The organism is Paenibacillus sp. FSL R5-0928, assembly GCF_037970385.1.
Classification (GTDB): domain Bacteria; phylum Bacillota; class Bacilli; order Paenibacillales; family Paenibacillaceae; genus Paenibacillus_AQ; species Paenibacillus_AQ odorifer.
Window position 1 is genome coordinate 4,959,745 of record NZ_CP150225.1, and the last position, 461,373, is coordinate 5,421,117.

General features: G+C 44.3%; 416 protein-coding genes, 3 tRNA genes, 2 pseudogenes, 1 riboswitch and 2 other annotated features (2 of these 424 cut by a window edge). Of the genes and pseudogenes, 81 read left to right on the forward strand and 340 right to left on the reverse strand.

The window, feature by feature from the left end:
* From MKZ16_RS22435 to MKZ16_RS22495, 13 genes are all read right to left on the reverse strand, one after another.
* Positions 1–119, reverse strand: partial view of a hypothetical protein gene (locus tag MKZ16_RS22435; protein WP_179086889.1) — the start only. It extends 166 nt beyond the left edge of the window; 119 of the gene's 285 nt are visible here — the first part of the coding sequence; its start codon is at positions 117–119; its stop codon lies beyond the left edge, outside the window.
* Positions 103–2,064 (reverse strand): ABC transporter permease, encoded by a 1,962-nt coding sequence (locus MKZ16_RS22440; RefSeq protein ID WP_179089998.1) that lies wholly within the window; start codon positions 2,062–2,064, stop codon positions 103–105. Before MKZ16_RS22440 ends, MKZ16_RS22435 begins: the two co-directional genes overlap by 17 nt.
* Before the next feature lie 4 nt (positions 2,065–2,068).
* Positions 2,069–2,836 (reverse strand): ABC transporter ATP-binding protein, encoded by a 768-nt coding sequence (locus tag MKZ16_RS22445; protein ID WP_076104412.1) that lies wholly within the window; start codon positions 2,834–2,836, stop codon positions 2,069–2,071.
* Between the two features lie 134 nt (positions 2,837–2,970).
* Positions 2,971–4,386 carry an MFS transporter gene (locus MKZ16_RS22450; protein WP_076104411.1) on the reverse strand — a complete coding sequence of 472 codons (1,416 nt, stop codon included), beginning with the start codon at positions 4,384–4,386 and terminating at the stop codon, positions 2,971–2,973.
* Positions 4,387–4,585: 199 nt separating this feature from the next.
* On the reverse strand, positions 4,586–5,590 hold the full coding sequence (locus MKZ16_RS22455; RefSeq protein WP_038572467.1) for a helix-turn-helix domain-containing protein: 1,005 nt from the start codon (positions 5,588–5,590) through the stop codon (positions 4,586–4,588).
* Positions 5,591–5,756: 166 nt separating this feature from the next.
* On the reverse strand, positions 5,757–6,860 hold the full coding sequence (cheB, locus tag MKZ16_RS22460) for a chemotaxis-specific protein-glutamate methyltransferase CheB (RefSeq protein ID WP_076104410.1): 1,104 nt from the start codon (positions 6,858–6,860) through the stop codon (positions 5,757–5,759).
* Between the two features lie 41 nt (positions 6,861–6,901).
* A complete protein-coding gene (locus MKZ16_RS22465; RefSeq protein ID WP_076104409.1) occupies positions 6,902–8,500 on the reverse strand; it encodes a methyl-accepting chemotaxis protein in 1,599 nt (532 codons plus the stop codon).
* A 208-nt stretch (positions 8,501–8,708) separates the two neighbouring features.
* A complete protein-coding gene (locus tag MKZ16_RS22470; RefSeq protein ID WP_076104408.1) occupies positions 8,709–9,371 on the reverse strand; it encodes a response regulator transcription factor in 663 nt (220 codons plus the stop codon).
* A gap of 37 nt (positions 9,372–9,408) precedes the next feature.
* Positions 9,409–12,339 (reverse strand): PAS domain S-box protein, encoded by a 2,931-nt coding sequence (locus MKZ16_RS22475; RefSeq protein ID WP_076104407.1) that lies wholly within the window; start codon positions 12,337–12,339, stop codon positions 9,409–9,411.
* Positions 12,340–12,435: 96 nt separating this feature from the next.
* Complete coding sequence (gene sigF / locus MKZ16_RS22480) at positions 12,436–13,191, reverse strand: RNA polymerase sporulation sigma factor SigF (RefSeq protein ID WP_036676059.1); 756 nt, start codon at positions 13,189–13,191, stop codon at positions 12,436–12,438.
* An 11-nt stretch (positions 13,192–13,202) separates the two neighbouring features.
* Positions 13,203–13,658 carry an anti-sigma F factor gene (gene spoIIAB / locus MKZ16_RS22485; RefSeq protein ID WP_036676058.1) on the reverse strand — a complete coding sequence of 152 codons (456 nt, stop codon included), beginning with the start codon at positions 13,656–13,658 and terminating at the stop codon, positions 13,203–13,205.
* Positions 13,655–14,008, reverse strand: coding sequence for an anti-sigma F factor antagonist (gene spoIIAA, locus MKZ16_RS22490; protein ID WP_036676057.1), 354 nt, complete (start codon positions 14,006–14,008; stop codon positions 13,655–13,657). The genes spoIIAB and spoIIAA overlap by 4 nt, the downstream gene beginning before the upstream one ends.
* A 175-nt stretch (positions 14,009–14,183) precedes the next feature.
* Positions 14,184–15,320, reverse strand: a complete 1,137-nt coding sequence (locus tag MKZ16_RS22495; RefSeq protein WP_235219379.1) for a D-alanyl-D-alanine carboxypeptidase family protein — start codon at positions 15,318–15,320, stop codon at positions 14,184–14,186.
* A gap of 373 nt (positions 15,321–15,693) precedes the next feature.
* Between MKZ16_RS22495 and MKZ16_RS22500 the strand changes: the two genes are divergently transcribed.
* Entirely contained in the window at positions 15,694–16,707 is a 1,014-nt protein-coding gene (locus MKZ16_RS22500; RefSeq protein ID WP_076104406.1) for a serine hydrolase, read from the forward strand.
* A gap of 110 nt (positions 16,708–16,817) precedes the next feature.
* Here the strand turns inward: MKZ16_RS22500 and MKZ16_RS22505 are convergent, their stop codons facing one another.
* The 9 genes from MKZ16_RS22505 to MKZ16_RS22545 all read right to left on the reverse strand — a co-directional run bounded on the left by MKZ16_RS22505 (position 16,818) and on the right by MKZ16_RS22545 (position 25,099).
* Entirely contained in the window at positions 16,818–18,149 is a 1,332-nt protein-coding gene (locus MKZ16_RS22505; protein WP_036676056.1) for a pyrimidine-nucleoside phosphorylase, read from the reverse strand.
* A 161-nt stretch (positions 18,150–18,310) separates the two neighbouring features.
* Entirely contained in the window at positions 18,311–19,129 is an 819-nt protein-coding gene (locus MKZ16_RS22510) for a purine-nucleoside phosphorylase (protein ID WP_036676055.1), read from the reverse strand.
* Positions 19,130–19,178: 49 nt separating this feature from the next.
* Positions 19,179–20,357, reverse strand: coding sequence for a phosphopentomutase (gene deoB, locus MKZ16_RS22515; RefSeq protein ID WP_036676054.1), 1,179 nt, complete (start codon positions 20,355–20,357; stop codon positions 19,179–19,181).
* Between the two features lie 242 nt (positions 20,358–20,599).
* Complete coding sequence (gene xerD / locus MKZ16_RS22520) at positions 20,600–21,493, reverse strand: site-specific tyrosine recombinase XerD (RefSeq protein ID WP_076104405.1); 894 nt, start codon at positions 21,491–21,493, stop codon at positions 20,600–20,602.
* A 159-nt stretch (positions 21,494–21,652) separates the two neighbouring features.
* On the reverse strand, positions 21,653–21,886 hold the full coding sequence (locus MKZ16_RS22525; protein ID WP_036676052.1) for a DUF4227 family protein: 234 nt from the start codon (positions 21,884–21,886) through the stop codon (positions 21,653–21,655).
* Between the two features lie 162 nt (positions 21,887–22,048).
* Positions 22,049–22,513, reverse strand: a complete 465-nt coding sequence (locus tag MKZ16_RS22530) for a Fur family transcriptional regulator (protein ID WP_036676051.1) — start codon at positions 22,511–22,513, stop codon at positions 22,049–22,051.
* Between the two features lie 90 nt (positions 22,514–22,603).
* Entirely contained in the window at positions 22,604–23,254 is a 651-nt protein-coding gene (gene spoIIM, locus MKZ16_RS22535) for a stage II sporulation protein M (protein ID WP_036676050.1), read from the reverse strand.
* Between the two features lie 82 nt (positions 23,255–23,336).
* A complete protein-coding gene (locus MKZ16_RS22540; protein ID WP_076104404.1) occupies positions 23,337–24,536 on the reverse strand; it encodes an endonuclease Q family protein in 1,200 nt (399 codons plus the stop codon).
* Positions 24,527–25,099, reverse strand: a complete 573-nt coding sequence (locus tag MKZ16_RS22545) for an NUDIX hydrolase (protein ID WP_036676048.1) — start codon at positions 25,097–25,099, stop codon at positions 24,527–24,529. Before MKZ16_RS22545 ends, MKZ16_RS22540 begins: the two co-directional genes overlap by 10 nt.
* Before the next feature lie 77 nt (positions 25,100–25,176).
* Here MKZ16_RS22545 and MKZ16_RS22550 point away from each other — a divergent pair, with 77 nt between their 5' ends.
* Positions 25,177–25,350, forward strand: a complete 174-nt coding sequence (locus MKZ16_RS22550) for a hypothetical protein (protein ID WP_155288161.1) — start codon at positions 25,177–25,179, stop codon at positions 25,348–25,350.
* 998 nt (positions 25,351–26,348) lie between these two features.
* On the opposite strand, the gene MKZ16_RS22555 is transcribed toward MKZ16_RS22550, so the two are convergent.
* Positions 26,349–27,476, reverse strand: a complete 1,128-nt coding sequence (locus tag MKZ16_RS22555; protein ID WP_076104403.1) for a tripeptidase T — start codon at positions 27,474–27,476, stop codon at positions 26,349–26,351.
* A 94-nt stretch (positions 27,477–27,570) separates the two neighbouring features.
* Between MKZ16_RS22555 and prli42 the strand changes: the two genes are divergently transcribed.
* Positions 27,571–27,672 (forward strand): stressosome-associated protein Prli42, encoded by a 102-nt coding sequence (gene prli42 / locus MKZ16_RS22560; protein WP_094872112.1) that lies wholly within the window; start codon positions 27,571–27,573, stop codon positions 27,670–27,672.
* Between the two features lie 70 nt (positions 27,673–27,742).
* Here prli42 and lipB read toward each other — a convergent pair whose 3' ends face one another.
* From lipB to lpdA, 5 genes are all read right to left on the reverse strand, one after another.
* Entirely contained in the window at positions 27,743–28,462 is a 720-nt protein-coding gene (lipB, locus tag MKZ16_RS22565) for a lipoyl(octanoyl) transferase LipB (protein WP_036676046.1), read from the reverse strand.
* Positions 28,463–28,516: 54 nt separating this feature from the next.
* Positions 28,517–29,887 carry a dihydrolipoamide acetyltransferase family protein gene (locus tag MKZ16_RS22570; RefSeq protein ID WP_076104402.1) on the reverse strand — a complete coding sequence of 457 codons (1,371 nt, stop codon included), beginning with the start codon at positions 29,885–29,887 and terminating at the stop codon, positions 28,517–28,519.
* 144 nt (positions 29,888–30,031) lie between these two features.
* A complete protein-coding gene (locus MKZ16_RS22575) occupies positions 30,032–31,018 on the reverse strand; it encodes an alpha-ketoacid dehydrogenase subunit beta (RefSeq protein ID WP_076104401.1) in 987 nt (328 codons plus the stop codon).
* 3 nt (positions 31,019–31,021) lie between these two features.
* Positions 31,022–32,053 (reverse strand): thiamine pyrophosphate-dependent dehydrogenase E1 component subunit alpha, encoded by a 1,032-nt coding sequence (locus MKZ16_RS22580; protein ID WP_036676031.1) that lies wholly within the window; start codon positions 32,051–32,053, stop codon positions 31,022–31,024.
* A 141-nt stretch (positions 32,054–32,194) separates the two neighbouring features.
* The gene (lpdA, locus tag MKZ16_RS22585) at positions 32,195–33,616 is read right to left on the reverse strand and encodes a dihydrolipoyl dehydrogenase (protein ID WP_076104400.1); all 1,422 of its coding nucleotides are present in this window, start codon (positions 33,614–33,616) and stop codon (positions 32,195–32,197) included.
* 167 nt (positions 33,617–33,783) lie between these two features.
* Here lpdA and MKZ16_RS22590 point away from each other — a divergent pair, with 167 nt between their 5' ends.
* Entirely contained in the window at positions 33,784–34,089 is a 306-nt protein-coding gene (locus MKZ16_RS22590) for a DUF2627 domain-containing protein (RefSeq protein ID WP_038572486.1), read from the forward strand.
* Between the two features lie 241 nt (positions 34,090–34,330).
* Here MKZ16_RS22590 and MKZ16_RS22595 read toward each other — a convergent pair whose 3' ends face one another.
* From MKZ16_RS22595 to MKZ16_RS22605, 3 genes are read right to left on the reverse strand one after another with little or no spacing between them, the layout of a single operon-like run.
* Positions 34,331–36,190 carry an ABC transporter ATP-binding protein gene (locus MKZ16_RS22595; RefSeq protein WP_076104399.1) on the reverse strand — a complete coding sequence of 620 codons (1,860 nt, stop codon included), beginning with the start codon at positions 36,188–36,190 and terminating at the stop codon, positions 34,331–34,333.
* The gene (locus tag MKZ16_RS22600; protein ID WP_036676023.1) at positions 36,171–37,904 is read right to left on the reverse strand and encodes an ABC transporter ATP-binding protein; all 1,734 of its coding nucleotides are present in this window, start codon (positions 37,902–37,904) and stop codon (positions 36,171–36,173) included. Before MKZ16_RS22600 ends, MKZ16_RS22595 begins: the two co-directional genes overlap by 20 nt.
* A gap of 17 nt (positions 37,905–37,921) precedes the next feature.
* The gene (locus MKZ16_RS22605; RefSeq protein WP_036676022.1) at positions 37,922–38,152 is read right to left on the reverse strand and encodes a hypothetical protein; all 231 of its coding nucleotides are present in this window, start codon (positions 38,150–38,152) and stop codon (positions 37,922–37,924) included.
* Between the two features lie 136 nt (positions 38,153–38,288).
* On the opposite strand from MKZ16_RS22605, the gene MKZ16_RS22610 reads away from it, so the two are divergent.
* Positions 38,289–38,858, forward strand: a complete 570-nt coding sequence (locus MKZ16_RS22610) for a thymidine kinase (protein WP_036676019.1) — start codon at positions 38,289–38,291, stop codon at positions 38,856–38,858.
* 64 nt (positions 38,859–38,922) lie between these two features.
* Here the strand turns inward: MKZ16_RS22610 and MKZ16_RS22615 are convergent, their stop codons facing one another.
* Entirely contained in the window at positions 38,923–39,441 is a 519-nt protein-coding gene (locus MKZ16_RS22615) for a DinB family protein (RefSeq protein ID WP_076104398.1), read from the reverse strand.
* A gap of 137 nt (positions 39,442–39,578) precedes the next feature.
* Here MKZ16_RS22615 and MKZ16_RS22620 point away from each other — a divergent pair, with 137 nt between their 5' ends.
* From MKZ16_RS22620 to MKZ16_RS22635, 4 genes are read left to right on the forward strand one after another with little or no spacing between them, the layout of a single operon-like run.
* The gene (locus MKZ16_RS22620; RefSeq protein WP_076104397.1) at positions 39,579–40,244 is read left to right on the forward strand and encodes a hypothetical protein; all 666 of its coding nucleotides are present in this window, start codon (positions 39,579–39,581) and stop codon (positions 40,242–40,244) included.
* Positions 40,225–40,752: an accessory gene regulator B family protein gene (locus tag MKZ16_RS22625; protein ID WP_076104396.1), complete on the forward strand. Its 528-nt coding sequence runs from the start codon at positions 40,225–40,227 to the stop codon at positions 40,750–40,752. Before MKZ16_RS22620 ends, MKZ16_RS22625 begins: the two co-directional genes overlap by 20 nt.
* Positions 40,749–40,868 carry a cyclic lactone autoinducer peptide gene (locus tag MKZ16_RS22630; RefSeq protein WP_143759017.1) on the forward strand — a complete coding sequence of 40 codons (120 nt, stop codon included), beginning with the start codon at positions 40,749–40,751 and terminating at the stop codon, positions 40,866–40,868. Before MKZ16_RS22625 ends, MKZ16_RS22630 begins: the two co-directional genes overlap by 4 nt.
* A 21-nt stretch (positions 40,869–40,889) precedes the next feature.
* The gene (locus MKZ16_RS22635) at positions 40,890–41,225 is read left to right on the forward strand and encodes a LytTR family DNA-binding domain-containing protein (protein ID WP_036676016.1); all 336 of its coding nucleotides are present in this window, start codon (positions 40,890–40,892) and stop codon (positions 41,223–41,225) included.
* Between the two features lie 573 nt (positions 41,226–41,798).
* Here the strand turns inward: MKZ16_RS22635 and MKZ16_RS22640 are convergent.
* The 5 genes from MKZ16_RS22640 to MKZ16_RS22660 all read right to left on the reverse strand — a co-directional run bounded on the left by MKZ16_RS22640 (position 41,799) and on the right by MKZ16_RS22660 (position 45,532).
* Entirely contained in the window at positions 41,799–42,107 is a 309-nt protein-coding gene (locus tag MKZ16_RS22640; RefSeq protein ID WP_036676014.1) for a hypothetical protein, read from the reverse strand.
* A gap of 122 nt (positions 42,108–42,229) precedes the next feature.
* Positions 42,230–42,889 carry a helix-turn-helix transcriptional regulator gene (locus tag MKZ16_RS22645; RefSeq protein WP_036676012.1) on the reverse strand — a complete coding sequence of 220 codons (660 nt, stop codon included), beginning with the start codon at positions 42,887–42,889 and terminating at the stop codon, positions 42,230–42,232.
* Between the two features lie 978 nt (positions 42,890–43,867).
* The gene (locus MKZ16_RS22650) at positions 43,868–44,044 is read right to left on the reverse strand and encodes an S-layer homology domain-containing protein (RefSeq protein ID WP_080742546.1); all 177 of its coding nucleotides are present in this window, start codon (positions 44,042–44,044) and stop codon (positions 43,868–43,870) included.
* A gap of 39 nt (positions 44,045–44,083) precedes the next feature.
* Positions 44,084–44,497 carry a hypothetical protein gene (locus tag MKZ16_RS22655; protein WP_038572498.1) on the reverse strand — a complete coding sequence of 138 codons (414 nt, stop codon included), beginning with the start codon at positions 44,495–44,497 and terminating at the stop codon, positions 44,084–44,086.
* A gap of 117 nt (positions 44,498–44,614) precedes the next feature.
* A complete protein-coding gene (locus MKZ16_RS22660; RefSeq protein WP_036676007.1) occupies positions 44,615–45,532 on the reverse strand; it encodes a LysR family transcriptional regulator in 918 nt (305 codons plus the stop codon).
* Positions 45,533–45,696: 164 nt separating this feature from the next.
* Here MKZ16_RS22660 and MKZ16_RS22665 point away from each other — a divergent pair, with 164 nt between their 5' ends.
* Entirely contained in the window at positions 45,697–46,446 is a 750-nt protein-coding gene (locus MKZ16_RS22665) for an SDR family oxidoreductase (protein WP_036676006.1), read from the forward strand.
* A 78-nt stretch (positions 46,447–46,524) separates the two neighbouring features.
* Here the strand turns inward: MKZ16_RS22665 and MKZ16_RS22670 are convergent, their stop codons facing one another.
* The 4 genes and pseudogenes from MKZ16_RS22670 to mobB form a co-directional block, all read right to left on the reverse strand.
* Positions 46,525–46,815 (reverse strand): MazG nucleotide pyrophosphohydrolase domain-containing protein, encoded by a 291-nt coding sequence (locus tag MKZ16_RS22670; RefSeq protein WP_036676004.1) that lies wholly within the window; start codon positions 46,813–46,815, stop codon positions 46,525–46,527.
* A gap of 154 nt (positions 46,816–46,969) precedes the next feature.
* A complete protein-coding gene (locus tag MKZ16_RS22675) occupies positions 46,970–47,455 on the reverse strand; it encodes a molybdenum cofactor biosynthesis protein MoaE (RefSeq protein WP_036676344.1) in 486 nt (161 codons plus the stop codon).
* A gap of 240 nt (positions 47,456–47,695) precedes the next feature.
* Positions 47,696–48,025, reverse strand: a pseudogene (locus MKZ16_RS22680) (NTP transferase domain-containing protein); the annotation flags it as partial.
* The gene (gene mobB, locus MKZ16_RS22685; protein ID WP_235219378.1) at positions 48,009–48,680 is read right to left on the reverse strand and encodes a molybdopterin-guanine dinucleotide biosynthesis protein B; all 672 of its coding nucleotides are present in this window, start codon (positions 48,678–48,680) and stop codon (positions 48,009–48,011) included. The pseudogene MKZ16_RS22680 and the gene mobB, both read right to left, overlap by 17 nt.
* 134 nt (positions 48,681–48,814) lie before the next feature.
* Between mobB and MKZ16_RS22690 the strand changes: the two genes are divergently transcribed.
* Positions 48,815–49,528, forward strand: coding sequence for a YwiC-like family protein (locus MKZ16_RS22690; protein WP_169744792.1), 714 nt, complete (start codon positions 48,815–48,817; stop codon positions 49,526–49,528).
* Positions 49,529–49,718: 190 nt separating this feature from the next.
* Here the strand turns inward: MKZ16_RS22690 and moaA are convergent, their stop codons facing one another.
* From moaA to MKZ16_RS22745, 11 genes are all read right to left on the reverse strand, one after another.
* The gene (moaA, locus tag MKZ16_RS22695; RefSeq protein WP_076098657.1) at positions 49,719–50,735 is read right to left on the reverse strand and encodes a GTP 3',8-cyclase MoaA; all 1,017 of its coding nucleotides are present in this window, start codon (positions 50,733–50,735) and stop codon (positions 49,719–49,721) included.
* 25 nt (positions 50,736–50,760) lie between these two features.
* Positions 50,761–52,011, reverse strand: a complete 1,251-nt coding sequence (glp, locus tag MKZ16_RS22700) for a gephyrin-like molybdotransferase Glp (RefSeq protein WP_076098656.1) — start codon at positions 52,009–52,011, stop codon at positions 50,761–50,763.
* Positions 52,012–52,053: 42 nt separating this feature from the next.
* The gene (locus MKZ16_RS22705) at positions 52,054–53,544 is read right to left on the reverse strand and encodes a nitrate/nitrite transporter (RefSeq protein WP_036675998.1); all 1,491 of its coding nucleotides are present in this window, start codon (positions 53,542–53,544) and stop codon (positions 52,054–52,056) included.
* A 261-nt stretch (positions 53,545–53,805) separates the two neighbouring features.
* Entirely contained in the window at positions 53,806–54,333 is a 528-nt protein-coding gene (locus MKZ16_RS22710; RefSeq protein WP_038572503.1) for a hemerythrin domain-containing protein, read from the reverse strand.
* A gap of 23 nt (positions 54,334–54,356) precedes the next feature.
* Positions 54,357–55,004 (reverse strand): response regulator transcription factor, encoded by a 648-nt coding sequence (locus MKZ16_RS22715; RefSeq protein WP_038572504.1) that lies wholly within the window; start codon positions 55,002–55,004, stop codon positions 54,357–54,359.
* Positions 55,005–55,011: 7 nt separating this feature from the next.
* Complete coding sequence (locus tag MKZ16_RS22720) at positions 55,012–56,076, reverse strand: sensor histidine kinase (RefSeq protein WP_036675994.1); 1,065 nt, start codon at positions 56,074–56,076, stop codon at positions 55,012–55,014.
* Positions 56,076–56,534 (reverse strand): GAF domain-containing protein, encoded by a 459-nt coding sequence (locus tag MKZ16_RS22725; protein ID WP_036675992.1) that lies wholly within the window; start codon positions 56,532–56,534, stop codon positions 56,076–56,078. The genes MKZ16_RS22720 and MKZ16_RS22725 overlap by 1 nt, the downstream gene beginning before the upstream one ends.
* Before the next feature lie 52 nt (positions 56,535–56,586).
* A complete protein-coding gene (gene narI, locus MKZ16_RS22730) occupies positions 56,587–57,273 on the reverse strand; it encodes a respiratory nitrate reductase subunit gamma (RefSeq protein ID WP_036675990.1) in 687 nt (228 codons plus the stop codon).
* The gene (narJ, locus tag MKZ16_RS22735; protein ID WP_076098655.1) at positions 57,270–57,836 is read right to left on the reverse strand and encodes a nitrate reductase molybdenum cofactor assembly chaperone; all 567 of its coding nucleotides are present in this window, start codon (positions 57,834–57,836) and stop codon (positions 57,270–57,272) included. The genes narI and narJ overlap by 4 nt, the downstream gene beginning before the upstream one ends.
* Positions 57,829–59,400: a nitrate reductase subunit beta gene (gene narH / locus MKZ16_RS22740; protein ID WP_036675987.1), complete on the reverse strand. Its 1,572-nt coding sequence runs from the start codon at positions 59,398–59,400 to the stop codon at positions 57,829–57,831. The genes narJ and narH overlap by 8 nt, the downstream gene beginning before the upstream one ends.
* The gene (locus MKZ16_RS22745; RefSeq protein WP_076104394.1) at positions 59,390–63,064 is read right to left on the reverse strand and encodes a nitrate reductase subunit alpha; all 3,675 of its coding nucleotides are present in this window, start codon (positions 63,062–63,064) and stop codon (positions 59,390–59,392) included. Before MKZ16_RS22745 ends, narH begins: the two co-directional genes overlap by 11 nt.
* 386 nt (positions 63,065–63,450) lie before the next feature.
* Between MKZ16_RS22745 and MKZ16_RS22750 the strand changes: the two genes are divergently transcribed.
* Positions 63,451–63,870 carry a hypothetical protein gene (locus MKZ16_RS22750; RefSeq protein WP_076104392.1) on the forward strand — a complete coding sequence of 140 codons (420 nt, stop codon included), beginning with the start codon at positions 63,451–63,453 and terminating at the stop codon, positions 63,868–63,870.
* A gap of 277 nt (positions 63,871–64,147) precedes the next feature.
* Here MKZ16_RS22750 and MKZ16_RS22755 read toward each other — a convergent pair whose 3' ends face one another.
* The 7 genes from MKZ16_RS22755 to MKZ16_RS22785 form a co-directional block, all read right to left on the reverse strand.
* Positions 64,148–64,543, reverse strand: coding sequence for a DUF488 family protein (locus tag MKZ16_RS22755; RefSeq protein ID WP_076104390.1), 396 nt, complete (start codon positions 64,541–64,543; stop codon positions 64,148–64,150).
* 483 nt (positions 64,544–65,026) lie between these two features.
* Complete coding sequence (locus MKZ16_RS22760; RefSeq protein ID WP_038572513.1) at positions 65,027–66,385, reverse strand: LLM class flavin-dependent oxidoreductase; 1,359 nt, start codon at positions 66,383–66,385, stop codon at positions 65,027–65,029.
* A 31-nt stretch (positions 66,386–66,416) separates the two neighbouring features.
* Entirely contained in the window at positions 66,417–67,229 is an 813-nt protein-coding gene (locus MKZ16_RS22765; protein WP_036675977.1) for an ABC transporter permease, read from the reverse strand.
* Complete coding sequence (locus MKZ16_RS22770) at positions 67,226–68,077, reverse strand: ABC transporter permease (protein WP_038572516.1); 852 nt, start codon at positions 68,075–68,077, stop codon at positions 67,226–67,228. Before MKZ16_RS22770 ends, MKZ16_RS22765 begins: the two co-directional genes overlap by 4 nt.
* 37 nt (positions 68,078–68,114) lie before the next feature.
* Positions 68,115–69,125 carry an aliphatic sulfonate ABC transporter substrate-binding protein gene (locus MKZ16_RS22775; RefSeq protein ID WP_076104389.1) on the reverse strand — a complete coding sequence of 337 codons (1,011 nt, stop codon included), beginning with the start codon at positions 69,123–69,125 and terminating at the stop codon, positions 68,115–68,117.
* 43 nt (positions 69,126–69,168) lie between these two features.
* Complete coding sequence (locus MKZ16_RS22780; RefSeq protein ID WP_038572519.1) at positions 69,169–69,945, reverse strand: ABC transporter ATP-binding protein; 777 nt, start codon at positions 69,943–69,945, stop codon at positions 69,169–69,171.
* Between the two features lie 284 nt (positions 69,946–70,229).
* Positions 70,230–70,613: a hypothetical protein gene (locus tag MKZ16_RS22785; RefSeq protein WP_036675973.1), complete on the reverse strand. Its 384-nt coding sequence runs from the start codon at positions 70,611–70,613 to the stop codon at positions 70,230–70,232.
* Between the two features lie 213 nt (positions 70,614–70,826).
* Here MKZ16_RS22785 and MKZ16_RS22790 point away from each other — a divergent pair, with 213 nt between their 5' ends.
* Positions 70,827–72,569, forward strand: coding sequence for an ATP-binding cassette domain-containing protein (locus MKZ16_RS22790; protein WP_076104388.1), 1,743 nt, complete (start codon positions 70,827–70,829; stop codon positions 72,567–72,569).
* A 169-nt stretch (positions 72,570–72,738) separates the two neighbouring features.
* On the opposite strand, the gene MKZ16_RS22795 is transcribed toward MKZ16_RS22790, so the two are convergent.
* From MKZ16_RS22795 to MKZ16_RS22925, 27 genes are all read right to left on the reverse strand, one after another.
* Positions 72,739–73,458 (reverse strand): hypothetical protein, encoded by a 720-nt coding sequence (locus tag MKZ16_RS22795; RefSeq protein WP_076098649.1) that lies wholly within the window; start codon positions 73,456–73,458, stop codon positions 72,739–72,741.
* A gap of 282 nt (positions 73,459–73,740) precedes the next feature.
* Positions 73,741–74,556, reverse strand: coding sequence for a sporulation transcription factor Spo0A (gene spo0A / locus MKZ16_RS22800; protein WP_036682806.1), 816 nt, complete (start codon positions 74,554–74,556; stop codon positions 73,741–73,743).
* 197 nt (positions 74,557–74,753) lie between these two features.
* On the reverse strand, positions 74,754–75,866 hold the full coding sequence (gene spoIVB, locus MKZ16_RS22805; RefSeq protein ID WP_081382368.1) for a SpoIVB peptidase: 1,113 nt from the start codon (positions 75,864–75,866) through the stop codon (positions 74,754–74,756).
* A gap of 138 nt (positions 75,867–76,004) precedes the next feature.
* Entirely contained in the window at positions 76,005–77,732 is a 1,728-nt protein-coding gene (gene recN / locus MKZ16_RS22810) for a DNA repair protein RecN (RefSeq protein ID WP_076098647.1), read from the reverse strand.
* A 46-nt stretch (positions 77,733–77,778) separates the two neighbouring features.
* Positions 77,779–78,228, reverse strand: coding sequence for a transcriptional regulator ArgR (gene argR / locus MKZ16_RS22815; RefSeq protein ID WP_036682813.1), 450 nt, complete (start codon positions 78,226–78,228; stop codon positions 77,779–77,781).
* A gap of 31 nt (positions 78,229–78,259) precedes the next feature.
* Positions 78,260–78,733: a hypothetical protein gene (locus MKZ16_RS22820; RefSeq protein ID WP_232061423.1), complete on the reverse strand. Its 474-nt coding sequence runs from the start codon at positions 78,731–78,733 to the stop codon at positions 78,260–78,262.
* Between the two features lie 265 nt (positions 78,734–78,998).
* Complete coding sequence (locus tag MKZ16_RS22825; protein WP_076098646.1) at positions 78,999–79,901, reverse strand: TlyA family RNA methyltransferase; 903 nt, start codon at positions 79,899–79,901, stop codon at positions 78,999–79,001.
* Between the two features lie 45 nt (positions 79,902–79,946).
* The gene (gene dxs, locus MKZ16_RS22830) at positions 79,947–81,851 is read right to left on the reverse strand and encodes a 1-deoxy-D-xylulose-5-phosphate synthase (protein WP_076098645.1); all 1,905 of its coding nucleotides are present in this window, start codon (positions 81,849–81,851) and stop codon (positions 79,947–79,949) included.
* Between the two features lie 99 nt (positions 81,852–81,950).
* On the reverse strand, positions 81,951–82,898 hold the full coding sequence (locus MKZ16_RS22835) for a polyprenyl synthetase family protein (protein ID WP_076104387.1): 948 nt from the start codon (positions 82,896–82,898) through the stop codon (positions 81,951–81,953).
* Positions 82,885–83,142 (reverse strand): exodeoxyribonuclease VII small subunit, encoded by a 258-nt coding sequence (gene xseB, locus MKZ16_RS22840; RefSeq protein WP_036682818.1) that lies wholly within the window; start codon positions 83,140–83,142, stop codon positions 82,885–82,887. The genes MKZ16_RS22835 and xseB overlap by 14 nt, the downstream gene beginning before the upstream one ends.
* The gene (xseA, locus tag MKZ16_RS22845; protein ID WP_076104386.1) at positions 83,120–84,499 is read right to left on the reverse strand and encodes an exodeoxyribonuclease VII large subunit; all 1,380 of its coding nucleotides are present in this window, start codon (positions 84,497–84,499) and stop codon (positions 83,120–83,122) included. The genes xseB and xseA overlap by 23 nt, the downstream gene beginning before the upstream one ends.
* Before the next feature lie 11 nt (positions 84,500–84,510).
* Positions 84,511–85,368 carry a bifunctional methylenetetrahydrofolate dehydrogenase/methenyltetrahydrofolate cyclohydrolase FolD gene (gene folD, locus MKZ16_RS22850; RefSeq protein ID WP_036682821.1) on the reverse strand — a complete coding sequence of 286 codons (858 nt, stop codon included), beginning with the start codon at positions 85,366–85,368 and terminating at the stop codon, positions 84,511–84,513.
* A 42-nt stretch (positions 85,369–85,410) separates the two neighbouring features.
* Positions 85,411–85,863, reverse strand: coding sequence for a transcription antitermination factor NusB (gene nusB / locus MKZ16_RS22855; RefSeq protein ID WP_036682824.1), 453 nt, complete (start codon positions 85,861–85,863; stop codon positions 85,411–85,413).
* A gap of 257 nt (positions 85,864–86,120) precedes the next feature.
* Positions 86,121–86,354, reverse strand: coding sequence for a DUF2273 domain-containing protein (locus MKZ16_RS22860; RefSeq protein ID WP_036682825.1), 234 nt, complete (start codon positions 86,352–86,354; stop codon positions 86,121–86,123).
* A gap of 15 nt (positions 86,355–86,369) precedes the next feature.
* Entirely contained in the window at positions 86,370–86,909 is a 540-nt protein-coding gene (gene amaP / locus MKZ16_RS22865; RefSeq protein ID WP_036682827.1) for an alkaline shock response membrane anchor protein AmaP, read from the reverse strand.
* A 74-nt stretch (positions 86,910–86,983) separates the two neighbouring features.
* Positions 86,984–87,400: an Asp23/Gls24 family envelope stress response protein gene (locus MKZ16_RS22870; protein WP_036682829.1), complete on the reverse strand. Its 417-nt coding sequence runs from the start codon at positions 87,398–87,400 to the stop codon at positions 86,984–86,986.
* A 115-nt stretch (positions 87,401–87,515) separates the two neighbouring features.
* Positions 87,516–88,859 (reverse strand): acetyl-CoA carboxylase biotin carboxylase subunit, encoded by a 1,344-nt coding sequence (accC, locus tag MKZ16_RS22875; RefSeq protein ID WP_036682831.1) that lies wholly within the window; start codon positions 88,857–88,859, stop codon positions 87,516–87,518.
* A gap of 54 nt (positions 88,860–88,913) precedes the next feature.
* Positions 88,914–89,423, reverse strand: a complete 510-nt coding sequence (accB, locus tag MKZ16_RS22880; RefSeq protein WP_036682835.1) for an acetyl-CoA carboxylase biotin carboxyl carrier protein — start codon at positions 89,421–89,423, stop codon at positions 88,914–88,916.
* A 147-nt stretch (positions 89,424–89,570) separates the two neighbouring features.
* Complete coding sequence (locus tag MKZ16_RS22885) at positions 89,571–90,488, reverse strand: SpoIIIAH-like family protein (RefSeq protein WP_076104385.1); 918 nt, start codon at positions 90,486–90,488, stop codon at positions 89,571–89,573.
* A gap of 67 nt (positions 90,489–90,555) precedes the next feature.
* Positions 90,556–91,200, reverse strand: a complete 645-nt coding sequence (gene spoIIIAG / locus MKZ16_RS22890) for a stage III sporulation protein AG (RefSeq protein ID WP_036682839.1) — start codon at positions 91,198–91,200, stop codon at positions 90,556–90,558.
* A 43-nt stretch (positions 91,201–91,243) separates the two neighbouring features.
* Positions 91,244–92,020 (reverse strand): stage III sporulation protein AF, encoded by a 777-nt coding sequence (gene spoIIIAF, locus MKZ16_RS22895; protein ID WP_076104384.1) that lies wholly within the window; start codon positions 92,018–92,020, stop codon positions 91,244–91,246.
* 27 nt (positions 92,021–92,047) lie between these two features.
* Positions 92,048–93,280, reverse strand: coding sequence for a stage III sporulation protein AE (spoIIIAE, locus tag MKZ16_RS22900; RefSeq protein WP_076098641.1), 1,233 nt, complete (start codon positions 93,278–93,280; stop codon positions 92,048–92,050).
* A 44-nt stretch (positions 93,281–93,324) separates the two neighbouring features.
* On the reverse strand, positions 93,325–93,714 hold the full coding sequence (gene spoIIIAD, locus MKZ16_RS22905) for a stage III sporulation protein AD (protein WP_036682847.1): 390 nt from the start codon (positions 93,712–93,714) through the stop codon (positions 93,325–93,327).
* A gap of 7 nt (positions 93,715–93,721) precedes the next feature.
* Positions 93,722–93,925 carry a stage III sporulation protein AC gene (gene spoIIIAC / locus MKZ16_RS22910; protein ID WP_036682849.1) on the reverse strand — a complete coding sequence of 68 codons (204 nt, stop codon included), beginning with the start codon at positions 93,923–93,925 and terminating at the stop codon, positions 93,722–93,724.
* Positions 93,926–93,938: 13 nt separating this feature from the next.
* Positions 93,939–94,457, reverse strand: coding sequence for a stage III sporulation protein SpoIIIAB (gene spoIIIAB / locus MKZ16_RS22915; RefSeq protein ID WP_076104383.1), 519 nt, complete (start codon positions 94,455–94,457; stop codon positions 93,939–93,941).
* Complete coding sequence (gene spoIIIAA, locus MKZ16_RS22920; RefSeq protein ID WP_036682854.1) at positions 94,450–95,451, reverse strand: stage III sporulation protein AA; 1,002 nt, start codon at positions 95,449–95,451, stop codon at positions 94,450–94,452. Before spoIIIAA ends, spoIIIAB begins: the two co-directional genes overlap by 8 nt.
* 82 nt (positions 95,452–95,533) lie before the next feature.
* On the reverse strand, positions 95,534–95,776 hold the full coding sequence (locus tag MKZ16_RS22925; RefSeq protein WP_036683194.1) for a YqhV family protein: 243 nt from the start codon (positions 95,774–95,776) through the stop codon (positions 95,534–95,536).
* A 323-nt stretch (positions 95,777–96,099) separates the two neighbouring features.
* On the opposite strand from MKZ16_RS22925, the gene MKZ16_RS22930 reads away from it, so the two are divergent.
* Positions 96,100–96,966 carry a YitT family protein gene (locus MKZ16_RS22930; RefSeq protein WP_081382367.1) on the forward strand — a complete coding sequence of 289 codons (867 nt, stop codon included), beginning with the start codon at positions 96,100–96,102 and terminating at the stop codon, positions 96,964–96,966.
* A gap of 134 nt (positions 96,967–97,100) precedes the next feature.
* Here MKZ16_RS22930 and MKZ16_RS22935 read toward each other — a convergent pair whose 3' ends face one another.
* The 5 genes from MKZ16_RS22935 to MKZ16_RS22955 form a co-directional block, all read right to left on the reverse strand.
* The gene (locus tag MKZ16_RS22935) at positions 97,101–98,354 is read right to left on the reverse strand and encodes an aspartate kinase (RefSeq protein ID WP_036682855.1); all 1,254 of its coding nucleotides are present in this window, start codon (positions 98,352–98,354) and stop codon (positions 97,101–97,103) included.
* 193 nt (positions 98,355–98,547) lie between these two features.
* Complete coding sequence (locus MKZ16_RS22940) at positions 98,548–99,096, reverse strand: dihydrofolate reductase family protein (protein ID WP_036682857.1); 549 nt, start codon at positions 99,094–99,096, stop codon at positions 98,548–98,550.
* Between the two features lie 147 nt (positions 99,097–99,243).
* On the reverse strand, positions 99,244–99,801 hold the full coding sequence (gene efp / locus MKZ16_RS22945) for an elongation factor P (protein WP_038572538.1): 558 nt from the start codon (positions 99,799–99,801) through the stop codon (positions 99,244–99,246).
* A gap of 47 nt (positions 99,802–99,848) precedes the next feature.
* The gene (locus MKZ16_RS22950) at positions 99,849–100,919 is read right to left on the reverse strand and encodes a Xaa-Pro peptidase family protein (protein WP_036682862.1); all 1,071 of its coding nucleotides are present in this window, start codon (positions 100,917–100,919) and stop codon (positions 99,849–99,851) included.
* A gap of 74 nt (positions 100,920–100,993) precedes the next feature.
* On the reverse strand, positions 100,994–101,485 hold the full coding sequence (locus MKZ16_RS22955) for a YqhR family membrane protein (RefSeq protein ID WP_036682865.1): 492 nt from the start codon (positions 101,483–101,485) through the stop codon (positions 100,994–100,996).
* A 155-nt stretch (positions 101,486–101,640) separates the two neighbouring features.
* On the opposite strand from MKZ16_RS22955, the gene MKZ16_RS22960 reads away from it, so the two are divergent.
* Positions 101,641–102,639 carry a DUF1385 domain-containing protein gene (locus tag MKZ16_RS22960; RefSeq protein ID WP_076104382.1) on the forward strand — a complete coding sequence of 333 codons (999 nt, stop codon included), beginning with the start codon at positions 101,641–101,643 and terminating at the stop codon, positions 102,637–102,639.
* 7 nt (positions 102,640–102,646) lie between these two features.
* The gene (locus MKZ16_RS22965) at positions 102,647–102,985 is read left to right on the forward strand and encodes a hypothetical protein (RefSeq protein ID WP_076104381.1); all 339 of its coding nucleotides are present in this window, start codon (positions 102,647–102,649) and stop codon (positions 102,983–102,985) included.
* Between the two features lie 87 nt (positions 102,986–103,072).
* Here the strand turns inward: MKZ16_RS22965 and MKZ16_RS22970 are convergent, their stop codons facing one another.
* From MKZ16_RS22970 to mntR, 3 genes are all read right to left on the reverse strand, one after another.
* A complete protein-coding gene (locus MKZ16_RS22970) occupies positions 103,073–104,002 on the reverse strand; it encodes a patatin-like phospholipase family protein (protein ID WP_036682875.1) in 930 nt (309 codons plus the stop codon).
* 88 nt (positions 104,003–104,090) lie between these two features.
* The gene (locus tag MKZ16_RS22975; protein WP_076104380.1) at positions 104,091–105,779 is read right to left on the reverse strand and encodes a family 10 glycosylhydrolase; all 1,689 of its coding nucleotides are present in this window, start codon (positions 105,777–105,779) and stop codon (positions 104,091–104,093) included.
* Between the two features lie 263 nt (positions 105,780–106,042).
* Entirely contained in the window at positions 106,043–106,468 is a 426-nt protein-coding gene (mntR, locus tag MKZ16_RS22980; RefSeq protein WP_036682880.1) for a transcriptional regulator MntR, read from the reverse strand.
* Positions 106,469–106,661: 193 nt separating this feature from the next.
* Between mntR and splB the strand changes: the two genes are divergently transcribed.
* A complete protein-coding gene (gene splB, locus MKZ16_RS22985; RefSeq protein WP_076104379.1) occupies positions 106,662–107,738 on the forward strand; it encodes a spore photoproduct lyase in 1,077 nt (358 codons plus the stop codon).
* A gap of 20 nt (positions 107,739–107,758) precedes the next feature.
* On the opposite strand, the gene MKZ16_RS22990 is transcribed toward splB, so the two are convergent.
* The 8 genes from MKZ16_RS22990 to MKZ16_RS23025 all read right to left on the reverse strand — a co-directional run bounded on the left by MKZ16_RS22990 (position 107,759) and on the right by MKZ16_RS23025 (position 117,368).
* Entirely contained in the window at positions 107,759–108,472 is a 714-nt protein-coding gene (locus MKZ16_RS22990) for a cytochrome c biogenesis protein CcdA (protein ID WP_036682883.1), read from the reverse strand.
* A gap of 191 nt (positions 108,473–108,663) precedes the next feature.
* Positions 108,664–109,467: a metal ABC transporter permease gene (locus MKZ16_RS22995; protein ID WP_036682884.1), complete on the reverse strand. Its 804-nt coding sequence runs from the start codon at positions 109,465–109,467 to the stop codon at positions 108,664–108,666.
* 378 nt (positions 109,468–109,845) lie between these two features.
* Positions 109,846–110,595 (reverse strand): metal ABC transporter ATP-binding protein, encoded by a 750-nt coding sequence (locus MKZ16_RS23000; protein ID WP_036682888.1) that lies wholly within the window; start codon positions 110,593–110,595, stop codon positions 109,846–109,848.
* 34 nt (positions 110,596–110,629) lie between these two features.
* On the reverse strand, positions 110,630–111,619 hold the full coding sequence (locus MKZ16_RS23005) for a zinc ABC transporter substrate-binding protein (RefSeq protein WP_256718580.1): 990 nt from the start codon (positions 111,617–111,619) through the stop codon (positions 110,630–110,632).
* 208 nt (positions 111,620–111,827) lie between these two features.
* Complete coding sequence (metG, locus tag MKZ16_RS23010) at positions 111,828–113,840, reverse strand: methionine--tRNA ligase (RefSeq protein ID WP_076104376.1); 2,013 nt, start codon at positions 113,838–113,840, stop codon at positions 111,828–111,830.
* 47 nt (positions 113,841–113,887) lie between these two features.
* Positions 113,888–114,148: a binding site (T-box leader), on the reverse strand.
* Between the two features lie 40 nt (positions 114,149–114,188).
* Entirely contained in the window at positions 114,189–114,452 is a 264-nt protein-coding gene (gene yidD, locus MKZ16_RS23015; protein ID WP_036682893.1) for a membrane protein insertion efficiency factor YidD, read from the reverse strand.
* Between the two features lie 2 nt (positions 114,453–114,454).
* Complete coding sequence (locus MKZ16_RS23020; protein ID WP_036682896.1) at positions 114,455–114,916, reverse strand: transcriptional repressor; 462 nt, start codon at positions 114,914–114,916, stop codon at positions 114,455–114,457.
* Between the two features lie 220 nt (positions 114,917–115,136).
* Positions 115,137–117,368, reverse strand: coding sequence for a stalk domain-containing protein (locus MKZ16_RS23025; protein WP_339814751.1), 2,232 nt, complete (start codon positions 117,366–117,368; stop codon positions 115,137–115,139).
* A 346-nt stretch (positions 117,369–117,714) separates the two neighbouring features.
* On the opposite strand from MKZ16_RS23025, the gene MKZ16_RS23030 reads away from it, so the two are divergent.
* The 3 genes from MKZ16_RS23030 to MKZ16_RS23040 are packed head-to-tail and all read left to right on the forward strand — an operon-like array spanning position 117,715 to position 122,043.
* A complete protein-coding gene (locus MKZ16_RS23030) occupies positions 117,715–119,484 on the forward strand; it encodes a sensor histidine kinase (RefSeq protein ID WP_036682901.1) in 1,770 nt (589 codons plus the stop codon).
* A 12-nt stretch (positions 119,485–119,496) separates the two neighbouring features.
* Positions 119,497–120,741, forward strand: coding sequence for a response regulator (locus MKZ16_RS23035; protein WP_036682902.1), 1,245 nt, complete (start codon positions 119,497–119,499; stop codon positions 120,739–120,741).
* 18 nt (positions 120,742–120,759) lie between these two features.
* Complete coding sequence (locus MKZ16_RS23040) at positions 120,760–122,043, forward strand: extracellular solute-binding protein (protein WP_076104375.1); 1,284 nt, start codon at positions 120,760–120,762, stop codon at positions 122,041–122,043.
* Positions 122,044–122,117: 74 nt separating this feature from the next.
* On the opposite strand, the gene MKZ16_RS23045 is transcribed toward MKZ16_RS23040, so the two are convergent.
* The 20 genes from MKZ16_RS23045 to MKZ16_RS23140 all read right to left on the reverse strand — a co-directional run bounded on the left by MKZ16_RS23045 (position 122,118) and on the right by MKZ16_RS23140 (position 152,166).
* Positions 122,118–123,716, reverse strand: coding sequence for an ABC transporter substrate-binding protein (locus MKZ16_RS23045; protein ID WP_076104374.1), 1,599 nt, complete (start codon positions 123,714–123,716; stop codon positions 122,118–122,120).
* Positions 123,717–123,810: 94 nt separating this feature from the next.
* On the reverse strand, positions 123,811–124,773 hold the full coding sequence (locus MKZ16_RS23050) for a carbohydrate ABC transporter permease (protein WP_235219483.1): 963 nt from the start codon (positions 124,771–124,773) through the stop codon (positions 123,811–123,813).
* A 15-nt stretch (positions 124,774–124,788) separates the two neighbouring features.
* The gene (locus tag MKZ16_RS23055; protein ID WP_235219484.1) at positions 124,789–125,766 is read right to left on the reverse strand and encodes an ABC transporter permease subunit; all 978 of its coding nucleotides are present in this window, start codon (positions 125,764–125,766) and stop codon (positions 124,789–124,791) included.
* A gap of 322 nt (positions 125,767–126,088) precedes the next feature.
* Positions 126,089–126,235: a hypothetical protein gene (locus MKZ16_RS23060; protein WP_178420210.1), complete on the reverse strand. Its 147-nt coding sequence runs from the start codon at positions 126,233–126,235 to the stop codon at positions 126,089–126,091.
* Positions 126,236–126,594: 359 nt separating this feature from the next.
* A complete protein-coding gene (locus tag MKZ16_RS23065; protein WP_036682908.1) occupies positions 126,595–127,386 on the reverse strand; it encodes a response regulator in 792 nt (263 codons plus the stop codon).
* Positions 127,364–129,217, reverse strand: coding sequence for a sensor histidine kinase (locus MKZ16_RS23070; RefSeq protein WP_076104373.1), 1,854 nt, complete (start codon positions 129,215–129,217; stop codon positions 127,364–127,366). Before MKZ16_RS23070 ends, MKZ16_RS23065 begins: the two co-directional genes overlap by 23 nt.
* 28 nt (positions 129,218–129,245) lie before the next feature.
* Positions 129,246–130,076, reverse strand: a complete 831-nt coding sequence (locus tag MKZ16_RS23075; RefSeq protein WP_036682912.1) for a carbohydrate ABC transporter permease — start codon at positions 130,074–130,076, stop codon at positions 129,246–129,248.
* Positions 130,076–130,960: a sugar ABC transporter permease gene (locus tag MKZ16_RS23080; protein WP_036682917.1), complete on the reverse strand. Its 885-nt coding sequence runs from the start codon at positions 130,958–130,960 to the stop codon at positions 130,076–130,078. Before MKZ16_RS23080 ends, MKZ16_RS23075 begins: the two co-directional genes overlap by 1 nt.
* Positions 130,961–131,088: 128 nt before the next feature.
* Positions 131,089–132,495 (reverse strand): extracellular solute-binding protein, encoded by a 1,407-nt coding sequence (locus MKZ16_RS23085; RefSeq protein ID WP_036682919.1) that lies wholly within the window; start codon positions 132,493–132,495, stop codon positions 131,089–131,091.
* Positions 132,496–132,932: 437 nt separating this feature from the next.
* Positions 132,933–133,670: a pyruvate formate-lyase-activating protein gene (gene pflA / locus MKZ16_RS23090; protein WP_036682920.1), complete on the reverse strand. Its 738-nt coding sequence runs from the start codon at positions 133,668–133,670 to the stop codon at positions 132,933–132,935.
* 216 nt (positions 133,671–133,886) lie between these two features.
* Positions 133,887–136,148 (reverse strand): formate C-acetyltransferase, encoded by a 2,262-nt coding sequence (pflB, locus tag MKZ16_RS23095; RefSeq protein ID WP_036682923.1) that lies wholly within the window; start codon positions 136,146–136,148, stop codon positions 133,887–133,889.
* 252 nt (positions 136,149–136,400) lie between these two features.
* A complete protein-coding gene (gene adhE, locus MKZ16_RS23100; RefSeq protein ID WP_038572553.1) occupies positions 136,401–139,022 on the reverse strand; it encodes a bifunctional acetaldehyde-CoA/alcohol dehydrogenase in 2,622 nt (873 codons plus the stop codon).
* A gap of 405 nt (positions 139,023–139,427) precedes the next feature.
* Complete coding sequence (locus MKZ16_RS23105) at positions 139,428–140,894, reverse strand: extracellular solute-binding protein (protein WP_036682927.1); 1,467 nt, start codon at positions 140,892–140,894, stop codon at positions 139,428–139,430.
* A 132-nt stretch (positions 140,895–141,026) separates the two neighbouring features.
* Complete coding sequence (locus MKZ16_RS23110) at positions 141,027–141,899, reverse strand: carbohydrate ABC transporter permease (RefSeq protein ID WP_036682930.1); 873 nt, start codon at positions 141,897–141,899, stop codon at positions 141,027–141,029.
* A 1-nt stretch (position 141,900) separates the two neighbouring features.
* Positions 141,901–142,821: a sugar ABC transporter permease gene (locus MKZ16_RS23115; RefSeq protein ID WP_038572554.1), complete on the reverse strand. Its 921-nt coding sequence runs from the start codon at positions 142,819–142,821 to the stop codon at positions 141,901–141,903.
* Positions 142,822–142,938: 117 nt separating this feature from the next.
* The gene (locus MKZ16_RS23120) at positions 142,939–144,267 is read right to left on the reverse strand and encodes a response regulator (protein WP_076104372.1); all 1,329 of its coding nucleotides are present in this window, start codon (positions 144,265–144,267) and stop codon (positions 142,939–142,941) included.
* Positions 144,268–144,286: 19 nt separating this feature from the next.
* The gene (locus tag MKZ16_RS23125; RefSeq protein WP_036682936.1) at positions 144,287–146,080 is read right to left on the reverse strand and encodes a histidine kinase; all 1,794 of its coding nucleotides are present in this window, start codon (positions 146,078–146,080) and stop codon (positions 144,287–144,289) included.
* Between the two features lie 830 nt (positions 146,081–146,910).
* The gene (gene pgmB, locus MKZ16_RS23130) at positions 146,911–147,549 is read right to left on the reverse strand and encodes a beta-phosphoglucomutase (RefSeq protein WP_076104370.1); all 639 of its coding nucleotides are present in this window, start codon (positions 147,547–147,549) and stop codon (positions 146,911–146,913) included.
* 25 nt (positions 147,550–147,574) lie between these two features.
* Positions 147,575–149,863: a glycosyl hydrolase family 65 protein gene (locus tag MKZ16_RS23135; RefSeq protein ID WP_076104369.1), complete on the reverse strand. Its 2,289-nt coding sequence runs from the start codon at positions 149,861–149,863 to the stop codon at positions 147,575–147,577.
* Positions 149,860–152,166, reverse strand: coding sequence for a glycosyl hydrolase family 65 protein (locus MKZ16_RS23140; RefSeq protein ID WP_076104368.1), 2,307 nt, complete (start codon positions 152,164–152,166; stop codon positions 149,860–149,862). The genes MKZ16_RS23135 and MKZ16_RS23140 overlap by 4 nt, the downstream gene beginning before the upstream one ends.
* 422 nt (positions 152,167–152,588) lie before the next feature.
* Here MKZ16_RS23140 and MKZ16_RS23145 point away from each other — a divergent pair, with 422 nt between their 5' ends.
* Positions 152,589–153,314, forward strand: coding sequence for a Crp/Fnr family transcriptional regulator (locus tag MKZ16_RS23145; RefSeq protein ID WP_036682945.1), 726 nt, complete (start codon positions 152,589–152,591; stop codon positions 153,312–153,314).
* A 178-nt stretch (positions 153,315–153,492) separates the two neighbouring features.
* Here the strand turns inward: MKZ16_RS23145 and MKZ16_RS23150 are convergent, their stop codons facing one another.
* The 9 genes from MKZ16_RS23150 to MKZ16_RS23190 form a co-directional block, all read right to left on the reverse strand.
* A complete protein-coding gene (locus tag MKZ16_RS23150) occupies positions 153,493–154,284 on the reverse strand; it encodes a formate/nitrite transporter family protein (protein WP_036682946.1) in 792 nt (263 codons plus the stop codon).
* Between the two features lie 52 nt (positions 154,285–154,336).
* On the reverse strand, positions 154,337–154,657 hold the full coding sequence (gene nirD, locus MKZ16_RS23155; protein ID WP_076104367.1) for a nitrite reductase small subunit NirD: 321 nt from the start codon (positions 154,655–154,657) through the stop codon (positions 154,337–154,339).
* A 32-nt stretch (positions 154,658–154,689) separates the two neighbouring features.
* Positions 154,690–157,113 carry a nitrite reductase large subunit NirB gene (gene nirB / locus MKZ16_RS23160; RefSeq protein ID WP_076104366.1) on the reverse strand — a complete coding sequence of 808 codons (2,424 nt, stop codon included), beginning with the start codon at positions 157,111–157,113 and terminating at the stop codon, positions 154,690–154,692.
* A 231-nt stretch (positions 157,114–157,344) separates the two neighbouring features.
* Entirely contained in the window at positions 157,345–158,055 is a 711-nt protein-coding gene (locus MKZ16_RS23165; protein WP_036682955.1) for a hypothetical protein, read from the reverse strand.
* Between the two features lie 150 nt (positions 158,056–158,205).
* Positions 158,206–158,901: an iron-sulfur cluster repair di-iron protein gene (ric, locus tag MKZ16_RS23170; RefSeq protein WP_038574702.1), complete on the reverse strand. Its 696-nt coding sequence runs from the start codon at positions 158,899–158,901 to the stop codon at positions 158,206–158,208.
* 297 nt (positions 158,902–159,198) lie between these two features.
* Positions 159,199–159,924: a hypothetical protein gene (locus tag MKZ16_RS23175; protein WP_038572559.1), complete on the reverse strand. Its 726-nt coding sequence runs from the start codon at positions 159,922–159,924 to the stop codon at positions 159,199–159,201.
* Between the two features lie 211 nt (positions 159,925–160,135).
* Complete coding sequence (locus MKZ16_RS23180; RefSeq protein WP_036682958.1) at positions 160,136–160,453, reverse strand: helix-turn-helix domain-containing protein; 318 nt, start codon at positions 160,451–160,453, stop codon at positions 160,136–160,138.
* 124 nt (positions 160,454–160,577) lie between these two features.
* The gene (locus tag MKZ16_RS23185; RefSeq protein WP_036682960.1) at positions 160,578–160,901 is read right to left on the reverse strand and encodes a hypothetical protein; all 324 of its coding nucleotides are present in this window, start codon (positions 160,899–160,901) and stop codon (positions 160,578–160,580) included.
* Positions 160,902–160,924: 23 nt separating this feature from the next.
* On the reverse strand, positions 160,925–161,860 hold the full coding sequence (locus MKZ16_RS23190; RefSeq protein WP_036682963.1) for a Gfo/Idh/MocA family oxidoreductase: 936 nt from the start codon (positions 161,858–161,860) through the stop codon (positions 160,925–160,927).
* Between the two features lie 163 nt (positions 161,861–162,023).
* Between MKZ16_RS23190 and MKZ16_RS23195 the strand changes: the two genes are divergently transcribed.
* Positions 162,024–162,644, forward strand: coding sequence for a VTT domain-containing protein (locus tag MKZ16_RS23195; protein ID WP_076104365.1), 621 nt, complete (start codon positions 162,024–162,026; stop codon positions 162,642–162,644).
* Between the two features lie 98 nt (positions 162,645–162,742).
* Positions 162,743–163,729: a peptide-methionine (S)-S-oxide reductase MsrA gene (gene msrA, locus MKZ16_RS23200; protein WP_038572566.1), complete on the forward strand. Its 987-nt coding sequence runs from the start codon at positions 162,743–162,745 to the stop codon at positions 163,727–163,729.
* A 91-nt stretch (positions 163,730–163,820) separates the two neighbouring features.
* Here the strand turns inward: msrA and MKZ16_RS23205 are convergent, their stop codons facing one another.
* Positions 163,821–164,936, reverse strand: a complete 1,116-nt coding sequence (locus MKZ16_RS23205; RefSeq protein ID WP_076104364.1) for a DUF4349 domain-containing protein — start codon at positions 164,934–164,936, stop codon at positions 163,821–163,823.
* Between the two features lie 428 nt (positions 164,937–165,364).
* On the opposite strand from MKZ16_RS23205, the gene MKZ16_RS23210 reads away from it, so the two are divergent.
* Positions 165,365–165,517: a DUF1540 domain-containing protein gene (locus MKZ16_RS23210; RefSeq protein WP_076098619.1), complete on the forward strand. Its 153-nt coding sequence runs from the start codon at positions 165,365–165,367 to the stop codon at positions 165,515–165,517.
* 146 nt (positions 165,518–165,663) lie between these two features.
* On the opposite strand, the gene metE is transcribed toward MKZ16_RS23210, so the two are convergent.
* The 8 genes from metE to MKZ16_RS23250 all read right to left on the reverse strand — a co-directional run bounded on the left by metE (position 165,664) and on the right by MKZ16_RS23250 (position 175,075).
* The gene (gene metE, locus MKZ16_RS23215; protein ID WP_076104363.1) at positions 165,664–167,967 is read right to left on the reverse strand and encodes a 5-methyltetrahydropteroyltriglutamate--homocysteine S-methyltransferase; all 2,304 of its coding nucleotides are present in this window, start codon (positions 167,965–167,967) and stop codon (positions 165,664–165,666) included.
* Positions 167,968–168,121: 154 nt separating this feature from the next.
* A riboswitch (cobalamin riboswitch) is annotated at positions 168,122–168,328 on the reverse strand.
* 99 nt (positions 168,329–168,427) lie between these two features.
* The gene (locus MKZ16_RS23220) at positions 168,428–169,288 is read right to left on the reverse strand and encodes an undecaprenyl-diphosphate phosphatase (RefSeq protein ID WP_036682972.1); all 861 of its coding nucleotides are present in this window, start codon (positions 169,286–169,288) and stop codon (positions 168,428–168,430) included.
* Between the two features lie 50 nt (positions 169,289–169,338).
* Positions 169,339–169,962, reverse strand: coding sequence for a DedA family protein (locus MKZ16_RS23225; RefSeq protein ID WP_038572570.1), 624 nt, complete (start codon positions 169,960–169,962; stop codon positions 169,339–169,341).
* 18 nt (positions 169,963–169,980) lie between these two features.
* Positions 169,981–171,930, reverse strand: coding sequence for an FtsX-like permease family protein (locus tag MKZ16_RS23230; protein WP_076104362.1), 1,950 nt, complete (start codon positions 171,928–171,930; stop codon positions 169,981–169,983).
* Positions 171,905–172,675, reverse strand: coding sequence for an ABC transporter ATP-binding protein (locus MKZ16_RS23235; RefSeq protein ID WP_036682980.1), 771 nt, complete (start codon positions 172,673–172,675; stop codon positions 171,905–171,907). Before MKZ16_RS23235 ends, MKZ16_RS23230 begins: the two co-directional genes overlap by 26 nt.
* A gap of 85 nt (positions 172,676–172,760) precedes the next feature.
* Entirely contained in the window at positions 172,761–173,768 is a 1,008-nt protein-coding gene (locus MKZ16_RS23240) for a sensor histidine kinase (protein WP_036682982.1), read from the reverse strand.
* The gene (locus MKZ16_RS23245; protein WP_036682984.1) at positions 173,765–174,466 is read right to left on the reverse strand and encodes a response regulator transcription factor; all 702 of its coding nucleotides are present in this window, start codon (positions 174,464–174,466) and stop codon (positions 173,765–173,767) included. The genes MKZ16_RS23240 and MKZ16_RS23245 overlap by 4 nt, the downstream gene beginning before the upstream one ends.
* A 162-nt stretch (positions 174,467–174,628) precedes the next feature.
* Positions 174,629–175,075, reverse strand: a complete 447-nt coding sequence (locus MKZ16_RS23250; RefSeq protein WP_076104478.1) for an NlpC/P60 family protein — start codon at positions 175,073–175,075, stop codon at positions 174,629–174,631.
* 457 nt (positions 175,076–175,532) lie between these two features.
* Between MKZ16_RS23250 and MKZ16_RS23255 the strand changes: the two genes are divergently transcribed.
* Entirely contained in the window at positions 175,533–176,069 is a 537-nt protein-coding gene (locus MKZ16_RS23255) for a hypothetical protein (protein ID WP_179089997.1), read from the forward strand.
* A gap of 97 nt (positions 176,070–176,166) precedes the next feature.
* Here MKZ16_RS23255 and MKZ16_RS23260 read toward each other — a convergent pair whose 3' ends face one another.
* The 3 genes from MKZ16_RS23260 to MKZ16_RS23270 form a co-directional block, all read right to left on the reverse strand.
* The gene (locus MKZ16_RS23260) at positions 176,167–176,364 is read right to left on the reverse strand and encodes a hypothetical protein (protein ID WP_143759014.1); all 198 of its coding nucleotides are present in this window, start codon (positions 176,362–176,364) and stop codon (positions 176,167–176,169) included.
* Positions 176,365–176,771: 407 nt separating this feature from the next.
* Positions 176,772–176,933 (reverse strand): hypothetical protein, encoded by a 162-nt coding sequence (locus tag MKZ16_RS23265; protein WP_179089996.1) that lies wholly within the window; start codon positions 176,931–176,933, stop codon positions 176,772–176,774.
* Positions 176,934–176,979: 46 nt separating this feature from the next.
* A complete protein-coding gene (locus tag MKZ16_RS23270) occupies positions 176,980–177,774 on the reverse strand; it encodes a TIGR00266 family protein (RefSeq protein WP_076104358.1) in 795 nt (264 codons plus the stop codon).
* A 302-nt stretch (positions 177,775–178,076) separates the two neighbouring features.
* On the opposite strand from MKZ16_RS23270, the gene MKZ16_RS23275 reads away from it, so the two are divergent.
* On the forward strand, positions 178,077–178,973 hold the full coding sequence (locus MKZ16_RS23275; RefSeq protein WP_036682991.1) for a rhodanese-related sulfurtransferase: 897 nt from the start codon (positions 178,077–178,079) through the stop codon (positions 178,971–178,973).
* Between the two features lie 252 nt (positions 178,974–179,225).
* Here the strand turns inward: MKZ16_RS23275 and MKZ16_RS23280 are convergent, their stop codons facing one another.
* The 5 genes from MKZ16_RS23280 to MKZ16_RS23300 form a co-directional block, all read right to left on the reverse strand.
* Positions 179,226–179,897, reverse strand: a complete 672-nt coding sequence (locus tag MKZ16_RS23280; RefSeq protein ID WP_036682994.1) for a YitT family protein — start codon at positions 179,895–179,897, stop codon at positions 179,226–179,228.
* A 315-nt stretch (positions 179,898–180,212) separates the two neighbouring features.
* Positions 180,213–180,713, reverse strand: coding sequence for a Crp/Fnr family transcriptional regulator (locus tag MKZ16_RS23285; RefSeq protein WP_036682996.1), 501 nt, complete (start codon positions 180,711–180,713; stop codon positions 180,213–180,215).
* Between the two features lie 176 nt (positions 180,714–180,889).
* The gene (locus MKZ16_RS23290) at positions 180,890–182,818 is read right to left on the reverse strand and encodes a fructose-specific PTS transporter subunit EIIC (protein ID WP_038572586.1); all 1,929 of its coding nucleotides are present in this window, start codon (positions 182,816–182,818) and stop codon (positions 180,890–180,892) included.
* Positions 182,819–182,856: 38 nt separating this feature from the next.
* Positions 182,857–183,768: a 1-phosphofructokinase gene (gene pfkB, locus MKZ16_RS23295; protein WP_076104357.1), complete on the reverse strand. Its 912-nt coding sequence runs from the start codon at positions 183,766–183,768 to the stop codon at positions 182,857–182,859.
* A gap of 117 nt (positions 183,769–183,885) precedes the next feature.
* Entirely contained in the window at positions 183,886–184,650 is a 765-nt protein-coding gene (locus MKZ16_RS23300) for a DeoR/GlpR family DNA-binding transcription regulator (protein ID WP_305953507.1), read from the reverse strand.
* Positions 184,651–184,901: 251 nt separating this feature from the next.
* On the opposite strand from MKZ16_RS23300, the gene MKZ16_RS23305 reads away from it, so the two are divergent.
* Together MKZ16_RS23305 and MKZ16_RS23310 are read left to right on the forward strand one after the other, a co-directional pair.
* Positions 184,902–185,174, forward strand: a complete 273-nt coding sequence (locus MKZ16_RS23305) for a hypothetical protein (protein ID WP_036683002.1) — start codon at positions 184,902–184,904, stop codon at positions 185,172–185,174.
* Positions 185,175–185,365: 191 nt separating this feature from the next.
* Complete coding sequence (locus MKZ16_RS23310) at positions 185,366–186,475, forward strand: AI-2E family transporter (protein ID WP_339814762.1); 1,110 nt, start codon at positions 185,366–185,368, stop codon at positions 186,473–186,475.
* 110 nt (positions 186,476–186,585) lie between these two features.
* Here MKZ16_RS23310 and MKZ16_RS23315 read toward each other — a convergent pair whose 3' ends face one another.
* The 3 genes from MKZ16_RS23315 to MKZ16_RS23325 are packed head-to-tail and all read right to left on the reverse strand — an operon-like array spanning position 186,586 to position 188,389.
* Positions 186,586–186,990 (reverse strand): hypothetical protein, encoded by a 405-nt coding sequence (locus tag MKZ16_RS23315; RefSeq protein WP_036683006.1) that lies wholly within the window; start codon positions 186,988–186,990, stop codon positions 186,586–186,588.
* A gap of 30 nt (positions 186,991–187,020) precedes the next feature.
* Complete coding sequence (gene ung / locus MKZ16_RS23320) at positions 187,021–187,689, reverse strand: uracil-DNA glycosylase (RefSeq protein WP_036683009.1); 669 nt, start codon at positions 187,687–187,689, stop codon at positions 187,021–187,023.
* Positions 187,690–187,732: 43 nt separating this feature from the next.
* Positions 187,733–188,389 carry a ribonuclease H family protein gene (locus MKZ16_RS23325; RefSeq protein WP_038572590.1) on the reverse strand — a complete coding sequence of 219 codons (657 nt, stop codon included), beginning with the start codon at positions 188,387–188,389 and terminating at the stop codon, positions 187,733–187,735.
* A gap of 208 nt (positions 188,390–188,597) precedes the next feature.
* Between MKZ16_RS23325 and MKZ16_RS23330 the strand changes: the two genes are divergently transcribed.
* Entirely contained in the window at positions 188,598–189,191 is a 594-nt protein-coding gene (locus MKZ16_RS23330) for a hypothetical protein (RefSeq protein ID WP_036683014.1), read from the forward strand.
* 65 nt (positions 189,192–189,256) lie between these two features.
* Here the strand turns inward: MKZ16_RS23330 and MKZ16_RS23335 are convergent, their stop codons facing one another.
* The 4 genes from MKZ16_RS23335 to MKZ16_RS23350 all read right to left on the reverse strand — a co-directional run bounded on the left by MKZ16_RS23335 (position 189,257) and on the right by MKZ16_RS23350 (position 192,010).
* The gene (locus MKZ16_RS23335) at positions 189,257–189,829 is read right to left on the reverse strand and encodes a type 1 glutamine amidotransferase family protein (protein ID WP_038572592.1); all 573 of its coding nucleotides are present in this window, start codon (positions 189,827–189,829) and stop codon (positions 189,257–189,259) included.
* Positions 189,826–190,944 (reverse strand): hypothetical protein, encoded by a 1,119-nt coding sequence (locus tag MKZ16_RS23340; protein WP_076104355.1) that lies wholly within the window; start codon positions 190,942–190,944, stop codon positions 189,826–189,828. Before MKZ16_RS23340 ends, MKZ16_RS23335 begins: the two co-directional genes overlap by 4 nt.
* Positions 190,945–191,041: 97 nt before the next feature.
* The gene (locus MKZ16_RS23345; RefSeq protein ID WP_036683019.1) at positions 191,042–191,575 is read right to left on the reverse strand and encodes a hypothetical protein; all 534 of its coding nucleotides are present in this window, start codon (positions 191,573–191,575) and stop codon (positions 191,042–191,044) included.
* Between the two features lie 120 nt (positions 191,576–191,695).
* Positions 191,696–192,010: a hypothetical protein gene (locus MKZ16_RS23350; RefSeq protein ID WP_036683022.1), complete on the reverse strand. Its 315-nt coding sequence runs from the start codon at positions 192,008–192,010 to the stop codon at positions 191,696–191,698.
* Between the two features lie 205 nt (positions 192,011–192,215).
* Here MKZ16_RS23350 and MKZ16_RS23355 point away from each other — a divergent pair, with 205 nt between their 5' ends.
* A complete protein-coding gene (locus tag MKZ16_RS23355) occupies positions 192,216–192,425 on the forward strand; it encodes a hypothetical protein (RefSeq protein WP_036683023.1) in 210 nt (69 codons plus the stop codon).
* A gap of 77 nt (positions 192,426–192,502) precedes the next feature.
* On the opposite strand, the gene MKZ16_RS23360 is transcribed toward MKZ16_RS23355, so the two are convergent.
* From MKZ16_RS23360 to MKZ16_RS23370, 3 genes are read right to left on the reverse strand one after another with little or no spacing between them, the layout of a single operon-like run.
* Positions 192,503–193,516 (reverse strand): Gfo/Idh/MocA family oxidoreductase, encoded by a 1,014-nt coding sequence (locus tag MKZ16_RS23360; protein WP_076104354.1) that lies wholly within the window; start codon positions 193,514–193,516, stop codon positions 192,503–192,505.
* Positions 193,517–193,547: 31 nt separating this feature from the next.
* Complete coding sequence (locus MKZ16_RS23365; RefSeq protein WP_076104353.1) at positions 193,548–194,561, reverse strand: Gfo/Idh/MocA family oxidoreductase; 1,014 nt, start codon at positions 194,559–194,561, stop codon at positions 193,548–193,550.
* A 20-nt stretch (positions 194,562–194,581) separates the two neighbouring features.
* The gene (locus MKZ16_RS23370; protein ID WP_076104352.1) at positions 194,582–195,430 is read right to left on the reverse strand and encodes a sugar phosphate isomerase/epimerase family protein; all 849 of its coding nucleotides are present in this window, start codon (positions 195,428–195,430) and stop codon (positions 194,582–194,584) included.
* 184 nt (positions 195,431–195,614) lie between these two features.
* Between MKZ16_RS23370 and MKZ16_RS23375 the strand changes: the two genes are divergently transcribed.
* A complete protein-coding gene (locus MKZ16_RS23375) occupies positions 195,615–196,520 on the forward strand; it encodes an AraC family transcriptional regulator (protein ID WP_076104351.1) in 906 nt (301 codons plus the stop codon).
* 510 nt (positions 196,521–197,030) lie between these two features.
* Here the strand turns inward: MKZ16_RS23375 and gnpA are convergent.
* The 4 genes from gnpA to MKZ16_RS23395 form a co-directional block, all read right to left on the reverse strand.
* Complete coding sequence (gene gnpA / locus MKZ16_RS23380; protein WP_256715454.1) at positions 197,031–199,184, reverse strand: 1,3-beta-galactosyl-N-acetylhexosamine phosphorylase; 2,154 nt, start codon at positions 199,182–199,184, stop codon at positions 197,031–197,033.
* Positions 199,185–199,210: 26 nt separating this feature from the next.
* Positions 199,211–200,035 carry a carbohydrate ABC transporter permease gene (locus tag MKZ16_RS23385; RefSeq protein ID WP_217904442.1) on the reverse strand — a complete coding sequence of 275 codons (825 nt, stop codon included), beginning with the start codon at positions 200,033–200,035 and terminating at the stop codon, positions 199,211–199,213.
* Between the two features lie 39 nt (positions 200,036–200,074).
* Entirely contained in the window at positions 200,075–201,016 is a 942-nt protein-coding gene (locus MKZ16_RS23390; protein WP_244886367.1) for a sugar ABC transporter permease, read from the reverse strand.
* A gap of 90 nt (positions 201,017–201,106) precedes the next feature.
* Positions 201,107–202,582, reverse strand: a complete 1,476-nt coding sequence (locus MKZ16_RS23395; RefSeq protein WP_076104349.1) for a carbohydrate ABC transporter substrate-binding protein — start codon at positions 202,580–202,582, stop codon at positions 201,107–201,109.
* A gap of 347 nt (positions 202,583–202,929) precedes the next feature.
* Here MKZ16_RS23395 and MKZ16_RS23400 point away from each other — a divergent pair, with 347 nt between their 5' ends.
* Positions 202,930–204,669 carry a sensor histidine kinase gene (locus MKZ16_RS23400; protein WP_076104348.1) on the forward strand — a complete coding sequence of 580 codons (1,740 nt, stop codon included), beginning with the start codon at positions 202,930–202,932 and terminating at the stop codon, positions 204,667–204,669.
* Positions 204,670–204,673: 4 nt separating this feature from the next.
* Positions 204,674–206,290: a response regulator gene (locus MKZ16_RS23405; RefSeq protein ID WP_076104347.1), complete on the forward strand. Its 1,617-nt coding sequence runs from the start codon at positions 204,674–204,676 to the stop codon at positions 206,288–206,290.
* Between the two features lie 99 nt (positions 206,291–206,389).
* On the opposite strand, the gene MKZ16_RS23410 is transcribed toward MKZ16_RS23405, so the two are convergent.
* The 3 genes from MKZ16_RS23410 to MKZ16_RS23420 form a co-directional block, all read right to left on the reverse strand.
* Entirely contained in the window at positions 206,390–206,923 is a 534-nt protein-coding gene (locus MKZ16_RS23410) for a DinB family protein (RefSeq protein WP_076104476.1), read from the reverse strand.
* A gap of 67 nt (positions 206,924–206,990) precedes the next feature.
* On the reverse strand, positions 206,991–207,938 hold the full coding sequence (locus tag MKZ16_RS23415; protein ID WP_076104346.1) for a YafY family protein: 948 nt from the start codon (positions 207,936–207,938) through the stop codon (positions 206,991–206,993).
* Positions 207,935–209,131, reverse strand: coding sequence for a macrolide family glycosyltransferase (locus tag MKZ16_RS23420; protein ID WP_076104345.1), 1,197 nt, complete (start codon positions 209,129–209,131; stop codon positions 207,935–207,937). The genes MKZ16_RS23415 and MKZ16_RS23420 overlap by 4 nt, the downstream gene beginning before the upstream one ends.
* A gap of 147 nt (positions 209,132–209,278) precedes the next feature.
* On the opposite strand from MKZ16_RS23420, the gene MKZ16_RS23425 reads away from it, so the two are divergent.
* The 3 genes from MKZ16_RS23425 (at position 209,279) to MKZ16_RS23435 (ending at position 212,480) form a co-directional block, all read left to right on the forward strand.
* Positions 209,279–210,469: a coenzyme F420-0:L-glutamate ligase gene (locus MKZ16_RS23425; protein ID WP_038572605.1), complete on the forward strand. Its 1,191-nt coding sequence runs from the start codon at positions 209,279–209,281 to the stop codon at positions 210,467–210,469.
* Positions 210,470–210,560: 91 nt separating this feature from the next.
* Positions 210,561–211,460: a LysR family transcriptional regulator gene (locus tag MKZ16_RS23430; RefSeq protein WP_036683054.1), complete on the forward strand. Its 900-nt coding sequence runs from the start codon at positions 210,561–210,563 to the stop codon at positions 211,458–211,460.
* Between the two features lie 78 nt (positions 211,461–211,538).
* Entirely contained in the window at positions 211,539–212,480 is a 942-nt protein-coding gene (locus MKZ16_RS23435) for an NAD(P)H-binding protein (protein WP_036683055.1), read from the forward strand.
* Positions 212,481–212,926: 446 nt separating this feature from the next.
* Here MKZ16_RS23435 and MKZ16_RS23440 read toward each other — a convergent pair whose 3' ends face one another.
* The 4 genes from MKZ16_RS23440 to MKZ16_RS23455 all read right to left on the reverse strand — a co-directional run bounded on the left by MKZ16_RS23440 (position 212,927) and on the right by MKZ16_RS23455 (position 215,866).
* Positions 212,927–214,066, reverse strand: coding sequence for a 5-methyltetrahydropteroyltriglutamate--homocysteine S-methyltransferase (locus MKZ16_RS23440; protein WP_076104344.1), 1,140 nt, complete (start codon positions 214,064–214,066; stop codon positions 212,927–212,929).
* Positions 214,067–214,237: 171 nt separating this feature from the next.
* Positions 214,238–215,110 (reverse strand): GNAT family N-acetyltransferase, encoded by an 873-nt coding sequence (locus tag MKZ16_RS23445; RefSeq protein ID WP_076104343.1) that lies wholly within the window; start codon positions 215,108–215,110, stop codon positions 214,238–214,240.
* Positions 215,111–215,246: 136 nt separating this feature from the next.
* A complete protein-coding gene (locus tag MKZ16_RS23450; protein WP_076104342.1) occupies positions 215,247–215,438 on the reverse strand; it encodes a hypothetical protein in 192 nt (63 codons plus the stop codon).
* A gap of 77 nt (positions 215,439–215,515) precedes the next feature.
* Positions 215,516–215,866: an MmcQ/YjbR family DNA-binding protein gene (locus tag MKZ16_RS23455; protein WP_076104341.1), complete on the reverse strand. Its 351-nt coding sequence runs from the start codon at positions 215,864–215,866 to the stop codon at positions 215,516–215,518.
* A gap of 186 nt (positions 215,867–216,052) precedes the next feature.
* Here MKZ16_RS23455 and MKZ16_RS23460 point away from each other — a divergent pair, with 186 nt between their 5' ends.
* On the forward strand, positions 216,053–216,250 hold the full coding sequence (locus MKZ16_RS23460; protein WP_036683067.1) for a hypothetical protein: 198 nt from the start codon (positions 216,053–216,055) through the stop codon (positions 216,248–216,250).
* A gap of 141 nt (positions 216,251–216,391) precedes the next feature.
* On the opposite strand, the gene MKZ16_RS23465 is transcribed toward MKZ16_RS23460, so the two are convergent.
* From MKZ16_RS23465 to MKZ16_RS23545, 17 genes are all read right to left on the reverse strand, one after another.
* Entirely contained in the window at positions 216,392–216,967 is a 576-nt protein-coding gene (locus MKZ16_RS23465; protein WP_038572611.1) for a dihydrofolate reductase family protein, read from the reverse strand.
* Positions 216,968–217,166: 199 nt separating this feature from the next.
* Entirely contained in the window at positions 217,167–218,639 is a 1,473-nt protein-coding gene (locus tag MKZ16_RS23470; RefSeq protein ID WP_076104340.1) for an amidase family protein, read from the reverse strand.
* 28 nt (positions 218,640–218,667) lie between these two features.
* Entirely contained in the window at positions 218,668–219,126 is a 459-nt protein-coding gene (locus tag MKZ16_RS23475) for a GNAT family N-acetyltransferase (protein WP_076104339.1), read from the reverse strand.
* Between the two features lie 154 nt (positions 219,127–219,280).
* Positions 219,281–220,390: a hypothetical protein gene (locus MKZ16_RS23480; protein WP_076098605.1), complete on the reverse strand. Its 1,110-nt coding sequence runs from the start codon at positions 220,388–220,390 to the stop codon at positions 219,281–219,283.
* Between the two features lie 114 nt (positions 220,391–220,504).
* Positions 220,505–221,569 carry a serine hydrolase domain-containing protein gene (locus MKZ16_RS23485; RefSeq protein ID WP_076104338.1) on the reverse strand — a complete coding sequence of 355 codons (1,065 nt, stop codon included), beginning with the start codon at positions 221,567–221,569 and terminating at the stop codon, positions 220,505–220,507.
* A 202-nt stretch (positions 221,570–221,771) separates the two neighbouring features.
* Positions 221,772–222,956 (reverse strand): glycosyltransferase, encoded by a 1,185-nt coding sequence (locus MKZ16_RS23490; RefSeq protein WP_076104337.1) that lies wholly within the window; start codon positions 222,954–222,956, stop codon positions 221,772–221,774.
* A gap of 308 nt (positions 222,957–223,264) precedes the next feature.
* Positions 223,265–223,705, reverse strand: a complete 441-nt coding sequence (locus MKZ16_RS23495) for a DUF6678 family protein (protein WP_051491267.1) — start codon at positions 223,703–223,705, stop codon at positions 223,265–223,267.
* Between the two features lie 122 nt (positions 223,706–223,827).
* A complete protein-coding gene (locus tag MKZ16_RS23500) occupies positions 223,828–224,271 on the reverse strand; it encodes a GNAT family N-acetyltransferase (protein ID WP_076104336.1) in 444 nt (147 codons plus the stop codon).
* 178 nt (positions 224,272–224,449) lie between these two features.
* Positions 224,450–225,304, reverse strand: a complete 855-nt coding sequence (locus MKZ16_RS23505; protein ID WP_036683084.1) for a hypothetical protein — start codon at positions 225,302–225,304, stop codon at positions 224,450–224,452.
* A gap of 404 nt (positions 225,305–225,708) precedes the next feature.
* Positions 225,709–226,491, reverse strand: a complete 783-nt coding sequence (locus MKZ16_RS23510) for an SDR family oxidoreductase (protein ID WP_076104335.1) — start codon at positions 226,489–226,491, stop codon at positions 225,709–225,711.
* Positions 226,492–226,777: 286 nt separating this feature from the next.
* A complete protein-coding gene (locus MKZ16_RS23515; RefSeq protein ID WP_076104334.1) occupies positions 226,778–227,545 on the reverse strand; it encodes a nucleotidyltransferase domain-containing protein in 768 nt (255 codons plus the stop codon).
* Positions 227,546–227,730: 185 nt separating this feature from the next.
* Positions 227,731–227,982, reverse strand: a complete 252-nt coding sequence (locus tag MKZ16_RS23520; RefSeq protein ID WP_081386657.1) for a hypothetical protein — start codon at positions 227,980–227,982, stop codon at positions 227,731–227,733.
* 55 nt (positions 227,983–228,037) lie between these two features.
* On the reverse strand, positions 228,038–228,505 hold the full coding sequence (locus MKZ16_RS23525; RefSeq protein WP_076104333.1) for a hypothetical protein: 468 nt from the start codon (positions 228,503–228,505) through the stop codon (positions 228,038–228,040).
* A 163-nt stretch (positions 228,506–228,668) separates the two neighbouring features.
* Positions 228,669–228,866, reverse strand: coding sequence for a hypothetical protein (locus MKZ16_RS23530; RefSeq protein WP_143759013.1), 198 nt, complete (start codon positions 228,864–228,866; stop codon positions 228,669–228,671).
* A 96-nt stretch (positions 228,867–228,962) separates the two neighbouring features.
* Positions 228,963–229,118 carry a hypothetical protein gene (locus MKZ16_RS23535; protein WP_179089994.1) on the reverse strand — a complete coding sequence of 52 codons (156 nt, stop codon included), beginning with the start codon at positions 229,116–229,118 and terminating at the stop codon, positions 228,963–228,965.
* Positions 229,119–229,186: 68 nt separating this feature from the next.
* Positions 229,187–229,444, reverse strand: coding sequence for a CPCC family cysteine-rich protein (locus MKZ16_RS23540; RefSeq protein ID WP_076104331.1), 258 nt, complete (start codon positions 229,442–229,444; stop codon positions 229,187–229,189).
* A gap of 332 nt (positions 229,445–229,776) precedes the next feature.
* Positions 229,777–230,013: a hypothetical protein gene (locus MKZ16_RS23545; protein WP_143759012.1), complete on the reverse strand. Its 237-nt coding sequence runs from the start codon at positions 230,011–230,013 to the stop codon at positions 229,777–229,779.
* 270 nt (positions 230,014–230,283) lie between these two features.
* On the opposite strand from MKZ16_RS23545, the gene MKZ16_RS23550 reads away from it, so the two are divergent.
* A complete protein-coding gene (locus MKZ16_RS23550) occupies positions 230,284–230,742 on the forward strand; it encodes a hypothetical protein (RefSeq protein ID WP_076104329.1) in 459 nt (152 codons plus the stop codon).
* 263 nt (positions 230,743–231,005) lie between these two features.
* On the opposite strand, the gene MKZ16_RS23555 is transcribed toward MKZ16_RS23550, so the two are convergent.
* On the reverse strand, positions 231,006–231,926 hold the full coding sequence (locus MKZ16_RS23555) for an NmrA/HSCARG family protein (protein WP_076104328.1): 921 nt from the start codon (positions 231,924–231,926) through the stop codon (positions 231,006–231,008).
* Positions 231,927–232,048: 122 nt separating this feature from the next.
* Between MKZ16_RS23555 and MKZ16_RS23560 the strand changes: the two genes are divergently transcribed.
* Positions 232,049–232,381 (forward strand): helix-turn-helix domain-containing protein, encoded by a 333-nt coding sequence (locus MKZ16_RS23560; RefSeq protein ID WP_076104327.1) that lies wholly within the window; start codon positions 232,049–232,051, stop codon positions 232,379–232,381.
* Between the two features lie 273 nt (positions 232,382–232,654).
* On the opposite strand, the gene MKZ16_RS23565 is transcribed toward MKZ16_RS23560, so the two are convergent.
* The 5 genes from MKZ16_RS23565 to MKZ16_RS23585 form a co-directional block, all read right to left on the reverse strand.
* A complete protein-coding gene (locus MKZ16_RS23565) occupies positions 232,655–233,830 on the reverse strand; it encodes an MFS transporter (RefSeq protein ID WP_038572629.1) in 1,176 nt (391 codons plus the stop codon).
* A 24-nt stretch (positions 233,831–233,854) separates the two neighbouring features.
* Positions 233,855–234,673 carry a helix-turn-helix domain-containing protein gene (locus tag MKZ16_RS23570; RefSeq protein WP_076104326.1) on the reverse strand — a complete coding sequence of 273 codons (819 nt, stop codon included), beginning with the start codon at positions 234,671–234,673 and terminating at the stop codon, positions 233,855–233,857.
* A 1,020-nt stretch (positions 234,674–235,693) separates the two neighbouring features.
* The gene (locus MKZ16_RS23575; protein ID WP_038572637.1) at positions 235,694–236,671 is read right to left on the reverse strand and encodes a phosphotransferase; all 978 of its coding nucleotides are present in this window, start codon (positions 236,669–236,671) and stop codon (positions 235,694–235,696) included.
* Positions 236,672–236,920: 249 nt separating this feature from the next.
* Entirely contained in the window at positions 236,921–237,844 is a 924-nt protein-coding gene (locus MKZ16_RS23580) for a helix-turn-helix transcriptional regulator (RefSeq protein ID WP_076104324.1), read from the reverse strand.
* Positions 237,845–238,162: 318 nt separating this feature from the next.
* On the reverse strand, positions 238,163–238,864 hold the full coding sequence (locus tag MKZ16_RS23585) for a type II CAAX endopeptidase family protein (protein ID WP_076104323.1): 702 nt from the start codon (positions 238,862–238,864) through the stop codon (positions 238,163–238,165).
* Between the two features lie 91 nt (positions 238,865–238,955).
* On the opposite strand from MKZ16_RS23585, the gene MKZ16_RS23590 reads away from it, so the two are divergent.
* Positions 238,956–239,699: a MerR family transcriptional regulator gene (locus tag MKZ16_RS23590; protein WP_038572641.1), complete on the forward strand. Its 744-nt coding sequence runs from the start codon at positions 238,956–238,958 to the stop codon at positions 239,697–239,699.
* A 49-nt stretch (positions 239,700–239,748) separates the two neighbouring features.
* On the opposite strand, the gene MKZ16_RS23595 is transcribed toward MKZ16_RS23590, so the two are convergent.
* Entirely contained in the window at positions 239,749–240,921 is a 1,173-nt protein-coding gene (locus MKZ16_RS23595; RefSeq protein WP_036683107.1) for an MFS transporter, read from the reverse strand.
* Between the two features lie 183 nt (positions 240,922–241,104).
* Between MKZ16_RS23595 and MKZ16_RS23600 the strand changes: the two genes are divergently transcribed.
* Complete coding sequence (locus MKZ16_RS23600; protein ID WP_235219488.1) at positions 241,105–241,965, forward strand: LysR family transcriptional regulator; 861 nt, start codon at positions 241,105–241,107, stop codon at positions 241,963–241,965.
* Between the two features lie 84 nt (positions 241,966–242,049).
* The gene (locus MKZ16_RS23605; RefSeq protein ID WP_036683113.1) at positions 242,050–242,451 is read left to right on the forward strand and encodes a VOC family protein; all 402 of its coding nucleotides are present in this window, start codon (positions 242,050–242,052) and stop codon (positions 242,449–242,451) included.
* Between the two features lie 737 nt (positions 242,452–243,188).
* Here MKZ16_RS23605 and MKZ16_RS23610 read toward each other — a convergent pair.
* From MKZ16_RS23610 to MKZ16_RS23620, 3 genes are all read right to left on the reverse strand, one after another.
* Entirely contained in the window at positions 243,189–243,890 is a 702-nt protein-coding gene (locus tag MKZ16_RS23610) for a YetF domain-containing protein (protein WP_038572643.1), read from the reverse strand.
* A 242-nt stretch (positions 243,891–244,132) separates the two neighbouring features.
* Positions 244,133–244,486: a VOC family protein gene (locus tag MKZ16_RS23615; protein WP_076104322.1), complete on the reverse strand. Its 354-nt coding sequence runs from the start codon at positions 244,484–244,486 to the stop codon at positions 244,133–244,135.
* A gap of 149 nt (positions 244,487–244,635) precedes the next feature.
* Entirely contained in the window at positions 244,636–245,247 is a 612-nt protein-coding gene (locus MKZ16_RS23620; RefSeq protein WP_076104321.1) for a DedA family protein, read from the reverse strand.
* A gap of 54 nt (positions 245,248–245,301) precedes the next feature.
* Between MKZ16_RS23620 and MKZ16_RS23625 the strand changes: the two genes are divergently transcribed.
* Positions 245,302–246,747 carry a hypothetical protein gene (locus tag MKZ16_RS23625; RefSeq protein ID WP_076104320.1) on the forward strand — a complete coding sequence of 482 codons (1,446 nt, stop codon included), beginning with the start codon at positions 245,302–245,304 and terminating at the stop codon, positions 246,745–246,747.
* A 244-nt stretch (positions 246,748–246,991) separates the two neighbouring features.
* Positions 246,992–247,204 (forward strand): hypothetical protein, encoded by a 213-nt coding sequence (locus tag MKZ16_RS23630; protein WP_038572647.1) that lies wholly within the window; start codon positions 246,992–246,994, stop codon positions 247,202–247,204.
* 83 nt (positions 247,205–247,287) lie between these two features.
* Here MKZ16_RS23630 and MKZ16_RS23635 read toward each other — a convergent pair whose 3' ends face one another.
* From MKZ16_RS23635 to MKZ16_RS23740, 22 genes are all read right to left on the reverse strand, one after another.
* Complete coding sequence (locus tag MKZ16_RS23635) at positions 247,288–247,599, reverse strand: hypothetical protein (protein WP_036683223.1); 312 nt, start codon at positions 247,597–247,599, stop codon at positions 247,288–247,290.
* 120 nt (positions 247,600–247,719) lie between these two features.
* Positions 247,720–248,595, reverse strand: coding sequence for a cysteine ABC transporter substrate-binding protein (locus tag MKZ16_RS23640; RefSeq protein WP_076104319.1), 876 nt, complete (start codon positions 248,593–248,595; stop codon positions 247,720–247,722).
* A 19-nt stretch (positions 248,596–248,614) separates the two neighbouring features.
* Positions 248,615–249,370 carry an amino acid ABC transporter ATP-binding protein gene (locus MKZ16_RS23645; RefSeq protein ID WP_038572651.1) on the reverse strand — a complete coding sequence of 252 codons (756 nt, stop codon included), beginning with the start codon at positions 249,368–249,370 and terminating at the stop codon, positions 248,615–248,617.
* A gap of 22 nt (positions 249,371–249,392) precedes the next feature.
* Entirely contained in the window at positions 249,393–250,070 is a 678-nt protein-coding gene (locus MKZ16_RS23650) for an amino acid ABC transporter permease (protein WP_036683130.1), read from the reverse strand.
* Positions 250,051–250,716, reverse strand: a complete 666-nt coding sequence (locus MKZ16_RS23655; RefSeq protein ID WP_076104318.1) for an amino acid ABC transporter permease — start codon at positions 250,714–250,716, stop codon at positions 250,051–250,053. The genes MKZ16_RS23650 and MKZ16_RS23655 overlap by 20 nt, the downstream gene beginning before the upstream one ends.
* Positions 250,717–250,938: 222 nt before the next feature.
* Positions 250,939–252,054: a glycoside hydrolase family 88 protein gene (locus tag MKZ16_RS23660; RefSeq protein ID WP_076104317.1), complete on the reverse strand. Its 1,116-nt coding sequence runs from the start codon at positions 252,052–252,054 to the stop codon at positions 250,939–250,941.
* The gene (locus MKZ16_RS23665) at positions 252,044–253,909 is read right to left on the reverse strand and encodes a DUF2264 domain-containing protein (RefSeq protein WP_256715453.1); all 1,866 of its coding nucleotides are present in this window, start codon (positions 253,907–253,909) and stop codon (positions 252,044–252,046) included. The genes MKZ16_RS23660 and MKZ16_RS23665 overlap by 11 nt, the downstream gene beginning before the upstream one ends.
* 24 nt (positions 253,910–253,933) lie before the next feature.
* Complete coding sequence (locus tag MKZ16_RS23670) at positions 253,934–255,532, reverse strand: helix-turn-helix domain-containing protein (RefSeq protein ID WP_076100510.1); 1,599 nt, start codon at positions 255,530–255,532, stop codon at positions 253,934–253,936.
* A complete protein-coding gene (locus MKZ16_RS23675; RefSeq protein ID WP_076104316.1) occupies positions 255,507–257,306 on the reverse strand; it encodes a sensor histidine kinase in 1,800 nt (599 codons plus the stop codon). Before MKZ16_RS23675 ends, MKZ16_RS23670 begins: the two co-directional genes overlap by 26 nt.
* A 104-nt stretch (positions 257,307–257,410) precedes the next feature.
* Positions 257,411–258,775: an extracellular solute-binding protein gene (locus MKZ16_RS23680; RefSeq protein ID WP_038572661.1), complete on the reverse strand. Its 1,365-nt coding sequence runs from the start codon at positions 258,773–258,775 to the stop codon at positions 257,411–257,413.
* Positions 258,776–258,915: 140 nt separating this feature from the next.
* Complete coding sequence (locus MKZ16_RS23685) at positions 258,916–259,698, reverse strand: carbohydrate ABC transporter permease (protein WP_052097522.1); 783 nt, start codon at positions 259,696–259,698, stop codon at positions 258,916–258,918.
* 63 nt (positions 259,699–259,761) lie between these two features.
* Positions 259,762–260,667, reverse strand: a complete 906-nt coding sequence (locus MKZ16_RS23690; protein ID WP_036683142.1) for a sugar ABC transporter permease — start codon at positions 260,665–260,667, stop codon at positions 259,762–259,764.
* A gap of 193 nt (positions 260,668–260,860) precedes the next feature.
* Positions 260,861–262,243: an MATE family efflux transporter gene (locus tag MKZ16_RS23695; protein WP_076104315.1), complete on the reverse strand. Its 1,383-nt coding sequence runs from the start codon at positions 262,241–262,243 to the stop codon at positions 260,861–260,863.
* 18 nt (positions 262,244–262,261) lie between these two features.
* The gene (locus tag MKZ16_RS23700; protein ID WP_038572665.1) at positions 262,262–262,693 is read right to left on the reverse strand and encodes a MarR family transcriptional regulator; all 432 of its coding nucleotides are present in this window, start codon (positions 262,691–262,693) and stop codon (positions 262,262–262,264) included.
* 155 nt (positions 262,694–262,848) lie between these two features.
* On the reverse strand, positions 262,849–265,779 hold the full coding sequence (locus MKZ16_RS23705; protein WP_076104314.1) for an insulinase family protein: 2,931 nt from the start codon (positions 265,777–265,779) through the stop codon (positions 262,849–262,851).
* 71 nt (positions 265,780–265,850) lie between these two features.
* Positions 265,851–267,968, reverse strand: coding sequence for an S-layer homology domain-containing protein (locus tag MKZ16_RS23710; protein ID WP_170914302.1), 2,118 nt, complete (start codon positions 267,966–267,968; stop codon positions 265,851–265,853).
* Positions 267,969–268,159: 191 nt separating this feature from the next.
* Entirely contained in the window at positions 268,160–269,965 is a 1,806-nt protein-coding gene (locus tag MKZ16_RS23715) for a DUF4838 domain-containing protein (RefSeq protein WP_076104312.1), read from the reverse strand.
* Entirely contained in the window at positions 269,953–271,152 is a 1,200-nt protein-coding gene (locus MKZ16_RS23720) for an amidohydrolase family protein (protein ID WP_038572673.1), read from the reverse strand. Before MKZ16_RS23720 ends, MKZ16_RS23715 begins: the two co-directional genes overlap by 13 nt.
* On the reverse strand, positions 271,149–271,925 hold the full coding sequence (locus tag MKZ16_RS23725; protein WP_076104311.1) for a glucosamine-6-phosphate deaminase: 777 nt from the start codon (positions 271,923–271,925) through the stop codon (positions 271,149–271,151). Before MKZ16_RS23725 ends, MKZ16_RS23720 begins: the two co-directional genes overlap by 4 nt.
* A 45-nt stretch (positions 271,926–271,970) precedes the next feature.
* A complete protein-coding gene (locus tag MKZ16_RS23730) occupies positions 271,971–273,533 on the reverse strand; it encodes an extracellular solute-binding protein (RefSeq protein ID WP_076100985.1) in 1,563 nt (520 codons plus the stop codon).
* 44 nt (positions 273,534–273,577) lie between these two features.
* On the reverse strand, positions 273,578–274,447 hold the full coding sequence (locus MKZ16_RS23735; protein WP_036683160.1) for a carbohydrate ABC transporter permease: 870 nt from the start codon (positions 274,445–274,447) through the stop codon (positions 273,578–273,580).
* A gap of 15 nt (positions 274,448–274,462) precedes the next feature.
* On the reverse strand, positions 274,463–275,413 hold the full coding sequence (locus MKZ16_RS23740; protein ID WP_051491278.1) for an ABC transporter permease subunit: 951 nt from the start codon (positions 275,411–275,413) through the stop codon (positions 274,463–274,465).
* A gap of 293 nt (positions 275,414–275,706) precedes the next feature.
* On the opposite strand from MKZ16_RS23740, the gene MKZ16_RS23745 reads away from it, so the two are divergent.
* On the forward strand, positions 275,707–277,995 hold the full coding sequence (locus MKZ16_RS23745) for an AraC family transcriptional regulator (protein WP_038572678.1): 2,289 nt from the start codon (positions 275,707–275,709) through the stop codon (positions 277,993–277,995).
* Positions 277,996–278,070: 75 nt separating this feature from the next.
* Here the strand turns inward: MKZ16_RS23745 and MKZ16_RS23750 are convergent, their stop codons facing one another.
* From MKZ16_RS23750 to MKZ16_RS23770, 5 genes are all read right to left on the reverse strand, one after another.
* Complete coding sequence (locus tag MKZ16_RS23750) at positions 278,071–280,074, reverse strand: beta-galactosidase (RefSeq protein WP_076104310.1); 2,004 nt, start codon at positions 280,072–280,074, stop codon at positions 278,071–278,073.
* Positions 280,075–280,100: 26 nt separating this feature from the next.
* Positions 280,101–281,525: a family 43 glycosylhydrolase gene (locus tag MKZ16_RS23755; protein WP_076104309.1), complete on the reverse strand. Its 1,425-nt coding sequence runs from the start codon at positions 281,523–281,525 to the stop codon at positions 280,101–280,103.
* 87 nt (positions 281,526–281,612) lie between these two features.
* Positions 281,613–283,286, reverse strand: a complete 1,674-nt coding sequence (locus tag MKZ16_RS23760) for a hypothetical protein (RefSeq protein ID WP_076100980.1) — start codon at positions 283,284–283,286, stop codon at positions 281,613–281,615.
* Between the two features lie 42 nt (positions 283,287–283,328).
* Positions 283,329–284,204: a carbohydrate ABC transporter permease gene (locus MKZ16_RS23765; RefSeq protein ID WP_036683169.1), complete on the reverse strand. Its 876-nt coding sequence runs from the start codon at positions 284,202–284,204 to the stop codon at positions 283,329–283,331.
* 36 nt (positions 284,205–284,240) lie between these two features.
* Positions 284,241–285,197, reverse strand: a complete 957-nt coding sequence (locus MKZ16_RS23770; RefSeq protein ID WP_081382600.1) for an ABC transporter permease subunit — start codon at positions 285,195–285,197, stop codon at positions 284,241–284,243.
* Between the two features lie 228 nt (positions 285,198–285,425).
* Between MKZ16_RS23770 and MKZ16_RS23775 the strand changes: the two genes are divergently transcribed.
* The 3 genes from MKZ16_RS23775 to MKZ16_RS23785 all read left to right on the forward strand — a co-directional run bounded on the left by MKZ16_RS23775 (position 285,426) and on the right by MKZ16_RS23785 (position 289,446).
* Positions 285,426–287,156: a histidine kinase gene (locus MKZ16_RS23775; protein WP_076104307.1), complete on the forward strand. Its 1,731-nt coding sequence runs from the start codon at positions 285,426–285,428 to the stop codon at positions 287,154–287,156.
* Positions 287,137–288,492 (forward strand): response regulator, encoded by a 1,356-nt coding sequence (locus tag MKZ16_RS23780; protein ID WP_076104306.1) that lies wholly within the window; start codon positions 287,137–287,139, stop codon positions 288,490–288,492. Before MKZ16_RS23775 ends, MKZ16_RS23780 begins: the two co-directional genes overlap by 20 nt.
* Positions 288,493–288,567: 75 nt before the next feature.
* Positions 288,568–289,446 carry an AraC family transcriptional regulator gene (locus tag MKZ16_RS23785; protein ID WP_036683178.1) on the forward strand — a complete coding sequence of 293 codons (879 nt, stop codon included), beginning with the start codon at positions 288,568–288,570 and terminating at the stop codon, positions 289,444–289,446.
* A gap of 1,212 nt (positions 289,447–290,658) precedes the next feature.
* Here the strand turns inward: MKZ16_RS23785 and MKZ16_RS23790 are convergent.
* Both MKZ16_RS23790 and MKZ16_RS23795 read right to left on the reverse strand, forming a co-directional pair.
* A complete protein-coding gene (locus MKZ16_RS23790) occupies positions 290,659–292,848 on the reverse strand; it encodes an alpha-galactosidase (RefSeq protein ID WP_038572691.1) in 2,190 nt (729 codons plus the stop codon).
* A gap of 235 nt (positions 292,849–293,083) precedes the next feature.
* Positions 293,084–295,546 carry a glycoside hydrolase family 2 protein gene (locus MKZ16_RS23795; RefSeq protein ID WP_076106588.1) on the reverse strand — a complete coding sequence of 821 codons (2,463 nt, stop codon included), beginning with the start codon at positions 295,544–295,546 and terminating at the stop codon, positions 293,084–293,086.
* A 134-nt stretch (positions 295,547–295,680) separates the two neighbouring features.
* Here MKZ16_RS23795 and MKZ16_RS23800 point away from each other — a divergent pair, with 134 nt between their 5' ends.
* Positions 295,681–296,532 carry a helix-turn-helix domain-containing protein gene (locus tag MKZ16_RS23800; protein ID WP_038572695.1) on the forward strand — a complete coding sequence of 284 codons (852 nt, stop codon included), beginning with the start codon at positions 295,681–295,683 and terminating at the stop codon, positions 296,530–296,532.
* A 69-nt stretch (positions 296,533–296,601) separates the two neighbouring features.
* Here MKZ16_RS23800 and MKZ16_RS23805 read toward each other — a convergent pair whose 3' ends face one another.
* The 3 genes from MKZ16_RS23805 to MKZ16_RS23815 all read right to left on the reverse strand — a co-directional run bounded on the left by MKZ16_RS23805 (position 296,602) and on the right by MKZ16_RS23815 (position 300,196).
* Positions 296,602–298,215 carry an extracellular solute-binding protein gene (locus MKZ16_RS23805; RefSeq protein WP_038574721.1) on the reverse strand — a complete coding sequence of 538 codons (1,614 nt, stop codon included), beginning with the start codon at positions 298,213–298,215 and terminating at the stop codon, positions 296,602–296,604.
* A 107-nt stretch (positions 298,216–298,322) separates the two neighbouring features.
* The gene (locus tag MKZ16_RS23810; protein WP_076106585.1) at positions 298,323–299,213 is read right to left on the reverse strand and encodes a carbohydrate ABC transporter permease; all 891 of its coding nucleotides are present in this window, start codon (positions 299,211–299,213) and stop codon (positions 298,323–298,325) included.
* 26 nt (positions 299,214–299,239) lie between these two features.
* On the reverse strand, positions 299,240–300,196 hold the full coding sequence (locus tag MKZ16_RS23815; protein WP_051491272.1) for an ABC transporter permease subunit: 957 nt from the start codon (positions 300,194–300,196) through the stop codon (positions 299,240–299,242).
* Between the two features lie 257 nt (positions 300,197–300,453).
* Here MKZ16_RS23815 and MKZ16_RS23820 point away from each other — a divergent pair, with 257 nt between their 5' ends.
* The 3 genes from MKZ16_RS23820 to MKZ16_RS23830 all read left to right on the forward strand — a co-directional run bounded on the left by MKZ16_RS23820 (position 300,454) and on the right by MKZ16_RS23830 (position 304,042).
* On the forward strand, positions 300,454–302,178 hold the full coding sequence (locus MKZ16_RS23820) for a sensor histidine kinase (RefSeq protein ID WP_170914321.1): 1,725 nt from the start codon (positions 300,454–300,456) through the stop codon (positions 302,176–302,178).
* A 671-nt stretch (positions 302,179–302,849) separates the two neighbouring features.
* Complete coding sequence (locus MKZ16_RS23825; protein ID WP_036683594.1) at positions 302,850–303,167, forward strand: transposase; 318 nt, start codon at positions 302,850–302,852, stop codon at positions 303,165–303,167.
* 11 nt (positions 303,168–303,178) lie between these two features.
* On the forward strand, positions 303,179–304,042 hold the full coding sequence (locus MKZ16_RS23830; RefSeq protein WP_256717136.1) for an IS3 family transposase: 864 nt from the start codon (positions 303,179–303,181) through the stop codon (positions 304,040–304,042).
* A gap of 728 nt (positions 304,043–304,770) precedes the next feature.
* Here MKZ16_RS23830 and MKZ16_RS23835 read toward each other — a convergent pair.
* From MKZ16_RS23835 to MKZ16_RS23845, 3 genes are all read right to left on the reverse strand, one after another.
* Positions 304,771–309,771 (reverse strand): S-layer homology domain-containing protein, encoded by a 5,001-nt coding sequence (locus MKZ16_RS23835; protein WP_076106462.1) that lies wholly within the window; start codon positions 309,769–309,771, stop codon positions 304,771–304,773.
* Positions 309,772–310,153: 382 nt separating this feature from the next.
* A complete protein-coding gene (locus MKZ16_RS23840) occupies positions 310,154–311,695 on the reverse strand; it encodes a response regulator (protein WP_038572702.1) in 1,542 nt (513 codons plus the stop codon).
* A 242-nt stretch (positions 311,696–311,937) separates the two neighbouring features.
* On the reverse strand, positions 311,938–314,259 hold the full coding sequence (locus tag MKZ16_RS23845) for a glycoside hydrolase N-terminal domain-containing protein (protein WP_076106460.1): 2,322 nt from the start codon (positions 314,257–314,259) through the stop codon (positions 311,938–311,940).
* A 211-nt stretch (positions 314,260–314,470) separates the two neighbouring features.
* Between MKZ16_RS23845 and MKZ16_RS23850 the strand changes: the two genes are divergently transcribed.
* Positions 314,471–315,340 (forward strand): AraC family transcriptional regulator, encoded by an 870-nt coding sequence (locus tag MKZ16_RS23850; protein ID WP_038572706.1) that lies wholly within the window; start codon positions 314,471–314,473, stop codon positions 315,338–315,340.
* A 53-nt stretch (positions 315,341–315,393) separates the two neighbouring features.
* On the opposite strand, the gene MKZ16_RS23855 is transcribed toward MKZ16_RS23850, so the two are convergent.
* The 10 genes from MKZ16_RS23855 to MKZ16_RS23900 all read right to left on the reverse strand — a co-directional run bounded on the left by MKZ16_RS23855 (position 315,394) and on the right by MKZ16_RS23900 (position 332,188).
* Positions 315,394–317,448: an alpha-galactosidase gene (locus tag MKZ16_RS23855; RefSeq protein WP_036683256.1), complete on the reverse strand. Its 2,055-nt coding sequence runs from the start codon at positions 317,446–317,448 to the stop codon at positions 315,394–315,396.
* Positions 317,449–317,696: 248 nt separating this feature from the next.
* Positions 317,697–320,081, reverse strand: a complete 2,385-nt coding sequence (locus tag MKZ16_RS23860) for a glycoside hydrolase family 95 protein (RefSeq protein WP_076106458.1) — start codon at positions 320,079–320,081, stop codon at positions 317,697–317,699.
* An 11-nt stretch (positions 320,082–320,092) separates the two neighbouring features.
* Positions 320,093–320,245 carry a hypothetical protein gene (locus MKZ16_RS23865; RefSeq protein ID WP_176462660.1) on the reverse strand — a complete coding sequence of 51 codons (153 nt, stop codon included), beginning with the start codon at positions 320,243–320,245 and terminating at the stop codon, positions 320,093–320,095.
* Positions 320,246–320,253: 8 nt separating this feature from the next.
* A complete protein-coding gene (locus MKZ16_RS23870) occupies positions 320,254–320,520 on the reverse strand; it encodes a hypothetical protein (RefSeq protein WP_036683261.1) in 267 nt (88 codons plus the stop codon).
* Between the two features lie 66 nt (positions 320,521–320,586).
* Positions 320,587–321,720 (reverse strand): SGNH/GDSL hydrolase family protein, encoded by a 1,134-nt coding sequence (locus MKZ16_RS23875; RefSeq protein ID WP_076106454.1) that lies wholly within the window; start codon positions 321,718–321,720, stop codon positions 320,587–320,589.
* 97 nt (positions 321,721–321,817) lie between these two features.
* Entirely contained in the window at positions 321,818–323,443 is a 1,626-nt protein-coding gene (locus MKZ16_RS23880) for an extracellular solute-binding protein (RefSeq protein ID WP_076106467.1), read from the reverse strand.
* 137 nt (positions 323,444–323,580) lie between these two features.
* Positions 323,581–324,483, reverse strand: a complete 903-nt coding sequence (locus MKZ16_RS23885) for a carbohydrate ABC transporter permease (protein WP_036683268.1) — start codon at positions 324,481–324,483, stop codon at positions 323,581–323,583.
* Between the two features lie 15 nt (positions 324,484–324,498).
* On the reverse strand, positions 324,499–325,431 hold the full coding sequence (locus MKZ16_RS23890) for an ABC transporter permease subunit (RefSeq protein ID WP_256715535.1): 933 nt from the start codon (positions 325,429–325,431) through the stop codon (positions 324,499–324,501).
* A 272-nt stretch (positions 325,432–325,703) separates the two neighbouring features.
* Entirely contained in the window at positions 325,704–327,890 is a 2,187-nt protein-coding gene (locus MKZ16_RS23895; RefSeq protein WP_339814789.1) for a helix-turn-helix domain-containing protein, read from the reverse strand.
* Between the two features lie 389 nt (positions 327,891–328,279).
* The gene (locus MKZ16_RS23900) at positions 328,280–332,188 is read right to left on the reverse strand and encodes a X2-like carbohydrate binding domain-containing protein (protein ID WP_256715536.1); all 3,909 of its coding nucleotides are present in this window, start codon (positions 332,186–332,188) and stop codon (positions 328,280–328,282) included.
* A gap of 365 nt (positions 332,189–332,553) precedes the next feature.
* On the opposite strand from MKZ16_RS23900, the gene MKZ16_RS23905 reads away from it, so the two are divergent.
* Complete coding sequence (locus tag MKZ16_RS23905) at positions 332,554–333,396, forward strand: DNA-binding protein (RefSeq protein ID WP_141118619.1); 843 nt, start codon at positions 332,554–332,556, stop codon at positions 333,394–333,396.
* An 85-nt stretch (positions 333,397–333,481) separates the two neighbouring features.
* On the opposite strand, the gene MKZ16_RS23910 is transcribed toward MKZ16_RS23905, so the two are convergent.
* From MKZ16_RS23910 to uxuA, 3 genes are all read right to left on the reverse strand, one after another.
* Complete coding sequence (locus MKZ16_RS23910; protein ID WP_339814792.1) at positions 333,482–334,465, reverse strand: hypothetical protein; 984 nt, start codon at positions 334,463–334,465, stop codon at positions 333,482–333,484.
* A 421-nt stretch (positions 334,466–334,886) separates the two neighbouring features.
* Positions 334,887–336,497: a mannitol dehydrogenase family protein gene (locus MKZ16_RS23915; RefSeq protein ID WP_076106082.1), complete on the reverse strand. Its 1,611-nt coding sequence runs from the start codon at positions 336,495–336,497 to the stop codon at positions 334,887–334,889.
* A complete protein-coding gene (gene uxuA / locus MKZ16_RS23920) occupies positions 336,498–337,574 on the reverse strand; it encodes a mannonate dehydratase (protein ID WP_038572722.1) in 1,077 nt (358 codons plus the stop codon).
* Between the two features lie 219 nt (positions 337,575–337,793).
* Here uxuA and MKZ16_RS23925 point away from each other — a divergent pair, with 219 nt between their 5' ends.
* Positions 337,794–338,447, forward strand: coding sequence for a GntR family transcriptional regulator (locus MKZ16_RS23925; protein ID WP_036683283.1), 654 nt, complete (start codon positions 337,794–337,796; stop codon positions 338,445–338,447).
* A 158-nt stretch (positions 338,448–338,605) separates the two neighbouring features.
* Here MKZ16_RS23925 and ascB read toward each other — a convergent pair whose 3' ends face one another.
* The 11 genes from ascB to MKZ16_RS23980 form a co-directional block, all read right to left on the reverse strand.
* Positions 338,606–340,066, reverse strand: coding sequence for a 6-phospho-beta-glucosidase (gene ascB / locus MKZ16_RS23930; protein ID WP_076106084.1), 1,461 nt, complete (start codon positions 340,064–340,066; stop codon positions 338,606–338,608).
* An 18-nt stretch (positions 340,067–340,084) separates the two neighbouring features.
* Complete coding sequence (locus MKZ16_RS23935) at positions 340,085–341,383, reverse strand: PTS transporter subunit EIIC (protein ID WP_036683289.1); 1,299 nt, start codon at positions 341,381–341,383, stop codon at positions 340,085–340,087.
* Between the two features lie 3 nt (positions 341,384–341,386).
* Positions 341,387–341,692, reverse strand: coding sequence for a PTS sugar transporter subunit IIB (locus tag MKZ16_RS23940; RefSeq protein ID WP_036683292.1), 306 nt, complete (start codon positions 341,690–341,692; stop codon positions 341,387–341,389).
* A 1-nt stretch (position 341,693) separates the two neighbouring features.
* Positions 341,694–342,032 carry a PTS lactose/cellobiose transporter subunit IIA gene (locus tag MKZ16_RS23945; RefSeq protein ID WP_038572728.1) on the reverse strand — a complete coding sequence of 113 codons (339 nt, stop codon included), beginning with the start codon at positions 342,030–342,032 and terminating at the stop codon, positions 341,694–341,696.
* Between the two features lie 29 nt (positions 342,033–342,061).
* Positions 342,062–343,984, reverse strand: coding sequence for a BglG family transcription antiterminator (locus tag MKZ16_RS23950; RefSeq protein ID WP_076106086.1), 1,923 nt, complete (start codon positions 343,982–343,984; stop codon positions 342,062–342,064).
* 393 nt (positions 343,985–344,377) lie between these two features.
* Positions 344,378–345,808 (reverse strand): YfcC family protein, encoded by a 1,431-nt coding sequence (locus MKZ16_RS23955; RefSeq protein WP_076106089.1) that lies wholly within the window; start codon positions 345,806–345,808, stop codon positions 344,378–344,380.
* 2 nt (positions 345,809–345,810) lie between these two features.
* Complete coding sequence (locus MKZ16_RS23960) at positions 345,811–347,391, reverse strand: amidohydrolase family protein (RefSeq protein WP_076099846.1); 1,581 nt, start codon at positions 347,389–347,391, stop codon at positions 345,811–345,813.
* Between the two features lie 90 nt (positions 347,392–347,481).
* On the reverse strand, positions 347,482–348,195 hold the full coding sequence (locus MKZ16_RS23965) for a GntR family transcriptional regulator (protein ID WP_038572768.1): 714 nt from the start codon (positions 348,193–348,195) through the stop codon (positions 347,482–347,484).
* Between the two features lie 97 nt (positions 348,196–348,292).
* Positions 348,293–349,105 carry a fructoselysine 6-kinase gene (locus MKZ16_RS23970; RefSeq protein ID WP_038572770.1) on the reverse strand — a complete coding sequence of 271 codons (813 nt, stop codon included), beginning with the start codon at positions 349,103–349,105 and terminating at the stop codon, positions 348,293–348,295.
* Positions 349,106–349,121: 16 nt separating this feature from the next.
* Entirely contained in the window at positions 349,122–350,090 is a 969-nt protein-coding gene (locus tag MKZ16_RS23975) for an SIS domain-containing protein (protein ID WP_038572772.1), read from the reverse strand.
* Positions 350,091–350,531: 441 nt separating this feature from the next.
* Positions 350,532–351,050 (reverse strand): TetR/AcrR family transcriptional regulator, encoded by a 519-nt coding sequence (locus MKZ16_RS23980; protein ID WP_076106092.1) that lies wholly within the window; start codon positions 351,048–351,050, stop codon positions 350,532–350,534.
* A 153-nt stretch (positions 351,051–351,203) separates the two neighbouring features.
* Between MKZ16_RS23980 and MKZ16_RS23985 the strand changes: the two genes are divergently transcribed.
* Positions 351,204–352,229, forward strand: a complete 1,026-nt coding sequence (locus MKZ16_RS23985; protein WP_038572776.1) for a 2-dehydropantoate 2-reductase N-terminal domain-containing protein — start codon at positions 351,204–351,206, stop codon at positions 352,227–352,229.
* A gap of 298 nt (positions 352,230–352,527) precedes the next feature.
* Here the strand turns inward: MKZ16_RS23985 and MKZ16_RS23990 are convergent, their stop codons facing one another.
* From MKZ16_RS23990 to MKZ16_RS24005, 4 genes are all read right to left on the reverse strand, one after another.
* A complete protein-coding gene (locus MKZ16_RS23990) occupies positions 352,528–354,120 on the reverse strand; it encodes a sensor domain-containing diguanylate cyclase (protein WP_038572778.1) in 1,593 nt (530 codons plus the stop codon).
* Positions 354,121–355,136: 1,016 nt separating this feature from the next.
* Entirely contained in the window at positions 355,137–356,051 is a 915-nt protein-coding gene (locus MKZ16_RS23995; RefSeq protein WP_038572780.1) for a phosphotransferase, read from the reverse strand.
* A gap of 203 nt (positions 356,052–356,254) precedes the next feature.
* Positions 356,255–356,731, reverse strand: a complete 477-nt coding sequence (locus tag MKZ16_RS24000; protein ID WP_038572782.1) for a GNAT family N-acetyltransferase — start codon at positions 356,729–356,731, stop codon at positions 356,255–356,257.
* Between the two features lie 395 nt (positions 356,732–357,126).
* Positions 357,127–357,765: a hypothetical protein gene (locus MKZ16_RS24005; RefSeq protein ID WP_076106095.1), complete on the reverse strand. Its 639-nt coding sequence runs from the start codon at positions 357,763–357,765 to the stop codon at positions 357,127–357,129.
* A 163-nt stretch (positions 357,766–357,928) separates the two neighbouring features.
* On the opposite strand from MKZ16_RS24005, the pseudogene MKZ16_RS24010 reads away from it, so the two are divergent.
* Positions 357,929–358,123 (forward strand): annotated as a pseudogene (locus tag MKZ16_RS24010) (MBL fold metallo-hydrolase); the annotation flags it as partial.
* Between the two features lie 245 nt (positions 358,124–358,368).
* On the opposite strand, the gene MKZ16_RS24015 reads toward MKZ16_RS24010, so the two are convergent.
* Both MKZ16_RS24015 and MKZ16_RS24020 read right to left on the reverse strand, forming a co-directional pair.
* Positions 358,369–358,545, reverse strand: coding sequence for a YolD-like family protein (locus MKZ16_RS24015; RefSeq protein WP_141240374.1), 177 nt, complete (start codon positions 358,543–358,545; stop codon positions 358,369–358,371).
* A gap of 13 nt (positions 358,546–358,558) precedes the next feature.
* Positions 358,559–358,900 carry a hypothetical protein gene (locus MKZ16_RS24020; protein ID WP_076106097.1) on the reverse strand — a complete coding sequence of 114 codons (342 nt, stop codon included), beginning with the start codon at positions 358,898–358,900 and terminating at the stop codon, positions 358,559–358,561.
* A 342-nt stretch (positions 358,901–359,242) separates the two neighbouring features.
* Between MKZ16_RS24020 and MKZ16_RS24025 the strand changes: the two genes are divergently transcribed.
* Positions 359,243–360,100, forward strand: coding sequence for a discoidin domain-containing protein (locus MKZ16_RS24025; protein WP_038572787.1), 858 nt, complete (start codon positions 359,243–359,245; stop codon positions 360,098–360,100).
* A gap of 22 nt (positions 360,101–360,122) precedes the next feature.
* On the opposite strand, the gene MKZ16_RS24030 is transcribed toward MKZ16_RS24025, so the two are convergent.
* The 8 genes from MKZ16_RS24030 to MKZ16_RS24065 form a co-directional block, all read right to left on the reverse strand.
* Positions 360,123–360,398: a hypothetical protein gene (locus MKZ16_RS24030; RefSeq protein WP_076106100.1), complete on the reverse strand. Its 276-nt coding sequence runs from the start codon at positions 360,396–360,398 to the stop codon at positions 360,123–360,125.
* Between the two features lie 42 nt (positions 360,399–360,440).
* Positions 360,441–360,725, reverse strand: coding sequence for a M15 family metallopeptidase (locus tag MKZ16_RS24035; protein WP_143759087.1), 285 nt, complete (start codon positions 360,723–360,725; stop codon positions 360,441–360,443).
* Between the two features lie 236 nt (positions 360,726–360,961).
* Positions 360,962–361,132, reverse strand: a complete 171-nt coding sequence (locus MKZ16_RS24040) for a hypothetical protein (RefSeq protein ID WP_143759088.1) — start codon at positions 361,130–361,132, stop codon at positions 360,962–360,964.
* A gap of 50 nt (positions 361,133–361,182) precedes the next feature.
* A complete protein-coding gene (locus MKZ16_RS24045; protein ID WP_339814800.1) occupies positions 361,183–361,362 on the reverse strand; it encodes a hypothetical protein in 180 nt (59 codons plus the stop codon).
* Between the two features lie 1,492 nt (positions 361,363–362,854).
* Positions 362,855–363,883, reverse strand: a complete 1,029-nt coding sequence (locus MKZ16_RS24050) for an HNH endonuclease (protein WP_076106102.1) — start codon at positions 363,881–363,883, stop codon at positions 362,855–362,857.
* Between the two features lie 11 nt (positions 363,884–363,894).
* Positions 363,895–364,407: a response regulator gene (locus MKZ16_RS24055; protein WP_076106104.1), complete on the reverse strand. Its 513-nt coding sequence runs from the start codon at positions 364,405–364,407 to the stop codon at positions 363,895–363,897.
* Between the two features lie 2 nt (positions 364,408–364,409).
* Positions 364,410–366,884, reverse strand: coding sequence for a sensor histidine kinase (locus MKZ16_RS24060; protein WP_076106106.1), 2,475 nt, complete (start codon positions 366,882–366,884; stop codon positions 364,410–364,412).
* A gap of 24 nt (positions 366,885–366,908) precedes the next feature.
* Positions 366,909–368,861, reverse strand: a complete 1,953-nt coding sequence (locus MKZ16_RS24065; protein WP_339814802.1) for an N-6 DNA methylase — start codon at positions 368,859–368,861, stop codon at positions 366,909–366,911.
* A 202-nt stretch (positions 368,862–369,063) separates the two neighbouring features.
* Here MKZ16_RS24065 and radC point away from each other — a divergent pair, with 202 nt between their 5' ends.
* The 6 genes from radC to MKZ16_RS24095 all read left to right on the forward strand — a co-directional run bounded on the left by radC (position 369,064) and on the right by MKZ16_RS24095 (position 371,841).
* A complete protein-coding gene (radC, locus tag MKZ16_RS24070) occupies positions 369,064–369,666 on the forward strand; it encodes a DNA repair protein RadC (RefSeq protein WP_076103813.1) in 603 nt (200 codons plus the stop codon).
* A 189-nt stretch (positions 369,667–369,855) separates the two neighbouring features.
* Positions 369,856–370,212, forward strand: coding sequence for a helix-turn-helix transcriptional regulator (locus tag MKZ16_RS24075; protein WP_076103811.1), 357 nt, complete (start codon positions 369,856–369,858; stop codon positions 370,210–370,212).
* A 14-nt stretch (positions 370,213–370,226) separates the two neighbouring features.
* A complete protein-coding gene (locus tag MKZ16_RS24080; RefSeq protein WP_076103809.1) occupies positions 370,227–371,171 on the forward strand; it encodes a hypothetical protein in 945 nt (314 codons plus the stop codon).
* 33 nt (positions 371,172–371,204) lie between these two features.
* Positions 371,205–371,420 (forward strand): hypothetical protein, encoded by a 216-nt coding sequence (locus MKZ16_RS24085; RefSeq protein WP_076103807.1) that lies wholly within the window; start codon positions 371,205–371,207, stop codon positions 371,418–371,420.
* A gap of 86 nt (positions 371,421–371,506) precedes the next feature.
* Positions 371,507–371,686 carry a hypothetical protein gene (locus MKZ16_RS24090; protein ID WP_076103806.1) on the forward strand — a complete coding sequence of 60 codons (180 nt, stop codon included), beginning with the start codon at positions 371,507–371,509 and terminating at the stop codon, positions 371,684–371,686.
* A 29-nt stretch (positions 371,687–371,715) separates the two neighbouring features.
* Positions 371,716–371,841 carry a hypothetical protein gene (locus MKZ16_RS24095; RefSeq protein WP_256715428.1) on the forward strand — a complete coding sequence of 42 codons (126 nt, stop codon included), beginning with the start codon at positions 371,716–371,718 and terminating at the stop codon, positions 371,839–371,841.
* Between the two features lie 52 nt (positions 371,842–371,893).
* Here MKZ16_RS24095 and MKZ16_RS24100 read toward each other — a convergent pair whose 3' ends face one another.
* Together MKZ16_RS24100 and MKZ16_RS24105 are read right to left on the reverse strand one after the other, a co-directional pair.
* Positions 371,894–372,922 carry a hypothetical protein gene (locus MKZ16_RS24100; RefSeq protein WP_076103804.1) on the reverse strand — a complete coding sequence of 343 codons (1,029 nt, stop codon included), beginning with the start codon at positions 372,920–372,922 and terminating at the stop codon, positions 371,894–371,896.
* Positions 372,923–373,068: 146 nt separating this feature from the next.
* Positions 373,069–374,133 (reverse strand): hypothetical protein, encoded by a 1,065-nt coding sequence (locus MKZ16_RS24105; protein WP_076103803.1) that lies wholly within the window; start codon positions 374,131–374,133, stop codon positions 373,069–373,071.
* A 350-nt stretch (positions 374,134–374,483) separates the two neighbouring features.
* Between MKZ16_RS24105 and MKZ16_RS24110 the strand changes: the two genes are divergently transcribed.
* Both MKZ16_RS24110 and MKZ16_RS24115 read left to right on the forward strand, forming a co-directional pair.
* Positions 374,484–374,684 carry a helix-turn-helix domain-containing protein gene (locus tag MKZ16_RS24110; RefSeq protein ID WP_076103801.1) on the forward strand — a complete coding sequence of 67 codons (201 nt, stop codon included), beginning with the start codon at positions 374,484–374,486 and terminating at the stop codon, positions 374,682–374,684.
* Between the two features lie 80 nt (positions 374,685–374,764).
* The gene (locus tag MKZ16_RS24115; protein WP_076103799.1) at positions 374,765–375,934 is read left to right on the forward strand and encodes a tyrosine-type recombinase/integrase; all 1,170 of its coding nucleotides are present in this window, start codon (positions 374,765–374,767) and stop codon (positions 375,932–375,934) included.
* A 351-nt stretch (positions 375,935–376,285) separates the two neighbouring features.
* Here MKZ16_RS24115 and MKZ16_RS24120 read toward each other — a convergent pair.
* From MKZ16_RS24120 to MKZ16_RS24130, 3 genes are all read right to left on the reverse strand, one after another.
* A tRNA-Leu gene (locus MKZ16_RS24120) sits at positions 376,286–376,371 on the reverse strand.
* Between the two features lie 158 nt (positions 376,372–376,529).
* Entirely contained in the window at positions 376,530–377,006 is a 477-nt protein-coding gene (locus MKZ16_RS24125; protein ID WP_052097266.1) for a WGxxGxxG-CTERM domain-containing protein, read from the reverse strand.
* 75 nt (positions 377,007–377,081) lie between these two features.
* Complete coding sequence (locus tag MKZ16_RS24130; RefSeq protein ID WP_076103797.1) at positions 377,082–377,768, reverse strand: M15 family metallopeptidase; 687 nt, start codon at positions 377,766–377,768, stop codon at positions 377,082–377,084.
* Positions 377,769–377,885: 117 nt separating this feature from the next.
* Here MKZ16_RS24130 and MKZ16_RS24135 point away from each other — a divergent pair, with 117 nt between their 5' ends.
* Positions 377,886–378,050 (forward strand): hypothetical protein, encoded by a 165-nt coding sequence (locus tag MKZ16_RS24135; RefSeq protein ID WP_169744799.1) that lies wholly within the window; start codon positions 377,886–377,888, stop codon positions 378,048–378,050.
* Here the strand turns inward: MKZ16_RS24135 and MKZ16_RS24140 are convergent.
* Together MKZ16_RS24140 and MKZ16_RS24145 are read right to left on the reverse strand one after the other, a co-directional pair.
* On the reverse strand, positions 378,047–378,382 hold the full coding sequence (locus tag MKZ16_RS24140) for a YolD-like family protein (RefSeq protein WP_036683341.1): 336 nt from the start codon (positions 378,380–378,382) through the stop codon (positions 378,047–378,049). The two genes, MKZ16_RS24135 and MKZ16_RS24140, sit on opposite strands and share 4 nt — an antisense overlap.
* A 207-nt stretch (positions 378,383–378,589) precedes the next feature.
* Positions 378,590–379,150, reverse strand: a complete 561-nt coding sequence (locus tag MKZ16_RS24145; RefSeq protein WP_076098564.1) for a hypothetical protein — start codon at positions 379,148–379,150, stop codon at positions 378,590–378,592.
* Between the two features lie 117 nt (positions 379,151–379,267).
* On the opposite strand from MKZ16_RS24145, the gene MKZ16_RS24150 reads away from it, so the two are divergent.
* Positions 379,268–379,756: a PH domain-containing protein gene (locus MKZ16_RS24150; protein WP_036683346.1), complete on the forward strand. Its 489-nt coding sequence runs from the start codon at positions 379,268–379,270 to the stop codon at positions 379,754–379,756.
* Between the two features lie 73 nt (positions 379,757–379,829).
* Here the strand turns inward: MKZ16_RS24150 and MKZ16_RS24155 are convergent, their stop codons facing one another.
* Entirely contained in the window at positions 379,830–381,305 is a 1,476-nt protein-coding gene (locus MKZ16_RS24155) for a glycosyl hydrolase (RefSeq protein ID WP_036683349.1), read from the reverse strand.
* A gap of 174 nt (positions 381,306–381,479) precedes the next feature.
* Positions 381,480–381,896 carry a cytidine deaminase gene (locus MKZ16_RS24160; protein WP_076103796.1) on the reverse strand — a complete coding sequence of 139 codons (417 nt, stop codon included), beginning with the start codon at positions 381,894–381,896 and terminating at the stop codon, positions 381,480–381,482.
* Positions 381,897–382,002: 106 nt separating this feature from the next.
* On the opposite strand from MKZ16_RS24160, the gene MKZ16_RS24165 reads away from it, so the two are divergent.
* Entirely contained in the window at positions 382,003–382,434 is a 432-nt protein-coding gene (locus MKZ16_RS24165; RefSeq protein WP_076103822.1) for a NucA/NucB deoxyribonuclease domain-containing protein, read from the forward strand.
* Positions 382,435–382,515: 81 nt separating this feature from the next.
* On the opposite strand, the gene MKZ16_RS24170 is transcribed toward MKZ16_RS24165, so the two are convergent.
* The gene (locus MKZ16_RS24170; RefSeq protein WP_155288175.1) at positions 382,516–382,665 is read right to left on the reverse strand and encodes a hypothetical protein; all 150 of its coding nucleotides are present in this window, start codon (positions 382,663–382,665) and stop codon (positions 382,516–382,518) included.
* Between the two features lie 149 nt (positions 382,666–382,814).
* Here MKZ16_RS24170 and MKZ16_RS24175 point away from each other — a divergent pair, with 149 nt between their 5' ends.
* From MKZ16_RS24175 to MKZ16_RS24185, 3 genes are all read left to right on the forward strand, one after another.
* The gene (locus tag MKZ16_RS24175) at positions 382,815–382,991 is read left to right on the forward strand and encodes a YjfB family protein (RefSeq protein ID WP_076098563.1); all 177 of its coding nucleotides are present in this window, start codon (positions 382,815–382,817) and stop codon (positions 382,989–382,991) included.
* A gap of 163 nt (positions 382,992–383,154) precedes the next feature.
* Positions 383,155–383,706, forward strand: coding sequence for an ImmA/IrrE family metallo-endopeptidase (locus MKZ16_RS24180; RefSeq protein WP_036683410.1), 552 nt, complete (start codon positions 383,155–383,157; stop codon positions 383,704–383,706).
* 66 nt (positions 383,707–383,772) lie between these two features.
* Positions 383,773–383,934 (forward strand): hypothetical protein, encoded by a 162-nt coding sequence (locus MKZ16_RS24185; protein WP_155288176.1) that lies wholly within the window; start codon positions 383,773–383,775, stop codon positions 383,932–383,934.
* A gap of 83 nt (positions 383,935–384,017) precedes the next feature.
* On the opposite strand, the gene MKZ16_RS24190 is transcribed toward MKZ16_RS24185, so the two are convergent.
* Complete coding sequence (locus MKZ16_RS24190) at positions 384,018–384,164, reverse strand: hypothetical protein (RefSeq protein WP_155288177.1); 147 nt, start codon at positions 384,162–384,164, stop codon at positions 384,018–384,020.
* A 109-nt stretch (positions 384,165–384,273) separates the two neighbouring features.
* On the opposite strand from MKZ16_RS24190, the gene MKZ16_RS24195 reads away from it, so the two are divergent.
* From MKZ16_RS24195 to MKZ16_RS24210, 4 genes are all read left to right on the forward strand, one after another.
* The gene (locus MKZ16_RS24195) at positions 384,274–384,609 is read left to right on the forward strand and encodes a hypothetical protein (protein ID WP_076103794.1); all 336 of its coding nucleotides are present in this window, start codon (positions 384,274–384,276) and stop codon (positions 384,607–384,609) included.
* A 444-nt stretch (positions 384,610–385,053) separates the two neighbouring features.
* Positions 385,054–385,548 (forward strand): sigma-70 family RNA polymerase sigma factor, encoded by a 495-nt coding sequence (locus MKZ16_RS24200; RefSeq protein WP_076103793.1) that lies wholly within the window; start codon positions 385,054–385,056, stop codon positions 385,546–385,548.
* Positions 385,545–386,534 (forward strand): hypothetical protein, encoded by a 990-nt coding sequence (locus MKZ16_RS24205; protein WP_081393319.1) that lies wholly within the window; start codon positions 385,545–385,547, stop codon positions 386,532–386,534. The genes MKZ16_RS24200 and MKZ16_RS24205 overlap by 4 nt, the downstream gene beginning before the upstream one ends.
* 870 nt (positions 386,535–387,404) lie before the next feature.
* Positions 387,405–388,079, forward strand: a complete 675-nt coding sequence (locus tag MKZ16_RS24210) for a hypothetical protein (protein WP_036683363.1) — start codon at positions 387,405–387,407, stop codon at positions 388,077–388,079.
* 288 nt (positions 388,080–388,367) lie between these two features.
* On the opposite strand, the gene MKZ16_RS24215 is transcribed toward MKZ16_RS24210, so the two are convergent.
* The 14 genes from MKZ16_RS24215 to lspA form a co-directional block, all read right to left on the reverse strand.
* On the reverse strand, positions 388,368–388,871 hold the full coding sequence (locus tag MKZ16_RS24215; RefSeq protein WP_038572831.1) for a hypothetical protein: 504 nt from the start codon (positions 388,869–388,871) through the stop codon (positions 388,368–388,370).
* A gap of 701 nt (positions 388,872–389,572) precedes the next feature.
* Positions 389,573–389,646 (reverse strand) — tRNA-Ile (locus MKZ16_RS24220).
* Positions 389,647–389,690: 44 nt separating this feature from the next.
* Positions 389,691–389,767, reverse strand: a tRNA-Met gene (locus MKZ16_RS24225).
* 359 nt (positions 389,768–390,126) lie between these two features.
* Positions 390,127–391,611 carry an extracellular solute-binding protein gene (locus MKZ16_RS24230; protein WP_076098559.1) on the reverse strand — a complete coding sequence of 495 codons (1,485 nt, stop codon included), beginning with the start codon at positions 391,609–391,611 and terminating at the stop codon, positions 390,127–390,129.
* A gap of 543 nt (positions 391,612–392,154) precedes the next feature.
* Complete coding sequence (gene pyrE, locus MKZ16_RS24235; RefSeq protein ID WP_036683370.1) at positions 392,155–392,793, reverse strand: orotate phosphoribosyltransferase; 639 nt, start codon at positions 392,791–392,793, stop codon at positions 392,155–392,157.
* Complete coding sequence (gene pyrF / locus MKZ16_RS24240; protein ID WP_038572835.1) at positions 392,790–393,536, reverse strand: orotidine-5'-phosphate decarboxylase; 747 nt, start codon at positions 393,534–393,536, stop codon at positions 392,790–392,792. Before pyrF ends, pyrE begins: the two co-directional genes overlap by 4 nt.
* A 111-nt stretch (positions 393,537–393,647) precedes the next feature.
* On the reverse strand, positions 393,648–396,875 hold the full coding sequence (gene carB / locus MKZ16_RS24245; RefSeq protein WP_038572837.1) for a carbamoyl-phosphate synthase large subunit: 3,228 nt from the start codon (positions 396,873–396,875) through the stop codon (positions 393,648–393,650).
* 1 nt (position 396,876) lies between these two features.
* Positions 396,877–398,058: a glutamine-hydrolyzing carbamoyl-phosphate synthase small subunit gene (gene carA, locus MKZ16_RS24250; RefSeq protein WP_051491286.1), complete on the reverse strand. Its 1,182-nt coding sequence runs from the start codon at positions 398,056–398,058 to the stop codon at positions 396,877–396,879.
* 115 nt (positions 398,059–398,173) lie between these two features.
* Positions 398,174–399,457, reverse strand: coding sequence for a dihydroorotase (locus MKZ16_RS24255; protein WP_076103791.1), 1,284 nt, complete (start codon positions 399,455–399,457; stop codon positions 398,174–398,176).
* A gap of 109 nt (positions 399,458–399,566) precedes the next feature.
* Positions 399,567–400,472 (reverse strand): aspartate carbamoyltransferase catalytic subunit, encoded by a 906-nt coding sequence (locus MKZ16_RS24260; RefSeq protein ID WP_076103789.1) that lies wholly within the window; start codon positions 400,470–400,472, stop codon positions 399,567–399,569.
* A gap of 4 nt (positions 400,473–400,476) precedes the next feature.
* A complete protein-coding gene (gene pyrR, locus MKZ16_RS24265; RefSeq protein ID WP_036683379.1) occupies positions 400,477–401,040 on the reverse strand; it encodes a bifunctional pyr operon transcriptional regulator/uracil phosphoribosyltransferase PyrR in 564 nt (187 codons plus the stop codon).
* Between the two features lie 977 nt (positions 401,041–402,017).
* Positions 402,018–403,271 carry an LL-diaminopimelate aminotransferase gene (locus MKZ16_RS24270; RefSeq protein WP_076103788.1) on the reverse strand — a complete coding sequence of 418 codons (1,254 nt, stop codon included), beginning with the start codon at positions 403,269–403,271 and terminating at the stop codon, positions 402,018–402,020.
* Positions 403,272–403,476: 205 nt separating this feature from the next.
* The gene (locus MKZ16_RS24275; protein WP_038572843.1) at positions 403,477–404,448 is read right to left on the reverse strand and encodes an RluA family pseudouridine synthase; all 972 of its coding nucleotides are present in this window, start codon (positions 404,446–404,448) and stop codon (positions 403,477–403,479) included.
* Positions 404,441–404,953: a signal peptidase II gene (lspA, locus tag MKZ16_RS24280; RefSeq protein WP_036683603.1), complete on the reverse strand. Its 513-nt coding sequence runs from the start codon at positions 404,951–404,953 to the stop codon at positions 404,441–404,443. The genes MKZ16_RS24275 and lspA overlap by 8 nt, the downstream gene beginning before the upstream one ends.
* 246 nt (positions 404,954–405,199) lie before the next feature.
* Between lspA and MKZ16_RS24285 the strand changes: the two genes are divergently transcribed.
* On the forward strand, positions 405,200–405,922 hold the full coding sequence (locus MKZ16_RS24285; RefSeq protein WP_036683605.1) for a TraR/DksA C4-type zinc finger protein: 723 nt from the start codon (positions 405,200–405,202) through the stop codon (positions 405,920–405,922).
* Between the two features lie 92 nt (positions 405,923–406,014).
* Here the strand turns inward: MKZ16_RS24285 and MKZ16_RS24290 are convergent, their stop codons facing one another.
* The 37 genes from MKZ16_RS24290 to MKZ16_RS24470 all read right to left on the reverse strand — a co-directional run bounded on the left by MKZ16_RS24290 (position 406,015) and on the right by MKZ16_RS24470 (position 448,731).
* Complete coding sequence (locus tag MKZ16_RS24290) at positions 406,015–406,311, reverse strand: DUF5665 domain-containing protein (RefSeq protein WP_051491300.1); 297 nt, start codon at positions 406,309–406,311, stop codon at positions 406,015–406,017.
* A 329-nt stretch (positions 406,312–406,640) separates the two neighbouring features.
* Positions 406,641–409,733: an isoleucine--tRNA ligase gene (gene ileS / locus MKZ16_RS24295; RefSeq protein ID WP_036683608.1), complete on the reverse strand. Its 3,093-nt coding sequence runs from the start codon at positions 409,731–409,733 to the stop codon at positions 406,641–406,643.
* A 907-nt stretch (positions 409,734–410,640) separates the two neighbouring features.
* Positions 410,641–410,915, reverse strand: a binding site (T-box leader).
* 185 nt (positions 410,916–411,100) lie between these two features.
* Positions 411,101–411,613: a DivIVA domain-containing protein gene (locus MKZ16_RS24300; protein ID WP_051491297.1), complete on the reverse strand. Its 513-nt coding sequence runs from the start codon at positions 411,611–411,613 to the stop codon at positions 411,101–411,103.
* 227 nt (positions 411,614–411,840) lie between these two features.
* Complete coding sequence (locus tag MKZ16_RS24305; RefSeq protein ID WP_038572849.1) at positions 411,841–412,623, reverse strand: YlmH/Sll1252 family protein; 783 nt, start codon at positions 412,621–412,623, stop codon at positions 411,841–411,843.
* A gap of 9 nt (positions 412,624–412,632) precedes the next feature.
* Positions 412,633–412,899 (reverse strand): YggT family protein, encoded by a 267-nt coding sequence (locus tag MKZ16_RS24310; protein ID WP_036683616.1) that lies wholly within the window; start codon positions 412,897–412,899, stop codon positions 412,633–412,635.
* A gap of 7 nt (positions 412,900–412,906) precedes the next feature.
* Entirely contained in the window at positions 412,907–413,347 is a 441-nt protein-coding gene (gene sepF / locus MKZ16_RS24315; RefSeq protein WP_036683619.1) for a cell division protein SepF, read from the reverse strand.
* A gap of 11 nt (positions 413,348–413,358) precedes the next feature.
* Positions 413,359–414,045: a YggS family pyridoxal phosphate-dependent enzyme gene (locus MKZ16_RS24320; RefSeq protein ID WP_038572851.1), complete on the reverse strand. Its 687-nt coding sequence runs from the start codon at positions 414,043–414,045 to the stop codon at positions 413,359–413,361.
* A gap of 3 nt (positions 414,046–414,048) precedes the next feature.
* A complete protein-coding gene (pgeF, locus tag MKZ16_RS24325; RefSeq protein ID WP_076103786.1) occupies positions 414,049–414,906 on the reverse strand; it encodes a peptidoglycan editing factor PgeF in 858 nt (285 codons plus the stop codon).
* Between the two features lie 104 nt (positions 414,907–415,010).
* Positions 415,011–415,355 carry a YlmC/YmxH family sporulation protein gene (locus MKZ16_RS24330; RefSeq protein ID WP_036683628.1) on the reverse strand — a complete coding sequence of 115 codons (345 nt, stop codon included), beginning with the start codon at positions 415,353–415,355 and terminating at the stop codon, positions 415,011–415,013.
* 130 nt (positions 415,356–415,485) lie between these two features.
* Positions 415,486–416,268, reverse strand: coding sequence for an RNA polymerase sporulation sigma factor SigG (gene sigG / locus MKZ16_RS24335; protein ID WP_036683631.1), 783 nt, complete (start codon positions 416,266–416,268; stop codon positions 415,486–415,488).
* A gap of 78 nt (positions 416,269–416,346) precedes the next feature.
* Positions 416,347–417,069, reverse strand: coding sequence for an RNA polymerase sporulation sigma factor SigE (sigE, locus tag MKZ16_RS24340; protein ID WP_036683937.1), 723 nt, complete (start codon positions 417,067–417,069; stop codon positions 416,347–416,349).
* A 92-nt stretch (positions 417,070–417,161) separates the two neighbouring features.
* Positions 417,162–418,109 (reverse strand): sigma-E processing peptidase SpoIIGA, encoded by a 948-nt coding sequence (spoIIGA, locus tag MKZ16_RS24345; RefSeq protein WP_036683940.1) that lies wholly within the window; start codon positions 418,107–418,109, stop codon positions 417,162–417,164.
* Positions 418,110–418,378: 269 nt separating this feature from the next.
* Complete coding sequence (gene ftsZ, locus MKZ16_RS24350) at positions 418,379–419,500, reverse strand: cell division protein FtsZ (protein ID WP_036683633.1); 1,122 nt, start codon at positions 419,498–419,500, stop codon at positions 418,379–418,381.
* 61 nt (positions 419,501–419,561) lie between these two features.
* Complete coding sequence (gene ftsA / locus MKZ16_RS24355) at positions 419,562–420,824, reverse strand: cell division protein FtsA (protein WP_036683637.1); 1,263 nt, start codon at positions 420,822–420,824, stop codon at positions 419,562–419,564.
* A 343-nt stretch (positions 420,825–421,167) separates the two neighbouring features.
* The gene (locus MKZ16_RS24360) at positions 421,168–421,923 is read right to left on the reverse strand and encodes an FtsQ-type POTRA domain-containing protein (RefSeq protein ID WP_076098550.1); all 756 of its coding nucleotides are present in this window, start codon (positions 421,921–421,923) and stop codon (positions 421,168–421,170) included.
* Between the two features lie 64 nt (positions 421,924–421,987).
* Entirely contained in the window at positions 421,988–423,271 is a 1,284-nt protein-coding gene (gene murA / locus MKZ16_RS24365) for a UDP-N-acetylglucosamine 1-carboxyvinyltransferase (RefSeq protein ID WP_036683642.1), read from the reverse strand.
* A gap of 206 nt (positions 423,272–423,477) precedes the next feature.
* Entirely contained in the window at positions 423,478–424,590 is a 1,113-nt protein-coding gene (gene murG, locus MKZ16_RS24370) for an undecaprenyldiphospho-muramoylpentapeptide beta-N-acetylglucosaminyltransferase (RefSeq protein ID WP_036683645.1), read from the reverse strand.
* Between the two features lie 5 nt (positions 424,591–424,595).
* A complete protein-coding gene (gene spoVE, locus MKZ16_RS24375; RefSeq protein ID WP_036683647.1) occupies positions 424,596–425,693 on the reverse strand; it encodes a stage V sporulation protein E in 1,098 nt (365 codons plus the stop codon).
* Between the two features lie 49 nt (positions 425,694–425,742).
* Positions 425,743–427,164: a UDP-N-acetylmuramoyl-L-alanine--D-glutamate ligase gene (murD, locus tag MKZ16_RS24380; RefSeq protein ID WP_076103784.1), complete on the reverse strand. Its 1,422-nt coding sequence runs from the start codon at positions 427,162–427,164 to the stop codon at positions 425,743–425,745.
* Between the two features lie 3 nt (positions 427,165–427,167).
* A complete protein-coding gene (gene mraY / locus MKZ16_RS24385) occupies positions 427,168–428,133 on the reverse strand; it encodes a phospho-N-acetylmuramoyl-pentapeptide-transferase (RefSeq protein WP_038572861.1) in 966 nt (321 codons plus the stop codon).
* A gap of 21 nt (positions 428,134–428,154) precedes the next feature.
* Entirely contained in the window at positions 428,155–429,561 is a 1,407-nt protein-coding gene (gene murF, locus MKZ16_RS24390; protein ID WP_038572862.1) for a UDP-N-acetylmuramoyl-tripeptide--D-alanyl-D-alanine ligase, read from the reverse strand.
* Positions 429,558–431,045 carry a UDP-N-acetylmuramoyl-L-alanyl-D-glutamate--2,6-diaminopimelate ligase gene (locus MKZ16_RS24395; RefSeq protein WP_038572864.1) on the reverse strand — a complete coding sequence of 496 codons (1,488 nt, stop codon included), beginning with the start codon at positions 431,043–431,045 and terminating at the stop codon, positions 429,558–429,560. Before MKZ16_RS24395 ends, murF begins: the two co-directional genes overlap by 4 nt.
* A gap of 55 nt (positions 431,046–431,100) precedes the next feature.
* Complete coding sequence (locus MKZ16_RS24400) at positions 431,101–433,026, reverse strand: stage V sporulation protein D (protein WP_036683661.1); 1,926 nt, start codon at positions 433,024–433,026, stop codon at positions 431,101–431,103.
* 79 nt (positions 433,027–433,105) lie between these two features.
* On the reverse strand, positions 433,106–435,340 hold the full coding sequence (locus tag MKZ16_RS24405; protein ID WP_076103782.1) for a penicillin-binding transpeptidase domain-containing protein: 2,235 nt from the start codon (positions 435,338–435,340) through the stop codon (positions 433,106–433,108).
* Between the two features lie 46 nt (positions 435,341–435,386).
* Positions 435,387–435,779: a septum formation initiator family protein gene (locus tag MKZ16_RS24410; protein WP_036683668.1), complete on the reverse strand. Its 393-nt coding sequence runs from the start codon at positions 435,777–435,779 to the stop codon at positions 435,387–435,389.
* Positions 435,780–435,802: 23 nt separating this feature from the next.
* The gene (gene rsmH / locus MKZ16_RS24415) at positions 435,803–436,756 is read right to left on the reverse strand and encodes a 16S rRNA (cytosine(1402)-N(4))-methyltransferase RsmH (protein ID WP_036683671.1); all 954 of its coding nucleotides are present in this window, start codon (positions 436,754–436,756) and stop codon (positions 435,803–435,805) included.
* 36 nt (positions 436,757–436,792) lie between these two features.
* Positions 436,793–437,230: a division/cell wall cluster transcriptional repressor MraZ gene (mraZ, locus tag MKZ16_RS24420; RefSeq protein ID WP_036683674.1), complete on the reverse strand. Its 438-nt coding sequence runs from the start codon at positions 437,228–437,230 to the stop codon at positions 436,793–436,795.
* Between the two features lie 263 nt (positions 437,231–437,493).
* A complete protein-coding gene (locus tag MKZ16_RS24425) occupies positions 437,494–438,765 on the reverse strand; it encodes an adenosylhomocysteinase (protein WP_170914265.1) in 1,272 nt (423 codons plus the stop codon).
* 101 nt (positions 438,766–438,866) lie between these two features.
* Complete coding sequence (gene bshC / locus MKZ16_RS24430; protein ID WP_339814819.1) at positions 438,867–440,495, reverse strand: bacillithiol biosynthesis cysteine-adding enzyme BshC; 1,629 nt, start codon at positions 440,493–440,495, stop codon at positions 438,867–438,869.
* 230 nt (positions 440,496–440,725) lie between these two features.
* Positions 440,726–441,646, reverse strand: coding sequence for an ATP-binding cassette domain-containing protein (locus MKZ16_RS24435; RefSeq protein WP_036683682.1), 921 nt, complete (start codon positions 441,644–441,646; stop codon positions 440,726–440,728).
* Complete coding sequence (locus MKZ16_RS24440) at positions 441,643–442,638, reverse strand: ABC transporter ATP-binding protein (protein WP_036683686.1); 996 nt, start codon at positions 442,636–442,638, stop codon at positions 441,643–441,645. Before MKZ16_RS24440 ends, MKZ16_RS24435 begins: the two co-directional genes overlap by 4 nt.
* An 11-nt stretch (positions 442,639–442,649) precedes the next feature.
* Positions 442,650–443,585: an ABC transporter permease gene (locus tag MKZ16_RS24445; protein ID WP_036683689.1), complete on the reverse strand. Its 936-nt coding sequence runs from the start codon at positions 443,583–443,585 to the stop codon at positions 442,650–442,652.
* A 3-nt stretch (positions 443,586–443,588) separates the two neighbouring features.
* Positions 443,589–444,521 (reverse strand): ABC transporter permease, encoded by a 933-nt coding sequence (locus MKZ16_RS24450; RefSeq protein WP_036683691.1) that lies wholly within the window; start codon positions 444,519–444,521, stop codon positions 443,589–443,591.
* A gap of 221 nt (positions 444,522–444,742) precedes the next feature.
* Entirely contained in the window at positions 444,743–446,452 is a 1,710-nt protein-coding gene (locus MKZ16_RS24455; RefSeq protein ID WP_036683694.1) for a peptide ABC transporter substrate-binding protein, read from the reverse strand.
* Between the two features lie 150 nt (positions 446,453–446,602).
* Positions 446,603–446,989: a DUF3397 domain-containing protein gene (locus MKZ16_RS24460; RefSeq protein ID WP_036683696.1), complete on the reverse strand. Its 387-nt coding sequence runs from the start codon at positions 446,987–446,989 to the stop codon at positions 446,603–446,605.
* Between the two features lie 21 nt (positions 446,990–447,010).
* Positions 447,011–447,973: a 2-dehydropantoate 2-reductase gene (locus MKZ16_RS24465; protein WP_036683699.1), complete on the reverse strand. Its 963-nt coding sequence runs from the start codon at positions 447,971–447,973 to the stop codon at positions 447,011–447,013.
* A gap of 107 nt (positions 447,974–448,080) precedes the next feature.
* Entirely contained in the window at positions 448,081–448,731 is a 651-nt protein-coding gene (locus MKZ16_RS24470; protein WP_036683702.1) for an RsfA family transcriptional regulator, read from the reverse strand.
* 345 nt (positions 448,732–449,076) lie between these two features.
* On the opposite strand from MKZ16_RS24470, the gene MKZ16_RS24475 reads away from it, so the two are divergent.
* On the forward strand, positions 449,077–449,313 hold the full coding sequence (locus MKZ16_RS24475; protein WP_036683705.1) for a DUF2626 family protein: 237 nt from the start codon (positions 449,077–449,079) through the stop codon (positions 449,311–449,313).
* A gap of 166 nt (positions 449,314–449,479) precedes the next feature.
* Positions 449,480–450,580: a hypothetical protein gene (locus MKZ16_RS24480; protein ID WP_036683942.1), complete on the forward strand. Its 1,101-nt coding sequence runs from the start codon at positions 449,480–449,482 to the stop codon at positions 450,578–450,580.
* Here MKZ16_RS24480 and MKZ16_RS24485 read toward each other — a convergent pair.
* Together MKZ16_RS24485 and MKZ16_RS24490 are read right to left on the reverse strand one after the other, a co-directional pair.
* Positions 450,572–451,798 (reverse strand): extracellular solute-binding protein, encoded by a 1,227-nt coding sequence (locus MKZ16_RS24485; RefSeq protein ID WP_036683707.1) that lies wholly within the window; start codon positions 451,796–451,798, stop codon positions 450,572–450,574. The two genes, MKZ16_RS24480 and MKZ16_RS24485, sit on opposite strands and share 9 nt — an antisense overlap.
* A gap of 201 nt (positions 451,799–451,999) precedes the next feature.
* Positions 452,000–453,331 carry a PhoH family protein gene (locus MKZ16_RS24490; protein WP_076103780.1) on the reverse strand — a complete coding sequence of 444 codons (1,332 nt, stop codon included), beginning with the start codon at positions 453,329–453,331 and terminating at the stop codon, positions 452,000–452,002.
* 107 nt (positions 453,332–453,438) lie between these two features.
* On the opposite strand from MKZ16_RS24490, the gene MKZ16_RS24495 reads away from it, so the two are divergent.
* A complete protein-coding gene (locus MKZ16_RS24495) occupies positions 453,439–454,014 on the forward strand; it encodes a YhcN/YlaJ family sporulation lipoprotein (protein ID WP_036683713.1) in 576 nt (191 codons plus the stop codon).
* Between the two features lie 56 nt (positions 454,015–454,070).
* Here MKZ16_RS24495 and MKZ16_RS24500 read toward each other — a convergent pair whose 3' ends face one another.
* The 6 genes from MKZ16_RS24500 to MKZ16_RS24525 all read right to left on the reverse strand — a co-directional run bounded on the left by MKZ16_RS24500 (position 454,071) and on the right by MKZ16_RS24525 (position 459,670).
* On the reverse strand, positions 454,071–454,523 hold the full coding sequence (locus MKZ16_RS24500) for a pyridoxamine 5'-phosphate oxidase family protein (protein ID WP_036683715.1): 453 nt from the start codon (positions 454,521–454,523) through the stop codon (positions 454,071–454,073).
* A 101-nt stretch (positions 454,524–454,624) separates the two neighbouring features.
* Entirely contained in the window at positions 454,625–455,725 is a 1,101-nt protein-coding gene (locus tag MKZ16_RS24505) for an LCP family protein (protein WP_036683718.1), read from the reverse strand.
* An 82-nt stretch (positions 455,726–455,807) separates the two neighbouring features.
* Positions 455,808–456,104, reverse strand: coding sequence for a YlaH-like family protein (locus MKZ16_RS24510; RefSeq protein ID WP_036683721.1), 297 nt, complete (start codon positions 456,102–456,104; stop codon positions 455,808–455,810).
* Between the two features lie 129 nt (positions 456,105–456,233).
* On the reverse strand, positions 456,234–458,075 hold the full coding sequence (gene typA, locus MKZ16_RS24515; protein ID WP_036683723.1) for a translational GTPase TypA: 1,842 nt from the start codon (positions 458,073–458,075) through the stop codon (positions 456,234–456,236).
* Positions 458,076–458,280: 205 nt separating this feature from the next.
* Positions 458,281–458,790 (reverse strand): hypothetical protein, encoded by a 510-nt coding sequence (locus tag MKZ16_RS24520; protein WP_076103779.1) that lies wholly within the window; start codon positions 458,788–458,790, stop codon positions 458,281–458,283.
* Between the two features lie 220 nt (positions 458,791–459,010).
* Positions 459,011–459,670, reverse strand: coding sequence for a TerC family protein (locus MKZ16_RS24525; RefSeq protein ID WP_036683728.1), 660 nt, complete (start codon positions 459,668–459,670; stop codon positions 459,011–459,013).
* A gap of 172 nt (positions 459,671–459,842) precedes the next feature.
* Between MKZ16_RS24525 and MKZ16_RS24530 the strand changes: the two genes are divergently transcribed.
* The gene (locus tag MKZ16_RS24530; protein WP_076098540.1) at positions 459,843–460,535 is read left to right on the forward strand and encodes a TerC family protein; all 693 of its coding nucleotides are present in this window, start codon (positions 459,843–459,845) and stop codon (positions 460,533–460,535) included.
* Between the two features lie 67 nt (positions 460,536–460,602).
* On the opposite strand, the gene thiI is transcribed toward MKZ16_RS24530, so the two are convergent.
* Positions 460,603–461,373, reverse strand: partial view of a tRNA uracil 4-sulfurtransferase ThiI gene (gene thiI, locus MKZ16_RS24535; RefSeq protein ID WP_235219500.1) — the 3' portion only. It continues 510 nt past the right edge of the window; 771 of the gene's 1,281 nt are visible here — the last part of the coding sequence; its start codon lies beyond the right edge, outside the window; its stop codon occupies positions 460,603–460,605.

The window sequence follows — 461,373 nt, forward strand, 5'->3', positions numbered from 1 at the left end:
GCAACAAGGGTCAAGATCATTAATGCGACTGCAATTCTGGAAAAAATCTTTTTCAAATGGAATCCCCCCACGTTTTGTGCACCAATATTATCATATTTGGGATTAAATTGAAATCTCATTTTTTTCTATTAAGGGAATATCGAGTAGCTTAATATGTGCCAGCATATTGTGAGTGTATATTTTGGTGTATATACGATAAAAAAGGACTTGAAATAAAAGATATGCTCCGCCCACCAACAAACAAAACCACATCGGCTCCAGAGCTGTAGACATTTCAACCCTGGAAGAACTGACAACATAAAAAGAAGACAATGCAATACCTAATGCATAAGGGAGAAAAAACAGCACTTTTAAAGGGCCGCCTATAATACGAGCCACGTCCTTAGTAGTAATTCCAATCTTGTTCAGCTTCCTGAATTTGATCCGCTCACGCTCTAAATCGGTCTGAATACTGAAATGCAGCACTATCCCGGAGGCGCCGAAAAATATTAAACCAACAAATGAAATTACGAAGATTCCAAATCGGCCAGACTCCTGTAACTGTAGATAGTCACTTATTCTAGACTTCGTAGAAAATACGAGGGCCTCTTGCCGCTCATTGCCATACCAGGACTCTGTATTGTCTTTGTTATATTTGGCTAAAGCGGCATTTAACTTAGCATCTATATCCGCAGTTTTTTTCCAATCCTTAAAATTCAGGAGCTGAAGGATACCGATCGCTTTTTTATTTTCCGCTTTCAGCGCCATATAATCCTCTTCGTTTACAATGATATGAAGACCATTCATTAAATTCGGCACAGGGTTAAATACCATGTTAAATAGGATACCTTGTGAATACAGCGTATGCTTCCCGGAAGCAAGCGTCAGGTCAAAGGTGGGCATTTCCGGTCTTTGATTCTTCCACTCTTCTCCTTGTGCAACTGTGGCCAGATTTAGAAAGTGATCTTTCTCCACATGATAATCAGAGCCGATTAATGCGTTTATATTCTGGTCCAGAAATATTTTAAAATTAAACAAGTCGATATACTCCAGCTTTTGGTGTGAAAGCAGCGGCGTAGCGCCATGATCCGTGATCTCACTTAGTATTTTTGGTGAGATGCTATTTTTTCCGAATACTTCTGAATAGGCAATATCATATGGATTGTTTGCAACCGGAATTTCCTCAGCATTCCAGGTCAAATAAAAAATAATCCCGCTTAGAGAAATCGTGATGAAGACGAGAAAGGTGATGAGAGAAAGCACTACTTTGGAGCGACCAAGGGTATAGATCAAATTGGAACTAAACAGCAGGTGCTTGTGATATGCTCTGCTTGATCGCGATATAAAAAGTTTCATCCAGTCCCCAAGTCCTGACAGCAGCAAATAAACGCCCAACATACTAATTCCCAGATTTATTAACATCATGCGAGCATCGGAAGGGTTGTAATGAGTGAGCATATTATAAACGGAGATTCCCAACAGTAAAACTCCGATGACTCCGGTGATTTTCCCATGAATCAGGTTGCGTTCTGCGGTTCTGGATTCTTTTAAAAGACGTAAAATGCTGTATCTCAAAGTGAATAGCAAATTGATTGCAATCACAACTATGTAAATCACCGCGAAGAATTTAATGGTATACAGATAACTATCCAGCGTCAGTATAAAAGCACTGTCCCCAATATTAACTAACAGCGAAACAATGAAGAAAAAAATACCGGAGAAAACCGTCCCTGCACCTAAACCAGTGAGAATCGAGGCTAAAGCGATCATGCTATTCTCGAACAAAATGATTTTGCGGATATTGTGGCTTGTCATTCCAAGTACCATTAATAGCCCAAAGTCGCTTTTTCTGAATTTCAAAAAGGCCATCTGCGCATATACAATAAACAGAACAGCAAACACTCTTATCACCAAAAAAGGAGCATATAAATTACCTGACACCATCCCATTCACTTGATAAGGGTCATTAAAATCAGGATTACTGTACAGCGAATAAAATGTAAAAAAGATCATGACTGTAAAGCTGCTGCATAAGAAAAACAACAAATATCTTCTAAGATTCGCCTTAAATATCTGAAATGCCATTCTCCTAAAGGTCATCTTCTCCCCCTCCAATAAAGGCCAGGTTCTCCAGAATCAGATCAAAAAATGCTCTGCGCTCTTTATTCTCTCTAGCAATCTCTAGTAGAGCCTTCCCATCTTTGATAAAAAGCACGCGATTACAATAGCTGGCCGCAAAAGGATCATGTGTGACCATCACTATCGTTGCTCCTTTTAGAGTGTTGAGCTTGTCGAAGGTCTTCATCACCGTACTCGAGGATTTAGAATCCAAATTCCCTGTCGGCTCGTCCGCAAAAATCACATCTGGATGATTAATAATCGCCCTGCTGATCGCCGTCCGCTGCTGTTGCCCCCCTGAAACCATATAAGGATATTTGTCCTTCACCTCATCCAGATCAAATAGCGATAACGTCTCATCTGTCTTGGCATTGATATCTTCTACCTCTTGATCATCCAGCACCATGGGCACCATGATATTTTCCCGTAGGGTCAGACTATCCAGCAGATTGTAATCCTGAAAAACGAATCCCATACGCTGCCGGCGAAAAAGCGCAAGCTCGTTCTTGGACATCTCATTTATACTAGTCTCTGCAATTCTTACAACCCCACTATACTCCGTGTCGATTCCGCTTAGTATATTTAAAAGTGTCGTTTTTCCGCTCCCCGAGGGTCCCATAATCGCCACAAACTCGCCGCTATCCACACTAAGACTAATCCCGTTCAGCGCTCGATACCGATTCGTTTTGCCTTTTCCTTTGTATTCTTTTGAGAGATTCTCTACTTGCAGTATGGACATCCTAGCACCTTCTCATTGATAGGTTTGGATTGAGTTACATTAAATGGAATTCAATCACTCGGTATTACTATAAAGCTAAGAAGGGCGTTCGTTTGTTAGATTGCTCACAGCGCAAAAAAAGCAGGATACCTCCTCTATAATTTCCGCTCCCGCAAAAAACAAAGGCAAAGAAAACCAGTAAAAGCAAGTCCTCCGATTGCTGCTAATGAGAAGGAAAACGCCCTTACATAATCCGCCAGATCTGCTTCCAAAAGAGAATGCTTTAGCGAAGCGGAGAATAAAATACCGATTAACGCCACTCCTAACGAATTCGCAAAATACATAAAGGTAGTGATCAAGCCTGAACCCGTGCCCGTGATCTTTGTGGGTACTGAACTAAGCGTGACGTTAACTAGGGGCGTAGTAGCCATTCCGAGACCGAAACCATATATCAATAATATTAGGATATTACGAGGGTCCAGCAGATGCGTAACGTCCACATTTAGCTCTAACATAAGCAGCAGGCTACAGCTACCCATCATCAGCGCTCCTATCTTAAGAACACTCATCCCCCATCTTTTGACCATTCGAGACGAGATTAAGGAAGTCAGAAAAAAGCCTATCCCTATAGGCAAGAAAACCATACTCGTATCTTGAACACTATAGTGCAAACCAAATTGCATATAATAGCTCAAAATAAAAAAGAAAGAGAACATACTTAGATAAAGGACAAGAACGGTTGCCAGACCAGCGCTAAATGTTCGATCTCTGAAAATAGACAGATCGACTAACGGTAACGCCCCCTGCTTTCCCTTTCGATTTTCAACCCAGATAAAAGTAAACAACACGAAAAGAGCTAAAATTAGACAGCCAAAAATCCACAACGGCCACCCTTGTTTTTGTCCCTCTGACAACGGATAGATCAGCAGGAACAAACCGATCAGCAGAAGGAAGCTTCCAGTCCAATCAATACTGTGCGCCTGCTCAGCCCGTGTTTCAGGTACAATCGGCATTAACAGCAGGACGAGAAGTCCAAATGGCACATTGAAAAAAAACACCGTCCGCCAACCGAGATCGAACGGATTCCAATTCACAATAGTGCCTCCGAGGATGAATCCGAATGCAAATCCAAAACCAATCATGGCGCCGTAAATGCCGAAAACAAGCCCTTTTTCCTTTGGCAGAAAGCTGACCTGCAGCGTAGATAGAACCTGAGGTTGAATAAGCGCCGCAGCCAATCCCTGCACAATCCGAATAACAATCAGAAGAGCCGGATCTGAGGTCAATCCGCCCAATACTGCCATGACCGTAAACCCGCTCACCCCGATCAGCAACATCCGTTTCCTGCCGTATATATCTCCAAGCTTTCCACTAATAATCAACGCCACAGCTAATCCTAGCGAAAATCCGGTAACGATAAGCTGTGCTTCCGAAAAGCTTGCGTTCAAGCTATATTGCATAGATGGAAGCGCAACTTGAATCATATAAGTATTTAATGAAATAAGTAATGTTGGCAGTAAAATAACCCCCAGCGCATACCACCGGCGCGAATCTACTTGTTGTTGTTCCATTGTATAACCACCTTTTTATCTGCAATCTATGTAATTATTATCATTTAGAGTGGTCTTTTTCTCTACCTGTTAAGGGAGGTGCACTCCTTGATAAGGGAGCAAACACAAAAAAACCTCAAGCAGACAGAAAATAACGTTCGATTCCGAACCCTATGTTCTAACACTTGAAGCTTTAAGCTTTCTGCATTTACAAATCTTCCTACAGCCTGTTTCGTTCCAAACTCTGTTGTTCGATACGTTTTAAGTATTCGCTTGGATTGCAGCCATAATGCTTACGAAAGGTCGTCGTGAAATTGCTGACATTGCTATATCCGACCGAAACAGCTGTTTTCCCTATATTCAAACCTTCAACCTCCATATACCAGAGCGCTTTCTCCATCCTTTTTATACGTACTAGCTCGAAGATCGTCATGCCAAATAATTCGCGGAAGCCTTTTTTTAGCTTGAATTCGTTGATACCTACCCGCTTAGCCAACTCACGTATAGATAACGGTTGTTCGAAATGGATTTGCACCAATTCATGTACCCGCTTCAGATTAGTAATATCATCATGCCGCAGTGTCATACTATCGCTAATAGAACCGTAACCATCAGACTCACCAAACAAAGCAATAAATTCAAGGGCTTTGCTCTCCATATATAAACGTCTCAATGTTCCATGATAGGTACAGTGGATTATTTCGGAGACACATTTTCGGATTGCCGCAGTATCTGGATAACGATCAATATTGCCACGATGATGTCTAAGCCAGGTTTCCATTTGCTGTGTCTCCGATAAATCTCCGGCGTAATTCAGCAGTTCACTAGGAGCTAACCGTATTTCCAGCAATTGATTGGGGACACCTGCTTTTTTCTCTTCATACACCTGAACATCCTCTAGAAAAAGGACATTGCCCATTTGTTTATCCGTGTAACTTTCCTTGCCGTTCCATTCGCAATAGATTTCTCCGCTTAGATTATAGCTTAGTTCAAACAACGGACAAGCTTCTTGAATGTAGAGCTTCATATCTTGTTCGTAAGTTATGTCCGTATACATAATCTCCATACCTGGACGAATCCGTGTACGGGTGACAGTTCCCTTACCAATATGTGAAGGGATAGTAAGCCGTTGTTCCCATTGGTTATGCTCAACATGCCCCTCTATCCGTTCTGTAAATTGATCAAAAAGATCATGAATTTCCATATTCAATATATTTAAAGTCATCGCAAACCTCTCCTTCTTCGCTCCTTGTATACGATGAGTTACATAATCTCTACTCTAGCTCCGTAAATGATAATTGTTATCACTTGAAAGTGTCAACCTGAAATACAAAAAAAGCATTGGTGGATTTTATCCTGCCAACGCTTTTTTTATAGTAAAATAAGACCGTTCAAACTGATGGAAATGTGTCCCTTCGGTATCTCAGCTCCCCCGTAACCTCCATAATCTTCGAGGCTAACAAATGCGAGGGCAGCTCGTAATCCACACAACCCAGCTTCGCCGCTGCTTCAGGCATTTCACTTTCAATAGAAGTTTCTTGCGATTCTACAAGCGTTGATTGGGCACCAGCATGTTTGGCAGCTAGCATCCCTTTAGCGCCATCATTTCCCATTCCGGTCATTAGGATTAAATGCTGCTGTAGACCAGTTAATGCAGATATAGACTCAAACAAGACATCGACCGAAGGACAGTGCCCATTCACTGCAGGCTTTTTCATAAGTTTTATTCTGAGATCTTGCCCCTCCTGAATGATGGTCATATGAGAATTACCTGGAGCGATATAGACGGTTCCCCCGAGCACCGATTGCTTGTCCTTGGCTTCCACCACCCGTACACTTGAGAACCGATTCAGTCGTTCCGCCAATGCTTTTGTGTACTTAGGCGGCATATGTTGCACAATTAGCAGGGGATACGGGAAGCTCGCTGGAAGTGAGGTAATTAAGATTTCTAATGCCTTCGGCCCTCCTACTCCACATCCAATTCCCACGATCTGCTCAATGACTTCTGTACATCCACTCTTATCGTTTTTTTGTTTCTCTTGTCGAGCCTTCACTTTGGAGATGTTTATATTGTTAAGAATAAGAGTTCTTAAAGGAATTTCAGCGGCTTTCTTAATTTTGAATAATAACTCATCTTTTATGCTGTATAGACCAGGTCCATAAGATTGAGCTGGCTTGGAGATGAAATCCACTGCACCATTTTGTAGAGCAGTAATGGTTGCAGTTATACCTTCCTTTGTAGCTGAGCTCAGGATAAGTATAGGTGTTGGCCGCTGTGACATTATGCTTGTGAGTGCTACCAAACCGTTCAATTCCGGCATTTCTATATCTATAGCCACGACATCGGGCCTGAGTTTTTGAACCATGCTGATCGCTTCGGATGCATTTCGTGCTACTCCAATGACCTCGAGGGTTGAATCCTCCGAAATTAGGTTCGAGATCTGTTTACGCATGGTTACTGAAGCAGCTACAACGAGCACCTTTATTTTTTGCACTACTTCTCCTCTCCTATCAATGATAATACCCCTGACACTGTTTATTTAACTTTAAAAATTGATACCAGACTATTTAACTCTTCTGCTAGCTGAGCCAAAGCATTGGCCGTCGTTGCCGTTTCACTGCTGCTTGCCGCCATTTCTTCAGTTGCGGCGGATATGCTCTCAATTGAGAACATCACCTCAGACGATTGTGCAGCCTGTTCTTCACTGGCAGCCGCAATTTCTGTTACTTTATGAGCGGTATCGTTCACCATCGTAAGGATATGTTCAAAGGCTTCTCCATTTTTTTGTGAAAAAGCTACTCCTTCTACTACGGCATTTACACTGTGCTGCGTATTCTTCTGCATTTCTTTGATAATGCCCGTGATTTGTTTCGTAGCCCCACTGCTCCGCTCAGCTAACTTTCTTACTTCATTCGCAACAACGGCAAAACCTCGACCTTGTTCACCTGCGCGGGCCGCTTCTATCGCTGCGTTCAGGGCTAGCAGATTTGTCTGTTGGGCAATATCTTCAATCACCGCAATAATCTCACCAATCTTATCGGAATCTTCCGCAAGTCTAGACATTTGAGTATCCAGTACTGCCATTCCTTGTACGGAGTTCTTAACCACGATCCCTCCATCTTGAGCGATACGCATCGTTTGATCTGACAGCTCAGAGGCCTGTTCAGCACTCTGGGCTACTGAATTAATCGCCGCAGATAATTCTCGGAACAACTCATTCATCGTTTGCGCTGCACTAGCTTGACTCATACTTCCACTAGCTACTTCCTCTGTACTTGCTGAGATTTGCTGCGCAGCAGCTGAGACACTTTCCGCAGAAGACGAAATGCCGCTCACAGTACGTCTTAGGTTCAGAACCATCTCATTAACGGAAAGAGCTAGCATTCCAATCTCGTCCTTGGATTCCAGATTCGACGTTTCGCTTAAATCACCGTTTGCCACTTTACCTAGCAAGCGCATTACTTGATTTAGAGGCCGTGCTATGATCTGCGATATTAGAAGACCCAGACCAATACTGATGAGCAGCGCAACAATAGTAACGCTAAACGTAATCAAACGAGAGGACTGATAGAGTTCATTGGCGCTAACAATCGAACCTTGAGCCTGCTTCATATTGATGTCTATTAAATTTTGCAGAAAGTCAGTCAGCTCTGTTGTAGCTGTTTGCAAATCACTTACAAGCAAAAAATTTGTATATTTCTCATTACTAATATTTGTATTATTTAATTCAATAGCCTCATCCAGGCTTGTGATATACCGTTTCCAGATCTCAGGATAATCCTTCATTATGGCTAATTCTTCAGCTCTCAACGCAGTCTTGCTATATTTACCCATGATCTCTTCAATACTTTGAACGTTCTTATGTATTTTATCTTCGTATTCTTTCTTTTCTGCCACTGTTTTAGCCATCGTGTTTATGTCACGGATATTGATTCTATTTGTTAAAAATAGTTCATTCGCTTCTCCTAAATAAGCTATAGGTGTTAAGCGGTTTTCGTACATGTCCACGATAGACCGGTCCAACTTACTCAAATTCGTAATTCCATAGAATCCTACAAAGCACAATATTGCGGATACTAACAGAAATGCGGAGATTAACTTCACTGCTGTTCTTAAATTATAAAACCACTTCATTTTCCTCAGCCCCTCATTGGCGTTAGTCATTTTTTAGTAATTCTTAGGAACTATTTCATCATATACGGTAAGCAGATTAAGGTAACCGAAAAAAAATAGCGCGACCACGCAAAAATATTGCGTCATCCCGCAAAAAAAGCGCAGACCAAAAAATCCCGCCTCACAGAACCGTGAACGGGATTTTGATCTATTTGTTTGTTACGAATTTTCATAGTGAATTGTTGAAATCGGACTCCTTCAATATGCCCAGACGTTTAGCTTTTATTGCCGCTTCAATTCTCGATTTCACATTTAGCTTTTGGAACAGACTCGTTAAACTGTATTCCAGCGATCGTTGACTCATAAGTACAATCTCTGCTATTTCTTTGTTGCTTTTTCCTTTTGCAATCTCTGTCAGCATTTCATGCTCTTTTTTACTGATCTTCGGATTTGCTTGGTCAACATTAATCTCCATTCCTTTAGGTGATACTTTTCTTAACTGTTTAACTAGGGCATGAGGCAAAATGACATCTCCCCTTAAAGCACAACGCACTGCTGCAACCAACTGCTCTCTATTGGTCGTTTTTGAAATAAATCCAAACAAACCCGATTCGATCATCAAGTTAAATTTGTTAGTAATTTCGTATCCGGTGTAGATTAAGATAATCGCATCTGCGCTTATATTTAAGACTTCCTTCGCCAAATCAATCCCATTTCCATCAGCGATATGAAGATCAAATAACATTACGTCAAACGTATGGCTACCCACCATGTTAAGCGCCTCATGGGCTGAATTGGCTAGGGTAACCTCCATATCTCCCTCTTGTTCCAGTATCATCTTAGTCCCTTCCATGACAGAGGGATGGTCGTCCACTAACAAAATTTGAATCATGCCTAATACACCCCTATCCCCTTATTATGCCCCATGATTAATCTGCAGGTATGGATATAAAGACAGCTAATCCCTTATTCTCTGGCGAAAGAAATCGTATGGTCCCATCCATACTGCGAACCCTTTCTTTCATCCCATAAATCCCCATACTCTTAATAGAATCCTCTCCTAAAAGGCTCATTCCAATTCCGTTATCTTCATAATCCAAAAGCACCTGTTGCCCTTCACTAGCTAAGGAGATACGTACTTCTGTGGCACAGGAATGTTTAGCTGCATTAGCCAAAAGTTCCTGCACAATACGGTACAGACCTATTAGAATCTCGTCTTTTAACTTATGCCTGAAAGCGTTTGACTCAAAATAAATCTGATAGTCGTTCCGCAACTGAGCAAATTCAAACAATGTCTCAAGTGAGGAAGCAAGCCCCTCATTGATTAATGCTGGTGGTCTAAGCTCATTGCAGATAATCCGCAGTTCATAGATAACATCGAGTAAACCTTCTGTGATCTGTTCTAACTGCTCCTTTAGTTCCCCCGTAACGGATTTATCACTTAAAAAATTATCAAGCTTACGATACCAGATGATCTGTTCTTGAAGTGCTGAATCATGTAAATCTTGAGCAAGCCGTTTGCGTTCATTCTCGGATAAATTAAACATAAAGCGTAGTAACCATGTCGGAGCTTGCTCGGAAGCCGCTAACTCAAGGTCCTTAGTTAGATCTTCTATGAGCAAAAAATTATCAAATAACACACTAACATAACGGGTAATCGTCTTCAGCCACACTCGAACAGAACTTATTTCTAATAAAATAGACTTCTCATTAATGGATAGAATATAGCTTTTTCTTCGGAACTCTCCGATCTTAAGTGAATAGCCCTGCTCGGTCTCAATAATCTCGCATATTTTATCATGGTTATCTTCAACTTCAACCATACAAATATTGGTAACCCGCAAGACCTCTCTAACTTCTTTTAGTAATCGTTGTTCCATGTGACTGATCTTCATCGCACCAAACAAATCTTGCGAGAATTGATCAAGACTCATCTGTAAGTTGAAATACCTTTCCTCGCTGTTCCGAATGATCTGCTCTGTAAGCTGTCTTTCCACCTCAATTTTTTTCCGATCACTGATATCCCTAAAGATAGAGATACATGCAACCTTACCCTTATATAGAATTGAGCTAGCTGTTACTTCTACATCGATAATAGATCCATCTGACCGCACGACCTTTTGTTCAATAGGAGCTAATATCCGATTGGGTCCATAATAGATTTCACGCATCCGATCTCTAGCCAGCGTTATATAGTCTGGGTGGGCCCAATTAAAAATAGAGGTGCCAATCAATTGATCCTCACTGCAAACTCCAAACAATCCTAAACAGGAAAAATTCACATAAAGGAATTTATATTCACTATGGAGTACTACCGCTTCAGGTGACATATCAATAAGCAGCCGATTGAGTTCCTCGCTTTCTCTAAGTTCACTCTCCATCTGGACCCTTTTTGTAATGTCTCTCGCTACAATCACAATACTAACTACTTCTCCATCCTCACCAAGAACAGGTGTACCCAAGCATTCCAGATCTATAATGTGACCTTTGATGTGAATAAACCGATTGTAAAACATCTTACATCCTTTTGTCCGAAAAATATCCAAGATCTGTTCCCGCAACACTTCTTGTTCATCAGGATGAATATACTCCAAAATGGTTGTGTTCTTTATTGAACCAACAGGAAGACCAATAATTTTCTCACAAGAGGACGAAGCAATAATGAAGTTCCCTTGCTGATCCAGAACCCCAATCATATCCTCCATATTCTCTGTAATAAGCCTGTACTCCGCCTCTCGCTGAGCCAGCCGCTTTTCCACCTCCACAGATGCAGTGATATCTCTTGCGATAACAAAGGTACCCACAATTTGATTGTTTTCATGTACAGGGATGTTTTTCATCGACCAATGGTTAACTAATCCATTCTCGCGGACAGAAGTAACCGTGTAATGCTGCAGAACTCCGCCAACCGTTTTCTCAAAATAATCAGACATCATATGCGAATTCTCTGCACCAAATAAATTCACAATGGATAAGTTTTCTCCGAATCTATTAAAAGCTTCTCCAGTAATTTGATCTGCCGCTGGATTGATAGCTACAATGCTGCCCTGCAGATCCAATTCACACACGATATCTGGGTTATGGTCAAACAGGGATTTGTAGCGCTGCTCGCTTTTTAATAGAACCTCTTGCATCTGCTTTTTTTCCGTATGGTCGATTAAGATCCCATTGAGCCGTACCACTGCCCCTGTCTCATCCATACTGGGAATGATCCTGACTTGGACCCATCGGAGTTCACCGCTGGCATGGATGATCCGATATTCACTAAGATTGCTTATTCCTTGCCCCACTGTAGTTATAATCTTCTGAATTAAAGGCCGCTCTTCTTTAGGAGCAATTCTTAGCCAAAAGTCATCTTCCTTCGCCTGTTCTGGTGAATATCCCGTGATATTGAAAATGGCATCCGATATGAATAACATTTTCCGTGATACGTAATCGTAAGACCAAATCGCCACATCGATCGTAGCAAACATCTGCTGATACAGAGAAAAGCTACTCTCTAACTGGGCTTGAGCATTTTTTTGTTCCGTGATATCTATGATTACGCCATCTATTCTACAAACCTTATGCTCTTGATTAAAAACGGGCGTGCCTATACTTTGAACCCACTTCAGCGCTTTTGCAGGTAACTGCATACGATACTCAAGATTACATAGGTGACCAGAGTATAATTTATCTATATACGCATCAAACCGTTCAAGATCCTCACTGTACACATATTCACGTAAAAAATTGGGGTTATGCGGTAAAGCATGATCTGAACAGTCCACCCAATTCTCCAAAACATTCGACATTGTCAGCAAATTTGCTTCCATGTCAATAGACCATGAGGTCATATCCTTGTCGCCAAGTGAATGCATATTGAGATTCCCTCCACATAAAAAGCCCCCCCTTTTCGGGGCGGCTTTTTCTTCCTATTCGCTATTTCGCAAGCGTCTTTACATTTTAGCCATTATCTACTGAGCAATCTGCTCGCGGATATTCTGCAATATTTTCTTCTCCAGCCGGGATACCTGCACTTGAGAAATCCCAAGGCGACTAGCAACCTCTGACTGCGTTTGGTCACGGTAATATCGAAGATAAACAATCAACCGTTCACGCTCGCTGAGACCTCCGATAGCCTCATTCAGTGCCAGCTTATCAAACCAGCGTTCCTGTGATTCGTCAGCGATTTGATCAATCAGTGTGATCGGGTCGCCATCATTCTCGAACACAGTCTCATGAATCGAGGTCGGTGGCTTGTTAGCTTCCTGAGCAAATACCACTTCTTCAGGGGTAACTCCCAGTGCCTCAGCAACTTCACCGATGGTAGGCAGACGGTCCAGCGTCTTAGACATTTCATCCTTCATCTTGCGGACCTTATTAGCCATCTCCTTAAGAGAACGGCTAACTTTCAAGGTTCCATCGTCGCGAAGGAAACGCTGAATCTCGCCAATGATCATCGGCACGGCATAAGTGGAGAATTTGACCTCATAGCTGAGGTCGAACTTATCAACGGACTTCAAGAGCCCGATGCAACCGATCTGGAACAAATCGTCAGGTTCATACCCGCGGTTCATAAACCGCTGCACTACCGACCAGACCAACCGGATATTGCAGCTAACTAGTGTGTCCCGGGCAAGATTATCTCCGGCCTGACTGAGCGCGATAAGACGTTTGACCTCCGCATCGTCCAAATAGGTCGGCGGAGCTTTTTTTGACTCTGCATCCATGGCTCCAACCCCTAATTGTATAAAGCTTTTTTCGAAACGATGGTTTTCTTCATTGAGATCGAAGTGCCGTGTCCCGGTTCACTAGTGACTTCAAATTCATCCATGAAATTCTCCATAATGGTAAAGCCCATGCCCGACCGCTCCAGCTCTGGCTTTGAGGTATATAGCGGCTGTTGTGCCAGCTCCAAATCCTCAATGCCCCGTCCCTGATCCTCAATGGTTAAATGTACCGTTTCGTTGTCCAGCGAAGCTGAAATAGTCACAATACCTTCCGGATCACTATCATACCCATGAATAATACAATTGGTGACCGCCTCCGACACGACTGTCTTCAGATCATTCAGCTCGTCCATTGTAGGATCAAGCCTAGAAACGAACGCCGCTACAACTACACGCGCGAATGATTCGTTCTCCGAGAGTGCAGCGAACTGCACGTTCATGAAGTTACCAGCCTTACCATTTGTCATAACGCAACCTCCAAATCCGAGAGTGCAGTACTCTCGTCGTCATATAGGGGCATGATCTTGAACAGGCCTGACATTTCCAGAAGTCGCTTCACAGGTGCCGTTGCATCACACACCACCATTTTGCCGCCTTTACTATGGATCAGTTTATACCTTCCCAGAATTACGCCGAGACCCGAACTGTCCATAAACTGCAGATGCTTAAGACTAAGGATCAAATGCGATACCTGACCCCGCATAATCGCTTCATCCATATCCATTCTTACAAAATCGGCGGCATGATGATCGAGTTCCCCAGATAAACGGACAATCAGCACACCCCTGTGATGCTCCATTTCCACATTAGAATTCATGCTTGCCACTCTCCTCTTCGTTGCTTTGAAAACTTGGCCTTAAGAGACAGTACCCATTCTCTTCAAGGACAAGGTTTCTACGTGGCAAATCAGGAATCCTGCCTCACGACAAAACTAGAAGAAAACCCCTATGAATCTACAAAGCACATGGGCGCAATCTACAAAAAAGCTCTTTTTAATCCATGCCGAACATCGAGCCTGTTGTACGTTTAAAGAGCTTCCACCAGCCTGCTTTTGCCACAGCTTCCCCTGCTTTAAGTTCATACTCTTTAATCACTTGGGTTCCTTGGTAGACAACCAGCTTGCCTATGGACTGGCCTTCAGCCACTGGTGCCTTCACGCTTTCTGGAAGTACTAGTTCGTGACGAATGCCTTCTTGCGTCACACCTTTTTTCAAAAGAACACTATACGTCTCTTTCGCCGTAATCGGCAGCTCGGACTTCACACCCTTCTCAATCTTAAGGGTACCAATAGCGTCCCCTTCTTTGTGAATAGTGTGGATCTTATATTGCGAAAAGAGATAGTCAAACATGCCCGACACTTCACTGTTACGTGTCTTCGTGTTCGGCTCACCCAGCACAACAGCAACAGCACGCAGACCGTCTCTTGCAGCCGTAGCGGATAAGCAGAATTTTGCTTCAGCGGTATATCCTGTTTTCAGTCCATCAGCGCCTGTATAGAAACGTACAAGCTTGTTCGTGTTTACCAACCAGAATGGTTTGGTGGAATCCTTACGCAGATAATCCTGATAGGAACCGGTATATTTGATAATTCTATCATGCTTTAAAAGCTCCCGGCTAATTACCGCAATATCGTAGGCTGAGGAATAGTGATTAGCAGCTGGAAGACCGTTGCAATTGGCAAAGTGGGTATCTTTCAGACCCAGCTCTTCCGCTCTTTTATTCATCAGATCGACAAAAGCGCTCTCCGAACCCGCTATTTTCTCTGCCATCGCCACAGATGCATCATTACCGGAGGCCATAGCGATGCCTTTGAGCATCTCATCCACCGACATTTCTTCACCAGGCTCCAGGAAAATCTGCGATCCGCCCATCGATGCGGCATATTCACTCGTGCGCACCTTATCCGTCAGTTGCAGTCTTCCTTCATCCAGTGCTTCCACCGTAAGCAGCATCGTCATAATCTTCGTAATACTTGCGGGAGGCAGCTTATCATGGCTGTTCTTTTCATAAATAATAGTGCCGGTGCCTGCATCCATCAAAATCGCAGAACGCGCACCAGGCGCAAGATCTACAGCGGCAGCATTACTGCCAGAATCCTTGCTTTTTTCCTCAGCATAAGCACCTGACATCGGTCCTAGAACCGACACAACGATACAGAGCACAAGCACAGCAAAACGCATTTTTCTCACAATGGTTCCCCTCCTGAACGTTAACCTTCATATCACAGGTACTGTGTTCCAGTTTCGTCAGAAAGGGTGGAAATTATTCCATTTCTAAGTAAATAACTATAATAATTTATCCCAAGAAGTAATGTTGTTGTCAATTAAAAAAAGCCCAGCAGTAGTTGCAGAGCATTTTTATTATAGGGGAGATCAAAAATTATTTCAAATTTTAAGTATTTCCAATTTTTTCGTATTCATTTGATCCACTTTAAAGGAAAATGGAAGATTTTAACGAATGCTATTTAAGAACTTAACTGCTTATAGAGGAGTGAATATACAGATGAACCACCTTGCAGATTGTATTGAAGCAGAAGCTACACAGAACAATTTCTCTGGTGTAGTGCTGGTACAACAACATGATAAAGAAGTCAGCAGCAGCTGTTACGGTTATGCCAATAAGTCGGATAAGCGCGAAAACAATATTCATACCCGGTTCGGCATTGCTTCCGGATGTAAAATATTTACCGCGATTGCTGTCTGCCAGCTGGTCGATCAGGGATTGATTTCTTTTGAAAGTAGACTAATAGATTATCTTAAAAAGGTAGAGTTCCCTCTCTTTAGTCCTGACATCACCATTCATCAGCTACTTACGCATAGCTCTGGTATTCCGGATTATTTTGATGAAACAATTATGGATGATTTCGAGGACCTGTGGAAGGCACGGCCTATGTACACCTTGCGACAGCTTGAGGATTTTGTGGCGATGTTCCGAACCCTTCCCATGATGTGGACCCCGGGCGAACGTTTCCACTACAACAATGCCGGCTATATCGTGCTAGGCCTTCTGGTGGAGGAACTGAGTGAAATGTCTTTTTCCGATTATGTAGAGCATCACATCTTTAAGCCTTGCGGAATGGAGCAATCCGGTTACTTCACGTTAGATGCCTTACCTGCCAACTGTGCACTAGGATACATAGAGGAAGAGAACGGGAACTGGAGAACCAACATCTACTCAATCCCGGTAAAAGGAGGCGCTGACGGTGGAGCTTTCGTCACTGCCCCCGACCTGCAGCTATTCTGGAGCGGGTTAATGAACCATACATTATTGAGTCCAGTACTCACTTCATTATTGCTTACTCCCCATGTACATGTGGATGGCGAAGGCTATTATGGTTATGGTGTATGGATTACCCTCCGCGAAGAAAAAGTGTTCAAATTTCACATTATGGGCTATGATCCCGGTGTTTCCTTCCGGTCGGCTATCTATCCAGCTAGTGGCGAGACTGTGGTCGTATTATGTAATACAAGCAGCGGGGCTTCGCAGATTTTCAATAAGATCAATAATCAGTTATAAATATTGCACCATTGAGCAAAACGCAAAGCAGCGACCTTCCCGTTATGGGAGGATCGCTGCTTTGTTGTCTGTTTACGGCCATAGCCATGACAATATTTATATTACCTTGACTAGTACCGTGTTACCCCATCTTTAGTAACAAGTGCAAATACCAAAGGTTGGGCAGGAACAGGTTCAGAAGTGATACGGTAGGCTTCTAACACCTTACCTTCAGCTTCCTCAACTTTCTTCTCACTGGCATCGTTGATATGCAAGACTGCAAGCGTCTCGCCGATCTCTACAGCATCTCCAACCTTTTTGGAAAGTTGAATCCCCACAGCCAGATCGATTACGGATTCCTTAGTTTCACGTCCAGCTCCAAGCAGCATAGCCGCAACGCCAATTTCCTCGGCCTGAATACCTTCTATGAACCCTTTGGTTTTTGCTTTCACTTCAATGAATCGCTTAGCAGTAGGGAGCTTCTCCGGAGAATCAATTTGCGATACATCTCCACCTTGTGCCTTCACGATTTGTTTGAACTTCTCTAGCGCACTGCCATCTTCAATATGCGTCATAAGAATCGAACGTGCCTCCGCTTCATCCTTGGCTTTGCCGCCAAGAACAAGCATCTGGCTGCCCAGAATAAGACAGACCTCCTGTAGATCCTTTGGACCATGACCCTTCAAGGTCTCGATTCCTTCCTTAATTTCCAACGCATTTCCGATCCCGTAACCAAGCGGCTGGTCCATATCACTGATGATTGCAACGGTATTGCGACCCAGATGCGTTCCAATGTCAACCATCGCCTGAGCGAGTGCTATAGAATCATCCAGCGTCTTCATAAAAGCACCGCTGCCTGTTTTGACATCCAACACGATCGCATCCGCACCTGCTGCAATCTTCTTGCTCATCACAGAGCTTGCAATAAGGGGGATGGATTCAACTGTTGCAGTTACATCCCGAAGGGCATACAGCTTTTTGTCTGCGGGTGTAATGTTGCCCGACTGACCGATCACGGCAGCCCCGATCTCCCCTACTTGGTCAAAGAAACGCTCACGAGCCATCTCGATAGAGAAACCACTGATTGACTCCAGCTTATCGAGCGTGCCTCCAGTGTGCCCAAGTCCACGACCGGACATCTTCGCTACCGGTACTCCAGCAGAAGCTACCAAGGGTGCCAATACTACAGTTGTTTTATCGCCCACTCCACCTGTGGAGTGTTTATCGACTTTAATACCTGCGATTGGGCTAAGATCTACTTGATCGCCGGACATCGCCATTTCCATCGTTAGATCGCCGGTTTCCCGCGCGTTCATGCCTTGAAAATAAACAGCCATTGCCCAAGCAGAGAGCTGATAATCAGGCACTTCACCTTTACTGTAGCCCTGAATTAGAAAGGAAATTTCCTCACGACTCAGCTCTCCGCCATCTCTTTTTTTCTGAATAATATCGACAGCTCTCATATTACACCTGCACTTCACGGACAATTGCGCGAGCAAGTCCGATAAATTTTGGTCTAGTCAAATTAGTTACCTTCATTATCTGTTCAAACGTCAATGGCTCAAGTTCATTCACTTGTGTCATAGATTGGACCTCCCAAAAATTCAAAATGCAGTACCCGAAATTACATTTTCGGAATAAAGCCCAACACTAGCTTCAGGAAACGCTCACGCACACGGTCTGCAGTTTCCATAACCTCTTCATGGTTGAGAGGTTGATCCAGAATTCCCGCAGCCATGTTAGTAATACAGGAGATACCCAATACCTCGATACCTGCATGACGGGCAACAATGGTTTCCGACACAGTAGACATGCCCACAGCGTCAGCCCCTAGATGACGAAGCATTACGATTTCAGCAGGTGTTTCGTAGCAAGGTCCCAGCAGACCTGCATATACGCCTTCTTTGAATTCGAAATTCTGCTGCGCTGCCGTTTCCTTCGCTACCTTGATTAGGCGGCGACTATAAGCGGTTGACATATCCGGGAAGCGCACGCCCAGTGCAGGATCATTAGGTCCTATTAACGGGTTCCGCCCCGTCATATTAAGATGATCCGTAAGGAGCATAAGATCGCCTGGCGTGAAATCTGTGTTCACTCCACCAGCAGCATTAGTTACTAATAGGCTGGCTATACCAAGTTCTTTCATAACCCGAACAGGGAATGCCGTTACCTCCGGTCCATATCCCTCATACATATGAAAGCGGCCCTTCATCATCACGACACGGCGTCCTTCAATCATACCGATCAGCAGTTCTCCCTCATGCCCTTCTACAGTGGACACAGGGAAGTGAGGAATCTCATCATATGGAATGCTGATTCCATCGGTGATCAGGTCTGCCAGCACACCGAGTCCTGAACCAAGGATCAATCCAATTTCCGGAGCCACCGGACATTTGTCTTTTATATAAATGGCTGCTTCTTGAATTTCTTTTTGAGTTAACATGCTATGGATGATCCTCCTTAATGAATGTTGTGGCGCAACCCACATCCTTTTATTGCAGTTTCGCTAAAAAGCTTGTCCCATACTGCGGCGCCTTCGCACCGAAATTATCAGCAATGGTTGCGGCAACATCCGAGAAGGTCTCACGAATACCTAAGCTATCTGGATGCTTAAGGCGTGGGCTGTAAATAAGCAGCGGCACATATTCACGAGTATGATCTGTTCCGCTATGGATTGGATCATTCCCATGATCTGCTGAAATAATCAACAGGTCATCTTCACCAAGCGTGGATAGAATTTCAGGCAGCGCCTGATCGAATACTTCCAGTGCATGACCATATCCTTCCGGATCGCGACGGTGTCCATATAAAGAGTCAAAATCCACCAGATTCGTGAACAGCAAGCCATTGAACGGTTGGCGAAGTTGCTCAATGGTGACTTCGATACCATGTTCATTGCTCTTCGTAGGGTAAGAAGCTGTAACCCCTTCACCTGTGAAAATATCGTTGATCTTTCCTACCGCGATAACATCTTTTCCGATATCAGCCAGCGCGTTCATTACCGTTGGTTCCGGTGGTTTCACGGCATAATCATGGCGATTTGAGGTCCGTACGAACTTTCCTGGTTCGCCAACATATGGACGAGCAATAACACGCCCTACGGAGAATTCTGGAGCCATAGTTAGCTCACGGGCGATTTTACATGCGCTGTATAGCTCTTCCAGTGGAATGATATCTTCATGTGCCGCAAGCTGGAATACACTGTCCGCAGAGGTGTAGACAATCCAAGCTCCGGTCTTCATCTGCTCTTCGCCATATTCAACTAGAATTTCCGTACCGGAAGCTGGTTTATTACCGATCACTTTCCGGCCAGTTGCTGCTTCGAATTTCTCAATCAATTCTGCCGGAAATCCATCCGGATACGTATTGAATGGAACCTCGATCTTCAGCCCCATCAGCTCCCAGTGCCCGGTCATCGTATCCTTACCGACAGATACTTCCTGCATCTTGCCATAATATCCTGTTGGTGAAGCTACAGGTTCAAGCGGCGGCAGCGGAGCAATATTAGCTAATCCTAACTGCTGTAGGTTAGGGAGTTTCAATCCGGGAACACGGTTCAAAATATGACCAAGCGTATGTGAACCCGCATCACCAAAATTCGCAGCATCTGGAGCTTCTCCGATACCTACACTATCTAGAACAATAAAACCAATTCGTTTAAATGAGGACATATTGTCTTCACTCCTTTTTTAATATAGATCGTTAGTTCATTCGTTTGCACCAACAAGAAGAAACGGCTGTACCTTCTCCCGGAAGTCAGATGCTTCCGTAGCTAGCGATACAATGTATCGCCTGTCAGGTATCCGTTTCTGCCAAAGGATAACCTGTGGAAAATTACCCATTCCCCAGTCTATCCTATAAGTATGATTCCATCATAACTATCTTACTCACAAAAAGCATCTTTGAAGCATGATCAGCGAGCTCTGGGATGATGGCTCTCATATACTTCCTTCATATTCTTACGGGCGATACCGTTATAAATCTGAGTCGTCGAAATATCAGCATGACCCAGCATTTGTTGTACGGAACGCAAATCTGCTCCACCTTCCAGTAAATGGGCGGCGAAGGAATGCCTAAGCGTATGCGGTGTAATATCCTGCTCAATGTTTGCTTCCCGTGCGTATTTTTTTATGATTTTCCAGAACCCCTGGCGGGTTAATCGCCCACCCAGGCTATTCAGGAACATGGCCGGCTCCTCCTGATGATCACGAAGCAGCTTGTCCCGCATAAGAGAAGTGTAAGCTGCTACACTCTCAGCAGCAATGGTTCCAATGGGAACCACTCGTTCCTTGCCCGAAGTCCCTGTACAGCGCGCAAACTTCATGTCCGTATGCACATCGTCTACGTTAAGAGAAATCAATTCAGAAACCTTTATCCCCGTTGCGTAGAGCAATTCCAGCATTGCCTTATCGCGCATCCCTTGTACTGTACTCACATCTGGAGCAGCCAGCAGCCGCTCAACCTCCGAAACCGCAAGCACCATAGGCGGCTTCTTATCAGACTTCATGGTTTCCATGTCCAGTGTTGGATCCTGCTCAATTAAACGTTCCTTCAACAAATAATGAAAAAAGGCCCGCAGGGACACCGCGTTTCTGTTGAGCGTTGCAGTGGCTCTTCCCGCTCCGCGTAAGGAGCCAAGATATAACATCACATGAGATCTTCGGATTTCTTCAGGCTGTTCAGCCCCCCGCTCTTCAGCAAACTCTAGAAACTGCGATACATCCCTACCGTAAGATTCCAGTGTATTCGGGGACAAGCCTTTATCTCCGGACAAATAATGTAAAAAAGGCTGCAAGTGTGACTTCATTATTTCACGCTCCTGTCCTGGCGCAGCTACTCTTAGTGTCTTCCTGCAGCACATTCAGCATGAGGCTTCAGCAGATGTGTACACAACTCTTACTCTGCATAAATCCACCCTAGCTTTCTTCGACATTCTTCTCGCTTGTTCCTGCTTCCTGCGGAGCTTTCATTCTCCGAACCAGTAATAGAAACGTAAGCGCTGCCTTGCATCCAGACCATCATCACCAACCTCGGCGTGATCAAATGCCCGAACAGCAGTGCCTTCAGGAATTCCATAGTTCTCTATCGGACTAAGCCATTCCCCTAGCCAGCTCATAGCATAGTAGAGTAAATAGCTTAGAGCCACAAACATGATCATAAAATACAGCTTGCGCACTGTTTTGGGCACAGAAACAATCATAAGGACGCCTCCTATTACATATAAATGAATTCTGCTCGTCCTTCATTTTATGCTCCAAAAAAGGCTGATATGTATGGCTCTAATAGACTAATCATTTAAAAAGCCCCCTCCGGTATAGGAACCGGGGAGGACTTGTGAAGTTAATTCTTAATATAAGATAACTTAGGATGGATTTCCGTCTGTATTGTTCTTATCAGTACAGCGGTAGCAAATCCCATGGAAATCAAGTCTATGATCAAGCACTGTGAAATTAAACTCTTTCTCCAGTCGCTCTTCCAGCGGACCGAGCCAATCCTCGCGAATCTCATCCATACTGCCGCATTGCACACAAATTAAGTGATGATGATGATGCTTCGCAGTATCTGTTCGCAAATCATACCGGGCTACACCGTCGCCGAAATTGATCTTTTCTACGACATGTAGCTCACTGAGAAGTTCGAGGGTACGATACACAGTCGCAAGACCGATCTCGGGAGCTTTCTCCTTCACGAGCATAAATACGTCTTCCGCGCTAAGATGATCTTCCTCATTCTCCAGCAGCACTCTTAAGGTCGCTTCCCGTTGGGGTGTAAGCTTGTATCCTTGGGATTGTAACTGTTGCTTAATCTTGTCTATCCGTGCTTCCACCTGTCTCCCTCCCCCTTGGATAATTACCGCACCGGTCTTCAAACCACTTCTTCCATTATAGGGGGTGTCGCTTTCAGAAGTCAAACGCTTTTACTGCACAGTCAAGGTCGTCACCGCTTGTACAAGTGAAGGCGTGACCCAACGCATCATGGTTGGTGTAACCCAGGTCTCAAAACATGAAATACCCAGGATCAAAAGCGCCATCACAAATGACAATATAGTGTACATGGTAAAAGGACGAGTCACTGGCGTCCGGCGTTGTCCCATCACCCGGCTGCGGATCATCTGCAAGGAAAAAGCTATCGCAGCTGCACTGCTAACCAGCAGCACAGGGATCAGCACCAGATTATGTGGAGCCACAGAAACTAACGCGAACAACATCCCATGCCAAGAATATTGACTGACCAGACAGCCAACCGTAAAACCGATCAGTACCCCTTTTAAAAAATCAAGAATCAAAATTCCCGGCAGCCCAATGACCGACAACCCAAGAATCCAGATCAGTCCGATCCATTTCAGATTCAAGGCTGCTATACTCCAGTACGAATCAGGTGCGGCTGGCAGACCTTGCTGATCAACCGTAACAAAGAAATTCCCCAGATAATCCCCCAGCTCCTGCTGCTGATCCATCGTAAGCGCACTAACGATAAGAGCTCCAAATACAACACCTACCAGAAATAATACGCCGACAAAAATATACAGAGGCGTCTGTTCCTTCATCATCAGCCGTAAATTACGCATTTGGGACGTTCCCCTTTCCGGTTACATGTTACACCATATGAGAAAACGTCCCGCGATATGACTTGTCCTTTAGGTAATGACTCTACTTTCTGGGCTGTACCACTTTACCGTACGTCCCGCCACCGCCTGCTGATAGCTCCAAAATGCCAGAGCGGGCCTGGACGATCATCGACGCCAGATCCGCACCTACAACGCTGGCAATTTCCGCTTCACCACAACCATGTAAAATGTTCATCTCAGTTCCAAATGCTTGCAGTAACGCGTTCATCTTCGCCTTCCCTAACCCCGGGATAAATTCAAGCGGAACCTGATAATGATAGGGTGGACGGTCAGCAGGCACTATCGGCGTCTTGCGGTCAGCAATATCTAGGATCCGGTCGAAGACACCTCTAACCAGCTTAAGACTGCCGCAATATTGGCAACGATCCGCGTTGACATAAGCCTCATCAATAATACTGCCGCAGCCCCCGCAATAGCTCCGGTGGTATTTGCCAAGCCGCGGATTAAGTCCGAAATTAGCACTTACCTTCCGCCCATTTTTACGTTCCAGTGCAAGCCGCAGTTCAGCGAACGAAGGCCGTGCCAGCTCCATCACATTATACTCACGCCCTAACTTACCCAGTGAATGCGCATCTGAGTTGGTTAGAAACGTGAAATCATCCAGTTCAGAGAGATATCCAGCCATTTCGGAATCTGCACTCAGCCCAAGTTCAACCGCAGCTATGCGGTCCAGATCAAAGATCTCCGCCATACGCTCTGCAGCACAGCCGTACAAGCCCTTGTGAGGCGTGAAAATATGTGCAGGAATAAGAATGCCTCCCCGCCCGTAAATCTCATCCTGAAGCTCCCTAGCCGGAGCATACAGGCGCTGGGAACTTAGATTCACATTCCGCATATAGCGGCTCATCCACGCACTAAAGTCGGTCATGCGTTCCACGTCCGGCATGTAAGCGAGCACATGGCACTCTTTTCGCCCAGGCTCGCGGATTTCAATCTCTGTCCCCAGAATGATCGTAGTCCCTCGGTAAGCAATCCCTCCACCTTCAGCTAACGTCATCTCTCCAGATTCCAAAGAGCGCTGAATATCCCGCAGTACGCCAGGTGAATGACTGTCTATAATACCGATCATTTCTAGTCCCTTGCGCTCTGCAGCTTCTTTGGCAATGCCCGCAAAGGTAAGCTCGCGGCTGCCGCTAATTTTGACAGCCTGACCTTCCGACGTTCGTCCAATATGAACATGCAAATCGCAATAGAAACTCTTCAGTTCAGTTGTTAATTCCATTGGCCTGTCAGCGTGTATAGATGCCAAGCGTACACTGCCATCATCGTTTTTGCATCCGCGATGCGCCCGTCAGCCATATATTGATACGCTTCCTCCAGGGTAAGCTCCGAAACCTCTAGAAATTCATCCTCGTCCAGTGACATATCCCCTGGTTGAGCGTTAGTAGTCACATACAAATGAATAATCTCATCGGCGAAGCCGGGAGAAGTATAGAAGGATTTAAGCAATTTCAGATCTCCACTGTGAAATCCAGTCTCTTCCTGAAGTTCACGACCAGCCGCAACTAATGGATCTTCACCTTTATCCAGCTTCCCAGCCGGAATTTCTACCTCAGTGCGTTGCATGGGCTGACGGTATTGCTCTACAACAAGCATTTTGTTGTTGTTTAAAGCAAGCACCGCTACGGCGCCAGGATGCTTCACAACTTCACGTGTCGCAGTATTTCCATCAGGCAGTCTCACTGTGTCCACCTGCAAAGATATAATCTTCCCATCAAAAACAGGCTGTGTAGACAATGTCACTTCATCAAGCTCGGGTTTGCTGTGCAAATGTTGTTCTCCCATAAAGTTTCTGGTCTCCTTTTTCTCTATTGTGCATACGGTGTATTATAGCAAACTTAAAGGGAAAGAAGGAATTTCAGATGAACGAAATCTTCAGCCGTACAAGCTCATCCGCAGTTATGATGGTAGGTAAGCCGGAGGAAATAAAGGCCATCTTGGCTGGATGGATCCAGCAGTATGGGCGCGATATGCCCCTGGCATACATTCTTTCCCTGCACGATCAATCTACAATCCTTCCGTCCAAGGCAGGATGAATTCATCCTCTCCTTTGGGACTTAGCCATACATGTTCACACAACTATAGGGGTGTCTCAAAAGCCATGAAATGGCTGCTGGGGCACCCCAGTCTTTTTGCGTCCTCCCCGATTAGAGGGACTTTTGTGCTTACGATGCTGGTATTGGGCACAAGTTGTTTGATTAAGCGACAATCGCGCTTACGATGTTGATATCTAGCACAACTTGTTTGATTAGATCGCTATTGCGCCTATCTTTGTACGCTATCGGACTCAGTTGACCTTAAACACACGTTTTCCCCACTTTTGCTATGCTATCGGACCCCAGTGACGCTATCAGCATGAAAAACACACTATATGCTCCTCTTTATAAGGATTAGCTGCGCTGGTGTCCGAAACTCTGCTCAAATGGCGATAATATTGCTTATAGCGTCATCTGGGTCCTTTAGCCTCAAGAGAGGGGGCGGACTTGACGCTATCTGTTGTGTCTCTGTGCTGTGTGATGTGTCTCGGTGCTATCGAATGTGACTCGTTGCTGTGTGATGTGTCTCGGCACTATGTGATGTGACTCGCGCTGTCGGACTCAGTTGACCTTTAACACACCTTTTTCGCACTTTTGCGATGCTATCGGACCCCAGTGCAGCTATCAGCACAAAAAACACACTATATACTCCTCTTTATAAGGATGAGCTGCGCTGGTGTCCGAAACTCTGCTCAAATGGCGATAATATTACTTATAGCGTCATCTGGGTCCTTTAGCCTCAAGAGAGGGGACGGACTTGACGCTATCGCTCTCTGTACATCGATATGCCTATGGACCCCAGTGTAGTTACTGGCATGAAGACTTCATCGGAGCATTCCGAAAATTTCTACTTCGAGACTCGCCAAAAGCGGCGTTAGAGGTCGCATGACTTTTTTTGGATTTACCTTGATAGTGCTACACTAAACTCCCCATAAAAAAATGCAGAGCAGCAATCCTCCGTTACGGTAGGATCGCTGCTCTGCTGTTTTATAAGGCGATTAGCCCTTTGCGCTCTCTTTTACAATATTCACAACGAGTTCAGCCACTTTAACGATATCTTCGGCTTTAATCCGTTCCTTGGTAGTATGGATATGTTCATAACCCACTGCAAGGTTAACAGTCGGAACATCTAGACCGTTGAATACATTAGCGTCACTACCTCCACCAGAGTGGAACAGACGTGGAGTAAGCCCCATAGAAGTAATGGCCCGCTGTGCAAGCTGCACTACCGGATCATGCTCATTAAAGCTAAAAGCAGGATAGATGATTTCACTGCGGAATTCGCATTCTGCGCCGTATTCCCGCACAGTTGTCTCGAGTGCTTCGCGCATCGAAGCGATTTGATCGCCTACCTTCTCCTGCACAATACTGCGTGCTTCTGCATCCAACTGAACGTGATCACACACTACATTCGTTGGGCCGCCGCCAGCGAACTTTCCAATATTCGCTGTGGTTTCATTATCAATACGACCCAGCTTCATGGCTGCAATCGCTTTGCTAGCGACTTGAATTGCGCTGATGCCGTCCTCAGGGTTCACGCCAGCATGAGCCGATTTCCCAAAGATTTGCATCGTGATTTTAGCCTGTGTCGGTGCTGCCACCGCAATCGCTCCAACTTCACCATTGGAATCAAGTGCAAAGCCGAAGTCAGCATCCAAGTTACTTGGATCCATCGAACGTGCGCCCAGCAATCCAGATTCTTCACCCGCTGTAATCACGAATTGAATCTGACCATGCGGAAGCTTTTGCTCTTGGATAACACGAATGGCTTCGAACAACGCAGCAAGCCCTGCTTTGTCATCAGCTCCAAGAATTGTAGTGCCATCACTTGTAATCCATCCATCTGAACCAAGTGTAGGCTTGATATTTTGTCCGGGAACAACCGTATCCATATGGCAAGTGAACAGAAGCTTTGGAGCAGCTCCTCCATTCTCAGCTGGCCAGGTAATGAATAGATTGCCTGCTCCATGTCCGGTTCTTTCCTGGGAATCGTCTTCGAGCACTTCTAAACCCAGTGCGTTAAACTTACTCTTAAGGACATCGGCGATCTGCCGTTCATTTCTTGTTTCACTATCAACTTGGACAAGTTCCATAAACTCCTGAATCAATCGGTCTTGTGAAATCACTGGACTTCCCTCTCTTTCGTGAATACGGTACAATGGTTGTACGGCATTACCATCTTCATGTTAATAACTTAAACTAAATCTAAAGGAGTTACCCATGCAACGTAATAAATGGTTCAAGATCTTCATCTACGTCATGTTGTTTGCCATGATTGCCTCTACGCTATTTATGGTTATCGAGCCGTTCCTTGCAGGTTAAACATTGCTCAGGAAGCATTAATAATAGCGGCTAGGAACACCTTGCCGCTATTTGGCCTGCACGTTTGTTCTTAATCAGCCTTTGCCATATCACAGAAAGTATCCATCAGCTCTTCATATGGAAAATGTTTCAAGAAATATGGGACCAGCTCTCTAGCCACCTCTTGAAGCTCAAATCGACGACCTGCACATTCCTCTAGAGAAGTTATTCCAAAATCGGTGATCCCGCATGGAATAATCCCTTGAAACCCGCGCGCCGCAATCCCCTCAGAAATGTTAAAAGCAAAACCATGACTGGTAATAAAACCTCTTCGGAATTTACTCTTATTAAACTTCACACCAATAGCACAGATCTTCTCATCGCCAACCCATACTCCGGTATACTCCGGTTTACGATCTCCGACAATTCCGTAGGATGCCAAATAATCAATAATAACAGCCTCCAGACTGCGCAAGTACCCATGCAAATCCACTTTGCCATCCTCTCCGAGCTTAAGGATCGGATAACCTACAAGCTGACCTGGTCCGTGATATGTAATATCTCCTCCGCGATCGATTTCAAACAGCGCGATTCCTTTTTCTTCGAGCTGCTCTTGATCCAAGAGAAGATGTTCAGGATGATTTTGTGAACCGATAGTATAGGTAGGCGGATGCTGCAAAAGAATAAGTCGCTCCGGCTGCTCGCCAGAATCAATGGCATGCACACTTTCTTTTTGCAGCTCCCAGGCCGTCCCATACTCCATAATGGGGTCATATGAAATCTGCAGCTTACGAAAATCCGTATTTTTCATACCGTCAGGTCCCCTTTTCCAGTCTCCTGCCTGCACAGTTTGGCTAGTTATTCATTAATAGAGCTTAGTGTCCGGTGTATATCCTTCTATATTATCCTTGACGCGTTGCAAGAAACGGCCACAAATGACTCCGTCCAGAATCCGGTGATCCAGGGACAGACAAATATTAGCCATTGAGCGAACAGCAATCATATCATTGATGACCACAGGCTTTTTCACAATCGATTCAAAGGTCAGAATCGCTGCTTGTGGATAGTTAATGATTGGATAAGAAAGAATGGAGCCAAACGAGCCTGTATTATTTACAGTGAAAGTCCCTCCCTGCAAATCTTCCAGGCTCAGTTTGCCTTCGCGTGTTTTTTGTGCCAATTCATCAATCTCACGAGCCAACCCAGCGACATTTTTCTGATCAGCCTTCTTAATCACAGGAGTGATAACCGAATCTTCTGTACCTACCGCTAACGAGATATTGATATCACGTTTGACAATAATTTTGTCTACAGCCCAGACAGAGTTCATAATCGGGTAATCCTTAATCGCACTCACAACAGCCTTCATCATGAAAGCCAGATAGGTTAGATTGATGCCTTCCTTGCGCTTGAATTCTTCCTTATGTTTATTGCGCAGCGCTACCAGATTAGTCACGTCCACCTCAATCATCGTCCAAGCATGTGGAATCTCCGAGACACTCTGGCGCATTCTTGTAGCAATTGTGTTTCGGATTGGTGTTACATCAATCAGATATTCCGAACTGCTTCCTCGTCCACCCTCAACCTCTATCGTTGGAATACGCGGAGATTCGCTCAAATGTAGCCCGGAATGGCGAAGAGGCTCTTCCGCTTTCTTCACTTCGGTTTGAACAAACTGTGGAGCTGGTGGTTGTGATACAGATGGGGCAGGCTGACTAGCAGGAGTTGAAGCTGCGGATGTAGCTCCACCTTTTTCTAAGAAGGTTAGCACATCTTTACGGGTAATTCTGCCACCCATACCTGTACCAGTAACCAACGATAGATCAATGTTATGCTCAGCCGCCAGCGTCTGTACGGCAGGAGAATAACGAGCACGCATCGAATCGCCAGCATTTGCAGTGGACTTCTGCCCTGCAACATCATTAGAAGCATTCGATGCAATTGTCGTCTGATTCGTACTTGGAGCAGCAGCAGAGGCAGCCACAGGAACTGCAATACGGCAAATCACTTCGCCGACATTAACAACCTGACCTTCTTCCGCCAAAAGCTCACCCATAACTCCATCTACAGTCGAAGGCAATTCCGCATTTACTTTATCAGTAATAAGCTCACATAGTGGTTCATATTGCTCTACCGGTTCACCCGGTTTCTTCAGCCATTTGCCGATCGTCGCCGATACCAGCGATTCTGCCAGCTGCGGCATGATCACGTCAGTCAACTTTTGGTTGTCAGACATCTTTTCACTCCTTAAAAGTTTTACGAAGCAATGACTCTTAGAAAGACTACGCAGTAAAACTTGCTTCGTAGGCATATTCTTAAAGTTTACGAAGCTTCGTAAGCATCACTTGAGTTTTAGGAAGCTTCGCATCTACTTAACAAATTAATATTGTGCTAGCCGGAGCATTTCCGCCTTCACTTTTTCTTTACTTAGCATGAAAAACTTCTCCATTGGCGGGCTGATTGGCATCGCCGGAACATCGGGACCACAGAGACGGAAGATCGGTGCATCCAGCTCGAACAGGCAATGCTCAGCGATAATGGCCGCCACTTCGCCGCCAATTCCGCCTGTTTTATTATCTTCATGCACAATTAATACCTTACCGGTCTGACGGGCAGCAGCAATAATCGCATCACGATCCAGCGGTTGCAAGGTACGCAGATCAAGAATATGTGCTGTAATTCCTTCCTCGCTTTCCAATTCTTCCGCAGCCTGCATAGCAAAATGCAGCGGAAGACTGTAGCCAATCACCGTAATATCCGTTCCCTCACGCAGCAGATTAGCTTCGCCAATTGGAACGGTGTAATCCCCTTCCGGCACTTCTTCCTTGATCAGCTTGTAACACTTTTTGTTCTCAAAGAAAAGAACCGGATCAGGATCACGTACGGCTGCCTTCAACAAACCTTTAGCATCATAAGCGGAGTAAGGCGCTACAATCTTCAATCCAGGTGTACCAAAGAAAATCGATTCTGGACACTGTGAATGATACAAACCGCCGAACACCCCGCCGCCAATAGGGGCACGAATGACAACCGGGCAACTCCAATCGTTATTTGAACGATAACGGATTTTAGCCGCTTCACTAATGATTTGATTCGTCGCTGGAAGCATAAAGTCGGAGTATTGCATTTCAGCAATTGGTTTCATTCCGTACATAGCTGCTCCGATGGCTACACCAGCAATCGCTGATTCAGCGAGGGGTGTATCCATAACCCGCTCTTCGCCAAACTGTTCCTGTAGACCTTTAGTTGTGGTAAATACGCCGCCTTTGAGACCAACGTCCTCACCAAGCACGAACACGGAATCATCGCGCTCCATTTCTTCCTTCATCGCGAGCCTGATGGCATCGATATATTCCATTATAGCCATGGTTTATGCCCCTCCTTTGAGGTCGGAATCACTGTATACATGCAGCAGTGTGTCTTCCGGTTTCGGGAACGGAGCATTATCGGCATATTCGATAGCCGCTTTAAGCTCAAGATTGCATTCAGCAGCAAGATCTTGTTCTTGCTCGTCACTCCACAATCCCAGACCGATCAAGTAATTACGGAATCCTGCTACGCCGTCCTTCTTCCAGTTCTCATCAACCTCTTCTTTGGTCCGGTAAGCCAGATCATTATCTGAGGTGGAGTGTGGAGACAAACGGTACATCATCGCTTCAATCAGCGTAGGACCTTCACCCGCGAGGGCTCTTTCCCGCGCTTCCTTAACGACACGATAAACCTCAAGCGGATCGTTTCCGTCTACACGCACACCAGGAAATCCATAACCCAGCGCACGGTCGCTAACCTTGCCGCCTAACTGTTTATGAACAGGAACAGAGATTGCGTACTGATTGTTCTGGCACATGATAATAACCGGCAGCTTATTCACTCCGGCAAAGTTACAAGCTTCATGAAAATCCCCCTGATTGCTGGAACCTTCACCGAAGGTTACAAATGAGACGAATTTCTTCTTCTGCATTTTGGCCGCCAGAGCAAAGCCAACCGCATGAGGGACCTGCGTGGTTACAGGGCTTGACCCTGTCACAATACGCAGACGTTTGCTGCCAAAGTGACCTGGCATTTGCCGCCCACCACTGTTTGGATCTTCTGCCTTTGCGAATACGGACAACATAAGTTCGCGTGTAGTCATACCCACTGAGAGCACGAAAGCATAATCGCGGTAATACGGTAAAAAATAATCATTTTGCCGGTCCAGCGCGAACGCCGCCGCCACCTGACCCGCCTCCTGGCCTATGCCGGAGACATGAAAGTTGATCTTGCCAGCGCGCTGAAGCAGCAGACTGCGCTCATCGTATTTACGAGCGAGCGACATATATCTGTACATATCGATGACCTGGCCGTCACTAAGTCCAAGCTGCTTATGTCTGTTAATCGTTTCTACAGTACCTTGGGATTCCATAAAGAGATACCTCCTTATTCATAAAGCCTGAAGTCTTACAGGAATTAAGACCAATTGTGCCCTGATCTTAAAACCTGGTACTAAGACTTGGCTTGAGTATATTATAATCCCTTTCTACCCAAAAAGAAAAGCTAAGAAAAACTAAAATCCAATAGATCTTCCATCCACAGCTAACATTGCTTCTCCGATAATCTCCGAAAGGGTAGGGTGAGCATGTATAGCTTCACCAATCTCCCAAGGTGTTGCATCCAGAAGCTGTGCCAAGGCCGCTTCTCCAATTAAATCGGTCACATGAGGACCAATCATCTGCACACCAAGAATATCTCCACTGCTACGATCCGCTACAACTTTGACAAATCCGTCCTTCTGGCCATATACAATTGCCTTACCAATGGCGGAAAATGGGAACTTGCCAATCACTACATCATGTCCAAGCTCTTTAGCTTCCTTCTCGGTGTAACCCACACTTGCTACCTCAGGCCGAGTATAGACACAACGTGGCACTAAATGTGTATGATAAGGATGTAGCTTCTCACCAGATAGATGGTTAACTGCCATAATCCCTTCATGACTGGCTGCATGAGCCAATTGAAGCCCGCCAATACAGTCGCCAATCGCATAAATATGCGGTTCTGCCGTCTGCATACTAGCGTTTACAGCAATAATCCCTTTGTCAAAGCGAATGTCTGTGTTTTCCAGACCAATATTCTCGATGTTGGCCACTCTGCCTACGGATACAAGCAATTTTTCTGCGGATAGGCTTTGACTTTGCTCTCCCTTACGGGCTTCGATCGAAATTCCATCCTCCGTTACCTGGCAGGTTGCAGCATCCACTGTAGTTTCAGTCAGTACCTTAACACCACGCTTTTTCAACAACCGTTGTAGTTCCCTAGCTATCTCTTCATCCTCTTGAGGCAGTAACTGACCTGCCGCTTCAACCACAGTCACCTGCACTCCAAAATCAGCCAGCATTGAAGCCCATTCGACACCAATTACACCGCCGCCCACAATAATGATAGAAGATGGCAGCTCTTCGAGCGTGAGCGCTTCATCACTGCTAAGAATCACTTTCCCGTCCGGTTCGAGACCGGGCAATACTCGTGGGCGTGAGCCCGTAGCGATAATAAGATGGCTGGAAACTACTGTTTCCATCTCCCCATCTTCCAGTTCCACAGCTACAGCACCGCTGCGCGGAGAAAAAATAGAAGGACCCGTTACGCGCCCTTTACCTTTGACAACTTGTATTTTATTTTTGCGCATCAAATATTGTACGCCTTGATGAAGTTGCTCAACTACAGCTTCTTTGCGTTTCTGTACCTTTGGGAATACCAGCTGTACACCGCTTGTCTCAATGCCATAGCTCTCACTCTCATTGATTTCAGCATATACCTCTGCACTACGGAGCAGTGATTTACTAGGAATGCAGCCCCGATGCAGACAGGTTCCTCCCAGTTTGTCCATTTCGATGACGACAACGGACTTTCCAAGCTGTGCAGCGCGAATAGCCGCCACATACCCTCCAGTACCTCCGCCAAGTATGGCCACGTCACATGAAATTGTCATGATATGTATCCTCCAGTCATTACACGTAAGTTCATTTTACTTAGTATATTGTACTCTCTTTTTGCTCTATTACAAAACTTATAAACGTCATATGCAAATGGACTTTTTCTTGCTAAAGCGTTATCATATGGGTGAATCTAAAGGGCTAAGAGGGGTAGGAGACACTTATGAAACTGTTAATTTCACGCTTCATTGCCATCCTTATTCTTGTGTTTCCGGGCTTAATAGCAATGAAGGGCTTCCTCATGATGAAGGATGATATTTTTGATTACATATCCATGCATGGTGATGATACCGTTGTGCCCCACTTTGCTTGGCTGCATTTCGGTGGTGGATTGCTGCTCTTCGCAGCTGGCATGACTTTCCTTGGTGGCTGGATTCTGGCTAGGGACCGTAAGAAGAATTACGTAGGTCCAAGGTTCAAGGAGAAGCAAAAGGCGAAACAAGCCGGAACGCAGGAAACGATCTCTTAAGATGCTATACTAAACTTAGAATCAGCATTTTCATCTCATCATTTGTTCATCTGATCATATGAATCTCGAATCGCACACAATCAAGCCTTATTACCTGCTGATTGTAATTTGTACAATAGATTTCCCCACATTCAAAACCTCCCAGCTCACCCGAACTGGTGCTCGTTATCTATCGCAAATAACATAAAGGCGAGAACTTCATGGACGCAATCTGCGCTCCCTGAAAATTCTCGCCTTTTTCTTAAATACCCGCCTTATCAAGCGCCTCTTTCCGCCGCCCCTGTACCAACTCACTGTACAGTCCGCCTTGCTTCAGCAGCTCTTCATGAGAGCCTTGCTGCAATAATCTGCCGCCCTGAAGCGCAAGAATTCGATCAGCCGCACGAATCGTGCCAAGTCTATGAGCGATGACGAAGCTCGTTCGCCCTTTCATCAGCGCCTGCAGCCCTTCCTGAATCTTGATCTCGGTCACTGTATCAATACTGCTGGTTGCTTCATCAAGCACAAGCATAGAGGGGTTAGCAAGAATCGCTCTCGCAATGGAGAGCAGCTGCTTCTGCCCTTGGCTTATACCGCTGCCATCCGCCGAGAGCATCCGTTCATAACCTTCAGGCATTCGCATAATAAAAGAATGGGCATTGGCCAGCTTAGCCGCCTCTTCAACCTCTCCATCGGACGCATCCAGCCTCCCGTATCGGATGTTATCGCGGATACTCCCTTTGAACAAAAAGGAATCCTGCAATACAAAGGCCATATGACTTCTCAAGCTTTCCCGCCGAATCGAAGTGATATCTAAGCCATCCAGCGTGATTTTCCCCTGATTAGGATCATAGAAACGGGATAACAGCCCTATTAGCGTTGTTTTACCTGCACCGGTTGGTCCAACTAAAGCGATCATCTCACCAGGCTTCGCTTCAAAGCTGATATCCTGCAGCGTGTTAGAACCTCCATCATAAGAAAAAGCTACATTTTCAAACTTCACCGCACCCTGTACAGTATCAAGTGATATGGCTGCACCTTCATCTTTAGCCTCGGTCTCTTCATCCAGCACTTCAAACACCCGCTCAGCCCCTGCCACCGCTGAGAGCAAGGTATTCCACTGATTCGCTAAATCATTAAGCGGACGAGTAAACTGGCGGGTATATTCAACGAATACAATGATCACACCCACTGTAATCGACCCACGGATCGCAAGCAGACCACCAATTCCTGCAACAATGGCGAAGCTAAGATTATTAAGACCATTCATAAGCTTGGGGATGAAACCCGAAATGGATTGCGCCCAGTAACCGGACAGCATAATTCGCTTGTTGCGTTCATGAAAACCAGAGATGACCCGTTCCTCTTGTGAAAAAGCCTTGATAATCCGTTGTCCGGATAAGGTCTCCTCAATATAACCGTTAAGCTCCCCTACATTGCGCTGACGTTCTTTAAATAATGGGCCTGTACGGCGTGTAATCCAGCGCATGCCTAACAACATCAAAGGCACTACAAGGAATGTGAGCAGCGTCAGCAAGGGACTAAGCCACAGCATAACCCCTACGGTTCCTAACAAGGTTAAAACACTTGAAAATATCTGAATAGCCGAGCTATTTAACGTAGAGCTGACGTTCTCGATATCATTGGTAAGACGGCTCATAATTTCTCCCTGCTGTCTCCGATTAAAAAAGGAAATGGGCAGACGGTGTAAATGGGAGAATAGCTCCGTACGCATCCGTAAGACAGTTTCTTGAGCAATTTCGATCATCCATATGTTTTGCAGCCAAGAAGTCAGAGAATAAAAAATGTACACACATGCAAGGCTTGTCAGAAAAACAACCCATGAGCGCCCGCCGGTACCTTCCAGATAATTATCCACCGCTCTGCCAATCATGTATGGCCCCAGCAGCGCTAGCGCTGAGCTGAAGACAACCATGATCAGTACAAGAATAAGCTTGGCTTTACGCTCAGCTAGATAACTCCAGATCCGAATCAGCGTCCCTGACCAATCCTTCGCCTTTGCTTTAGGTTTGCCGCCAGATGCTGTCCCTAGACTTCGTCCCGCGCCAAGTTCAAAGTTCGGTTTAGGATGACGAAAAGGTTCAATTAATGCTTTGAACATGCTGCTTCGCCTCCTCTACCTGTGATTCATAAATCTTGCGGTACAGCTCGGAGCTTGCCATAAGCTCCTTATGCGAGCCTTTGCCAATTAATCGTCCCTCATCCAGCAACAGGATCAAATCGGCTGATGCCGTTGAACTGATTTTCTGAGTAATCAAAAAGGTTGTACAGGAGATATCCTTTAGCGCCTCCAGCAAAAGCCCTTCCGTAACCGCATCAAGTGCACTGGTGCTGTCATCAAGGATCAACATAGCCGGTTTCCTAACAAGTGCGCGGGCAATCGTTAACCGCTGCTTTTGTCCGCCGGAGAGATTAACCCCTCGTTGACCAAGCATCGTGTCATAGCCATCCGGCAACCCTTTTACCGTCTCGTGAATTTGTGCAGCCGCCGCTGCTTGTTGGATTTGTTCAAGTGTGGCGTGTTCATTGCCCCATGCAATATTATTGCGGATTGATCCGCTGAAAAGCTGCAATTCCTGAGGCACATAACCTATCGATCTCCGCAGTCTGGAAATATCGATATCAGCACTTTTTTCACCGTCAATCCAAATGGTGCCGTCTGTCTCTTCATACAAGCGCGGAATCAGACTCACGAGTGAGGATTTTCCTGATCCGGTCGCCCCCATAATCGCTACTCGCTCACCAGCAGCTACTTCAAAATGAATGTCCTCCAGGACAGAGATATCACTATTAGGATACTTAAAGCAAACGCCTTCAAATTTAACGTGGCCCTGTATCGGCTCGCCTTGCAAAGTCCCGCCTTCACGAACTCCAGCTCCCGCTTCCATAACTTCTGAAACACGCTGAGAGGAGGCACGAGCGCGGGAAAACGTTACAACAAGACCAGATATCGCTGATAGTGCTCCAATCGTTCGCAAGGAGTAATTAATAACAGCAACAGTCTGACCCAAAGTAGCATCCCCATTGGAAATGGCTATCCGTCCAAACCATAAAATCGCCAAAATCGCCGCATTCACAATAAGCATAACAAAAGGCATCGTCGTCTCAGTCAAACGCAAGGCAGACACCGTTGATCTCATCAAATTCCCGCTAAATACCGTGAAACGTTCAATCTCATACCCCATACGCACAAATACGCGGATCAAGCGAATACCCGTAAGATTCTCCTGAATCACGCCATTAACTCCGTCTAAACGCTGCTGGACCGTACGAAATAATAAGGAAGCTTTTCTCATAATCCAGTAGAGGAAAAAAATCAACAAAGGTAACGCCACCGTCAGCAGTAATCCCAGCTTCACATGAACAACTAACGCCATAATCACACTGCCCACCACTACAAGTGGCACCCGTGTCATAAAGCGCAAGCTCATAAAAATAGTATCCTGCAGCTGTGATACATCGCCAGTCAGACGGGTAATCAGTGACGAAGTAGCAAAACGATTGAATACTTCATACGTAAAAGACTGTACCTTTTCGTACAATTTGTCCCTAAGATCGAACGCAAAGCTCTGACTTGCATGGGCAGCAAAAAAAGAACTGAGTACCCCGGCTGTAAACGCAACTACCGCGCTGCCGATCAATACACTACCCCACAGCCATACTACAGAGGTATCTTTTTCTCGGATCCCCAAGTCAATGATTTTGGAAATGATCAAAGGCTGTGATAATTCTACCGTCAATTCAATGAGCATCATTACAAGGGCAGCTATTGCAGCTACCTTATATTTTTTGAGAAAAGAGAAAATCAAAGCCATTCGCATACCCTCTTTTTCTATTCGTACAGTGCATCCCTTAACCGAGTTGACATCGTGGAAGCCTGTCCAGTTTTCAGTATTGCTCGACGCAGTGCTTTATTACTCCGATTCAATTCCACCAAATCCGCCATCATTTCTTCCAGCAAGCTTTCAGTGTCACTGGATAAATCTCCATTCTGCTGCAAAAGAGCTAACCGTTCCTTATATTCGTCTAATCTTTCAGTCACACTTATTACTTCCTTTCCCATCTCTTATTACCTCTTATCATACCACATCCAATCAATCGCAATGTTTTCACTGGATACATCCGATCCGAATATGATACTCTAATATGGTCGCATTTTTAAGATATAATCAATGTTTTTTACGAAAGGATAGATGGAAGTGGCACAATTGTTTTTCAAATACGGAGCAATGAATAGTGGTAAATCTATTGAGATACTCAAGGTTGCACATAATTATGAAGAGCAGGGGAAATCGGTGCTTATTTTCACTCCATCCATAGACGACCGGGACGAGGTTGGTTTTATTTCTTCTCGTATTGGGCTTCGGAAACAAGCAATCCCCATCGATGAGAACACTGATATTTATAATATCGTCAGCAGTAACCAACCTAAACCACACTGTGTACTTATTGATGAATGTCAATTTCTAAGCAAGGAATGTATTCTCCAGCTAGTGCGTATCGTTGATGAGCTGGGCATTCCGGTAATGGCCTTCGGACTTAAAAATGATTTTCAGAATCAGTTATTTGAAGGCAGCAAATATATGCTGATCTACGCTGATAAAATTGAGGAAATGAAGACGATCTGCTGGTTCTGCGAGCGCAAAGCTACTATGGCTCTACGAGTAGAAAACGGCAAGCCCGTATATAGCGGCAAGCAAATCCAGATTGGTGGCAATGAAGCTTACTATCCGGTATGCCGCAAATGTCACAAGAATCCACCGCTATAGCCGTGTATAAAAAGCATCCCAAAGCCATAAAGGCTATTGGAATGCTTTTTTGATTAAGAAGATATTACCCTAAATATCTTTCTTTAAGAATATTCAAATGATGATGGTCATGTCCAATCATAATGCAGGCCTGAGCTCTCGCAGAAAGAGTAGCCTCGTTAACAGTTCCCTTCCGGATCCATGCTTCCTCCGGCAGAGTTTCCATTAGGAGTAATGTCGATTCTCGAACAAGATGGTAGTGGGCCAGCAATGCTTTTAAAGTGTGCGCTTCGAAATTGGCGGTAAGCACATAGTCTTTCTCTTCAAAACCCGGCAGTGGAGTCGTATCCCCTCTGGCGATGCACAATAAACGGTAGGACATGATTCTTCCGGTATCAGCCAGATGTCCGACCATTTCCTTGATACTCCATTTCTCCGGAGCGTAACGATAGTCCCCTTGTTCTTCCGTAAGATTCGAAATAAAAGTGCAAATCTCATCCGTCTGCTCTCTAAAAATAGTAATGATGTTTCCTTTAGCTGGCACTAAATCGACATATTTTGATAATTCTTCGAGATACTCACTGCTTTCTGGACGTCGACCCATGTCTAAACCCCTCTCATTTTGAATTTTTTTGAAAAAATAGGAGGAAAATTATACTGTAGTTGTTGTATTTTAGCTCATTTTATACGATACTTGCAATAATAGGGTTGGTTAAACTAGAAGTCATCGGGAGTGTCGGCATGCTAGATTTTATTCTTTTTATGATATTTTCAATACTTGAGACTTATGCGATGTTCTTTCTGGCTTTCAAAATTTTCAAAATTGACTTATATCATAAAGAGATGGTGTTTGCTAGTTTTATTATGGGCTTTTTTTCTTATACCCTTAGAATCAACTATGGGATAGCTTCATTAGATACTTTCTCACAATATGCACTAATGTTTTGCTTTATGTGGATGTTATTCCGGATTCATCCCTTCTACGCTTCCATATTAACCGGAATGGCCTATCAATCTTACTCGGTGATTCAAACCACTCTTTTTTATTTATTGAAATTTATTTTCAAGTTACCCTTAACCTTACTGGACTATTTTTCAGGCAATGTTTTTGTACTTCAATTTTTAACAGCCTTAACAGTAATTTGCATTGGTATGTATGTAGGTCATAAACGTCTTGGATTTGACTTTGTACCTGATAAACCTGATGTTAAAATTAAAACAACGCCAAGCGAAAAAATATTATTCACTTTAAATCTTCCTGCATTATTCATCATTACTTCTTTTTCGTACTTTATTAAGTCCTTTTACTTTTTCTTGATCCCGATTTTTTATGGGGTAATATTATGGGGATATCTTTATCTTTCTTACAAAAAGGATAGAAATAATTATGAATCTTTTAGCTCTTAAAATTGTAGAAGTCATTAAAAAAAACAACCCAGAGCAAACACATTCCATTGAAATCATGCATTATGCCCTTAGCATTATTCTGAATACTTTATTCATTATTATGACTTCTTTATGCATTGGCGGGCTCACTGGACAGCTAAAGGAAACATTCTTAGCCTTATGCAGTTTCGGATTGTTAAGAGCATCCTCTGGCGGTGCTCATTTAAAATCCGTTTGGGCTTGCAATATTATATCTATCTTTATATGTTCACTGATCCCTCATATAGCTAATCTAATACATAACCATTTCATTTGGATTAATCTTTTTTCTTTACTTGTAATGATCTTATTTGCTCCAAATCCTGATGGTAATGCTCAGATTCCCAAAGAATGGTATCTGGGTTTGAAAGTGATCTCCATATCTCTAGTGGCTTTAAATTTCTGGTTCCATTCATCTGTCATAGGATTATCATTTCTATTGCAATCCTTTACAGTCATAATTCCATTACAAAGGAGGCCATTAAGATGAAAAAAACTATAGCTCGTTATGCTTCTAACGCGCTCGCTACTTCTGCTCATGTTTTTGCAACAATTTTAAAACCTTATATGCACAGCCCTGAGATTCCAAAAGAACTGCGCAAGTAATTAAACAAGGATGGGGAAAAGATGCGTGTCTTACAGAAAGACGGTTCCTCTAGTGATATTCTAGAGGAAGATATATTGTATTTCTCGAATTATAAGAATACAATATTCGTCCATACGAAAGAAGGCGAATTTATTCTCCCCACCACGCTCTCCGATCTTTCCGTAGCGTATGAGGGTAAGGGATTCGAACGCCTTGACCGCAGCAATGTCGTCAATATCAACAACATAGAAGGCTATGATCCCGGGCGGAAGATTGTATGCTTTAATCAAGGTACGCAGTTCACTACTGTTTCGGAATCCAATGAACCTCGCCTTAAGAAGTATCTTGCTTCACAAAAGAAAAAACCGTCAGAATAAAATCCTGCTATTTTAATCCCGGCATGTTCACACATGCCGGGATTATTTTATTAAAAATTGAAACTTTTTAGCATTTTCCTCAAAACCGCACATTATGGCATAATAATCCTCAAATGTAAAGATAAATTCGTAGGATGAATGACAGGAGACGGATCCTATTCCAAATGATACCATATAGATAAACCTATAATAAAAACAATTAATGATGGAGGATCATAATGAATTACTATTTTCATCCCTCTCCACGCCCCTCATCCCTGGAATCGATATCTGACGAGGATTTACTAAGAATCTATGAGCTAGCGGTTGATGCCCATGCATTACCGGATTTCATTGAAATTATTAAAGATATCATGAGAAGTAGAAATCTCATAGATTCTGAAAATATATAACATCCCCTTCCCCATTAAATTCACACTGACGCATGGTACACATTTTTCTCCAGCTTCAACCAACAATAAGCTCCTTAGGTCGCCTTAAGTTAAGTACATAAACATAAAAAAGGTAGAGCCTCCGCGGCCCTACCTTTTTTATATGCACATATGATGGTTAATCTCAGATAAAAATAATGCTCTATTCTGTAATTTCTGTTTTGAAAACATTCTCCAATTTGCCGCCGAGTCTTTTCTTCAAAGGAACTTTAATATCTCTGCCCAATTCTTTAAAGAAAGTTTCAACATCACATTTCACATTTTTTGCAGTTGCGATTACCGCACCATCACCAACAATGTTTTGATTCGCTTCAAGAGGAACATCAACTTCGATGTCATACTTTTTGGATAATGTCTTGATGTAACGTGCGAAGATCTCCAGCAATTCCTCGTTATTAAAATTCTCTATAGCGACTTTGCCCTTGCTGGTAAACTTCATGTTAATTTTCATTATTAATATCCCCTTTTCTGTCAAACCATTTTTAGTTGTTAGTTTATGGATCAAGATGAATAGATGGCTGCAAGAAAGGGCAACATTCATTCATTTTTGAGATCATTAGCAAAAGGCATACATTATTTATAAGCACCCTTTATTTGTTGTACTTTAAACTGAGTAAATTCTTTAAGTGCTTGTATGACCTGATCCTGTTCCTCTTCCTTCAGTTCATAAACGCACTCCCGTAGCCACTCGCCAAATAGAAAGGCTTGACGCCCTTTACGGGGGCTCTTTCTTAAGGAGTCGAGGTTACCCTCAAACTTATCGTTCAGGACATCGGTCAGATTGTATTTCTCAATCTTCTCTATTACCATTCCTGCCCCATATTCCGTTTCGTAAACTATAACTTCATTCGAATCAAAGGAAACGTACGATGTTTCTTTCCCTTCCTTCGCTCTGAATTCCTTAAGCTTGTTAAAGGCTGTCTCGTAGATATAATCTTGAGACTGTTTGAGCTGTGGCAGCTCATATCCTTGCTTCAAGGTCTTGATATATTCAATATCTGGCATATAATCTGCCAAATGGTACATCCGATTCTTCAGATCCGTTCCAAGCGCTTCAATGATCTTGTCCAGATTGTCTTTAAGCGGAATGCTCTCTCCACGTTCGATTTTGCTGAGCTGTGAGTAACTTATACCGCTCTTTTCTTCCAGTCCTCTTAAGGTTAACCCTCTCGTCTTTCTGATGTGCCGAATGAAATTACCCAGCTCATCGGGATAGTTCTCAAAATCATTCATGGGAGTCACCTCCCTACTATCATAACACAACATAACAATTTGTGTTGGCTAATAACAATTATTCCTTGTTTTTACTTGCCTCTGAAGAGCAATTCCCAGTATTCCACGCCCAATATAACCCTATCTTTACAAAATACCGGAAAAAGACTCAGCGCTCGTCTGTAAGGATTTGGAATATGCTCGATACTCGCCTCAGTTTTACTATACGCTTAAACCCCATCTGTATTCTGCATCTTATCTTCCGTTTACTGACTCAGTTTACTTACTTTACTCATCTAGCTCACCTTCTCAACTTGCTCACTTTACTCACTTGACTTACCTAGCTCACTTGGCTCACATAGCTCACCTTACTCACCTTATTAACTCAATTCTACTTCATCGGACCGAGGAGACCTTATTAAGCTGATTTCTGCCATTCTGCTCAGCTATCGGACTCAAATGCAGCTATTCATTAAAATATATTACGATTCCGTGCAAAAGTATGACAATAAGAGCTATGGAGTCCGAAAAATTGGAAAAATAGACCAAAAAGTTCAAATAGCGGCAATACAGTCCGTTACGATCCCAAACCATCGAGGCTATCTGTTAAAACAAACTTTCTTGATAAAAGTAGCTCGTCCGAGCCAAACTTACCAAGTGTGCGTCGCTGTTGGCGCACTTTAGCTTTAGCGTACCTCAGTGAGCGTACTTTAGCTTTAGCACACCTCAGCGAGCGTGCCTCAGCTTTATTGTACCTTAGCGAGCGTGCCTCAGCTTTATTGTACCTTAGCGAGCGTGCCTCAGCTTTATTGTACCTTAGCGAGCGTGCCTTAGTTCTCTGTTCTCCATATACACTTACCTTTTGTGTCACACCCTTATTTTTACTTTTACTCCGCTTCCCCCTCAGTGTATTCATGCGTGCGTATCCTGCGTATATCCCACTAATCCAATTATCAAAAAAACAGCCAGTCCCTATAAACCTGAGACTGGCCATAATCATTACTCCATAACACTCAGCAGGTTGAGGATCATCTGCGCACTTTCAGCACGTGTTCCGTTTTGGTCCGGTGCAAATTGCCCTTCAGCACGTCCTTGCATCAAACCAAGTCTGTACACTTCACTGATTGCCTCTTGAGCCCACTGTGGAGCAAGACCAATATCATTGAATGCCGAAATGTTACGGCTAGCTACAGATACACTACTCTTGGTGTAAGCTTAAAGTCCATTGGGAACACCCGTAGCAAAACCGGGGATTTCATAGAAATCACCGTTGATCCCTGCGATCACTCGGTTTCCAGGCGAATCCGCATACATGGCCATTTCGGTAACGCCCTTCATACCGTATACCTTTCCATCCTTCGTACCTGCCCGCAGCTCCAAATTTCCTTGTTGCGGGTTGAACTCCACTGCATGTATCTTTTGTAAACCACGTTCATTCTGGAGATCTATCCAGGTATACATCGCCCCGGGTGCAAGCTCTGTTTGGCGAACATCAATAACCGTTCCGTAATCTGTTGCTGGTAAATATAAATCAGAAATGGAAGCGCGAACAATTGCTCCCGGTTGTAACAACGAAATCAACAAAACAAAGATAATAACAACATTAATTTGCCTAAGATACCATCTCACTGTGTTGACATCCTCCCCACTTGGCTGTCCTAATATCGATCTGAGCTTGGACAACATCATAGGGTTAATATTAACTAGGAAGCGTAAAGGTTAGATAAAATTTACCAAGGCATACTGTTAACTTCGTCTAATCATTTCATCAAATTCATGCTTTAGCCTGTTGATAAATCTCCGGGCGGTCTGGGAGGTCTGTTTTGAAGCAGAGACAATAGCTCCTGAATATTTCGCACGGGTATCTGGTGATCGTAACTCGATGGTTTTCATGAAGGCTGGAGAACCCTCTGATATTTTCAGAAACGAATAATCCAGACCAATTGTGATGGCCAGTCCTTCTGCAACTGCATTCTCAATCGCCCGTGTGTTGTTACTTACAAAAAGCAAATTGATCGGCCCATAGCCAGATAAATATCGCTCTACATAGTCCTTAATGTAAGAATCATCGTATAAAACCAACGTCTGCCCCACTAACTGAGCAGGTGTAAGGATGGAATTCAGGGCAAGCGGTGAGTGAGGATGTACACCGACTACAATCTTTCCTTCCACTAACCGTTCAAACTTAACCCCTTTATATTTGTCAGGCATTCCCTCCGGCGAGACCATAAGTCCAATGTCCATTTCATCCTGCAGTACATTATCCAGAATTTCTTTGGGTCCCTTTTCAAAAATCTCTATTTTCACATTTGGAAAATCTGCCTTAAAGCTAGAGATTACCTTCACCATCAAATGCATGGGTCCAGGTATCGTAGCAATTTTCAAATGACCACTTAACGTATCGCTGTAAATCTGTGCTTCTTCTTTTAATTCATTTACTTTCATCAGGACTTCATTTGCTTTGCTAATAATGGCATTTCCTTCTGCTGTGGGAACCGCCTTTTGCCCGCGCGAACGGATGAACAAAGTAACTCCCAGCTCAGCCTCCAGCATGGTAATGGACTGGCTCATTGCGGATAGAGTGATATGACGATTCTGAGCTGCTTTGGTTAAAGAACCAATCTTTGCGACTTCTACGATATTCTCGCACTGCTCCAAATTCATTTGAATCACCCCTTAAGTTAATCTTTACTTAATAACTATTAAATTTACTTAAATTTTAATTAATTTAGACAAGTGCTACAATGTAAATAAGTTAGTAAGTAACCATTTTTACTATATCAACTTTCATTTCTAGTATAACTATATTTCTCGAGGAGGAAACTCAAATGACAGACAAAAGAGTAGCCGTAATAACAGGTGGAGCCAGTGGAATCGGGAAACAAACCGCCATTAAATTTGCAAGTAAAGGTGATCAAGTTGTCGTTGCCGATTTCAATCAACAATTAGGTGAAGAAACGGTAGCACAAATTATTAAAGATGGTGGCGAAGCTATTTTCGTCAAAACTGACGTCTCAAAATACGAAGAAGTTGAAGCACTCGTTCAGAAAACTGTAGATACTTATGGAAGAATTGACGTAATGTTCAACAATGCCGGCATCGGCCGCGTCACTCCTGTACTAGACCAAGACCTTAAGGATTATCATAGTGTCATTAATGTCAATCAGCATGGCGTAGCCCATGGGATTATCGCTGCTGGTAAAAAAATGCGTGAGCTCGGCATTAAAGGTGTGATCATCAATACAGCTTCTGTATTTGGATTCCTAGCTTCCCCAGGTACATTCGCATATCACGCTTCCAAAGGTGCGGTCATTATGATGACTAAATCCGCAGCACTAGAACTTTCCGTCCATGGTATCCGCGTGCTTGCCGTTGCTCCAGGCGCTGTGGATACGCCAATTATCCAAGGATATAAAGATCAAGGAATGGTCGACCAAATGAAGAGTAAAGTAATGGGTAACAAATTAACATTGCCTGAACAAGTTGCAGACACTGTATACTTGCTCTCCTTACCAGAAGCTAGTGCAATTAACGGTAGTGTTGTAATGGCTGATGAAGGTTATGCTTCATTTAAATAAAATTTCGGGTGAAAAAAATCCAAGGCTTCCCACAGGGGAGATCCTTGGATTTTTTTTATAGTATTCAATAGATACACCTTACTCCCAAGTCCTCTGTTCATTAATCTCCAGCTTACGTTTAAAAGCCTGCTCCAGATCAATGCCAAGTTTATTGGCCAGATCAAAAATATTCCACACCACATCGTACATCTCGTATCCCAAGTTTTCTTTCCGCTCTGCATCTGGATGAAAAGATACGGACAAAACTTCTTTGGACAACTCCCCAACCTCAGTCATTAAGTACAGCATTCTCTGCTCAATGGTGCTGGTATCAAACCCTTTGATTTCACTGAACTCCTTAACATACTGTTGAAACTCTGCTGCATTCATTTCCTTACGCCTCACTTTTTGGGTAAAAATCACTATGTTCTATTGCTGCCTTAGGTTTAGATGGCCTGAATTGATTTATATTATACTACAAGGCAATTCGAGCAGTACTCATTTATGTTCTTTACTTCCTCCCCTGTTTCATTAATAGCCGCCTCTACTTCTTATCTTCTGCAGGAACATCCGGAAATAATGGCCGCCCTTCCGGATAGGTTAATTGATTCAGCTGATCGCCAACCCATGCTTCGCCGTCTTCGCCCATTTCTTTTTTCCAAATAGGCACGATTTCTTTAATCCGGTCAATCACATATTCATTCGCTTCGTAAGCGGCCTTACGGTGCGGCGAGGATACAGCGATCACAACGGCGATATCAGTGATTTCAAGTTTTCCTATCCTATGGGTTACAGCAACCATAGTATTTGGCCAACGCTCATTCACTTCCTGCCCGATTCGTTCCAATTGCGCTACAGCCATGAGCGGATAAGCTTCATATTCAAGATATAATGTCCGCTTACCCTGCGTGAACTCCCGTACAGTGCCTAGGAATAAGGTAATCGCTCCCGCTTCTCTACGCAGGACTTTATCAGATACCTCCGCTGGTGTGATCGGTCCGTCTGTAATTTCAAATAATGAACTGCCCATGTGATCACTCCCTTTCGATAGATGCAGCAAATCCTTATATTGCTCAGGTGTATCTACATCTGCAGTGAAATCCTCATATATACCAGCACCAGCAAGGTCGCCCTTATCTACCCCTAACCAATGCATCGAATCTAATAATCCTGATAGCCGGTACTGTCGTGTTTCCAGTCTATCAATGATACTTGGCAAAATCAGGTGCGGCCGATATACCCCATGGAGCATCTGATGCTTACCGTTAATGATGGGAAGAACAGCATCATAGTCGCCTTCCTTGAACCGGGTGAGCATCCACGAAGCTGCAGGGGCTGAAATATTAGGACTATCGCATCCGACAACCCAAGCATAATCCGTTTCCACCCTGACAAAAGCGGCATGAAACCCGCTTAAGGGTCCATGCCCTTCATAGATGTCCGGTAGAAAAATGAGACCGGATGGAAGACAATCCTCATACAGGGATGCATCTTTCGTAACAATAATGATCTTGGAGCAAAGGGTACGCATCTCCTTCACCTGTCTAACAATAAAATGCTCCCCGTGATAGGTCAGGAGCGCTTTATTCCGACCCTTCATCCGGGAATTCTGTCCCCCTGCCAGTATTATTCCAGTCAGCACAATGTGCACCTCCTGTAAGGGAATCTCCTTCTCTTATGTCAGGGATTCCCATATTAGATTGAAGCAGCGACAAAGCCAGGTTGAGGACCTCCTGATCTATAAGAGCTTGATCCCTTAAAAGTAGTACAGGGGTAGTATTCTTGCTTACCACAGACGTTACACTTTTCATATTAGCGTCCTCCTCCCAGCTTAACCACATATAAATATTCGTTGCTTGACTTCGCAGATTTATCATTTCATTTACATTGCGGATCAAGGCGATTTTGGGATAATCTGCAGATTTGAACCCTTCAGCAATCAGCAGATCAACCTTACCATACATAGACTGTACGATTTCTTCTAATGAAGTCTCGGACTTCCGCATTATTCTTGTAGCCTCAGACGATGTCAGTACGGTTTCAATCGCACCGTGCAGCAGATGCCTGCTGCTGTCTGTACCCGGATCATCTAATTGAAAATGGTGAGCATCGTGTTTAGCAGACCCGACGCGTATACCTTGAGTAGATAGAGCGCGAATTAAACGGCAGGCAAGTGTTGTTTTTCCGCTATTCTTGTACCCGACAATTTGTAATACAGGAACCGGACCCTGTACTGTTGCATGATGAGATTCCATACTCACGATGTTTACTCCTTTTCTTAAAATGATTAGTGCTTCAAATCACCCGGGTCCCCTCAAGGAAAAACGTATAGTTAAAGAGTATGGCATCCTCGCATGCCATGATATTTCAGGGTAGGAGGATGTTTACTATGAAGAAGTATATCCCTAACCAGCACGGCGCCTGGGCGATGCTCGTCCTTCCCTTTCTGTTCGGGGTAGCCGCATCCCAGGGGCAACCGATACATATTCCGCTGTTTGCTTGCTGGCTTCTGATCTATTTGTTCAGTTTTCCTTTACTGCAGGGGGTGAAGACAGGAAGATTTAAACGCTATGCCCAGCCCTTGAAGGTATATGGAATTCTGCTACTCCCTTTGATCGTCTATCTGGTAGTAGCCGAACCTAAGTTGTTATGGTTTGTTCTACCGCTCGTGCCTTTGTTCGCTGTAAATCTCTATTATGCAAAAACTAAAAATGAACGTGCCCTGCTCAATGACATCTCGGCCATTTTGGCATTTTGCCTGATCATTTATCCGGTCTTCTACGTCGGTCAGGGAGAAAGCTGGCGGACAGCGACCGAGTTGTTCCTGCTGGCTGTCCTGTACTTTGTCGGAACCGCTTTGTATGTCAAAACCATCATCCGTGAACGAAATAATATTAGCTTCTATTACGGATCTGTTCTATATCACCTGCTGGTTGCAGCAGCCGGGCTGTTCCTGTTTCCATCTCTGCTTGTTCCGCTGCTCATCCTGCTTGTGCGGGCAGCTGTCCTGCCAAAGACGGGCATCACAGTAAAACGTACCGGAATCATCGAAATTGGCTTCTCCTTTATGTTATATGTGTCTGTGCTCGTGTTGTACTTCTAGTATACAGTTGTAAAAACCAGAAAGCTCATCTGCCGGTAATCCGGGTAGAGGAGCTTCCTTGTTGTTGCGTTAGTCTATTCTGCGATCATTTCCGGATTGCTCGATCCTGGAGGTACAATAAGGATACATTGCTCAGCCAAAAATGATCTGCCATCCGGCTCGATCAACAGCTGAAATTGCATTCTGCTCTTTAACCTCCAATATAGGACATGCCGATCTTTGTTCTGTTCTTCACGGTTTGTTCTGTCCGCTCATCGGAGTAACGGTCTGTCCGCTGCTCCCATACATCCCTAATGGCTAGCAGCAGGCTTTGGTCACTCGCCCCGCTGCGGAGCATTTCCCTGAGATCAAAACCGTCTGATGCGAACAGACAAGTGTATAATTTGCCGTCGGAAGACAGCCGGGCACGTGTACAGGAAGAGCAGAACGATTCAGATACGGAAGTAATAAAACCGACCTCGGTACAGCTACCCTTGTACCGGTACCTTTTGGCTACCTCGCCAAAATAATTATGGTCCTGTGCTTCCATTTCAAATGAGCCTTGGAGGCGCTCCAGTATTTCCCGTTTGGTTACAACCTTCTCATAGCTCCAGCCGTTATCGTTGCCGGCATCCATAAACTCGATGAACCGCAAAGTTATATTCTTATCCTTGAAATAGGCAGCCATCGGTACAATCTCCGATTCGTTCACACCTCTTTGTACCACCATGTTTACTTTGACCTCAAACCCGGCTTCTACGGCATGATCAATATGATGCAGAATTAATCCAGACGTAAAGCCCCGTCCGTTCATTTTTCCAAACCGCTTATGCTCCAAAGCATCCAAGCTGACGTTCAGTCTGCGGAGTCCCGCAGCATACAGTGGCGCTGCCTGCGCACCGAGCAGTACCCCATTCGTCGTCAGTCCCATATCTTTTACACCGCCGATAGCGCGGATTCCCGCAACAAGCTCAGGCAGATTACGCCGCATAAGCGGCTCGCCACCGGTCAACCGGATTTTGCTTACTCCAAGGGATACGAACAGCTTCGTCAGCCGGCAGATTTCCTCAAAGGTTAACAGCTCGCTTGCGGGGAGGAATGCATAATCATCACCGAACACTTCCTTCGGCATGCAGTAGGAACAGCGGAAATTGCACCGGTCTGTTACCGAAATCCGCAAATCATGGATAGGCCGTCGCAATTGATCCTTTAGTGGATGTGCATTCATGACTCTTATCTCCCTTCCGGTAGGCTTACAGTACCCATTTATCCGTACCTTCTTCAACACCCAGAAGCAGTACATCAACAAGATCACCTGCGGCGTAACCTCTTGTCCCGCCCGGCAGCACAATCAGCGAATTCCCGCGTGCGATGGAAGATACGGCATTAGATTTATTGAAACCGGCAGGACGCACCGAGGTGCGGTCATGAACAGCCCGGATAAACCGGGTGAACGGATTGGCCTTTGGGTAATCCTCTGCCAGTACCGCCGTCGTGCGCGGCAGATAAATTTTATCCGCTCCCATCATTTTGAGCAGGGCGGGTCTAACAAACAGCTCGAAGCCTGTGAAGCAGGCAGAAGGATTGCCGGACAGTCCGAACAAGTACGTATCCCCGGCAACCGCAACTGTGGTCACGCTGCCCGGACGCATCGCCACCTTGTTGAACAGCACATCAGCCCCGAGACGGTTATATATTTCCGGCAGGTAGTCATAATCACCGACGGACACACCTCCCGTTGTGATCAGGCAGTCTGTTTCTGTCATTGCCTTCCGCACCGTCAGCAGGCATGCTTCCAGTTGGTCTGCGGCTGTATCATACATCCGGTAAGGAATACCCATCCGGGCGAGCTGGGCTGCGATCATCGGTCCGTTACTGTTGCGGATTTTGCCGGGTGCAAGCTGTGCTGTCACCTCCAGCAGTTCGGTTCCCGTAGACAATATCCCTACTACCGGCCGCTTACCGACCTGAACATACCCATAACCGAATGTAGCCAGCAGCGCTACAATCCCGGGATGAATGAAGCTGCCGGCCGGAACGATCATTTCTCCTGACCGCATATCTTCACCCTTCAGGGACAGATTCTCCTGTGGCGCAAAAGCTTTACGGATTGTAAACGTATGACCTGCTGCTGTGGCCTGTTCAAACATAACTACAGCATCCGCTCCTGCCGGCAGCGCCGCTCCCGTCATCAGACGGACAGCTTCGCATGGCCCAATTGCAATCTGAGATACTGCCCCTGCGCCGATATGATCTACTACAGTAAAGCTGATCCTGTTATTACCGGAAGCACCGGCAGAATCTGCCGAAGAAATTGCATATCCGTCATAGGGTGATCGGGTAAAATGCGGAACATCATGGGTTGCCGTCAGCGGCTCCGCCAGGATCCGTCCATAGCTTTCAGCAAGTGGAATCCTTTCTGTACCTATGCGACATGCTCTTTCAGTTACCCGGAATACAGCTTCGGCAACGGTAACCGGAGTTCTGGTCTTTTCCACCTTCATCTGCTCCTAACTTAGTGCCGTACTAAAAAACGGTTCATCCGGTTATTTCTCCGTAATATCGCTGAATGTGCCTACATACCGGACATCTTCGCCGGTCTCATCCTTTACAGCGCTGATATTCAGCCACTGCAAATACTCTTCCCCGCCCTTGCGCTTGTTCCAGATTTCACCCTGCCACATCCCCTTCTCCCTGACTTCGCTCCACATTAAGCGGTAGAACTCCTTGGATTGGCGGCCTGACTTCAGAATGCTGGGCTGTCTGCCAAGAACTTCGTCTTCCGTATAGCCGGTGAGCTTCGTGAACGCCGGATTGACGGTCTTGATCAGACCGGAGACATCCGTAACCAGAATCCCCTGTCCGGTAGAATTGAACACTTCAGAGGTAAGCGCAAGCCGGTCCTGAAAATAGATCCACACTACCAGCACCAGACTGGCCAGCGCTACCTGAGAGAGCAGCATGAACCCGATGGAATATTGCCCTGTAGCCGAATAAATCACCGACAGCATAATGGGAGGGAAAAAACCGCCCAGACCGCCCATCATCGATACGATCCCGTTGGCGACACCCGCCTGCTTATTGAAGTACAGTGGGACTAATTTGAATATGACTCCGTTACCGATTCCCGCACTGAACGCAATAGCAAGGCAACCTACTGTATATAAGCCCATGTCAGGCATAAATGCCAGGATGATTGCTGCAACCGTATAAATACTGAATGTGCCGGTAAGCAGAAACAAAGGCTGGAACTTGTCGGCAAGCCAGCCGCCTATCGGCCGGAAGAAGGTCGCAACGGCAATGAAGCCGGCTGTGCGCATCCCGGCATCCACTTTTTCCAGACCGAAGTTCGAAACTAGAAAGTTCGGCAGATAAATAGTGAAGGCAACGAAGGAGCCAAAGGTAATGAAATAGAACAAGGAGAAAAGCCAGAGCTTTTCATTTTTGGACACGCCCTTGATCTGTTCAATAATCGGCGTTTTGAGTTTAGGCTCATGACGATCCCCAAAGAAGAAATTTAATGCGATAAATACCAGTAACAGGATCAGATACATTTTAACCGCGGGTGCCCAGCCAATCTGTGCTGCCACAATCGGAGCCGAGAAGGTAGTGACAGCTGTTCCGATATTCCCGATCCCGTAGATTCCGTTGACCAGACCATGCTTATCTTTGGGGAAATACTTCGGCAAAGAGGTTACACCTACCGAAAAAACGGCTCCGCCGATTCCCAGGAACAAACCTCCGATAATTAAATGAGTGACCGAGGATGCTTCACTGATGAAATATACCGGAAACAAAAGCAGGATAAAGCTGAACATAAAAATAATGCGTGCTCCCAGAATGTTTGCATAATAGCCTAAAGGAATCCTTAGAATAGAGCCGAGCACCACCGGAATAGCCGTGACCATCGCTAGCCGCCCCGGAGGAATGCTGATATCCTCGGAAATAAAGGGCATCAGGGAAGAGATGATCACCCACACCATGAATCCAGTAATCAAGTTTAATGTTTGTAGCGGCAATTGCATTTTTTTAATCATTCGACTCACCTTTTCGCCGTTTATTCTCTTGATTATTCATACCAATACTTCCTGTACTCATTGTATCCGCCGATCCCCCGGCTCAGATATAGGGGAGTCCCCTTTCCCTGACAGGGGAAACCCTAAAAATAAAATAACCCCACATAGTGGGGCCTTGCTCCAGAACTTATTCACTCCTATCACAAATGAAACATAATACCTTATCTACTCTCTTAATAAGACCCAAAAAAGCCGCCCCAAGTAGGAGCAGCCTGTTCATTCTCACGTAATGAGCGTATTCAATTGCTGGCTTAACCGTTCTTTGTCTTTCGCACTCAGCTGATGCTCGGCCATCGGGTAAATGACAGTCTCTTCTTTGACAAAGTGTACCGTCAGAACCTCAAAAGCCTCCCCTGCATCCTTAACAGCTGCGCGGATATCCTCAAGCGGCAGCATATCTATATTGCCCTCTGTGTAATGCAGGAAATGCCCTATATATCCGTCAATCTCGCGGTGCTCCTCCTGGATGCCGACCAGTGGTCCTTGTTCAAAGCCGATATAACTGCCAAGCAGCGGAAAAAAAAACGTTTCTTCCTTCACAGTATGCTTCTTCAACGGACCAGTAAACTCCAGAATCGCCTTACGCAGCTTATGCAGCTGTGTCCTAGATTCTTCCAGAACGGGCTGATCGTGTTCAAACCAGAGTACAAGGGCATGCCATTCTTCCATCAGAAATGATAAATAGCGGTGTTCATTCTCAAGAATACGCATGGCGGGCATCGTAAACTTGAGCCCTGTATTTTCCGGCATCCTGCTAACCCTCCATTTGCAAATCAGAAATCCAGCATTTTTTTCCTTAAAGCATACTCGACCAGCTCCGGTCTGCTTTTAAGGTTTAACTTCTCCATAATTTTCGCTTTGTGGGCTTCCACCGTTTTTACCGAAATAAACAGCTTCTCTGCGATTTCCTTGTTCCCGTATCCCTTGGCGATAAGCGGCAGGATCTCCAGTTCACGTTTGGACAACAGCTCAAACAGATCCTCTGTACCGCCGGATTTGTCCTGCTTAATAAATTCACGGACCAGTGAGGTCGCCATCTTAGGATGGATATAAGTGCCGCCTTCATAAATGGTCCGGATGGCCAGCAAAAGCTCCTCGTCCGGAGCGCTTTTGAGAACATAACCGGAGGCCCCGTTCTTCAATACATGAAAAAGATATTCATCATCGTCATGCATCGTCAGAATTAGGATTTTGGTATCAGGATAATCCTCTTTAATCTTCCCGGTTGCAACCAGCCCACTTTCGCCCGGAGGCATGCTTAAATCCATAATCAGAATATCCGGCCGGAATTTGGCAACCATTATATAAGCTTCCCTCCCGTCTGCCGCCGCTCCGATCACTTCTATGTCATCCTGAAAATTGAGAATCATGGAGAATCCGCTCCGTACGATCGCATGGTCGTCTGCAATGACGATCTTCATCAGAAGCTCATTCCTTTCCTCGGGATAATCCTACTGGCACCTGTAAAATAATGGTTGTGCCCCTACCTATCCCTGAATCTACGGTGAAGGTGCCACCCACCAGCTCCGCCCGTTCCTGCATGCCAAAAAGACCAAGTCCGGTTCCATTGGGTTCGTCTCCCTGAATGAAGCCTGTTCCCTCATCCTTAATCAGAAGCCGCAGCACGCCGTCATTTTCTGTAAGAGATACTTTGACGCTGTCTACCTGGGCATACTTCAGGGCGTTCAACACAGCTTCCTGGCATACACGGTACATGACGGTTTCAATCTCACTCTCATACCGTTTCTCCAAAAGCCGGGACTCATATTCAATTATAAGTCCGTAGCTTTGTTCCATCCGCTTGAAGTGTGACCGGAATGCAGCCTCCAGCCCGAAATCATCAAGTGCAGCCGGCCTGAGCTCCACGGAAAGGTTGCGGATATCATTCAGAAGTCTTGTCATGGATACTTCGGTCTGCTTCACCTTCTTCAGCAGCTGTTCATCAGCTGTCATATATTTGAGCACACGCAGATCAATCACGGCACTCATCAGCTCTTGGGCAACGCTGTCATGCAGTTCACGGGATATCCGCTTGCGTTCATTCTCCTGCGCCTCAATGATATGCTTCATCATCTTGTTCTGGTAGAACTTCTCTTGTGTCGTGAACTGTCTGCTCAGATCCCTGAGCATAAACACTCTGATACCATTCTCGTCATCTATCGTGTGAAAGGTGGCGGCATAAGGGACAATCCCCTTATCTTTCGTCTCCAGATAGACTTGATAAGAGGTAAATTCCTCTGAGTCCGGTGTATGAAAGTAACAATTAAGGCATGTGCGGAGCTCCGTCTCACTAGTGTATCCCCGGCAGGTCCCGCATAGTGCCTCCGGATTTCCCTGATACAACTGCTTCAGGATATCCTGGTCAACGATGTTCTCGGCAGCCGGATTCATCGCCAGGGCTTTCCCTTGCCGGTCAAAAAAGAACATCGCCTCCGAGCTGTTCTCGAACAGCTTCGTCATGAGCAGGCTCCGCAGATCCATTCCGGGTGTCATCAACTGAGCAACAATTCCTTCCCGTTCAAGTCTCCAATCCCCTTACGTGCTACCCTGTCCAGGTCTCTCAGCATTTCAGCGGTTACCTGCCGTTCACCCCTGAAACCGCCTAGAAGCACGCCTGCGACGCGGGCATCATTCCACACCGGTACAGCACCAATACTGTTCAAATTCTCCATCTTAGTAATGGGATAATTAAACAAGGTATCAGGCTTCACATCTGTCTGCACAGAAGGGATTAAGAACGGTTTTCCGGTCTTGAACACGATCCCTGCAATCCCTCTGCCGGATTGAAGTACAATCCGTTTGTAACGGTCATTAGTGTTCCCTGAGGCGTATTTCCACCGGATTACATAGTCATATTCCGCAGGTTCAGCAAGAGCCAGCGACATGAAGTCATATCCTAGAGCTGCGCGGATCCGGTCAAGCTCGATTTGATAATCCACCTTATTGTTCATCGTTTTCTCTCCTCGATTAGAACAGGAAAAGAAGTCCACGCAACTCTTTCCATTAATTCGATTTATTTCTTCTGTATAGGATATAACTTCTGCCTATATAATTCAACGGAACACTCCATACATGGACCAACCGGGTGAACGGCCAAAAGGCAAAGATGGCAAACCCTGACAAGATGTGAAGCTTGAAGGAAAACGGCACATCACTCATCAGTGACGGGTCCGGACGGAACATGAACAGGCCGCGGAACCAGACAGAAATCGTATCGCGGTAGTCAAACTCAGGTTGTACGGCATTCGTTACAATGGTAGAGTACATCCCCATAAACACGATAAACAGGAGGAGTGAGTTGACTATCAGGTCCGATGCACTGCTGAGACGGCGGACATTCTTAAGCGTAAAGCGCCGCGAAGTCAGAATCAGCATCCCGAGCAGTGTGGCTGCACCGAAGATGCCCCCGATGTATACCGCGCCGATATGGTAAAGATGATCACTTACGCCGATGGATTCCAGCCATGATTTCGGAACAGCGAGCCCGCCAATATGGCCCAGGATAACCGGCATAATTCCGAGGTGGAACAGAATGCTGCCGAATTTCAGTTGTTTCTTTTCAATAAACTCACTTGATTTGGCCGTCCAGTTAAACTGATCCTTACGATAACGAAAAATATGTCCGCCGATAAAGATCACCATACACATGTAGGGAAAAATGACCCATAAAAACTGACCCAGCATATTCATTGACTCAGGGCCTCCTGTTCAGCACAAGCTTTTAATGTTTCGCGCAATCCCTTGACCAGATGGAAATAGGGACTTTCATTTCGTTCCAGAGCCTTGAGCAGATGATACGTACCATCCTCAAGAATCGCTATCAGCATCCGGAAATTCTCCGGCGCTCCCGGGACTTCCAACCACTGCGCGGCATATAGAAATTCACACATAAGCGGCAAATAATCAGGTAGTTCTTCCACCGGCATTTCCAGACCGAACATTTCGTACAGAAGCTTCAACTTGGCGAGCATTTGCCCCCGTTCCTTGGCCTCCTCAAATTTGAAATAGGTCATATACAAGGCGCAGTCCTTCTGAAAATCAAATGTAGCGGCATAACTCTCCTGAATCTCATCCAGACTGAAGCTCTGCATTTGCTTCCAATAGGTATGCACATGGGCATAACCCGGATGAGTGCTGTCAAACGCCTCTTCCAGAAAAGCCGGATGAAAGTCCAGCTTCTCCGGGTACATGAGCTGCAGGGCGAAATAACCGAAGGATTCCTTGTAATCATGCAGTTTGATCAGATCAATCACGCCAAATCCCCCCGTAGAAATTCTCTTCATACATTTCCTTGCCGGTCTTCATCGTGTCGCCGGCAGAGCTGGCAGGTCCGCAGCCGTCACAACCGGAGCCGGAGCCCATATCGCCCATCCCGTTTCCAAAACCGGTCGAGCCCTGGGCACGGTAAGGGTTCATGTGCTGCTCCTTGTGGGAGGTTGGGATCACGAAACGGTCTTCATATTTGGCAATCGCGAGCAGCCGGTACATTTCCTCTGTCTGCTGTGCTGTCATACCGACACGTTCAAGACGGCTAGCGTCAAACCCTTGGCCTGAGGATTTAGCGCGCATGTAGGAGCGCATCATGGCCATCCGCTGCAGGGCTTCTTTGACGGTCTCCGTATCGCCTGCGGTCAGCATGTTCGCCAGATACTGGATCGGTGTGCGCATCTCTTCGATAGCCGGGAAAATCATATCGGGATTCTTCAGCGAATCTTTACCTTCAAAATAATTCATGATCGGGCTAAGCGGCGGCACATACCACACCATAGGCAGTGTGCGGTATTCCGGGTGAAGCGGGAAGGCAAGCTTGTGCTCAATCGCCAGTTTATAGACCGGTGAGTTCTGGGCTGCCTCCAGCCAATCCTCAGAGATACCATCTTTTCTCGCCTGGGCAATGACTTCCGGATCATGCGGATTCATGAACAGATCACATTGTGCTTTGTACAAATCTTTCTCGTCCGGGGTGGATGCGGCATCAAGAACCTTGTCGGCATCATACAGCAGAACCCCGAGATAGCGGATTCGGCCTGTACAGGTCTCGGAGCATACCGTAGGCAGTCCTGCTTCCACACGCGGGAAACAGAAGGTGCACTTCTCCGCTTTGTTGGTCTGCCAGTTGAAATACACTTTTTTATACGGACAGCCAGTCATGCAATATCTCCAGCCTCGGCAGGCTTCCTGGTCGACCAGAACAATCCCGTCTTCATCCCGTTTGTACATCGCACCTGAAGGGCAGGAGGCGACACAGCTTGGGTTGAGGCAGTGTTCACAGAGGCGCGGCAGATAGATCATAAACGATTTCTCGAAGTTGAATTTAATTTCTTCCTCGATCTTCTGGATATTCGGGTCAAGCGGGCCGGTTACATGCGCTCCCGCCAGATCATCCTCCCAGTTAGGTCCCCATTCCAGATCCATCTTCTCGCCTGTTACAGCAGAATGAGCCCGCGCCACCGGGGAATGCTTTTGCTCTCCTGCATTCGTCAGATGCTCATAATTGTAAGTCCACGGTTCATAATAATCCTTCATCTCCGGCATGTCGGGGTTGTAGAAGATTTTGCCGAGCGCAATCTTGGACAGCTTATTGCCGGATTTCAGCTCCAGCTTCCCCTTGCGCAGCTGCCAGCCGCCCTTGTAGAGCTCCTGGTCTTCCCAGCGTTTCGGATAACCAATCCCCGGTTTCGTTTCCACGTTATTGAACCACATATATTCCGCACCTTTACGGTTCGTCCAGGTCGTCTTGCAGGTCACGCTGCAGGTGTGGCAGCCGATGCATTTATCCAGATTCATTACCATTGCAACTTGCGCTTTAATTTTCAAGCCAGTTGACCTCCTTCATTTTGCGGACGGCTACGTAGACATCACGCTGGTTGCCGATCGGACCATAGTAGTTAAAACCGTAGCTGAGCTGTGCGTATCCGCCGACCATCTGGGTAGGCTTCAGATGAATCCGGGTAGGCGCATTGTGGCTTCCGCCGCGCGTATCCGTAATTTCAGAGCCCGGTACTTGAATGTGCTTGTCCTGGGCATGGTACATAAACATGGTGCCTCTCGGCATCCGGTGACTGACAACCGCGCGTGCAGTTACGACACCGTTACGGTTGTAGACTTCGAGCCAGTCATTATCCTCAATGTGATGTGCCGCAGCATCCTCATTATTGATCCACACGGTTGGACCGCCCCGGAACAACGTCAGCATGTGCTGGTTATCCTGATAGGTCGAATGGATATTCCATTTCCCGTGCGGTGTCAGATATCTCAGAACCAGAGAATCCTGTCCACCCTTCACTTCCTTGTCACGCGGCCCGAAGACCATCGGAGGCAACGTTGGCTTGTAAACCGGCAGCGCTTCGCCGAACTGCTGGAAGATTTCATGGTCAATGTAGAAATGCTGTCTTCCGGTCAGCGTCCGGAACGGAACGAGACGTTCAATGTTCGTGGTGAACGGTGAATAGCGCCGTCCCTGCTTGTTCGACCCGCTGAATACCGGTGTCGGAATGACTTCCCGCGGCTGTGCGGTGATGCTCTGGAACGTAATCTTTTCTGCGGCCCGGTCCGCCGAGATATCCCGCAGCTCTACTCCTGAATCCTTCTCCGCTGCAGCGTAAGCCTTCTGGGACACGCGCCCGTTGGTAGCCGAAGACAGGTGAAGAATCGTATCTGCGGCCTGGCGGGCAGTCTGCAGCTTCGGCAGTCCGTTTTTAATCGTTTCATCGAAATAAACACCGCTGAGCTTCTTCAATTCCTCATATTCTTCGGCGACAGAGAAGCTGATGCCGTGCGCGCCTGTTTTGCCGATTGCGAGGTTAGGTCCGAGTGAAGTGTATTTGTCATGAATTTTAGTATAATCACGCTCTACAATAGTAAAGTTCGGCATTGTTTTGCCCGGAATAGCCGGAACTTCGCCTTTGGTCCAGTCTTTGACAAGACCCATCGGCTGTGAGATCTCGCTTACCGAATCATGGCCGAGCGGTGACATCACAACATCCTTATAAACGCCAGGCAGATGCGATTTTGCCATTTCGGAGAATACCTCAGCCAGCTGGCGGTAAATATCCCAATCCGACCGGGATTCCCACAGCGGGTTAACTGCCGGATTGAACGGATGAACAAACGGATGCATGTCAGTCGACGACAGATCTGTTTTCTCATACCAGGTTGCGGCCGGCAGCACGATATCTGCATAGAGGGGTGTTGTCGTCATCCGGAAATCCAGGGCAACCATCAGATCGAGCTTACCTTCGACATCCTCACGCCAGATAATCTCTTCCGGTTTCTGTTCTTCATTCGGCTCGGCCAGCAGACCGTCGGAAGCTCCGAGCAAATGCTTCATGAAGTATTCCTGCCCTTTGGCAGAGCTTGAAATCAGGTTCGAGCGCCAGATAAATAATGAACGGGGAAAGTTCTCCGGTGCGCCGGGATCTTCCACGGCAAACCGTGTTTTCCGTGATTTAATCTCTTCCACGGTGTGACTGATAATCTCGCTGTTAGTCTTCTTGCCTTGCTGTGCAGCTTCCTCGGCGAACAGAAGACTGTTCTTGTTGAATTGCGGGAAGGATGGCAGCCATCCGAGACGGGCAGCCAATACGTTATAGTCAGCCGGATGTTGGTAAGCTACATCCCCTCCAGTCGGCGATTTCAGTGAATCAGTGCCGCTCTCCTCATAACGCCATTGCTCTGTTGCGAAATAGAAGAACGAAGTCGCGTTCTGCTGACGTGCCGGACCCTGCCAGTCCTTGGCAAAAGCAACCGTTGACCAGCCTTCAATCGGACGGCATTTCTCCTGACCAACATAATGCGCCCAGCCGCCGCCGTTAACACCTTGGGAAGCGGTCAGCACCACTAGATTCAGAATGGAACGATAGATGGTATCGCTGTTGAACCAGTGATTAATCCCTGCGCCCATGATGATCATAGAGCGTCCACCCGTATCAATCGCATTCTGGGCAAATTCGCGGGCAATCTGAACTACGACACTCGCCTTTACCGTCGTAATCTTCTCTTGCCATGCCGGGGTGTAATAAGAGGATTGATCCTCATATCCCTTTGCGTTAAGCGGACTTTCTGTACGTGCGACGCCATACTGGCTCATCATCAGATCATAGACTGTGGCGGCATAACGTTCTGCACCGTCGGCAAGCCGTATTTTGCGGGCCGGAATCACCCGTCTGAAGGTGCCGTTGCCGGCATTATCGAAGTACGGGAACACGATTTCCGTCCACTCTTCTCCGTGGCCTTCGATGGTCAAGGCGGGTTCTACTTTACTGCCGTCTTCCCGCTCGAGGATCAGATTCCATTTCTTTCCTTCCTCCCAGCGCTGCCCCATGGTACCGTTCGGAACCATCATCTCACCAGCCACCTCGTCAAAGATTACCGGTTTCCAGTCTGAGTGCTGGGAGTTATCTCCAAGATCACTCGCCCGCAAGAAACGTCCGCCTTTAAGGGCATCCTCATGAGGGTCAAGCAGAATCAGGAAAGGCATATCTGTATATTGCTTCGCATAATTCAGGAACATCGGCTCCTGGCGTTCCTGGTAGAACTCTTGCAGGATGACATGCGTCATGGCCTGGGCAAGCGCAGCGTCCGACCCTGGATTCGGGGCCAGCCAGTTGTCGGAGAATTTGACGTTCTCTGCGAGATCCGGTGCCACCGACACGACTTTGGTTCCCTTATAGCGTACTTCAGTCATAAAGTGGGCATCCGGCGTCCGAGTTAGCGGTACGTTAGAGCCCCACATCATCAGGTAACCGGCGTTGTACCAATCCGAAGATTCTGGAACATCCGTCTGCTCGCCCCAAATTTGCGGGGAAGCCGGAGGAAGATCAGCATACCAGTCATAGAAACTGAGCATTTGACCGCCTAGTAGTGATATGAATCGCGCCCCCGATGCGTAGCTGACCATGGACATGGCCGGAATCGGTGTGAAGCCGGCGATGCGGTCGGGACCGTATTTCCGGATCGTGTAGATCAGCTGGGCCGAGATCAGCCGCAGCGCGTCGTCCCAGGCTACACGTATATGTCCACCTTTACCGCGCGCCTTCTTGTACTGGCTAGCCTTCTCGGGGTCTTCAACAATACTGGCCCAGGCATCGATGTAATTATCATGCTCCTTCAACGCCGTTTGCCACAGCCGCCACAGTTTCCCTCTGATATACGGGTATTTCACGCGCAATGGACTATATTCGTACCACGAGAAGGTAGCTCCGCGGGGACAACCGCGCGGTTCAAACTCCGGCATATCCGGTCCGCAGGAAGGATAATCGATCTGCTGATTTTCCCAAGTAATGATTCCGTTCTTCACAAACACCTTCCAGCTGCAGGAGCCTGTACAGTTGACTCCGTGAGTGGTACGCACTACTTTATCGTGAGACCAGCGCTGGCGGTACATATTCTCCCAATCTCTATTTTTCTCTTCAAGAATGGACCAGTTTCCGGAATAGCTTTCAACCGGTTTAAAAAAGTTAAGTCCGAATTTCTTCCTCATCGATCCAGAACACTCCCTTCAAAATTTATTCAATTAATACCATTATGGATCTACCCGGCCGTGCTTCCCATTAGGGAAACACCTATTGAACCTCGGGAATTCCCTCGATCTGAATAAAAAGCAAAAAGCCTTTCCCACTGAGGAGAAAAGCTGTGTTCCTGCCGTTTACTTCCCGGGCAGAGGATCCCATTAGGGACTTCCCTCTTTTTGGTCCGGGGAATTCCTTAGCGGGAATTCCTCTGCAAATTCGTGTGCTATACTGGCAAGTGGAAACGGCTTTACCGTCCTTTTTTGAAGACGGTACCGTTTCAGCGAGAAGTAGAATGATCATTATCATATGAAACATATAGATTTTATATTTTCGAAAAACGGGAGGATGAAGCAACATGCCAGGACCCTCACTACGCCAGTTGCATGCCCACCATGCCATTCATCAGGGCGGGCTCTCCGGCGCTGTAGCCAAGACCGAAGAAGTGGAAGAACTGCTGGAAGCGAAGGAATTTGAAGTGGCGCATCAGGCCGCCGAACATCTAATTGAGTACTGGGAGACGCGGATTATCAGCCATGCTGACGCGGAGGAAGACGGGTTCTACCAGGAAATATCCGGGAAGAATCCTAACCTGCAAGACGCAGTTCTCGGGCTTACACGTGATCATGAATTATTGCGGATTATAGTAAAAGATGTCAAAGCATTGCTTGCGGAAGAAGGCCTCACTCCGGAGGTGCTTCACCAGTTCCACGCGCTGCTGGTTGTGAACGCGATTCATAGCCGGGATGAAGAACGTCTTCTGTTTGAGGAGGCGTGACCTCATTTCTAGCTTGCAGGATGGCACGCAAATCAGCTTTGTTAATCAGTAATTCTTGCAGCGTGTATTCGCCCAACAATGGAAGCGATGATTGGCGAACTGCCCAGGCTCGGGATGAAAGAAGAGCAAATTCATTATGAGTTTTTCGGACCGGCACTCCAATTGAACAACAATTTGATTATGAATCTATTCACCCAGCATCTAATTTTATTTATTAAAAAAAGCACACGGGCCTCCCTCGAAATCCTTAACGATTCGGGGGAGATCCGTGTGCTTTTTATCTGGAAAGCAGCCATTTATATAATACATTCGCATGATTATGTATTGGGTCTTTCGCGGCATATACCAACGTAACATCCTGTTTCAGCACCCGTTCACGGATTGTCGCTGCAAGTCTCACGCGCGTCGGATCTTCCTCCAGTTCCTGTATATAACGGTCACTGAATGCCGCAAAACGCTCCGGCATGTGGTCAAACCATTTGCGCAGCTCCGGGCTTGGAGCAATCTCCTTCATCCATTCGTCTAATGCCGCCTGCGGTTTCGTAATTCCGCGTGCCCACAGCCTGTCCACCAGTATCCGGTATCCGTCCTCCGGAGCCGCCGGCTCATAAATCCGCTTCAGACATATAGAGTACTGATGTTCATCTAAATTGCGGCAGGTATTCTCCAACATGTAGTCTCCCTCCTGGCATCCATACTGGAACGGACCGTTGTCCAATTGCTGTATCGAACGTGCGGTCAGCTATTCCAAAAGAGCGATTTCTTAGTACACTGAATATACCATGGAACAAATTTTCCTGCCAAGGACAGTAACTTGGAGGGAATGTGGTACCGTAAGCAGGTTGATTGCCGATTAAATCCTCTAATTTCTGAGCGGCACTAGTGCCAGGCACAAGAAGAGCAACATTGTTTGTACCTTCTAATACTTGTGAGATAATCCGTGGAAACGGTGAATCGATCGTTAAAATATTGAAAATATACTCAGATGGAATAGAAACTTGTTACATTGCTTCTGGAACGATTCACGAAACTTCTGCAACCAATACAAATATAATGTTATTGCTTCAGGTGGGATGATCTTTTACTATTCACATTATTTTTACATAAAAAATACTCCTTCATTGGTTTTCCAAACCCAATAAAGGAGTGAATCCGCTTATTTACCAGCCCCTATTTCAGCCACTCTACGATTCTGGAAATGACGGATATCCGGACGCTCCAATCCTAAATGTTCACGAAGAGTACTCCCCGTGTACTCAGTACGGAACAAGCCGCGTGCCTGCAAGATGGGCACAACATGATCCACAAATTCATCCAAGTTGCCCGGCAGTACTGGTGGCATAATATTAAATCCATCGCAGCCGTACTCTTCGAACCACAATTGCATTAAATCTGCCAATTGTTCATAGGTTCCAACAAACTGCATATGTCCTCGTGCGCCTAGCAGACGGCGGCCTAATTCTAATATCGATAATTTGTCCTTACGAGCCATATCCATAATCAGCTGAACCCGGCTTTTCATTCCATTTGATGCTTCTACTGGATCAGGAATCTCAGGCAGCTGTCCATCTACTGGGTATTCAGACAGGTCAAACCTCAACATACCAGACAACATACCAACAACAGCGGCAGGAGGAATCAACTCCTGCAGTTCTTTATATTTACTTTGGGCTTCCTCTTCGGTCGCTCCAATGATCGGAGACAAGCCCGGCATAATTTTTAAGCTGCCACGTTCACGGCCGTAATCTGCTAATTTGGAATTGACGCTTTCATAGAAGGCCTTAGCCGCTTCAAGCGACTGCTGTGCCGTAAAGATCACCTCTCCAAAACTAGCTGCAAACTCTTGTCCTGGACCAGAAGATCCGGCTTGAATAAGTACAGGATACCCTTGAGGTGAGCGAGGAACATTGAGGGTTCCTTTTGTAGAATACCACTCCCCTTTGTATTCCACTTCTTTGATCTTCTTCGCGTCAGCAAATTGTCCCTCTTCGCGGTTAACGATTAAAGAGTCATCCTCCCAGCTGTCCCAGAGAAGCGTCGCCACCTCAACAAATTCACGAGCCATTTTATACCGAAGTCCGTGCTCTGGATGCTCCGGCTTCCCATAGTTATAAGCTTCCACATCGAGCTGGGAGGTGACAATATTCCAACCTGCTCGACCTTCACTAATATGATCTAAAGAAGCAAATTTGCGAGCCACATTATAAGGTTCGTTATACGTGGTCGATACGGTAGCCGTTAATCCGAGTTTTTCTGTTTCTGTCGAAAGGGCTGACAACAGCGTCAATGGGTCCAGCATACCCGAAGCAGCTTGATCCGCACCCATCACATACAACAAATCCGCCAAAAACATCATATCGAACTTTCCACGCTCTGCGGTTTTTGCCAATTCGCGATAAAATTTATAATTGAAGATCTTATCCGCTCCTGATTCCGGATGACGCCAGCCATAATGATGATGTCCTGAATAATAAATAAATGCACCTAAATGTAGCTGATCTTTTCTGGTTCCCATAATGACCCTGCCTTTCGAATTCTAGAGTTCGTTAACCTTTGAATGTATCACGCCAATGCAGCCATCTTTTCTCCAGCAATCGAATTGCGGAATCCGAAAGTTTTCCTATCACTGCAAAGATTGAAATTCCAACGAATACTATATCTGTTTGCGAATAAGCTCTGGCATCCTGAATCATATAGCCTATCCCCGCACTTGTTCCCATCATCTCCGCTACGACGAGTACAAGCCACGATGCACCAAGTGATAAGCGAATACCAAGTAGAATATTAGGCATTGCAGCCGGAATAATCATTTTGCTAAGCAGCTGCCATCTTGTGTATTGGAAAATATGGGATACTTCAACAAGCTTGATATCAACATTACGAATTCCTAGAAAAGTGTTCAGATAAACTGGAAAAAAAGCACCTAATGAAATCATTAGTATTTTAGAAAATTCACCCACACCAAACCACAAAATGAATAACGGAATAAGGGCAAGTAATGGAATCGTTCGAAGCATCTGTAAAGATGGATCCAGTGTACGCTCTACTAATTTCCCAAGTCCTGTAGATAAGCCAAGCAGCAGTCCAGTAGCAGATCCCAATAAAAAGCCAAGTCCTGCCCGATAGGCGCTAATCCCCAGATGTCGAAACAACTCACCGCTAGCTATTAAAGAAAAGAACTGCGTAATAATGGAGGATGGAGCAGGCAATGTCGTCGCAGAGACTAGATGGAGCGCAGCTGCCACTTCCCAAATCACCACTAGAGCTAGAGGTACAATCCAACCATGCAGTTTTTTTGGAATCCAGCTTAAACCATCGTCATGACGCTCTATTTTATTACTGGATAGGTGATTGCTCATGATCCTTTATCTCCTCTATAACTGTCCTGCCATCTTAGCAATCTCGATTCCAACAGCTTTACTAATGAATCTGACAGTTTACCTACTACCGCAAACACGATGATCCCAACAAATACCACTGTGGTCAAAGAAAACGATCGCGCGTCATTGATTAGATAGCCAACACCTGAGCTAGAGCCCATCATTTCCGCTACGACAAGTCCAAGCCAAGCTATGCCTACAGACAAGCGGATACCTAAAAAGATGTTGGGCAGTGAGGCTGGAATAATTAACTTACTCACCATCTGCCATTTACTGAATTGCAGTACTCTCCCAACATCAAACAACTTGTTGTCCACCGAACGGATTCCTAGAAATGTGTTCACGTATAATGGGAAAAATGAACCTTTGGCAATCAACAATATTTTTGAGGTTTCACCGAATCCGAACCACAAAATAAATAGTGGAGCAATTGCTAAATGGGGCAGCGTGCGCAGCATTTGCAGCGACGGATCCAGCAAACGTTCTGTTTTGTATGAAAAGCCTACCCACAAACCAGCCGCTAAGCCAAGCCCTCCCCCAATTAAGAAACCAAGCAGTGCCCGCCAAGCAGATATGCCTAAATGTTTCGCCAGCTCACCGGACGCGGTCAAGCTAACCAATTCCCGCCATATTTCACTTGGCCTTGGCAGCAATATAGGATTTAACTTTCCCATCGCTCCGGCTATCTCCCAAATCAGGAGCAAAGCAATTGGTAAGATAAGTCCAAGCAATATATTCGTCGTTTGGATGGAAAGTCCACGCTTCTTTACTGGATTCTTTTTATGGATTAGTGGCGAGATCACAGCTTTTTCAGCACTGAATTGCATGTAAACAACCTCTTTTCTACATCTGTGGTTTCATCCGTTACTTCAAAGGTTCCTTCAGTGCTGCTTCAATATATTGATTATCTGTTATTTTAGAAACTTCAATCTCTTTACGAATGTTCTTAATATTAAATTGAAAATTGGCTGTCTTCTGCAATTCTTCAACAACAGCATCACTAATTGGAATGTTGATCATCTGGGAACGTTCAAACGTACCTTCTATTACCGCTGCCGGAATGTTCCGCTCAGCCGCATATCTTTCAGTCGCTTCAGCGCGATTATCTGTCTCCCAAGCTATAGCTTTGTTGGTGACTTTTAAATAAAGCGTAACTAGTTCTGGATATTTCTCTGCGAACGCTGAACGGGAGATCACAAAAGAAGGAGATAAGACACCCAATTGCTCACCATCCGTCAAAACCTTCCCTTTACCGGTCAATGCATTTAGAGTAATATATGGATCCCATGTAGCCCATGCATCAACGCCACCGGTTTCAAATGCAGGTTGTGCTTCATCAGGCTGTAACTGGATAATCTCAAAATCTGCTTCTTTAAGACCTGATTCCTCAATACCGCGATAAAGGAAGTTGTAAGCATTGCTGCCTTTTGTAACAGCTATCTTCTTACCTTTCAAATCCTCCAGTTTCTGAGCAGTACTACTACTAGGTACAAGAAGAGCAACGTTATTCGTACCTTCTAATACTTGTGAGATAATCTTAATAGGAATGCCCGCAGCTTGGGCTGCGATCACCGGCATGTTACCAAGCGTCGCTATGTCCAACTTATTAGAAGCGATCGCCTCTGTCATTGGGGGTCCACTTTGAAATTCCGTCCATTCTACTTTTACGCCCAGCTTATCAAATTCTTGCTCATACCATTTTTCCTCACGGGCTTTACCAAACATCCCCCCGCTGCCCTGTACGCCAATCTTAATGGTCACACCTTCATATTTGTTGGCGTCGTTCTTTCCCGCACTCTTTTCATTCGAAGCGCAGCCTGTTGCAAATACAGTCAAAACAAGCATAAGAAGTAGTGAATTACGAAATAATTTCATGGATCATTTCTCCCCTTTTTATAAAAAAATGGACTCTCTTTATCTAGATACCAGCTCCAACATCGATTGCCGGTTCTTCAACCTTCTCAAACTCACTCAGAACCAGTCGACGTAACTCTTGGAATGAAGTACTGGATCTTTTTCGCGGAAACGGTAAATCGATGGGAAGAATATTGCGAATATGTCCAGGTCGAGGATTCATAATGACTACCCGCTCACCCAAAAATACAGCTTCATCCAGATCATGAGTCACAAATAACATAGTCGTCTTATTACTCTGCCAAATATCAAGAAGTACCTCTTGCAGATGTGATCTAGTAAAAGCGTCTAGTGCGCCAAAAGGTTCATCGAGCAATAATACATCCGGATTACGGAGCAACGCCCTAGCAATAGATACTCGCTGGGCCATCCCGCCTGACAGCTCACGTGGATAGGATTTCTCAAAACCCTTTAATCGTACAAGTTCAATCAATTCATTTACTTTTTTGCGAACCTCTGGATTTTTAAGCGATAAATTTGCTGCAATATTATGCTCCACCGTCAACCACGGAAAAAGTCTTGGTTCTTGAAATATAAATCCCTTCTCAATACTCGGACCGTCGATCTGTTTGCCATTCAGTAGAACCGTGCCGCTATAGCTCGTATCCAGTCCTGCCACAATTTTTAGCAAGGTACTTTTTCCGCAGCCGCTGGGACCTATAATCGTAATCAACTCGCCTTTTTTCACCTTCAGCTGAATATTACTTAATGCGATAACATCACCTGCAGGCGCGGCGAATACTTTATTCAAATGTTCGATAACCAGTGTTTCCTCCGACACTCCATTCACCCTTTCCGATAAATATAAATTAAACTATACTTATGTATTTAATAGGTATTTAGAGCAAAAAAATGATGAGATCCTCTAAAGAACCTTATCCGATTATTCAACTAGGTTTAATTTACATCATCTTATCAGTGACATTCCTCACATGTCAAACATTATTTTCCAAATGAGTGTCTATTATGTGAAGTGGAGTTTTGTGTGAATGGCAGGGATTTATCTAATTGCAAGTAAAAAAAGCCGCACCAGTAATGGCGAGACTTTTCGTCATTATTCATTTATTATTCGCCGAGCTGCGTCTTGATCTGCGAAATTTCTATTTCCATGAACTCTACACGTTTATTCAACTCCGCGATATAGTTTCTTCTAGCCTCTAAGTCTGCTGCGCTTGTTAGGTCGGCCGCAGTAGTTTCCACCAGTTGGATCGCTTCTTTGAGAACTTGAACGCTTGATTCTGCCCCTGCTAATCTTTCCCGGAGTTTAGCCGCAGCAATACTTGCCTTTAGCGCTGCCTTCTCAGTCTCCTTACTCTCCACTATTATCGTTTTTCCTTCAACCGTCACCCCTGCTCCGGTCGCTTCGGACATCGCGCGTACAGGTACGTAGGCCGAGTTATTTACTACAATCGCATCTGCAATCTTCTTTCCGTGCCACAGCCAACCCAACTACTGGCCAGATGTAATCGAGCTATAATACGCTATCTGGGCAGGCGTGATCATATTGTTCTAAGTTGTATTTTAAAATTTCACAAGCAACTTTAATGCGAAATGATTGAAGTTGCTTGTAAACAGTGTTACTCTATCAACGGTAAACTCAAAATCTGTGCTCTTCAATACATCTTATAATAGTCACTATTTTTAGTTAAGAAAGGTAACACTATGATAAAAGTTGATAACTTATCCTTCGCATTCCCGCAAAAAGACCTATATAAAAACATTTCATTTACGCTTGAAGAGGCACAACATTGCGCTTTTATAGGAACAAGCGGCAGTGGTAAAAGTACACTGATCGATATACTAATGGATCCAGAAAAATATTTGTTCGAAGGCAAGCTAGAGATGGACCCAACCTGCAAAATTGGGTATGTAAGTCAGTTTTCGCAACTAGACAAATCTAAAGAAACAACCGTTTTTGAATATATAGGAGAAGAATTTATTAAGATACAAAATGAAATAACAGCTATTCTCACTGAAATGGAAACATCATCAGATATTGATTCATTACTCGAAAAGTATCAATTAGCTCTAGATGCCTTTGATTTAATGGATGGAAATGATTTTGAAAGCAATATTAATAAGAAACTAAATTTAGCCAACCTCTTGAAACTAAAAGATGCTAGGGTATCCGACCTAAGTGGTGGGGAATTCAAGCTTATTCAAGTGATGAAGGAAATGCTGACTAATCCAGACTTAATGATTATGGATGAGCCCGATGTATTTTTAGATTTTGAAAACCTAAATGCACTTAAAAATCTTATTAATGCTCACAAAGGAATATTGCTAGTGGTTACGCATAACCGTTATCTATTGAATCATTGTTTTAACAAAATTATACACCTTGAAAACATGGAGATCCAAGAGTTCGATGGGCGATATATTGAGTATAACTTCTCATTACTTCAGACGAAAATTGAGTTACAAGAAATCGCAGTCGCTGAACAAGAAGAGATAGAGAGATACGATAACATTATTGATAATCTTAGAGCGATCGCAACCTATAATTCAGAAGCATCTAGAGGAAGAGCGTTAAAAGCTAGGGTTAAGTTTCAAGAAAGATTGGAAGCGCGAAAAATTAAAGCGCCATTCGTTGATATTAAGCAACCAAAAATCAGTTTTGGTGTGGACAATGAAATTGAAGAAGACATCACTGTTTTAAATGTGAATAATTATAGTGTTTCCTTTGATGAGTTGATTTTAGAAAATGTTAACTTTGAGATGAAACCTACAGATAAAATAGCCCTTATCGGTCCAAACGGTACCGGGAAAACGACTTTACTCCGAGATATCTTTAAAAATAATCATGATTCAATTAAAATGAATTCTGATATTAAAGTGGCTTATCTTTCTCAGCTTCAAGACGAAGTGCTAAAGGATTCTAATACCATACTAGAAGACTTCATCGATGCCGGGTTTGCAACTTATGACGAGATTAGAGCACATCTTTCAAACTATGGCTTTGAAGGAGAAATTCTTAATCAAAAGATAGAATCTTTATCTGGTGGCGAAAAAAATATACTGCAATTGGCAAAAGTTTCTGCTAGCAAAGCAAACTTATTGCTTCTTGATGAACCGACAAGCCATTTAGACACCTATACACAAATCGCACTGGAGAAAGCCATTGAAGACTATAAAGGTGCGATACTCATGATTTCTCATGATTTCTATTCTGTAGTAAATGGGATGGATTATGTACTAATCATTGACGATAAGACGATTAGAAAAATGAGTATGCGAAAATTCAGAAAGATGATTTATGCCAGTCATTTTGATAAAGATTATTTAGAAAATGAACAAAATAAAAAAGCAGTTGAAATGAAAATAGAATTAGCTTTAAAAGACAATAATTTTGAACTTGCAAAAAGTATGGTTGATGAGCTGGAAGAGCTGATTAAGTTGCTTTAAATTCCAACCCTCTGAATGAAATGATTACAAGAACGATGAAATAAAATGTTGGTGGAAAAGTATCCAAAAAAAAGACACTGATGAATAGATCTCAGTGTCTTTTTACTGCATTGATTTTATTGATAGCTCATGCCGCGGACACTCTGATTGATATAACTATAATGAAGTATCATGAGAAATTTTTATCAAAACAGTCTTTAGTCTCGCATTTAATTTTATACCATTGATAACCATAATCCGATAAGTTTGGTAGGATCAATAATTTGTTACCACAGCGGATACAATTATTTTCTGATAAATTGCCGTTCTTATAGTCAGCTAAGTAACCTTCTGCTAGTTCTACTTCCTTAATGATATTTTCTAGAGCAACATCGCTTATATCAAAAGGGGTCATATCTCCTCTATTTGCATGGATAGAGCGTGAAAAAGCTCCAAATCCACCAACCAGTTCGTGGTGATGCGTATTAATCCGTCCCCCACCTCTCTCAAATAATTTGATCATCGGTTCATATATATCTGGAAACTGTAATGCGATATTGTCGCGCGCATCAAGCAAAGAGCACCAGCGTAAATAATGTATACTTATTAATTTCATAAGCATAATATCAATTTTATTAAAATTCGGACACGTTTCTAAGAAACTGTCCCACTCATTTTCCTCCATCTTAAAACCTAATAACATATCCATTCCTATGTATATACTTGCTGCTTCATTTGAGATAAACTGCAAAAACACGCCGACTCTACGGTAATACTCTGCAATCAAATTAGCATCTGCTTCATATTCACCCTTAGATCTTACTTCTTCGTATCTTTTTTTTGAAATTTCAATGTATAAATTCGCATCAATATTCCTAATTCTTTCAACACCTGATTCGTAATAATTCATGAAGATTCCTCCGACTTAACTCATAAATGTAGTTCTGTATCTGGATAGAAAATTAGTTTATCTAACCAGTTCGCCCGATTGTTCTATGTCCCTGCTTGAGTTTCACCATTTATAAGATGGCTAATCTTTAAATAAAAACAAAACCCAATAAACCAAAAAGGTTTATCGGGTGAGATGGAAAAAGTTTATCGGCTTCAAAACAAGTTTATCGGTTTTTATATACTGACTGTAAACACCTACCATCAACCTACAATCCCTTACCCCGCACTACCCCTAACCCTTTCAACTAACCTTATGTTCAATCCGCAGCTTGTCTGCTACCATGGCAATAAATTCCGAGTTAGTAGGCTTAGATTTGGAGATATTAATGGTGTAACCGAATAAATGGCTGATGGAGTCGATGTTCCCACGTGTCCAAGCCACTTCAATCGCATGGCGAATCGCCCGTTCTACGCGTGAAGGCGTGGTTTTGAACTTCTCAGCGATTGCTGGGTAGAGCGTCTTCGTAATCGCACCAAGGATCTCGATATTGTTATATACCATGGTGATCGCTTCACGCAGGTACTGATAGCCCTTGATATGCGCTGGGACACCGATTTCATGGATGATCGAGGTAATGTTAGCGTCGAGGTTCTTGCCCTTAGAGAGCGGCACTACATTCGATCTGGACGTCGACGAATAATTGTACATGTTGGAGGAAGAGCTCATGCTGCCTTGAGAGCCGACAAGCTGACGTACACGATTTGCCAGGACCTCCATATCGAACGGTTTCAAAATATAATAGGATGCACCAAGCTGTACAGCTCTTTGAGTGATGTTCTCCTGACCAAAAGCAGTCAGCATGATGATCTTCGGTTGAGGATTCAGATCCATATCACGTAGACGTTCCAATACACCTAGGCCGTCTAAATGCGGCATGATGATATCAAGAATAAGAACATCGGGAATTTTACGCGCTTCGCTAAGCATTTGAAGCACTTCTTCACCATTGTAGGCGATACCCGTTACGGTCATATCTTCTTGCTCAGAAATGTACTCGGAAAGCAAATTCGTAAATTCCCTGTTATCATCGGCCAACAACACTTCAATATTCTGCACTGGCTGCTTCCTCCTTAATTATATCTGCTATTCGAAAATAACATTTTTTTCTTGTCTCTTACGTTTTCGACATGGAGATCGAATTCCCTTCTGTCGAAAATTATTTTTCTTTATTTTTTTTCTGCGTTGGATTATAATTAAATATTTTATCTCAATGTTCGAGGTTCTTCGTAATCGTTCGACAAAAAATCTTAAGGCTAAACCGCCTTAAGATTTAATGAATACCTATTCTCCTGTTTGGTCACACCTGAATCTTGAAGCATCCATTCGATGAAGCACCCATAACCGGACTTAGGATCATTTACAAATACATGAGTTACCGCCCCTATGAGACGGCCATCCTGTACGATAGGACTTCCGCTCATGCCTTGAACGATACCGCCTGTCTTATCGATAAGACGTGGATCGGTGATTCGCAGCACCATTCCTTTAGTGGCTGGCGTTTGCTGATGTGCTACATGAATGATCTCAACCTTAAACCGCTCCACCTGCTGTCCGTCAACTACAGTTAGGATCTCAGCAGGACCTTCCTTGACTTGATCACTCATCGCCACGGGAATCGGTTCTTTGTAAAGACTGTGCTCGGGATTGGAGCTCATTTTACCGAAGATGCCGAAGTCAGTATTACTCTCCACATTTCCAAGCACTTGGCTTTCTTTCAAAAAATGCGCTCGTTTCTCGCCCGGATCGCCATCCTGGCTTTTGGATATGGAGGTTACACTGGACTGAACAATATGACCACTGCCTACAACAATTGGGGTACCGGTATTCATGTCTGTAATCACATGTCCCAAAGCTCCATATACACCTTGCTCGGGAGCATAAAAAGTTAATGTGCCGACACCCGCTGCTGAATCACGAATGTACAGGCCTAACCGCCACACTTTGTCATGAATGTCATACGCGGGCTTTAGCTTAGCTGTAAGCTCTTTACCTCCGCGTTTGAAGACAATGGTCAAGGGGTTATTCGCTTTACCAGCACGATCCACCAGCTTGGCCACCTTGGACAACTCATCCAATTTCTCACCATTCATGGAGATCATCAGATCACCCGGCACTAAACCACTGACCTCTCCTGGGGAAAGCTTAGATTTCTCGGATACTTCAATCAGATGATGACCAACAACCAAAACACCTGCTGATTTCACTTTCACACCGATCGTTTGACCTCCCGGGATCACCTTAAGCTCGGAATGAATTCCTTGTGCAGTCACCTTGGCTGGTTCACCATGCAGTGGTGCAGCAGAACTTAGATTTGTTCCCGTTATGCCCGATAAACTAAGAAAGAAGGCAAATAAAAGGCCTGGCATTAACTTCCTGAGGTTAGGCTTCAATGGCTGTCACGCTCCCTTTTGCTTCTTTCGCTTGACGAAAAAGGTGGTCGCCAATTGCGTACCTATAAGATAACCTTGCCCCCAGGCTTTTATTACTGTCAATCATTGCTCCGCTTAGCTTGTTGCAGCCTTACTTGCCTCGGCCAGATTAAGCATTTCCTGCGAGTGGTGCAATGTTTTTTCGGTAATTTCTACGCCACCCAGCATCCGGGCCAGCTCCATTACACGTCCATCGTTTGTTAGGGATTCCACTTCAGTCATGGTTCTTCCATCCTCAACCTTTTTGCGGATTAAGTACTGATGGTCAGCCATACAAGCCACCTGCGGCAAGTGAGTAATGGAGAACACCTGACAGGTGGAAGACAGCTTAAACAGCTTATCTGCGATGGACTGAGCGGCTCTGCCGCTGACACCGGTATCCACTTCGTCAAAAATCAGAACTGGAATTGCATCATGGCGCGCAAAAATACTTTTCATTGCCAGCATAATACGCGACAGCTCACCACCAGAGGCGATTTTGCCAAGCGGTCTCAGGGGTTCGCCCGGGTTAGGGGATATCATAAATTCTGCGCTGTCTATCCCTTGTCTTGTGAGGCGAATACGCCGACCATTGTATTCCACTCCACGGGGGTCCTCCAGCGTGTCTAATTTGACCTGCAACGAGGTTCTTTCCATTTGAAGGTCTTTAAGCTCACCCTCCACTTGGGTGGCCAGATCAGCAGCACAAAGCTTTCGTGCTTCACTTAATTCCGTAGCTGCTTCCATCAATACAGACAGCAACGAATCGCGCTTCGCCGTCAGTTTCTCCAGATATTCATCTTTATTCTCAAGCAAATCAGTTTCCCGGTGAATTTGTTCATAATAAGCCAAAATCTGTTCTACACTCTCTCCATATTTACGTCGGAGTCCAGTGATCAAATCCAGACGATTCTCGATTTCTTCAAGTCGCATCGGATTGAACTCGATATTTTCCCGGTAATCACGAAGCTGAAAAGCAGCATCCTCTAGCTGGTAATATGAGGACTGCAGCTGTTCGAGCACTGTTCGCAGACCCTTCTCATCGTAACGAACTGCATCCTCAAGTCTGGAAATGACATTACCGATCGATTCCAAGCCTTGTCTGTCGTAAAGCAGCTCATATGCACCCGATACGGAATCCATCATTTTCTCACTGTGGGATAGTTTGACCCGTTCTTCGGTAAGTAATTCATCTTCTCCCGGTTTTAATCCGGCGGATGAAATTTCTTCAAGCTGAAAACGATATAAGTCAAGCATTTGGTATGCCTTCTGGCTGGATTCCTGCAGCTCTCGCAGCTCTTTCTCCACCTTCGCGAAGGCAGAATACCTTTCCTGAAAAATTGCCTTTAGCGGACCAATAATCGGTTCTCCGTATGTATCAAGCAGTCCCAGATGCCGTTCCGCCTTCAGCAAGTTCTGGTGCTCATGCTGACCGTGTATATTAACCAGCTGCTCGCCGATCTCGCGAAGCATGGTAAGATTGACCATCTGTCCATTTACACGTGATGTACTTTTACCTTGAGAGGTAAGCTCGCGTCGTATAATAAGATGCTCCTCGCGCTGGGCCTCAATGCCAAGACGCTCCAAAGTCTCCCAAACGGGATGACCGCTGGGAAGACTGAAGAGCGCCTCCATCTCCGCTTTTTCACAACCATAACGAATGGAATCCGCTGAACCGCGGCCTCCAACAATCAATCCAAGCGCATCAATAATAATGGATTTACCTGCCCCGGTCTCCCCCGTAAGCACGTGGAAGCCAGGATAAAAATGCACATCAACCGCCTCAACGACGGCAAGATTGCGTATAGACAAGGTTTCTAACACTAATAGAGCACCTCCGAGAAGATGACAGGCATCTGATTAATTATAATTAAGAAATATAACCCATGATTTGTGAAATTACAGTCTTACTGTCCTCAGGTAAACGGCAAATAATAAGGATTGTATCATCACCAGAAAGGGTTCCCATAATTTGCGGCCAGTCAATATTATCAATCAAAGCAGCGACAGAGTTAGCCGTACCTGGTAAACATTTCATCACCACAAGATTAGCCGAGGAATCGATCTGTACAAAATTATCCACAAGAACGCGCTTAAGCTTCTGAATGGGATTGTACCGTTGATCCGTTGGAAGTGAATATTTATATCTTCCATCATCCATGGGTACTTTGATGAGCAACAGCTCTTTTATATCTCGAGATACTGTGGCTTGCGTAACTTGAAAACCTGATTCACGCAAGGCTTCCACAAGCTCGTCCTGTGTCTCGATATCCTTTTGTGTAATAATTTCCCGAATCTTAATATGTCGTTGTCCCTTCATTGTTGCCTCCTGGTATATAAAAAATATGGACTCAGTTTGATTCTCCGTCGTCTTTGCCAAGCTTAATTACATGGATCGATGCTGTTGCTACATTAACATATAGAACGCCGCTGCATTCCGGATAGATCAGCAGGTAGGGAAGCAAGGTATCACGTAAGCCGCTGCCAGTGAAATCCAAAGGCTTGCGTGGTCTGGAAAGGATAACTAAATATAACGAGCCTTCCTCTTTTGTCGCCACATAATCTATAAATAACCGGCTATACATCTGCGCCCCATTTACGTTGAAAGACAAGGGGATTTTTAATTTCCCTCCAACGACCTCATATCCTTCATCCTCAAGTATATCAATAGAGGGATGTGGAATAATCACTTTATTGAACGGAATTTGATCCTTCATAAAAGAACGCGGAGAACTCTGCAGCCATACATATATCCGATATATTATAAAAATCGATAATGCTACCCCAATAAACGCCATAACGACCTTGTCAGAGCTACCCGCCACTATCAATCACCTCGGTGATTTATTCGCGTGAAGCCCTGGTAAATCCTGCTTCTAAGCTGTCTTTTTACGAGCTTTCCGCATAATTGATATTATTCGCTAATTCAGCATTTTACAATTACAACGAGCACAGTAAATCCAAAAAAGATTCAAAATATAAAGACCCGGATTTTATACCGGGTCTTTATTTTAATAAATTCAATCCATTTGAGCAAATCTGCAAAACACCCCGCTGACCATTTGAGGTTGACGGGGTGTTCATAAAGCTCTAGCGGCGCGGGGAGTTTCCATGAGTAGAACTCACATTAAAAGTACCCGTAGCCTGCTTAATCACTTCATCAGCAAGGGAAGCGAAGTCCTCCACTGGAATGACTGCTGCAACAGCAGCTCCCGGCTGTACGGATACTTCTTCGCCTTCCACCACTTCTGGCGTCAGTCTCCAGTGAGCAAGAAACTCAATATTGCCTTCTCCGCCTGTAATTGGTGAAAAGGTTAATCCATGTAGACCGAATCCTAACTCTGCAGCCATAGTCAGTACATTAATCAATACCTCTTTATGGACCGCGGAATCACGAATCACACCTGATTTTCCAACCTTCTCACGCCCAGCCTCAAATTGCGGCTTGATGAGTGCAGCGATATCTGCTGGACGTTGCAGCAAGGCTTTGAGGGGTGGGAGAATTATTTTTAAGGATATAAAAGATACATCAATACTGGCAAAGTCCGGAACAGGACCCTGCAAATCTGAAGGTGTCATATACCGGAAGTTCGTACGCTCCATGACGCTCACTCGCTCATCATTACGCAGTGACCAATCCAGCTGGTTATAGCCAACATCAATAGCGTACACATGGCTTACGCCATTCTGAAGCGCACAATCTGTGAAGCCGCCAGTGGAAGCACCAATGTCCAGCATGTTCCGTCCCGTAAGATCAATATTAAATTGGCGAAGAGCCTTCTCCAGCTTTAGGCCCCCACGACTGACATACGGATGCACAGAGCCTTTAACCTTAAGGGTAGACTCCCGCGAAACCTTCATGCCAGCTTTTTCAATACGTTCCTCATCCGCGAGCACCAACCCTGCCATAATAGCAGCTTTAGCTTTCTCCCGGCTTTCATAAAAACCTTGCTCCACAAGCAGTACATCAATCCGTTCTTTGCGGTGTTCCATGGTCATCTCCCGATCGTTCAAGGGTTACTAATTTCCGGCTTCCACTTAGGAAGACGAAGTTGTTTTGTAATTATAAGCACTTAAAGCCATCATGGACTTGATACGTCCACATAACGCTTCTACGGTAAGGCCTGTTTGCTGACGTTGTTCTTTAATGGAGCCATGCTCCACGAAGATGTCGGGCACACCCATCAGATGTACACGCGCGTCATAAATTTCATGCTCCGCGTAGAATTCCAATACCGCACTGCCGAGACTTCCCGCTTGGCAAGCCTCTTCAATAACAACCATATTGGTTCCAGCATGAGCCAAATCAAGAAGCATGGAGTTATCAAGCGGCTTCAGGAAACGCGCATTCACAACACCCACCTGAATCCCTTCCCGCTTCAGCAAATCAGCGACTTCTTCAGCCACTTGAACCATAGGACCACATGCCACTACAGCATATCCTTCTCCTGTACGCAGTCGTTCCCATGATCCTATAGGAAGGGTATGCAGTTCAGCATCCATTGCCACGCCTGTTCCGTTAATACGCGGATAGCGGTAAGCAATTGGACCGTCATTATATTCAAGTGCCGTCTTCATCATATGACGCAGCTCATTTTCGTCTTTTGGCATCATCATAACCATATTAGGGATATGGCGCATAAAAGCAACATCGTACACACCCTGATGAGTCTCACCATCCGCACCCACAAATCCAGCACGGTCAATGGCGAACATAACATTGGCGTTATGGCGGCAAATATCATGGACGATCTGATCATAGGCACGCTGCATGAAGGTAGAATACACGGCGTATACCGGCTTCATCCCTTCCATAGCCAAAGCTGCACACAGGGTTGCTGCATGCTGCTCGGCAATCCCGACGTCAATCATGCGATCCGGAAATTCCTTCGCAAAAGGAAACAACCCTGAACCGCCTGGCATCGCAGGGGTAACTGCAATCAGGCGCGAATCTTCACGTCCCAGCTCAATCAGCGTACTGCCAAATACTTCGGTATACATTGGAGGACCTACAGCTTTAAGTGCCTGACCCGACTCAATTTTGTAAGGGGAAATGGCATGCGATTTATAGAAATCAGTCTCAGCCGGTTTGTAGCCCTTGCCTTTGGTCGTCAGCACATGCACAAGCACAGGACCCGCCACGTTATCTGCTTGATGGAAGGTGTCGATCATTTTCTCCAGATCATGTCCATCCACTGGCCCAAGATACGTAAAGCCAAGCTCTTCAAACAATACTCCGGGTACCATCATATATTTAAGACTGTTTTTTAACTGTTCAGCGGTTTTCGCTAATCGTCCACCGATGGCCGGAATCTTCTTAAGCAGCCCTTCAACCTCGTCTTTAGCACGCAAATAATGACGGTCCGAACGAATTTTGCTTAAATAATTGTGCATCGCCCCTACATTCGGAGCAATCGACATTTCATTATCGTTCAAAATAACCATCAGCTTACGCTTCTCATGGCCAATGTGGTTAAGCGCTTCAAAGGCCATCCCGCCGGTAAGCGCACCGTCACCAATCACGGCAATTACCTTGTTGTCTTCGCCTTTAAGATCACGAGCCATAGCCATCCCCATCGCTGCCGACAAAGAGGTGCTGCTATGTCCAGCTTCCCACACATCATGTTCGCTTTCAGAGCGCTTAACAAAGCCGCACAATCCCTGATATTTGCGCAGGGTATCAAAGCGATCTTGACGGCCGGTCAGTATTTTGTGGACATAGGCTTGGTGGCCAACGTCGTAGATCATTTTGTCACGAGGACTGTTGTAGCAATAATGTAAGGCCAGCGTGAGCTCCACCACCCCCAGATTAGAACCGAGGTGCCCGCCGGTTGCTGTAAGCTTCTCAATCAGAAATCGTCGAATTTCCTCTGCAAGAGTACTTAATTCTTCGACTGACAGTGATTTCAGTTGTTGTGGATCATTTATTTGTGGAAGCAGCACGAATAGTTCCCCGCTTTCCTAGATGTTGTAAAATATATAAAAACCATTATAACACAAACGAAACGGCTGTCGAAATACAGCCGCTTCGAAAGTTCAAACTTAGTGATCACGTGCCATTAAATAATCTGCAATTTCCAGCAGGCGCTGGTTGTCGTAAAAACCGCCATTCAGCACAGCATTTTGAGCTGCTTCTGTAAGCTGCTTCACCTCAGCACGAGATTCCTCTAACCCAATAAAATAAGGGTAGGTTACCTTCTGCTGTTTGATATCGCTGCCTGTTTTTTTACCAAGCTTGCCTTCATCTCCAACCAAATCAAGAATATCATCCTGAATTTGAAAAGCGAGTCCGATGCTTGTGCCAAAATCACGCAGAGCTTCAAGCTGCTTCTCTGTTGCCCCTGCGATACGTCCGCCGGCTAACAACGAAAAGATAATTAAATCTCCGGTTTTATGCAGATGAATATACTTCAGCTGTGCAAGATCTGTTAGTCCTTGCTCGCCTTCCATATCTGCTATCTGACCGCCGACCATGCCGCGTGGACCCGCCATTTCCGCCAGATCCTCCACTATGGATAAAACATTATCAGCAGGGATGCCAAATTTACGGGAGGCTTGTACCACACTGTAAAAAGCATGGGTCAAAAGCGCATCACCCGCAAGAATAGCTGACGCTTCACCAAAGACTTTATGATTCGTCAGCTTACCGCGCCGATAATCATCATTATCCATGGCAGGCAGATCATCATGAATCAACGAGTAGGTATGTACCATCTCAATAGCAGCAGCAACAGGCAAGGCTGCTTCACGGCTGCCTCCCAGTGATTCACAAGCAGCGATCACAAGCAGCGGCCGGAGGCGTTTGCCCCCTGCCATTAGCGAATACTTCATCGCTTGCTGTAAATTTTCCGGAACCGTCCATGCTGCGGGAAGAATAGTCTCAAGCTCCTGTGAGAGCAAATCACTTATCGATGCGATGTAATCCTCCAGCGGCTGCCGCATGCTTTCACTTGCGGAGTTTCCCTCCAGATCATTCTCAAAGCGATTCATCGGCGTCCCCTTCCAGACGTGCACCAAACGGCTTTTTGCGCAGTTCTCCGTCCTCTTGGGTAATCATTTCGATCTTACGCTCTACTTGTTCCAGCTTGCTGCCGCAAAGCTGCGACAGCTTCATGCCCTGCTGAAATAAATCGATGGCCTTCTCCAGAGGAACGTCGCCGTGTTCAAGCTCACGAACGATTTCCTCCAGTCGGTCCATAGCGCCTTCAAAATCAAGTTCCGCTTCCTTCGTCATCGTCTTTGCCATCCTCCTTCATCCCCCATACTTGGCAGTTCAGCTGTCCGTCATTCATCTTTATCACCACAAGATCGCCAAGCTGCACTTCGGTCAGCGATTTGATTAAATGTTCTTCCGCCTCGTCATACACTAAGCTGTAGCCGCGCGACATTACTTTTAGCGGGCTCAGCGCATCCAGGTGACGAATCTCTGCCACATAGCGAGATCGCTTCTCCTGCAAACGAGCCTGCATAGCGCCCATTAACTCACGGCGCATGCTGTCCGTGCGCTGACGTGCTGCGGCAACACTGTCGCGCGGATGGAACCGCTGCAGACTGTGATGCAGCACCGCCTTACGCTCGCGGGAACGGCTGAGCCGTGCATCCGCTGAGCGCTGGAGCCGCTCACGCAGCATGTCCAGCCGCTGCGTGTGCTGAATCAGCGTCCGGCGCGGGCCTGCCAGCGCCAGCGAGCGCTGCAGCACCGAGTGGCGCTCGCGTCCACGCTGGGCGCGTTGTTGCAGCGCTTGGCGCAGCCGCTGCTGCAGCTGGCGAAGCTGCGCAGCTAGCTCGCCGGCGTGAGGCACGGCCAGCTCAGCGGCCGCTGTGGGCGTAGCCGCGCGGAGGTCGGCGGCGAAATCGGCAATCGTGAAATCGGTCTCGTGGCCGACGGCCGAGATGACCGGAATCCTTGATGCCGATATCGCTCGTGCGACTTCCTCCTCGTTGAACGCCCACAGCTCCTCCAGCGAACCGCCGCCGCGGCCGACGATAAGCACGTCGGCTTCACCCATGGCGTTCAGCGCGCCAATCGCCTTCACTATCGAAGGCGCAGCGCCTTTGCCTTGCACCAGTACGGGATAGATTACAATAGCTACCTGCGGAAACCGCCGCTGAAGCGTAATCACAATATCTCGTACAGCTGCTCCTGTTGGGGATGTAATCACACCAATACACTTCGGGAACCGCGGCAATGAACGCTTGCGAACTTCTGCAAAAAGGCCTTCTTTTTCAAGCTTGCTCTTCAGCTGCTCATAGGCCAGATATAAACTGCCAATCCCATCAGGCTGCATATGTGTGGCATAGAACTGGTATTGCCCATCCCGTTCATAAACGGTCACATTGCCTCTGGCAATTACCCGAGCGCCTTCTTTCGGAATAAAGGGCAGCCGCTGGTTATGAGAAGCGAACATAATCGCTTTAATACGGCTGCTCTCGTCCTTAAGTGTGAAGTACATATGCCCGCTGCCATGATGTGTAAAGTTGGAAATCTCTCCGCGAATCCACACATCCGAAAGTAAATTATCCGAGTCTAGCTTCATGCGGATATAACGGTTGAGTTCTTTTATCGAATAAACCTGCCGCTCTGCCGCCATGAATCTTACCCCTATTCCAGGCCGTGACGGCGTTTAGCCGCAATCAGCGTGTTGCTCATCAGCATTGTAATAGTCATCGGTCCAACCCCGCCTGGAACAGGCGTGATGTATCCGGCAACTTCTTTTGCACTTTCATAATCAACGTCACCTGCGAGTTTACCGTTATCCAGACGGTTCATGCCCACATCGATGACAACAGCACCCGGCTTCACATAGGAAGCATCAATGAAATTAGCTCGTCCGATCGCTACAACCAAAATATCCGCTTGACGGCTAATCTCTTGCATATTAGCTGTACGGGAATGGCACATAGTTACGGTAGCATTTTCGCGTTGCAACAAGAGGGAAACTGGCTTTCCTACAATATTGCTACGACCAATTACAACGGCATGTTTACCTGCCATACCTGTTCCTGTACGTTTAATCAGTTCGATTACTCCTGCAGGAGTACATGGAAGAAGACTGTCGGCACCGATGACCAGGTTGCCTACATTGACAGGGTGAAAGCCGTCTACATCCTTTTCCACGGAGATTGCATCAATAACAGCCTTCTCCTCGATATGCTTAGGCAATGGGAGTTGAACCAGAATTCCGTCGATATCATCGCGTCCGTTTAGCTCTGCTACCAGTGCCAGAAGTTCTTCTTGAGAAGTGGATTCATCCAATTTATGCACTTCCGAATGGAATCCTAAGCTGATACAAGATTTCTCCTTATTGCGAACATAAACCTGAGATCCCGGGTCTTCACCTACTAGAATAACAGCCAAACCGGGCTTTACGCCGCGTTTCGCCAGTTCAGCAACCTCTTGGGCAATGCTAATACGAATTTCCTCGGATACTTGTTTACCACTGATGATTGCTGCTGTCATGTTAGTCTCTCCCCTTTTATATACTTTACTATGGTTTATAAATTAAGAATGGTCAGCTTTAATAGTATCTATCTCTTGGATCATTTTGCCGAGTACTCCGTTAACAAACTTCCCGGAATCATCCGTTCCAAAATGCTTGGCCAAATCGATCGCTTCATTCACCGCAACCTTCGCAGGCACATCATTAGCGAACACCATTTCATACGCTGCTAAACGTAGAATCTGACGATCCACACGTGACAGACGGCTCATTTGCCAGCCCTTCAGGTAATGTTCAAGTATATCGTCGATCGCTACCTTGTGCTCCCATACCCCATTCACATGCTCTACCACATAGTGTTTAAGCTGAATCTCGTCCGTGATTACACGTTCGGTTTCATTCTCTTCTGAAGCTTCCTCGAGCAGCATTTCTACGGCTTCCGCGCTTTCCACATCGTTCATTTCCATCTGATACAGGCTTTGGACAATAATCTCTCTAGCTATACGTCTTTTCATGTGTTCCTCCTAAAATCTTATATCGCATTAAAATATTCACTTGTACTGCAACAACGTCTACGACCTAAATATCGCTTCACACTTATTCATTCTTTCCCTAATCCTGTGAGGATTATTGCACAAAGCGAAGATACCTTCAGAGGAAGCTCGCAAATATACCTATCCCTTGTCGCAAAAAAACCGCAATGCCTTTCTTCCGGGGGCAACGGACAACACAAACTTACGGTTTCCTGCTCCGGGAAAAAGACTATCGCGGTTCACTTAAAGGGACGCCAGCGTCCGGATAATCGCGAAACCAACTCCTGCCATTGAAACAGGGGCGCTTGCGCGGTATCCTTTCTTTTGCCGAGCGTATATCCGATGAACACTACCAGTGCAAAGAACAGCATATCCCAAAAACCGCAAATTAAATAAATCAAACCCAGACCAATGCCGAAAGTCACTCCGGCGATTCTACCCCCGTGACTTTCCCATACTTCTTTCCAAGACATAAGGGAAACTCACCTCTATTCCACTCGACTTTTGAAGCTTGGAGACTGCGTGAGGTTAGCAATATATACAGACACATCAGCAACCGGAATGCCGGTTGTCTCCTGCACGAAATCATGCACCTGACGTTGTACTTCTGTCGTAAGCAGCGGTAATGAATGCTCACCGTCCACTACTGCACGAATTGTAATTTCAAGGCCAGCCTGAGAGACACGAATACGTGACTTGAGATCTCTGATTCCCTTCACTTTACCAGCAGCCTTAAGACTCAGATTCTCAATAGTTTCCATTGAAATCTGGATATCCCCATACTCTGTACGCTGATCGACCGAAGGCAATGAAGCGCGATCACGGCGCAGAGAGATGTAGAAAAATCGGATGCTCAGAAGGAACAAGACAACTGCTACTATTATTGCTGTAATATAAGCTGCTGGTCCATTCTCAATCTCCAAAGTTCTAGGAATCGCACCGCTTAAGAGGAGGATGGCAATAACAGATAGTATTCCGATACTTAAGCTGTAGACAAACAGCAAAAGTCTGTCCAAAATTTTTGCCACGAGTCTCATAACCTCCTTAAATTAGAGTAAACCCTCGACTTTGCTGTCGGGGGTTTATGGAAGAACGATGACTGCTATTTCACACGAAGAATCGTTTCAGCTTCTTCGTTCTTGTCTACAGTGTTGTTGTTCTTGAATTGCACATCATGAATATGCACATTCACTTCCACAACAGTCAGACCAGTCATAGTCTCGATGGAGCGCTTAACATTGCGTTGAATTTCAGCAGCCACTTCAGGAAGGCGATTGCCATATTCAATAATTACAGAAACATCCACCGCAGCTTCACGTTGTCCAACCTCTACTTTAACTCCTTTGGATAGATTCTTACGTCCAAGAAGTTCAACAATACCACCGGCGAATCCGCCGCTCATACCTGCTACACCTTTAACCTCAACGGTCGCCAGACCTGCAATAACCTCGATTACTTCAGGAGCAATCTGGATTTCACCGATTTCCGTCCGTTCGTATTCTGTCGGCAATGTACTCATTTTAGACTTCACACCTTTCAAGAAAGATTGTTCATGATTTCAAGCGTAAAGCACGTCTCTTATTAAACATACTATATCATTTGACGAACTTTATGACAAACAAACCGAAGTCGTCCTAAATTTCATACTCTTCAAGAAACTTAATGTCAAAGTTACCATCCAAAAATACAGGATGCTCCAACAGTTTCTGATGGAAAGGGATGGTAGTATGAATGCCTTCCACGGCGAATTCAGCCAAGGCGCGCTTCATCTTCGCAATCGCTTCCTGACGTGTAGGAGCCCATACAATCAGTTTTGCAATCATAGAATCATAGAAAGGGGAAATCGTATATCCTGGGTACGCCGCACTATCTACACGAACGCCAAGGCCTCCGGGTGGCAAATAAAAGCCGATTTTTCCTGGTGAAGGCATGAAATTACGCTCTGGATCTTCAGCATTTATACGGCATTCAATCGACCAGCCATTAATCACGATATCTTCCTGAGTGAATGACAGCGGATTGCCTTCTGCTACAGAAATCATTTCCTTAATCAAATCCACGCCTGTAACCATTTCCGTTACTGGATGTTCGACCTGAATACGAGTATTCATCTCCATGAAGTAAAACTGTCCATCCGGTCCAAGCAGGAATTCAAGTGTTCCGGCTCCCGAATAATTCACGGCAAGTGCTGCTCGAACTGCTGCATTACCCATTGCTTCACGAATTTCAGGTGTGAGCACTGAACAAGGTGCCTCTTCAATCAGCTTTTGGCGACGACGCTGCACGGAGCAGTCCCGTTCGCCTAAGTGCACTACATTGCCATGTTTATCTGCAATAATCTGAATCTCCACATGCTTCATGCCTGTTAGGAATTTCTCCAGATATACACCAGCGTTACCAAACGCCTTTTGTGCTTCCTGTTGTGCAGCAGTGATCTGCTTCACCAAAGATTCCTCGTCCTCAGCAATCCGTATTCCCTTACCCCCGCCACCCGCAGTAGCCTTAACGATGATTGGGTAACCAATATCGCGGCCCAGCATGACAGCTTCCTCTACATCGCCTACAAGACCATCTGAGCCCGGGATAATCGGAACTCCAGCCAGTTTCATGGTTTCCTTCGCCACAGCCTTGTCACCCATACGGTTTATGGCATCTGGAGAAGGTCCTATGAAGATAATATTGCAAGATTCACAAATCTCTGCAAAATCCGCATTTTCAGCTAAAAATCCATAGCCAGGATGGATGGCATCACATTCCGTTAAGGTGGCTACACTCATAATATTTGTAAAGTTCAGATAGCTGTCCTTGGCCGGCATCGGACCGATGCAGTAAGCTTCATCAGCCAACCGGACATGCAGTGAATCCCGGTCGGGTTCCGAATAGACCGCGACGGTGGAAATGCCCAGTTCACGGCAGGCCCTAATAATGCGGACCGCGATTTCGCCGCGGTTGGCAATCAACACTTTTTGAATGTTCATGCGTTTCCTCCCAAAGTTTTGCGAAGCTTCCGCTCCTTAAGTAGTCTGCGGTATTTATTCCGGTTTAACCAAGAATAGTGGTTGACCATATTCTACAAGCTGACCGTTCTCAGCAAGTACAGACACGATTTCACCTTTGATCTCCGCTTCCAGCTCATTCATCAGTTTCATCGCCTCGATAATGCAAACCGTTGATTTTTCACTTACACGGTCTCCAACATTAACAAACGAAGGCGTTTCCGGAGAAGCGGCACTATAAAAGGTCCCCACCATTGGAGACACAATTTTATGTAGTTTGCCTTCATCAGCTGCTTGTGGCTGCTGCGCTGGAGGAACTTCACCAACTACCGGATAGGATACTTGCGGTACGCTCTGCGGCTGCGGGGCAGGCGTAAAGGGATAGGCAGCATAAGGAGTCGCCTGTACTGCTGTTCCATCAGCTTCAGGGCGATCCGGTTTGCGAATTGCAAGCTTCATTCCTTCGCTTTCGATCTCCAACTCATGTACAGAGGAGGTCTGGTCCAGCAATTTAATCAATTCCTTAATTTCGCTCAACTTGAACATATATCAGTTCACTCCTTCAGCTTTCTCTCGAAGCCACTTCTTAAGCGGACAAGATAACTTTATGTATTATATCACAATCGGTAAAAATGGAAAGAGCCCGGGGCAACCCGAGCTCTTTCGTCATTTTTCTTTTAATTTTACAGCTTATTATTGCTCAGAAACGTATTGTACACTAATTTTATCTTGAGATACACTGAGTTCCTTCATTACGAGATCCACGATACTAACCGCTTGTTTTACATCCAGTTTGTCGCTGAGAACAACTACTTTGTAGCTGTCTCCAGCTTCTTCCTTTACAATCGCTTCTCCATATTTTTGTTGAAGCTGTTCTTCGATACCGGTAATTTTGGATTCTTTTTCTTCAAGATTGAGAAGTTGTTCTTGAGCGACTGCGTTATCAGCAGGTGTTTTATCCATGTCATTAATCAAAGCAAGCAAGTCTTGTTGGTTCTTAAGATTCTTTTGCTCACGTTCATAAAGGTAGTTAGTGAACATGCTGCTCGCCGATACACTTTGAGAAGCTACTTCATCGAGAATTTCTTTGTCATTTTTGGCTGGAGTCTTGGTGGTTGTATTTGCGGCTGTATCTTTAGCAGATTTATCTGTTTTCGTGGCATCTTTAGCAGCAGTGTCGGTTGTTGCCTTCTCTGAGTCACTGCTATTTGCGGCAGCTTTACTGCTATCGTCCTTAGCAGCTGTAGTTGTACTGTCGTCCGTTTTAGCAGTAGTAGTGCTATCATCCGTTTTAGCGGTAGCAGCACTGTCATCCGTTTTGGCGGCAGTAGCGCTGTCGTCCGTAGTAGCGGCGCCAGTAGTGCTATCTACAACGCCTTCATCAGCAACAACATCGCCTTGACTAACAACTTCGTTCACAACAACACCTTTGTCACCAACCGTGGGCAACGCTGCACCTGCTGTGTCTTTCAGGGAATCAACCTGCATTGTGCCAGCCGTGTCTTTTGGAATCGAAGCACCTGAGTCTTCAGTGAATAAATAGTATGCAGAGAGGACCACCATCAAGCTGAGCATAGAAACCAACCATATCGTTTGTCTTTTGCCGTTCATTCCATATTCCTCCTAAAATTTAATCTAGTGGCTGCTTCGGAAGCACTCACTTATTGACTTTCTCCTGCTACTCTTGTTTGCGTGGTACTACTGAAATGCGCTGGATCGGGACGTTCAAGCCTTTTTCTATAGCCTGCTCGACGAGTCCACGAACAACCTTGTTCTCTGCCCCTTTGGCAACTACCAGTACGCCGCGTACCTGAGGTTTAATCCGCTTCGTCACAATGGGTGTTTCGTCCCCTGATTGCGAGTAGGTTACGATTTCGCCATCCCTCGTATATTGTGTCGTATGACGTTTCCCCCCACTGGCATCCGTCTCTTCACTAAGCTGCTGGGAGTCATTCATATTACGCACCACGACAATTTCTTCTGTAGACTCCACTGTAACCATGATATCGACCGTACCGACGCCAACGATTTTCTCCAAAATCTCCTTCATCCGGTTCTCCATCGCTAGTTCGATGCTGTCGAACGAATTGGTTGTTGTGGTTGGATCACTCTGCACCAGCGCCGTTTGAGAGGACTGATTCAGCGGCGGCTCACGCCCTGTATTCTCGTTATCAATCCTCTTCACATTGACGAAGGAATTGAATAGCATGATCGCTGCGCCCAGCAGACCCAGAATGATCAGCCAGCGAAAGGTATGGCTTCTCTTTGGACTGCCGGCCCCACCCCCAGCCCACTGCTCAAGCTTTTTCAGCCAATTGCCCACTCCCATCCCTCCTAAAAATTATAGTTTCTTAGAAACATCAAGCTCATGATTTGACGTTACTAGCCACGCTGCCATCCACCTGAATGACTTTGGGATCCAAATCCCACTTCAGCTCCAGCAGCTTTACAATGGACTCCATTTCACTCGAGGACGCGCTGTCTTCAGCTACAATTCCGTTCACTGCTTTATTAGGTTCATCTGATGATGTCGCTTCACTCTCTACGTTATCTCCCGGATTAGCGACAATTTTAACTTCTACAGGTGCTACAGGAGTGATTGTAATGGGTGCTGTAGTCGCTGTGCTGGAAGCTCCGGAAGTACCCGGGGAGTTAGCCGATGTCTGAGGCATAGAGACCTTTACATTAGAAATGACAGGAACATCTTCGTTACCGGTGCCGCCAGACTTCCCCATGCCCAGCGTTACGGTGACATTAACCCCGCGTTTGCCGGTCTCACTGATAATCTGCTCTTTCATCTGACCCGCCACCTCTTCGGCAGCGAGCTGCAGACTCTGTTCCTGACGGCCTTGTGCAAGCTTTTGCCCATCTGCCAGAATCTGTTCCAAGGATGGGTCTCCCTTCCCTCCGCCAGTGAACAAACCGCCTTCTTTCTCTTGCTGTCCCATAGCGACACTCAGTTCGGAGATTGCATCACCTTTCAGGAGAGAGACGATAGGGCTGAGCATCGTGAGCAGGATTAGGAGACTTAGCACCAATCTTGCATAACGCTCCATGGATTTGCTTGGGAGCAGCAATTCAACAAATGACGCCAACAGCACAACCAGGATGATCTCCCGCAGCCAATCGCCCAACCAGCTCATGGTTTCCCTCCTAAAGGTTTTGTTGCTTCACCTCATCATTACGGTCAAGTTGCCCGCAGTCAGCATGATCGTAACCGCCATAAAAAACATTAAGGAAACAGCAGCCAAAGCAGCGAATACGTACACCATGCTTTTTCCAATCGTCTGGAGACAGACTACAATCGGTGTCTCTCCCAGCGGCTGCATCACAGCGGCGGCTATGTTGTAGATAAGGGCAAGCACCAGGATTTTGATTGCCGGAAAAGCACACAGGAACAATATGATAATGACACCCGATAACCCGATCGCATTCTTCACCAGCAGTGAAGCTGAGATTACTGTGTCTGTGGCATCCGCGAACATTTTGCCGATGACCGGAACAAAATTCCCTGTAATATATTTAGCGGCCCGAATGGTGACCCCATCCGTTACTGAGCTTGTTATCCCTCGAACGGAAATTACACCTAGAAACACAGTTAGCAGTACACCTAACAGTCCAGCACCGATGTTTCGCAGCAGGTTAGCCAGCTGGGTTAGTTTATATTTCTCCGACAATGCGCTGACCAGATGCAGCACAGCCGAGAAGAACAGAAGCGGAAAAACAAGGCTGTGGATCATGGTGCCAACCGTATGAATCATAAAAACAATTAACGGATGGGTGACAGAGACCGTAACGATATTCCCCATCGAAGCCAGCAGCGCGAACAGCAGTGGAATCATCGCCATCATGAAATCGATCATCCGGTCGATAGCATCCTTTGCATAACCAATAGCGATATTGAAGCTGTTCACGGCAATTACCAGCACCACCATATAACAGAGCGTATAAGCGACCTTACTGACCGTTTTTCGCTCAAAAGCGGTTTGCAGCGTCTCCAGAATCATGCTGAGTACACTGATCATCACAATCGTCACAAGCAGCTTACCGTTGTACAGCACCTCATGCCACATAAAGCCTAGAAGCCCAGATAACACACCCTTCAAGCTGAGCCCCTTATCTCCTGGAAGCAGCATGTCCATTAGCGTAGGTGTGGCCCCGTCCGGGAAAAAACCACCATAATCCTTCATCAGCTGATCCCAATACGACTCCACTTTATCTTTTGGCAAATTATTCACCTGGCTCTTGACCCACTGGTCTACCGGGGAAGAACTGCCGGATTCTGGTGTTGAGGAAGCTTGCACACTCTGAGCTGTACCTGCAAACCATAGAATGAAAAAGAATGGAAGCAGCAGCAGTATTATTTTTAGTTTTGGAGGACGGAAAACACTGCGCTCTTGCATAATTTCTCCTCCCGATTCGTTGCTCAGCTCTCTTTACGATTGCTTTAAGCAGGCAGTAGTTTCATGACGGTTTCGATAATGATGCTGATGATGGGTACGGCTAGTACCATAATTAGCACTTTGCCGGCGAGTTCTATTTTGGAAGCAATGGATTCCTGACCGGCATCTCGTACAATTTGTGCACCGAACTCCGCGATATAGGAAATGCCGATGATTTTGAAAACAGTCTTCAAATAAATCATTTCCATCCCCGATGACTCAGCCACCCGCTCCAGTGTAGAGAGGATCATTCCGATCTTGCCGATCAGAAACATAAAAATTAGAATTCCTGTTGTAGTAGCAAGAAGGAAGGCGAACATCGGTTTTTGTTCCTTCAGTACGAGAATCAATATGGTCGATATCAGCCCAATCCCAACAACTTGAATAATCTCCATAGCACGCCTATTGAAAAAGAAAGATCGTTTTTATTTCCTGCAGCAACCCGTCCAGCATACGAATCACCATGAACAGCACGACTACGAACCCGATCACGGTGACCCAATGTGCGAAATCCTCTTTTCCCATCTGTTTGAGCACCGTGTGTATCATGGCGATAATTATGCCAATGCCGGCAATTTGAAAAATCGCATTGACTTCAATATTCATTCCTGGCACCTCGCTAAAAGATCAAAATGACGATCAGTACTCCAAGCAGCAGACCCAGGCTTTTACTTAACTTTTCATATTTGCCTTGATCCTCTCTGGCCACCGACTCCTCCTGCTTCAATTGCTGCAATGCTAACGCGATATGAGTGCTCTGATTCGACCTATCGCTTGTGCCGAGAGTACAGCTGAGCTGGCGAAGAATCTCTCTTTCTGTCCCCTTCATAGCGGTAGACTTCCAATATGCTTCCATCGCCCGCTGGATGGCATCCTGGGCGCTTCTGTCATAGGGAGGGCTCATCTCCTCCGCTGTTTTGACAAACAACGATTTCAGCGGGTCCTTCGACTGATTCCCAATCCGCCGCATGGCTTCCGGCAGTGGGGTGAAGCCGTACATGATCTCTGTTTCCAACCGCTGTAGTGCTGCTATTAAACCTCTGATATGTCTGGGCCTGTCTGCATATTGACGAGCAAACTGGAGACCTGCAAGCGTACCAGCCACCACAATGAGCACAGCACCGAACAGCTTAAGCATGCAAATCACCACCTAGTCGATCCCCGGGAGAGATAAGCAGCATTCCTCTTTTCTGACCATCCAGAATGCGAAACGTGAGACCTGCTTCTGAACGATGGAGTATGACATATCTCTCGAACATCTTTTGTTCCAGCAGTCCTCCAAGACCCGGCCTACGAGCCAACTCTGTTACATCTTTTCCGTGAGCGGAAGCAATGACAGATATTCCGGCATGCAGTGCCTCGGTAACTGCTTCGGCATCTTCCGGACGCCCAATCTCATCCGCGATTAATACATCTGGCGATAGCGACCGGATCATCATCATCATGCCTTCTGCCTTGGGACACCCATCAAGAACGTCTGTCCGCGGACCCACGTCAAAGGCGGGAACACCACGCCGGCTGCCAGCAATTTCAGACCGTTCGTCAACAATTCCCACCTTCAGCCCCGGTCTACTCCCTTCGCGCTTGCCCAATTCCCCTAAGGAGATTTGTCTTGCGAGATCGCGGAGTAGGGTAGTCTTGCCATGTTGTGGAGGGGAGAGAATCAAGGTGTGCATCATTCGCTGCCGCCCCTTGTCCAGTAAATAAGGCAGCACTCCATCTGCGATTCCAGGTACTTCACGAGCAATACGGACATTAAAGCCAGTGATATCACGAAGATGCTCTACACCTCCGCCACTCAGTACTGTCCGACCAGCAAGTCCTATCCGATGACCGCCGGGAATCGTAATAAATCCTTTTCTCAGCTCTTCTTCCATCGTATATAGCGAATGGTTGCTGATCAGATCTAGCAGTCGATGAGTGTCTTCCCGATCCGGCTTGTAAGCTTCTTCAGGCCTCTGCGTCAAACTGCCATTCACTCTTAGAAAGTGATATTTACCAGAGTAGTTAATTTCCAGCGGACGACCTTCACGGACACGAATCTCCTCCACCATTCCTAGCAGCGGAAGGGGAAGGCACTTTAACAGTGCTCTTACTTTTTCAGGAAACAATTGCAGCCAGTCATCTGCCATACAAAGTACCCCCAAGCTGTCCTCTACTTAATTGCTTTATTCCATATTTATGCTTGTACGCGCCCAATATGCCTATCATCTATCATTTTTTCAAAATCCCGATTAAGAGAAAGGCTACACCGCAGCCCACCCAGCCTAATTTGCTCCATGACAGCTGCTGCGCCATCCCAGTCAGGCCAATTGCTGTCGTCAATATCAATATGGTCGGGCCTACCAAAGCCAGTCCAGAATTGACAGCGAGTGCCTTATCGACCTGATTTAATCTGAGCATTATCAGGGCAGCTATAATCTCTGCACTGCCCGAGAACAACCGCAGAGTCGCCATCCAACTCACATACTTGTCCAATCAACTCAACTCCTTTTACTAATTCATTCATACCAAAAGACATCTGAGGCTTGTTTAGCTTTCTATTATTCATGGATATGCGTGGCTTTTTCACTTTAGACAATGAGAAATGACAGATTTACAGATCAGACTGTGAAAGAATTCATAGTGAGTGGGTTCATAAATAAATATAATCAGTACGATAAAATAATTTTTACGAACGCCTTCATCTGTGGTATCCTTTTTAATTGGAAATATAGTGAGTTTATATTTTCAAAAAAAGGCAAACTAAAAAGACATAAGAAAAAGAGGGGATTTGTGTCATGCACGTTCGAAATTACGGGCTACCGCTCAGCATGCGGTCCGTAGTCAGACCAGTAAGAGAAGCGGCAATCATTATTTTTTCAGCTTTTTTAGTCGCCGCAGGGATGAGATTATTTCTAATTCCTCATCAACTGCTAAGCGGCGGGGTAGCGGGGGTGGCTTCAGTCATCGGGTATGTAACTAATCCGAAGTACATCTCAATCATTTATTTTGCGATAAACCTTCCTGTTCTGATCTGGGGATTTATTGCAGTGGGGAAAAAGTACATCTTACTAAGCATGCTTTCCGTTTTAGCTACCACCTGGTTCATGACAATTATTCCTGCGGTGAAAGTGACCAAAGACCCGATTTTGGCTAGTATTTTTGGCGGCGTAATTATTGCTGGCGGGGTTGGATTTTCTCTCCGTGCCGGGGGCTCATCTGGAGGATTTGATATATTAGGCTCGATTATTACACGTAAGCGGGATATTCCTATTGGGAATGTACTCTTCGTAATGGATGGGATCGTTATTCTGAGTTTAGGCTTCTTTAAAAGCTGGGACTCAGCCTTATACGCTATGCTCTGTATTTTTGTGAAAAGCAGAGTGGTTGATATGATTCATATTCGTCATGTCAAGCTAACCTGCTTCATTGTTACCAAGGAACGGGATAAAATGCTGAATCGTCTTAGAGAGCTGCCTCATGGCATCACAGTAGTCAACGCAGAGGGCGGTTACAGTCACGAGGGCAATACAATGCTGATGACCGTAACGACCCGCTATGAGCTGTCAGAGCTGCGTAAGACTATCCTTGAGACGGATCCAAGCTCTTTCGTCAATGTACTTGAGACTGTTGAAATTCTAGGCCGATTTAGACGTTTAGGATAAATACCCATATAGATGTAAAAAGGAACGCTGCATTCAAACCTGCAGCGTTCCTTTTCATTTATAGCTGATGCCCAAAAAGGAGACCCCGTAGCTAAGTAGCTGTAGGATCTCCCTTTTTATTGATTAAACGGCTCTTAACGACGATCCTTAGGACCACCAACAAAGGCCTGCTCAGTTGTATCCAGATTATAAGCGGTGTGAAGCGCCTGAATGATCGATGGCAAATTGCCGGATTCGATTACACAAGAAACCTTAATCTCTGACGTGCTGACCATCTTAATGCTTACGCCCTCTTGGGAGAGTACATCAAACATTTGAGCTGCAACACCAGGATGGCTAACCATACCCGCGCCAACAATAGAAACCTTCACGAGGTTATCCTCGGACGTTACTTCACGGTAAGGTAAAGTTTTATGGATTTCTTTAATTACTTCCTTCGCACGGTCCAGTTCATCAAGTGAAACTGTAAATGAGAAGTCAGCCTGCTCATTCTGCACACCACTTTGTACTATGATATCTACGTTTACGCCTTCTTCAGCCAGCTTGCCGAAGACTTGAGCGAGTACACCCGGTACATCAGGTACTCCTAGAATACTGACACGTGCTACATTCTTATCATAAGCAATCCCACTAACTACGACTCCTTGCTCCATGCTTGCTTCCTCCTTCACAACAGTACCTTCATTATGATTAAAGCTCGATCTAACGACCAGCTTAACTTGATGACGCTTAGCATACTCCACTGCACGCGGATGTAGTACCGCCGCTCCCAGATTGGCAAGCTCTAGCATCTCATCGTATGAGATTTCGTTCAGCTTGCGGGCTGTTTTCACAATGCGTGGATCTGTAGAATAGATACCATCAACGTCGGTATAAATCTCACATACATCTGCTTGAATAGCAGCCGCAAGGGCTACAGCTGTCGTGTCCGATCCTCCGCGGCCCAGGGTAGTGATCTCACCATCCAAAGTCATCCCTTGGAAACCGGCAACGATAACGATCTGTTCGCGTTCCAAAGACGCTACTACACGGTGTGGATCAATATCATTGATACGAGCTCTACCGTGGGTTTCGTCTGTACGGAACCCGGCCTGCCATCCTGTATAAGATACTGCATTCCGCCCGATCCCATGAAGAGCTATGGACAAAAGAGCAACGGAAATCTGCTCTCCTGTTGTCATCAGCATATCCATTTCACGTGCAGGCGGCTGCCCGTTTAATTGCTTCGCCGTATCGATCAAATCATCTGTTGTATCCCCCATAGCAGATACAACTACAACGCAGCGATGTCCCTCATCCTGCTTGTCTGCGATGCGCTTGGCAACACGTTGCATGCGTTCTGTGTCGCCGACGGAGCTGCCTCCGAATTTCATAACATAAAGTGACAAAGTCCCACTCACTCCCCATATCGGTCTATGTAGTTGCTTCTAATCGGTTTCCCGCTTTAAACCAGTATAATACGAAAATAGCGTAATGCGTTAATGATTTCATTAAAAAATTATTGATTTTCCAGAAGCTAACAAAAAGATAAGGTCAGCTTCAAGACACTAGCTGACCTCATTTCACCCGTCTTCCAGTTTTTTATTGAGAAGCTGGTCGATAAGTCAGGGCCATCACTCCAGAGCTGAATCTTTTGGAGTCCACTAGCTCCAACGTCTTCTCTTCACCAACGTTATCGAACAGGCGCTGACCGCTACCCAGCAGAATCGGGAAGACCAGAAGCTGATATTCATCGACAAGGCCAAGCTGCATCAGGCTCTGCGCAAGCGTACGACTGCCAAAAACGAGAATATCTCTCCCCGGCTGCTCCTTCAGCTTGGACACCTCCTGAACAAGATCGCCCTTAATCAAGCTTGAATTGCTCCATGTTGTTTCTTCGAGAGTTGTGGAGACTACGTACTTAGCGTATCCATTCATCATTTCACCGTACTCACCCGTCTGCTCAACCATATTTGGCCAAGCCTCTGCAAAACCTTCGTAGGTTGTCCGTCCTAACATTAGAGCGTCAGCAGCTTTCAGTTCAGCAAATTTGAAATGCTCCTGTTCTTCACTTCCGAATGAGAAGGTCCATTGTGGATTTTCCATAACACCATCAAGGGATATGAACTGAGATATAATTAATTTTCTCATATGCGCCTCCTTCTAATCCTTCAATTCGTAAGTATAATATCCCACACCCATACTGTTCCTCATGCATCCTCGTTTATATACCAAAAACCCCCCACCGTAATAACGGGGGAGGCTGATTGGTTATAAGTTCAGCAAGTATGATGCTTCCTACGCGCGGGAGATATATTTACCTTCGCGAGTATCAATAAGCAGCACATCTCCTTCATTGATGAACAAAGGAACTTGTACAGAATGACCTGTTTCAAGCTTGGCCGATTTAGTAGCGCCTTGAGCTGTATTTCCCTTCACACCTGGCTCAGTTTCAACAACCTTCAGCTCTACGCTGGTAGGCAGGTTGATCCCAAGGATTTCACCTTGGTAACTGATGATGTTTACAGTCATGTTCTCTTTAAGGAAGTTCAATTCCCATTCAAGCTGCTTGCTGGACAATTCGAATTGGTCATAGGTTTCGTTGTCCATGAAAGCATGCTCAGATCCGCTTGCATACAAATATTGCACGCCACGGTTCTCAATAATAGCACGGCCAATAGTTTCACCTGCACGGAAAGTACGCTCGACAGTGTTACCATTGCGCAGATTTTTCAGCTTAGAGCGAACGAACGCTGCACCTTTACCTGGTTTAACGTGCTGGAAATCAAGAACGGTAAAAATATCACCGTCCACCTCTACGGTCAAGCCTGTCTTAAAATCGTTTACTGAAATCACTAAAAATCCCTCCTGAATTCGATAATTAAACCACTACTTTTTCTTACTTACAGTACTGTATATTCTTTGGACGAATGGGTCAGCAGCGATATTCCGCTCTCGGTGATCACAATATCGTCTTCAATACGTACTCCGCCAATCCCCGGCAAATAGATACCTGGTTCCACAGTAACCACCATTCCCGGCTGCATGATATCGTCACTCAGCTTGGACAAACGCGGCCATTCATGAACTTCCATTCCAAGTCCATGACCCGTGCTATGTCCAAATTGATCACCATATCCGTAGCTAGCGATGATATCACGTGCCAGTGCATCACATTCCCGTCCAGTCATACCCGGTTTGATATGTGCCAACGTATGTAGCTGAGCTTCCAGCACAATATCATAGATTTCTTTCAGCTTCGGATCTGGAGCTCCGAGTGCAATGGTACGAGTCACATCTGAGCAGTATCCATCGAGTAATGCGCCGAAATCAAGCGTAATAAATTCATTACCTTGAATTACACGGCTGCTTGCTACGCCATGCGGCATGGACGAACGTTCACCTGAAGCAACAATCGTATCAAACGATGACGCAGTTGCCCCGTGGGTACGCATATAGAATTCCATTTCCAAATCGACGTCTCTTTCAGTCATGCCTGGTTTGATCACATTCAGAATATGATTGAATGTAGCATCAGCCAGATCAGCTGCACGTTGCATAACAGCAAGCTCTTCAGCATCCTTGAACATACGGAGGTCTTCCACGGCTTTGGAAACTGGAACTAACACTGCCGGCTTAAGGGCTTCCGCATATGAGGTATAAGCGCTGAATGAGACATCATCCTGTTCGAAACCAACACGTACCTCACTGCCTGTTGGCAGCAACTCGCGTACTGTATCAATAAATTTAGGACCATGCTCTACAACCTTAACTCCTACCGCTTGATCCGCAGCCTGTGTCATGTACCTGAAGTCAGTTAGCAGATAACAATCATCGCTTGTCACCAATACATAACCGGACGATCCGGTAAATCCACTTAAATAGCGGCGGTTATAACCGCTGGTTATCAACATTGCTTCCAATCCTTTATCCTGCAAAACCTTACGCAGCTTGGAGACGCGCTCGTTACCCATTTTCATTCTCCTCTCGAAATAGCCACATTGTATTTTAACATAGGGATATCCCCTTGAGAAGTTTTTTCGAGCCGTTAGGCAAGTGCAGTCGCTTGCTCACGCTTTCGTTCGTCGGTATACTCAATCGCCGCTGTGTATCCAATGAACATCCCCCAAAGTAAAAAAAGGCAGAACTCACTAATCACAGTGTTCCACGGCAGCTTAAAAGGCGGCTGCATAAGAAACATTTGCGAGCCGGGAATAAATATAACTACCCACCACAAAACACCATAAACCAATCCTGGCCAAGGTCCCTTCAGCTTGCGCAGAATAAGCACATATAGCAGTGAGGCTATCACTGAAAATAAAATGAAAAACAAATAACCCACGAGATGTCCATACATTGTTGTCAGAAAAGTATGTTTAAAAAACGGCTCTGCTAAATAACCAGGACTAACCTTGGTAAAGCTGAACCAGTAGATTAACCAGTGCAGCCCTCCCCAAATCAAACCTGCGAAAAAACCTAATTCGAGCGCAAAAAACCAAATATTAGTATGATCTGATTGTTGTTGATGTGATTTGCTCATAGAATTGCCTCGCTTTCCGTATTTTAATACCGATTTGTCTCTCCTTGTCCCTATAAGGTAGTATGTGCAGCAAAAGGCGATCCAACTAGTAATGTCTTCAAAAATTAGTTACAATGTATTATATAAATCATATTAATTACGGGAAGGTGAATTGGTTGTCCCAGGAAACTCCCAGCTATGGCGGCCAAGCCGTCATTGAAGGCGTCATGTTCGGCGGCAAGCATATTAATGTAACAGCCGTGCGACGAAAGAATCAGGAGATTACATTTTTGGAGGTGCCAAGAAGCGATAAGAGCTGGGTCACTAAACTGCGCAAGATTCCGCTGCTTCGCGGCCTTGTCAGTATTATAGATGCCAGCGCCAAAGGCTCTAAGCACTTGAACTATTCAGCTGAATCCTATGCCGAAGATGAATTGGAACCCGAAGAACTGGCGAAAGAGAAAGCTAAGCCGAAGAAAAAGGACGAAGGCTGGAGCCTCGGAATGATTTTTGGCGTTGCTGTAATGGGTATTCTCTCCTTCTTATTCGGAAAGCTCATTTTTACGCTTGTCCCAGTATTTGTCGAAGATTTTTTATTCAAGAATGCATTTGATAACTATGTACTGCACAACCTCATAGAAGGCGGCATTAAAATGGTCCTCTTGCTGGTCTATTTATGGGCGATTTCGCAAACACCTGTGATCAAGCGGCTATTCCAGTATCACGGTGCGGAACACAAAGTCATCAGCGCCTTTGAAGCAGGCGAAGATCTGACTGTCCAGAACGTTCAGAAATACAGCCGTCTGCATTACCGCTGCGGAAGCAGTTTTATGATGCTGACGATTATCCTCGGCGTTATTATTTACTCCGTAGTACCATGGGATAATCTTTGGGAACGTGTGATCCAACGGATTATTCTGCTGCCTGTCGTAATCGGTGTTTCGTTTGAGGTTCTGAAGGGTACCAACGCAGTAAGAGAAATTCCAGGTCTCAAATACTTGGGATATCCTGGACTATGGCTGCAGTTGCTCACTACCAAAGAACCAAAGGATGATCAGGTAGAAGTATCCATCGCCTCTTTCAATCGTATGCGTGAGCTTGATGCAGAGATTGAAGCCAGAGGATATACGGAGGCAAGTGTGTCAGGCGGCATATTGGATCCTGCGAAAGGATGAGTGTCCTATGATCAGGCATGCTTTAATTTTTTGGATTTCAGTAATTTTTGCAATATTCGGTTTTGTGATTGGAGTCTTGACTGAGCCTTTCTACACGCTGTCGAAGCTGATTCTCCCCTTAGTACTGTTAGCGATTATCTATTATGCTTACAAAATGGGACCAGGGAAATACGCTCGCAGCAGTAATGGATCTAGAATCAAAGTCAAACCTTCGCAGAAAACCATGACCAAGGTAGCTGGGATTCGCAAGACACAAGCAGCACCAGGCAAACGCAAAAGTTATCCCTTCCAAGTCATCGAAGGAAATAAAGGGAAAAACGATGATCAGCTTCCGAAGTACCATTAACTAAATTATGACAAACACAAAAAAGCATCTCCACGTTTCAAAATAACGTGCGGGATGCTTTTTTTCTGATATTATGAAGCTTGCTTGTTATCGGGGGCGCCATTCCTTAAAGAAGTCTTCCCCTGCTTTCAGTCCGGCGGCATACAATTCGTCGCTTTGCATCTTCGTAATATTAAATTGGGTCGTGCCGATACCAAGCGTTGGGATGGTTACTGTGCGGACATATTTATCATTTTCAATATATTTCTCATCATGAGCAGACAGCATGGTACTGACCATAGCTTGCAGCATACTGAATGGTCCCCTAATCCTGTGGGGCTGCGGGTCGGTTTTACCTACTGTTTGATACCCTACGGTGGGGATTCTTTTCCCCGGCACTTTACTATTCTCATTCATCCCGTCAAATAGCCATAAAGGAAAATTGCTTAATAATCCTCCGTCCACAACGTATACAAATTGCTCAATAAAAGACTTCCCTCTAGCGGACTGTCCATTTAACCTGAGCATCACTGGATCAAAAAAATAAGGAATACTGCAGCTCATACGGACAGCCTTAGCCACCTCAAAATGTTCAGGAGAGATTCCATACTGTTCCAACCCATCTGGTAAGACCAATATCCGGCCATTGGTAATGTCAGAAGCAATTATAGATAGTTTGCCTGGAGGCAGATCACGAAAAGTGATAATTCCCTTTTTAAGCAAAAGCGATCTCATCCACGATTCCAAGGCTTCACCCGAATACAATCCCTTCTTCAATAACACTCGCAGTGCAGGACCTACCCAAGCCGTATTATAAATGGGAGCTCGCTTCATAAACGATGAAAAAGAAGTTCCTTGGATAATCCGACTCATTTCCTCACCTTCATAACCCGCAGCCAGTAAAGTCGCTACAATCGCGCCTGAGGAGGTTCCAGCGACCTTTTTAAAGGTTCGTCCCGCCCTTTCCGTGGCTTCAACTGCTCCAGCGAGAGAAATCCCTTTTACTCCCCCTCCTTCAAACACAGCGTTAATCTCCATACACAAAAATCCCCCGTTTCCCATAGATTCTATTGCTTATCTATGAGCACGGGGGAGTATTCATGACTCCTTATCTAGAACAGTTATCTTATTTGGACTGAAAATAAAAGGTCAGCAAATTTGATAATCCAAACGGATTGCGCACTACAATGTCATTTGCTCTGAACATAATACTGCCTGCAACCTCTTTATATTTCTCATTATATTTAAGCTGGTTGATGATTTGGTCGCCACTTTGCCATTCTGCTTTCTGGTCACTTGCTCCAACCTTATAAGCAGCTTGCCCAATATAGAGCTTAACATTCGTATTCTCTACCTCTTTAACCCACCAATCTACTAGCTTATCGTAGCGGGCAGTGCTAAAGGACAGACTCCAATAAATTTGCGGTGCGACATAGTCAATCCAGCCTTGCTTGATCCATGTCCGAACATCGGCGTACATATCGTCATAAGCGGTAACTCCAGCTGTGGTATCCGAACCTGTGCTGTCTTTTTTGATATTACGCCATACACCAAACGGACTAATTCCATAAGAAACCTTCGGTTTCACCTTATGAATCTGTTCTCCCAATTGACGGACGAATTCATTGATATTATCGCGGCGCCAATCCGCCTTAGAGGACAGGTTCTTCGTGTTATAAGTCTTATAAGCAGTATCATCGGCAAAAGATACACCTGAAGGATAGAAATAATCATCCAAATGGACACCATCTACATCATAGCCTTTGACGACCTCCAACACTGTATCGATAATATGCTGGCGGGCTGCTGGGATCCCTGGATTGATGTATTTTTTACCTCCTGCGTCTACAATCCATTCCGGATTTGACTTAGCCACATGATTACTTGCTAATGCGGATGTAGAAGCATCTGTTGTCGCGCGGAATGGGTTGAACCATGCATGGAACTGCATACCGCGTGAATGTGCAGCGCTGACCATATAGCTCAACGGGTCATAACCCGGATTTTTTCCTTGTGTGCCGGTCAGCACCTTAGACCAAGGAACTAGAACAGAAGGGTATAGGCTGTCTGCTGAGGTTCTAACCTGTACAAAAACAGCATTAAAACCAACAGCTTTTAGCTTGTCCAGCAGATTATCAAATTCTTGTTTTTGTTTCGCTTCGTTACCTGCAGAAGCTACTGAAGGCCAGTCCAGATTAAATACTGTAGAGATCCAGGCTCCCTTCATCTCCTTGTTAGCCGACGCACCAGGGATACTTGGAACTGTTGGCGAGGTCGGTTTTGGAGTCGCTGTAGGGGCTGGGGTCGGCGTTGGCGTAACGACTGGAGTCGCTGTAGGTACTGCTGGCGTTTCCGGATCAGCAGCCTGCGGCGGCTCTGTATTAGAGTACAAAGAAATATGTTTGGTAGTCTGATCCCAGATAACCTGTAACCCCAATTGCTCACTTACAAAACGAAGCGGCACCATAACCCGTCCCTGCTTAATCTGTACTGAGGTGTCGAGGGCTACAGAAGCATTATTAACTAATGCACTTTTCTGGCCACTGGTCAGCTTGATCTCTGTATCTCCTTGCGTGATTGTAACTGTCTTACTGCTTTGATTCCAAACTACTCCAGCACTCAACCCTTTACTAATGACGCTAATTGGCACCATCGTTACATTCGAAGCTGTGATATACGGCGGCACATCGCTTGCCAGCGCCTCGCCATCCAGTTCAATGGTAATCTGCACAGCTGCCGCACGTGCCCCAGGAGACCATAAAGGCAGAAACAATACTAATACTAGCAATCCCAACATCCATTTACGATAATTCATAATTCCTCCCCAAATCTAAAATAATATGTATCCAATAAAAAAAGAAAAAACGGATCAATCCTCCAAGTTGATGTACCGATTCCACCCTTCAAAAGAGCGGTATCAATCTCAGCCAGAAAAAGGACTTATCCGTTTTGACGCTAAAAACTGGGAAAGGTTGCACTAAACAAAATAGAAACGGCTATACCATCAAGTAGTTTATGCTCACCAAAGCCTTGCTGGGCATAACTTTAAGGACGGTATCCGTTTCGGGAAAAAACATTTCAAGAATCGCTTGCCAGTTCATTGTGAATAGCATATAAAGTCTGCAGACGTTCTTCATCGCGGCGGAAATATTCCACCAACGTTTCGATACGTGTAATCGAATCCCAACTTAGGTGGTGCTCGATCCCTTCAACATCATTATAGATAAATTCCTGCTGTACTCCGATCAAACCGAGGAATTCTTCCAATAGTTGATGACGATCAACAAGACGTTTCCCTACTTTTTTCCCTTTGTTGGTTAGGACAAGCCCACGATATTTCTCATAGATGAGATATTCGTCCTTATCCAGTTTTTGGATCATCTTGGTCACAGAGGAGGGGTGTACTTCCAGTCCCTCGGCAATATCCGAGACCCGCGCATAACCTTTCTCATCAATGAGCTTATATATGCGCTCCAAATAATCCTCCATGCTGGGTGTTGGCATTAAAATTTACCTCTTTTCTATAATGAACCTGGCGCCGAGCCAAACCTTGCTCTAACAATGATACATGTTTCTAACGCCCCTTGGCAAGTCCTTCAAGAGAACATGCTGAGGAGTTACCCATGATTGCCATGCTTCTAATGAGACTCAGTTAGGCATAATAAACTTACTCATCTTTCAGAAGGAGCGTGAATTCATGACTATAGTGACACCTGAGACCCCTCCCGTAAAGAGAACCAGAAAAGCTACAGCCCTTTTTGTCCCCGAGCTTGTTTTCTTCGAGCCGGATGCTTTAAATTACCCGAAAGGTGAACGGATCATGGAATGGGTGAAGGCTAACAATATTCCCTATCGCATGACTACATCGCATAACCGCATAATGAATTTCCCGGGTGACACAGAGGTCGAGCAATATAAAATTGCCAAAAGAACACTTGTAGTCGGCCTGCGCAAAACCTTAAAGTTTGAGCAATCCAAACCCTCCGCAGATTATGCAATTCCGATCGCAACTGGCTGCATGGGCCACTGCCATTATTGTTATTTGCAGACTACTTTAGGTGCAAAGCCTTACATTCGTGTATATGTAAACACCGAAGACATCATTGACGCCGCCAAAAAATATATCGAGGAGCGTAGCCCTGAAATCACGACTTTTGAAGCAGCCTGTACCTCAGATCCATTAGGACTGGAGCATATTACCGGATCTCTGTCAGAACTCATCACATTCATGGCAGCGGAGCCCCTTGGCCGCCTGCGCTTTGTGACCAAATACCAACATGTTGAACCTCTACTCGATTTGCAGCATAACGGACATACCAGAATTCGTTTTAGCGTAAATGCTGACTATGTGATCAAAAATTTCGAGCCTGCTACCTCGCGGTTTGAAGAGCGAATTGAAGCGGCTGGAAAGGTCGCACGTGCCGGCTATCCACTGGGTTTCATCATTGCCCCAATTATTTGGTATGACGGCTGGCAGGAAGGCTACGCGGAGCTGCTGGCCAAATTAGCCAAGACCCTCCCGCCGGAAATAGGAAAAGGTCTAACCTTTGAAATGATTCAGCACCGATTCACCAAAACAGCCAAGACTGTAATTGAGAAACGTTACCCGAAATCTAAACTAGAAATGGACATGGAGAAACGTAAAAAGAAATGGGGCCGCTGGGGACAGAACAAATATGTCTATCCGGATGAACAGCAAACCGCCCTGCGAGAATTTATCACAGAGCGGATTTTCGAGCATTTTCCTGAAGCAGGTATTGATTACTTCACCTAAGCTCTAAAAATTCTTGTATTTTAAAAAATTAGCCAATCCGGCGTTATTCCTTGTAGCCACACTGTTATCCGGAACATTTGATCCGTGAACAGCAAAACACCCATAAATACCATTAGGACGCCGCCAATCTTCATCAGCAGATTCGAATACTTGAGGATACGCTTCACTCCGCCAAGGAAAAAGGCTAAAAGAAAAAATGGCAAAGCAAATCCGATGCTATACGCGGTAATCAATGTAAACCAAGTGCCTGGATCGCTTGCCGACAGTGCAATAATTGCCGTCAAAATCGGTCCGATACAAGGTGACCAACCAGCAGAAAAACCAATCCCGAAAATAAAGGAGCCCACATAACCCGCCGGTTTCCATTTTAAATCAAGCTTCCGTTCGCGAAGTAGAAACTGGGGCTGAAAAATCCCAAGCAAAAATAAACCCATTACAATAATTAGAATCGCCGACAATTGCCGGATCAGATCACGCTGGCCATTAAAGAATTGCCCGAATAACCCAGCCCCAAAACCAAGTGTGTAAAAAACAGCAGAAAAACCTAATATAAATGCCAATGTATGAGTCAGGGTGCGTATACGAACCTCTTTAGAGTTGCTGCCTGATTTTAATTGTTGAACGGATAACCCGGTAATATACGATAAATAAGAGGGGTACAGCGGTAAGCAGCATGGCGATATAAACGATGCCACCCCTGCAGCTAAAGCAATTCCTGCATTGATATTAGACAAAATAGCGGCTCTCCTTCCGGCATTCGAGTCACTTCATGGAGCTGCTTATGGCTCCTTTTTTTAATATAAGAAAGGATTAATTTCTCATTATTACTTTTCTTATATTTCACACCTAAACGCTTATCGTCCTTACAAGGACACCGAAGGCGTTTACGCTTGCCTAATGCGATACCGATTACTTAATTCGCTGTTTATGCTGGCAATCCCTTTTTACCGATCAAGGTTAATACCAATAATGATATGAGCAAAAGCACAATAGTTGCACCGGGAGCCAAATTCCACACTCCAGCTACTACTAGTCCTCCTACAACGGCAATCTCCGAAATGATAACCGCCAGGATGACCGAGGATTTAAAGCTACGAGATAGCAATAAGCTGATTGCGACCGGAATAGTCAACAAAGCAGATACTAATAGCGAGCCCACAATCTTGATCGCTGTGCTAATCACAAGTGCTGTCAGGATGGTGATCAGCATGTTAAGCAGCTTCACCGGCAGCCCACTTACACTTGCTGCATCCTCTTCAAAGCTAAGCAAAAAGAACTCTTTAAAGAACATCGATACTACTACTACAACAGCTATAGTCACTATGCCTACCACGATCAAATCAGTATTATCGAGCGTATAAATGCTGCCGAACAAATAACTCATTACGTCCGCATTATAACCTTTTCCTAAGGTGAAAAAGAGTGAAGCCAACGCCACTCCGCCCGACATTATAATGGCAATCGACAGCTCCGCATAACTCTTATAAGCCTTGCGAAGCTTTTCAATCGCGAAGGACGCTACCACTGCAAAGATAAGGCCTGCGCCCAGCGGATAAAATCCTGTTAGAAAACCGAGTGCCACCCCCGCTATAGTAACATGAGCCAGCGTATCACCAATCATGGATAATCGTCTAAGCACAAGAAAAACGCCTATAAGCGGCGCTGTTATACCAATCAGCAGTCCGCCCGCAAGCGCCCGCTGAAAAAAATCGCTAAATAGTATTTCCAACTTAAACTCTCCTTCATACAAACTCAAACCATTTTAAAACCATTTTAAAACCTTTTTCAAACCTTTTTCAAACCTTTTTCGATCCCTCCCAAACCCTCCCTTCCAAGGGAGGGCCCCAAGGGCTCTGCCCTCTGGACACCCGTTAAGTGCAACTAGCGTAGGAGTTAGTGTTACTGAACATAGATAGGTCGGGGAAAGATCGCTTTCGTCCCTAAAGGGACACGCTTGTACTTTGGTGGTGCTTAGGTAAGAGAAAATAAGAAATAGGAACAAGGTTAAAATACCTCTTAATAAAACCATGTCTACTGACTAACTTCCACACGCAAGTTATGTATGCCCTGAGAACAGAGGCACCCCTGTTCAGAGTTCAATTATGACTTAAGAGAGCGTGTGCTGCAGGTTCTCTTCTGTGCAATTCTGGAGATCATGTGAGTGGCGGGAGTAAAAGTTGATTTTACCATTTGTCTGCACGGGCTCATGACCTAAATAATTTTTAATCATGTCGATATCATGCGACACCATCAGGAAGGTCATATGATGATGAGCATGCATATGCGTAATTAATTCAAAGAATCCCGCTTGTGATTCGGCATCAATACCCACGGTAGGTTCGTCCAAAATCAGCAGGTCAGGATGGTTAATCAGCGCCCGAGCCAGAAAAACACGCTGCTGCTGACCGCCTGACAGCTGGCCTACTCTTTTCTCCGCAATATCTTGTATCCGCATGACTTCAAGTGCATCCTCACATTGACGATGCTGAGCCTTAGATACTCTGCGGATCAGATTCTTGTTATTATATAGACCTGACAGAACTACTTCACGCACCGTTGCTGGAAACAATGGGTTGAAAGCATTTTTTTGCGGAACATATCCGATCCGTTCCCAGTCTTTAAACTTGCGGACAGGCGTTCCGAATAATTTAATTTCACCACTGCTCGCCGGAAGCAAGCCGACGATCATTTTCATCAATGTTGTTTTACCAGCACCATTAGAACCAATGATACCAAGGAAATCTCGTTCTCTTACACTATAGTTAAGATTCGATATCACCTTCTGTTCCCCATATGAAAAAGAAAGATCCTGTATATCGATGATATGCTGATGGCAGTCCAAGGATACCGATTGCATGCTTAAGTACCGCCTTTCCCTTATACTTTCCTTATTATTGTAAGGCCATAATCAGATTTTGCAAATTTTTCTCCATCAGAGTGAAGTAATTATCGCCGTTCTTCTCTTGCTCCGCAGTAAGTCCCTCTACCGGATTAAGCACCATAGTGGAAACGCCCGCTTCGGCTGCCAGAGTCTTAGCCAGTTTATCGGAGACAAGCTCTTCAAAAAAGATATACTTAATACCTTCATCTTTTACCATTTTCGCAAGCTTCACTAAATCCTGTCCGCGCGGCTCGGCGTCCGGCGAAAGTCCCATAATCGCATGCTGATCCAATCCATAATCACGGGCAAGGTAAGAGAAAGCCTGATGCGATACTACGATCTTATGGTTGGGCAGCTTAGCAAGCTCCTCTTTGAATTTACTATCTAATGCCTGCAGACGTTCAGCAAGCTTATTGTAACGCTCTTCATAACCTTCTTTATGCTCAGGATCCACGGACTGAAGGCTTTCTTTAATATTCTGAGCCATAGTAATGGCTGATTTTGGACTTACCCAAGTATGCGGGTCCGTATGCAGGCTGTCTCCTGAGGCATTACTGTTATGATCCGTATCCTCATTTTGATGAGAATCTTCCTCACTTGCCCCATGATCATGCCCGTCATCTTCATCGGTCATGATATAATCAATACCTTGGCTTACTTCAACCGCCTTAACTTTACTGCTGCTATCAAGGCCTTTTAAAAAGTTAGGGACCCAGCCTTCTAAGCCTGCACCGTTATATAGAAATAGCTGTGCCTTAGAAGTGTTGATAATGTCTTGACTGCGCGGTGTCCAATCATGTGGCTCCACACCCACTGGAAGCAGGTTAATAGCATTGATATCTTCCCCGCCAATCTCCTTAGCAAACTCGTAAATAGGATAAAAGGTTGTAACTACATTTACTTTCCCTTCAACTATACTTCCACTGCTCTTAGGTCCGCATGCACTTAGTGTAAATACCAGTACCAGTGCAAGGACGAGCAAAATTATACGCGATTTCATTGCTGCCATTATATTGATCTACCCCTCAAATCGTAAATTTTACTATTAGTAGTATAATAGTAATCGTTACGATAAGTCAACAAAGTATCCAAAAAGAAACGGCAATATCGCCTTTAATAAAAAAGGAATGCTCCCACAACCAACCCGGCTGAAGGAGCATTCTCTTGTTCAAGCAACCTCATTAAAAAATTTCTACAACAGTATTGTCTTATTTCACTACTGCTCCGTTTGGCATGCTGTCCGGCACGGTAGCGATCGTTAGCTGGTCACCTTTAGAAGCCGCCAAAATCATCCCTTGGGACAACTCCCCACGCAGCTTCACCGGTTTAAGGTTTACGATACAAATCACTTTACGTCCCACCAGCTCTTCCGGTGTATAGAATTTCGCGATACCAGAAACCACTTGACGTTGTTCATAACCCAGATCCAGTTGCAGCTTCAGCAGCTTGTCAGCTTTTTTCACTGGCTCTGCAGCAATAACTTGAGCAACACGCAGCTCTGCTTTAGCGAAATCGTCAATGCCGATTTCCTCTTTATGCTCTTCCACTGGCTCGGAGTCCGCAGCAGCAGGAGCAGCCGCTTCCGCCACTTCAGCCGCAGCTTTGCCAGCGCCCATAGCCTCGGCAATATAAGCTACCTCTTGCTCCACATCCAGACGCGGGAAGATTGGATTGCCTTTCACCAGCTTTGTTCCCGCCGGAATCAGGCCAAAAGTCTTACCGCTATCCCAAGTCGTTAACTCACCAGGCTCAATACCCAGCTGTTCCCAGATCTTCGCTGGTGTTTGTGTCAAGAACGGCTGCAGCAGGATTGAAGCAGTACGCAGACCTTCCACAAGATGTCTCATCACAGAAGCCAACTCGGCAGTTCTATTTTCATCTTTGGCAAGTACCCAAGGTTGGGTCTCATCGATATATTTGTTGGTGCGGCTAATGAATGTTCCGATAGCTGTCAGCGCCACGGAGAACTCCATTTTTTCCATAGCTTCTTCTACTTTGGCATAAGTATTCTCAGCTGCAGCTTGAAGCTCACCATCAAATGCTGTTACATTTCCTTCATATGCCGGAATCTCGCCTGCAAAATACTTTTCAACCATAGCCCCTGTACGGTTCAACAAGTTACCCAGGTCGTTGGCAAGATCATAGTTAACCCGGTCTACAAAACTTTCCGGTGTGAACGTGCCATCAGAACCAAATGGTACCTCGCGCAGCAGGTAATAACGTAATGCATCCAAGCCATAACGATCAATCAGTGTCACAGGATCAACTACGTTACCTTTGGATTTCGACATTTTTCCATCTTTCATGAGCAACCAGCCATGGGCAAATACTTTTTTCGGAAGGGGTTCACCAAGCGCCATCAGAATGATCGGCCAGTAAATCGTATGGAAACGAACGATTTCTTTACCAACGATGTGTACATCCGCAGGCCAGAACTTGTCATACAAGGTGCGATCCTCGGAACCATAACCCAGAGCAGTAATATAGTTAGTCAAAGCATCAATCCACACGTACACGACATGCTTCTCGTCGCCCTTAACTTTTACACCCCAATCAAAGGTTGTGCGGGAAACTGCCAGGTCTTCCAGTCCGGGCTTGATGAAATTGTTAATCATTTCGTTCTTACGGGATTCCGGCAAAATAAACTCTGGATTCTCCTCGTAAAATTGCAGTAACCGATCCGCATATTTACTCATCCGGAAGAAATAACTTGCTTCCTTCACCAACTCAACCGGGTGGCCGCTATCTGGGCTTTTTGCACCAGTAATCACACCGTTATCATCACGCACAATATCAACTAATTGCGTTTCTGTGTAAAAGGTTTCATCTGGGATACTATACCAGCCCTCATATTCACCTTTATAGATATCTCCTTGCTGCAGCAACCGATCAAAAATATCCTGTACCACTTTTTTATGACGCTCTTCCGTAGTACGGATGAAGTCATCGTTCGAAATGTCCAGCTTGCGCCATAGCTCCTTAATACCAACAACAATGTCGTCTACGAACTGCTGAGGGGTCTTTCCTGCTTCCTCTGCCTTCCGCTCAATCTTTTGTCCATGTTCGTCTGTACCGGTTAGATAACGCACTTCGTAGCCGCGCAGACGTTTGTAACGGGCCATTGCGTCTCCTGCCACGGTTGAATAAGCATGTCCGATATGTAGCTTGTCACTCGGATAATAAATTGGTGTCGTTAGGTAAAACGTTTTTTTCTCACTCATTCGGTAATCATCCTTTCTTATTAAAAAACAAAAAACTCCCGTCCCCATAATGGGGCGAGAGTATAACTCACGCGATACCACCCAAATTTCCTGTCTCTTCACAGAGCACAGGCTTCGCCAGTTCCCTCGCGGGAACTGTCCATTAACGCTGGATCACGCTGTTATCTTACGTGAACCTCAATTGCAGTCCCCGCTCGAACACAGTTCCTCCCGGACCATATTCAATCTAACGCTCCATACCGGCTTTCAGCACATTCCGGCTCTCTGTAATGGACGTAACGATTTACTTATCCGTTCTTCGGAATTCATACTATTACTTGTGAATATACCCAAAGGTAAGGCACCATGTCAAGTCGCAGGGGCAGAATCCTTCTCAGCAGATTCATCTTGAAGCGGCGGCACAGGATCAAGTCCTCCAGGATGAAAGGGATGACATCTGGCAATCCGCTTAGCTGCAAGCCATGAGCCTTTCAGTGGACCATGGACTTCAATGGCTTCCAAGGCATAGGCAGAGCAGGTTGGATAGAAGCGACAGGTTGCTGGTTTAATAGGGGAAATGTACCTGCGGTACACCCGAATAGGCGCCTGAATCGTTCTGCGTAGGGTCACCATTTCTAAAGTCCCTTTTGTTTATCTGATGCTGCAACTAGTTCTTCTTCCCGGTTCTCTTCACATTCTTTGCAATAACCGAACACCTCAAATTTATGCTTGACTACCCGGAATTGATCGGGTGTATCCGTTAAATTCATCGGGCAGAAATTAATCGGGTAGGTCTTTTGGCATTGAAGGCAGATCATATGATGGTGATGATCCTGATGATTGCAGCTTCCCTTGAACTTCACTCCGTCTTCAAAGACAATCTGTTCAAGCACACCAAGCTCTTCCATTACACGAAGATTGCGGTACACCGTATCAAAGCTAAGCCCGCTATACTTGCGGCCCATATGCTCATATACATCCTTCGCTGACAAATATCCCTTATTCTCGCCGAATAACTGGGCAAGCGTTTTGCGTTGGTCGGTGATTCGCAGTCCTTGCCCCGACATGACTTCTAATATTTGTTCTGTCGACAGCATACGCTCATCTCCCATAAGATCAGTTCATTTATATTTCACTCTCTTAATAATGCCCCAAAATAAATGCCCCGTCAATGAAGCACAATGAAGCACCCCTACATAACCAATGAATTATTATATTTAAACAAAAGCCCGGCTGCGTATTCCTTTACGGAATATTCAGCCGGGCCTATATTGTAGATAATTCCCCAATAGAGCTTATAGGGATATTCCTATTCTGTTATTTCTTTGCTGGAAGTGGAGTGATGAGGAAATTGACCGGCAAGTTACTGCCTGAAGCTGCTGTGAACAAAATCTCCACACTGCCGCCATACTCACCACTACGATAAACCACACTGTTCATATCAGCATTAGCAAGACTTCCCACGCTTGGCATATGCACGATTTGATTATTAACCATAACCGGCCCCATATAGTTACCGCCACGTGGATTAAACGTAATCAAGGAGTTTGGTGCAACATTTTCGAATCTGATCTTGTATAATACCCCGAAATTACCGGCATTGGATGCTTCCGTACCTGCCATTGGGTCTACGCCAGCCAGGTTCTTATCACTGGAATTATCGCCTAGCAGAAGTTTTGCAGGGGTTTTTCCTACCTCATCGGTAACCGTGATAATACGAGTAGAATCTTCGTAAGTTCCCCGATTATGCACTCCGTCTTGATCCAGAACTGGAAGTGTTGGAAGTGTAGTCAGTGGATCTTTATTCGCATCAATTAACATGACATTATAATCGATTGGATAATCACTAAATAAGTCCGCTTGCAGTGAAACAATTTCACTTGGTTTCATCGCAATTTGGTTTAGATCCGTCAGAATTGAGACGCTTTCCCCGGGTTGCAGAACAATCGTTTTATAATGCTCATTTGTAAGCATAGATTTCCAATAACGTTCTACAGACATTTTACCTGTACCTTCAGGATATGTGCTTGGGCCTGCAAAGCCAACATATTCTGTTGTAAGCGTAGTTGGGTAAAGATTGTTATTCGTAGCAATCACATACACTTTAGCTTTAATATTCAGGTTATTCTTGTGGTGAATCAAGAAGCGGGTTTTACCTAATGAAGTCTCACGGTAAGTAACACCTTCTGTATACACCGTTTCTGGGCTGTTGCTGCGAATTAGTTTATAAGGCTCGGAAGAAAGATTATAAGCTACTTGCTGCCAAGTAGGAACCATCGATCCATCGATGCTAAACACACTGCCCGGAGATGCAAATAATCTGTTGAAATCTTCTTTACTGTACAAGATTTCATCCGAAATATTAACGGTTTTCTCAAAGGTACTGATCGCGGCATGTGAATCTTTTACTTGGACAGCAATTGTCGCTGGACCCGGAGTAAAGAAAGCTTCTGCTTTGTTCGTCCAAGTTACGGTAATTTCATCACCATCAGGATCGTTACTTAGATCGGTATAAGTAATCATTTCACCCATCTTATATGAATCCTTGTCTGTAGTGAAATTAGCAACTGGAGGTGTATTAGGTTTAAGCACTGTGATGGTCATGGAGTAAGGATCACTCCACTGTTGATTCGCATCCATTACGGAATAGGTTACTACATAATATCCTGGTTGATCATAGATATCCTGCTTGTTACCTCCCCAGCTTTCATCCACAATAGCTACACCATTTGGTGACGAGCTGGAGGTAACGAAGGTCACTGGTTCGCCGGCGTAAATTTCAGTTGGCACTGTGAAAGAAGCTTTAGGTTTGTTGTTTAATGTAAGGATTACCCGCTTTTGTACATTATCAACGGTGTAAGGAATGCCCAGTGCCCCAGTTATGGATGTCAATGGAACCATGAAAGTACCCTTGTATTGGTAAGCTGGACCTTTCATTGTCTTCTTTTCACCATTAACTGTATAGACCTTGCTGTCGGTCTTAAAGCGCATAACGTCGCTTCCCTTGGTAACAATGGTTTCTTTCGTTTTATAATCATAAACGTATTTCACACCTACACGTTCTACCATAGCCCGGATCGAAACGTAGGACACGCCGTTTTTCACTGCCATAGGCTGATTAGCTAAATATTCCTGGCCGTTCTGATACATTTTGTTGCTGTTCATCATAAGGATAAGCTGATTGCTAGCCGCAGCACGAGCACCATCTGTAGTTGTAGTAGGTTCTGTAGTAACTCCAGGTGTTGCAGTTGGAAGCGGTGTTGCAGTAGGTTCAATTGTTGCTGTAGGTTCAACAGTAGTGGTAGGATCAACTGTCTCTGCAGGAATAGGAGTTGGTGTTGGTGACACTACTCCTCCTGGCGTCTCCGTCGGCAATGGCGGCAATGGATCGGTAGATTCTGGCATTACCTCCGGCGCAGCTGAAACAACTGTCCCTATTACAGTAGTATTACTTGGGGTATTATTGACAGCTTCAGCAAAAGCCGGCACTGCCGAGGCGGCCTGAGATACAGCCAAAACAGCAACTAACGTTAACTTTTTCAAATCCATGATATAACTCCTCTGCTCCTATTTGTAAATATAAGTAGGACTCTATCTTTTTCATACTCCTCTTATATTCCCCGCAAAATGCTACCACCCACGATAGGGCGGCAAAAAGCTTTTGCCACGATCGTCATAACAAACATAGTATTAGACGCATGCCACCATAAAAAGTTTCATTATTAAGTAAAGAAAGATTAACGCTGTATTAAATAACATTCTACAACCACGCTGTTTCCCCTGAAAAAAATGAGATTTTTTCTATAAATATGTTTATTTTTCGTCTGACTATATTCGCTTTCATTTGCTTTTGTTACAATGTATGGAAGAATATCTTTTACATGCGAGGGATAACATGTCCAAAAAAATCTCCATCCTCGTTCAATTAATCATGGGCTTCTCTCTAATCATCTTCACCATCGTAGGATTCACCATTTTTTTGTCCTACCGCTCTTCCTCTCAAGCTGTTTTAAACCGCTCCAACCAATATATCCTGGAATCCGTCAAGCAACTTCAAGGTAAAATGGACGCAATTCTTCAGGATAACGATAAGCTTTCTTCTACGATCATGTTCAGTCCCTTGATTCAAGAAACCTTGGGAGACTTAGCGTTGTCACGTTCACCTCGTACAGACGCCATGGAAATTACTCGTTACATAGATCAACAGACACGTTCCATAAACTCTGACATCCAGTTCAAGCTGCTCGGGCTGTCCGATGATCAGGTGTATACCAACAGCAGTTCCTTAAAGGTCATCTGGGACAGCGAAAAGGAAATCCGTGATGCTTATTGGTTTCCGGCTATAGCACAGAATAAAGGCCGAATGGTCTGGTTCGGTGTAGATGTATGGCAGAACGGTAATATCCCTGTGGTGATGGGTGCCAGACAAATTAATGATTGGAATGATCTAAACCGGTTAGGAACCCTGTTTCTTGTCCTCCCTGTCGAGGTTATCCATAACGCTGTCAGCCAATTTCACCTCGGCAAAAATGAGAAAATCCAAGTTGTTGATTCATTTAATACCATTGTCTATTCCACAGATCCAAAAGAAATTGGACTCTATATGAACGACGGGCTTCTAAAACAATTCAGCAATCATAAAGCCAGAATCATTCCACAAAAAATAAACTCACGCAATCTATTCGTATCCTATGCCTATTCCGACTATAGCGAGTGGAGCGTTTTTGCTTACATTGATTCTAAAGACGCTGTCAAAGATTTAAATACGATTCGCCGGAATATTATTTTAATTGGCCTGCTGGGGATGGGCGCTGCCCTACTATTCACTTTCTTTTTCTCTTGGACCCTATCCAAGCCCCTTCGTAATCTGGCAACCAAGCTGAGCAATGTCGAACGGGGAACTACTTTACCTTTTGTAAAAACAACCATGAACAAAGAAATGGCTATCCTTTATTCAAGCTATAATTCGATGCTCCAAAACCTGGATCATACTATCGCTGACCTATCCAGCAAGCAGATCAGTGAAAAGCAAGCTCAGATCGTAGCACTCAAAGCGCAATTCCGCCCGCATTTCCTTTATAACACTTTGAATACAATCTATTGGTCGCTCGCCAACAAACGCATGCAGGAAGAGTCCCAAATGGTACTCGCTCTAAGTGACCTGCTCCGCTATAGCATTGACCGCGGATCCGAATTCGTTACAGTTGAGGAGGATTTAAAGCAATTAGAACGGTTCATTTTTCTCCAGAAGCTGCGCTACGAGGACAAATTGCAGATTGATCTTTTTGTAAATCCTGAGGTTATGAATGGCCAGCTTATGAAATTAACCCTTCAGCCACTTGTCGAAAATGCCATTACTCATGGACTTGAACCCACACTTCGGGAAGTATGGCTAATTCGCATACGTGCCTATAGTGAAGGAACATCTCTGGTGTTAACTGTAGAAGACAACGGGGACGGCATGAGCGAGGAAAGTATGGCAGACGCATTAGTCGGCGGTGAGGTTAATCCGGAGAAGCTGCTTCATACCGGAATTGGACTATCCAATCTAAATCATCGCATAGAGCTGATCTACGGACAGGAATTTGGTCTACAGCTATCAACAAGCGAGCTTGGTGGCTTATTTGTGAAAGTCACTGTTCCATTACAGTATGATCAAAGTTAAGGAGGCACAACGATGAATGTGTTAATCGTGGACGACGAAAGTTTTGTTCGCCGTTCTCTGTCAGAAATGCTGGGAAGTGCGAATCATAACTTTAGCATTATTGGCTCGGCAGAGAACGGTTTAGAAGCTGTGCAACTGTTAAAAGAGCATATGGTTGATCTGGTGATATCCGATATACGAATGCCCGGCATGGATGGACTGGAACTTGCAAAGCATATCCATGAATGTTATCCAGACACTGAAACCGTGCTGCTCACAGGTTATCAGGATTTCACCTATGCTAGTCAAGCCATCCGTTATGGTGTAAAGGAATATTTGGTTAAACCAAATTCAGTAGAACATATTCTTGAAGTCGCAACAGGCGTATATGAACGTCTTCAATTGAAGAAACAGCAGAGGCAATTAACGCAGCTGAGAGAAAAAAACCTTCGGGAGAAACGCTTATCTGATCTTCTTTACGGCATCCCGTTACCCTATTTTGAAGAACAACTTATTCCTCCTTTTCATTCCTTTGTAGTCATAACCGTAAACCATCTTGGAGTAGGCATGCCGCAGAACTGGTCGGAACAAGCCATGTATGCAGCGGTCGTTAATATATTAGAAGAATGTTTTGCGCTGTACGCCAATGTTGTTGGTATTCAAGAGGAGCAGGAAGCCATCATGCTATTATTCTATCCTCTTGAGCAGCCTAACGGCGTGGATGAGGTATTGACACAAGAACTGCTGCATAAGCTGTCGGGTATTCTGAAATCGCCATTCTGTGCAGGGGTCTCCAACCCTCACTATCAATTGGGGGCGCTCGCAACCGCCTATCATGAGAGTCTGGAAGCTTGTCAGCAGGTCAAAAAAGAGAGTACGCCATCCGTTATCTTTTTCAGAGACCTCACCATACATTCGGCTTCTCCACAGCTCGCTGAACAATTACAAGTAAAGGCAACGCGTAGGGTAATCTCTATGATGATTGAGGTTATGAATTCCCGGCTCCAAGAGAATCTCTCCCTCAAAATGATCGCAGATGAACTGTATATGAATCCTACCTATCTCGGCCGATTGTTTAAAGATGATGTAGGGGAACCTTTCTCTAGCTTCCTTACCAAACTTCGTATTCAAAAAGCTACTGAATTATTAGAGAATGTTACTCTCAAGGTATATGAGGTTAGCGAATTAGTAGGCTTTAAGGATCCTGCATATTTCAGCCTTATTTTTAAGAAATACATGGGGATGACTCCTCAGGAATTTCAGAAGCACAACAAATAAAGTAGAGGTGTGTTTCTCTTGAATGTAAATGGTAAGTTGATTACTGTCCTATTAACATTTGGCTTGTTGCTTAATACAAGTGGTTGTCAGCTCTCCCCTTCCAAGGAAGATACCGCTTTACAAGACCCGATACAGCTGAACATCTGGCTCACTGCCGGATCAGGTCTTGAGTCGCTCATTGACCAATATCAATCTCAACATCCCGAGCTAGAGATTCATATTCAGACCTCCACCTCCACGCAGCTTCCAGCCAAGCTACAGACTTCATTCGCAGCAGGTTATAGTTCCCCGGACGTGGCTGCCATTGATATTAGCTATTTGGATCGCTTCAAACAGTTCCCTGATTATTTTTATAACCTAAAAACTTTTGAAGCTGACAATCTGAAGGACCAATTTCTGAATTGGAAGTGGCAGGAGGTGCTGGGTAATGATTTTATTTTCGGATTACCAACGGAAATTGGACCCTATGCCATGTTATATCGAACGGATATATTCGCATTATCAGGTCTCCCTACTAAACCAGAGGAAGTGGCTAAAGAAATCCAAACTTGGGAGCAATTCCTTGAAGCGGGCACCAAAGTACAGGAGAGAACAGGAAAAGCTTTTGTAAATGACTTGGAGAACCTCTATCTCACCCTTCTACGTCAGTCCAAGCTTCAATATTACAGTCCCACAACGCAAGAATTGATCCTCGACAATAATCCAGCGGTCAAACGAGCCTGGGACTTCTCAATTCAAGCCCTTAAGCTAAATCTGTCCGCCAGTATTGCAGTGGATACGCAACGCTGGGGTGCAGGCCTGCTCAACGGAGATTTTGCAGTCATGCTCTGTCCGGCTTGGATGATTGGTCATATCAAGAGCAGTGCTCCAACTGCCAGCGGTTTATGGAATGTAACACAAATCCCAGAAAACAGCGCTAATCGCGGAGGCTCCGTTCTGACCTTACCAAAGACAGGTAATCATCCTGATGAATCCTTTGCTCTTATTAAATGGCTAACCGAACCAACGCAGCAATTGGTTTCTTTCAAGGTACAAGGGGCTTTCCCTTCCACCCCCGAAATCTATGATGACCCAGAGATCCACGATCTGCATGATCCTTATTTTCCTAATTCAGAGCTTGGTCTGACCCTTTCTTCAGCAGCAAAAACAGTAATTCCGACCTATTACGGCCCTCATCACGCTGACGTGGAGACAAGCATGCTCGAATACTTGACCAAAGCTGAAAAAGGCGAGCTAACTCCTGAACTGGCTTGGACCCTAGCTGTTCAAGCCGCAAAGCAAATAGACAGCTCCTTCCGCTAAGTAATATCATAAAAAAGGCTCTCCCCGGCTAAATTAGCCTGCTGGGGAGAGCCTTTTTTTAATTCATTTTCGCTTTATTTTTGCGCAGCCAAGAAAGCATCCAGCTGTTTTTGCTTCTCTGCAATAATCTTATCGAGCCCTGCCTTTTTCAGCTTATCAGCATACTTAGTCAGTACGGTATCAGGATCAACAGAACCCGTATCCAAACTGATGTCGTATTCATCCATTACAGCTTTACAAGCAGCCATTTCAGTCTTCATCGCGGAGGCGTCGAAGTTGAAACCAAGCGCTACAGAGGCTTTACCTTTAGAGTTAAAGGCTTTGAATTGTTCCCATTTGTCTGGAGCTTCACTTTCCCACACGGGGTTCAGGAATTGACTTCCAAGCATCCAAGCTGCAGCCGTATTATAATCAGCTGTTTTATCTGTAGCTTTGATCGTATCACCACTTACGACTTCATAGTGCACACCTTTTATACCGAAAACAAGCAGATTGTTGATATCTTTATCTGTGTGCAGAATATCTAGCACCATCATAGCCCGGGCCGGATCACCAGAGGAAGCGGAGATCGCAAGCATAGATCCAGCAGCATCACTAGTAGAAATCGTTGGATCATTGAATGCAATTTGTTTCAGCTTGCCAACCAAGCCGGTAGCATTCGCCAGCTCACTATCTTTACCTGGTTTAAGCGATTGCACTGTCATAAAGACATTGCCAGCCTTCATTGCATCCTGAGTCGAATTCGTAGCAACTGCGGCGTCTTTGTTAATGTAACCCTTTTTCATATACTCACGAGTAAGTTTAATGATTTCTTTATAACGATCCATCTCAATCATCGATTGAATCTTAGTATCTGAGGAATCTTTAAGCAGAACACCAGGAATGGCAGCATCACCAAGGGTATCGTATTGTGCCATGTATTGTGAGTTAAAGGTCTCACCTTGTTTGAAATACAATGGAGTCAGGTCAGGTCTTTTCTCCTTCACTACTTTGAGAACTGCATCCAGATCTTGGATAGATTTCACATTTGACATATCGATGCCCAGTTCATCCGCAATATCGGAGCGATAGACAACCCCACCTTGTGCAGCCAGCTCCTTGTTTGTAGGAACAGCATAATTCACACCATTGATCGCTGAACCTTTTAAGAATTGTGGATCCAGATTTTTTAGAATCCCTTGGCCGTATTCATTTAGGAGATTACCATATTTGCCGCTATCTTCATTAATCGGGAGATAAGCGCCTTTAGCTGCATTCGTTACGTAGTTCTTCCATTGAGCTGTAAAGATGATATCGAATTTTTCCTGACTCGCAATTTTCAGATTGACATCATTGTCCCATGGACCCCAATCGATCGGTGCGATATCCAATTTGGCGTTGATTTTAGGTTCCAATAACTTATTGATTTCATCTTCTACTGCTTTTTCATCCTTTTGCACTGCACCGACATAGATTAACTTGACGGTATAAGGCTCCAATTCTTTTGCCGGTTCGGCAGTAGGATCTGCGGCTGGCTCATCCGTAGCAGCAGCATTGGTAGCGGTTGCATTTTCGCTTGGAGCAGGTGAAGCTGCTTCATTATTCCCGTTATTCCCACCGCAGCCTGCTAAACTAAGACTCAGTACCATCGTTAGCAATAGTGTCATTAGTGCGCTTTTTCTAACAGCTTTCATATACACCATAACCTCCCTCAAAATATTTATATATGCTGAATCGGCCGTTCACACCTTAGCATAAAGCGGCCGAATTAAGCCATGACAATCGTCCTTAACCTTTGACAGCACCCACGGTAAGCCCTTTAATAAAATACTTCTGGAAGAAGGAATATACAAACACGATAGGTCCAATACCAATAACAGCCATCGCCATTCTTACCGTTTCTGTCGGAATATTGATCTCTACACCTTGTGCAGCTAAGGCAGCCATCGCCTGAGGACTTGCAGTCAGGAACTGAACATTCAGCATCGTCTTATACATTAGGTATTGTAAATTGACATGACCTTCGGGTGAGATAAAGATCAAACTAAGGTACCAATCATTCCAATAGGCCAGGGTCTGAAACAAACCTACTGTAGCTAATACTGGCATAGATAAAGGCAAAATAATTTGAACGAAGATCCGGAATTCTGGCGCCCCATCGATCTTAGCAGATTCGATTAAAGCTGGCGGTATGGTATTGGCAAAAAAGGTTCGTAAGATGATAACAAAGAAAGCAGAAACCAGCAGCGGCATAATTAGAATCCATAACGTATCCTTCATATGCATCATTCGCGTGTAGACCAGATACCAAGGCACAAGGCCACCATTAAACAACATTGTAAAAAACATAAAAAATGAGAAGAAATTACGATGTGGAAAATCTCCACGTGAGATAGGGTAAGCGTACATAGCCATAATGATAAGACTCAGAATCGTGCCCACCACAGTCACAAATAACGAAACGGAAGCTGCATCGATAATTTGCCAATAATCTTTTAACAGAAATTCATAAGAAGAAATATCCCACTTGTTAGGAAAAAAGCTGTACCCGTTCTGAATAACGGAATTCTCGTCCGAAAACGATACAATAACTACGAGGATCAGCGGCACCACACAAATCGCTGTGTATATCCAAAAGAATATATTAATTAGCAAATTAGATATATTAGATATTTCATTGGGTTGTCTTTGCCGTTTTGTGCGCTTTCCTGTACGCCGTGACGACCCTATTGCTGTTTCTGTCTGGCTCAACACTCCCACCTCCCTTTAAAATAAAGCATCATCTTTACTGATTCGTCGCACTGCTAGATTCGCCAAGAAAATCAATAGAAATCCTACAACAGATTGAACGAGACCCGCGGCTGAAGACATTCCTATATCACCGATTGCAAGGAAGGTCTGATATACATAAGTGTCGATAACCTGCGTCGTCGAGTATAACGCTCCTGCATTTCTCGTAACCTGAAAGAATAATCCGAAGTCTGCGTTAAAAATCCTACCTATCTGCAGCAGCGTCATTACTATAATAACTGGACTGATCAGGGGCAGCGTGATTTTTCGAATCTGCTTCCATTTAGAAGCTCCATCAATAAGTGCCGCCTCATAATATTCATTATCTATTCCAATGATAGCGGCCATATAAATAACCGTTGTATACCCAATCTCTTTCCATATCTTCACAATTACAAGAATCCCAGGCCAATATTTAGACTGTGAATACCATTCGATAGGATCTACCCCAAAGAACGGGAGTAATGTCTTGTTCATGAACCCGTGCTCTGCACTCAGAAAGCCGTATACTAAGTAACTTACGACGACCCAAGAGAGAAAATAAGGGAGAAACATAGCGCTTTGATGGAATTTCGATAGCCATCTGCTACGCATTTCATTAAACATAATTGCGAAAGCTAGCGAAAAAAATAGCGTCAGTATAATAAACGCCGTATTATACAATAACGTATTCCTCGTAATGATCCAGGCCGTCTCCGTCGAGATTAAATATTTGAAGTTTGCTAACCCGACCCAATCACTACCCAGAATCCCTTTTTGGTAATTGATATCCTTAAATGCAATTACCGTTCCTAACATCGGTATGTAGTTATTGATGATTAGAATCACTATCGCAGGTAACATCATCAAATAGAACACCCAATATTTCTTCATTACTCTAAGAAAATTCGGCGTTCTTCCCCTGCCTGGTTTCTTTACTTCTGACAAGCTGACGGAAGGATTCGTCACACTCATTTTTGGTTCCCCCATTCTCCATCATCCCATTCTTAAGTCCCAAATACTCTTGCTTGCCTAACGTTTTGCGTATCCTCCTTACACTCTAATTAAAACATATGATAATTTATGGGAGTATAGGGAACATATTATATTTCTATAAAAAAAGAGACGATTATCCTCGAAAATCAAGGAAAACCATCTCTTCAGCCTCTAAATAGAGGCAAAAAATTTAATTAATCATAGCTTATGTACCTTAATCGCATTTATCACAGCCAAGGACTGATCGATAATCTTTTCTCTTTATCACAGCCAAAGGCTGGTTGATAATCTTCGTACTTTATCACAGCCAAGGGCTGGTCGATAATCTTTGTACTTCATCACAGCCAAGGGCTGGTCGATAATCTTTTCTCTTCATCACAGCTAAGGCTGGTCGATAATCTTTGCTCTTTATCACAGCCAAGGCTGGTTGATAATCTTTTCTCTTCATCACAGCCAAGGGCTGGTTGATAATACCTGCCTGCCTTAGATTAACTAGGCAATCAGCCCTTGTGTTCCCAGAAAGGCCCACATCCGTAGGTGTGGGACGGCCCCTATACTACTACGAAGAGGGGTGAGGGAGAAGGAACGGAGAGGAAGTTTGGAACTGTAGGAGCGTAGCGTTCGCCTTTATCCTCGGATTTCAACCGCTAATAGCGGTTTCTAATCAAGAAATCTGAGGATAACAGCGACCGGAAGTCCAAACATTCCTTGTAGCGACACTAACCTCGCCACTCAGCAACAAACATTCCTCAGAGCGACGCTAACCTCACCACTCAGCAACAAACATTCCTCAGAGCGACGCCGACCTCACTGCACTTCGGTCCGGCATCGGTCGCGATACTCCTTAGGCGACATCCCCGTCTGCTTCTGAAATACCTTGGTAAAATAACGCCGCTCCTGATAGCCAACTCCGGAGCCAATCATCGTAATACTCTTATCACTGTTAGTTAGCATAAACTTAGCAGCTTCAATTCGTTGTAGGGTCACGTATTCCACGAAAGTCATAGCAAAACGATTCTTAAATAAGAGACAGAAATAACTGCCACTAATCCCGATCTTATTCGCCACTTCCTCAATCCCAATATCAGAATGGAGATGTTCTGTGATGTACTTAGCTGCTTGGTTCATCAGCTGATCCGGTGTTTTTTTGCCAGAATCATCTTCACCTTCAGGGATTTCCTGAAAAATTGGAATGCTATTATACAGTTTATTCTTAAACTGCTTACTACGGATCTTAGCCCCAATTTCCCGTACCTTATTGCCAAGCTCTTCATAATGTATCGGCTTACAAATATACTCTTTAACACCTAGCCGAATCGCTTCCCGTGCATAATCAAACTCCTGATATCCGGTAAGAAGCAGCACCTCGCTATCCAATCCCATCTCCCGCAACTTACCGATAAAAGTTAACCCGTCCATCACTGGCATACGGATGTCACATAACACAAGATCAGGCTGTTTCTCCTCGGCAATACGCAAAGCATCCATCCCGCTTCGCGCCATACCGACAACCTCCATCCCCATCTCCTGCCAAGGCAACACCCTGTTCAGATTATTCAGAATTGGGGCTTCGTCATCAACCAATAATACTTTTAGCATAATGATCTTCCCCCTGCTCGTATTTAGGTATGACACATTGGATAATAGTACCATGACCTGGACTAGAACAGATAAATATTCCGTACCTGTCACCGTATTCAATGCGGATGCGATCTGCTACACTGCGAATACCAAGACCTCTGCGTTCAAGATTCATCCGGTTATCCCGTTCAACCTTAACTTCTTGCTCCACAGGATCATTCACAATATATTGAAAAATAGCTAACTGAGACGGTGTAATACCAATACCATTATCTTCAATACGTAAAATCAAATCCCCCTGCTTCTCCCAAACTTTCACAGAAACATGACCTTTGTAATCAATGCCCTCAAATCCATGTTGAATGCTATTCTCTACAAGCGGTTGTAAAGTGAGTTTAAGGATACCGCAACTCATCAATTCATTCGGAATATCGATCTCGTATTCGAACAAATCTTCAAAGCGGAATTTTTGTATATCCAAATAATTGCGCAAATGTTTAACTTCTTCATCCAGTGTAATCTCTTCCCGATCCTGAATGCTGATTCGCAAAATACTGGCCAGCCTATAGACCATCTCACTAACTTTTTTGCCTTCATTCTGTATAGCGAGAACATTGATTGATTCTAATGTATTGAATAAAAAATGTGGTTTAATCTGTGCCTGCAGAACACGCATCTCAGCTTGATTCTTGCGACGCTGCTCCACATGAATTCTGTTAAACAACCCATTGATTTTATCCATAAGATCATTAAAACCCTTAGCAAGCAGCGTTAGCTCATCATTTCCTTTAACTTCTACCCTAGTGGTCAGATCTCCGTCTTCAACCCGGCGCATAAAACGAACAATGACAGCGATGCCGCCGGTAATCCGGTTCATAAAAAATAAATTGAAGATCACAGCTGCCAATAAGCAAAGGAAAATCACAGCGACGAACCAGCGAGCAAATACTGTAACTTCGTGAGACAGCGTATCCCAAGAAGTCACAGATACCAGACTCCATGGATAGTCCTTCAAGTGATACATGGAAAGAATGCTTTTCTCCCCGTTGTACTCTGTTTTGAAACTCTGAAACCCTTTTTTAAAGGTAATCTCTTTATCCGCGAAAGACTGGAAGTCCTGTCCATCCAGCTTTTGATCTGGGTCAAAAAGAATCATTCCATCATCATTTACAAGCATAAAGGATACATCCTGATTGCTATCCCCAATTTTTAGATTGCGAAATATGGATTCGAACTCCCAATTCTTGATCTGCACAACTAGGATACCTATGTTCTGAAAGAAGCTCAATTCCTTCACTAAGCGAATTTGTGTAAACACAGGTTCAGTACCCGTAAGCTCGGGATACTCGTGAGGAGCCAGCCATTTCGGCACACCATTCAAGTCCATAACTTCCTGGTACAGATCACTTTTTTTGAATGTATCATAGGGTAGCGTTCGGAAATTTTCCTTGTTAAAAAGCGACACGATTTCAGAGTTACCTCTACCGTTAAAATTGTACAAAAACGCATAACTGATCGATGGATGATTAAACAACAGACTACGGAAATTGCGCTGGCTCGCATTCAGATTCAGTTGCTCAGCATCAGTCAAATCCTGATTGGTAGGATCATCTGCACTAAGGGCCATATGAAATACCGAGGTAGCAATTCCGTTGTCTGTAACGTTATCCATATCTTTTAGTACATTAGAAATACTGTAGCTAATCGCTTTAAGTGAGTATTCCGACTGCTGGCTGTACTTTTTCTCAATAGAATTATAAGTCACAAAAAACATAAGCATGCCTAGAATAAATAAAGGAATGATAATCAGGCCCAAAAATGCCGTAAATAATTTATAGCGCAAATTCATCGGCTAGTGCCCCTGACTGAGAATAAAGTTATCCTTTTACGCCGCCCGCTGTTACACCTTCAATAATCTTCTCCTGCAGAATAGCATAAATGATAATTACCGGCAGGACGCTGAAGACGATACCGGCTGACATTTGTGCATAGTTCATTTGGTATTGATCACGGAATTGGACCATACCTACTGGAAGCGTTCGCAGCTCGTCATTCGACAGGAAGTAGTTAGCTAGCAAGAACTCGTTCCAATTTCCCAGGAAATTAACAATGAATACAGTAACCATAGCCGGAACCGTTAGAGGTACAATAATTCTAGCAAAGATACCCGGTGCCTTCAAGCCATCCATGACCGCAGCTTCTTCTATTTCTCTAGGTAAATTTCGCATAAATGCTGCTAAAATAATTATGGTAAATGGAATCGCATTGGCGATATAAGGAATGATCAACGCCCAGTGGGTGTTCAGTATTCCTAACTTACGTACAATCGTATAAATCGGCAGCATTAAAGCATTATTCGGAATGAGCATTCCTACTAAAACCAGTGAGAACAAAATAGTATTCCATTTCCCCTGACGCATCCGCGTAACCGCAAAAGCAAACATAGACGCAAGCAGAATGGACACTACAGAAGCAAGTATCGAAATGTACAAACTGTTGAAAAAGTAAGTACTGATCTTGGCATTTACCCAAGCTTCGACGTAGTTATTGAAGACGAATTCCTTTGGAATGCCAAAAGGATTAAGCGCAATCTCATTATTATCCTTTTTCACAGAAGAGAATAATACGAACAGGAAAGGAAACAGGATCACTAACAAATAGAATAAAAGGGCAATATGTGGCAGACTCTTTTTCAGGGCGCGTGGCATCAGTATTCAATCCTTTCTGTACGACGTGCAATCAGCAGCTGATAAAGGACTGTAACCACCAGTGTAAACGCAAAGATCAGGACAGCGATGGCATTTCCGTATCCATACTTAAAGTTCGTGATCGCATATTTAATCATGTATGTTGCCATTACATCGGTTGAACCTGCAGGTCCCCCCTTAGTCATAACGATGACAATATCCGCCGCTTTCATTGCTCCAGCAATGGATAGCATAATTACAACCGAGATGATCGGTACGATTAGTGGGAGCGTGATACGGGTAGCGCGTTGAAATCCGGTTGCGCCGTCAATGGCTGCAGCTTCATCCAATTCACCAGGAATAGCTAGAATCGCCGCTAGGACCATAACGATATAAAATCCAGTCCACTGCCAAGCATTCGTCAACAAAATAGAAAGCATTGCAAATCTCTCATCTGACAGCCAGTAAATAGGATTAATTCCTACTAGACTAAGGAGCTTATTAAAAAGTCCAATGTTGGGCTCATAGATAAACCCCCAGAGAATACCGATAACTGCTGTAGACATAATGGAAGGCATAAAGACTGCTGTCTTATATAAGCCTTTTAACTTCTTCACATTAGAAATCAATAACGAGAAGAATACGATCAACGGTACCTGGATACATACGGAGAAAAGAATAAACCAACCGTTGTTTTTAACGGATATCCAGAATCGTTCATCTCCTAATGCTTTCTCATAATTACTTAATCCGGCTGATTTAACCGTCTCCGATACACCGTTCCAACTGGTAAAACTGTAATAAATAGAACTGAAAATGGGGTAAATGAAAAACATCGTGAACAATATCAATGCTGGAAGAACGAAAAGGAAAAATACCACTGGATTTCTTAATGCTTTATTCATGACTACCTCCGGTTGCTTTGACATCTGGCGAATAGTGAATGCTTCAGATCAAGTGCAAACACATATTTTCTTTGATTTTAAAAATGTACCCTGGATTTAGCACCAGGGTACATTCAGTTTGCAGCTATTTATTCAACTGCTGCGTTTGCTTCTTCTTGTACCTTTTGCAAAGCTTCGCCCATTTTCTCAGGAGTCGTCTGATCGCCAATCAGTTTTTGAATTTGAATGTTACTGATTTCTGTAGTTACATCAGCTTGAACAAGAGAGTCAAATGCTGGGAACGAAGATTGTGAGTTGTTAAGTACACCTACGATTTCGCTCATCAGATCATCAGTAATATTCTCATTCAATACGTTTTGGTCAATCTTCATTGCTGGCAATACACCATCTTCAACAAGTCCACGCAATTGCATTTCTTCATTAAATAAGTTTTTAATAAAAGATTTCACAGCAGCCAATTGACGTGGATCTTTCTCAGCAGATGCAGAGAAACCATAACCATTGTTCACATCGCGCATCAATGCAGTTTGGTCGCCCGCTCCGCCTTCAACTGCTGGGATATTGAAGAAGCCAACTTTACCGATCAAACCTTCGCCAGATTGGCCAGTTTTAAATACGGAGGATTTCCAAGTACCATCATACAGCAGGATCGCTTCACCACTAGTAAATTGTGTTGTGTATTCAGCATATTCAAAGCCAAGTTCGCCTTTTTTGAAGTAGCCTTTATCAACCCATTCTTTATATTTCGCAAATCCTTTTACTACATTTGGATCAGACCATTTAGCTTCGCCTGTTGCAAATTTAGCAGTTACATCTGGACCTGCATAACGTGACCACAAGTGGTTAGCTAACATAAGTGGTACCCAACCAGCTTTGGATGCACCAGCCAAAGGTACTTTTCCATCAGCCTTGATATCAGCCAATTGTTGTTCCAATTCGGCAAACGTTGTTGGAGCCTTCCAGCCCTTGCTTGTATAGTATTCTTTGTTATAGAAGAAGCCTTCTCCAGAACCACCGATAGGCAATCCATAGATTTTTCCTTCATAAGTGAAAGGATCAAGATTTGAGAATTTATCCTTAATTCCAAGTTCCTCAAGAATTGGAGTCAGGTCAAGTAATTTACCTTCTTTAGCATAGATCTTGGAGTCAGGACTACCGAACAGATCGAAGATTTCCGGCGGATTACCCGCAGCCATTTCACCACGCAATTTTTCTTTACGGTTTACATCTGAATCTACCCCATCGAGTTTAAAGGTCAGACCCGGTACATCCTCTTGTACCTTGTTAACTACTTCTTCGAGAATAGCCAGACGTTTCTGCTTGTCTGCACCGATTTGAGTGTGACGAATCGTCATTTCAAATGGCTCGTTATTTACCGGTTCTTCTGTTGCAGGAGCATTTGTAGCGGCTGAATTAGTCGCGGTAGCGTTTCCATCTCCTTTGTTAGAAGACTCATTGTTGTTGCCTCCGCAACCAGTCAGTAAAGCTGATGATACGAAAATCAGGGACAATAGCAAAGTCATACTTTTTTTCATTTCTTGTGACCCTCCCTATATATTGATGTGCTTTACACTTCTTATTATAGAAAACAGACTTCATTATCGTAAGGTTAAGATTCATCCACTATAGGGATAAAAATCTCTAATGTAAGCGGAATCAACTACATTATAAGTTATATTACATAACACAAAAATGTTAAATCGCTTAATTTATTTGTTTTTCTCATCACAAAACTTTGTTTTCACTCTAGAAACAATTAATAAAACATCCAAATAGTCACATTACCTGACATATTCATTTATTATCCATCCCATTAACCACGTGTAACTATAGCATGTCTTTATTAGGAATAGTATAAAACTACCCCCTCAGAGGAGCTTTATCCCCTCCCTTTTTACTTCCTCATAACAAAAAACCGCACCTTCAGTGATCAACCACTGAGGGTACGGTCTCTCTTAAAAATATATATCTATTATACCAATGCCGTTTGCTTACGACCTTCTTCTACCAAGCGATATGCCCGTTGCACTTCTTCTTCTGTTGGAGAAGGTACTCCATCCAGTTCATAAGCTTTGCCGAGCATTTCCCATTTATAGATACCCATCTGATGATAAGGTAAGATTTCGAATTTCTCGACGCCATTTAAGGTTCCAATATAACGACCTAAGTTAATGAGATCCTCTTCACGATCATGAATACCAGGTACATACACATGTCGGATCCACATCTTACGATTATGGTCTGAGAGCCAGCGTGCAAGCTTCAAAGTTCTATCATTGGATTTACCAGTTAACTTGATATGCGCTTCTTCATCAATATGCTTCAGATCAAGCATAACCAAATCTGTAACGTCCAATAAGTCATTAATCTTGTCACCTTCGTTGTAGCCATTACTATCTAATGTGGTATGCAGATTCCAACGTTTTTTCACTTCCGTGAATAACTGCTTTACAAATTGCGCCTGCAAGGTTGGTTCTCCACCGGATACAGTTAACCCGCCACCGGATGAACGATAGTAGTTTATATATGGCTCGATCTCCGAAAGCACTTCTTCTAGAGTCATTTCTTTACCTTCATCTAAAGCCCAAGTATCAGGGTTATGGCAATACTGACATTTCAGCAAGCAGCCTTGCATAAACAAGACAAATCGAATACCAGGTCCATCAACGGTTCCAAAGGTTTCCAAAGAGTGTATGCGACCTTTAATCATAGGATGTCATCCTTTCGCCACGACAGACTAACAGTCCCTCTTTCAACGATGAAGCTTCCTGTCTTTGAGACTGTCATATCCCTAAATCGCGGCTATAAAATTTAAAATTTTAACAATTCTCAAACAAGATATTACCGCCCTTGAGACAAGGGCGGTATCTTCCTTGCAATTATTTCAATGTAGTACTAATTCAAAGATCTTCATGACAGAAACAAATTACATCGAACCGTGGAATGTACGGTTGATTACATCCATTTGTTGTTCGCGAGTCAGCTTGATGAAGTTAACTGCATAGCCGGATACACGAATAGTCAATTGTGGATAGTTCTCTGGGTGCTCCATAGCGTCCATCAGCTGTTCACGGTTAAATACGTTAACATTCAAATGCTGAGCGTTGTTATGGAAGTATCCATCCATCATGTGTACCAGGTTAGACTTACGGGAATCCTCGTCTTTACCAAGTGCCTTAGGTACGATGGAGAACGTGTTAGAGATACCATCTTGTGCATCAGAGTAAGGCAGTTTAGCTACAGAGTTCAGGGAAGCCAAGGCGCCTTTCTTGTCACGTCCGTGCATTGGGTTAGCACCCGGTGCGAAAGGTTCACCTTTCTTACGTCCGTCAGGTGTAGTACCTGTCTTCTTACCGTACACTACATTCGAAGTAATGGTCAGTACCGATTGAGTTGGCACAGAATCACGATATGTTTTGTTTTTACGGATCATAGTCATGAAGGTTTCAACCAATTCTACTGCGATGCTGTCTACAGCATCGTCATTGTTACCGTAGCAAGGGAATTCGCCTTCGGTTTCGAAGTCGATCGCAATACCTTGTTCGTTACGAATAGGTTTTACTTTGGCGTATTTAATTGCGCTTAGTGAGTCAGCTGCAACGGACAGCCCAGCAATACCACAAGCCATCGTACGCAGAATGTCACGGTCATGCAGCGCCATTTCGATACGTTCGTAAGAATATTTGTCATGCATATAGTGAATGATGTTCAAAGTGTTAACATAAGTTTTAGCCAACCACTCCATCATCGGTTTGAAACGTTTCATTACTTCGTCATAATCCAGATATTCAGAAGTGATCGCTGGGAATTCCGGTCCAACTTGTGCTCCGGATTTTTCGTCTATACCACCATTGATAGCATACAGCAATGCTTTTGCCAGGTTGGCACGAGCGCCGAAGAACTGCATTTGTTTACCGATACGCATTGGAGATACGCAGCAAGCAATCGCATAATCTTCACCCCAGTATGGACGCATTACATCGTCATTTTCATACTGAATTGCACTAGTTTCAATGGAAACCTTAGCACAATATTTTTTGAAGGCTTCAGGCAATTTTTCGGACCACAGTACAGTTAAGTTTGGTTCCGGAGCTGGACCCAAGTTGTACAGGGTGTTCAAGAAACGGAAGCTGTTCTTGGTAACACGAGTTGTTCCGTCTTCAGCCATACCACCGATGGATTCAGTTACCCATGTTGGGTCACCGGAGAACAGATCATTATAGTCAGGTGTACGCAAGAATTTCACGATACGCAGTTTCATTACGAAATGATCGACGATTTCTTGTACTTGTTCTTCAGTCAAAGTACCTTCAGCAATATCGCGTTCTGCATAGATGTCCAAGAAAGAGGACACACGGCCTAGGGACATCGCTGCACCATTTTGCTCTTTAACTGCTGCCAGATACCCGAAGTATACCCATTGAGTAGCTTCTTTGAAGTTGGTCGCTGGTCTGGAAATATCCATACCATGAGCGGCTGCCATTTCTTTCAATTCGCCAAGTGCACGAATTTGCTCGGACAGCTCTTCACGCAAACGAATAATATCTTCAGTCATGGAATCAACTTCAAGCTCAGTTTGTTGTTGTTTTTTGTCTTTAATGAGGAAATCAATACCGTACAGAGCAATGCGGCGGTAGTCGCCGATGATGCGTCCGCGGCCGTAAGCATCAGGAAGACCTGTAATTACGCCGGATTTACGCACAGCTCTCATGTCTGGTGTATATGCATCAAATACGCCTTGGTTATGCGTTTTGCGAATGTTCGTAAACATGTCAACGATGTTTTGTGGAAGCTCGAAGCCGTAAGCCTTCGTAGCATCAACCATCATCTTGATCCCGCCAAATGGCTGGATGGAACGTTTGAAAGGAGCGTCAGTCTGTACGCCTACAATTTGTTCCTTGTCTTTGTCAATGTAGCCTGGAGCATGTGAAGTGATTGTGGAGACAGTATCTAGGGAAACATCCCATACGCCGCCTCTTTCTCTTTCTTCCTTGCTCAATTGGGAAATAATCTTCCATAGTTCAGTTGTGTTACTAGTAGGTCCTACGAGGAATTCTTCGTTTCCTTCATAAGGCTTAATGTTACTTGCGATAAAGTTGTTAACGTCAACTTTTCTGGACCATTTACCTTTTGTAAAACTTCTCCAACCGGATTTCACTTCTTGTACATCTTTTTCAATCACCGACATGCTAAATCCCTCCATCTATATTTATAATATTTGTAGAGATCGCGGGCTTGAAGGTTGATCCCGTGTCTCGTGATCCCAAGAAAGATATGGTTGTTCGAAAATTCACAATCATTGTTCCATGTATGGGACCGTTGTTTATATAAACATTTTAGTTTATTTTCTATAAATAGACTGTGACAAATATCACCTTTCCGGTGATATTTGTCACTTATATCTAGTCCACAACCATCCTATTATCTACTTAACCAAATATTAATTATCAAATCTTCCGTAGAAAGCATTACGGTACACATCTGCAAGTTCAGATACCAGTGGCAGCTTAGGATTGGCAGTTGTACATTGATCTTCAAATGCACGGTCAGCCAAGTAATCTACACGGGATTCAAAATCCTTAGGATCAAAGCCCAGTTGTTGGAAGGATTCTTCGATACCCAGTTTTTTGTTCATATCGCGAATAGCATTGATCAGGCTAGTTACACCTTCTTCAGTTGTGCGAGCTGGCAATCCCAGAATACGGGCGATTTCTGCATAACGCTCGTCAGCTACGAAGTGTGAATATTTAGGGAACGAAGCGAACTTCGTAGGTTTCTTAGCATTGTAACGAATAACGTGTGGCATAAGGATCGCATTAGTACGACCGTGAGCAGTGTGATATTGACCGCCCCATTTATGCGCCAAACTGTGGTTAATACCCAGGAAAGCATTAGCAAAGGCCATACCAGCAAGTGTTGATGCGTTATGCATTTTTTCACGGGCAACTCTGTCGCCTTCAAGCGCCGATTTTTCAAGGTATTGGAATACCAATTGGATTGCTTTAATTGCCAGACCATCAGTGTAGTCACTCGCCATAACAGATACATAAGCTTCGATGGCATGTGTCAATACGTCCATACCTGTATCAGCTACAGCAGTTTTTGGCAAGCTATATACGAACTCTGGATCAATGATAGCTACGTCTGGAGTTAGCTCGTAGTCAGCCAAAGGATATTTAGTGTGTTGTTCAGTTGTTTTATCGGTAATAACTGCGAAAGATGTTACTTCCGAACCCGTACCCGAAGTAGTTGGAATCGCTACAAACTTAGCTTTGTTTCCAAGTTTAGGGAATTTGTAAACCCGTTTACGGATATCCATGAATTTTTGTTTCAGACCGTTAAAGTCTGCGTCTGGATGTTCATAGAATAACCACATTCCTTTTGCAGCATCCATTGGGGAACCACCACCAAGTGCGATGATGCAGTCCGGTTGGAATCTGTTCATCATTGCTGTACCTTTTTCAACTGTAGTTGTCGATGGATCTGGTTCAACTTCCGAGAACACTTCGATCGCTACAGGAGTTTGGCGTTGACGCAGGTAATGTTCAACTCTCTCAACATATCCGAGCTTAACCATCATTGGGTCAGTGATAATTGCGACACGTGTGATATCAGGCATTTTGGTCAGGTACTGAGTAGCGCCTTTTTCGAAATAGATCTTGTCAGGTACTTTAAACCATTGCATATTCACGGTACGACGATTCACCCTTTTCACGTTGATCAAATTAATTGCTGTAACGTTTTGCGACACGGAGTTACGACCATAAGATCCGCAGCCCAGCGTCAACGAAGGGATGTTAGTGTTATAGATATCGCCGATCGCACCATGAGTGGAAGGCGAGTTAACGAGAATACGTCCTGTTTGCAGACGGTTGGAGAACTTCATGATTACTTCTTCGTTGTTGGAGTGGATAGCCGAACTATGGCCCATACCACCAAATTCAACAACTTGTGCTGCGCGTTCGATACCTTGATCTGCGTTTTTAACTTTGTAGCAAGCAAGCACAGGGCTCAATTTTTCAGCGGACAATGGATATTTAGTGCCTACACCTTCAAGTTCTGCTACCAGAATCTTAGTGCCGGCAGGAACTTGAATGCCGCACATTTCAGCAATTTTCACTGCGGATTGTCCAACGATTGCTGGGTTAACCGCACATTTATCAACGTTCATAGCGCCGCTAGTAAGTTTGGCAGCTTCTTCTTTGTTAACAAAGTAGCAGCCATTAGCGATCATTTTCTTTTTCACTTGATCAAAGATTGGTTCTTCGATAATAACAGCTTGCTCGGAAGCACAGATCATACCATTATCAAATGTTTTGGAAAGAATGATGTCCGTTACGGCTTGATCGATATCCGCGCTCTTTTCGATGAATGCAGGTACGTTACCAGGACCTACGCCAAGAGCTGGTTTACCACAGCTATAAGCTGCTTTTACCATTGCAGAACCGCCTGTTGCGAGAATAAGTGCAACGTCAGGGTTGTTCATCAAAGCGTTTGTTTTGTCCATCGTTGGCATTTCAATCCATTGGATACAATTCTCAGGTGCGCCAGCTTTTACAGCCGCATCATGAAGAATTCTAGCAGCTGCTGCACTACACTCTTGCGCAGATGGGTGGAAACCGAATATAATAGGGTTCCGTGTCTTAATCGAAATCAACGCTTTAAACATCGTGGTGGATGTAGGGTTGGTTACCGGTGTGATACCCATTACAATTCCGACGGGCTCAGCAATTTTTTGGAAGCTTTCATAAGCATTGTCTTCAATAACGCCTACTGTTTTATCGTATTTAATTCCGTGCCAGATATATTCTGTCGAGAAGATGTTTTTAGTAATTTTGTCTTCGTAAACCCCGCGGCCAGTTTCTTCTACAGCCAATTTAGCGAGGTACATATGTTTGTCGAGTCCAGCCAACGCCATTGCATGAACGATTGTGTCAACTTGCTCTTGATCCAGCGCCATGAATGCCTCATGTGCTTTTTTCGCTTTATCCACTAAAGTCTGAATATACTCTTCAGCGGTAGTTTGTTTAACTTGGGCGGCGACTTCGTTCTTAACTGCCATCTCCCTCGTCCTCCTGTCAATTTTTAGGTTGTTTTTCTCTACACATTTATCTTATCACATCATTTCCACCTTGTATAGTGAAATCTTTCACAAAGTATAAAGTTTTTTTGATTTGTTTTCAAAGCGCTTTCATTCGATCATATTATAGCTTTTTTTCCATTATTTATGCTTTATTATTCCTTAAATTTAAAGTTTGCGTTTAAAAAGACAAGAACTGATACCCATTTTCTGCCTTTCTGCTCGCAAAAATATTTTAAAAAAGCAAATCTAATTTTGTTGACACTCTATTTTTCCATTGGCCTCTAAAAAATAGTCGGATGCCCCCCGTCGTGTTGATTTATAAAAATATCAATAATATAAACATAAAAAAACCGACTCCTATGGAGCCGGTTCTGTTCTTCCTAGCTATTCTACTTTAATTGTGTCGAAGAATTTCTCTTGCACTGTTTTGGCAGCAGCTTCAAGCTGTGTCTTGGAATCTGTTCCTTTTTTGGAGAACAGCTCTTGAATTACATTGGACATGGTTGCGTAGTAGTCCTGTGTATTGTATTGCGCTTCCGGTTTACCGTCCAGCAAACCTAAAATATCAGGGCTGTATTGATATACATTTGTATATTTATCATACACAGCTTTCGTTTTCTTGCCGAAGTCAGAATCTGCAGAATAGTAATCTAAGAGCGGCGGAATAAAGTATTTACCATCCGTTGTACGTTGTTGCAGAACCGCATCCAGTGCTTCTAGACCTTTATCGGAGAAGTAATCAAATGTAATATAACGGAATGCCATTTCTTGCTCGTCTGGTGTTGCATTTGGATTGATTACAAGGTAGTCACCACCAAGTACCCCGGTGTGTTTTCCGCCTTTTTCCATTGCAGGCATTGGATACGTAAGTACATCTTCTGGTTTCAGACCGCCCTGATTCAACGCTTGCTCAATAACACCGTCAGATCCAGCCATTACCATTGCTGTACGACTTTGTTGGAATGCGCCTACAGCATCACCCCAGCCCAGTGCCCAGTCCTGAGGAATCGCGTTTGCTTCCCATCTAAGTTTCTTGTAGAAATCCAGCGCTTTAATCCCAGCCTCAGAATTAAAAGTAGCTACAACCTTACCGCCTTCAATCTTCTGAATTTCACCGCCAGCTTCGAACAGGAAGTTGGTCCAGTTCCAGCCTGCTTCATTCCCTTTACCCATTGGAGCAATACCGGAAATACCTTTTTTGGTATCAGCTACGCCTTTGGCGGTATTCAGCATATCATCCCAAGTCCAATCCATAGGTGGAACAGCAACGCCTTTTTCGTCCAGCATTTTTTTGTTGATCATTGTGGTTGTTACATAACCCTTTTGAGTTACGCCGAAGACTTTACCGTCAATGATAAATTGATTTTGGAGAACCGGGTTAATTTGATCCTTAAATTCGTATTTATTCCACAGATCCGTAATGTCAGCTACCCAGCCTTTTTCAACTAGGAATTTTGCTTCTGTAGCGTAGGTGTTAAAGAAGGTTGGAGCTTCATTCGCTGCCATTTTGATGCCGATTTCACTTACATTGTACTGCCAATCGTCTTTGACGATTTCAACATTCGGATATTCCTCTTGGAAACGTTTGATCTTGTCATCTTCCTGTGCTCTAACTTCGGTTAGGTCAGGGGTTGGATAGTGAATTTTGATGGTCACTTTTCTTTGTGTGATATCATCAGTTGGCGCTGCTGTAGCACTGCCAGCATTATCTGTTGCAGCATTCGTTGGCGCAGTAGTCGCTTCCCCTTCCTTGTTTCCTGTCGTGTTTCCGTTATTGTTATTACCGCCGCAAGCGGTTAACAACGATCCGGCCACAAGGAGGCTTAGTAGCACGCTAGAGTACTTACGCATTGAAACTCCCCTTTTCAATTCATAGTTATCTTACATATCGATCATAAAAGAGAAATCGTTTACAAACGAGGTGCATTTATATTCCTTTCATGTGCATGTTTACGATCCGTGACTAAATCCGTCGATCCGCGCTTATCCCTTAACTGCTGATAATGCGACGCCACGCATAATGAACTTTTGGAAGATCAGGAAGACAAGGATCGGCGGCAACGATACGATAAATAGGATGGCGAATTTAATATTCGTATTAAGTGCCTTTACATTAATAACGTATTTATAGATTGCTGTCGCGAGCGTATATTTCTCTTCACTGTGCATAACCAGAGATGGCCAGAACCAGTCATTCCATGCGGTAGAAAAGATAAAGATCGCCAGCGTAGCAAAAATCGGAACCGACAATGGCACTGCAATGGAGAAAAAGCTTCTCGGCTCAGAGGAACCGTCAATCCGCGCTGCTTCAAAAATTTCAGGGTGTATCCCATCAAAAAAGTTCTTTAAGAGTAGAAAATAGAATGTATTCGCACCAGCAGGCAGCCAAAAAGCAGCGTACTGATTCAGTAATCCAAGCTCTTTTAGATTGACAAAGTTGGGAATCATATAGCTGGTCGCCGGAATAAACAATGTCATCAGGAAAAAGAAATAAATTGCCTTTCTGTAAGGGACATTCATACGAGAAATGCTGAAAGCAGACATTCCCAATACTACTAGTGTCACGACCATATTCCCCACAAAAATATAAATGGTGTTTTTAAGGAACATCAGCAGATCAATGTAATTCATCGCTTCCTTAAGGTTGCTGAAGTGCCATTCCTGCGGGAAAAAATGCGGTGGGAATGAGTTCACCTCTTGATTCGATTTCAGTCCGTTAAATAACGTCATACAGATCGGATACAGCATGCTAAACACCATAATCAAAATGACCACGCACATCAAGCCATAAACGATCTTATTGCTTGTTTTTTTCAAATCATGTTCTGAGAGAATCCCTCTGTCTGCGCTCTTCATCTTAGTTGTCCTCCTTGTTAAGCTTGAACTGTAAAATGCCCAAACCACCTAGGACAATGAACATTAGCATGCCAAGCGCAGTCGCCGTTCCATAATCGAGTCGCGTAAAAGCATATTTTACGATCAGCAGCGCATAGGTAAGCGTAGTATTATTCGGTCCACCATCAAGCAGCGCCATTTGTGACTGATACCCTTGTGAAGTCCCGATAATCTGTAATATCAACATCAAAATGATCAAATTACGTAGCGAAGGCAATGTGATGTACTTTATACGTGCCCACACACCAGCCCCATCAATCTCAGCTGCTTCATACCAATCCCGCGGAATGCTGAGTACAGCAGCCAAGTATATTAACATCCCTGATCCAAACTGCTGCCACGTCTCCATAAAAACAAGAGAAATCATCGACCACCTTGTATCTGTCAGGAAGGCAACCTGGTCCACACCAAGCGTGCTTAATACCGCATTGATTGGGCCCACCGGATCATAAAGCCATCTCCAGAGTCCATATAGAACCACACCAGGCATAACGAAAGGAAGGTAAGCCGCTACCCGTACAAAGCCCCCAAACCTTCTCAGCTCCGAGATCATAATGGCAAAAGCGATCGGAACCCAGAACCCGATAATAAGACATAGAAGCATGTAATACCCTGTATTTTTTAACGCGGTCAAAACATCTGGATCACTAAGGGCTCTAGCGTAGTTCTCAAAACCAACAAAGCTATTTCCTTTTACAAAATCAACATGGTAAAAGCTGTACAACAAGCCTTTAAAAATTGGCACCCACAGGAACATTACAAAAATAATCACAGCAGGTACGAGGAACATATATCCCCAAAAGTTTTTCTTCCAGCGGTTTTGCTTGTAAGGTGTACCCTTCAGCGCCGGCGGATTTTCGGATACAACTGCGGTTTGATTCATCAGGCTCCCTCATTCCATTTTTCTTTCAGCATTTTTCGCAAAATGCTTCCTACCTTAAATTGTAGAAAATGAGGGTTGTACTGAACATGTCTAAATCTACCGAAGTAGTATGTGTTTTTACTTCTTCAATTCACTGGGGCTAATCCCATAATATTTTTTGAAAATTTTACTAAAATGCTCCGGTGATTCATAACCTACACGCTCGGCAATTTCGTATCTGCGAAGATCAGTGTTCAAAATCATGTCCCGGCTTTCTTCCATCCGCAGCTTAATTACATATTCCCACAGGTTGTAACCTGTATTTTTCTTAAACAAATAGCTCAAATAATTAGGACTGACATGGTTTTTCTTAGCCACTTCATGGATGGTTAATCCTTTTTGCGCATAGTTCTCGTCAATATACTCTCTTGCTTTCTCTACAATCAGATTGCTGCGTGTATGAAGCTCTTCTACTGAAGGATCGGTTGTGTAGCTGTTCCAATTAAAATCCCCGTAGTAAAACACATAATGGTCATTATGTTCATTATTCCAAAGAATGGCTTTGGAGGCTTGACGGTTCAATACAGCCATAAATGATAGACCCTTGAGAATCTGGCTGATGCCGATGACTGCATTTAAGTGCAGATATTTTTGAATATTAAAATGAAGACTGCGGCCAAGAATATCTAGCCTATTGATTTGACTGGCAGACGAATCTTCATAGCTTTTTTCATCCCATTGAATAATGATCGTTATTTCTTCATCCTCTGCGTAAAAGGCTGTCGAGTTCCACTCCTGATCCATCAGCTCTTTGGCGATATTCAGCGCGGCATAACAAAGAAGCCGTCTGTCCCGCAGGGTGTAGTGCTTCTCCTGATTCATTCCAGCCAGAGGCACCTTAATTTTTAAGACGGAAAAATACGGCCCTTGCAGCTTCAGGTTATCCAGCTTTTGTAAGCGTTCTGCATCACACAGTACACCTTCAGGCTCATTGAGCAGCTCATTTAATAACTTGCTGTATTCCGGAAGCGGCTCTTCCAGCCGAAAGCTTTCGTTAATCCCTGACATGAAAATGTCCAATTCTGGTGATGGTTTGCCCATCTTAAGCAGCACATTTCGCACCGAATCCAGAAATTGCTCACTGTTCAAAGGTTTGATCAAATAATCCTTCGCGCCAAGCCTAACCGCCATTTGCGCATATTGAAATGTCTCGTGTGCAGAAATCACGATGGTCTGTACCCAGGGTTTGGCCAATTTTGCATGCTGCATCAGATCAATCCCGCTCATTGCGCCCATCTGAATATCAGTAACGAGCAGGTCTATTTCCTCCATCCGAATGCAGTCCAGCGCTTCAAAACCACTGTTTGCTGTATAAATATGGTCTATGTTTAACCCCGAAGAAGCTAATAAATTGCTCAGCCCTTTACAAATCAAGGGTTCGTCATCCACAACTAATATATTGAACATATCTGTATGCTCCCCTTCCTTAGTCCTGATTCTCTGATTTCGGAAGCTTAACCGTCACCAATGTACCGCCCTCTTTACGAGGCGTATAGCTGATGCCATAATCAGAGCCAAAGTGTAAATGTATGCGCTGGTTAATGTTGCGAATCCCGTAACCGCTGGCCGGATTTGGACTGTCGTCATTCAGCACAGCTTCAATGGCCTGATAATCAACAGACTTATATCCGTTATCTTCAATAGTGATCTCGACGGTATCGTCCACACAAACTGCGCTAATGATGATTTCCCCATCCTCGCCCATATTTTTGACACCATGAATAATAGCATTCTCAATTAACGGCTGCAGGGTAATTTTAGGAATTAGATTTCTTTTCGTATCTGGATGAATCTCCATTACAACACGAAATATATAATCATACCGGTGCTGCTGCAGCTTGATATAGGCCGTTGCATGCTCCAGCTCTTCTTCAAGGCTAATCAGCTCCCTTCCCCGACTGAGGCTAATCTTCATAAGCTTGGATAATTCCTTGATCATCTCGGCGGATTCAACGTTACCTTCCAGCGAGCTTTTCCAGTAAATACTCTCCAAAGTGTTGTAGAGCAAATGCGGATTGATCTGTTGATAGAGCAGTTGAAGCTGTGATTCCTTCTGTTTTAGCTCCATCTGATATTTATAAGTAATTAGTCCATTAAGCCTGCGGGCCATGTCATAGGTAGATCCAATCAGCACACTGACCTCATCGTTACTCCCTCTTTTTGGCGTCTCAGGGACACGATTGCCTGGCTCAAACTTTCGGACGAAAAAGGCTAACTTTTGCAAAGGCGTCATTAATGAACGCCAGAAATAAGTAATCATGATTAATCCAAAAACAGCATAGGCCACAGTTATGTATTGAATCACACTTTTCATTTCGTTTTGTTGCTGCAGCAGTGCTTTTACGGCGATTTTGTAGACTAGCTTCTGTCCTAAGGCGTGGTTATTATTGACCACATAAATAAAATCCGAGGTAATAACATCCACGGTACCTTCCAAATCCTCAGCAATGACCGTTTCCGGCAACGTAATGATCTCACCAGTATTATTCGTAGTAGAAGCGAGTACACGATTATCCAGATCCGTTAAGTAAATATCACCATCAGGCAACGATATGGATTTGAGGGATTCTCCGATTTTCGCGTCCATCTTGGTAATGACTAAGACCCCAATAGTCTCAGCTTTCCTGGAGATGTTATTGACAGCTCTCATATAGGTAAGAGTCTTCAAGTTTTCCGCTTGCGCACTTAGCTTCCCTGTGAATTTTAGAGATCCGCGGCCCTTTTTCTGGACAACCTCCTCGAACCAATATGGCTCTTCCGCTTTGGAAAAGAAATATACCCCCGCCTTCTTAACCTGTGGGAAATTGGGTGCAAAAAAATAATAATCCTCGGGATCGTATATATAAAGGGAATAATAGATGCCGTCCCCACGCTCAGCTCCCTGCGAGTAACTGACCAACAGCTTCTCTATCGTCTCATAGCGTTTAACCCGCTCCAGGATGGTATCCGAACCCGTCATATTAATCTGCTGAATCAGAGGGTTTTGAATTACAGTGGTAGTAATTTTATTTACGGTATCGATATCTCGGTTAATGATGGTGAAGTTTTGCTTGTTCAGCTCTACATAAGCATTCGTCACATGGCGCTTCAGAATTTGCTCAGCCTTCATATTCCCGTAAATGTTCAAAAACAGAATGGGCGAGATCATAATCAGAAACAGCAGGATAAGCTGCTGTTTGACGTTCAGCTTCAGAATCGGCCGAATCAGCCTAGACAACATCGAGATACACCTCCGGGTTCAATAACTATATCAAAGTGATAAACGCTTACATATGTTTATTTTAAAGTTTTTTATGTTCATTTGTATGTAGTTTTTTCTGTTGGACGGATAAAAAGAGCACGATGATATGTTCGCCACTACGTGGAGCGTTTGGGCTTACGATCGCTGTTATCCTCAGATTTCCTGATTTTCTACCGCTGAGCGGTAGAAATCCGAGGATAAAGGCGACCACTGGCGTTTCTCCAGCTCCAAACCTCCACTTCGCAACTCCATCAACGAACTCTTAAAAACCGCAAACAGAAAAAGGGGCGGACGGCGTAAAGACCACTGCGTGGGGCTAGGAGGAATGAACTCTATATGGAAGAAGTGCGATGTATGTTCTTGAACACTTGAACACTCAAGTACTTCAATACTTGAATGTGCTTTGCTGTTGGGCGTCTGGATTACTTGATGTGCTATTTAGCTGCTTCTTGAGCGTTGGATTACTTAATGTGCGACTTACTACTTATTCGGCGTTTTACATTCCCACACACCCCTTCACGATGAGCGATCGGACTCAGATGCAGCTATTTGGTCAAATTTCAGCTTTTACGGGGAGTTTCGGACTCCAGAGGCGTTATTCGTTCCAAACATACGCGATATGTGGGCTTTTCGAGCCAATAGAGACTATGGAGTCCGATAGGTTCGCAAATGAGCCGAATTTTGGCTAATAGCGACTATGAGGTCCGATAGACAGTCTGAGCTAGCTAAATACAGAGACTTTGCACAAAAAAAGACCGCCCCCAAAGTCATCCGCTACTTTGGAGTCGGTCCCTTGTTCATTTAGAAATTTAGTCTGTCAGCAGCTCATACAATCCTTTTACGACCAGATCAGCTTCTTTCAGCACCTCAGGTTTGCCGATACCTACAACCTTCATTCCAGCAGCTTTACCTGCTTGAACGCCTGCCTCAGCATCTTCAAACACAACACATCCATCCGGCTGCAAGCCTATCTCTTGAGCCGCGATCAGGAATACCTCTGGGTCAGGTTTGGCTAGTGACACTTTGTTGCCGTCAACAACTGCATCGAATAAGTCTGTAATGTTCAGCTTATTCAAAATAAACTCAGCGTTCTTACTGGCTGAACCTAACGCAATCCCAATCCCACGTGATCTCAATCCTGTTAGGTATTCTTTCACTCCAGGCAGCAGCTCCGATTCCTCGAGTCGAGAAATGTATTCTACGTACAGGCGGTTTTTCTTCTCCGCCATTGCCTGCTTCTCTGCTTCCTCAAATTCCAGGCCACCCACTTCCAGCAGGATATCAAGCGATCTCATCCGGCTCACACCTTTAAGCCGTTCATTATCCTCCTCCGTGAATTTAAAGCCAAGCTCATCTGCAAGACTCGCCCACGCCAAATAATGATATTTGGCTGTATCTACGATCACGCCGTCCAGATCAAAGATGGCGCCTTTCATATTTTCCAACATTGATTTGCTTCCTCTCCGTTGTGTATTAATATTTATACTCCCGTTTCGACAAAGCCAGTCGAAGGTTCTCACCAGCAGAGCACGACTTGCCTTCTCCGCCTTGCACCGAGAATACTAAGTCTCCACTGTAATCAGCAGCTGTGATCACAGTGACTTCATCCTTACTGATCCGCAGTTGGATGGTATCGCCGCGCAGCGTAACCGGAAGCTGAACAGACTGCCAATGTTTCGGCAGAGATGGATTGATGTGCACAACCCCTCCGTCGTAGTCCAGCCCAGCAAAGCCAAGAACCGCAGCCATCCAAGCACCACCATTCGCAGCTGGATGAGTCCCTCCGATGTAGAGATCCCCTACATATTGCTTAGATTCGCCGGTGAGATCGACGGTAGCCGTACGCATAAAATACGGATAGCCCCAATCCGGTGAACCAATATCAGCAGCTACCAAAGCGTAGATACAAGGGCTTAAGCTTGATCCATGTTCCGTACGCGGTTCGTAAAATTCCCAGTTTGCTTGTTTCACTTCCTTGCTAAAGGAGTGTTTAAACAGATTCAGCATCAACACAACGTCTGCTTGTTTAAGTATGGTTGTGGTGGTAGCTAAGCCATTGCCGCCGCCAAAATACTCATTTTTATTAAGCACACGTGATTTCAGCTCTGTTAGCTCTACATCCTCCAAGGTGAGGTACCGGTCGAATTGTTCAATAACAAGACTGGCAGGATCAGGCTGTGGAACATAAAAGCTATCCAGCATCGTTTTGAACTCCTTCAGGAATGGCCCTGAGCTAAACGGAGCGGATAATTGACTGTACTCCTCAGGATACTTCGCTTCCAGCAAAGCTGCCGTACGCAAGGCAATCTCCAGCGTTTCTTTAACCAGTGCATTCGTAAACGCATTATTGTTCACACGCTCATGATATTCATCCGGACCTGTTACATCCAGAATCTCAAACCGCTGTTTAACCGAATTATAGTAAGCGTAAGAGTAGAAAAAGCGAGCGCATTCCCAGATCACCTCTGCTCCTCCACTAGTAAGCAGACTTTCATCGCCTGTGAATTGAACATACTTCCAGATCCCATGCACAACGTCACCACTGATATGAACCTGCTTATCGCGGAAATAGGTCCGCATCGGCCGGCCTGTAAATACATCATTCACATTAAACAAAGTACAGGCATCGTCTCCCGTATCCTGACTTTCCCAAGCATAAAATGCGCCCAAAAATCCATATTCCGCTGCCTTACGGCGAGCACCATCCAATGTATGAATCCGGTACATCATCAAGTTCCGCGCTACCTTAGGATCACTGTGCAGGAAAAACGGCAACATAAACATTTCCGTATCCCAGAATACAGCTCCCTTATATACCTGACCCGATAATCCCCGGGCTGGAATAGACACCTTCTCCGAAACTGTAGGGGCAATGATTAACAGCTGATAGATACTATATCTCAAGGCAAATTGGGCAGCTTCATCACCTTCGATGATTACATCGCTGTGTGACCATCTCTCGTCCCATAACAGACGATGAGCCTTAAATAACGCCTCATAACCCAACGCCTCAGCAGCATGGACAGATTTAACAGCTTCCGTCTCCGGCTGATCCGCATCAAGTCCAGTATAGACTGCTACATACTTAAACCATTCATACGTCTCACCCGCACGGGCATCAAAAGAAATCCGGCGAACAGCAGCCCCATCTTCCAGTAGCTCCTCACCAAAACTGAAATACGCCCTCTCCGCCACAACAACCGGAATCTTCAATTCTCCGCTAACAGAAGAAGAGATCAGCACCTCGTCCTTGAGCTGTACCTTTTGTCCGTAAAGATGAGGCCCATTGATATCCCACACATCTACGTCAATTCCCGTCTCAATCGCTACTCGGCAGTCTTGAGTACTGCGAATAGAGTATTTACTAACGAGCAAGTGAAGATTATCCTGGCTTACGAAACGATCTGCGGTAAACGTCAACGCCCCACCGTCAGATACAGCATATTCAGTGCTCCGATGATGAATGGCATTTCGGATATTCAGCTCCTGAGTATGAACGACCGGTTCACAGTCAAGCACACTTAAGAGCTGATCATTACAGAAAACTTTGGTCAACAATCCATTAGGGGCATTAACTGGTTCTCTCCATTTGTCCCCCTCTTTGTCATATAGTCCTGCGAGGGTGACAGCTACTAGCTCAGTTTTACTGAATTCCTCCAGTGTGCCGCGATACCCCATGTAGCCGTTGCCTAACATATATTTGTTACCGTTCGTCGTCACAAGCTGTTTATCAAAACAACTCTCCTTTACGATCCAGTTCATCCTGCCAGCATCCCTTCGCCTAGCGGAAGCGTCTTCCCGGAAGCATCCACTGTAATCGACTGTCCGTACACTATAATTTCGGTACTTCCACCATTAACCGCAGTGATTGTTACTGAATTTTTGTCGACCGCAATTCTCAGAAGCACTCCTTCATACAATACTTGGAAGCTATATTCATCCCAGCGTTCTGGCAGGGTTGGCTGAAAGGACAGACGTGCTCCATCCGAACGCATTCCACCAAAGCCGTAAACAATATTCATCCAAGCAGCTGCAATTGAGGTAGTATGCAGCCCTTCACGGGTATTACGGTTATAGTTGTCTAAATCCAGTCGAGTAGCAAATTCAAAAAACGAATATGCTTCCTCGGGTTTGCCGATTTCACTCGCCAAAATGGAGTGGATCGAAGGTGACAGCGAAGACTCATGAATACATCTAGGCTCGTAATATTCATAGTTCGCCAGCTTCGCTTCTTTAGAGAATTGTCCGCTGTACAAGAACATAAACATAAGTACATCCGGCTGCTTAATCATGTCATAGCGATACAAACGATCATATGACCAGTTCGAATATAACGGGAATTCTGTAACAGGAATCGAATGAATATCAATATGTGGCATATCGAAGAACCCATCATGCTCTTCATAAACTCCTGTCACTTCGTCAACCGGAATCCGCATATGCTGCGCCTTGTTTTCCCAATCGGTGAGTTCCTCGTCATGAAGTTCTGTTTTCTCTACCACAGCTGCAAAAGCAGCAGGAGCCTGTTCTTTCATCTCCCGAAGAGTCTCTAGGGTGTATTCAAAAGATTGTTGAGCCATCAGATTAATGTAGCAGTTGTTATTGACCATCAATTGGAACTCATCAGGGCCCATAACGCCAAAATAACCATATTCCCCGCTGCGTTGCCCCCATTGGCCACGTGTAGCATAGAATCTGCTGATCTGAATCAGCATCTCAGCCCCTTTACTGTGCAGGAAGCTTTTATCACCGGTATTTTTGACATAATGCCAAATGCCATAAGAAACAGCAGTCCCTACATGAAGCTGAAGATTAGAGTGCTGCCAGAGATCACAGCTTTCTGTTCCATCTATAGTAGCAATTGGATAGCAGGCTCCCTCACAATCCACCTCTTTAGCGCGCTGCATAGCCTGTGGCAATGTTTTATATCTGAATTCCAATAAGCTCCGGGCAGCCTTTGGATTATTGAACATATAGAACGGTAAGCAATAGGATTCTGTATCCCAAAAAGCCAACCCACGATATACTTCACCCGTCAGCCCTTTGGCACCAATATTAAATCCGGGATGATCGCCATGATAGGTCTGATAAAGCTGGAAGATACAGAAACGAATACCCTGCTGATTCTCAGGATCGCCCTCAATTCGGATATCACTTGTCTCCCAGATGCCCTTCCAATAAGCTGTCTGATCAGCGATTATTTGGGTATCTGTCAATTGGCTTGCTGTTTCAGCAAGAGACAGACCTTTGTTCCACAGCTCTTCAGCTGTATGGGCAGAATCACTATCCGAATAGTTCATAACCAGTTTGGTAAAATAGGAAACTTCTCCTTCCGTAAGGTCCAGAGTGAAATTTTGTCCAATAAACTTATCACTCTCAGTAGCAGTGAGCTGCAACGGCTGCGAGGATTGTAAGGTAAAGCTTGAGAACAGCTTATTCCCAGTGTTCACTGTACTGGCCATAATAGCAGAGGACGCTCCACTTACTCCGCTGCGGAGACTGTTCCACATACATTCGCCGCGTTCTTCATGAATAATACCGAAATCAAGACCTGCACAAATGTCCACGCTCCCTGAGAAATTAAGGGGTTCAAACTCCACCCGCTGCAACCCCAAATGAGACATAGTCATGCTGACCAGACGTGTAAAGACTACTTTTAGCGACTTGCCATCGTTTAGATGCCAGATTAGCTCTCTCCGATACGTACCCTTACGAAGATCCAGCTTGCGCACATAATCTGTTACGTTGCTTTTTGCTAAATCAAGCTGTTCACCATCTATAGATAGACGTGTATACAGCCAGTCCACCGCATTCACCATATATCTCAGCGAGCGAATAATCCCTTTATAGTGATTGCCAATATCCAATTGTTCATTTAATCCATTAAAATAACTTCCTTGCAGGGTGTCACCTGAATACCCTTCCTCTGCATATCCGCGTACACCCATGTATTCATTACCCAATGAAAAAATAGATTCCGAAGTCCGATTTCTTTCTGGATCAAAGCCCTCTTCAATAATTGCCCACGGATCAACCTTAAGATATTTGTCTGCTACTTTAGCCATATATGATTTCTCCTTCTCCTGATTTTTGCTCCAATTTCAGGATATCGCTGCATAGCAATAGAGCCAATGTCCGACCGTAATGAAGATGTGTGCATTTATACGGAGTTGAGATAAAACTAATTTCTTTAACATGAATTTCAACTGTGTTATATGTTACAATCTAACGGGGACGCAAAAAAACAGCGATTAACCCAGTATTTGAGAATAATGGATAGCCGCTGTTCATATATCATAAACGTGAGATCACTTACTCTTTTTTAGTTAAAAAGAATATTACATCGAACACTTTAGAAGTGAAATTTATCACAATGTTGAAAATTCGACACTTTTAAACGATTTTTTATAACCAATTCGAGGGATTTTCAAGGTATAATTAATTTAAAATTTACTGAAAAACTGAGGGAATAAAGGGGATGTCGATTATGCTAAAAGAACATTACAATGTTATCGAAGCCCACGGAAATACAAACTGTTTCTCCGAACAGAATTTCAACAGACTTCTAGTTACAATGAAAGAGCGCATAGTTCCAGAGGGTTCACATCTATTCTGGGAAGGCGACTACTCGGATAAATTGTTTTATATCAAACGTGGACGTGTGAAATTAACTAAATCTACTGATGAAGGTAAAGAACTCATTCTTTATATGTATCAAGCTGGCGATATGGTAGGTCAAGCAGATCCATTCTTCAGCACTAAGCATAGCTTTACAGCCGAAGTGATTGAAGAAAGTGAAGTTGGCGTCATCGAACAAAAGGATCTAGAAATTCTCATCTGCCAACATTGTGACTTTGCTATCGACTTTATGAAATGGATGGGTATTCATCACCGTCTCACCCAAACTAAATTCCGTGATCTAATGATGTACGGCAAACCTGGTGCACTATGCTCCACGCTCATTCGTCTTGGCAATACCTATGGTGAGAAGAGCAGCGATGGTGAGAATATCCTTATCAACAAAAAAATTACGCATACAGATTTGTCCAACATGATCGGTGCCACTCGTGAAAGTGTTAACCGGATGCTGAGCGACCTGCGTAAAAAAGATGCTGTTGAGTATGAGAACGGTATGATTGTCATCAAGGACCTTGGCATGCTGCAAGAAATTTGCCACTGCGAACTGTGTCCGAACGAAATCTGCCGGATCTAATTCCGTTATAATATACCCTCTATTCACCTCAATGAAACATACATGACCCAATTATTCTGCATAATATAAAATAGAGTGGTCCAAGGCGCCTAATGCAGGTGTCTTTTTTTTATATTCAACAAAAAAAGAGCTGAACCCAAGATCGGTTCAGCTCTAATATAGTTAATTTAAAATGGATTTAACGGTTATTGCGAGTACCACGCACTGGTGAGATCAGCCAATAGGCCATGCCGACAAATACGCCCCCACCAATGATATTCCCCAAAGTTACAGGGATCATATTATGCAGCCATCCAGCTATCGTAATGGTTTCCGGATGATTCGGAAGCAACACAGCAACACTAAGCAGAGTCATATTAGCCACACTATGCTCATATCCGCTTGCGATAAAGGCGAACAGACACCACCAGATTAAAATTAGCTTAGCAGATTCACTTTTAGCACGTGAGGACATCCATAGCGCTAAACAGACCAGCCAGTTACATAGGATTCCACGAAAAAACAGCTCAGAGAACGGGAGACTCATTTTTTTAGCAGCGGCTGTAAAGATCAAATGCTCTGGCGGCGCAGCACTGAATAACCCAGTCCCACGAATTAAAAGCGCTAAAATCACTGCACCCACCACATTCCCGATGAATACAAGGATCCAGTTCTTAACGGTATCCCAGATACTGGTTCTGCCTGCCAGTGTACTTACAGTAAAAAACATATTATTCCCAGTAAACAGTTCTGAGCCTGCAAATACTACAAGCGTCAAGGCGATGCCGAAGGATGTGCCCATAATAAGCGGTTGGAAAGGTGATTTAGCAGCTGCTAGCGGTGCTCCTAGAGAGAAAATAAGGATAATCCCAATGCCTACATAAGCACCTGCCAACAGGGCTGCTAGAAAATATCTTGGTAAGCTTTCATTCATTTTGTCCCGCTTACTGACTGCCGTTTCTACGATGCTCTCCACACTTTGCGTAAACATAACACTCCACCCCACCGTTTTCTATTAAATCTATTACTACCAGCTTCGGTGTCTACACGCTTACTGTAACTTTCTCTCCGTCCAGAGTGACTGGATAAGTCACAACACTACCTTGGTCAGGTGCCTGCACCTCGCCCGTGCGCAGATCGATTTTCCAATCGTACAGCGGATCGTACAGATAGTGACCTGACACGATCCCTTCCGCAAGCGGGCCACCCTTAGGATGAGGACTACGATTCTCTACTGCATAGATGGCTCCGTCAGAGGCACGAAATACAGCCAGTTCAACATCTCCAGCTATCACTACACGGCCAATCTGCAGCAGGAAATCCTGTACTGAGCCTATTGCATACGTTTGTGTGGTCTTATTCATTGGTCTCTCCCCTTCTGTGTGCGTTATATCCGCTAGACTCTTGTTTCTTCAAAAAGCGCAGTACGAGTGCTGCTGTCATTGAGCATTTTTTTCCAAGGATCCGTCACCTGAGTCAGAGCAAAGTCAATCCGTGCGGCCAGCTCTTTGCGGTTATCTTCATTATTCAAAATGACCATTTGAATCTGCTCAAGTCCCATACGCTCAACCCACTCGGAGGTTCTCTCCAAATAATTACCGGTCTCACGATAATATTGCATCACAGCGGAGCACACTTCGATCAACTCTTCATCGGTCTTAATTTTGCAGAAGGAATCAGCAATCCGTGGTTTGATCCCACCGTTACCACCGATAAATACTTCCCAACCGCCGTCATTACCGACGATGCCAATATCCTTCGTGCAGGATTCCGCACAGTTACGTGGGCAGCCGTTGACAGCTATTTTAAACTTGGCAGGAAAATCAAGACGTTCATACTTACGTTCTATGAGCGCGCCCATTCCCAGCGAATCCTGTGTGCCAAAACGGCAGAACTGTGAGCCCACACAAGTCTTAACCGTACGTAGCGATTTGGCATAACCATAACCTGATGGCATATCGAGCTCTTCCCATACCTTCGGCAGATCCTCTTTTTTCACCCCGATTAGATCCAGGCGTTGCCCACCAGTCACCTTCACAACTTTTACATCATATTTAAGGGAGACATCAGCGATTTTCTTCAAATCCTCTGGTGTCGTTACCCCGCCGTACATGCGTGGAATAACGGTATAGGTTCCGTCTTTCTGAATATTGGCTCCCATACGTTCATTAACAAAACGTGATTCCTTCTCATCTTGATGTGTATCCGGATTTAGCATCCCCAGATAATAGTTAATCGCCGGACGGCATTTAGAGCAGCCTTCTTCTTGTTTCCAACCCAGTACATGCATAACCTCTTTAGTAGTACTAAGACCTTTAGCTGTAATCTCAGCAACAATCTCATCCCGGCTAAGCGTTGTACAGCTACAGATACCTTGCTTGGCAGACTGCTCAAAACTATCACCCAGGACAAATTGTAAAATTTGTTCTACAACCGGTTTACAACCTCCGCAAGAACGCGTCGCTCCTGTACATGCTTTGATCTCGTCCACAGTAGTAAAACCATTTTCTATGACCGCATCCACAATCGCTTTTTTCGTAACCCCATTACAGCCACAAACGATTTCTTCGTCCGCCATAGCTTCTACAGATGTGCTCTTTTTGGCTCCGCTTCCGCAGCAGCCCGTACCCATGACCTCTGTATAAATCTCATCAGTCATTACAGCACCTTGTTTTACTAACTTTTGCAGGTTAGCCGATTCCGTCACATCCCCGAACAGGACTGCACCAACAATGACATTGTCTTTGAGCAGAATTTTCTTATAGGTTCGCTTCCATTCATCTTTGCTTGAGATTACAATGTGATAAGGGGAATCCATAAACTCACCTGCAGAAAATACATCCACACCGGAAATTTTTAATTTGGTGGAGACAACAGAACCTTCATATGGATTTGTATCGCTTCCGCAGAGATGTTTAGCTAGAACCATACCCTGCTCGAAGAGCGGCGCTACTAATCCGTAACAAACTCCGCGATGTTCGGCACATTCGCCAATGGAATATACATTCTGCATAGAGGTCTGCAAATAATCGTCCACTACAATCCCACGATTAACAGCAATTCCGCTTTCTTTTGCCACAGTTATATTCGGTTTGATGCCTACAGCCATAACTACAAAATCAGCTGCAAGTGTAGTGCCATCACTAAATTGTAAACCACTTACTCTCTGTTCCCCTGTCAATTCTACTGTTTGTTTGCCCATAGCAAATTTCACGCCTTGACGCTCTAGCTCAGCTTGCAACATAGAGGAGGCATTACGATCAAGCTGGCGCTCCATTAGATCTTCCATCAGATGCACTACAGTAACGTCCATGCCAAGGTTCACAAGACCCTTTGCCGCTTCCAATCCAAGTAAGCCCCCGCCGATTACCGCCGCTTTGTTGTATTGTTTAGCCGCAGCTAGCATCGCATCACAATCTGCAATATCCCGGAAACCCACCACGCCTTCCTTATCACAACCAGGTACAGGTAAAATAAATGAATTCGAACCCGTTGCAATAATCACTTTATCGTAAGAAACAGCCATACCGTTATCCGCAATTACTTGCTTGGAATGCTCGTCAATTCGCGTAACTGTTGTTCCTGTATGCAAGGTAATGTTGTTATCTTCATACCAGTTCCAGTCGTTTAGGATGATATCATTGATGGTTTTGCTGCCTTCGAGAACATAGGACAACATGATCCGATTATAATTGGGGTGAGGTTCGCTTCCAAAGACCGTAATGTCATAAGCTCCACCTAGCTTCAATATTTGCTCTAGCGTACCTATGCCTGCCATACCGTTGCCGACTAATACTAATTTTTCTCTCTTCGCTGCCATAGTTAGGTGCCTCCTCAGTCTTATCCGTTCTTGTTGAACTTTGCTTCAACTTATCTTCTACATAATGAAATTATACATTTCAAAATTTAAGAGAGATTGTGATTACAGTCACATTAAATGTGAATGTTTTCACATAAAAAATAAGACAACTTTGTTAGGTTCTAAATTCTAATAAAAAAAGCCAGATCACAGGTTCTGAATAACCGTAGATCTGGCATTTATGTACTTTTTTTAACGTATAGCCAATAAAATCTCCAATTCATCCTGCACTCTAAGCTTCATGTCCATTCCATTCTCAAGCAGCTGCTTCCCATTCACCTTCATCTTCCAAACTTCATTGCTAAGAGGAGTATAATCACCAATGGATAACACCTTTTTGTTGTCTTCGGTCAACTGCACCACACTGCTGTTCTTCAACAAACCTCTCACTGTTAAATCTTCAGTAAATCCCATAACATATGAATGATTCAAATTCACTTGCTCACTTCCGCCATTCACGGTCAACAACACAATTTGAAGGGGTTCCTCTTGTTCCTTAGACATCGCCGTAATTACTAATTTTGATTCATGCCCGACGGTTCGACCCCAATCCTCAGATCCAATGGTCTCCCCATCCATTTGCAGCTCCCAATTCATTCCTGGACTGAGTGAAATATTATTTACCGTTAGAATGCTTGTGTTATCCTCAGAAAAGGTGGCCTTCCCACTACCTTTCAGTAGGTCAAAGATCGTTATCCCTTTTCTGTAGCTCTCGCTAAGCTGCTTGTCCAAAGGGTTGGTCAGCAAGTCATTTCCCGCAACGATAAGCGAAAGCGTAGGCCCGTCTGATCCTGCTAAGCCATTATTCCCTTCATTATTAACGTCAGCAAGAGTCGAACATCCACCTATTATGAATACGATGACTAATCCTAGTAACAACCTCCACATATATTTCGTGGGCATAGTGACACCGCCTTGTCCCGCCTAATGACCACACAGCGTCTCAGGCTTGTAGTAAGTTATGCATACTGTCTATTTAAGAATAACGTAAATAAGCTTTGTTCTCAAATATAAAAAAAGTCCCCTAAGGGACTCTTTGAAAACTCATTTTTTCTACTGGAATCTAGGGAACAATATATTATTCTCCAGATGAACATGTTCAAAAGTCATGCTCTCCAGCTCCTCTAGCCGGGCATAAGTCAAACGATAGGTTGTACAAGCATGAGCCGGTGGGGTGAAATCATCTGTTATTTTGCGTATTTGTCTCAATATATCGCCTGCTGTGTCATGTTCACTCTCAAGTTCAAATAATGCCTCGCGAAGTGTGGTCAGCCCTTCTTCACTTGGATTGGCATCATACGCTAATAATTTCGGAAACTCATCTTCCTCTTCTTTAGCTGTATGCTGTAGCAGATCTTCCTTGAGTGCATTAAACAAACTATATAACTCTTCTAAATGAGGTGAATCTCCGCCATGAACCCGGTATACCTTAGTTACATTTTGGCTAATCAGGGGCAGTTCTTCCCGCAGGTAATGGTGATGTTTACTCACAATATGGTCGATTAACTCTGCAGAAGGTGCTGTGTTCCATGCGAGTTCTTCTTGTGGTACCGGATATTCCTCGAACAGCTTGTTGAGATCACTAATGATCATCTCTTGATCTAGTCCACGCTCTACAGCTGCTTCAGCAAGAGGTTTGGCGCCTCCACAGCAGAAATCAATCCGTTTAGACTTGAAATAATCCGCAGCTTTTGGGAATTGCAGCACAATATCTTTTACAAGGGCATCTGGAGTAAATCCAGGTTGCACCGATTGCTTATGCTGTAAATCTGAAATTCTATCATTAGGTTGTTTAGTTTCCATAATAGTTCCTCCTCGGGATATGTGATCAGGTTCTGAAAAAATCTTTTCTACCTGTTCACCTTAACCCTGAAAGGAGTTTTGACTTGTGATTGTACTCACGAAAATTGTATCTCTTTGTTGAACGAAAAAGGTCAATCATGGAGATAAATCCCCACAATCGACCTGTCTTTTGTTTACCACACGGGCATCAGTAATGTTATTTGTCTTACATTTATCTATTCGGTCACACCAAATCTGTATCTTTTATTGAACATAAGCCTGCATATACGTTCGCTTCCCCTTTGCGTCCTTCAAATAAGGTCCTAAGCCAGCAAAGCGGGAGTGATCCATATAAACACCAGTCATCCATCTTCCCTCTGTCAGGCCACCATTCCATTTGAGAACAAGGTCAGGGGCGGCTATCCATTCCTGATAGATCTGTATATTCTGATCTTTGTACTCTTTACAAGGCTTAGACTGCTCCAGAAGACGTAGATCATTAAGGTAGGTTGGCACGAAATAAGAGGATATCGTATGCAAATCATCTTCATCAAAAAAGGGCTCATCCCCTAAAAAGGGTTTGAATAATACGGTATTCTCGTACATGGACCAAATTAAGGCTTGTAGCACCATGCTCTGGCGAATGCCATTATGAAACTTATATTGTCGTTGATTACCTGCCATATTCACTTCTTGAAGAGGTTCCGTCGACTCCAGGCAATGCCGTTCACAACCGATACATTTCCAGCCAGAAGGACTTTGAATCCATTTTTGAAAAATAGTTCCGCTATCATTGTTGCCTTTGTAGAGTGAAGAGATAATGCTGTAAGGCACACCAATCCACGCATCCCATAAGGAATCTGGAAGATGGCTATGCAGCATGAACAACGTCTTGTCATAGATGAGCTGTACTTTGATCGAAGCGTTCTCCAGCTCAGCAACATCCTTTTTTCCATACGTTATTTCCCGGGAAAACAGGGTGGTCTTCATCTCCCTCGCCTCCTAATAGTTTTGCTATGCCTGTACTCCAGCTGAGTAGATTTGAGCAAAAACCAATATTGCAAGCGTTTCCATTCAAGGAACATACAACGTTTTTTCTATTATATTACAGATTTTTTCGATCTGTGCAAGGTTTTTATTTAAAAATTGAAAAGCCCTCCTCCGTTCTTCAGGAAAAAGGGCCACAACACGACTTTGATTTCTACTCTACCCAGCTCTCAGCCCAAGACTGAATCTGCTGCATAACAGGCTCCAGCGCACGGCCTTTGTCTGTTAGTTCATATTCAATACGTACAGGTGTTTCCGGGTATACATGTCTAACCAGAATACCCTCACCTTCCAAATCCTTCATCCGCTCGGACAGCATCTTATCGCTCATTGAAGGAATGAGGCCGGAAATATCTTTAAACCGCTTCGGTCCACTCATCAATGTCTGAATAATAAGTCCATTCCAACGTTTGCCTAAGAAAGAGAAGGCTGTCTCAAATCTGGGACACATCGAAATTTGATGTTCTTCCATTGTTCTCACCTCTCACTAGCGAAACTTACTATTAGTTAGTATATATAATATTAACACATTTCATCCCTGATGAACATCGTTTACTAAAAAAAGTTCATCTGACATTATCATTATATCCTCGTTGTCAATCCCCTGTATGTGCTTTAGATTCCCTTTGAGCAATCGCTTCTGTCACGATTTGCGCCAAGTCATCATTTCCGAATAAGGAGAGTACGCCGAGAACTGTGTCATCGGAAATATCCCCTGCTTCCTCCGCAGAAACCGTTAGGGCAAGTGCTTTTCGCAAGGCTTCATTCCCTTCTTGCTGTGGATAAGCCTGCAAATATAAACTGTGCGGGTCGAGTCCTTGATTCACGCACCACTGGGCGAATACAAGGATCATCATCTCTTCCTCCCGCTTATAGCTTTCGATGATTTGTTCCTCCACTAATTTACGGTTGTCTTCCATATTTTACTCCTTTCTTAGAGACCTCATTCAGCAAGCTGAGCTGCCAATCTATGACTAGGCAGAACTGCTGAAGCAGCAATACTGCATAACTCTGGTGTATTTATATTGTTCAGGAAATGATCTACCACTCCACCGAAACCTCTTCTATCCAGCACCGTATCCCAGCTTCCAAAGCTCTGGGTCCGTGGCAAAGCATTTTTTTCATATAGGATGGCTTGGTCCAGATCTGCCACTTCCACCGAACGGCCATTACCGTGCAGCTCCAGCTTCTCCAAATCAACACCAGCCTCACGAACCATACTATACATCCCCACTGAGCCTTGCTCCCAACCCAGCATTCCAGATGCCTGGACAAGTCGCCCCTCTCCATTGGATTGAAGATTACTGCGAAGCAGCTCATACTGATCTCCACATAACCATAACAGCAGATCAAGCATATGAATCAAGTCGTCATGTACAGTCTCACGGCTGCTGCCTAACTGCAGCTTCGTGCGATGTTTAATCGCGTGACAATGGCTAATGCCTCCAGCTTCCTCGAGCCAACTCTTGGCGGTGACATACATTGGGGCAAAACGCCGATTAAAGCCCACTCCTAGCAGCAGCCCTTTATTTTCTGCCAGCTCTGCCATCCTTCTGGATTCTTCCAGATCATAGGACAGCGGCTTATCTACATACACCGAAATCCCCTGTTCGAGACATTTTGTTACTATATCATAATGGGTCGTCGTTGGGCTATGCACAAATACTGCATCCAGATCCCAAGACAACAGCTCGTCCAAATTTGTCGTACCTTTAGGAAAGCGATAGGCATTAACAGCTTGCTCTACTGTTGTGGACGAGTGACTGAGAACCCCCACTACCTCAACTTGTCCATGCTGAGAGAGCAGTGGCAAATATACTTTGCGGGCGATATTGCCAATCCCGATGATGGCGACTCTTTTGCGTACAGAAACGATCACTGATCTAACTCCCCTCTTTATAATTCAAGAATTTATCTCTCTCTTTGTTCTCTATAAATGCTATTATACCTGCTTGGCGTTCGCCGACAATGATCTTCACTTCAATATTTACTTTTTATCCCGTATGATGAGATGAATGAGTGGAAGAAAGGGTATATTAGCTATGAGAAAATGGTTCTCGATTATTCTTTATGTTTCGGGCACAATCCTTGCGTTTATCTACAGATATGACATCCTTAGCTGGATGAAAGAGGATCATAATCTTTTCGGCTCTATAGGGATCGCAACTTTACTGGCTCTCTTTCCAGTTGTACCGTACAAAGCGGTCATCGGATTTTTTGGTTATGCATACGGAAGTTTGGCTGGTGCTTTAATTTGCTGGGTAGCTACAACCCTTGCTGCCGCATTCCTTTTCGGCGTAGTGAAGTTCTTATTTCAAGATCAAGCGAGAGCTTATCTGACTTCTATTCCCCTACTTGAAAAATTCACAAAAGGCATAGAACGGCGGCCCTTTGCTTCTATTGTCTTAGCACGTCTCTTGCCGATTATCCCGCAGACAGCAGTTAACATCTATGCCGGAGCAGCCGGGCTGCCCTTCTGGAGTTATCTAGCTGCCTCAGCTATTGGAAAAATCCCAGGCATCGCCTTGTATGCCTTCCTTGGGGATCAACTGTTCCAGAACCCTGGAAATGCGATTATAGCCATCGTTGTTTATGCCATTGTGCTTATTATAGCCGGACTAAGCTTTCGTTACAGTTCACAGGAAGTAAGAAACACTAGGTAACAGAGAGCTTATTTGGCGGAAGCTGGCAGGCTGTGGTTATTTGCTTTATAATTAGATTGTGATCTATTTAATTGCATTACATGAATGGAGGGATATTAATGAGTGAACATCAGACTAACCATATAAATTCCAAGGCGGAAAAAGCAACCTTTGCAGGTGGATGCTTCTGGTGCATGGTCTCGCCGTTCGAGGAATTGCCAGGCATTATTAGTGTCGTCTCCGGCTATACTGGCGGGCATACAGTGAATCCTACCTATGAAGAGGTATGCTCCGAAACCACAGGACATGTTGAAGCGGTACAAATTACGTTCAACCCAGAAATTTTCCCTTATAGCAAGCTGCTTGAGTTATTCTGGCAGCAAATTGACCCAACCGATGCGGGTGGACAATTCCATGATCGCGGCACCTCTTACGGAACGGCTATCTTCACCCATTCTGAAGAGCAAAAGCAACAAGCAGAGGCTTCCAAGGCAGCTTTGCAAGAAAGCGGACGATTCGCTAGCCCGATTGTTACCCCGATCCTCCCGGCAGCAACCTTCTATCCTGCCGAAGAATATCATCAGGGCTACCATCGTAAGAACCCGGGCCACTACAAACGTTACCGTAAGGGTTCCGGCCGAGAGGATTTTATCGAAACCCACTGGACACATAAAGAAGATAAACTAAGCTTGAAAGAACGTCTGACGCCACTTCAATATGAAGTCACTCAGAATAGCGCTACAGAGTCACCTTTCCGAAATGATTTTTGGGATCACCACGGAGAAGGCATTTATGTAGATATCGTATCTGGTGAAGCATTATTCAGTTCGCAGGATAAATACGATTCCGGTTGTGGCTGGCCCAGCTTTACACGTCCAATCCGCGATTACGCCGTGAAGGAAAAGACGGACCTCAGCCATTTGATGGTTCGCACAGAAGTGCGCAGCAAAGTAGCAGATTCCCATCTAGGTCATGTCTTCGACGATGGTCCAGGGGAAAACGGCCTGCGCTACTGCATTAATTCAGCGGCACTGCGATTTATACCGAAAGAGGATCTGGAGAAAGAGGGCTATGGCGAGTATCGTGTACTCTTCCAGCCTGCCTAATCTTCGATAACGTGCGAAACTGTACTGTCTTATAGAAAAGCCTCCAATTCACGGTATACCCTGAATTGGAGGCTTTTTAATTCATAGGAGCTTATTCTTTATTCTCGTCCTCGTTCGCTTTCTTATCCTTTATTGAGGTTGTCACCTTTGGCTCTGCTGGTGCAGGGAGTACCTCCTTGTTCAGCTCCCGATTTTCCTGCCGTATCCGCTGGGTCTGCTGCTCCCGTCGTACGCGGATATTTTTGCGGGCAAACCAAACGATGGCTAAAATAATGCCCGCACCGATTAGAATCGGCAATGCGCCTGCAAGAATTACAAAAAGCCACTGAAACATAACAGATAGTGCGTTCAGGCTTCCTTTTAAAGCATCTGATGCGCGTTCCAGCAATGGACCTTGCTCTGCCTTTTCCTTCACAGCTAAACTCTCATCCGTCTGGTACACTCTAAGCTCTACCGTTGAAAAGGATACGTTCTGATCTATATATCGCATTCTGCCTTTGATCTGCTCAATCGTTTCTTGAATCGAACCAAGCTCGTTTGCAAAGGCGACCAGATCACTTGATTTCGTTGCTTTTTTCATAAACTCAGTATATTGAGCTTCCATTAACTGCTTTGCCTTCAGACGCGACTCTAGATCAATATACTCCTCCGAGACATCCTGACCTTGAATGCTGCGCTGTAGCGATTCGTGTTTTACTTTTTCCAAATTATTCAGAAAAGGAGAGAATCCGGAGGCTGGCACCTTAAGGATAAACGTCCCCCCTTGCTCATATTGCGACATGTTCTCGTTAAACTCTATAATATATCCTTTAGCCATCGTTACCATGTTTCGAATTTCAGTCTGAGCTTTACCGTAGTCTTCTACTTCCATAGTCAGATTGGCATGATAGATAAGCTTCTTGTTCAATCCTTCCACGACATCACTGCCCGTGAATCCCGCGTTTGCTTGATCCGTGTTCTCTGATGTCAAACCTTTTTCAACTGGGGCTTCGTTGCCTCCCGCTGCTGTCTCAGCCTCTGCTGAGGTGTTCTTATCCGCTAATGTAGCTTTTGAAGATTGCTCAGTTGTTGCTGCAGCAGAATTACTCGTATTTCCGCCGTCACTAGCTAATTTGTCAGCTGCCGAATTGTTATCACCCGAGCCACAACCTGCCAATACCACCGCAAGAATTAATAAACATAAGTAATGCAGACCCCATTTGCGCATTCTCATTCCTCCAAAAATGTAGTGGTAATCCCTAGCATTGTAACGTTACGGAATGTCATGTTCTATACAGATCTCTTCCGTCTCTCATTTCTTTGACGCCCCAAAACTTGGAAGGTTGCACTGGAATATGGAATTTCGGTAAATTTCTTTTGGTTTTTCTTGTTGAAATACACAAAAAGCCGCATTTCTTCGACTCTTATTGGACATATTTTTTATATGGGAGGGGTCCCGAAAGTTAAAGAACTCATTTGCTTACAAACTCATTATTTGGTACAATTACCACGTCTAACCTAGTAAAAAAATCCAAATACCCTCTATTCATAATGAATGAGGGCGTGACACGGCTTTGCTGAGACAAGCTCCACCTTGCTGAACAGAGCCGTTCTTTGAATGATACTGTCAATTACTAAAAGGGGAGGTGAACCCTCATGGCAAAAGACGTAGTTTGTGAAGTTAACTCCTGCACCCACTGGGCAGAAGAGAACAAATGCAGCGCTGAATCGATCTTCGTAGCTTTCCACAGCTCCCAAGAACCAAAACGCGCAGAAGAAACAGATTGCAAAACTTTCGAAAGTAAATAAGTAAATGCCTAAAGGGACCCTCCACGGTTCCTTCTTTTTCTTTTTCATTCTAACAAGATTGAGAATTATTATCAAGTAGCTGATTACAAAAAAATAATTGAACTAAAAAGCCAGGGTAAATTACCCTGGCTCTAATTTATTTAAGTCTATTTAGAAGCAATAACCCCTGTCTTTTCCCTCGCAATAGCAGCAGCTCTTACCATGTTACGTAGTGCATCCTCTGTCTCCTGCCAGCCCCGCGTTTTCAGACCGCAATCCGGATTAATCCAGAACTGTTCAGGGTCAAGCACCCGCAGCGCACGATCGATATTCGCAGTCATTTCTTCGACAGCTGGAACCCGCGGGCTATGGATGTCGTACACTCCAAGACCGATTCCTTTATCATAGGCCTGCTCCTCAAAGCTGATAATCAGCTCACCATGGCTACGTGAAGTCTCAATGGAGATTACATCAGCATCCATAGCCGATATTGAATCGATCATGTCATTAAATTCGCTATAGCACATATGCGTATGAATTTGTGTCGTAGCCTTCACATGGTTCGTGGCAACACGGAACGACTTCACTGCCCAGTTCAGGTAATGCTCACGGTCTTCTGCCTTTAGCGGAAGTCCTTCACGAATAGCCGGCTCATCCACTTGAATCATTTCGATGCCTGCATCTTCCAACGCTTTTACCTCATGGCGAAGGGCAAGAGCAATTTGATTGGCTACCTCTTCCCGGCTGAGATCATCACGTACAAATGACCAATTGAGGATAGTAACAGGGCCCGTCAACATTCCTTTAACCGGAAGCTTCGTCAACGATTGTGCATAGACGCTTTCTTTAACAGTCATAGGCTGTATAAATGCAATATCCGCGTAGATCACCGGCGGCTTAACGCAACGGGAACCGTAGGATTGAACCCAGCCATTACTAGTAAACAAGTATCCATCCAGCTTTTCTCCGAAAAACTCCACCATATCTGTACGCTCGAACTCGCCGTGGACCAGAACATCCAGACCTAGCTTTTCTTGGAAGGTAATTGCATCCGCGATCTGCTCACGAACAAATCCATCATAACGCTCCTGATTCCAGACCCCTTTACGCCATTTCAATCTCGCCTGGCGCACTTCGACTGTCTGCGGAAAGCTACCAATTGTAGTGGTTGGCAGAAGTGGAAGCTGCCATTTCTCTTGCTGCACCTTTAAGCGCTCAGCAAAAGGCAGACTGCGTTGGTCTGGTAGAGCTGCAAGTGCAAGCACTTGCTCCGCCACATCCTTACGGCCACGCTCAGGTAGTGCGCGGAACGCTGCAATAGCTTCACGACTAGCGGCCAGCGCTGCTTGAGAAGCTTCTCCTTTATCTGCGACGGCTGCTCCGAGCAGACTAAGCTCTTTAAGCTTCTCATCGGCAAAGGCTAACGCATTCTTAACTGTCGCCTTCAGCTTCACTTCACCTTGAACGGTGACTGGGACATGCAGCAGGCTGCAAGAAGGCTGAAGAATAAGACGATCAAGCGGTACATGAACGCTGAGCTTTTCTACCAGTTGCAGCTTAGCGTCTAAATCGGAACGCCAAATGTTCCGTCCATCAATAATTCCGGCACCCAGCCATTTGTCCTTCGGCCAGCCAAGACGTTCGATGGAAGCCAGATTCGTTCCACCATCGTGCACAAAGTCAAGACCCAAGCCTTGAACAGGCAGCTCTAGCAGTGCCTCCAGCGGCTCAGCAGCTTCAAAATACGTCTGTAAAATAATATTCAAGCCCGGCACGGAGCCGGCAATGTCTGTGTATATCGAGTTAAGCAGTGTTAATTCTTCTTTACTTATGCCTGTAACAATCGCTGGCTCATCGATTTGTACCCAGCTTACCCCTTCTTGCTTCAGTTCCTGTAGCAGTTGAACATAGACTGGAACAAAACGTGCAGCAATCTTGGCGATATCTGCCGCTGCGTAACCTTTGGACAGCTTAAGGAAGGTATACAGACCTAAAAGTACCGGTTTACCTTCAATCCCTGCCTGCGATTTAGCAAAACGATAAGCCGCTAGAGGTTTGTTTTCAGTCAGGCGTGGTGTTTGTGTGCCGATCTCTGGAACGATATAGTGATAGTTCGTATTGAACCATTTGGTCATCTCGCAGGCAGTAGCCTCAGCATTACCACGGGCCATTGCAAAATAAAGATCAAGCCCGATGTCGCCGCCATCATACGCATACCGTGGAGGTACGATTCCAAACATAACAGCCGCATCCAACACATGATCATAAAATGTAAAATCATTTACCGGAATAAGCTCAATTCCTGCTTCTTGCTGGGTCTTCAAATGCTGCAGCTGGATTGCTGCCATTTCGGAGCGGAATTGCTCCTCATTTATTTTCCCCTGCCAGAATGCCTCCAGTGCCTTTTTCCATTCGCGGTTCTTTCCGATTCTCGGATATCCAAGATTGCTTACTTTTACCTTATTCGTCATTTCGATACACTCCCTCTTCAATCTCTTATTTCAAACTCCAAAACTACTTGCTTTCCTATAAAAAAGAGCGCCCTTCCCTAAAAAAGTCAAAGGGAAAGACGCCCATGATATACCCATGGTTAACGTCTAACACCTCCCTATCTTCCGTAGGTGAAGCAGTGCTGTTGAAACAGGCAGGTCTCCTGGCTAGCGGCGTCAACATCTTGAGCAGTCTTCCCAGCAGTAGTAAATTGCCAGTGACCTCTGTTGCTCGAGATTCTTCCGTTACAGTGGCGGGACCGCATCGGCTTCGAACCGAATTTCCCTATTAAGCCTACCGAATTACTATTTTCCGGTCAGCACCTGTCTCCGATATCATTCATCATTTGAGTGTCTTAATCTGATGTCATCATACGTGAAAGCCCCAGCAATCTGCAATAGATTACTGGGGCTTCTGTTATATCGATTCCTTATAACGGACTTAGAAAAATACGAAATATACTACAGCAGCAAGAATTATACGGTATATAGCAAACGGTAAGAGCTTGATACGATTGATCAGTTTTAAGAAGAAACGCATCGATAACAGCGCAAATAGGAAGGCACTAATAAAGCCTGCAATAAAAAACGGCAGCGCGTCCATGGTGAAATATTGCCAGTTCTTCATCAGTGACAACAGACTGGCACCTGCCATGATGGGTACTGCCATAATAAACGTAAAATCAGCAGCGGCACGATGGCTCATCCCGAGGATTACGCCACCAGAAATCGTCGAGCCCGAGCGTGAAAATCCAGGCCATAACGAAAAACACTGTACAAGACCTACACCAAGTGCCTGTTTGTATGTAATCTGATCTACACTCTCAGTTCTGATCTTCTTCGGCCCAAACAGATCCGCAATAATCATTAATATAGCCCCGATCACTAGACCAATTAACACCGTTGAGGTAGAGAATAAATGCTCATCAATATAATCATTAAACAGAACACCTAACACACCTGCAGGCACTAACCCTACCAGAACCTGTGTCAGCTTGAGGTGCCCGCCCTGCTCTAACTGCGGTAGCTTCTCTGTTACAGGGTCCAACTGCTTACGGCTGAAACGCCTTAAGCCCAACAGATCAATGAATCGATTTCTAAAAATCACAACAACCGCTAATATAGAACCCAGTTGAATAACTATTTTGAAGGTATTTGCCGTATATTGTCCAAATAACTCCTGTGATTTCAGCCACATATCATCAACAATAATCATATGACCCGTGGAGGATACTGGAGCAAATTCGGTTAAACCTTCAACAAGCCCCAAAATAATGGCTTTAATAATCGTTAATAGCTCCATGTGTTTCCCTCCTTTTTAATAGTCATTTCTATTATCAGTCCTCCACCCGCTTAGCCCTCAATGTTCATTCTCCGGCTGCGTTTGCGGAAGTACAGAAACCCAAGAATAACTAATCCGCCAGCAATTAGTACATAGACCACATTGGAGTAGACATCCATGTACATGGCAATGTCCTCCCAGGATTCGCCCAAAGCTGCGCCAATAAGCACAAGCAGCAAATTCCATCCCAATGTGCCAATCGTTGTGAAGATCATAAATACTCCAAATTTCATACCTGACATTCCCGCCGGAATCGAAATCAGACTGCGGACCAGCGGAACCATCCGACAAAACAATACAGTCCAATAGCCATATTTATCAAACCAGGCGTCAGCCTTGTGGATATCTTTTTTAGTGACGCGAATTAGGCCCCCCCAGCGTTCAACCAGTTTCTCTAACCGGCTCACATCCAATAATCGGCCAATATAATAGAGAATTACTGCACCCAGTAGTGATCCAGCCGTGGCAGCAATGATTACACCAGGTATAGTTAAGCTCGTCGTAGTGGTCATAAACCCTCCAAAGGGCAGGATCACTTCTGAAGGAATTGGTGGAAATATATTTTCAAAGGCCAGCATCAGAAAAATACCGAAGTAACCAAACTGCTCCATAAAGTCTGTAATCCATGCTTGCATTCTTGTTACCCCCATTTCTCATATCAAGTTCTTCTTCAGGTTGCGTAAATAGCGGCTGCGAATAAAAAAGAAGTATAGTCCTTGAACAGCCAAATATCCGAGTAACACCGCGCCTGTCTCCGTTGCGATAGATAAGTAGAACAACCGTTGAAGCGCAATAAAGGCAAACACACTGTGTAAAATAGCTATTCCGACCGGCACAAAAAACAATAGAGCGAGCTGAATTGTGACTATTCGATTGAGTTCTTTATCCGTAAGCCCCATCTTGGACAAAGTGGAATATTGATTGCGATCATGATCAAGATCGGTATATAACCGGAAGTAAAGAAAGCTGCCTGCCGCGATAAAAAAGACAGTACCCACCAGCAATGAAGCAAAAAGCATTGTGTTATACAATGTTTTCTGAAATTCAAACAGCGTGCCGCTGATCACAATCGCATACGGAGAATCACTTTCATAGGACTGTTTGCCTTTATGGGCAAGATCATCTGCGATACCTACCGTCTGTGGAAAATCCTCTACATAAAAACCTGTATAAAGATCCGTCTGCACGGGATCAATAGCGCTGTAGAGCTCATCACTGATCACGACACCACTAAAATCCCCGCCATCTCTACCATCCAGCTCCGGCAATAAATATTCAGCAATGGGGACTTGCGCGGTATAACCTATTTCTTTAATGGCAAGTCCTTGCTGCAAGGAATAGACCGCTTTTACTCTGCCTTCTGTTAAACTGCGATCCCGCTGTGAACCAATCATCACCAGACCTTCGTTGCCCACCAGAGCACGCTCAGCCGTTGTGAAACCTGCACGCTGCAGGGCGAGATTATAATCACTAAAAGCAATCAAGGGAAGGCGTAAAGTGCGATCGGGTCCAGTCTGAGCTTCGACCTCAGCATATTTAATCGGGATACTAAGCGCTTCATAAGGGAGTCCGTGCGTCTTGAGCTCTTCCTTAATTTCGTTCAGATGCTGATCAAAGGGTTCATCCGCCTGATTTCCTTTAGCTACATAACCCACTGCTGCAGGATAATCCAATTTCAGCTCTCTGGAAAGTGTATGTATCGATGCAAATACCCCTACTGAAGTGAAGGAGACTGCGGATACAATCGTCACCATAAAAAACATTCGGCCATTCTCTTTCCAGCGGTAGGACAAGCCCGATAAAGTGATGATATTCGTACGATGCCAATACAAGCGCCGAATGTCCTTAAGCAGCTTAACCACACAAATACTTAGCTGGGTATAAAAGAGATACGTCCCGATAACCGTAATCGCAACGACCGGAAACATGACTTTCTCTACGGAAGCAGCTTTTGCAGTAGCCGCCATATAATAACCACTGATCAGCAGTACAGCAGAGATAAATGACAATATAAACGATACTTTGGGTTCTTCTTCTGCCTTACGTTCTCCCTGAAACAGACGCATCAGTGACTCATTGCCGATAAAAACAAAGGTGCAAAGCGATATCAGAAAAAACAATAACACGAAGCTGCAGATCGTAAGCACAAGTGCCTGCCATGGGAGATGAAAGGTTAACAGGGGAATTCCCAAAAAAGTGGATCCGATCATCAGGAATAATTTGCCCAGAAGTAACCCGAGAAGGGTACCCGTCAGGATGGCAGAGGTGCCGATCATCATATTTTCCAGAAAAACCATGGTGTTTAGCTGTCTCTTCGTCATTCCATGCATCAATAAAATTCCGAACTCCATCTTCCGCGACTGCAGGAAGGATCCAACGGATACGAGCACGAACAAAGAACAAAAGACATAAATAATTGCCTCTGCCACCATCATCGTATGAGCCGCCGTACTATAAATTAAGCTCTTTGAAATATCCGGATGGTAAATAAACAAAGCGCACACGAAAAAGATCATCACCGAAAAAGCACTGACGACAAAATAAGCGGCATATTTGCGTTTATTACGTGTTACATTCCTATAAGCGAATTGCCGAAAGGTCATGGCTGGTTCCCCCAAGCAGAGACAACATATCAATAATACTTTGGAAGAAAGCGCCTCTATTACTGCCCTTGTACATTTCACTATAGAAACGTCCGTCTTTAATAAAGATGACCCGGTTGCAAAAGCTCGCAGCCACTGCATCATGCGTGACCATCAGCACCGTAGCTCCTTCTTCCTTATTCACCTCTGTCAACATATTCATGACTTCCCCTGAGGCTTTGGAATCCAGATTGCCTGTGGGCTCATCCGCCAAAATTAACGCTGGACGATGAATCATCGCCCGGGCGATAGCCGCCCGCTGCATTTGTCCGCCTGAGACCTCATACGTGCGCTTCTTCAGCAAATGTTCTATGCCAAGCAAGGTAGTGACCTCTTTTAGCCTGCTCTCCATCTCTGGGACACGGGCACCTGCAAGCGTTAAAGGTAATACGATGTTCTCCTCTACAGTGAGCGTATCCAGTAGATTAAAATGCTGAAAGACGAAGCCTAGCTCATGACGGCGAAAAAGTGCCTTTTCTTTTCTGCTAAGCAGATTAGGATCTCGCCCGTTGATCAGAATCTGACCGGAGGTCGGTTGGTCGATGGTGGCAATCGTGTTGAGCAGCGTTGTTTTCCCACTCCCTGATGGGCCCATTATGCCAACGAACTCCCCCTTTTCTACAGAAAAGCGGATATGATTCAGCGCCTGAGTGGACACTTTACCCTCATATATTTTTGATAAATTATGAACATCTAGAATGGGCAAGTGTTACCTCTCCTTCTTTCGACTGGATTGCCTTCATTATACAAAGTGTACACATGGGCTGCTATTTCTGAAACTTACAATGCCCTTACACATTTGTAAGGTTTGTTATATGCTGCTCCCTAAATACAATCCGCACGGTGGTCCCGCTTCCTTCTTCGGAACGGATACTCACCTCATGTCCAAGCTTGCCGCAGATCTGCTTCACGAGATATAAACCCATCCCCGTAGATTCCTGGAAGGTTCGTCCATTCACCCCGGTAAAATATGCATCGAACACGCGCGGCAGATCTCCTGCGGGTATGCCCACTCCTTCATCCCGGATCTCAAGCACAGTCTGCTTATCTTCCGTGACCATCCCTTGAAAAAAAACATGTTTGCCCTCTTCAGTCGTATAACGTACAGCGTTCGTAATCAGCTGCGTAAGGACAAAAGTGAGCCATTTTTCATCCGTAGTTACGGTAATTTGCTCATCTATTTGTATAGCTGGAAAAACTCTTTTTCGAATAAAAAGCCGCTTCTGCTCAGAGGTCACACCACGCACGATTGTCTCCAAATTCAGCCGTTCCACATAGAAATCGTGTTCAAAAGTATCCAGACGGGCCGTATAAAGCACGGTATCCAGTCCTTTTTTCAGACGATCCAGTTCATCACCAATTGCCGTAAAAGGAGGGCCATCCTTATCCTGAATGATCAGATGAATGACAGACAATGGCGTCTTCATGCCATGTACCCATTGATTAATAAAGTGAATATGTTCTTCTAATTTGTGGCGGTAGCTGTGCAAATCATTTTTGTAGAGGCGGAATTGCGACCCCAGTAAACCTCGCAAGCTTACGGCTAGCGGAGAATCCTGTGCAGGGCCACCTGCCTCATCGAGAGAGGAGGGCGTAGTCTCCAAACGTTCATAGAACGTGCGATTGGTGACATAACGGTAAGCGAGGTAGCCAATCAGTAGACAAGTGCTGAGCAGCGCGGCATATAAACTTACATTCAGACCGCTGCCTCCATCCAGCCGATACACTAATGTGATCAGGACTAGCTGGGCTAGATAAACCACGATCAGGGGGAACTGTTCCCTTAAAAACAACTTCATTCCTCATCCCCCCAATTCGGAATCAAACGGTAGCCTTGACCGCGCACGGTTTGTAGTCCATCTGTGATAGCGAGAGCAGCAAGTTTTTTGCGTACACGTGTAACATATACATTTAATGTATTTTCATCCACGAAGGCTTGATCATCCCAGATTTTTTCGAGCAGCCTGTCCCGGGTAACGATGACTCCGGACTTTTGCATCAGCTCATCTAGTATTTTGGCTTCCGTGTGGCTTAAGTCCACTTTAGCTTCGCCTCGGGTAAGGATTAGCCGCTCTACATCCAGCGTCATTCCCGCAACGTTCAGTGTGCGTTCATTATTCCCTCCGGCATAGGTGCCGTAGGCGCGCCGCAGCTGACTTTTGATTTTGGCCATCGCGATTTCGTAATCAAAAGGCTTAGTGATATAATCGTCGGCTCCATTTTCCAGCGCCATTACTTGGTCCATTTTGCCATCGCGGGCAGATATAAAAAGAATAGGGCAGGTTGAAATTCCGCGAATTTGGCGGCACCAGTAATAACCATCGTATTTTGGCAAATTAACATCAAGGAGCACCAGATGTGGCGCGAACGCCTCAAACTGAGTGCGGACCCGCTCAAAATCACTCACCGCCTGCGTATCATATCCAAACTTATGTAAATAATCCTGCAGCAAAGCCACAAGTCCACGGTCATCTTCTATAATAAATATTTTAAACATATCATACCTCCGGTCCAGCCTTAACAATATAAGGGGGTCTGCCAAATAATATATACACCGTGCATAGGGTTAGTCAAATCAGAAGGAAGAAAAAAGAACCCATGAAGCACCTATTTACGGCACCTTCTAGGTTCTTGGATAAGTTAGGTTTGCGGATATCAACTAGTCCCATTGTTTCTTCTGAATCCCGGCAAGAACTCGCTCTACAGGTGCCCAGCCGATAAGTTCTGGTTGGCTCCAGCCTGGAGCAGCTTGCAGATGGCAAATTTCCATGTAGTGATCTATCCTTACTTTATCCCAGGCATGAATGGCCTCGCCATTCCCAAGGGCCAAAGCTACATGCCCCCAATCCTTAAGCTCACCGTCCACCAAACCTGAGCAAGTATAAAAAACAAACGCGCCAGCTGGCGGAGCCCCGGTGTTCTTGTGCGCATCGTACAGCTCAGCGGATTCACGTGCATCGCTGCCTCCCCACATTTCGATCCCATTGCTTCTTTCATATGCATCTTCAACAAAAGCAAGACAACGCAGCGGATACTCCTGCGACCCCAGCCGCTCTTTAGCCCAACTAATAGCATTCTCAATTTCCTTGCCAAATTCCACGTCCATTACCAATATACATTCCTCCAAAGTACGATTTAGTGTTGAACACATCATACCTGAACCAGCTACTCATGAACTGGTATTATATAGTTATTAATTAAACTATCCCAATCCTACCTGAGTGGTCATCTACTTCAGCCAACCATTACTTACAAAAACATAAAAAACCGTAAATGAGCATAGCCCATTACGGCTTTAACAAACTATAAATTGGTTTAAGAATACAGTAGTGGTGGTGGCAGCGGTGGCAGCGAGGTAGCGGTGGCAGCGATAACGGTAGTGGAGGTGGCAGCGGTGGCAGCGGTGGTAGCGATAACGGTAGTGGAGGACAATTTAGAGTTGATATTGCAGACGCCGAACGGTGATATCCCATCGAACATAAGTAACTTATTGCTTGTTGAAGTAACTTATCTGTGGATATATAGCGCTTATAGAGATGTATACGCTCGATCGGCTCCATTCTATGGGATTATACCGCTCCTTTGGCCGCAACTACTCCATCCGCTCCATTCTACGGGATTTATACCGTACATTTGACCGTATACGCTCGATCGCCTCTATTCTACGGGATTTATACCGTTCATTTGGCCATATACGCTCCATCGACTCCATTCTACGGGATTTATACCGTACATCTGGCTATATGGCTCCATCGGCTCCATTCTACGGGATTTATACCGTTCATTTGGCTATAGGTGCTCCGTCGGCTCCATTCTACGGGACTTATACCGTACATTTGGCTATATGTGCTCCGTCGGCTCCATTCTACGGGATTTATACCGTTCATTTGGCTATAGGTGCTCCGTCGGCTCTATTCTACGGGATTTATACCGCTCATTTGACCACAGTGACTCGAGTGGCACCATTCTGCGGGACATACACCGTACATTTGGCTATATGTGCTCTGTCGGCTCCATTCTACGGGATTTATACCGTACATTTGGCTATATGTGCTCCATCGGCTCCATTCTACGGGATTTATACCGTTCATTTGGCTTAATGTGCTCCGTCGGCTCCATTCTACGGGATTTATACCGTTCATTTGGCTATAGGTGCTCCGTCGGCTCCATTCTACGGGATTTATACCGTTCATTTGGCTATATGTGCTCCATCGGCTCCATTCTACGGGATTTATACCGCTCATCTGACCGTATACGCTCGATCGGCTCTATTCTACGGGATTTATACCGTTCATTTGCAGTATCAAGCAAATCAAAGGTACTTTTGTCCTTCTTTCGCGTCACACTAGCTAATTCGAGTAAATCAAAGGTACTTTTGTCCTTCTTTCGCGTCACACTAGCTCATTCGAGCAAATCAAAGGTACTTTCGCCCTTCTTTCGTGCCACACTAGCTAATTCGAAGTAAATCAAGGGCAATTTTGCCCTTCTTTCGCGCGATACTAAACCTTTACAGCAAAACAAGGGCATTTCTGCCCTTGTTCCCCCCCTAAAAGCACCACCGCTGAAACGATGCGTCCTCTTGTAATGTTGTATACCTCGTATGCTCCACATTTCGTACGCTCTTTGCTACATATGTTCAGCAATTCCACGCTCACTCCATATTTCGTACGCTCTTTGCTACATATGTTCAGCATTTTCACGCTCACCATATTCCGCGCGCTCTTTGCCTCATATGCTCAGCAATTCCAAGCTCACTCCACATTTCGTAAGCTCTTTGCTTCATATGTTCAGCATTTCCACGCTCACCATATTCCGCGCGCTCTTTGCTTCATATGCTCAGCATTTCCACGCTCACTCCACATTTCGCGCGCTCTTTGCCTCATATGCTCAGCAATTCCACGCTCACTCCACATTTCGTTCGCTCTTTGCCTCATATCCTCAGCAATTCCACGCTCACTCCACATTCCATATATCCTCTACTCCCACGCTATGCGCTTCGCTCACGCAGACTTATCTGCCATCCAGCAAATTACCAAGCCCACCAAGCACGCTTCCTTCTTCTTTCCGACCGCTGTTGCCGGCAGCGGACAGGATGCGATCGGCCACTCGGCTGAATGGCAGCGATTGTACCCACACCTTGCCGGGTCCGCGCAACGTTGCGAAGAACAGGCCTTCACCGCCGAACAGCGCGGTTTTGACCCCTTTTACAAACTCAATATTATAATCCACCGAAGACGTCATAGCGACTAGACAGCCAGTGTCCAGCTTAAGCGTCTCTCCCGGTTGAAGTGTGCGTTCCATAACATAACCGCCAGAGTGTACAAATGAAAGTCCATCACCCTCCAGCTTTTGCATAATAAAACCTTCCCCACCAAAAAAGCCAGTACCCAGCTTACGCTGAAATTCAATACCGATTGAAACGCCCTTTGCCGCGCAAAGGAACGAATCCTTTTGACAGATGATTTTTCCACCGTATTGCTGCAAGTCGAGCGGGATGATTTTGCCTGGGTACGGAGCAGCAAAGGTAACACTTTTACGCCCATAAGAACCACTGTGTGTGAAGACAGTCATAAACAAGCTTTCACCTGTCAACAGACGTTTGCCCGCGCCCATCAGCTTCCCCATCAAGCCACTTCCACGCGAGCCTCCGCTGCCGTCACCAAATATCGTCTCCATTGTTATTTCCTGATCCATCATCATGAAGCTCCCGGCTTCGGCAATTACACTCTCTCCTGGGTCAAGCTGCACCTCTACACACTGTATTTCCTCACCCATAATGGCATAATCAATCTCATGAGCACTCATCCCGCAGTTCCTCCTTATAATTAAAGTCATCATGTGACTTATGAATGAAAATATATACGTGCGTTGCGATTCACGGTTTCGCTAATCATAACTATCCATGAAAACCGCCTATATCCTGCAGAAAAAATCAACCAGAGGTTCTGGCTGACCTTAATCCTGGTATCCCTGAAAAATGATATTTATACCAGCTTTCTTCAGGTTACTGTACCACATCTCTTGTCAATACTTGATAATATGTTACAATACTTTTTATACTTAAATGTTTATTTAGTAGTCTAATTCTAATGATAAAGGTGAAATGAATGAATCCACAATCGGAATATGCAATTCTGCTATACTATAAATTTGTAAAAGTGCCGGATGCAGAACTATTCGCCCAGGAGCATTTGGCTTACTGCAAAGAGCTTGATGTAAAGGGACGAATTCTCATTTCTGATGAAGGCATTAACGGAACACTATCAGGTACGGTTGCCCAAACCGAGCAATACATGAAGGATTTGCGCGCAAACCCTCTGTTTAGCGATATCGTCTTCAAGATCGATGAGGCTGATGCTCATGCCTTCAAAAAGATCTTCGTTCGTTATAAAAAGGAACTCGTGACGTTCCGGGTCGAGGATGAACTGGACCCTAACGTGATTACCGGAGAGCATCTGGCGCCTAAAGATTTCTACGAAATGATGCAGCGCGACGATGTGGTGATTCTGGATGGTCGTACCGGCTACGAATTCGATCTTGGTCATTTCCGCGGCTCCATCCGCCCCGAAGTAGACAGCTTCAAAGAATTCCCGGACTGGATTCGCGAGAATATGAGCGACCTTAAGGATAAACCAATCCTGACCTACTGTACAGGCGGGATCCGCTGCGAGAAATTAAGCGGGTTTATGATGAAGGAAGGCTTTGAGCAGGTGTACCAGTTGGATGGCGGCATTGTGACTTATGGTAAAGACCCTGAGGTACAGGGCCAACTGTTTGATGGAAAATGTTATGTCTTCGATGAGCGGATCTCCGTACAGATTAATCATACCGACGAGGATATCGTTGTCGGACGTTGCCATCACTGCGGTCAGCCAGCTGACCAATTTATCAATTGCGCCAATGATGCTTGTCATCTTCAGCATATTTGCTGTGAGGACTGTGAAACACAGCACAGTGGTCATTGTTCGGACGAATGCGAAGCTATCACGAATACCGTGGGCTAAATAAAAGACAAGCTGGTCGCAAATGTCTCTACACGATTCAAAGACGAGCACAAGTGAGTCTTAAGTTAACTAAAAGGTGGCGTGCAGGATTTTCACTGTACGCCATCTTTTGTTATGAGCGAAACGTCCGAACAACGCCCCTAGGACTGCACCCTTTAAAATACGTCATATCCAACAAAAAAAAGTCAACCAGAAATTCTGGCTGACCTTAAATGTAGTATATCCCCAAATAAGCTGTTTATACAGCCTTATTCACATTACCGTACCATCATGAGGTTTACGCAAAGTAGATTGAATCTTTGGCGACTTCACTAGCTTTGGTTTGCCTAAAGAGGTTGTAAAAGTGATTACATAGCCAGCTACGACTACAGCCATCACTGTATACATCGTTTCTTTAACAGGCATATAAAAGAGTGATAGTGCCAGAACGATTACATCCATCATGATGAATACCGTACCTACTTTGATTCCCTTCCATTCACTAACCAGCAGCGACAAAATATCGTCTCCACCGCTAGCCCCGCCACTCCGCAGGATAATTCCCGCTCCTAAACCTGTCAGTACGCCGGACAAAAGAGCTGCTAATGCCAAATTGTCCTGCAAGTTGATGACCAAACCGGAATAACGTTCCATGAGACCATAGAAGATTGTAAAAGCTCCTACAGAAACAAAAGTGTTGCACACGAACGCTTTCCCTTTGAACATCCATGCTATCAAGAGTACTGGAACGTCTAGAAGCAGAGTTGAAATCGAAGGTGAAATTCCTAATACATATTTGCCAAGCAGCGATAATCCTACGAATCCGCCCTCTGACAAATGATTCTGAAAATTGATGTGATAATAAGTAAATGCAAGCAAAAATGTTCCAAACAAAATGACTGTCAATCGGAGCAGTACATTCACTCCGTAATTGTGGTTCCTCATACAGGTCTCCCCTTATCGTATATGGCGGCTAGACGTCCCACCAACCTCTACGACGGGTAAAACCGGAGGTATTGCTCCTTCGCATATATATACTCCTTCCCCTCGCAGAGGCGGTTCGTCAAGTAACAACGGTTTACGCACCTTCTACAGGGAAGCTAAGTATAAGACAGATCATAACGTTTCCAAATCGTCCTTTGGGGAATCGTCCTTCGGGGACACATGGTATCCTGATCCTTTCTCTAATTTGATAAGTTCTGTTTACATTATACCACGGAGCCACCCTACTCTAAACAGTTTGCCAGAAAAAAGCAGGAATCACTCTGTACTCCGCAGCAAACGGTTGATTGTTTCACGTCTTACACCGATCAATTGCCCTATTTCTTCCTGGGTCAATAACTCTGTTAGCGCTGCGCCATGAGAATAGTCATTAAACCAGCGGGTTAGCAATTCCATACGTTCTGCAGGTGTACCTACAGTAAGATGATCCAGCCGTGTTTGCATAAACCGTACCTTCTCCTGAAGCAGTCTGGCGATTTCCATCGCTTGACCAGGATCATCCCGCAGCTGTTGATACCATTCTGCTGATGGAACTGCCTCCACCTCGCTCTTCATCATCGCAACTGCCGTTCCATGCGCCTCCTTTGGCGAAATGAGTGAATGATGGGGAACCATCTCACCAGGATACAGGATGTTAAATAACACCATGTTCCCATTCTCATGAAGTCTTGTGACCTTGAACAGCCCGCTTTTTACCTTAAATAAAAAATCACAGCTGTCTCCTTGGCGGAACAAGACTTCCCCCTTATGTAATATCATCTCGCTCGCTCCTTTTCCTTCTGATTATATATATTTTCAATTATATAAAATTAAACCTCATTTATGGAGATAAATCTACCTATGGGCGAGGAAAGGGGTAGATTAAAGTCCATGCAAAAACTGCTGGACACCAGAATGAAAATTCTGGCACCCAGCAGTTCAATTTACTTATAAAGTTACTTTGCTTCAAGCGGTTTCTTCCATAATCCGAGCATCAATCCGGAGATGACCGAACCGATCAGAACAGCCAACAGGAACAACAGCGCGTGGCTTGAAAGGGCAGCTACAAAGATCCCGCCATGCGGAGCCGGCACGTTGATATTCCAAAGTTGTGTAAGACCTCCAGCAACGGCCGAACCAAGAATACAAGAGGTTAGGACACGAAGCGGATCGGCTGCGGCGAATGGAATGGCCCCTTCTGTAATGAACGATAAGCCCAGCACATAGTTCGTTAAGCCTGATTTACGTTCTTCTTCCGTGAATTTATTCTTAAAGAAAGTAGAAGCCAGTGCTATTGCAAGTGGAGGTACCATCCCCCCCGCCATTACAGCAGCCATCATGAAGCCGTTGGTATTGCCACTGGTAGTGAATACACCGATGGCAAAAGTATAAGCAGCTTTATTGAAAGGTCCACCCATATCTATGGCCATCATGCCACCGAGAACCAGGCCCAGAATAACAGCATTAACAGTTCCAAGATCATTAAGCCAATCGATCAGTCCGACATTGATCCAGCTAAAGACCGGATCGAACAGGTAATACATCAATCCACCGGTAATTAGAAGCCCGAATACCGGGTATAACAGGATCGGCTTCAGTCCGTCAAGTGTTTTAGGCAGACCTGCAAATACTTTACGTAGTCCGATAATTACATAACCCGCCAAGAAACCAGCAGCCAGCCCGCCGAGGAACCCAGCATTGGAATTCAAGGCCATGTAGCCCCCAACCATACCTGGCATCAGAGCCGGACGATCACCAATGCTAAGCGCTATAAATCCAGCAAGGACTGGAATTAGGAAATGGAAGGCACCATCTCCGCCACCGATTGTCTGCAGTAACTGGAACAGCGGATGATCTGCTCCACCTACTTGTTCAATCAGGAAGGAGATTGCTAGCAGAATACCGCCACCGACTACAAACGGAAGCATGTGGGAGATCCCATTCATTAAGTCCTTATATATTTTACTGCCGATACTGCCAGATTTCTCTTTAGACCCTTCGTCATTGCCACCGCGACCTTCATTGTGATAGATCGGCGCTTCCCCATTCATAGCTTTACGAATAAGCTCTTCCGACTTACGGATGCCATCACTTACCGGTCTTTGCAGTACAGGTTTACCGTCAAAACGGGCCATTTCCACCTTTTTATCAGCTGCAACAATTACACCGCTTGCACGCCGAATCTCATCAGGGGTGAGTACGTTTTTGGCCCCTTCTGAACCATTCGTCTCTACACGGATATTAACTCCCATTTCTAGAGCTTTTTTCTTAAGGGCATCTTCAGCCATAAAAGTGTGCGCAATGCCTGTAGGACAAGCAGTTACAGCTACGACAAAAGCTTGGGAATCCGGGTTGCCCACGATTACACGTTCAGGCTCTGACTTTGCGGCAGTTTCAGCGGCTTCGTTCTCTTTCTCCTTAGCTTCGCCTTCCGCCTGCTTGGCATCAAACAAAGCTGATACCTCATCCGGAGTCTGAGTATTCATAAGCTGTTCAATGAACTCGCTATCGATCAGTAGTCTGGACAATGAGGCCAGTGTACGAAGATGCATATTGCCTGCTCCTTCTGGAGCGGCAATCATAAAGAAGATACGTGCTGGCTCATCATCAAGGGATTCAAACTCCACTCCCTTTGCGCTCTTAGCAAATACAACCGTCGCTTCATTTACCGCTTTAGTCTTAGCGTGCGGCATCGCGATACCGCCACCAATCCCAGTACTGGATTGCTCTTCGCGCTTCAAAATCATCTCTTTAAAAAGGATCGGATCATTAATTCGGCCACTAGCAGCAAGACTTGCAATCAATTCATCAATTGCAGCTTCCTTAGTTGTAGCTTTTAGATCCATGATCATAGTTTCTTTTATCATTAAATCCGTTATTTTCATCATGTTCAACTCCCTTAAGTACTTTGAATGCTGTCGGCTTACACTTCTGAGATTTGGATCAGCGGTCTCAGCTGTTCAATGAATTCTCTATCCGCTAAATCATCAGAGAATGCGGTTGCACTGCCCGAGGCAACGCCTGCACGGAACGCCTCCAACAAGTCTCCTGTCAAAGACAGTGTCCCTACAAAACCAGCGATCATGGAATCCCCTGCACCTACAGAATTTTTTACTTTACCTTTTGGTGCGTTGGCGTGGTATACCCCTTGCTCCGTAATGAACAAAGCCCCTTCACCCGCCATGGAAACCAGTACATGTTTCGCTCCTGCATCCAGCAGCTTGCGTCCATAAGTAACAATCTCTTCCCTCGTGTCTATTGTTACGCCGAATAGCTCTGCAAGCTCATGATGGTTCGGTTTAACCAGCAATGGCTGATACGCCAGCGCTTTTTGAAGTGCAGCACCAGTAGTGTCAATGACGAATTCCGCTCCACTCTGTTTGCACACAGATATAAGCTTGTCATAGAAATCTGCACCCAGTGATGGGGGAACGCTTCCCGACAAAATCACTACATCCTCCGCGTTCAGAGCAGCCAGCTTTTGTAATAGTGCATCGGCTTCCGGATCAAGAATGGCGGGTCCAACACCGTTAATCTCCGTTTCTTCTCCATGCTTGAGCTTGATGTTAATCCGCGTATCATCAGAAACAAACACGAAATCGCTTGAAATTGATTCTTCGTGTAACCAATCCTCAATATATCGGCCGGTGAAGCCGCCAAGGAATCCCATAGCCTTATTCTGAACCCCAAGCTGTTTAAGCACTCGGGATACGTTAATCCCCTTCCCTCCGGGAAGCTTCAAATCACGTTTCATCCGGTTCAAGTCACCCAGTCTCAAATCTTCCACTTCCACGATATAATCAATGGAAGGATTAAGCGTTACAGTATAGATCATGATTATCCCTCAATTATGTTGGTTTTCTAAGCCATAGATTACCGATCAAAAATACGGCATCTGTAATTTCTCCAAACGATCACACGGTAATTCATAATTGCTTATCCTATATAGAATTTATACCAGCGTGAAATCCACACCCAATTGCGTGATCTCACGGATGAATTTGTCAGACGCTCCTGAATCTATAATGCAATGATCCATTTCCGTCACATCAGCAACCTTGCTAAAGGATACCTGCCCCAGCTTACTGTGATCTGCCAGTAGAATAACTTGCTTGGCGACTGCGATCATTTTGCGTTTTGTAGCTGCCTCTAACATGTTCGGGGTTGTGATGCCTTCCCGCAAATCCAGTCCATTAGTAGCAAGAAAAGTTTTATCCACTCTCACCATATCTAAGGAACGTTCTGTCATCGGTCCAACAAAAGCCATCGTATCCGGGCGAAGCATACCACCTGTAATTGAGACTTCGATATTGCGGCAATCCCGCAGCTCATTCAGCGCCATAATCGAGTTCGTAATGACTTTGATATTCGAAAAGTTCTTCAGCTCTCTGGCAATCTGCAGTGTTGTTGTTCCTGCATCAAGCAGTATAGCGTCACCCTCCTGAATCATCTCCACTGCTTTGCGGGCAATCCGTTGCTTCTCATCCAATAAATGATCTTCCTTATCAGGATAAGCCGCCTCAAAATTGACACTCTGCAAGGAAACTGCTCCGCCATGAGTACGCTTTAATAGCTTGGCTTCTTCCAGCTCCTTCAGATCACGGCGCACAGTAGACTCGGATACGCCCATTTCCTGACTTAGCTCCTGTACAGAAGCTCTTGAGTTTTTTTCCACAAAAAGCACGATTTTTTGTTTTCTCTCTTCCTCAAACATCATCGTGGCTCGCTCCTTTATGTGAGAGCGCGACCTGTACAATTCCTTGCGCTCATCTATGAATTTTCTTGACCGTTAATTGATTATATGTGACCGTTATTGATCGTTTGTGCTCGTTTATGATTTTAACAGCGTTTTCATCCTATGTAAAGTGCTAAAAAGAGACAGTGCAAAATTACATCCCAATTGCCTATCTCATATACGGCATTTATAACATATTAATAATACATACCGGGAAAAGCGGGTGATCAGAAATGGCCAATGGAAGAAACCGTGGGAGAAATAACGGTAACAGCAATGCTAATAAGAATGGGACCACCAATAACACTAATCCAGTGGAATCCGCAGAACTTAGCGCTGAGGATTATGAGATCATCGCAGCTGGACTTGTAGCATTAGGTGAGATTTTTTCCTTTTTATCTCTTGTTAAAGCAAGACAAGTTACCAAAGAAACTGGAGGCGAGGAGGTAGTTCCTGAAATCTTCACTTTATCCACTAGAAAATCTCATAAACGAAAATCAAGATAATCCACGAAAAAAGCAGCGAAGTAGTGATATACCCTTGTTATATTGCGATCTTTTTACTTGGCGTAACCTTTGTAACTAGAACCTCTATATGGGTATGCCAAGAACTACCTATAAGGAATTACCCGCTTTTGAATCAATACTTGTAAATTAGGGTTATTAAACTACATAGATATAAATTTGAATTTTGGGGGATGTTTTTATTGCCACAACAGAAGTATTTTCGGACAAACCTTGCTATTATCGCCTTTTTACTGATTTTGTACTTAGGCTCCAAAGTAATGTTTCTCTTCGCGCCACTAGGTGCCATTTTCAAATTATTACTTGTTCCCATGATGTTATCAGGGTTTATGTACTACCTGCTGCGTCCGTTAGTAAGAATCCTAGAGAAAAGAAAATTAAACCGGGCGTTCTCCATCCTGCTCATTTATTTTCTGATTGCGGGCTTGTTCGTTCTCTTCTGGATTCTAGTCTGGCCGACACTGCAAGAACAAATTCAGAACTTTATTGATAACACTCCCTACCTCGTGCAAGGTTTGCAGGATCAGTTCAATGCATTGAGGGAGAATCCGACACTGTCACGTTTTTTCAAAGGGGATTCTGACGTCGCGGCCCGTTTATCAGAATTTCTTAGCGATACTATTACCTGGGTTACCAATTCCATGTCCAATTTGATTGGCGTTGTTTCCAGCATTGTAGTGTTAATCGCCACTTTGCCCATCATTCTGTACTACATGCTAAAAGATGACTATAAGCTATCGCCTAAACTTCAAGGCTTAATTCCGAGAAAATATCGGAAGGAAGGCCAAGAGATGCTTGGAGATATCGACAGCGCATTAAGCAGCTTCATCGTCACACGTGTGGTGCTAAATGTCGTACTCGGTATTATGTTATATATAGGATTCCTTATCATCGGACTGCCTTACTCCCTGTTACTCGCCGTAATTTCAGTGCCTCTTAACTTCATTCCATATGTGGGTTCATTCTTAGCAGCGATTCCGGTAATAATAGTAGGTTTCATTGAATCACCGACGATGGCCATATGGTCTCTAGTCATAATTTTCATTGCCCAGCAGATCCAGGATAATGTACTCTCACCGATTATTTACGGAAAATCATTGGATGTTCATCCACTGACTACGGTCATCCTTGTCCTTATAGGTGGAGACTTCTACGGTATTATCGGAGTTCTTATTGCGCTCCCTGTTTATATGATTATAAAAATTGTTTTCCTGCGCGTGTATGAGATTATTATTGCAGACCGTAAAGATGAAGCTGAGCCTATCAAAAAAGAGGAGCTATAACGGTTGTGATCTACTTCGTGAACGGGCGGAGCTTAACTATAAAATAAAAAAGGGTACGTCTCCAATCACTCGGAGTCGTACCCTTTTTTATTCTTTACAGGTTCCTGAAATCACCCTCGTAAAGAACGAACTACAAAGATGTGATTGCCCTTCATCAGGTTTTGGCCGTTCTGAAGTGTAACTGAACCTTTCGTATGTGAGGTAATAATCGTATTAAAGGCAATAAGCTGATCCTCTTTCCAGACGCTGACCGCCGATTTAAAATACACTGCATTGTCAAATTGCTGCCGATCCCTCATCACATAACCCACGGAATGGAGAACTGGAGGCAGCGCTCTTTCTTTTGGAGCCAGAGCCTTAATAACAACAATATCCCGAAACGGCACAGCAATTTCCTGATGGCCAATGACCGCCACCGATGCGGAAAGGTCCCATTTGCGCAGGATTCCCTTCATAATGGTATAAGGTTTCTCTCCGCAGTACATTATAACGGGTTTACCTACCCAATGCTTCATAGCTACCTCCCCTTCGCATCACTCCATAAATTATAAGTCCGGAATGAACCAATCTATTCCTTCCATACCCTGCGACTCTAGAAATTGATTGGCCTTCGAGAACGGACGACTGCCAAAGAATCCACGATGCGACGAGAGAGGGCTTGGATGAGGTGATTGCAGCACCTTATGCCGGCTTTGGTCGATGAAAGCACCTTTTTTCTGCGCATGACTCCCCCATAATATAAATACCATGGGCGTAGTTCTTTCATTCAGCTTTTGCATTATGGTGTCTGTGAATGTCTCCCAGCCCAGACCTTTATGTGAACCCGCCTCACCCTCACGTACCGTCAGTACGGTGTTCAGCAACAACACTCCCTGCTCTGCTAAGTGCAATAAAGAGCCGTGGTTCGGAACAGGCACACCGACGTCCTCCTTCAGCTCTGCATAAATATTGCGCAGTGACGGAGGGATACGTACCCCCGGATTGACAGAGAAGCTTAGTCCGTGAGCTTGTCCGGGACCATGATAAGGATCTTGACCTAAAATAACTACACGAGTCTCCTTATAAGGCGTTAGTTTTAATGCTGTGAACAATAATTCTTTTGGCGGATAAACGGTATGTTCCTTATATTCTTCTGTTAGTACATCCATTAATTTTAAAAAATAAGGCTTTTGCATTTCATCCTGCAATACCTCATCCCAATCGTTGCCAAACATCCCCAAACTCCTCCTTCAACCGAAACCATAGCGATATAGTTTTTTATTTCCGACCATAATCCGCTTTGATCTCGCCCCACTCTTTTGTGTGCCACTTGAGCACCTTATTGTCATATGTATTGGTTTGCAACCAACGCTCTGCCCGATCAATAAGCACCCAAATTTCCTCTGTTGAAGAATCGCGCGGCAAGGTTGTTGCCACCTTCTTCTGCTTCACCCACTTCATTGCATTTACAGAATCACTGTAAACCGTTTTATCGCTTCCCTCTTTCTTCAACAACGCCAAGGCATGGACAATCGCTAAAAATTCACCTAAATTATTAGTGCCCTTTTTGATCGGACCACAGGAGAAAATGATATCTCCCGTTTGTGTATCTACACCCTTATATTCAACAGGCCCCGGATTACCCCGAGTCCCCACATCTACTGAAATACTGTTGTAATCAATCTCCTCAGAGGTCTCTACTGTAGCACTGCGTTTAAAAGAACTTGTCCCCTTAGACTTTGCTGCACCAGCTGCCCCTGTTCCCCAATTCCCCTTCCAGCCCGCTTTATATGCCGCATCAGCTGCTGCTTTGGATTCATAGGATTTATATTTTGCACCGGTATAATGATCTGTCTGTGCCTGGCATTCTGCCCAAGTGCTATAGACTCCCGGTTGTTTACCTTCCCAGACTACATAATATTTCTGCTTGGCCATGGATAATGCTCCTTTTCTACTGCCTGTACTTATTGTAATCCATATTGCTCGTGAATTCATCGGATAAATCACATTTTTCAGGTCATACTATACGCCAGAGATGTCCAGGCCTATATTACCATTTGTAGATTGATTGGTAAATTACTAACTAATCACTCTATAGTAAGCTCGAAGGATATCGGTACAATTACTTAGGGAGGTTATACAGATGAGAAAGATAGCAAGTGTTGCTGCGGTATTTGCTTTTGTGTTAATGGTCGGATGTGGAAATGCAACAGATAATGCTAATAATGCTACTGCAACAAGCACTCCTGAGAACACAAATAACGCGGGTACCACTAATAATGCAGGCACCGCTAATAATCAAAATAACACCACAGATGCTGTAACCTCAGCTTCCGTAGTAGATAATGAAGAAGCCTTCAAACGCGCCATCAGTCCAGAGGGAACCTGGATTGCTGCCACACTTAAAGACTTAACCTTCACCGAAGATCTCGTCGTGGATGGAGAATTCATGAATAAAGAGGAACCCGCCAGAAAAATTGCTCTATACACACAAGATGCGGATCACAACATCACCAACTCCTTCAAACTGACTGCTCCAAAATTGACCATCAAGAGTAAAAACGCCCGTATTCAAGGCGGCACTTTTATTGGAGATGTATACGTAGAAGCGGATGGTTTTACCCTGGTGAACGCAACCGTTGAAGGCAATGTCTACTTCGCAAACGATCAATATAAATCCACCTTTAATTCATCCGATCAAGGAAAAGTAACTGGTGTTACAGAAGTGAAAAAATAAGCTTCAACCCCAGAAAGGTGATCTGAAGTCGTTAAGACTTGAGACCACCTTTTTTATATACATTTTTATTCTTGATAAAAACCATCTTTGAAAAAATTGTACCATCCCTCGACGGTTTCGATTGGGAAACCCTCTAACTTCTTCATAACTTCCCTTGCAAATTCTAAAGCAGCCGTACCATTAGCAGTAATGATATGTTCACTCGAAACTGCCTGTTTTTCTATATAATTTGCATCTCCTTTATAATTAGGAGCGTTTTGTTTTAAATAATCCAATGAATTTCCGGTATGCGGTATGTTGTCTAAATAGCCATGTTCAGCCAAAAAAGTTGTAGCGTCACATATAGCGGCAATAGGTACACTCTCCTGCAAACATTTTTCAATCACTGGAGTAATAGCTGAATTATCTTTCCAGCCTGTGCCCCCGATTAAAATTAACATTTCATACTGAACAGGTAAACTGTCTAAAGTATAGTCAGGTACAACAGTAAATCCACCCATAGATTTGACATTGTCGCTAGTTAAAGCAACTGTGCTTACTTTAAATTCACTCTCCGGCTTATTTAGTTCGGCACTAATATATCCGCTTTCCCAATCAGCGTAGCCATTGGATAGAAACATCAAAACTTCTTTTTTCATATATTAGCACTCCCTTTAAGTTCTAACGCCACTTCCGCCACTTCTCGCCCATTTACCAGCAGCACAATCCGGTGCTCTCCTGGATAATGACGCCGAGTTGTTAAATCAGCCCAACGATGTGTCCGTTTACCTGACAGAATTGTACCTCCAGGTACGGTCTTATCCGATAACAAAAAAGATTTACGAGAGGTTCGACCTGCCGCTTTCACGAAATAGATTCCGTACTCAATCCGAATCCGTGCCGGAGCTCCCTCACGAACTTGAAGCTTATACTGTAATTCAGAGCTTTCGCCAATGGTCAGGATAGAAGGTTCCAATAGAATTGAAGCACTCGTTATAAGTGGAGTAGCTTCGTCTGTCTGCTCTGCGTATCCGAATAAAGCCATAATCTCTGGCTCAGCTTTACGAATCAAAGAACGGCAGCCGTGCCGCACAATCCAGTCTGTATCGGGATGTGTTCCCTTCCAGCGCCGAGCGGTATCGAGCACCACTTCCGGATGATCCTTCGCAATATCATTCAAATTATTAGCGACACTTTTACGCACATACAGGGATGTATCCGCCTTAAGCTGCTCAAGTACAGGTAATACCGGAGCCGGGTCAAGCTTGAACATGGGGAGCGCCTGTCCCCAAGGCAAACGAGGCCGACAGCCTTCACTAGCCAGCCTACGTACATGCTCATCAGGGTGCTTCGCCCATATCTGCATTTGAGCCATCATCCGCTCTGGTTCCCGCAAAAGAAACGGCCTAACTGCAAATTCAGCCGATGATTTCGCTGTGAATCTTTCCAGCGCCTGCATAGACAACGCCCAATGTTCGTCTCCTTGGCCATATACCTCAACGAAATCCGGAAAAATTAAATACGGAAATCCTACACATTCCTCAGCAATGGCGAATAGGATAGCCAGCGCTTCCTCATAAGGAAGCTGTAAGTGGCTGCCCAACGTCTCGGTGATCCGCCGCATTCTTGCCTTCAGCTCAAGCGTATCCCACGGTTCAGTCATGGCTGAGCTTACAAATGCCTCAGTATCGAAGACACTATGTACGCCACGAATCTTTTCGCCGAACTCACGCAGAAATTGTTCATTGTACATTGCTTTTAAAGGTTCAGCCATTCGATAATCCCTCATTTTCATCTTTAGATCAGCAAACGTGATTCTGTCAGGAAATCGTAGCACACCCAATTTGACAACAGTATGTCAACTTTGGCAGCTAAGAATTAATTAGTACCTTTACCTCTTCAATCCCTTGTTGGGCTCGACTGTTTAACGCACGTTTATCTTTAAGGTTATGTTCTTTAAGTTCGTGTCCAGGATCAATGACCAGCGGCTGTGAGATTACATCCTCGAGGATTTGAACAGCAACCTTACATCCTTGAAATAACAGTTCTTTTGTGATCACTTGATTATGAGAACGAATGATTTCAAGCATTTTTTCCGCATAAATCAGTCTAACCAAACTATCGGCGCTCATAATATTCCGCGAAGCAAAAGAAGCCACTTTTTCCACAATCCAGCTATCCTGATAATTCCGCGAGATGGATTCCAGTATCGTAATCGCATCCCAGTCCCGTATCGACAACTGCTTGACGTGCTCCGTGGCCCATTCCTGCAGCCATTCCAGCTCCACTTCTCTTGGAATTTCAAAACTCTTGTACTCCTTAAGCACTCCTGCTTTATGCATATTTAAAAAATGACCCAAAAACTGAATGTACAGCTCCTTGGCTCTTTGTGTCTGTTCCGTCATCTGGCAATCATCCTTTCATTATCCAAATCATATCCATTCCCCGGTTTCTTTTCAAATTAAAAAGATAAAAAAGGACAGGTAGCGAAATCATCGCAATACCTGCCCTTTAATAACTTCGGGTTATGGTAAATAGTTTGCTTCAACCGGAGGGTTTTTCTCCACTATTTTCAATTCTAGACCTCCGAATCTCTTCGCCAGCTTGTTATATACCAGCGCTACAAGCATACCCACCAATCCATAAATGAGTATCAAAATAACCGGCATAATCAAATAAGGGATACCCATAACAACCATAAACGTCTCTTTAATGATAAGCCCGATCACCACCATCCCTAAACCTACTATAAACAATAGCAGTGTAGGAATGATCATAAAATAGATAGTCGTTTTAAAAAAACTCTTTTTGTTAATTTCCAGCACTTCATAGTCTTTCATTATGTAATCCCCTTAATTTATTTAGAGTGGTAAAATTCCCCTCTTTGTTTCATTAAAGATGATCTTAAATACAATTTCAACCAAATTTCTCATATTTTCGACTTTTACCAAAGAATTCTTCCTAAAACTCAACGATAAATCATGGTAAAATAACTCCTATGGTTTAATATATCATCATGTACAAGATGTCACCGGAGGGAATAACATGCCACAAACACTAGTGAAAAATATTGATTTTTTTATAGCTGCCTTATCCCAAACCTATATTTCTGCGCTACAGCTTGATCCTGATGGAATGTATTCAGAGGTTGCTTCAGGAATTGTTGAACTGTTCTCTGATGAACAAGTACGGCTGAGAAGATATGACGGATCAGTATCCCATTATGCAAGAGACAACACCAAATTTCAGCGATGACAAAAGGACGTGAACTGGAAAAAGGTCATTGTGAATGATCCTCTTCCAGCTCACGTCCTTACTCACTCTGCACACAACTAATCTAGCACGATCCATTCGCCTTCAGCATCCGCTGACTTCATTTCTGCTTCCACGATTCTTAGAGACTCCGCTGTACTCTCTGGTGTACAAATAATGATAGGCTTATCCTGAATAATGACATCCAGAAAATATACAAGCTCCCTATAGTAGCCAACATCCGGCGAAAGTTCCGCTAAATAGCCTGCCCCGTCGTTCGGATTGACCTTGACCTCGCTGCCGTCAAACACTATATTTCCTCGTTCAAAATTAACCCGATACCCCATGTAAAACCCAAAATCACCTTCCAGCGTCCAATCCACCTGAGCATTAATTACTTTTGCATCCTTATAAAAATAGTGAGTCGATGCGATATCATATCCGCTTCCCGGAAGGACATTACGTCCTAAGGATGATACTTTATCCGGTCTGCCGAACAGATAGTTAATCATATCCGTATCGTGAATATGCATATCCATAATGCCTCCACCGCTTAGTGTCTCATCAAGAAACCAATCCTTAGGAGCACCAGATCCCCTGTAAAAATACCCTTCCGTGACCTGACCGAACTGCCCGCTCTCTATCACTTCTTTTAAATACTCATACCCCGGCCAAAAACGGAGACAATGTCCGATCATCAGTTTTTTCCCACAGCGGACTGCCGTCTCCACCATTTTCAGCGCTTGTGCGGAAGTTCTGGCCATCGGTTTCTCACAAAATACATGATATCCACGTTCCAGCAGCGAACAAGTCATTTCCGCATGCAGATAAGTAGGAACCGCAATGTCGATCATATCCAGTTCCTCACTGGCTATCATTTTCTCCAGATCATCGTATAGATTGTAAGCTGACAAATCATAGACTTCCTGGGCAGTGCTCATATTCCCGGCTGCTTTTCCATCCTTTAATTCCTCAATTCGCAAATCACAGATGGCTTTAAGGGCAATGGGCTGCCCCTCTTCCGTTAAGCGCACATAATTATCAAAATGCATCCGGCCCATAAATCCAAAACCGATCAAACCTATTTTCAACATCGTGAAGTCTCCTTTACTAAAAATATGGCACTTAAAGTATCCGTATCCAGGTACCTTCCTGATCAGCCGATTGGATTTCAGCCTCAATGATTTCTATGGACTGAGCCGCACTTTCAGGCATACATAGGGTCACTGGCTCATCGTTCTGAATGACTTTTAAGAAATATACCAACTCTCTGTAATATCCGGTATGCGAAGAAAGCTTCGCAATGAACCCCGGTTGACAATTAGGATTCACCTTAACTTCCGCGCCATCGAAGACTACATTCCCCCGTTCAAAATTAATCCGATAGCCCATGTAAAAACCAAAGTCGCCTTCCAGTGTCCAGTCCGCTTGGGCATTGACTACTTTTCCATCCTGATAAAAATAATGAGTGGAGACGATATCATAGCCACTTCCCGGTAAAACCTTCCGCCCAAGCGTTGATACTTTATCCGGTTTTCCGAATAAGTGATGGATGATGTCCGTATCGTGTACATGCATATCCAGCATACAGCCACCACTTAGCTCATCATTGACCAGCCACCCTTTAGGAGCACCGGAACCCCGGTAAAAATAAGCCTCTGTCACTTCACCGAACTCACCGCTAGCTATGATCCCCTTCAAATATTCATATCCCGGCCAGAAGCGAAGACAATGGCCAATCAGCAATTTTTTTCCGCTGCTTTGCGCCGCCGCTACCATCTTCCAAGCTTCTGCGGAATGTCTCGCCATCGGCTTTTCACAGAACACATGATACCCTCGTTCCAGCAGCGAACAAGCCATTTCAGCATGCAAGTACGTAGGTACTGCAAGGCTAATAGCATCTAGTTCTTCTTTTTCGAGCATATGCTCCAAATTCTCATAAAGGTTGTAAGGGGATAAATCATATACCTCGTGGGCCGTGTCCATATTTCCCGCGGATTTAGTATGTTTAAGGACTTCAATCTGGGGGTCACAAATGGCAACCAGAGAAATCGGATGGCCGTCTTCCTGTAATTGAACATACTGATCAAAGTTCATTCGGCCCATAAATCCAAAGCCCACCAGCCCCACTCTGAGCACAGCCTTCACCTCTCTTAAAGTTAGTAACTAGTGCGTCCTAAAATAGCATCCATCGCTGCAGATGTATTAAAAATAATTTGCTCCGAATAATGCGTATATGGCGGTATCATTTCACCTGTAACATAATTGCTGTAGCCGATCTCTTGCAGTGCTTCCATAACAGCAGGATAATCCACATCCCCAGCAAGTAGATCAACAAATCCATGAAGTCCTCCGGCTGCCCGGCGGTAATCTTTGAAATGCACCTTCTTGATTCTATGGCCTAGAATCCGTATCCACTGCTCTGGATAACCAGAATGAACGATATTCCCTACATCCAGATAGGAACCTACATAATTGGAGCCTACAGCATCTATAAAAGAACGTAATTCGAGCGGAGACAGCAGGAATTTATTCCACACATTTTCAATCCCAATAGAAACACCCGCCATTTTTGCATCCTGAGCTAGATCACTGATCGCCTTCAAGGCTCGATCATAAGCTTTTTCATAATCGACTACTTCACAGCCCTCAATAAAATCGACACCAACCGCACCAGGAATGACAAGAATCGTATCTACGCCAAGTGTTGCTGCCAGCTCCAATTGTTTTTTACATACATCGATAGCCTTCGTCCGGTTCGCCGCGGATTCACTTGTCATGGCATATGACCAATATAGTCCTGTCGCCAGTCCTGCAATTTCTAACCCCATCTCCTGAATGGAATTTCTGATCTTAATAGCTTCTTTCTCAGTGGTTTGCAGGCCAAGTTCACCCGATTCATTCAAAGACAATTCAATTCCATCGAACCCCGCCGCTTTAGCCAGACGTGCACATTCTTCGATCTCAGTACCTTCGCGAAACGACCAAATGTTTATTCCCTTTTTCATCTGAATCCTCCTCAAATTTGTTATTTTCCGTTTTTTTAAGATCCTGCCCTAAATACCCTTATATCCTTTATTTATTTATATTATAATAGATTGTAAGTTAGATTTATTTAGGTGAACAAGAGATTTGTTGCACGATTCCGGTCTATTTAAAAAAATTATTTTATACTGTATGGGAGGTTTATTCGTGGCTGAAAAAGAACCCCGTTATCCCCTGAGAAAACAGGTCCCCTCCCGGGAGTGGTCACCTGGCATTCACTATGCACAATTCCAAACCCTCTCACCTTGCCTCTTCCCAAGAAGAAGATTGTATGATTTCGAACTGCTATACGTTCGCCAGGGGAAATTATCAACAAAGATGGATACGGAGGAATATATCCTGAATTCAGGACAACTGATATTTCTTTCTTCCGGGGTATATCATCAGAATGCGATTGTCTCAGATTCGGAGACCAAACTCATTGGGATCCATTTTGATTTTTTTGGGGAATCGATTATTACAAGCGATGAAGACATGCTGGTCAATGAGGAGGAGGTTATGGACGAGAAGTTTGCCTTGGAAGCTGTGACCGCTCCTTTTATGCCATTGTCACAGGAGCCCATTTATACCCCGCCACCCGAATGTATCCATGCGATGGAACAGCTCGTGCATGAATTTACGATGCGGCCTGCCGGTTATGAATGGGTCTGTCGGGGGTTACTGCTCGGCGTTCTAACCTCGCTGCTCCGAACACAAAGCTCCCGGAATGCTGCCAAATCTTCCGTCCATACCGGGCGGATCAGAGCTTTAATCGATGAGATGGATTCAAAGCTAGCAGACCGCTGGAGCAATAAATCCATGGCTGGTGCCATGAATATGCATGAAGACCATTTCTCCAAGCTATTTCGTGAGGTAGCTGGCATGCCTCCTGGTGAATATCTCCGTTCCATCCGGCATCGGGAAGCACGCAAGCTGCTGCGCGAAACGGATTGGCCGATTGAACAGGTCGGTGATAACGTTGGTTATCCTGATATCCATTATTTCAGCAGGGTATTTACTGCGAATGAGGGGATTTCTCCGCGGGCTTATCGCAAGTTGTCCCGGATACTCTAGATACGGAAAACTCAAAATATCTCAATCCAAGTGAGAAAAACCTGCCAAAAACATTGAGGGGGATGGATCATCTGCATTGTATGATACCTGTGGGGGCCGATAAACAATATACATTGTACGGTGAGATGTGCAATATGCGGGGCGGCGAACGTTCGTGTTTTCTGCGTTAATGCAGTATGCGGGGACGGCTCTAAAACTAATTAGGGAAAAACTCCCTGAAAATAATCAATATTCGCTCTAAATGAACGAAATCAGGGAATTCCTCCCTAATAATAAGAGGAATTTCTATAATTGCTAACGAATCAGCTAAATTTTAGGGAGATTTTCCCTGATTATTAGTCTGATGACCAAAAATCCCGGAATTTCAGGGAGAAATTCCCCAATCACTCCATCGAAGCGGTACAATTCAGGAAAGTTGGAGATAACAGCGGCCGGAAGTCTAATTATTCGCCGTAGTTACGGTCGACTCTTAATGTGTGATCTCAAAATAAGAGAAGGCAAACAAGTCTCTTACATAATCAAATCCAGCCACACACTTTCCATCCCACCCAACTCTATTTCTTGGATCACGGCATTGTCCATCAGGATCGTCGTCTTTTGGATCTCGGAAGTGTTATTTACGGCACAATATCGCCCCGTCTCAGGATACGCATGACATTCAACATTCGGATTCACTGAGAACCATGAATACAACTGCTCCTCTTGATGTGCAGCCCAAAAGATCGCTCGGCTGAGTAGTCTGGTATTCTGAATACTGTACGGAAGTCCAGCGATATAAACGCCCCGCCCCTGACCAAATGAGTTCACGGCAAGATTGCAGCTGCCTTGGTGCACATCCAATATTTCTGCTCCGGCCTCCGCTTGATAAACCATGGTCATCCCTTCACCATAATCGATCTCACCTTCCAGATCTTCCGTTATGAAATGATCCTGCACAGGCGTTACCTTGGCCTTATTGATGCTTGCTGTAAATCCAATCTCCTTCTGAACCCCTAGAATATCCGCTAGTTGAAAAAGAACCCCTTGATGTTCATAAGCTGATGGATCACCAATCCCAATAAAACCGCCCCCTTGATCCACCCACTCACGAAGTGTTGCCACAACTTGCGGATCGCTCCATTGATCTCCACCGCTCCAAGAGGTGTGGACATCACCCGCGTTAATAATCACACCGATACTAGGATCAATCCCACTTAACCTGATGTCATCAAAGCTTATAAACTCAATGTCGAACGGCAAGCCCGCCAATGACTCTAATGCCCCTATGTAGGAATAACATCTTTGATTCCATAAAGAATGAGCCACTTGATGTGTCTGCCAGCTTCGAAGGGAACCCCAGGTATTCAGAACCGCTACTTTAAAAGGAGCTTTAAAAGGCTGTGTCCCTTCTGCATTAGCATGAATCCCTTTGAACTGCGTCGCAATCTCTGTCACATGATCAATAAAATCCGGGAATTGATGCGCTAGACTCAAATATCCGCCATACCCCATCCTGCCAACTGGTTTGCGCATGAGCGCACGCCGGCATTTGATCCAGATCGGCATGGACTCTCCGACAGGGTCTCCCCCTTCAAAAAAGACATCTGGAAAGAAATAAGGATAGAAACGTGCCTCGGTATCCTTAATAGGTATATCCGCAATCATACGGGTTGTAACGCCATCTCCTGCTGCCCCAACCACTGCGTCGAGCCCGATCTCCGGAAAATATTTGCCATAAGGCTCTGTGCCCGCCCAGTGATCCCCAAAAAACATAATCGCTTTCTTCCCGAAATCATGCACCATATCTACACATTGTTTCGCATAACCTGCGATGAATTTCTGATTGAAGTCCATCCAGTCCAGATATCTTTGGGTCGGGTTCTTAAATGGTGTGTTATATCGCCCCTGATCCACAAAATCTTCTGCAGTCAATCGGTACCCATAAGCTTGTTCGAATTGCTCTAACGCAAGTGGACTTACACAACTGAGATAGCCAAACCAATTCACTTGTTTCTCCTTACCTTCCTTGTTAAAAATCAAATCAAAATTATAAAAGAAGGTCGTAAAACGTACGATATCTGTCTTGGGATGTTTCTTCAGCCAATCCTCCAGCACCTTCAAAACATGCTCTTGAGCCTCGGGATAACGAACATCCAACGGTAAACGATGCTCCCCATCCCAATCATTCGTGATGTGATTGTACATGGAGACTGGCTCCCATTTCTGGTAGGCCAAGAAACTGACCGTATATTTGTGAAATTGTACCGCCTGCTCAAGTGTGACAATCCCCTCTGCATAACTCCAACATTCAGAAGGTAATACTTCTCCTGTAGTCCGGTTTACAACCTGCCAATATTTTTTTATATCCACATCTGTGTTAGGACTAAATTGATCGGCAAAATAATCAGCCATAATATCGATGGTCTTCACCTTTGAAGTTACTATTACTGGAGCAGACATCAGATAAATCTGCTGTCTATATTGCGGATGCTGCTTCGCCCACTCGTTGTCCTCACGGACGAGACAAAGCGTTGAATAAATTTGCAGACCCATGTCGAGAATGTCCTGCGATAGATTCGTGCCATCACTGTCACGTACGGCATCTACACCCCATCTTTCGACGAGATCACCTATGACCTCTTCCATCCCTGTTTCACCAGGCAGTGTAAATCTTCCTTTGTCCACGTAACTTCCCTCCATGTCTTTGTTGTTCAGCCCTTAATTCCGCCTGCGCTTATTCCTTGGAGCAATTGCTTTTGTCCTATCACATATAAAAGAATTGTTGGAATCAGCACTAGGATCAGCGCGGCAAATAGTGCACTCCAATCTGTAGCATAACGTTGAACCTCAAAAAGATTGGCTAAACCTACTGGCAATGTTTTTTTGCTATCACTTTGAATTAAGACCAATGCCAGCGGATACTCATTCCAAAAGCCCATCGCTGCCAGCATACAGACCGTCACAATGCCCGGTTTAGCAAGCGGCGCAACAATTCTGACGAGCACTCCTGTGTTGCCACAACCGTCAATCTTAGCGGCTTCTTCATAATCTCTAGGGACGGACCGCAGAAATCCACTTAATACAAAGATGGCAAAGGGAAACTGCAGAACAGCATAGATTAAACTGAGCATCCCGCGATTGTCCAACATCCCGAATGAATTCACCTGCAGAAATAAAGGAACCATAATGTAGGAGGCTTGCAGAAAGATACAGGCCATATAAAGGTTAAGGATTAGTTTGGAGCCCCAAAACTTAAATCTCGTTAAGACATAAGCCATAGGAACTACAAAAATAACTAGAATCGCCGTGGATAACATTACAAGAAAGATAGAGTTCAGGAAATAACTCCCCATCTTGGATTTCTGAAAAGCGCGTACATAGTTATCAAAGTGTAAGGCTTGTGGTAAGGAGAAGGGGTCGGTTAGAAATTCCGTATTGCTTTTAAATGAAGCTAAGAGATTCCATACAAACGGATATAACAAAACAATGGTGGCTACAATCAGAAACAGCCGCGTGATCCAGTTGGCAATATTCATTTTTATAAGACTCTGTTGATTGCTCGTCATCCTTCTCCCCTACCCTTCTGCTCGATTTGTAAGTAGTCTGGACAGAAAAGAAAGCACAAAGGCGAACACCAGCGTAAAAATAGCAATAGCCATGGCATAACCAAAGTTCGCATTTTGGAAAGCTTGCGTGTACATGTAGTGGAGTAAAACAGTAGTTCCACCTGCCGGACCCCCGCCAGTCATTACAGTTACAACTATAAAACTTAAATTGATCGTACCTGCCAGGGACAACACAAACGTAATGCCAATAATATCTTTTAGCAGAGGGATCGTAATGCTGGTAAGCTTCCGGAAATATCCCGCACCATCAATAGTCGCCGATTCAAACACATCCGCAGAAATCCCGTCAATCGCAGCGATATACATGACCATATAATAACCAACCGCTTGCCAGATCAGTGTAACGGCTACACACCACAATGCTGTTCGGCTATCTCCAAGCCAGGGTCTGCTCAGTTGATCTAATCCGATGCTCCCCAGAATATTATTCAAAATGCCCATGTTGGGATGAAACACAAAGGACCAGATAATTCCGACTACCGTCAAAGAGATGATACTAGGGAAAAAGAATACGGTTCGGTAAAATCCTCTTTCCTTCAGCTTCGTCTGCGTTAATAGAAAAGCAAGCACCAGCCCAAAAATCAATGTAATTACTGGCACAACCAGCATCAGTTTAAATGTATTGCTCAGCGCTTTGAGGAACATCTCATCTTGAAACATATATTTATAGTTATCCAAAAAGATAAACTTGTTCTCATCACTCATCCCGGTGGCATCCGTAAAAGACATAAAAAATGCCCGAAAGGTTGGAATAATCATAAATACGAGGGTTAACAGGAGCGTAGGAATCGTGCATACCGCTATGAATAGCTTAGGATTTCTGGTTTTCGCTGTCCTAATCTTTGATTTTCTCTGTCTAGGAGCTACTTCTGCCAGCTGCATTTCAGACATCTTTCTCACTCCTCTTCATACAAAATGCATCCCGTTCATAGATAACCTTATCCATTCCTAACAGGATGCATTTGCATGAGATACTATAGATTATTTACTAGCTGCTTTCTCTTTACGAATCTGTGCAAAAGCTTTTTCCACATTATCCATCCATTGATCCGTGGTCATCTGGCCTGTCATCACTGGTGTGACCGTATTCTTGAACATTTCAGTGACTACACTAACCTTGGAACCCTTCGGTAACGATTGCCAGCCCTGTAGAATAGAAATGGAACCATTATAAGCCTCAAACATGTCATAGACACCTTTAGTCAAAAATGGCTTAGACAGCTCCTTCGCATCGTTAAGCGCATACGCCCCATTCGCTTTTTCCGCGAATAGTTTCACAGACTCATCGGTATATAGGAACTTCAAGAATTCCTTAGCGAGCTCAGGATTTTTAGCCTTAGCAGGGATGGAGAATTGCTCGTAGCTGGAAAGCACATACTTCTGATCGCCTTTATTGAACACAGGTACTGTTGTCATCCCAAATTCAAACCCATTTTCTCTAGGTGAATCCTTCATTTCATTTTCCATCCAGTTGCCGTTTACGATAAACAAAGCTTTACCCATCATCATATCGGTCTGCGACTGTGTATGGTTCAAGGCAACCGTGCCATCCATCAGATAACCGTCTTTAGAGATTTTATAGAAGATATCCAGTACTTTTTTGATCGTGTCGTTCTTAAATGAACCTTCTTCATATGCAAAGACTTTATCCAGCGTTTCTTTTCCCCCCGCACTGGCAATGGCCGGGTAGAGAATTTCCTCCAAATAATCCGGATAGATGCCTTGATAAGTGAATAAAGCCCGCTTCGTTTTAGTTCCATCTGCATTAACCAGGTAGTTCTCCTCTTTGTTCAGCTCATCACCTAAAGCAAAGAACTCCTCCCAAGTCTCAGGAACACTCCAGCCTTTTTCTGCGAACAGTGTTTTATTGTAAATCAAGCCCATCGGTCCAGCATTAAAAGGTGCGAGATACGTCTTTCCATCTTGATAGGGCTGAAATCTTGTACTGTCCAGCATCCCCGGTAGAATCATATCCTTAAGCGTCTCCTCTTTATCAAGCGCTTTGCTTTCAAATACATCGCTGATATCTAGCAGTCCTTTTTCTTTAATTAATGAAAGCACGATGCCACTTTGCTCTGTATCTGTAACAGAAAGGAAGTCGGGAGGATTACCCGCAACAATCTGCGGCCGGATTACTTCACCAACTTTTGGATTAATCGTCATGTTCACTTTCACACCTGGATAAGTACTTTCGAATTTGCTGACAATTTCATTCCAATAATCCGCACCATATCCCCCTTGGAATACAGCAATACTAAGTTCCTTGTTATCAAAATCTTTAGCAGGTTCTTCTTTAGTATTCTCGGCGTTCGTTGTACTTGTAGCTTGCGCTGTGCTCGCAGCTTTCGTTGGATCCGATTCATTAGAGGCAGCAGGTTTATTATTGCTGTTCCCGCAGCCGAGCAACCCCACACCTAGCAGCATTACTGCTAATAATGTACTCATAGTCTTTTTCATAAACGCCCTCCTTAAGATATTCTTGTAAACGCTTTTTTAATAATCTAAGTATAGAAGGATTTACGCTATATTTACATTTACAATACAAACCTACCTATGTATTATCTTATCCATCTTCCAATGCGAGCTCGTATAAGCTTATTCATCAGGGTCACATAACCTGTAAACTTAGCCGTTAACGGAATGGATAATATTATCCATTCCATAGATTATTCTCACTTTTCGCCGCTGCATATATATTCCATTGTTCTTTTTATGTTAACTTGTAAGTAAAAGATAGTGAATGGGAGGTCATCCACCTGAGTCGACGTAAAGGGAAGCTGCATTTTCCTAATCCTCCGCAAATCATGCGCAAGGTTAAAATTCAAAATCGCTTAACCGTCATTTTCTTAATCGTTTCTGTGATCCCAATCATCTTTATAGGTTTCTACTCCTACACCATTTACTCCAAATCCATTAACAATAAATTAAGTAAATCCACATTTCAGGCTTTAACGCTGCTTAATCGAACGATGTTAAGTGAACTTAACAACTATCAATATCTTGCAGGCTCTGTTTCTACCAATAGTATTATTCAGGAGCGTTTATCGGCAGCACCAAATGAACCCGCTCCTAGCAATGCTGCCATTAATCATGCCATGGACAATTTATATAGAACCATCTACCCCGGATATGTCCAGAACGTTCGGGTCATCGACGCCAAGAACCAACCTATCTATGAATTAGGCTACGACGGCATCCCCAATCCTAAGTATGAAGAAATTATGAAACAAGTAGAGCTGAATGCCCCTTATGACAGTCTTAACTACGTAAAAAGCTATCGCGCTTACAATACCATTGTCCTGGGCCGGAAAATTTTTGATCAAGATGACATTGGCGTTCCCTTAGGTCATGTGTTTGTTTTTATTGGTGGGGAGTTATTTTCAAAAGTCATTCTTTCCAGTGTAGATTTAGGTACAGGTTCCAGTCTCCTTATTATGAATAGGGAGGGAAAAGTAATGTCCTCGAATCAAAAGGATACTCCGCTAGGAGAACCCTATTATAAAGATGAGCTTTTTAAGCAAATCAAGACACAAGAGGCAAAGAAAAACCATTCCTTCCAAGGCATGGTCAATGGAAAAATGCAGCAAATCTCTTATATTAACAATAATCAATTAGGCTGGTACATGATTTCTACCGTCCCCTTCTCTTATATCAATTCAGAGACAAGTAAAATCACCACTGGACTACTTATTGTTGTCAGCATCATTGTAGTCGTGTGTATTCTAATTATTATCGTATTGTATAAAAGCATCCTGAAACCAATCAAACAAATCATCGTCTTCTGCAACCAAATTTTTTATGGTGATCTATCGAGTCGGATCGAAGATCACAGCAACGATGAAATGGGCGTGTTGGCCAATAGAATTAACAGCATGGTCAGTAGAATGGAACAGCTGATGAAGGATCAAAAGAAAGATCTGAAAAGAAGACGTTCGCTCGAATTGCAAATGCTGCAATCGCAAATTAATCCTCACTTTCTTTTTAATACACTTAACTCCTTACGATGGCTGGCGATGATTAACCAGGTTCCCGTCCTTAGCGACGGCATCTCCTCACTAGCTGAATTGCTGCGTAGTACCATTATCGATCAAGATGAGCAAATCACCATCAAGCAGGAGCTGAACAATCTGGATCATTATTTTGCCATTCAAAAAATACGTTATGCCGACAGGTTTGACATTGAATATGACTTGGATGAGTCTTTATTACAGAGCATGATCCCCAAGCTCATCCTGCAGCCGATCGCAGAGAACGCGATTCTTCATGGGGTTACAGATATAGGAGGAAAAGTTCTAATCCAAATTAAGGTATACGCAAAAAATGAATATACCCTTATTATTGAAATCATCGATAACGGAAAAGGGTTTGACACCACCAAATCAGAAAAGGCTGACAATCTGTCGGGTATCGGAATTTCAAATGTGGCCGATCGCATTAAACTTCAATACGGTGAGAGTTACGGGCTGTTCATCACAAGCTCAATGGGTCATGGAACCTGCTGCCGCCTAATTATCCCTAAACAAACATACGAACTTAAGGGGTGATACTATGTATCCTATGTATAATGTAATGCTAGTGGATGACGAACCGATTGTTAAAGTTGCGCTCAGAACCATGATTCCATGGGAAGAGCTTGGATACATGATCTGTGCTACTGCCTCTGACGGAGTTGAAGCCTTAACACTTGTAGACAAGTTTAATCCCCATATCATCATTACAGATCTCAAAATGCCTAATATGGATGGTTTACAGCTGATAAAAGAACTGAATAACAGAGGGTTTGCAGGAAAAATTCTGGTGGCGAGCAACCACGGGGAGTATGAGTTAGTTCGTGAAGCCCTAGTGCTTGGTGCTGTAGATTATATGCTGAAGATTAGTATGAAAACAGGGGATCTGATCTATTTGCTGGAGAAATCTACGAAGCTAATTCAAGAGCAGCTTCAATCTAGGCAGCAGCAGGAGACCCAAACTCAGTTATTGCAGCACAATTTAAAAAGTGTGAAAAATGCGCTTCTAAAAGATTATTTCACCGATCCTTATTACGATGTGCGGCAGCTTGAGCAGCATGATGCTATAACGTTCGCTTTCAGCGAAAGCAGCTGTTATTTATTCTACATTACTTTTGAGCAGAATAACGCCACCCATAACGAAAGACAAAATCACATCTCCGTATCCTTTATTGAAAACATCATCTTAGATATCTTGGAGACCGTAGATCAGTTGGAAATTATTCAGCTTGAATCTAATGGGCTGCTGCTTCTAATCTCCTGTGATACCTTAGACGATCATCAAATTATCCGCACAGACTTTATCCAGAGGGTCATTCGGTTAATCAAAATGTATATTTCTATCACCCCTACCATTGTTTTTTCTGATCCTGTACGGGGATATGCTGAAGCAAAACGAACCCTAGAACGATGTAAAGAATCCTTGCTAATTCAATTTTACAACGAAATAACGATTATAGATCCAAAGGATGTCCATTTAAAGGATACGCTGGACTTCGAGGATGTACATGATTTCTCAACGCAATTAATTCAGAACTGGAAGCTTTCAGGGGTTGAAGCCGTTACTCAAGCAACTCAGCAATTTCTTGACATCTGTAAATCCAAGCAAATTAATCCTGCTGAAACCAAAAAGTTCATTGTAAATTGTCTGCATTATCTTCCCTTATGCGATGCCCATCTCATTGTCGAGGATCCAAAGCTTTTGAAGAACTATATAGAAAATATCGCCAGCAGTAAACGTACCACTGACGTTCTATCTATAATGGAGCTTGTGTTCCAATTATTCTCCCATCAAAAGCAACAGATCGTAACTACACACAATAGAGATGTTAAACAAGCGATTGACTATATCAACACACATTATCAGAAGAAGCTGACCTTATCTCTGATTGCCAAGCATGTCAACTTAAGTGAGAACTATCTGTCCAGAATCTTCAAAGAAGAAGTGGGGCAAAGCATCATTCACTACATTAATACTGTGAAAATGGAAAAAGCCGCAGATTTAATACTTAAAGGGAATCCATACATTAAAGAAATTTCCACGCAAATCGGTATACACGATCAATTTTATTTCACCCGGTTATTCAAAAAACACTTTGGTGTTAATCCTAGTGAATATAAGAATCACATTCAGGCCACGCTTGGTTCAAGAAATTAAGACCATTCACACTTTTTATTGGAACGCGGTTCCTGATTTTATGATCCTTTTACAACCTGGATGTTATTAATGAACCCTTCTTTAGGTGCAAATATGGAATTAAACAACAATTCTTTTGTTTAACCGCTCCAGCTGCAGAAGATGATGACGATAGTGCATTTCAATAAGTAGGAACCATTCCTCCGCGCATAGTCCACCGAATCGCGGGTGAGATACGGTATTTTGTTTGGACGCTTTTTCAAGAGAGGGTTCGATCTCTCTCATTCTTTGGATGACTGTACGTAACCCTTGAATTAATTGTTCTTTGCTCTCCGGCTGCTCCGGCGTATATTGGGCGGAAGGCGGAACCTGAATACGAATGGGCGGAAAGCTTCCTCGCGCAAATATAGCCGCACCATCCTCAGTTTTCCCCACATGAGCTACTAAGGGATCTTGGTCGAGCACAAGGCATTGATCAATATTACGAAGCTGCATATACAGCGCCGAGTTAATGAGATGCTGAAACATCTGTCCGATGGACCACTCGTTTTCACTCGGCTTTTGCTTCAACTGCTCCAGATTGAATCGCTCCAATTCTTGAATATAGTATGTCGCAGTTTCTTCAAATCGTTGTAAGGCTTCTTTTGTTGTAATCATCATATATCAGCTCCTGTAGTCATTGATTATCCAAGTATACAAAAACGCTACTGACAGCGTTATGTCAGTAGCGTTTTAACATTATTTCTATTTCATTTCTAACCTGATCACGGAAAGATTCGGGCTCCAGCACAACCATACCGCCTCCCCAGCCAAGCACCCATTGCAGCAATTCCCCTGGCTCGCGAACGCGAAAAGTAACAAGTAACCCCTCCGCATGCTCCTCAATAGTTTCCATATAGAAATTATTTGATTCCCTTACCTTATCGGCTATGTCAGCTTGGACTAAGATAAGCACATGAACGTTGCGATCATCAGGAGGTTGGTATACCTCCAGATGAAAATCTGCTGGCAGTATAAATTCATCTTCCAGATTAATAAGCTCCCTCATTCGGGATAACCGGAAATGACGGATGTCTTGACGTAATTCACACCAGGCGATGAGTACCCATGACCCGTGATGAAGTACAAGTCCATAAGGAGCAACCGTACGAATACTTTGACGGTTCCCATCGGCTTCGGCGATTCTTTTGGAATAACGAAATCTTATTTTCCTTCCCTCCAATATCGCTCCACGAATGGCTTCCAAACATGCCTTCTCTTGTATGGGTGCTATATCTTCTACGGATGCAAATAAACGAAAACTTTTGCGAATCTGTGATGCTTCACTGCGGATGGCTTCCGGCAGGATAGCTTCTATCTTTGCTTTAGAACTTCTAGCCTTATTACCATAGTGTGCATCAAACCGCTGCTCGATAAAATCAGTTCCGATAAGCAATGTCACTGCTTCATCCAGCGTGAAACTAACGGGTGGCAGGAAATACCCCTCGATTAAGGAGTAACCCTGCCCTGGCGCTCCTATAATGGATACGCCCGCTTCACTCAGTGCCTGAATATCCCGATAGATCGTTCTTACGCTCGTTTCAAACCTAGCAGCCAAATCCTCCGCCCGCAACATTTTGTTACGCTGCAGTTCAAGCACTATAGCTAACAACCGATCCATTTTGTTCATACGACTCCCCCTCCCCGAACAATCTCATCAACAGCTCGTCGATACCCACCCGAGTTCCGAAACGATTCACTGATATTGGAGACAGCTTTTTTATAAGATAAATCGCTTAATACATGATCTACGGCTTCTCGTAGGTGATTTGCAGTTAAACTTTGCATTTGTAACTTAATGCCTGCTCCGACATGGACGACTTGCTTCGCAATTATTGGCTGATCCGCACTTTGTGGAATTACAATTAGCGGAACCCCGTAATAAAGCCCTTCATTGATACTGTTCATTCCACCATGTGTAATAAATAACTTTGTGTATTGCAGTATATCCGTTTGTGGAACATAATTTTTCACGAAAAAGTTTTGCGGAATTTCCCCTAAATCAGTGATTTGGACTTTATCTCCAATTGACATCACAATAGTGTGCTCCGTGTTCCCCAATGCTTCAAAACAAAGTTTATAGTATTCAATGGCTTGGTTAAAAACTGTGCCGAGTGAAATGTAAATTAGACTTTTCCCCTTAATTGCCATGAGATCGAATTTTTCTGGAGCTAATCGTGAAGAGATGAAGGGTCCTACAAAGATATAAGACGGGTCAAAAGCTTCTCCCTCAGGTTGAAACTCCCTAGTTGTATAAACGATAGTAAGTGGGGCAGGATTACAAAACACTTCATAAGGGGATTGGATGTCCACATCATATTTGCCCTTCACCATTTGCGTCAAGCTTTGGAATTTATCCTTTATAGGATTAGTTACTTCTGCAGGGACTGTAGTATAAAATCGTTCTAACATGTCATCGAATGCTGCTTTTGTCTGCGCAAAAGAAGTACAGGAGCTAATGGCCGGAAGCTTAAGAATTTGAGCTAGCAAACGTCCACAACCAAACATAGAATCATGGACGATGTAATCAAAATGCTCCCCTTTGATCTGTTCAAGAACGCTTGGAATAACTATATCTGCCGTAAGTAAAAGGCCGTTGATTCTTTCCAGTACATAATTTCTTCCACCTGAGATAAAAGCTTGTATAAATTTCTGATCGTCAAATGTTCGTACTGTAGCCCCCGTCATTTCCATACGCTCTCTGTAAGCTTCTATACAAAAGTACACTACCTCTTCGCCACGCGAAATAAGCTCTTCCACAACGCCAATCGTGGGATTGATATGTCCCTCTGATCCACCATTAATAAATAACACACGCGCCAATTGTAATCCTCCTTAACTATAAATCATTTTTATATTAGATATTATAAACATTAATTTTACTTATATCGCTCTAAAAGGGTATAGTAATATAGGCTTTAAAACCATTTTAATAATATAGAGTATACCCTTATTAGAGGAGAGATCATATTGGAAAGAGTAGTTGGAACAGTTGTACGTGGACTTCGCGGACCTATCATTAACAATGGGGATAACATTGAAGAAATCGTAGTTCAGACGGTATTGAATGCAGCAACAGTCGAGGGTTTTTCGATCGAAGATCGTGACATTGTGACCGTAACTGAATCCATTGTTGCTCGGGCACAAGGAAACTATGCGACGATTGACAATATTGCTGCTGATATAAAGGGGAAATTCGGCGAAGAAACCGTAGGTGTTATTTTTCCAATCCTTAGCCGTAACCGGTTTGCTAACTGCTTACGCGGTATTGCCAAAGGGGCACAAAAAGTAGTCCTAATGTTAAGCTATCCAGCTGATGAAGTAGGCAACCACCTTGTAGACATCGACGAACTAGATGCTAAAGGTATCAATCCATGGACGGATGTATTAACAGAAGCTCAGTTCCGTGAGTTTTTCGGCTATATTAAGCACCCATTCACAGGGGTTGACTATATTGAATATTATAAAGGTTTAATTGAAGCTGAAGGTGTGGCTTGTGAAGTCATCTTCTCCAACAACCCAAAAACCATTTTAAACTATACAAAAAATGTATTAACTTGCGATATTCACACTCGCTTCAGAACCAAACGTATTCTCACAAACAACGGTGCTGAAAAAGTATTTGGCTTGGATGATATTCTTACACAATCAATCGATGGCAGCGGCTTTAACGAAGCCTATGGTCTGCTAGGATCAAATAAAGCAACAGAAGAAAGTGTAAAGCTATTTCCAAATAACTGCCAGCCTATCGTGGATGGTATCCAAGCAAAAATCAAAGAAATGACAGGTAAAACTGTAGAAGTTATGGTTTATGGCGATGGAGCATTCAAAGATCCAGTCGGAAAAATCTGGGAGCTGGCAGATCCAGTTGTCTCCCCTGCTTACACCGCCGGACTTGATGGAACACCAAATGAAGTAAAATTGAAATACTTGGCCGATAACAACTTCTCTCATCTTCGTGGTGAAGAGTTAAAACAAGCTATTTCTAAATACATCCAGAATAAAAATGATGATCTAGTTGGTGCGATGGAAGCCCAAGGGACTACACCTCGTAGATTAACTGACCTGATTGGATCATTATCTGATTTGACTTCTGGTAGTGGCGATAAAGGAACACCAATGATTTATATCCAAGGTTATTTCGATAACTATACAAAATAAGAGTAGTACAACAAAGGGAGTCTCTAAACGAGGCTCTCTTTTTTACTTTCTGGGTTATAATAAAAGCAAACAGCGGCATGCGGAGGATACTATGAACATAAGAAGGATTAAATATTTTATAGATCTCGTGGAATGCAGAAATTTTACGGAAACAGCTAAAAAGAACTATGTATCGCAGACCACCATTAGCCAACAAATCGCCGCGCTTGAAGAGGAATTCAACATTCAATTGATTGACAGAAAGCAGATCCCTATTGAGCCAACCAAAGCCGGATGGCTTTTCTATGGCGAAGCCCTCATCCTCTGGAAGCAATATAACCATATGAAGATGAGCATGGAAAACTTTCAAAAGTATAATACGCAATCCTTGAGTATCGAATATGCGGCGATGACGGATATCCAAAGTTTGTTGAAATTGATTCCCTCGTTTCAGGATCATCATCCGAATATTAAGCTGGAACTGAATAAAGTATTGCTAAAAGATATTGCAGAATACTTGCAAAAAGGGATTTACGACGTGGCTATTGCCTTTGATTCCGAGTTTCAGGGAAAAGAGGACATTGTAACCTATCCCTTGTATAAGGGACGTTATTGTGCGGCTGTGAGTCACCACCATCCCCTGTTTCATCATGAATCGATCGCCAAAGAGGAGTTATATGAACATCCACTAGTCATGCTGAATCCAACAGCTATTGGAAACTCTTATCATCTAATGATCCAGCATGCAATTGAAGACGGCTATCAGCCGAACATTCTTCGAACCGCAGACGATGTGGAGACAGAATTGTTTTATATCATCACGGAGAATTTGATTGGCTTTTTCCCGGATAACTATCAGCTCGCTTATCTTCAAGATGAAGTCCGGCTAATTCCCTTAGATGATTCACACCATACCTTTGCAATCGAAGCAGGTTATCTCAAAAATAATACAAACCCGGCCTTGCCTTCCTTCCTGCAACAAATCCAAATTGGATTTAGCAATCGACCATAAGTTTTATGTGTTAGACTATGTTACTTTTTTCACATACTATAAGGGTATAATTCATTTCAACAAGGAGTGACAACGATCATGGGTAAATTATTGTTGACTGGTGTCGATGGAAATCTAGGGAAGCAAGCTGCGGAATATTTGTTGGAGCTGGTAGATAAAGACCAAATCATTTTTTGCGCTTACGATCCAGCATGTTTGAAAGAATATGCGGAACAAGGGATTGAAACACATGTGACCAACTTTAATAACAAGGACGGCCTTGCCGAAGCTTTTGCTCATGCCGATAAACTCGCTCTAATCTCCATGCCTTTTGTTGGAGAAAAACGCCAAAATGCACAAAAACATGTGGTCGATGCTGCCAAAGAAGCTGGAGTCAAACAGATCATTTATACTTCTCTAGTAAACGCAGCCGATGAAAGCAATCCAAGCGTAGAAAAAATCGACCATGTGTATACCGAACGTTATATTCAAAGCGTTGGGCTAGATTATATCTTCCTTCGGAATTCCCAATACGCGGAAGCCATGATTACCAATTACTTCACGTATGTGAAGGGTGACGGGGTATTAACAAACAATCAAGGTGACGGTAAAATGGCTTATATCTCGCGGAAGGATTGCGCAAAAGCCGTTGCGTACGCCCTAGCCTCCAATAATTATCAGGAAGCGATTCTAAATATCAACGGACTTGAATTGATGACAATTACCGATTTCATTAAGATTGGTAATGAAGTAACGGGCAATCATATCACCTACAAAGAAAACACGGATGAAGAAAATTATGCCGTATTCGAAGCAATGGGCGTGCCTAGAACCACCGACGGTGCATTTAAAGAAGGCTCCGAAGCACCCTTTTCTTCAGAAGGTATGGTTACTTTCGGACAAGCTATTCGTGAAGGAAAAATGGATGTTTATACAGACGACTTCAAACAACTTACTGGTCATGACCCTCTGACCGTGAAATATATGTTTGAACATGCCGATGAATTCCAGGTTGGCGAAAGACACTCTAAAGACAATTAAAAGCTGACACTCTTACTTCTTAGGCTAAATCACCCCCGTTTATTAAACGGGGGTGATTTCTTTTATACTGAGCGTGGCAAAAAAACTCCGTAAAGCTCAATCATATGCTCGCCCTGGAGATAATTAGGGAATTCCTCCCTTATTACCAGAGGATTCTGGTCATCAGACTAATAATCAGGGAATTCTTCCCTGAAATTTAACTGATTTGGCGGTAATTCTTGATATTGCTCTGTTTTTAGGGAGTTATTCCCTAATTTCATTCATTTAGAGCAATTATCGGCTTTTATTAGGGAGGTTTTCCCTAATCCTCCGTCACGGTATAGATAGAACTCGCCAAGTATATCGGTATGCTCACTGTAGAACAAAATACACCTTTAACCGTACGGATAAACATCCGAATGGCTAAAGGTGCTTTATCTTTATCTCTGTCTACTTTTTAATTAAAGTTAGTTCCAGATCTCTTCAGCAATTTCTTTAATATAAGCAAGCTTACGCCATTGCTGCTCTTCTGTCAGGTGGTTGCCTTCTTCCGTGGAAGCAAAGCCACATTGCGGGCTAAGGCAAATCCGGTTTAGATCAACGTATTGCTTCGCTTCCTCAATACGCTTCAGAATATCTTCCTTGCTTTCAAGCTCACCAAATTTGGATGAGAACAGACCTAACACAACCTGCTGATTGTCTTTCAAGAAACGCAATGGCTTGAAGTCACCTGCACGTTCGGTATCAAACTCCAGATAATAACCCGAGTAGTTATTGATATTAAGAAGCGTTTGCGCGATAGGCTCGTAGCCTCCACCTACTCCAGCATAAGTCGAAACATAATTGCCCCGGCATACATGGGTCGTTACAACAAGATCTTCCGGCAGACCAGTTACAACTTCCTCGTTCAATTTTGCAAGTTCGCTTGCATATTCAGCTACGTTCACGCCAATCTGATTCATAAACGCTATAAACTGTTCGTCGCAAAGCGCTCCCCACGTACAATCGTCAATTTGAATACTGCGGCAGCCCGCTGCATAAAAGGCAAGAATCGATGCTTTGTATGCTTTGGCAATATCCGAGATAAGCTCTTCGCGATTCGGGTATAATTCATTTGTGCTTTCCTTGTTTTCCGCCCGATCTAGCTCAAACAGGAATTGTGCAGCTGCAGGAATCGATTGACGCGCAACAACGTCCTCACCAGCAGCATCTTTTAAAAATTCATAATGTGAAACAAAAGGATGGCTGCTGTAGCTTATTTTCCCGGTCAGTCGGGCTGTTTCTGGTCTGGATTCTGCACCGTTAAATTGGTAACCTTGATCAATGATTGTCCGTTCCACACCGTCAAGTCCCCAGAAGAAGTCGAGGTGCCACCAAGAGCGGCGGAATTCACCATCGGTTACCGCTTGAAGACCCACCTCTTTTTGTTTCTGCACGAGCTTAACGATTTCGTCGTTCTCTACTTCCTTCAACTGCTCGGCAGTAATTTCGCCGTTCTTGAATTTCAATCTAGCCTCTTTCAACGCTTGGGGGCGCAGGAAGCTGCCCACGATATCATATCTAAATGGAGTAACGGTTCGTTTTTGGGGTTTGGTCTGAATGCTCATATATTAATCTCCTCGTAAACAAATTATTAGAATTAATATATCATAACCGACTGACTAACCGATCTACCAATGCACTATGGCAGGTTATAAGTATTAACTATAGCTAGATTCAGCGTGATAATGAGAAGCGCATGATAAAAAAAGAAGAGGCGCATGAGTAGCGCCTCTTCCTTAACAAATCATATCGACGGATATTCCATAGTAATTAAACTCCGCAGTCACCTCGAACCCAACCGACTGATAGAGGGATAATGCATTTCTATTTTGAGTGACCACGCCAAGACGAATCTGAGTATTTTTCTGATCTCGCAAGACTTTAACTACCTCTGAAAGAATTTCACGGCCGTATCCTCTGCCTTGACACGAAGGAAGCACACAAAAATCATGTATAACCGCAGTATTTGTATCTAAATCATTGACTCTGATCATCCCAACCGGAATCATGTTGTCCACAGCAATGTAAGTAATCCGTGCAGGTTCTCTTGTACGAGTTAAATAATTCCTAGTCCAGGACTCTGAATCACCAAAGGCTTGTGATGAACATTTAACCATAAACTCTAAATCCTGGTCTTCTTCCAATCGTACAACTAAACCGGAGTGGCTTGATCCAGCGATTTGTGCCCGATTATAAACCATGAGGAATTCAGACGGTGCAGCACTTGCCCCTAAATGCCGGATATAATCCATACCTGATTGAGAATTAGAAGGTATCCTAAAACGACAAGTTTGTATGCCTTGCATTAGCATATCTGATGCGGCACTTTTCAGTAAGCTGTGGAATACACCTTGGCGACGAAAGTCCGGGTGAACCATTCCGTTAATATTAGCTTCGATGCCATCCGAAGTATACCAACTGAGAAATCCGACTAATTGGTTATCGATCTGGCACAAGAATGCCTCATCTCCGTCTATCTCCTTAAGGCTTTCTACACCCACCCTCAAACTTGACCTGTCGGACGTCTTGCAAAGATATTCTAATGTCCGGATTTGATCAATGTAATGCTTTGAAAAGTCTTTCATTGTACAAATTTTATATTCTTGCATCTAGTACCCTCATTAAGAAGAAAATACGCAGTTTATGGACGAGTAGGCGTTATCCTTCTAAATTCTGTCCACCTAATGTTAGTTACCAATGGAACCGCCTCCTAAAAGTCAATATCTTCACTCTAAACCAGGGTAATCATAAAACAAACCTTATAACTAAAAAAATGACGGCAATTATAGCCACAACGATCAACAGATTGGTTACCTCGCTCCAAAATCCAGGAACGCCTTCAGTATGATATTTTTGCGCATTTACATCATGGTTTGCTTTATGGCCTGCAGGGTCCGACAAATTGGGATTAGGTCCTGAATTAAAAAAGTCAGACATAAATACAACTCCTTCCCATGATTATAAACCATATTATACCAGTTCATTGCCATTTTAACGACAACTTAATGCCACCTTCAATATATCGTTTGTCGGAGGGCTTTAGGGAGATTTTTGACAACCATATCGTAAGAGTGATCAATCATTAAATAGATATCCGACTCTGGTAAGGAGCCATCCAAAACAATCGTATTCCAGTGTTTTTTGTTCATGTGGTATCCTGGCCGAACGCTCTCATGCTGCTCTCGCAAGTTCCCTGCAATCACCGGATCACATTTTAGATTTATGTAAGCATAATTCCCCTTATTCTCAAATATAAGCGCGAACATTTTACCGGCAATTTTGATCACCATTGGATCGAAGCCGAAAGGAAAATCCTTTGTTGCTCCATTCTTTTGTAAACAGTATTCGATAATATTATGGGTCAAAACCAGTCCCTCACCTTCTTCATTAAAACGAATCCTGTATCCCTTATATCAAATATTATAACTGAAATAAACCTAACACTCTTGCCCTTGGCAAAATGAACTCGTGAGTAATCCTTTCAAGTGCACGAAACCTAAATAACCTTAAATACGTTAAAGTAATATACAAATCTACAGGAGGTTTTTATAATGAGATACAGTGCTGCAGGCGCACCAATAACCTGTCCTTGCTGTCAAAACGATACCTTTGATCTGGATTATAAACTGCTTAACACAAGCGGCGCATCATTTTTAGGCTTTGACTGGGCGAACAAAAACGCTGCCATCCTTATTTGTAAGCGATGCACCCATATTTCATGGTTTATGAAAGAACCAACATCTGATTAGTGTTTGGTAAAAATAAAGTATTAGACTGGATCCATTAAAACAAGCAGCGGCGGACCAAGACTTGATAAATAAAGTCTTAGACTGCCGCTGTTGTCGTTCCAATAACGTTCCTCGTGAGCGTAATCACCTTAAGTGACAAGGTCATCTTACCGTCTGGTAAACGAGACCTATGGCTCCAGAATCAAAGGTCTTGTTTTCGATTAGCTTAAGATTTCTCTTCTCCTTGAGACCTTGGAATAATGGCAATCCCTTACCGATCAGGACGGGAGAAACCGTAATTTTATACTCATCAATTAAATCAAGCTGCATAAGGTGGTGTGCGAATCTAGGACTGCCGAGGATGACCATATCCTTGCCGGGCTGCTGTTTGAGGTTATTGATCTCTTCCTCGACAGCTTCTTTCACGAGTCTGGAATTATTCCATTCGACTTTCTCCAGCGTCGTGGAAAAAACGATCTTAGCTGTCTTTTCGATCCACTCGGCATGATTCCGTTCATGCTGCGAAGCTGATGGGTTCGAAGGGACAGATGGCCAGTAACTGTGCATCATCTGATAAGTCCCACGTCCCCAAATGACAGTGTCGGCAGTACTCAGAATTTCTTTCGCATGGTTCTCCAAATCAGCATCGTAGGAAACCCAGCCAATGTCCATTTCACCATTCGGCCCTTCTACAAAACCGTCAAGCGATGCGTGAAGAAATAGAACGAGTTTTCTCATTTTCAGTTCTCCTTTGTTCATGAAGGATATCTACATTAGACATTAACTACATTTTAGCAGAATTCAACTTGGGTTGTTTTTTATGGATTGCTAATCTCAAACGCTCTTTTCTTCACTTTGGTATTTTTATCCACATAAACATTTTAGCAAACATACGTTCGTTTGTAAATGCACCTTTTTCTAATTTTCAAATCATCTTTCATTTCTTTAGAGCCGGCATTTTTCTGTGTTTCGTTTGTTGTTCGAATGCAAATGCAATCCGAATGAGTGTCGGTTCACTAAATGCCGTTCCTGCAAATGTGATCCCAAAGGCTCTTCCATTCTCTTGAAAGCCTGCGGGCACTGCTATAGTTGGATAACCTGCTTTAGCACTTAAATCAGCTCCGACATAAGCAGGAAACAGGATTGCATCCAATCCATACTTTTCTAAAGCATGATCGATCCCTATATTTTGCGAATAATATAAGTCAGAGATAGACTCTACAATATATTCCGAATGATTCAACGGTTTATCTAGCTGTGATCGATAGTTCAGCATATCTTGTCCATATTTCAAAGCCTTTTCCGAATTCCGCTCGTTCCATTCAATCAATTCATTTAGGTTATGGACAGGAAGTTGAGCCGGAAGGTTATATAAGTAATTTTCAACGGAATGCTTAAATTCAAGATTCATTTTGTTATATTTCCACTCTCTATGGAACGATGGAATATCTATATCTTCTATTATGTTGGCTCCAGAATCTTTTAATTTAGCCACAGCATCATTAAATAAATGTTCATCATATTCACCCATGTCACAATAATTCTTAGGTAGAGCATTTCTAAAAACGCCTATGGTCGCTTTATTTAATCCGTCTTTATCCAAAAATGCTGTGTAGTCCATAGTAGAATATTCATTTTTCCAAGTAGCAGGATCACTTTCATCTTTTCCCGTAAGTGCATTTAATAAGATCGCAACATCTGTCACATTCCTTGCCATAGGTCCAGCTGTATCCTGAGAATATGACCATGGAATTATGCCTGATCTACTTATTAGACCTACAGTTGGCTTTAAACCAACAATCGCGTTTTGCACAGCTGGACTTAAAATAGAGCCAGACGTCTCTGTCCCCACGGCTACTGTTGAAAAATTGGCTGCAACAGAAGCGGCAGAACCCGTACTGGAACCCCCCGGAAAATGATCCCCGTATGGATTTTTGGTTTGTCCTCCTATTGAGCTATACCCAGCCCACATGGATGATGACACCCCATTTGCCCATTCCGTCATATTTGTTTTTGCAAGTATAATTGCCCCAGCATCCCTTAGTTTTTGGACAAGAAAAGCATCGTTTGAGCTAACATGGTTTTCCAAAGCTAATGCGCCAGCGGTTGTATGCATTTTATCATTCGTTTCAATATTTCCTTTCAATAATACAGGCACACCATGTAAAAGACTTCGTGCTCCGCTTAATTTTCTCTCCTGATCTAATGCCTCGGCAATAAAAATCGCATCTGGATTCATTTCCATAATAGAGTTTATCATGGGACCACTCTGGTCAAACGTTGCTATCCGATACATGTAATACATAACAAGTTCCCTAGAACTAACATCCCCTCTTACCATTGCATCCTGCAGTTCGAGTATCGTTATTTCTTCACTCTTTATTTTTGCTAATTCGAAGATATGCTCCATGATAACTCCTGCTTTCCATTTGGGTCATTTATGTAATAGTGTCATGTTCATATATTTTGGTGGGCCGTCCCCACTCGAAGTTATCCAGACCTATCTCCTTAAATCCATATTTCTCATAATAAAGAATATGATCCGTCGCCAAGTAGACTTTTGCATAACCTAGTTGTCCAGCTATTTTTCTGGCATGCTCCAACAGAACGGCTCCTAGTGCTTTGCCTCTCTCACTTTCGTCAATAAACAATGGCGCAATCCAAGGTGATAAATCTTTTCGAGTTATAAATTCCTGCTCAATTAATTGATAAAACCCGATGATTACATCATGTTTCAACAGCAAAAATGTAAAAGGAAACTCCTCATCTTTTGAGATTAAACTTTCTTGTATATTGGGGAGCACAACTTGTTGTACTTTTGGCCACCGTTTTTTGACATACTTAATAAGCTCATTTTGACGAAGAGGACATTCTTGTAAGGATTTAATATCTAGCATCTAACCATCCCTTCTTGTAAAAAGAAATTCCTATACCCATGTCTGCTCTCACAATAGTCATCCACCAGCTCTCAAAATGCATAGCAGCAAGCCCCGAGTGGGGCTTGCTGTAGGTTGTAAATACTAAAGTAGGTTATAACGCTGGTTCACTTCATTACTTGGAAACCGGTGTATAGATCAGGCAGCGCAGCGTCTTCTCGGGATAGCGCAGCTCTGCCGTGTAGGTGCTACCGTCTTTCAGTTTGACCAAGACCGCTACCACTCCGCTTTTGTCATATGCACTGTCTTTAATGATAGAGGAGCTGGTTATCGCACGGGTCTCGCCCTGCTTGTCCACCACAATGGATTTAGCGGCTTGAAGCCAGCTGGAATCCTGGCTAATCTTTTTATTTATAGCTGCTGTAATCGGAGTTCTCTTGTAGGACAGATCCACTATCGTGGTATCAAGTACGGTCCCGCTCTTTGCATCCACGAAAGTATTATACATGAAATAAGACTTATCCTGAGCCCGCAGTGTCTCTGCCCGGTAAGGTAGAAAATTAACGAACCATTGCCCTTTCGAATCAGGAAAAGGCTTATGATATGAGGTCTGAGCCTGCAACTTTGAGAGATCGACACCGAATAGACGGCTTACGCTCTCTTTTGCTCTGCGTAAGGCTTCATCCTGACTGATGTCCTTCTTATCTGGCTGTGCCACGACAAGATTGAGGCTTACCACATAATTAAAACGGTAATTCCAGTCGATCAATTGCAGCATTTCTTCATCGGTCAGTTCGCGCTTAGGAAATACATAGGTAAATTTGCTTTGATCCAGATAAAATTCGGAGCTCCCTGATTTCAAAGGTAGCTTCTGCTTGGGCCGTAAACCATCGTACTTGTATTGATCATCCAATAACATCCGCCGCTTATTCTCCTGGTCCGTAAATTGCCGCGTAAGCTGTTCATCCTTGCCAGTGAGCCTGGCCTTCTCTGCATACTCATTAATCTGCTTAATTTCTTCAGCGGTGACTGTGCGCTCAAAATACGACTTGATCGTCGAGACTGGTGTTTTGGTTGCAACCTTAAGTACCGGGATCTGGCTGCTCGCCAGTTGAACAGCAGGCTTCTGGTTGAGTTCTTGCGTGTAGGAAACGTTCGCTTGAGACACATTCTGGTTCACTGTAGTGTAAGCGACGATTTTGGGCACTGCCAAAGCAGTCAGGGCCAGCAGACCACCGGATATCGCGATCACCCCAAGGGCTGATTTCAGATCTTTACTCTTCATTTCTCATAACCTCCATAGTGTAAGTGGGCTTGACTTACATGTACTTTAAGTTACGAATGTTATAAAGTACGAAGCCCCTTGTTATGAAGTTGTAAAATCAGTTACAGACTCGTTCTAAATATTGGAGCCAAGCAACAGATCAAGGATTGGGAAGCATACACTGCCCATGTTGACATAGTCACAATTACTCATAACAGAAATAGCGATTTTTTCATCGGGAAGCAGGAACAGATTGCTTAAGAATCCAGTATCCCAGCCGGAATGTGAGAGAATACGAGAACCTTTATATTCTCCTAGAAACCAGCCCAATCCTATCTGTGCATTTTCCGGATCATAGCCCGTTTGTGCATGAGGTTTCCACATTTCATCATAGCTACCTGGCTGGAGGATTTCATTGCCGTTCCCGGCTGTTCCACCGTTTAGATGCATCAACAGATATTGGCACATATCTTCGGCATGGGTATATAAAGTGGAGCTAGGTGCATGGGCCCTGTTATATGGAAAAACACTACTAACGCAGCCACCACATTCATGGGTAGCTCCAAGCACATGAGGTGCAGCAATATAAGCTTCAACCTCCTGTTTAAGAAAAGAACTGGACTGCATTCCTGTTGGTTCAAGGATATTTTTTTCCATATACTGCTCGAAGCTCATATCGCTGACTTTTGCTATCATATCTCCCAAGATCTCATATCCTATATTACTATAGGCAAATTTCTCTCCCGGTTGGCTTAACAGCTTGTGGTGACCTATCCCTTTTACATATCGTTCAAGACTTTGCTCGTCGTATTCAGGGCGATCCCACGCATAATCTTCCTCATCAGGCATACCGGAGGTATGATTCATAAGCTGTCTTATTGTTATATTTTGATACCGCTCATCCTCTAACTTAAAATATGACAGGTATTTAGTGATGGGGGCATCCAATTCTACCTTACCACGCTCAACTAATTGCATAATGGCGGTTGCTACGAAGGTTTTGGAGACAGAGGCTTGGTGAAACAAAGTGCCACGAACTACAGGATCACCCGTCGATAAATTTGCCGTCCCATATTCACCAGTAAACAGAACTTGGTTGTCCTTTACGATTCCGGTCGCTAATCCCGGAAACTTTTCATTTTCCACAAACTTGATTAGCATTTCATGCAAAATATCCTCTATCTTCTGATTCTTGTACATTTTGTCCTCCCCAATGACAATAAAGCACCATTTTCAATAAATTCACCCATACAAATAATAACATCTTATCGACCCTTTATCTGGTAATAAATAATTATAATCAAATAAACAGTCGCTTACTTGAAAAGGCAGCAATTCATTTCCCGAGCTTCCGAGCCAGCCTCCAATTAGAGGACCCACAACGCGTGGTCTTTCTACCTTGCTAATAATATCCATGAATCGTCTTCACCTGCCCTTCAACAACCATAGATTTTACGGCTGAAACAGACGGCTGCCGCAGCTTGATAACCTCTAAAGCCTCAGTAACGATAGTATCCGCAGCTGATTTCCGGGAAAAGTTCTTCATATCCTGCACCTTTTCATCCCTGTACCCCAGATGCTCCAATCTCTGAAGCTGCTCTACTAACTGCTCCTCGTTTCGGGCAATCTCTATTAAATTGTGCTCAGACAACCATTCTGCATTGCCTGCCTCCTGACCGGGGAGCGGACGATAGACAATTACAGGAAGTGCTAGAGCCATCGCCTCAGTCAAGGTAATCCCCCCTGCTTTGGTCAACAGACAGGAGGATATGCACATTAGCTCCTGCATTTCTTCTGTATAACCCCGTATGTGAACCCGAGGATTCTCTAGAAAAAGCTCTTCCGTAGCCATCTGGAGCTTATGATTATTCCCGCACAATACCATTACATCGAAGTTTGATTGCTGTAGCACCCTTATTATTAAATGGTTAATATCACTCAACACGCCGTAAGCCCCTGCCGCAAGTAATAGATAAAGCCGATTTCCATCTAGCCCATGCTTACGCAAAAGGGCTTCACGTTCCTGAGTCTGTTCAAAAGTTTCACGAATCGGAATCCCGCTAACCACAAGCTTTTCTTCAGCAACACCTAATGACATCAATTCTGCTTTCATACTTTCCGTAGCAATAAAATACTTCGAGGTTTGTGGATGAAGCCACCTGCCATGAACCACATAATCCGTCATGACAGTGAAAAGGGGGATTCGTCTTCCCTTTGTTGATGCAAGCTCAGCAGCGGCCAAATAGGGAAAGGTATGAATGATAATATCCGGTCCAATCTCGTCGATGATCCTTTGCACTTTCCGCTTGCCCATAGAATGAATCCATTTACCCATGAACTGGTCTGGTTTAATCTTGCTCGTCAACTTGTACACTAATCCATAAAATTCTTGAGTATAACCTGTGCTGTTCAGATAGAATCTGCGGGACAGCTCATTCAGACTAGGGTAGACTGCAGCGAAAAGATCCAAGGTAACAATCCGGCTGATCCCTCTACGTCTAAAAGAATGATCAATTGCTTCTGCTACTTTGATATGCCCGTCTCCAAATGCCGAAGTTACAATAAGTACTTTAGGATCTGTGTTCATGAGAAAGCTCCTTTTTCGCTTGGCCTTCTCTAACTCTAACTCTGAATCGTAAACAGATAGTGATGAGATCCTCAACTGAATATTAACTTCATGATTTTCTATAGAGCGAAGCAAACGAAGAAATCCGCAGAAAAAAACACAGTGCATCAACCTCCAGTAACGATAGGATTAATGTTCTGTGTTTAGTTAAAGGCAAACTGTGTCCGAAAGCATCTTCGAACGTGTAATATGATCAAATTAAATGAAAGTTGGTGTCTGAGTAAATAAAGTTTTAGACTGCCGCTGGTTTATTGAACTAACGTGTCCCGTTAGCTCAATTGATTACCTTTGAAAAGTGAGTCTGTATTTGATATATATCCATAAATGAAAAATGTATTATTTTCTTCTCTATACGGAATTCTTAATTCATGTAAAATCGAAAGAAATTCTTTACTTATGTCAATTAATTCAGGAGGAAGCAGATTCCCCTTGTGCTTCTGATACCTTGGTCTAACCCGTATCCATTCTACAGAAAAAAAAGGTGAAAGTCCTTCTATCCAATCCCCTAAATACCAGACGTCGTTTTCGAAGTTCTCTGGATAAAGTATATCGTCTAATACATACTTAGCTTGATATGGAGGGGTAAAAGGTAGTTTATTTAGTACATCACTTTGTAAGTTTCCCCACTTAGTGTCATTCATAACTGAACATAATTGTTTCTGTGTAATAACTTCATGTACCCTTTTTTTAAAATCCTGTTCAAAACCCACAATTAAAAATCCTCCTGAATAACAACATAAATCCCACGCTGACCTGCCCGTGTGTCGTTATTGAGTTATCGTTATCCGTTAACTTAATACAAAATGGCTGCTCGGCTATTACATATTCAAAATTAGTCAAGTTTAATAATCTTATCAAAGCAGTATGAATCTTTGTCATAGCCATTATGCACATAGAAAGCATGGGCGTCGGTTCGCTTAAATCCGCTACATAAAATAATACTTGATATTTCCATTTCTTTAGCGTAATTTTCAGTGTATCTTAGTAGTTCTGTACCTATCCCACTATGCTGTAATTCCTTTTTAACAGCAAGCCCTTGAATATGTAGATAACCATTCGAAGACCCTACGGATAACGCCTGAACTATAGTGACAAAACCAACCACATCATTTTCAAATAATGCAACGAATGTTTTGTAATTTCCAGCCTTATTCATGTTTTCCATTGTAACTCGAAAGTTTTCAATATTAACATTGCGAACGCCAAGTACATCATTCCATAAAAAAACAACTTCAGTATAATCATTTGCTACAACTTCTCGTATTTTAATTTCCATCCCCCCCTTTATAGAAATATTCAAGCAAAGGATTCGACAATTGATGAAGCAATCCTGCCCGTAACTTTAACAAATAAAAGAGGAGCATTGTCATGGCAATGCTCCTCAGCTATCGTTTCCCGTAAGCTTTATAGATTGCCTCTTTTTCAGCCTGCAATCATTAGAATCCAATCTCTCATTAGTTTGTTGTTTTATAATATTCTGATAAAATGCCCTCTAAAACTTGCTTATAATCATTTTTATTATAAGAAGAGTTATCAACTTTTATCTTGGTAATGTTTAATCTGTTAAAAATTTCTTCTTCCAGTTCCCTTCTTGCTTTAAGAACCTGCAGTGTTCCATCTAACCCTTTATAATTTTGTTCTTTTCCATACCCTTGGTTCGTGTAATATTCAATAAATCCCTCTGACCATTCCTGAGGTCTTTCCTTTACAGCCTTTCTGAAAGAATGATCAAGATCATTCTGCTGTACATATATCAACAATGGATTCAATCGCTCTACAATTGTTGCCAGTTCAATAACATAACTTATAACGTCTTCCTTCTTCGCACCATGTTTAATCATGCCTATAGTTACAGGGTTTTGTATAAAACAACAATCAAAAACAAAGGTGTCTGTGCCATACAAAACACGATCCGCAAACTTCTTCCATCTTTCTGTTATCAGTTTCCTATTTTGATCTAGCGGCAATTCATAAATATCATGTTTAAAAACTGCGTGATGCAATTCATCTGGAAAACTTGACCAGACTTCATTTTTTATTTTCCGATATTCCAGGAAGTAATCGTTACCTTGTTTAATCATTAGATTACTCAACAAATCTTTAAACTTTTTACGGGTATTCAATAATTCATCGCATTCGGTTTTCTTAAAGAAAGCGACTCCATCATAATCAGCAGGATGTTCCAGATTTCCTTCTAAAAAAAGCTGGGATGTAATGTTCACTTCCGTAAGAATTTCATGAACTTGCTGAGCAGTTGTTGTTTTACCAGATCCTGGCATTCCCTCAATCAAGACTAACTTCGATCGCATAACAAAGTTCCTCCACTCGCTAGTAGAAGGATAAACAGGTAGGAATCAATAGAGATGCTGTTATGCTGTTTCCCACGAATAAAAGCGGATACCATCAGGTATCCGCAGGATGGGTATATGATACACCTTTTCCTGCATACCCTATAAGATTAAAGAAAAGCATACCTAATAAATAGTGTAGTCACTATTTCAGGCATCCTTTCAAATTGTTAATCTTTACAGAGTATTCCACATGATAAGTTTATGCTCCTTTGTTTGCATCTCTATTGTTTAGATTAACAGTAAGCATAGGTAAATACAATCAGGGACTTTCTAAACAATCCTGCCTGTTAGCTTAATAAAAAGAGCAGGATACCGAAGCACCTGCTTATCAAAGTAATGTATTATTCAACTATCGTTCTCCGTTAGTTGAATCCACCCGTGGAATGTAAAACTTGGCCGGTAATCCACTCCCCATCATCGCTGGCTAAGAATGCAACCAGACGAGCTGCATCCTTAGGCAATCCTACTCTACCTGTTACAAATTGCTTAGATAACTGCTGTCGTAGGTCAGGAGTCATCCAGCCGGTGTCTGTGGGTCCAGGATTTATCGCATTTACGGTGATGCCTTTCGGTCCCACCTCTGCTGCAAAAGTTCGTGTGAAAGCATCTATTGCCCCTTTCGTTGTGGCATAAGAGATTTCACCAGCCATGGGACCTAGTGATTGGCCCGATGTCATATTAATAACTCGACCACCTGCCGATTGCGTAAACCGTCTAACGAATTCCACACTAAGCATAGTTACCGCCCTAACATTAATTGCGTAGTGTGCATCCAAAGACTCTGGGGTAATCGTGGTTAAGTCATCGTTAACCGAATAACAAGCATTGTTAACAAGAATGGAAGGTTCTCCCAGCTTCTGCTCAACGTTATTTAATAAATCCACAAAGCTTTCAGGTACAGAAAGATCCATCATTAGGTGTTCGCAACGAACGCCCATGGAACGTATTTCCTCACAAAGTTGCTTTTGCTCCTCATTATTGCTACCCCAGGGCATCTGTTGATCGTAACTAACCCAGTGTGTAAAAAATACATCAGCGCCTAGATAGGCCAACTCTTTGCACACTGCAGCACCGATTCCTGTGCTGCGACTTGCACCTGTTACTATTGCGATTCGACCTGTTAATCTGCCAAGTGTATTATTCATGGGTCTTTTCTCTCCTTTTTATTTTGAAGTCGCATTAAACTGCGGTGACTATTGTGCAAATCTGCCCGTTACTTCAATAAAAACAGCAGGCTACCGTAGCGCCTGCTCATTAATGTGTATTATTCAACTAAAGTTCCCGTTAGCTCGATAGTCATATGTTTTAATTAGAGTCGCTGCTTATAGTTGTGAGGCTTGCCAAACACCTAACGCAGTGACGTCCCGACGGGCTTAGGGGGCTGGATGTGGTCACTCGCTTCCCAGAGTGACCCGGAGCGTCAATATGGTGTTAGCCGAAGGAAGTTCTGGAAGCAGCCATTGCATTTAAGACGTTCTCAAAATAGCTACATACTTCATCTGCAATTCCCAGAAACTCTTCAACAAGTACATTACTATCCAAGTAACAAGCATACAGATAATCAACTAAAGCGGAGTCAATCTCACAATAGTTTAATAGGGCATTCTTCATCTTAATAATGTCATCTTGCCATACACCTGTATCTTCTAAAACCAAAGAGTATAATGCACGAATTAATCTCTTAGAGTAACCTTTAATATATCTAGTTTTCATTGTGTTATCACTAGCATTAGAAAGTAAACTATGTATACGATCTATTTCCTCCTTGGTCTCTGTATTTAAGTCTAAAATGAACTCTGGAGAAATAATTATCGGTGGTACTTTTTCACCAACGTCATGACCATATATGCAAACACAAATTATCTTTACCCAAAAACCCCACTCATTTGGTTTACTTAATACATCGTCAATCGAGCAAATTATCGTATCAATCTTAGTTACTATTGGATATTCTTCCAAAAGCCTGTCTTTAATATTTGACAATCTTTCGTAATCAATATCTTTGGGATTTACACATACAATAGTAAAGTCTGCATCTGACTTAAAAGGTTTAGCAGTTCCTTTTGGAATCGAGCCACACATATAAATGCTATGAATCTTACCTTTGAATTCGGTAAGTATATTATCTATATACTTATCAACAAAATCCTTATATTCACTTTGTATTTCAATTCTATTTATAACTTTTTCTAATATCATATAGACTCCTCCTAAACTAAGAACTTCTTTCGGCTAACGCCTTTTTGCGAACTTCGTAAATTCGTCATGACTTAAGTTATTCGCGAAATCATTCAACTATCCTGCCCGTTAGCTTTAATGAAAAAGCAGCCGGTTGTTTGAGCGGCTGCTTACACGTTTTTATTAAATTAACGTTTCCAGTTAGTTTAATACCTTGGTGTATAAACATGGTCTGTATCTGTATCAATTACGAAATCAATCCCAATCCCTTCTTTGTATGCTTCATGAATTAATTCAAATTCAAATAGTCTGCAAAAGATGGCTGAAATATCATTTATGTTTGTGCAATGACTTTTGGCAATAATGTACATATTTCTTAATTCTATAATTGAACATGTTTTGCCTTTAAGCAGTACATTCTCAAAGTAACCATCAATTTCGATTATCACATCAATCACTGCTGGTTTCTAACCAGCCTATAAGCTCATAGTTTTTTACTTTCATCGGCTGTACTTAGATTCCGAAGTGAATAATCAATTGGTTATTGGCTGAAGCTTTGGCAGCCAAGTCAATTAATACTTCTAATTCACTTTGCATTGTTTCTCGTTTCAACCAATTTCTCGTCTGTTCCCAGTAGCCCTCTTCATTCTCTTCTTCTTTCCAAATAGTATCTCCCCTTAAACTAAAAGTGTCTGGGGCTTCTCTGATTAGTTCAAGCCATTTATCTAATATCTTTATTAGCTTCTCTGCTCCAAGCTTATTAATAACGGTTACGCCATAGTAATTTAACCCTTTGTGACTTACTTTTGTTTCAGGGTTATATGAAGGTAACCAGTTCAAAAAATCCGTCATGTATTGAATAGTCTCATCTAATACTACAGACTTCTCAGCCCATGTATACCGATTATTTCTGTACCATTCATATCTGTTATTCAAATCAAAATCAACGTTAAGAAGAAAAAATTCGTGGGTTAAACTCATACAAATCACCTGGGATGACCCGTGTTAATTTATTGGTCTTACATAAACTATATTAGCACATATCAGAACTAAACTACCCGTTAGTTCAATGAAAAAAGCAGGATACCTTAGCTCCTGCTCATCAATTTGTATTATTCAACTATCGTGTCCCGTTAGCTTAGTGCTACTCAGAAGGTATTCCTTTCAAGTCCCCATAATGTTTAACGATTTTCTTCAATCCATCCAATGTCTCCACAAAAAAGTTTTGATTGCTTTCAATTTCAAACTTTAACTTATTGTCCTCATGTGCAAATTCCTTAAAGTAACCTTCGACGATTACTTGCCCTCGCTTATTAAACGTAACATCTAACTTTAGGTTCACTTCAGAATTTATAAAGGTTGCAACACCGTCTAAATCAGCCCAACACAATATCAACTGATTATAAAACTGATAGGCTTCACCTGTTGAGAACCACAACTACCCCTTGAGATAATAGTTCCCACTTTTGATTTCGGCGGTTCCTCTAACATCATATCCACCAAAATGGCTTGTAATATTCGGGAAATCGAATACCTCTTCTATGGTGATTAATATAAAACAGCCCTTTTTCCCTCGTATTACAAATTCACACACAAAACCAACCTCCTTCATTCGATTTTACTGTTTTGTTAAACTATGTTTTCCGTTAGCGTGATGGACTACTATAAGTTATTCATTGGAAGCTCTTCATTTATCGGCATTCTTACCATTGCTTTAAATCTTTCCTCACATACACCATATTTTTTAAAGTTTTCTCTAGCATGGTCTAAGGAAATATGGTTTGCACCTATATTAACTTTAGGCTTGTCATGAGCAACTTCATCGTACTGCCAAAAGCATACTTCACAGATTTCAAAGAGAGCATCTTCTATACTATTGAAAGTAAAATAGTCGCAACAAGGACACTGCATTCTCACCATTTTTTTGAGCCACCTTTTGATTATTTCCCCATTATTTCTACGTTACCGTTACGCTATCCTGCCCGTTAGCTTAATAAAAAGAGCAGAATACCGAAGCACCTGCTTATCAATGTAATGTATTATTCAACTATCGTTTCCCGATAGTTGAATGCTCAAAAAAAGGGTTCTTTTTCAAATAAAAGACGGTCAATTTCTCGCTGGTTCAGTTTCTCCTTTAGCTCAGGTAAAGTGACATCGCGGAATTGTTTTTGTTCCTCTTGTTGTCTCATACCAGCGTATAGGTGGCTTTTGTATAGCTAAAACCAAGCCGTTCAGCATTCTAGGGATTCCTTTTAGGGTATATTTCTCGCCGAACTCGCGAAGGACCCATGCACGAACGTCCAAGTGCATTTCGCTTCGAATCTAGCATCCACCGTTCTTTGCTTGGCAATGGTCTCCTTCAGCCGTTCTTCTTGTTCGTCAGAAAGTTTTCGGATTCCTCCAGGATACACACCAAATTCAAGGCCTGAAGTCCCAGCTTGCGTTAAGCGTTCCAAATACCCGCTGAGGGCAGGAAATAATTTGTCCAAAATGTCTACAATTTCGGTTAACGCATGTCTTTCCAAATGCCACCGGAAATACATAGAGAAGAATTGGAGATTTAATGCATAAGGAAATTAATATTATCGTAAAATGATGTTCACATGTACTTTAAAAGGTATTATTATAAAATTAGGAAAATAGAACATTTTATAGTGGGATCTTTTCCTTTACGAACCTTATCGATTCGTTCAACATTTTTGTGAATATAATGTTTTAAAGTAGGACATATTTACTGGTAAAGAAAGGTTGGGGATAGTATGTTTAAAAAAATAGGCTTAATAGCCTTTGCAGTGACTATTATTTCAGGAGTGGTGTTAATATCCAATTCAAAAGCAGACACCTATCCAGAAATGGTAACCGTAAATAAGACAGATGAACATCCTGTTAACACTAATTTTTCAACAAATAACGTGGAATCCGTAGAATCTGTAAAAGAATCCGTAGAATCAAAAATCGCAAAAGGGTATTATAGTCAACTATATACACCTCAGGGCATGTTCTTGCGAGCAGATAAACAAAGTATCTTTAAGGAATCGGAGATAGCAAGAAATTTAGATCAAATCGGACCTAATACGAATCAACTAATTTTTGAAGGCAAGTTTTTTTTAAAAGTAGATGAATCAACATTTTCGAAATTTTATCCCAATTCGTTACTCATAAATGAAACAAATGAAAACCCGACTGATGCTGATATTCCAACAAGTTCATCAAAATAGCAAGTCATAAAGAAGGAGCCGTTGTTTTTCGACAATGGCTCCTTCTTCGCTTTCATGTTTTACTTTATTATTGATAGATCCATAACCACTAACATCCGTATTCCCAATATTTTATATTTGCGTCTCTCTTCCCTTATAAAATATTTTCAAGTTCAATATATATAGCTATATTTAAAAGCTCCGTTTCAGTCACGTCCATATCTATTTTCCTACGTTAATCTGCCCGTTAGCTTAGTACTGTTTCTCAAATAAACCTCCGGGGATTAGCCGATATTAATCTTGTCTTTATATTTCTCTGCCCATTCTTTAAACGGGGTTAATTTAAGATTATAAGTTTTTAACGAATCAATATCTACATTATAACCAGCTACGTTATTCCATTGCTCACTTCGTACAGATAATGGATGAATCCCTTGCTCTAATGCTTCCTCAATACTAAGTGTTGTGATTTTAAGCTCTTTTCCTGTTACCTCCGAGATGATCTCGGCAATTTCTTTATATGACAGCGATTCGGCAGCTAATTCAATATTATGTTTATTGAATTTTTCAGGATTTGCAAAGGCTGCACAAACAAAAGAAGCAATATCTTCAACTGCAATGTGATCTATACGTGTATCCGCAAACGTAACCGTTTTTATTTCCCCTTGTTTTAAAAGTGGATACATTAACTCAGGTTTTTCAGTGAAATTTTCCATAATATGTGCTGGTTTCACGATAGTCCATAAAGGAAAGCCTGCTGAACGAACAGCTTCCTCTATATCCCACTTATCTGTCCAATATTTTTCAAACCAATAACCTGTTCCCCATTCCGGGAATTCCGTATATCTGCTTGTGGCTGCAACGGAAGTATGCACAAATTGTTCTACGCCACTTTTTATTGCACTTTGAATTAATGCAAAAGCCTGTTTTCTCTCTCTATCTGTTTCATTGGTATCCACGCCAGAGATAGGCACAGAAAAAACAGCATCGACATTTTTCATAGCATTTTCCAAAGAGGTTGGGTCATCGAAGTTACCTACTACAGCCTCTGCCCCTTTTTGAATAAGTGCCTGGGCTTTAGTAGAATTTTTATCTCTAACTAAAATACGGACTTTAAATCCCTGCTTTAATGCTTCCCGTGCCACAGATCCCCCTTGTAAACCAGTTGCACCTGTGACTAATATTACTTTTTGCTTATTATTCATTTGAAAAACTCCTTTGTTGCGAAAATTTATTGATGTAGTAATAAGCATAGGATAGTATATAATGTGATTAAAAAACAGTATGCACTTATTAGTGAGTTACTATCCAAAAGGAGAGTATTAGAATGAACGAGAGCAATGAAAATTTCAATGGATTGGAATCCTTTGAATATACCCTCTCCATTATGAGTGGAAAATGGAAGATGTTAATTATTTTCTTTTTAGGACGAGATAAAGTGATGCGATACAATGAACTAAAAAGATCCATTAATGGGATTACACATAAAATGTTAAGCAAGCAACTGAAAGAATTAGAAAAAGAACAATTAATAATACGTCAGGAATATTCTCAAATCCCACCAAAAGTTGAATATTCTTTAAGCGATAAAGGGGTATCTTTGCTTCCTATAACAAAAACTATGTGTGACTGGGGGAAAGAACATACGCAACAGGGTTAATTCCTGATTACACTAACCTGCCCGTTAGTTGAACATAGGCAGCCGATCCATTGACCGACTGCCTGTGTGTCGTTATTGAGTTATCGTTTCACGTTAGCGTAAAGTTAAGGTAATGAATCGACATGTGATTCGACTTCAAAAATAAATTCTTCGAGGTTATCGCAGTCAAACCAACCACTTTTTTCATTAATTTCATATAGCCCTTGAAAACCAGGATAGGCAATTAATTCTATCCACCCGGCTCTCGAAATCATCAGCAGTTCGATCCATTTCTTATTTAATAGCCATAGTAGTTTTAGTCCTACTGCTCATTTTTTTAAATAGTAAGATGGCAAGAAGTAAAGCTATGCATACAGCGGCAAAACCCAGCCAATTCAAATATAGGACAGATGTACGACTGATAACTAACCCGCCTAATCCAGATCCCAGTGCAAAGCCAAATTGGATGAACGAAGTATTTACACTAAGAGCAATGTCCGGATTTCTAGGCGCCAGAGTAACCAGATATAGTTGCTGGGCCGGGGAAATACTCCACGTTGCTAACATAAAAATCATTAATACCAAGATTAATACCAAGAGATTCACTCCGGCTAGAGCGAATAAAAGCAAAGTCGCCCCTTGTAACAGGAGCCCGAGACAAATGGTAAATTCCGATCCTTTTGCATCTGCCAATTGTCCGCCTAATCTGGATCCGACAAAGCTGCAAATGCCCGCCAAGAACAGAACACCGCTGATTTCGGTCATGGAAAGAGAGGATGTTGCTTGCAAGAAAGGCGTAATATAAGTAAACAGTGTAGAATAGCCGCTGACATAAAATAACGTAATAACCAAGGCCATCAGAATAGTTGGATTTTTTAAAATAGAGAGCTGCATTCTGAGAGTAACCTTTTCCTCTTCTTTGATTGCCGGAACCTTTTTATAGATGATAAGTAATGGAAGAATACTTAATAATCCTATTAAAACAAATAGCACTCTCCATCCAAACATCTCACTAAAAAATGTGCCCACAGGAACACCAAGCACTAGCGAACTGCTAAGCCCCATCAAAATGATGCCGATGGCATTGCCCCTTTTTTCTTTTTCAACAAGACGTGTCGCTATTGCCATGGCCACAACGGTAGCAATTCCTCCGCTAGCCCCTTGGATAATACGTAACCATAGTACTGTTTCATAAGCAAGATCTACAAACATAAGTCCGTTGCTGGCAATAAACACACCTAAGGTGGTCATTAGTAGTTTTTTGCGATCTGCATTGATCGTTAATGCAATCAAAACCGGAGCGACAATGGCTGCGGAGAGGGCAAACACAGTCACCAATAATCCAACTTCTGAAGTAGATACTCCCAAGTCCACAGCGATCATCTCAATAACTCCCGTAATAATATATTCAATGGTTCCAATCAGAAAAACAGCCAGTGCCAGAACATAAATGATCCGTTTATTTTTCAATTTCCCCCACTCCACCTTCTTCAGTTATCTATTTATAATGGGAATTTGTATTTCTATGAATTGTGCATCTCGTTCTGGAGATAACGGTAAATATAACTCCCTGCCCGGTTCGTTCTCCTTGATCTGATAGTTGTTTTTCTCAATCCATTTAGCTAAATGAACACAGGCCGCACAATCAAAATTAGTATTTGAATGAAAAGCCATTGTGGCCATCATCGGTTCAGGAGGAAGAGTCCGTAGCTGAAACGGTTCTGGGAATGATCGCAGCTCACAGGTTAAAAAATACCCGACTTCAAACTCAAACTCATCCTCTTTTCCTTCGACTTCTTTCCACAAAACAACCTGAGTACCTTGAATTAATTGACGATTTTCCGTCGTTATAAACTGATCAAATTGACGAAGCAAATCCGGAATGTCCTCTTCTTTCCCGCATGCTTTCTGATAAAGAAACAATTGAGCACCCTCTGCCTTGACTCTGATTTCTTGACCCGTTTCGAATTGCCCCTCTTTTTCTATAAGCTGCATACGCTCCTCAATCCTGACGAGTTTAGCTTGTTCCGTATCGATGATATGCTGGATTTCGCTTCTTTTCAGCTTAAACATGCCTTGAATATTTTCTAATGAAATATTTTCCTGAAGCAGCTGTTTAATTTGGGGCAATGTAAAACCCAATTCCTTATAGATTAAAATTCGGTTGAGCTCAAGAAGCTGATCTGCGGAATAGTAACGGTAGCAGGTATCCTGATCCACTTTTTTCGGCCTAAGTATGCCAATCTGGTCGTAATAACGCAGTGTTTTTAAGGACACCTTGCTTAGCCTAGAAAATGCACTGATTTTGAACAAAATATCATCTCCAATCTATAACATAATGTGAGTATACAGCTTCCCGTGCAGGGGAAAGTCAAGGATGCCTTTATTTATTTAAGAAATTACTCTTAGATGAACAAAAGCAGCTGATCGTGTTGATCGGCTGCCTTCTTGTTTATATTATGCTTCTTTCCAATGTTTAATTGGTGCGTAATAAGCCAATAAACGTTTTCACCTTTGCCCATCCTTAAATTATCGCACGGAGTAGCTAGGTTGGGCTATAGGTAGCTAATTCCGCGCACGGTGTAGATAGCTTGAGCTATAGACGGCTAGTTTAAGCACTGGGTAGCACGTTTAGGAGCAAATTTGGCAGGCGGCGTTCTTTTCACCAACTGTTCGGACTCAGTTGCTCTTATTTCCATAATTCAGCTCGTTTTGCCAAACTATCGGACTCAGTTGCAGCTATTCGCTCAAATGTACTTCTTTTCTACGCAAATCAAGGGCAATAAGAGCTATACAGTCCGAAACCTTCGCAATATGAACCCATATGCTGAAATAGCTGCAATACGGTCCGATACGATCAAGATCGAGCAAAAGGCAGCTAGTTTCGAGACATAGGCGGTTAGTTTGAGCAACCGGTAACAAATTCTGCGCACGGAGTAGCTAGGTTAGGCTATAGGTAGCTAATTCCGCGCACGGTGTAGATAGCTTGAGCTATAGACGGCTAGTTTAAGCACTGGGTAGCACGTTTAGGAGCAAATTTGGCAGGCGGCGTTCTTTTCACCAACTGTTCGGACTCAGTTGCTCTTATTTCCATAATTCAGCTCGTTTTGCCACACTATCGGACTCAGTTGCAGCTATTCGCTCAAATGTACTTCTTTTCTGCGCAAATCAAGGGCAATAAGAGCTATACAGTCCGAAACCTTCGCAATATGAACTCATATGCTGGAATAGCTGCAATACGGTCCGATACGATCAAGATCGCGCAAAAAGCAGCCGACCACGCAGCTGCCTGATCGTGATTCTTGAGCCATCGTTTCCCGTTAATTAAACAAACTACTCCCAGTAAGGAGTCCCACTGAAGAGAAATTCTTCTTTATTTACATATAACTTAAATTCCCGACTTGCTAATTTACTAATATGACTGGGCAACCACTCATTAGAATCAGGCAACCCAAGCCAAAAATTCATTGTTTCGAGTTGGGCCGCCACAAAGAATCCTTCTAACTGTTGAACATAGTTATGAGGCAGGTCGAATTGTTTTGCGTATGATTCTAGCAACTGGCTTCTGAAAACTGGATGGATATAAGAAAGTGTCCAACCTAAATCGAATAAATAATATCCGAACCCGCAAGCTCCAAAATCAATGGCTCTAGCTTCTTGTTTATGAAACACATAATTACTTGGAATCAAGTCTGCGTGAATTACCCCCCAGTTGCTAGGTGTTCTTTCTATATCGTTCATCATTAAAATTGCACGCTCTCCTGCCAATTGCAGAATTGCCACATCATTTTTATTGAGCTCACCACCGTCAGCAAGCTGTTTGAGCTTTTCTAATGATTGTGAAATTCTTGTATTATCAAAGGATGGTCTAGTAAATGATTGCGGAACCTTCCAAATAGATGATTGTTTATGAAGCTTTCCGATCAATTTGCCTACGTACTCGGCATCATTGACTGTTGGAACAAATTGTTTTTGCTCACCCTCTACCCATTTTACCAATGTACAGTTCATGTCAGCTATCTTAGTAACATATTCACCAATGTTATTTTTTATAGGTGACGGTAACACCAAATCAGTATCATTTATTAATGATTCCAGCCAAATCATTTCTGAATGAATGACTTTTTCCTCAGACCAAATCCTTTCCATCGAATCATTTTTTGATAGATGTATCCGCAAACTATAGCAGTTACTTTCTTCATCTGTCACTTTATAGATAGTGTTTGCATTTTGACCAATATGATCTATTGATTGATAAGTAATTGAATAACAAGTTAATGCTTCTATTGCAACATCATGAGTATTTAACATGTTCTCCTCACTCCCCCTGAAACAACCGAATAAGGACATCGTACCATGACTTTTTCTAATAGTTCGGGAGAGAACTCTTATATTTATATTTTATCCACCACCTAGTTTATTAAGGTAACTTGCCCGTTAGTTGAATAAAGGCAGCCGATCACATTTACTGACGGGCTGCCTTTATCGTGTTTATTGAACTAGCGTATGATGTTAGCTTAACGCCATTGCCTATGCATCACCAATCTCCGATATACGTGTCTACTTTACTTTATTTAATAAGTTTGTCACCATTCTGCTCAATGTCCCTTGATCGACGAAAGGAGCAAGGCTTGCCAGCAGATCTGGGCTAAGATGTTCAGCTTCGACTCCACTAATTAACTTCTCGAGATTTTCCCTGTCCAGAAAAGGTACGAGGCTAATGATCTGGTTCGCATCAATAGTGCCATCTGCAACCCGGTCTACCAAGCGGCTTAACGTTTCTCTGCTAATAAAGGGTGCCAACCCTTGAACGGAATTCCAGCTCAAGCTACCCTCTTCTGCTTGTTGTACCAACCGATCTACATGTTCTTTTTCAAGAAATGGGGCAATTCCAACAAGATTGTGCACTTCTAAGGAACCGTCAATTGATTTATCTACCAGTCGGCTTAATGTGTCGCTGCTGACGAACGGAGCGAGTCCAGTAATGGTATTCCACACAATTTCGCCCTCTTCTGCCTGACGAACCAGTTCATCCAATGTATCTGTTCCAAGGAACGGAGCCAGCCGCATGATCACGTCTAACTTAAGGACGCTGCTGTCTAATCGTTCTGTAACCTTATGCAGAGCACTCGCTTTTACAAACGGCGCTACTTCTACAAGCTCTTCCACCTCCACCTCACCGGTATTGACCATCTCTGCAACTTGGTCCGGCCTGTTCTCTGCGATCTCCTCAACGATCGTTCCTAGGTGCGGGTGCTCCCGATTTTCTGCGTTGTCTCCTGCATTTAAAATGTCGTCTACCGTTTTGCCGAATAACCTCGCAAACTGCGGAAGCGTTCCGATATCCGGTAGCGAGTCGCCCCGTTCCCATTTCGATACCGCTTGATGACTTACATTCAGTTGGTCGGCAAGTTCTAATTGGGTCAAATCCTGGTCTTTGCGAAGCTTCGAAATATAAGCTCCAATTTTACGCAAGTCGAGCATTGTATACCTCCAATAAAACAAAATGTACAGTGCGCACTGTCGAAAACAGCATAGCATTTCCTCAAACGCAATCCTATCAAGCGGTGGTTGAATTATCCCAGGCGCTTTATTCAACTGCCGGTAGAATTGTCCACTTTTGTCACTTTCATTTATAGGTTTTTTTCTACAAATCATTTCCATTATCCTACCCGCTAGTTGAATTACACCCAGGCCTTTGGTCAGTACCGAAGTCTTAAATACGTTGCTCTCTCGTCCAATTAATGCAGAAACCCTGAGGCTCATCAGCGCTCATCGTTTATACATAATATAATCATCACTCTAACTCATCGCTGTTAACAACACCGCAATCGTATTAAACACACCGTGAACGATCATACCAGGCACGACCGATCCCGTACGTTCATAGGTCCATGCAAGGACAACTCCACTAATAAAATTCACGGGCATGGCATTCATAGTGGGAAAATGTGCAAGCGTAAAGATTAGCGAACTAATCACAATCGCCCAGCTCATACTAACACGAGTCCGTAACCAACGATATACAAATCCACGGTAAAATATCTCCTCATAAAATGGTGACACGATCCCTGCCGACACAATACCAATAATTATAGTAAATAGAGTGACATTTTGCTTCAGACTCTCTGTTTTGCTATTGTCCACCGTATTCCCAAGAAAACTAGTGAGATAGAGAGTCACCACACTGAATACGATAAGAATTAGTGTCCACAGCGCAATCCTCCACCAATCTTTCGCAGAAAATCTCTTTACTCCTACCTCAGTCCAAGGCATTTTCTTCGGTCGTAAAGCAATAAAATATAAACCTAACAAAAGTACAATTGCTATGGTAAGCCCTGTAAGAGTCCCTGAATAAAGAGTATTCCCCAACCATTGCTCATACATTGACTGTACCGCATATTTGATAACGAATATAACGAATACAAATTCAAGCGCAAGTAAAGCAATAAACTCACGCCATGTCCACTGATCCATCTTCTTCCACATTTCCGTGCTGGTCATCCTTAATCCCTCAATCCTCTGTGATATAATTTAATGATAATAGGTGACGTTACGTCACCTGCAAGCATTATTTTTGGGAGGAAAAAGAACCATGAATAGATGGACAACAGGACAAATATCCAAACAGCGGAACATTTCGGTTCGAACCCTACGTTATTACGATCAGATCGGTCTACTTACACCGAGTTATAAGGAAGATAACGGCCGCCGTTATTATTCAGAAGAAGATTTATTCACTCTCGAAAAGATAACGTTGCTTAAATCACTATCACTACCGCTTGAAGACATTCAAAATGTAATGGACAAGCTATCCTTTCGTCATATTCTAATCGCACATCATAATCATCTTCAGGAGCAGCTTGCTTCTCTTCAGGGCAGTATTGCAAATACTACTTCTTTGATCAACATGATTGATCTAGAAGGTACACTCTCCTGGGATCGGGTTTCTCATCTGGTCCAGAACGTACAACCCATTTCTAAACAATGGATCGATTACTTCAACGATGACGAAAGTACCTTTCTACAAAATGCACTACCCAATCTCAGCAGTAATGACCAGACCACTCAGCAATATGCCTCTTTGCTGCGCCGGATTGAGTGGTGCATACAACAATCTGTTCCACCTGAATCTGATGAAGGTTATTCCATTGCCTGTGAGTTAATAAAGCTATCACACGAAACCTTTAATGGAGACGAGGAATTGATGGAGAAGTTTTGGGAAGTGAGGAAGCTCCCTACATCAGAGTCAGGACTATATCCCGTTTCCGACGAAGCGCTGAACTTTGTGGAGCTTAGCATTGCTCACGCTCTAGAAAAAGAGACGGAACAGAAATAGGAGATTTCATCATATTGATAGATTTCTTTATACACCAGGTTGCGGTTTATCATAACTCGCTGGAGAACTTTTTTTTATTTCCTATAGCCATTTGAACGATAATCTGAAGCACGATGATTACAGCCAATCCATAAAATGCTTGAACGAAGCTGCCTGTTGCATCGTGCAGCCAGCCAATGGCTAGCGGCCCAAGCGCTCCGAGAATGTAGCCACCAGATTGGGTCATTGCGGACCAGCTACTGGCTTCTTGAGCACTGCTTGTTTCATCAATGGGCAACATCAGTGCAATCGGGAACAGCCCACCCGCTCCAATACCGAGCGGAATCGCCGCGAGCCAGGGGCTAACGGTTAGGTTCAGCATCAGGACACCCATCAACTCCAATAATGCACACCCGACAAGCCAGAATACACGTCTTTGGTAACGATGTACAAGCATGGGAATGAACAACGTAGAGGGCAGCGATATCAATGTAAATAAAGTTTGGATTTTGCCGGCCGTCTCTTGACTATACCCCTGGCTTTGGATTGCTGGTGCAAGCCAAGCGGTCAATGAATAGAAGATCGCTGCCATCAGCCCGAAGAATAATGTCAGCACCCAGGCACGTTTGTTGTTCACCGGAAGTGGTGCATTAAGTACACTGGAGATTTTACCGGATTGTCGATCTGCGTGCGCAGACCAGGCTAATCTCAACCATATCGGCAATGCAATGGCTGCGAGTAATGCCCATACAGCCAACGAGCCTCTCCACGAACCACCCAGCGTATGCTGTAGCGGAACCGATAGTCCCACACTAATGCTGGCTCCCATCACCATCGCTGTAGAGTAAATACCCACCATGGATGCCACTCGGTCAGGGAAGTACTGCTTGATGAAGCTGGACAACAACGGCCCTGCCAATGCAATCCCTACACCGGACAGAAAAGAAGTGAACATCATCAAAGGAGTTGTACCAACAAACCATCGTAATCCCGTACCTAACCCAATGAGGATTAAAGCCAGAACAATTGCACCCTCATTTCCCCACCTTCTGCTTAATCGTACGGAGAACGGAGCAAATATACCCATACATAATACCGGAAGTGTGGTTAACAGACTGGCTGTAATCCCGCTTATACCCAGATCATTCTGAATGGTGCTCATTAGAGGAGAAATGGATGTAATGGGTGGCCGTAAATTCAGTGAAGCCAGAATAAGCGCCAAGACGATATAAAAAAGTTTCATTATGAATCACCTCATGGTAGTAGTATCGATGCAATCACCCATGATCCTATTTGTTAATAACAGATCTTTGGATGGTGCACGATTAAGTATAGAATCATTAGAATGATTGAACAATACTATAGTTTCTATTAAAATGATTACAAAAACCAATGATTAGAGGTCATTCATATGGAGATTCGTCAGATGGAAAACTTCATTGCTGTGTGTGAGGAGCTTCATTTTACACGAGCAGCTGAGAAGCTTGGCATATCTCAGCCTACGTTGAGTCAACAAATACGCGCGCTCGAGGATGAACTCGGAGTTCCCTTATTTGACCGAGTCGGCAAAAAGATTGTGATGACTCAGGCCGGAAATCTCTTTCTGGAGCACTGTGTACAGATGATTCGGCATTTACAGAATACCCAGGATGCGTTAGCTGAATTACGCAATGATCAACGAGGGCGGTTGGTAATTGGTGTTCTCCCTTCCGATCTGGACTATCGGCTCACCCCATTACTCGTGAATTTTCATACGCGATTCCCTAAGGTGCAGCTGAAGGTTATCTCTTCGATCTACGTCTTGAATCAAGTACTGGATAATGAAGTAGACATCGGGATCGAGATCATTTCCGCTCCTGATGACCGGCTTGTACGCATTCCTTTGTGCAGTGAAGAATATGTACTTGTCGTTTCCGAGAAACATGATTGGGCTGAACGAAGCACAATTGGAATCCAGGAACTGCGTAATATCCAAACTGTAATGTTCCCCGAAGGATTTACAGGCAGAGAATTGGTTGATGGCTATTGCCGTAAATATGGCTTCAGCTTAAATACGATCATGGAGACCAGTTCGGCAACTTCCATTATTAGCTTGGTTAAAGCCAACGTCGGAGGAACATTGCTGCCTTATCCTCTGATCCAAGCGATGAATGAACCAACACTACACTGCATCCGAATTACAGACGATCCGCCATATCGTCACTTTGAGATCATTCATCGTTCCGACCGTTTTCTGACAAAATCGGCCAAGGCATTTATTGAGAAAACTATCGAGTATTTCAATTAAAGGTGAGTTGCGAAAGAGATCGCTTCTGCTGCCAGAAGTAGAGTATAGTAGGAATAGTTGAAAATATATTAGGAGGCTACAGCCATGTCACAGGAGATTTGGATTAACCTGCCAGTCAAAGATGTTGAGAGGTCAACTGCCTTTTTCAATGAGATTGGATTCCAAGCGGTGAGTGTTGGTAACGAGAGAGCCAAGCTTGTTATAGGCCAAACAACAATTCTGCTGTTTCCGGATGCGGCGTTTGAGAAATTCACAGGTTCGAAGACCGCAGATACTTCCCATAGCGCTGAAGTAATATTCTCCATTGGTGCTGAAAGCAGAGAAGAAGTAGATGCCTTTATCCAAAAAGCAGAGTCTGCCGGAGGAAACATCTTTGGCAAGCCAAGTGAAACTGACGGCTGGATGTACGGCGCAGGATTTGCCGACCTGGACGGTCACCGCTGGAATCTGCTGTACATGGATGAGAGCAAAATGCCAAAACGCTAATATAAAAACGCAGGTCACCTGCATATTTGAACTAACCTTCCGTTAGCTTAACAAAGGCAGCCGCTCCATTGACTGGCTGCCTTTGTGTCGTAATTGAGTTTTTTAGGAGTGAAATTTGAAGCGAAAAGCCAACACCGACAAATCCAAGATATGGTGTAAAAATTTTGCTTATACGTTGATGAAAAGAGCTGGGAACGGAATGAATAAAGAAAATAGGGACTTCGCTGAACGAGTTCGATGATTTAGCTGGTCAACTGTACCTGAACATTGAATCAAAGTGGACTATATTTGATTCAGTTCCCTCTCAATACCCTAGTAATGAAAGTCAAATTGCAGATGTCTCAGAGGAAGAAAAGTACAGTCAAATAATAAAGCTGAGACGTGAAAAAATTACAGATATAAAATTGGGAGACGTTACTCCACATTTAATTATAAACTTGGAATCAGGAAGCATATTATTTGTTAATGGTTTTCATGAGAAGTATGAATGTTGGCAGGTGGGAGTAGAATTTGATAATTGGCTGGTTGTTGCATGTCCAATGAATGGAATTGCTACATGGACCTCAAATAAATTTGAATAACAAAAAACACTCCATTGTCAGGAGTGTTTTTTGCTTTATATACTGATATACATTTTGTGGTCAAACTGTACTTTGTATTTGGAAGCATTACGGTGAACCGTATTATATATTCAAATTTCATGGCTACGCGATTACACTTTCGGAGGAAACATACGTTTATGGACCCTCAGCCACATGTACCTGCACTGTAAGCTTACTATCTACGGTTGCCAAGATGACATTGTTCAATAAGTGGGGCTGTATTACCGTTTCCAGCCATTCGCGGTTTTTGCCGATTTCGCGTAACAGTGCATGTTCAATGTGGCCATCCACAATAATCGGTTTGGTCAGGTTAAATGGTTGTGTGGCCAACTTCAGATCAGCCGGAGTTACAGGCTGATAAGCCGTATTTACGAAGACAGAAAGAGTACCGCCTGGCTCCCATGAAGCAAAGGCAACCTTCGAGATATCCTCTACGCTCGACTTTCTCAGCTCTGCATACAAAAAATCAATAGGTAACTTTGCCTTCGACAGGTTCCGGTAATTAAGCTTCCCTTCCTGAATAAGAGTAATCGCTGGAGGATCGAAAAATTGTTTTAACAGTGGGATCTTTAAACTGAGCCAGATCGCGACTATGTATAGGATCACGAGCGAAAGAGTCGTAATCATGGAACCCTTCAGACCAAGTTGCTCGTCCGACAGTGGATGCGCAATAATATTTCCCAGCGTCAGCGCGATGATGAAATCAAGAAACCTAAGCTGCGATATTGAACGCTGACCCATCATTTTGGCAGCAATTATAAGGAATACAAATCCGACAATCGAGCGTAAAATCCACCCTATTGCCGACAATGACTCTTGGCTCTTAAAAAAATCCACGCGCTCTTTTCCTCCGTTATCTTATTTTCCATTAATTAGGTTGCCCTATCTCTACCCAAGACATACAATTCGTAGCAACACTCTATGTAATGTTAGTTTTTTGTATCAGCGACATTACGCTCTACTGCCCGTTAGTTGAACAAAGGCAGCCGATCCCCTGACCGGCTGCCCCTATGTCATCATTTAGCTATCGCTATTCGACAGTTTAACAATCAAGATTTCTGCACGCCGTGACCACTCTTCTAATGTCTATGTGCAAGAATATTAATAAGTTTGCCAAACGGGTCGCGGACATAGAATCGCCGAACGCCCCAAGGCTCATCAACAGGCCCATATTCTATCGGAAATCCAGCTTTCTTCATGCTTTCAAATGTAGCATCGACATCATCGACTTCAATTGATAGATCAGGCGTAGGCGTTTCTGAGCCACCCTCTGAGGCAAAACTAATCTGAATGCTCATCTCCTCGTCTAAACCATAAGTTCTAATCCAACCATGATCCATCATTAAATCAAGACCGAGCACATCCTCATAGAAGCATTTAGCTGCCGTGATATCCTTCGTGTTTATATTGGCGACGATTCGTTTGACCTTCATTTCAAACCTCCCAGACATAAGTAGATTAATCTTGAATATAGAATACATTCAACATATAACAGTTAATTCTAGCACCGACGTTCCTAACCTTAATTTATCCATAATAAGCTGTGAGGCTCACCGAGCAGAAAACACCCGAAGAGTTGGCATTAAGTCTGGTTACGAAATCTCCGTACTAACCATCTCAACACAAGAAGCACCACGATTCCGCAAATGGTATAACTGATTGGGCGAATAAATTGCTCCACGATACCCCAGTTGTCACCTAAGCGGTATCCCAGATAGATCAAAGCTAAGTTCCACGGGATACAGCCGAGTGCTGTAAATGTTATGAATCTCCAAGCTTTCATTCCAGCAATCCCTGCGGGCAGTGAGATAAAAGTACGAATAAAGGGCAACATACGAGTAAAAAATACGGTACTCTCGCCATAACGCCCGAACCAACGCTCCGATTGCTCCAAATGATGCTCATTCAGGAGAATATATTTTCCGTATTTCTCTAATAACCGGCGTCCACCAGCCTTACCAATATAATAGGCAATGATGGAACCCAGTAGGTTTCCGAATATCCCAGCAACAGCAACTTCCATAAAAGTAAGCGAACCTTGCGCAATCAGCCAGCCACCGCTGAGCATAATCACTTCGCTGGGAATGGGAATACAGGCACTCTCTAGAATCATCCCTAACCATATGCCCCAAATGCCCATAGAATTAACAAGGTGAAGCGCGGATTCAGATATCCACGTAAATAGTTGATGCATGAGTGTTCACTCCGCTTCATAAATTTTCTATTATATAAGAAAGGAAACAAAATAATGGTGAAATTCAATATACACAAACTTTTGTACGGCATATTCGTTATAGCCGCTATCTTGCTGATGTTCCCTAAATTTTCTTACAATGATCCCGATACCTTCTGGCATATAGAGCTAGGACAATATATGATCGAGCACGGACAAGTTCTACATCATGCCATACATACTTTTTACGGAAATAAGCTGCCCTACGTCCCTCATGAATTCGGATTCCAGCTGCTCGTTGCCCCGCTTTATGCAGCGTTTGGATGGCCGGGTGTGTATATTTTGACCGCTGTATGCTTGTTCTTTTTAGTGCTCGGATTGCTTCGGCTGGGTAAAGTTTCACGCAAAGAACTGGGACTTCAAGAAGACCATGTTCTCCTGCTCCCTTTTGTGCTGCTAATTTCTTGCTGGATTTATTATAATTATTTCAAAGGCCGTCCACAGATGATCTCTTCGTTTATGATTGTCTGGTTTTTCGTATATTTGCGTGAATATCAAATGTGTGCTCAAAAGAAATATGCCGCTGCGATGATTGCCCTTTCTATTGGCATTGCCAATTTCCATGCAGGAGTATGGCTTGTAATTGCTGTATTTACAGGGATGGCCTTGCTTGAATCATTGATCCAAAAAACGCTGAATGAGCGTAAAATTATAGTCTTCGGTCTCATCTGGTTAGTTGGCATTCTAAATCCAGGCGGCGTAAAAAGCCTCTTGTTTATTTTGACAGTAACGAAAAAGAACTTTAACCTGCTGATTAATGAATGGCAGCCGATTCGGTTCAATAGCTTGGATAATTTGCCCATTCTACTGTTGCTTATGTTCTTTGCCTGCACACTTCCTTTTGCACTCCAGCGTAAACCGTTCCGTTTTTTTCTTATGCTTGGGATTCTATACCTCGGTGTATCAAACTTCAAGCAAAACCTGTTTATGTGGCTGTTCATTCCCTATTTTGCGGCTGTATTTTTTGATGCGCTTCCTGAGTTCACCAAAACAGGTATTCTAGTCCGACAAAGTACATTACGCGGGTTACTGGCAGTTGGTCTGCTGCTAAACATTGCTTATCTGTTCCTTGTACCACCAGTTATTGACGCTAAAAAATATCCTGTAGATGAAATGGACTATATTCTGCAGCATACACCTGAAGGTACACGTCCCAAAGTTCTCGCCCACTACGGTTCATCCGGCTATGTCATGTTCCGAGGGGGAGATGTGTTATGTGATGGTAGACAAGATCCCTTCGTGACAAAAGATTCTCTTGGCGTATTGGGTTGGACTGCTTTTGAACGCTCGATGCACGGATTCTCTGAATACCTTCCCGAGATCGTTAATTACGATCATCCCGATTATGTAATTACGAGCAAAAAGGTCTCATATAAGCTACTCAAGGAATGGACACAAAAATTCGGTCAGCCCGTATTTACAGGGACCTATGGCAGTGTCTTCTCGTTTATCCCAGAGTGATGATCCAGCTCGTTAATTCCTCACTCTGTAGAACGCAAAAAAACGCTGACCTGAGGCAATCTAGCCAATAGTCACCATCCGCAAATAAGTATTCTGATTAATAACATCCGCATGGTAAGGATATACATAATTACGACAAATAAGAAAAATAAGTTGGTAAAATATCAAATCTAGCGTTGATTGTTCCGAAATTGTATAGTATTTTATGGAAGAAAGGTAATTTAAAAGAAGGGAGGAATTAAAAATGGACAAGATGTGTATGGAAATGATGATGAACATGTGTATGGATGATATGATGTCTAAGATGAACTGCATGAAGATGGGCATGGAAAAAATGTCTGAAATGGGCATGATGGACATGAACATGGATATGATGATGAAAAAAATGCAGGACTGCGATGAAATGATGACTATGTGTATGACAATGATGCGCGAAGGAATGCAAATGTCTAAGTAGCCTATAGACCATCGTAAGTTTGGCAGAGCAGACTAACTGCATGCCTTTTTTTATTTTCTTTTTTATCACAATGTGGGCTTAAATTATATCCTGATATATCTACTCTGAATCTTCTTCGATAGATTAATCCGTTCCTGCTTTAACTCCCAGATTTTCTCTTTCCACCGATACTGCTCTACTGGATCCACACTTTCTCTCAGCTTATTAAATAAATCCATTAATATTGCATTTATATCGTCGAATTGAATCCACAGCTCGTTCACACTTTGTTCTGTTGTCTCAGCATGAGAAGCCTTACTCAGCTTATTCAAACGGTCTATGATGTCAGCTTGCCACTGTCCATCGTTAATTGCTTTGGCGTAGTTTAGAAGATCCAGATAATCATCGACAGACATTTTCACCGACTCCTTATTCTGTGTATACCTAGTATTATACTCGGCATTATAGAAATTGCAATAGTCTATCAGCAGAAAAGGCATCTTCTCAGATGCCCCCGCAATGTTATTCCTAATCTGTTACTGGATTTTCCCGCCTTCAACAACAAGCTCATCGGTATATCCTTCACCGTAAATTTCATTTAAGGTTTCTTTATAGGCTTGATGGATAAATTGTTCTTTACCAAGGGTATCAAGTTCTGTATTAATCCAGTCCAATAATTCCTTATTCCCCTTTGCCACTGCTGGAGCAATTGTATCCTGACCCCCGAAAGCAGGAATGCTGACAGTAAATCCAGGATTTGATTTAGCCCAGGCAATGAGTTCTGTATTATCGTTAGCGATTGCCGCCCCCCGACCATCTTTAAGCGCTGCAAAAATCTCGGTGTACTGATCGAATTTGAGCAATTCAATATCCGGATATTCTTTGGTAAAATAGGTTTCCGCTGTCGTACCTTTAGCTACAATGAGCTTTTGCTTGTTCCCTTTTAATTGATCAATGGAAGTGATTGGAGCACTGTCTGGGGATACGACCCCAAAGGACAATTTCATGTACGGATTAGCAAAATCCACTTTTTCTTTTCTTTCCTCGGTGACCGTAAAGTTAGCCATAATGATATCAACCTTACCCGATTCAAGATAAGCCACGCGGCTGGCAGCATCAACTAACACAAATTCAACCTTCGATTCATCCCCCAGCAGATCCTTGGCAAAGCGTTTGGCAATATACACATCAAACCCTTGGTTTTTACCCTCAGCGTCCACATAACCAAAAGGTGGTTTGTCTGCAAATACGCCGATCTTAATCTTCCCTTTCTTCTTTAGCTGTTCAATAGAAGTGAATTTAGAAGATGCTGAGTTTCCGTTGTTATCCGAACTATTGCCGCAAGCAGCCAATCCCATCAATAATATACTTATACTTACCAGCATCGTTAGCCATTTCAAACTTTTCTTCATTTCTCTTCCTCTCCTATTTCTATAATTTTTCGTACTGAAATATATCCAGAAAATGCTGGGCACGTTCTGTCGCAGGGTGGGTAAAAAATTGTTGCGGGGCAGCGATCTCACATATCTTGCCTTGATCCATAAACACGATCCGATCCCCAACCGATCTGGCAAACCCCATTTCATGAGTCACGATGATCATCGTCATTCCTTGCTGAGCAAGCCCTAAGATCACATCAAGCACTTCCCGAACCATTTCCGGATCCAAGGATGCCGTCACTTCATCAAATAACATAATCTCCGGATTCATACATAAAGCTCTTACTATAGCTATTCTCTGCTTTTGTCCACCGGATAGCTGCCGTGGATAGTCAAGTTTACGCTCAAGCAGCCCAACCCGCTCTAAGAGCTGTTCCGCTTGCTGCGTTGCTTCTTTGAGCTCTCTCTTTTGTACTTTCAGAGGACCTAAAAGAATGTTATCCATAACCGTCATATGCGGGAATAACTCATAATTTTGAAAGACCATTCCGATATGCTGCCTAACTTCACGCCAATCTACAGCAGCCCCCGCAAGGTTCTGCCCACGATATTGTATCGCCCCTTCCTGAACCGGCTCCAAACCGTTAAGACAACGCAGGAACGTACTTTTTCCACAGCCAGAGGGACCGAGAATAACGATTACTTCTCCTTTTGCCACCTGCAATTCAATGCCGTCCAGAACCTTTCGCTCTCCAAAATATTTGTGTAATTGTGTAACCTCCAGCAGGAGTTCTCCGGAATCTGCCATTACAACCGTTCCTTCCTAAGCCTTAATTTTGCCATCTGCTTTCAACTTTTTTCGAAAGTCTGGATAACGGAAAACATACAGAAAAATATAATATAAAGATAAAGCCGTATACCCAGAAGGAAGCGGTGGGCGCTTTTATCACGCCGAGTTCAATAATCTGCTGCCCGATCTTTACCACCTCAATCACTCCAATCAGCACCACCAGTGATGTTGTCTTGATCATTCGTGTGGCAAGATTAATCATTCCCGGCAGCATTCTGCGTACAGCCTGCGGAATCAAAATATGCCGATAAAGTTGACTGCTGCTCAGACCTAGCGCCCTGGCAGATTCCACCTGATGTTTTGGCATAGATTGCAAAGCTCCACGAACAAGATCCCCAATCTCCGCAGCTCCCCATAAGCTGAACACCAATATAGAGGTAGCCTCCCCGCTGATATCGATATGAAGTAATGGAGAGAAACTGAAATGTACTACATACAGCCACACTAGAATCGGAATAATTCTAAAGGTCTCCAAATAAAGACGTAATATAAACCTTAAAGGCCTCGATCCCAGCGTCCGGAGCAATCCCATAAGGATACCTAATAACGTACCGATTCCAATAGAGAGGAATGAAATTTCAATCGTTACAAGTAAGCCCCCTAATAATCGTTCGAAATTAGAACCTTCAAAAAGCACCTCAATCCCCGAATTCTGCATATCTCACCTTCCTTTCCACCCAAGTCAATAAAAGCGATAAGGGCAGGACTAACACAAAATAGGCGAGTACCAGAAGGAGCAGAGACTCCGCTGTTTTGTAATGTATGCCGATCAAGTCTTTTGCCACATTCATCAAATCCATTAAAGCAATGGCACCTACAATAGAGGTCTCCTTCAGAAGAAAGATCGCATTTGCCCCTAAAGAAGGAATACTTATCGCAAAGGCTTGGGGAAAAATAACATATCTGATCAGCTGCAGCTTAGACAGTCCAATGCTCTGACCTGATTCAATCTGCGATTGGCTAACTGCCTCGAACCCACCACGAAAAGCCTCCGTCATATAGCTCCCGCCCAAAAATGTCATGCCTACAATCGCACAGGTCATCTCACTAAAGTGAATTCCGATCTTAGGTAAGCCATAGTAAAGAAAAAAGAGCTGCACAAGTAAAGGGGTGTTCCGTGAAAGCTCAATGTAGATCTTAATAACATCACTAACGATTTTGACTTTATAGTACAAGACGATACTGAACAGTAAGCCAATAAGGAGTGAGAAGACAATAGCTAACAACGCTAGCTTCACTGTCAGCCACATCGCCTCACTATAAAGCGGCAAACTCTCATAGATAAACTCCCAGTCTAAATTCATATCTGAGTAACCCGATCCCCTTTTCTTAATTTCTAATAATTATCAAAATCTTACATTAAACCTTACGTGTGGTGATATGATTTTATTCATACTATTCCAAGTAAATAACTACGTTTTAAAATTCTTGTATAGTAGTCCACAAAAAAAAGAAAACCGCTAAGAGATTAGTCTTAGCAGTTTCCTTTTTCTATAGGCTAAACCTTTCCACATTCTAACATCCCACTACCAATAGCCTCGGATGCCAGTCTGCAAGCGGATCAACGCTTCCAAATAATAATAATCTCCCCAAATCATATGACCATCAGGCACACGTCCACCTCTCACATGATAAGAACCATGCTTTAGAAGTCCCTCTGCTTCCGGATTTCCAGATGTCGCATAATGTTCCACTAGGGATTTCATGCTACGGTGTAAAGCAACTTCATAAATGGCCCGGTCCGGATCATCTACACCTAGGTGATCGAGCAGTTCCAAAAGACCGGCTGCAGCAATCGCCGAAGCCGAGCTGTCGCGAGGGGTGTCCGCTCCCACTGGCACATCGAAATCCCAATAAGCCACACCGTCCTCCGGTAGATGACTGATAAAATAATCCGCTAGGCTCTTAGAGGTATTAAGAAAATCCTCATTCTGCGTATAGCGATACGCCAGAGCAAAACCGTATATTCCCCAAGCTTGACCCCGTGTCCAGGTCGATCCGTCCTCATAACCTTGATGTGTTCCCCCACGAATTGCATTTCCGGTAGCCGGATCAAAATAAAAAGTATGGTAAGAGGAGGCATCCCCACGCACAAGAAATTTCCGGCTCTTAAACGCATGTTCGAGCGCTATTTCATAATAGCGCTTATCTCCTGTTTCCTCCGCTGCCCAGAACAATAGAGGTAAATTCATCAAGCAGTCAATAATGATACGTCCCGCATTCTCCGGGTCACTCTCCAGTCCCCAGGCCTGAAGAATCCCTGCTGGTTCACGCCAGCGCTTGCACAGCGTGTCCGCAGCTTGCAGGCCGACAGCTCGCGCCGCTTCGCTGCCCGTTATTTTCCACTCCGCTACTGCAGTCAGTGTATACAAGAAACCAATATCATGATGGTCCAGGGCAATGTGCTGATCCAGACGATGCTTGAAGTCCCCTAACCAAGAGGCTGCCGCCTCCTTATAGCATGAATCCTTACTATATTCATAAGCAAGCCACATCATCCCAACATAGAAACCCTCTATCCAGTCGTCGTTGTCTCCCCATTCGTACTGTTGCCCCTCAGCGATATGAGGCAGTTTGCCCGGATGGTTAGCAATATTGCTCCCAACTTTGTGAATCGCATCCTCAATAGCCTTATTCCACATCTTTGTTTCTCCCTTCCCTTAAATAAACAGTATGCAAAAGTGTATCGTTACTAGGTTCGTATACAGCAACCCTTCCGTCCGAGTGCCATTGAATAAGCGGTGGTGAAGCAAGACTTGCCTGGTTCTCCGGAGTATTCGTCGCTCCGAAGACAGCAGATATCAATACTTGATCTCCCGGTTCCAGTCTGGAGCACAAGCTCGGAAGAAGTGTCCGCGGCTTCAGCAGATTGGTATTCGGCTCGGGATGTACGCACTCTCCCCGATCAAAGCCGCTTAGCCTATGTATGGCACTGATTCCCCAGGGCAGCTGCACCGAAACAGCAGTGTTTGATACCTTAATGGTTTCCCGTTCACTGTGCGAGAAGCCAGCTGACTGGCCAATGGCAAATCCACCCTCCGCTACATCCAGCCGCCGGGCAGTATGAATGCTGTGAACACGAACATGCCATAGACCTGCCGGAATAATCCATGTCTCCACATGTACATCACTCCAGGGATGCCAGCGGGAATATACATAGCTGTCTCCGATTTCCCAGGTCTCGCAGAATCTGCGTACCCGATAGTGTTCATCACATTCGCATAGTGCGAGTGTAGAATCGTAAGCGCCTTGAACCAACCCGTAACCCGCTTTCGGGACACTAAAGCCAAACAGAGTGGAATATGCAAATTTAGAATATTTGGCTGCACTATGGGCCATATCAAAATTAGCCATCTGGCCAGAGGTATAGGCAATAACATGCCGATTTCCTTCCGGATGACTCACAAGCATTCGCGCCTCTTGGAGAGCCCGTACCTCTTTCAAAATAGGCAGTGGCTCTTCCTCCGCCTGCCAAAAAGGATGATCATCTGGCAAGGCAAGAATAAGCATAGCTTTAAAAGCCCAATACGGAGATCCGGGGGCGTTGTAGCTCTCTGTCATGACTAGATTCGGATAAGCATATCCGATGCTAAGCAGTCCGTCTAATCCCATAATAGGTTGTTCAAACCACCAACGAAAATGGCGCATAATGATTCCTTTAAGAACGCCATATGAAAAAGGAACCACTTCTGCATACACCAGCGCACTCCAGAAAGAAACCTGTGCAAAACGATAGGTCAGGCTACGACCAAAAGGAAGTGCACTTCCGTCCTCAGCGAACCAATAAATGAAATCCTCGGCAAATCGTGCGGATCTTTCCCGATAAACAGCAGCTCTCTGAGGATCATCATCCGCCATCAACTTAGCGTATATCAGCGTATAATAATGCATAGCAAAAGCAATATAATAATCCCTCTGATCGGTCAATCCATCGGAATACCAACCGTCACCAAGATAGTAATTATCGATCTGCGCTAGATAATCATCCATTATGCTCTGATCATAAGGTAATCCGACTTTCTTGAAGCCCACATTCACAAGAACCGTGAACATCAGCCAGTTATTCGGATTGGAACGATCCACATGATTAATCTGATTCAGCCAGTTATATACATTCATTTTCTGCGTGTCGCTCAGCGGCTCCCACATTTTATGTGGTGCAAGAGCAAGCCCCAGTCCCAACACGGCCTGCTCTACCATACGCTGATCTTTGGTAGTAAATTGCCCCCAATATTCTTCATGCTCCGGGTCTGTTCCGTTGATGATCCCTTCCAGAAACATCGGCCAGAGTGCACTTTCCCCTCCACCGCTGGCATGAGGAACAAGGCCCCATAAAGGACGGGCGAAAGCTTCCATAAGCGCTGTAGCTTCATTGTAAATGGATCCTGTAGCGCCCATATTAATTCCTGCACAACCAGAAGTAAATCTGCTCTCCAGTGGAGTATATAGTTCATTTAGGAACATCTGTAATTCATTTTTAGTGGCCTTTATTTCCACAGCAATGTTTCCTCCTGTCCACACTTAATGCCAAGCCGCATATTCGCTAGGTCTCATGCCCATTTCCCGTTTAAACAGCTTGATGAAATAACTTTTGTTGGCATATCCCAAATACTCGGAGATCTCTTCCACTGTCTTTTCAGATTGGTTAAGCAGCTCCTTTGCCTTCTGAAGCTTTAGCATATTTACATATTCAATGAAGTTCTGGTTTGTTTCCCGTTTGAATAAGCGGCTGAAATAACTGGCATTTAAGTTAAGGCGGCCTGCCATGTCCTCCAGCGTTATTTTCTCCGTCACATGACTAATCACGAACTGCTGGGCTTTGATGACTTCACTCCGTTTAGACTTGATGGAGAACATACTTATTTTCCGCGCTAATTCCTCCAAGTACTGCACCAGCCATTGTTCCAAATGCTCCAGAGTTTCAATGTCACCAACCACGCTAAATAGCTTTTCTTCGGTTATAGGCAATGGAGATTGCAGAAGCTGTTTCGTCTTCATCTGCAAGTCCATCAGCAAGCGAAGCACACATTCCTTGACTTCATTCGGATGGAATTTTTGCGAGGCCACCCATTCCCTCCATTCCTTTACATGAACGCGAAGCTCCGTGTTCCTGTTCAAGGCAATATCATCATTGATAACAGCGTATAAGGTTCCATATTCAGCATAAATATCTTCTCCGGAAAAGCAGACTTCTTCAAAACGGTGAATTCCCGCCGCAGGGAGATAAAAGCGCTGTATTTTCTCCTTCAGCATCCGCTGCAATGTTCCGCGAATTTCCTCAGGACTGCGCGCCTCAGCGCCAAATAAGCAAGAGACAGAAAGTTTAAGATATTTCTGAACCGCAGAGGCTGCATTTTGAATGGAGTGATAGATTGCCTGATGATCTTTGGAAGGCTGGTCGCTACAAAAGAGAATGACTATCTCCTTATGGCTGTATCTCGAAATAAACAGACTGTGATCAGCCTCAAGCACTTCCTGCATGATATTCTCAACTGCAAAAGAAATCGTATATTCACTCATCCGGCGAACCCTTGAAGCTTCCTCTGGACGGTCAATTACAATAACCAGCGGAATATAGTTTTTGGCATGGATCATAATTCCGTTTGATCGGGCCTGCTCGATCCAAGCCCCCTTGTCCCAGGATTGATACAAGGTATCTTTTAGAAACTTTTCCTTCAGCGCGGCGCGATTTTGAGACTGCTTTTGCTTATAAACCAGCATCTCCGTATGCTGCTGCCTATTCAGTCCCACTTCCGCCACAAGGGTTCTAATCGCTTGCTGTAACTGCTCAATATCCAGTGATTCCTTTAAAATATATTCTCCTACGTTTAATTTCAGCGCTTGCTGGGCGTATTTGAATTCGTTGTGGCAGGAGAGAATAATCGCACGGATTCCGGGCTGCACAGCTCTGAATAGCTCCAGCATCTCCAGCCCGTTCATCTTGGGCATGCCAATATCGGTAATAATGAGATCTGGTGGACTCTGCTGTGCTTTTTCCCAAGCCTCGAGACCGCTATAATAACAACCGATGAGTTCAATACCGAGCTCGCTCCAAGGTACGGCCTGCGACAAATAACGGATAACCGGATAGTCATCATCCACCAATATTGCCGTCAGCATTCTCCACACCCACCTTTCCGTAATTCAGAGGAAACTCCAGACAAATCTCCGTGCCCACATCAGGTTCACTTTGAATATTCAGCTTAAAAGAAGCGCCATAAATCATACTGAGGCGTTGGGCCACATTGCGTAAACCTATGCCGGAGAACCCTTTTCTGTCCTCCTCTGTAATTTGTTCGCTGCTGTATGCGGTTTCACGAAGTCTTGTTAAAGTTTCCGGTGACATCCCGATCCCATTATCCTTAATGGTGATAACCAAGCTTCCCGTAGTTGCAACAATACGAGCTTCAATAAAAATCTCGCCACCAAACTGCTCGAAGCCATGGATGATGGCATTCTCGATCATGGGTTGAATCATAAATCGAGGCACCAGTGCTTCAGCGCTCCCGTCCGCTAAATTCATTTCCAGCCTGACCTGATTGGCATGGCGGAAATTCATTAAAGTGACATAATGCGATATCGTATCTGTCTCCTCACGAAGCGGGATAAACTCATTGTCCCTGTTAAAGGTCATACGGAGCAAAGACGACAGCGAACCAATCAACTCAGCATTCTCCCGATCGCCTTGCATCAGAATATTTAAGCGAATCGAATTCAGCAGATTAAACATAAAATGTGGATTGATCTGCGCTTGTAGCATCTCTAGTTCGGCTTTTCTTTTTCCCGTCTGTTCATAAGTGATTTGTTCAATCATAGACTCGATCCGATCTAGCATCTGGTCAATGGTGCGGGCGAGCTGTGCTGCCTCATTATTCCCTCGAATGAACGAACGTTCATCTAACTGACCACGACCTATTCGCTTTACAAAAGCGCTTAATTTTACGATAGGCTGAGTCAGCTTTGAGATTAGAACGGTTAAGAGAACGGAAAACAAAGTAAAGAAAAGAATCTGCACCGCCAGGCTGATAAATAAAATCTGCTTATTTTTTGACAAGGCTGCCTTCAGCGGGATAATGCTGACCATCCGCCATTTGTTGCTGCTCAGCTCCTGATCAACATATAAAAACTTCTCTCCGTCGATTTCCACAGTGTCAAGCTCGCCATCCTTTTTCAACCACGTCATCGTCTCTCCGATTCGGGCCTTATCAGCATGGGAAACTACAGTTCCCTTGTCATCCAAAAGCATCATCTCTTTATCATTATCGTTATTTAGATAAGGACGGAGCTTGCGCTCATTGATATTAATAATTAAATATCCGATGGTACTGCTAGAGGTCGATTGAATCGGCCTTGCAATGGTTACCCAATCAGCTGAGCCTTTATCAGAATAATTGTAGTAAGTATCGTGCTCCGCTCTCCAATAAGTCGAGATGGGTTGAATTTGTTTCAGCAACGATGTCCAATTCTTGTTGTAGAAATTACTCGGATTAAAGTCACTGTAAGGATAGCTGGTATAAATAAGACCATTTTTTCCGATTAACGTCACCTTCAAATATTCTGTTAAAACAAACATATCATCCAGCATCCGCGACATACGGTTATACTGAATGATCTGCTTTGGTGCACGGAGCGACTCTGAATCGGCAGACATCATCTGCCTGATCTCGCTGTTCTGGAGCACAAAGTTGGACTGTTCCAGTGTCTGTTCAAATATGGCATTCATATTGGCGCTGGCTGCATTTAAAGATTCTCTTGCGCTACCAACCGCTTTCTCCAGAATGAGATCCCGGGTCAAATAATCAGTAACCATGTAAATGCAGATCAGCGGGATCAGGACGCAGATCAGCGATGACCAGACAAGTTTCTTACGGAGGGATAGATGCTTTCTAAACACGGATTACAGGCCCCACATCTGTTTGAATTTGGAGCAGGAGGCAGAAATGCTTTCCTGCCCCCACATTATAAGCCCCCTTTGAAAAGCGTACAATCAGCCTCCGCTTACTTTCCGCTATTGTTCTGAACAACTTCCGTTATTTTTTTATCGATATTGGCAACTGTGACATCCAGATCCTGTTGGCCTAGGAGATACATCTCCGCTTCTGGAATAACGTTGTTCTTAGCTTCATCCGCATATTTAGCCGGAACCTGCGTTGCACCAGGTGTCGAGTTCTCCATCGTATATTTCAGAGAATCGACGTCAATCTTAGAGGCATCCTTAGAACCACTCACAATTGTATCCACTAATTTGTTCGTATCCGATTTGGCCCAGCCAGAGAAAACGCGTCCACCGATTTCCAGTCCTTCTGAGGTATACCAGCGCACAAAGGTATAGGCAGCTTCCTTATGCTTGGATTTAGCGGCTATTCCCATGTAGGTCGGCTGTACGGGTGAGTAGTGTTTGCTCTCACTCTCAAGTCGGGGAATCGGCGCAAACGCGGTAACAAAGGTTGCCGGAATGGCATCCGTTCCACCCGATTCCGCAACCATCCAGTCGCCCATCGGAAGCATCGCTGCTAAACCGTTAAAATACTGATTCCGGTAAGCTAGTTTTTGCGAAATAATATCCTCATAAGGAGTGGCACTCTTATCTTCGTACATCATTTTCTTCATCATCTGCAGATTAGCCTTAAATTGCGGGTCAAGTGCATTGGAGGTTCCATCAGCTTTTAGAAAAGTATTATCCGTAGACTTGCTCATCAGTTGGAGCTGGAAATAATCCGGCCAATTATGCAGATACGCGCCAAAACGTTTCGTTGCGCCCTCGCCCTTGGTCAATTTCTTGGCATACTCTTCGAAATCCGCCCATGTCCAATCTGTCGGAACCGGAAGGCCTGCTTCATCTAACATTTCTTTGTTAAGGAGCACGAACCAGCGCTGCATGGAAGACGGTAACGCATAGATTTTGCCATTGACCGTAGTGTCCACCAGATATTCATCTGCAAGCTTATAACCTTCCTTCTGAATATAGTCATCCATCGGTTCCAATAACCCGATATCTGCACGCTGTGAATAGTTGGTATAAGGCAGTTCGACAATATCCAGCGGATCGCTTGCAGCCGCCATCAAATCCAGCTTCTGCATAGAGGCTACCGAATCACCTTTTTCATTCAGCAAATCTACTTCCACATGAATATCGGGATGCGTCTTCTCAAACTCCGCGATAATCGTGCTCCATTTCGCTTTGGCTTCTGTCTGCCAGGTGCTCAGCTTCAGGGTAACCTTCTCTGCTGCAGGCTTTGAATTTCCACCAGCATCGGGTGCATTAGTCGCTCCTGCATTATTGGTTTTCGCATTTCCGCCGCAAGCGGCCAATGATAACGCCATCGATGTGATGATGAATGCAGATAATAATTTCTTTTTCATTTAGACCCTCCTATAAATGTGTTGGGCATCACTCGCTTAATAACCAGTGACTATGTAACTGCTTACAAGAACATCCTAACATGCAGGATTGACGAGGAAAGTTCTCATATTCTACCGAAGAGAAACTATTTTGACTTTTATTATCCTTTCACACCTCCGAGGGCAATTCCCTCAATAACCTGCTTCTGTCCGAGTGCAAAAATGATGAGCAACGGCAGAATTGCAGATACCGCACCAGCCATCATGAGTGAATAGACATCCCCGTATTGATCCCCGAACAACCGGATCCCCAGCTGAATCGTAAACAACTCTTTAGATTTCAAAAAAATGAGTGGATATTGATAGTCGTTCCAGGTCCAAATAAAGCGCAAAATAGCATAAGTAGCTACAGCGGGACGGATCAGCGGAAAGGCAATCTGTAGAAAAGAGCGAAAATGCCCTGCTCCATCCATCCGCGCCGATTCAAGATACTCGTTGTTTACCCCCATAAAAAATTGCTTGAGCATAAACGCTCCAATAATACTAAAGCTGTTAATCAGGATCAATCCCAAATGTGTGTCAATTAAATTCAGCCAGTTAAACAGTAGAAACTGTGGAACCAACGAAGCCTGCGGAGGAACCATATAAAGTGCCAATACAACTATAAACATCGCATCCCTGCCCGGAAAACGCAGCTTGGAGAACCCATAAGCAGCAAGTGCGCATATCAGCACATTAATTATAGTCGTAGCCAGCGTAATATAAATGGAATTTCCATAATAGCGAGCGAAGTCACCCGACCATACCTGTTTATAATTTTCAATGAGGTTCCACTGCTGTGGCAACCATTGAATCGGAAAGTTAAACACATCTTTCTCCAGCTTAAAGGAAGTGGATAACATCCATAGGAACGGTAAAAGAAATGCGATACCTAGCAGTCCCATGGCGATGGTCCAGAAGGTTCTGGATAGAAGCTCTTTTTTCACTGTAATTTCTCCTTTCCGCCTTTAATAGTTGACCCATTTTTTTTGCGCCAACATCTGCAAGGCTGTAATGATCAGGCAAATAAGGAACAGAACGAGTGCCATGCTAGAGGCGTAACCTGTCTTCAGCTGATTGAAGGCTGTATCATATAACTCGTAGACGATAACGGTCGTGGAGTTAGCCGGTCCACCCTGGGTCAATACTTGTATCAGATCAAAGATTTTAAATGAGCCGATAACCCCTGTTACCAGCAGGAAAAAGGTAGTTGGCGAAATGCAGGGAACCGTGATGTTGCGGAATTTGCGCCAGACGTTGGCACCATCAATATCAGCTGCTTCATAAAGATCCTTTGGAATACTCTGTAAACCTGCAATAAAAATAATAATGTTGTAACCGAGCTGAATCCAGACTTGAATCAACATCAGCGACGGCAGAGCATAATGGATATCAGCTAACCATTTGGGTGGGTTGTTCCACCCCAGTGACATCAGGAATTGATTGACGGGTCCCAGCGAAGGGTGAAACATAACCTGCCAAACCATAGCGATGGCTACTACACTGGAGATATAAGGAAGGAAATAAATCACTTTAAACAAATCCTTCAGAAAAACCTGTTTATCAATCAGGATAGCCAGCAGCAGGGCAACGATGATCGTAACCGGTACTGTGATAATAAAGAGCAAATTGTTCAGCAAGCTTTTCATAAAAGCATCATCATGAAACAGCCTGATGAAATTATCCACGCCCGCGAACTTAATCCCCCCTAACCCAGCCACAAAGTTCCAGTCCGTGAAGCTTAACAGCAGTGAGCCCAGCACCGGGATCAACGTCAAGATGATCAGCCCAAGCATAAGCGGTGCAACGAATAGATACCCCGCCATCGCTTCGCGTGTGTCCATGTTAAGATGAAACCTTTTTTTGCGTATCATAGTTCTCCTCCTTTACTTATCCATAATTGTAGAAAAAGTAAGCAGTCATCATAAGAACTAGAATTGTTCATTTTGGAACGAATTTTACCGATCCAGCAGTTTTATATTCCTTTTGCACAACGCAAAAAAAAAGCGCGAGCTAAGCTCCCGCAGCAAACAAAATCCATATTGAGTTTTACATAAAGCAATCGCGTTATCCCGGCGTAACCTCTACAGCGCCTTTTCCATCCCCGCCCGCACTATTCAGTTTTTTCCGAAAAATCATAAACAAAACCACACCCATCACACTCGTTATTACCTCAGTCACAGTCATCGACCAAATCACACCGTGCAGGCCAAAAATAGAATGCAATACGATAATCATCGGTATAAATAATACACCTTGGCTTATTGCCATAATAGTAGTGGGTGTGCCTTGCCCCGTTGCTTGAAAAATGCTCATAAATAATCCTGTAAATCCATTAAATAAAGCCGAAATCAGCATAGCTGCCAAAATATAAGTTCCCATGCTTAACACAGAAGGATCGCCTGAGAACCAATGAAGAATCGTTCCTCTAAACACATATACTAGACTCACAAAAACAACTGCAATGCCGCCTATATATGCAAAAGCGTATTTGATGCTGGATTTAAGTCTCTCCGTATTTTTACTAGCAAAGTTAAAAGCAAATAGCGGAATCAATCCCAAAAATAAACCCATCGATAAAAATTCTGGAATCTGCACAATTCTTAAAGCCACACCAAATCCGGCGACCACACTCTCCCCATATTGAATGGAATAGTTATTTAACAAAAGCGTGCTGACAATTAAAAAACTGGCTTGCAATAGCTCGGCTGTACCTATTTTATAAACCTCAAGCTGATCTCGTACAGATATCTTAAAATGCTTCAAAAATCCTCTTAAATGCTCACTTTTCGTTTCCAAAAAGTAAATATAATAAATAGCAGAGCCCAAATTTGCTAAAACCATAGCCAAAGCAGCCCCGGCAACATGCCAATTCAGCACGAGAATAAATATAGGATCAAAAATCAAACTTAAAGCCGTACTGATAAAAATACCATACATTGATTCCTTCGAGGCCCCTTCCGAACGGACCAGTTGTTCCAATGCAAAATTAAGCACAACAGCAAATCCGCCTGCAAAAAGAGTGAGCGCGTAAGACTTCGTAAAGTCTAAGGTAGCAGCATCTGCACCAAGCATTCGCGTGATCGGATTAATAGCTAACCAAGCGATGAGCGCGATAAGAAGCCCCACTACAATACTCCCGTAAAAAGTATATCCGGCAACCTTTTTCCCTTTTTCCGTCTCTTTTTGCCCCGCCAAGCGGGTTACAAACGTTCCTCCGCCTACCCCCAATACATTTCCAAAAGCCATTAAAACGGTAAAAATAGGCAGGCCCAGCGTGATTGCGGTCAGCATACTTGTATTGTGCAATAAGCCGATGAAGTAAGCATTGATTACATTATAAATAGTACCCACAGACATCCCAATCATCATGGGAATCGATAAATGAGCGATCGCTTTTTTCATGGGCGCCGACTCTAAATAATATTGATTTGAGAACTCATTTGTCATAAGTGAACCTCCGAACGTTTATAAACTCGAACTAACTTTTTGAAGTAAAGACTTTAGGGTTGCAGTTTCTTCCGGACTAAGCGCCTTAGTAATGCTTGCTTCTACCTCAGAGAAAATCTCATTGAACTCTTCCACTAAAAGAGCACCTTTTTCCAATACAAAAATACTCTTTTGACGTTCATCATTTTCAGGAGTGACACGCTGGATATACCCTTTCTTCTCCAACCCCTGAAGCATACTGGTGATGCTCGCCCCCTTCCTGTTAAAGACCTCCGCTAAATCCTTCTGAATAACCCCTTCTGCTTGATTCTCAAAAATATAGCCGATCATGCGGCCTTGTTGTGAATTCAGACCTAACTCATTTAACCTGGTGTCAGCTGTACCTTTTATTTTCATCCCAATCTCTCGTATTAAATTAGAAAATGGTGTGTCTACAACGGGTTTGTTCATTGTTATTCCCTCCTCTTTTGAATTAGTTAGAACTCTAAGTAACATCATTATCATAATAGTTAGAACTCTAACTGTCAAGGTTCTAACTAAATACAAAAAACTCCTCTCCAGCACTTGTCGGCAAACAGGTACTGAAGAGGAGTTTATAGAGAGAATTACATCACAAGTTCTTCTAGGTTTCCGAATAAGCCTTTTGTTGATTTCAGCTTGGATTCATTGCCGACAACAGTGAAATAATTTTGTTCCGTCACAGCCTTAAGCAAATCGGTGTACTGTCTGATGTCTTCCGGTGTGGTCGACAAGATTTCATCCCGTTCCTGCTGCAGCTCGGCCCCGGTTACCTGCTCAAAATAATGCCGGTCCGCCCGCCGTCCCTGAGCGCTTGGGCTCAGCGGCTGGTCCAGCATGGACAGGGTGCCGATAATTGCTTTGGTCATCTCGTCGGCATCCGCTTCATATCCTTCGGTGAATCGGTACGCCTGATCATAAACCTCCAGCGTCTCCTGCAAATTGGGATCACGGTAGGAAGTGAACATCAATATCCCATCTCTGCGCAGCATCAGGCTTCCGCCATAAGCTCCGCCCTTCACGCGCACGGCATTCCACAGATAGGTGAGGCTCATGATTTTTTTGAGCACCTGCATTTTGCCGGAATACGTAAATCCTAGCTTGTTGAAGTCGTAGCCTTTAACCACATATTGCACCTGGCTGGAAGACATAAAACCTTCATTATCCGCATGGCCCTGCGCTGTAATCTTAGGTTTATTCACCACTGGCCGATCCTGAATTTCCAGCTTCGCTACATTAGCGGCGAATTCTTCATACAAATCAGGGGTACCCGTCACGCTGATGACCAAATTCTGTTTATTGAATAAAACCGTACAGATATCCTTCAGCGTGTCTGCCACCTCAGCTCCCTGCTGATCGATCTTCTCGGCAAGCTCACGGATAAAGCGGTAATAGGCCACGCCACCCTGTTGTTCCTGATACGCTCCCATGTCCGAAAAATAAGACATCAGGCGGCTGGCCGCGATTTCATTGCCTTTTTGGTTCAGAACCGATTCCATCTGCGAAGCTTCCCGGCGCACGATTTCCTGTAGCTTCGTCAGGTTATCGAGCGCGCTGGTATAGAGCAGCTCGCGCAGCAGATCCAGCGATTCGCCAATATGCCCCGCCATCACCTTAACCTGCGCAGTGAATTTAGGCTGATAACTGGCTCCAGTATCTTTTGCAGCGCCAAAGATCTCATTTTTGAAATGAATGCCTCCGGTTTTGATCCCAATTTCACTAGTGAGCTCTTCAATGCTGTAAGAAGCTGTCTCCATTTGGCCCAATACCTCTGCCAGCAGCACAAGATAAGGAATTTGCTCAGGAGCCACAACACTCGTATCCCAATAAAACTTGCAATACGCAATCTTTTGAGTAGATACGTCATGATGGATCAGCTTTAGACCCTCAAGGTTATATTCATGGGATGGCACCTGAGGTTCAGCACTGCGGTTAATGTCCTGTAGAGATAAACTCGGCAGCTTCTGCAAATCCTCGGCAGCATCTGCACGGCCTTGCCGTGCCAGAAGATGTTGTGTACTCTGCACAAGCTGCTCCAGCTGGTCTGGTTGCTGTGATGATTTGTATTCACTTAATTGACGCTGGGTGCTCGCTTCCTTGTCGGCTGCAATCATCTTGGACGGGTTCAGCACCACCAGACTGCAATGATCACTATTCAGTAAGTAGACCTCAATCAGCTTCTCAAAATAACGATCCGTTATTTTTTCCCGAATGGTAGTGAATACCTCTTCATAAAGCATATGAGTAGACGGCTGACCGTCATAGAGCCAGGACTTCATCACTTCGATATTGTAAGTAAGTCCCTTTGGATATCGGCTAAAGTCCGCTTCCCGCAGTTCAAATCCCTTGCTGTTGACCGCCGCCAGCACCAGCTTCTCATCCAGCCCGTTCTTAACCAAGCTGCTTAATGTGGTCTTCACCAGCTCCACGAAGGCATCTTTGGCGGAGGCGTTCGAATGTGTCAGGGTAATGCCAAGCAGCGGCTGAACCATACTGTCGGAATAAAAAGCAAAGGCATCTTTACCCAGACCGCTTTCCAGCAGGGCTTGCTTAAGCGGAGCTGCGTTGCTGTCCATCAGCATGCTTTTCAAAATATCAAAAGCCAGATTCAGTTCCCGATCCGTAGAGGTTCCAATTACATAGTTCAGACTCAAATAAGTTTTGTCGTCGGCCGTTTCTGCTTCCAGAATCGGATAATCCGCTACCAGCTCCGTCATTCCGGTAGGCTGTTGTAGGGGAATGGTGGTATCAAAGCTGTTCTTTTCATAACGGCTAAGGTATTCCTGGTCTATAAATTGCAGCTTCTCTTCAATAGAGACGTCTCCGTACAGATAAAAATAACTGTTGGACGGATGATAATAGTTGCTGTGCGCCTTAAGGAATTGCTCATACGTAAGCGCAGGAATCTCCTGCGGATCTCCACCTGAAGAATGGCGGTAAATCGTGTCTGGATACAACGACTTTTTGATCCTGTCCATCAGTACCGTAAACGGCGAGGAATAGGAACCCTTCATCTCGTTGTAAACCACGCCTTTATAGATCAACTCGTCTTCTGTTTGCTGAAGCTCGTAATGCCAGCCCTCTTGCTCAAAAATCTCCTTTTGCTTATAAATATTCGGCTGAAAGACACTATCCAGGTAGACCTCCATCAGATTGGAGAAATCCTGCTCATTCCGGCTCGCCACCGGATACATCGTCTTATCCCCAAACGTAAATGCGTTCAGGAATGTCTGCATCGAGCCCTTTAGCAATTCTACAAAAGGTTCCTTCACCGGATATTTCTCCGAACCACATAATACAGAATGCTCCAAAATATGAAAGACCCCTGTACTATCTTCAGGAGGGGTCCTGAAGCTCACGCTGAATACCTTGTTGTCATCCTGATTCTGCACGAAAAGCAGCCTGGCGCCGCTCTTCAGATGTTCCATCGTGAATACGGCGGAATCGATCTCCCGGATAAATTCCTCATTAACGACCTGAAATCCATAATATATGTTGCCTGTGATCAAGCGGCTCATAGATTTGCCTCCTCTGCACTGGATGTGATAACTCTATCTGAAGCTTATCATATCCCTGGACGTTTATTCCATTAATAGAAGGCTTCCGGGATTAATTTCTGCAGTCTGACTAAAATTGCCGCTGCCTGCTCACGCACCAGAATCTGCTTAGGATCGAAACGGCTCCCGCTGCCGGTCATTACTTCATGTTCATTCACGGCCTGAATCGCCTGGCGGCTCGCCTCTGACAAACTGGAAGTATCGGCAAACTTCACACGGTCCGGGCTGCCGTACGTAGACAACCGGGCAGCTTTGGTTACCATATCCGCCGCTTCTTCCCGCGTAATACCGCGGTCCGGTTCGAACTTGCCGGCTGAAGAGCTGATAATGCCCAGCTCCTCAGCCTTGGCGATGGTACCGCTGTACCATTTGTCCGCCGGAACATCCTTAAAGCTAGAAGTGGCCTTGGCATCGGGGAACTCATGCAATAGCCGCAACAGCAGGGTCAGAAATTCAGCCCGGGTCAGCTTCTGCTTAGGAGCCAGCACATTTCCGCTGGCACTCACGCCCTGAATATATCCGCTGCTGAGCGCTGTTGCGATATCCAAACGTGCCCAAGATGCGACTTTATTGGCATCCGTAAAGCTCGCCAATTCCGGTGAAGAGACATGCAGCGCAAACGTCCGTTTGGAAAGTGCTGGAGCGGCATCTTTACGGTATTTGGTGACTTGCACAGGATAGACACCGGGCTTCATGCCGGCAAAAGACACCTTTCCCGTGCTGTCAGCCACTACGCTTTTTCCTTGAAGTGTCACAGTAGCGCCGAAAGCCGGAAGACCGCCCAGCTGACCGTTTGACTTGGTGATATGGAGGGAAAACGGCATATTGGCGCTTGCGTATCCACCCATTTCCTGGCCGTTTTTATCTTTCCATTTTACTTCCATCCGGTCAAGCAGTTCTGTATCATCCGCGTAGTAAACAAGCAGCTGATCCCCATTGCCTATTGTCAGTCTGTACGGGCTATTCTCAGGATACATCCATGCACTGCCCCCGCTGAATACAGCAATCTTCCATTCTCCGCGTCCATTGTATCGCCCGTTCTGAATCCCTTCTATAGCTGTGAAGGCTGGTTTAGCTGCATCCGCATTCAGCTTATACGCCAGACCCTTCGCCTGTAAAAAAGCTGCCGCTGCCTTCACAGCATCTCCGCCAACAATATGCCCCCCGGCAAGGGTGCCACCGGGTCCTTCGACCTGAATCGTTGCCCGGTCAAGTCCAGCATGATGTAGTCCGCTATACAGCATGCCAGCCTGCTTGGACAGCAGCTTATAGGAAGTCAGGGCAAGGTAGGCTTGCACAGTAGCGGGACTATCGTTTCCGCCGCCTGCTGTCTGCGCAAAGCCGCCACCCGGAAGCTTCTGCGCCAGCAAATGGTCCAGCAACGAGGCTCCGCCTTCCTTGGTGAAATCTGCTGCATCAACTCCCTGCGAGGATAAAGCAACAATCACCTGCGCTGTCGTCGTAGTTTTACCATCGAATCCTCCGTCTAGCTGCTGCTTGCTCTTAAGCCACTGCAAAGCCTTCTCAATCGGCTGCGCAGTTTGTTCTGAACTCACTTCCGAAGCAAGTGCCGTCAGTACCCAGGCAGTAGCTACCAGATCTCCTTGCTTCTGCCCGGCCAGCGGCCAGCTGCCATCCGCTAGCTGCATATCAAGCAGCTGATAAAACAGCAAATCGGGGTAACGGTTTGTCCGCTCCAATGAATTTGAAATGGAGTTCTTCGAGGTAATATAGGCGGCTGCTACCGCGGCTGCCCCTTCCGAATCAATTCCGTCATGATTCATCAGGAATGGATAAAGATCAATACCCGCGATGTTGTTAATGTTGCCCCCCGCAGCACTGTAAGCCAGCGCTGTTCGAGTTAGCTCTGCCACCTTGGTGAACTTGCCCCGCTGTTCCAGAATCTTATCGGCAGTCTGCTCCAGATATCCCTTGGGCAGACTGCGCCCATTCTTGAAGAAACCTACGGCTGCTTCGTCCGGGAATGGCTGTATCGTCAGCAGCACATTCTGCGCCTCTTCCAAGGTACTCTGCATCTCCGCTGTGAATACCGCGGTTGTCTTTTGTGCCGGAGACGGCTCCGCCATTACCCTGCCACTCAGCAATACAAGCAAAATACATAATGCGGTAAGTGTAACCTTCCTTATCATCCTGTTTATGGGTGTTGCTCTCATATTCATTCTCCTCCAATGTAGTTTGCTAGGACTTTATAAGGTTAGACGCAGCAAAATGGGATTTTGTTCCTGACTATGTTTCAATATACATTTTTATCCAGATAGGAATAACAAAAGACCGCACAGCTACCCGCTTACACGGTAGCCGTACGATCTTTTCAAAACCTTTATTCAGCCTGGCCAAACCCCAGCTCACGGTATAATGTCTGCTCCAGATAATCGTGAAGATAGAACCGGGATTTCACAAAATGCTCCGCCATATCGGATGGCTGGTAACGCTCCAAAACCGCTTTCATGCGAGGCAAAACGTTCTCACGTCCACGGCGATTTCTCATGTAATTGTTCAGCAGCGAATGCCATTCCGCATCGTCTCCCGGATAGAGCTCCCAGCGGTAGACATATTTGTGGATCGCCCGCGAACGGTCCGTCGCCGCTTCAAAATCATGCATAATGGCAATCAGCTCTGCTTCATCCTTGTGATCCTTCACCTTGTCCAGCAGCTTCCAGATAACATCATAATAATCTTCCAGCTGATAATTCCCGAGCTGAGCATGACCTGTTCTAGGATCAATGCCATGAAACCGCTCCATGAATCGATCGATAAATGTTGAGGCGTCCGCTTTGCGGTTCCAGGCCAAATCGGCGTGCAGCAGCATCGGATACCACGTCGTCTCGAAGATACCATAAGGAACGCCAAGGCTGAACGGCCCCGTCCAGTTCGTGGCGACGATGCAACCGAGGTCCAGCTTATCCGCTGTCTCCGCCCATTGGAGCAGATTATCCGTCCGGTTCAATAGTACCGGATAATTCTGATGTTCAGCCCAGTCAAAGCTGCGAACCGCCGGCGCTCCCATAACCTCGATACCTAGTGACCTGAATTTATCCGCAAGAGAAGAAACCTCAGCTTCAATATTACGTCCGTTGTATATCCAGATCATCGCCGCACTCCGCTTATCCAGCTTTGCCAGTTCCTCCGGCGGGCATTTGTCCAGCATGTCATGCCAGAAAATCACTTTTTTACCACGGCTGGCTGTAAATTCAATCAAAGTGTTCAAAAAAGCGATAAACGCCCGCTCCCGTACCCCTCCGAACAACGTTTTACAGCGTTCGCATTCACATAAGCTGTACACCTCGTCGCAGCCGAGGTGAATATAACGGGAATCCGGATGAGCATCCATCATCTCCTGTAACAGATCGGTAATCAGCTCGAAGGATTCCGGATGCGATGGACAGATCTCCCCGAGGGATAACTCCGTTTCGCGCAAGTGCCGCCAAGCGTCGTGGCGGAGTACATACTCCAGATGCCCGAAACTCTGCTGCAGCGGAATGATCTCAATAAAATATTCATGGGCTGTGCGTTTCAGCTCCTCTAGCTGTGTGAGGCTTAACGATTGCTGAGGATGCACGAATTCCGGGTACTTCTGGAACGGGAATTTATCTTCGTATTCAATCAGAACCGCATTCGTTTTATACCTGGCAAAATCCGCCAAATACGATAGCAGTAGCTCTGGCTTGGAAAATGTCTGGCGAAGATCAAAGTTCATCGCCCGCAAGGTAGTGTCAGGCCAGTCCGTGATAGACACGGCAGGAACTTCCCCTACTGACTTACGCAGTTGTAGTACCGTTTGCAGCCCGTAAAACAGACCCGGCGCATCCAGTGCTTGGATTACCACCCGGCGCTCCGACACCTCCAGCCTGTACCCTTCCGCCCGGCCGTTAAGCAATTTTAGATCCACTTCATCTGGCTGTGCTCCTTTCGTTTCTGGCTGCGAGAGACTCTGAAGAATAAGTGAATATCCTTTTCCCGAGATAACATGTGTACATTCCAGCTCCGGAAACGAGCGGCGGCAATGAACCACCAGTCTCGGATCATGCTGCTCCATGTAGAGGCTCAGGCTTACATCCTCGCTGAACTGAAAAGCTTCTCCCTCTTTCACTTGGATCTGCTTCGGTTGCGGTATCAAGCTCTGCATCGTTCTCCTCCTAATCTTTGCTGTAATTCATTACTGCAAGCCCTGCTATGACCCTTTTTCCAGCATTCCAGCACGGTAAGTGTCCTGTCTTCATAGCAGAAGCTCACGAGATCGGCAGGCGCTCCAGCCCTAAGCCCTGCCGCCTGCTCCAGCCCCAGCAAAGTAGCCGGATGAACAGAAGCACAATCCCAGGCTTCATCCAGCCGGGCTAATCCAGCCTCCGCAAGATAGGCTACCTGATCTGGAAGCATCATGGCGGAGCCTGCCAGCAGCTGCGGATTACCGGCCAGATGCAGCCGTCCTTCTGCTGTTAATACAACCTCTCCACCGATGTGCAGGTGGTAAGTTCCCGGCAGCATTCCGCTCAGTGATACAGCATCGCTGACCAAGATGGTGCGGCTGCGCTTCATCCGCAGAATTACTTTCAACAGAGCAGGCGGCAAATGTTGGCCATCTGCAATCATACAGCCGTATAGTTCATCCGCCGCCAGCTGCTCCCACAAATAGTTGGGATGACGGGGCAGCGTCAGATGTGTGCCATTGCCGAGATGCGTAGACATCACCGCTCCTGCGGCAACCGCCTCCCTTATCTGTTCGGGAGAAGCTGCTGTATGCCCGATGGAAACAAGGATGCCTGATTCGCTGCACCGGGCGATAAATGCAGCGGCGTTTGGCCATTCCGGGGAGACGGTGAGGATACGGATAAGCCCTTCAGCCGCTTCCTGCCAGCGGCACAACATATCCCAATCCGGCGGGCCAATATGTTCCCTTGGATGGGCGCCGCGTGGACCCTCTTCTGCTGATAGAAAAGGACCTTCCAGATGAATTCCTACAATCCCCCCAGCATCTTCCGGATACAGCGAAGCGGCTTCCGCAATAGCGGAGACCGCTTGAGCCAGCGCTTCTTTGCCATTGGTAATCAGAGTTGGACAATAGCTGGTAACCCCGTTTCCTAGCAGAAGTCGGGACAGTTCCAATACCGTGGCAGGCTGCAAAGGCAGCGTGTTGAGATCCAGCCCCCAGCCCCCGTTCACTTGCAGATCCACCAACCCGGGTGCCAGCCAGGGCCAATCGGCCATGGCTGGACTCTCCGCAAGTTCGGTGACCGAAGTGATTCGCCCCTGCTCGACACTTATCTCAACCGGCAGCCCAGTCTTGTAGTGTTTTCCCTTAATTGACACGTTCATAGGCCGAAGGCAGCCCGATCCGTGAACATCGTGATCTCCGGATGGGTGCGCAGAATAGTAGCTGGACATGCCGTGCTGATCGAATCATGGAGCGCCGCCTGTAAAGCATTGCGTTTGGACACCCCAGGTACAATTCCGTACAGGTGACGGCCAGCCAGCAAGGCTGGTACCGTAAGCGTCAGCGCATGGGTTGGCACCTCGTCCAGCCCGGTAAAACAACCGTCATTCACCTGCTGGCGACGGCAGGCTTCCTCCAGTTCGACCGCTTTGACCAGCTGCGGGTCGGTAAAATTAGCAACTGGCGGATCATTAAACGCGATATGCCCGTTTTCCCCGATCCCGAGGCAAACGATATCAATAGGAGCCTCGCTCAACAGGGCCGAATATCTCTGGCATTCCTGCACCACATCAGCGAGACCATCCAGCAGTTCTACCCGGCCAGGGTTAACCCGACTATATAGCCGATCTGTCAAAAAACGGCCGAAACGCTGGGGAGCCGAAGCCGCAAGGCCAATGTATTCATCCATATGAAAAGCATTGACCCGGGACCAATCAATCCCCTGCTCCCGCACCAGCCCCTCGTACAGTTCATTTTGCGAAGGTGCGGCTGCAAACACGATTCGGACCTGACGCGCGGAATCTTGAAGCAAAGCTCTAATTTTCTGCGCAACCTGCGATGCCGCCGCAGTGCCCATCAGGTTACGATCTTCATAAACCTGAACGGACATCTGCTCTACTCTGTGTGTCTCTAAAGGCTTAATGATGTCATTCATCCCGCTCATCCTTTCCGGCAACTATTGTCCTTGGCACCAGACAGATTAATTCCCGTTTAACTGAATGTTCTGAACACGCTCGTAAGCTTCCTTATAAGTGCTCAACAACTTATCCACGCCGAGATTGTTCATCTCCTCCACATATTTGTCCCAGTCGGCCAGCTTTCGGGAGCCGGTAACAAACTTGGCAAAGCTTTCATCGCGGTGTTTTTGGATCGCCTGGCCGGTAATCGCGATAATTTCATTCTCTTTCTCCGTAAATGCAGGACGCGGCTGCATCATGGACGGATCATATTTCGTCGCTTCTTCAAAGGCATACTTTAAATTGTCTGAGAACAACGACAGATGTGAGCCAAAGTCGATCCACGTGTACGTTCCGCTAGTCTGAAGTCCTGTCTGCTTCCGCATTTCGATCACATCGTTGTACTCTGGTTTGAACTTAATCGTGTCGCCTTCCTTCACATACGTCTCGCCCTCCACGCCCCAGCTGCTGAGCGTACGTCCCTCTTCGGAATAGAAAAAGTCCATATAGCTCATCACATCATCGATGTTCTTTGAGGTTGATGCCACGGTTAGGCCACCTTCCATATAATGAAAATACGGGTTCAGTTGCTTGCCGCCGGCAATGCCCGCTGGAGGAGCCATGAACTGCATGTTGAACTCCGGATTTTCCTGCTGCATCGCATTGTTAAAAAAATCGATCCGGCTGATGTAATCAATGGTCACAAACGATTTGCCCGTGGACACCATGTCCTGCCATTGCTTAGTTTGCAGAGATAGAAAGTCAGGCGGAATCAGCCCTTCGTCATAAAATATTTTCCACATGCCAACCATTTCCTTGTAACTATCTTCCGTAGGCCCAAAAAGCCACTCTTTTTTATCAAAATCATAATAAGCCCCTTCACCTGTCCCGTAATTCACAGTCATATTGGCATTCATTTCATCAGGAATTTGACCGTAACGGATCGAGAGCGGATAGCTGTCCGGATATTTCGCCTTCAAGGTTTTTAGAGCTGTATGCAGCTCCTCATATGTGGCTGGTGCCTGGATTCCTTCTTTGTCAAAAATGTCTTTACGGTATAACCAGATCATGCGATTCGTCTCGCCAAAGCCCTGATTCGGGAACATATACATTTTGCCATCAGCAGACAGTGCAGCCTTCGCTTCCTCTGGATACTGCTTTACCCAGGCGGTCAGATTCGGCATTTTGTCCATATACTCCATCAAATCCACCAACGCACCCTGTTGCCCGAATTTATTCGATTCTTTGCGGTTAGGCATATACATCAGATCCGGCATTGCCTTCGAGGCAATCGCCAGGTTCAAGCTCTCTTCAAGCTTCCCTGAAGGGGTCTGCACCTCGAGTGTGACACCGGTTTTCTCCTTCAGCCAGCTCCAAATGGGCCAGCTTTTCGAATAAGGGAACGTAGCATTGTTGTCTAAGAGCGCAGTGAAGGTTTTTTCGGTTTTGGACGAATCAGTAGGTGAAGCGGTACTACTGCCCTGAGTATTACTCTGCGGCGAGGTGTCATTGCCCCCTCCGCTGCAGCCAGTTACTACGGTTGCTGCAATTACCAGTGGCAGCAGTACAGATTTCCATTTGTTCATTACGATCTCTCCCTTATTCTGAATTTGTGACGGTTCCACCCACCTCAGCCTTTAACCGCGCCAATCATGGCCCCCTTAACGAAATACTTCTGCACAAATGGATACACAATCAGAATCGGAAGCGTCGAGACCATAATCGTCGCGTACTTCAGCGATTCTTCTATCACCATGTTGTCACCTCCAATGCTAGTAACATCTCCCGAGCTAGCACTGCCAGCCAGCACCAAATTGCGCAGCAGCACTTGCAGCGGGAACAAATCCGGTGAGCGCAGGTAGAGCAGCGGGTAAATAAAGTTATTCCACATGCCAACCGCGTAAAAGAGTGCTATGGTGGCGAAGGAAGCCTTGGAAAGCGGAACAATAATACGGATAAATATGCCGATATCATTCAGTCCGTCGATGCGGCCTGACTCCTCCAGCTCTTTAGGAATGCCGGAGAAAAAGGTCCGCATCAGAATCAGATTCCAAGTGCTAACCGCCCCCGGCAGCACCATGCCCCATACGGTATCGACCAGATCCAGGGAGCGAACCACGAGGAACGTAGGAATCATCCCTCCGCTGAAAAACATCGTCACCACAATCAACAGGGTGAAGCTCTTGCGCAGCGCCATATCACTGCGTGAGAGTGCATAGGCACCCGTGGAGGTGACCACCAACGAGATAAAGGTGCCAAGCACGGTGTAAATGAGTGTATTTTTGTAAGCCACCCAGATTTGCGAATCTCCGAGTACAAGCTTATACATATTCAGGTTAAAACCCTTAGGCCAGAAAGAAACTGTATTCTTCATGACATGCACATCACTACTGAGAGAGACAGCGAGCATATGCAGGAACGGATAAAGCGTGACCACCACAACCACGAGAAGGATAAAAGTGCTCACGACATTAAACCAGGATAAACGGGGTGATCTCATCACCACACCTCTTTTCTACCATAAACTTGTCTCGCTTACACGACGGCTGATGTAATTTGCTGTATAGATGAAGATCAAGCTAATCACGCCCATGAAGAGATCAATAGAAGCGCCATAGCTGAAGTTCCCCTGCACCATACCCACCCTATAGACATAAGTACTGATAATATCCGCTGTGTCGTAGATCGCCGGGTTCTGCATCAGGAACACCTTCTCGAAGCCAATCTCGAGCACTTTACCGATATTAAGAATCAAGGTGATCACGATGGCGGGTGAAATGCCGGGCAAGGTGACATGCCATATTTTACGCATGCGGCTGGCTCCGTCCATATCAGCAGCTTCATACAACTGCGGGTCGATAGCGGTCAACGCGGCCAAGTAGATAATGGTCTCCCAGCCGATATGCTGCCAGATCTCCGACAGGACATAAATACCGCGGAACAATCCAGGTTCGTTCATGAAATTGATCGGTCCAATCCCTATGGCACCAAGCAGATTATTAATCAGCCCTCCGGTTGGGGATAAAAACATGATCACCATACTGGCAACAATGACATTTGAGATAAAATGTGGAAGATAGCTGACGGTCTGCACAACACGTTTGAAAGCAGCCTTGCGCACCTCATTAAGCAAAATCGCCAGTAGAATTGGTGCCGGGAAGCCGAAAAACAGCTTATATAAACCAAGCAGAAAAGTATTTTTCATCAGCGGCCAAAAATCGGGATTCTCAATAAACATCCTGTAATATTTGAGTCCCACCCAATCGCTGGCCCAAATTCCTTTAAAGAGATTGTAATCCTTGAAAGTGATAACTAATCCAAACATCGGTGCATAGCGGAAGATCAAATAATACAACAGGCACGGCAGGAACAGCAGCCAGAGCGCCTTGTTTTTATTCCACGTTCGAAGGATTCCCGCTTTGTGGCGTTGAGGTCGTTGGGGTCGCCGGTGCACTTTCTTTCGCATTTTGTCCTGCACTACGCTAGCTTGAGCCATATGCATGTCTCCTCTTGTTAAAATGATCATAAATCATATAGATGTCAGATTACTTCCCCCTTTTTTCTGGGATTTGTCTCCGAATTATAGCTGCATTTCTTTGGAAAGCGCTATCTACATGTTATATAACATTTCGCCTTAACTGCGGATTTCCATAGAATAGCGTACAAATCAGCAAAATTGCATATTGTTGGTGTTAGCTTTTTGCCGCTATGATAGAATTAATCCAATTCATTTACGGGTGCATCCAAAGGGGGATACATATGAAGGGATCCGTTACAGGCAAATTTGCGCTGAATGCCCTGTTCGTTAAGCTGATGCTAAGCTTCCTCAGTGTCATCTTGATTTTGGCATCATTTAATCTGTTCTCCCATCTGTATTTAAGCGGCAAAATCTATAAGGAGATGATCCGTCAAAATGAGCTTGGACTCGCACAAACGGTCGAAGGCTACGAAAATCATTTCCGGTTGACCCAGAACATGATTCTTGCCCTCACCCAATCCGATTCATGGACTGCCAATCTGGGCATTTTAAGCCACCTCAAAGAGAACCGTCGATATGATATCCCGGCAGAAGTGACATCGGATCTCTCAACTTTGTATGCTAATCCTTTTCTGCATATCGAAAATTTCATTCTTTATTTTAAAAAGGAAGATTATGTACTGGAGAGGGAGGGCCTAAGCAGCGCCGCAGATATGTTCGGTAAATACTACTTCAGTGCAGAATATCCTCCGGAGTACTGGAGCCGGCAAACGATGGACAATCAATTTTTAAAAGTCATGCCCGCCGTAACCTTTACCGAGAAAACTATACATTCCACCCGTACGCTCGGAAGGTTAATGCCAGTGCTGGTCAAAGCGATTCCTTATGAGGAAGTGTATGGGATTGTCATGCTGAATCCGCAGCTGATGCAGGATACCTACGGTGATGCCGGCAATACCCCATTCTATATTCTGGATGCACAAGAAAATTTATTGTTCTCTACATCAGATGTTAATCTGCAAACAAGCCAGCTTCCGGAAAGTAGCAATGCCCATGAGCGGGTCGGAGATCAATATTACTTCTATGAAAAAGGTAAACAAACCGGATTCACCTATATCCGAGTGACCGAGGTGGCGGCTATTGCCGCGGAAATGCGTGGTATGCAGCTATTGCTGGCTGTGTTACTCTCTGCGGCAGTACTGATCAGTGTTCTCTCATCCCTGATCTTCAGCCATCGGCTTAACCAGCCGCTCCAGCGCCTGATTGGTGCCTTGGACCGTAAAGCGGGCAGCCGGCCAGAAAAATTGAGCAGTGTGAAGGAATTCGCCATTATCGGCGACCGCCTCAGCTCCATTTTGGAGAATAACCGATTCATCCAGACCGATCTTGATCATAAGAACTCACTGGTACGCCAATATGCCTACACTCATAAAGTGAAAAATATCCCGCTGAGTAAAAGTCTTGCGGAGCTTGAAGATGTCCGGCAATCCGAACTACCCTATGCCTCCATTCTGTTCAAGGTCAGCTTCAAAACCTTGCCGGACGAATTTGAGAAACACACACTGATGTTATGGAAACTAATCCAAACCTTGATCACCGGAGGTGAAAGCGACAGCGTCGCACTCCAGCCGGAGCAGGATCAGCTCTTGCTGCTCCTGTTCAACCCCGGACCGCAGAGCAGTTTTCTGCAGGCTCTTGATACACTGAAAGAACTGCTGGATTCGGAGACATCCTTATACCTGACTATTGCTGTAAGTCCGGTATATTCAGGCGAAACCTCATTTACCGATGCCTACAATAATCTATCGATGTTGTTAAATGAGCGTAGATTGAACGGGGAAACACAAATTATCGTAGAACCTAGAGCCTCGTCCGCCAAATCCTTTCATTTAAAGGTGACCCACGGAGAGGAGCTGCACAATCTGCTGCAGTCTGGCAATGAGGAGGCTGTATTCGCTTGGCTGGATCGTCAGCTGGAGCAGCTGCAGCACAAGGACGCGGCGGCGGCGGATTTTCGGGCATTTGCCTTGGGAGCAGCGGAACAGACGAGCAAAACGGTGACGAAGCTGAATCTGCCCCAAGCGGAAGCGGAGCGTCTCTTACCACCCCGACTAGAGCCATTTAACGCTTTCCACTCAATGGATCAATACAAGGAATGGCTGCGTGATCTGGTTCGTCCTGTGCTCGTGGTCATCAGTAACCGCTCGGAGTCGCGCGACCCTATTATCAGCTTTGTGCTGGATTACTTAGACAAACATTACGGCGAGGACATCAACCTCAACCTAGTAGCAGACAAGTTGAATTTAACTCCAGGTTACCTGTCCAGCATTTTTAAAGAGAAAACAAACATCAACTTCAGTGAATATCTGAACAATCTGCGGATTGAGCGGGCCAAAGAGCTGCTAATGAATCTGGAACTGCGGATTCAGGATATCGCGCTTCAGGTTGGTTATCAGAACGTAAATTCCTTCATCCGTATGTTCAAACGTTGTGCCGGAATAACTCCGGGGGAATACCGCAAGCGCTATTCCCGTGATGATTCACTCCCCTCCTCCGGCCTTGGCTTATAAAGGGGCTACATTGCAGAGGAGAGGACAAAAAAGGCCCCCATCGGCTGGGGGCCTTTTTGTTGTAAAGATTTGCAATCAGAATCCCGTTTTCGGAATCTCTATTGGCACAATATTATAGGGTGCTGTCCTCCCCGTCCGCACCTGATACATCTGGTCATGGGCCTTTTTCGCTGCTTGCACGAAAGGTTCATATGGACGGTTGCAGACATCCACTACGCCGATTTGATAGTTTTCTCCGTCATAACGTCCAAGCACAGGCTGATCATTCCATTGAAAATAATGAACTCCGATCAGCTGCGGGATGGCTGCCCCCTGCTCTACATAATAACGGTAAGCTTCACCGCGCTCCTTCTGAGTTGCCACCGCACGGATCCCATAAGCCAACATGCCGCCTTCAGCCGCACCAAAATGATATTCCCCAATCATGACTGGTTTGTTCAGTCGTCCGCTGATCTGGGCGATCTGTTCCTTGTCAGGACTGAACTGATAGCAGTTCATAGAGAATACATCAAACCATTCGCAGCCCTCCAGCACCTCATCACTGCCAACCCAGGCATAACGCATTCCCAAATTCAGATGATTCGGATCCGTCTGCTTGCAAAGACAGGCTGGCACTTCTACATACCGCCGGATCATGATCCGGTTGAACTGGTTATAATCCACTTCTCGGGCAGAAGTGAGATTATCCCCGGTTACATTCACATTCGATACATCGTATAAATCCTCGAATTCTTCAAAAACACTATCCCACGCCATGTTTAATTGCTCCACTGTTTTGTACTTTTCTGCAAGCCAGCGAATGAATTCCTTCTTGCTGGCATAACGGACCGGAGATTTCAGCATCTGCCCGGTCAAATTCAACCCATCCACGAATGCCCAATGCGACTCATTACGCATGAAATAGCCAACCATTCTCTGATCTTCCCTTAATGGAAGAAGCTGCTCCGCAAAGCTCCCGGCATTCCGCTCATACTCCGGGCTAAACACATCCGGGAAATCCCGGAAAATAGATTGCTCCGTCATAGGAAAGTCCACTAGAGGATAAACATACGGAAGCTGAGATTCCTTAATAAAAAGATCATTGGACCAGTTACCGATGGTGTTGAATCCCCATTGTTGTAAGCGGAAATCCGTCATAGCCACCCAGTTAGAGCGCCACTCCGCCCCAAAAGCAGTGATCAGATTAGCAATCTCGAAGCTGAATTCCTCGCCATCCTGTGACCAAGCTTCTTGATAGATTCCTTCCCGCTCCGGCAACGAGGGTATCAAGTGTTCCATACCAGTTACATGCATAGAACAAGCCGGACCCACACAGTCCATCCCCGTACTGAACAGAGCATAACCCTCTGGATCAACGAACCACCAGCGGCTGCCGTCAAATTCCGTGCGGAAATATCCAGTTGGCGCGAATCTCAGCGCCTTCCAACCCCCGTACCTGCTGAGGTCACCTCCACTGTGATCAACTTGTGCCGCAAGTTGCCGCTCTTCGCGCAGCCGATCCGTCAATGCTTCTGCATCAACCGTTTTCCCTGGCCAACCCCTTCCCTTTAATTGGCCCAGATCATCTATATATGGTTGCTGTTCATACTCAAAGACGGGCTCAGTTAGACTTAGAGCCAAGCCACTAATTTGCACGGCTCTACTTGTTGTTGAAGGGAGAGTAGCGATAGAGAATCGGGTGATATGCTTGCGATCGATGCCTGCATCTCCCCTCAGTACTGTCTGCATCACACCCGGATAACGGGGGAGGAACAACTTTTCTCCATTTAAATGAATCAAAGGTAAACAAATTTTCGTGCGCACACCAGGTAAAATTCCTACATGATAAGTAATGACGCGATGATCCCGATCATAAAAACTGAATAATAGCACCAGAACGTCATGGCTTTCATGGTAAACCTCAGCATTAACGAAACCATAATCGCACCAAGCGGCGGATTCCAGCTGCCCTGGCTGAAGCTCAATTCCACCACCTTCTGGTGTAGTGATTAACTGAAAAGCCTCAGAGGAAGTCGCAGTAAGTTGTGTATGGGGGTCACTTTTAAACCATTCCATAGGGAAGGAGACAGATAAACTCATCGGTATACCTCTTTTCTCTAAACTGTTTACCTTACTGAAATCAGTTGAAAAAGCTGCGGGTCTGCACCTAGACGGGGATCATGGCAGCGTTTGGATTCAAGAAACACACAACCCCAGCCCCCACGCTGTTCTCCTGCTACGGTAAGAACTCTTCCGTCATTGCTCCCAATAGTCAGTGAACCTGCTTCTGTCTCTGTAAGCAACCATATAAACTGATCTTCGTTGTCCCGAATAGGCTCCAGCAGCAAGGAATTCAACGAGCCAATAGATAAGACCTTTACATTGTTTCGAATTCTTGCCCTGCCCTTCTCCCCGTATTCAACCGTCCATCTCTGCTGCTGATCTTCATACGAAAGCGTACGGACTTCGACGTTCAGGGTCTCCTCATGTTCAATAGATTGATTTCCCGCCGCCAGATAAATCCCCATTCCTAAGCTTTTCAATCTGAACAGACCACTACCAGAGCCGCATTCCACAGCTACGATTCCCTTCCTAAGGTCAATCACGGTTCGCTCTGCCCAGTCAAGCTTCATTTCCCGGTCAGAAGGAAAGCTGAGCGGCAGAAATACATAGGAAGAGGCATAATAATCCGCAGGGTCCCAGCGATCCCCAACATACAGGTAAGAGCACTGGTCATTGTCTGTTCCTACAATAGGAACTATAAAAGCAGGCTGGCTGTCGTATGTAGTGATGTCGCCCAAAGGCAGCAAGGGTGACCAACGACCAAATAATTCCTCGGACCAGGCATAGGTTCCTTGGTTAGGCAACCAGCCCGTACAGGCGGACGAGATGAGGAAATATACACCCTGACGTTTCATTAATGCAGGTGCTTCACGCGCTTGTCCGGGCCACAAGGTCTTGACCTGTTCTTCTATGCTGAGGTAATCAGGTGACAGACGATACATAATAAGATCAGCATTTTCCCTTGCCGCGGAGATAAAATAAGCCGTCCCATCGTCATCCTGGAACAAGGTGCAGTCACGAGACATGTTACCTATCGGATTAAAGCTGCCCCGGTAAACATAATCCCCATCTACCGTCCCGCAATCAGCGATCGCGCAGCGCGCATCAGAGTAGTCGCGTCCATTTTCCCAATGCATCCACATAACAAATCTCCCTGTAGGTTCGTTGTAGAGTACTTTTGGGCGCTCAATTACCGCACCCGTTGGGCGCCCCTCCCTGTCCAAGGGTTCAAGCTCTAATGTGGTGCGATGATAAATCGGCTGTACCGGTGAATCGAGTGTGAGCACATCATTGCGCCATTCCCAATTCACTAGATCCACGGATCGGTAGCAGCTCACTCTCCGCCGATCCATCCGGTTCTCACCAAACCAGTAATAATATCCATCCGTATAGAGCATATGTCCACCATGTGCATGTACAGGATTTCCGCTCATATCCAGAAGTGGAGCGCTATTTAGTAGGGTGACTGTATTCGCGTTTTCGTCCATGATTATCCTCCAGAGGATCAGATTTTTATACAAAAAAAGCAGGTCCGGCCAAGGATGACCTTAACTGAACCTGCTGTTCTTGCGAACTTATTTCAATCCCATCTGAGACATCACATCCACCTTGCTAGCATTGTTATACCATTCGTTGATTTCTTCGGAAATTTTCGTACCGCCTTTGTCATGCCATTGCTTCACGAAGTCATCGTACGCAGTTAGCGGCTCTTTACTGTAAATAATTTTGGTGAAGGTTTCCTTTTCCATCGTATTCAGTTGCTCCCAGGTTGTCTGCATAGTCTTGGTAGGAGGACCGTTAAATGCATTTGGAAGCAGCGACTCTCTATTCTCATAGGAAATCACATATCCCTCTTTGGCTGTTTCATCATTTGAAGCCGATCTGATCAAGACCCCATTCTCGGCTTTTGCACCTTTGGAAAGATCATAAAAAGATTTACCTGGACCATCAACACTAGGTGTATTTTTGGTAAAAGCCATTTTCCCTACACCTTGAGCGGCATCCAAAGGAGTATTGAATTTTTTGGAATCGAATACCACTTCATCGCCTACGATGTCATAATCATATCCCTGAGCATAACCATATTTGAAATCTCCGGTACCAAATGCTGCATCGTAAAGCTTGTCATAATACAAGAAGAAAGCTTCCATATTGTTGAAGTCTTTATTAAACATAAAGACACCATCGTTCTGCTGACCGGATTGGTAGGTTCGATCCCCACTTACACCGTTGATTGTTGGGTAAGCTTTGATTTTAGCCCCTTTTACGTTAGTTTCCACATCTTTAACACTGCCGTACAGCCAAGGACGGCCAATAATAATCCCTGCTTTACCTTCAGTGAAATCCGCCAGTGCATCCCATGCACCCTGTGTAGCCAGCTCTTTATTTAAATACCCTTTCGAGTACCAATCGCGTAGTTTAGCTAACGCATCTTTTGTCCCATCAGCAACGGAACCGTAAGTGAGTTTACCATTGTCGTTATACCATTGGCCGGGGAGACTCTTCCCTGTATAAGCACTAAAAATCATTACAGAGTCGCTTACCCAGCCCGTGTTGTAAGAATCTTTTCCCGAGAAATCAAATCCATAAGTATCATTTTTTCCGTTACCGTCCGGATCATCATTCGTAAAGGCAGCGATAACCTGTTCAAATTCATCTATATTTGTTGGCGCTTTTAAATTTAATTTATCTAACCAATCTTGACGGATAAGCATGACTTCACCTTCGGTGAGGTTGGGCGAAATCGCCATCCCATAAACCTTGCCATTCTGGATAACCGGGTTGAACGTTGTTGGATATTGTTTATATATTTCTTTCAGACGCTCAGGCATGTATTTGTTTATGTCTTCCGCAATATCTTTTACAAGTCCTGATTGAATCAAATCATTTTCTAGTGAGGTGTCATACACTGGCAAAACATCCGGGAGCTTCTCGGAACCAGTGAGCGCTAAACGAAGTTTCGTATTATATTGGGAGGCATCACCGCCCAAAAGAGTAGTTTGGATGTTAATCCCTAGATTCTCGACACCCCAGCGGGTCAACACATTATCATTTAAGCTCTCCCCGTTGATATATTTACCGGCATTCTCATCTTGTTGCTTGGCGATGTTGATAGTAATAGGAGGATCGTATTTGCCGTCTTTGAGAACCGCTTCTGCCGCATTAGATTCTTTACCGTTTGAGCCGCAGCCCGCTAGCAATCCTGCCATCAATACAGTAGTCGTTATTAAGGCCCCTGTTTTTTTCATCAATAAGCTCCTTTGAATTAAAGTTTTTATATGTTGGTCACGTTATTCTTTTACAGCACCCAGAACGATGCCTTTGACAAAGTACTTCTGTAGAAACGGGTACACAAGGATAATGGGCAGTGTGCTAATAAAAATTTGCGCAGCTTTGATACTCTGTTCTGACAACGCGGCTGCTTCTGATTGACTAAGTGCCATACTCTGCGCTGAACCTTGTACAACTACAGTCTGTAAGAATGAAGCTAACGGATAGTCCGTTGTATTCGACATATACAAAATCCCATCAAACCATGCGTTCCAGCTCCCTACCATGATAAACAATCCGACGGTTGCCAGACCGGGAAGGGAAAGCGGAAGATAGATTTTCCGGAAAATGACGAAGAACGAAGCCCCATCGATAAATGCCGCCTCTTCAAGCGCCTTAGGGATTGTTTTAAAGAAATTCATAATCAGAATCAAATTGTAAGCTCCGAAGGCACCGGGAAGAACGAGCGACCAGATCGTATCCTTGAGCCCAAGTTTCGTAACCAATATATAAGAAGGAATCAATCCACCGGAAAACAACATCGTGAAAATAAAAATCCACATTAAAGCATTACGCCCACGGAAATCTTTGGACAAGGCATACCCTGCCGTTGTAATAATAAACATGCTAATTAACGTCCCCAGCACCGTCCGGACCACTGAGATTCTCATGGAGCCTGTAAAATTCGTGTTTTTAAAAGTTTTCACATAGGCTTCGATATTAAAGTCCACCGGCCAAAAGGATACCAAATTCCCATTTACCGCTGTCTTACTGCTAAATGATTGTGCTAGCAAATGAAGCATAGGCAATAAACACGATAAGGCTACTAGAATCAGGAGGATATGATTGAAAATCGAAAATATCCTATATCCCTTGGATTTATAATACACTCCCATTCCTCCTAACTGTTTTGAAAGCTTAACAACTTCGACTTAAAATATTTTGTAGTTAGCTACCTTGTAAGCAATTCGATAGGAAATTACGATTAAAATGAAGCTGATGCCAGATTTAAACAACCCAACAGCGGTACCAAAACCGTATTGGCCATTCAATAAGGATGACCGGTAAACATAAGTATCGATGATATCTCCCGTACTATATACGAGTGGATTGTATAAGTTAAAGATTTGGTCAAATCCTGCATCCAAAATATTTCCAAGGCTTAACGTCGCAATTACGATGATCATCGGCATCATACTCGGTAAGGTAACATGGCGTATTTGTTGGCGGCGTGACGCGCCGTCTATCTCGGCGGCCTCATAATAAGAAGGGTCGATCCCTGTGATCACCGCTAAGTAAACAATCATGCCAAATCCGAAGTTTTTCCATAAATCACTGATGATGATCGTCGGTCTGAACAGCGTAGGATCACCCAAAAAGAAAATCGGTTTCAGTCCGAGGAAATTCGTAAGAAAATGATTTATGCCCCCATCCAGACCTAAGATATCAATCATGATTCCGGCAACGGTTACCCAAGAGAGGAAATGCGGTAAATAGACCAAGGTTTGAATACTCTTTTTAATCCCCATGTTTCTAATCTCGCTTAGCAGAATCGCCATAAAGATAGGAACGATAATTCCGACTATAATTTTGATTACAGCAATAATGAGGGTGTTGATAATGGATTGTGTGGCCTCTTTATATTGAAAGATTCTTGCGAAGTTATCCCAACCAATCCAAGTTGAACCTGTAATTCCAAGCCAGGGCTTGTAATCCTGAAAGGCCATCACTAATCCGACCATAGGACCGTAGGCAAAAATTAGAACGAATACCAAAGCTGGGATACATAAAACATACAATGGCCAATTTTTTTTGATTTCCTTTTTCCAAGGATTTTTTCTGCTTTTTTTAACGTTGGCTTTCTCACTCCATTTAAGCTGGGTATTCATTATCTGTGCTATTGTGCTTACCCCCTTTTACATTCTTGGCTGCTAATTTCTTTCTGGTTTAATGTTAACAAAAGCGCTTTCATTCGAAAATGTCTCAAATTAAATATCATAACCACTCGCTAAACATCTTTATAAACGCTTTCATTTTGCGGGAGCTCTTCTCTTTTTCTTTTGGAATATATGGCTTATGATGAATTCACAAGAGTCCTAGCGACAGGAGTAATGCTTATGATTAAAAAAGTAAATATGAAACGATTCATATATTTTTTCGTTTTTTTCCTTTTACTGACCTTAAGTTTGTTTTTCGTAATGAACTCCCTAGGTTCCAAAACCATTCAAGAGAGCTTGGTTAACTCCTCCAAAAATCAGCTAGCCTATACGGAAAGCATTCTGGATGGCATCATCTCTGAGGCAAGTTTGTATGGCATCCAATATACAGCCGACACCTCCGTACGTTTCTATCAAAGCAAAATACAAGAGATGAACAATTACGATGCCCAGATGAAAAAAAACGATATCTATGACCGCATATCAGCACCACTTCTCTCCAGTCAGGCGATTGAATCTATCGGTATCTACTGGAAATCGGACGGCACTTTTATTTTTACGGGTCATGATTCGCTTGCCAAACAGCCCTTTCAGAAGGTCACGCAGCGAGGCTGGCAGATTGTTAATAATAATTTGTATTATTTTTCAATCTACCCTTATATTCATGAGCCTAAGAACCCTGCCAATATTCAATACATTGTGGGCGTTAAGCTGAAAAAGGAGTATTTAACAAGTCTTTTAGAAAAAGCAGTGAGTGGCGGTGAGAGCTCCAATGCCTTTTTGCTTGTGAACAAGAGTTTGATGATTAGCAATAAAGCGGTGGATATTCGAATCGAGGAAAAAGCCAAGGAGACGATAACACCCAATGCACATGAAATTCTAAAGTTTGACTATCATATCAACGATGACGATTATTATGTTTTATCGAAGTATATTGAGCCGATTGATACGTATCTAGTTACCTATACGCGAATGAGTGATTTTTTGAATCCGCTTAACCGGAATAAACAGGTGTTTTTTGTCAGCATCTTAATGATCTTGATCATTGGCCTTATCGTGATTTTTATGTTCTATCGAAACTATTATCGCAATGTATATCTGCTCGACAAGAAATTCTACCAAGTGGAACAAGGGAATTACAGCACCAGAATTAGTGAGAACCCGGACAATCAATTTTATAGTCTATTTAAAAGCTTTAACCACATGGTCGCCAAAATACAGGCTTTATTCGCTTCATTAAAAATAGAAACCGAGCTTCGCAGAAACGCGGAAGTGAAACAGCTGCAGGCTCAGATCAATCCACATTTTCTTTACAATAATCTGTTTTTCATTATGGCTGTGGCAAAAACTTCACCGGAAGCCGTAATGCAGATGAGCAAACATTTAGCAGAGTACTATCGTTATTTAACAAAAATGAATTCAGATAATGTTACGTTGGCTTCTGAATTGCAGCTTGCCGATCATTTTTTATCCATCATGTCACTTTCCAAAAAAATAAATTATGAAATCAACCTGCCCCCTGAACTGGGAGAGCATCTGATTATGCCACTGATTATCCAGCCTATGGTCGAGAACGCGATTCAGCATGGGATTGAAGAACAGCAAGGGGCTTATCGCGTTACTATAGATGTAAAAGCACTTGATACTGGAGCGTTAATTATTGTAGCCGATGATGGTAAGGGGCTTACTGCTGAGGAAATACACCAGCTAATGGCCAGACTTGAGAATGAATCCCCCCCTGAAGGATCAAGAGGAATTGGTCTTTGGAACATTCATCATCGCCTCAAAAATGCGTATGGTGAATTAAGCGGACTGCGTTTCTTCATTAATGACTGGGGCGGTTTATCCGTGCTGGCATTCATAGATTTCTCGCTGGATGAAGGAGGTCAATATGCGATTACTGATAGTTGATGACGGGCATTACATCGTTGAATATTTAAAACACCTGCTGGATTGGAACAAATTTGGGATTGAGCATATTGAGACGACAACAAATTCGATTGAAGCCAAGGAGCTATTGAATCAGAATCATATAGATATTCTTATTACAGATATTCGTATGCCCGAGGTATCCGGCATTGATTTACTGCATCATGTTCATGAAAAAAAGCTCAAAACCAAGGTGATTTTTCTTTCCGGTTATTCTCAATTTGATTATGCACAGCAAGCCATCCGTCTGGGCGCTTTGGATTATTTACTCAAGCCGGTAGATAAAGAGGATATGGAAAAAGCCATGAGTCAAGTTATTAAGAGTATCGCTGAGAAACCCTCAAAAACCCCAGTGGCAGAGAAAAAGATAGATGGGCTAGGTTACCTGCTTTCTGTTATTAGCGAATCTTCCCCAATACGTAATGATTACAGTACATTCGATTCTACCTTCCGGAATGAGCATTTTTGCTTTTTTCATGTCTCAGGGGCTAGTGGGAAAGATGAAATGATTTTAAAAGATCATAATGGTGGACGAGACTTTATTTGGACCACTCCATCAGCCATTACTGGAATTATTCCAGAATCAAATATCGAAACTGTGGCAAGCAGCGTCGATTCCATTTCTTTTTCCGAGCCGTTTGAATTTTCTCAAAAGCATGCTGTTCGGCATATTTTTTATCATTTCTTTTTTAATGAAAATGTTGGGACCAATGACTTTACTATGCTGAGTATCTCTAGTGCTCTCCCTAAATTAGAGCTTGGAGAATGGGAACAAACCAGAAAAAACATTTTAAAAAACTTTGCCAAGCTCACTGTTAAAAAACAAAAGCTCCTCTACCTGCTCGAATTCATTAATTTGCTGTATTCCACAACCGATAAAATTCAATCAGCTGAGGCCGCAGACTGGATTTTCAATCAATTATCAGAGCCAAATACGGCTCTTCAATCCATCTTGCAAAGCCTCACCCAATTAGATAGAAGCGCTAAATTTTCCAATCAAAATATTGTTCATACCATTCAAGCCTATATCTCCAATCATATTAGTGAATGCTTGAGCCTGGAGGACTTAGGGAAAATTGTTCACCTCCATCCTGTTTACCTGTCCAAATTTTATAAGCAGGAGACGGGCGAAAATTTATCGAGCTACATTTCTTCTAAACGCTTGGAAAAGGCCTCCAAGTTATTGATCGATTCCAAATTACATGTGCTCGATATTTCACATCTAGTCGGCTACAAAAAGCCACAATATTTCATTAAGCTGTTCAAAGATCAGTATGGCATTACGCCTTATCAATATCGAAGACAGCAGATTAAATGAAACAAAAATTGAACAGATCAGCAAAAAAGTTTACACTTTGAATGAAGTAACGAACCATGGAAAGGAAACCTGCTAATGTTGCGCTCCTCCTACACCATTCGCTCGGAAGAACAAGCTTCTATGCTTCTGTTTGATTCAATTGGCTGGGAACAAGCCGAGACTCCGGCATATTCATTTAACGGCCAGAACCGGACGGAGAGAAGTTGTGTTATTTTTCAGTACACCTTATCTGGAGAGGGTAGAATTGAAATAGACGGGGTTGTTCACCCATTAACGAAGGGCAAAGCTTTCCTAGTGACTGTCCCCAGTATACACAGATATTATTATCCGGAGGAAGGTACAGAGCCCTGGGAATTCATTTGGCTGAATGTACGAGGACCTCTAGCTATTTCACTCTGGAACCAACTGATCGCACATGGCGGTCCCATTATAGAACTCCCTCAGGAATCGGTTCCGATGGATTTATTGTGGAGTATGTTCAAGGACATACAGGTTGATGAGGAAAGAGATTTGCATTTTCTAACGGGGAAAACCTTTCAGTGGATATTGTCCATGGAGAAATACCTCAAGAAACCGAATTTGTTAACCACCTATATAAAAAATGACAAACTTCATGCTGCTATACAATTTATGAAAAATGATCTGCACAATAATAACCTTAGCTTAGACGATGTCGCCGCACATGTTGGAATTTCCAAACATCATCTTTGCAGGCTATTTCAAAAAAACATCAATCTCTCGCCTTTTGAGTATTTAAGAAGGAGACGGATCGAGCTGGCAGCATCTATGCTGAAAACAACAGATCAGACGATCTACCAGATCGCTGTGGACACCGGGTTTGACAATGCCAGCTATTTCGGCAAAGTCTTTCGTTCCTATTTTGGAGTCAGCCCCTCCACTTACCGCGAGCAGGATCTGGAGTTCCTGTCCAAACATGTGTTTTTTGAAAATTGATGTTGCTCGGCATAACCGTTCGGCTTCGATAGAGCTGAGTGGCATGCGTGGCGTGCTAATTCGGGGCCGGTGGATGCAAGTAGTAACCATTCAGATTTGGTGGCGCCAACTCAAAACCATCCCCCGCCGCTTTCGGACCCAGATGACGCTATTTGCTAATTTTTCGCCTTTTGAGCACAGTTTCGGACTCCAGTGCAGCTATTCCTTCGAAAGAGGTGCATATTAGGTACTTTTCGAGTCAATAGCGACTATGCGGTCCGATAAAACTCCAAATGTGTGAAAAGGCTGCGGTTAGCGGCATTTGAGTCCGATAGTACTGTGTTGGTTGGGTAAGCAACTTGCATGTCGCACCAATTCGCGTACGCTGGCCCACGGCTAGGGAAGCATCTTGTTAAACACCCTAATTCGCGTACGGCAGCACCGAGTCACAACCATCCCCCGACGCTTTCGGACCCCAATGACGCTATTTGCCAATTTTTCGTCTTTTGAGCACAGTTTCGGACTCCAGTGCAGCTATTCCTTCGAAAGAGGTGCTTATTGAGTACTTTTCGAGCTAATAGCGACTATGCGGTCCGATAAAACTCCAAATGTGTGGAAAGAGAGCGGTTAGCGGCATTTGAGTCCGATAGCACTGTGTTGGCTGAGTAAGTAACTTGCAAGGCGTACCAATTCGCGTCCAGCAGTCCCCGGCTAGGTAAGCATCTTGTTAAACACCCTAATTCGCTTACGGCAGCACCGAGTCGCCCCCTCCACCGCCGCTTTCGGACTCAGATGACGCTATTTGCCAATTTTTCGCCTTTTAAGCACAGTTTCGGACTCCAGTGCAGCTATTCCTTCGAAAGAGGTACATATTAGGTACTTTTCGAGTCAATAGCGACTATGCGGTCCGATAAAACTCCAAATGTGTGGAAAGAGAGCGGTTAGCGGCATTTGAGTCCGATAGCACTGTGTTGGCTGGGTAAGCAACTTACATGGTGCACCAATTTGAGCCCGCCGGCTTCAGTATAAACAATCAGCTCCAGTGGCGCCAAGCTACTTGCAAGTCGCACTAATTCGCGTCTGGTAGTCCCCGGCCAAGTAAGCATATCTCGCAAAGCGCCCCATCCAATAACAGCTTCGGGCGCGCAGCTAGTCACAAAAGAACTCAAAAAAGGAGAAAAAAAAGGAAGGTTCCCAGCAGCCAATGGCTTTCGGGGCACCCTCCTTTTTTGATTAAACTTCTCTAAGCACGAAAAGTAGGCTTCTGAAATCGCCCTCTAGCTGTGGAAGCGTGAGTCCGAAGTGCATCAGCTCATCCCCTCTGTATACTCCGCCGTTAAGCTCAAGCTTATACGATTTTGCAGGGTCGAGTCCTTTCAGACGTAATCTGCGCAACGGTGGATTAGGCCCGGCCAGAACTTGGAAGTAGGTGGCGAAGGCTTCTTTTTTATCAGCGGAAACAAACATCCATGCCGTCTCGTTTCCTTCAAAAGGACTAAGCAGTCGATAGAAATCACCGTACTGAATCAGCATTCTCAGTTCCTTGTACTCCGAAACCTGCTTGCGGATATCCTCGCGTTCAGCTTCAGTAAGCTTGGTCAAATCCAGCTCGTAGCCGAAATTACCCGACATCGCGACATGACCACGTGTCTCCAAAGGAGTAATACGATGCACCTGATGGTTAGGAACAGCCGACACATGGGCACCCATTGAACTCGCTGGATACACAATACTTGTTCCGTATTGGATCTTTAATCTTTCCACTGCATCCGTATCATCGCTAGTCCAGGTCTGTGGCATATAATACAGCATCCCCGGATCAAATCGTCCGCCACCACCAGAGCAGCTTTCGAACAAAATATGAGGGAAACGGGAAACGATACGTTCCAGCACATCATAAAGTCCAAGGATATAACGGTGTGCCGTTTCGCGTTGACGTTCGGCTGGAAGAAGCGCTGATCCAATCTCTGTCATATTCCGGTTCATATCCCATTTCACATAAGTAATCGGAGCAGATGACAATACCGAGCTAACTGACTCGACGATATAATCGCATACATCCTTGCGGGATAAATCCAGCACTAGCTGCTGGCGGGCTAACGAACTTTTATGCCCAGGTACATGGAGACACCAGTCTGGATGTTCACGGTAAAGATCACTTTCTGGCGATACCATTTCTGGCTCGAACCATAATCCGAATTCCATGCCCATTGCCGTGATATCTTCGCCTAGCTTTCCAAGACCTTCAGGAAGCTTGCGACGATCCTCTACCCAGTCTCCCAGGGAGCTGTCGTCGTTATCACGTTTGCCGAACCAGCCGTCATCCAGCACGAACAGCTCCAGGCCTAGCTCTTTGCCTGCTTTAGCAATTTCTTTGATTTTATCCGCATTAAAATTAAAATAAGTCGCTTCCCAGTTGTTGATCAGAATAGGACGCTTGCTATCGCGGAATTCACCTCTGCATAATCGGGTCCGATACAGACGGTGATAGGTTCTCGATAATCCACCAAGCCCTTCACTGGATCTTACCAATACGGCTTCTGGAGCCTGAAAGGATTCGCCCGGTTCAAGCAACCACTGAAAGTTAAAAGGTTGAATACCGATCCCTACTCTGGAAATTCCGTATTGATCCACTTCTGCTTGGGCAAGGAAACTTCCGCTATACACAAGGCTGAACCCGTAAACTTCGCCATGATCCTCTGTTGCATCTTTTGCAAGCAAGGCCATAAAAGGATTCTGCTGATGGCTGCTGGAGCCGCGTTTGCTGTCAATCCGCTGGATGCCAGGAACGAGTGGTCTTTTGTGAATATGGCGTTCTCTAGTCCAAGTACCGGATAATTGCAGCATGTCATAGTCAGAATCATGGAAGTCAACATTCGCGCTTAATACTCTTTTCAGAACCAGATTGTCCTTACCCAGATTCTCAATCCGCACGGAACGTGTTATAACATCCTGATTGTTAAATACGGTATAGCTCAAGGCAGCGATCAATCCTGTTTTATCATCTTGCAGTATAATTTCCAGGGTCTCTGCTTCTTCTTCACTTTCAACATAAGTAGCAGGCAGACCCTTGAGTGCAGGTTTTCCTTTATTAATGGTGTGGCTCTTATAACGGAAATCCGTTACGGTCGTGCCATCTACTAGGTGAACCTCAAGTGCCGGCTCGCGGAAATCACCGTTTCCATAAGAAGGGAATTCGCTTGGCAAGGTGTCGAGGGAGATATTTTTATCCTCCTGCAAATAAGTTGGACTAAAAGAGCAACGTTCCACCAAATTCAACGGATGTTGAAATTCTCTCCCTGCCAATTTTGGGCCCCAGTAGACATGCGCTGGAATAACACCTTTGATCATTTCAATAATATAGCTGGATTTCTCAGACTGTAAATGAAACACCTTGCGGTTGTCATCATAATAAATACCCATAATATGTTTGCACTCTCCTTAAGGTAGCTCAATAGAACGTTTATAGTTTGTAATTAATGCTTCTTCGAAGTCTATTTTAGAGTGAAATGGAAGGGTATACAATCTTAATATCTATACCTATTATAGTAAAATATTGATCTATCTATACACAGAGTCTAAACCACTAGAATATATATCATCAAACTGTCATTTGGAGATTGACAGCCTAGGATATAGTAGGAAAATAACCTTTTTCTTAAATATCAAAGACGGAACGTACAGTAAGCTGGGTACGCAGTTCCTCAGCCGTAGCTGGTTTATCGAGATCTTTTTTAGCAACCGTAACGGTTCTTGAAACGCCAGCTGATAGGTCGAAATAGTTATCACTGAAGATCGCATCTCTTTCCTTGAAATCAAGTCCGACGAAACAGGCATATGCTTTTGACTTCACAGTAATAACGAATTGTTCTGCTTCCTCAGTGAGTACGGCTTCAAGCTCAGGATCAACAAAGCTGAAATGTTTCGGCTTAACGAACAAGACGGTTCCCCCGCTTATCGTCTCCCCCTCTACCTCAAATACATATTCCAGATAAGCTTTACGTTTCTCTTTTGTATCCAAGACATGACCAAAATCAAGCCGATCGAACTCGGCACTGCTTAAAGCCTCAATCTTCACCGACTTCGCACCTTCCATTAGAACCTCTGATGTCGGAGTAAGCAGTCTCCATCTTAATTCACCACTCACCTTCTCTCTGCTCTCATTAGAGACATGCAGGGAAACTACGGTTCCTTCGTCATGTGCAGAAGCAAGAACTGGAGCAAAAAAACGTCTAGCTGTATAATGCATTGCTTTCCACCGGCCATAATAATCGATGCTAGACCAGGAAGCAACCGGCCAACAATCGTTCAACTGCCAATACAATGCGCCCATGCAGCGCCCTCTATGTCTACGCCAATGCTCTACGCCACAGCGCATGCCTTCGGCTTGGATAAGCTGGGACGCATAGAGAATAGATTCAAAATCCTTCGGATATTTGTAGGTCTCGCCGATATAATAGAGAATTCTCTCATTTCCGGTATTGTTCTTCTGGTGGGACTCCATGACATAGGAGAAAATATTGCGATCCTCCGGCAACGTAAAGGATTCAATCGTCTTCAAGCTTGGGAAGGATTGCAGGCCAAACTCAGACATATAACGCGGATAGAGCTTCCGGTAATCGGTAAAAGGCTCCTTGCCATGCCAAACGCCCCAGTAATGCATGTCTCCATAGTTCTCGTCATTCGGTTTATCAAAGCTTCCTTTAGAGGAAGGAGAGGCACGCCAGTAGAAGGTATTGGGATCAACTTCCTTAGCGATAGCCGGCAGAAGCACTTCATATTGCTTGATATAGTCGGCCTTTAGCTGGAGCGAATAATGATTCTCCCAATCCCAATCGACCCAAGCCATCTCCTGTTCGTTGTTACCGCACCACAAGCCTAACGATGCGTGATGGCGTAAGCGCTTCATGTTGTCCATCGTCTCATGTGTGATATTGTCCTCAAAAGATTCTGTCAGTGCATAGATCCCGCAGGCATACAGATGATCCTGCCAGACGATAAGCCCATATTCATCGCATAGATCATAAAAATAATCGTCAGGATAATAACCGCCACCCCATACACGAATGGTATTAAAGTTAGCAGCCACGCAGCTTTGGAGCAAGCGATCCGTGCGCTCCTTAGTCACGCGAGGCAGAAGATTATCTTCCAGAATATAATCGGCACCTGTAGAAAAGATAAGTACGCCGTTGATTTCAAAAGCGAATGATTGTCCCCACTGGTCTTCTTCCTGCTTCACAGAAATCGTTCTTAATCCAATCCGCAGTTCTCGACGATCCAGCTCCTGTCCCTTCTGCAACAGTACAACCTCGACGTTATACAGGGGTTGTGCACCCAGATTATTCGGCCACCACAGCTCTGGCTCCATAATTTCCAGTGTAATATGATGATCTTCTCCCGCAGTTTCGGACACACGACGTTCAACGGCCACACCTGCTGGAGTGTGAACGCTGACTACGATTTCCCGTTCAACCTCCTGCCAACTCTCTGTTCTTACCCGAACATCCAGAGTAACCTTATCCGGCTCGTGAAATTGTGTAATATAAACATCGTCAACACGGGCACTGTCATACCCCTGAATGGAGAGACTTCTCCAGATTCCAAGATCGGGCAGCTTCGGACCCCAGTCCCAGCCGAACATGGAATGTGCTTTGCGCAGATGGGATATTCCCTCCACTGCATCAGCACAACTGCTAAGCGGCAGCTCCGCTTGCTTCCGCAGAGCAAATTCCACTGGGGAACGAAAAATCGCGTGAATGGTGTTATCGCCTTGCTTCAACACTGACTTAATGTCCACTTCATACGTCCGGTGCATATTATCACTGTTCAGAATGTTAGTTCCATTCACAAAAAGCTCGCATAACGTATCCAGCCCCTCACACAGCAGAAATACGCGGTCATGCTGTAACACTTCAGCTTCCACTTGAAAGCAACGCTGATATTCGTAATCGTAATTGGATAATTCCAGAACCTCATATTCCTGCTCACGATAGAACGGATCCGGCATTTCTCCGGCATTCAATAAATCGTGATAGACAGAACCTGGCACACTAGCCTCCAGCCAGTTCGGCTCATGCAGACGTCTCATTTTCCATTTGCCATTTAGATCTACAAGATGCATTTTCTCCCGCCTCCAAAATGTGCTATTTTGCCTTCTTATAGATCAAGTCTATCAATATTATCTTTATATTTCTTGTGTTGTGTTCTCGAGAATCATGTGCTATTTTAACATCATTAATACACTGGAGGACGAACATGTTCAAATACACCGAGGCAAGCCATATGAATCCTGAACTACTAGCAGACCCTTTCTGGGTGGAGTCCTTAAGTCAGGTATCTCCAGAACATACGCATGATTTCTATGAATTTTTCATTCTCACAGAAGGCAGATGTCAGCATATTGTTAACGGGACAGCGCAGCTGCTTCAGACTGGCTGCCTTGTCTTTATTCGGCCCAGTGATACCCACAGATATGAAGCAGATGGTGATAGCGATTGCCGTTTCCTGAACATTCCCTGCCGCAAAAGCCTCATTGAAGATGCTTTAACTTATCTGAATGAAGAGGAGTTTTTGCACGGATTGCTGAACACGCCTCTCCCCCGAATCGCCATGTTATCTCAGCTGGAAATGGCTAGTTTCGTCCGTTCTATGGAACGCATTCGCATCCTATCAACCCTAGACAAGGTTAAGTCCCGGATTTTTCTAAAAGGCCTGCTCGTCGATACACTCACCCAGCATTTTTTCTCCGCAGAGACAGTCGCTCAACCAGAATTCCCACTCTGGCTAGAGCATGCCATAACCAAAATGCATTTAAAGGATAATTTGCACCGTGGACTTCATGCCTTATACGAGCTGTCAGGGAGAAGCGCCGGCCATGTGAACCGCGCCTTCCGGCAATACTTGAACCAGACGCCTACGGAATATATCAACCAGCTAAAGCTCAATGTAGCCCGCAACCTACTGCTCACTACCGAGCTGCGTGTGGTCGATATCGCTTTGGAATCCGGCTTCGAGAATGTCAGTCATTTCTATCATCAATTCAAAAAATTCTATCATCAAGCCCCGCTTGATTTCCGCAGGAATGCACATGTTAATCGGCTGGTTTAGCTTTTTTATACAACAAAAAGCTTCCCTCTGCTGAAATGCAGAGAGGAAGCTTTTACATAGATAAATATATTATTTTGAGTTCCACAATTCCATACGTTCGCTATACTTCTGATTGAAGATTTCTTCTACTTTTTCATCCCCAGCTTTTTTCATATCCGCAAGCATCTTGTCGAATGTAGAATTGGCTTCGGCTTCAGAAGGAGCGATGATTACTCTCGTAATGCTTTGGTCCATAATATCTTTTACTTTTTGCGCTGTCAGCGCTTCAGGCGTTCCGCCGTCAGGGCCTAAGTTATCAAATTCTGCTGTATCCCATACGGAATCTCCAAGGCTCTTAATGGCCATTTCGTCAATTTCACTACGTTGGTATTTAACGGCCATATCGTATGGCTGTTCATTGGCATCCAGACCATTTTTAACAAACCACAACCATTTACGAACACCGCTCTTCTTCACAGCATCGTCCCAGTTATCCTTGAAGCTTTGCAGGAATGCAGGGTCTGGTTGTCTCTTTCCATCCACCATGGTGTACTGCTCGCCTTCCTTACCCCATAGCAGCAAATGTTGTCCTTCGTCACTCGCTAGGTAGTTGAACAGCTTGATAGTTTCTTCAGGGTGTTTGTTATTTTTCGTAATGGCAATAGCATCCCATCCAAGTGAGCTTCTTGGTCCGAATGTTGTTTGGGAGGTCTCAGTGCCTGGAGCTACAACCTTGTAGGGGAAGAACTGATTATCATCTCCGCCATCCTTCTTCAGAGTACCATTTGCATTACCTGGGTCCCAGTATGCGCCTGGTGTGGAGAACACTGCGCCGGTAGCCAGCTTTTGAATCCAGGTTTGTGTTTTGCTGATGGCAAACTCTTTTTCGATTAGACCTTCTCTATACAGACTGTTCACATAAAGCAGCATCTCGCGATACTTTGGATCCTTAACATCATATTGTAATGTTCCATTATTATCATAGTAGGTTCTCAGACCCCACATCCCTTTAAATGTACCGAGGTTGGCGCCCATATTCTCACCGTTCATCGTCATTGGAACAGTTTCTTTTCCATCAATTGTCTTGTTTTTCTCTTTAAAATTCTTTAAAAGTGCTTCAAACTCATCCGTTGTGAGTGGGGTGGAGCCATCTGCCTTATCTGGAGCTAGGTCCGCAACCAGATTTTTTCTCATCAGCATACCGAAAACAGGATCACTATCCAGGCCATACCAGTTAGCTAGATAATAGTTTTTCCCATCCTTATAACGTGTTTTGATCAATGTGTCGCCGTACATTTCTTTAATGTCTGGTCCACTTTTCTCAATTAACTCATCGAGCGCTATAAATGCGCCACTTGTAATGTATTTATCGAGGGAAGCATCGCCCCGGCTCATTACAACCACATCTGGATAGTCACCACTGGCAAGCATCAAGCTCAGCTTTTCCGTAGGATTACCCGTTGGCTGCTGGATTGAGATCGAAATGCCTGTTTTTTTGGTGATTTCCTGCGCAATAGCATCAGTGAAAGGTTCTCCCTTGGTATTTGAATCAAACCAGGTCAATGTAATCGGCTCTTGTTTTTTATCGTCTCCGGCCGTTTGGTTTGTATTGTTTTTTCCATCATTTGAAGCACAACCCGCTAATACACCAACGGCTAATGCGGCAGTAATACTCACGTTCAACCATTTATTTTTCTTTATCATAGACACCCTAATTCCTCCCATTAAGTAAGTTACTTCATAAGTCTATCAAGCAACCAAGCAAGTCTGCCCGTTCACCCCCCTTCAGGGCCGCTATTTATTTAATCATATTAACTCTTAACCGCTCCCAAAGTCATACCCTTAACAAAGTACTTTTGCAGGAATGGGTATACCAGTACGATAGGCAATGTTGCCACCATCGTCGCTGCCATCCGGATAGTATCACTTGAAACCGCATTCCGCTTAGCCGAGTTAGCTAGCATTTGCGATTGCGATACCATGCCTCCGGTCTGGAATTGGCTTAATATTTTCACGAGTACGGCTTGCAAGGTCTTTAAGTCAGAGCTATAGGTAAACGCATAGGAGTCAAACCACGAATTCCAATGTGAAATTGCCTGAAAAAGTCCTACAGTCGCAAGCACGGGTGTGGTCAACGGTAGAACAATCCGGAAGAAAATCGTCAGGTCATTCGCCCCGTCTACCTTCGCCGACTCCTCGATCTCACCAGGCAGCCCCTCCATAAAGGTACGGACAATAATCATATAGAAGACATTCATCAGCCCTGGCAAAATAAATACGGAAAACGTGTCAATCATATTCAGCGCTTTAAGCACCATGTAATAAGGAATCAGTCCGCCTCCAAAATACATTGTGAAGACAAAATATAGATTCCATCCTTTACGTCCCATCAAATTCCGGCGGCTTAGCGGATAAGCAAGCATCGTAATGACAAGGACAGATAGCGGCGCGCCAATTACGGTACGTTTGACAGTAACCCATAAGCCATTCAAAATCTCGCTATCTTTTAAGATTTGACCGTAGCTATCAAAGGTGAGGACTCTGGGCCACAAATAGACGCCACCACGTACGGTATCCTCAGCAGCATTTAATGAAAGAACGAGAATATTCCAAAAAGGGAGAAAGGTAACTAGCAACACAAGTATAAGAATGAGATAAACTATAAATTTAAAAATATGATCCCCGTATCTATTCGAAATCATCACAAGCGCTCCTCTCTTTTTCGGGTTTAGAACAACGCTTGGTCGTTCACTTTTCTAGAAATTCGATTCACAATTACAACAAGTATGAAGGCAATCACGGATTTAAATACCCCAACGGCCGCCCCGTAGGAGAACATGCTGTTTTGTAGCCCGTATTTATATGCATAAATATCGATAACCTCTGAATACTCAAGCACGGTATTATTTTGCAGCAGGTATTGTTGTTCAAAGCCCGCATTCAAAATGCCTCCGACGGCAAGAATCCCTAAAATAACAATGGTTGGACGCAAGGCTGGCAACGTAATATGCCACATTTGCCGGAAGCGACTGGCTCCATCCACTCTAGCTGCTTCGTAGAGCTCTGGATTAATAGCGGAAATTGCAGCAAGATACATAATGGCGCTGAAGCCCATTTCCTTCCACATATTGGACAAAGCGATAATCCACCAGAATAGCGGTCCATTTTGTAGAAAAGCAACCGGTTCCTGAACAATGCCCAACGTCACCAGTAAATTGTTAAACATCCCATCGGAAGCCAGCAGTGTAATCACGATGTTTGCAGCGATAACCCATGAGATAAAATGCGGCAGATAAGAAACCGTCTGTACAAATCTTTTGAAAAATCCCTGTCTAGCTTCATTCAGTACAAGTGCGAGGATGATCGGTGCTGGAAACCCGAATAACAAGGTCAGCAAGCTTGTAGCGAGCGTATTGCGCATTACACGGTAGAAGTCTCCGGTAGTAAAGAAATACTCAAACCACTTGAATCCTACAAACTCTGCATGGAAAAATTGTTGAAAAAATGTTCCTCCGCCCGGCTGATAATTCGTAAACGCCATATACATCCCAAACATAGGACCATAAGAAAATAGCAATGTCGCAATTAAGGCAGGCAGCATCAGCAAAAATAACCATTTCTGCTCTTTTAATCTGTACCACAGATTATTGCCTCTGACTGTTTTGATAGCGCTTGCTTTATGCATCAAATACCCTCCCTTTTTATTTAGTGCAGCATGTCGAGCCACATCTCGATTCAACTTCTCTCCTATTCATCTTAAGTCCGCAACAGGTGGCTTTCTATACTTCAATCCTCCGAATGATAGCGCTTTTTAAAGGAGTTTCGGCAGATTCGAGCATTGGATTTCGATATTCAGTCTGCTATGATGAACATGGCAAACAGCGAATTTACAGTAAAGAAGGGACTTCTTCTATGCGCCATATATATAGGAAATATATTTATATGCCTTTTATCGATTTGAGCTTTCGCTCCAAGCTGTTCAGCGTATTTGTGCTAGTGACCATTGTTCCGATGATGCTTTTCGCCTACCTTTCCTACGAATTAACAAAATCAAAATTAACGGATCAGATTTACAGCAATATGATGAATTCAACAGCTCAGATTAATAAAAATTTGGAAAACAAGCTGGACAGCTATGAACATATTTCAGCTTCCATCTACCTGGATAACAGACTTGCCAGCTACCTCACGAGTGAATACCAGGATGATCCTTCTTATCTGGATGTCTATCAATACATAGGCAACCGCATGGACACGATAATGACTGCCTATCCTGATTTTGATAGCGTTTTCATTTATTCGGACAATGAATCACTTCCCAAAGATGATTACTATATCAAGCCGGTAACAGCTGAGGTTAAAGAGACCGAGCTGTTCAAGCAGCTTCAGCAGTCACATGGGAATATCATTCATCTATCCTCACCGCAGACCGAAGATAGTCCGGCCATGTTTACCTTAGCAAGATTTTTGAACAATAACCGCAATCAATATCCCTACGGTATTCTGGTCTTCAGAATCTCCGAATCGGTCATCTATTCTTTAATGGAGGAAGAAGCGGGCGGGAAAGATATTTTTATTATTAATGATAAAGGGCTTATTCTCTCAGCAGCAGACAAGCACTTATTAAATACGAGCCTGCCGGAATTGCTTGATCAGAAATTTGATGAATCGCCTTCGGGCCGATTTGACACAACTTACAAAGGGGTAAAGGCTTTCGCCGTCTATAACACGCTTAAAAATGGATGGAAAACCGTATCTATCTTCCCTTATGACAGCATCATTCAGGACGCTAAATCACTCTCAGATCTGATTATCAAAATCTCACTGGGCTTTATTGGCGTGGCCCTCCTGCTGATTTACATTACGGCGTCGCTGTTCAGCAAGCGTATCCGTACTTTAATCCGGATGATCCGCCGCCTGGAACGGGGCGATTTCAATCATAGTACAGAAGAACACTTGGGAAATGATGAGATTGGCCAGCTGCATTTTGCCTTCAAGCAAATGACCACCCGGCTCAAAAGTCTCATTACCGAGGTGTATCAGAAGGAGCTGCAGAGTAAGGAGGCCGAGCTTGACCTGCTGCAAGCGCAAATCAACCCTCATTTTCTGTACAACACACTGGGCTCCATCTCGTCGCTTGCCCTAAAACATCAAGATACGCGTATACAAGATTTGGTGCTTCATCTAGCCAAGTTTTATCGAATCTCCTTAAATAAAGGGAAAAGTATATTGACCATCCACGAGGAATTAAAGCTGACCCAGAGCTACAACGCCATTCAGCTAATCCGCTTTAAAGGCCAACTGAACATTACCTACACAGTAGATGAAGCGATCCTGCCCTACTCTACTGTCAAGCTTGCCTTACAGCCTTTTGTGGAGAATGCAGTGCTGCATGCCGTGTGGAGCCAAGAAAGTCCGCTGAACATTCATATCAAAGGTGTCATGGAAGCAAACGATATTATCTTGTCGGTAATCGATGATGGCATGGGGATGAGCCGCGAGACCCTCAGCTCTTTGCTTGAGGATAAGCCTGGACGAGGGTACGGAATCACTAACGTTGATCGCCGCATCAAACTAAAATATGGTGAGCACTACGGCGTTAAAGTGTTTAGCAGACTAGGAATAGGCACCACCGTGCAGATTCGTTTACCACAAAAAGAGGTGTAGGAGCGGTGACGAGGGGATTCTCCATTGTGAGAATCCTTTGGCTTGCTTCTCCTTGGATTTGATGGGATCGATGGGATCGTTTGGATCGAAGGGATCGTTTAGATCGAAGGGATCGTTTGGATCGTTCGACACTATTTGCTCCCTCCTCATTCGTATCGGACCGAGGAGACCTTATTTCGATGATTCGGGGCATTTTGCTCGACTATCGGACTCAGATGCAGCTATTGACTCGTTTGTACACTAATTCTGGACAATTTTATAGCAATAAGAGCTATACAGTCCGAAATCTTTGTAAAAAGACTCAAATATCCGAAATAGCTGCAATACGGTCCGATGTGTTCTACTTTGCGCGAGAGATTCTACTTTACTGAGGTATGTTCTACTTTTGCGCGGGATTCTACTTTGCTGGGTATGTTCTACTTTTCCGCGGGATTCTACTTTTCTGAGGTGTGTTCAACTTATATTCCTTCCTCATACGCATCGGACCGAGGAGACCTTATTTCGATGATTCGGGGCATTTTGCTCGACTATCGGACTCAGATGCAGCTATTGACTCATTTACACAGTAATTCCGGACAATTTTATAGCAATAAGAGCTATACTGAAGCTAGAATAAAAAGTGGACAGTAGTTAACAGACTGGCGATAATGAGTCCACGGAGGTGTGTTCACATGGGAGAACATCGACAACGGTATAACGAAGAATTTAAAAAACAGACAGTGCAGTTCATTCAAGAGCAAACAAAGACAGTGGGCGACTTGGCGGAAGAGCTCAACATCCCAAAAAGTACCCTGCATCAATGGATGAGCCAGTATCGAGAACTAAAGAATGAACCGGCAGCTAGCGTGGATCGAGTACGGGAACTCGAGGCACAGTTGAAAGAAATGAGCCGTCAACTTCAAGAAAAAGATAACAAGATTGCTGATGTGGAAGAGGAATTAGCGATCGTAAAAAAAGCAGTGCACATCTTCAGCAAACCAAGGAACTGAGATTCCAGTTTATTGAAAAACATCGCTCCGAGTTTCTCTTGGAGAAGATGTGCATGACCCTACATGTGTCACGGAGCGGGTACTACAAGTGGCGGACAGAAAAAAACAGTACGCATATGCTTCGTAAGGCTGCGATAATGAAGCGAATTCAGTATCATTTTGCAGACCATCAAAAGCGGTATGGGAGTCCGAAGATCACCCGCCTGTTACATCAAGAAGGTTATACCGTTACCGAACGCACGGTGAGTGTGTACATGCGACATATGAAGCTTCGCTCCATTGTCTCCAAAACGTATCGCGTACAGACCACTGACTCCAATCATGACCATCCGATTGCCCCGAATACGCTGAACCAGCAATTTAAAATACTCAAACCCAATTCAGTATGGGTTACCGACATTACGTACATTCCTTGCCGGGGAGGGCGCTTGTACCTGGCTAGTGTAATGGACCTTTGCACGCGCGAAATCGTGGGGTGGCGCTTGGAGAACCATATGGAAACTAGCTTAATTTCGGGCGCCTTACAAGATGCTTACGAAGCTAAACAACCGGAAAAGGGTCTATTACATCACTCCGATAGAGGTTCTCAATATACTTCTCATGAATACACGAAGCAGTTGAAAGCGTATGGCATGGAGTCCAGCATGAGCCGCAGAGGTAACTGTTATGATAACGCCTGTATCGAGTCGTGGCACAGCATTTTGAAAAAGGAGCTCATTTATTGTAATCCACGATTCAAAACTAAGGAGCAAGCCTACCAGACACTTTTTCAATATATTGAGTTTTACTATAACCGCAAGCGAATGCATGGCGCGCTGGGGTATCTTTCTCCAGTTCGTTTTGCTGAGCAATTGACTAGAATGTCTGTTGCGTGACTGTCCACTTTCTTGACAGAGGTCCATACAGTCCGATTCCTTTGTAGAATAGCTCAAATATCCGAATTAGCTGCAATACGGTCCGATGTGTTCTAACTATGATCTACTTTGCCGATGTGTGTTCGACTTTCGCGGGATTCTACTTTGCTGAGGTGTGTTCGACTTATATTCCTTCCTCATACGCATCGGACCGAGGAGACCTTATTTCGATGATTCAGGGCATTTTGCTCGACTATCGGACTCAGATGCAGCTATTGACTCATTTACGTAGTAATTCTGGACAATTTAATAACAATAAGAGCTATACAGTCCGAAATCTTTGTAAAATGACTCAAATTTCCGAAATAGCTGCGATACGGTCCGATGTGTTCTACTTTTGCGCGGGATTCTACATTGCTGGGGTGTGTTCGACTTTTGCGCAGGATTCTACTTTTCTGAGGTGTGTTCGACTTTTGCACGGGATTCTACTTTGCTGGGGTGTGTTCTACTTTGCGCGGGATTCTACTTTGCTGGGGTGTGCTCGACTTTTGCACGGGATTCTACTTCGCTGGAGTAAGGTCCGATAGATAGTAAAGTGCGGTACTAATAACTGCCGAACAGTAATGTACCTAGTAATAATGTAGTACCTATTAGTAAAGTTCGATAAAGTAGCTAATTTCATCAAGTGATCTATCAAAAAAAGCGACTCTCCGGTTAATGGAGAGTCGCTTTTTTGTAGTGATTTCAGCTTACTTCAAAATCAAATTATAGATCACTTGAGCCGCTTCTGCGCGCGAAGTGATTCCTTTTGGTGCAAACCGTTCATGACTTTGACCTTGAATCAGTCCTAGATTGGCCGCTTCATTAACAGAAGCAGTGGCCCAAGCAGACACCTGATTCATGTCGGTGAACGCTGCGGCAGTTGCGCCGTTTGTTGTTGCGCCGTTAGTTGTTGCACCGTTGGTTGTTACGCCGTTAGTTATTACGCCATTGGTTGTTACGCCGTTGTTCAGCTCGTAAGCCTTCATTAGCATCAACGTGATTTCTTCCCGGGTGATCTGTGCGCCCGGCTCAAACTTGGACGCACTTCTGCCACTCACGATTCCCGCCTTGTAAGCGATTGAGATAGGCTCCGCATACCAGGCGGATGGAGCAACATCAGCAAAGCTTTCTTTTCCTGTCGCGGTCAGTCCAAGGGCATGAACAAGCATCGAGGTGAACTCGGCACGTGTAACTGCCCGGCTTGGTTCAAACTTTTCTTTGCTTGTGCCCTGCACATATAGCTTGGACGCCAGCTCTTGGATTACTGGGTTAGCCCAGTGATTGGCCGGCACATCGACAAAGATGCGGTTCAACTCCAGCACAGCATATTTGCTGAAGTGGCTGACCTCAGCTTTTAATACACCGTTAGCATAATCAGCTTGGATATATTCCAGCCTGCCATTGTCCGCGATATAATAAACACCGCCTCGTTTAGCATTGAAGCCTTCTGCCACTGGCATGATGAGTGTTATTGGCTTATCAAATGTAGCGAGTGTGTCTGTAATGCCTGACTTGGTGGTAATAGAAAGACTAAATTCATAGATGTCTCCCTTGAGTACAACAGCCGCATTAGTAGAACTAGCCACTGTAGCAACTAACTCATCGGCCTTGCTGCTGAGGTTCACCATCTTCAGGGCAATCGTGCTATCTTCCCGCTGTCCCTCTGGCAGCTTGTTTTGTAGCTGGTGAATTAGCTCCGCTGGTACCTGCAAGGAGAGCTTACCCGCATTCAAAACTAGGGTGTGGTTCGCCAACTGTCGGACTACAGCAGAGGATAACTGAAATTGTTGGATGTCCCCTTTAATCTCAACCACTACCTGGCCAGTAGAACTGTCCAATTCCAGCATATCTGGCATGAGAATCAAAGTGCCCGCAACATTCTCTTGACCCGAAGTACTGCCAGAGGTACTACCAGAGGTACCGCCATTGTTTCCTGGATTCCCAGGATTGCTCGGTTCTCCCGAATTTCCTGGATTCCCAGGATTACTAGGCTCTCCTGGATTACTCGGTTCTCCCGGACTGCTCGGTTCTCCTGGATTACTAGGCTCTCCTGGATTTCCTGGCTCTCCCGGATTTCCTGGATTGCTCGGTTCTCCTGTAGAGGCCTCTTTGACCGTGATTTTTGCCGATGCTTTGAATCCACCGTCTACCGTTTCCACAGTAATCGTGGTCTTTCCAGCTTCTACAGCGGTTACTGTTCCGTAGACTACGGTAGCTACAGAGGTATCGCTCGAAGTCCAGAGGACTGCTTTATCCGTCGCATCTTCCGGCGATACCGTAGCCGTCAATTTGCCGGTTTCACCTGCGGTCAACGAAAGCTCTGTCTTATCCAGTGTTATACCGGTTACTTGCTTAGGTGCAGCCGTCAATTTTACCAATTTCGACTCTGTCGGCTGCAAGGACAATTTCATAGTTCCTGTGACAGAGGAAACTTCTCCTGTCCAGAGATCTTGCGTAGTATAAGTCTCTGCAGCATCCAGTCCAGCGCGGCCAAGTTCAACTTGCTTATCTGCCGAAGCAGATGCACTGTAATTGAATACGGCCAGATAATAATCATTGCCATCCTTCATAACAAAAGTATCGGCGGCATTAGCGTTTGTATTTCCTTCAAGTGGCTTGAACACTTTTCCTTTTAAAGCTAAATCGAGAACATCCTTGTTGTTGAACAAAGCGGTCATGTACTCCTGTGCTTCTGGATCGTTAACATTGTCAGAGCCAAGCAGTACTGTTCCAGCGATAACGCCAGAGTTCATACGGCTACGCGCTTCAGTCAAGCTGGTAGCACGGGCCAATGCCAAATGATCAGGATCGGTGTAGGTGTAGATCGTGCCATTTTGCCAAAAGCCATAGGTTAATGAATTCAGCATATATTCGGTTTCATTGATCTTGCCGTATGTGTCGCAGGAAATTCGTCGGCTATGCGCATATTGGCTCGGGAAAATAGGCGCAATTGATGCGCTAATGAACATTTTTCCATCCAGACGTTCTTTCACATAACGCATTCCTTCATTATAAGCTTGGATTCCTGTCGTTATAGTTGGATCGAAATGTTGCCCCTCAAGCGAACCATGCGTTAAAAAATCTAATTTGATGAAGGTGAAGCCCAGACCTTTAAATTTGTCCAAAAAATAGTTCATGCGCAATTGGGCACCAGGATGTGTTACATCCAAAGGAAAAGCCCCGTCCAGAGTCGGCAGCGGTTGACCCGCGGCATCCTTAAGGACAATATCGCCGTAAGTATATTTATTGTCAGTTCCCTCTACAATCTGGTCCATATTGTTGCCCCAGTATACAAACGGTGCCCAATAAATACCCGCATGCTGGCCATTCCCTTTAATAACCGATACGGCGTCAGCCAGCTGCTTATCATTCAGATTATCCCAATAAGAATCCATGTTAATAAATACATTGCCGTTATTATTGAAATTTTGCAGATTCTCTTTATAGTAATTGGAGACATCCACTACATCCTGATACGAAAGCGTACCCTCGTAAGCTCCCCAGCTATTAAAACCAACCGGTACGCCTTGTGGCAGCTCGGGGTTTAGCTCAAGTGCAGGTGTAATGATCGCATTAGCTTTACCATACTCCTCAAGCCCTGTACGGTAATCACTGAATGCCCCTACCATGATCATAGGTGAGGATAAGTTTGTTCCACTTAAGCTGCCATGAGGCTGGGTATCGCGGGTGACATCACTAGCTGCACCGCCATATACGACCAGCTCATTTAGCCGATTGGCGGAACCTTTCCAGTCGATGCCTGTCTTCCAGGTATCATGAGTTACAGAGCCAAGCACAAGGCCGCTGCGTGTCGAGTTGTTAAACACAGTAGTCACCTCATAGCTGGTATCTGCACGGTTCATAGATTGAGATTTATAACGAATCCAAGCATCGTTGTCAAAAGGAACTGTAAGCACACGATTATCCGCACTAGCTCCGATATCCACACCACCTGTACGTTTTACGGTAATAGGTGACATATAGTTGGTCTTGACCGCTGTATCGCTGGCGACATCCAGACGGGTCAGAAAATACTTTTGATCGTCATAAAACTTGTAGACCTGCTTTAGCGTCGGTTTTCCTGTGGAAGTGTGGACAAAAGTTAGCTCCACGCCTTTGCCGAAACCATCCTGAATTTCTACCGGAGCACCAACAATTGTATGACTCTCATAGCTTGTAGTCTCAACGAGCGTATCGCCGATTTTGATACTGCTATAGATCCCATGCAGCTTCTGTCCGTCAGCCCAGTTATAGCTTGCATATCCAGACTTGGTATTATAGGACACTTCATATTGGCCATTTGATACAAGCAGTCCGTAAGTATATTCGGTAACTGTGATAGCTCCGTAGTTCTTCGAAGCGCCCGGTGTTCCTAAATCACCGTCTTCCTCCACTGGGGGATTAGGATCCACACCCATGGCTGGCTCAACTATAATTCGGTCCAGATCTGGCGCATACCAGTTGCCATCTGTAAATTTGATTGTATTCTCGCCTTCGTTCAGTGGCAGTGTAAGTTCATACATTCCAACCGTATCCCAGTCCGGTGTCTTGGGCAGCTCATAATACTGTTCTGCACCACCATTCGCACTAACGTAGAAGCTGCGTGGGTCACCTGAAATGTAGGCGACTGTGATTCGGTAATCACCAGTCATAGGGGCTGTAATCTTGTTGAAGGTTATGGAACTGCCGCTATTCAAGTACCCTACCTTCTGGCCACCCGAAGCATTCGGGCTTTCGGAAACTTGGGCCTCACCTGTCAAAACATTGAGCGGAGATTCTGCTTCATAGCTGAGGGTATAAGGAATAATTTCTATCCGGTCGAAATCTGGAGAATACCAATCATGATCTGAGAAGGTGATAGTATTCAAACCCTCTACCAAAGAGGCCTCCACATCATAGGTTCCCACGGTGCTCCAGCTTGCCGTCTTTGGCAGGTCGATCATTTCATCCATTCCATCGTTAACCTGCATATAGACAGGACGTTGATCGCCGGAAATATAGGAGATGCGGATTAAATACGTTCCCGCTGCTGGTACTGCAACATTTGTAAACTGTAAGGAACTGTTTTTGTTCAGATCCGTTACGATTTTACCGCCAGAGCCCACACTGCTGTCCGCCACTTTGGCGTTGCCTGTAAGCATATTCTCAGTAGCCTCGGCTTCCATGATCACACCATGCAGCTTCTCCTTCCAGTCACCTCCGGGTCCTTCACCTGGATCGCTGTCGTCTAGTCCACGGATTACGATCTTATCGATGTCTGGAGAATACCAGTTGTTGTCATCGATCAAGATGTTATTAGCACCCGCGTTCAGCGGAAGCGTCACATCATAAGTGCCTACCGTATCCCAGTCCACAGTCTTGGACGGTTCTTCAAATTGCTTGTCACCGCCATTGGCACTGATATTAAACGGGCGCGAATCGCCAGAAATATAATACACTGTAATTTTATAATTCCCTGGCTCGTTTACGGTCACATTATTGAACAACAAGGAGCTGCCTTGATACATGCCGCCAACTTTTTTCCCTCCGGAAGCCGCTGGGTGGTCAGAAATTGACGCATTACCCGTCAGAATATTCCCATCCGCTTCAGCTTCATAGCTATTTGTATCCTCGGCGTAAACCTTGCCGGCAAACTGACCACCGCTGCCTAACACTAAGCTGATCATAAGAAAGAACAAGAACCCTCTTTTCATTACACGTCCAAACATTTAATCCCTCCATTTAACTTTCTGATATAAGAAAAGCCTTCCGGTTGCAATTCATCAGTTGTTCCTCTTTCCAAATAACGTCTTCAGAACTCCTCTCCTTGTTGTAAGTAACGTCATGTAAGGAATGTACGGCCCGTACCGATTACTCTCTCAAGAATGCTGTATCCAACTATTGCCGTCCGGATTTCTTGAAAGCGCTATCGCAATTAGATTTGTAAAAAAGCTTCCTTTAATCGCAATAATGAATCAAGCCCCTCACATGTGCTGAGTTGTAATACATGCTTATTGTAAAAAGCAAAGGGGCATCTTTCCATATCGTAAGTTTACAATTCATAAAGGAAAGCGACTTTTCTTTCTATTCAGTAAGCAGAAGTGCGGAAGGTTAAATATTTTTCCTATACTCGTTAGGTGTGACCCCAAGGTTCTTCAGAAATAGAGAAATAAAATAAGACGTGCTTTCGTAACCCACTCTCTGGGCAATATCTTGAATCTTCAGTGACCCGTCTGCGAGCAGCTCCTTAGCCTTATCAAGCCGAATACGGGTTAAATAATCGTGGATCGTGATGCCTGTTTTATCCTTAAAAATAGATCTTAAGTAGTTCGGTGACAGATAAACCTGATCAGACAGACTATTAATCGTAATCGGCTGATCGTAATTTTGTTCAATCACGGTGCGAACCTTGTGGACCAGCTTTGTATTTTTATCCATAAGTCGCTCACCTAGCATGCTCACGGCATCACCCGCAGTGCCCAGGATTAAATCCTCGATCTCATGTAAAGTCAGCGCATTATAGATGGAATGATAGAGCTCCGCCCGCTTAAAGCCCTCGGGAACCGACTGATGCAGCTGCTCTAGCAGTTCATCAACAAGATCAATCGCCCAATTACAGATGATTTTTTTCTTGATTCTCAGCGTGGCCAATCCCACGAAATATTGATGCAGCTTTTGTGCGGCCTGCTCGAAGTCCAGCTGATTGATAGCTTCAAACCACTCTTTTCTCTCAAAAGGTGGCATATGTTCACTGTCGAACTGATTCGAAATAGCCGCGGCATGAATAATTAAGCCCGTGCCTTTATAAAAACGTTCATTTAAAATCACACGCGTCTGCTTATACAGATTATGGACCAGCGCTAATTCTGCTGCCTGCGCCCCGACTGCTGCCGTCACCGTAAAATCCAGTGCACTACGAATAGCCACTGCTAAATCCTCCCAAGTATAATAGCCAGGCTGTTGAGTCGCTTCCATAAACACACCTGTCTCGCCATCCTTGTAAGGAACAAAAACAACCTCTATATTTTTCGCCTTAAAAAAGTGATCCAGATAAGAGATCAGCCTACTCATACACTCTTCCAGACTCTGCTGCTCACCCTCCGCCTCTTTGGGATCGATGCTGAACAGTGCCATGGTATAACGATTACTCTCTGGGAGACGTGTCAGCCTGTTGAAGTTATTTGCCAGCTCTGCGGCTTGCTCCGCATTTTTTTCAAAAGAAAGCTCCTTAAGAATTTTAGTTTTAGCAGCCTCCATAGAACGTTGTTTCATCTGAACCTCTTCGCAGCGTGCTTTAACCTTTTCGATAACGCTTTCAATTTCAGTCAAATCTAGCGGCTTCAGTAAATATCCAACAGCTCCTACATTAAGGGCCGATTTAACATAGTGGAATTCATCATGTCCGGTGAGGAACATAATTTGCATATGGTCATAACATTCATGTATTTTTTTAGCCAACTCAATTCCATTCATTATCGGCATCTGAACATCTGTAAGAATAATATCCGGTTGAAAAGCCTCTATTTTCTCCAAAGCTTCTCTACCATTGCTCGCTGTTCCAACGACATAGATGCCCATCTCTTCCCAGCGGATATAATCTCTCATCATCTCAAGACCCATTTCTTCATCATCTACCAGAAAAATACTATACACCTGAGGTTTCCTCCTTCTTGTTGTCTGTATTTGCTCCTATTATATTCTTTTCCCCTTAGGCGATCATCGACCAAATTAATGTAAGTCATTTTCAGGCATGAATCGTTACTTTGTAAGATCTAATCCCAACGTGCTTGTAAAAAGGCTATCGGGTCCTAAGCAGACCAGATAGCCCTTTGATACGTACTCATCATTATTCGGACGCATAATGAAAACGGAGGCTCATCGCCCCCGCCGAATTATTATAACAGCTCCAATTGGCTGTTGAAATAGTAGCTTCCTCCTGTTTCTGCTTGGAAGGTATTTCTCTGATCTCCCCATCGAAGGGTCACCGTTCCCGGTGAGTAGGTGCGAAGCGTAGCTTCCGTCAACTGCCCCTTCTCCCAAACTATGTCTACCTCTACCTTTCCTTTGGCTCGTAATCCAGACACCGATCCTGTATTCCAGGCTTGCGGGAGCGCTGGCAACAGATGAATTTCATCCGCGTGGCTTTGCAGCAGCATCTCTGCAATGGTAGCCGTCCCGCCAAAGTTGCCATCCACGACAAAGATATTGCACTCTGCCCCACCAATCCCTGATTTGGAGAAACTGAACAGATTATCGAAGCACAATCCGCTAATCAAATGAGAGATATGCTTATACGCCTTCTCCCCGTCATATAGTCTGGCAAAACTAAGGCCGAATAAGGCGGCGGTGAATTCTACATCCTCCAGTTCTTCCTGAGCCATCCGGTTCTCCAGCGTTACCCTTGCTGCCGCACTTAACTCCGGTGTTCTGTCCGGTGTAATCTGGTTGCTTGGATACAAAGCGAACAAATGAGCCAAGTGTCGATGCTCAGGTTGTGCTTCCTCATAATCTTCAAGCCACTCCTGCAGCTGACCTCTTTTGCCAATCTGTAGCGGGGGTAACTTAGCGATAGCTTCCTCTAGCTTCAGCTGAAGCTCAACATCTGTATCAAGTAACACCGCAGACTTCAGGCAGAACTCGAAAAGATCCTGCACGAGCACTTGATCCATGGTCGAGCCCATAGACAGCTGCTGTGCACCCTCGCTGCTATCTGCGGGATAGAAGCTGTTCTCTGGCGAGTTCGAAGGCCCCGTCACCAGCCAGCCATATTTCGGATGAATCGTCATATAGTCGAGGAAGAATTCTGCGGCTTCTTTTAGAACAGGATATGCCTGGCGCTCTAGAAATACACGATCCTGACTATATTCATAATGCTCCATCAAATGGGTTGCAATCCATAATCCGCCTGTGACATTTAGCCCCCATGAGGTTTCCCAGCCCGGAGCTGTAAAACCCCAGACGTTAGAGAATACATGCGCCACCCATCCTTTGCTGCCATATAAATCGCGTGCAGTTGATCTTCCCGCCTGAGATAAATCTTCAATATATCGCATCAATGGAAGGTGGCTGTCCCCAAGGTTCACGACTTCTGTCGGATAATAATTCATCTGTGTATTAATATCGAGATGATAGTCGCAGCTCCAGCCCATACGACAAGCCTCACCGTCATTCCAGATTCCCTGCAAGTGCAGTGGAAGAGGTGAATCTTCCCGTGATCCGGCAATGGTCAGGTAGCGGCCATACTGGAGGAACAATGCGAACAAATGAGGGTCCTCCACCTGATCCTGTGCCAGCAACCTAATCCGCTGATCGGTAGGCAGACTTTCTTTCCTGGAGCTTCCCAATTGAATATCCACCTTTTCATATTCCTGACGGTAATCTTGAATATGATCTTCTTTTAACTGTGCATAACCTTTGGTTAAAGCCTGCCGTAGGTTGCTGTAGCTCTCCGTCTCCCAATCCTGGTTGCTCCGGCGATAAACGGTACTGACCCCAAAATAAATCCGGGCCTCATTAGCTCCGGAAACTCTTAATCGGCCATCCCCCCTGTAGATCGTACCGCCGGATAGACTTACTTTGAGCTGCCCTTTTGCCCATACCCCGCATTTACCATTACTATGCACCTTTTCTGTAGCTTGCCCCTTGAATTCAATGGTGTCGCCATCCACAACCTCAGTCGTAAACGATTCTGTCCCACCTTCGATGGCAAGCGTAAAGGATACACCTCCAGGCTTATCGCTCCAAATTCTTGAAACTAACAGATCATCGGCATGTGAAGCGAAGACCTCTCGATGGATGGTTGTTTCGCCGCTCTCATAGACCGCCCCAGCCACTGCACTTGTCAATTCCAGCTCCCGCCGAAACACACCGCCTGATTTAACATCCGCATCCTGGGCAAAATCAATAACAACCTCGCATAATCCCAGGTTCGTACCGAAATTTTGTTTTTTAGGCTGTAAATACTGTTTGGCTAAACGATCACCGCTGTCATAATCGCCGGCAAAAAAGTGACTTCGCGCCTCTTCAAGCGCAGTTCTACCTCCGGCAGGAGCAGGGTCGGGATCCTTTTGCCCAGACCAATAGGTCACCTCGCTCATGCTCCAAACCTCACGATGCGGCGCCGCCATTATAACAGCACCTATTCTTCCGTTGCCCAATGGCAAACCTTGCGACCAGCTTGTTGCAGGGGTTGAATACCACAATTTAAAACCGCTCATTAGATCGTCTCCTGTCTGTAATAGACCTCAAAGTGTTGTTAATTAATTCGCTTATTTCTTTATTAGCATTGTCTATTTATCGCATTTATCGTAACATTGTCGGTATTAATAGTCTTTGTTGACTCGTTCATTCATTTGACAATTTATCCGTTATCCCAAACATTTAACTACAGGCCAGAATTAAGAAATGCTGCTAGAAAAGGGGTATAGTATGAACAAACTATCTGAAATCACACCGTATGTTGGAGCAATCATGCCTTATCTGTACGACGGCAGTAGCAATGAGCATCTGCGCGTCGGCAATGCCTACGCTTTTCATCTATTTACCGATGGCCCCGGTGAGATGGAAATCGACGGAATTCGTTATCCGATTGAGCGTAGAACACTGGTGTTTCTCCGTCCCGGCCAGCCACATGCCTTTCATATTTCCCCTTCTCATCCACTCTCGTCCTACAATGTCTATTTTGATTTGTGGGACAAGCAGTCGCCTATGTCTACTAATCTTTCTTTTATCCATGCGCCTGAACCCTTAAGGCTTGAGAAAAAGGCCACCGAAGTCCCCTGCGCCGAGCTGAACGAATTGCCTTGCGTCTTCCCGCTAGCTAAATATCCACAGCTATACGATAGTCTTGTGATGATTGCCAAAATATACAATGAAGCGATATTCTACCGGAATGAAGCGGTCCATAGCTTGTTATACGGTTGGATATTAAGCTGGTATAATGCCCTCCATCAGCATCAGCCAAGCGATTATCGGATTGTCCGCCTGTTGGAGTATTTGAACACTCATCCCGAACGTGGTAAATCTATCGAAGACTGGGCACATCTCTGCGGACTCAAGCGAACCTATTTTCATGAGCTGTTTCTGCGAGAAACCGGGATGACGCCGCGCGCTTATCATCATAATCTCGTTATGCGACGGGCGGCAGGTCTGCTTCTGGAGAGCGAGCTAAGTGTTACTGCCATTGCTGAGAAATTAGGCTATCCTTCGATCCATCCCTTTTCCAGACATTTCAGTGCCTGTTACGGCATAAATCCCACACAATACCGCCTTAATCCGCTAAGCCGAATACAAATATAGGTTATAAAAAAAATACGCGCTATCCGCAAGAAGCAGAGGGCGCGTATTCTTTTTTATTTTGCTGTCAATTTGAAGATTTTAGATTCTGCGGGTTCAAGCGTAACTTCCAGCTCTCCTGAGGTTTCCCCTTCTACACCTTCCCATAGGTCCAGCAGCTGGTAAGCACCTTGAGCATTCAGCCCTGCACGTTCTAATGAGATAGATCTAGGAGCGGATTTCACGGCATCGTAATTGAAGACGGCTATATAAAAAGCATTTTCTTCTGCAGATTCGAGCACAAAAGTATCACAGGATTGCTTGCCGAGGTCCCCTTCTATCGGTCTGAAGGTTTTGCCAAGACGAGCAACATCCATAATGTCCTTATTGCTCAGCCAAGCTTTGGCCCGGGCGGCGGCTTCCTCTTTTCGGAAGTCATCTCCTAGCAGCAGCACCGTTCCCACGATCACCGAAGCGGTTAGCCGGCTGCGACCTTCATGCCAGCCCGTGGCTTCCTGGTTATGGCTCTTGTACAGTACGGAATGGTCAGGATCATTGTAACGGTACAATGAATCGCTCATCCACCAGCCATGGGTTAAAGAGTTGAGCATGTATTCTGTATCCTGCAGCGTGCCAAAAACATCACAAGAGACACGCCGGCTATGTGCAAATGCATAAGGGAACAACGGTGCGATGGACAGATTAATAAAGAACGGTCGACCAATTACCTCTAGAGACAGCTTGTTCTGCAAGTAGGACATACCGTAGTGATACGCCGCAATGCCCGTCGTAATCTCCGGATTGTGATGCTGCCCTTCCAGTGCGCCATGTGCTAAGAAATCCAGCTTGATATACTCGAATCCTTCCGAGATGAATTTATTTGTATACCAATCCATTCTTTGCAGGTTCCCCGGATGTGTGGGGTCAATGGCTAGCCCTCCATCAACATCCGGCAGAATCTCTCCTTCGCTGTCCCGAAGCAGGATATCGCCATAGGTGTATTTACCGTTCGTACCCTCCACGACATCTCCGAACTGAGAAGGACTTCCCCAGAAAGCGAAAGGGGTCCAGTAGGTTCCCGGTCTATGACCATTCTTCCGCACTAGCTCAAGTGCATTTTTCATCTCTTCTGCTGTGAAATTATCCCAAAAAGCGTCAAAGTTGATGTACAGCGTATCCTCATTCTGGAATCCTAACGGCTGCACTTCTTTTTTCAAAAACTCACTGGTCGACGTATACAAATCATAATCGAGTTCAGCCATTGCGGCAGACCAGCTATTCCAGCCAACAGGAACGCCACCCTCCCAAGCCAGCGGAGCTTCAATCCATGTATTGGCCCGGCCGTAAGCTTCAAGACCTTCTCTGTAATCGTCATAAAAACCTACGAATACGAGCGGTGACTCCACTCTTTTGCCTTTTACATAACCGTGCGGCTGAAAGTCGCGGGTTAATTCACTCACAGCCCCACCGTAAAGATCCAGCTCCTCGATCTGGCCGCTTCGCTCGCTTTTGATACGGATACCCGTTTTCCACACCTTATGAGTTATGGAACCCATGATAATCCCTCGCCGGCTATCCGGCGCGAACACTGCTGTTACCTCGTAGCTCTCTGTATCCATAGGTGGCTTCACCACTGTATATCTGACCCATTTATCGTTGTCGTAAGGCACACGCAGGATGCTTGGTTCATCCGGTTGACCTGACTCGCCGCCGAGTGATACCGATTTGCTCTGAATGACCGCCATGCGGTTCGCTTTGATATCCTCATCGCTTGCGATCGCACTTTGCATCAACACATATGAGGATGACTCATAAATATAAAAATGCTGCTCCAGCTGTGGCAGCAGGGATGTTTCATGCACAATCACTAGATGAACACCTTTGCCAAAACCTTCACGAACAACCTCTTCCTGCAACTTCAGCACATGGCTCTGATAGTGTTCAGTATTATATTCCCGGCCCTGCCAGCGAAAGGCGCTGCGAATCCCCTTTACATGTGCAGAAGTCCCGCCGACAACGGATGACTCACCTGTTCCGAGATCAATCTCCAGATTCACTAGGCCATTGGTTACACGGATAAGAGACGTTGTGTCTGTATTCACGTTTACGGTTGTATTACTGTCAGTTAGCATAATTTGCCTCCTTGTTGCTGCATTTTGGACCTTGAAGGTGGCAGTCTCAGTAGCTGTATCCCCCAAGTATGACCTCATTATAAAGAGCGGATAAAGCGTTTTCTATACAACGATCTTCCGATCCATACCGCGATCTAACACATCTTACCTAAACACTGCTGGTCCTGAAGATTCATGCAGCAATACAAAAAACAGCAGCAGGACCAGACGTTCAGGTCCTACTGCTGTTCATACGCTTATTAAACGGATTATTGCTGATCACCAATGATAAGCTTGTAGGATTGTCCCGCGGTTGTAGCGAAGCTTACCCTTCCTTCGGCAGAATGTTCACACTGTAAATCGTGGCTGCCACAGGTTACCTTAAGTGGAGTATCCATGCGGATCACACATTCTGTGCCCAGCAGGGAAGTGATCTGCGCTTCCACTAGCTTGCCGTTGTCCCACTGAATGCTGACTTCAAAGCCACCGCGGGCACGTAAACCTGCAACGCTTCCCTCCTGCCATTCATTTGGCAATGCAGGCAGTAGTTCGAGATAGCCGCGGTGAGATTGCAGCAGCATTTCGGCAATCCCGGCGGAGGCTGCGAAGTTGCCATCAATCTGGAACGGCGGATGCGCGCCGAGCAGATTGGCATAAACTCCGCCGTGATTATACTGCTCCGACTCCCCGTCCTTCACCAGCCGCAGCATGTTGGAGAGCAGACGCAGGGAACGGTTTCCATCCCGGAAGCGGCTCCATAAAGCGACTCTCCAGCCCAGACTCCAGCCTGTGCTTTCATCCCCGCGCCGCTCCAGCGAGGTTCTTGCCGCAGCAAATAGCTCAGGGGTCTCTTCTTCTGACAACTGGCGGCCCGGATAAATACCAACCAGATGCGAGGTATGTCTGTGATACATGTCCTCATCCTCAAAATCAGAGGACCATTCCTGCAGTTGCCCGTACTTGCCAACCTGCAGTGGCAATAGACGCTCACGGGTACTTTTCAGCTCTTCACGCAAAGCTTCATCCGTTCCAAGAATCACAGATGCCTCGATACAGTTCGTGAACAACTCCCAGATCAGCGATATATCCATTGTGGCACCCGGGCTGACCGCAGCCACACCTTCCGCTGTCCGGAATTTATGCTCTGGTGAAGTGGACGGGGAGGTCACAAGATTGCCTTTGCCATCGTCAATTAGCCAATCCAATGCGAACAGAGCCGCCTCTTTCATGACAGGATAAGCCGAAGCCCGCAAGTATTCAGTGTCTCCGCCAAAAGCATAATGTTCCCAAAGATGCTGAGTCAGCCAGATACCCCCCATTGGCCAATAAGCCCAGCTTGGATCTCCATCGCCATAATCACCTACCGGTGCAGTGTGTGCCCAAAGATCCGAGTTATGATGAGCTACCCAGCCCCGGGTGCCATAGTTGGTCCGAGCGGTATCCGCCCCTCTCTTCGCCAGATTGCCGACGAAATCCAAAAGTGGCTCATGACATTCTGCCAGATTGCAAATCTCAGCGGGCCAATAGTTCATTTCTGTATTGATATTCAGTGTATAGTTACTGCTCCAAGGCGGACGAGTAGAGGCATTCCATATTCCCTGAAGATTGGCAGCCTGCGTTCCGGGGCGCGAGCTTGCGATCAGCAAATAACGTCCGAAATGGAACAGCAGCTCAACTAGACCCGGATCTTGCGCGGAGTAAGTCGTAATCCGCTGCTCGGTTGACATTCCTTCCGGCGCCAGCGGCTTGCCCAGCCGAAGTTTCACCCGATCGAAAAGTGCCCGGTAATCAGTGATATGGGCTTGAAGCAGGCTGGTGTAAGACTTGCCTTGAGCACTTGCCAAGAAAGAAGCTGCAATGGTGGAGGCATCTTTTCCTTCAATTCCCGGGATTAGGTCATACCCTTTAAAACCTGTAACCGCACTGAAATAAAAGGTTGCCGCTGTCGCACCCAGCAAATGAATCCCACTGCCATCAACCGTTACTTGGCCGTCATCCGCCGTCACGGAGAGTTGTCCTTCGAAAGCCATTCCCTTGCTGCTGCCTGATTCACCGTATCGGATGGGATTGTCGCTCCCGAAATAGCTTGGATCTACATGCTCCGGTGCCGTTCCCGATAGAACATAGCTCTCACCTTGCGAATAAAGGTTGTGCCGGAGCGGACTTTCCAGCGTAGCATGCACATTCAATGCGCCTGGCACACTTGCGGTCAAACGAAGTACAAGCAACTGATCAGGATGAGAAGCGAACATCTCACGGGTATAAGTAACATTGCCAATCTGATATTCAATGCGATGCAGCGCATTTTCCACATCCAGTGTACGCTGATAAGAATGATAGACGTTGCCATGCTCAAAACGAAGCAATAGATCACCAAAAGGTAAATAAGATTGAGTATACGGCCCCATCATTTCTCTGGTCAGCGTGTCCGCCTCAACATAGCGGCCTTCTTGAATCAGCTGTCGCACCTTTGGCAGAACGTTTTTAGCACCGGGATTGTTACCCTCTTTTGGGTATCCTGACCAAAGCGTATCCTCGTTCAGACTAATTTTCTCCTGTTCCACACCACCGAAGATCATACCGCCCAGACGTCCATTCCCAATTGGAAGTCCTTCCGTCCATACATATGCTGGCTTGTCATATTGAAGTTTCATACGCGCTCTCCTCACCATCTGTCATTTAATAAATTATCAGCAATTTCAACCTCACTGCAGGCATTTAATTCAATCGCATCATCAAGCCTCACCACTGCCTGCCGGAATTCCATTGCACTTAAAGACCAGTCCGCAGGTGCTCTTGGTACTAAGGGCCAACGCATCAATACTCTCAAACTTGGATTAGTGACATCCCGGTTCTCTTCCTCGCTGGCAGTATTCGAGATAAAATAAGGTTTCCGGATGGCCTCGTCCGGATAGAAATGATAGCAGCCCTTCGGCAATCCAGTAGTCCCGGGCCGGGAATTTCAGCGACAGCCTGAATAGCCCGAACCATGGCTGGCTGCGCGTCTAAACCAGAATCCGGCAGTACTCCATAATCCGTCAGGCGGATTACAGTAGGAGTAGTTAAGGCATTGTTCTCGGCAGAAGTGATCATCGGCACCGCCTTTCTTTTTTTGTAAACGCTTAATATTTGGCAGTATAATATCTCCGCTTAAAATAATCAATTGTGCAGCAGTTTCAGAATACGCAGGCTGGTACCTTTACTCTGTTCGTCCTTCAGCCCCGTAATGAGTACTGTAACCCGCAGTTCTTGACGTTGTTCCCGGATCGGAAACATGGCGATAATAGGCCGAAAGGCAAGCGGACACCATTCATCGAATAAGTTCACAGCTTTATAAGAACTGTCATTAAGCGAATATTCAAAAATCCCGCTGTCCGGTCCGTAGAGCAGCATCAAGCCTGCGCTTTGCCCGGTTACGGTAAAAGAAAACATAGCCTCCTTGCTATGGGTATACAGATGCTCTGTTCCAAAACGCCAGTTCATCAGCGGATCTCCTGCAGACAGTTCGCGAAGTTCGTAACCGTTCACATGATCAGCCGCGCGGAAATCAAGCAGACTGCCATATTCATAATTTTGCTCCGCTAAGGGTGGAATATCTAAAGAGCTTTCGCTGCTCAAATTCGTCTTGCCAGGAACAAGCGCTGTCTCCAGATACTCTCGCAAAAAGGAAGCATACAGCGCATGACCGTCATCATTGGGATGATATCCATCCGGTGCCAGCTTAGTCCACTCCATTTGTCCCGCCTCTAGCTGCGCATAGACTCTAGCTGCAAAATTAACAGAGGGAAGCTTATAATGCTCAGCTACTTCTTCATGGACAGCGATATTAAAGGGATTGCTCCCGGAGAGATTCTTCTCTGCTGCCGTATACAAAAAGCAAATATCAGTGCCCGGTGACAACCGTCTGCATTGGCGGACAATGCCCTCCATCCCTCTAATGGATTCTTCCCGGTCACTGCCGTCATTGACGCTAAATTCAACGAATAACAAATCAATTGTGCCCTGCTGCAGGACATGCTCCTGTAATCGATGAGCACCTAAAGTTGAGTTCGTTCCTCCCACTCCTGCGTTGATGAAGCGGAACTCCTGATCCGCAAACCGTTCCTGAAGATACTTACCGGTGAGCGCTCTCCAGCTATATGTGTCTGCTTCGGAAGCACCTGCCCCCTCCGTAATTGAGCCGCCTAAAAAGGCAACGGTCACAGTCCCTTTTTCCGTAAGCCTGCCGTTAATTTGAGGTAGTCCACGGCGCGGAACTACAAATGAATGATTGCAATGTTTCTCGTCTGTCATAACTCAACCTCCATCCATAAAAAACCATATTTTCTCCTAGAAATCAAGAAATCAGGTGCGGGGTCTATCATACAGCACCTGATTCTGATTTCAATATTTATTTTTTTGAAGTATCATAAGCCTTTTGTAAAATTTCGAGATAACGATCAAGCTTCAAGTTCTGCAATCCCTTTACATAAGCGTCCCAGTCCTTGTTCAGATCCTTGTTGCCTGTGATGAATTGCAGCTCATTTTGTTCGATGTAATTTTTCAAATTTGTCTGCAGCAAGCTGGCTTCATCAATCTCACTTGGATCAATCCAGATCGACCAGATAGGGAACAACTCTTTAGGCTCATGACCTTCGTATAGCAGAGTCGCATCATACAATCTACGTTCGTAACCATCAGAAGCAAAGATGTCGGTACCTTGAACGTAAGTATCACGGTATTCTTTAGGCTCATAGAAGTGAGCCATACCACTCCAGCCCGCATTACGTGGTGCTGCGCCTTCTTCACCTGGAATTAATTTGATCATCGGTTTAACATCTTTACCCAACGCCACATCGCCTTCAACCGGATCGGTCCAATCGGTTCCCTTCAGGCCAGCTGCGCCATTCGTTTGGCCTTCTGGTGTGAACATATAATCCACCATCTTGATCAGTGTAATTTGCGCTTCTTCACTTGCTTTGTTAGTGATCACGAATTTTGCACCCGGGACTACGCCGCCTCCATCATGAGTCGCATAAGAAATTCCTGAAGGTCCCGAAATCGGAGGAAGCGGGTTGTAATGTGCTGAGCGGGTATTCCCCGGGTCGATGTTTACGAAGATCGCTGGGTGCATACCTGCACCTGCGCCTAGAATTTCTGCATCAGCATTTTCACCGATTTTCTTAAAAGCTTCCGCGTTTTGTGTAAAGGCACCCGGATCAATTAACCCTTCGTCAAACAGGGATTTAATATAGGTCAATCCTTCTTTCCACTCCGGAGTAATGGCAGCAGATTGCACCTTTCCATCCTTCATGTTCAGGTAATTACGATCATCATCATAAACAAATGCGTTCATCAAGAAAGGAACGATCCGTACGCCGAACTCCTCGATGGAACCGCTTAGCGGCACTTCATCCGCTTTGCCGTTGCCGTTCGGGTCTTGCGTTTTAAAGGCTTTCAGTACATTTTTAAATTCCTCAGTGGTCTTCGGCATCTCCAAGTTAAGCTTTTTCATCCACTCAGTATTCAGCCACATTTTGCTAGGATAGGAACAGTGGAAACATTCTGTATAAGCTACAAGTCCGTAAATGTTGCCATCAGGTGCAGTATTAAACGTTCTTAGGTCAGAGTTCTTTTCCATGGCTGCTTTAATATTAGGAGCATATTTATCAATCAGATCATTTAGCGGAATGAGTACACCTTGCTTGCCGTATTTCAGTAGATCGGCCTGTGAGAATTGATCAATATAGTGAGTAAGCAGGTAGGCATCTGGATAGTCGCCACTCGCCAGTGAGATCTGGCGTTTTTCCTGAGCACCATCCGATGGATTGATCTGCCAGTTGAATTTGAAATTAAATTTCTCTTCTACATGTTTTGTGAATTTATTGGTCGAAAGGTCGATGCCGGATTCCTGAACTGAGAACACGCTGATCTCAACCGGCTTGCCAGGCGAACCCGAACCAGAGCCCTGCTGCGTGCTGGATGCGTTACCTGTATTTTTATTTGCACATCCGCTAATTACAACCGTAAATGCCATGACCAGAATTAGTAAAGTTATCAAGCTTTGCTTCTTCAAATATTATCACTCCCTTTTGTAATTTAGCAGGTGATACGATGATACCTTAAGTGTGTACTCCGGGCATACCTCCTTTCCAAAAAAAGAGATTCCTAAGATCAACCCTTGACGGAACCAACAAGCATCCCCTGTACAAAATAACGCTGTACGAAAGGATAGATAACAAGTACCGGCAAGGTGGCAATCACAATTAAGGAATACTTCAGCAGCTCGGAAAGCTGTTGTTTCTCGACCAGTTTCCCCACGTCCATAGCCCCACCAGCGCTGTTGTTCTGAATGATGATGCTTCGCAGGACAAGCTGTAAGGGGAACAAATCTGCTGATTTCAGATAAATCAACGCATCGAAATAGGCATTCCATTGACCTACCGCGTACATAAGCACCAACACTGCGAGAATCGGTTTGGATAACGGGAGTACCACGCTCCAGATGAATCTCATATCACTACAGCCGTCGATTTCACTAGCTTCCAAAAGCTCCTCCGGAATCGAGGATTGAAAGAAGGAGCGGGCAATAATGACCTGCCAGACCCAAATGGCGTTCGGAATCAACAGCGCCCAGCGAGTGTCGATCAGATGCATCTCCTTCACAACCAAATAGGTGGGAATTAGCCCCCCACTGAAGATCATGGTGAAGGTAATGATCATCATCAGTGTATTTCGTCCGAAAAAACCTTTTCGAGACAGTGGATAAGCAATCATAACCGTTAAAGTTATACTAATCAGCGTTCCCGCTGCGGTGTAGAAAATTGAGTTTCCATAACCAGTGATAATCTCAGGCGTATTCAGCAATACTTTAAAACCTTTGAAAGATATATCCACAGGCCAGAGCCAGACACGACCAGAGGTCACGGCTGCCGGACTACTGATTGAGCTGCTGATGATAAAAATAAGCGGATAAAGTACAGCGATTACCACAAGAGTGAGCACAATATAGATTGTGATCAGGAACGCTTTGTCGCCGACGGATTCTTTAATCTTTTTTTGAACTGCTGCTGCCATAGATGAGCTCCTTTCCTACCAGATGCTGTTCTTCGTAATTCTTTTCGCCAGACCGTTTACTATAAATAAGAGAACCAGGTTGATGATGGAGTTGAACAGGCCCACCGCAGTTGCAAAGCTGTAATTGGCATTCAACAGACCGACCCGGTAGACATAAGTGGCAATGATCTCAGAATTAACGAGGTTAAGCGGGTTCTGTAGCAGGTAGACTTTTTCAAAGCCGATCGCCATTACATTCCCTACATTCAGAATCAAAATGATAACAATAGTTGGCACAATCCCTGGCAAATCGACGTGACGGATTTTTTGAAACCGTGAGGCTCCATCAACTTTGGCAGCTTCATAAAGTGTTGGATCTATCCCTGCAAGCGCTGCCAAATATACGACTGCACTGTAGCCCGCTGTCTGCCAAATATCAGACCACACATAAATCGAACGGAACATGCCGGGTTCACCTAGGAAGTTAATAGAATCCAGTCCGAAGAAGTTGAGTGCAATGTTGGCAAAACCGAGCCGTGGGGCCAGAAATAGCATAACGATTGACACCATGACAACCGTCGAGATGAAATAAGGAGCAAACGATACAAGCTGAACGAATTTCTTAAACCTTCCTCCCCGTACCTCATTAATCATGAGCGCAAGAATAATCGGGATTGGAAAACCCGCCAGCAACTGATAGCCACTAAGCATAATAGTATTCTTGAGCAGCGTCCAAAACTGCGGATTCTCAAAGAAGAGCTGGAAGTTTTTAAATCCGACCCATGGGCTTCCCCATATCCCTTTTATGACGTTATAGTCCTTAAAGGCTAGGACAGTGTTCAGCATCGGATAATACTTGAAGATGATAAAAAACAGCAAAGGCGGAATCACAAGCAGATGTAACTGCCAGTGCTTTTTTATGCTTTTGCGAGCATTTTGTAAGAATGCGGGGCCTTTGCTTTTCGGCAACGACTTGCGATGTAATACTATTTCTTTCTCCAGAACAATTCCCCCTAAGCAGATGTCTGTGATTTTTGATAGCGCTTTCTACGGATTGATCATAGATGACTTTTATCTCCAAAAGAAAGGTACACTTGGGGACTTCAGCGTACAAATCGCCTTATCTGAGGAGCACAAAATAGCAGTAGAACGGCCATTTTTCCAAATTGCAGGGTTGAAATCAGAAAAAAGACTGCATCGTCCAAAGTGGACAGTGCAGCCGTATGTTATGGCATATTTTTTTATTCATCCACAGATTGTCTATAGGTACTCGGGGAGACACCCATCAACCTTTTAAATGCGCGTCTGAAGGAATGTGAACTGTTGTAGCCCACCCGCACGGCAATCTCATCCACCGTTAATCCATTCTCTTTGAGCAGGATAATGGCTTGATCCATTCTGACTTTTATCAAATGGTCGGAGAAGTTGACACCCGTTACCTCTTTAAACAGCTGGGAAATGTATTTTTCCGGCCGCTCCACCTGTTCCGCCACCCGGTAGAGGGTCAGTTCCGTATCCGAATAGTTTTTTGCTGTGTAGTCCTTAATCTGCTTGATGATCTGAATATGAATATCTTTCTTTTTATTCGCAATGAGTCCGCACAGCTCTTCCATAATGTCAAAAAATTCGTTCTGGATCGTCTCAAGCGACTCTGATGAGCCAATGTCTATGACCCGCCGTTTGACACTCTCGATCTCTGAATATTCGGTAAATGCCTTTTGATCCAATAGCTTGAGAAAAGTCCCCTTCATTTCCCCGACAAGCTGGTGCTTCATTTCGATGGATAATTCTCGCTGCTCCATATTCTGGGCGATAATCGCACGCACAATCCGTTCGGCTTCTTCTAGCTCTCCGGCTCGAATCGTGCTGATTAACCGTTGCTCCGAATCCAGCGGATAATAATAAGTTGTATTCTCGATCTGAGCTTCACTACTCCAGATAATTCCTTTCTTATTCATGTAAACTGCATATTCCAGCGCCTGCTTCGCTTGATCATACGAAAGGCTAACCTCCGTTACCTCTGTGAATAGATCCCCGAAGCCCGCCAGAATGGTAATGCGGTACTCATTAAAGACATTTTGAGCGAGCTCCTCCATCGTCTGGGTGATATTCGCTGCTTCCTGTTCCTTGTCAGCTCCTTTTTCCCTAGAAAAGAACAGCGTTACAACTTTATCAGAGCCCATATCCGTCATCAAGACATCCACGCCAAGATCAGCCAAGGTCTGTTTCAGCAGCAGCCGGGAAGCGCTCAGCTCGTTCAGAATTTCAACACTGTCCATACCCGCATAACCGTTAATTTGAACAATTCCTACGTAGCCAGTATCCTGATTCATGCTGATATCCGCCTGCTTGGCTGCAGAGATAATTTCATCCCGCGTCTTGAATTCACCGGCAATCAGCCGTTTCAGGAAGGCATCTCGGACCAGAGGAAGCTGGCGGTTAAGCTCGGACTCGAGCAGCTTATTTTTGGTAATCATATCGGCAATATTTCCGCTCAAAAAGTCAAATTCATTCCTCTCCGAGGCTTCTTCTTTACCGAATTGCTCCTTCATGACGCTGAGCATACGATTGATTGGCGCGCTGTTACGGTAAGCTAATATCAGTCCGGCGATCAAACCGATAATTAGAGTGCCTCCTGTAATTTGTATGGAGATTCTTTTGATCTTGTTAGCATTCTCCATCAAAATATCTTGAGGAATCCCGGTCTGATACACCCAGCCATTGGAATCGGAACGGGTAGTAACCACCAGATCATCCTTGTAGAACTGACTGACCTTATTCTTATCAAAAGCTGAATCGTCGAGCATTTTGACCATTTTCTGCTCATCGCTTCCTTGCAGAACAATCGTATTCCCTTTAGCGTCACTAATATGCACCCAGCCCCCGTATCGCTCGGTCAGGCCTGAGAGCAAGCTGGAAATATTTTTTTCATCAATAATCACTACTGCGACAGCCGGCGAGGAATCATTAAAGCTATCCAAGGGGAGTGACTGCATATAGGTAATAACCGAGGTTTGCATCCCCCTGCTGACAAAATCACTAAGTGGCTTGATCTCGCTGCGGTGGGTTGTCTCAAGCACTTCTTTTCTCCAATCCTGTAACGAAAGACCCTTATAGTTGAAATTAGAGTAGTAATGCTCCGGACGATAGGTCGAACCTGGGGTTAGGATAAGATTATAGTTAGCGAGGTAAATATAATAGTTTTGCAAAAAATCATTAGTCTGGCCGAAAGTCAAAACATTCCGCATCGTTTTCCAAATCCCATACACATTCGTCTCATTTTCACTTTCATTCATAAGAACATTTAGCTCCTGGTTGACCGCCAATTGCCTGGTAAAGCCTTCAACCTCCGCCATACGGCGCTCCAATATCTCCTGACTTTTCTGAAGCTGAGTGACTCCATTCTCAATCGAGATGGACTGTGTCACGGAGATTGAGGTTAGATAGGACATGTACCCGCCAATGCTGGGTATGACCAAAATGACCACATAAGAGATTAGAAATTTACGAAAGATATTGGAATATTTCAGCGTAGTTAGCCTCCCTCAATATGACATTTCGATAGCGCTATCATTACCATAGATTAAAACATTTTGCTTCATAGTCAAGGGTTCGAACTCACTTCACCCTCCTGCACCTCTTCAGAAATGGAAAAAAAACAGCGATCTACGCCGTTATCACTGCCTTTTATCGGCAATTCCGATATTTTATCTATAGTGCGTCAGCTGTTTCGATGTGTGACCCTTACATGGCCCTCCTGTCATTTAGAAAAAAGGGGCCAATAACGGCCCCCTTCATCATTGCTTTGGCTAGACAATCAGTTCTTCTTCTGATCTCTGGCCTCTGATCCAGATGTAAAGACATGATCCGTCGAAGCTTCTTCAATGTCGCCGAAGGCCCAATGTGTTGCCGGAACATCTGCCCACTGTGGATTCGTTACATTGATTAGGGGACCTCTGCCTAAAGCTCTATTCATAGCCACAACAGCTTCGGCACGAGTAAGCTTGGCATTAGGACGGAAAGTCCCGTCATTATAACCAGTGAAAATGCCAGTACCTTGGGCTTGCAAAATCGCCGCCTGTGCCCAATGTCCATTGATGTCAGAGAAACCGGAACCCTTCTGCGTCGAATCCGTTCTAAGCAGGGTCACCAGAGTGGCCATTTCTGCACGCGTCAACGTTTGATTAGGCTTAAAGGTGCCATCGCTGTAACCCTTTATTAGTCCCATCTTCGCTACTTTAGTTATGGCATCAGCACCCCAGTAACCAGAAGGCACATCACTGAACACGACACCTGCTCCAGTAGCCCCCTTCTCAGAAACATTGGCAAGAATCGTTGCCATCTCAGCACGCGTAATTTCGTGCTCCGGCTGGAAGAACCCACCCGGATAACCTTTGATATATGCTGTATGACGGATCGTATCAGACTCGCCATTCCCTGCAGATCCATCCTCGTTTCCAGTTGCCGGAGTTGGCGTCGGAGTCAAGGCAGGTGTGGAAGAAGGCTTAGCTGGAATGTACGAGCCACCCGAATCCGTTGATGTTGATGTTGGTGTTGGAGTAGAAGTTGGTGTCGGACTTGGCGTTGGTGTTGGAGATACAGCAGGACTCGTTGAAACTGTGAATTTCAATTGATCCGTCAGCATGAAATCACCAGATTTCTTCACAGCTTTAAGCGTGTGTATCCCGCCTTCCAATCCCGAAATACTATAAATTTCCTGACGGGTCAGGCGGCTCTTACTATACGCATTCACGGTTTGGACTCGTTGTCCATCGACATAAATATCCATATCACCTTGCTCTGGACCAATAGGTGTGATCAGGCTGATTCCGGTACCCTTGAAGGTATATTCAAAGGAATCACCGTCCACTGATGTGGAGTGAACATCGTTAAGATAATCTCCCCCCACAGTAAACTTAAGGTTCAGCGTCCCCACTGGCTGTGCAGCAAGATAAGATTTATTCAGTGTAACACGGTTACCTGCTACTGAATAATCAGTCCCGAGAACCAGATTATATGATCCGTTTGTAATGCCGGTAAAGCTTTCCGCTTGCTGCAGCAATGTCACCTCAATATCTTCCTGAGCGGAAGCAGCTTTATCAAAGCTGGCAGCGATCGGATTAATCATATTCGGAATTTCTACCTTGAGCATATCAAGGAGCATAAATCTGCCTGATTTCTTCACAACCTTGAGCGTGTGCATACCATCCGGTAAGCCAGAAATGCTGTAAAGGTTCTGAAGTGACATTTGTCCATGATGATAGGCACTGACGGTTTCCTTAAATTGATCGTCAACATATATATCCATATCACCCTGTGACTCATCTACCTCTGTGAACAGCTGAATCCCCGTTCCTCTGAAGGTATATTCAAAAGAATCACCATTCTGCTCCGTATATTGCACATCGTCTTTATAGTCGCCCAATCCTCTGCCACTGCTGCGGTTCCAAGTGCCATTGTACTTAACTGTCGAATCATCGTTATTAATCATCACATAACGAATGCCTGTAGAATCGCTAATTTGTATCGACAGGGTCTGTGGATCACCAGCGTTAAAAATGAAAATCAAGTCGGTTGTGCCTGCCGGCTGCTGCGCAAGGTATTGCTTATGGATGGTCAATTTGTCATTCGTCACCGTAAAATCGTCTTCCGAAAGTGCCTCGCCATTATTTTCAATACAGCTCAGTGTATTACCATTCAAATTCAGGGTGACAGTAACATCCTCTTGTTGTTCTGTTGCTTGGTCGAATCTAGCAGATGTCGGAGTAATGGTACTATTCTGTCCTCCTGCTGGAGTTTCTGTAGTCACCTTAAACGCGTCAAGCAGCATAAAATCACCTGAGCTTTTGACCACTTTAAGTGTGTGAGAGCCGTTAGCAAGTCCCGAGACACTGTACAGATTTTGCTGTACCTCTCTTGATCCCGTTTTATAAGCACTAACGGTCTGTGCAGCCTCATGGTCCAGCGTAATAATCATATCTCCCTGAGATTCATGCTTTTCGGTCAGCAGGTCAATGCCAGTGCCCGTAAAGGTGTACTCAAAGGAATCACCGTTCTTCTCGGCATAATGCACATCGTCTTTATAATCACCCAATCCTCTAGATGAGCTTACCTGCCATGCGCCATTATATTTAATGCCGCTGTCATTATCATTAATGTATACTACATTAGTGACCGTTGCCTTGTTCGCAGCAGACGAATTCTCAGACGGGTCAGTCCCATAGTTCGTAACATCCGATTGTGAAGCCATCGACGGCGCAGACGAGGAATCCTTGATCGTAATGCTCAAATCTTGCTTTCCTTCTAGCAGCTCTTTGCCGCCATTACGCTTCCAATCCCCGCTGTAGCGCATACCTGTATCATCATCATTGACTGTAGAGGTACCACCTAATGCTGTAACTTTAAGCATCCGTGACGCATGAGGTTCAAGTATCCCTCCGCTAAATTCCTTCTCAAAGTCTCCCAGCTCAGTGTGACTCCATAAATCGCGAACGGAAGCCGGGCCCTCAAGGCCGAGATCACTCCATTTGACTTTCACCTCCGCACTCCGACTGCCCAAATTGAACAGAGCTACGCTGTAAGTGCCATCTCCATTATTGGCATACCAAACCTGCTGCTGGGTATCCATAGATACCGGATGGCCTGGACGTCCTGCCTGATTTACGGCAATTACCTCATCATTGGTAAGCAGTTCTAGACCATAGCTGTCCAGCCTAGTCATGTCATTACCTGTATACAATGGCACGGAAGAGATTGACCAGAATGTCATCGCGGATTTCCGCTCGTCTTTGGTCAGACCATCCATAGATCCGTTACCAACGTTCAGAGAATCAAAATCATTCCAACCCCCAGGACCTGCATCCCTCCACCAAAGTGCTGCTTTGGGGAACAAGCGGGAAATACTCGGCCAGGCTGTCAGCCCACTGCCATCGTAAGCTTCAACATCCCAGTCAATTCGCCAACCGTTGGCATACTTTTTCCAGAAATCCACGTAATTGTGATCGAGCGCCCAGGACAGCTCAAACCAGATGTTATTTCTGTCAAAAGCCTTAGACCATGCCTCTACATCGCCGCGCGCATCACGGCTCAAGTTGTCAATCCCCGAGCCAGGAGTCACGCTGTCAAATTTGACGAAATCAATGCCCCACTCGCCAATCATATCCGCAATAGAATCCACATACTTCTGGGCACATGGATTCGTGAAATCAATTTTATAAGTGTAGGAATTCCAATAATCCATAATGGTAAGCGGTTTGGCTGTAATGTCCTGTATACGGCATTGGCCACCCGTTCCGTAAATCTCTAGATTCTGATTATAGGCATCGATGGATACCCCCGGAATCATATAGATTCCAATTCTCTGTCCATTATTATGAACATAGTCGATGACCTCTTGAAATCCGTTAGGATATAAGGTCTCACTTGGAATCGGTCTGCCGTATTCATCCATGCTGCCATTCCAGCCCGCATCAATATTGATGTATTCATACCCATGGGCTTGCAAATTCTCATGCATAACATCCGATTGTTTTTTGATGCTTTCGGCCGAGGTCCAGTTGCCTGCACCGTCGTACACCTGCATGCTGTAACTGCTCCAGCCCATATAGGGCTTTTGCGCCATACTCTTCTCAGCTGCTAGTGCCACATTGCCCTTCGTTCCTGTGAAACCGAACTGCGCTGCTGCAATTATAAATACCAACAGGCTCATTCCCAGCTTTTTTCCCATTCGCTTCAAATCATCCTTACCCCCTCATAAAATGTGGTTAAAATTTATTTGATAGCGCTTTCTTTACGGGATGATCATAAAGGAAGAACGAGTTCCACGATAGGTACATTTCCGCATTTTACGTACAAATAACCCAAAAACAAGGGGACAAATGAACAACAGAACAAACATTATTCCTCCAACAATAGAAACTTAAGGAAGATAATATGGGCTGGATCTATTTTGAAAATTATTAATAAAGACCCTTTTAACCTTATGTAACGTGATGGAAATCACATGATTTAATGTAAAATAAATGAATAATTTAGAAATGAAATACAATTATCTTAATCGATGCATGATATGCTCTAGAAAGGGAGATAGGATTGAAGTTGGATTTGGAAGGGTTGAATGTGGATTCCTTGATTCAGATGCTTAAGGCATCATTTTCATTTGAAAATTGGGATGCCATGATTGAAATTGCAGACAAGCTACATGAACAAATTTCCGTCATATATGAAAACAATAGTAACCTCATAAGAGGTCCTAAACTGAAACGGAGTATCCCCTATTATTTTGGATATAGCTCATGCGCAAAAGGTATAGCACTACAAAAATCCGGTAAGTTTGACGAGGCAAAAATATGTATTCAGAAGTATGCTGACCTGGGCTGGATAGTAGGTTTAGATGAAGAGGGTATTAATGAAGTCGAATATTACCGCAATATAGCAAAAGCCAATTCATACGTTATCGATCTGTTGGAAGGCAAAATGGGAGTCCTACATAAATACGTTGAGTTTATTAGAAAAAGTGATGATGAAGAGTTATTGCCGGGACTCATTACAATCTTAGAATCTTCGATAATACATGATTATTCCGTTGATTGGATTCTGAAGGAATTCAAAATCAATGTTGATGACATAGGAGAACATGAGACTATTGTGAATATCAGATACCATGAGGATTACATTTATCTGCTGGCGATGTATTACTATAAACAAGAGAATATGTACGATACAATCAACACTATTCTAGAAATCTTATTATTAAGCATCAAGCTAGACGATGATACAGGCTTCAAAAAATCAGCAGCGCTCTTTGAACTCCTTAGAGACCACGCCGATCAATCACAACTCAAAGTACATCACAATATCATGAAAACAATAATCGAAAAAGAGTTTACTAGGTCCTTCAGCTCGCGAATCGAGTTCAGCAATTTACACAGTTAACGATCACGGAGGTCGTCGTTGATTGGATTATAAAGTTGGCTATAAAAAAGGAGTGGTTCTCCGGTTAATGGGCGGAATCACTCCTTTAAGGTGTATTGATCCGGACCGGTCCGCTCGATCCTTTGCTTTCTGCGGGATTTATGCCGTTTATTTCGCCACATTCGCTCGATCCGCTGCATTCTGCGGGATTTTTACCGCTCATTTCTCCGCATCCGCCCGATCCGCTGCATTCTGCGGGATTTATACCGTTCTTTTCGCCACATCCGCTCGATCGACTGCATTCTACGGGATTTATACCGCTCATTTCGCCACATCCGCTCGATCGACTGCATTCTGCGGGATTTATCCCGTTCATTTCCCCGTATTCGCCCGATCCGCTGCATTCTGCGGGATTTATACCGTTCCTTTCCCCGCATCCGCTCCATACGCTGCTTTCTGCGGGATTTATCCCGTTCATTTCGCCACATTCGCTCGATCCGCTGCATTCTGCGGGATTTATACCGTAGATTTCACCGTATTCGCTCGATCCGATATATTCTGCGGGATTTATCCCGTTCATTTCGCCACATCCGCTCGATCGACTGCATTCTGCGGGATTTATACCGCTCATTTCTCCGCATCCGCCCGATCCGCTGCATTCTGCGGGATTTATACCGTAGATTTCTCCGTATTCGCTCGATCCGGTACATTCTGCGGGATTTATCCCGTAGAATTCTCCGTATATGCTCGATCCGTTGCATTCTACGGGATTTATACCGCTCATTTCACCGTATTCGCCCGATCCGGTACATTCTGCGGGATTTATACCGTAGATTTCACCGTATTCGCTCGATCCGATATATTCTGCGGGATTTATCCCGTTCATTTCCCCGTATTCGCCCGATCCGGTACATTCTGCGGGATTTATCCCGTAGAATTCTCCGTATATGCTCGATCCGGTACATTCTGCGGGATTTATCCCGTTCATTTCACCGTATTCGCTCGATCCGGTACATTCTGCGGGATTTATACCGTAGAATTCTCCGTATATGCTCGATCCGGTACATTCTGCGGGATTTATACCGCTCATTTCTCCGTATTCGCCCGATCAGCTGCATTCTGTGGGATTTATCCCGTTCCTTTCGCCACATCCGCTCGATCCGCAACATTTTAGGGCATTAATGCCTCTATTGTCTCCGCAACCACTCCATCCGCCTCATTCTACGGTATAAATCCCGCTTCCTTTTCGCCGCTTCTACTCCAGCCGGCCTTTCTGCCCGCCCCACAATATGGTGTTGAACCCCCTCAAAATTCGTCGCTCAGTTGACGAACACCGGTTATTCGCCATGTTTTTAGTTTAACTTTCGTTCTTCTCATTTTATATAAGATTCTTTTCACACTTTGTTTGGATTTTTTAAAATCATACAAAAAAAGCCCCGATTGATTGCCTAGGGACTTTTTTTGCTTTATTTTCTCCTATATTAAATCAAATCTACTTAACTACCTAGCTTTCACTTCAAATAGTTCTCTAATGTTCTCCGTACCGCTCCTGGGCCTGCCATCATTTCCTGGAACATAACCTCAATCTTATCGCCTAGACCAATTGCGTACAACGGAACCCCAAAAAGTCGCTCATCTTCAAGAATGGGGCGCACACTTGCGGTTTGGTCTCCAAGCGAAACTCCTTGCAGGTAACCTTGCAGTGTTTCTAGTAACGGATCTGAACTCAATGTGAAGACCTCTCCAGCATCATTCACTCCAAGTAAGTAACGACACCACACCGCGATAGCTAGTGGAATCGCTGTTAGCTGCGCTGGATCGAGCTCCTCCCGTCGAATATAGGATTTAATAGTTTCACCGAACCGTATACCCACCTTCTGCGAAGTGTCTGTAGCAATCCGCTGTGGAGTATCGGGGATAAATGGATTGGCAAAACGCTCCGTAAGGACTTCGTCCAGGAACTGCTTTGGACTGAGAATTCCTGGGTCCACTACGACGGGCAGACCTTCTTTGTAACCGATTATCTCCACAAACCTCCGCAAAGTATCATCCTTCATCTCATCCGCGATCAAGGTGTAGCCAAGCAGACAACCGGAAACAGCAAGCGCCGTATGCAGCGGATTAAGGCAGGTCGTTACTTTCATCGTCTCCACCTTGTTGACTGTCTCCCGGTCCGTAAAAATAATTCCGGCTTCCTCTAGTGGTGGACGTCCGTTCGTAAAGTTGTCCTCCACTACAAGGTATTCGCTAATCTCGGCATTTACGAAAGGAGCGGTATATGTGTTTTTGGAGGTAATGATTACATCCATATCACCAATTCCCTGTTCCAGAAGCGCGGCCTGTACACTCTCCGAAGGACGTGGTGTGATTTTATCGATCATGGACAATGGAAAGGTTATTAATCGTTCATCTTCCAGATAGCGCACAAAGTCTTCCACAACAAGTCCTCTTTGGGCCCATTCCTTAGCGATGGACACGACACCGTTTTTCAGCTTGTCGCCATTGTGTGAGCAGTTATCCATACTGACAAAGGTCATCGGATATTGGCCTTTCAGATATCTTCGATAAGCAAGCGAAGCTACAATACTCATGACATGAACAGGATGCTCCGGTCCGCTCTCGATATCCTTTTCCACAATGCCAAGATATTTATCGTGCGGATCCGTCAACGAGTATCCCTTCTCCGTGATGGTGAAGCTGGCCATTTGCAGGCTCGGATTCTCGAACACCTCGATCAATCGGCGGTACTCCGCTTCACGGTTTTTGTCCGCTGCAATTCCCTCCACAATACTGCTTACTACTCTTTTCTGAAAATCACCACGAGCATTCATCAGCACTAAAAGGGTCAGATTGTCGTAAGGCTTGTAGACTCTATCAATCATTTCGAAATCAAAGGTTTCCACCGCAATAATACCTGTATCCGACTTCCTGCCATCCAACAGCTTCTGATGAGCATTTGCCACGAATCCCCTGAAAATATTACCTGCACCGAAATGAATCCATTCCGGTTTAAGCTGTGTATTGTTTGCTACCTGCTCATAGTCGAACTGTGGAAGCTCCACTCCAGCAGCTTTCCAAGCTGCTTTTTCCCCTTGGATACTGCTTCTGGTCAGATGCAGCATTTATTTTGCCTCCTTGACGTTGTCCAAGCTATCCCAGACACCAAGCAAATACATGATGCCCATAGCTCTATCATACAAGCCATAACCCGGGCGGCAGTTCTTCTCTTCCCCCCACAGATGACGCCCGTGATCCGGACGTACATAACCAATGTATCCGTTCTCATGATAGGCTTTGACCACCTCGGCCACATCAACGCTTCCGTCACGCCCACGGTGCGACACCTCAATGAAATCACCGTTCTCAAATACCTTCACATTGCGGATATGTGCAAAATGAATACGGTCATGGAACTCGCGGATCATCGCTGGCAGATCGTTATCCGGATTCGTGCCGAGTGACCCTGTGCAGAATGTCAAACCGTTGTACGGGCTGTCCACCAAATCCAGAAAGCGGCGGATCATATCCCGATTGCGGATAATACGCGGCAGTCCAAAGATCGGCCAAGCCGGATCATCCGGATGAATAGCCATCTTGATGTCCACTTCCTCGCATACTGGAATAATGCGTTCCAGGAAATACTGGAGGTTGTCGAACAGTTTATCTTCCGTCACATCCGCATAAGCCGCAAACAGCTCATCTAGCTTCGCCAGCCGCTCCGGCTCCCAGCCCGGCATCGTGAACTGTCCAGCTCCCTTAAGAATCCGGTCCACCATCTCACGCGGATTATCGGTAATGGCAGCCTTTTCATAAAAGAGGGCATTCGAGCCATCAGGCAACTCTTTATACAGCTCTGTGCGGGTCCAATCGAAAACAGGCATAAAATTATAGCAAATCACCTTAACGCCAACCTTGGCGAGTTTACGAATGGTGTCGATATAAATATCGATATATTTATCACGGGTCGGCAAGCCGATTTTGATATCATCATGAACGTTGACGCTTTCTACTACAGCCGTGCTGAAACCCTTACTGGTGATTTGATCCGCCACTTCTTGGATCCGTTCCATTTCCCACACTTCTCCAGCTACTTTCTCGTGCAAAGACCAGACAATCCCCATTACACCCGGAATCTGCCGAATATGATCCAGCGTGATATTGTCATTGCCCTCGCCGTACCATCTCCACGTCATGTTCATTGATAAACCCTCCTGTGAATTCGTTTTCATCTATCTTGTATACAAGATTTACTTGATCATAGAATAAGAACAATTCTTTGTCAATCACAAATTCATCAGGAATTTTATCATAAAAACAAGGAATTTCCACCCTATTTTCATCTCGATAATTTTAATGAACGAACTTATCATGTATACTAGTACTGTATCTGTCATCAACAATTGAAAGCAGGAACAGAAATGTCAATCAAAGCTGAAATTCTAAACACACTGAAGCAAGAAATCCTCACGCTGGCGTTAAAGCCAGGTACCATTCTAAGTGAAACAGCCTTGTCTGAGCGGTTTCAGATTTCACGTACGCCGTTGCGTGATGTTCTCAAGCAGCTTGCACTGGAATCTTATACCGATATCTACCCGAAAAAAGGTAATATTGTGTCCTTTATTGATCTAGAATCTGTTGAACAAATCACATACTTGCGTTGCACACTGGAAAAGGAGATCCTCAAGGATCTTTCTGCACAGCTTTTACTACCCGGGGTGCACGAACTGAAGGAGATTCTTAAGAAACAAAAAGAGGTCATCGGGCAGGAGAATGCTGTAGATTCTTTCCTTAATTTAGACGACGAGTTTCACCGGGCCTTGTACAGGCTTGCTGGACGTGAGTATCTGTGGACTCTGATCCAGCAGTCGAATGTACATTATCTCAGGTACCGCAGACTGCACATGCTCAAGACCGACAAGCTGGAAGAAATCTGGAGCGAACACCAATCCATTCTTGAGCTTATGGTGCAAAAGGAAACCACCAATATCGGTCCGCTAATCCACCACCATCTTCGGGAAGATATTCATTCACTGGACTTTCAGGAGAACTTCTCGGAATACCTAAAAAAATAGTCGGCCAAAAAGCGGCTTGCCCATAAGTTAAGTGCCTTCCCGGATAAAACTTCGTTATAAGAAGAAACTCACAAGCTTCCTATTCCTTATTAAAAAAACAAAAAAACCTTGATTTCTCAAGGTTTTCATAAAAAATGAACAAGGACTATAACACCACACTAATAGCTTAAATCTGCACCGTTAGAGGTTATGACCTTTTTGTACCAGTAAAAGCTGTCCTTACGCAGACGCAGCAGCGTTCCATTGCCTGCATCATCCTGATCAACATAAATGAAGCCGTACCGCTTGCGCATCTCCGAGGTGGAAGCCGAGATCAGATCAATACAGCCCCAGCTGGTGTAGCCCATTAGCTCCACGCCATCGGCAATGGCTTCCGCCATCTGCTCAATATGCTGTGCCAGATACTCTATCCGGTATGGATCACGGATAGTGCCATCCAGTTCGAGTACATCTGCAGCACCCAGACCATTCTCTACTACGAACAAAGGAAGCTGGTAGCGGTCATGCATCTCCTTGAGCACAAACCGCAGCCCCTTTGGATCGATCTGCCAGCCCCAATCGGAAGTTTTCAGGAAGGGATTCTTCAGCCCTGAGGACAGGTTACCTTCCGTGGTGGCCGTGATGCTCTCATCCACACTGACTACTGAGGACATGTAGTAACTAAAGGAAAGAAAATCTACAAGATTGTCCCGCAGCAAAGCTTCGTCCCCCGGCAACATGGTTATTGTCACTCCATGCTGCTCCAAATGCCGGCGGATATAAGAAGGATAATAGCCTCTAACCTGAACATCGGAGCAGAACATTGCCATTTGGTTCTCCGCTTGCGCTTTCAGTACATCACCGGGATGACAGGAATATGGGTAGAGCAGCTTACGGGCCAACATGCAGCCGATCTGGAACTGCGGATTGATCTCCCGGCCCCGCTTAATCGCAAGCGCACTGGCTACAAACTGGTGATGCAAAGCCTGAAAAGCAACCTGCTTCTCATTTGACTTGCCATCCAGAATAATCCCTGCGCCCAGAAACGGCGCTTTGAGCGTACAGTTGATTTCGTTGAAAGTCAGCCAATACTTCACCTTATCCTGGTAACGGGTGAACACAGTTTCCGCATAACGGACGAACAGTTCAACCAGTTCTCTGGATTCCCAGCCGTTATATTTGGTGACTAGGTGCACAGGCATTTCATAATGGGAAATGGTGACCAGCGGCTCGATATTATATTTACGCAACTCATCAAAAACATCGTCGTAGAAACGCAGTCCCGCCTCGTTGGGTACCTGCTCATCGCCATTCGGATAAATACGTGGCCAGGAGATGGACATACGGAATACCTTAAAACCCATCTCAGCGAACAAGGCGATATCTTCTTTGTAGCGGTGGTAGAAATCAATCCCTCTGCGTTTGGGGTAATTTCCCTGATTATCATCCTGTATGGCCTCTTCTAGCTGTGGACCGGACATGGACAATAGCTGCTCCAGGCTCTGCCGTTCCTTAGGAGGACAATATTTGACTACATCAGCAGTGGACAAATCCTTGCCGCCCTCATTATATGCGCCTTCGACCTGATTGGCGGCTACCGCACCGCCCCACAGGAAGTTTTCCGGAAATGGATAAGTCATCGGTTGAGCCTCCTTTTATTAATTGGTGGCAGCGGTTGCTGCCGCTTTAGCTTCAGCCTGCTGCTCTTGCTCCAGCGCTTCGGCATCGGCTTTTTTAAAGAATGGATAGTAGATCATGAAGCTTGCACCAATCATAACCAGCTGGAACGCACTTACGCGCCAGCCCCCGTTCATCCAGCCATTAACCAGCACCGGAATGCCCAGCGGCACCTGAATCCCGTGCAGCACAGGAAGGATACCCAGCGTCGTCAGAAGAATCGCCAGACCACTACTCACCAGCGGAGTCAGGATAAACGGAATCATAAACCGAACATTCAGCACCAATGGCATCCCGAAAATCACCGGCTCATTGACACCGATCAGACTTGGGATAATTGCCAGTTTACCAAGTGTCTTATAACGTGTAGATTTGGCGAACAACATCGCAATAATGAGACCTAACGTTGCCCCCGCACCACCGATCAGTACATAAACCGGGAAGAACGGTGAACCAATGATATGCGTACCTTCCACACCTCTTTGGTAAGCGTCCAGATTCTCAAGTCCCAAAGCCACCCAAATCGGGCCGACAACGGAATAGACTACCAAGGTGCCGTGAACTCCAAAGAACCACAGCAGGTGAATTACGAAGATGCAGATCAGCATCGCCCACCAGGTACCCCCCAGACTAGTCAGTGGCAGCTGGATAATCGAGAAGACAAACTCGTGCATATTGCCATATTTCGTTGCGGCGAAAATCGCCGTCAGCACTAGCATCAGAACCGCTACGATAAAACCAGGCGTAAGCGCGGCAAAAGATTTCTCGACCGTGGGCGGAACACCCTTCGGCATTTTGATATAGAATTTCTTTTCCAATACAAAGGTATAGATCTTACCTACCAGCAGTGCCAGGATGATTGCCACAAACAATCCCTTGGCGCCCAACCAGGAGTAACCAAATGCTTTGGTCACACCGTCATCCAGCAGTCCTTTTGGTGTAACTAGCAAGAAACTCATCAGCGCCAAAATCCCTGCCGAAAAGCCTTGCTGCTTATGTTGGGTAGCGAAATTATAAGCGATGGAGAACACCGCGTAGAGTGCGATCAAATCAGTGGTTACGGTTGCCGGAATCGAAGTATAAGTTTTGAGTCCAGTGCTTTCCAGGAAATTCTGATAAGGATCAAGCTTGAGTGCATTAATCAGGGAAAAAATAGCGCCCAGAATCAATATTGGCATCAAGGCCATCAGACCGTTGGAAATAGCGCTGATATAGGTGTTTTTTTGGATTTTCGTGCTGACTTTCTGGATCTTGGCTCTCCATTCTGCGCCGCCTGCCATGACTTAAGCCCCCTTCTCCATCAGTTCAAGTGCTGTAGCCAGCACCTTGTCCCCATCCATCATGCCATAGTCCATCATATCGATCGTAGTTACTGGAATGTTCGGATATTCTGCGGCCAGATCGCCTTCGGCGTGTCCCATTTGTGGTCCAAGCATAATGATGTCAAAAGGCTTTTGATCGGCGATATCACTCTCCGCCACTGCATCAATAACCACTTCAACCCCTTGTGTCCGTGCCGATTCTTTCATCCGTTCCACCAGCATACTTGTCGAGAATCCGCCTGCACAGGCGAGCAATATTTTTTTCATCTTAGTTCACCGATCCTTTCAATTCTAGTTCGAGTGCTTTGCGTTCTTTGATTTCTTCGATCAATTCCACAGCCAGTTCTCTAACCGTCAGGGCATTCATCAAATGATCCTGCGCGTGAATCATCAGCAGCGTAATTTCTGTCTTTTCGCCCCGGCCTTCAGCCTGGATCAGCCCCGTTTGCACTTTGTGTGCTTTGGTCAGGCTGGTCTTGGCGTTCTTAATCATCTCGCCCGCTTCTTCCAGGTTTCCGGCGCGCGCGGTTCTTACCGCTTTTAGGCTAAGGCTTCTAGCCTCTCCGCTGCTGGCAATAATCTGCATAATCGTTTGTTCATAATCCATGGGTTCTCCACTCCGTATCGTCATTTTATTTATAGTAGGTTCTCTATCTCATTCATAAATTGCTCATAACTATTCGTGTTTAGCAGCCGGTTACGGCTGTCTTCCTTCTCCATTAGAACCAGTAGCAGCTTGCTGATCTCTTTGTGCAGGAACAACTGCCCCGGACCCAGATTGATCAGAAAAATCAACTGGACCGGCTTCCCCTCATAGATCAGCGGTTTCTTCAACACGGTTACACTTATACAGTCGCGGATCGCGCTCATCCGCATCGGATGCGGGCCGGCCACCCCATTTTTGTAAATGGTGGTGAATTTCTGCTCTCTGAGCAGCACTTGTTCAGGGAAATCGTCAGCTGCATAATGATTGCCCACGATCTCCCGGCAGCGCTGCTTTAACAGCTCCATGTAATCTTCGTCCGAACCAGACAGATGGAACAGCTCCCTGCGGAACAAATCCTTGAAATCCATCAGCTTGTAGGACGGTTCTGTACGATTAATCTGCAAAGACAATATTTCTTTGATCCGCTGAATCTCTTGATCATCCAGCAGCTGTTTGATATGGATCACCGGTTTTTCCTTAATCTCTGTTGCCAGCGGTACAGTAGAGAGAATCAGATCCACAGGCTTGCTGCTGATCTCCTCCACCTCCGTAATGGAGGCTGTGATCACCGACGCTTTGGGGAATACCGCTTCCAGCTTCAGCCGGATTAACTGGGCACTGCCCCCTCCCGTCGAGCAGATCACGGCAATCCGCTTGAACTTCTCCAGATTGCGCTGCTGCATCCGTTCCAGATGGGTGGCAAAATGCAACGCGACATACCCTGCCTCATCGCGCGACATCCGAAACCCGTACTGCTCCTCTACAATCTCAGCGAAACGGAAGGAAATGACGAACACATTGGCATACTGGCTGTAAACATCCTCCACCAATGGGTTGCCGAGCTGAAGATTGTAATACAACCGGTTCAGCAGCGGGAACATATGCAATAGAAGCGCTTCGCGCAGCTCGTGATCTTGAGTGAATCCAGTGAGGAACTCGCGGTCCAAGCGCTCCAGAATAGCCGTAATTCCCTCCCGCAGATGCGATTTGGTCTCTTCCGACATCCGCTCCATAATGGTCTTACCAGAAATGTGCAGCGCCAAATAATCAATCTCATCCGCCGGAAGCTTAATCCGGTAGTGAGAGGAGATAAAATCTGCGATGCTCCTAGCAATATCCTGATACAGCGGCTCAGGTGTTCCCTGCAAGGCTTGACCAGCCACAATGAAATTGTGCTTGGAAACCCGGTATAGAAGAATGAACAGATGGGTCAAGATATTATCCAGAAACACATCTGAGATCTTCAGTTCTTTTTCCTTGAGGATTTGCAGTAGAAATCCCTTAAGCTGCTCAGCATCAAAGTCCTGACTGAAGGCATGAAAATCCTCCGTATGCTGCAGCGTATGACCCGATTGCAAGATAAAGTAAGAAAAGGCTTTGCGGAAGTCTTGCTCTTCCCCCTCGATTTTCATGCCATAATGAGCCCGACGTTTCAAGTTAAGCCGGAAAGCGGCCAGTCGCTGCTCTACTTCCTTCAGATCAGAAATAATGGTAGAACGGCTGACGCCGATTTCTTCCGCCATGTTATCCATAGACTGATAGCCATCGTTCTGCAAGAGATAAAATAGCAAATACTGCTGGCGTGACTGCTTATTATCTAGATCCACCTGATCCAGCTGCAGCATTCCTTTTTCCTGGTAGCTACTGAATTTGGCTTCATCACCAATCTCCAATAGATAACCCTGGCCGCGGATCATGCGGATACCAAAACCATTCGCCTCTCCTGTTTTGTCGAGTGCACGGATTACGTCACGGAGAGTCCGTTCGGACAACCCCACTTCGGCAATCAGCTCACTCATGCGCACAGGACTCTTGCGGGTATATAAAATATTAACAATCGTATATTCTCTCACCTTAAATTCCCTCATTTGTGATACTAGTATCGGATGAAGCACTCAGCTGGTTATGAATACATCATACGTGGAAGCGTTATCTTCTGAACAGTTTGTATTCTGCTGTTTGGAACGGCAGAAACTGACGGATAGGTAAATAACGGATTAAATTCTTAGCATACATTATTTGTGGCCACAAATCAGGAGGAAATATACAACAAAGGGGAGAGTGCCGATTAATTGTTAAAATAAACAAAAATAGATTAGTTAGGAGGACGATTCATCTTCTACAGATGGGATGTGAGGGGAATAGGATTAATATATAGAGTCAAAAATCCCAAGGTCAGTATGACCTTGGGATTTTGATTATCTTCTGCGGGGAATCCCGCATGGCTTTGCAATATTTTTTATCCACTACATGCCTACAGCTGAGGAAACTGCGGCAAAGATTGCCGCCACCAGCCAAAGAATCGGAAACAGCTTGAGAATTACCTTTAACCATTGTCCAAAATTGATCCGGGCGATGGCCAAACCTGCCAGCAGCACACCGCCTGTTGGCGAAATGAGATTCGTTAATCCATTTCCAAATTGGTATGCGGTTACTACTGCTTCGCGGTTAACACCCACAAGATCGCCTAATGGTGCAAGCACAGGCATCGTCAAGGCCGCCTCTCCTGATGAAGAAGGGACCAAGAACGTAATAATATTATGCACGACCAGCATGATGGTGGTGAACAAGTAATTCGGCAAGCCCTCAAGCATAGTAGCCAGCCCATTCAAAATGGTATCGATAATCATCCCGTTCTCTGCAACGACGAGGATCCCCCGGGCCAAACCGATAATCACGGCAGCGTAGATAAATTCTCCGCAACCTTTAACAAAATTCTCGGCAATTTCCTTCTGACTCATCCGGGTGACAATCCCCGAAAAAATCCCAAGTGCAAAGAAAAGCGCTCCGATCTCGGTCATATACCAGCCTTTGCTCAGTATTCCCCAGACAATTAGCCCCAAGGTAAAGATGAAGCCTCCAATAATTAATTTATCCCGGTTCGAGAAACTTACATCTATCCCATCGTTCTCCTTGATGAAGTGTTGGCGGTTTAGAATATCATTTTGGAATACCGCTGATTTCTCCGGATTCTTCTTCACCCGCTGCGCATACCACATCGTAAAACCAATCGATATCGCAGTAAAAACAACCCATTCAATAAATCTGAGCCATAGCTGTGGATTTCCCTGCACCCCTGCTACGCCTTGCGCAATCAATACAGAGAAAGGATTAACGGTTGATCCGACATAGCCGATCTGTGTTCCGAGAAATAGAATGAGAATCGCCGTCATGGAGTCAAAGCCCAAGGCAAACATTAACGGTATAAAAATGGCATAAAGCGGAATGATTTCTTCACTCATTCCAAAGGTTGAACCCCCCAGGCTGAAAATCACCATGGCTATCGGAATCAGTAATATCCCTTTACTTTTGAGTCTTCCGGCTAGAGCCATCAGTGCCCGGTCAATCGCCCCAGTCTGCAGAATAATTCCAAAAGCTCCCCCTACAATCAGGACGAAGGCGACGACATCAGCAGCATTGATGATTCCTTCTAACGGCGCACTGGCAATTTGGGCAAGTCCTTGTCTCAAATCCCCTTGCTCACTGATTTTGGGAACGGTATGATAGGTTCCCGGGATAATGGCTGTTCTGGAGGAACCATCCACCAGCACTTCCTGACGGTCAAATTGGCCGCTCGGGACAATCCAGGTTAATCCGGCAATAGCCACGATAATCAGAAAAATCAATGTATAACTATGAGGAAGGGACCATTTTATTTTACGTTTAACCGTTTCCATTTCTACCCCTCGTTCCTGGCAGCATCATAGGTGATTTGACCGGCGGTAATTGTCAAAATCACACGTGCATCTCTAATCTCGGTTGCAGCTGTATCCAGAAGATTACGGTCAAATACAGCGATATCAGCAGCTTTTCCAACTTCCAAGGTTCCTGTACTTTCCATACCGCAATGTCTGGCCCCGTTAATCGTCCAGGCCTTTAGGACTTCTGATGCCGGCATCCCCTGCTCGGAATTCCAGCCTCCCGGAGGGGATCCATCAGGGAACAACCGAAAAGAAGCCGCATACAGCGAATCAGGAACACTGGTGAGGAAAAGCGGCAAATCTGTACCTATCGTAATCGGTACATTGGCCTCAAGCATGGACTTGTAATTATAAAACCGGCTTTCATTCTCTTTTCCGGCCACAGCAGCCATATAAGCATCCTCATAAGAAGGATTTAAGAGCAAGATCTGGGCATATACCTCGGCAAAAATCCCGTTCTCCCCCATCCTCTGAATGTCTTCGGGATGTGGATATTCCAAATCGCTGATTGAATGCCTAATCCGCTGTGCTCCCCGGTTACGATTGCAATCTTCGATCATGTCTACTGCCTTACGAATTGCTGCATCCCCCTCAGCCGTTAGACAACATTTAATTCCATGGCTGTCTGCTGCCCGAAATGCCTCTTCTAACCCTTCGTAGTCAACTGACTGCAAGTTTGTAACACCTGGCATATCCGCATAAGGCTCCAGCATATCTCCCGTATGATCAGCTACCACACCATCCAACATCAGCTTATATCCCTGAAACCGAAGAAATTCTCCTTGATAACGCTCTTTGTACTGCAAACCCGTGGAAATATCAAGCGGCTGCAATACAGGTTCAAGCGCAAAATGGACCCGCAACGGCAGCTCTCCCGTTGCTTCCAGCTCTTCAAGGACCGGCAACAAACCGCTATGCCTGTCAAAGCCTATATCTTTTATCGAAGTGACACCCCGTTTAGCAAGCATTCGGGCAAAGTCCAAAAACTCTTGTCTGACTAATTCCTGATCCTGCATCATGTCATGAAGGAGGAGGGCGCGTGATTCCGCGCTGCATTGGTCAGGGAGAAACTGATACTTATCCTGAGCAAACTTGTTCATCCAACAATAGCTTTTCGTCAGATTAATGGCGATTACAGCCCATTCAGTAAAAGCTTCGTCTAATAAGCTTTGCCCTGGAAGCTCGCCCCAACACTCTTCACTCCACCCGTAAGCGTATACATTTTGCTTTGAGGGTATTTTTTCTGCTTCTTGTTTAAGCAACTCTAAAGCCTCTTGAATTGTAGCGACATTCGTCAGATCCACTCCACGGTGCATGGACATGTAACCGGTAAAAAAAACATGGTTATCATGTATACCAGGCATAATGAACGCATCCTTCAGATGATGAACAAATGTTGCCGGTCCTATCCATTCCTCTGCTTCTGCCGGGATTCCAACCGCGACGATTCGCTCCCCTTGCAGGGCAATAAATGCCGGTGAAGCGCCATCTTCTATTCCTGTAAATACTGCATTAGACAACAGTACCCGATCTGCAAAACCATGTTTAACTGCTTCCATGATTTCAACGCCTTTCTGCCGATTAATAATACGACTTATAACGTTATATCGAAGCTTCTGCTTCCCGCTTACCGCAAGAAGCAGAATGAATTATAAAGTAAATTGATAACGGTCACCGATAATGTACTGCTTGCCTACATGAACCGGCTGACTGTCCTGATCATAAATAATAGTGTTCATATAGAACAAAGGATCACCAATGGGAATCTCCAGTAATTTTGCTTGCTGTTCATCAGCCAAGGTGATTTGCAACACCGTTTCTCCCGGCTGATTGGGATCAATATGATAACGTTTCCGCAGCAGCTCATATACCGATCCTTCAAGCTTTTCATCCATTAAGAAAGAAAAACGGTCATACGGATAATAGTTATTTTCCAGCATTAGGGGTCTTTCGCCAGCATATCTTTTACGTTGAATATATAACACCGGTTCACCCTGCTGTATTTGCAGCCGCTCCGCGGTTTCTTGATCGGCTTTAAGTTTAGTTCTCTCCGTAACGACGCTGTGTGATGAAACACCATTGGCTTTGCAGGCCGCCGTAAAACTGATGACATGCTCAATCTTGCGGCCGATCTTTTGTGCGTTGACAAAAGTGCCCTTGCCCTGGCGTTTCGTCAGATATCCCTCATTCACCAATTCCTCTATAGCTTTCCTAACAGTAATTCGGCTGACATTATATGTTTCACTAAGCTCAATTTCAGTAGGAATTTTATCTCCTGAACTAAAGGTACCGTTCGCAATGGCGGATTGGACCGCTTTTTTCAATTGAATATATAATGGCTCTGCCTGCTCTGAATTTAACATGATTTACCCTCACTTGTTATATAACGTTATATTACTCTATTGTTAGAGTAACAAACGATCCTCTTTTTCACAAGCAAAGATAAGTACGCATCCGTTGTTAATAAGAAGCCCCGAATCCAAAGGAACCTTCCACCATACAGCTCTTGGCAGCTAATCTGGAGCCTTCCCGCATAGCAGCTTGAATATCACCATCCTTAATCATACTCATTAAAAAGGCAGTAATATAAGAGTCGCCTGCTCCCATCGTATCAACAGCCTCAATAAGCTCAGGGGTCTGATAATAAAAGCTTGCTCCATCATAGGCAATGGATCTGTCTCCCCCGCGTGTTGCCACCAATACTTGGCCTTCTCTTCTGCGTTTAGTCTCAATAAAATTCTGCGTCTCTTCATCCGTCATATGGCTGCAGGAAAAGAAAGCAAAATCCGCATTGCCAATATACCGTTCTACCTGCGCATCCTCGAAGTCATCGGAGAAATCAAAAGAGAGGGGAATTCCCAGTTCATTCAGCTCCGCAAGCAAATGTCCGGTGTGACTATAAAGCCCTGTATGGATGATATCAAACCCGCGGATATATTCTCTGTCGGCTTCACTCAACGCTATTGGATTCAGTCTCGTAACCCCGCCTTCGTTGCTGCCCAGAAATACCCGTTCCCCATTCTCTAAGGTTACCCGTGCACATCCGTTCTCTCCGCTATGATGTCTGCAATGTGAGATATCGATTTCCAGCTGCTGCAGCGTATTTTCCACAAGACGTGCCTCGTCATCATCGCCGAAAACACCGAGGAAAGCCGCGACAGCTCCTTCACCTTTGGCGAAAACACTAAAGTTGAGTGCATTGCCGCCGGGATACATCGTACGCTGATGAACATACTTGTCTACCACATTATCGCCAATACCTAGAGCTTTCATGGTTTTATCCTCCCGATTAGTAGGCTACTTTCCCCATATAACGGCGGGTTTCTAGCGGATGATTTCTCACCTCGGCAAGAGCCTCGCGATAGACACAAATGATACTGTAGAATAATACCGGATTAAAGAATTCCACAACTTCATCAGCAATTGTACCAATTCCCAGCTCTTTAGCATCAATCACTTCGACTTTCTCTGCATACTGATTCAGGAAAGTCCGTGCTCGTTCATCCAGCTCACGGGTGCGCCCTTCATTAATCATTAGGATGAATGGGGTTTCTTTATCCGTCACTTCAAAAGGACCATGGAAGAATTCACCGGAGTGAATCGCCGCAGCATGCAGCCATTGCATTTCCATCAAAGAACAGATTGCAAATCCATAAGCATGTCCGTACGAAGCTCCACTTGTCAAGATATAATAAAGCTCCTCATTACGGTATTTGTTGGCAAACACACGGGCACGTGGAGCGACCTGCTTTTTACCCTGGTTAATAATGCCATCGATGGCTTCCAATCCTTTTTGAAAAGCTTCAACATGCGCATACCCTTCAGCCGCATCTAACAATTGAGTAGCGAGATCCAGAATGATAGCCATCGGGTTATTTTTCACATTGCTATCATCTCCCCATTCATACAAGAAAGAATAATCAGAGTAATTCAGCAGCGCAGCTTCCTTGTTATGGGTTAGGCCAATGGTGTGCGCTCCATGCTGTTTGGCTACTTGCGCCGCAGCTACCGATTCCGGTGTATTTCCGCCATGGGAACAAACGATTACTACCGATTGTGTGCCCAGACGTTTAGGCAATGCATGAACAAACTCATTCGCCGTATAGAGCCCTGCTACCAGTTTCTTCGCTTCACTATCCAAAAAATATTTCGCGGGATACATATCAACCAGTGAACCCCCACAAGCTACAAAATATACCTCTGAAATCCCCTCTGCCACTTTTTCACGGATACTTTGAACAACCTGATTTGTATTCATTTGATTCTCTCCTTTGATATAACGTTATATAACGTATTGTTTACGAGATAAATATAACCGCTTTCAAAAATGCTGTCAACTACTAATTTATTCAGAATTCAACTCCAAAATATCTTCGGCAGCGACGATCTGTAATGCTCTGATTTTTAAAATAAAAAAATCGCATGACCTCAATATTTCATGAGAGTCATGCGATCTTCTGGTCAAGGATAGGACGGGGGTAGAACTCCTACGGTACTCACGTACCTCAGAATTTCAAGTCAAAGCTCGACAACAAATCCTTTAACCACATTGTTTAAAGGCACTTTTTTATATTATAAATCCTCTGGGTTCAGAAATTTGGAGATATGGCATGTTAACAGACTGTTGATATATAGTACATTATTACAGTAATTATTATATAGCTTCCTAAAATGCCACTCTTAGCGTGTTTTTTTCAAACTATTTGTTCTGATGACCCAAAGAATAAATTATATTAGCAATGGATTGCGGACTTTCTCCACCATTGGACTCGAGCCACTGATTAATGACTCCAATAGATCCATAAACCTTGTAAGTGAAAGAATAGTCCTTTAGAAAGGGTTCGTTCCAATTTTGTTCAAGTAAAACTCGTGTTAAAAATTCACTTTTTCCACTCTCTGAAATTAGAAGCTGATACATGGTTTTCTTATCTTGAATGATGTTTAAGAGTTTGACCATGGATTCTTCAGATGTGCAAGGACTGCCTCCTTCTTGTAATGCTTCCACCAATTCTTTATTAAATTCATTCTGCATCACTTCAAATAATTCAAAAGGATCTTTGTAGTGCAAATAAAAGGTGCCACGGTTGATATCAGCGTAGTTACATATTTCAGTGACCGTTATTTGAGGTAACTTTTTGGTTTCTAATAAAACCAGGAAGCTCTCTTTAATGAGATTAATCGTATATTTAGTTCTTCTGTTATTCTTGGTTCCAACCATACGCTCCTCCTGTTCTATCCTTTCAACATAATAGATGTAATCTGTTTACTTCATAACATTTACAAATATATTGATTATTGTGATTGTTCAGACGTGTAGATTATACTGACATCACGACATTAAATCAACACATGTCAAGGAGATGAACTAACCATGACAATCACTTCAGATAAAACAAACATTCTTATAGTAGGTGCAGGAGCAGTAGGTTTCTCTGTAGGTTACCATCTACATTTATCAGGCACCGATGTTACCTTTCTTGTACGAAAAGGACGAAAAGCAGACTTCGCTCCTCCTCAAAAACTATATTGCTATGACGATGATACATTGAAAGAATTTAGCAACTTTAATGTCATAGAAGATATAGAAGAAATAAAACCTCAGCAGTATCAATTTATTATTATTACATTGGACGGAAATGTGAGCCGTTCACCAGAAGGCGTAGCTACGTTATCCAAATTGGGAGGTGTCGTTCGTAATTCTAAAACTACGGTGATTATGAGTGCGTTTGGAAGCGGGATTCGTGAACATTACATTCAGTATATGAGAATTCCGGAAGACCAGCTGTTAAGAGGAATACTGGGTACGTTAAGTCATCAATCCAAGGCTGATTTGCCTGTGCATGCACCAACAGACCCCAAACTCATTAACCAAGCCATTGTCTGTTACAAACATCCGGCGAACAAGGTCGGTTTCCAGGTCGAGAACAATAATAAATCAGCTGCCAAACAATTTAGCGCACTGTACAATAACTCTGGGGTCTCACGCTGTGGTCAAGTAAGTCCGGCGATGTTCAATATTTACTCAAGTATCGGTTTTCCTGTGTACGCTGCTTGTGATATCGTAGGTTGGCCGAAATTCTCAGTCGTTATTGCAAATAAAGATCTTTGGCAGCTCGCTTGCCGTGCTCAGGGTGAAATAGCATCCCTGCCCAAGCATGGTCTAATCGGTAAGATTATGAGTTTTGTGATGGGGCCACGCATGACAGCAAAAATACATCTCAAAATGGAACAAGATATGCTGCCGCTAGATTATCAAGCATTCAATCGTTTCCATCATGGGGGTAAAGTGAAGGCTCAGGATGTAGAATCTCTACGGAATTCGATTGTAGAGGGAGAACTTCAAGGCCGGCAGATGAAGGCTTTAAAGGAATTATTGCAACGTGTTGAACATAATTAACATCCGCACAAAAAAACAGTATTTCATCAAAGATGAAATACTGTTTCCGCTCCGAACATTCATAATAGCGAATAACATTTTCCTTGTTCAGCTTGGAAGGTTACACTTTCGTCCTTTGCTGCCCGCTGGCTTCGTGCCACCCGTGCTGATATGCAGCATTCGGTCAGCCCGCTCTTCATCTAATTTAATCAGATACAGCAAAGGAGACTTATATTCTTCTACGCAAATTCTGTATTCCTAAGGTTTTCACTATGATGCCGAAGACGGGGGCAAGTACCGCATATTTCGAGCCATTGTTTCAAACATCAGCGACCATCGTCCGGTTTCTTCCCCTGCTCTTGGCCAGGTATAACGCTTGATCCGCCTTCTCCAGCAGCCCCTCCCGCTCCAATGCATGAATAGGATAATGGGCGATTCCTAGAGAGATCGTAACCTGTGTCGGGATTGGCCCCCTGCTTTGTTCCATTGCCCGCCGGACTCTTTCAGCTATGGTGAAGGCTTCCTCGGGTCTAGTGTGGGCTAGCAAGATGATGAACTCTTCACCGCCGTAGCGGTGGCAAACATCGTCTGGACGAAACGAGGTAACTATAACATTGGCTACATGTTTCAGCACTTCGTCGCCGATGAGATGGCCGTAGGTGTCGTTCACGAGTTTGAATTTGTCTACATCCAGCACAATGAGCGAAAACGGTTGTCCTGAGTCAATCCACTGACTCATCGTATACTCTAAGGATCTTCGGTTCATTAAACCGGTCAGAGCATCCGTCGTAGCCTCTTGGGTCAGTTGATCCGTCTGCTTCTGAATATCCGTCACGGCAAGCAACACAGCCTTGGTCAGCAGATCTGCCTCTCGGCTCCATTGCGGCTTCGCTTCTGGCAATTCAATCTTCTCCTTGCCCATCCTGCTCACCAGATTTGCCAGGTACACAAAAGGCCGGGCCAGCTTGCGTGCTACGAGAATGACGCCCATCAGGAGTATAATGAACGGAAACAACGAATACCAGAGAATGGTCCGAAGGTGCCCCATCAGTTGATGATGGATGACACTAATCGGCGAAACGACCACAATTCCCCATCCGTTGGCTGGAACGCTGGAGTATCCGGCAAGCATTTCAACGTCACGGGTGTTACGCACTTGCTGTTCCCCGCTTTCCCCATTCATGAGTTTCTGCACAACCTTGTTATTGCTGACATCCTCCCCAATGAGCTGCTTATCCGGGTGGTACAACAGATGCCCGCTTGAATCCACAATATAATAATAGGAGCCAGAATCGTCCACGTTATTATCGCCAAAAATCATAGACAAAATATTGTTCTCCTGCAGATAAAATGTGCCGCTCAAAATACCGCGATATGTACCATTCTTGCTAAAAATCGGCTGACTCATAAAAACGATTAGTCTCTTGGTGGTTTGGGTCATGTAGGGGGAGGATATGTAAGGTTTTTTTAACGCCAGAGCTTCCAAACCGACCTTAGAAGTAATATGGTTTCCTACTGACCCCAAACTAGCCGGTACTACATTGCGGATCAGCCCGTCGGCATCGAGCACGGCGATAGAATTGAAGTAATTGCTACTATTGCGCATCAGTTCCAAATTATCATCCACTTGCTTGGGCGTTAAGGTTTCGTCATCGGAGAGTGTGTCAGCACTGTATTCCAAACTGCTGCGCATGGACTGAAATAAGGAATCCATTGTTTTGGTCATTCGGTCAGCGTTGTAGTAATTCAGATGGAGTGTAGTCTCCATCAATGATTGTTTTTTGGACTCGTAAGAGCCAATCAGAAGAATGCTTGAGGTTAGTAGAACCACCAGCGTAACCAAGCCCGTAAGCAGCGATGTGAGACTGAGCTTTTTACTTTGACGCGGCTCGGCTCTTCTCAGTGTAAGCAAACTTTAACCCTCCTTGGTTCTTGAAAACTAGCTTAATCAATAATACAACAAATTAAGATGTTATTCGACAGTAATCAATGAGCACGGATCTCTCATACCACTGCGCGTACCGTTTGATATACGGCGGTTCATGAAATCTTCCATGCTAAAAACTCCCCTCCAGAGCTTGTGATTAGACAAGCACTGATAAGGAGTATTACCATCCTGAGTACTGTGTGTTTGAATGTGATTCCCAGATATACAGAACCTTAGCTTTTGACGGAAGCTTTACTCAAGAAAAACAAAAAAACCTTGATTTCTCAAGGTTCACTATGATGCCGAGGACGGGAGTCGAACCCGTACGGTACTCACGTACCGCAGGATTTTAAGACATGGGTTTTTATTGATATGATATGGAACTAAACTCAATAACCTAGTCATATCAAGGACTCAACCCGTTCTTATATTGTTCTCATTTGGACTGGTTTCTACTGGTTGACCTAGAGTCTGTCCCCAGTTCGTCCCCAGCCCGTCCCCTGCGATTATTTAACAAAACCTTGTATTATAAAGATAAAAATACCACTTATACTATAACCAGAGTTTTGATCCCTTGCAACAGAAATTAAAATCTGTGCAAGGGCTTTTTTTTTTTTTGGGGGTTAGTGCCTGACCTGGTTAATATCTATTTGGTGTAATTGCTTTACTTACTTTGCTCTCATTAATTTACATATCTAGTAAAAACCTAAATGTAATCTATCAATTACTTGATACATGCTAAAATATCTTTGGTTACAGAGAAACGCAAAACCCCACCAGTATAATCACTGATGAGGCACATTTTTACAATCGTATCGGTTGGGTGTCTTATGTCTATATTGAGCTAACGTTTCCCGTTAGCGCAACGACTTACTCTGTTGGATTTCGTGTTCCTCAACATAAAGCGGTATCAGAGAAGGCGGATCGTACCTTATCGCGGCCTTTAAACGACAAAATGGTGCCGATAGCCATAGCCCCATAGCCGCAACGAAATAATGAGCCTAATCCGACAGTGCCCGCATGATGTTGGATTTCGCCTCTGCCGCAATTGCTTCATTCCCGTCATCGACCGCTTGCATTAAGATCAGTATGGGGATGTATACCGCGATTAGCCGCGCCAGCAGCTTCGTTTCCTCGTCCGCTCCTCCGTACGTTTCGAAAAACACGCCGCGAGCGTAAGGTGGTAAAAAGCTATAAGCAACGCTCAAATCGCAAGCCGGATGGCCTACGCTCAGATCGCCCCAATCAATGATGCCGGAAACGATCCCGTTCTCATTCACAAGCATATTTTTGAAATGAAGATCGCCATGTAGCAGTGCATTCACCGCCTCGACACGGTCCTTTTGCAGCCTGCTAATATACGCTTCGATCACACCGGACTCCTCCGGCGACAAGTGTTCAACCACCTTCGATAGAAAGCCCTCCAATTTCACTTTGCGCGATGCTATGTCCGTCAAGTTTCGATGATCTTGCTGAACTCCGCACTTCAGCGCCGCCTGCACCGGAAACTCATGCAATCTCCGCAAAAATTTCGCCAGCGTCTCTGCCGATAAAGCCCGGCGTTCTTCCGTCAAACCGATTGGGAAATCTCCTAGCACGTAGGCATAGCCAAGAAATGGTGCCGGGTATTCGTCACTTGCTTCGCCATAAAACAACGGTTTCGGATAGGGGATGGTTATATATGCCTCCAGCTTTGGCAGCAGCTTCCCTTCCATACGAATCGAGCCAACTGCAATCGTTCTTCTTGGAAACCGGAACACGTACTCGTCACCGATGAGAAAAACCGTATTGTCCCAGCCCCAGCCCAGTCGCTTCACTTGCTTCGATGACAGCTGAGGGAATTGTCTGCCGATCAGCGTCCGCGCCTGCTCTTCGTTAACCTCCCACTCCGCATCCCATACATTCGTTCCTCCCATGAATTGTCTGCCTCCTCGTTCCTTACGTTATTTAGATGTTTACATTCCCTAAAAGTTACGCATAACTGCCCGTTAGCTTAAATGAAAAAGCAGCCGGTTGTTTGAGCGGCTGCTTACATGTTTTTATTAAATTAACGTTTCCCATTAGCTTAATGATCATTTACTGATTCAGTACACAAGGGGCATTTGAAATTCCCCATATATTAGTTATCAAGTATTTTTTCCATTATCGCATTTCCATCATTGTTCTCAACTTCTTTATATTTTAGTTTTTTATATAGATTGTAGGCTGGTTCATTGAAATTAAATACACTAAGTCTGAGTTTTCTAATTCCTTTATCTTTGGCATCCTGCTCTATCAATTTCATAGTTTCAAATCCATATCCCTTATTTCTGTAATTTTGCTTAACCAAAAAATCACAAATGAATCCTGATGTATTCTCTTTTTCATACCAAATAAAACCAATTTTTTCTAAACTATGATTTATCATTACATATAAATAATTATTTTTTGTTGATAAACCCATCGGAAGTAGTTCATTGAATTCTTTTTCAGCACACTTATAAGCATCTTTATCGCTACTCATTTTAGATTTGATTAAATCTTTTGCATAGTCATTAACAGACCACTCTTTAAATTTTTCAAATTCATTTTCTGTCATATTTCGAATCTTTATCATTTATTAACCCCTATTCATTTAAATTTCTCGTTCGTATTTTTTCACAAACACGAGTTGTATAAAAGAAATTCCACTAAATAATCTTTTGCATAAGGCAACAGGATGTTGCGAATGAATTACTTTAAAAGTTTTTTGGGCCGCTCTTTCAGATAATGTCATATTTACGAACTTCGTAAATAATTCCATATGTAGAGTATTCGCGAATTTATTGAGCCATCCTACCCGAATCTAATTAGCTTTTCGTTCATCCTCAATTCCAAACAGTACAACAGATGCTTGCCCCACTGGATTTAACTCTATTTTTCACACTTCTTCTGTAAGGCTATTCCAAGCTATTTAACTTATTGATGACATTCTGAAGTCCCTATTTTGTTGACTTCTTGAAACAGAAAATTTCAAATTACTACTCCTAGTTTTGAGAGAACCCGATCCATTTCATCAAAATGTTCTTTGTCGCTTGAAGCAAAAATCAAATTAAAACTATCGTCATTATTCATCACCGTTATTATGCTGTCATCGTAATTCCCATAAAATTCGATGCCAATCCAATGCCGAAAGGAAATATCTTTGTTTTTAAAATTTTCACGAATAAAATCCAAGTCGGTTTGTTCAATGGAATAAAACGATTCACAGCCGTATTCAAGAGCGAATACGGTTTGCAAATAGACCATCGCATGAAAAAAATCGGTCAATGTTTCAAATTCCATTTTCCATACCTTTTCATCGTAACTCATATAGACAGGGGGATTGGACCTGGATAAATCGTTCCTATGGATTCCCCAGACACAGGCACGCTGATTCTCGCAATAAAAAATTAAATATTCGCTATGCTTGAAGTATTGGAATTGCTCGGGCTTGATCAAACTATCTTGCGTATGATTCAGCCGCTCGTCTTTACCGAGTTCCAAATAATAATCTATAAACACCTGGGGCAATTCACCGAAATTATTTTTAATGGTTTGTATCTCATCATGACTAAACCCGTTTCGTTTCGTAATATGAAACAGCTTTTTAATCATTGTAAAATCAGTCATCCGCATCACACCTTATCCTTGTATAATTTGCTATCGATTGACTTAAGAATATTCCAAGTCAGTCTCCTTAACCATCAAGGGGGCACTTTATATATTTTACCATATCTTCACTCCACTAATCTGCCCGTTAGCTTAATAAGGAATAAGTGAAAATGTAGTAAAGTACCTGAAAGCCCTTGGTGTAAAGACACTTGATGCCATGGTTGCTACTCATCCTGACGCAGATCACATTGGTGGGCTAGAGGATGTTCTGAAGGCACTGGATGTGAAGGCAGTGTACGCGCCGAAATTTTCGTATACAACTGAAACTTACAAAGATTTTTTGACCGCTGTGAAGAGTGAGGGACGTACCATCAAAGTAGTGACTAAAGGCGTTATTATTAGTTTAATGGATGAGTTATTTGAGGAATAATAGTTATGCCCCGGTGAAAGCTTCCGGGGCATTTTTTATGTAGTCACCTGAATCACATCATCAATCTTAATCCAATCATAGTCATCATCCGTTTGCAGTTTAATCCGCCATAGCTGCTTGTCTATGGCCATCACAACTCCCCGAAGCTTAATATTTTGAACTGGTTCAAACTGAGTTATTGTTATCTGCTCTCAATATCGTTTTGAATATGCCAACACTTGATCAATCAATTCCCACTCCTGCGCGTCAAGCATCGGCTTTTTACGATCTCTCCACTGCTGCCCTCGCTCATCACTGAGAATCCGAGTCTTATGCTCCGGTAGCATCATCCTACTGCAATCCCAAATACTCTCCAGTTTCTTAACCATGATGTCTGCCCTCCTAGTAATCTGTCCAGTAATCTATATGGCCACCGTCCATGCCCCATGAAACAGATGCTGGTCGATCCTCTCTTCGCTCCCATCCCTCAACGACCACTGCACTCTCAGGTGATTTCCCAAACTCCCATAGAATGTAATTGTCCTCTGCTAATTCCTGCAGCCCGGCTCGAATCTTTTCTGGTGTCCGCCCACTCTTTGTCTCCAGTACCTCAAGTGTAGGCATATAACCGTGATGCACCGAGCAATGCCGCATGATCATCAGCAGCTTACGGGCCGTGTCGCTAAGCATAGCTTTTTTCTGATATAGCCTGCCAAGCGAGGATATTGGACGTAAGGAATACACGGGGCGCTCCTGTATTCTTGCAGGTGGCCCGGGCCGTTTCGAATACCATTGATCTCAATTTTACGCTGAGAAATCTTGCCGACTTTATCTAAGTAAACAATTTCAAAAGGTTTGACCAATCCGCATTTGCATGTTGATAATCCCCTAGAAAATAAGATCATTTGTTTGTATCATAACCAAACATGCGTTCTTAATTCAACAGAACTCCCATTATCAAATGTAATTATTATGAATTAATATATATAATACTCTTTTAATTACATATTTAAGAAATTTTGTTTAGACTGTTCTTGTTGCATTTATGTATCTTTGATTCCTATAAACATACTAAAGGAGATACATATGAAAAAGAAAATTTACGTACCTATCATTTTATCCTTACTTCTGCTATTTAGTTTTGTTTCTATTACTAAAGCAAATACCACAACAGTATCAAGTTTAATTCCGGTAATGACATCTAATACTTCTCCATCTGGAGTGGTAAGTGCAAGTAGCGAATGGGGTATTGACCATCAAGCATTCAACGCATTTAACAATAACAACAACGACTATGGATGGGCTTCTAAAGAAGGTGTGCCATATGGATGGATAGCTTATGAATTTGAAAGTCCACAAATTGTTAACTCTTACTCTCTAACAGGTCGTGGCAAAAACGAGAATGTAGCTAAAGAATCACCTAAAAATTGGACTTTCGAAGGATGGGATGGGGAAAACTGGGTTATTCTTGACACTCAAAACAACATTACTGGTTGGACTACATCAGTGAACAAAGTATTCGCGTTTAATAATGAAAAAGAGTATAAAAAATACAAATTAAATATATCAGAAAATAATGGATACTCTTATTTTGTTACTATTGGTGAAATAAAAATGAACTACACTCCTGCTCCAGAACCAACTGCCACACCAACACCAGAACCAACTGTTACGCCTGTTCCAACTCCATCTGCTACTCCGGAAGTTCCAACAGGTGACAGAGCAATTTTGACAGTAACTCTAACCACTGGGTTAGAAAAAGAATTTGATCTACCAATGTCAGAAGTTACTACATTCCTAAATTGGTACGACAGTGTTTCGGGATCTGCTAAGTATGGAATAGATAAGCACGAGAACAACAAAGGCCCTTTCAGCAAACGTACAGAATATGTTGTACACGATAAGATACTTACCTTTGAAGTTAGTGAATACACAATTGAATAAATAAAAGCACCCCGCTGACCTATTAAGGTTGACGGGGTGTTCTTATCACTGCTCTAAATTCAAATCGCACTCGCACCAAATGGGCACGAGCAATCTTTATTGAGTCTGGTGTATATCCCTCTACGATTCCGTCGTAATCCATCTTGGTACCATAAAGATACCATAAATCAAACCAACACTGCCATAAGAAACTCGCCGCTTCCTTGTACCGCTCTATATTAGTCAAATCTTTAGCCATTTCCGTTTCAGTCGGCTTAGTACCCGCACGTAGTTGTGAGGTTGTCAGTCCAGAAGTCATTTGAAAATGCTATGCATCCTTATTAAGGAAAAAAACACCGCCTCAGTTGAAGCCAAAAGATTTTGCCTCTTGAACTACCTCCGTCCAATCAGCCACTTTACCACCGTCGCCGTCACGTTTTATATCCCAAGATACTTGTTTCCCATCGGGTAGTAACACTGCAAGGTCGATAGCTAGTCCAAAGTCATAATAACTAGTTCCACCCTTTGCATTGATAACACTAAAGCTGAGTTTAATGCTTCCTAGTGCATTTAGAGCGACTTGCTCAGCAATAGTTCGAAATAGTTGAGTGAAACGGATAGGCATTCCGAGTGTAACAGCGTTCAATTAAAACTGTGATAGCTAAAATAACGGGATGGAAACCAATAAATCTCGTAGATGATTTACTCTTTACTCGATCCAGTGTCAGAGACATTAATCATCGTTCCCTTTCTGCTGGTAGCGCGTTATCCAACTCACTACCTCCCCACTTGAGCACTACATCCAAGAGAGGTAATGGAAGTGAATCTCCCCACACTGTCCGAATTGAGTTAGGACTCATGCTTTGTAAAACATGAAATAGGTTACTGATGGACAGTGCTCCAAACCTCAGGCAGTCCAAACACCATGTTCAAAAGATGTCCATCAGCCGGAAGCAGTAACATAAAAAATGTTCGGGAGACTCCATCAATTCCGTATTTACTAGCATGGGTGTTGTCTTTCTTGCCTGCTCTAATACCTGATAACCAATCCATGATAATAAAAGCGCGACCATGATGGTTACGACATCGTCCGCCTCCCCATATTAATAATCATATGTCGGAATAAGTACTGCACCTACTGTTGACGTAGCGATTTGTGATTTAGTCATTATAATTCGCCCCTTTCTATTGTTTTTCCGGATAACTACTACTTCTAAATTTGAATCTTCTTTTGGTTGCAACGCAGCTAATATTTCACCGACTCTAAGATCAACTTGCTGCAATATCTCAAGTTGTGGCCCGGGGTAAAATTCTTATACTGTTATAATCGCTTCAACTAACACTTCAACTTGTCTCGTCAGAAGAAGTGCTAATTCAAGTTTTTTATAAATATCAGCCCTGTTCCTCCTTCCAGACAAAAGTAAAAGCCCCCAAAATATTGGATTGGATTTCTTATAAATTGAACTTATCTAGAAATATTCGTAATCACTGCGGATTTGATGACCACCGTTAACTCCAGGGCATTTAAGGAGGATACAGTGAAATAATGTAGAATTCTGGTAATGGAAAGAAGAGGATATTATTAAGCCAAAGAAGGAGGAAGAAAAGCAATGGAACTCATTAATGGATCTGTCGATAAGGTATCGGCAAGGAATTTCCCTAAAACATCCGGCGACATCAACAGAACTTCATCTCAGGATGCCACCAAGAGTGATACGTAAGGAGAACAATAACATGTGTAATAAACAAGCAGCTAATAGTCAGCCTTTATTTGAGCATCTTTAATTTGCTTTGAATCAAATATTTTTACATAAATGCCCGACTTTGTGTCATGAAAAATCTTGTATACTGAGATATCGTGTCTTCTTTCTCATTTACTTCTCCAATTCCGCAATCCGCATATCGACATCAGATAGCTGCTGCTGGAGAACGGTGAGATCGGACTTATGCTTTAATAGAATTGCCTCATACTGTTCAAGTACTGCTTTTGCTGTTTCACCAGCGCCTTTATTATTTTTGAGAATTTCTGCTGACTTGATACAAATTCATTTGTAACTCGTATGCTTGCCCAAATAAAAGATGGAGCAACTTAGATATGTGTAAATCAGCGTCCATTCTAACAAACAAAGAGAGAACGCTATTGGAAGCTTTACCTGGGGTTCTACTATAGGGACAAAGTTCTTATCAAGTGCTTCTAATTTGTCCAATATTATCATCCTTTGCTTTGGAATTTTTTCCGAAACCAACAAAAAAAACAAAAAAACCTTGATTTCTCAAGGTTTTCACTGTGATGCCGAGGACGGGGGTCGAACCCGTACGGTACTCACGTACCGCAGGATTTTAAGTCCTGAAGTAGTCTTCTTAGCTCCATTTCTAGACCACGGAAAGCTCGAACATAAATCCTTTAAGCACGAGGGTTAAGGGTGCTTTTTTGTGTTCTATACTCTCTCCGTTCAGGAATTTAGATATGCAGCAATGTTAGCAAAAATGTTAGCACAAAGATTGGAGAAACAGACTTACGCCCCTACTTTTTTCCACGCCTAATCAATCACTTTTTTTCTTTTGAGGCTTGTCTATTTGAAACACACTTAAACTCCTAGACTGTCAAGATGAAAGGATGCTTCTGATCCGCAAAAGGATTGCGGAAAAAAGTCAATCAGGGTAAGGGTTTAGAAATAAAATGGGCTTTCTACCTGGGAATTCAAGTAATAGGTCTTGACCAAGGTAACTATTAGATTTTAATAAAATGAAGTTCTAGGTAAAGTTATGTACAAATTATTCATCAGTGTCTTGTAGAGCTATCGCTGGTGCAGCCTGTATACTAGAGAGATCCAAATTTTCGCTAAATATAATAGGGAAAGAGTCTCTTGTTAATACATTTTGCTCTTCAAAAATAACTATGTTTCCTTCGTTAGGCAAACCAGAAAAGTAAATCAATTTTTCTTCAGTATTTACTAATAAACACATTATTTTATCAGATTCTGACCTCCAATAGTTTATTATATCCTCTTTGAAAGTTATTACTTTTTTACCATTTCTAAATTTAAGTTTATTAGTGTATTCCACATAGCATTTTGCAGATAAATCAGCATATTGAAGCATAATATCAAGTTCATTTTCATCATATACTTGTTTAATCGTTATTTGGGAGTCAATTTGATAGATAAGATTAAAGAATATTAGCTCATCTTCATCTAAAATCTGAGCTTTATAGTAGGGGCCAAGATACTCAAAATCTAATTCTTTATATTCGTTCTTAAGATAAGAGAGCAGCATTCTTTTCTCTAAACTTTCTGGGGTTAGCATCGCATCTTGTATCATTTCTTCCAATTTCACTCTTTTCCTATCCAACGAAGCATTTCTAGAATATCTTTCTCTTCGAATTTCTCTTTGTTTTTTTTGATCGAGCTTAATAATATCTATAAATAATTCACCTTGTTCAGAATTCGGGACTAACTTAAAAGTTATAGGATCAGGGCTTGGCTTGATGTGATATTCATCACCGATAATTTTATCCATACAGGGATTAAGCAAGCTTTCATCCCATCTATCGCTTTTACCAGATCTGCTATTACAAATACTACATGAATAAAATAAATTAGGATAATCGTCAATATCGGGTAATGTAGCAAACTTTTTTTTGGGTCGAAAATGATCTATTTGAAAAGAATTATAAGCTAATATACTCTCAAATTCATGGAGACCACAGTAAGCACAACGATATCCAAAATCGAACCGCAAATATTTCTTGCATTTGTTATGATAATAATTTATTTTTCTTGTTTTTCTGATAAATTCCGACATGAGATGTCCACCTATTCTTTATTAAGTAAACTCTTTAATGTTTCATGAATTTCATCAAGCTTTCTGATTTCTAATTCAGTATGTTCCTTTTGTATTTTTAGTGCATTCTTTACTTGGTCTGAATCTTCTATGGATCTCTTTAGTATGTGAGATCTTTTAATTCTAGATATTATGTTCTCACTTTCATCAAAGAGATCTCCTTTTTTTACAGTCTGATCAAATTCAGAATATTCAGATGAGTGCGCAATTTCATCGTTAGTTAGTAACAAGATATGAATGTAAGAGTCTTTCATTCTTATTGCGTCTAAAATATCAAATCCATCATACTTTGCACCAGTCTTATCAAGGTGCCTATCAATTATGACAAAATCTATTCCTTGTAAACATATAAATTCATAATATTCTTGGGGTGTCTCAAGTACATCCACAGGAACAAATTCTATTTCAGAATCTTCTTCAAGCACAGTAGTGTACATAGCTATATTAGATGGATCATCATCAATATAAATACCTTTAAGCTTCATGGTTAATCCTCCAGAGGAAATTTAATATAGAAAACCGCACCTTGATGAATAAGTGAGTTTGAAACGGAAATAGTTCCTTTGTATTTTTTTATGATATCATTAACTATAGTCAAACCTAAGCCTACTCCTGTATCCTTTGTAGTTTGAAATGGATTAAAGACAATAGATTCATACCCCTTTGAAATGCCTTTTCCATTATCCTCAAAAATTAATTCGAAATATGATTCACTCAATTTAGTCTTAATAACTATTTTTTTTGATCTTGTTTCTTTCAATGCTTCAAATGAATTAGTTAGTAAATTAATAATGATCGATTCTAAATCAATCCTATACATTTTAAAACCAGTCTTATATTGTGACAAGTCTAGTGATATTTCAATCTTTTGAGACTTTATCACACCATTATATACATTCACAATGTTGCTAATTATATCATCTGTTTCAAGGTATTCTGCAGTATTTCTATTACTTTTCCTCACAAAATTTATAATTAAATCACTATAACCTTTTAAACGATCAGCGTCATTTATCATACTATCCAACATGTTGTTTAGTTTGTGATCAGTTAGTTTATGATTAATGAAACTAATTCCATTGAAAATACGATTTATAATATCAGCAGTTTCATGTCCAAAGGAACCCGTTAAAATACCAAGAGTTGCTAAATTCTTATAAATATCGATTTCGGTTTGTTTTGATTCTATTAAATTAACTGCTTTGTTAAAAGTATCATTATGTGTTTTGATAACCTCTTTATAAAAATTAACGTCGTCCTGATTTTTTTCTATGAAATTATTGGCTATATTAATTACTTCTTCTCTAGTTTTTTTATCAGGTATTACCTGTCCAAGTTTTTCTAAATTCTGATTTATGATGCGTTGTCTTTGCTTGTTTCTTTCCAGTTCTTCTTTTGTGAGTACTTCATCATATGTATTTTTTTTCTTTTCAAGTTTTGGCAAAGAGTCAATATTTTTATCATCTTTAGTTTCGTTATACCGTTGTGTGGAGATTAGATTTGTACATTCTAATACAAAATATCTCAAATCATCGAAAGCAGTATTTTCAATAATTCCTTCTCTATTAGTAGCATCTATTAAGAGGGGATTATCATGTTCTGTTAATTGAATAGTACCAATAACCTGATTATTTCCGACTTTAAATTTATGAGTTTCTTTTATTTTGACACTATCAAGATACAACCAATCATTACCATTTTCCCCATAAGGCTTAACTCGAAATCCATCCCTATATATTTTGATGCCACAATATTCTTTTAGAATTTCTCTGGCTTGTGCAAAGTTGATACTTTCATCTTTTAGTGATAGAGCTTCTATGAGGAAAAAGTAAATTGTTAATTTAACATTTCCGCAGAGTAGAGGTCTCTTTTGTTCTAGACTAAGTGGAAGGCTCTTTGAGCCATCTTTTTTTAAGTAATTTATTAAAATTCGTTTTCCATTATCTGTTACTTCAGCTGTTATTTTCGCTGTATGCAAATTGAGAATATTATTTACAATCAGATCTTCATCCAAGTTAAATTCTTTAGCATCTATGATTGGTTGAAATATATTATTCTCAAGAATTTGTGGTGAAACAAGTAAACGCATTTCTCTTTTTACTTTGTTAATATCTTTTAAAGTCCATTCATGCCTTAAAAACTGGAGTCTAATTATTAATCCTGTGAAAGCTCTATTTGTACTAACACTAACTTTTTTATGAAGATCATCAAGAACCATTTTATATTTACTTTTTTCTTCAATGGATAATTCTTCTATTTGATGATCTATTTCTTCGATTTTATCATCATATTCGTTAAGCTTGTCATACTCATCCAAATTTTCCATTAATGTTTCTTCGATGAATTTATACAAATCGGGATTATTCAAAAATATTTTATAGTTATAATTTTTGTTATTGATTCTCTCTGAGATAAATGATTGTATGTATTTGGGGAATTTCGGATTAAGTTCAATGTATTCGAATTGTCTTTTCAGAAAATGAGCACTTTCCTTATGTCCACCATCTGATTTGAGCATATTCAAACTTTTCTTTATCGAATTCAAGTCTAGACCTTCATATTTATTCCAATTAATCTTGAATTTAAAGGGATCTTCGTTTTCCGGAAAAGACACTATTTCAGCTATTTCAGCAAGACTCTCAACAGAAAATCTACCAATTCCTTTTTTACCAGCTTGTTTCCTCCCCTTAGGGCTATATAAGCTCTTAAGTTTGTTATTAGTCCCTATTACAGCCCATTTTTTAAAAACATCATTTCTAGTCATTCCAGATCCAGTATCTATTATTTCAATACTCGGATGCTCACTCAAAATATTATTAAAAGAAATCTTGACTCCTTCTGCATCAGCATCGTAAGAATTTTTGACTAACTCCACTAATGATGTTACTGAGTTAGTCATTAATTCTCTTCCCATCTGCCCTACGTGTCTTGCGCTTACTGACAAGTTAAATGAGTTATTCAATTTTATTCCTCCTTATAGATTCGCTCACCTAATATAATTGCGTATCATATCAATTTCATTAGTAGTTAGAGAGTAGTTTTCGTATATTATTTCGTCTAAACTATCAATTGACTTTTGAGTAGGGTTCAACTCTATTAGGTTCACCATCTCAATAATAGAATTTTGATATTTAAAGGACATTGGCAATAAATTAAGTTCCGAAGAAGAAACTTGAGTATTTCCGTTTTTCACACTGAATATTATGTTCAAAAGTCTAGAATTGATTAGACCAAGAAATAACTTTAAAATATCGTCAGGAATAGTTTGAGACTTATGTCTTTTGTCATACAAAAAATTAACATGATTTTCTAAAAGATAGGCAGGGTTATGATATAAGAATTCTTCCTTAAATAAACAAGATTTAATTCTCTGTAAATCTTCGAAAGTAGATGTTCTTTGTACTATAAGTTTCTGACCTGTTGAAATCATAGACTTGATTTTTTCACTATAATTAACAAATTGTTTTTTTTCTGAATTATTATTAGGAAAATCTTTATACATAAAATTAAACTTTTCTATAAATCCAGCATAGATAATGGGCAAAGAATCTTGATTATTTTCGCTTTTAAGTAGTGACTTATGTTGGTTCCAGACGAATGCTCCAGTACCAAATAAATAATCCCCCTCTTCTTTTAAATTAGTAGACTCAGAATAAATTTTCTTAATCAAATTTAAAATTGAATTTGAGTTAGGTATAAAAATGAAGTAATTATATCTTTTGTCCATTATTATATTGTCCATAGATGTTTCAAAGGAGATAGTTTCTTTATCTTTACTATCAATTTGATTGATTACTTTAACATTGGTATTTTCTCGTATTGAATTTCTAATAGTTAAAATGACAACTGCTTGTTCTACATTTTTGAATATTTTAGTTCTGGATTTAAAATTAATTAATGATACTAATTCTAATTCTGATATTAATCTTCTTAGTTTTAAAAAATATAATCCAGACTTAAAGGATTGAGGAATGATTAAAGAAACAATACCTTCTATTGAAACATGCTTTAAAGCCCAGTATAAGAACAGCCCGTATACATTGGGTTGTCCATAAATAATCTCTTGATATATTAAGAGGGAGTCATTATTAGTAGTTTTAAAGTAAGGAGGATTACCAATTATTACATCGTACTTTCTTACATCTATTTCTAGCAATGTGTTTTTCAATAATATATTTGGGAAATCACTATAAACTTCAAGGAAAATATCTAGGTCTTCCCTGCTATTTAGTAGTCCAATGAGATTAAAGGTCAAGTTAAATTTAGTTAGTACAACTGCGAACGGATTAATATCGTTGCCATATAAATTAAAGTAAACAAATTCCAAAATCTCTATAAAAGATTTTTCTTTGTTCATTTTATTTATTATTCGAGTCAAAAACACCCCGGCTCCGCAAGCTGGATCAATAATTGTTTTACTCATATCAATATCATCAAAATTAATACTAGCTTCTAAAACTATTAAATCCACAATTTCTTCAGGAGTATAGAATTGTCCTAATCGTTTCTTTTCAGTACTATCTAGCAATGACTCATAAATATCAGAGAAGTATTCAATTGATAATGAATTTATTAGACTCTCATTTATTAATTTAGTTATCTCATTTGTTAATTCTCCTGTTACCGTATACCACGAATAAACCCCTTGAATATCTAACTTTCCAGCCAATAAACTCCAAGATGTTTTTTTTTGAAAATGTAAATGTAAATATTCCGTATACAAATAACACAAAAGAACAAAATAGCTTGTTTCATTAACAAAGTTATTTCTTAAATCATCTTCTTTTAATTTCATACTTAAAGATGATAACTCTAGTATTTTATTTTGATATAAATCAAAGGGAGTAGTGTTTTTTTTGATATTTTGTATAATGTCTCTTTTTATTAACTCATGTAAATTATAAAATCCTGAAAGATCTAGATCCTGATTTTTTCGCAAATTCAATACTTCCTCATTGGTAAATTATTGTTTATTACTTCAATACTAATATTAAAATTACCTACTCTGGTGGTTAAGTATACAATAAACCGCATTAGACTTCATTTCAAATATATATTATATCATTGAATCTTATAGGTAATGAAATATTCTAGCAAGATACGCTAAGAATGTAGCAAAATAAAAGAGAGAGGTTTGAATAATGAAAAACGATAAAGAATTAATAGGATTAGTTTCTTCGATACTAAATGAAAAAGAGGATAGCCACATAGTTAGAGAATTGCTTCATAAGTTTCCAACACCAGCAGAACTAATGGATGTATCAGAGCAACAGTTGGTATCTATAAAAGGAATCGGCAAAGGAAAAGCCCGGCAAATCACTGCTATGTTAAAACTTGCAAAGGTACTGACTTTACCCAACCAGAATCAACATATCATTCGTAGTCCAAAAGATATTTTCCATTTGCTCGAACCAGACTTGCGCTACGAACAGAAAGAACACTTCTTCTGCCTCTTCCTCAACACCAAGAACCGCCTCATATTCAAAGAAGTCATCTCCGTAGGCTCTCTAAACGCCGCCATAGTCCATCCCAGAGAAGTATTCCACGCTGCAATTAGACGCTGTAGCGCCTCACTCATATGCGCTCACAACCACCCGAGTGGTGACCCGGAGCCGTCAATTGAGGATGTGAATCTGACAAAACGACTCATAGCCGCTGGGGAAATCATAGGAATAGAAGTCCTTGATCATGTAATCATTGGCGGCAATCGCTTCTACAGTTTGAAAGAGCATGGTCATTTCTAAATTTCACTAAACAGCTTTTATTTGTATGTCCCTCAAACAATGAAATATAAATATCTTCCTCTTAAATACTTTTATCCACGGTTTAACCACACTCCGTATCAATTCTCTACTATAGGCATTGAAATCCGCACTATATCCTGTTGAGCCTCCTACCAAAAAATTCTATCGTTTGATTAGGGGTGAAGGGAAATGAACAGCATCGAATCTATTGGGGAAAATATCAGGGTTTTACGGTTAAAAAATGGTTTCAGTCAGGAGCAGCTTGCACTAAATGCAGGAGTTAACACATCCTACATCGGTCAGATTGAACGAGGAGAAAAGAACCCTACTATAAAAACCTTGGAGAAAATATCCAAGGCTTTGGAAATTGCTCTGATTGACTTGTTATTTCTGGTGGATTCCAGGGGAGGAGGTTCAAAAACTTTTTGCAGTCAATCGTCTGCGGTTACCCCTGAACAGATTAAGCAATGCCTGCTGGAAGTCTTGATTGACAACACTAACATGATTGTCGATAAGCAAAAGTCACTGAATATAAAAGAAGAATAAGGGAGCAATTAACCATGTCTACAACTGAAGCTATACATTCCGGCAAGATCAAGAAATCAAAGAAGAAGCCTCTTCTTAAGCGTTGGTGGTTCTGGATTCTTGCTTTACTTGTTGTAATCACTGTTGTTAGCATACTCTCTTCAGAAGGAGAGTCAACGGCTTACGAGCTATCAAAAATGCAAACGATGACTAAGGAAGAAATCATAACGAAGTTTGGAGAACCAAATGAGGTTATTCGAGATGATTCAGACGGTTATGCCATTGCTTATAATTCTGGGTTTATGGTTAGCGGTGACAAGCAAGGCGCAAGCGAGATCACACTACAAGAGGATGCTGTTAAGGGAAGCTCGAAGGATACATACAAAATTTTCGATGTAACGTTAGGTTCATCTTTTGCTGATAATGTTGCACGTTTGGGTAAACCAAATCTTACTCAAGAAAAGGACGGCAAGAAAATCGTCATGTACCTGACTGAAGAAGATTATCTGCTTGTATTCTCCACAAGACCAGATACCGACAAGATCAGCACCATTCAGTATTCTGCTTATGATTCAAGTATGGAGTCTCTTTCACTCGACCTCTCAAGTCTTCTTGGTTTATCGGCCACTGAAGACGAATTAAAGTCACTCTATACAATTAAGGATAAAAACAGTTCTCAAGGAGAAACAATGTATGCCATGGAAGAAGGCTTTGAATTACTTGTTGATGAAAATAATTTGATGAAACAACTCATAATTTCTTCAAATTCTGTTTTCAACATTCATGGTATTCGAACCTCTGACAGCTTGGATAAAGCAAATCAAGTGTTTGGTGAGCCTATAAGTACATCTGCTGGGGTGCAAGATACCACTCAATATTCTTATAACTATAATGGCGGTGCAATACCGACAACTGTTGTTTTGAGCGTCGATAGTGGCAACAAGATCGGTTACATCCAAGTTAATGCTACAGAAGAATAAGGGTTAGTGCATAATTATTATAGGTGGTCAAAAATGATAGAACTTTATGTTCTTCTATCTATTCCATTTGGTTGGAAATTCATAAGCAAGCTACAACGTAACATCACCGTATTTACGACGATCTCTAATTACATCGTTTACAAAATCATCTTGTCTGTATTTGTTGGTTGGGCTGTAACACCGTTTTACTTGATCGGATATCTCTTTAAGTTAGTTCGAATGTTTAATCCACCCTCAAGTACTAAGTAGCAAACAAAATAGAATCATCTATGCAACAGGGAGAGCAGCGCTCTTCCTGTTTATTTTGCGTTAATCCCTGAGAGGAGGTGAGAATCATGGATAAAGTAATTGACACTGCCGGGAAGACAGCGCTGACCGCAGCGGGCGTACTAATCGGAGGAGGAGCAGGAGCAGCACTTGGCACTGCAATATTCCCCGGTGCAGGAACAGCCATTGGTTATTTATTCGGTGTTAGATATGGAACACTCAGCAGCCTTAAAGCCTGGAAACATTAATCAAAATAAATTTACGGAGGAATTAAACGATGAGTGACTTTTGGGAACGTGTAGTAGAATCTACTGTAGATGCAGTAAGCCAAACAATTGAAAACAAATATGATGTGGTCGAAACCGCACAAGATTTGTACGATAAGTATAGAGAAGAAGAATAATAACGAGAATCAGCTCATTTGAAGCCCGTGAATTAATTTAGCGGGCTTCATTTCATTCAAATCCCTCTTCAATTTTAGCATAAGGATTCTCAATGTAATCAATTTCCCAGTCTTCAGGAATTAGAACAGGATTAATATTCAAATCCCTAATTTTCTTAAGAATCTTTCCAAATTTATCAGCAGATGCCTTCGCATTCATACCTTTAACATAGACTTCTTTAGCGTTAGTAACTCCTCCACATTGTTCAATGAATTTAAGCATATAAATTAGTGTTTGACGTTTTTGAGAATTACGTACTCTTTGATTTATTATTTGCTCTGCCCTTTTTAAGGAATGATAGTCGCCTTTCCCAACAATCAGTTTATAAAACTTCATTACTTCATTTTTTAATCTTTGTTGGCTTAATAATTCCCTCACTTTTTCCTTTCCATCCCGAACTTGAGTTTCAAATCTAAGTACTCCTTTTGTCAGTGTAAAATCTCTAAATTCCTTACCCGATTCCTTCTCTTTAATTAATAGTGTCTCATAACGATTATACCAATTGACTGTTTTATTCTCTGACATCAAGTAACAGTTAGTGACGGAAGAGATGTATTCCTTGGTTCTATCATTGTTCCAAAAATACTCTGGAATGAATCCCTTTTTATATAATGATAAATATTGTGGGATTAGCTGTTCAGGCAGCCTTATATCTACAGCAGCTTCTATTCTCTTGGCTGTCCAATCAAAAAAATCGGGGACTTTTAACGAAAGAATATCCTTTAGCACGTAATTAAAGACATTTTGAACTCCTATAAACTCAGATACTTTTGTTACGAAATAATATCCATCTTTATCAATAGTGAGCTGGGGGCGTAAACGCACCTCTATGGAATAGTGACCCCAAGAGGCAGAACGCAGTCGAATTTCTTGAAAACCAAACTCAGAAAATGCATTTGTAATATAGGCATTTTTATCATACTTGTCTTTACGAAGTTGGCCCTTACTGAAGTATTTTTTTAAGTATGCCTGTACTAACTTAAACGTTTCATCATATTCTCCTTTAGTCATTGAGTGTACCAGATACAACATATCTACCATGAATGAACAGCACCTCCAACACCCCCAAAAGCCTTCATAATAACAACTAGTTGGCGGAGGGGTATTATTATCTAAGTCAAGGTACTGTTACTAGAAAAATAAAAAAGTACATTTCAGCAGGTGGTTGCTGTCATGTACTTCATTTTTCATTCTATAATATGTTGGTTTTCCTCTAAAAACTCACGGAACCGAATTTTATCCAGAACAAAAGCCCTATTGTTACTATTCCCAATTTTTTTATCAGGTCGAAAATCGCCTTCAATATCCCCATCAATAAATAGTATGCCTTGTTTAAAAAGGAACGCGTAAAGCTTGTTGTCGATCTTGAAATTCCGTCCTGTCCTTTTCAGTTCGTTCGTAACATGAGGCTTAATCAAACTATATTTTATTGCCCAGATGTTTTCATCTCTCCATCCAATAAAGCCTTCCTGAAGCTTTGAGTTATTATCCATGTTAAGGAATTCAGATTTATGAATAAGCCCTTGAACAGAGTTTAAAAAAATAACCGCATTGAATTTCATAGGATCAATCTCAATTGGCCTATCTTCTGATTCCATCCATTTATAACCTCTGGAATCTTTTATATATCGCAAATAGCCCGAATTGTCTCTTCCATAAAAGTTGTCTACCCAACCAATTTCATCATTAAATATAACTTTTTCATCATCGTCATCTATTAATCTTGTAGCGAGTCTAATTGCTCGTAATAGGTAGGAATATAAACTGTCTTTATATAGATAGAAGTCATAGTCCAGAAAATTAGGGTCAATCCATTTTGAATTAGCTAACGTTTCGTTAAGCAAGTCAAGTTCAATACACTTATATTCTTTTTTGTTGATCCGGGTGTAGACTTTAACATTAAGCCCAACTTCTGTAGTCTTCTGCTTCTGCAAATCGTAAACGCGAAGACGGTTTGTTGGAACAACAAAGAAGTTGCAAATGAATGCACCTCGTGTTGTTTCCTTCCCTTCTCGCCTTTCATCCGATTTTGTTTCCTCGCTCTCCATTTCATTCTTTGCTTGATTAATTCTTTTTCGCGCCACTTTCATCATCTTGTCGTCTTTCACAAGAAAATCCTCGCACATTTCCGAAAAGATAGCATTCATCTCCGCCAAGGTTTCTTCGATTCTTTCGAATCCTTCTCGGTTCTTTTTCCGATTGATATAATGCACATACTTTTTAGAGCAATGGATACCTACATCATTAACCATAATGTCACCCTTTTGTCGTCATGAGTAAAAAAGAATATATCCTCTTACATTAAGATAATCGAATCAAATTTACGTCTGTAAGCATATTATCGTATACATTTTACAGCAATAGCAGATGCACAAATATTTTTGGGAATTCCGGGATACTTGGGATTTTTGGGAATCCGCATTTTTACTATAACTTGATATGTTTTTGAAGTCCATGACATACAAACAATAACCGAGAACGGTGAAGAACAACAACGAAAGGCATGAACAAATATCATAAGGTACGGGATAACAATTTCAGAACCGTACTGTCCAAATTGACAATTATATATTATTACCATGAACAGGAGGTGATTAGCTTGATGCTACATGATTATCCAGAAATTATAACAGTCGAAGATCTTTTAGACATATTGTTAATTGGCAGAAACTCTGCCTATAGGTTACTGAAATCTGGTGAAATTAAATCTATTAAAATTGGACATACGTATAGAATTCCAATACTAAGTGTAAAAGAATATATTCTAAGCAAGGCTCAAATGGACTCTTCTAAATACTTGTAATCAAATAGTAGTTCACAGACAGGGGTAATTACGCTCCTGTCTTTTTTCATTTCCAAAAAAACTATTGGAGGTCGAAGCATATGAAGGGAAGCTTACTTAAACGCAATAAATACTGGTACATCATTGTTGAAACGAAGGACGAGTCCGGTAAGCGAAAGCAAAAGTGGATTAATACCAAGTGTGAGAAAAAAACGGATGCCGAGAAAGTTTTACGAGAAACACTTACAAAGATAGATAACAACAACTTCGTTTTACCACAGCGAAAACTTAAATTCACTGAGTTTATGCTAGATTGGCTTCATAACGTTATAAAAAGCGAGGTCGAGGAAACAACTTGGGAAGGTTATGAGATGATCGTAACCAAGCATATCATCCCTTACTTTAAGAGTAAAAATGATATATTACTACAAGAATTACAACCAATGCATCTGCAAAAATATTACGAAACAAAATATCAAGAAGACCAACTGACAGGCAAAAAAGGATTATCCGCTAAAACATTACGAAGACACCACGCCAATATCAGGAGTGCATTGAAATTCGGAGTGCGAATGAACCTGATTCCTTTTAATCCCGCTGATCGAATCGTACTTCCAAAGCAGGAAAAGTTCAATGCCAGCTATTATACAGTCGAACAGCTCGAAAAATTATTTGAGGTATGTTTGGATACACCGATAGAATCCGCAGTATATCTCGCAGCTCATTATGGGCTTCGGCGTTCCGAGGTGCTTGGTCTAAAGTGGGATTGCATAAATTTCGAAGAAAAGACAATCTCAATTAGAGAAGTTCGCGTGAAGTACGGTAAAGAAGTTGTCGTAAAGAAACCTAAAAGCGAGAGCAGCCAGCGCATTCTGCCTTTGATGGAAAAACTCGAGGATTACTTATTACATCTAAAGAAACAGCGGAAGAAAAACAAACAGCAATACGGCAAAGATTTCTTCGATATCGGTCTTGTATGCTGCTTGCCTGACGGCAGTCCCATGAAGACAGAATACCTGAATCATAAATTCAAGGACATACTCGCAAAGAACGAATTACCGCATATCAGATTTCATGATCTCAGACACTCGACAGCCAGTTACTTAATTAAACATGGCGTAAGCCTGAAAGAAATTCAGGTCTGGCTGGGGCATTCAACCATCAGTATTACAGCCAATACCTATACGCACATCGACATGGAGACTAAAAAAGATACGGCACAAAAGATCAATGATCTATTTTCCAAAAAAACAAATGAAGCCGCTCAATGAAGTACACCGCATGGCAATCCTAGATGATGCAGCAATCACTTCCACGCTGCTAGTCATAGCCAAAATCCATGTAAACTTGCTTTGGAACAAAGCGACAAGAATACTTTTTCTTGTCGTAAAGAAGTCATTAGAGCAGAAATCCTGCGACTGAGAAAGGAGCGTGACAGAATCCTCTATCACAGAACCTGAATAAGAAATGCTTAACGTGAAGTCATTACAATCACAACTCTGAGTGTATCGGAATCCTCGAATCTACACCAAAAAGATGCCCCGTTAGCAAAATGTTAGCAAATCATCTTAAAAACAAACAAGGGTTCCAGCTCTAATGAGCTGAAACCCTTGTTGTTCTAGTGCCGAGGACGGGGGTCGAACCCGTACGGTACTCACGTACCGCAGGATTTTAAGTCCTGTGCGTCTGCCTGTTCCGCCACCCCGGCATATTATGTGTTGAAGCTTCATACGTTGTTCACATATAACGCGACAAGAAATATAATATCATGAATATCGATAACGCGCAATCCTTTTTCGAAAAAAATTATTTACAATAAAAATAACCCGTTCAGCCTAAACCGACACGGGTTATTATAGACGTGGATTATCTACGCTCGTCACTTCTGCTTCTCATTCCGGCAAGACCCAAAAGTCCAAGCAGACCGAGCCAGCCCCAGTTAGATCCTTTGTTAGTTGCAGCATTCGTTGTTGTACTAGTTGCACGGTATTTGCCGGTCTGTGTAGTGTTGGTTGCCGGGTTAACAGTGCTGTTGGTTCTGTAGTTATTGCGGGTGTCATTGTAGTTATTGGTGTTGTAGTTGTTAGGTCTGTAATTATCATCGATGCGGATCTTATCTTTCATAATGCTCTCATGCTGATTCATTGTTCCCGTGGTGCCATTCATTAGATTGCCTTCCGTATTCATCATCCGAGTGTGTTCCGCAGTGCCATCCATTCCGGTATTCGCGGCTGGGATACCGCCCAATGCTGCTGATCCAACGGCATTTGATGCATAGCTAGCTCCCATTAGACTCATTGACAGTACAGTACCGCATGCAAGGCTTGTTATCAGCTTGTTCACAGTGTTATGCCTCCCTTTAAGGTTAGTTATCACTGATAATTTCCCCTTGGACGGCACTGTCTATGCATGATGATTTTACTCTTTTACTACATTAACTGTCTTGGTCACAGCATCATAAGTTACCTTTGCTCCAAGCGCCTCAGCCAGCGCACGTATGGGCACATAGGTTATTCCGGTATCGAGAACGCCATCGGTAAGCTTGCGGCCGTTTAGGTTAATGGTCACTGTAACGTCTTTGTTCACCTGATCATCCCCTCCGGTAATCTTTTTTAAAGCCTCTTTGGCTTGGTCCGTCGTTGGACGTTTACCTGCCCGAAGTTGATCTATAGTTAAACCGAAAGTCATCTGCAGATGTGAATAGTCTTTAAAAGAAGTCCAGTCCCCGCCCCATTCTAATCCAAGCCGCTTAGCCTCCTGTACAACCTCTTGCCAATCCGCAGTCTTATCTTTATCACCATCACGTTTGATGTCCCAAGAAAGGCTAGTGCCATTCGGCAGCAAAATCGCAAAATCAAACGCAAGGCCATAATTATGATAGCTGGTACCGCCTTTAGCATTGGTAACTATCGGTCCCGGCTTACTTCTACCCTGCGCATACAAAGCATTTTGTTCAGCAATGGTCCGTAGACCCTGAGTAATAACGATAGGGACTCCTCTCGCATGGCTTTGCTGAATCAAAGCATTTGCACCTGCCGCCAAGACAGGGTGAAGCCCGACCAGACGCGCCGCGGATTTTTCCCTCAATTGCTCCAAAGTCAGCATAGAATCACCCCTTTGGTATATTCAATGATGCCGCTGTCCTATTTGCCTGTACCCCTGTCCCCCTTAGGATGATTTCCACAAAAAAGGACAAAATATTTAACGAAAGGTGGGAGACATATGGATATTCATAGCGATAGCTATAAAGTTGCAGCCCTTAGTGAACAGGAAGAAGCACTGGAAATTATTCGGAATGCTGAAGCTTCCATTGCACATCTGACCGGTAACCCTACCGTTACCTTAATCGCTTATGAGAAAAGCGAAGGCAACGGTTCTCAGCATTAAACGATGTAGACCTCGACAATATCATCCACATCGATCCACTTCCATTCCTCCGCCCACTGCAGCTTAAACTCACGCGAGTGGGTGTGAATGGAAGTCACAAAGCCACTTAACATCGTATTTTCAAAAGGTTCAAACAGAACAACTGTCACTCGTACATGACTCCGCAACGACAAAGCCAGTGTACATTCGATCTCCTCCAGCTTTTGCTCATCCAGAATAGGCTTGATGCGGCGCAGCGTCTCCCGTTCATCTCTTATAATTCTTGTCTTATGCTCCGGCAGCATCATGCGGCTGCTTTCCCACAGCCCGTTTTTTTCCAGCTTTTTGCCCATGGTAACCCCTCCCTTATAATATATCTATTCTTCTGAACACGAACGTATGTTTGTATTATATCCGCATCTTCGCATATTAATCAATAATCAGGAAAAAGATACCTTTTTGAAGGAGCGCTTTTTATCCAAAAGATGTATATCAATGTATATCCATGTAAGCGCAGCAAAAAGACGCTGACAGATAAACTGTGCAGCGCCTGATTTGATTTATTCTTGAACAACATCTCCAGATACTGAGGTAGCTTCACCTTCGGAATCTATAAGTCCAGTTGCTTCTCTTGCCTCATTAAGCTTGGAGATACCGAACAACATCGCTATATCAGCTTTTTGATTCAATTCATTAAATTGCTCAGCCGTAACATTTGCGGAATCTGCGCCCTGAGAAGCCTCTTTTTTTAAAGAATAAGCACTTTCAAAGGAAATTTTAGACTCTTCAAGCAACTTACGAATGTCTTCAGGCAAGCTGGAGGAAATTTTTACTTTCTCGGCTTGATTCGATAAATCAGTTGCGGTACTCTGAAATTGCTTAATTTTCTTCTCCAACTGCTTGTCCGTGAGTTCTCCTGCTGAATAACCCGCAATGGCTTCATTGAACTCCGCTAAAGAAGATTTTCCCGACTCTTCAAGTTTAGACATTTCATTGTAGAAGTTTTGCACGGTCTCCTGCACTTCTTCCTCCGTGGCAGGTGCCGATGAAGTTGAATTATTGCTGCAGGCGCTAAGGATGACAGTCATCATCAGCATTCCTATTAGTAAAGCTTTTTTCATTATTTATCCCTCCACTTAACAGGATAATGTCGGTTTGTGTAAAGCGCAAATGAAATATATGTAAAATGACTGTTATGTTATAATTATTTTAATTGTGATCAGAAAAGGAGGGTATTTATGCCTTATTGCACCACCTGCGGAGCGGAATACAAGCAGGGCGCTAAATTTTGTGGAGAATGTGGAACCAGCCTTAACGGTACCGCTCCAGTGACCGCCCATCGACCAGCAGAAGATAATCATGTCAATCAAGAAGTTGTGCTCTGGAAAGGCAAACCTGCCGGCATCTCAGATCGACTTAAAGGAATTATAGCTCTTAACACAACTTCATATACCATTACAAGTCAGCGCATTATGTTAAAGACCGGACTTATCGGTAAAAATGTTGAAGAAATCGAATTGCTGCGCGTACGCGATTTATCCGTGAAACAGTCAATAATGGACCGGATGCTTGGCATCGGGTCATTAACTGTATTTTCTGATGATGCCTCAGCGCCTCAGCTTCTTTTTCGAAAAATCCATGATGCCCAAACCGTCAAAGATGTTCTGCGCAAAGCCGTTCGTGACGAGAAGATCGCCAACAACATTAGCTACCGCGAACAAATTTAAGACGCTCATACGTAAAAAGGCCCCGGAAAACCGGGGCTTTTTGCTTGCGCTTGTACACTTGAAGTACTCTTTTTTAAGGAAGATAAAATGCCCCCGCTGGGATAACCCCCTTGATCTGGCTAGGACTCTCCCACTGCAAAACAACCCGGGCGTCGCCCGCATTCTCATAATACTCCACCTTTATTTCATACGGCTTACCTGCTATCAGACTTATGCTTCCTTTTCGTTCCTGGCCGCTCTGATTTACCCAACTATCAATGACTAGCCCGCCATCAATCCATACCCGTATCCCATCATCAGAGTAGGAATAAATGGTATAAATCTCGCTAAAAGCAGCCGTCAGCTTCCCACTCCACCGCACAGAAAACGCATCTACACGAATGGCAGGATCAGGCGAACCTTGTCTCCATGAAAAGTTAATATTGGCATCCGTACGCAAAAGTGCAGGTGTGCCGCTAAGCGTCATGTTATTGTAGTATTGCCCACAGAGTCCACTCTCCAGCACACTATCCCCGATAGCAGCGAAAGCGGCGGCCTCAGCAGCATACTCCTCTCGTGTGAATACCATTTTGTCGTTCATAAAAGCTTTTATCACAGCATCGGTATTCTTCTCATAGAGGAGTTTCCCCCAGGTCAGCTGATAAGACCATTTGGGCTGCGTTTTGGACAACAGTTCAGCAGACGGAAGCTCTCCATTCTCACCAATCGCAATCAGCTTGCCACGACCCAGATCCCATAAATTATCATAATGGCTAATCTTGAAATCCGCGTCATAAATGTCGAGCGCCAGCACATCTACCTTATCACTGCCCGGATAGTATTCTGCCGGCTCATCACACCACTGATTTTTTGCATTTGGACTCCAAACCCACAATAAATTATGCAGCTTATGATAATTGGTAAAACGATCGAACATAAGGTTCCACAATGCAGCGTAATTGCTCTTTTGCCCCCACCAAAACCATCCACCATTCATTTCATGATACGGCCGCCAAAGTACAGGAATCCCTGCGTCATTAAGCTTTTTCAGCGACAGGGCTATCTTATCCAGATCAGCTAACAGCGCATTATACTGGGTGGTACCTGAGGTTATATATTTATCAAAATCAGCATTGCTTAGGCTCGTATTTACATTCCCCCAAGTTGGCGCTGTCCCCGGTAATGCAGCATGATAACACATCGTTACGATCCCGCCGGCCCTAGACCAGCGTATCGCACTGTTGACGACCCAATTCCGCTGATTGTCAATTAGAGCCTGGGACTGATTATTGATTGCGCCCAGCTCGTAGCCATGAAGCGCAGCATATTGCCCACTGGTATTTTTAAGCTTCTCCATAAGCTCGTCTGCACTTTCCAAATAATCATGTTGGCCGCTTATCACACCCTTTCCCTGCAAGTAATAGAGGGTATTCAGCAATAGCTGAGCCGAGGACGACAGTCCCGAATCCGCCGGAGCCATTTGTAATCTGCGAAAAGCCATCTGCCACTGCACATCGCCCACGAACCTTGATGCTGAATCAACCATCTGACGAATAATCCGCTGCTCCATCTATTCTCACCATCCTTTTAAATCTTTTTAAGTTATAGTATGGGGACAATAGTGACATGAACTCAGCGAATGGACATGAAGTTGTAAAATAAGTTGGGACGATATAAGGAACTGCTGAATAATTTCACGGCTCAACAAAAAAAGGAGCTCAGCGGCTCCTCATTACTTTTTTTCTTATCTCGTGTACCTTAAAGGCAATAGCTCAGTGATTTCATATTTAGCTAATCGGTCATCCTCCGATACAATTATCTTGCAGTCTATTCCGTAATCCGCAATTAACTCTCGGCACATGCCGCAGGGAGAGACTACTTTAATCTCTTTTTCCTCGCTGTCTGGATCAGAATGCCTTACCGCAACAATCGTATCAAATTCCTTATAACCTTCGGATATCGCTTTGCCAATCACCATCGCTTCTGCACAGACTGTAATTCTCCCCATACTGGCTTCCACATGTACCGCTGTAAAAATCTCTCCTGTTTTAGTACGAAGCGCTGCACCCACATGATGACGCCCCCATTCATAACGTCTGGTAATTATATCTTCGGCAGCCGCAATAAGCGTCTGATCCTCAATGGTAATTATGTACTCCATATCCAGTTCCGTCCTCCTTTATTTTCCCTAATTATATTAAATCGCACTGAATTATGATATAAGATATACTATTTTAAGTGCCAAAAAAGGAGGAGCAGAATTGAAAGTGAAAAAATGGATCTCCAGTCTCATCATTGTTGCATTACTTGCTTTGGCTAGTTACTGGTTTGAACAAAACGGAGAGCCTACAGACCCCTCGTCTCCATCCAATTCGAGTGTTGTTCAGCTAACCTTCCCATCAGACCGCTATCCTGAGACCGCCAAGCATATTCAGGATGCCATTGCGAAAGGTGAATCCGCCACATGTACGATTAACCGAGAGCAGGCTGAAGAGAACCGCAAAGAGTCCTTAAAAGGGATCCCTACTAAAAAGGGATATGACCGGGATGAATGGCCAATGGCTATGTGTGAGGAAGGCGGCATTGGTGCCGACATTGAATACATAACGCCAAGCGATAACCGCGGGGCAGGAAGCTGGGTTGGCAATCAGCTGGAGGATTATGCAGACGGAACCCGGGTGGAATTTATGTTTAAATAACGATCTGTCTGACCATCCCCAGGCAACAGAATAGCCCCACCTGGCATTCGCCAGACGGGGCTACACTTCACATCAGCTAACTTAGAATAAGCAAGCTTTAGTGATGATAACCAGCAAGATGAAAAGTACCAGGATTGCTCCTGTAGAAGTCCAAGGACTACACACCGGACCTACTGATGCTGGACTTACTACCGGACCTACGTTACAACCACAACCATGTTCCATACCCATTTTCAATTCCTCCTAATGATTAATGACTACAGCACAAGATATGTAAAAAGGAGATAAGCCGTTTGGGCGAATTGGCAAACAAATGCCAATCACCTAATGAATTGAAGGCGGACAGTCGATAAACAGGATATACACAAAGGAGGTGCAATATGGATATAGCTGCATTATCAATGGCAATGAGCCAAGCATCCTTAGCTCAAAATGTTGGGATACAGGTCATGAATATTGCCAAGAATCAGGCTGAAACCCAGAGCCAAACTATGGTGGAAATGCTGGGCAAAAGCGTTGCTCCGAATTTGGGAAAAACACTTGATATTAGTGTATAATTGCTTTATGCTAAGGGTACATGAGAACGAACGTTCCTATGTATCCTTAGACTTTTTTTACTCTACATAGCCCTTCGGGCTTTTCTTTTGCGCATTTATGCGAACATACGATCCCATTAGTGATTTATTAGTGATTTTAAACGAGGTGAATAAGTTGGAGAACATGAAATCATATTATCAAATGACTGTGCTTGAGAAATGGACGGAGGATCTATACAAGCGATTAAATCTTCATCAGCCTTCCCAAATTTCAATATCGTATATTGCAGAGCGGCTTAATATCTGGGTTCATTATTTGGATGTGAGAAGCAAGAGCATTGAAGCGTCTGCAGGAATGTACAGCCTGTTTATCGACAACCGCCTTCCAGCCAATCTTCAACGGCTAGAGTTTCTTCATGAACTGTGTCATCTACTTCGCCATGGCAGCGATAATCAGACCTTGATGCCAGAGCATTTCACGCGGGCACAGGAGGACGAATCAGAGCGTTTTATCTTGTATGCGGCGATGCCTTACTCCATGATCTCCCGCATGACATTGCCTGAGCAACGGGAAGATGCCATCTCCTATCTTGCAGCAGAATTCCAAGTACCTGCCGAGCTGGCCTTACAGCGGATTGATCAGATCCAAAGACGTGTGTTCCAAGGGCAATTATTGGCCGTGATGGGAAGAAACGAAGAACGACTGACACATATTCGCAACGGATCACGGAGATAATAAGCTTAGTTGCAATAGTTCTCTGCATATTCATTTATGGTGGAATTTCTCGTGAGGGGGAACGACATGGAAGCCATTAAAGTAATTGAATTATTACTGACTCATCCGGATTATAATGTAGATGCAGTACACCCCGAAATCCCGGATTTTGTGGGCATTGAGACGATTGAGGTGGATCACGAAACGGGGACCTTCTCCATTTTATTGCAAGAACCCAAAGAAGACTAAAAGAGAATCATTATTCTTCATAAGTTAAAAGGCAGCAAATATAGTATGTCCCGGCAATTCTTCGTTCGCCTACGCCTGGATTACTATCGGTATTTGCTGCCTTTTTGTATTACACAACCCCAAATTAAAAACCATAAGATTTTCATCCCCGGCAGCCTCGGACTTGCCTGGTTTTCCAGCACCTTAATTCGCTGCTCCAGCTCCAGTATTTTCTCTTCTTCCTGCGTCATATTCTTACCTCCTTTCTTATTTGTACATTTACAAGATATCTATGAATGACATAATAGTCTCTGTATATTATCTTATACTATATACAAATTATCTATATGGAGGGAATTAATGAAGAAAAATACAAAACTAATCTTCATCGTTCTAATCCTTTTAATCTGTGGAATAACATCCTTAGCCCTCCACTCCTTCCGAAATCATATGAACAGAGAAGTCATTCATTATCTAATAGAGACGAGAAATTATAAGAAGGAAGATTTTTATAAAGTATACACCCAGATCGCCAAAGCTCCCCTCGTAAGTACCACGGTGATTTTCGCAGACGAACCCTACGCAAGATACTTTTATCGAAAAGAAAATGGAAGGATTTATCAATACAGCAGGGCTCCCGTTAAAGGTAATGATCCTAGCTATCCATATAAACATATCGAAGAGGATCTCCCGTGAAGGAGTCACTCTATTAAAAAGACGCGTTTGTCCAGCAGTCAGCACTTGGTGCTTGGGCAAATGCGTTTTTTTTGATCTCCCCTGTTCTAAATAAGTAACCATCGTTTGCGTAGACAATATTGGCGTGGTGCTTAGCAGCTATCGGACAAGTTGATCTTATGCGTAGCATAACCCTCCATTTCGAAGTGTAACGGACCCCATCGCCTTTATTGGCATGAGAAACACCTTACAAGGCCCACTTTTTAAGGAATAGCGTCACTGGGGTCCGCGAACTTGCTCAAAAGTCTATTTATATGCAAATAACGACTTCTGAGTCCATAACCCTCTGGCGATAATTTATGAATAGGCATCATCTACTCTCAAACACAAAGAAATTTTCTCAGGAACAAAATGTGACCTAATGCCGTCCTAAATGGTGTTATAGGTAAAGGGGGGCACAGTATCATGCAGCGATCCATGACCCGGCCGGGAAATCATGTGATGAAGAGTTACGAAATCTACGCAGATATGCTGTTCCGGATCGCTTTGGTCCATCTAGGCAGCCGGCAAGATGCCGAAGAAGCCACTCAGGATACCTTCATCAAGCTAATAGAAAAAGCGCCAAAGTTCAAAGATGCCGAACATCAGAAGGCATGGCTGATCCGGGTAATCACCAACCATTGTAAAACACTACTGGGCAGAGGCTGGCGCAAGCGCGAGGTTAAGCTGGAGAGCGCTGAGCCAATTGCGGCAGACAGCCCCGAGGATTGGGCTCTGCTGCAGTTAGTTATGGCGATGCCCATGAAGTATAAAACCGTAATCCATCTTTATTATTACGAGGACTATCCCATCCAGGAGATCAGCAAGATTCTGCAGATTAGCCAGTCTGCTGTGAAGATGAGACTTCAGCGGGGACGGCAACTGTTAAAACTGGAGCTGGAAGGAGTGGAACCACAGTGAAGGAAGATCAGTTTCGAACAACATATAAGAAAGCGGTGGATTCGATGAAACCAGGTGAAGAAATGAAAAAAGAATTGTTCGACAAAATGGAGCAGCGGCAGGAGCGGAAACGTCCGCGCAAGACGGTTTATATCGCGGCAAGTGTCGTGCTCGCCGCAGGAATCGGTCTGGCTGGGCCTAGTATATGGCAGCAGTTGAACAGTCAGGGCTCCCCGGGGCAGGTTGCCCAGGTAACTCCGGGTGCAAGCAATGCTGGCAATTCGGGCACAGCTACATCGGGCAGCATTGTCATTCCCAAGCTGAAACTGCCAGATAAGGAATCTGGCGTGAAGGCAGATATGATCGCCTTGGTCGTGTATAAAAATAATATTTACACACAGTCAGCGACTCGCATCGACGCTGCCGATGCTGCCGCTCTGCGCGGTGACAAGTTAGGACGCACTACAGGCGGCATCAACGAATGGAGCGGTAACGACGAATATATTGAGTTAGCCTCGAACATCGGCGAAACGGATCTCTATTCCGTGAAGGGCTATGACTCCAGCTTCCTGATTATGTCCTATTCGGAAATCAACGGCGAGGTATTCGCTGAACTGTATGAGCACACGAACGGCATCACCATAAACAGCGGCGCCGACCTATTCGGCAAGCTGAATCTTGAAGGCCGAGTTACTTCAGCTCAGTGGGAAAGCTTCAACAGCTGGAACAACGGCCTCCAGCAGCAGGCGCCAATCGCCAATGGCGAGGCGCTTGATGGCTTCCTGACAGCACTCCAAGCGGCTAAACCGCTGGCAGCAGAGCCGCTGATCGAGCAAGGCATCTACGACAGCGAAGACCGCAAGATCATCTATCTGCAGCTGGAAGACAACGCCCGAGTAGAGCTGACGCTGTTCGGTCAAGGACTTGTACGCTACGGTCAGGCACCGGTATTCTTCGAGGTCAAATCCGGGGCATTCCAGCAGCTGTGGGACAGCATGAAACTTTAGGGATGTTGGTGGATACCCAGGGCCTGCGGTTGGGACTGCGGTTGGGATCGCGATTGCGATCGGGGCTGCAACTGCGGTTGGGACTGCGGTTGAGATCGCGATTGAGATTGAGATTGCGATTGGGCCAGCGGTCGGAAGCAATTGGGTACATCGTTTCGGTCACCTTGCTCTCCATTGGAGGAATTTAGCTGACTGCTAACAAAAACGGCGCTGCTTCCAAACCATTTCATGGTTTGGAGCAGTGCCGTTTTGTGCTTTACTGTATGGTTTATGAGCTCGCATACTAGATATGCTGGTTGCAGAGGTGAAACTACTGACTGTTCCTTTATAGGCTACTTCTCATTGTAATTTCTGCAACTACATCTGCGAGGAGCATGGCACTAACGAGCTAACGAACTAACGAACTAACATCCTCCACCTCGAGCTATCGGACCCAGATGCCGCTATTTGCTGATTTTCAGCCTTTGGAGCATGGTTTCGGACCCCATGGTCGCTAATGCCTAGAAAGAGACTCAAATGCGGTACTTTTTATGCCAATAGCGACTATGGAGTCCGTTAGAATTGCAAATGTGGAGAAAAACCTCTTTAAGGGTCAGCTGGGTCCGATAGGAGCCTCATACCAAAAATGCTCCCTAATCAAACGAAGTTTGGTGTTTAGTATAAGTAAGTTTGCAGCAAGAAAAAGTGCCCCAACAGCTATTTTATCGGATACTGGATAACTCTTTCTTTTTTTCTGTCCATAACAAATCTTTCATACTCCAGAGTCCTTATGTTACTAATCCTCAGTCAAATACAATTCAAATTTCCTCACTATTAAACTATTTCACATGGTAAAATAAACCTGATTTAAATAAAAGGAGAGTACATAATATGGGATTTTTCAAAGGAGTATTACAGGGTCTTCTTACAATAATAGAAGATAGAGAATATCAGAAACTTTCGGAATCAAATACTATAAAAATCGATAATAAATTAACTTATACTCCAACAGTAAACAGACAATTCGCCATCATTGAAATTAAAGGTAATAATTATCTGCATAAAGATAGCATATTGAGCATGAAATTGAGTTCAGGATTTTTATCCATTGGAAACGTTATGATAAGTCGTTCATTAGTGTCAGGAAATCTTGATATGCTTAATTTATCGCAAGATGACTTTAACAATGGCGTTAACCTATATGGAATGATTTCCGATGAACGACAGAATGTAACAGAGATAGTATGTTGCTTGAAAAATGATATTTCCTTAATTCAAGGGTACGTTCAAGAAGCGCTCGCTATTAAAAAGAATGAAGCTGAAAGAAAATTCATAATTCAACAAAATGAACAACTTAGGAAAGAAGAGGAAGAAAAACGAAAAAAATCACAAAAAGAATACTTCCAAACGCATATCAAAGAAAAACAAATTATGAAATATGGAATACGTCACACTAAATGCTGGAGATGTCATGCTCCTTTAGGCACTGAGACACACCCTATTCATTATTCTTGTGGTTGGCTCCAGTGTGACTGCGGTGCATGTAAATGCAATTATCACAGATAGTAAAAGAGTATTTTCGTTTTCATCGGTTACTTCTCCTTAGTGGGTACTTGTAAACTCAACCGCGGTGACCGGGGGCTAGAGTTATTGCTGGATTAATTCTTTAGGAAGCAATTCGCCCCAAAGGCAAATCAAAAGTACGCAGTATTTAGAGCATGCTTCTACATTGTGCGTTCAGTCATTCGCGAGCATCTCCTGTTGAGCATTATAGTCCGACTACTACGACATAAAAAAGGAACGCCCACCATGGACGCTCCTTTTTTTCTTATTCGTCTACAAAATTCTAGCTAGTTACGCATTTACACTTTCCGATTTTCGATCCTGTCTTGCGTGTAATGTTTTCATTGCAAATCTTGCTATCGGCTGCGCAACCAACAGTTCAATCCAAAATGCTATACCAAAGTTTCTTGGCCAGATGTGAAGGAAATTTTTAAGTGGATCCAGGCTTATTTGTTTCGTCCCAACCCATGTGCCGATAATTGATAGTAAAATAGATAACACCGTGACATTCAATAAAGTATTCAACAGAATCCTTGCATTAAATCCATCTGTTTGTCCCATGAATTTCGGCATCACTTTCCCGACAATCGGTCCTGCAACTAATCTTACAGATAAAACTACGATCATCCACATAAACGGAATAACCTTTAGTGTATCTATATACACTTCCTTACTGAAGCCACGTTCCAACCCCACAATAATAGGGGCAATAGTGTTTACTGAAATGATTGAAATAATGAGTAAAAATAGTATACCTTCTTTTCCGTTTCTGGGCAGTCTTTTGTCTCCATGCATGTTTGTCATCTCCGTGAATAATATTTCAGATGGCAGACGTATCATGAGACATATATTTTTGGCCCAACAAAAAAGACCAATATCTCTACACACTGATTTAATAATTATAACATTTATTTAAAATGAATGTCAGACCTTCTACTAAAATTTATTAAATCCCCCTACTAACAAAGAACAGTTACCTGCATGCGCCTTAGCAAGAGCGGCAGTGGAAGAGAAGTAAACTGCCGTACTCTACAACGACACTAGAAATATTCTAGATTGGCTACAATGATAACCAGTGGTACTTTGCAAGGTTTTTCAGAATATTATTGATGGTCTTAAGGAACGCTATACGCAAATCGGGGCTAAAAAAAAGAATACGAGGACTCATACAAGGAAATTGACTTAGTATGTTGCTACTCTGGTCGGAGCTATATAAAGCTAAAGGTAGGTAGCTGCTGAACGACTGGGTATGACTCCAGCGATGTTCAACGAATAATACTCACACCTACTCCCAATCATGCAGGAAGAGGCCGTTGATAAAATTGAAGCAGAACTGAATAAATACGCTGAAAAACAGCTCGAAACTGCAGAAAAATAATTCCAGTTAGCAAATCCGTTAGCAAACTCAAAATTCTGTTCTTTATCCATTCTACTTTCTTATATTGCTAAGCTTATAGACAGCAAAAAACCCTTACAAAGTAAGGGTTTTTGATAAGTGGGCCCTGAGGGACTCGAACCCCCGACCAATCGGTTATGAGCCGACCGCTCTAACCAACTGAGCTAAGGGCCCGGATCTAAAAATATCCGAATGTACAATTGCTGTTGTAATAAAATTGGTTGCGGGGGCAGGATTTGAACCTGCGACCTTCGGGTTATGAGCCCGACGAGCTACCGGGCTGCTCCACCCCGCGTCAGAAATAATATTCAAACAGCGACAATAAATAATATACAGTACAAAATGGGTCTACGTCAAGGAGGAATTTGTAAAAGTTCTCAAGGCAAAAATCTAACCCCATATCTTCCTTTGCGGGATCGATAAATTTCCACAAAACTTGGGTCATGGTAGCCATAAATCCAGCCATCTTGCTCCAACCTTTTTGCTAAACAACCTGCTTGAAATCTCGTTCTGAACAGTTTCGCGAAGTATATCCAATTCATGATGCCCTCTTCTCCTTTTTGCAAATTAATCTCACGCTGCTCTGAACTTATCATGCCCAAGTTCCACAAAATAAGCCACCGGAAATCCGGTGGCCGCTACATATTCCAAAACTTAATCCCCTATAGAGTCGAAATAATATGTGGGATCTTTTTCGAGCGTACCCAGCATGGTATTCCCTTGCTTCTCCCAAGCTTTGAGGGCACTCTCCACCGTTCTTTTGCCCTGATAAACTTCTGTGAATAGTTGGCGCCCAACATCGTTAATACGGCTAATTCCAGGCTTCTGTGTTTGTAGGACGTTCATCAAAGGATCATTGGCTGGTAATGGTTTGAGCGTATAGAAGGATTCCAGATTTACTGAAGGTACCTTCGTGGTAATGTAATCCTTACGGGAAGTTAGTTCCCCGCGGGTATGAGCTTTAATTTTGGCTACCTCATTACTGTTGACGAACTTGATCAAATCCCAAGCATCTTCCTTATTAGCAGCCATAGTGTTGATAGCCATCATATTACCTACCCAAGTACCTACAGCCACTCCTGGTTTCTCCTTAAAAGTAGGTACGGTAACGAAACCCCAATCGACGGGACTGTAATTTTTAATTTTTGCTGCATTGCGGCTCACACCTGCAAGCTCATTAAGATAATCGTATTCTCCAATTACCATTGCAGCTTTTCCGGTAAGGAATAGATCCCCTTGGACAGGACTATACGTGCTCCGTTCTGTTTCTATAAAATCCATACCGTTTAACCCAGGTGTAATTTGCTTTTTCACCAATTGGCTGTAGGTCGTCCAAGCTTGACTCCACTGTGTTTGGTTTACCTCCATCTTATGTCCCTTGTTGTCATACATAGCAAGCTCAAGCGGTGAGACATAGGTCTGCATATCCCAGAAAGGATCGCTCATATAACGGTTCATCGAAAATCCATATATACGCTTATCTTTATTTGTCGATTTCTTGGTCACCTTTTCGGCCAGCGCGAACACTTCATCCCAAGTCATTCCGTCCGTCGGATAACCTACACCAGCAGCATCAAAAATACCTTTGTTAAAATATAACGCACTCGACATAAAGGTCGGTGCTAATGCGTAAAGACTTCCTCCACCCAGCTCACGTACTCCATTTAACATTGTAGGTGCCATATTGCTTAAATCATATTGATCTCGTGCGATAAGCGGCTCCAGCGATTGCACCAGATTATGCTTCACCAAACTCTTCACCAATGTACTATCACCGACGATTACATCAACTGGCTGTGCACCGCCCATAATTGTTCGGATATTCTCCAGATTATCTGGGTTAACCTCTGGATAGGTGCTGTCAAAACGAAGCTCATTCATATTGATGGCTGGAATAATCTCAAGTTTGATTTCAGGATGCTGCAATTCATACATATCTGTAAACTGCTGACGAAAAGAAGAATCGTCTTCTCCAGACCAGAGGCTGCCAATACGTAACACGCGCTGTTCTGTAGATGGCTTAGAAGCCTCTGCCCAGGCTGTATGCCTGCTTTCAGAAATTAAAGGCAATAGCAGTGCAGCACATACTCCAAAGCTTAACCAGCGCCGCCATAGCCTTCTATTATTTATATGATTCATTCTTGAACCCTCCCATAAAATACTCAATCCATCCACCTTATGAATAATTACCCATAATTCTAGTAACAGTATATAGCTTTATTCAGGAGGGGAAGTTACAGGCTGTTTAAAGTTATGCTACGATTTCTTCATATTATTTCTATAAAAAACATTCCGGGAGTTTTCTGAGGATCCTGATATGCCTTTCTACGGTAAGATAATTGCACTTTGTGCAACTATTACAGCTGTGTGTGTTGCGCTTCTCCTTTTATTGCACTATGTACAGTTAAAAAACGTTATTAGGTGCTTTCGGCGGATTTCTGGCGGATATAATTGCACAAAGTGCAACTATATCGCCAGATCTTCTAAGGAAGGTTAGTTTAAGTGCACGAACTGCAACTATTCTGCGTTTGAGACGACAGCGCAATGGAATCACCGGGGCAAAGTATAGTATTCCAGAGTGTCAGAGCACCTTTTCCTTTTAATTGCACTCGGTGCAGTTAAAAAGAAAAGCCTCCCACCAAAATGTGAGAGGCCCGTCCAATCTATACACAGGTATTTATTTTAAACGCCAAATGCGGACGGATCTTTTCTCCAAGATTTCAGCAGTTCCACATCCGTAGCTGCGATCTCGCCTTGTGTAAGAGCCACATCAATCAATGTGCTGTAGTTGGACAAGCTTTGTAATGGCATTTCAGCGGCAGCAAAAGCATCGACCGCACGATCCAGCTCGTAGCTGAAGATTGCCAATACAGCCAACGCTTCTGCGCCTGCTTCTTGCACAGCTTGAGCTGCTTTGATGGAGCTTCCACCAGTAGAGATCAGGTCTTCGATAACGACTACCTTTTGCCCCGGCTTAATTAGGCCTTCGATCTGATTCTGCTTGCCGTGACCTTTAGCTTTATCGCGGATATAAGCCATTGGCAGATTGAGTTTATCAGCTACCCAAGCTGCGTGAGGAATGCCTGCGGTTGCTGTACCTGCGATCACCTCTGCATCTGGATACTGGCTTTTAATAAGCTCAGCGAAGGCATCAGCAATATAGTTACGTACCTCTGGGTAAGCCATAGTCAGACGGTTATCGCAATAGATCGGGGATTTAATACCAGAGGTCCAGGTAAAAGGCTCCTGCGGTCGCAGTGCCACCGCTCCTATCGTAAGCAGATAACTTGCTACTTGTTCACTTCTATTTAATGTACTCATGCTAGGGTCATCTCCTCAATAATATTTAGTGCTGCTTGACGTGGATCAGCTGCAGTTGTAACAGGACGTCCCACCACCAGGAAGTGGCTGCCTTGCTGAATGGCTTTGCCCGGCGTCATCACCCGGGACTGGTCACCTAAGGATGCACCTGCTGGGCGGATACCAGGTGTAACTGTGCAGAATGCGGGTCCACAAGCCTCTGCGATCGCTGAGGACTCTTGCGGTGAAGCCACTACCCCATCCAGACCTGCAGCGGCTGCCAGCTTAGCGTATCTGACTACAGTATCTGCTACGTCTCCTGCGATTCCAATTTCGTTATTCATCACTTCTTGGCTCGTGCTGGTCAGCTGTGTAACTGCGATAATCAAAGGCATTTTAAGCGCAGCATTCGCATTAACTACTGAAGCAGCGCCTTCCCGTGCTGCAGCCATCATCGCTGAGCCTCCTGCGGCATGTACGTTAAACATATCCACACCGAGGTGCGTAAGGCTTTCTGCCCCGCCTTTTACCGTGTTAGGAATATCATGCATTTTGACATCTGCAAATACAGAATACCCCCGAGATTTCAGTTCATTAATGAATTCCGGTCCCGCTGCATAAAAAAGCTGCATTCCCACTTTCATATAACAAGGAATCCCTTCCAGCTTGTCAATCAAGGTTCTTGCCCCAGCAACATCAGGGTAATCTAAGGCGATCATCAAGCGATTCGCCATTTCATTCCACTTTGCATCTCCCTGTCCCATAACCGTTCTCCTATCCAGTGCAGACTTAAATCCACACTCTTCATTTATTAGCCCCTAGGCATAGCGGAACGGTCTGCGTAAACGCAAACCGCCCTATACATCTTTATGAGATTAGTTTAATTGACCGACAAAAGCAGGCATGGACTGTGACGAGAAGTTGATCGTCTGCAGCATTCTGAGCAGTGCCGTTACTGTATCGAGTGATGTCATACATACGACGCCATTCTCAACCGCTTCACGACGGATACGGAATCCATCACGCTCTGGTGTTTTCCCTTTAGTCAGTGTATTAAAGACGAAGTTGGCTTGCCCACCACGAATCAAGTCGAGAATGTTCGGCGCACCTTCATCCAGCTTGTTCACGTTCATTACGTTGAGACCTGCTTCTTCAAGCGCTTGAGCGGTGCCTCCGGTAGCAATGATCTTGTAACCCAGCGAGTGGAAGCCTTTCATAAGCTCTACAGCCTCTGCTTTATCTTTATCTGCCACTGTAACGATGATAGCGCCGGTTGCTGGAATTTTCATTCCTGCTCCGATTAGACCTTTATACAAAGCTTTTGCATACAATTTATCGCGGCCCATAACTTCACCCGTCGATTTCATTTCAGGTCCGAGCGTTGGTTCTACTCTACGAAGCTTGGCAAAAGAGAACACCGGCACTTTAACCGATACATAATCACTTTCCGGCCATAGACCTTCTGCATAACCGTCATCTTTCAGCTTGCCGCCGAGAATGATTTTGGTTGCCAGATGCGCCATTGGAATTCCAGTTACTTTACTCAAGAATGGAACCGTACGCGATGAACGTGGATTTACTTCAATTACGTACACTTCATTCTGATAGATAACGAACTGGATGTTGACCAGACCAATCGTTTTCAGTTCCTTAGCAATCTTGATTGTGATCTCAGCAATTTTTGCTTTCAGACCTTCATCCAGATATTGCGGAGGATATACAGCGATGGAGTCACCGGAGTGAACGCCTGCACGCTCAACATGCTCCATGATCCCTGGAATAACTACCGTCTCACCGTCACAAATTGCGTCTACCTCAACCTCTTTACCTAACATGTAACGGTCAATCAATACCGGATGCTCCGGATTCACCTTAACCGCTTCTACCATGTAGCTAAGCAATTCCGCATCATTATATACAATTTCCATTGCGCGTCCACCAAGTACATAGGAAGGACGTACCAGGACTGGATATCCAAGCGATTGTGCAGTTTCTACTGCTTGATCTACGTTGATAACCGTCTTCCCTTTTGGTTGGGCAATATCCAGACGAGCCAGCAAAGCTTCGAATTTCTTCCGGTCTTCAGCTTCGTCAATACTGTCTAGGCTAGTTCCGAGAATCTTAACGCCAGCGGCACTTAATGGTGCAGCAAGGTTAATGGCTGTTTGGCCTCCGAATTGTACGATAACCCCAATCGGATTCTCTTGCGCAATTACGTTCATTACATCTTCAAAGAACAAGGGTTCAAAATACAACCGGTCCGAAGTATTAAAGTCGGTAGATACAGTCTCAGGGTTATTATTGATAATAACCGCTTCATAACCTGCCTTCTGAATCGCCCATACTGCATGCACAGTGGAGTAATCGAACTCAATCCCTTGACCGATCCGGATTGGACCCGATCCAAGCACGATAACCTTTTGTTTATCGGAATGAATGACTTCATTTTCAGTCTCATAAGTAGAGTAGTAGTAAGGTGTAGAAGCTTCGAACTCAGCCGCACAGGTATCTACCATTTTGAATACAGGCGTTAATCCTCGCTCTAAACGAAGCGCGCGTACATCAGCTTCTTTGATGAATTTAACGTTCGCTTGTCCTTCTGCACGAATCTCAGCAATCGCACGGTCTGTAAAACCTCTGCGTTTAGCTTGATACAGGGTTTCTGCTGATAAGCTTTCATCCCCACGGATAACCTCTTCAAAGTTGATCAATCCCTCGATCTTGGACAGGAACCACCAGTCCACGTTAGTGATATCTTGGATCTCTTGCAAGCCAAATCCGCGGCGGAAGGCTTCCGCGATCAAGAACAACCGCTCATCATCAGGTTTTGCCAGACGTTCACGCAGGACGCTTTCTTCCAAATCTTCAGCGCCCGGCAGGCGGAAACGGTGTACACCGATTTCCAGGGAACGAATTGCTTTATGAATGGATTCTTCGAAGGTACGACCGATGGCCATAACTTCTCCAGTTGCTTTCATTTGTGTGCCCAGCTTACGGTTCGCATGAATGAACTTGTCGAACGGCCAGCGTGGGATTTTGCTTACGATATAGTCAAGTGTAGGCTCGAAGCAAGCATAGGTCTGTCCAGTAACTGGATTGACGATTTCATCAAGTGTGTAACCAAGCGCGATTTTGGCAGCCATTTTGGCAATCGGATAACCGGTTGCTTTCGAAGCCAAAGCCGAAGAGCGGCTGACACGTGGATTTACTTCGATTACATAATATTGATAGCTTTGCGGATCCAGTGCGAACTGCACGTTGCAGCCACCCTCGATATTCAGCGCACGAATGATTTTGAGTGAAGCGCTGCGCAGCATTTGATATTCACGATCGGATAACGTTTGGCTAGGTGCCACAACGATACTGTCACCTGTATGCACACCTACCGGGTCGAAGTTCTCCATGTTGCAGACAACGATACAGTTGTCGTTCGCATCACGCATAACCTCGTATTCAACTTCCTTCATGCCGGCAATACTTTTCTCCACCAAACATTGTCCGATCGGGCTATAACGAATACCTGCTTTGACAGTCTCAAGCAGCTCTTCTTCGTTGTCGCAGATCCCGCCGCCGGTGCCGCCAAGCGTATAAGCCGGGCGTACAATTAGAGGGAAACCAATTTCCTCAGCGAATTTCATCGCTTCATCTACTGTGGTAATAATAGTGCTCTCTGGTACAGGCTGTTCCAGTTCGCGCATCAGATCACGGAACAAATCGCGATCCTCTGCTTTTTCGATGGACTCAAGCTGGGTACCTAGAAGCTTAACATTCTCTTGCTCTAGTACTCCTGCACGAGCCAATTCTACAGCCATATTAAGACCTGTCTGTCCTCCCAAAGTTGGCAACAAGCCATCTGGGCGCTCCTGACGGATGATGCCAGTTACGAATTCAAGGGTAATCGGCTCGATATAAACTTTATCAGCCATATTGGTGTCAGTCATGATAGTCGCTGGGTTACTGTTGATCAGCACAACTTCGACGCCTTCTTCTTTCAGGGCCTGACAGGCCTGCGTTCCGGCATAGTCAAATTCTGCGGCTTGCCCGATAACAATCGGTCCAGAACCGATTACTAATATTTTTTTAAGCTTTTCATTCTTAGGCATGTTATAGAGCTCCTTTCACGGCTTCAAGCTGTTTTACTGTAGGTTTTGGCGCCGTGATTCTGGCGTTTGCCGCAAGCTGCGCCTGGCGCGAGCTTACAGGTGTGTTAGCTTTATGATCAGCGATCATCTGTAAGAAACGATCGAATAAGTAGCTGCTGTCATGAGGTCCCGGTGCTGCTTCTGGATGGTACTGTACTGAAAACGCAGGATAACGGGTATGTTTAAGTCCTTCAACGGTCTTATCATTATTATTAATGTGAGTAACCTCTAGATCCGTGCTCTTCACAGAGTCTTCATTCACTGTGTAGCCATGGTTCTGAGAAGTAATGAAGCAACGTCCGCTCTCCAATTCTTTAACCGGATGGTTACCGCCACGGTGTCCGAATTTCAGCTTCTCTGTATCCGCGCCACAAGCCAGTGCAAACAGCTGGTGACCTAAGCAGATACCGAAGATTGGGTATTCACCAAGCAATTCTGAGATCGTCTTCACTGCGTGTGGAACGTCTTTCGGGTCCCCAGGGCCGTTGGACAGCTGGATACCATCTGGATTGAGGCGACGAATCTCATCAGCAGTTACGTCATGAGGTACAACTACAACATCACAACCGCGATTGTTCAACTCGCGTAAGATACCAGCCTTCGCTCCGTAATCTACCAGCACGATGCGTTCTTTAGTTCCTGGGCTATTGTACATGCTTGGAGTAGATGTGCGTGCTACCTGATTGCGCAGTTCTTCAATTGAAGTGTCGCCCATCATTTCCATCAATTCCTCTACACGTTTATTAGAGGTAGTCAGAATCGCCTTCATTGTTCCGTAGTGGCGAATAATCCGCGTCAACATCCGGGTATCAATCTCGCTGATTCCAGGAATATCATATTCTTTCAGCAGGTCGTCCACACTGTATTCTGCGCGCCAGTTACTTGGAACTTCTTCATGACGACGCACTACAAAACCGTGTACGAAAGGTCGAACAGATTCGAAATCATCCCGCGTAATCCCGTAGTTCCCGATCAATGGGTACGTCATGGTAACGATTTGCCCGCAATATGAAGGGTCAGACAGCACCTCTTGATATCCTGTAATTCCTGTGTTAAAAACAACCTCGCCTGTCTTTTCACCTTCAGCGCCAAATGCGGTACCTGTAAATAAAGTTCCGTCTTGAAGCAGCAATCTCGCCTGCATTCCCTTCCACTCCTTCATGTTCTGTAGTCTAATACGTATGCCTTGCATGCCTTCCGGAGTGTACGCGCTCAAATTGCTGATCCGCAAAGATCAGCAATTTCGCCTCACCAGTCCGCTAGTTTTTCTCAGTCCATACGGCTTTGCCGTCCACCCAAGTTTTTACCGGCCAACCCTTAAGCTTCCAGCCGCCAAAAGGAGTGTTACGTCCTTTGCTTGCGAAGGAACTTGGGTCTACTTCTTTTTCCTGCTCCAGATCGATCAGTGTCAAATCTGCAGGAGCTCCGATCTCCATAACCCCGGTGTTCAATCTGAATACCCGTGCAGGATCGGCAGTCATTCTTTGTACTAGTAAGGATAAATCCCATTTTCCGGTTTCTACAAACGCCGTGTATAAGAGGGGGAAAGCTGTCTCGAATCCAACGATACCAAAAGGTGCCAGCTGCATTCCTTTCGCTTTCTCTTCCTCACTATGTGGCGCATGATCTGTAACAATCATATCTAGTGTGCCATCAAGCAACCCTTCGATACACGCCTCAACATCGCGGCGGGAGCGCAGCGGCGGGTTCATTTTCCAATTGGCGTCAAGGCCTGGAATATCGTCTTCAGCAAGAAGCAAGTGATGCGGACATACCTCAGCAGTTACTTTAATGCCGATCTCTTTTGCTTGGCGAATCAGCCGCACCGACTGTTCAGTACTGACATGGCATACATGGTAATGAACGCCTGTCGCTTCTGCCAGCAAAATATCGCGTCCAACATGGATCGCTTCTGACTCATTCGGAATTCCTTTGAGGCCATGCCTCTTAGCGAACTCACCTTCAGCTACACAGCAGCCCTCAACCAGCGAGTTATCTTCGCAGTGAGCAATGACTGGCATATCGAGCGATGCTGCGATGTTCATTGCATCTTTCATCATTTGAGCACTTTGTACGCCCACACCGTCGTCTGTATAACCAATAGCTCCAGCTTCTTTGAGCGCCGCAAAATCCGTCAACTCACGTCCGAGCTCATTTTTCGTAATGGCTGCATAAGGAAGCACTTTAACTAGTCCTGCTTCACGCGCCTTGTCTTTCACAAATTGCACGATCTCCGGGCTATCTGTCACCGGACGAGTATTTGGCATACATGCAATGGTTGTAAATCCGCCTTTAGCAGCTGAGCGACTTCCGGTTTCCACTGTTTCCTTGTGTTCAAATCCCGGTTCACGCAAGTGCACATGCATATCAATGAGTCCCGGAATGAGCAGCTTACCTTCAGCATCAATGATCTCCGTGGCTTCTCCGATAGCTTCATTTCCGTCGATTATAGCCGAGATCACACCATCCTGTAGTTCGATGTGTTTGCGCTCAAGCAAGCCTTCCTTATTCAATACGCTGGCGTTTCTAATAATCACTGTCATGATTCTACCTTTACCCTCAGATCACAGCTGCGGGCCCTCTCGTTATTATATAATAAAAATTCATCTTTGTGTATATTTATTAGTCTCTATACGTTAGCATTCTGTAAGCTTATAGTAAAGCTCTTTCGAGAACCGCCATCCGAACCGGTACGCCATTAGACATTTGCGGGAAAATCCGCGATTGACTGCACTCTACTACTGCATCATCAATCTCTAGATTCCGGTTAACCGGAGCTGGATGCATAATGATTGTGTCTTTGGCCAGCTTAGCTGCCCGCTCTTCTGTTAGACCATAGTGGCTACGGTAATCTTCAGCAGACAGCTTAATGCCGGAAGTATGGCGCTCAAGCTGTACTCGAAGCATCATTACTACATCCGCTTTAAGAGCTTCTTCCATAGTTACGTAAGGCGCATACTCCATAAGCTCAGGAGCCTTCATATTATCCGGTGCGCAGAACTGCACCTTGGCTCCCATTTTCGTAAGCCCCCAGAGATTAGAACGCGCTACGCGGCTATGCATAATGTCCCCAATGATGGAGACTGTCAGGCCTTTTAGTTCCACAAAGGTTTTGGTCATGGTGTATAAATCAAGCAGCGCCTGCGTAGGATGTTCATTGTTGCCGTCGCCCGCATTGATAAGCGGTATGGACACCTTCTCAGCTAACTGCTGCAGCACACCTGCAGGCTTCAAACGCACAACTCCGGCATCGATCCCCATCGATTCCAGTGTGCGCACTGTATCGTAGATCGACTCCCCTTTTTCTACACTAGAAGCTGCAGCCGTAAAATTAAGTACTTGCGCACCTAGTCGTTTCTCTGCCATCTCGAAAGAGAAGCGTGTGCGTGTGCTGTTCTCAAAAAACATGTTAGAAATAAAATGGGAGTTCAAGATGGGCGTCAGCTTTTCACTTTGATTGTCCCAAAATGCTGTTCTGTCAAGCAGTTGGATAATTTCCGACCGGTCAAGCTCTTTGATTCCCAGCAGACTACGTTCCTTTACCTTGGTAAGTGTCATGTTGTTATCGTTCCTCCCGGTTTGAAATAATGTAGACCTCATCTTTGCCGTCGTATTCCTTCAGCGCCACTTCAATCTGCTCGTGCTTTGAGGTAGGTACATTCTTACCGATGTAGTCCGGCCGGATCGGCAGCTCGCGGTGTCCGCGGTCAGCCAGTACTGCCAGTTGAATCATTCGTGGGCGTCCGCAATCCATCAAAGCGTCCATCGCCGCGCGGATGGTTCGTCCGGTGTAAAGTACATCATCGAACAAAATGACTTTCTGATCATGGATGCCAGCACTTCCTGAAGTAATAACGACGTTACTCTTCACTACTGCTTCACTGCCTTCCACTTCACGATCATCCCGGTAATGTGTGATATCCAGCTCACCGTATGGAATCTCGACGCCTTCAATCTCCTTGATGCGCTCAGCGATACGCTGTGCCAGATACACACCTCGTGTCCGAATGCCGACCAGCAGACAATTTTCGATACCTTTGTTCTTCTCCAAAATCTCATGAGCAATACGCGATAAGGCCCGGCGGATCGCCGTTTCATCCATAATGACATTTTTCTCAGTAACCATAATCTTGTCACCCTCCAGCTTGTTCGCCTATTCAAGTTCCCGGAAATCAAAAAACTCCTTGCCTATAACAGGCAAGGAGTGAAATCCGCAGATGAGGAAGATGACGGCCGCGCGCATAAAAAGACAGTTCCGTATTTACACACGGATACCTTTCTAAGAGTCGCGAACCTCGATTCACGTTACCTTGCCAGCCTCACAGGACTGAATTAAAGGCGCTATTCATTTAACAAGAATTATGACAGAACAACCCCCTCATGTCAACTTTCTCTGCCTAAACTTTTGCACTTCTCTTCCTTACTTCTATTAACAACAAGGGGAAAGCGGTACTCAGTATATCTGCATAAAAAACGAGGCTGAACCCAAATAGCCGTTTCATGGCTTTTGGGACAACCTCGTTTATGTTCTTAACACTACTTGATGTCCAAATGGTTCAAGAGGCGCACCTAGTAATGCTGAAAATGATGCAATTGGTGAGGTTCTTATATAGTAATTAGGGAATTTCTCCCTGAAAGTCAGTGATTTCTGTTCATCAGACTTGTAATTAGGGAAAACTTCCCTAATTGTTGGCCGATTCAGTGATTAATATAGAAAACCCCTGATTATTAGGGAGTTTTTCCCTGATTTCGTAAATTCAGAGCGAATATCGGCTAATTTCAGGGAGTTTTTCCCTAATTAGTTTATAACCCACTCTTTACTTCACACAAACACAGAACGCATATAGCTCACCACACAAGTCCGCCACACAAGTCCACTGCACAAATTCCACCGTCACAGCTACCACAAATCATCTACTGCAAGCTGTACGAAAATCACACACAGCATTGATCCACCACCCACCCCAATAGTACAGAACACGACACGTGGCATATAGTCATAAGGCACAGCAACATCCACATTTCCTATTCAATAAAAAAGAAGCTGCCCCCAAGTAGAATTCACTACTTTTCGGACAGCCTCATTAATTTCAATAACAATGCTTAAAACTCAAATTCCACATCGCTAAGACGTCTTTGAATTTCAGAGATGACACGTCTCTCTTCCTCTTCACCTTTAGCAATAAAGGTAACGGAGAAACGAACAAATGGACCTGCATCATCCCAAGGCACAGTGGAGATCAGCTTCTCACGAATCAGGAATTGGGAGAAATCCTCACCGGATTCAAAGCGACGGCCGCCTTTGATTCCCTTAGGTGCAGCGACATACAGGAAGAAGGAACCTTTTGGCTTCTCAGCCTTAAAGCCAAGGCTGTTCAGTGCATCAACCAGCAGGTTGTGACGACGGGAGTATTTATCCGCAATCGCTTCAGTAATCTCCGGATGAGCAAGACCATAAGCCGCTGCTTTTTGAATCGCGATAAATTGGCCGGAATCGTTATTATCCTTCACATCGCTGAAAGCTTTAACCACTAGCGGATTACCAGCCACAAAACCAATTCTCCAACCCGTCATATTGTAAGACTTAGAAAGAGAATGCAGCTCTACACCCACATCCTTTGCACCTGGAACGGAGAGGAAGCTAAGTGGCTTCAAACCGTCATAGGTCAAGGCAGCATAAGGTGCGTCATGGATAACCACTACATCGTATTTTTTCGCCCATGCAACGACCTCAGCAAAAAACTCAGGAGTGGCACTAGCGCCCGTTGGATTGTTTGGATAGTTTAGATAAAGAAGCTTAGCTTTACGAGCAATGTCTTCCGGAATTTCGTTCAAATCTGGAAGGAATTTGTTCTCCTTCTTCAGCTCCACTGTAAATACTTGTCCACCCAAATATTTAGTATGTGTACCCAAGACTGGATAACCCGGCACGGTCATAATCGTGATATCACCTGGATTGATAAAACAAGATGGCAACATAGCCAGCGCAGGCTTCGATCCGATGGAGTGAACTACTTCCGTGTCTGGATCAATACCTTTCACCCGGAAAACTTCCCGCAAATATTCAGCAGCAGCAGTCTTGAATTCGGCAATTCCGTTGTCCGCATATCCGCGGTTTTCTTCCTTCGCTGCTTCTTCAGCAAGCTTAGCTACGATACCCGCATCCGCCATCTCATCCGGCTCGCCTACGCCCATATCAATTAGTTCAATGTTAGGAAAATCCTGTTTTGCGGATGCTTTAGCACGTTTGATTTTCTCGAATTTATAAATCGAAGTGTCTTTGCCATAATTGGCACCGCCGATGCGGTCTGCAAAATTAGTCTGAATGAAGCTATCTTGGTATTGTTCAATACTCATACTGTCATCTCATCTCCTGAATATCTATTCTACTTTTAAAAGAAACGGCTTCGCCGTCCCTTGGATGGCGTATGTTTCCGGATATCCGTTTCATTATAAAAATAAGGATAAAGAATAAGGCATTACCCTTTCTTTATCCTTATGTTTTTAAATATGCCGTAAAGTAGTGTTCAATACCATAGACTAATTATCACTTCATTTGTACTTATCTGCTGCGTAGTGTGAACAGGACTTCTTCCATGTCCTCCGGAATAGGTCTGCTGAATTCTTTATATTCACCTGTGGTAGGATGAATAAATCCGAGCACCGCCGCATGCAACGCTTGTCCATTCATCGTAGTGCCCTTGCTGCGTCCATATATCGGATCACCTACAAGTGGATGGCCAATGAACTTCATATGTACCCTGATCTGATGCGTGCGGCCAGTCTCCAGCTGCAGCTCCAGCAGTGTACAATCTCCGAAGCGTTCCATTACTGTAAAATGGGTCACGGATTTTTTGCTGTTCTTTTCGGTTACTGTGTATAGCTTGCGATCATGTGGATCTCTGCCAATCGGTGCGTCAACAGTGCCCTTATCATGCGACAAGTTGCCGTGTACGACTGCAATATATCGGCGCGTAACACTATGCTCTTTAAGCTGTGCGGCAAGTGAGGCATGACTGGCATCATTCTTAGCCACCATGATAAGACCAGAGGTATCCTTATCGATCCGATGTACAATACCTGGACGAATCTCACCGTTAATGCCGGACAGATCCTTACAGTGATACATCAGCGCATTTACTAAGGTGCCTGACGGATGTCCCGCAGCTGGGTGCACAACCATGCCCCGGGGTTTATTAATCACAATGACATCGCTGTCTTCATATACAACTTCAAGAGGAATGTTCTCCGCGATCAAATCCGTTACTTCTGCTTCAGGGACAACAACGCTAACCACGTCGCCTTCCGATAGCTTATAGTTGGCTTTCACTGGCTTGCCATTAACCGTAACGTTACCGCCGCTGATCCACAGCTGCACCTGAGAACGGGAAATTTCTTCTTCCCATGATTCCGTAATATATTTATCGATTCGCTCCCGCGCGTTCTCTGCCGAAACGGTCCATTCCGTGACGTCCCTCTCTTCTTCGCTCGTAGATGCCGCTTGGTGATTGACGTCTTTATTCAAATCATTCATTCCCTTCTCTTACTTCCTTTGCTTCTTTTACTTCTTTTATTTCTGTAATTTCTTCGCCGTTTTTAAGGTCACGAAAAGAATCCAGAAGAATCAATCCAACCCCAATGACGATACAAGAATCCGCCACATTAAAAATCGGGAAGCTATAGCTCCCAAAATTGAACAGAAGGAAATCAACAACCTCACCATTGATTATCCGGTCCAGGAAGTTACCGATAGCTCCACCCAGTACAAGCCCTAGGGCAACAGATAACAGCTTCCGCGAGTGTCTAGTCTTGTTCAAATACCAAACGATACCACTAACCACTACAACCGTAACTAGAAAGAAGAACCATTGCTGACCTTCGAGAATCCCAAAAGCAGCCCCGCGATTGCGATGAGAGGTAATCAGGAAAAAATCTCCGATAACAGAAATCTGTTCTCCGATCTCCAGACGTGTAGCAATGAGATACTTTGTCCCTTGATCCACCAAAAATACAATAAGAGCAATCAAATAGTACACCACAGAAGTTGTCACTCCGTTCTTATTTTTCCCGCTAAATGCGGTACGAATACTGTTTAAAGACTTGTATATTGTAGCACAGCCCTTAAAGAATCGTCTATTGCGGGACATCCGCTAAGTTCAATCTTGGGGACTATTTTCCAGCGGTAAAATCCCTGCTCTCCGGTCAACCTAACAGAAGAACCATCCGGTGTTATCCGGCAAGTCGGAATGATTCTTATAAAAGGTACAGAAAGGAGCTTTCTCATTATGACGCACCTGACAGTACAGCAGCTCTCAGAGCTACGTGCACGATTGGAAAAAGATCGGGATACGATTCAGCGCAGGCTTCAGAATAATGAGCATTACGGCTTAGATGAATCCATGCGGGATGGTTCCGGAGAACTTTCCGAGAATGACAACCATCCAGGAGATGCAGCCACCGATTTGTATAATCGCTCCATGGACATTTCACTGTTAGAACGGGACGAGCATGAGCTGGACGATATTGAAGCTGCTTTATCCGCTATGGATAATGGCACTTATGGGATATGCAAGGCTAGTGGTGAGCCGATCCCTTTTGAACGTTTATCTGCCATCCCTTCCACACTTTATTGTAAAGAGCACAACCCGCGGCAAAACGCACCTTTCACTCGTCCAGTGGAAGAGGAGCTGTTATCTCCACCTTTTGGACGCACCAGTCTGGATGAGCGCGACGATCAAAACGGTTTTGACGGCGAGGATGCCTGGCAGATTGTTGAAAGCTGGGGTACCTCGAATTCTCCCGCCATGGCGGAGGGCAACAATATTGATTCTTATAATGATATGGAGATTGAAGCCGATGAGCTAGAAGGCTGCGTAGAGCCTTGGGAGAACTTTATCGCCACAGATATCACGGGCAACAATCTGATTGTAGTGCCGGGACGGAGCTACCAGCGTTATTTGGACAGTGACGAGGCAACCCATAGTCTTGATCCTCTCGAGGAAGACTAAACACAGATGTCCCATACACAAAATCATTTAAACGGCGTACTGTTCCAGTTTTAAGGAATGGTTCGCTGTTTTTAATCTTAACGTTTCGATGGCTATTTGAACTCTAGCTGACGCTGTACAATCCGCACAATATCCGCAATATAATCCCCAATGATCGGTAGATTGAGCGCGCCTAGTCCCTGAAGGATATAAATAATCGTTGCCGCAAAAAAAGTAAAACCCAGTGCAATCCCAACTCCCCGAGCTGCTCCAAATAAAATATTTCTCCAAATCAACCGCCAAGGTGAATATAGTAGATCCGTATATTGATAAATTCGGGATTTTTCCAAAATATGAGCCCACTCAAAGGTCAATCGGTACATCGTATTCATTTTTTCTTCCAGCGGAATATCCTCGGGATTACGCGGATCTGCTGTTAGATACTCAGGATTAACTTCAGGAAAAGCCTTATTCTCCTTTTCCTTGTCTGGGTTATTCTTATTGCCGGATGTCTTAATGGAGATTCTCCTCTTGTTTCCCTCCACAGCTACGGCTCCTCTCATATGTCTTTCCTTCGCTACAAAGTAAACGAGCCCGGCCAAAGAGAATTCATCTCCTTAAGCTCGGGACTCGTTAGTTTTGCGCCGAAATATAAAGACTATATTTCCCGCATAAACGGAAGATCTCCGTTTACACTTATGCCGCTAGTATATGCTGTTTTGGGACAGGTAATGCAGAATTATGCTTCGATATGGATACCGATTGATTTATCACCGACTTCTACCGTCTCAAAAGCATGTTCTCCATCAAAATCAACCGTAGTCACAAGTACATTGTCTCGCAGTACATTGTCAAATGCTGTAACAGCTGCTTTTAGCTCATCGTCTAACTTCAAAGTGAGTGCGATCCGTTTCTCGATCGGCAGATCCAGACGTTTACGGTAATCTTGAACCGCACGAATAATCTCACGAACCCAGCCTTCTTGTTCAAGCTCAGGCGTGATTTCGGTATTGAGCGCAACCGTAACTCCATATCCGGAAGCTGCGGCGAAACCTGCTTTGGCTTGTTTTTCAACAAGCAGCTCTTCAGAAGTGATTACAAGCTCTTCACCTTCAGGTGTCGCAATCGCGATTGAGCCGTCTTGCACCGCTTTACGGGTAGAGTCACTATCCATAGCTTTCAGAAAGCCTTGCAGGAAGCCTACGTTTTTACCGTATTTTTTACCGGCAACCTTAAGATTCAGCTTGAGTGTGAAATCAACAAATCCGCTGTCACTGTTCTCCAGCACGATGTTCTTGATGTTGATCTCGTCTTTGATGATCTCTTCATACTCAGACAAATGGAAGTCACGGTTCATCGAAACGATCAGCTCGGACAGCGGTTGACGATTCTTAATGCCTGTTTCGTTACGTACGTTACGCGCCAGCTCAACGATCTGTCTTGCACTTTCCATATCCTCTTCCAGCTCTTTATCGATCAAGTTCTCGTCAGCAACCGGGTAGTCTGCCAAATGCACACTTTCTCCGCCGCCAAGGTTCGTGAAGATATCTTCGGACAACATCGGTGTAAATGGAGCCATCAAAGTCGCTGTCGCCAAAAGCACATGAGTCAACGTACGGTAAGCATCCAATTTATCTTCACCTAGACCACTACCCCAGAAGCGGTCACGGGAACGACGGATATACCAGTTGCTCAGCTCATCCACAAAGTTCTCAATCGCTCTAGACGTATTTACGAAGTCATTTACCGCAAGTCCTTTATCCACCAAAAGAATCAAGCTGTTCAGACGGGACAGGATCCAGCGGTCCAACTTATGTTTTGATACCTTAAAAGGATGATCGGCTGGGTCGTATCCATCGATGCCCGCATAAAGCGTTAAGAAGGCATGTGTATTCACCAGCGTATCCACTACTTTAGATTTTGTCTCACCTACAAGACCACGCGAGAAACGTTTATTATTCCACGGTGCACTGTCGGACAAAATAGCCCAACGGAATGCATCCGTGCCGTAATCGTTCATGATTTCCCAAGGATCAATAACATTGCCTTTGGATTTGGACATTTTTTGACCATTCTCATCGAGGATATGACCGTGAGCGATAACTGCTTTATATGGAGCTTTACCCTTAAACAAGGTGGATACTGCAAGCAAGCTGTAGAACCATCCGCGGGTCTGGTCGATCCCTTCACAGATCATATCTGCCGGGTACTGATCATTCAGCTTATCCTCGTTCTCAAATGGATAATGGCTTTGTGCAAAAGGCATCGAGCCACTGTCGAACCATACGTCGATCACTTCCGATGTGCGAACCATCTCTGCACCTTCGCTAAACGGACTGCGCAGCTTGATCTTATCCACGAAAGGTTTATGCAGCTCGATATCTTCCGGAACATCACCAATCGCCATCGCTCTTAGCTCTTCAATGCTGTGTGGTGCAAACTCTTTGCCCGTTTCTTGACATACCCAGACATTGAGGGGTGTACCCCAATAACGGTTACGGCTGATATTCCAGTCAACCAGTTCATCCAAGAACTTCCCGAAACGACCTTCACGTACATGCTCAGGGTACCAAGCCACACTGTTGTTGTTAGCAATCAGCTGATCTTTGATCGCTGTAGTGTTGATGAACCAGCTGTCTGTTGCGTAATACAAAAGTGGTGTATCACAACGCCAGCAGAACGGATAGCTGTGCTCGTATTTTTCTTTACCGTAAAGCAATCCTTTTTCAGACAAAACCTTAATGATATCCAGATCGCAATCCTTAACAAAACGTCCCGCAAAATCAGAAACTACATCCGTATACTTACCGGAATTATCAACCACATTTACGAAGCTGATGCCATTCTCACGGCAAGTCTTGTAGTCATCTTCACCATGTGCTGGTGCCATGTGTACGATCCCTGTACCACTGGAATCTGTAACGAAAGAAGCACCTACGATAACATTGCTTTTCTCTGCCTTAATATATCCGAATGGAGGTGCGTAAGTTTTACCGATAAACTCGGAACCTTTATGTGTAGAAAGGACTGTGTGCTCGCCTTTCATTACTTCTTCGACCAAGTTTTTAGCAACGATGTACACACCATCTTCTTGTTGCACACGTACATAATCCATGTCCGGATTCATAGCTAGCGCCATATGGGCTGGCAAGGTCCAAGGTGTTGTCGTCCAAGCCAATACGTAGTCTCCGCTGTCATCCAGCTTGAACTTCGCAGTTGCACTGAGATCCTTAACGGTTTTGTAGCCTTGAGCAACTTCATGTGAGCTTAGTGTAGTCTGGCAGCTCGGGCAATACGGGCTAACACGGTGTCCGCGGTAAAGCAACCCGTTCTCATGCACTGTAGCCAAGATGTTCCATACACTTTCGATATAGGTGTTATCCAAGGTTACGTAAGGATTATCTAAATCCGTCCAGTATCCGATTGCTTCTGTAAATTCACGCCATTGCTTCTCATAACCGAAGACGCTGTCTTTACATTCCTGGATGAATTTTTCTACGCCATATTCCTCAATCTCTTGTTTACCGGAGATGCCAAGCTTCTTTTGTACGCCTAGTTCTACTGGCAGACCGTGTGTATCCCAGCCGGCTTTACGTACTACGCGGTAACCTTTCATTGTCTGGTAACGACCGATGAAATCCTTGATTACCCGTCCCAGCACGTGTCCGATATGCGGCGCACCGTTTGCTGTTGGCGGACCTTCATAGAATACATAGTTTGGACGTCCCTCACGGTTCTCCATGGACTTGCGGAACGTATTCTCTTCGTTCCATTTCTTCAATATGCGGACATCTCTTGCCCGCGCCTTTTCTCTGACATCTACTTTTTGCATGTGATGGTCAATCCTTTCATGGATTAGTCTATAAAGCTCTTTTCGATCCTTGGGCGATCCTGGCAGCAGCTGCCACTTCTTTGCCCTGGCACCCGAGCCGCGTTCCCGTAGGGCAGCAATCGCTCGGGGGCTTCGGCGGCATTGCGCAGCAACCGCCCCTTCTTTCCGGGCACCCGAGCCGCGATCCCGTTAGGGCAGCAATCGCTCGGGGTGCCAATGAGCGACCTTGCGCAGCTGGTCGCGCACCGCTCTTGCCCTGGCACCCGAGCCGCGATCCCGTTAGGGCAGCAATCGCTCGGGGCGCCAATGAGCGACCTTGCGCAGCTGGTCGCGCACCGCTCTTGCCCTGGCTCTCGAGCCGCGATCCCGTAGGGCAGCAATCGCTCGGGGCGCCAATGAGTGACCTTGCGCAGCTGGCCGCTCACCGCTCTTGCCCTGGCACCCGAGCCGCGATCCCGTTAGGGCAGCAATTGCTCGGGGCGCCAATGAGCGACCTTGCGCAGCTGGTCGCACACCGCTCTTGCCCTGGCTCCCGAGCCGCGATCCCGCAGGGCAGCAATCGCTCGGGGGCTTCGGCGGCATTGCGCAGCAACCGCCCCTTCTTTCCGGGCACCCGAGCCGCGATCCCGTTAGGGCAGCAATCGCTCGGGGCGCCATTTCGCGACCTTGCGCAGCTGGTCGCGCACCGCTCTTGCCGTTAAGGCCCCGCAGGCGAACCCGCCAGGGGAGCCTAAGAAGGGCCGCTCGTTCAGCCACATGAGTCCGTTTGTTTCCACCACCGTACCTATTTGCACGAGGCTTTACTTTGCGGGTGTCCAGAGGGCGGCAGCCCTTGGGGTCCCCCTTAGAAAGGGGGATTTAGGGGGATGGCCGCCCCGGAACAACAAAATAAGCGTCATCCCACCCCCAAAGGGGCGAGACGACGCTCGCGATACCACCCTAATTCTGCGCATGAGCACATCCTTAAGGGGAGTGTATTCAGCACAATCTCAGTCCTGCGCGTAAATCTTGTGCACAGGTCCGGTGTAACGTCCGGCAGACGGTTAAGCTTACGCACGATCAACGCTTCAGCTTAACTTCTAGGGGAAGATCTTCCGGCAGGGCTCGAACAATCGGCTCTCAGCAATCGCCGACTCTCTGGAGAACGTTACCTTGTCGTACTTGTCCCGTCATCGAATACATATAAACATTATACAGATATGTTCTATTTATAGACTTTTTGAATCTAAATGTCAACAGCCATTCGCCCAATCTAGCTATTAAGGACGTTCTTGCGCATGGAGTTCACTTTATTATGGTCTATTTTATCGGAAAATAAAAATAGAGGGAATAGCTCCCTCTATTTAGCCAATTATCGTCTGAAACCTTTAGATGCGATGAAGAACATCATCCTTGAAGGCTACGTTCTCGCTCGCCTCACGACTCTCTAAGGCATTCCAGTCATCCTGTGATAACAGCTCCAGCTGAGCTTCCACTAATGTCCGGAAACGAGTGCGATAGATCGAAGCTTGCTTACGCAATTCTTCAGTCTCAATAGCAACCTTACGGGATTTGGATAACGCTTCGTTAATAATCCGATCGGCGTTTTTCTCCGCTTCCTTGATAATGAGCTGGGATTCCTTCTTGGAGTTGTTCTTCACATCATCCGCCGCTTCCTGAGCGACTAAGATCGTCTTCGATAAACTTTCTTCAATATTCACAAAATGATCCAGACGCTCTTGAATAGACAAAAGCTGATTCTGCAGTTCCTTGTTCTCACGGATGACGCTTTCGTAATCCTTGATCACTTGATCTAGAAATTCGTTGACCTCGTCCTCATCATAACCGCGAAGTCTCCGAGAAAACTCCTTGTTATGTATATCGAGCGGTGTTAATGGCATGCTGTGCACCTCCTAGAAATTTCGGACCTTCTTTATCTCTAAATCGCAACTAAGCGGCAGACAAAGAAGAAAGACTGTACTTCAAGTAAAGGCAGAAGGTGTTTCTGTGTTCCGCCTGCCATTTATGGTCCGCCTCTTCTTTAAAGTATCGGCGTCCAGCTTTAAAAATGTTTGATTCCCTCGAAATAATCAATTTCGACAAGTAAGACCGTATTCCTGCAAGGGATTCACACAAATTTACCAATCTGAACACGGTATCGGCCCTTTTTCGTCAAACTGCCGACCTCTAGCACCTTGAAGCGACCGAAGCCTTGAATAGATACCATGTCACCATCCTTAAGACTGCAGGATGGGTCTTCCTCCACTTTCCAGTTTACCCGAACGCGTCCAGCCTTGATGGGAGCAAGAATTTTGCTTCGGCTAAGCCGTGTTACATCTGCGGCAATGCCATCCAATCGCAGGGACGCTACAGTCAAATCCATCACTTCCAGCTTAACCTCACTATTACGCAAGGCGGAAAGGGGTAATACTTCCGTACTTACCTGTATCCGGTGCACTCCAGTTAAATTCATAGCTAAATAATCTGCAATATCAGCAGCGACTACAACATGACAACCATCGTCCAGAACATGAATATCACCGATTTTGCCTCGTTTAACGCCCAGCCCCAGAATAGAACCCATGTAGTCCCCGTGCTCCAAGGCCAGAAACTTCTGCTCCCCTGAGGTTATCGCAAGCACCTTCAGCTCCATGTCTTCCTGATCCAGATCACGATAATCAGGGGCGACAAGCGCTCGCTTCCGCTCTGCCTCAGCATGTCCACCCTCCCATTTAACAATCACGTCAGGATGGCGGTTAACTAAAGTTTGCAGAATAAAACCTTGGCGGGGATCGAGAAATTCAGTTAATTTAGTCTCATGATATTCTCCAGCGTTGGTAACCCATTCAAAGGCCTTGTCCACAAATTGACGTTCATCGGGATGAAAATGCCCGTAAACTTCGTTCTTCATCACAGATGCCTAAAAAATCAAATGCAGGATAGATTTAAGTCCGCCTGCTGCGAATTCCAAGACAAGTAATGCAATGATTGGAGAGATATCAAGTGTACCGAAGAGCGGTGGAATAAACCGTCTGAAAGGTGTTAAATACGGCTCTACGAGTTTGCTTAGCAGTTCTCCAATGAAGTTATCACGAACGTTGGGTAACCAGGACATTAGCACATAGAAAATAATCATGTAAAAATAAATATTAAACAAAATATCGATAATGTAATCAATTTGAAGCAAAGCCCATTCACCTCATTCTGTTATAGTCTTGATCGTCACCTAGGATTTCTGTAATGGAGCCTTGAATTTCAACAGTATCTGGAGTGCACATAAATATATTGCCCCCAATTTTAGAGATTCCTCCCCCAAGGGCATAAACAGTTCCACTGAGAAAATCAATAATTCTCATTGCTTGATCATTGCGAACACGCTGCAGGTTAATTACTACCGTCCGATGCGAACGGAGATGATCAGCAATCTCCTGTGCCTCATCATATGAACGTGGTTCATATAATACAACCTTGACATTTTTTTGCGAATGGATACTGACAACGTTGCCCCTTTGATTTTTGCGGGTTTCTACAGGGGCCGGCTCATACTCATCCTCTTCGTGGATTTGCTCCCGCTCCACAACTTCCTCTTCCTCCTGCAAGCCCAAAAAACTCATAAATCGGTTCATAACGCTCATCACGATCCCTCCTAATGGCCTACTAACACCGTACCCAGGCGTACCCAGGTAGCTCCTTCCTGTATCGCCACTTCAAAATCATTCGACATTCCCATGGACAGCTCCGTAATCGGCTCAGGTGTCAAAGCAAGTTGATTAAGCTCATCGCGCAGCTCACGAAGTCCGCGAAATACAGGACGGGTAAGCTCTGGATCACCTTCTAAAGGTGCCATCGTCATAAGTCCAATTACCTTAACGCGGTCCAAACTAGCGATTTCACGTAAAAATCCAGGTACTGCCTCAGGTGACAGACCGAACTTCGTATCTTCGCCAGAGATATTCACTTGAAGAAACACATTCACTTCCTGATCGGCGGCAAGCGCCTTTTTGTGTAATTCTTGCGCCAGAGACATCCGGTCCAAAGAGTGTATATATTGAAATTTTCCAATAACGTCTTTAACCTTATTGGTTTGCAAATGCCCGATAAAATGCCATGTCCCTTTGTCCCCTAAAACCTTCCATTTGTGCTCAGCATCCTGCCAGCGACTCTCGGCAATATGCTCTAGTCCTGCCTCCAATACGGAGGATACCATTTCCAGAGAAACATATTTCGTCACTGCAATTACCTTGACGTCATTACGATCCCGGCCGCTTGCCGCGCAGGCACGTGCTACACGTTCCTCTACCTCAGCAATTCTCTCCTGCAGTGTTAAAGACAACTTTCAACTCTCCTTTATTCCGATCCAGCTCGTCATTCTGCCTGTAATACCGTTTTCTTTGCGATATGAAAAAAACAAATCACGATTACAGCTTGTACACCATGTTGTACATTCGATATGAGTCGGCAATATTCCTGCTTTTATCATAATGCGTCGATTCATTTCTTTCAAGTTTAGCAAGTATTTACTCTGATCAGTCTCTGAGGCTCTGTAAAGCTCCACAGCATCGAAAGTTTCTATACCCTCATTCAAGCTGCCCTCCAACTGGCGAACATGCTCCATCACATAATCATCCACCTCATAACAGCAGTCGCCAATGGATGGACCGATCGCTGCCACAATATCATGTGGATTGCTGCCGTATACCGTTTGCAGCTTATTCACCATGGCTGCGGCAATCTGAGCCACCGTCCCTTTCCAGCCTGCATGCGCAAGACCGACGACTCTACGCACGGGATCATAAAAATAAAGGGGCACACAATCCGCATAAAAAGAAGTCAACAAAACCCCGGGCACATCCGTCAGCAGACCGTCCGTGGCTTGAAATGCCGATGCTCTGTCCTGTTGTCCCCGCCCACGGTCTACTTCCCTTACCACAGCTATCTCTGCCCCATGGGTTTGTTCTCCACAGGTCCATGCTTCCGGTTTGAAATCAAGAGCTTCGACAAGCGCTCTCCGATTGCTCAGGACAGCTTCAGGAGCATCCCCAACGTGAAACGCACAATTCAGGCTGTCATAGGGCGCCTTGCTAGCCCCTCCCTGTCTACCAGTAAACCCCGCTGTAATTTCGTTATGCTCCACTCGCCACGGCTCCAGATGGAGCAGCATAAGCATTTCTTTCCCCTGCACAAACGGTTCCATTTCCTCACCTCCGCCTTAGTGTACCACATGTAAATACCCGTACAAAGTGACGCTTAAGCCAGATCGCCTAAATTCTTAAATAAAAAAACAAAAAACGCACCTAATTAATAAGTGCGCCGTTCGCTGCGATCTCCCCGCTCCAGATACATCGTTTCCCGCTCTTCCTGTCCCGGAGACATCCGTGACTCTTCAATCTTCACGAGCACTACATCGGACCCGATCTTGACTATATTCCGCCATGGAATAATCAGATCTGTCCCGCCTCCGAACAATCCCATAAACCGAGTGTATCCGGGTATAACGATGGCATCTATGACACCACGGCGCAAATCAAGCTCCAGATCACTAATCTGCCCCAGCCGCTTGCCATCTACAATGTTGATAACATCCTTCGTCTGAAAATCAGAGATTTTCATTTTTTTGGCAGACCCTTGATAATCCTCGTTCATCTCACCACCCCTGTACAATCCGACCTATAGTCCAATATATGATACGGAAGCTTGTCTACATTCATTAAAAAGAGGAGATCGCCCAAAATCCTTAACCCGGATTCTGGAATATCTCCTCATGGCTACTGCTCTAAGATTTCACGTGTTTTTGCATTTGCTGAATCGCAGATTTCTCCAAACGTGAGACCTGTGCCTGTGAAATGCCAATCTCGTCTGCGACCTCCATCTGTGTTTTCCCTTCGAAAAACCGCATGGATAAAATTCGTTTCTCCCTTTGTCCTAACTTACGCATCGCTTCACGTAATGCAATTTCTTCGATCCACGACACATCCTTATTCTTATCGTCGCTAATCTGGTCCATTACATAAATAGGATCGCCGCCGTCATGATAGATCGGCTCGAATAAGGACACTGGATCCTGAATGGCATCAAGAGCAAATACAACATCTTCCTTCGGCACACCCAGCGCTTCTGATATTTCGAATATCGTCGGTTCCCGCGAGTTCTGATTGGTCAGACTATCACGTACCTGGAGCGCCTTGTAGGCGATATCTCTGAGAGAACGTGATACCCGAATCGGGTTGTTATCACGCAGGTAACGCCGAATCTCACCGATAATCATCGGAACTGCATATGTGGAGAATTTAACGTTTTGTGATAAATCGAAATTATCAATGGCTTTCATCAGACCGATGCAACCCACCTGGAACAAATCGTCAACAAATTCTCCCCTATTATTGAACCTCTGGATAACGCTTAGAACAAGTCTAAGATTACCGTTTACCAATTTCTCTCTGGCGGATCGCTCGCCCTGCTGCTGCAGCGAAGTGAACAGTTGCCGCATTTCCACATTCGTTAGAACAGGCAGCTTAGCAGTATCCACACCGCAAATCTCGACTTTATTACGGGTCATGATGATTTACCTCCCAAGGAGAAACATTACTGTACATTATCTCCCGGGCTCGCCATTTTATTCCTTGCTAATTTCACCTTACACCATCTTGTTAAACTCCTTGCGCAGCCGCTTGATAATTCTTTTCTCCAGCCGCGAAATATAAGATTGGGAGATGCCAAGCAGATCGGCCACATCTTTTTGTGTCTTTTCTTCGCCTCCGCGCAGGCCAAATCTCAGCTCCATAATGAGTCTTTCCCGGTCACTCAGCTTTTCCAGTGCCTTTTGCAGCAGCTTGCGATCAACCTGTTCTTCTATGTTCCGATAAATGGTATCATTTTCCGTTCCTAATACGTCAGAAAGCAATAATTCATTGCCATCCCAATCAATATTAAGCGGCTCATCAAAAGAAACCTCACTCCGTGTCTTGCTGTTCCGCCGCAGATACATCAAGATTTCATTCTCTATGCAGCGGGATGCATAAGTAGCCAGTTTTATTTTTTTCTCAGGATCAAAAGTGTTCACAGCCTTAATTAAGCCAATAGCGCCAATCGAAACCAGATCCTCGATATTGATGCCGGTATTCTCAAATTTACGAGCGATATATACTACCAAGCGAAGATTGCGCTCAATCAACATCGCACGAACAGCTGCATCGCCGCTAGACAGCCGCTGAAGCAGATATTCTTCTTCTTCCCGTGTCAGCGGTGGAGGAAGTGCCTCACTCCCGCCAATATAATAGATTTCCTGACTCTTCAGCCCTAGTAGAAACAGCATGCGGTAATATTGCAGCTGCAGAGCAATTTTCCATTTGACCATTATTTGTTCCTCCTCCAAGAAGTGCACGGTTCGCGTGTGAAGCTTTCAAATCCCGCTTTCAGCCATCAGAAGTTTGGTTCAGCTAGCTTTAAAGATTAGGAAGGCAGTGCTGCATCAATAGCGCTCTCTTTTTGAGTCAAATCAGGATGTATTACAGCCCGATAGGCTCCATCCCCCGACAATGTCCCACCATCCAGCCCGATCAAGACTCTTTTACAATAAAAGATATCTTCACCAAGCTTTATCGTCACCTGATCAGGCTTCAGTGCAAGCATAAATGATGCCCCCCGGTTAACTCCCCTGTAAGGCACCAGTCGCATCCTGTCCTGCCAAGCAAACGACTGCCCGTCCGTTTCTAGTAAAAGTTTGTCCGCTCCGTCCTGAGTGAGTCTACCTTTCCATGTTTCAGGCAGATGTCCCTCCCAGAGCGAAGATTCCATAACCATCACCGGTATGCGGGTCAAAGGATCACAAAGCCGGTTACCTGTGTCTAGCAGGCCGGGACAGGAAACAGTCACTCCATCAATTTCTACTACCACCTCACCGATATAGGTTTCAAGCTGCTCCCTTCTGATTCGTGAGGAGTGCACTGCCTTGAAGCAGATTAACACCAGGGGAAATACTGCAATTACAAACCAAAAACCAATCTTTAGGCGGTAAGCATGCCCTCCTGAAGCAGTGAACATAATACCATTCCAAATATCACCGGAGCTCTGCAGCAAATAGTGAATACCTACAATCCCACCAGCAGCTGCGAAGTTGATAATATAAAAAGCTCCCATAGTGCGAAGGTAGCTTTGCAGACTCCCAAAACCAAAGGCAATCCATAGCATAACCACCGACAATCCAAACTTAATGAGGAAGGTATACATGAAAGACAACTCCGGCACAAACATCATCACCACATAGAGCGCACCAACCAGAGCTGAGAGGACTAGCCGCCACCATGATATCCTCAGCTTGACCATCCAGCCTGTCAGCCACAATAGAATTCCGTCGATCACTAGATTGGCGGCGAATATCAAGTCAATATAAACAACCAGTGCATTCACCTGCCTACTATGGCGGAATCTATCCTGTAGCCAAAATGGATCAGGCTCTGTTTTTTGGACGATATGATTAGTATAAAAAGTCTCGCTTTCAAAGTCTGTCTAAACTTGGGGGGCATTCTTGAGGTTTTTTTGTCGAGTTATAGCGTGGGAGGGTTTTATTCCTTCTGAACAGCATTTCACATAAAAAAAGCACCGCAGTACCCTAGCTCTATTAGCTGGATAATACGGTGCTTTCATATCTTCTTGATAAAAATATTTAACTAGTCGTTGTTGCTACGATTACGGTTACGCAGGAACGTCGGAATATCCAACTGATCTGACGTGTTCTGATTCCCGAACGGACGCAGATTAGCAGCGTTCTTATCCGGTGCTGCCGCTGGCTCGTTATTCGTCGAGACCGGACGACGTCCTGGAGCTTCAGGCGATGGTTTATGTTCAAAGCCAGTAGCAATTACTGTTACTTTGATATCATCCTTCAGGCCTTCATCAATTATCGCACCAAAGATCATATTCACTTCAGGATCAGAGGCGGATGTAACGATCTCAGCCGCTTCATTGACTTCGTATAGGGAGAGGTTAGATCCTCCCGTAATATTCATGATTACGCCGCGGGCGCCTTCAATAGACGTTTCCAAGAGTGGGCTCATGATGGCTTTACGTGCTGCTTCAGACGCACGGTTCTCACCATTTGCTATACCAATTCCCATAAGCGCTGAACCGCGCTCTGTCATGATCGTCTTTACATCCGCAAAGTCAAGGTTAATCAGACCAGGAACCTTAATTAGGTCAGAGATACCTTGAACAGCCTGCCGGAGAACATTATCTGCTTCACGGAAAGCTTCCAACATCGGTGTTTTCTTATCAACGATCTCAAGCAAACGGTCATTTGGAATGACAATTAGCGTGTCGACTTTTTCTTTCAAAGCTTCGATTCCAAGCATTGCCTGGTTATAACGTTTTCTTCCTTCAAAAGTGAACGGGCGAGTAACTACACCCACAGTCAGGGCTCCACATTCTCTAGCAATTTCAGCTATAACTGGCGCCGCCCCTGTACCTGTACCGCCACCCATTCCTGCAGTAACAAATACCATATCTGCACCTTTAAGGGTATTCGAAATCAGATCACGGGATTCCTCCGCTGCTTTCTTACCGACTTCAGGGTTGGCGCCTGCACCCAAACCGCGGGTCAGCTTGTCCCCAATCTGCAGCTTGTGCTCCGATTTGGCCATATGCAACGCTTGGGCGTCTGTATTAACCGTAATAAATTCTACACCCTGAACGCCGTTTTCAATCATCCGGTTGACAGCATTACTACCTCCGCCGCCCACGCCGATGACTTTTATTTGCGCCAAGCTCTCCATTTCAAAATCAAATTCTAACATATTGTTCCATCTCCCCCTCAATGTGCTTGGATGGCCGGTCCAAGTATATCTGGACTTACACTTATATAAACTCGCTAAACATATTTTTTAGACGCTCCACAAATCCGGGCTTCTGAACAGTTTCCTGACTCGGAGTGGCGTTCTGCTTGCTCCGGTTGACCGTCTTTTTGTTGCTGCTTCCACCACTGTTTCTTGCTCGGAAACTACGGACAACATTATGCAGAATACCGACACCGCCGGTAAACCCAGGGTCCCGTACACCGATATAATCCGGCACGGCGATGCGTACAGATGCAGCCAGCTCGGTCTGAGCAGCCTTCAATACACCCGGCATCGAGACAGTCCCACCTGTAAGTATATAACCTCCAGGCAGTTCACTGTAACCAAGCCGTTTAACTTCTTGACGAATCAGGTGGAATATTTCTTGCACCCTTGGCTCGATAATTGCCGCCAGATCCTCTTGGTTAAATTCCTTCTCCACATTACTGCCAATGCGCAATACCTTGAAGACAACGTCTGAGGCTGCATCGTCAATCCATGCGCAACCATATTTAAGTTTTACCTTCTCCGCTTGATCAGTAAGCGTCCGAAGTCCGTAGGCAATATCATTGGTTACGAATTCTCCTCCGATCGGAATCGTGGAGGTTGCACTAAGAGAACCCTCTTCGTATATGGCTATTGTTGTTGAGCCCGCACCAATATCAACCAGAACAGATCCCATCGATTTCTCGTCCTTGGACAGCGCCAATCCACCAGCTCCAAGAGACATCAGCACAAGATCCTTTACCTTCAGCCCTGATTTCTCAACACAGCGTAGTAGATTATGTATTGGCGTCTTAGCACCCGTAATGATTGTTGCCTCAACTTCCAGACGAACACCGATCATTCCGCGCGGGTCTTGAATTCCTTCAAGACCATCGACGATAAATTGTTTGGGAACAACATCAATCACTTCACGCTCCGGAGGCATAGCAATGACTTCCGCAGCTTTAATTACGCGATCGATATCATCATCGCCGATTTCACGATCCTCATTCTGAACGGCCACAACACCGTGGCTGGATTGCAGGCCAATATGATTACCGGAAATGCCTACATAAACCTCTGATATTTGAATACCCACCATCTGCTCTGCATGATCTATAGCACTTTTGATCGATTGCACAGTTTGGTCGATATCTACAATCGCGCCTTTACGTATTCCTTCCGAATCAGCAGATCCAACGCCAATAATATTAAAGGTTCCATTGGTAACTTCCCCAATTATTGCCCGAACTTTGGATGTACCGATGTCCAAACTAACAATGATGTCATTGTTGCTCAAGTCCTATGGCACCTCCTGTTATAATCATAATTAATTGCATTACCTTATCCCGGTCCCGGGAAACTTCTCTGTACATATTCAACATACCTAATCCTTTCCCTCTTTTTTCTACAAATTTTTTGAACGGAATAATATTCCAACATCCCCAAATGTGAATAGTTACTCATATGTTATTGTAAAAATAGCAATTATCACAGGAAATATCGGCCTAATTGGTCATTTCAACCAAATATAGTACTATATCTCAAAAAAATCGAAGAAAAAAGAGGGATATAGCTTCTTGCCCGTAACTCCGATTGTAGCATTTTTTTAACTCTATTAGTAGGGACTATTTACCTCCCCACTACTCTTGCGCAACATCTTCTTCATCGCTTTCCACCTGAAAAGGAACATATGAATCGGCTTCTAGCATTTTAATGAGTCCAGGCTGTTCAGTCTCTATAATCTGATTCAAATAGGACACCTTGCTCTTTAGCAAAGAGATGGCTGTAATCACCTCAAAACGGGATCTAGTATAGAGCTTGATCCGGTCTGGAAAAGACAAGGTTGGCGAGGGAACAATCTCAGAGATATCACTTGTCAATTCATTAGGAATGCTTGCTAATGCTTGACATAGCTTAGCCTTATTCGGATCATCCGGGTCCCAGTTCGTTAATATAGGTTTCTCAACAGCAATTCCAGTCTCATTAACAGGCACTGCAGCTCCACTGGACAGAATCGCCTTTAAGAGGCCTCCCTGTTCCAGTTCATAAGCTACCGCAGGGAATTCCTCAATCTTTACTGTGATCACCCCGGGGAAATCCTTCTGCACGCTGACGTCTTTAATCGTCTTAAGCTTCAGCAGAGATTCTTCCACAGCTTTAGTTGATACAGCAAAGAATTGCCCACCTATTTTAATTCCACTTTGTGAGAGTAACTCTTCACTAGTAGAATACTTGCTACCTTGAAAATCTATCACTGTAATATGGCTAATAGACGATCTGAAAAAAATCACAGCAAGAAGCGCAGTGAACAGCAGCAGCAGGATCGCCGTAATCTTACGGCTCATTTTTTTCTTAGGCTTGTCCTCTTTAAGTAGAGGTAATCGGGTTGTAGTCATTCTCATATCTCCGTAATAAGGCCCTGTCTCCTTCTCTGAGAGATCTGGAAGGAGACAGGGAGCTTTAATTGGCCAAATCAAGTGGATCCGTTACAGGCACCTTACGGCTTATACGCGCGCCAAGCTTCTGAAACAGCTTCTCTATTCCATCATAACCACGGTCAATGTGATGCGCTTGCTCAACGACCGTAGTCCCTTGTGCAGCAAGCCCGGCAATGACCAGAGCTGCACCCGCCCGCAAATCAGTAGCTTCCACAGTAGCACCATACAATCTCTGAACGCCGCGAATAAACGCACGATTCAAATCGATAGAGATGTCAGCACCCATCCGGGCCATTTCTTCCACATGTTTGAACCGTCCCTCAAACACCGTCTCCTTGATCACACTAAAACCATCGGCGAGCGACAGCAGCACCATGACCTGAGATTGCAGATCCGTCGGGAAAGAAGGATAAGGAGAGGTTACAATTCTCTCAACCGCACGCGGACGCCCCATGCAGCTGACATTAATTATATCATTGCATACTGTGATTTGAACACCAGCCCGCTTAAGCACATGAATAAGCGAAGTCAGATGCCCGGCGTTCGTATGTGTCAAGGTCACATTCCCACGTGTAGCTGCCGCAGCAATCATTACAGTTCCAGCCACTATCCGGTCTGGGATTACCTCGTACGTACAGGGATATAAGTTTTTGACACCCTGGATCGTAATGGTATCGGTGCCTGCACCGATAATCTGAGCACCCATACTATTCAAAAATTGCTGTAGATCCTGTATTTCCGGCTCTCTTGCTGCTCCCGATATCGTCGTTGTCCCCTCTGCCTTGGCGGCAGCCATCATAATATTCTCCGTGGCTCCAACACTTGGATAGTCGAGATGAATATCACTCCCTACAAGCTTTGAGCCCCGACAGGATATTCGTCCGTTGCTTTCCTCGATCTCCGCCCCCAGTGCTTTAAGACCCTGCAAATGAAGATCGATTTTACGCTCCCCGATCGCACAGCCACCAGGCTGATAGATCGTTACCTCACCAAATCTGGATAACAGCGGTCCCATTAAAAAAATGGAAGATCTCATCTGCCGCATCAAATCCTCAGGTACATGAGATGTCCCCACGGCTGACGTATCTATCGTCACCGTATCCTCTTGATGCACGCACCTGCAGCCCAGCCGATCCAAGATGTCTAGCATAGTCTCGATGTCCAGCAGCTTCGGCACATTATGCAGTGAGTGAACTCCTTCGGCCAGCAGGCTTGCCGCTAGAATCGGCAGCGCCGCATTTTTTGCTCCATGGATACGAATGGTGCCTGACAGGGGACTTCCACCCTCAATCACCAATTTGTCCAATGTATCACCTCCGAGATTACCGCTCACCCACCACAAACACTTCCGATACAAGGTCATATGAAATGTACAAGATTATCCTGCACTACCTTTCAGGTTAGGAAGTGTTCTGGGTGATTGTCACGATTATAGGATTATCCTATGTTCGTTCCTCCAAGTGTGTGACAGAGAGCTGCCAATAAGGAAAATACCTCTCAAAGGTAAATGGCTTAAGACTGTTTACCGGCTAGTCTTCGGAGTTCGTTAGTGACAATGGCAGCAGAATCCCTTTTGCCCAGTCGTTTGGAAGCCTCGGACATTTTTTGGCGTACAGCTTCAGTTCCAATGATTGCTTGCACAGCTTCATAAAGCGCCTTACCATTCAAATCCTTCTCAAGCAGCACCACAGCGGCCCCTTCGCGTTCCAGCTGTCTTGCATTCGCCTCTTGGTGATTGTTCGTCACATTAGGAGAAGGGATAAGTACAGAAGGAATACCCAGCGCTGTAATCTCAGCGAGAAAGGATGCCCCCGCCCGATTTACGATTAAGGAGGTACAAGCCAAGACCTCCGGCATATTGTGAACATAAGGTAGGACATGCAGCCAGTTCGGTGTGCTACCCAGCTTCTGACGCAATTCAGCACGGGTATCCTCAAAATAAGGCTCACCTGTAACGTAAACATAATGAACACCATTACCCTTACCCACAAATGGGGCCATTTCAATCATGGCTTTATTAATAGCCTTAGCCCCTTGACTGCCGCCAACAACCAAAACAACCGTGCTGTTATCCGGAATGCCCAGCGAGGCAAACCCCCGTTGTGGACTAGCCGTAGTAACCGTCGTTGCCCGAGGATTACCTGTGTAGATTACGTGCTTGCTCCCCGGAAAAGCAGATTCTGTCCCTTCAAAGCTTACGGCCACTGTACTCGCGTAACGACTTAAAAAACGATTTGTTAAACCAGGGATAGCATTTTGCTCATGGATCAAGGTTGGGATACCCAGCCGGGATGCAGCGTAAACGACCGGACCACATACATAACCGCCTGTACCAATTACAACATCAGGCTTAAACTCTCTTAACATTTCTTTGGAAGCCTTAACGCCCTTTAAAAAACGCATCACCGTCTTGACGTTGTCCATGGACAGCTTGCGCCGAAAGCCAGTGATGTCGATAGATTTGAAAGGGATATTCTCTTGGGGAACAAGCTTGCTCTCTAAGCCACGCGTTCCACCAATATACAGGAAGGTAGATTCACTATCTTCTGCTTCCAGTTGTCTAGCAACAGCGACTGCGGGATAGATATGACCACCCGTGCCTCCGCCGCTTAATACGATACGCATGTCTTTCACCTCGCATAACGGGATAAGTTCAATAGAATGCCCAGGGAGGTTAACATCAGTGTAAGCGAAGAACCTCCATAGCTAATCAGAGGAAGTGTGATGCCTGTTACAGGCATTAGACCGATGACCACACCAATATTAATAATGACTTGCACAGCCACCATACAGACGATGCCAACGGCCAAATAGCTTCCAAAACGGTCAGGCAGACTCATCGCCACCTTCATTCCGCGCCAGATTAGAATAAGAAACAGGATCAACACAGCCAAACCACCGATAAACCCCAGTTCCTCGGCCAATATAGAAAAAATAAAATCGGTCTGCGGCTCAGGTACATAACTGTACTTCTGCCGGCTCATTCCAAGTCCGAGACCCCCAAGCCCTCCAGGGCCAATCGCGTATAGCGACTGAATAATCTGGTAGCCTGCACCGAGGGGATCGGACCAAGGATCAAGAAAAGCGGTTATCCGCTGCAACCGGTAAGGTGCTGCGGCAACCAAAGCAACAAACCCAGCCACGCCAGCTACTCCTAGTGAGAGTAGATGTTTCATTCTTGCCCCAGCTGTAAAGACCATCATCAAGGCTGCGCCAAACATAACGGTACCTGTACCCAGATCCGGCTGGAGCATAATCAGTGCAAAGGCTGATCCGATAAGCGCTAACGGTGGAAGTAAGCCACGAGTGAAGGAGGTGATATCATACTCTTCTTTTCCCAGCCAATTCGCCAGAAATAGAATCATCCCCATCTTCATGAACTCGGAGGGCTGAATCCCGAAGGAGCTGATTCCGAGCCAGCTGCGCGCTCCCCCGCGAACTACACCAATGCCGGGAATAAGCACCATAACGAGCAGGATAAAGCAGACAATCAGTGCCGGCTTAGCCAGCTTTTTTAACACTTTGTAGTCTGTATTCGCTGTAACAAACATTGCAACAAGTCCCAGTCCTGCAAACAAAAGCTGCCTCTTTACAAAGTAAAACGAATCTCCATAATTGCGGAAGCCCAAGACAGATCCGGCGCTGTATACCATCACCATGCCGATTACCAGCAAAGAAAGAATGGGAATCAGCAACCAAATATCGGGAGCATGACGAGTTTTGTTCATCAGGAGCACACCTCTTGCATCCGTAGTAGGGGCTTATCCACCCCCCTACTTAAAGGTTATGCACCGCCTCTTTAAAAATACACCCGCGCTCTTCATAGGATGTAAACATATCCCAACTAGCACATGCAGGAGAGAGGAGAACGATATCTCCTTCTTCCGCCAGAACGGAAGCTTCCCGCACAGCTGCTTGCAGCACGGCGGCGGCGCTCTCCCCATTATCGACGGAGATAATCTGCTTTAATCCTGCCAGCTGTGCTACATTTATTAGCTTGTCCTTGGTTTGTCCTAACGCCACCAAAGCTTTGACGCGTCCGCTCAGGACAGGCAGCAGCTCCATATAATCGGAGCCACGGTCTAATCCGCCAGCGATCAATACCACCGGACGCTGAAAAGATGTCAAAGCCGTAATTGTCGCTTTGGAGTTCGTTGCTTTGGAATTGTTGTAATAAGCGGCTCCAGCCTTATCAGCTACATACTCCAGGCGGTGCTCCACACCACGAAAAGAAGAAAGCACTTCGCTTAATAGAGAGGGGTCAGCTCCAGCGGCAATAGCAATTCCACAGGCAGCCAGCGCATTCCCCACATTAAAGCGACCCGGAAGAGCGATGGAATCCACATCCGCGATTATCGTTTCCTTGTCCGCAGATTCGCGATAGATAATGTGGCGCTTCAGCTCATCATCTTGCCCCGTAATATAGGACGGGCTAACAAATACTCCATGAGGCAGCTCCTCAAACAAGGAGAATGGAAGAATCGAAGCCTTCACATAGGGCACAAGTTCCCGGCAGACAGGATCATCCCAGTTCAGCACTGCTGTATCCGTAGCTAATTGATTAGCGAACAGCTTGGTTTTGGAATCCACATAATCTTTCATGCTTCCATGATAATCCAGATGAGTCTCTGCAATATTCAGCAGACAGCCTATCTTTGGCCGGAAGGTCTCCGTACCTTTGAGTTGAAAGCTGCTAAGCTCGACCACCATCCAGTTATCCTCTGTAGCCTCTTGTGCAGCCTGACAAAGAGGCGTACCAATGTTGCCCGCAACTATAGGGTTCATTCCCGCAGCTTCCAGCATATGGCCTACCCAGGTCGTCGTTGTCGTCTTGCCATTGGAGCCTGTGATGCCGATCATCGGCGCTGCACAAAGTCGATAAGCCACCTCTACCTCTGTGACCACTTCAATTCCAAGCTCAATTGCCTTTTGTACAGGGGGCGCAGAATAAGGAATGCCTGGATTTTTGATTACCAGACTTACACCTTCATGAATAAGTCCTTCCGGATGCCCGCCGCATATAACACAAATTCCCAAAGATTCCAATTCGGAAGCTTCGGGACTTTGATCTCTTTCCTTTTTGTCGTTAACCGTAACTATAGCGCCGCGTTCATGCAGCACTTTAGCCACCTGGACACCGCTTTTAGCAAGCCCAAGAACCACAACTTCTTCACCACGATACATATCTGGATGTTTCATTCTCTACAACCCCTTGCTAATAAATAGTCCCACAGCAGCCAACACCAAACTAACCGCCCAGAACGAAATTACCACACGCCACTCCGACCAGCCACCAAGCTCAAAATGATGGTGAATCGGGCTCATTCTGAATACACGTTTGCCACGGGTTTTAAATGAAACCACTTGAATCACAACGGATAACATTTCAATTACAAAGACACCGCCTATGATGAGAAACAGCAGCTCACTCTTCGTGACAATAGCAATAGCACCTATAGCACCACCAATACCAAACGAACCCGTATCCCCCATAAACACTTTAGCAGGGTGGGCATTGAACACAAGAAAGCCTAATACAGCACCAATCATTGCCGCAGCACATACACCTGCCGCAATAGACGTAGCCTGCATTGCCACCACCGCGTATGCGGCCAAGGCAATGGCACTGACACCAGACAACAGTCCATCGACTCCATCTGTAAAGTTAACGGCATTCGTCACTGCCATCATCATAATAATGATGAATGGATAATAGAACCAGCCACCCCAATCAAAGCTGAAATCAGTACCTGGTACGCTGATATTTGTACTGTGTCCGGCATAAATCAGAAGACCGCACATCAGAGCACCAACCAGCAGCTGTCCAAATAACTTTTGACGTGCTGTGAGCCCTAAGGAACGCTTAAATACAATTTTGATATAGTCATCCAAAAACCCGATCAATCCAAAACCAAGCGTAGCTACGAGCAGTACGTAAAAATCTGTATTCACCACAGAAAATTTCAGATAAGACAAGGTAAAAGCTACGATAATCACGATACCGCCCATAGTCGGCGTTCCCGCTTTCTTCAAATGGGTTTGCGGTCCGTCATCTCGCACCTGCTGTCCGAATTTCATCCTGCGCAGAAGCGGAATGAAGAGCGGAGCGGCAATGACCGCAAGGATAAAGGAAACAGCAATAGTCAATAACAATAGTTGATAATCCATGGGTACACCCCCTCCAATGATTTAGGTCTGTTGAATATCTTTATTTAGGCTCTGAAGCACTTCCTCGAGCTTCATTCCTCTTGATCCTTTAAATAGAACAATATCCTTAGCACTGCATTTCTCTAGAAGGACAGCGGTTAGTTCCGCTTTATCTGTAAAAGCTTTTACGCGCTCTTTGCCGAATTTCTCTTCTGCTGCTTTGGCAATATGAACGGATAATGGTCCGTAAGTACATACAAAATCAGTTAATGAAGGGTCAAGGTAGTAGCCTATTTCTTGATGAAATTCTACTTCCTCCGGCCCAAGTTCCAGCATGTCCCCGAGCACAGCGATTTTATTGCCACTGCATTTCATAGATTGCAGGACATCTATAGCCGCCTTCATAGAAGTAGGGCTGGCATTATAAGCATCGTTTAAAAGCGTAAGTCCGGAGGAAGTCCGAATCACTTCAATCCGCATGCCCGTCAACTTGAGCTTGCTTAGACCGTCCTTCATATTCTGCTCCGTAACCCCATAATGACGAGCAACCGCTAGTGCAGCCAGAGCGTTAACAACGTTATGCTGACCTGGCAGCGGTAATGTAAAAGCATGTTCCTTATGACGGCTTGACGTAAACGTCATGCCACCAGTATGGGACATCATCCCTGTTGGATAATCATCATTATCCTCATTTAGACCAAATCGGAAGGTTCTCATCCCTTCTGGAGCCTTAAAAGTGGACTCTTGCATTACCTCAGTCAGCAGCGGTTCGTCACCATTATAAATCAGCAATCCCCCCGGCTTCAGCCCCTCGGCAATCTCCAGCTTGGCGCGGGCTATTTCTTTACGTGACCCCAGCTGCAGTAAATGCGACTCGCCTACATTAGTAATTACCGCTACGTCAGGTTCAGCCAAAGAAGCCAGCAGAGCAATTTCTCCCCGCGAGCTCATCCCCATTTCAAGTACAGCGATCTCTGTATCCTCAGCCATGGATAAAATAGTAAGCGGAAGACCGATATGATTATTGAAATTCCCCGCTGTCTTGTGCACTTTGAACTGCACTTCAAGCAGAGACATAATGATATCTTTTGTTGTTGTTTTCCCGTTGCTGCCCGTAACAGCGACAACCTGCGGAGCCACTTCCTTCAGATAAGCAGCGGACAACTTCTGGAGAGCCTCCAGCGTATCTTCAACAATAATAACTCCGCCACCTTCAGGTACCGGTCCTTTATCGCGTTGCCACAAGGTTGCGCCAGCACCAGCAGCCAGTGCTGCGGCAGCATAGTGGTGACCATCGAATTTGTCTCCAGATAGAGGCACAAACAGGCAGCCGGGTGTGATCTTACGGGAGTCGGTAACGACTCCCGTAAGGGTTGTATTCATAGCTTCGACAGCAGCAGGTTCCCCTGCGCACATGGCAGCAATATTTTCAAGCGTTCTTGTAATCAATAGTTTCGGCCCCTTATAACTTCTTTAGCGACGATGCGGTCATCGAAATCATGAACCACTCCGCCAATCAGTTGATAGGTCTCATGACCTTTCCCCGCAATCAATACTACATCGCCAGGGCTTGCCATTTCAATAGCCTTCCCGATAGCTTCTCGGCGATCAACAATCATATGATACCGGTCAGAGGTGACTCCATCCTCTACTAGTCCTGCTTCTATATCCTTCAAGATTAGTTGAGGGTCCTCCGTCCGAGGGTTGTCAGAAGTTACGAATACCATGTCGCTATATCGTGCAGCGATCTTCCCCATTAATGGACGTTTCGTCCGGTCTCTGTCTCCGCCACAGCCAAACACTGTAAGCACTTTGCCGGTAGCAAATTCGCAGACCGTCTTTAATACATTCTCTAGCCCGTCTGGTGTATGTGCGTAGTCAACGATAACAGCAAATTCCTGACCTTCATCCACTGACTCCACCCGTCCAGCTACACCATCGATTGCCTCAAGACTAGTCTTGATATCAGCCAGAGAGACATCTTCCAATAAAGCAGCTGTAATCGCCGCGAGTGCATTGTAGACATTGAACTTTCCAACCATACGGAGCGAAATGTCCGTCTTCCCCTTAAACGTATCCACATGGAAAAAAGTTCCTTTTGCAGTGATCGATATTTGCGAAGCTCGGACATTAGCGTTGTTATCAATGCCATATGTAATCACTTCCGCCGCAGTTTGGGCTGCAAAATATTGACTGGCTTCATCATCCGCGTTCAACACCGCATATTTGCGTTCTTCCTTCCACGGAGAGATCACATTTCCTAATCTGGAGAAAAAGAGCCCTTTAACCGCCCGATACTCCTCCATTGTATGATGATAATCCAGATGATCTTGGGTTAAGTTCGTAAAAATTGCCGTACGGAAGTCCGCACCCTTCACACGTCCTTGCTGAAGTGCGTGAGAGGATACTTCCATTACGCAACATTCCACACCTTTGGAAGCCATATCATGAAGGGACCGCTGCAGATCTAGCGACTCCGGAGTTGTGCCTGACATAGGGTAGCTTTTGCCGTCATAGCGCATTTGAATCGTTCCAATCAGACCTGTCTTCATATTCTGATCCTGCATAATCCGCTCAATGAGATAAGTCGTTGTTGTTTTGCCGTTTGTGCCCGTCACCCCGATCATTCTCATCCGGCTGCTAGGTGAGCCAAAGAAAGCATTCGACATGACAGACATCGCAAACCGGCAGTCATCCACAACAATCTGCGGGATATCAAGCTCCAGCTTGTGCTCACATACAATAGCCGCCGCTCCGGAGGCTACTGCTTGCGGCGCATATTTGTGCCCGTCCACGGTGTGGCCAGGCAAACAGATGAATAGATCTCCCGGGCCTACACGGCGGGAATCCGTCTGAAGATCAGTAATCTCCACATCTCCATCCCCGTATAGTTGCGAAGTAGCAAGACAAGCAGATAATTCGTTAACTTTCATAGTAATCCCTCACTCTACATTTTCGGATACGAGCTGAAACCTTATACCTAAATCATTATTCACTAGATGCTCCCATATAAATCCTGATGGTTGAGCCCTGTTCTACTCTGGCCCCAGCCTTAGGAGCTTGATTGATGACCGTATTTCCTGTGCCTGAACGTGCAAGATTAAAATTCATATTTAAATCCTCATAGATATCCTGCACCGTTGCTCCGGTAAGATCAGGTACGGTCACTATCGGAGTTTCGCCATACTTATAAGTTTTGGGAAGCTGATCACTGCGCTCCGGAACCTTCATATAGTGCAGCGAGTCTTCCAAAATATTTTGCACGATTGGAGCTGCAACCACACCCCCAAATTGAATCCCTTTCGGATTATCCACGGCAGTGTACACAACGATCTGAGGATCATCCGCTGGCGCAAAGCCAATAAAAGAAACAATGTGCTCTGTTGGAGAATAACGTCCATTTACAACCTTCTGTGCAGTACCCGTCTTGCCACCTACACGATAGCCGTCAATAAAAGCCGGCCGTCCTGTGCCTTTGGCAACCACGCTCTCAAGTGCTGCCCGCACCTTCTTGGATGTTTCCTCCGAAATGACCTGCCGCACAAGCTCTGGCTTCACCTCTGATACAGTCTCTCCCGTAACCGGGTTAACCCATGCTTTTGTTACATGTGGTTTATAGAGATTGCCACCATTGATAGCTGCGGATACCGCAGCTATCTGCTGAATAGGCGTAACCGAAACCCCTTGGCCGAAGGCTGTAGTCGAAAGCTCTACCGGACCTACTTGACTGAGCTTGAACAGAATGCCATTAGCTTCCCCATTCAGATCAATTCCCGTTTTACTGCCAAAACCAAAATCACGAATATATTTGAAAAGTGATTCTTTTCCCAGCCGTTGCCCTAAGGCGACAAACCCAGGGTTACAGGAGTTCTCAACTACCTGTAAAAAGGTTTGACTACCGTGGCCGCCCTTTTTCCAGCAGCGCAGCTTTGCGCCCGCTACCTCGATAAAACCCGGATCATAGAAATGATCGTTCTGAAGATCTACTTTACCTTCCTGCAGCGCAGCAGCCAGAGTAATGATTTTGAACGTTGAACCAGGTTCATAGGTCATCCAGATAGGCAGATTCCGGTTGTAAATCTGCGCATCATATTCCTTGTATGATGCTGGTTCATACCCCGGTCTGCTAGCCATGGCTAGTATCTCACCATTCTTCGGATTCATAGCTATAGCCCAAGCACCCTGCGCCTGATATTTTACCATAGCCTGATCCAGCTCACGTTCCATAATGGACTGGATCTGTTTATCAATCGTCAGCTCCAGATTAAGTCCGTCTTGAGGGGCAGAATATTTCTCAGATGAGCCAGGCATAAGTCTTCCGCCTGCATCAGACAAATAAGAAATATTGCCGGCTATGCCTTTGAGCAGATTGTCATATATACTCTCTACTCCTGTAATACCCTGGTTATCTATACCAGTAAAGCCTAAAATATGCGCGGCTAAATCGCCGTAAGGGTAATATCTTTTGCTATCCTCAGCGACAACGATGCCCGGCAGCTGCAAATCACGGATGCTCGCGGCAAGATCCATCGTAATTTTGCGGCCGCCGGGCTGAAGTTTCACCGACATTTCTTTTTTGGACAGCAATGTCATCAGCTTCTCCTCAGTCATCCCAAGCAGTGGAGCTAATTGCTGTGCTGTCTTTTGCTTCTCTTTTACCTGCACCGGTACTGCATACACTGTAGGTGTGGTGATATTAGAAACGAGCGGCACACCTTCACGATCCATAATTTCACCACGTTTAGCGGTAAAAGGAATATTGCGGCGCAAGGAATCTTCTACCTTCGCAGTCAATTCCTCGCCTTGAGATAATTGCACATACGCAAGACGCACGACCAGCGAACCGAATAACACTGCCAGTCCCAGCAATGTCCACAGCATTCTCCGCCGTGTTACGACTTTGGAAACCTTCATTCCGTTCTCCCCCACTTTCAACAATAGACATGAGCTCTTATCTTCATGACTATTCGGGACAAACAGGGGTTAGAACAAGCTATGTTCCGCTCTCGGAATCTGTCCCCTCATCAGCAGGCGGGGCCACGGGAATATCTTCGCCATAATCATTTAATGGCTTCATTTTCAAAGTGACCAAGGTCTTGCCATTTTGTGTTCCTACAATCTGTTCTGAGACGTAACCTTCTCCGTCTACCGCAATCTCTACTTTTAGTAGAGTTAGAATTTCAAGTGCATCACGCAGGGATTCCCCTTTTAAATCTGGAATGGTAGGCTGAGCCCCCTGCGGACTTAATAAATAGATCCGTTGCCCTGTAGCAAGCTTCGTACCTGCCTCAGGATATTGACTCTCTACAGCAGATCCTTCTCCGACCACTACATAATCGAAGCCTTGATCCAAAAGTGCTTCTCTTGCTTCCTTCATCGTCTTGTCTGTTAGATCTGGTGTAGTCCGAAGTGCGACTGTTTCAGTCTTAGCCGGCTTTTTGCTGCTGCTATCACTAGCCTCAGACGCCAGCTTAGGTACTCCCATGTATTGCAGAGACTGGGATACAATCTCTTTAAATACTGGAGCAGCTGCCTTACCGCCGCCAACCTCAACGTTAGGTTCGTCAATAATGACAATAACAGCGATCTTTGGATCATCAACAGGAGCATAACCAATAAAGGAGACAAGTACTTTGGATTTCACATAATCCTTACCTTCAACCTTGATAGCCGTTCCTGTCTTTCCTGCCACGCGATAGCCGTCAATATAAGCGTTGCGGCCTGTTCCTTTTACTTGGTCAGCAACAACCTGCTCCAAATATTCACCCGTTTTCTTGGCGCTTTCCTCATCAATCACCTGACGCACTACACTAGGCTGAGTAACCTTTGTCTCACCAGTGTTAGGGTTTGTGACCTCCTTAACTACATACGGAGTCATCAACTTCCCCCCATTAGCGATAGCAGATACGGCAACGAGCTGCTGAAGTGGGGTTACTAGCACTTTTCCGTGTCCATATGCGAGTGTCGCAATTTCTATAGGACGTCCAAGGTTAGGGTTAACGACCCCGCTTACTTCTCCTGGCAGATCGATTCCCGTTTTCTCATTGAAGCCAAAATCATTGATATACTGTAATAGCTTGTCCTGTCCGAGCATTTCATATAGCTTAACGAATAGAACGTTACTAGAACGTTTCACACCTTCAAGAAAACTGATTTGCCCCCATCCAGCATGATTAATATCATGCAGTGCCTTACTATATCCCTTTATCCGGATGGACCCGGACAAAAATGTCGCAACAGGATCAAAAAGCTTCTCTTCTACTGCGGCGGCAAGCGTTACAATTTTGAAAGTGGAACCAGGCTCGTATTTAGATTTAATAGCATGATTATAGAATCCCGCCCCATCGGCCCCGGTCTTCCAAAATTCATTTGGATTATAGGTAGGCATATTGGCTAATCCCAAAATCTCCATCGTGTTCGGATCAGCAGCAATGACACTCATACTTTTTGGCTTATATTGCGCATACGCCTTTTGCATGGCCTCTTCTATATAATGCTGGATCGTACTATCGATTGTAAGCTTGAAATTACTTCCATTTACTACTGGCTTATAGGTATCTTGTGAATCCGGCAATTTTACCCCTTGACCGTCACTTTGATAAAGCAGCTTGCCATCGGCACCCTTAAGCTCCGTATCAAAGTATTTTTCCAGTCCCATGATAGCATTGCCGTCCCTATCTGTATAACCTAAGATATGTGCAGCTAATTCATCTTTTGGATAATATCGTTTCTGCTCTCTAACAAGCCCAATACCGGTCTCTTGAATTTTATGTTCTTTACCTAGGGCTACATAAAATTCTTTCACCTTATCGGCAAGCTCCTGATCAATCTTCCAGCCTTCATTACGTATTTCACGGTTCTTGAGGTAAGCACCCGTCTTTTCGTCCTTGGCTTCAACCAACTTACGCAACTCATCCTCTGGTTTGCCGAGCAATTCGTGTAATCCTGTAATGACCTCTTCCCCGATGCCTTGTTGTTGAATCACTTCAGGATTCACCACCACGGTATAAGCAGGGACATCGCTAGCGAGCACACTTCCGTTACGGTCAGAAATCGTACCTCGCTCCGCTTTGATAGTTGAGGTATGCGCCCAAAGTGTGGCGGCCTTTTCCTGCCATTCCTCACCTTGCATAACTTGAATCCAGAACACTCTAACGATCAAAACAAGAAAAAAGAGGGTAATACACCCTCCTATAAACAGCGTGCGAAGTTTTATTCTTTTCAGCATAAGCGAACCTCACAACTTTTTTTATTGCGATCTTGCCAATCGCTCACTAATTATCACCTGGAGTCGTTGCCGAGCTTGCCGGAATATAGATTGTTGCATTCTCATCCGGAGACACATAACCAAGATCCCGTGCTTTTTGGGCGACTTTCTGCTCTAGATTCTGCTTTTCCATCTGATACGTAGAAATCTGCTTCTTGGCTGTTGCAATATCCTGATCTAATTTCTGAGCCTGCAAGTTCAAATCATAAATTTGGACGTAACGTGAAATCAGGGTGATCGCCACCAGAACGCATACTCCTAGCGTCAGCATATACAAAAGTTTCTCTTGCAGCGGAAGTACTCTTCGTCTGGTAACTACTTTTGTCTTCTCGCGGTAAAGGGGGTTTACCTCTTCTTTTCTTTTGGGCTGAACTGCTAAATTGCCGCGGGTATAGGCCATCTCTGACTCTCCTTTATCGTCAATTACAATTTTTCTGCAATGCGCAGCTTAGCTGAGCGGGCTCGGGTATTAAGCTCAAGCTCTTCTTCAGAAGGCACAAGCGGTTTACGATTGATTAACTTAAGCGTGCCTTTCGCGCCGCATACGCAAAACGGAAAGTCAGGCGGGCATGTACATCTGCTTAAATAGCTGCTAAAAATTTGCTTGCAAATTCGGTCTTCGAGCGAATGAAAGGTGATGACGGATACTCTGCCTCCTGGTGCAAGGCAACGTACTGCACTATGTAGCCCTTCTTCAAAAGCACCCAATTCGTCATTCACAGCAATCCTTAATCCTTGAAAGCTACGTTTAGCGGGATGCCCTCCTGTTCTTCGAGCAGCTGCCGGGATACCTTCCTTGATCAGTTCTGCTAATTCTCCTGTGGTCTCAATAGGAGCTTCTTCTCTTCTGTCTACAATTTTTCTAGCGATTCTCCGCGAGAATTTCTCTTCTCCATATTGGAAAAGAACACGGGCAATCTCCTGCTCGGACCATGTATTCACAATTTCAGCAGCCGTCAAAAGTGCTGACTGATCCATGCGCATGTCAAGCGGAGCATCATGATTGTAACTAAAGCCTCGTTCCCCTTCGTCAAACTGGGGAGAGGATACGCCAAGATCAAAGAGCACTCCATCTACTTGGGGAATACCATCTGTTTGTGGCACAAAGGGCACATCCTTAAGTACACTCTCCAGATCACGGAAGTTAGTCTTAATAGTCACAACCTTGTCTCCGTATTCCGCTAATCTTTCTTTTGCGTTCTCCAAAGCCCAATCATCTTGATCCAAACAGATTAAACGGCCTTCGCCGCTAAGCTTGGAAGCGATAAGTGAGCTGTGTCCCGCTCCACCGAGAGTGCAATCTACATAGATTCCGTCTTTTTTGATGTGCAGCCCTTCTGTCGCTTCTTCCTTAAGCACCGTGATGTGGTGAAACAAGCTGCATCCCTCCAGGACAGTATTCGTTATTGTGTTTTATAGATCAAAATTGAAATCCACCAATTTCTCAGCGATTTCGTTGAACGATTCCTCGGACTGTTCGAAGTACTGTTCCCAAAGCTCTTTGTTCCAGATTTCCACCCGGTTCGAAACGCCCAGAATGACACAGTCTTTGTCCAGTTTGGCATACTGCCGTAAATTAGCCGGCAGATTTACCCTTCCCTGCTTATCCCAAACACATTCAGTTGCACCTGAGAAAAAAAAGCGGCTAAATGCGCGGGCATCTGATTTCATCAGCGAAAGGCTTTTAAGCTTTTGTTCCATGATTGCCCATTCTTCCATGGGATAAACAAACAGGCAGGAGTCTAGGCCGCGGGTCGTCACGAAGGAGGTTCCGAGCAATTCACGGAGTTTAGCCGGAATAATGATTCGGCCTTTGTCGTCAATGCTGTGTTGATACTCTCCCATGAACATCCTTTTTCCCACCCCTAATCCCCGAATCCCCACTTTACCCCACTTTTCACCACTTAAGCATAATAGATTCGCCATTAAAAATCAAAAACCTTTTTCTGGCCAAGGAAATTTTTCCTAAATCAGATAGCTCGTTTCCCGAAAAACATTTCTCCACAGAAAAAAGCCATACAATCGGAATCTTGTCCGTTGCATGGCTTTGTTAAAAAAGTTGCTTCAGTTCAAGGTACACTGGTTAATACACTTTATTGTTATGCGTTCAGTTATTAATCGTTCAAATTCCAGCTGTCCAAATAATCCACTTGCGCCGGAGTCAGGCTATCGATGTTAATGCCCAGACTTTCCAGCTTATAACGTGCTACTTGCTCATCCAGCTCATAAGGAACATTTTCAACTTTTACGCCAATGCTCTTATAATTATCATTTACATATTTCAGCGACAGCGCCTGGAGCGCAAAGGTTGTATCCATAATTTCAGCAGGGTGACCATCAGCAGCACCCAGATTTACAAGTCTGCCTTCGGCAAGCAGATATAATTTACGTCCGTCACGAAGCTGGTACTCTTCGATATTTTTGCGAACGGTACGTTGGGATACGGATCTTTCCGACAGCTCAGGCTTATTCACTTCAACGTCGAAATGGCCCGCGTTGCACATGATTGCGCCATCCTTCATCACATCATAATGTTCACCGCGAATTACATAACGGTTACCAGTTACTGTAACGAAGAAATCACCAACCTTAGCTGCTTCCAGCATTGGCATTACTTCAAAACCGTCCATATGTGCTTCAACGGCTTTAATCGCATCAACTTCTGTGACAACCACTTTTGCTCCAAGCCCTTTGGCGCGCATGGCAACACCTTTACCACACCAGCCGTAACCGACAACAACTACTGTTTTACCCGCTACGATAAGGTTGGTTGTGCGAATAATTCCATCCCAAGCCGATTGGCCAGTGCCATAACGGTTATCAAACAAATATTTGCAGTAGGCATCATTAACCGCGACCATTGGGAACTTCAATACGCCTTGCTTTTGCAGAGCTTTTAGACGAATAATCCCGGTAGTTGTTTCTTCAGCACCCCCGCGAATATTCTCCATCAGATCAGGACGCTCCGAATGCAGCAATGTAGCAAAATCCCCACCGTCATCAATAATCAAGTCCGGTTTGCTCTCCAGTGCCTTGATATTAAGGGCTTTAAATTCTTCAGGAGACGGATTGTATTTAGCAAATACAGTGATTCCATCCTCCACAAGCGCTGCACATACATCATCCTGTGTAGAAAGTGGATTCGAACCTGTAATGGTTACATCTGCACCACCAGCTTTGACAACCTTCGCCAAATAAGCGGTTTTAGCTTCCAAATGCAATGTGATCGATACTTTCAGACCTTTAAATGGCTGTTCTGCTTCAAACTGCTCACGAATACGGTTCAGTACCGGCATATGCTGGCGAACCCAGTCGATTTTCAAATGCCCTTCCGGTGCGAGTGACATATCAGCCACGATACTATTTTGTTTAGATGAACTCATTATGAAACCTCCTAAAAGTTTTGTGAGCGTTACTACATTGATCTACTTCGTACAAAACTCACTTCGTAAGCATAAGCTTAGTTTTGTGGAAAGCGATACTTCCATTACATATAAATGATGCGATGTGTTCCACTGTAATCCGGTTCAACCGTCATTAGCTCATCCAGCCAAACAAGCCCGTACCGGTTCAAGTAATACATGATATTGTACACTCTTTCCTGCAGTTTACCCAGTGGCATTAATGACAGCTCGATTCGCTCCCATTGCCGGATTGCAGCTTCGTTCTGTTTTGCCATTGCATCTTGGGCTTTCGCCTGTAAAAAAGTAATCTGATCTAGAATCTTCTCTTTATTGTTATTCCCCAGCTTAAGCAGACCGGCCTGAACCGTTCCAAGCTGCTCAATCAGCGGTTCGTACATGGCGGCAAATGAGGTTTTGGTTTCTTCAAAACGGCGTTCAATCCCGAGCTCATCCTGTGCGGCCAGCCATTCATGTCTTTTATGATCCAGTCCTTGTCTTACATCCTCAAAGCTAAGTTGATATTTGTCCATATGCTTGTGCAGCGTACCTTCTACGACAGTAAAAGACATTCTAGGGATAATTAACGGCATTTCTCCCCCAATGGTCTCAAACGCACGGCGCGGAATGGCCCAGTAAGCAATCTCACCTTGACCCAGCACCGTTGCCAGAACAGGCAGCACATAATCCTGCATAAGTGGACGTGTCAGCACATTGTTGCTAAAGCGTTCCGGATGTGCCTGCACCTCCTCAAGTAATTCATCACGGGTAAAGGATACCTGACCCTTGCGATCCGTAAAGATTCCGTCCTTCTTGTGAAGCAGAAGCCGACCTTCATGAATATAAAAGAGGTTGGCATTGCCAGCTGTAACATCAGCCTGAAGCTCATATCCAGCGCCCACAATATCAGAAGCAGAATTCATATACGCTGTTTCCAGTGCATCATTCTGCATAATTAGCGAAGTGAAAAATGGCTGTTCTAACTTACGTAAGTTGGGATCAGCAGAATCAAGCAGAATCAGACCAAATTTACCAAATAATGAACCCATCAGCTTGGCAAATGCATCCGTCATACTATCAGCTCTAAAAGAAGAAGTGCGAATGAATTCCATGATCTGCGGCTTAAAGTCGCTTTCCTGAAGCAGACCGTCTAACTGTTCTACTACCTGCTGCCAGCTTTCCTCTTCTACACGAATATCACTTACTGAGGAGCGTTTCTCTTCTGACTTTTCTATCTTAATCTTAGTAATCTCCTGCGTACGATTCAGTACATACGTATGATTCACTTCATCCCAGTCATGATCTTCACCTGCAATCCAGAATAAAGGAACTACAGGTCGGCCGAGTTGTTCAGCTGCTTCTTTTGCCGCCATAATGGTAGTTGCAGCTTTATATACCACTAACAGGGGTCCAGTAAATAGTCCGCTTTGCTGCCCACCTGTCACCACTAATGTCCCCGGCTGCTCTAAGAGCGCCAGCGAAGCCATCACCGCATCATGCGAATTATGCTTTTCATTATATTGTCGTAGACACCCAGCAATCTGAGTCCGGTCGGCACGAAGGCTTTCTCTGCTATCTAGCCAATCGGCCCGTCTACTTCTACTTTCTTTATTGCGGAAATCCCCACCGTACAAATGACTAACCTTTTCAAAATGATCTATATAGTCGCGCGAGAGTGCAGATCCACCCTTGAGCGGTTCCGTTACAATATTCATTCGCTAGTGCCTCCAGTTCTACTAAGCAGTTATATGTAAATCCAAGTTCGTAAAAACTCTCTATGATTGTATCCAAAGTCAGGAGCCGCGTCAAAGCAAAACATGTCTTGATATCAGCAACACAGGTACAGCCAACTGTTCAATTATACTATAAAATCATTAAATAATATCCTAAATACATACAAGAGGCGAGAGCATAATGCTCCCGCCTTTGAAAACCTAAGTATAAATTATGCGAATTTTTTGCTGACAAAGTGGCCTTTAGATACTTCTACTAATTCAAAGTCACTGTCATTGGTCTTATCGTTAGCAGAATAAATAGGGCTGCCAAGCTCATCATGCAAGTGAATACGTTTTTTGTTGACTTCAATTTCCGGGTCCGGAACTGGAATAGCCGACAATAGGGATTTAGTATAAGGGTGGATAGGATTTGCATATAGCTCTTCACTTTCCGCCAACTCAACCATTTTACCCAAGTACATAACTGCTACGCGATCACTGATATGTTTAACCATGGACAGATCATGCGCGATGAAAAGATAAGTCAATCCCAGACGATCTTGCAATTCTTTAAGCAAGTTAACGACCTGAGCTTGAATGGATACGTCAAGTGCGGAAATCGGCTCATCACAAACGATGAACTTAGGATTAACCGCTAACGAACGGGCAATCCCGATACGTTGACGTTGTCCACCGGAGAATTCATGCGGATAACGGGTTGCATGGTCATGATTAAGACCAACCATATCCAGCAGTTCTTCAATCCGTTTCTTACGTTCTGCACGGCTGCCAGCCATTCCGTGAATGTCCAGTGCCTCGCCGATGATATCAGAAACCGTAAACCGCGGGTTAAGCGATGCGTACGGATCTTGGAAAATCATTTGCATGTCACGGCGCATAGCCTTCATTTGATTTCCAGGTAATTTATAAATGTCTGTACCATTATATTTCACACTTCCAGCAGTTGGCTCATACAAGCGAAGAATCGTACGTCCAGCAGTAGTCTTACCACAACCGGACTCACCTACCATCCCAAGTGTCTCGCCCTCACGGATCGTGAAGTTAATATTATCAACAGCCTTAAGAACCTTACCTTTACCTACATTAAAATATTTCTTAAGACCTTCTACCTCTATTAGGTTCTTACTCAAGAGTACTGCACCTCCTTGGCCATCGAATGCAGATTCCAGCAACGCGCCATATGCGTTTCGCTGAATTCTGTGGCGCCGGGATCGATTTGTTCGCACACATGCATCGCTTCATTGCAACGAGCAGTGAACGGACAGCCGATCGGCGGCTTGATCAGATCTGGCGGTGTGCCGATGATCGGAATAAGCGGCTCGCCTTTCTTTTGGTCCAGACGCGGCATTGAGCGCAGCAGACCTTTGGTGTATGGATGTTGTGGATTTTTAAAGATTTCCCATCTTGTTCCGGTCTCCACAACCTCACCTGCATACATTACAATCACCCGATCACACATGCCAGCAACTACGCCGAGATCATGTGTAATCAGAATAATGGAGGTACCTAGTTTTTGCTGCATCTCTCTCATAACTTCCATGATCTGCGCCTGAATGGTTACATCTAGAGCCGTTGTAGGCTCATCCGCTATCAGCAAAGCCGGACGGCAAGCTAACGCGATTGCGATCATTACACGCTGGCGCATACCGCCTGAGAATTCGTGGGGATATTGGTTAAAGCGAGCCTCCGCATTTTTGATGCCTACTAATTTCAACATCTCCATACCTTGCTTTTTCGCTTCGGCCGCTGACATTTTCTGATGTTTAATCAAAACTTCAGTGATCTGTTTGCCCACTTTGATGGTTGGGTTCAGAGAAGTCATCGGGTCTTGAAAAATCATGCCAATATCTTTACCGCGAATAGATTCCATTTCTTTCATGCTTTTGTCTAGCAGATTCTGTCCTTGAAAAATAATTTCTCCCTTTTTCACTTTAGAAGGTGGAGAAGGGATCAAACGCATAATCGATTGAGCAGTTACACTCTTACCGCTGCCGGACTCGCCGACGATGGCAACCGTTTCGCCTTTGCCAATTTCAAAATTCATACCACGGACAGCTTGTACTTCTCCGCCCTTAACAAAAAAGGAAATATGCAAATCTTTGACTTGTAAAATAGGTTCCATCCATATTCCTCCTATTTCTTCAGCTTAGGATCAAGCGCGTCACGAAGACCATCACCGAAAATGTTGAAAGAAAGCATTGTTAAGCTGATTAGGATCGCAGGGAACAAGAAGCGCCATGGATAGTACAGCCAGCCGGTGAGTGAGTCATTGATCATCGATCCAAGTGAAGCAACAGGAGCTTGTACACCAAGACCCAAGAAGCTTAGGAAGGCCTCAGCAAAGATAGCATTTGGTACAGACAGTGTAATGGTTACGATAATCGGACCAACCGCGTTCGGCAGAAGGTGCTTGAACAACAGTCTCGCAGAACCAGCACCCATGGAACGGGACGCCAATACGAATTCGCGATTCTTGAGCTGCATAATTTCTCCACGCACAATCCACGACATCGTAATCCAGCCTGTAATGGTTAGAGCTAGGATGATTGTTCCAAGACTTGGCTCAAGAACGACCAAGAGCAAGATTACAACCAGCAAATATGGAATAGAATACAAAATTTCAGAGAATTTATTCATAATATTATCTACACGGCCGCCGAAGAAGCCCATAATGCCTCCGTAGATAACACCGATGAACAAGTCGATGGCTGCCGCAGCAAGACCAACGATCAAGGAGATCCGTGCACCGTACCAAGTACGAACAAAGATATCACGACCAAGATCATCCGTTCCAAACCAGTGATCGGAGGAAGGGGGCTTGTTGGTGCTCATCAAATCATTAGAATAATAGTTATATTTCGAGATAAAAGGTGCAAAAATCGCTGCAAGTACAATCAAACCCAGGATACCGAGCGCAGTCATCGCCATTTTATTTTGACGCAACCGTTGCCAAGAGTCTTTCCAAGCAGAGAGACTCTCACGCTGGATAACTTCGGCTTCTTTTTCATCCACACCGACTTTTTGAAAATCTTCCGGTTTTAGATTTAGCAAGTTATTTTCAGTAGCCACTCTTTAGCCCTCCTTTCCTCCACTTAATTTCATACGTGGGTCAATCAATACATAAGCAATATCAGTAATAAAGCGGGCAACCATGAGTAATACACCATAGAAAATGGTTATCCCCATAATAACGGTATAGTCACGGACACCAATCGCTTCCACGAACTGTTTACCAATACCCCCAACACCAAAGATCTGCTCGATAACAACCGAACCAGTTACGATGTTAGCTGTCATTGGACCCATATAAGTAACAACAGGTAGAATTCCGTTACGAAGTACATGACGGCTCAGAATAGCCATCCAGCTCAATCCCTTTGCTTTAGCCGTTTTGATATAATCCGCATTCAAAACTTCAAGCATGCTTGAACGGGTCAAGCGGGCGATAAAGGCGATCGGCTGTGCCGAGAGCGCGGCCACGGGTAAGAAATAATAGATTGGCCCTTTAAAACCTGAAACCGGTACCCAACCCAGTTTGAAAGCAAATACGTACTGCAGTAATGACGCGACTACAAAGCTCGGAACCGCAATCCCCAGAACTGCCAGCACCATAGCTGCGCTGTCAATAAACTTTCTGTGATAGAGTGCCGCCAACATGCCGAGAAATACTCCGACAATAACCGCCACAACGATTGCGACGAGTCCCAGCTTCAGCGACGCTGAAAAGGTTTGACTGATCAAATGTGATACATCTTGATTTAGGCGTTTCATTGAGACACCTAGGTCACCTTGGATAATATCACCTAAATACTTAAAATACTGATGAGAGAGCGGCTTGTCCAGACCATATTGTTCCATCAGACGTGCTTTAATTTCTGGCGGTACCTTCTTTTCAGAAGTAAACGGATCCCCCGGAATAGCTTTCATCAAGAAAAAGGTAGCTGAAATCAATACAAATAGAGAAACCAACATATAGAAAAACTTATTTGCGACATAACGAACCATCCCCATCACACCTCCTCCGACAATTTTTGATACACATAATAATGATTTTATGAAAAAAACGGATTTTTGTCTATTTTCTATATATGTTATTAATAACATTAATTAACAAATAGACAGGAGTACAAAAAAAAGGGATATATATGGAATTCCACATATATATCCCGAAGTATTCTGCAACTTCAGTCAACTAACTATTCTGTTGTAATTACTAAAGCAATATCTTAGTGCTCAAGCAAGTATCCGCGAGTCAAGTCAATTGCACCACTAAAGTCAAGAGTAACACCTTTAAGGTACTCTTTAGTCAGGGAGTTGTTAGTGTAGTAGTACAAAGGAATCAGAACCATATCTTGCTCGATGAGCAATTTTTCAGCTGCAGCAAACTTTTCTTGACGTACTGCCAAGTCAGTACTTGTTTTAGCTTCGCTGATCAATTTGTCATACTCAGGGTTAGCGTAACCAGTATCATTGTTACCGCCACCTGTTACCCACATATCAAGGAAAGTCATTGGATCATTGTAATCCGCAGTCCAACCAGCACGAGCAACTTGGTAGTTCAGGTTTTGACGGTTTTCAATAAATACAGCCCACTCTTGGTTAACGGTTTGTACGTCGATACCAAGATTGTTTTTCCACATATCAGCAATCGCCAAAGCGATTTTCTTGTGACCTTCACTTGTGTTGTAAGTCAGGGAGAATGTAGGCAGTTTATCCATACCTTCTTCTTTCAGACCTTCAGCAAGCAATGTTTTAGCTTGTTCTAGATCTTCAGTGAAGTAGCTATCTTTAACTGCTGTACGGTATTCACCATCAGCACCAGCGATACCTGGAGGTACAAAACCGAATGCTGGGAATTGTCCACCTTGAACTACATTGTCAATCAAAGCTTGGCGGTTAAGCGCCATTGCAAGAGCTTTACGGATTTTAGCGTTTGTGAATGGTTTTTCAGTGATATTGAATTCGTAGTAGTATACGGAAGCAATACCTTTACGGCTGAATTCGTTAGGAAGTTCTTTTTGTACGATTGGAATTTGTTCTGATGGAATTTCACCAGTTGGTCCGCCCGCACGATCATATTCACCGTTCTTGTAGCTGAGCAGTTCAGTTGCACCGCTGTTTACAAGGGAGAAATCGATAGCGCTAAGTTTAATGGAATCTTTATCCCAGTATTTATCGTTTTTAGTTACAACAAGAGTTTGACCAGTAGTCCACTCAGTAAGAGTGAAAGCACCGTTAACGATCATAGAATCTTTGCTTGTTGCCCATTTAGGATTACTCTCAATGGATTTGTGTACAGGGTAATAAGTGTAGAAGGAAAGCAATCCAAGGAAGTAAGGAGTGGAGGATTCAAGAGTAACTTCAAGAGTTTTCTCATCAATCGCTTTGACACCTACTTGACTGAAATCAGTAATTTCCTTGTTGTAGTACTTTTCAGCATTTTTGATGTAGTACAATTGATAAGCGTAAGGCGCAGCAGATGCAGCAGCAGGATCGAGCACGCGTTTCCAAGCGCGAACGAAATCTTCTGTTGTTACAGGATCGCCGTTACTCCATTGTGAATCACGGAGTTTGAAAGTATATACCAGACCGTCAGCGGAAACTTCCCAGCTTTCAGCAACACCTGGTTCAGCTTGACCTGTTTCATCATTCATGCGAGTCAAACCTTCGTACATTGTTTTCAGGACAGTGTTAGCTTGGCTATCTTGCGCCAATCCTGGGTCAAATGTTGGAGGCTCAGAACTAAGGTTAATTCTCAATGTTTGGTCAGCAGCCAATTTTTCTTCTGTAGCTGCATTACCAGTTGCCGTGTTACCAGTGTTAGCATTGTTACCTTTATTGCCGCTGTTTGCATTGTTTCCGCCGCAGCCAGCAAGCACTGTGCCGATAACAAGTACTAATGCAATCATTAGCAATAGACTTTTACTCTTCTTCATCTAGCAGTTCCCCCTAAATAGAATGTGGTATATGGTTTATGATTATACAACCAGTGGTCAAAAAAATCTAGTGCAATGTTTTCAGAAAATATTTTTTTTTTAAAACTTTAAACTTTTGTGACGTTGACGCTTCACCGAAGCAGTGGAACGTTACATCGCTTGTGATATGTAGGTAATTAGCCCAACAAACATAAATAATAAATATCCGACGCTCATAAAAAAGAACGAAAGTCTCCAAACTGCCCGAAATAACCGCTTCCCATCTACCTTTCCTTTCATCCGATTTTGAGCTCCGCCAATCAGTCCAGCGGATATTAATACAATAATTAGTATAAGGTAAAACCCAAAACCGGAATTAAAGATGTTATTAAACAATGCGGAGACCGACAATAATAAAAAAAATGTGGTCACGTCCATAGCGAGCATAAAAGTTTTCTTTTTATCTTTTTTTAAGCCTTTTCCAATGAAAAAAACAATCAAAAACGGCACAATCGGAATAACGCTTAAAGTAATAACCGAATCCATCAGCAGTCCCATAGCTTCACCTCTCCCCAGAGATCATACCCCAATACCTTCTACTAATTGGCAGAGCCAGCGATTTAATGGTGCCGACACTCCAGATCGTTCTGCCATTTCTACAAGACTTCCATTGATCCAACGAATTTCTGTGGTTCTTGAAGCAAGTACATCTGCCAGCATAGATGAAATATTGCCAGACGTTAACCGGCACACCTGAAGGATGTTATCCCAAGCATCCTTATCATAAGTAATTTCACAGAAATCATACACCATTGTTGCTTCTTCAAAAACTTCCTTCATTAATTGGAGGCGTTGCTCTGAAGACAGCAGCTTCCCATTTGGAATACGCCAAATCGCCGTGAGTGGATTAATAACGGCATTGATCAAGAGCTTCCGGTAAATCATGGTATCCACTTCATTCGACAAAAAGGCTGCGAATCCTGCCATTATGAGAACTTCTATTAAATTATTCGCTTTTAAATCATTATGTATGCTATGAGCTTGTCCATCCCCTGAGCTCCATTTTCCTATCCACACCTCCCCTGCTCCTGCATGAATGACCTCAGTTAATGATTTGCGCTTCGCAGCCTCCGTAGTCACAGCTACATATAAATTGGCGTCCGGCAACAAGCCCCCCAACATCTCCATATGTCCTGTACCATTCTGAAAACATATCATATGTACTTGCTCTTCCTTAAGTAGGGATAGAAATTCAGGCAAATCATTATGTAGAGTATTCTGTTTAACCGTCACCACGATCCAATCACTCGGCTCTTCTAGATAAGCACCAGCGAACTCCCCTATTGGCGCGGATACAAACTGATCTTCCGAAATTGTTATCGGCTCGCGTTCATCCTCGTAGGTAACCGTTAAGCCATCACGCCCTAATCGTTGGCATTGTTCTACCCCTCGGCACCACAGTCTCACATCATTCCCGGCTTGGATCAATCTCCCTGCCAGCAGCAGCCCGAGTGAACCTGCACCAATTATATCAATTTTCATATAACCCTCCTGCTGATCTTAAGCACAATTTTTCTAAGTATACCAAAAACCCCGCAAGTGGTGCTTAAAAAGCAGACCACTTGCGGGATTGTTAGTTAACCTATCGTTTATTCAATGCGTTCTAAATTTCCGTTACCATCCATTTTGAAACGAGTCTTCATTTCTTCTTCTTCTTCATTTAAGAAAGCAAGCCTGCGAGCACGATCCATAATCTGAATTAAAGCTTTGTAATCATCGTTGACTACCCGGTAGTCGCTTTGAGCAAGATTAACCTCTTTAGACAACCGCTCATTCTCAGATCGTAATTCTGTTAATTCATCTTCCTTCTCGCGCAGATCTCTTTCCAGCATTTTCAGCTGACGTCCTGCTTCCTGGATCGTACCCTTCCATTGTCTTAAGAAACGAATGACCGCATCAATGGATAATGTGTTTTCACTTAATCCCTCACCGCGCCCAAATTCCTCATCGACATCACCCAGAATCAGACCAGCTACTTGCGCTCCTCTTACTGACGGCTGCTTTTTCAGGTAGCTACGCTTTTGACGCTGCCCTTTAGCAATACCGATTGCACCTTCATAACTTTTCCGAACACAACTGTTCCAGCGGAATCCGCAAGCGGCCGAAGTTCTGCCGATTTTTTCACCCACCTCTTCAAAAGCGGCAAGCTGTGTGCTGCCCTCCCGAATGTGTCGCAAAGTTACTTCTGCCAATATTAGATCATCTTCTGCACTCCAAGCGTCCTGTCTAACGGCTGTCATAAAGCCAAACCTCCTAACAACGTCATGAAATAACCATCTCCATAACCGGCAGTTCTGCCGGGTAGTGAATAGGGATAAAAGCTGCTTACTCCATTTCTATGCTTCTCATAGAGTTCATAGAATCTATTTGATACTAATTTGTATTTCCATTATCTGCGTACATCATACGCATAAAACTATAAATTCTCTTTTTTAAAGCGCTAATCACTCAGGTCAATTATAAAAATCACATTTTTTGAAGATTAGTGCATTTTTTTCAATGAATTCGTTTACACATAATTATGTTGAGGGTATAATAAATCGAAGGAATATTCGTGAGATACATACTGGAAGGGGGACTCTCTCTTGGACCGCATGTTTCGGGTATTAGGTTTTTTCACATTAGCTATTGGATTGATGGCTTTCGCCGGAGGTCTAACAGAAATGGCCTTGCTTTTCTTTTTGCAAACAGCATTTTTCGTAATACTTGGCTATATGAAATTTACTGAAAAAACTTATGTTCTTCTCTTCTGGGCATACATGATTCTGACTTTCACCGGATTTAGTTATTGGACGATCTTTCAAATGGGTCTTCCACTATAAATTGCAGTACTCTTTTGGAGCGGATGAGGTCCTTATCTTATAAGGATCACTTCCGTTTTTTTGTTTGTATGCTATTTTAGAAGGGTTAAACATATTATTAGTACATACATATATCATTTCAAAAAAAGGTGGTGGTGTGGTGCGCTCCCGCAATTTACAAAGCCGCATGATTGCAACCATACTAATTCTCTTCTGCTGTACTTTGTTTCCGTTACAACCTGTGAAGTACTTGTCTGCCGATCCTAGCGGTGATTTTTTCAACTCTGCTATACCAGATAATGAAGAAACCCGTAAACTACTTGAACAGACCTTGTCTTCTGCAGAAATTGAACGTGAAATCATCAAGATTACAGCCGAACAAAAAGCGCTTGAACAAAAGGTAGAAAGCTTGAACAGACAAGCTACCCAGAAAAAAACAGCCATTGCGGACCAACAGGAACGGGCAGGTGCAGTTGTGCGTTCTTATTATATGGGGGATAGAGATAATCTTCTGGTCGCGTTTTTTTCAGCAAAAAGTATCAGCAGATTCCTGGCTCTGTTCGATTATTATGAGATTATTATTGGGAATGACCGCGATATTCTCTCACAATATGAAGAACAATATAAGGATTTGAAGGATACCATTCAGACTGCGAAGCGAAACTCGGAAGAGCTCGCCCGGCTGCGCACGGCTCTGGAGGAACAGCAAGTTCGGGTAAACGCGCTCAACAAGGAAATTGAGGGTGGGATTAAAAATAGCAGCGATCCTGAAAATATGAGTACTCTACTTAAAGAATTCACATTATATTGGGAGAATATCGGCCTGCACGAGGTAAAAACATATTTCAAGGCGTTATCCTCCGCAATGAATAAACTACCACAGTTTGTTCAGAATCGAGAGGGTGTACTGACTCGAAAGGGAATGACTTATGAGCTAAACCTGAAGGAAGAGGATTTGAATGAATTTTTGCAATCACAGAATTCGCTGTTTAAAGACTTCGCCTTTCATTTCAATGACGGTTCAATTACTGCCACTGGAAAAAGCGGAGCGCTAGCTCTTTCACTGACCGGTCACTACACCATTCAGGAAGAACCGATCAACGGCCTTATATTCCAAGTCGATCATATTGTATTTAATGGTCTTGAATTGCCTGACACGACAAGAAAAACGTTGGAAGAAGAATTTGACTTAGGCTTTTATCCTGGAAAAATAGTATCTTTCCTTCGTGCCACGGCAGTAGATAGCCAAGAGGGCGTCTTGCATGTTAAGCTTTCCATTTCATTTTAGGCCTTCTTTTAGATATTCTTTGTAGCCTTCCGCATCTATCTGCCCTGTTAATAGTAATGATACAGCTTCAACAACCTTACTCCAGCCGCCCTGTGACTCATCCTCCGGGGCGGTTTCTTCTGTCAGCAATAGCTCAACATCGAAAGGAAGTTTGTATTTAAAAGCATGCTCCGAACGATAAAGAACATCAAGCGCCGGCAAGCTCCCCGTATTCTCCAACCAATCCAACTGAGCATCCTCTGAGGTGATAAAAGTCAGCCAATTCACAGCTTCCTTTGGACTTTGAGATTGAGCTGGAAGGGCAAAAGATCGACTGTAACAGGATTCAAACCCACCTCCGTTATTGGCAGTCAGCGCCGGAACAGCAGCAAGGGATGAATTACCATGCTTCTGCCACTCGGATAACGGTAAAGAAGCAACCGCGACACTACCTCCTTGTAGCATATCCCAGACATCTTTATTGTAGCGGCTGGTGAGATAAAAATAACTGCGGGCGTTCTGAGTCCAATTCAACACTTCTTGGTTATCTGCTAACAAGCTGCTATTCATGCTCTCCATTACCGCTGACAATCCATAAGGATTACGGGTATCCATCGCGAGTAAATATTTTCCTTGCTCTTTAAGCACATTCTGAAGCAGGATATTCCACTCTTCGAGGCTTTTGGGTAATGCATTAAAACCCAGCTCCGCCAGCCGTTGTGGGGAATAAACGAGCACGTAAGGATCTATATCTAACGGGACTCCCCAATTATATCCATTCCACTGCATCAAGGGGATCAACTGTGTTAACGGTGCACTCCCCGGAACGCTCTGATACACATCCATCGGCAATAAATATCCACGTGTGGCCCAGTCCAGTATGCTTCGTCCATCTGCCATGACTATATCCGGGCTGTCCCCGATCGTTAAATCATGCTTCAATACCTCATCGGCATCCTCAATATCCACATTGCTTAAAATAACCTTTACTCCACTTTCTAAGGTATAACGGTTGCTAAGGAGCTCCAGTTCACTAAATTCTTCGCTATTTAACGATACTCTTATATGTAAGCTATCTATAGTTCCCTCATCTCCGGAAGAGGGATTGGTCGACTGACTTTGCGGTCTTTTCATAGGACGTGGATCGTTACTGGTACTCAATTCCATACTGGGCGACAGGCTTGTCAGCGATAGTAGTAAAATTGCAAAAAGCAGCCAATAATTTTTGCGTTTCAGCACGATTTCCCACCTTCCCTTTTGATTGGTCTCCCCTATTTTACCAAACCCTCCGGTGCTTGTCTTTAGTTTGTGAAACCGTTCTCTTTCTATTATATGGGTGAAACGCTCTAAAACCTCCTAAATTCCTCTGCCGTTTCCGGGCGGGCAGGAAAAAGCCGGGAGTGTTTGCTTCTCCCGGCTGAAAATTGGATTCATGAACGGCTAGAGTAGATCCGCGGCCAATTGCGCCAAGCGGGAACGTTCACCTTTTTCCAAAGTAATATGTCCGCTAATCCCTTGCTGCTTAAACTTCTCGACGATATAGCTCAGTCCGTTGCTCGCAGCATCCAGATATGGATGATCGATTTGCTCCGGATCGCCCATTAGAATGACTTTACTTCCTTCTCCCGCTCTGGAGACAATGGTCTTCACCTCATGACGGGAAAGGTTCTGCGCCTCATCAATAATAATGAACTGTGATGGGATTGAACGGCCGCGAATATAGGTTAAGGCTTCTACCTGTATACTGCCTAACCCCATTAAGATTTTATCGATATCGCCAGCTTTTTTGGTATCGAACAGGAATTCCAGATTATCATAAATAGGCTGCATCCAGGGTCTAAGCTTCTCATCCTTCTCACCGGGCAAGTAACCAATGTCCTTACCCATAGGAACAACCGGACGGGCGATAAGCAATTTTTTGTATTTATGTTCATCCTCCACTTTGAATAGTCCGGCTGCAAGCGCCAATAACGTCTTCCCTGTCCCAGCCTTACCCGTGATCGTTACGAGCGGGATTTCATCATTTAGCAGCAGCTCCAGTGCCATTCGTTGTTGAGCATTACGGGCGCTGATCCCCCAAACCGAATCATTGCCCAGATAGAGTGGCTCCAGACGTGTGGCATCACTATTCACTTTTAGAAGAGCTGATTTGCCAGTGCCAATCTCATCCTTGAGAATCACAAATTCATGAGGGTACAACGGATACGACAACGCGAGCTGTTTTACCGTCAGAGAGCGGTGACTATAATATTCATCAATCAATGCGGGATGCACCTGCAGAGATTGGTAACCAGTGTATAGTTCATTTAAGTCTCCAGTACGATCTGACAAATAATCCTCTGGCGTAATTCCAAGTACATCCGCTTTAATACGAACCAGTACATCCTTGCTCACAAGCACAACGGGACGCGGATCAGGCTTCTCATTCTCTTCATTCAAATAATTGAGCGCAACAGCCAAAATCCGATTGTCGTTAGACACCTCACCAAACATTTCCTGTACCTTCACAAAACTGCGATGGTTAAGTTCTACCTTCAGCTTGCCTCCATGCTCCAGTTCCACACCGCTATGCAGATGACCTAGTTCCCGGAGTCCATCGAGCAATCGGGATACCGTACGGGCATTCCGACCGATTTCGTCAGCATTGCGCTTCTTGGAGTCGATTTCTTCCAGCACAACAGCCGGAATAACCACCTCATGCTCCTTGAAAGAGAAAATTGATTTGGGGTCGTGCAAAAGCACGTTGGTATCTAGCACAAATATCTTGTTCATATTATCCCCTCCACAGCGCCTGGTTTGATTGATCATACATAACTCTTTCCGCCAAGGGAAAAGATAAGGTACAGAAACGATTCATTGGCTGAAAGGAGTAATCACATATGAGAAAATCAATATGTCTGTTGCTGGTACTGCTGCTACTGACAAGCTGCGGTATCGCTAATAAAAAGACATCACCCTCTCCTCAGAATAAACAATCTGCGAATGCTGTAAAGGGTACGGGGAACCATGAGGTTCGGCAATTGTCCAATGATGGTGCGACTAATCCTAAAGCCACCTCAAAAGCTGGTCAAGCCGTCAATGTTAATGGAGAAAATGAAATTGCACTTAAGGATCATTTTGAACAGTTGGCCAAAAGAGTTCCCGGTGTAAATGGCGCACACTGTGTAGTCATGAACAAAGTTGCCATTGTTGGTCTTGATGTAGAAGGTTCTCTAGGCCGCTCACGTGTAGGAAGCATCAAATATTCTGTAGCAGAAGCTATCCGCAAAGACCCAAGAAGTGTACGGGCGCTTGTCACAGCGGATATGGATCTCTCCAGCAGATTAGCGGAAATGAGCCGCCATATCTCCAAGGGACATCCGATTTCCGGATTCTCATCCGAGCTGGCTGATATTATCGGACGAATCATGCCACAGCTGCCAGAGGATACCAAGCCGCAAAGAAATGCACAGTAGTGGATAAAGGACAAAAGAAGTCCTTAGAATTCAAAAAAAGCCCAGTGATATTTTCACTAGGCTTTTTTCATGGCAGCAAATACTTGTCCGTCCAACTTCTCAGCGGCACGTCCATCATAAACTTTCGCATATCTTGGGGCGGAGTCAAGCTGCGCGCCGTAAAAAAGCGCGTTGCGGACCGCTTTAATTTCAACATCAAAACAGCACATCTTAAAGGGAACATCCTCTAGCGGGTCCTGCCTTACAGCAGCACTACCGTTTATGGCATAAACAGTTCCTTCACCAAACACAGTTATAGTTATTAATGGATTAACCTTCATATTATTCACAAGTCTTGAACGATGATCAATAGCCAAACGCACAGTACTAGGACTAACAGCATAAAGCCACGAAATAGCTGTGGATGTTGGACCGCCTGTCTCCGCATCAACTGTGTTTAGAAGAACAAAGGTTTCCGATTGCAGCATCGATAGCAAAGTTTCATTCAGCTGAGCAACGGCTTCGGACATAAGTACTGGCCCCCTATGCGACGTTAATTCATTCGATTTATTATATTATAGCACAGGCTGAAACTTGCATTCAATTTTAGCTATGGAAGATATTAAGGTCCTCAAGGCGCCTCAGCAGTTGTCGAATCAGCTCCAGTGGAAATTCCTGCAATTCGATCCTGCAAGCTTTTCTTAGCGGCCTCCAACTCCTCATCATTAATATATACATATGGACTTCGCCACGTTCCAGTAACCGGCTTGAATTCGATATTCTCTTTGGAAATCTTCCAATACGTCGCAATCATATCTTTGATTTGCGAATTTTCGATATCTGTCTTCATGTTACTGTCCACTGCATCAAGCACCTTGCCGATTTTCAATACGCCACCAAGCGATTGCATCTGATCCACCAGACTGTTCAGGACTTCGTTCTGGCGTTTGTTGCGATCAAAATCATCTGAAGCGTTAGTCTTAGGCTTGCAATTGGATTTACGATACCGCACATAGTCCAATGCATTTTTTCCATCCAGCTCTGCCGGACCCTTTTTCAGATTGATATTCGTGCCGTCCACAGTGTCTGTATAACACATATTTTCACTAATATTTACTTCGACTCCCCCAAGCTCGTCCACCACATCCCGGAAGCCCTGAAAATCAAGAATCGTTGTATAATCTACATCAATGTCCAAATACTTACCCATCATCGTCTTCATCTCGTCTTCAGCCAGTAGACCGGAGGATTTCTCCTTACCCTTGAAGCGAGCATAAAATTCATTAATCTTCGTTTTCTTATAGCCGCTTAGCTCCACATAGGTATCACGAGGAAGCGAAACTATGGTCGCTGATTTGGTCTTAGGATTAAGTGCTGCAACCATGATTACGTCAGTCAAATAAGACTCGTGTTTAGGTCTGTTATCCGTTCCCAGTATAAGCATCGTCAGTGGCTTTTCTGAAGCGGATTGCCCTGGAGCAACCGTACCCTCAACCCCTGCATTAAATACGCCATGCTCAAGCTTCCAATACAGATAACCGCCATAACCCAGCACGCCGAGGATCGCAATAATTAGCAAAGTTAACAATACTCTAACTAATCTGCCAAAAAAACCTCTCTTTTTCACTTTCTTTTTCGTTTTTTTCTTAGAAACACCCTTCACAGGCTGTTTTCTATTAGTAGGTTGTTGCCCGTTTGCTCTTGGAGGTAAACCGCTGTTTCTTGTACTCATAATAGAATAAAGTCCTTTTCATTTCATTTAGAATTAGAATTGCTACATTAATTAGACGATCCTTAAGGTACAAAAGTTGCGATTACGATCTCTTCGCTGCTGCTGCGGCCTTTCTCTTCTGTCGAGCTTCTACTATATAACGTATCCGTACCATCAGCATTAATCCGACAGCAACCAACAGACATTGGATAATCGGAAGCTTATCATGTTGGAAAATGAGGAGCATGCCAGAGCCAATCGCCATCATTATGTAGAGCATGATTTCCTTGCCAATCGATAACTTTTGATTCACACGAAAGACTTGATTATAAACAAAAGTAAGCAATATAAAGATAACAATATAAGCGACGATTGGATGCTCAGCGAACCACACCTGCATAGATAACCGCACTCCTCCCAAATTTAAGATACGTTTACATTATATCATCAGTAGGGGAATTTTTTGTTTCTTATATTAAAAAAAGCCGCCGGATGCAATAATCCGGCGGTCTTATTCAAAAGCATGTGTTTACGCGTTGGCTTGTGCTGTTTTACGTTGTTTCTCTACACGTTCGCGTTCGCCTTTGTTCAGAATCTTTTTACGCAAACGAATGGATTTAGGTGTAATTTCACAATATTCATCATCGTTCAAATATTCAAGTGCGCCTTCCAAAGAGAAAGTGCGTGGTGTCTTCATTTTTACAGTATCATCTTTACCTGAGGTACGCATGTTGGTAAGTGCTTTTTCTTTACAGATGTTAACGATAATATCGTTATCACGGGTATGCTCGCCTACGATCATACCTTCATAAATTTCTGTACCTGCATCCAAGAAGAGAATACCACGATCCTCAACACCCACGATTCCGTATTGTGTTGTTGATCCAGTCTCACTTGCTACAAGCACACCTTGATGACGTCCGCCAACTTGACCAGCAACCAGTGGAGCGTAGCTGTCAAAAGCATGGTTCATAACGCCGTAACCGCGTGTCAAAGTCAAGAAGTAAGTGTTGTAACCAATCAAACCACGTGCAGGAATCAGGAACTCCAGACGTACTTGACCCGTACCGTTGTTAATCATATTGACCATTTCGGCTTTACGAGTACCCAGACTCTCCATAACAGAGCCCATGCTTTCTTCTGGAATATCAATCATTAGACGCTCAAGCGGCTCCATTTTGACACCGTCGATTTCTTTAATGATTACTTGTGGTTTAGAAACTTGCATTTCATAACCTTCACGACGCATATTCTCGATCAGAATACCAAGGTGAAGCTCACCGCGTCCAGAAACGATAAATGCATCAGGACTATCAGTTTCTTCCACACGCAAGCTCACATCTGTTTCAAGTTCTTTAAAGAGACGCTCACGTAGTTTACGGGAAGTTACCCATTTACCTTCTTTACCAGCAAAAGGACTGTTATTCACTAGGAATGTCATTTGCATGGTTGGCTCGTCAATCTTCAGAACCGGAAGTGCTTCAGGGTTTGCAGGATCAGCAATGGTCTCACCAATGTTGATGTCCTTGATCCCTGCAATAGCAACGATATCCCCTGCGCCCGCTTGCTCTGTTTCAATACGTTTCAAACCTTGGAAGCCGAACAATTTCTCGATACGTGCAGTTTTGCTCTTACCATCACGCATAATAACTGTTACAGATTGACCTTGTTTGATCACACCGCGGTTAACACGTCCAATCGCAATACGACCCAAGTATTCGTTATAATCCATCAACGTTACGAGGAATTGAAGCGGTTCTTCAACACTTTCGGTTGGAGCTGGAATATGTTCAACGATGGTTTCGTAGAGCGAAAGCATCGTTTCATCTTGTTTCTCAGGATCCATGCTTGATGTACCATTAAGAGCAGATGCATAAACAACCGGGAATTCCAATTGTTCGTCATTTGCTTCAAGTTCGATGAACAAATCGAGCACTTCATCAATAACTTCCTTAGGACGAGCAGCTGGACGGTCAATCTTGTTCACGACAACGATCGGTGTAAGTTTTTGTTCCAATGCTTTACGCAGAACGAATTTCGTTTGCGGCATGCAGCCTTCATAAGCATCAACAACCAGCAATACACCGTCAACCATTTTCATGATCCGTTCTACTTCGCCACCGAAGTCAGCATGTCCAGGTGTATCCACAATGTTGATCAAAAACTCTTTATAAGTAATTGCTGTATTTTTAGCTAGGATTGTAATTCCACGTTCCCGCTCGATATCATTAGAGTCCATAGCACGTTCTTGCAAGTGCTCATGGGCGCTGAAGATCCCCGATTGTTGAAGGAGCTGATCGACGAGTGTTGTTTTGCCATGGTCAACGTGGGCAATGATCGCAATGTTGCGAATATCTTTTCTTGAATGCATGATTTGTATCCAAATCCTCTCATTTATCAAATTAAAACTGTTAAAATTCATAGCATGTCACGGCAGTCTCACAAAAGAAGCGCCAGGCAGAAAGCCGACGCTTCAACATAACATTAATATTATAGTGAAAGTACCATGAAAAGCAAGTCTTTTTATGAAAAAACAGTTACCAATTTCCGTTTTTTTTCACAAGATCCTACAGCAATTAACTTCGGTACCATCTATTCCGGCCACGTGCTCTGCCTCGACCGGTAATCAGCCAAATTCCTGCAGCTATTAATACAATCCCGATCAGGTAGATCGCGCCGGTGCCCATAAGGCTGAAAATACAAAGTACAAGGCTTAGTAAGCCTAATGTTACAGCAATTGCTGACAGTCCACCCGTCCGTCTTGGTTCATAGATAGAATATTCATACAAGCCCACGGCAAGACCAAGCAACAGCACAGGCCATAAGTTACTCATAAGCCCCCATCCCCAAATATTGCAAAGGCCAAACAACAAACCGTACACCGTTAATATCCCAGCAGGAACCAATACCGAGGCCGAAGCACGACGGCTGAAAAATAACATGTGCAGCACTATTCCTGGAATTAAAATCACTAGAGGCCAAAGCGCGCGGCCCAAAAATCCGAAGACGCCCAGCTTACCTAATAAAATCACGATGCCAGCAGCAACAATAAAAATTCCTAGCTGTATATCTTTCTTTGAAGACATCCTTCACCCATCCCTTCAATTTCACGTCTACCTCATTTCCTCATCACCTTATAGCCTGAAAGCGACAGGATTCTTACTCATATATTATCCGAAACATACACAAAATGCCATCACTCCCTGTGATTAATCAGTGTCTATAAGCACTTCTGATCGCGCAAAAAAAACGGACAATTCCAATTTATGGAGATGTCCGTTTAGTATTGCCTTTTATTGCAGTTTATTAACCTGCAGATGTTTTTCTACGTTTAATTGCTCCCGTAACCACAACTAATATGCCTAAGGCAATGGGCAAAAAGGAATGTAAGGAGGGGAATAAAAAGGAGAGCATCGTCCCTAATTTTGCATCCTGAAGCAACATATCCCCTGCTGTAAACGCCAATATATAAGCACCGATAAATACGAGCACTGGAAACCGGTGCAGCCAGCCTACAATGATGCCGCTTCCCCACACTACTATCGGAATGCTAAGGGCAATCCCGATGACAATTAAAGCCAAATCTCCTTTAGCTACTCCTGCAATGGCTAGTACATTATCCAGACTCATAATGAAGTCTGCTACAAGAATCGTTCGGATTGCTTTCCAGACTGAGGATGATTCCCTTACTCTGAGATCCTCCTCTTCCTCCAACAGCAGCTTGAACGCTATCCATAGCAGCAGCATCCCCCCTCCAGCCTGAATATAAGGGATTTTTAATAGCAATACCGCAACAAAAGTAAGCAAACACCGCAGAACAACTGCGCCTGCTGAGCCCCACCATACCGCAGTCTTTCGGTGCTTCGCCGAAAGATCCTTGCTGGCCATTGCGATAACCATTGCATTATCTCCGCTCAGCACCAGATTGATCATCAATATTTCACCAAGGAGCAATAATGAATCCATTCGCACTTACCTCCCCGAGTCACATGTAACTACTTGTATGTTCGGAAATGACAAGCTATGCTTCCTGTCCAACTTTTTTTGAGCGTGAACGCATGTTGGCTCCTTTTTTTGCGTATACAAAACTAAGCATATTTTGCAGCTCAATCTAACAAAACTTGGGAGTGACTTCGCTTTGAATACATCCATCTGGGAGTTTATATTATCGCTGCTCAACATTATTTTTCTAGATCTTATTCTGGCGGGAGATAATGCCATTGTGATCGGACTTGCAGCGCGTAATTTACCGTCCGACACGCAAAAAAAGGCTATCGTATTTGGAACAGCAGGCGCTGTAGTGTTGCGGATCTTCGCAACGATTCTGGTCGTATGGCTGTTGAAAATCCCCTGGTTACTGCTTGCCGGAGGGATTTTACTCATTCTGATTGCCTATAAGCTGTTAACCAGTGAGAACACTTCAACAGATATCAAGGCAGGTCAAAGCTTGTGGTCCGCTGTAGGTACAATCATTTTAGCTGATGCTGCCATGGGCCTTGATAATGTGATCGCCATTGCCGGAGCTGCCAAGCATAATATCTCACTGGTTATCATAGGACTGCTGATCAGTGTCCCCATCGTTGTGTGGGGAAGTACCCTTTTTATTAAATTAATCAACAAATATCCATGGATCATTTATATTGGTTCTGCTGTCTTAGGTTTTACTGCTTCAAGTATGATGACGGATGAACATCAGCTTGCGCCATTTTTTGATCATCATCCGCTGCTCAAATATCTGTTTATAATCGTGATCATTATAGGTATCTTGGCAGCGGGACATTGGAAACGCCAATCAAAACCAGAAGAGCCTCAGGAGGGCACAATCGTCTAAACCACAAAAAAACTGCCTCAGAACGTAGATTTCACTACGCTCCAAGGCAGTTTTTTGGTTTATTATTTTAGAACCATTCTTCCTGTAATCCAGCCTCAACACTTACAACATCACTAGGCTTCTCATCTCCATAGGGAGTGATTAACACGGTCTCTGTGGCTTCAATCGCTGCTTCCAGAAGTTCAGAATATCCCGGAAGCGTAGCCTCTATCTTATCCACAATCCGTAAATTCGGATTTGTTGTAGGTGATTTTGGAACAAATAAAGTACAACAATCCTCATAAGGAAGGATAGACAAATCATAGGTACCGATGTTCTTCGACAGGTCCACGATATCACTTTTGTCCATCATTACCAGCGGACGCAGAAGGGGGAGGGTTGTCGCCCGGCCAATCACGTTCATGCTTGGCAAGGTCTGGCTAGCGACTTGTCCCAGACTATCCCCGGTTACAATCGCCAATGCACCTTCGCGCTCAGCAAGCCGGGTAGTAATTCTCAGCATTGCCCGCCGCATCAGTGTAATAATCAGATTATCCTGGCCGATGCCGGTAAAGGAAGTCTGCACTTCTGTAAAGGGTACCAGATGCAGCTTGATTACACCCGCATAACGTGACAATACCCGCGCAAGATCCACAACCTTTTGTCTAGCAAGCTCGCTTGTATAAGGATAACTGTAGAAATGCACGCACTCCACTTCAAGTCCGCGCCGCATGGATGACCAGCCTGCTACGGGACTATCAATGCCACCGGACAGCAATAACATCGCTTTTCCGTTAGTGCCTAATGGAAATCCACCTACACCGGCAATATTTTCACAGAAAATATAAGTATGTCCCTG

What these genes read in the sequence shown, in the direction of transcription:
- MKZ16_RS22440 (WP_179089998.1), bottom strand. Translation starts at nt 2,064, where the DNA reads ATGGCATTTCAGATATTTAAGGCGAATCTTAGAAGATATTTGTTGTTT.
- MKZ16_RS22445 (WP_076104412.1), bottom strand. Translation starts at nt 2,836, where the DNA reads ATGTCCATACTGCAAGTAGAGAATCTCTCAAAAGAATACAAAGGAAAA.
- MKZ16_RS22450 (WP_076104411.1), bottom strand. Translation starts at nt 4,386, where the DNA reads ATGGAACAACAACAAGTAGATTCGCGCCGGTGGTATGCGCTGGGGGTT.
- MKZ16_RS22455 (WP_038572467.1), bottom strand. Translation starts at nt 5,590, where the DNA reads ATGACTTTAAATATATTGAATATGGAAATTCATGATCTTTTTGATCAA.
- MKZ16_RS22465 (WP_076104409.1), bottom strand. Translation starts at nt 8,500, where the DNA reads ATGAAGTGGTTTTATAATTTAAGAACAGCAGTGAAGTTAATCTCCGCA.
- MKZ16_RS22470 (WP_076104408.1), bottom strand. Translation starts at nt 9,371, where the DNA reads ATGATTCAAATTTTGTTAGTGGACGACCATCCCTCTGTCATGGAAGGG.
- MKZ16_RS22475 (WP_076104407.1), bottom strand. Translation starts at nt 12,339, where the DNA reads ATGCATTCACTTGGCGACAAGGATATGACCTCATGGTCTATTGACATG.
- sigF (WP_036676059.1), bottom strand. Translation starts at nt 13,191, where the DNA reads ATGGATGCAGAGTCAAAAAAAGCTCCGCCGACCTATTTGGACGATGCG.
- spoIIAB (WP_036676058.1), bottom strand. Translation starts at nt 13,658, where the DNA reads ATGACAAATGGTAAGGCTGGTAACTTCATGAACGTGCAGTTCGCTGCA.
- spoIIAA (WP_036676057.1), bottom strand. Translation starts at nt 14,008, where the DNA reads ATGAATTCTAATGTGGAAATGGAGCATCACAGGGGTGTGCTGATTGTC.
- MKZ16_RS22495 (WP_235219379.1), bottom strand. Translation starts at nt 15,320, where the DNA reads ATGTCAGGTGCTTATGCTGAGGAAAAAAGCAAGGATTCTGGCAGTAAT.
- MKZ16_RS22500 (WP_076104406.1), top strand. Translation starts at nt 15,694, where the DNA reads ATGAACCACCTTGCAGATTGTATTGAAGCAGAAGCTACACAGAACAAT.
- MKZ16_RS22505 (WP_036676056.1), bottom strand. Translation starts at nt 18,149, where the DNA reads ATGAGAGCTGTCGATATTATTCAGAAAAAAAGAGATGGCGGAGAGCTG.
- MKZ16_RS22510 (WP_036676055.1), bottom strand. Translation starts at nt 19,129, where the DNA reads ATGTTAACTCAAAAAGAAATTCAAGAAGCAGCCATTTATATAAAAGAC.
- deoB (WP_036676054.1), bottom strand. Translation starts at nt 20,357, where the DNA reads ATGTCCTCATTTAAACGAATTGGTTTTATTGTTCTAGATAGTGTAGGT.
- xerD (WP_076104405.1), bottom strand. Translation starts at nt 21,493, where the DNA reads ATGAAGTCACACTTGCAGCCTTTTTTACATTATTTGTCCGGAGATAAA.
- MKZ16_RS22525 (WP_036676052.1), bottom strand. Translation starts at nt 21,886, where the DNA reads ATGATTGTTTCTGTGCCCAAAACAGTGCGCAAGCTGTATTTTATGATC.
- spoIIM (WP_036676050.1), bottom strand. Translation starts at nt 23,254, where the DNA reads ATGCGTAATTTACGGCTGATGATGAAGGAACAGACGCCTCTGTATATT.
- MKZ16_RS22540 (WP_076104404.1), bottom strand. Translation starts at nt 24,536, where the DNA reads ATGGAATTAACAACTGAACTGAAGAGTTTCTATTGCGATTTGCATGTT.
- MKZ16_RS22545 (WP_036676048.1), bottom strand. Translation starts at nt 25,099, where the DNA reads ATGGGAGAACAACATTTGCACAGCAAACCCGAGCTTGATGAAGTGACA.
- MKZ16_RS22550 (WP_155288161.1), top strand. Translation starts at nt 25,177, where the DNA reads ATGAACGAAATCTTCAGCCGTACAAGCTCATCCGCAGTTATGATGGTA.
- prli42 (WP_094872112.1), top strand. Translation starts at nt 27,571, where the DNA reads ATGCAACGTAATAAATGGTTCAAGATCTTCATCTACGTCATGTTGTTT.
- lipB (WP_036676046.1), bottom strand. Translation starts at nt 28,462, where the DNA reads ATGAAAAATACGGATTTTCGTAAGCTGCAGATTTCATATGACCCCATT.
- MKZ16_RS22570 (WP_076104402.1), bottom strand. Translation starts at nt 29,887, where the DNA reads ATGTCTGACAACCAAAAGTTGACTGACGTGATCATGCCGCAGCTGGCA.
- MKZ16_RS22575 (WP_076104401.1), bottom strand. Translation starts at nt 31,018, where the DNA reads ATGGCTATAATGGAATATATCGATGCCATCAGGCTCGCGATGAAGGAA.
- MKZ16_RS22580 (WP_036676031.1), bottom strand. Translation starts at nt 32,053, where the DNA reads ATGGAATCCCAAGGTACTGTAGAAACGATTAACAGACATAAGCAGCTT.
- lpdA (WP_076104400.1), bottom strand. Translation starts at nt 33,616, where the DNA reads ATGACAATTTCATGTGACGTGGCCATACTTGGCGGAGGTACTGGAGGG.
- MKZ16_RS22590 (WP_038572486.1), top strand. Translation starts at nt 33,784, where the DNA reads ATGAAACTGTTAATTTCACGCTTCATTGCCATCCTTATTCTTGTGTTT.
- MKZ16_RS22595 (WP_076104399.1), bottom strand. Translation starts at nt 36,190, where the DNA reads ATGTTCAAAGCATTAATTGAACCTTTTCGTCATCCTAAACCGAACTTT.
- MKZ16_RS22600 (WP_036676023.1), bottom strand. Translation starts at nt 37,904, where the DNA reads ATGGCTTTGATTTTCTCTTTTCTCAAAAAATATAAGGTAGCTGCAATA.
- MKZ16_RS22605 (WP_036676022.1), bottom strand. Translation starts at nt 38,152, where the DNA reads ATGGGAAAGGAAGTAATAAGTGTGACTGAAAGATTAGACGAATATAAG.
- MKZ16_RS22615 (WP_076104398.1), bottom strand. Translation starts at nt 39,441, where the DNA reads ATGGGTCGACGTCCAGAAAGCAGTGAGTATCTCGAAGAATTATCAAAA.
- MKZ16_RS22620 (WP_076104397.1), top strand. Translation starts at nt 39,579, where the DNA reads ATGCTAGATTTTATTCTTTTTATGATATTTTCAATACTTGAGACTTAT.
- MKZ16_RS22625 (WP_076104396.1), top strand. Translation starts at nt 40,225, where the DNA reads ATGAATCTTTTAGCTCTTAAAATTGTAGAAGTCATTAAAAAAAACAAC.
- MKZ16_RS22630 (WP_143759017.1), top strand. Translation starts at nt 40,749, where the DNA reads ATGAAAAAAACTATAGCTCGTTATGCTTCTAACGCGCTCGCTACTTCT.
- MKZ16_RS22635 (WP_036676016.1), top strand. Translation starts at nt 40,890, where the DNA reads ATGCGTGTCTTACAGAAAGACGGTTCCTCTAGTGATATTCTAGAGGAA.
- MKZ16_RS22640 (WP_036676014.1), bottom strand. Translation starts at nt 42,107, where the DNA reads ATGAAAATTAACATGAAGTTTACCAGCAAGGGCAAAGTCGCTATAGAG.
- MKZ16_RS22645 (WP_036676012.1), bottom strand. Translation starts at nt 42,889, where the DNA reads ATGAATGATTTTGAGAACTATCCCGATGAGCTGGGTAATTTCATTCGG.
- MKZ16_RS22660 (WP_036676007.1), bottom strand. Translation starts at nt 45,532, where the DNA reads ATGAATTTGGAGCAGTGCGAGAATATCGTAGAAGTCGCAAAGATTGGT.
- MKZ16_RS22665 (WP_036676006.1), top strand. Translation starts at nt 45,697, where the DNA reads ATGACAGACAAAAGAGTAGCCGTAATAACAGGTGGAGCCAGTGGAATC.
- MKZ16_RS22670 (WP_036676004.1), bottom strand. Translation starts at nt 46,815, where the DNA reads ATGAATGCAGCAGAGTTTCAACAGTATGTTAAGGAGTTCAGTGAAATC.
- MKZ16_RS22675 (WP_036676344.1), bottom strand. Translation starts at nt 47,455, where the DNA reads ATGGGCAGTTCATTATTTGAAATTACAGACGGACCGATCACACCAGCG.
- mobB (WP_235219378.1), bottom strand. Translation starts at nt 48,680, where the DNA reads ATGGAATCTCATCATGCAACAGTACAGGGTCCGGTTCCTGTATTACAA.
- MKZ16_RS22690 (WP_169744792.1), top strand. Translation starts at nt 48,815, where the DNA reads ATGAAGAAGTATATCCCTAACCAGCACGGCGCCTGGGCGATGCTCGTC.
- moaA (WP_076098657.1), bottom strand. Translation starts at nt 50,735, where the DNA reads ATGAATGCACATCCACTAAAGGATCAATTGCGACGGCCTATCCATGAT.
- glp (WP_076098656.1), bottom strand. Translation starts at nt 52,011, where the DNA reads ATGAAGGTGGAAAAGACCAGAACTCCGGTTACCGTTGCCGAAGCTGTA.
- MKZ16_RS22705 (WP_036675998.1), bottom strand. Translation starts at nt 53,544, where the DNA reads ATGATTAAAAAAATGCAATTGCCGCTACAAACATTAAACTTGATTACT.
- MKZ16_RS22710 (WP_038572503.1), bottom strand. Translation starts at nt 54,333, where the DNA reads ATGCCGGAAAATACAGGGCTCAAGTTTACGATGCCCGCCATGCGTATT.
- MKZ16_RS22715 (WP_038572504.1), bottom strand. Translation starts at nt 55,004, where the DNA reads ATGAAGATCGTCATTGCAGACGACCATGCGATCGTACGGAGCGGATTC.
- MKZ16_RS22720 (WP_036675994.1), bottom strand. Translation starts at nt 56,076, where the DNA reads ATGACACCCGGAATGGATCTGCGGAGCCTGCTCATGACGAAGCTGTTC.
- MKZ16_RS22725 (WP_036675992.1), bottom strand. Translation starts at nt 56,534, where the DNA reads ATGAACAATAAGGTGGATTATCAAATCGAGCTTGACCGGATCCGCGCA.
- narI (WP_036675990.1), bottom strand. Translation starts at nt 57,273, where the DNA reads ATGAATATGCTGGGTCAGTTTTTATGGGTCATTTTTCCCTACATGTGT.
- MKZ16_RS22745 (WP_076104394.1), bottom strand. Translation starts at nt 63,064, where the DNA reads ATGAGGAAGAAATTCGGACTTAACTTTTTTAAACCGGTTGAAAGCTAT.
- MKZ16_RS22750 (WP_076104392.1), top strand. Translation starts at nt 63,451, where the DNA reads ATGCCAGGACCCTCACTACGCCAGTTGCATGCCCACCATGCCATTCAT.
- MKZ16_RS22755 (WP_076104390.1), bottom strand. Translation starts at nt 64,543, where the DNA reads ATGTTGGAGAATACCTGCCGCAATTTAGATGAACATCAGTACTCTATA.
- MKZ16_RS22760 (WP_038572513.1), bottom strand. Translation starts at nt 66,385, where the DNA reads ATGGGAACCAGAAAAGATCAGCTACATTTAGGTGCATTTATTTATTAT.
- MKZ16_RS22765 (WP_036675977.1), bottom strand. Translation starts at nt 67,229, where the DNA reads ATGAGCAATCACCTATCCAGTAATAAAATAGAGCGTCATGACGATGGT.
- MKZ16_RS22770 (WP_038572516.1), bottom strand. Translation starts at nt 68,077, where the DNA reads ATGCAATTCAGTGCTGAAAAAGCTGTGATCTCGCCACTAATCCATAAA.
- MKZ16_RS22775 (WP_076104389.1), bottom strand. Translation starts at nt 69,125, where the DNA reads ATGAAATTATTTCGTAATTCACTACTTCTTATGCTTGTTTTGACTGTA.
- MKZ16_RS22790 (WP_076104388.1), top strand. Translation starts at nt 70,827, where the DNA reads ATGATAAAAGTTGATAACTTATCCTTCGCATTCCCGCAAAAAGACCTA.
- MKZ16_RS22795 (WP_076098649.1), bottom strand. Translation starts at nt 73,458, where the DNA reads ATGAATTATTACGAATCAGGTGTTGAAAGAATTAGGAATATTGATGCG.
- spoIVB (WP_081382368.1), bottom strand. Translation starts at nt 75,866, where the DNA reads ATGCCAGGCCTTTTATTTGCCTTCTTTCTTAGTTTATCGGGCATAACG.
- argR (WP_036682813.1), bottom strand. Translation starts at nt 78,228, where the DNA reads ATGAAGGGACAACGACATATTAAGATTCGGGAAATTATTACACAAAAG.
- MKZ16_RS22825 (WP_076098646.1), bottom strand. Translation starts at nt 79,901, where the DNA reads ATGGAACACCGCAAAGAACGGATTGATGTACTGCTTGTGGAGCAAGGT.
- MKZ16_RS22835 (WP_076104387.1), bottom strand. Translation starts at nt 82,898, where the DNA reads ATGAATCGCTTTGAGAATGATCTGGAGGGAAACTCCGCAAGTGAAAGC.
- xseB (WP_036682818.1), bottom strand. Translation starts at nt 83,142, where the DNA reads ATGACGAAGGAAGCGGAACTTGATTTTGAAGGCGCTATGGACCGACTG.
- xseA (WP_076104386.1), bottom strand. Translation starts at nt 84,499, where the DNA reads ATGGCGGCAGAGCGGCAGGTTTATTCGATAAAAGAACTCAACCGTTAT.
- folD (WP_036682821.1), bottom strand. Translation starts at nt 85,368, where the DNA reads ATGACAGCAGCAATCATCAGTGGTAAACAAGTATCCGAGGAAATTCGT.
- nusB (WP_036682824.1), bottom strand. Translation starts at nt 85,863, where the DNA reads ATGAAAAGACGTATAGCTAGAGAGATTATTGTCCAAAGCCTGTATCAG.
- MKZ16_RS22860 (WP_036682825.1), bottom strand. Translation starts at nt 86,354, where the DNA reads ATGTCTTGGAAAGAAGTATGGGAAAGTCACGGGGGTAGAATCGCCGGA.
- MKZ16_RS22870 (WP_036682829.1), bottom strand. Translation starts at nt 87,400, where the DNA reads ATGAGTACATTGCCGACAGAATACGAACGGACGGAAATCGGTGAAATC.
- accC (WP_036682831.1), bottom strand. Translation starts at nt 88,859, where the DNA reads ATGAACATTCAAAAAGTGTTGATTGCCAACCGCGGCGAAATCGCGGTC.
- accB (WP_036682835.1), bottom strand. Translation starts at nt 89,423, where the DNA reads ATGTTCAAGTTGAGCGAAATTAAGGAATTGATTAAATTGCTGGACCAG.
- MKZ16_RS22885 (WP_076104385.1), bottom strand. Translation starts at nt 90,488, where the DNA reads ATGAACGGCAAAAGACAAACGATATGGTTGGTTTCTATGCTCAGCTTG.
- spoIIIAF (WP_076104384.1), bottom strand. Translation starts at nt 92,020, where the DNA reads ATGAGCTGGTTGGGCGATTGGCTGCGGGAGATCATCCTGGTTGTGCTG.
- spoIIIAE (WP_076098641.1), bottom strand. Translation starts at nt 93,280, where the DNA reads ATGCAAGAGCGCAGTGTTTTCCGTCCTCCAAAACTAAAAATAATACTG.
- spoIIIAD (WP_036682847.1), bottom strand. Translation starts at nt 93,714, where the DNA reads ATGGAGATTATTCAAGTTGTTGGGATTGGGCTGATATCGACCATATTG.
- spoIIIAC (WP_036682849.1), bottom strand. Translation starts at nt 93,925, where the DNA reads ATGAATATTGAAGTCAATGCGATTTTTCAAATTGCCGGCATTGGCATA.
- spoIIIAB (WP_076104383.1), bottom strand. Translation starts at nt 94,457, where the DNA reads ATGCTTAAGCTGTTCGGTGCTGTGCTCATTGTGGTGGCTGGTACGCTT.
- spoIIIAA (WP_036682854.1), bottom strand. Translation starts at nt 95,451, where the DNA reads ATGGCAGATGACTGGCTGCAATTGTTTCCTGAAAAAGTAAGAGCACTG.
- MKZ16_RS22925 (WP_036683194.1), bottom strand. Translation starts at nt 95,776, where the DNA reads ATGGCGACTCTGCGGTTGTTCTCGGGCAGTGCAGAGATTATAGCTGCC.
- MKZ16_RS22930 (WP_081382367.1), top strand. Translation starts at nt 96,100, where the DNA reads ATGCACGTTCGAAATTACGGGCTACCGCTCAGCATGCGGTCCGTAGTC.
- MKZ16_RS22940 (WP_036682857.1), bottom strand. Translation starts at nt 99,096, where the DNA reads ATGAGAAAATTAATTATATCTCAGTTCATATCCCTTGATGGTGTTATG.
- MKZ16_RS22950 (WP_036682862.1), bottom strand. Translation starts at nt 100,919, where the DNA reads ATGGGTAACGAGCGCGTCTCCAAGCTGCGTAAGGTTTTGCAGGATAAA.
- MKZ16_RS22955 (WP_036682865.1), bottom strand. Translation starts at nt 101,485, where the DNA reads ATGAGCAAATCACATCAACAACAATCAGATCATACTAATATTTGGTTT.
- MKZ16_RS22965 (WP_076104381.1), top strand. Translation starts at nt 102,647, where the DNA reads ATGATCAGGCATGCTTTAATTTTTTGGATTTCAGTAATTTTTGCAATA.
- MKZ16_RS22970 (WP_036682875.1), bottom strand. Translation starts at nt 104,002, where the DNA reads ATGGAGATTAACGCTGTGTTTGAAGGAGGGGGAGTAAAAGGGATTTCT.
- MKZ16_RS22975 (WP_076104380.1), bottom strand. Translation starts at nt 105,779, where the DNA reads ATGAATTATCGTAAATGGATGTTGGGATTGCTAGTATTAGTATTGTTT.
- mntR (WP_036682880.1), bottom strand. Translation starts at nt 106,468, where the DNA reads ATGCCAACACCCAGCATGGAGGATTATTTGGAGCGCATATATAAGCTC.
- splB (WP_076104379.1), top strand. Translation starts at nt 106,662, where the DNA reads ATGACTATAGTGACACCTGAGACCCCTCCCGTAAAGAGAACCAGAAAA.
- MKZ16_RS23000 (WP_036682888.1), bottom strand. Translation starts at nt 110,595, where the DNA reads ATGCAATCGGTATCCTTGGACTGCCATCAGCATATCATCGATATACAG.
- MKZ16_RS23005 (WP_256718580.1), bottom strand. Translation starts at nt 111,619, where the DNA reads ATGAAATCGCGTATAATTTTGCTCGTCCTTGCACTGGTACTGGTATTT.
- metG (WP_076104376.1), bottom strand. Translation starts at nt 113,840, where the DNA reads ATGAGTGAGAAAAAAACGTTTTACCTAACGACACCAATTTATTATCCG.
- yidD (WP_036682893.1), bottom strand. Translation starts at nt 114,452, where the DNA reads ATGGTGACCCTACGCAGAACGATTCAGGCGCCTATTCGGGTGTACCGC.
- MKZ16_RS23020 (WP_036682896.1), bottom strand. Translation starts at nt 114,916, where the DNA reads ATGCTGTCGACAGAACAAATATTAGAAGTCATGTCGGGGCAAGGACTG.
- MKZ16_RS23025 (WP_339814751.1), bottom strand. Translation starts at nt 117,368, where the DNA reads ATGGATTTGAAAAAGTTAACGTTAGTTGCTGTTTTGGCTGTATCTCAG.
- MKZ16_RS23030 (WP_036682901.1), top strand. Translation starts at nt 117,715, where the DNA reads ATGTCCAAAAAAATCTCCATCCTCGTTCAATTAATCATGGGCTTCTCT.
- MKZ16_RS23035 (WP_036682902.1), top strand. Translation starts at nt 119,497, where the DNA reads ATGAATGTGTTAATCGTGGACGACGAAAGTTTTGTTCGCCGTTCTCTG.
- MKZ16_RS23045 (WP_076104374.1), bottom strand. Translation starts at nt 123,716, where the DNA reads ATGAAAGCTGTTAGAAAAAGCGCACTAATGACACTATTGCTAACGATG.
- MKZ16_RS23055 (WP_235219484.1), bottom strand. Translation starts at nt 125,766, where the DNA reads ATGAGTGTGACGAATCCTTCCGTCAGCTTGTCAGAAGTAAAGAAACCA.
- MKZ16_RS23060 (WP_178420210.1), bottom strand. Translation starts at nt 126,235, where the DNA reads ATGAAGAGAAAAGATTATCAACCAGCCTTGGCTGTGATAAAGAGCAAA.
- MKZ16_RS23065 (WP_036682908.1), bottom strand. Translation starts at nt 127,386, where the DNA reads ATGCTAAAAGTATTATTGGTTGATGACGAAGCCCCAATTCTGAATAAT.
- MKZ16_RS23070 (WP_076104373.1), bottom strand. Translation starts at nt 129,217, where the DNA reads ATGAATTTGCGCTATAAATTATTTACGGCATTTTTGGGCCTGATTATC.
- MKZ16_RS23075 (WP_036682912.1), bottom strand. Translation starts at nt 130,076, where the DNA reads ATGCCACGCGCCCTGAAAAAGAGTCTGCCACATATTGCCCTTTTATTC.
- MKZ16_RS23080 (WP_036682917.1), bottom strand. Translation starts at nt 130,960, where the DNA reads ATGAATAAAGCATTAAGAAATCCAGTGGTATTTTTCCTTTTCGTTCTT.
- MKZ16_RS23085 (WP_036682919.1), bottom strand. Translation starts at nt 132,495, where the DNA reads ATGAAAAAAAGTATGACTTTGCTATTGTCCCTGATTTTCGTATCATCA.
- pflA (WP_036682920.1), bottom strand. Translation starts at nt 133,670, where the DNA reads ATGATTAAAGGTCGCATACACTCTTTGGAAACCTTTGGAACCGTTGAT.
- pflB (WP_036682923.1), bottom strand. Translation starts at nt 136,148, where the DNA reads ATGTCGGTGATTGAAAAAGATGTACAAGAAGTGAAATCCGGTTGGAGA.
- adhE (WP_038572553.1), bottom strand. Translation starts at nt 139,022, where the DNA reads ATGGCAGTTAAGAACGAAGTCGCCGCCCAAGTTAAACAAACTACCGCT.
- MKZ16_RS23105 (WP_036682927.1), bottom strand. Translation starts at nt 140,894, where the DNA reads ATGCGTAAGTACTCTAGCGTGCTACTAAGCCTCCTTGTGGCCGGATCG.
- MKZ16_RS23110 (WP_036682930.1), bottom strand. Translation starts at nt 141,899, where the DNA reads ATGAAGAGCGCAGACAGAGGGATTCTCTCAGAACATGATTTGAAAAAA.
- MKZ16_RS23115 (WP_038572554.1), bottom strand. Translation starts at nt 142,821, where the DNA reads ATGAATCAAACCGCAGTTGTATCCGAAAATCCGCCGGCGCTGAAGGGT.
- MKZ16_RS23120 (WP_076104372.1), bottom strand. Translation starts at nt 144,267, where the DNA reads ATGTTCAATATATTAGTTGTGGATGACGAACCCTTGATTTGTAAAGGG.
- MKZ16_RS23125 (WP_036682936.1), bottom strand. Translation starts at nt 146,080, where the DNA reads ATGTTGTCTAGGCTGATTCGGCCGATTCTGAAGCTGAACGTCAAACAG.
- pgmB (WP_076104370.1), bottom strand. Translation starts at nt 147,549, where the DNA reads ATGTTGGAAAATATGAAAGGCGCCATCTTTGATCTGGACGGCGTGATC.
- MKZ16_RS23135 (WP_076104369.1), bottom strand. Translation starts at nt 149,863, where the DNA reads ATGAACTGGATCGTAAAGGAGAGTTGTTTTGATAAACAGCTTGTGACG.
- MKZ16_RS23140 (WP_076104368.1), bottom strand. Translation starts at nt 152,166, where the DNA reads ATGGCTAAAGTAGCAGACAAATATCTTAAGGTTGATCCGTGGGCAATT.
- MKZ16_RS23145 (WP_036682945.1), top strand. Translation starts at nt 152,589, where the DNA reads ATGCTAAAAGAACATTACAATGTTATCGAAGCCCACGGAAATACAAAC.
- MKZ16_RS23150 (WP_036682946.1), bottom strand. Translation starts at nt 154,284, where the DNA reads ATGTTTACGCAAAGTGTGGAGAGCATCGTAGAAACGGCAGTCAGTAAG.
- nirD (WP_076104367.1), bottom strand. Translation starts at nt 154,657, where the DNA reads ATGAATAAGACCACACAAACGTATGCAATAGGCTCAGTACAGGATTTC.
- nirB (WP_076104366.1), bottom strand. Translation starts at nt 157,113, where the DNA reads ATGGCAGCGAAGAGAGAAAAATTAGTATTAGTCGGCAACGGTATGGCA.
- MKZ16_RS23165 (WP_036682955.1), bottom strand. Translation starts at nt 158,055, where the DNA reads ATGCCCACGAAATATATGTGGAGGTTGTTACTAGGATTAGTCATCGTA.
- MKZ16_RS23175 (WP_038572559.1), bottom strand. Translation starts at nt 159,924, where the DNA reads ATGAAGACCACCCTGTTTTCCCGGGAAATAACGTATGGAAAAAAGGAT.
- MKZ16_RS23180 (WP_036682958.1), bottom strand. Translation starts at nt 160,453, where the DNA reads ATGGAAGAACATCAAATTTCGATGTGTCCCAGATTTGAGACAGCCTTC.
- MKZ16_RS23185 (WP_036682960.1), bottom strand. Translation starts at nt 160,901, where the DNA reads ATGGAAGACAACCGTAAATTAGTGGAGGAACAAATCATCGAAAGCTAT.
- MKZ16_RS23195 (WP_076104365.1), top strand. Translation starts at nt 162,024, where the DNA reads ATGAGAAAATGGTTCTCGATTATTCTTTATGTTTCGGGCACAATCCTT.
- msrA (WP_038572566.1), top strand. Translation starts at nt 162,743, where the DNA reads ATGAGTGAACATCAGACTAACCATATAAATTCCAAGGCGGAAAAAGCA.
- MKZ16_RS23205 (WP_076104364.1), bottom strand. Translation starts at nt 164,936, where the DNA reads ATGCGCAAATGGGGTCTGCATTACTTATGTTTATTAATTCTTGCGGTG.
- MKZ16_RS23210 (WP_076098619.1), top strand. Translation starts at nt 165,365, where the DNA reads ATGGCAAAAGACGTAGTTTGTGAAGTTAACTCCTGCACCCACTGGGCA.
- metE (WP_076104363.1), bottom strand. Translation starts at nt 167,967, where the DNA reads ATGACGAATAAGGTAAAAGTAAGCAATCTTGGATATCCGAGAATCGGA.
- MKZ16_RS23220 (WP_036682972.1), bottom strand. Translation starts at nt 169,288, where the DNA reads ATGGAGCTATTAACGATTATTAAAGCCATTATTTTGGGGCTTGTTGAA.
- MKZ16_RS23225 (WP_038572570.1), bottom strand. Translation starts at nt 169,962, where the DNA reads ATGCAAGCATGGATTACAGACTTTATGGAGCAGTTTGGTTACTTCGGT.
- MKZ16_RS23230 (WP_076104362.1), bottom strand. Translation starts at nt 171,930, where the DNA reads ATGACCTTTCGGCAATTCGCTTATAGGAATGTAACACGTAATAAACGC.
- MKZ16_RS23240 (WP_036682982.1), bottom strand. Translation starts at nt 173,768, where the DNA reads ATGAAGTTGTTTTTAAGGGAACAGTTCCCCCTGATCGTGGTTTATCTA.
- MKZ16_RS23245 (WP_036682984.1), bottom strand. Translation starts at nt 174,466, where the DNA reads ATGTTTAAAATATTTATTATAGAAGATGACCGTGGACTTGTGGCTTTG.
- MKZ16_RS23250 (WP_076104478.1), bottom strand. Translation starts at nt 175,075, where the DNA reads ATGGACGTGGAATTTGGCAAGGAAATTGAGAATGCTATTAGTTGGGCT.
- MKZ16_RS23255 (WP_179089997.1), top strand. Translation starts at nt 175,533, where the DNA reads ATGGGATTATACCGCTCCTTTGGCCGCAACTACTCCATCCGCTCCATT.
- MKZ16_RS23265 (WP_179089996.1), bottom strand. Translation starts at nt 176,933, where the DNA reads ATGTGGAGTGAGCGTGGAATTGCTGAGGATATGAGGCAAAGAGCGAAC.
- MKZ16_RS23270 (WP_076104358.1), bottom strand. Translation starts at nt 177,774, where the DNA reads ATGAGTGCTCATGAGATTGATTATGCCATTATGGGTGAGGAAATACAG.
- MKZ16_RS23275 (WP_036682991.1), top strand. Translation starts at nt 178,077, where the DNA reads ATGAATCCACAATCGGAATATGCAATTCTGCTATACTATAAATTTGTA.
- MKZ16_RS23280 (WP_036682994.1), bottom strand. Translation starts at nt 179,897, where the DNA reads ATGAGGAACCACAATTACGGAGTGAATGTACTGCTCCGATTGACAGTC.
- MKZ16_RS23285 (WP_036682996.1), bottom strand. Translation starts at nt 180,713, where the DNA reads ATGATATTACATAAGGGGGAAGTCTTGTTCCGCCAAGGAGACAGCTGT.
- MKZ16_RS23290 (WP_038572586.1), bottom strand. Translation starts at nt 182,818, where the DNA reads ATGAAAATAACGGATTTAATGATAAAAGAAACTATGATCATGGATCTA.
- pfkB (WP_076104357.1), bottom strand. Translation starts at nt 183,768, where the DNA reads ATGATCTATACTGTAACGCTTAATCCTTCCATTGATTATATCGTGGAA.
- MKZ16_RS23300 (WP_305953507.1), bottom strand. Translation starts at nt 184,650, where the DNA reads ATGATGTTTGAGGAAGAGAGAAAACAAAAAATCGTGCTTTTTGTGGAA.
- MKZ16_RS23305 (WP_036683002.1), top strand. Translation starts at nt 184,902, where the DNA reads ATGGCCAATGGAAGAAACCGTGGGAGAAATAACGGTAACAGCAATGCT.
- MKZ16_RS23310 (WP_339814762.1), top strand. Translation starts at nt 185,366, where the DNA reads ATGTTTTTATTGCCACAACAGAAGTATTTTCGGACAAACCTTGCTATT.
- MKZ16_RS23315 (WP_036683006.1), bottom strand. Translation starts at nt 186,990, where the DNA reads ATGAAGCATTGGGTAGGTAAACCCGTTATAATGTACTGCGGAGAGAAA.
- ung (WP_036683009.1), bottom strand. Translation starts at nt 187,689, where the DNA reads ATGTTTGGCAACGATTGGGATGAGGTATTGCAGGATGAAATGCAAAAG.
- MKZ16_RS23325 (WP_038572590.1), bottom strand. Translation starts at nt 188,389, where the DNA reads ATGGCCAAGCAGAAATATTATGTAGTCTGGGAAGGTAAACAACCGGGA.
- MKZ16_RS23330 (WP_036683014.1), top strand. Translation starts at nt 188,598, where the DNA reads ATGAGAAAGATAGCAAGTGTTGCTGCGGTATTTGCTTTTGTGTTAATG.
- MKZ16_RS23335 (WP_038572592.1), bottom strand. Translation starts at nt 189,829, where the DNA reads ATGAAAAAAGAAGTTTTGATGTTTCTATCCAATGGCTACGCTGATTGG.
- MKZ16_RS23340 (WP_076104355.1), bottom strand. Translation starts at nt 190,944, where the DNA reads ATGGCTGAACCTTTAAAAGCAATGTACAATGAACAATTTCTGCGTGAG.
- MKZ16_RS23345 (WP_036683019.1), bottom strand. Translation starts at nt 191,575, where the DNA reads ATGACGGAACAGACACAAAGAGCCAAGGAGCTGTACATTCAGTTTTTG.
- MKZ16_RS23350 (WP_036683022.1), bottom strand. Translation starts at nt 192,010, where the DNA reads ATGAAAGACTATGAAGTGCTGGAAATTAACAAAAAGAGTTTTTTTAAA.
- MKZ16_RS23355 (WP_036683023.1), top strand. Translation starts at nt 192,216, where the DNA reads ATGCCACAAACACTAGTGAAAAATATTGATTTTTTTATAGCTGCCTTA.
- MKZ16_RS23360 (WP_076104354.1), bottom strand. Translation starts at nt 193,516, where the DNA reads ATGTTGAAAATAGGTTTGATCGGTTTTGGATTTATGGGCCGGATGCAT.
- MKZ16_RS23370 (WP_076104352.1), bottom strand. Translation starts at nt 195,430, where the DNA reads ATGAAAAAGGGAATAAACATTTGGTCGTTTCGCGAAGGTACTGAGATC.
- MKZ16_RS23385 (WP_217904442.1), bottom strand. Translation starts at nt 200,035, where the DNA reads ATGAATATTGCCAACTGGATCACGCGGCTGTTTCTGATTGTAGCCACC.
- MKZ16_RS23390 (WP_244886367.1), bottom strand. Translation starts at nt 201,016, where the DNA reads ATGTCTGAAATGCAGCTGGCAGAAGTAGCTCCTAGACAGAGAAAATCA.
- MKZ16_RS23395 (WP_076104349.1), bottom strand. Translation starts at nt 202,582, where the DNA reads ATGAAAAAGACTATGAGTACATTATTAGCAGTAATGCTGCTAGGTGTG.
- MKZ16_RS23400 (WP_076104348.1), top strand. Translation starts at nt 202,930, where the DNA reads ATGCGCAAGGTTAAAATTCAAAATCGCTTAACCGTCATTTTCTTAATC.
- MKZ16_RS23405 (WP_076104347.1), top strand. Translation starts at nt 204,674, where the DNA reads ATGTATCCTATGTATAATGTAATGCTAGTGGATGACGAACCGATTGTT.
- MKZ16_RS23415 (WP_076104346.1), bottom strand. Translation starts at nt 207,938, where the DNA reads ATGAACAAAATGGATCGGTTGTTAGCTATAGTGCTTGAACTGCAGCGT.
- MKZ16_RS23430 (WP_036683054.1), top strand. Translation starts at nt 210,561, where the DNA reads ATGAACATAAGAAGGATTAAATATTTTATAGATCTCGTGGAATGCAGA.
- MKZ16_RS23435 (WP_036683055.1), top strand. Translation starts at nt 211,539, where the DNA reads ATGGGTAAATTATTGTTGACTGGTGTCGATGGAAATCTAGGGAAGCAA.
- MKZ16_RS23440 (WP_076104344.1), bottom strand. Translation starts at nt 214,066, where the DNA reads ATGAGCATTCAGACCAAACCCCAAAAACGAACCGTTACTCCATTTAGA.
- MKZ16_RS23445 (WP_076104343.1), bottom strand. Translation starts at nt 215,110, where the DNA reads ATGCAAGAATATAAAATTTGTACAATGAAAGACTTTTCAAAGCATTAC.
- MKZ16_RS23450 (WP_076104342.1), bottom strand. Translation starts at nt 215,438, where the DNA reads ATGTCTGACTTTTTTAATTCAGGACCTAATCCCAATTTGTCGGACCCT.
- MKZ16_RS23460 (WP_036683067.1), top strand. Translation starts at nt 216,053, where the DNA reads ATGAGATACAGTGCTGCAGGCGCACCAATAACCTGTCCTTGCTGTCAA.
- MKZ16_RS23465 (WP_038572611.1), bottom strand. Translation starts at nt 216,967, where the DNA reads ATGAGAAAACTCGTTCTATTTCTTCACGCATCGCTTGACGGTTTTGTA.
- MKZ16_RS23470 (WP_076104340.1), bottom strand. Translation starts at nt 218,639, where the DNA reads ATGGAGCATATCTTCGAATTAGCAAAAATAAAGAGTGAAGAAATAACG.
- MKZ16_RS23475 (WP_076104339.1), bottom strand. Translation starts at nt 219,126, where the DNA reads ATGCTAGATATTAAATCCTTACAAGAATGTCCTCTTCGTCAAAATGAG.
- MKZ16_RS23480 (WP_076098605.1), bottom strand. Translation starts at nt 220,390, where the DNA reads ATGAAGAGTAAAGATCTGAAATCAGCCCTTGGGGTGATCGCGATATCC.
- MKZ16_RS23485 (WP_076104338.1), bottom strand. Translation starts at nt 221,569, where the DNA reads ATGTACAAGAATCAGAAGATAGAGGATATTTTGCATGAAATGCTAATC.
- MKZ16_RS23490 (WP_076104337.1), bottom strand. Translation starts at nt 222,956, where the DNA reads ATGAACACAGATCCTAAAGTACTTATTGTAACTTCGGCATTTGGAGAC.
- MKZ16_RS23500 (WP_076104336.1), bottom strand. Translation starts at nt 224,271, where the DNA reads ATGGAAATTAAAATACGAGAAGTTGTAGCAAATGATTATACTGAAGTT.
- MKZ16_RS23505 (WP_036683084.1), bottom strand. Translation starts at nt 225,304, where the DNA reads ATGCGATCGAAGTTAGTCTTGATTGAGGGAATGCCAGGATCTGGTAAA.
- MKZ16_RS23510 (WP_076104335.1), bottom strand. Translation starts at nt 226,491, where the DNA reads ATGAATAATACACTTGGCAGATTAACAGGTCGAATCGCAATAGTAACA.
- MKZ16_RS23515 (WP_076104334.1), bottom strand. Translation starts at nt 227,545, where the DNA reads ATGATATTAGAAAAAGTTATAAATAGAATTGAAATACAAAGTGAATAT.
- MKZ16_RS23525 (WP_076104333.1), bottom strand. Translation starts at nt 228,505, where the DNA reads ATGAGTTTAACCCACGAATTTTTTCTTCTTAACGTTGATTTTGATTTG.
- MKZ16_RS23540 (WP_076104331.1), bottom strand. Translation starts at nt 229,444, where the DNA reads ATGGTGAGAATGCAGTGTCCTTGTTGCGACTATTTTACTTTCAATAGT.
- MKZ16_RS23550 (WP_076104329.1), top strand. Translation starts at nt 230,284, where the DNA reads ATGTTTAAAAAAATAGGCTTAATAGCCTTTGCAGTGACTATTATTTCA.
- MKZ16_RS23555 (WP_076104328.1), bottom strand. Translation starts at nt 231,926, where the DNA reads ATGAATAATAAGCAAAAAGTAATATTAGTCACAGGTGCAACTGGTTTA.
- MKZ16_RS23560 (WP_076104327.1), top strand. Translation starts at nt 232,049, where the DNA reads ATGAACGAGAGCAATGAAAATTTCAATGGATTGGAATCCTTTGAATAT.
- MKZ16_RS23575 (WP_038572637.1), bottom strand. Translation starts at nt 236,671, where the DNA reads ATGTTAAATACTCATGATGTTGCAATAGAAGCATTAACTTGTTATTCA.
- MKZ16_RS23580 (WP_076104324.1), bottom strand. Translation starts at nt 237,844, where the DNA reads ATGCTCGACTTGCGTAAAATTGGAGCTTATATTTCGAAGCTTCGCAAA.
- MKZ16_RS23585 (WP_076104323.1), bottom strand. Translation starts at nt 238,864, where the DNA reads ATGACCAGCACGGAAATGTGGAAGAAGATGGATCAGTGGACATGGCGT.
- MKZ16_RS23590 (WP_038572641.1), top strand. Translation starts at nt 238,956, where the DNA reads ATGAATAGATGGACAACAGGACAAATATCCAAACAGCGGAACATTTCG.
- MKZ16_RS23595 (WP_036683107.1), bottom strand. Translation starts at nt 240,921, where the DNA reads ATGAAACTTTTTTATATCGTCTTGGCGCTTATTCTGGCTTCACTGAAT.
- MKZ16_RS23600 (WP_235219488.1), top strand. Translation starts at nt 241,105, where the DNA reads ATGGAAAACTTCATTGCTGTGTGTGAGGAGCTTCATTTTACACGAGCA.
- MKZ16_RS23605 (WP_036683113.1), top strand. Translation starts at nt 242,050, where the DNA reads ATGTCACAGGAGATTTGGATTAACCTGCCAGTCAAAGATGTTGAGAGG.
- MKZ16_RS23615 (WP_076104322.1), bottom strand. Translation starts at nt 244,486, where the DNA reads ATGAAGGTCAAACGAATCGTCGCCAATATAAACACGAAGGATATCACG.
- MKZ16_RS23620 (WP_076104321.1), bottom strand. Translation starts at nt 245,247, where the DNA reads ATGCATCAACTATTTACGTGGATATCTGAATCCGCGCTTCACCTTGTT.
- MKZ16_RS23625 (WP_076104320.1), top strand. Translation starts at nt 245,302, where the DNA reads ATGGTGAAATTCAATATACACAAACTTTTGTACGGCATATTCGTTATA.
- MKZ16_RS23630 (WP_038572647.1), top strand. Translation starts at nt 246,992, where the DNA reads ATGGACAAGATGTGTATGGAAATGATGATGAACATGTGTATGGATGAT.
- MKZ16_RS23635 (WP_036683223.1), bottom strand. Translation starts at nt 247,599, where the DNA reads ATGTCTGTCGATGATTATCTGGATCTTCTAAACTACGCCAAAGCAATT.
- MKZ16_RS23640 (WP_076104319.1), bottom strand. Translation starts at nt 248,595, where the DNA reads ATGAAGAAAAGTTTGAAATGGCTAACGATGCTGGTAAGTATAAGTATA.
- MKZ16_RS23645 (WP_038572651.1), bottom strand. Translation starts at nt 249,370, where the DNA reads ATGGCAGATTCCGGAGAACTCCTGCTGGAGGTTACACAATTACACAAA.
- MKZ16_RS23650 (WP_036683130.1), bottom strand. Translation starts at nt 250,070, where the DNA reads ATGCAGAATTCGGGGATTGAGGTGCTTTTTGAAGGTTCTAATTTCGAA.
- MKZ16_RS23655 (WP_076104318.1), bottom strand. Translation starts at nt 250,716, where the DNA reads ATGAATTTAGACTGGGAGTTTATCTATGAGAGTTTGCCGCTTTATAGT.
- MKZ16_RS23660 (WP_076104317.1), bottom strand. Translation starts at nt 252,054, where the DNA reads ATGTGGAATAAGGCTATTGAGGATGCGATTCACAAAGTTGGGAGCAAT.
- MKZ16_RS23670 (WP_076100510.1), bottom strand. Translation starts at nt 255,532, where the DNA reads ATGCTGACGGCAATATTGGTGGATGATGACTATCCGGTTATCCGTTAT.
- MKZ16_RS23680 (WP_038572661.1), bottom strand. Translation starts at nt 258,775, where the DNA reads ATGAAAAAGAAATTATTATCTGCATTCATCATCACATCGATGGCGTTA.
- MKZ16_RS23685 (WP_052097522.1), bottom strand. Translation starts at nt 259,698, where the DNA reads ATGGGACTGCTAGGTATCGCATTTCTTTTACCGTTCCTATGGATGTTA.
- MKZ16_RS23690 (WP_036683142.1), bottom strand. Translation starts at nt 260,667, where the DNA reads ATGATACGCAAAAAAAGGTTTCATCTTAACATGGACACACGCGAAGCG.
- MKZ16_RS23695 (WP_076104315.1), bottom strand. Translation starts at nt 262,243, where the DNA reads ATGACAAATGAGTTCTCAAATCAATATTATTTAGAGTCGGCGCCCATG.
- MKZ16_RS23700 (WP_038572665.1), bottom strand. Translation starts at nt 262,693, where the DNA reads ATGAACAAACCCGTTGTAGACACACCATTTTCTAATTTAATACGAGAG.
- MKZ16_RS23705 (WP_076104314.1), bottom strand. Translation starts at nt 265,779, where the DNA reads ATGAGCCGCTTGATCACAGGCAACATATATTATGGATTTCAGGTCGTT.
- MKZ16_RS23710 (WP_170914302.1), bottom strand. Translation starts at nt 267,968, where the DNA reads ATGATAAGGAAGGTTACACTTACCGCATTATGTATTTTGCTTGTATTG.
- MKZ16_RS23715 (WP_076104312.1), bottom strand. Translation starts at nt 269,965, where the DNA reads ATGCAGAGCTTGATACCGCAACCGAAGCAGATCCAAGTGAAAGAGGGA.
- MKZ16_RS23720 (WP_038572673.1), bottom strand. Translation starts at nt 271,152, where the DNA reads ATGAACGTGTCAATTAAGGGAAAACACTACAAGACTGGGCTGCCGGTT.
- MKZ16_RS23725 (WP_076104311.1), bottom strand. Translation starts at nt 271,925, where the DNA reads ATGAATGACATCATTAAGCCTTTAGAGACACACAGAGTAGAGCAGATG.
- MKZ16_RS23730 (WP_076100985.1), bottom strand. Translation starts at nt 273,533, where the DNA reads ATGAACAAATGGAAATCTGTACTGCTGCCACTGGTAATTGCAGCAACC.
- MKZ16_RS23735 (WP_036683160.1), bottom strand. Translation starts at nt 274,447, where the DNA reads ATGAGATCACCCCGTTTATCCTGGTTTAATGTCGTGAGCACTTTTATC.
- MKZ16_RS23740 (WP_051491278.1), bottom strand. Translation starts at nt 275,413, where the DNA reads ATGCGAAAGAAAGTGCACCGGCGACCCCAACGACCTCAACGCCACAAA.
- MKZ16_RS23745 (WP_038572678.1), top strand. Translation starts at nt 275,707, where the DNA reads ATGAAGGGATCCGTTACAGGCAAATTTGCGCTGAATGCCCTGTTCGTT.
- MKZ16_RS23750 (WP_076104310.1), bottom strand. Translation starts at nt 280,074, where the DNA reads ATGAGTTTATCTGTCTCCTTCCCTATGGAATGGTTTAAAAGTGACCCC.
- MKZ16_RS23755 (WP_076104309.1), bottom strand. Translation starts at nt 281,525, where the DNA reads ATGGACGAAAACGCGAATACAGTCACCCTACTAAATAGCGCTCCACTT.
- MKZ16_RS23760 (WP_076100980.1), bottom strand. Translation starts at nt 283,286, where the DNA reads ATGAAAAAAACAGGGGCCTTAATAACGACTACTGTATTGATGGCAGGA.
- MKZ16_RS23765 (WP_036683169.1), bottom strand. Translation starts at nt 284,204, where the DNA reads ATGGGAGTGTATTATAAATCCAAGGGATATAGGATATTTTCGATTTTC.
- MKZ16_RS23770 (WP_081382600.1), bottom strand. Translation starts at nt 285,197, where the DNA reads ATGAATACCCAGCTTAAATGGAGTGAGAAAGCCAACGTTAAAAAAAGC.
- MKZ16_RS23775 (WP_076104307.1), top strand. Translation starts at nt 285,426, where the DNA reads ATGATTAAAAAAGTAAATATGAAACGATTCATATATTTTTTCGTTTTT.
- MKZ16_RS23780 (WP_076104306.1), top strand. Translation starts at nt 287,137, where the DNA reads ATGCGATTACTGATAGTTGATGACGGGCATTACATCGTTGAATATTTA.
- MKZ16_RS23785 (WP_036683178.1), top strand. Translation starts at nt 288,568, where the DNA reads ATGTTGCGCTCCTCCTACACCATTCGCTCGGAAGAACAAGCTTCTATG.
- MKZ16_RS23790 (WP_038572691.1), bottom strand. Translation starts at nt 292,848, where the DNA reads ATGGGTATTTATTATGATGACAACCGCAAGGTGTTTCATTTACAGTCT.
- MKZ16_RS23795 (WP_076106588.1), bottom strand. Translation starts at nt 295,546, where the DNA reads ATGCATCTTGTAGATCTAAATGGCAAATGGAAAATGAGACGTCTGCAT.
- MKZ16_RS23800 (WP_038572695.1), top strand. Translation starts at nt 295,681, where the DNA reads ATGTTCAAATACACCGAGGCAAGCCATATGAATCCTGAACTACTAGCA.
- MKZ16_RS23805 (WP_038574721.1), bottom strand. Translation starts at nt 298,215, where the DNA reads ATGATAAAGAAAAATAAATGGTTGAACGTGAGTATTACTGCCGCATTA.
- MKZ16_RS23810 (WP_076106585.1), bottom strand. Translation starts at nt 299,213, where the DNA reads ATGATTTCGAATAGATACGGGGATCATATTTTTAAATTTATAGTTTAT.
- MKZ16_RS23815 (WP_051491272.1), bottom strand. Translation starts at nt 300,196, where the DNA reads ATGCATAAAGCAAGCGCTATCAAAACAGTCAGAGGCAATAATCTGTGG.
- MKZ16_RS23820 (WP_170914321.1), top strand. Translation starts at nt 300,454, where the DNA reads ATGCCTTTTATCGATTTGAGCTTTCGCTCCAAGCTGTTCAGCGTATTT.
- MKZ16_RS23825 (WP_036683594.1), top strand. Translation starts at nt 302,850, where the DNA reads ATGGGAGAACATCGACAACGGTATAACGAAGAATTTAAAAAACAGACA.
- MKZ16_RS23835 (WP_076106462.1), bottom strand. Translation starts at nt 309,771, where the DNA reads ATGTTTGGACGTGTAATGAAAAGAGGGTTCTTGTTCTTTCTTATGATC.
- MKZ16_RS23845 (WP_076106460.1), bottom strand. Translation starts at nt 314,259, where the DNA reads ATGAGCGGTTTTAAATTGTGGTATTCAACCCCTGCAACAAGCTGGTCG.
- MKZ16_RS23850 (WP_038572706.1), top strand. Translation starts at nt 314,471, where the DNA reads ATGAACAAACTATCTGAAATCACACCGTATGTTGGAGCAATCATGCCT.
- MKZ16_RS23855 (WP_036683256.1), bottom strand. Translation starts at nt 317,448, where the DNA reads ATGCTAACTGACAGTAATACAACCGTAAACGTGAATACAGACACAACG.
- MKZ16_RS23860 (WP_076106458.1), bottom strand. Translation starts at nt 320,081, where the DNA reads ATGAAACTTCAATATGACAAGCCAGCATATGTATGGACGGAAGGACTT.
- MKZ16_RS23865 (WP_176462660.1), bottom strand. Translation starts at nt 320,245, where the DNA reads ATGCGTTGGCCCTTAGTACCAAGAGCACCTGCGGACTGGTCTTTAAGT.
- MKZ16_RS23870 (WP_036683261.1), bottom strand. Translation starts at nt 320,520, where the DNA reads ATGATCACTTCTGCCGAGAACAATGCCTTAACTACTCCTACTGTAATC.
- MKZ16_RS23875 (WP_076106454.1), bottom strand. Translation starts at nt 321,720, where the DNA reads ATGACAGACGAGAAACATTGCAATCATTCATTTGTAGTTCCGCGCCGT.
- MKZ16_RS23880 (WP_076106467.1), bottom strand. Translation starts at nt 323,443, where the DNA reads ATGGCATTTACGGTTGTAATTAGCGGATGTGCAAATAAAAATACAGGT.
- MKZ16_RS23885 (WP_036683268.1), bottom strand. Translation starts at nt 324,483, where the DNA reads ATGGCAGCAGCAGTTCAAAAAAAGATTAAAGAATCCGTCGGCGACAAA.
- MKZ16_RS23900 (WP_256715536.1), bottom strand. Translation starts at nt 332,188, where the DNA reads ATGGGAAAAAAGCTGGGAATGAGCCTGTTGGTATTTATAATTGCAGCA.
- MKZ16_RS23910 (WP_339814792.1), bottom strand. Translation starts at nt 334,465, where the DNA reads ATGAGCGGTATAAATCCCGCAGAATGTACCGGATCGAGCATATACGGA.
- MKZ16_RS23915 (WP_076106082.1), bottom strand. Translation starts at nt 336,497, where the DNA reads ATGCTGCATCTGACCAGAAGCAGTATCCAAGGGGAAAAAGCAGCTTGG.
- uxuA (WP_038572722.1), bottom strand. Translation starts at nt 337,574, where the DNA reads ATGAACATGACGTGGAGATGGTACGGCGAGGGCAATGACAATATCACG.
- MKZ16_RS23925 (WP_036683283.1), top strand. Translation starts at nt 337,794, where the DNA reads ATGTCAATCAAAGCTGAAATTCTAAACACACTGAAGCAAGAAATCCTC.
- ascB (WP_076106084.1), bottom strand. Translation starts at nt 340,066, where the DNA reads ATGACTTATCCATTTCCGGAAAACTTCCTGTGGGGCGGTGCGGTAGCC.
- MKZ16_RS23935 (WP_036683289.1), bottom strand. Translation starts at nt 341,383, where the DNA reads ATGGCAGGCGGCGCAGAATGGAGAGCCAAGATCCAGAAAGTCAGCACG.
- MKZ16_RS23940 (WP_036683292.1), bottom strand. Translation starts at nt 341,692, where the DNA reads ATGAAAAAAATATTGCTCGCCTGTGCAGGCGGATTCTCGACAAGTATG.
- MKZ16_RS23945 (WP_038572728.1), bottom strand. Translation starts at nt 342,032, where the DNA reads ATGGATTATGAACAAACGATTATGCAGATTATTGCCAGCAGCGGAGAG.
- MKZ16_RS23955 (WP_076106089.1), bottom strand. Translation starts at nt 345,808, where the DNA reads ATGGAAACGGTTAAACGTAAAATAAAATGGTCCCTTCCTCATAGTTAT.
- MKZ16_RS23960 (WP_076099846.1), bottom strand. Translation starts at nt 347,391, where the DNA reads ATGGAAGCAGTTAAACATGGTTTTGCAGATCGGGTACTGTTGTCTAAT.
- MKZ16_RS23965 (WP_038572768.1), bottom strand. Translation starts at nt 348,195, where the DNA reads ATGTTAAATTCAGAGCAGGCAGAGCCATTATATATTCAATTGAAAAAA.
- MKZ16_RS23970 (WP_038572770.1), bottom strand. Translation starts at nt 349,105, where the DNA reads ATGAAAGCTCTAGGTATTGGCGATAATGTGGTAGACAAGTATGTTCAT.
- MKZ16_RS23975 (WP_038572772.1), bottom strand. Translation starts at nt 350,090, where the DNA reads ATGAATACAAATCAGGTTGTTCAAAGTATCCGTGAAAAAGTGGCAGAG.
- MKZ16_RS23980 (WP_076106092.1), bottom strand. Translation starts at nt 351,050, where the DNA reads ATGGTTGGAACCAAGAATAACAGAAGAACTAAATATACGATTAATCTC.
- MKZ16_RS23985 (WP_038572776.1), top strand. Translation starts at nt 351,204, where the DNA reads ATGACAATCACTTCAGATAAAACAAACATTCTTATAGTAGGTGCAGGA.
- MKZ16_RS23995 (WP_038572780.1), bottom strand. Translation starts at nt 356,051, where the DNA reads ATGGGAGGAACGAATGTATGGGATGCGGAGTGGGAGGTTAACGAAGAG.
- MKZ16_RS24000 (WP_038572782.1), bottom strand. Translation starts at nt 356,731, where the DNA reads ATGATAAAGATTCGAAATATGACAGAAAATGAATTTGAAAAATTTAAA.
- MKZ16_RS24005 (WP_076106095.1), bottom strand. Translation starts at nt 357,765, where the DNA reads ATGACTGATTTTACAATGATTAAAAAGCTGTTTCATATTACGAAACGA.
- MKZ16_RS24015 (WP_141240374.1), bottom strand. Translation starts at nt 358,545, where the DNA reads ATGGTTAAGAAACTGGAGAGTATTTGGGATTGCAGTAGGATGATGCTA.
- MKZ16_RS24025 (WP_038572787.1), top strand. Translation starts at nt 359,243, where the DNA reads ATGAAAAAGAAAATTTACGTACCTATCATTTTATCCTTACTTCTGCTA.
- MKZ16_RS24030 (WP_076106100.1), bottom strand. Translation starts at nt 360,398, where the DNA reads ATGACTTCTGGACTGACAACCTCACAACTACGTGCGGGTACTAAGCCG.
- MKZ16_RS24040 (WP_143759088.1), bottom strand. Translation starts at nt 361,132, where the DNA reads ATGGATTGGTTATCAGGTATTAGAGCAGGCAAGAAAGACAACACCCAT.
- MKZ16_RS24050 (WP_076106102.1), bottom strand. Translation starts at nt 363,883, where the DNA reads ATGTCGGAATTTATCAGAAAAACAAGAAAAATAAATTATTATCATAAC.
- MKZ16_RS24055 (WP_076106104.1), bottom strand. Translation starts at nt 364,407, where the DNA reads ATGAAGCTTAAAGGTATTTATATTGATGATGATCCATCTAATATAGCT.
- radC (WP_076103813.1), top strand. Translation starts at nt 369,064, where the DNA reads ATGAAAAACGATAAAGAATTAATAGGATTAGTTTCTTCGATACTAAAT.
- MKZ16_RS24075 (WP_076103811.1), top strand. Translation starts at nt 369,856, where the DNA reads ATGAACAGCATCGAATCTATTGGGGAAAATATCAGGGTTTTACGGTTA.
- MKZ16_RS24080 (WP_076103809.1), top strand. Translation starts at nt 370,227, where the DNA reads ATGTCTACAACTGAAGCTATACATTCCGGCAAGATCAAGAAATCAAAG.
- MKZ16_RS24085 (WP_076103807.1), top strand. Translation starts at nt 371,205, where the DNA reads ATGATAGAACTTTATGTTCTTCTATCTATTCCATTTGGTTGGAAATTC.
- MKZ16_RS24090 (WP_076103806.1), top strand. Translation starts at nt 371,507, where the DNA reads ATGGATAAAGTAATTGACACTGCCGGGAAGACAGCGCTGACCGCAGCG.
- MKZ16_RS24095 (WP_256715428.1), top strand. Translation starts at nt 371,716, where the DNA reads ATGAGTGACTTTTGGGAACGTGTAGTAGAATCTACTGTAGATGCAGTA.
- MKZ16_RS24100 (WP_076103804.1), bottom strand. Translation starts at nt 372,922, where the DNA reads ATGGTAGATATGTTGTATCTGGTACACTCAATGACTAAAGGAGAATAT.
- MKZ16_RS24105 (WP_076103803.1), bottom strand. Translation starts at nt 374,133, where the DNA reads ATGGTTAATGATGTAGGTATCCATTGCTCTAAAAAGTATGTGCATTAT.
- MKZ16_RS24110 (WP_076103801.1), top strand. Translation starts at nt 374,484, where the DNA reads ATGCTACATGATTATCCAGAAATTATAACAGTCGAAGATCTTTTAGAC.
- MKZ16_RS24115 (WP_076103799.1), top strand. Translation starts at nt 374,765, where the DNA reads ATGAAGGGAAGCTTACTTAAACGCAATAAATACTGGTACATCATTGTT.
- MKZ16_RS24130 (WP_076103797.1), bottom strand. Translation starts at nt 377,768, where the DNA reads ATGCTGACTTTGGAGCAATTGAGGGAAAAATCCGCGGCGCGTCTGGTC.
- MKZ16_RS24135 (WP_169744799.1), top strand. Translation starts at nt 377,886, where the DNA reads ATGGATATTCATAGCGATAGCTATAAAGTTGCAGCCCTTAGTGAACAG.
- MKZ16_RS24140 (WP_036683341.1), bottom strand. Translation starts at nt 378,382, where the DNA reads ATGGGCAAAAAGCTGGAAAAAAACGGGCTGTGGGAAAGCAGCCGCATG.
- MKZ16_RS24145 (WP_076098564.1), bottom strand. Translation starts at nt 379,150, where the DNA reads ATGAAAAAAGCTTTACTAATAGGAATGCTGATGATGACTGTCATCCTT.
- MKZ16_RS24150 (WP_036683346.1), top strand. Translation starts at nt 379,268, where the DNA reads ATGCCTTATTGCACCACCTGCGGAGCGGAATACAAGCAGGGCGCTAAA.
- MKZ16_RS24155 (WP_036683349.1), bottom strand. Translation starts at nt 381,305, where the DNA reads ATGGAGCAGCGGATTATTCGTCAGATGGTTGATTCAGCATCAAGGTTC.
- MKZ16_RS24160 (WP_076103796.1), bottom strand. Translation starts at nt 381,896, where the DNA reads ATGGAGTACATAATTACCATTGAGGATCAGACGCTTATTGCGGCTGCC.
- MKZ16_RS24170 (WP_155288175.1), bottom strand. Translation starts at nt 382,665, where the DNA reads ATGGGTATGGAACATGGTTGTGGTTGTAACGTAGGTCCGGTAGTAAGT.
- MKZ16_RS24175 (WP_076098563.1), top strand. Translation starts at nt 382,815, where the DNA reads ATGGATATAGCTGCATTATCAATGGCAATGAGCCAAGCATCCTTAGCT.
- MKZ16_RS24180 (WP_036683410.1), top strand. Translation starts at nt 383,155, where the DNA reads ATGAAATCATATTATCAAATGACTGTGCTTGAGAAATGGACGGAGGAT.
- MKZ16_RS24185 (WP_155288176.1), top strand. Translation starts at nt 383,773, where the DNA reads ATGGAAGCCATTAAAGTAATTGAATTATTACTGACTCATCCGGATTAT.
- MKZ16_RS24190 (WP_155288177.1), bottom strand. Translation starts at nt 384,164, where the DNA reads ATGACGCAGGAAGAAGAGAAAATACTGGAGCTGGAGCAGCGAATTAAG.
- MKZ16_RS24195 (WP_076103794.1), top strand. Translation starts at nt 384,274, where the DNA reads ATGAAGAAAAATACAAAACTAATCTTCATCGTTCTAATCCTTTTAATC.
- MKZ16_RS24200 (WP_076103793.1), top strand. Translation starts at nt 385,054, where the DNA reads ATGCAGCGATCCATGACCCGGCCGGGAAATCATGTGATGAAGAGTTAC.
- MKZ16_RS24210 (WP_036683363.1), top strand. Translation starts at nt 387,405, where the DNA reads ATGGGATTTTTCAAAGGAGTATTACAGGGTCTTCTTACAATAATAGAA.
- MKZ16_RS24215 (WP_038572831.1), bottom strand. Translation starts at nt 388,871, where the DNA reads ATGCATGGAGACAAAAGACTGCCCAGAAACGGAAAAGAAGGTATACTA.
- MKZ16_RS24230 (WP_076098559.1), bottom strand. Translation starts at nt 391,611, where the DNA reads ATGAATCATATAAATAATAGAAGGCTATGGCGGCGCTGGTTAAGCTTT.
- pyrE (WP_036683370.1), bottom strand. Translation starts at nt 392,793, where the DNA reads ATGAGTACATTAAATAGAAGTGAACAAGTAGCAAGTTATCTGCTTACG.
- pyrF (WP_038572835.1), bottom strand. Translation starts at nt 393,536, where the DNA reads ATGGGACAGGGAGATGCAAAGTGGAATGAAATGGCGAATCGCTTGATG.
- carB (WP_038572837.1), bottom strand. Translation starts at nt 396,875, where the DNA reads ATGCCTAAGAATGAAAAGCTTAAAAAAATATTAGTAATCGGTTCTGGA.
- carA (WP_051491286.1), bottom strand. Translation starts at nt 398,058, where the DNA reads ATGCAGGCGAGATTGCTGCTTCAAGACGGAACTTTATTTACAGGTACC.
- MKZ16_RS24255 (WP_076103791.1), bottom strand. Translation starts at nt 399,457, where the DNA reads ATGACAGTGATTATTAGAAACGCCAGCGTATTGAATAAGGAAGGCTTG.
- MKZ16_RS24260 (WP_076103789.1), bottom strand. Translation starts at nt 400,472, where the DNA reads ATGACACTTACCAAGGTAAAGGAACGTAGTCTGCTGGGAATCAAAGAG.
- pyrR (WP_036683379.1), bottom strand. Translation starts at nt 401,040, where the DNA reads ATGGTTACTGAGAAAAATGTCATTATGGATGAAACGGCGATCCGCCGG.
- MKZ16_RS24270 (WP_076103788.1), bottom strand. Translation starts at nt 403,271, where the DNA reads ATGAGTATTGAACAATACCAAGATAGCTTCATTCAGACTAATTTTGCA.
- MKZ16_RS24275 (WP_038572843.1), bottom strand. Translation starts at nt 404,448, where the DNA reads ATGAATGATTTGAATAAAGACGTCAATCACCAAGCGGCATCTACGAGC.
- MKZ16_RS24285 (WP_036683605.1), top strand. Translation starts at nt 405,200, where the DNA reads ATGACGCACCTGACAGTACAGCAGCTCTCAGAGCTACGTGCACGATTG.
- ileS (WP_036683608.1), bottom strand. Translation starts at nt 409,733, where the DNA reads ATGCAAAAAGTAGATGTCAGAGAAAAGGCGCGGGCAAGAGATGTCCGC.
- MKZ16_RS24300 (WP_051491297.1), bottom strand. Translation starts at nt 411,613, where the DNA reads ATGCCATTAACACCGCTCGATATACATAACAAGGAGTTTTCTCGGAGA.
- MKZ16_RS24305 (WP_038572849.1), bottom strand. Translation starts at nt 412,623, where the DNA reads ATGAAGAACGAAGTTTACGGGCATTTTCATCCCGATGAACGTCAATTT.
- sepF (WP_036683619.1), bottom strand. Translation starts at nt 413,347, where the DNA reads ATGAGCGTTATGAACCGATTTATGAGTTTTTTGGGCTTGCAGGAGGAA.
- pgeF (WP_076103786.1), bottom strand. Translation starts at nt 414,906, where the DNA reads ATGGAACCGTTTGTGCAGGGGAAAGAAATGCTTATGCTGCTCCATCTG.
- MKZ16_RS24330 (WP_036683628.1), bottom strand. Translation starts at nt 415,355, where the DNA reads ATGAACGAGGATTATCAAGGGTCTGCCAAAAAAATGAAAATCTCTGAT.
- sigG (WP_036683631.1), bottom strand. Translation starts at nt 416,268, where the DNA reads ATGACCCGTAATAAAGTCGAGATTTGCGGTGTGGATACTGCTAAGCTG.
- ftsZ (WP_036683633.1), bottom strand. Translation starts at nt 419,500, where the DNA reads ATGTTAGAATTTGATTTTGAAATGGAGAGCTTGGCGCAAATAAAAGTC.
- MKZ16_RS24360 (WP_076098550.1), bottom strand. Translation starts at nt 421,923, where the DNA reads ATGACTACAACCCGATTACCTCTACTTAAAGAGGACAAGCCTAAGAAA.
- murG (WP_036683645.1), bottom strand. Translation starts at nt 424,590, where the DNA reads ATGCGTATCGTATTAAGCGGCGGAGGCACGGGTGGTCATATCTATCCC.
- spoVE (WP_036683647.1), bottom strand. Translation starts at nt 425,693, where the DNA reads ATGAACAAAACTCGTCATGCTCCCGATATTTGGTTGCTGATTCCCATT.
- murD (WP_076103784.1), bottom strand. Translation starts at nt 427,164, where the DNA reads ATGAAACATCCAGATATGTATCGTGGTGAAGAAGTTGTGGTTCTTGGG.
- mraY (WP_038572861.1), bottom strand. Translation starts at nt 428,133, where the DNA reads ATGGATTATCAACTATTGTTATTGACTATTGCTGTTTCCTTTATCCTT.
- MKZ16_RS24395 (WP_038572864.1), bottom strand. Translation starts at nt 431,045, where the DNA reads ATGAAAGTTAACGAATTATCTGCTTGTCTTGCTACTTCGCAACTATAC.
- MKZ16_RS24400 (WP_036683661.1), bottom strand. Translation starts at nt 433,026, where the DNA reads ATGAAGGTTTCCAAAGTCGTAACACGGCGGAGAATGCTGTGGACATTG.
- MKZ16_RS24405 (WP_076103782.1), bottom strand. Translation starts at nt 435,340, where the DNA reads ATGCTGAAAAGAATAAAACTTCGCACGCTGTTTATAGGAGGGTGTATT.
- MKZ16_RS24410 (WP_036683668.1), bottom strand. Translation starts at nt 435,779, where the DNA reads ATGGCCTATACCCGCGGCAATTTAGCAGTTCAGCCCAAAAGAAAAGAA.
- mraZ (WP_036683674.1), bottom strand. Translation starts at nt 437,230, where the DNA reads ATGTTCATGGGAGAGTATCAACACAGCATTGACGACAAAGGCCGAATC.
- bshC (WP_339814819.1), bottom strand. Translation starts at nt 440,495, where the DNA reads ATGAATATTGTAACGGAACCGCTCAAGGGTGGATCTGCACTCTCGCGC.
- MKZ16_RS24440 (WP_036683686.1), bottom strand. Translation starts at nt 442,638, where the DNA reads ATGGAACCTATTTTACAAGTCAAAGATTTGCATATTTCCTTTTTTGTT.
- MKZ16_RS24450 (WP_036683691.1), bottom strand. Translation starts at nt 444,521, where the DNA reads ATGGTTCGTTATGTCGCAAATAAGTTTTTCTATATGTTGGTTTCTCTA.
- MKZ16_RS24455 (WP_036683694.1), bottom strand. Translation starts at nt 446,452, where the DNA reads ATGAAGAAGAGTAAAAGTCTATTGCTAATGATTGCATTAGTACTTGTT.
- MKZ16_RS24460 (WP_036683696.1), bottom strand. Translation starts at nt 446,989, where the DNA reads ATGGGACTGCTGATGGATTCGGTTATTACTTTAAGCGTTATTCCGATT.
- MKZ16_RS24465 (WP_036683699.1), bottom strand. Translation starts at nt 447,973, where the DNA reads ATGAAAATTGATATAATTGGTGCAGGTTCACTCGGGCTGCTGCTGGCA.
- MKZ16_RS24470 (WP_036683702.1), bottom strand. Translation starts at nt 448,731, where the DNA reads ATGACAGCCGTTAGACAGGACGCTTGGAGTGCAGAAGATGATCTAATA.
- MKZ16_RS24480 (WP_036683942.1), top strand. Translation starts at nt 449,480, where the DNA reads ATGATTGCAACCATACTAATTCTCTTCTGCTGTACTTTGTTTCCGTTA.
- MKZ16_RS24490 (WP_076103780.1), bottom strand. Translation starts at nt 453,331, where the DNA reads ATGAACAAGATATTTGTGCTAGATACCAACGTGCTTTTGCACGACCCC.
- MKZ16_RS24495 (WP_036683713.1), top strand. Translation starts at nt 453,439, where the DNA reads ATGAGAAAATCAATATGTCTGTTGCTGGTACTGCTGCTACTGACAAGC.
- MKZ16_RS24500 (WP_036683715.1), bottom strand. Translation starts at nt 454,523, where the DNA reads ATGTCCGAAGCCGTTGCTCAGCTGAATGAAACTTTGCTATCGATGCTG.
- MKZ16_RS24505 (WP_036683718.1), bottom strand. Translation starts at nt 455,725, where the DNA reads ATGAGTACAAGAAACAGCGGTTTACCTCCAAGAGCAAACGGGCAACAA.
- MKZ16_RS24510 (WP_036683721.1), bottom strand. Translation starts at nt 456,104, where the DNA reads ATGCAGGTGTGGTTCGCTGAGCATCCAATCGTCGCTTATATTGTTATC.
- typA (WP_036683723.1), bottom strand. Translation starts at nt 458,075, where the DNA reads ATGCATTCAAGAAAAGATATTCGCAACATTGCGATCATTGCCCACGTT.
- MKZ16_RS24520 (WP_076103779.1), bottom strand. Translation starts at nt 458,790, where the DNA reads ATGTCTTCAAAGAAAGATATACAGCTAGGAATTTTTATTGTTGCTGCT.
- MKZ16_RS24525 (WP_036683728.1), bottom strand. Translation starts at nt 459,670, where the DNA reads ATGGATTCATTATTGCTCCTTGGTGAAATATTGATGATCAATCTGGTG.